The sequence below is a fragment of the Leisingera sp. ANG-DT genome, assembly GCF_000813785.1.
GTDB lineage: Bacteria > Pseudomonadota > Alphaproteobacteria > Rhodobacterales > Rhodobacteraceae > Leisingera.
Map to the genome: position 1 here is coordinate 441,592 of NZ_JWLE01000001.1, position 401,403 is coordinate 842,994.

Consider the following 401,403-nt stretch of genomic DNA (forward strand, 5'->3'; position numbering starts at 1 on the left):
CGCAGGATCTCTTCCCGCATGTGGCCCGAAAGCTGCAGCGCCATCAGCTTCATGATCGCAATGCTGTCGGCAGGCTGCCAGGGGGCTAGCGGCATCTGAAACAGGAACATTTCCGGCGCGCCGCGGCCCAATGCGTCCTCATTGATTTCCAGCAGCCGGGCGTTCACACCGTCGGCATAGGACTTGAGCGCTGCCAGCGCCTCAGGCGACTGCACCTCCACCGACTGCCGCGCCAGATTGTAGAGATCGAGGCGGCGCAGGTAGGTGTCGGTCTCCACCGTGCGGGTGCCGAAGATTTCCGACAGGCGTCCTTGTGCCGTGCGCCGCATCACTGCCATCTGCCACAGACGGTCCTGTGCGTGGGCGTAGCCTAGGCCGAAATAGACATCTTCATCGCTGGCACCGAAGCTGCCGAAGATATGCGGGACATTGGCGTTGTCGCGCACGATTTCGACAGGCGAGGAGAGGCCGGGCAGGGCCAGCTCCTTGTTGTATTCGGGCAGCGACTGCGAAGCCAGGTAATAGACCAGCGCGGCGGCCAGTACGCTCAGCAGAATCAGGCCCGCAGCAAGGCGCAGCAGCCAGCGGAAAAGATGTCCCATCAGCGGTTGTTTTCCCTTGGGTTTTTGTCATTTCCAGCCGCATGGCAGATTGCGCCCCGCGGCGGCGGTGTTAGGGTTGGCGCCAACATATGCGAAGACAGATCAGGGGAAAAGCAGATGGCAAAAATCGCGTTTCTGGGGCTTGGCGTCATGGGCTATCCGATGGCGGGGCACCTGCAGGCCGCGGGCCATGAGGTCACCGTCTACAACCGCACCGAGGCCAAGGCCAAGGCCTGGGCCAAGGAGCACGGCGGCCACTTCGCGGCGACCCCGCGGGCGGCAGCATCGGGCGCGGAGTTCGTAATGGCCTGTGTCGGCAATGACGACGACCTGCGCTCGGTCTGCCTGGGCGCGGACGGGGCCTTTGCCGGCATGGCCAAGGGCACGGTCTTTACGGATCACACCACGGTGTCGGCCAAGGTCACGCGTGAGCTTTATGGTGCTGCGGCGGAGCAGGGGATTGCCTTTGTCGATGCACCCATCTCAGGCGGCCAGGCAGGGGCGGAGAATGGCGTGCTGTCCGTCATGTGCGGCGGTGACGAAGACGCCTATGCTCGCGCAGAGCCGGTGATGAACACCTATGCCAAGATCTGCCGCCGCATAGGCGACAGCAGTGCCGGGCAGATGACCAAGATGTGCAACCAGATAGCCATTGCGGGCCTGGTGCAGGGCCTGAGCGAGGCGCTGCATTTTGCAGAAAAATCCGGCCTGGACGGGCGCGCCGTGGTTGAAGTGATCAGCCAGGGCGCCGCGGGCAGCTGGCAGATGGTGAACCGGCATGAAACCATGCTGGACGATCAATTCGACCATGGTTTTGCGGTGGACTGGATGCGCAAGGACCTGGGCATCTGCATGGATGAGGCAAACCGCAATGGCGCCAGCCTGCCGGTGACGGCGCTGGTGGATCAGTACTATAAGGACGTGCAGAAGATGGGCGGCGGGCGCTGGGACACCTCGTCGCTGTTCAAGCGGCTGCGCAAGCTGGACGGCTGACATGAATGTGGCCTTTCCAATTGGAAAGGCCATGCCTCCGGCGAGGATATTTCAAGCCAGAAGAAAAGGCGGGTTCTGCCGCCTGTTTCCGCTTAGGGAATGATACGGGTGTATTTGGTGCCTTCCAGGGTGGCACCCACACGCAGGCCCGCCTGGGCAAAGACCACGGCCAGCACCGGCGAGGTCAGCGTATTGGTATCGGCCCGCAAAGACTCGCCTTCGTTCATGATGACAAACTCGGCATCGGCGCCAGCTGCCCAGCCCTGCGAGCGGCGGAAGCCGGACAGCGCGTCCTGGGTCATGAAAAACAGCACGTGGGCATATTGCTGGGCGCCGATTTGAATGCCGGCATTGCCCTTGTAGGTGGCGTAGTAGTCGACGGTCACATCATTGATCCGCAGCGCACCGCGGCCGTAGGCGCCGCCAAAGACAAAGCCCGCCTCAGTCACCAGCGGCATCACCAGCATGCCGGAAGCCTTGTCCGCCAGGGTGCGGGTATTCGGGTACTGGTTGTACATGTGGTTCAGCGTGGCATCGACACGGGCGTCGATGGTGGCTGCGTTTGTGTTGCCGACGCCGTTGCCGCAGGCGGCAGTCACGCCTGCGCCGGCCAAAGCGGTCAGGGCAAAACCGCGGCGGGTCATGCGGGTAGAGGAATTATCGCTCATTTTTCAGGTGCCTGTAATGAATTGCTCCAAGGCCGGTTTGGTCCGGCTCTGGGCAGGGTTATACGCGGAAAACCGCTGCCTGTCATCCGCTGCAAAGGCAGATATTGGCGGCTTCCCGCTGAAGTGATCATCACCGCCTGGCTTGGCGGCTCAGCCGTTCAGCAGACGCGCCGCGGCGGGAGCGAAGTAAGTGAGGATGCCGTTGCAGCCCGCGCGTTTGAAGGCCATCAGGCTTTCCATCATCACCTTTTCGCCATCCACCCAGCCGTTTTGCGCCGCGGCCTGGATCATCGCGTATTCTCCGGAGACCTGATAGGCGTAGGTCGGCACGCCAAAGGCCGATTTCACCCGCTGGCAGATGTCCAGATAGGCGATACCGGGTTTGACCATAACCATGTCAGCGCCTTCCATCAGGTCGCGTTCGATCAGCCGCAGCGCCTCGTCGCTGTTGGCCGGGTCCATCTGGTAGGTCTTCTTGTCGCCCTTCAGCGCGCCGGAAGCGCCGACCGCATCGCGGAACGGCCCATAGTAGGCTGAGGCGTATTTGGCAGAATAGGACAGGATCGCCACATTGTGGTGTCCGGCTTGCTCCAATCCGGTGCGCATGGCGCCGATGCGGCCGTCCATCATGTCCGAGGGGCCGATGATGTCGGCGCCGGCATCGGCCTGGGCCAGGGTCATCTTGACCAGCGCCTCGACGGTGGCGTCGTTGACGATTTCGCCATCCACCACATAACCGTCGTGGCCGTTGATATTGTAAGGATCGAGCGCCACGTCGGTCATCACCGCGATCTCCGGCGCCGCATCCTTAATGGCGCGGATGGCGCGGTTGGTCAGGTTGTCCGGGTTCCAGGCCTCGGCGCAGTCCTCGGTCTTGAGCGAGGCATCGGTGTAGGGGAACAGACAGATGGCGGGAATACCCAGTGCCTGGGCCTCCACCGCCGCCTCAGCAATCCTGTCGACCGAACGGCGCATTACGCCCGGCATTGAGGCAACCGGCTCCTCCTGGCCTTCGCCGTCGCGGACAAACACCGGCCAGATGAAATCAGACGGGGTCAGGGTGTTTTCCTGCACCAGGTTGCGGATCGCCTGGCTGGCACGGGTGCGGCGCAGGCGGGCGGCGGGAAAGGGCGCGACGGTGGGCTTCATGGCGGTCTCTCGTTTTGGCTGGCCCATGGGTGGCATGGAAGCCGCCCCGGGAACAAGAGGCACATTCGCCGCGCCGGGAAACTTGTGCGCCCTGCGGGCTTGCCTGCGGGCGCTTCCCGGTTGATATAGGGCCGGTTACAAGAAAAGGCCCCAAGGGCCGGCAGCGGCAGACGGGGGCTTGAGTGGATCTTCTCGAAATTATCTATGAGATGATTGACCTGCGGTCTTTCTCCAACCTGTGGTACTGGATTTCGCTGGCTGTCCTGTGGTCCTCTGCCAGCCATTGGATTCTGGGCGTTCCTTACGACATGGTCTACCGGGCGCGCCGCCGCGGCGGCCAGGCGGAGCGGGACCTGGAGGATATCACCCGGGTCAACGTGAACCGGATGCTCTATATCGCTGAGGTCTCGGGGCCGTGGATTGTGGCGCTGGCCTGTTTCGTGCTGTCGGCACTGGCGACGCTTGGGTTTGTGTATCTGATGGAGATCGCCCAGGCGGTGTTCCTGCTGGCCTTTCCGATGTCGGTTGTGGGGTTGATCAGCTTTTTCACCGCCCGCCGGATCGCGCGGGAGCAGGCCGCGGGGGAGGATCTGCGCAGGCGGCTGGCGTTTTGCCGTCTCTACATTCAGTTTGTCGGAACGGTCTCCATTCTGGTCACGGCGTTCTGGGGGATGTACCAGAACCTGGCAATCGGAGCCCTGTAAGACCCGGGGCCGTCCCGGAGGAAGTCCCGGAAAGGAAACCGTATGGCACAGCGTGCAATCACCATGGGCGGCGCGCCCGAAGGGTTTGACGCCCGGCTGATCCTGAAGGAAGTGCAGAAATCCGGCGCGCCGGTGCTGCATGTGGCCCGCGATGACAAGCGGATGGAGGCGATGCGCGCGGCATTGGCCTTCTTTGCGCCGGATATGCCGGTATTTGTGTTTCCGGGCTGGGACTGCCTGCCCTATGACCGGGTGTCGCCCAATGCCGATATTTCGGCGGCGCGGATGGCCGCGCTGGCCGCGCTGGTGCACCAGATGCCCAAGCAGTTCGTGCTGCTGACCACGCTCAATGCCGCCAGCCAGCGGGTGCCCGCGCGCGAAGTGCTGCGCGAGGCGGCCTTTACCGCCCGGGTCGATCAGCGGGTGGATGAAGATGCGCTGCGCAACTTCCTGGTTCGTATGGGGTTTTCCCAAAGTCCCACGGTGATGGAGCCGGGCGACTATGCCATTCGCGGTGGTATCATCGACATTTTCCCGCCGGGCGAAAGCGGCCCGGTGCGGCTGGACCTGTTCGGCGATGTGCTGGATGGCGCCCGCCGCTTTGACCCCGCCACCCAGCGCACCACCGAAAAGCTGGAAGTGGTGGAGCTTGCACCGGTTTCCGAGGTGATCCTGGACGAGGCGGCGATCACCCGGTTCCGCCAGAACTACCGGATTGAGTTTGGCGCCGCCGGAACCGATGACCCGCTTTATGAGGCCGTCAGCGCCGGGCGAAAGCACCAGGGGATCGAACACTGGCTGCCGTTCTTCCATGAAAAGCTGGAGACGCTGTTCGACTACCTGCCGCAGGCGACCGTTACGCTGGATGACCAGCTGACGCCCGCGCGGCTGGCGCGCTGGGACAGCATCGAGGACCAGTACGGCACCCGCAAACACGCCTTGGAGCAAAAAGGGCGGATCGACACAGTCTATAAACCGACACCGCCGGGCTTGCTGTATCTGGATGATGCGGCATGGGAGGCGGCAGTTTCGGACATGCGGGTGGTGCAGTTCCATCCGCTGCCCCAGGCCTCCGGTCCCGGTGTGGCGGATGCCGGCGGGCGTATCGGACGCAATTTTGCGCCGGAGCGGCAACAGGAAAACATAAGCCTTTTCGGTGCCTTGGCGGCGCACATTAAGGCCCGGATGCAAGAGGGCCCGGTCCTTATCGCCTCATACTCTGAAGGCGCGCGGGAACGTTTGACCGGGCTGATCGAGGATGAGGGATTGGCTGAAGCGATTCCGGTGATGGATGGCACCCGCATCGGCAAATCCGGCCTGCATCTGGCGGTTTGGGCACTGGAGCACGGATTCGAAGCCCCGGACATGACAGTGATCGCGGAACAGGATGTGCTGGGCGACCGGCTGATCCGGGCGCCGAAGAAACGCCGCAAGGCAGAGAACTTCCTGACCGAAACCCAATCGCTCAGCCCCGGCGATCTGGTGGTGCACGTAGACCACGGCATTGGCCGCTACAAGGGGCTGGAAGTGGTGACTGCAGCGGGCGCGGCGCATGAATGCATCCTGCTGGAATACGCCGAACAGGCGAAGCTGTACCTGCCGGTCGAAAACATCGAGCTTCTGTCCAAATACGGACACGACGAAGGGCTGCTGGACCGGCTCGGCGGCGGCGCCTGGCAGGCGAAGAAAGCCAAGCTGAAGGAACGCATCCGTGAGATGGCGGACAAGCTGATCCGCATTGCCGCCGAACGCGCCCTGCGCAAGGCACCGGTGATGGATCCGCCGCCGCACGCGTGGGAGGAGTTCTCGGCCCGCTTCCCCTATCAGGAGACCGACGACCAGCTGCGCGCCATCGAGGATGTGATGGAGGACCTGCACTCCGGCCAGCCGATGGACCGGCTCATCTGCGGCGACGTCGGCTTTGGCAAGACAGAGGTGGCGATGCGCGCGGCCTTTGTCGCCGCAATGTCGGGCCTGCAGGTGGCGGTGGTTGCACCAACGACTCTGCTGGCGCGCCAGCATGCCGCGTCTTTTGCCGATCGGTTCCGCGGTTTCCCGTTGCAGGTCAGGCAGTTGTCGCGCTTTGTTAGCACCAAGGAAGCCAGCCAAACCCGCGAAGGGCTGGCCAAGGGCACCGTCGACATCGTGGTCGGCACCCACGCGGTGCTGGCCAAGAACATCAAGTTCCAGAACCTCGGCCTGTTGATCATTGACGAGGAACAACACTTTGGCGTGGCCCATAAGGAGCGGCTGAAGCAGCTGCGCAGCGACATCCATGTGCTGACGCTGACGGCAACCCCGATCCCGCGGACCTTGCAGCTTTCCCTGACCGGGGTACGCGACCTGTCGATCATCGGCACGCCCCCGGTGGACCGTCTGGCAATCCGCACCTACGTCAGCGAATTCGATACCGTTACGATCCGCGAGGCACTGTTGCGAGAGCATTACCGCGGCGGGCAGAGTTTCTATGTGGTGCCGCGCATCACTGATCTGCCAGATGTCGAGGCGTTCCTGAAGGCGCAGCTGCCGGAGCTGACTTACGTGGTGGCGCACGGCCAGATGGCAGCCGGTGAGCTCGATGACCGGATGAACGCCTTCTATGACGGCAAATACGATGTGCTTTTGGCCACGACGATCGTCGAAAGCGGCTTGGATATCCCGACCGCCAACACGATGGTGGTGCACCGCGCCGATATGTTCGGCCTGTCGCAGCTTTACCAGATCCGGGGCCGGGTGGGCCGTTCGAAAACCCGCGCCTATGCCTACCTCACCACCAAGCCGCGTCAGCGGCTAACCCCGGCGGCAGAGAAGCGTCTGCGGGTGCTGGGCTCTCTCGACACGCTTGGCGCGGGCTTCACCCTTGCCTCGCAAGACCTTGATATTCGGGGCGCAGGCAATCTGCTAGGGGAGGAGCAGTCGGGCCAGATGCGCGATGTCGGCTATGAACTGTACCAGTCGATGCTGGAGGAGGCGATTGCCAAGATCAAGGCGGGCGAGATGGAGGGCTTGTCGGACGCCGACGAGCAATGGGCGCCGCAGATCAACCTGGGCGTTCCGGTGCTGATACCCGAGGATTACGTGCCGGATCTGGATGTGCGCCTGGGCCTCTACCGCCGCCTGTCGTCACTGTCGACCAAGGTAGAGCTGGAGGGCTTTGCCGCGGAATTGATCGACCGTTTCGGCAAGCTGCCGAAGGAAGTGAACACGCTGATGCTGGTGGTCCGGATCAAGGCGATGTGCAAACGCGCAGGCATCGCCAAGATGGACGGCGGGCCGAAGGGCGCGACAATTCAGTTCCACAACGACAAATTCGCCTCGCCGCAGGGGCTGGTGGAGTTCATCCAGGGTCAGAACGGCCTGGCCAAGGTGAAGGACAACAAGATCGTCGTGCGCCGCGACTGGAAGAAAGATGCCGACAAGATCAAGGGCGCCTTTGCTATCGCACGCGACCTGGCGGAAAAGGTCGTGGCCGAGAAAAAGAAGGCGAAGGCTTGAATTTAAGCGCCAAGGAAATTCGAATTTCCTTGGCAAATTTCTTCGCAAGAAATTTGCTCAGCCGCAGCAGGGGGTGGGCGTCATCGCTGCCTGAGCACAGAAACAGGAGGCGCCCACGGCCCGGTCAGCCCGCGCCAGGGCCAGGTCCAGCTGCTGTTTAATGTGCCTGATTTCAACACTTTCGCCGCGGGCCTTCAGGCAATCATGCAGCCCCTTCAGGCTCCAGATATTGCCAGGATGCACAGAGGCGCGAGACAAGGTATCGTCCAGCCCAAGGTCCGCGCGATAGACGGCCTCGGCTTCCTCAGCGTGGCCCTGTTCGAACAGCAGCGCCCCCAGCGCGTGGCGGGTGGGCTGCATCCAGCCCCAGGGTTCGTCATAGGGCAGGTTGTCGTCCAGCTCCGCCGAGCGGCGCAAATGGGCAAAGGCCGCGTCATAGTTCTGCTTTCGGTATTCAATTTCCCCGCGCAGCATTTCTGATGCGATTTCAAGCAGATCACTGACTTTGTTATTATGCAGCCGTCGGCTGCCCGGCACCCGGGACTTGGCTGCCAGAAACAATTGCTCCTCCGCCTCGGCCTGTGCCACCCGGCCCGTCGCGGCATAGGCGATGGCACGGGCGTAATGGGTGTTGGCTGTCAAGGTGCAGTAAAGGTCCTGATCTTCCGGCAGCTCCAGCGCCATCGCCTCCTCCCAGCGCCCGAAGCGGACCAGGATATGCGGGTGCATCGCCAGGTAGCTCTCAAAGAAATCCGCAATGGGCGGGCTTTCGACCAGCAGCATTTCCGGCGGGGTGGTGTCCAGAATGCCCTGATTGGCCGCCAGCGCCGGTTCCAGCTGGCCCAGGAACATCGCGCCGTAGATCACGAAATGGTAGTTGTGCTGGCGGTATCCGGTGTAAATGTTGAAGGCGCCTTCGCGCTCATAGAATTTCAGGTCCGCCTCAATCGCCTTCTGGTTCCAGTAAACCACGCTGCGGTAATCACCGCACAGAACGTCGATATGGGTCGGCATATGCACCAGGTGACCCGCGTCCGGAACCAGTGTGCGCAGGGCATCGGCGGCCTTCAGCGCCTTTTCGGGCGTCGGAGACATCTCCATCAGATGCACGTAGAGATGCAGCAGGCCGGGGTGCTTCATGGCGCTAGGGTCGTTTTCCATTGCCCATTCCAGCACCTCCTGTGCTTCCAGCGTAGCAGCACCTTCGGCGGGCAACCCGGTTTTCAGGTCCCACATTTTCCAGGGCGTCAGGTTCAGCAGGCTCTCGGCATAGACCGTGCGCAGGTCCAGATGATCCGGGCAGGCGGCGAAGGCCGCGCGCATCGCATCGGCAAAGTCATAGTCCCAGGCGTGCATGTCCTCACCCGGCTCGCGCTGGGGATAGCGGGTCTGTATGGCGCGGATCAGCAGTTGTTCGGCCTCTGTACAGCCTTCTATGCAGGTCAGGGCGGATTGCGCCGCGTCAAAGGCTTCGGCCAGCGCTTCGGCCCGGCTTTTGGCGTCGCGCAGATCCCAGGGCAGGTTGTAATTCGGACCGGCCGCATAGGCAGCACCCCAATGGGCCATGGCGCAGTCCGGGTCGTGTTCCAGCGCGCGGCGAAAGCAGGCGATGGCTTCTTCGTGGTTGTAGCCATAGGTCCAGACCAGTCCCCGGTCGAACCAGAGCTGCGCCACAGGCGAAGCGGTTGTCACCTGGCAGGAATAACTGCCGAGATCGTAATCATAGCCCATGAAAAAAACCTCCCCATTCACATGGGAAGGTTAGGGAGCGGCCAGGTTGCGGGCAAGGCGCTTATTGGGCGGGCAGACGCGCCTCGGCCTTGGCCATTTGCAGCATCAGAAGGAAAGCAATGCAGGCCATAATCAAGAGACCTGCCGCCAGCGGCACCAGCGAGCCGTCAAACAGCAGCCCGACAGGTGCGGCAACGGCGGCAGCCAGAACTGTCGAGATCGCCCCGATCACCGAGGCCGCCATGCCGGCGATATGGCCCATCGGCTCCATTGCCATGGCATTGAGGTTGCCGACCGTGGTGCCCACCATGAAGAAAACGCTGGCTTGCCAGGCCACAAACAGGCCGAACATCCACGGGTCCGGCAGGCTCCAGCCGCTGATCAGCAGCATCGCGCCAGTGATCAGGATCTGGGCGGCCAGCGAAACGGTGACAATGCGGCGCATACCGATCCGGACCACGATAGCCGCGTTCAGCAGGCTGGCGGTGCCGGAAATCACTGCGACCAGCCCGAACCACAAGGGAAAGCTGTCCGCGCGGCCAAAGATGATGTCATAAACCGGCTGCACCATGGTCAGCATGGTGAACAGCATGCCCAGGCAGAGCGTCTGCACCATGATCGACAGGCGCACCGTCGGGTGAGTGAGCATCTCCTTGACCGCGGCCATCAGCAGCGGCGCGCGAAAGGCTCGGCGGTCGTTTACGGCCAGCGTCTCCGGCAGGCGGAGGCTGGTCCACAGCACAATGATCGCTGCAAACAGGGCAAACAGCAGGAAGATGGCACGCCAGCCGGACAGGGCGATAATGCCGGCCCCCATCAAGGGGGCAATGGCCGGAACAATCATGAAGATCATCATTGCAATCGACATCAGCCGTGCCATTTCGCGACCGGAATAAAGGTCGCGGACAACGGCAACGCCCACAATCCGCGGGCCGGCAGCACCGATCCCCATTAGCACGCGGGAGATCAGCAGAACCTCCAGCGAGGGCGACAGCCAGGCGGTCAGCGCGGCGAGGACATAAAGGGCGCAGCCCGCAGCCACCATCGGCTTGCGGCCAAAGGCGTCCGACAGCGGACCGGTAAAGAAAGTGCCAAGCCCCATGCCCAGCACAAAGGACGTCAGCACCAGCTGCGCCCGGTTTATGTTGTCCGGGCTGAGCGTCTGGCCAATTTCCGGCAGGGCAGGCAGCATGGCGTCGATCGACAGCGCAATGGTGGCAAACATCATCGCAATCAGAGCGATGAACTCAGCCTTGGCCATGCCATGGGCCGGGTTGTGAGCCTGGGATTGGGACATCTGAAACCTCTAACAGCTCTTCAGATGAATCCGGGGAATGAGGCCGGTCTGGGAGCTGTTCGGTTCCGCTACCACAATCCTTCCTGCCGTGCCAGCGCCCGGCTGCGCAGGTTGCTGTGCATAGTTGCGATGCTAAGTAATTTCCGCCCGCCTATTCGGCCTCTGCGGCCTTCAACTGCTGCAGGATGTCTTCAATCACCTGTTTCCACAGTTCCGGCGGCTGAGCGCCTGGCACTGCGTGCTGGTTGGCAACGATGAAGGTCGGGACCGAACTCACGCCCATTTTGCGGGAATGGGCGTCGCGGTCGCGGATGGCTTGCACATCGCTGTCGCCTTCCAGCAGGCGGGCGGCGACGTCCGCTTCCATGCCTGCCTCTTGCGCGACCTGCGCCAGAACTGCGTGGTTGCCGATATCCTTGGCGTCGACGAAATAGGCCTTGAACAGCCCATCAACGACCTGTGTCTGCTTGCCCTCAACCCCGGCCCAATGGATCAGCCGGTGCGCGTCCAGCGTGTTCGGGGTGCGCTGCATGGCTTCGAAATTGATCGTCAGCCCGGCCTTCTCGGCGTGCTCCACCACTGGGGCATAGGCCTTTACCGCACCCTCCTTGCCGCTGAACTTGCGCTCCAGGTATTCGCGCCGGTCCATGCCCTCACGCGGCATGTCGGGGTTCAGCTGGAAGGGGTGCCATTCGATGACAAACGGATGGTCCGGCACCTCGGCCAGCGCTTTGTCCAAATGGGTCTTGCCGATATAGCACCAGGGGCAGATCGGGTCGGACAGGATGTCGAGCTTGACGGCGGGCATTTGGGTCATCCTTTGAACAGGGCGGGCAGGGCGCGGCGCAGCAGTTTCCCGTTGGCGCCAGTGGGCAGCGCGTCCAGGTGAACATATGCGCGGGGCTGCTTGTAGCGGGCCAGGCGTTCGGATGCAAAGGCCTGCAGGTCTTCGGTCTTCAACTCTTCGGGACCGGTATAGAAGGCGGCAATGATATAAGTGTATTCCTTCACTTCAACCGCAGCAGCGCCGACCTGGGTGATGCCGGGATGGGCGGCCAGCGCGGTCTCAACCTCAATCGGCGACACCCGGTAGCCGCCGGCATTCATCATGTCGTCGCTGCGTCCCAGATAGCGGATCTGGCCGTCCGCAGACATTGCCCCCTGATCGCCTGTCAGGAACCAGTCACCCTGATAGCGGGCCGCAGTTTCCTCCGGCGCACCCAGGTAGCCCAGCATCAGGCCGGGGTCAGACCGGTGGATGGCGATGGTCCCTTCCTCACCCATCAGCACCGGGCCATCAACGCCGAGAATGGCAACCTTTCGGCCCGGCTGCGGCTGCCCCAAGGCGCCGTCCTGCGCCGGGCGCGCGGGCGAGGAAGAGATGAAGGTCGAGCACTCCGACATCCCGAAAGCCTCATAGAGGCCGCAGCCGGTGGCAGCTTCCCAGGCTTCGTGAAGATGGCGTGACAGCTTTTCACCAGCGCAAAGCCCGTGCCGCAGATCCGGCAGGTCCAGCGCATTGCCGCTCAGGAACTTGCGGTAGACGCCAGGGGCCGCGGCAAAAATCGTGGCGCGGTGTTCCTTCAGCAAGTCAGGCAGGTCCTCCAGCGGCGTGCCGGGGGCCGGGATCAGCGCGGTGGCGCCTGCCGCCCAAGGGTCCATCAGCCCGGTGCCCAGGGTGTAGGTCCAGTTGAAGGCGCCGGCATGCAGAAGCCGGTCATGCTCTGTCAGCCCGTACCAGCCGTCCACCATCATCTGCCGCGCCCAGACCGCCTGGTGGGCGTGCGCCACCGCACGCGGATTTCCGCTGGTGCCGGAAGTGTAGACCACATAAGCCAGCCGCTTAGGATCGCCCATGGCGTATTCGCACGGCGGCAATCCGTGCATGTCCAGCAGCGCCTCGGTGCTGATCTGTTTCGGGTGACTCGCACAAGCCACAGCCGGGTCGCGCAGCACCGCCGCCGGATCGAGGTCTGAAATCATCCGCGCGGTTTCCGCCTCTGTCAGCTGCGATGAGGTCGGCACCGGAATCAGCCCGGCGGCAATGGCGCCCAGATAGGCAACCGGAAACTCCACCGTATTCCCCAGCCGCATCAGCACGATGTCCCCGGGTGTCAGCCCGGCTTGCAGCAACCCGGTGCCGGTACCGCGCACGGCGGCCTCCAGCCGGGCATAGCTCCAATCATCACGAGCATCACCGTCGAGCACCGACAGCGCGGTCTTGCCCGCCAGCCGCGCGGCATGGCGCAGCACATGGGCGGCAAGGTTGAAGGGCGAAGGGCAGGGCGCAAACGGCCCCTGATCAAAAACCGACAGCATGGCAAAGGGCTAGCCCGCGCTGTGCTGCGTTGCAAGCTTCGCAGGTGCGGCTTATAGAGTTGTTATGAAAAGCCGCGATCCGAAATCCCTGATCACCATCGCCCGCGCGAACGGCGGCGACGATCAAGCAGAACCACTGGACCTGGGCGCCCGCGTGCGCGAGTTGCGCAAGGCGCGCGACTGGACGCTGGAGCATGCGGCCAATCAGGCCGGGCTGGCGCGTTCTACCCTGTCCAAGATCGAAAACGGCCAGATGTCACCGACTTACGAGGCGTTGAAGAAGCTGGCAGAGGGCTTGGAAATCTCCATTCCGCAGCTGTTCACGCCGCCGCAGCGGGACCAGGTGAACGGCCGGATGACGGTGACCAAATCCGGTGACGGTTCCGCCCATGCGACCGCGACATATGAGCACGAGCTGCTGGCCGACGGGCTCACACGCAAGCAGATGCTGCCGTACCGCGCGCGGGTGCGGGCACGGTCAATGGAAGAGTTTGATGGCTGGGTGCGCCACGACGGCGAGGAGTTCCTCTATGTGCTGACCGGCGTGGTCAAGCTCTATACGGAATTTTATGAGCCGGTCGAGATGCGCCGCGGCGACAGTGCCTACTACGACGCAGCAATGGGGCACAACGTCATTTCCGTCAGTCCCGAGGACGCGACGATCCTCTGGGTGACGTCACTGGCTTGACTGGCGGGTACTTGCGGGAAGGATCAGTGCGGGCGGCCGTCCAGCTCTCTCAGCAGGCTTTCGATATACAGGAAATCGTCCACCTCTTCCTTGGCTTCATTCATGGTGAGGTGATGCGTTCGCGCCAAATAGGCAACGAATCTGTCCCGGTCATCCAGTATTGACGGCGCGTTGCTGGCTTTCAGATGCGGAAAGCGCTGTTTGATGCGGGGCATCCTGTCAATCCAGCTGGCAGCTGCTGCTTGTACAGGCATTTGGGGGCACTCCCTGACAAACGGTTGTTTATGGTTCGCAGACCCTCATGGTAACACTTTTCGTGTCATTTTGTAACTTCCGCCCCAGGGTGCTGACCTGGGGCGGCTCATGTGAGCGGATTTTTGCTGATCTCTAGCTTTTCGCGAAGAGCCGCGGCAGCACCAGATGGCCGATGCCAACCGCAATCAGTTGCATCAGAATGAACATCGGTATGTGGCCGGGATAGATGCCGGCAAAGGTGTCGCTGAAGCCGCGGGCGATGGTCACCGCCGGGTTGGCAAAGCTGGTCGAGGAGGTGAACCAATAGGCGCCGGTGATGTAGAGGCCAACCAGCGCAGGCACCGCCTCGGGGCGGGAACGCAGCCCGCCGAAAATCACGAACAAGAGGCCGAAGGTGGCCAGGATTTCGGAAAACCATTGTGCGGTACCGGTCCGGTGCATGGTGGCGGAGCTTTGCAGAATTGCAAGATCGAACATCACGTGGCAGGCCCAAACGCCGAGGATGCCGCCGCCGATCTGCACTATGACATAGGGGGCGACAGCGCTCCAGGAATGCTCGCCGCGCAGGGCAAAGGCCAGCGTCACCGCCGGGTTGAAATGGGCGCCGGAAACGGGTCCAAGCGTGGTGATGATGGCATAAAGCATGCAGCCCGTGGCGATGGCATTGGCCAAGAGTGCCAGGGCCACATTCCCATCCGCCAGCGTCTCTGCCATGATGCCGGAGCCGACGACGCCGATCAGCAGCATGGCGGTGCCCAGACCCTCGGCCAGCAGTTTCTGTGCGGTCATACGATCTCTCCGATCCGCTTGAGCTGTTCGGAAAGCTCCGCTGGCTTCATGTCTTCAAACGGCAGTTCCAGCAGCGCCTTGGCGCGCTTCTCCAGTGTGATGTAGGCAGTGCGGAATGCCTTGTCCCACTCCGGCTGATCTGCCGCTGCCGGGTCTTCAACCCCCCAATGGGCGCGCACGGGGGCACCGGGCCAGATCGGGCAGGTCTCGCCTGCGGCAGACGCGCAGACGGTGATCACGATGTCCATTTCCGGCGCATCCGCTTCGGCAAACTCGTCCCAGCTCTTGGAGCGGGCACCGGAAACGTCGTGGCCCAGCTCATTCAGCAGCACCAGCGACTGCGGATGCACCTTGCCGGTGGGATTGGATCCCGCCGAATAGGCGCGGGTTCGGCCAGCGCCCAGCGTGTTGAAAATCGACTCCAGTAGAATGGAGCGCGCGGAATTGCCGGTGCAAAGGACCAGGATGTTCATGTTATATGTCCGTGCTTTCGTTTAGTCGGATGAGTTCAGGCGGCCGATATCGTCAACCTGATGCTGAAGCGACATGCGGTCGAGTGTTTCAAAGGGTAGCGCCGCAAAGGCTCTGATCCTGTTTCTGAGCAGCCCATAGGCCTGCTGGAAGGCAAGGCGGCGTTCGGCATCGGTGCCCTCTGTCTTGACCGGATCGGCTAGGCCCCAATGTGCGCTCATCGGCTGGCCGGGCCAGGCCGGGCATTCCTCGTTTGCCGCGTGGTCGCAGACGGTGAAGATAAAATCCATCTGCGGCGCATCCGGCGCAGAAAATTCATCCAGGTCCTTCGATCGCAGACTGCTGGTGTCAATCTCCTTAGCCTTCAGAAGAGCTGTCACCTCAGGGCGTGGCCCTGGTGAGGGGCGGGTCCCTGCAGAAAAGGCGCGGAACCTGCCGCCGCCTTCGTTGTTCAGAATTGCCTCGGCCAGCAGCGACCGGGCAGAGTTGCCGGTGCAGATGAACAGCACATTAAACGGGCGTTCAGTTGTCGGCATGGTTTCCACTTCACTGGTGACAGGGGTACAGATATCGGGCCGGTTCTGGCAGCAGCCGGTCAAAAGGCCGTCGAACATGCCGCGCAGGCCCGGCAGGTCGGCGGCATACATCAGCGAGGTGCCGGTGCGCTGCTGGGTGATGAGGCCGGCCTGCTTAAGAGCAGACAGGTAAGCTGAGGCAGTGTTTGCCTTGAACTCCAGCGCCTGCGCAATTTCACCCGCCGGCACGCCGTCCGGGTATCGGCGCATCAGCAGCCGGAACAGCGCCAGCCGCTTCGGGTGCGCCAGAGCGGCGAGTTTATCAGAAAGCTCTATTTCCATAATTCACGAAATAAGGAAATAAGGAGCCGCTGTCAACGGGTCTCAGTACCGGCTGCAGCGCTGCCTGAGCAGGTCAGTCCGCCTGATACCACCAGACGTCCGGCATGAACTCTGTCCGGTCGCCATAGATCGGCAGCCTGTCCGGAAACCGCATCTCCTTGATGTGGGCGATGCGCCCTGTATCAAAGCTCCAGAATGGAATGACATAGCGCCCGGCGGTCAGAACCCGGTCCAGCGCCCGCACCGCTGCGGTGAAATCCTCAGGCTCGGTTGCAGTCAGCATGGCGTCGATCAAGGCCTCCGCTGCCGGGCTGTCCATGCCCATCAGATTGCGGCTGCCGGGCTGATCCACACCGTCGCTGCCCCAGTAATAGCGCTGCTCGTTGCCGGGGCTCAGCGACAGTTCCCGGCGGAACCGGGTGAGGTCGAAGTCATAGGCGTTTTCCCGTTCGGCGTATTGCGCATTGTCTACGGTCTCGGCGGTCAGGCTGATACCCAGCCGCTCCAGTGCGCGGGCGTAGATTTCTGTGACCGTCTTCATTTCGCCATCGCCCTGGCGGATCAGCACACTGAGCTCCAGCACGGCGCCCGCCGCATTGCGCAGCACGCCATCAGTGACGGTCCAGCCGGCCTCTTCCAGCAGTTTCATCGCCTTGCGCAGGTTGCCGCGGTTGCGCTTGCTGCCGTCGCCTTGGGGCAGGGTGTAGCCCTCCAGCGTGCCGGGCAGCAGGCTGTCCTGGAATGGTTCCAAAAGCGCGCGCACTTTGTTCTCTGCCTGGCCGGGGCGCATTCCCAGAACCGAGCCGGAGAAATAGGAGGTGATGCGCTGCTGAGCACCGCCCGTCACGGTGCCGTTGATGTATTCGAAATTGAACGCCAGCAGCAGCGCCTCGCGCACGCGCCAGTCACCCAGCGGGGCCCGGCGGGTGTTCATCACCAGCCCGGTCATGCCGGAGGGGCGCTGATGCGGGATCTCGCTTTTGACCACATCGCCGCGGGTGATCGCCGGGAAACTGTAGGCGCTTTCCCATTTGTCGGCATTGAACTCGCGCAATGCGCTCAATTCGCCCGCCTTGAAGGCCTCGAACAGAACGGTTTCATCCCCGAAGAAGTCGATCCGCAGCTCGTCGAAATTCTGGGTTCCGCGCTGCAGGGGCAGGTCCGCGCCCCAATAGTCCGGGTTGCGGCGCAGGGTGACAAAGCGGCCGGGCTCATAAGCGCTGACCACATAGGCGCCGGTGCCGATGGGCGCGCCCTCAACGGCATCGCTGGCAAAGTCCTTGCCGTCCCATTGCGCCTTTTTCAGGATCGGGCGCAGGCCGGCGATCAGCGCAAGCTCGCGGTCCTCAACATTGAAGGTCAGACGCAGGCTGCGTGGACCGGTCTGTTCGATTGTCTCTACCTTGGTCCAGAATCCGCGGTAACGGGGATGCCCCTTGGTACCCAATGTTTCATAGGACCAGATCACGTCTTCTACCGTGACCGGGCTGCCGTCAGAGAATCGGGCCTCCTGCCGCAGGGTGAATTCGACCCAGGAACGGTCCTCGGGCACCTCAATCGATTCGGCCAGAAGACCGTAAAGGGTGAATGGCTCGTCCCAGGAACGGCCCATCAGACTCTCGTATCCCCAGAACCTCAGCTGCCACGGAGAGGTCCCCTTAAGGGTGAACGGATTGAGGCTGTCAAAACCTCCGGTGTTGCCGAACACAACCTTGCCGCCCTTCGGTGCGTCCGGGTTCGCATAGGGTAAAGACACAAAATCCGGTGGCAGTGCGGGGTCGCCGTACATAGCTATGCCATGGGCCGATTCTGCTTGCGCATAATTCGCGGTAATTGCCAGGGTGATTCCAGCCAATGCCGCGCGAAGAGTCCGGAAATTTTCTTTTCGCTGATTCACAACAATCCCGCTCTGCCCTTATTTTCTTGCCTCCGCACGCTACGTGCGCTTTTTCGTCTTTTCAAACTTTTAGCTTGGACGAAAGCCGGAAATTGCTTATAAAGGGGTCACTGCTCGATAGGTTTCTTGCCTGTATGAAACCTGCCTCAATAACTAACGCCCGCCTTGTGCGGGCGTTTTTTTCTGCCCGTTTCTCTCTTTTTGCAAGCTGCGAAAATGGCAGGAATGACCTTCGCGGCATCCGTAGTCTTACGCGTTTCTTTTGCATCTGCAGCATGGCACAGTAACGGCAGTTTCAATCAGCCAAGAGGCAGGACGCGATGACATTGCAAGGCAAGACCGCCGTTATCACCGGATCGAATTCAGGCATCGGCCTGGGGGTGGCCCGAGAGCTGGCACGGGCAGGGGCCAATGTTGTGCTGAACTCCTTTACCGACCGGGAAGAGGATCACGCGCTCGCAGCAGAACTCGCCCGTGAGTTCAGCGTCAAGGCCCAGTACGTCCAGGCCGATATGTCCAAGGGCGCGGACTGCCGCGCGCTGATCGAAAAGGCCGGAGCCTGCGATATCCTGATCAACAACGCGGGCATCCAGCATGTGGCGCCGATTGACGAGTTTCCTCAGGAAAAATGGGATGCGATCATCGCCATCAACATGAACTCGAACTTCCACACCATGGCGGCAGCACTGCCCGGGATGCGCGCCGCAGGCTGGGGCCGGATCGTAAACATTGCGTCAGCGCACGGGCTGACCGCCTCGCCCTACAAAGCCGCCTATGTGGCCGCTAAGCACGGGGTGGTGGGCATGACTAAAACCGTGGCGCTGGAGACCGCGGAGGAGCCGATCACCTGCAACGCGATCTGCCCGGGCTATGTGCTGACACCGCTGGTGGAGGCGCAGATCCCCGACACCATGGAGAAATACAACATGGGCCGGGATGAGGTGATCAAGAAGGTGATGCTGGAACGCCAGCCGAGCCGCGAGTTTGCCACGGTGGAGCAGCTGGGCGGCACCGCAGTGTTCCTGTGTTCGGACGCAGCGGCGCAGATCACCGGCACCACCCTCAGCGTCGATGGCGGCTGGACCGCGCTGTAAACGCGTGCGGTGACGGCGGGAGGGGGCCAGCCCCCTCTTGCCCTGACGGGGCAATTCACCCCTGGAGTATTTTCACAAAGGTGAAATAGGCAGGTGGCGTTTGGTGACACGGATTAATCTGGCCCTGCAGGGCGGCGGCGCGCATGGGGCCTTTACCTGGGGTGTGCTCGACCGGCTGCTGGAGGACGAGGAGATCGAGGTTGCCGGCATCACCGGGACCTCCGCCGGGGCGCTGAACGGGGCGGCGCTCAAGGCCGGCATGGTGCAGGACGGGCGTGCAGGTGCCAAGGCGGCGCTGGACGGGCTGTGGGCGCGGATGGGCGCCGTGGGCGACATGCGGTTCAATCATTGGCTGACGCGGTTTGATGCGGTGGCCTGGGCCGGCGCACTGGAGGCGGCGATGCCGTTTTCACCGCTAGAGAGCCTGAGTCAGGTGATCTCGCCCTATCATTATGGCCCGTTCTACAAGAACCCGCTGCGCGAGGTGGTGGAGCAGTTCAATTTTGCCGAGGTCTGCGCAGGCGAAGGCCCGGAGCTGTTCATCTGCGCAACCTGCGTGCGGTCCGGCAAGATCCGCATCTTCGAGGGTGAGGAGATCAGCACCGACGCGATCCTGGCCTCCGCCTGCCTGCCGGACCTGTTCCAGGCGGTGGAGATCGAAGACCCGGAAACAGGCCGCATGGAGGCCTATTGGGACGGTGGCTACACCGGCAACCCGGCGCTGTTTCCGCTGTTCCGCGAGGACCTGCCAGGGGATGTGGTGATCGTCAACATCAACCCGCTGGAGCGCGACGAGATCCCCAAGACGCCGCAGCAGATCCGCAACCGGGTGAATGAGATCAGCTTCAACTCCTCGCTGCTGCGGGAACTGCGGGCGATCAATTTCGTGCAGCGTCTATTGGCCGATGGCACCATTCAGCAGGGCCGGATGAAACAGGTGCGGGTGCACATGATCGCTGATGACGATCTGATGACGCAGCTGTCGGTCACCACCAAGCTGTTTCCGGTGCCGCAGATCCTGGCGCGGCTGAAACAGGCAGGGCGGGATGCCGCAGAGGCGTTCCTTGCGCGGGACCGGGGAAACCTTGGGGTGCGCTCCTCCGCCGATCTGCCGGCAATGTTCGGTTAGGCGTCTTCTTTTTCCAGGACCTTCGGCTTCTTGCCGTTTTCCACCGGCTTGGTGGGGTCCTTGGGGTTCGGATAGACGAGGCCTGCTGAGATCACCAGCTTGGCCGAGTCCTCCACCGACATCTCCAATTCGATCACGTCTTCCTCCGGCACAAACAGCAGGAAACCGGAGGTGGGGTTCGGCGTGGTCGGAAGGAAAACGCTGACCAGCCCGCCGCTGGTTTCGGCGCGCTTGGCAATCTCACCCTTGGCATGGGTGGAGATGAAGCCAATGGCCCAGATGCCCTTGCGCGGGTATTGCACCAAGCAGGCCTTTTCAAAGCTGCGCTCTGACTGGGCAAAGACGGTCTCGGAGATCTGCTTGATGCCGGAATAGACTGTGCGCACCACTGGCATCCGGTCCACCAGGCCTTCGGCAAAGGTGATCAGCGACCGGCCGATGATGCCCTTGGCGATCCAGCCGACGATGATGGTGAACAACAGGAAGATGATCAGCCCGACGCCGCGCAGGTTGATGCCGATGTATTGCTCAGGGCGGAAGGTGTGCGGCACCAGCGGCAGCACCACGCTGTCGATCCAGCCCATCACAGACCACAGCAGCCAGATGGTCAGCCCCACCGGCGCAATCACCACGATGCCGGTAAAGAAAGAGGCGCGCAGGCTGGCGAACAGGCCGCGGCGGCGTTGGGGTTCTTCGTCGAATGGCGTGGTCATAGATCAGTTTTCCAGGAATTCCGCGTGGAACCTAGGCACTGTTTTGGGGCGGAGCAATGGTTTCCGCCCCAAAAATCAACTCATTGTGCGAGATTGTTGAGTTCCTGTGCGATCTTTGCCGCCAGCCGGGCATTGTTGCGCACCAATGCAATGTTCGCGGTGAGCGAGCGGCCTTCGGTCAGCTCGAAGATGCGGCTCAGCAGGAAGGGGGTCACATCCTTGCCCGCAACGCCCTGGGCATCGGCTTCGGATTGGGCCTGGGCGATTACCGGGGCCAGATCCTCTGCCGCGATCTGGGCGTCTGCCGGGATCGGGTTGGCCACCAGCTGGCCGCCGGGCAGCCCCATGGCCTGGCGCGTGGCATGGGCGCGGGCGATTTCGGCGGGGGTGTCCATGCGCAGCGGTGCCTTCAGCTCCGACTGGGCTGACCAGAACGCGGGGAAGCTGTCCTGCCCGTAGGCAATCACCGGCACGCCCTGGGTTTCCAGCACTTCCAGCGTCTTTGGCAGGTCGAGGATCGCCTTGGCACCCGCGGCCACAACGGTCACCGGGGTTTGCGCCAACTCCATCAGGTCGGCGGAAATGTCGAACGTGGTCTCCGCCCCCTTGTGGACACCGCCGATACCGCCGGTGGCAAAGACGGAAATGCCCGCCAGCCGCGCCGCGATCATGGTGGCTGCAACGGTGGTGGCGCCGGTGCCGCCGGTGGCGATGCAGGCGGGCATGTCGGCGCGGGAGATCTTGGCAACCCCTTTGGCCTGTCCCAGCGCCTGCAGCTGATCGGGTTCAAGCCCCACATGCAGCACGCCCTCAATCACCGCCATAGTGGCGGGCACGGCACCGGCATCGCGGATATCCTGCTCCACCTGCGCTGCGACCTCGACATTTTGCGGATAGGGCATGCCGTGGGTAATGATGGTGCTTTCCAGCGCAACGATGGCCTGTCCTGCGGCCTTGGCGGCCTGGACTTCGGCTGAATACTGAATGTCGATCAAAGCGGGGGTTCTCCTGAAACGTAAGTGGCAGCAGCCTTGAGGGCTGAGGCCAAAGCGGTTTTGCGGTCTTCGCCCCGTGCCTCGGCAACGATATGGGCGGCCATGAATGTATCGCCTGCGCCGGTCACCCGGGCGACGGTAACGCGGGGCGGGACAAGGGTGATGGCGCCCTCGGCATCGGCCACGGTGGCAGAGGAGCCGCCATCGGTGACCAGCACCCGGGCAGCACCCCGGTCCAGCATCGCCTGCGCGGCGGTTTCGCTGTCGGTGAACTCCGCCTGGCACAGGATGCCGGCCTCTTCCAGGTTCACATACAGCGTGCCGCGCGTGCGGGTGAGGAACGGGCGCAACCGTTCCGCCTTGCCCGGCGACGCAGGCGCCACGCGCAGGTCGGCCTTGGCAAAGGCCGGGCTGGCAACAATATCGTCCAGCAGCGACAGGGTCAGGTTGCCATCCAGCGCCACCTGGCCCTCATAGGGCGCGTCTGCGGTGCCAAGTGAGCCGTCGGACAGCGGCCGCAGGATCTTGTCGCCTGCAGCCTCCAGCGAATGGGCGTCGGCAATGGCGGCAATCAGCCCGTTGGCACCCTCTACGGCCATGTAGCGGTCGGTGGGCAGATCTTCGGAGCGGTAGATATGGTCGGTGATCAGGCCGAAATGGCCGCAGGCGTGGATCAGCTCGTCGCCCTCGGGGTCGCGGCCCACGGCAGTCAGCAGCGCAGGCTTCATACCAAAGCGCGACAGGGTCATCGCGATGTTCATGGCGACGCCGCCGGGCAGCCGGGTGATGCGCCCGGGCATGTCCGATCCGCGCTGCATTTCACTGGTGCAGCGGCCGATGATGTCCCACAGGACCGACCCGATGCACAGGATGGCGGGTGTTTGGGGGGTAGGGGCTTGTGTCATAATGACCTATTGCCGCCTTTGACAGGCCTCTGCAAGCGGCATCACCGGACAGGCACCGCGAATGTCAGCGCCGCCCACAGGCTTTCCCAAACGTAATCCGCGCCCTCCGGGGCAGGGCGCAGGACCACCGCATCCAGCAGGTAGCTGTGGCCGGGGAGGACGGCAACAGCGGTTTCCCCCTGCGCATCCGTCAGCTGGGTTGTAATGGAAACTGTGCCATCCGGGGCCTTGGCAAATACCTCGACCTGCGCGCCTGCCCGTGGAGCACCCTGATACAGCACCCGGACCGGAAGCCCGCCTGCTGTGTCGTCCGCATAGGGATTGGCCAAGGCCACAATTTCGGTCTCCAGCCCGGTGGCAAGGTCCGAACCGGCACCATCGCCGACCGCCACAAGCGCCTTGGCATAACGGATGTACTGCTCAGTGAAACCCGCATCCGCCAGCCCGCGCGCCTGGTGCCGGGAACGCACGTCACCAATCGCCTTGTGATCAATGAAAGCCTGGAACTCTTCCCAGCTGTCATAGCTGATGGTCTGCGGCTGCGTCTGGTGGATCAGCACCGCCAGCCCGTCCTGCATCACCTCCGCAGAAAAGGCGGGCATATCCCCCATGCGGCCTTCATACGGAGTGGTCGAGCCATCATGTATCACGTCGTAACGGGCAATCCGATGATCCAGGTAAGGCTGCTCGGCGCCGTTGAACTCCTGGCCATTGCGCAGCTTAGCCACCACAGTTTCCCCGGATTTAACTTGATATTTCTCCGGCTCAATCCAAAACTCGTGGGAGAGAACCGGCGCGGCCCCAAGGGCCAGCCCGGCACAAAGAATTGAGCAGAACAGGCGGTATTGCATGAATGGTTCCTTGGCTGTGAGGCGCGGCGTCACTTGGTTGCAGGGCCTATTTGCGCTGCTGTTCTGCGTGGTTGCAATAGCATCGCCGCCAGCCCGCGCGCATGAGGTCACGCCGGCGATTGCCGATTTCACGGTGAAGGACGGGCAGATCACGCTGAAGCTGCGCCTGAACGTCGAGGCCTTTGTTGCGGGCATCAACCTCGATGGGCTGACGGACACCAACCAGACCGCCCAGGCCGCCGACTATGACGAACTGCGCGCGCTGGGGGGCGATGAACTGGAACCTATGGTGCAGCTGTTCGCCGAGGAATGGCTGGAGACGTTTTCCGTGCAGGCTGGCAGCCCGGTTGCGCTGGTTGTCGCTAGGATCACCATCCCCGAGGTCGGCAACGCCAGCTTGCCGCGGGCGTCCTACCTTGAGCTCACAGGAGAGATCCCGCCCGAAGCCGGAAGCCTGCGCATTACCTGGCCAAAGGGCTCAGGCGGCGTGGTGCTGCGGCAGAACGGAGTCGAAGAACCCTATACCGGCTACCTGCAGGGCGGTGAGACGTCCCCTCCGATCCCGCTGCAGGGCGGCGCAGCCAAGACCCCTGTTGAGGCCTTCATGGAGTACATTCCCGTCGGCTTCACTCACATTCTGCCCAAGGGGCTGGATCACATCCTGTTTGTGCTGGGGCTGTTCTTCCTCAGCCCGCGGGTGAAGCCGCTGCTGCTGCAGGTGAGCCTGTTCACTGTGGCCCATACCATCACCCTGGCGCTGGGCGCGCTGGGCATGGTCAAGGTGGACCCCGCCATCGTGGAGCCGCTGATTGCCCTGTCGATCGTGTTCGTCGCGGTCGAGAACATCTTTGCCCGCAAGCTGCACACCTGGCGCAGCTTTGTGATCTTCGGATTCGGGCTCTTGCACGGGCTGGGATTTGCCTCCGTGCTGGGGGAGTTCGGCCTGCCTGCCAGCCAGTTCCTGCCTGCGCTGATCGGCTTCAACGTGGGGGTGGAACTGGGTCAGCTGGCGGTGATTGCCACCGCCTACCTCGGCGTGCGCCTGTGGTTCGGACGGCATCCGAAATACCGCGGCCGGGTGGCGATCCCGGCCTCTGTCACCATCGCAATGATCGGCGGCTACTGGTTTGTGGAGCGGGTGTTTCTGTAAACACCTGCCAAATGCTCAGGGGCAGGTCAGCCCATCGCCCGCATCAGCACCTTCATCGCCGCCAGCGGGTCCTCGGCATGCCAGATCTCATCACCGATGCCAAAGAAGTCGGTGAAAGGCGCGATGCCGCGCACCAGATCCTCGGTCAGGCCGCCCTCAGCCACCACCGGAACCTCGATCATCTGCGACCACCACTGGAACAGGTCCGCTTCGGCCTGCGCGCCATCCCCCAGACCGGAGGTGCCCACCGGGCCAAAGCTCACGTAATCCGCGCCCGCCTCACCGGCCACCATGCCGTCATGCTGCGAGGCGCCACAGAAACAGCCGACAATCGCATCCGGCCCCAGCGCCTTGCGCGCGGTGCGGATGGATTTCGACGCATCGGTCAGATGCACGCCGTCCAGACCCAGGCGTTCGGCCAGGATCTGATGGTCAGAGATCACCAGCGCCACGTCGCGCGCCATGGTCACCTCGCGCAGCGCATCGCCCGCGCGGCTGAGGGTGTCCTGATCGCGGCTCGCCATATCCAGACGCACACAAGCCACCTCCACCTCATCCAGCACCCGCGCCAGCTGGCCGGGGAATTTGCCCAGTTCGAAACTTGGCGGGGAGATCAGATAGATCTGCGGCTGCTCCGGTGCGTCAGAGGGGCTTCCCATGGCGGTGCTCCATTGTTCAGGCGGTTTGACGGTGTTTAGCCGATTTCCGGCAGGACGCAAGGATTTGCGGCGGTGAAGCCCCGGTAAATGAAGCCCAAACCCGCGCTGGACCTTGCCCCGCCGCCGCGCGGGCAGTACAGCAGTGCCGATTTTGCCGGAGAACACGATGCCCACCGATACGCCCCAGCCCGCCTTTGTCCTTGTCCGCCCGCAGATGGGCGAGAATATCGGTGCCGCGGCGCGGGCGATGTGGAACTTCGGGCTCGACCGGATGCGCATCGTGGCGCCGCGCGACGGCTGGCCGAACCCCAAGGCGGTGGCGATGTCTTCTGGCGCCGGGCGGCTGCTGGATGAGGCGCAGCTGTGCGCCGACGTGCCGGAGGCGCTGGGCGACTGCACCTATGTCTTTGCCACCACCGCCCGCCAGCGCGGGCTGACCAAACCTGTCTACAGCCCCGAACGGGCGATGCAGATCGCGGCAGAGAAGATCGCGGCGGGCGAGAAGGTCGCGGTGATGTTCGGTCCGGAACGTGCCGGGCTGGAAAACGAGGATATCGCCAAGGCCAACGCCATCATCTCGGTGCCGGTGAACCCGCTTTATGCCTCGCTGAACCTCGGCCAATGCGTGCTGCTGACCGGATATGAATGGATGCGCCAGTCCAGCGACGTGCTGCATGAGACCACCGATCTGGGCCGCAAGGGCGAATGGGCCACTGGTGTCGAGGTCGAGAAGCTGGTGGAGCACTACGAGGACCGGCTGGACGAAGCAGGCTTCTTCTTCCCGCCGGAAAAGGCCGAAGGTATGAAGACCAACCTGCGCAACCTGTGGTCCCGGATGCGGATGACCCGCTCCGACGTGCAGATGCTGCACGGCATCATGCGCCAGATGGTCCGCTGGAAAGAGCGCGGCGGCGAGTAAGCCGCTCTGGACCTTTAGATTACCCGCCCCTAGCTTGGCACCACAGACAAAGAGGCAAGCATGAGCAAGCGCAGCATTTTCGAAGAGGTTGAGGGCGAGAAGAAAGACGCGCCCGCGGTGCAGCCGGGACTGATCGACCGCGGCCGCGGCGGCGCCCGCAAGGCGATCCGCGCCTGGCTGATGGTGCTGTTTGCGCTGGTGGTCGCAATGATCGTTGTGGGCGGACTGACACGCCTGACCGACAGCGGGTTGTCGATCACCGAATGGCGCCCCGTGACCGGAGCCATCCCGCCGATGTCCGAGGCGGAGTGGCAGGCAGAGTTCGACAAATACAAGGAAATCGACCAGTGGCGCATCCAGAACCAGTGGATGGAACTGTCTGATTTCAAATCGATCTACTGGTGGGAATGGGGCCACCGCCAGCTGGGCCGTTTCATCGGCGTGGTCTGGGCGCTTGGTTTCTTCGGTTTTCTGGCCGCGCGCAAAATCCCGGCCGGCTGGGCCGGCCGGCTGCTGCTGCCCGGTGTCCTGGGCGGGGTGCAGGGCGCCATCGGCTGGTGGATGGTGGCCTCTGGCGTGACCCAGGGAGAGGGGATGACCGCTGTTGCCTCCTACCGCCTTGCCGTGCATCTGGGGCTGGCGTTTGTGATCCTCGGATTTATCGCCTGGTATGTGCTGATGCTGGGCCGCGAAGAGCGCGAACTGATGCAGGCGCGCCGTGCCAAGGAGGCGAAGCTGTTCAGCCTGTCCACCGGCCTGATGCATTTCGCCTTCCTGCAGATCCTGCTGGGCGCGCTGGTGGCGGGCATTGACGCGGGCCGCTCCTATACTGACTGGCCGCTGATGGGCGGGCAGGTGATCCCGCCAAACCCCTTTATGATCGAGCCGGTCTGGAAGAACTTCTTTGAAAACCCCGGTCTGGTGCAATTCATCCACCGGGTTGCGGGGTATCTGCTGTTCGCCTTTGGCGCGGTGGCCTGGCTGCGCGGGCGCGGCTCTGCTCATGCGCGCACCCGCTTTGCGTTCAACGCTGTCTTTGCAGCGCTCTCCGTGCAGGTGCTGCTGGGGATCATCACTGTGGTATACGCCGCGCCGCTTCACGCCGCGATCACTCACCAGCTGGTGGCAATTGGTGTCTGGGCACTGATCCTGCGCGCCCGCTTCCTGTCTGCCTATCCCATTGCAACCTCGATCAAGGATCACTGACCTATGAGCGCATTTGACGAACTGATGGCCTTCCAGCGCGAAACCCAGGCGCTGGGGCAGATTGCGGGCCGTCTGGGCTGGGATCAGGAAACCATGATGCCGCGCGGGGCCGCGCCGCAGCGGGGCGAGGAAATGGCCGCGATGGAGGCGGTGCTGCACGCCCGCCGCTCCGACCCGCGGGTGGCGGAGTGGCTGGAACAGGCGGTTGCCCCGAATGAGGCGGGTGAAGCCCAGCTGCGCGAGATCCGCCGCAGCTATGAGCGTACCGTCAAGGTGCCCGCCGATCTGGCCAAGAAGATCGCTCAGGTCACGTCTGTCGCGCAGGGGCAGTGGGCTGCGGCGCGGGCGGATGAGGATGTGGCGGCCTTTGTGCCGGTGCTGGAGGAAGTTGTCGCACTGAAACGCGAGGAAGGCCTGGCGCTGGCCGCGGGCGGTGATGTTTATGACGCCATGGTCGAGGACTATGAGCACGGCATGACCGGGGCCGCGATCGCGGAAATCTTTGATGCCATGCGCCCCGGACTGGTGGAGCTGCGCGCCAAGGTGCTGGAGAAACCCGCGCCGACGGGGTTGACCGGCAGTTTCGATGAAGCCGCGCAGATGAAGCTGACCCGCAAGCTCGCCAAACAGTTCGGTTATGACATGTCCCATGGCCGGGTCGACAAGGCGGTGCATCCGTTCTGCTCCGGCGCGGGGCTGGACGTGCGGATCACTACGCGGACCAGCGAAAGTGATCCGTTCAACTGCTTCTATTCCACCATTCATGAGGTCGGCCACGCGGCCTATGAGCAGAACATCAGCCGCGATTACCTGCTGACGCCGCTGGGCAGCGGCGTGTCGATGGGGGTGCATGAAAGCCAGAGCCGGATTTACGAGAACCAGATCGGCCGCAGCCGCGCCTTTACCGGCTGGCTGCTTGAGGAGATGAAAGACGCCTTTGGCGACTTTGGTGTTGCGGATGCGGATGCCTTCTATGCGGCCGTCAATGCGGTGCATAAGGGCTATATCCGGACAGAAGCGGATGAGCTGCAATACAACCTCCATATCATGATGCGGTTCGGCCTGGAGCGCGCGCTGATGAGCGGCGATCTGGCAGTGAAGGATCTGGAAGCGGCCTGGAACGACCGGTTCGAGGCGGACTTCGGCTATGCCGTGGACAAGCCGTCCAACGGCTGTTTGCAGGATGTGCACTGGTCGGTGGGCCTGTTCGGCTATTTCCCGACCTACACGCTGGGCAATGTCTATGCCGGCTGCCTGTATCAGGCGCTGCGCCGGGATGTGCCGGGGCTGGATGCAGAACTGGCTGAGGGCAACACAGAAGGCGTTACCGCCTGGCTGAAGGAAAACCTGCAGCAGCATGGCGGGTTGCGCAGCCCGCGTGAGACTATCAGGCACGCCTCCGGCATGGAGCCGGGCCACGCGCCGCTGCTGGCCTATCTCGAAGAGAAGTTCAGCCTGCTTTACGATCTCTGAGTCGGCAGTGCATCACGGCTAAGGCCCTCTGGCGGCAGCGGAAAACCCGCTGCCCCGGAAATGCCGCATTTTAACAGTATTCTCTTAATCCTTGGGGGTGTGAGTAAGAGAGTAATGTGATGCATACAGCCGTCGCCTACCTGATCTTTGCCAGTTATGTGCTGGGAACCACCCTGGTCTGAGGCATCTGCCCGTCAGATCAGAGCCATCCGCTCCGCCCGTTCCGGATCCGGGAAGGGCCGGTAAAGGCCGATGTCCGCGGTGGCGATCAGCGCCCTGACGTGGGAGTAGAGTTTCTCCACTTCCTCGTCATGTTCGCCCAGCACCCGGAACGCCTGATCCAGCTGGGTCATGTCCCTGAATTCGATTTCCAGCAGGAAGTCGCGGCAGGTGTCGCTGGCCATGTCCAGTTTGCGGCGCAGCAGCCGCCAGCTTTGGATCACGCCGCGTTCGTGCAGATAGCCCATCCATTGATCGACCGCGCTGGCAAAGGTGAGCGCCTTGGCCTCGTGATGCAGGTCGATGGAGCAGTGGTACAAGTTCATTGGGGTATTCCCTTCATGAGAAATCAGAACTTGCCGTAACACTACCTAAGATCCGTTAGGGGGCCGTTAACGAAGAGAACGCCGCCCCGGCAACGGGACGGCGTTCAATGTTTTCAATGGGTTGGTGTGCGAGGGGGCTTATTCTTCGCCGCCGTCCTCTTCCTCGCCGTTCTCGGCAATCCAGGCGACGGAGACCACTTCTTCACCCTTTCCGGTGTTGAACACCCGCACCCCGCCGGCAGAACGCGAGCGGAAGGAGATGCCATCGACCGGAACCCGGATCGACTGCCCCTTGGAGGTGGCCAGCATGATCTGGTCGTCCATTTCCACCGGGAAGGACGCCACGATCTCGCCGCCGCGCATCGCCTTGTCCATCGCTGTGACGCCCATGCCGCCGCGGCCGCGCACAGGGTAGTCGTGCGAGGACGACAATTTGCCAGAGCCGCCGGTGGTGATGGTCAGGATCAGGTTCTCGGCTGCCGACATCTCTGCATAAAGCTCGGTCGAGAAGTTCGGATCCTCGGGCGCGTCCTCATCCGAAGCGTCGGCGTCGTCGGTCAGACCGGCCATGGCACGGCGCATCTTGAGGTAAGCGGTCCGTTGCTCCGGGGTGTATTTGGAGTGGCGGATCACCGACATCGAGACCACATCGTCCTCACCGGTCAGCTTAATGCCGCGGACACCAGTGGATTCGCGCGAGTTGAACACGCGCACATCGGTGGAGCGGAAGCGGATGGCGCGGCCCGAATTGGTGAACAGCATCACGTCGTCATCTTCGGAGCAGATGCGCACGTTCACCAGTTTGACGGAGCCGTCCTCCGGCAGCTTCATCGCGATTTTGCCGTTGCGGCGGACGTTGGTGAAGTCCGACAGACGGTTACGGCGCACGTCGCCGCCGGAGGTCGCAAAGACCACCTGCAGATTTTCCCATTCCTCATCCGGTACATCGACCGGCATGATGGCAGCGATGGAAACCCCGGTCGGGATCGGCAGGATGTTGACGATTGCCTTGCCCTTGGACGTGCGGCCGCCCTGCGGCAGGCGCCAGGTCTTGAGCTTGTAGACCATGCCGTCGGTGGTGAAGAACAACAGCTGGGTGTGGGTATTGGCCACGAAGAGGGTGGTGATCACATCCTCTTCCTTGGTCTGCATGCCCGAGACACCTTTGCCGCCGCGCTTCTGGGCGCGGAAGTCGGCCAGCGGGGTGCGCTTGATGTAGCCGCCGGAGGTCACGGTCACCACCATGTCCTCGCGCTCGATCAGGTCCTCGTCCTCCATGTCGCCGGACCAGTCGACGATCTCGGTGCGGCGCGGCACGGCGAAGTTGTCGCGCACCTCGCGCAGCTCATCGCTGATGATGCCCATGATGCGCTCGCGCGAGGACAGAATCTCAAGGTATTCCTTGATCTTGCGGGCCAGTTCTTCCAGCTCGTCGGTGACCTCCTTGACGCCGATCTGGGTCAGGCGCTGCAGGCGCAGCTCCAGAATGGCACGGGCCTGAGTTTCAGACAGGTTATAGGTCCCGTCGTCGTTCATGGTGTGGGTCGGGTCGTCGATCAGGCGGATGTAGTCCGCGATGTCGGCGGCCGGCCAGCGGCGGGTCATCAGCTTTTCACGCGCCTCAGCCGCGTCGGCGGAGGAGCGGATGGTGGCGACGATTTCATCGACGTTGGAGACGGCAACCGCGAGTCCGCAGAGGATGTGGCTGCGTTCGCGGGCCTTGCGCAGCTCATAAGCTGTGCGGCGGGCGACCACGTCCTCGCGGAAGTCGATGAAGGAGGTCAGGAACCGGCGCAACGTCAGTTGCTCGGGACGGCCGCCGTTCAGCGCCAGCATGTTGCAACCAAAAGAGGTTTGCATCGGGGTGAAGCGGAACAGCTGGTTCAGCACCACCTCAGGCGTTGCGTCGCGTTTCAGTTCAACGACAACCCGGACGCCGTTGCGGTCGGATTCATCCTGCACATGGGCGACGCCCTCAATCTTTTTCTCGCGGACCTGCTCGGCGATCTTTTCGATCATCGCGGCCTTGTTCACCTGATAGGGAATCTCATCCACGACAATGGCATAGCGGTCCTTGCGGATCTCCTCGACGCGGGTTTTCGAGCGGATGATCACGCTGCCGCGGCCCTCCAGATAGGCCTTGCGGGCGCCGGAGCGGCCCAGCATGACGCCGCCGGTCGGGAAGTCGGGGCCAGGGATGTAGTCGATCAGCTGTTCGCTGGTCAGATCCGGGTCCTCGATCAGCGCAAGCGTCGCATCGACGACTTCGCCCAGGTTGTGCGGCGGGATATTGGTAGCCATGCCGACCGCGATGCCGCCGGCGCCGTTGACCAGCATGTTCGGGAAGCGGGCCGGGAGCACGGTCGGCTCGCGGTCCTTGCCGTCGTAGTTGTCCTGAAAATCGACGGTCTCTTTCTCGATATCCGCCAGGATCGCCGCGGCGGGCTTGTCCATGCGGACCTCGGTGTAACGCATGGCGGCCGGGTTGTCGCCGTCCATCGAGCCGAAGTTGCCCTGACCGTCCAGAAGCGGCAGCGACATCGAGAAGTCCTGCGCCATCCGCACCAGCGCGTCATAGATCGCGCTGTCGCCGTGCGGGTGGTATTTACCCATTACGTCGCCGACCGGGCGGGCCGACTTGCGGTAGGCCTTGTCATGGGTGTTGCCGGATTCGTGCATTGCATAGAGAATGCGGCGGTGAACCGGTTTCAGACCGTCCCGCAGGTCCGGAATTGCACGGCTGACGATGACCGACATCGCATAGTCGAGATACGAGTTGCGCATCTCGGCTTCGATGGAAACGGTCGGCCCGTCATAGGCCGGGCGTTCCGGCAGGTTTTCGTCCATGTTTTCAGGAGTTTCCGGCGTATCGCTCACGTTGGCTGCCCGCTCTTTCTTCTGGGTCTATATATTGTGTTCGCACCCTATCAGAGACCGTATATGGGGCGCAAGCACACAGCCCCCGAAAGCCGGAATCTGGCCGTTCACGCATCGGTAACGCACTGTTTTTGAGGAAATTAACCAATTGCAGCCTAGCATCAATCAGAGGGGGTAAGAATTGGAGGCTAGAGATGGAGACCAGCGAGACCGAGCTGATGCTCAAGGGATACGGGCTGACCACGGCAGAATTCACCTACCACATGCCGGACCACATCCATGTTTTGAACACTTTTGTCTGGCAGGAATACGACCTTGCGCCGGACCACCCGCGGCTGTTTGAGTTCATCGAATTCTGGCATCGCGAGATTGAGGGGCCGCTGCATTCGGTGCGGTTCAATCACCGCAAGATGATCGGCCCCGGCGAATGGCGCAATGTGGTCGGAGAGTTCCAGATCCACTGACCAGATTCACTGAGCCGGATCAGCGCCAGGCATAGACCGCGCAGCCGGTGGAGCCGCTGGAGGTGAAACTGCGCCCGTCCGCAGCCAGGCGGCCGCGCCAGGTGACGGTGATGCCGGGAAAGTAGTCCGTGCCGCTGATCTGCTGGCCGTTCAGGTAGACTTCTGTGTTGGCGTTCTGGCCCAGTGAATCGCTGAGCCGCCCGTGGTATTTGTTGCCGCCTGCATGGGTGTAATGGACGTTCCCCGTGACCTTGACCACCAAGGCGCAGGTTGCCTTGAACTTCCAGGCGCCTGCCAGCGGAGCAGCGGCTTTTGTTGGAGAAGGTGCCGGGGCGGAGGCAGTTCTGGGCGCAGATTTGCAGATTTCCCCCGACTTTTGGCGCAGTTCCTCCAGTGCGTGGGCGGTGCCCAGATCATCGGCGCCGAGGGTGCTGTCCGACGCTGCCAGATAGGCAGCAAAGGCGCTGCGGGTGCGCGGGCCGGCAATCCCGTCTGGGCGGCCGGCCTGGCAGCCGATTTCGTTCAGCGCCGCCTGTGTGTCCCGCATCACCGCCTTGGAGTCCGGGATGACCGGAACGTCAGGGGTTCCGGGCGTTTCCCGGGCAGGTGGCTCCGCCTGCGCCTGTTCAGTTTCCAGTCCCTGCCTTAGCTGCAAGGCAACTGTGTAGGTGTATTCGTTCTCGCGGCCTGTGTAGCGTTCCAGAAAGCTATCGAGGGCCTGCGGGGTTCCTATCGAACGGGCGACCTCAAAATCCGTTTGCATTGTACTTGCAGGCAAGGGCGCAGGTTCAGCGGGCAGGGCGGCCTGGGTGAAATAGAATTCCCCCAGCATTTCATCATAATAAGCAGGCACCTGGCGGTGCTGGACGGTCAGCGCCAAGTCACGCACCTCGCGCCGGAGGCCCGCAACCAGCGTGCGCAGCTCAAGCCCCGGTTCGGACAACAGCGGCAGCAGCGCGCGGGTGAAGACGGAGTTTTCCGCCGTGTCGTCTTCGTTCAGACGGTCCAGTGCCAGCTGGCCGGCCCCGGCGGAGAAGATCACGAACGTGCCTTGCGGGGCCGCAATCCGGCCAAGGCCTCGGGTGGTGCCGATGCTGCGGCCCTCGACCAGTTTGAACGGGTTGTTGCGGCAGGCGTCGATGACCACCACGGCAGAGCGCGCGCCGGTTTTGCGGACGCGGTCCAAGAGGTCGGACAGGGCGATGGATTCGGATTTCACAAAATCGCTGCCGCCCGCGCTGGGGGCGGCGATGTCAGTGGGCAGCAGGTAATTCTCGCCGTCGATTTCCACCCCGTGGCCGGCAAAGAAGACAAAGGCCGCATCACCGGGTTCCAGCCGGGCGGTGAACTCAGAAATCTTCTTGTTCAGCCCGCGTCGGTCCTGGTCCAGCGCTGTGGTGACGGTGAAGCCCAGCTCATTCAGTTTTGTGCCAATGGACTGCGCGTCTGCGCGGGCCTTGGCCAGAACGGGAACGTCGGAATAGCTGTTATTGCCAATGACCAGGGCCATCCGGTTCTGCGCGGCTGCGGCAATGGGCAGGAGACAAAGAAACAGAACACTGAGGAAACGCATGACACAACACCCGGCAGACAATATGGCACCATGGTGCCATCCCGCCGTGCACAGGTCAAAGCGTCTTGAGCGCTCAGGCTGAACAGCTGGCGCCGCCGAGGACGCAGAATTTTGCGCAATGGGGGTGGTTCAGCTGCACAGGGCGTTCAGCCTCCGCCAGGGTCGCGCCCATTTCGAACTCAGGGGAATACGGCAGCAGGGTACAGGCCAGAACGGCGGGAGTATCCGCGCCTTTGCGCTTCACGACCATGCGGGAGGAGGCGCACATCACGCTGTCGGGCGATTTGTTCAGGATGCCCCAGCACGCGGTGGTGATTTCAGGGACTTCGACAGTCTCGTCCATCTCCGGGAACAAGACGGTCTGGCCCGGGTTCTGCGCGTTGATGGCAAAGCCGTGTTCGGCAAATAGTGCGGCATAGCCCGCGCGGGCCTCGGCCTCGCTCTCGCCCCAGACGGTGCGGCCTGCCACGGCCATCGCAAAACCGTTGTCCCGCAGCCATTCCATGCCTTCGATGGTCTTGGCAAAGCTGCCCGCACCGCGTTCTTTGTCGTGCAGTTCGGCGCTGTGGTGGTCGACCGAGATCCGCAGGGTCAGCTTGTCCCCGAAGTCTTCCAGCAGGGCCAGTAAGCCCGCCTTGACCGTCTTGCGCATCATCGGGCGCATGGCGTTGGTGAGGATCAGCACCTCGAACCCGCGCTCCAGCGCGGCGCGGGCCATTGCGATTATTTCGGGGTTCATGAACGGCTCGCCGCCGGTGAAGCCGATTTCCCGGATCGGCCAGTTGCGGTCCGCGATCTGCTCCAGGTAGTCCTTCGCTTCCGCTGCAGTCAGATAGACCAGCGCATCATTGGTGGGAGAGCTGAGAATATAGCAATTGCTGCATTCGATGTTGCACAGAGTGCCGGTATTGAACCAAAGGGTCTCCGGATGGCTGAGCGGCACAGAGGCGCGCTGCTGACCGTCTGCCGTCACAAAGGCGTCTTGGAACTTGCCTAGGTTGGCGGCAGATTTTTGCAGGTCTTTCATGCGGATGTCCTTCGGGGCAGTTCCTTTCGCGGCAAGCTACCTTATACTGGGAACGAATTGAAAGCAGCCGGGCAGGCACATGACAGGGATGTGAGCGGCAGTGTGCCGCGCCTGCACCGGCCGAGACAGGATGAACAAGAATGGTTTCGCGTGTGATACCGGTCGATCCGTTTGACCTGGTGATTTTTGGCGGCACTGGCGATCTGGCGCAGCGCAAGATCCTGCCCGCGCTGTTCCGCCGCCATTGCGCCGGCCAGCTGACCGGGGATGAGCGTATTATAGGCGCTGCGCGCACCAGCCTGACCAGTGACGAATACCGGACAGTCGTGGCGGAAGCCCTGCGCACGCATGCGGGACCCAAGGCCTGCGGCGGCGGTGCGCTGGAGGCGTTTCTGGAGCGGGTGAGCTATGTGGCGCTGGACGCGTTGGGCGAGGAGGGCTGGCAGGAGCTGAGCCAGCAGCTGCGCCCGCCGGAGAGCGTCTCGATCCGAATGTTTTATTTTTCGGTCGGCCCCGGTCTGTTCGGGCCGTTGGCCGAGCGCCTGCACCGGCACGGGCTGGCCAATGCGGACACGCGGATCGTGGTGGAGAAACCCTTTGGCCGCGATCTGGAGACTGCGCGGGAATTGAACCGCACCCTGGCCAGCCACTTTGACGAAGGCCAGATCTACCGGATTGACCATTACCTGGGCAAAGAAACGGTGCAGAACCTGATGGCGGTCCGGTTCGGCAATATGCTGTTTGAGCCATTGTGGAACAGCCAGTATGTCGATCACATCCAGATCACCGTGGCGGAAACCGTCGGGGTGGAAGGGCGCGAGGAGTATTACGAGCGCGCAGGCGCGATGCGCGACATGATGCAGAACCACCTGATGCAGCTCTTGTGCCTCATTGCGATGGAGCCGCCTGCGAAATTCGACCCGGACGCGGTGCGCGATGAGAAGCTGAAGGTGATCCGGGCGCTGGACCCGGTGGAGCCGCATCACATCGTGCGCGGCCAGTATCAGGCTAATCTGGACCCGGAGGCGCCGCATCCCTCCTACCGCGGGCTGGTTGGCAACCCGCGCAGCACCACGGAGAGCTATGTTGCGCTGAAGGCGCATATCAGCAATTGGCGGTGGGCGGGCACGCCGTTCTACCTGCGCACGGGCAAGCGGCTGGTGAACCGGTCCTCCGTCATCAACGTGATGTTCAAGGACGCGCCGCATTCGATTTTCGGGGCCGAGGCCGGGCGGCACGCCAACCATCTGAAGATCCGCCTGCAGCCCAATGAAGGCATTACGCTGAGCGTGACCATCAAGGAACCGGGGCAGGGCGGGATGCGGCTGATAGACGTGCCCTTGGACATGAGCTTTGCCGAGGCGCTGGGGCCGGAGGGCGGTGATCCGCCGGATGCCTACGAGCGTTTGATTATGGATGTTGTGCGCGGCAACCAGACGTTGTTTATGAGGGGGGACGAGGTAGAAGCCGCATGGGCCTGGACCGATCCGGTAATTGAGGGCTGGAAATCCCGCGGCGATGTGCCTAAACCCTACGTTAGCGGTACCACCGGTCCGGAGGATGCCAATTTGCTGATGCGCCGCGACGGGCGTGAATGGAGGGGGATCAACCCATGAAATTCAACGAATACCCTGATCAAGACATGCTGGCGATCGAAGTTGCGAATGAAATCGCTGGGGATCTGAAGACCCATCTGCTGCATCATGATGCAGCGTCCTTTGCGGTTGCGGGCGGTACCTCACCAGGGCTTATCTTTGATGATCTCTGTGCTGCAGACATCGAATGGGACCGGGTGCATGTCCTGGCGACGGATGAGCGCTGGGTGCCGCAGGAGCATGCCCGCTCCAATGCGGCGATGATCCGCAAGCGGCTGCTGCAGAACCGGGCCTCGGGGGCACAGTTCCTGCCGTTTCATGTGCCGGAGCGGGAACCGGAGGAGGTGCTGGCGGAGCTTGAAAGCCGGGTGGTTCCGGAGCTGCCGCTGTCGGTGCTGCTGTTGGGCATGGGTGAGGACATGCACACGGCCTCGCTGTTCCCAGGTGCGGCCGGAATTGAAGAGGTTTTGGCGGCTGACGCACCGCCGCTGGCGGTGATGCGGCCGGACAGCCAGCCCGAAGCGAGGATCAGCCTGACTGCGCGGGTGCTGGACGGAGCGATTGCCAAGCATCTGGTGATCTTCGGCGATGCCAAGCGCAAGGCATTGGAAAAGGCAATGACGCTGCCGCCGGAAGAGGCGCCAATTCAGGCAGTTCTGTCCGAGACGTCCGTCCATTGGGCGCCTTGAACTCAGGAAAGGTAGAAATGTTCACTGCATTGAAGACGCTGCATTCCGAAGTTTGCGGCGAAGACATTGTTGATCTGTTTAAGAAAAACCCGGACCGGGCCGAAGATTTCAGCGTGCGGTTTGAAACCCTGCTGTTTGACTATTCGAAAACCCGGATTTCTGCCAAAGTCCGCACCGCTCTGACGGGCCTGTGCGAAGACCGGAAAGTTGCCGCCAAGCGCGAAGCGATGTTCGAGGGCGGACAAATCAACGAAACCGAACAGCGGGCCGTGTTGCACACGGCGTTGCGCGATCCCGACGGACCGGAGCTGCTGGTTGACGGTGAAGATATCCGGGCGCCCCTGCGCCAGACGCTTGAGCGGATGGAGAAATTGGCCGCCGATGTCCGCTCTGGCGTTATGCAGGGGCCGGGCGGGGCGTTTACCGATGTGGTCAACATCGGCATTGGCGGTTCGGACCTGGGGCCGGTCATGGCGACGCTGGCGCTGGCACCCTATCATGACGGGCCGCGTTGCCAATTTGTGTCCAACGTGGATGGCGCGCATATTCACGACATTCTGCAACGCCTTGATCCCCAAACAACGTTGGTGATCGTTGCTTCCAAGACCTTCACCACCATTGAAACCATGACCAATGCGGCGACGGCGCGGCGCTGGGTTGAGGCGGGCGGCGGCGATCCTGCTCAGCAATTCCTGGCCCTGTCGACCTCTGAGGAGGAAACAGCCGCCTTTGGCATTCCGCGCAAGCATGTGTTCGGCTTTGAGGATTGGGTCGGCGGGCGCTATTCGGTCTGGGGGCCGATCGGACTGAGCCTGATGCTGGCTGTCGGGCCGGAGAATTTCCGCGCCTTTCTGGCCGGCGCCAAGGCGATGGATGACCATTTCCGCAGCGCGCCCTGGCAGCAGAACATGCCGGTAATGCTGGCGTTGACCGGGATCTGGCACCGGCAGGTCTGCAGCCATCCGACCCGCGCGGTGCTGCCCTATGACCAGCGACTTCGGCGGTTGCCGGCCTATCTGCAGCAATTGGAGATGGAGTCAAACGGCAAGATGGTGGCGATGGATGGTACGGTGCTGCCATATCCCTCCGGCCCGGTGGTCTGGGGGGAACCCGGCACCAACGGCCAGCACGCGTTTTATCAGCTTCTGCATCAGGGCACGTCGGTTATTCCTGCCGAGTTTCTGGTGGCCGCCCAAGGGCATGAGCCGGAGCTGGCACATCACCACAAGCTGTTGGTGGCGAACTGCCTGGCCCAGTCTGAGGCGCTGATGCGCGGCCGCAGTCTGGAGGAAGCCTGCGCACTGATGCGGGCCAAAGGCTATGAGGGTGCTGAGCTGGAACGTCAGGCGCGGCACCGGGTGTTTCCGGGCAACCGGCCCTCGACAACGCTGGTCTACCCGAAACTGACCCCGTATGTGCTGGGCCAGATTATTGCCCTTTATGAACACCGGGTGTTTGTCGAGGGGGTGATCCTGGGGATCAACTCCTTTGACCAATGGGGGGTGGAGCTGGGCAAGGAACTGGCCAACACGCTGGCTCCGCTGCTGGCGGGGGAGAAGAGCGCAGACGGCAAAGACGGATCAACCCGCGCTTTGCTGGATTATGTGCGCAGCGCCGGTGGCTAACGTTCACAGTATGCCCGCGGGGCGGAAACGCCCCGCGGCAATGATCAGGGCAGCGTTACGCTGCTGGTGATCGTGTTGACGAAGTTACCGCTTGCCGGATCGGTGAGCGAAGAAAACTTGCCGCCGCCCTCAGCTGTTGCCCAGGGGCCGGTTCCGCCGCTCAGTTTCCAGCTGCCGGTGAGGGCGCCGGAGGCATCCATGCCTTCGGCATGCCAATGCAGCACCACCTTGTCGCCGGCCTTGTCGGTGAAGGCGCAGATGCCGCCGCCGGTGACACCGGATGGTGCGGCCTCAACCGCGCCAAAGCACGGCCCGGCGGCGCCGTTCATCGGATGATCGGCGTCTTCCATCTCGACATTTTCGTAAGAGCTGCTGGTCTGGATCACCATATGGCCGTCTGCAATCTCAGTAGGTGTGTTGCTGGCGATGCCTGTTCCGGTGCCGCCCTGTTCCCAGGTTGTGCCCGCACCTGCGGTTCCGGCGCTGAATGCACACAGAAGTGCGGCGGCGAAATAGTGACGTGTCATACTGGTACCCTCCCAAACTGGCCGCCCTTAACAAGCGGGCGTGCCGGGGCAGTTTAGCACAAACAGGCAGCAGGTGCTTGACCTTGGCGGTCAAAGGGCTGCGCCGTGAGAGCGTTCGGCAAGTATTTGAAAAATATGGAAGGCTGGAGCGGGTAGCGGGAATCGAACCCGCGCCTTAAGCTTGGGAAGCTCGCATGATACCATTTCACCATACCCGCTCGTGAGGGCAGGATTATGCTGCGGCGCCGGTAAGGTCAAGGGCGCCGCAGCGGAATTTTCAGCCGGGCAGGATCAGCCGCGGCGGCGTCTGCGGCGCCCGCCTGCGCCGTCGCCGTCACCGCCGCCGGTGTTGAAATTCACCTGCGGCAGGGTCACCACGGTTTCCAGGATCGGGAAGGGTTCCGCCGAATTCGGGATTGCCGAGGCGTTTACGAAATGCTCTTGGAAGCGGGGTTCGACGGCGGTCTCGATCTTCTCGATCCGGCGCACGGTTTCCTCAATCTCGCCGCGCGCTTCGGTGTTCAGAAGCGCAATACGGGCGCCGGTGCCCGCGGCGTTGCCGGCCGAGGTGACCTTCTCCAGCACGCAATCGGGGATCATGCCCAGAACCATCGCGTGTTTCGCTGAGATATGCGCGCCAAAGGCGCCGGCCAGCACTACGCGGTCGACGTTTTGAACGCCGAACTTGTCCATCAAGAGGCGCGCGCCGGAGTAGAGCGCCGCCTTGGCCATCTGGATCGCGCGGATGTCCGGGTTGGTGACGGTGATGGTTGGACCGCCCTCGGCGGAGCCGTCCCACAGCATGTAGGCATTGGTGCGCCCGTCCGCGATGCAGCGGGCGGAGCCGGTCTGCTCTGCCGAGCCGATCAGGCCGGAGGCGTCCAGCACGCCCGCCAGGCGCATTTCGGCAATCGCCTCAATGATGCCGGAGCCGCAGATTCCGGTGATACCGGTGGTGGCAATGGATTCCGAGAAGCCGTCCTCATCCGACCAGACGTCAGAGCCGATCACCCGGAAGCGCGGTTCCTTGGTCTCCGGGTTGATCTCAACGCGTTCGATGGCGCCGGGGGCGGCGCGCTGGCCGCTGGAGATCTGCGCGCCCTCAAACGCCGGGCCGGTGGGGGAGGAGCAGGCAAGAACCTTTTCCTTGTTGCCCAGCAGGATCTCGGCATTGGTTCCAACGTCCACGACCAGCACCAGGTCTTCGGATTTGTCGGGTGCTTCCGACAGCGCCACCGCAGCAGCATCGGCGCCGACGTGGCCGGCAATGCACGGCAGCAGGTAGACGCGGGCGGCGGGGTGGATGTTCAGGTCCAGTTCCACAGCGCGCAGCGCCAGCGCATTGGAGGTCGCCAGCGCAAAGGGCGCCTGGCCCAGCTCGAACGGGTCAATCCCGAGGAACAGGTGGTGCATCACCGGGTTGCAGACAAAGACCGCATCCACGATCAGCGCTTTGTCGATCTCTGCCTCAGCCGCGATCTGGGTGAACAGCGCGTTCATGCCCTCGCGCACCGCGCGGGTCATTTCCTGGTCGCCGCCCTTGTTCATCATCGAATAGGAGACCCGGCTCATCAGGTCTTCGCCAAAACGGATCTGCGGGTTCATGATGCCGGAGGAGGCCACGACCTCGCCGGTCTGAAGGTCGCAGAGGTGCGCGGCGATGGTTGTGGAGCCAAGGTCGACCGCCAGGCCGTAGATCGAGCCTTCATAGAATCCGGGCCAGATGTGCATGATCTTGGGCGGGTGGTTTTCGTCACCCAGATGCACGGCCACGGTGACCTTCCAGCCTCCTTTGCGCAGGGCAGGCTGAAGCACGCTCAGGATATGGAGGTCGGTCTTGACGCCTTTCAGGTTCCACTGGGCGTCCAGCGCCTCGATCAGCCGCTCCATATCGCCGGTGGGCTTGTGCATGTCGGGTTCTTCCACCTCGACATAGTACAGCCGGGTGGAGGGGTTCATGGTGATGTCGCGGGCCTCGGCGCGCTTGCGCACCACCTGGCGGTGGACCTGGCTTTCCGGCGGCACGTCGATCACGATGTCGCCCTGAACGGTGGCCTGGCAGCCCAGGCGGCGGCCGTCGATCAGGCCGCGCTTGTCCTTGTAGCGCTGCTCGACCTTGTTCCACTCGCTCAGCGCGCCCTCGGCCACGGTCACACCGTGCTTCGGGAATTCGCCGTAGGAGGGCGTAATCTGGCACTTGGAGCAGATGCCGCGGCCGCCGCAGACCGAGTCGAGATCGACACCGAGCTGCCGGGCGGCTGTCAGGATCGGCGTGCCCGCGGGGAAACGCCCGCGTTTGCCGGAGGGGGTAAACACAACGAGGGGTTCGTCAGTCATGCCTGTGGCCTTCTCATTCCGCAATTTAGGCGGAGCATATGGGCTTTTGCGGCAAGCGAAAGGCAATGGGCGGCATTTTCCCGTCTGCGGGCGCCATTTTTGAAGAATTGATGTGTTTGAAATGCGGTTTAAGGCCCGGCTTTAGGTTAGCCGCCCGCCTGTGCCTCAACGTCCTCAAGCCACGCCAGAATCTCTGCCCGGTTGCCGTCGAGCTGCGGAGCAGGGCGGCGGGTATCCGGGTCCGGCAGGCCGCTCATCTTGATCGGGTTGCCAGCGGACAGGTTTTCCGGGCGGCCGTCTTCGTCCAGCACATCGACCACCATGTTCCTGGCCAGGATCTGCGGGTCGCGCAGCACCTGATCCACGGTCTGGATCGGGCCGGTGGGAACGCCGGCCTCGCTCAGCACGGCGATCCAGTGGGCCTTGGGCTGATCCAGAGTAATTGCTTCGATCAAGCGCTTCAGAAGGCGCGCGTTTTCGCAGCGCGCCGGGTTGGTGGCAAAGCGCGGGTCCGCGGCCAGCGGCAGCTGCAGAGCTTCGCAGAGCCGGGCAAACAGCGCGTCATTGCCTGCCGCGATCACGAACAGCCCGTCCGCAGCGTGGAAGGTCTCAAACGGGGTGATCGACGGATGCCGCGCGCCGGAGGGCTGCGGTGCTTCCCCGGTGACGGAGGTGATGGCGATGGCGTGTTCCAAGAGGGCCAGCTGGCTGTCCAGCATCGCAACGTCGATGAAGCGGCCCTTGCCTGTCTTCTGCACGTCCAGGAGTGCCGCGAGAATGCCGTGGCCGAGGAACATGCCCGCAACAATATCGCCGATGGAGGCGCCGACCCGGACCGGCTCGCGGTTTTTCTCTCCGGTGATCGACATGACCCCGCCACGGGCTTGAACCACCATGTCATAGGCCGGTTTCAACGCGTCCGGGCCGGTGTGCCCGAAGCCCGAGACCGCACCGTAGATCAGCCGGGGGAACCGGGCGTGCAGGTCTTCCCAGCCGTAGCCCAGCCGCTGCATCACGCCGGGACGGTAGTTTTCCAGAAGCACGTCAGCCTGCGCCAGCAGGCGTTCAAAAACCTCCCGGTCCCCGGGAGCCTTCAGATCCAGCGCAATGCTTTGTTTGCCGTGGTTGATGGTGGCGAAATAGGCGCTGCTGCCGTGTTTGAAGGGCGGGAAGGCGCGGGTGTCATCGCCGGTCCCGGGTCGTTCCACCTTGATAACCCTGGCGCCAAGGTCTGACAGGATCATCGAGCAATAGGGACCTGCCAGAACATGGGTCAGGTCCAGAACGGTGATGTTTTCCAAGGGGGCGGACATGGCAAAATCCTGCATCATTGCTGCAGCTTTACTGATAGCCGCGGCAGTGCCCTGTGCATTGACCCAGATCAGCCTGCTGCCAAAGAATTGCTGCGGTGCAGGAATTCTTGCCTCGGACCTCTTTCCACCCGCAAGCTTCTGTGCCATAGGGTCACCGCCAAACGGGGTTATGCATGAGGACGACCAATGCAGATTCGTGAGGCTCTCACCTTTGATGATGTTCTACTGGTGCCAGGCGCGTCGAGCGTTCTGCCCAACACTGCGGATACGCGCACACGGGTGACCCAGTCGATCGCCCTCAACATTCCGCTGCTGAGTTCGGCAATGGACACCGTGACCGAGGCACGGATGGCGATTGCGATGGCGCAGGCCGGCGGCATGGGCGTGATCCACAAGAACCTGAACACCGAGGAACAGGCCCGCGAAGTGCGCCGGGTCAAGCGGTTTGTTTCCGGCATTGTTTACAACCCCATTACCCTGACCCCGGATCAGACCCTGGCCGATGCCCAGGCGCTGCAGGAACGCTACCGCGTCACCGGCTTCCCGGTGGTTGATGGCTCTGGCCGCGTGGTTGGCATCGTCACCAACCGCGACATGCGCTTTGCCAATGATGCCAGCACGCCGGTTTCGGTGATGATGACCTCGAACAACCTGGCGATGCTGCAGGAACCGGCCGATCTGGAAGAGGCCAAGTCGCTGATGAAGGCGCGCCGGATCGAAAAGCTGCTGGTGTCTGACAAGGATGGCAAGCTGACGGGTCTCTTGACCCTCAAAGACACCGAGCAGGCGGTTCTGAACCCTACTGCCTGCAAGGACGAGCTGGGCCGTCTGCGCGTTGCGGCTGCCAGCTCTGTCGGGGACAGTGGTTATGAGCGTTCTGAGGCGCTGATTGATGCAGGTGTGGACGTGGTGGTGGTGGACACTGCGCACGGCCACTCCGCTGGCGTGATCGACGCGGTGAAGCGCATCAAGGCGCAGTACAGCAACATTCAGGTGATTGCCGGCAACGTGGCCACCGGTGAGGCAACGCGTGCGCTGATCGACGCCGGCGCCGATGCGGTCAAGGTTGGCATCGGCCCCGGCTCTATCTGCACCACCCGCATGGTGGCGGGCGTTGGCGTGCCGCAGCTGACCGCGATTATGGATTGCGCCGAAGCGGCCGGCGACGTGCCGGTTATCGCGGATGGCGGTATCAAGTTCTCCGGCGACTTTGCCAAGGCAATCGCGGCGGGCGCGTCCTGCGCCATGGTCGGCTCGATGATTGCCGGCACCGATGAGTCGCCGGGAGAGGTGATCCTCTATCAGGGCCGTTCCTTCAAATCCTACCGCGGCATGGGATCGATGGGCGCCATGGCGCGCGGCTCTGCTGACCGGTATTTCCAGAAGGATGCGGCCAGCGACAAGCTGGTGCCGGAAGGGATCGAAGGCCAGGTGCCTTATAAAGGCGGCGCAAACGCAGTGATCCACCAGCTGGTGGGCGGTCTGCGCGCGGCGATGGGCTATACCGGCTGTGCAACCGTCGACGAGATGCGCAAGAACTGCAACTTCGTCCGCATCACCGGTGCCGGCCTGAAGGAAAGCCACGTCCACGACGTGCAAATCACCCGCGAAGCGCCGAACTACCGGGTGGGCTGAGACTATGATGGCCGCTTGTGATACCGGGGCAGGGGCATGACCCCCGCCGCCCGCCTGCAGGCGGCCATTGAAATCTTGGACCAGGTGCTGGCAGGGGAACCTGCCGAGAAGGCGCTGACTTCCTGGGGGCGCCGCAGCCGTTTTGCCGGTTCCAAGGACCGGGCGGCAGTGCGCGATCATGTGTTTGATGCGGTGCGCTGCCTGCGCTCGCATGCAGCCAACGGCGGTTCCCGCACAGGGCGCGGCCTGGTCCTGGGCGCGCTGCGCGAGGCAGGGCAGAACCCGGATGAGGTGTTCACCGGCCAGGGCCATGCGCCCGCACCTCTGACGGACGGGGAACGGGAACTGCCGTCCGCGCCTGCCGGGGCGGAGGCGCTGGATATCCCTGACTGGCTGTGGCCGGATTTCGCTGCCAGCCTGGGGGATCAGGCTGAGGCTGCTGCGCTGGCGATGCGCAGCCGGGCGCCGGTGCATTTGCGGGTGAACAGCGCGCGCGGAACTGTTGGACAGGCGGTGCAAGCATTGGCTGCGGAAGGCATCATTGCTGAACCGCATCCGGCAGCGGCAACCGCGCTGGAGGTGACCGAAGGCGCGCGGAAATTGCGCAACGCCAAACCGTATCAGGACGGACTGGTAGAACTGCAGGATGCGGCCAGCCAAGCCGTGACGGACCGTTTGCCGCTGACGGACGGCATAAAGGTCCTGGATTATTGCGCCGGCGGCGGCGGCAAGACACTCGCCATGGCGGCCCGGGGCGGCATAAAGAGCTTCGCACATGACGCCGACCCGCGGCGGATGAAGGACCTTCCGGCGCGCGCCGCGCGTGCCGGGGCAAAGGTTTCGCTGCTTTCGACTGCGGATCTGGCAAGCTCCGGGCCGTTTGACCTGGTTTTGTGCGATGTGCCTTGTTCCGGTTCCGGTTCCTGGCGGCGGGCGCCGGAAGGTAAATGGCGTCTGACCGCCGAAGGGCTGGCGGATCTGCAACGCATCCAGGGTGAAATCCTGCGCAAGGCCGCCGGGCTGGTCTCACAGGATGGTGTGCTGGCGTATGCGACCTGCTCCATGCTGGATGGTGAAAACATCGCGCAGGTTCAACGGTTTATGGATGATAATCCCGGCTGGGATCTAGCCGATCAAAACGGCTGGCAGGTGCAGGATGGCACCGACGGCTTTTATGTTGCTGTGTTGACGCGCGCGAAACGCGGTTGATAGGGTTTTGGCTGAAAACCTTTGTGTTTCTTAACGTGGTTTTAACCTAAACCGCCGCGTTATGGCGGCATTCTCTATTGACCATGGAGCCGTAATGTCCGGTCGCCAAGACACCTCCGTTCCGGAACTGCGAGTTTACGCACCTGAGCACGCCAGGCTGGCGGCGACACTGCTGCTGGCGGTGATCCTGATGGCTGGGCCTTTGATGCTGCCGCTGCCGGACTGGATGGGACGTGGTTTTGTCATGGTCGGGCTGACGCTGGCGGCCGTGGCAGTGCTGCTGGTGGTGCAGACCCGGATGCGCCTGAACGCACGGTCGATGGCGGCAGAGCTATTGACCGGTTTCATCGAAAAAGATGCTACGCCCAGTTTTGTCACCGACGGCGACGGTATGATCCATGCCTGCAACGGTGCCGCGGTCAAGCGGTTTCAGGATGCCAGCCGCGATACTCTGGCGGGCACTTTGCGCTCGATCCTGGCGAACCCTTCCGCAGTGCTCTACCGGCTGCAGAGCCGGGCCCGCGTTGATGGCGCGGCGCGTGAGGATATCGTGACCCGCCGGGGCCATGTGCGGCTGGCCGTGCACCAGATGAGCGGCGGCAGTTTCCTGTGGCGGGTCGAGGATATTCTGGACCGCGGCGGCAATGGCCGCGGCGCCGATGCGCTGCCGGTTCCGATGATCACGGTAGGCCGCACCGGTGCAGTTCTGTTCATGAACGAGGCCGCCCGCAGCCTGATTGGTGAGCGGGTGAAATCTACTGACCGCCTGTTTCCGGCGCTGCCGGTGCTGCCGGGGCAGATCAACACGCTCAGCACCAAGGAAGGACCGAAGCAGGTTCTGGTCAGCGAGCAAAACCGAACTCAGGGCCGCAGTGAACTGTTCCTGATGGAGGTGGACGAAAGCAGTTTCGACTCTGCCCAGGCCGGGTTTGAGGCGCTGCCGGTGCCTTTCCTGAAGGTGGCGCCGACGGGTGAGATCCTGAGCAGCAACCGGATGGCGCTGCGGCTGCTTGGCGTCGATAACTGTGCCAATCTCAAACTTGGCCAGCTGATGGAGGGCCTTGGCCGCCCGATGTCGGATTGGCTGCGCGATACCGCGGACGGGCTGGCACCCAACAAGTCGGAATTCCTGCGGCTTTCCCGCTCGGACAAGGAGGTTTTTGTCCAGGTCACGCTGACCCGCGTGGTGGAAGACGGCACGCCGCTGCTGATTGCGGTTCTGAATGACGCAACTGAGCTGAAGACGCTGGAAGCTCAATTCGTGCAAAGCCAGAAGATGCAGGCGATCGGCCAGCTGGCGGGTGGGGTTGCGCATGACTTCAACAACCTGCTGACGGCGATCTCCGGCCATTGCGACCTGCTGCTGCTGCGCCATGATCAGGGAGATCAGGATTACGGCGATCTGATCCAGATCCATGAAAACGCCAACCGGGCGGCCTCGCTGGTAAGCCAGCTGCTGGCGTTCTCGCGCAAGCAGACATTGCAGCCGGAAACCCTGGATGTGCGGGATACGCTGTCGGACCTGACCCACCTGCTGAACCGCCTGGTGGGGGAAAAGGTCACCCTGACCCTCAGCCACGATCCCGTGATGAAATCGATCCGTGCCGACAAGCGGCAGCTGGAACAGGTGCTGATGAACCTGGTGGTGAATGCCCGCGATGCGATGCCCCAGGGAGGTGAAATCCGGGTCGAAACAGAGGTCATCTCTCTCGATAAGCCGCTGGAGCGGAACCGGGCTACGGTGCCTGCTGGCGATTGGGTGACGGTGAAGGTTTCTGACGAGGGCGTCGGGATTGCACCGGATAAGCTGCAGAAGGTCTTTGAGCCGTTTTACACCACCAAGCGCACGGGTGAAGGAACCGGCCTGGGCCTGTCCACGGCCTATGGCATCATCAAGCAGACGGGCGGCTATATCTTTGTCGATTCGGTAAAGGGGCACGGCACCCAGTTCACTCTGTTCTTCCCGGTCTATAAGCAGCAATCAGAGCAGATGACCGCTGAGAAGCCGGAAGCGGCGGAAGATAAAACTGTTGCTGCACAGCATGGGGAGGGTGTGGTGCTGCTGGTCGAGGACGAGGCGCCGGTGCGTGCCTTTGCGTCCCGTGCGCTCAGGATGCGCGGCTACACGGTGCTGGAGGCGGAGTCGGCTGAGGATGCCCTGCGCACGCTGGAAGATCCGGGTCTGACGGTAGATGTGTTCGTGACTGATGTGGTGATGCCGGGCATGGATGGCCCCAGCTGGGTGCGCGAGGCGCTGAAGGAGCGCCCGGATACCCGCGTGGTGTTCGTCTCCGGCTATGCAGAAGGGGCCTTTGGCGAGGCAGAGCCGGACGTGCCGAACTCAGTGTTCCTGCCAAAACCCTTCTCTCTCAACCAGTTGACCGAGACAGTGCACGCGCAGCTGCATTGACCTGACAACCCGCCGGTTCCGGCGGGTTTTCTTTCAGCGGACCGGAATGCTGCTGTATAATTCGAACTCAGCCGCGCGCTTGCGCCGCAGGTGCGCCTCAGCTTCAGGGCTGAGATCCAGAGGCGCCTGAGGGCTGACGTTTTTGCGGTCCAGGCGGATTTCGGTGTCCAGACGGGATTCAAGAAACCCTTTCAGCGCGTCCTGATCCTCGTAACGGAACAGATGGCTGACTTTGCAGCCGTTTGGCTGCGCTTCCAGGAATTTTGCCTGGCTGCCGACATTGGCAAACGCAGGCGGCTTGCCCTTGCAATAGGCGTGCAGGAAATCGTCGAAGCTGACCCCCTTAGTTGAGTTGGGTTTGCCGTCCAGCGCGGGCCGCTGCCGGTAGCGGTACCAACTGCCCAGCCAGCTGACAGGTTCGCGCACGACGGCCGCAACCTCCAGTTCAGCACCGCAGACCTTCTCGAACATCGGCCGGATCCAGCGGTTGTAGCGGTAGAGCGGCGCGTGTTTCAGCTCAGGAGGATCGGAAATCACCAGATCGGCGCGGTCGCGCAAGGCCGCCTGAAACGCGGTGGTTCCGGTTTTGGGAACAGACAGAAGTGCCAGCCGTTCCTTGAAAAATATCATCATTCCGTTAACTGCCCGGTAAATAATCTTGCTGCCGATTAACCATAAACCAATCTTTAACATCCCGGTCCCGAAGTGGGTACACCAGAAACTTGTTGCAATGTTCTCTTTTTGATCTCATAAGGAACAAGAGGTGAACAAAGCAGTGATTGCCGCGCGCCCCGGTGTGTGACACATAGAAAAGGACAAGGGACTATGGCGGATCTTTTGACCATGAAAAATAAAGTAAGCGGTGACAAGCAAAAGGCGCTCGACAGCGCGCTTGCCCAGATTGAGCGGCAGTTCGGCAAGGGTTCGATCATGAAGCTCGGCGATGGCAATGCCATGCAGGAGATCGAGGCAAGCTCGACCGGCTCTCTGGGGCTCGACATCGCGCTGGGGATCGGCGGCCTGCCGATGGGGCGGATCATTGAAATCTACGGCCCGGAAAGCTCCGGCAAGACAACGCTGACCCTGCACTGCATTGCAGAACAGCAGAAGAAAGGCGGCGTTTGCGCCTTTGTCGACGCGGAACACGCGCTGGACCCGCAGTATGCGGCCAAGCTGGGCGTTGATCTGGATGAGCTGCTGATTTCGCAGCCCGACACCGGCGAACAGGCGCTGGAAATCACTGATACCCTGGTGCGCTCTGGCGCGGTAAATATGGTGATCGTCGACTCGGTGGCAGCACTGACCCCGAAGTCGGAGCTTGAGGGCGACATGGGCGACAGCAACGTCGGCGTGCAGGCCCGCCTGATGAGCCAGGCGATGCGCAAGCTGACCGGCTCCATCAGCCGCTCCAAATGCATGGTGATCTTCATCAACCAGATCCGCATGAAGATCGGCGTGATGTTCGGCTCCCCCGAAACCACCACCGGCGGCAACGCGCTGAAATTCTACTCCTCCGTCCGTCTGGACATCCGCCGCATCGGTGCGATCAAGGACCGGGATGAGGTGGTCGGCAACGCAACCCGCGTCAAGGTGGTGAAAAACAAGGTGGCACCTCCGTTCAAGCAGGTTGAGTTTGACATCATGTATGGCGAAGGCATCTCCAAGATGGGCGAGCTGCTGGATCTGGGCGTGGCGGCCGGTGTCGTCAACAAGTCCGGCGCCTGGTTCTCCTACGGGGATGAACGGATCGGGCAGGGGCGGGAAAACGCCAAGACCTTTCTGAAGGAAAACCCGTCTGTTGCCTTTGACATTGAGGACAAGATCCGCGCCTCCCACGGGCTGGAATTCGAGCGCCCGGCGACAGACGACGCGGACGATATCCTTGAGGCCTAAACGCCGGAAAATCTGATCAAATCCCGAAACATTTAGGGCGTGGCGCGAGCTGCGCCCTTTTTCGCGGGGTGACGCCGCTTCCCGCTGTGGACAGCGCCCTGGTGCGGGGTTAAACCTGCCCGGAACGCTTAGAAAAGCCCGCAAGAGATCCCGCATATGCCGACGCTCAACGATATCCGCTCAACCTTTCTGAACTACTTTGCCAAACAGGGGCATGAGGTGGTCGATTCCAGCCCGCTGGTGCCGCGCAATGACCCGACCCTGATGTTCACCAACTCGGGCATGGTTCAGTTCAAGAACTGTTTCACCGGAGTGGAAACACGCGACTACAAGCGCGCCACCACTTCGCAGAAATGCGTGCGGGCCGGCGGCAAGCACAACGACCTCGACAACGTCGGTTACACCGCGCGCCACCACACGTTTTTCGAAATGCTCGGTAATTTCTCCTTTGGCGACTACTTCAAGCATGAGGCGATCCCTTTTGCCTGGGAGCTGATCACCAAGGAACTCGAGGTTCCGAAGGACCGGCTTTACACCACCGTCTATCACACCGATGACGAAGCCTTTGACATCTGGAAAAAGATCGGCGTGCCGGAGGACCGGATCATCCGTATCGCCACCTCGGACAATTTCTGGCAGATGGGCGATACCGGCCCCTGCGGCCCCTGCACCGAGATCTTCTATGACCATGGCGACCACATCTGGGGCGGCCCTCCGGGCTCGCCGGAGGAAGATGGCGACCGCTTCATCGAGATCTGGAACCTCGTCTTCATGCAGAACGAGAAGTTCGCGGACGGCTCGATGGTGGATCTGGAGATGCAGTCCATCGACACCGGCATGGGGCTGGAGCGGATCGCGGCGCTGCTGCAGGGCACCCACGACAACTATGAGACCGATCTGTTCAAGTCGCTGATCGAAGCCTCGGCGAACGTCACCAACACCGATCCGTTTGGCGATCAGAACGTGCATCACCGGGTGATCGCCGATCACCTGCGCTCCTGCTCCTTCCTGATTGCCGAAGGCGTGCTGCCGTCGAACGAAGGCCGCGGCTATGTTCTGCGCCGGATCATGCGGCGGGCGATGCGTCATGCGTCGCTTTTGGGTGCCACCGATCCGGTGATGCACAAGCTGGTGCCGTCGCTGGTTCAGAAGATGGGCGCGGCCTATCCGGAGCTCGGCCAGGGCCAGGCATTGATCGAGGAGACCTTTGAGCAGGAGGAAACCCGTTTCCTCAAAACCCTGGACCGGGGTCTGAAACTGCTGGACGAAGCCTCTGCCGATCTGGGCAAGGGCGACGTGCTGCCAGGCGAAACTGCATTCAAGCTCTATGACACCTACGGCTTCCCGCTCGACCTGACGCAGGACGCCCTGCGCGCCAAGGAAATCGAGGTCGACACCGATGGGTTCGACGCTGCGATGAAAGAGCAGAAAGAAAAGTCCCGCGCTGGCGGTATTGGTTTGGGCGAAGCCGCGGATGTGAAGGTTTACTTCGACATCGTGGACGCAGCCGGCACCACTGATTTCTTAGGCTATGAGACCGAGAAGGCTGAAGGCCAGATCGTAGCCATCGTCAAGGACGGCGCGCAGGTGCAGTCCGCGGCCAAGGGCGACACGGTGCAGGTGATCCTGAACCAGACGCCGTTTTACGGCGAAAGCGGCGGCCAGGTCGGTGACACCGGCGTGCTGACCGTTGAAGGCGGCGCGGCACGTATCACCGACACCAAGAAGGTGGAGGGCCTGTTCCTGCACATCGCCGAAGTGACCGAGGGCGAAATTGCCGTTGGCAAGGGCGCGGCGATGGGAGTGGATCACGCGCGCCGCAGCAAGATCCGCGCCAACCATTCGGCCACTCACCTGCTGCACGAGGCGCTGCGCAACGCGCTGGGTGAACATGTGGCGCAGAAGGGCTCTTTGAATGCTGAGGACCGCCTGCGGTTCGATTTCAGCCACAACAAGGCGATGAGCGCGGATGAACTTGCCAAGGTCGGCTCGGAAGTGAATGATTTCATTCGTCAGAACACGCCCGTGTCCACCCGGATCATGACCCCGGATGATGCACGCGAGCTTGGCGCCCAGGCGCTGTTCGGCGAGAAGTACGGCGAAGAGGTCCGCGTTGTCTCCATGGGCCGTGCACCGACCGGCAAAGGCCACGATGGCGATACCTATTCGATCGAACTGTGCGGCGGCACCCATGTGAAGCAGACCGGCGACATCGGCACATTTGTTATCCTGGGCGACAGCGCGTCCTCTGCTGGGGTGCGCCGGATCGAGGCGCTGACCGGTGCCGCGGCGGTTGAGCATCTGGAGCGCGAGGCAGGCCGCATGGCTGAGGTCGCTGGTGCGCTGAAGGCGCAGCCTGCGGAGGTTCTGGACCGCCTCAAGGCAATGATGGAAGAGCGCAAAGCGCTGCAGAACGAGATTTCCAACCTCAAGCAGCAGATTGCCATGGGCGGCGGCTCCGGTGGCGGCGCTGAGGCCAAGGACGTCAATGGCAAGAAGTTCCTGGCCCAGGCGCTGCAGGGGGTTTCCGGCAAAGATCTCCGCGGGCTGATTGATGCGCACAAGCAGAACATCGGCTCCGGTGTGATCCTGCTGATCGCGGAGGACGACGGCAAGGTGGCCGTGGCCGCTGGCGTCACCGATGATCTGACCGGCGATATTTCTGCCGTTGACGTGCTGAAGGCCGCGGTTCCTGCTGTGGGCGGCAAGGGTGGCGGCGGCCGTCCTGATATGGCCCAGGGCGGCGGCAAGGACTTCTCCGGCGCCGAGGAAGCCATCAAGGCAGCAGAGGCTTTGCTGGCAGGCTGACCATTTGGTCAAAAAATGCTTGGTCTTTCCGGCAAACTGCCTAAGCTGCCGGAAAGATCATCACTAAGGGAGGCTCTGATGCCCGCACTCTGGATCGCACATGTGACCGTCACCGACGCCGATGCCTATGGCAAATACGCTGAGCTTGCAGGCCCGGCCATCGCCGCGCACGGTGGGGAATTCATTGCCCGAGGCGGCCGGTTCGTGCAGCTGGAGGGCAAGGAGCGCCCGCGCAACGTGGTTGCGAAATTCCCCAGTGTCGAAGCGGCGGTGGATTGCTATCACAGCCCCGAATACCAGGAAGCCCTGAACCATGCGCGCGGCGCGTCTGAGCGCGAGCTGATGGTGGTGGAAACCTCCGAGTAATGGTCACCGCATTTGCGGAAATGCTGAAACGCCACGCGGCCCCGGGCCGGGTGGCGTGGATTGGTGTGCGTCCCGGGCGCCGGGAAGAGGTTCTGACACCTGATAGTTCCGAACTGGGTTCAGCTGGTTTTACCGGCGATCACGCCAAGGCTGGGAAACGCGCCGTGACGCTGATTCAGGCTGAACATCTACCGGTCATCGCGGCCCTTGCTGGGTTGGAGACGGTGACGCCTGCCCAGCTTCGCCGAAATCTCGTGATTTCAGGTATCAACCTTGCAGCCCTGCGCAAAGCTTCGCTGCGGGTCGGCAGTGCGGTGCTGCGTGTCACCGGTCCCTGTCCACCGTGTTCGCGGATGGAGGAAGTGCTGGGCCACGGCGGTTACAATGCGATGCGCGGCCATGGCGGCTGGTATGCCGAAGTGCTGGAACCGGGCAGGGTGGCCTTGGGAGACAGGGTTACGCTTTTAACCGTCTCAGAATGAAAAACAACGGCGGCAGATGTCTCTGCCGCCGTCTTCTGTTCATTAGGCGTTTGCCTTGGACATCCGCTTGCGCTCATGCGGGTCCAGGTAACGCTTGCGCAGGCGCACGTTGTTCGGCGTCACCTCAACAAGTTCATCATCGTTGATATAGGCGATGGCCTCTTCCAGCGACAGCGTCATCGGAGTGGTCAGGCGCACGGCGTCGTCGGTGCCGGACGCCCGCACGTTGGTCAGCTTCTTGCCTTTCAGCGGGTTCACTTCCAGGTCGTTGTCGCGCGAATGCTCACCGATGATCATGCCGGTGTAGATGTCGGCCTGGGCGCCGATCATCATCTTGCCGCGCTCTTCCAGGTTCCACAGCGCGTAAGCCACGGACTGGCCGTTCTCCATCGAGATCAGCACGCCGGCGCGGCGGCCCGGGATCGCGCCCTTGTGCGGAGCCCAGCCGTGGAAAACGCGGTTCAGCACGCCGGTGCCGCGGGTGTCGGTCAGGAACTCGCCGTGATAGCCGATCAGGCCGCGCGAGGGGACGTGGGCGATGATCCGGGTCTTGCCTGCACCTGCGGGCTTCATCTCGACCAGCTCACCCTTGCGGGCGCCGGTCAGCTTCTCGATCACTGCGCCGGAGTATTCGTCATCCACGTCAATGGTGGCTTCTTCGATCGGCTCCATGCGGACGCCGTCGACTTCCTTCATGATCACCTGCGGACGGGAGATCGACAGTTCGAACCCTTCGCGGCGCATGTTTTCAATCAGGACGCCCATCTGCAGTTCGCCGCGGCCGGAGACTTCGAACGCCTCGCCGCCGGGGGTGTCCTGGATCTTGATGGCAACGTTGCTTTCGGCCTCTTTCATCAGCCGGTCGCGGATCACGCGGGACTGCACTTTCTTACCGTCGCGGCCAGCGAGAGGGCTGTCGTTGATGCCGAAGGTCACGGTGATGGTCGGCGGGTCGATCGGCTGGGCGTCCAGCGCCTCATCCACGGCGAGGGCGCAGATGGTGTCGGCCACGGTGGCCTTGGACATACCGGCGATGGAAACAATGTCGCCTGCCTGGGCCTCTTCGATGTCCTGCTGGGCTAGGCCGCGGAAGGCTTGGATGCGGGTCACGCGGAACTGTTCGATCTTCTGGCCGATGCGGGAAATCGCCTGCACGGTGGCGCCGACCTTCAGCTTGCCGGATTCGACGCGGCCGGTCAGCAGGCGGCCCACAAACGGGTCGCTGCCCAGGGTGGTGGCCAGCATCCGGAAATCTTCGTCCTGGCGCTTGATCTGCTTGGGTTCCGGCACGTGGTTCACGATCAGGTTGAACAGCGCGTGCAGGTCCTTGCGCGGGCCATCCAGTTCTGCATCGGCCCAGCCGGAACGGCCGGACGCATACATATGCGGGAAGTCCAGCTGATCCTCGGTGGCGTCCAGCGAGGCAAAGAGGTCAAAGCATTCGTCCAGCGCGCGGTCAGGCTCGGCGTCCGGTTTGTCGACCTTGTTCAGCACCACGATCGGACGCAGACCCAGGGCCAGCGCCTTGGAGGTCACGAACTTGGTCTGCGGCATCGGGCCTTCGGCGGCGTCCACCAGCAGCACCACGCCGTCGACCATCGACAGGATCCGCTCCACCTCGCCGCCAAAGTCGGCGTGGCCGGGGGTGTCGACGATGTTGATGCGGGTGCCGTTCCACTCGACCGAAGTCGGCTTGGCAAAAATGGTGATGCCGCGTTCGCGCTCCAGATCGTTGCTGTCCATGGCGCGTTCCGCCACAGCCTGGTTTTCGCGGAAGGCGCCGGATTGTTTCAGCAGCTCGTCCACAAGCGTGGTTTTGCCGTGGTCAACGTGAGCAATGATCGCAATGTTGCGCAAGTCCATGACGTTCGCCTTTGTAAGGAAGTTGGGCCGCGCATAGCCCGAACCCCGCACAAAGGCCAGAGGAAAACCGCCCGGAAGCCCCGCAAATGCGGATCAATGGCCTGAAGTCTTGGAAAACAGGTGAATGATAATGATGCCGGACATGATCAGACCCATGCCGATCACGGCAGGCAGATCCAGCTTTTGCCCGAAAACGATGAAAGCGATGACCGCGATCAGCAGAATGCCGAGACCGGACCAGATCGCATAGACAATGCCAACCGGCATGAATTTGAGCGTGAGCCCCATCATGTAGAAAGAGAAAGCGTAGGCGACCAGCACGATCAGCGAGGGGCCAAGCTTGCTGAACTGCTGGCTGGCCTGCAGGGCCGTTGTACCGATGGTTTCTGCTGCCACCGCAATGATCAGGTAGACGTAGTGAACCGGCATCTCAGCCTCCCTCAAACGCTTGCCTCAAGTAAACCCGCAGGCCTGATCTCCCGCCTATCCGATCTATGCGTGCCAGGAAAGTCCCGATGCGGCAGCGGCAGGGCGGATTCCGCAAGGAGCGCAGAATGAACACGTCATTGTGCGCAGGCACACTGGACTGTGAATTGGGAAATTCTTAGGAGCTTGTTCCAATAATTGGGATCGGATTGAAACACTGATCTGATTCCCGGAAACGGAATGGGGATTGCCATATGTGCCGCTGGGCTGCCTACACAGGTGCCGACGTCTTTCTGGAGGACATTATTTCGACGCCTGCGCATTCGCTGATTGCGCAAAGCCAAAAGGCGGTGGAGTGCAAGACTGCCACCAATGGCGACGGGTTCGGGATTGCCTGGTATGGCCAGCGGGCTGAGCCTGGGCTGTACCGTGATGTTTACCCGGCCTGGTCGGATTGCAACTTGCGGGCGCTGGTTCATCAGGTGCAATCCCGGCTATTCTTGGCGCATGTGCGGGCCTCCACCGGGTCTGCGACCAGCCGCAACAATTGCCATCCGTTTACCGCAGGCAAGTGGAGCTTTATGCATAATGGCCAGGTCGGAGGTTTCGAGAAGTTCCGCCGCCATGCCGATATGTGCATCCCGGACGAGCTGTATGAGCATCGCAGAGGCGCGACCGATAGTGAGGTTCTGTTTCTGCTGGCCCTGCGTGAGGGGCTGGACGAGGACCCCAAAGGGTCGCTGGAACGCGCGGTGGCCCGGATGGAAGGTTTGTCGCGGGCGCGGGGCACCACACCGCACATGCGGCTATCGGTGGCGATGTCGGATGGGCAGACATTGTATGCCGCGCGCTATTCCTCCGACAGTATCGCGCCATCGGTCTACTACCGATGGAGCCAGAGCATGCAGGGCTGGGCGGTGGTGTCGGAGCCGCTTGAAGACACCGGAGAGGCCTGGAACGAACTGCAGCCGGGCGAGTTTCTGACGATGACGCCCGAGGGCGCGGAAACACAGCCGTTTCAACCGTTTCTGGAGTGAAGTGCAGCCCCGCGGCGGGGCTGCGCAATTGTCTACAAGCGGCCTGCTTCGCGGAACCAGGGCTCGATCTGCGCCCGCACATAGGTCCAGACATCCGGCGCGCCACGGCTGACCTTGCCGCCGACCCGGGCATCGAGTTGCGGCAGGCTGACGTCATAATCGACCCAGCTTCCGCCGCCGTTCAGCAGGTTCAACAGCACCGGCTGCACTCGGTCGATTGATTTCGCAAATACGGCATCGGGGCTATTCGCGGCCTCGAACTCTTCCCAGACTGCCCGAATGGGCTTGCCTTGCTCCGCGGGCAGCATTCCGAACAGGCGGTCTGCGGCGGCTTCTTCCTTGGCTGCCAAAGCGGCAAGGGCTGCGGGGTCTATCACCCCGTGGATCGGCGCATCGCCTGCGTCGATCTCTACCAGATCATGCAGCAGCAGCATCTGCAGCACCCGGTCGACGTCGACGGTTCCGGTGCTGTGCTCTGACAGCACCCAAGCGTAAAGCATGATGTGCCAGCTGTGCTCCGCCGAGTTTTCATGCCTCGACCCGTCGCCGAGCTTGGAGGCACGGGTCACCAGTTTCAGCTTGTCCGCCTCATTCAGGAAGGGCAGGCGGGCGGTCAGGCGGCTGCAATCGTGCCCTGTGTCTTCCCCCAGCAGCGACAGCGCGTGGTGGAATGCCTCTGGCAGTTGTTGCTCCAGAGCTGCCGCCCGGCCGCCAAACAGGTTCTGCCGGACCACATCTACATGCCAGTCCAGCGGTGCGGCGCCATAGAGCGTCTGAAAGATCGGCTGGCAGTGATCCACCCGCTTGGCAAATTGTGCGTCGGGGCTCTCGGCGGCTTCGAACTCGTGCCACAGGGACAAGAATTCAGTGCCTTGGTCGGCTGGCAACAGTCCAAACAGCCGCTGCGCAGCAGCCTGTTCTGCCATTGCAACGGCTTCCCAGTCGACTTCATCGGTAATCGGGTGGTCGCCTGCGTCGATCTCAACCAGATCGTGCAGAAGCAGCATGCGGATGGCGCGGAATACATCCACTTCAGGCGCTGCAAAGGGAGAAAGGACCAGAGCATAAAGCGCCAAGTGCCAGCTGTGCTCGGCGGAGTTTTCGCAGCGGCTGCAATCGATGATCAGGTTCTGGCGCTCAATCCGGCGAAGCTTGTCAGCTTCCAGCAGAAAGGCAAACTGAGCCTCCAGGCGGGCACTCACGCCTCACCTTTGGCACTGACCTGTGCCTGCAGCTCGGCGACTTTCTTGTTGAGAAAGTCGCGCGCTTTGCGTTCTGCCAGGCGTACCCGGATTTCGGTTAGAAACGCTTCTTCGAGCGATTGGGAGGCGGCGCCAAGAACTTGGCCCACCTCCACGTAAAACCGCTCTTCACCACTGGCGTCCTGCACCTTGAGGGTATCGACCGCCAGTTTCTGGGCCAGCGTTTCGATGGTGCCGCTCATCAGCGGGTGTTCTCCGTCAGGCGGCGTTTCACGTAATCGGAAACAGTGCCGATCATCGTGTCCATATGCGGCTCCTGGAAGAAGTGATCCGCACCCTCCACCTCGGTGTGGGTGATGGTGATGCCCTTCTGCTCATGCAGCTTGCCGACTAGGCTGGCAGTGTCCGCGGGCGGGGCCACACGGTCGGAAGTGCCGTTGATGATCAGGCCGGAGGACGGGCAGGGTGCCAGGAAGGAGAAGTCATACATGTTGGCTGGTGGCGCAACGGAGATGAAGCCGGTGATCTCCGGGCGGCGCATCAAGAGCTGCATGCCGATCCAGGCGCCGAAGGAGAATCCCGCAACCCAGCAATGCTTGGAGTTGGAGTTCATCGACTGCAGGTAATCCAGCGCCGAGGCGGCATCGGACAGCTCACCGACGCCCTGGTCGTATTCGCCCTGGCTGCGGCCGACGCCGCGGAAATTGAACCGCAGAACCGTGAAGCCCATGTTGTAGAACGCATAGTGGAGGTTATAGACCACCTTATTGTTCATGGTGCCGCCAAACTGCGGATGCGGGTGCAGCACGATGGCGATCGGGGCGTCTTTTTCTTTTTGCGGGTGGTAGCGGCCTTCGAGGCGGCCTTCGGGTCCAGGAAAGATGACCTCGGGCATGGGCGGTTAAAATCCTACTCTCGTTGTCGGGTCTGCCGGCAGAATACTTGACGGGTTCGGTCAGGCATCTTAGAACAGTTCTAATCACGGGCGCTGGCCTCGCCATACACCGTCAGGCTGAGATACGCACAGTCGGAGGGAAGGTCAATGTTTTCGCACTCGCGCCCTGGTTTCGAGGGGTAAATTATGAAGCTTTCCACCAAAGGGCGCTATGCGATGGTTGCGCTGGCGGATATCGCGCTGCAGCCGCAGGGTGATCTGGTGCCGCTGGGCGACATTTCCAAGCGTCAGGATATCTCGCTGCCATATCTGGAGCAGTTGTTTGTCAAGCTGCGCCGCGCCGGGCTGGTCGAGTCGGTGCGCGGCCCGGGCGGCGGTTACCGGCTGGCGATGCCACCATCCGAGGTGCGGGTGGTGGATGTGCTGTCGGCTGTGGATGAAACCGTAGACGCCATGCACAAGGGGGCAGGGGCATCCGGCGCTTTGTCGGGCAGCCGCGCGCAATCGCTGACCAACCGCCTGTGGGAGGGCTTGAGCGCGCACGTCTATGTGTTCCTGCACCAGACCCGTCTGTCGGATGTGATCAAGAACGATCTGGCTCCTTGCCCGGCTGTGCCCAGCCTGTTTGCGGTGGTGGATGACTGACGTGGAGTGCGCCGTATCCGAAGCAATCAGCCCGGATAGTGTGTATTCCGCGGAAAATCTGCGCGGAAGCTTTGCCAATTGGGGCAAGGCAGCTTATGACGCGGCAGCTGCCCGCGAAAAGATGACTCTATGAAACGTGTTTACCTCGACCATAATGCCACCGCCCTGCTGCGGCCTGAGGCGAAGGCGGCGATGATTGCGGCGATGGAGGTCTGCGGCAACCCGTCCTCGGTGCATGCTGAGGGGCGGGCAGCCAAGGCATTGGTTGAGAATGCGCGGGCGCAGGTGGCTGCGGCCTTTGGTGCGGACGGGGCCGATATCGTGTTCACCTCCGGCTCAACCGAAGGCGCGGCGCTGGCGCTGGCCGGCCGCGGGTTGCATGGCGCGCCGGTGGAGCATGATGCCGTGCGCGCCTGGTCCGTCGAGGACTTGCAGGTCACTGGTGACGGTGCGGTTCAGATCAGCGATCCGGCGCAATCCACACTTCAGCTGGCCAACTCCGAAACCGGCATTGTGCAGACACTGCCAGAGGGATTGGCCGTCACCGATGCCACCCAGGCCTTTGGCAAACTGCCGGTGGCGTTCAACTGGCTGGGCGCGCAAATGGCGCTGATTTCAGCGCATAAGCTGGGTGGCCCCAAGGGCATCGGCGCCGTGGTGATGAAACGCGGCACAGATCTGCCGGCCCAGATCAAGGGCGGCGGCCAGGAAATGGGGCGCCGCTCCGGCACCGAAAATATCATTGGAATCGCGGGCTTCGGCGCCGCAGCTGAAGCAGCTGCAAAAGATTTGGCAAATGGTGTCTGGGACAGGGTTGCAGAACTTAGAAATATTCTAGAAAAGGCGCTTGTGTCTGGCGTAAGCCATACTATTTTTGTCGGGAAGGATCAGAAGCGGCTGCCGAACACCCTGTGTTTCGCAACGCCGGGCTGGAAGGGCGAAACCCAGGTCATGCAGATGGACCTTGCAGGTTTTGCCATCAGCGCCGGCAGCGCCTGCTCCAGCGGCAAGGTGCGCGCCAGCGCGGTGCTGACCGCAATGGGATATGACGAGGCCACAGCCCAAGGCGCCGTACGGGTGTCGCTGGGGCCGGAGACAACGGAAGAAGACGTGCTGCGCTTTGCCGAGGCGTGGCTTCAGAAAGAAAAGAAACATCGCGCCCGCGCGGCGTGAGTGAGGAGATGACAATGGCCGCTTTGGACCAGACCCAAGTCAAGGAAGGTGTTGACCAGGAGACCGTGGATGCCGTGCGCGAGGTCGGCGGTGCTTATAAATACGGCTGGGAAACCGATATCGAGATGGAATACGCGCCCAAGGGCGTGAACCCCGATATCGTCAAGCTGATCTCGGAAAAGAACGAAGAGCCTGAGTGGATGACCGAATGGCGCCTGCAGGCTTTCGAACGCTGGGAGCAGATGGACGAGCCGAACTGGGCGATGGTCAGCTACCCGGAAATCGACTTCCAGGACCAGTATTACTATGCCCGCCCCAAGTCGATGGAAACCAAGCCCAAATCGCTGGATGAGGTCGATCCGAAGCTGCTGGCGACCTACGAAAAGCTCGGTATCCCGCTGAAAGAACAGATGATCCTGGCTGGCGTCGAAGGCGCAGGCGAGACCCCGGAAGAAGGCCGCAAGGTTGCCGTGGACGCGGTGTTCGACTCCGTTTCCGTCGGCACCACCTTCCAGAAGGAGCTGAAAGAGGCGGGCGTTATCTTCTGCTCGATCTCCGAGGCGATCCGCGAGCATCCCGAGCTGGTGAAGAAATACCTCGGCTCCGTTGTTCCGGTCTCCGACAACTTCTATGCGACGCTGAACTCTGCCGTGTTCTCTGACGGTTCCTTTGTCTACGTGCCGCCGGGCGTGCGCTGCCCGATGGAACTGTCGACCTATTTCCGCATCAACGCGGAAAATACGGGCCAGTTCGAGCGCACCCTGATCATTGCTGACAAGGGCTCTTATGTCTCCTACCTCGAAGGCTGCACCGCACCCCAGCGCGACACCGCGCAACTGCATGCCGCGGTCGTGGAAATCATCATCGAGGAAGACGCCGAGGTGAAATACTCCACCGTCCAGAACTGGTATCCGGGCGACGAGAACGGCAAGGGCGGCATCTACAACTTCGTGACCAAGCGCGCCGACTGCCGCGGCGACCGCGCCAAGGTGATGTGGACCCAGGTGGAAACCGGCTCTGCGGTGACCTGGAAATACCCCTCCTGCATCCTGCGCGGCAACGAAAGCCAGGGCGAGTTCTACTCGATCGCCATCGCCAACAACATGCAGCAGGCTGACACCGGCACCAAGATGGTTCACCTGGGCAAAAACACCAAGTCGCGCATCGTGTCCAAGGGCATCTCTGCCGGCAAGGCGCAGAACACCTACCGCGGTCTGGTGTCGATGCACCCCAAGGCCAAGAATTCGCGCAACTACACCCAGTGCGACAGCTTGCTGATCGGCGACAAATGCGGGGCGCACACGGTTCCCTACATCGAGGTCAAGAACAACTCCTCCCGCGTGGAGCATGAGGCGACCACTTCCAAAGTGGACGACGACCAGCTGTTCTACTGCCGCCAGCGCGGCATGGACGAGGAAGAGGCGGTGGCCCTGGTGGTCAACGGCTTCTGCAAGGACGTGCTGCAGGCACTGCCGATGGAGTTCGCCATGGAGGCGCAGCAGCTGGTTGCGATCTCGCTGGAAGGGTCTGTGGGGTAATCATGACGACCGATCAATTGGCGGAAATCCTGAAAGATCGCTACCTAAATGCCGAACAGCGTGAAATGGTTACGGCCATCCACTTGTTCGGAATTGAATTTGCAGCCGAACTTCAAGGGCATTCCGCCAATGATGTTGCGGAACTTGGAACGGGAAAGCGCTCCTACGGAACTGAAGTTCGCAAAGGAATGCGTCTGTCGAAGTTTGTGCAGATTAAGTCAGGGGCATGAGCATGATCGTCACAACCACAAACTCCGTCGAAGGCTACCAGATTGCCGAATACAAGGGCATCGTGGTGGGTGAGGCGATCATGGGTGCCAATGTGGTGCGCGATGTCTTTGCCTCCATCACCGATATCGTCGGCGGCCGCTCTGGTGCTTATGAAAGCAAGCTGCAAGACGCGCGCGAAACCGCGCTGGCAGAGCTGGAAGACCGCGCCCGGGCCAAGGGCGCCAATGCCGTGGTGGGCGTTGATCTGGATTACGAAGTGGTCGGGCAGTCCATGCTGATGGTCTCGGCCAGCGGCACCGCAGTGGTGCTGGGATAAGAATGAATCGGCCCCGATGGGCCATGGGAATATCGCGGGCCGCTGGCCTGCAAGACATGTGAGACGAGGAAAAAATGCTCGAAATCAAGAACCTGCACGTCAAACTGGAAGACGAGGAAAAGCAGATCCTGAAAGGCGTCGATCTGAAGGTCGAGGCCGGCAAGGTGCATGCGATCATGGGGCCGAACGGTTCGGGCAAATCCACTCTGTCCTATGTGCTGTCGGGCCGCGACGGCTATGAAGTGACCGAAGGCTCGGCGGAGTTGGAAGGCGAAGACATTCTGGAGATGGAGCCGGAAGAGCGCGCCGCAGCGGGCATGTTCCTGGCGTTCCAGTACCCGGTGGAAATCCCCGGCGTCGGCAACATGACCTTCCTGCGCACCGCGGTGAACGCACAGCGCAAGGCGCGCGGCGAGGAAGAGCTGTCGGCCTCCGACTTCCTGAAGGAAGTGCGCGCCAAGGCGAAGACCCTCAAGATCGACGCCGAGATGCTGAAGCGCCCGGTCAACGTCGGCTTTTCCGGCGGTGAGAAGAAGCGCAACGAGATCCTGCAGATGGCGATGCTTGAGCCGAAACTCTGCATCCTGGACGAAACCGACTCCGGTCTCGACGTCGATGCGATGAAGCTGGTCGCCGAAGGCGTCAACGCCCTGCGTGACGAGGGCCGCGGTTTTCTGGTGATCACCCACTACCAGCGCCTGCTGGACCACATCAAACCCGACGTGGTGCACATCCTGGCGGGTGGCCGTATCGTCAAGACCGGCGGCCCCGAGCTGGCGCTGGAAGTCGAGAACAACGGTTACGCCGGCATCCTGGCAGAGGAGGCGTAAATGGCCCTGCCCGAAGTCAAGCAAAGCGCAACCGAGGCGCGGCTGTCGGCGCTGACCCTGCCCGAAAGCGGCTGCCTCAAGGCGGCCCGCCAGGCAGCGCTGTCGCGGGTCCAGACCATGGGCCTGCCGTCGCGCCGCGATGAATACTGGAAATACACCAAGCCGGACACGCTGGTGCAGGCGGATGCGCCCAAGGCAGCCGTGTTCCACGCAGACGAAGTGCCGATGTTCAATGCGTTTGAGCGTCTGAACATTGTCTTTGTGGACGGTTTGTTCGACGCCGAGGCCTCCGACGATCTGGCGCTGGAAGGCCTGACCATCGACCGGATCGAGGATATCTGCTGCAAGGATATCCATTGGGCCAAGGACCTGTACGGCGTTCTTGAGGCGCGCGGCCAGACCCCGGTGGAACGTCCGCTGGCGGCATTGAACACCGCCTTTGCCAGTGATGGCGTGGCGATCCGGGTGACCGGCAAGGTCTCGAAGCCCTTGAACTTCACCTATGTGCATTCGGATGAAAACTCTGACGCGATCCTGCACCATGTGATCCGCGTGGAAAGCGGTGCCGAGGTGACTGTTCTGGAGAACGGCCCGGCTGCGTCGCGCTTCAACAAATGCATGGAGATCGACATCGCCGATGGCGGCACGATGCATCTGGTGCGCGCCCAGGGCCGCGACCACGAGCGCCGTGCGGCGACCCATCTGTTTGCGCGTCTCGGCACCGAGTCGGTTTTCAAGTCCTTCACCCTGACCGTGAACGGCGTGCTGACCCGCAACGAGGCGGTGATTGAGCTGACCGGCGACGACGCTGTGGCCCATATCGCAGGCGCCTGCGTGGGCGACGGCGACTTCCACCACGACGACACCGTCTTTATCACCCATGACGCGGTGAACTGCGAAAGCCGCCAGGTGTTCAAGAAAGTGCTTCGCAACGGTGCCACCGGTGTGTTCCAGGGCAAGATCCTGGTGAAGGAAGGCGCGCAAAAGACCGACGGGTATCAGATTTCCCAGTCGCTGCTGCTGGATGACGACAGCCAGTTCCTGGCCAAGCCTGAGCTGGAAATCTATGCCGACGACGTGGCTTGCTCGCACGGGTCCACCTCTGGTGCGATTGATGAGGAAGGCCTGTTCTACCTGCGCTCCCGCGGTGTCCCGCATGCGGAGGCAACCGACCTGATGACACTGGCCTTCCTGGCTGAAGCGGTGGATGAGATCGAGGACGCGGAGATCGCCGCCGATATCGTTTCCCGCCTCGAAGGCTGGCTGGCCCGGCGCCGCTGATGTCCGTCACAACGGATATCCCGGCAACCTACAAGGGGCCGCGCAAGGTATTTGCGCGGCTTCTGAGCATGGGCGCCCGCGAGGACCGGTTGCTGGTGTTTCTGCTCGCGGGCTGCGTGCTGACCTTTGTCGCGCAGATGCCGAAACTGGCGCGCGAGGCGCATCTGACCGGCCAGGAGCTGAACATGCTGCTGGGCGGATCGCTGCTGGCGCTGGTCTTTATCGCGCCGCTGCTGCTGTATGTTCTGGCGCTGGTAGCCCATTGGATCGCCCGCGCCATGGGCGGGCAGGGAGACGCCTACCGTGCGCGGCTGGCCCTGTTCTGGGCCTTTCTGGCAGCCAGCCCGCTGATGCTGTTGAACGGGCTGGTGGCCGGATTCATCGGCCCCGGTCCGGCCCTGACCCTGGTGGGCATCCTGTGGTGCGCCGTGTTTTTCTGGTTCTGGGTGTCAGGCATGATCCAGGGCTATTGGACCAAACCATGAATGCGCTGGCCTCCTTTGCCCTCTTGACGCTCAAGTCACCGCGCGATGCTGCGCATCAGATCCTGGCGCGGGATTGGCCGCGGGAGGCACTGTGGACCGCCTTCCTGCTGTCGGTGGTGCTGAACACCTGCGTCTACACGGTTCAGAAAATCCTGTTCCCGCTGCCGCCAGAGGTTCTGCTGCCGCGTTTCTCGCCAGGCGTTTACTTCGCCATGGTGCTGATCCTGCAGCTCTGCTTTATCGCCATGCTGTCCTCGACCGGCCGCTGGCTGGGCGGGCAGGGCAATCTACCCGCGCTGTTGGCCCTTGTCACTTGGCTGCAGCTGCTGCAGGCGGGGCTGAACGGTGCCATCGTGGTTGTGTTTCTGGTGATGCCTTCCCTGGCCGCACTGCTGAATATTGCGGCCAACATTGTTGTGTTCTTCATCCTCCTGCATTTCGTAAACGCGGCGCACCGTTTTGGTTCCGTTTGGCGCTCGCTGGGGGTGGTTTTGATGGCCAGCATGATCCTGGTCTTTGCTCTTCTCTTTATCGTGGGTCTGATCGGCCCAGCCAATCTGGGACTTCCCGAAAATGTATGACCTGGAAAAAATCCGTGCCGACTTTCCGATCCTGTCGCGGGAGGTGAACGGCAAACCGCTGACTTATCTCGACAACGGTGCTTCGGCCCAGAAACCACAGGTGGTGATCGACGCTGTCACCAAAGCCTATGCGGAGGAATATTCCAACGTTCACCGCGGCTTGCACTTTCTTTCCAACCTCGCAACTGAGAAATACGAAGCTGTCCGCGGTATCATAGCGCGGTTCCTGAATGCCGGAGACGAGAACACCATTGTACTGAACTCCGGTACCACCGAGGGCATCAATCTGGTTGCCTACGGCTGGGCGATGCCACGATTTGAAGCAGGCGACGAGATCGTCCTGTCGGTGATGGAACACCACGCGAATATCGTGCCCTGGCACTTCCTGCGCGAACGTCAGGGCGTGGTGCTGAAATGGGTGGACACCGCTGCGGATGGCAGCCTCGACCCGCAGAAGGTCGTTGATGCGATTGGCTCCAAGACCAAGCTGGTGGCCGTCACCCAGTGCTCCAACGTGCTGGGCACCGTTGTGGATGTAAAGGCGATCACCCAGGGCGCCCATGCCAAGGGGGTGCCGGTTCTTGTCGATGGCTCGCAGGGCGCTGTGCATATGCCGGTCGATGTGCAGGATATCGGCTGCGATTTCTACGCGATTACCGGGCACAAGCTCTATGGCCCCTCCGGGTCTGGTGCGATCTATATCAAGCCGGAGCGCATGGCGGAGATGCGCCCCTTCATCGGCGGCGGCGATATGATCAAGGAAGTCTCTAAAGAAGGGATCATCTACAATGATCCGCCGATGAAGTTCGAGGCCGGCACGCCGGGCATCGTGCAGACCATCGGCCTGGGTGTGGCGCTGGAGTACATGATGGATCTTGGCATGGAAAATATTGCCAAGCATGAGGGCGGCCTGCGCGACTATGCGATGCAGCGGTTGACCGGCTTGAACTGGATCAACGTGCAGGGGCAAGCATCTGGCAAGGCTGCAATTTTCAGCTTCACAATGGAAGGTGCGGCACACGCCCACGATATCTCCACCATCCTCGACAAGAAGGGGGTCGCAGTGCGCGCCGGCCATCACTGTGCCGGGCCGCTGATGGACCATCTTGGGGTATCTGCCACCTGCCGTGCGTCCTTTGGCCTCTATAACACCAAGGAGGAGGTCGACACCTTGGTCGACGCGCTGGAGCTGGCGCATGAGCTATTTGCTTAGGCTTTTCACCTGACAATCAAAAAAAAAACGGCGCCCGTGGAGGTGCCGTTTTTTCTTTTTCTTTCAGGCTTTAGCCCTGGATCTTGTCTTCTCGCAGCGGGCAGGACAGGTAAACGCCGAACTCCTTGCCCACATCGCAACTGACCCGGGCGTGCACCTTGCCCTGCCGGTCGAGGAACCGCTGGCTGTCTTGCACCGGAAAGATCCCCTCGTGCCAGATATTGGGGTGGATATAGAGCCCCTTGGACCCGTCACACCAGAACGCCACGACCTTTTCAGGCTTCAGATCATCTCCCGGCAAGGCCGCGGGAATGATGAAGGGTTTGTTGTCCAGCGGATAAAACAACTGGCCGCCGTCGGGGTGATAGTTCATGTGCCATAGCAGAACCTGATCCCGTGCTGCGGTCTGAGCTTCAACCTGTGCCGTCTGCGGGTCGGTGGACCAGCCCAGAACATAGTTGCCGTTGACCGCTTCGTTTTCGCCATAGAGCACATCGCCGCGCCAGTCGCCGCGGAAAGTGCCCTCGACCCAGCCGGCCTCGTCGCCCGTGCCTTCGTCAATCGGCCGCCAGCCTTGCGCGGGCCACTGCACGATTTCGATCTCGAAATTCTCCGGATCGTCCACCAGACAGCCATAGCTCTTGACGCTTTCCTTGGTGGCCCGGATCAGCGGAACCTCATGCCAGGGCAGCGAAGGTTTGGTGCTGGCCTCGAAGATATACTCGGGCGCGCTCATTTTGCGGAACCTCCCGTTCCCATGTGCTTGTCCACCATCCGCTGGACCATCGGCGCAAAGTGCCAGTAATCCGGAGTGTCCATGTCGTCCCGCTTTCCAGCCTCGTCCAGATAGCGCACCGCGATGATCTGCTTCAGGTTCGGGTTCTTCTCAAACTCGGCAACTTCCTCTGCATTCATCGGTCCGCCCTGCAGGTTCAGGGAATGGATCGAAGCCTCTGATAAACGGTTGAAATATTCCGGCTTGGTGGCGCAGAGATAGCGCTTGGCAGCCACGTGATAACGGACGCAGTCGGTGATCACAGAGGGGAAGAACTGCTCCAGCACCTCGGCTCCGGCTTCCTCATGGTAACGGTCCTCGGTGTCGTCCATGGAGAATGTTCCGAATTCGCTGGTGAAATGGCCGATATCGTGGAGGAGCGCCCCCACGATGATCTCTTCCGGCTGGCCGTTCTGCTCAGCGATGGTGGCGCCTTGCAGCATGTGTTCGGCCATGGTGACCGGTTCGCCCAGGTATTCCTCATCGCCGCGGCGGTCAAAGATGCCGCCGATGAAGTCGACGATATTGTCCCGGTTCAGCTGGCTGACGTCTGGCTTGCTCATGTCTCAGCTCTCCAGCTGCGCGTTCAGCACGTTCAGGGTCGACAGCAGCCCGTCCTTGTCCGCGTAGCAGCCCTGCAGCCAGCGCGATCCGGAGCCGGAGTAGCCGAGGCGAGCGTGCATCACCCGGGTGTTGTCGACGATGAAGCTTTCGCCCGGCTCCAGCTTGAAGGAGACGCCCATGTCCGGATCGTCGATGAATTCACCCAGGCGCCGGTAGGCGGCGTAGTAGGCCTCCATCTTGTCAAAGGGAATGTCGACAAACGGGGCAGAGGATCGGTTGTTGAAGCGCATCCCGATCATCTCGCCATCAGGTGACAGCTCGATCATCGGTCGGCGGGAGCGCAGATGCACACCGTCGGACCCCTTGTATTCAAACCGTGCCGGGTAGCCTGCCAGCAGGGCAAAGCCTTCGGGGTTTTCCGTCTTCAGCCGTTCGGCGGCGCGGAAACCGTCCACCACAATGCTGTCACCGCCTTCTGCAGAGTTCTCTAGGCAATAGAGGATCTGCAGGCTGGGTACCGGGTCGCGATAGGGGTTGTCGGTATGTGCCTGCAGGCCCAGGCCGGTGAAGGCCAGATTGGTCGGGTTCACCTCTGTGCGGACTTCGAAGTACTTGCCGTAGTTGGTTTCGCGCACAAAACCGAACATTTCAGCGTTCTCGATGAGGGCGCCTTCTTCGACCGGACCGTTCACCAGCTTGGCGAAACCCAGACGGGCGATCGCGTTCAGCCAATCGCGTTTGACGCTTGGGTCGGACTGCACTTTGTTCCAATCGAACGTGGGGGCCGGCAGGCCACTGTTCCAGGTCTCGATGCCCGGTGCCATGCGGCCAAATTCACTTGCCTGATCAACATCATAGGTGTGTGCCTTCAACCAGGCGCCCGGGAAGGCCACGGTCTTGCCTTCCGGTGCGAAGGTCACAGTCAGTGCGCCGTCTTCTACCAGTGCGGTGCTGATCTTGGTGTCTGCGGGAATGTCACCAATGGTGATCAGCCGCTGGCCGTTGCCAGGGGCGCGTGTTTCCGGGTCAAGCGCGTTGTCGCGCAGCCAGATCGCATGAAAGCGGCTTTCGAGGCCGTCTTCGAATGTCAGGGTCAGAAAGCTGCCGGATGCGTCAGCAGTTACGGAACGGGGCATGAGAGTGTCTCCGGTTGGCCTGGTTCTTACTTGCCTTGCTACCGCTGGTGAGCCATCAAGAGAACTACGGAAATTGGGGTTTGAGAGTTAGGTTTTCTAATGCCCAAGAAAGTTACCAAACAAGGCTTGCCGCCGCTGGACTGGCTCAAAGTGTTCGAGGCTGCAGGCCGTCATGGCAGTTTCACCGCCGCTGCGGAGGAGTTTGGGGCAACTCAGGCCGCCGTGAGCCAGCGGATCCGCAACCTGGAAGCTTGGCTGGGGCGGCAATTGTTCATCCGTTCAGCACGTGGTGTGACTTTGACGGTGGATGGCGAAAGCTACCTGCCGCTGGTCCATGATTCCCTTCGCGCGCTGGAGCAGGGCACTGAAAACCTGTTTGGCCATAGTGTTCGGGAACTGCGTATCGCTGCCCAGCCATCACATCTGGAAATGATTTTGTTGCCGGGGCTTACGGCGTTTTCTGAAAGTCATCCTGAACTGCAGATTGTGACGGAAACCGTGCCGAAGCGGTTGGACTTTGAAGCGGCGGATGGTGCGCTGCATATCCGCTACGGGCGCGGCAGCTGGCAGGGCCGAGCAGGTGTCCTGCTTGCCAATGAGGTTCTTCAACCGATGGCGGCCCCGGACCATACTAAGGACTGGCGTCAATTGCCGGCCATTGAGCTGCGCGGAGAACGGCCGGGCTGGAGCGAGTGGGCGCGGGTGACCGGAGAGCCGGCGCCGGAGGCCGGGCCGGTTTCGGTGGATTCCATGGCCCATGCCCTCCGGGCCGCTCGGCTTGGAATGGGGGTGGTCCTGGGATCCAGGGCTCTGGCGGCCAATTTGCTGCTGACCGGTCAATTGATCTGTCTGCCAGCCGCCGAATTGGCCACGATTGATGGCTATTGGCTGACTTGGCCGCCGGAACTAGGGAAAACAAAGCGGCAAAGTGACGTCCTGAAGGCGCTCACCAAGGCGCTAAGCGCTGATCTGGCGTAAGAGGGGGCTGCTTTTCAGGTCGGGAACTCGCCGATCTTGGCAAAATAAGCATCCAATATTGGCCGTGCACCGCGCTTACTGAGGAACGCGAAGCCAATTCTCGTGTCCTTCCGCCAGCGGGTTCGAACCTCAAACTCTGCGATGTCTTCGATGGAGACAGATTTCAGCTCTGCCAGGCAAAAATTGTTTTGCCCCTCTGGCAGGCGGACGGCAAACCCACTGTAGCTGATGTTGTAAACAATGGCTTCCCGCACAGATCCGGACAAATTGACAGTGCAGGGCAAATTCAGACGAAGCCGGGGTTCTGTTGGTTTCGCTGTCCGGAAAATGGAGTTGGTCTGTACCATTCTGCCTCTATCGTCGCATTAGGAAGTATAGGCAGAGTAGCTAGCGGCGGACTCTTTAGATAGCTTTAAGAGCTAATAATGTTTTGAATTTAAGGTGTATATGGCGCACCTGAGAGGATTCGAACCTCTGGCCTCTGCCTTCGGAGGGCAGCGCTCTATCCAGCTGAGCTACAGGTGCGTTGTTATGCCGGGGTATACCCGCGGTTGGTTGCCTCTGCAACGGGAAAAACTGCCTGTTTCCAATTTCCTGAGGCGGTCAGGAAATTGCGGCCGCGGCCGGATGCTCAGAAAAGAAAAAAGCCTGCACCATCGGGCAGGCTTGCATTCTTGCAATGGAGGGCAGGGTTAGCCGCGCCAGGAGCGAACAACGCCGCAATCCATATGCACAAAATTTGAACGGTGGTATTTACCAACACCGCCGGCGTGGCACGCTTCAGCCGCTTGCGCCATTTGCGAGACCGAGCGGGACGCCAGGCGAAGGTCGGCAGCCTGGCCGCGCATGTGCAGCGAGTTTTTTGCAACCCCGCGCGAGCGGCTGCGCAGCATGGCGTTGGTCTTGGGGCTGCGGTAGCCGGACAGCAGCATGTAGGGCTCATTCACATCCAGAAGATTGTGGGACGCCGCCATGATGTCGATGGTGCGCAGATCCATATTCTTGACTTCATCGGTGCGCCAATCCCGCATGAAGTGGTTGATTTCCTTAACAGCGTCTTTGATGTAGTCGCCGTCGATCCAGTATACCATATCCAGGCGTTCGCCGGTGCGGCCTGAATACATGCGGATGCGCCGGATGTCTCCGCCGCCGCGAAGGAAACCTGCTGCATTGGAGAATGTTGGGGCTGCTGCCACTGCGGTTGCAGCAAATACACCCAAGAGAGAACGCCGGGAGATCCCCGTGCCCGTGGTTTTTGCCATTGTCACTGCGCCGTCCCGTACGCTTTTAGTCCTGCCTAGTCGCCCGATGTTACGGGCTCGCTAACAATTGAAGTTAACGTGCGGCATGTATGGCACACAGAGAATCCTGATCCAACATTTCTTTGCCGCGCTGTAACGGATATCCCGGTTTTCGGCGATTTCTTGCGCATAAGGGGAGGCGCATGGAACTTTTCCCCGCGACTGTTGCAGCCGGGTTTCATAGACGCGGCTTTGCTGCATCAAAGCTGACTTTTCGCAATTGTGAATGGACAACAGCGGCTGGCATTTACCAGAATTTCAGGTAGGCACTGCCAGAATTGACAAAAATCGGCGCAAGGACCGGAAATTATGACGCGTGCTTTTGCAGGAAACTTCTTGCCGGGATTCAAGGCCGGGCTGTTCGCCTTGGCACTGGGCGGACTGGCAGCCGGGGCGGTTTCCGGTTCGGCACAGGCTGAGGTTTCGGCGGCTTTCCGCCAGGCGGTCGCTGAAGCCGCCTATGGCAGCGAGGCTGTTGCGCAGTTCTATCGCGAAAACGGTTACCAGGCGATTTGGACCGGTCAGGATGAGGCCTCGCGCCAGCGCCGCAATGCATTGCTTGCGGCCCTGAACGAGACCCAGGCCCATGGGCTGCCGGACCGTTCAGCCGAAGTTGCTGCACTGATGCAGCAAATGCGCGACGTGCAGACGACCCGCGACATCGGCAATGTCGAGGCGGCGCTGAGCCAGGCACTGGTGGACTACGCCACTGACCTGCAGACCGGCCTGCTGGTTCCGTCGCGGATTGATGACGGCATGGTGCGTAAAAAGCATACGGTCGACGGGGCAAGCTTCCTGGCTGGAATCCGTGATACCCAGCCCTATGCCTATATGCGCAGCCTGGTTCCGGCATCGCCGCAGTACCGCGGTTTGATGCGGGAGAAGCTGCGGCTGGAGCAGATCATGGCAGCTGGCGGCTGGGGTCCGGCCGTGAATGCCAAGAAACTGGAGACGGGTGATCAGGGCCCGGCCGTTATTGCGCTGCGCAACCGGCTGATGCTGATGGGCTACCTGCCGCGCAGCGCCACCCGAACCTATGACGCGGCACTTGAGAAGGCGGTGCAGAGCTTCCAATCCGATCACGGCCTGGAAACCGATGGCGTGGCTGGCCCCGGCACAATTGATGAAATCAACAAGCCGGTCAGCGCGCGTCTGAAGTCCATCATCATCGCGATGGAGCGGGAGCGCTGGCTGACGCCGGATCGCGGTGAGCGGCATATTCTGGTCAACCAGACCGATTTCACCGCCAAGATCGTCGACAACGGCGACGTGACCTTTGAGACCCGTTCGGTTATCGGCAAGAACACCCACGACCGCCGCAGCCCGGAATTCTCGGACGAGATGGAGCATATGGTGATCAATCCGAGCTGGTATGTGCCGCGCTCGATCATCACCAAGGAATATCTGCCCAAGCTGCAGAGCAATCCCAATGCTGTCGGCCATATCCAGATCACTGACCGGCGCGGCCGGGTGGTGAACCGCGGTTCCGCTGATTTTTCGCAGTACACGGCACGCAACTTCCCGTTCTCCATGCGCCAGCCGCCCAGCAGCCGCAATGCCCTGGGGCTGGTCAAGTTCATGTTCCCGAACAAGTACAACATCTATCTGCATGACACTCCGCAAAAGAGCCTGTTTGCCCGCGAAGTGCGCGCCTTCTCGCATGGCTGCATCCGCTTGGCCCAGCCGTTCGAGTTTGCCTACGCGCTGCTGGCTAAGCAGACGGAAAACCCCAAGGAGTTCTTCCACCGCATTTTGAATTCGGGCAGGGAAACCAAGGTTGAGCTGGAGCAGAAAGTGCCGGTGCATATCATTTACCGCACCGCTGTTGTGTCCGGGAAAGGCCGCGCTGAATTCCGCCGCGATGTCTATGGCCGCGACGCCAAGGTCTGGGCCGCTCTGGAACGGGCAGGGGTGGTGCTGCCCAGCGTTCAGGGGTAAATGTCAGGCCCATACAGGATTATTCTGAAAGGGCCTGCCATGTTCACAATCCGCCAGATCGCCGAGTCCTTGGGCGCCGAGGCCCAGGGTGAGCTGGATCTGCAAGTTGCAGGTGCTGCTGAACCGCAGGATGCCGGGGCCGATCAGCTCGCCATGGCGATGGCGCCGAAATATGCCGACGGACTGAAGGCAGGCAAGGCACTTGCTGCGATTTTGTGGGAAGGGGCTGACTGGCAATCCTTTGGCCTTAAGGCTGCAATCTTTGCTCCACGCCCGCGGATGACCATGTCCGGCGTCACCGCAATGCTGGACCGCGGCCAGGGGTTTGCTGAAGGCATCCACCCGTCTGCCGTCATAGATCCTTCCGCAGAACTGGGAGAAGGCGTTTCGGTTGGTCCGCTGACCGTGGTTGCGGCCGGTGCCAGGATCGGTGCCCGCTCGGTGATTGGCCCGCATTGCTATGTCGGTTCTGACGCTGTGATCGGCGAAGACGCTCACCTGCGCGAGATGGTCTCGATCGGGGCCCGGGCCACCATCGGTGACCGGTTCCGCGCTCAGCCTGGTGCACGGGTTGGCGGCGATGGTTTCTCCTATGTAACCCCTGAAGTGTCCGGGGCTGAGAACGCGCGCAAGACCTTGGGTGATCAGGGCGAGGCCAAAGCACAATCCTGGGTCCGCATCCACTCATTGGGCGCTGTTACCATAGGCAATGATGTCGAAATCGGCTCCAATTGCACCATCGACAACGGCACCATCCGTGACACAGTGATCGGCGATGGCACCAAGCTCGATAACCTCGTGCATGTCGGCCACAACACCCGCGTCGGCAACGACTGCCTGCTCTGCGGGCAGACAGGTGTGTCCGGATCAGTCGATATCGGCAACAACGTTGTGCTGGGCGGCCAGTGCGGCGTGGTCGACAATATCTTCATCGGTGACGGGGTGATTGCCGGCGGCGGCACCAAGATTCTGTCCAACGTGCCTGCCGGCCGCGTGATCATGGGCTACCCTGGTGTGAAAATGGAAACCCACACCGAGATGTATAAAGCACAGCGCCGCCTGCCGCGTTTGATGCGTGACATCGAATTGTTAAAAAAGGCTGTTTTCAAGTAACCGCCGAATACCTACATCAGCCTCAGGCAGAAAATCGGGGATCCATACATGAGCACGCAGGACAAGGTCATTGCAATCATTGCAGAACAAGCGGTTCTGGAGCCTTCAGACGTGACCTTGGATAGCACGCTGGAGGATCTTGGCATCGACAGCCTGGGACTGGTCGAAAGCATATTTGCGATCGAGGAAGAGTTCGACATTTCGATTCCTTTTAATGCCAATGAGCCGGAAAAGAGTGATTTTGACATTTCCAATGTCGCGGCAATCGTCGCCGGGATCGACAAGCTGATCCTGGAAAAAGCGTAAAGCTCCATGAAACGCGTTGTCATCACCGGGGCGGGAACCATCAACGCCCTGGGTCATTCGGTGCCCGAAACTCTGGCCGCTATGCGCACGGGCCAGTGCGGGATTGGCGAACTGGATTTCCGCGATGTGGAGCGGCTGGCGATCAAGATCGGCGGCCAAGTCCGCGGCTTTGAGGCTGAGGGCCGCTTCAACCGTCAGCAGATGAGCCTGTATGACCGTTTCACCCAATTCACCCTGACCGCCGCCAAGGAAGCGATTGAGCAGTCGGGCCTGGAATTCCACGGCGAACTGTCGGCCAAGGCTGGTGTCGTCCTGGGCAATTCCGGCGGCGGAATGCAGACGCTGGATGAGAATTACCGCAGCGTCTACGAGGACGGCAAAAACCGGGTGCATCCGTTTGTGGTGCCCAAACTGATGAACAATGCCGCAGCCGGCCATGTGTCGATGCAGTTCAACCTCAAAGGCCCAAGCTTTACCGTCTCCACAGCCTGCGCGTCGTCAAATCACGCGATGGCACAGGCGTTCCAGATGGTACGCTCCGGGATGAGCCCGGTAATGGTCACCGGCGGCTCCGAATCCATGCTGTGCTTTGGCGGGGTCAAGGCCTGGGAAGGGCTGCGGGTTATGTCCAAGGACGCCTGCCGCCCGTTCAGTGCCAACCGCAACGGCATGGTTCAGGGGGAAGGCGCAGGTATCTTCGTGTTCGAAGAGTATGAGCACGCCAAGGCCCGCGGAGCAGAAATTCTCTGCGAAGTGATTGGCTTTGCCATGTCCTCGGACGCGGCGGACATTGTGATGCCCAGCAAGCAGGGCGCGGCGCGGGCCATTGCCGGCGCGCTACAGGATGCCCGCCTAGATGCCTCCGAGGTCGGTTACATCAATGCCCATGGCACTGGCACTGCAGCCAATGACAAGACCGAATGCGCCGCTGTGGCGGATGTGTTCGGCCCGCATGCTGACAGTCTGATGATTTCTTCCACCAAATCCATGCACGGTCACCTGATCGGCGGCACCGGTGCGGTGGAGCTACTGGCATGTATCATGGCGTTGCGCGACGGGGTGATTGCGCCGACCATCGGATATGAGGAACCGGACCCGGAATGCGCGCTGGATGTGGTCCCGAATGAGGCGCGCGAAGCCAGGGTCGATGTTGCCCTGTCAAACGCCTTCGCTTTTGGCGGGTTGAATGCGGTGCTTGCTCTGCGCAGGGTCTGACCGCACTTAAAGAAAAAACGCCGCGGCCCTTGGGGCGCGCGGCGTTTTCTTTCAGCTGATTGCAGAGCTTACTGCTTGACGACATCCACGACGTCATAGCCCGCGGTAAAGCCGCTCAGCGACAGCTTCATCGAAACAACCTGATCCGGTGCCGGCGCCGGACGCAGCGACAGCACGGCTTCCTTGCCCTTCTTGAAGGCGTCGATGTCGCCCTGGGTCAGGCCGATCTGCGCAACGCAGCCCAGCTGATTGCAGAAGGAATAGTTGTAGCGCTTGGCTGGCGCGCCATCGATGGAGATGGTCAGCGCGGCAGGAAGCAGGGTTTCCAGCGGCACGATCACGGTCGCGCCTGCAACGGCCTGGCCGCCTTGCTGGTCGATACGGAACATCGATACTTCTGCCATCGGGTTGCCTTGCGGGCCGTTCAGAACCTGCAGCAGCGAGCAAGGGTCGTTTTCGGCCTCGGTCCTGATGCAGGCCAGATCCCAGTCGCCATGCTTTTCTTTGGAGTAGCGTTCACCCAGCTTGGGGCCGTCATTGACCGGTTCCCCCAGGTCCAGCAGCTGGTCTGCGGTCGATTCCGCCTGGTCTGCCTGCTCTGTGGTTTCCGCCCCGGCGGCCTGTTCGGTGGTGCCGGTTTCTTCGGCGGCGGTTTCCTGCGCCGCCAGCGGCGCGGTCATCGCCAGCACCGCGGCAAGCGTGATCGGGGTCAGGGACTTCAACATGAATGCCTCATTTTTCTAAAGACGCTGCCAACGCGTTTAGCACGCTGTCCCGGCAGTGTCAGGCCAATAACAAAGGAATAGCGGGGAAATCCGCGCACAGCGCTTCAGTCTTGGAAGATGCTGATAAAATACAAAAAAGGGAACCCGATGGTTCCCTTTTCCGTATTTGTTTCTCCCCGTCGGACTGGCCGACTTAGTTATTGCGTAGGACGTTACGAAAGGGTTGGCCATCGGTCAACATGCAAGTTCAAAAAAAATAAGGACGGCCTGCAATTCATGAAAATTGCAGGCTGCGGGATGAGTTTATGGCTGAGGATGCCCGTTTTACAGGCAGTATTTGCCCAAAAAGAAGGCCGTGCGCGAGGCACGGCCCAGTCTGACAGGGAGGAATGTCCGCCACGGCAACCGCATTGTGCTGGGGCGGGCAAGATTGACTATCGCATTCAAAAGTTAACTTTGTATTGTTATCCACAGGAAAAAGAACGGGCAGGGCAGAGATGGCAGATAGCTTATTCATTGGCGGCGGCGGCGAAGAATATGGCGAGCCGCAGGGGCTGAGCCTGAAATATGCCAACCGCCATGGGCTGATTGCGGGTGCTACCGGCACCGGCAAGACCGTCACCCTGCAGATCCTGGCAGAGGGGTTTTCCAACGCGGGCGTGCCGGTGATCCTGGCGGATGTGAAGGGGGATCTGTCAGGGCTGGCAAAGGCGGGCACGGAAAGCCACAAGCTGCATGAGGCCTTCACTTCCCGCGCGGGTAAAATCGGTTTTGCCGGTTACACTTACCATGCCTGCCCGGTGACCTTCTGGGATCTCTATGGCAAGCAGGGCCATCCGGTGCGCACCACCGTAGCCGAGATGGGGCCGCTGCTGCTGGCACGGCTGCTGGAGCTGAGCGAGGCGCAGGAGGGTATTCTGAACATCGCCTTCCGGCTCGCTGACGAGGAAGGGCTGCCGCTTTTGGATCTGAAAGACCTGCAGGCGTTGCTGGTCTGGATCGGCGAAAACCGCAGCCAGCTTTCGCTGCGCTACGGCAATGTATCAACGGCCTCAATTGGGGCCATCCAGCGGCGTCTCCTGGTGCTGGAGAACCAGGGCGGCGCCGGGCTGTTCGGCGAACCGGCCCTGGCGCTCAGCGATTTGATGCGCTGCGATGCGTCCGGAAAGGGCATGGTCAACATTCTGGCCGCGGACAAGCTGATGGCAGCGCCGGGGCTTTATTCGACCTTCCTGCTATGGCTGCTCAGCGAACTGTTTGAGGAACTGCCCGAAGTTGGAGACCCCGACAAACCGCGGCTGGTCTTCTTCTTTGATGAAGCGCATCTGTTGTTTGAAGACGCGCCGAAGGCGCTGACCGACAAGGTGGAACAAGTCGCCCGGCTGATCCGCTCCAAGGGGGTTGGGATCTATTTCATCACCCAGAACCCGGCCGATGTGCCGGAGGATATACTGGGCCAGCTCGGCAACCGCATCCAGCACGCGCTGCGCGCCTTTACTGCCAAGGACCGCAAGAACCTGCGGCTGGCGGCTGAAACCTACCGAGAGAATCCCCGGTTTTCGACCGAAGACGCCATCCGCGAGGTTGGCGTCGGCGAAGCGGTGACCTCCATGCTGCAGAAAAAAGGCGTGCCCGGCGTGGTGGAGCGCACGCTGATCCGGCCGCCCAGCACGCAGTTGGGACCGATTACAGACGGCGAGCGCAAGGAGATGCTCAAAGTCTCTGACATGGCCGGGAAGTACGACAATCCGGTGGACCGGCGCTCTGCCTATGAGATCCTCGCGCAGCGGACAGCGGCTGCGGCTCAGGAAGCCGAAGCCTCAGAAGCGGCAGCAGAGGATGCCCAGGAACCAGCGGCACGCGAGTTCAACGCCGGCCGCCGTTACTCAGGCTCACGGGTCAGCCGCTCTTCTTCCCGCTCGTACCGGCAAAAGGATACGTTCACTTCTGCGATGTCAGAAGCCGTGATTAAGGAGCTGAAAGGCACCACCGGGAGGCGTATTGTCCGCGGAATTCTCGGCAGCCTGTTCAAGGGGCGCTAGGGCGCAGCCGGTGCCAGAAACGGCCGCGGCGTCAGCCGCCGTCTTTCTGCCGCTGGCCTTCCTGCTTGCAGATGGCATCAGCCTCTTGCACGGACATGGTCGCGGGCCTGTCGATGGAACGGTCCCACAATACCCGCTCCTTGGTATAAAGCTGGCACGTGACAATGCCCTTGCTGGTTTGCAGCTGCACTGGGGTTGTTTCGTAATTCTCCGGGCTGACACAGCCGCTCAAGGCTACCGCAACGGCCGTAAGTTTTATTAACTTGGACTTGGTTTTCATAACTGGCTCACCTCGGTCGGTTTCCCTCCGAATATCGCGAGAGGGGAAATAAATCATTAAAACCCGCGGGTTCCACGGCAGAGCACCGAGCGCATAGGCGGGCAAGAAAACTGCCGCCCAGGGCGTCCTGAGCGGCAGTCAATTTTTCACGCAATATGCTGTTTTCCAGCAAAGCGGCGCTTATTTCTCCGGGATCAGGCCGCGCGGGCTGAACCTGAGCACCAGGAGCAATATTAGCCCCATGGTGAACAGCCGCATGTGCGAGGCGCTTTCCAAGAGATGCGCCTTCAGCGCGCTGCCTTCTGCCATGCCGGAGGTGACAAGCTCCATCAGCAGGATGCCCATCGGCTCCACCTTGATCCAGAAGAACCAGATCAGCATGCCGCCCAGCACCGCGCCGAAGTTGTTGCCGGACCCGCCAACAATCACCATCACCCAGATCAGGAAGGTGAAGCGAAGCGGGTTGTAGGTGCCCGGTGTCATCTGGCTGTCGAGCGTGGTCATCATCGCCCCGGCAATGCCGCAGATGGCGGATCCCAGCACAAAGATCTGCAGGTGGCGGCGGGTCACGTCCTTGCCCATTGCCTCTGCCGCAACCTCATTATCGCGGATCGCGCGCATCATCCGGCCCCAGGGGCTTTTCAGCGCCATCTGCGCCATCCACAGAAGCGCCAGCAGCACCACGGTGAACATCAGCGCATAGCCGGCTTTGACGTAGACGGTGGAGGCGGTGACCGGGTCCATGCCCCAGCTGGCCGCGCGCTCCACAAAGGACGGATCGCTTTGCAGATCCACCTCATAGGGCAGCGGGCGGGGCAGGCCGACCACGTTCTTCACGCCGCGCGACAGCCAGTCCTCGTTCTTGAGGACCGCAATGATGATCTCGGCAATGCCCAGCGTGGCAATCGCCAGATAGTCGGAGCGCAGGCCCAGTGCGGTCTTGCCAATCAGCCAGGCAGCACCGGCAGCCAGCAGGCCGCCTGCGGGCCAGGCCAGCAGCACCGGCAGGCCAAGGCCGCCGATATTGCCCTGCAGCGCCGGGTTGATTGCCTCGACCGAACCGACAGCGGGATCAAAGATTGCACGGTAGACAAAGAAGCCCACGATGAGCACAGCGAGCAGAACAACGGTGCGCAGTTTGCCACCTGGCATGAACTTGGTGATCATCACCGCCGACACAACTGTCAGCGCGCCCATCACCAATGCCATCACGATGCTGACACCTCCGGACGACCAGGCCGCCGGGATCACTGGGGTCGACACCAGAACCACGGCCAGCCCGCCAAGCGCGGTGAAGCCCATGATGCCGACGTTGAACAGACCGGCAAAGCCCCACTGGATGTTGACCCCGATGGCCATGATGGCCGAAATCAACCCCATGTTCAGGATCACCAGCGCCGAGTTCCAGGAGCCAGAGAAGAACAGGAAGTCGGTCATGCCTTCTGCGAGGATCATCACGCCGACAAAGACGAAAAGAAGGGTATGTTTCATGGTCTCGGTCATACCGCTTTCCCTTTGAAAAGGCCGGTAGGCTTGAACAGGAGGACGACAATCAGGATCGCGAAGGAGACCGCGAACTTGTAGTCTGTGCTGAGGAGCTGAACGAGCCCGTCAGGCGCCAGGCTGTCCGGCAGGCCGTAGGTCAGCACCTTTTTCCAGGCATAGGTGATTGTCACCTCGGAGAAGGCGATGATGAACCCGCCGGCAATGGCCCCGATCGGATTGCCAAGGCCGCCCACGATGGCGGAGGCAAAGATCGGCAGCAGAAGCTGGAAATAGGTGAAGGGTTTGAACGACTTGTCGAGACCGTAAAGCACACCCGCAATGGTCGCCAGCGCCGCGACGATCATCCAAGTGTACATTACCACCCGCTCCGGGTTGATGCCCGACAGCAGCGCCAGATCTTCGTTGTCAGAATAGGCCCGCATGGATTTGCCGGTGCGGGTCTTGTTCAGGAACCAGAACAGCACCGCCACCACGATGATCGCGGTGATCACGGTGATGCCTTGCGTGGTCTTGATTGCCAGGCCTTCGTCAAGCCCGGTCATCTGCTTGAAGGTGCGTGCCTTGATGATGAAACGCTCGCCATCGGCAAACCGCTGATCGCCGGGGCCGATGATGAAACGCACGATGCCGTTCATCATGAACATCACACCCAGCGAGACCATGACAAAGATCACCGGCTTTGCCTTCTGCTGGCGGTAGAACCGGTAAACGGTCCGGTCGGTCAGCAGCGCCAGGCCGATGGTGCCCAGGATGCCAAAGGGCAGCGCCAGCAGTGCGGTTGGCAGCGGTCCTGCGCTGATCCCCATGGACTGGAACGCCCAGGTGATCAGGATGGTGACCATCGCGCCAAACGCCATGGTGTCGCCATGGGCAAAGTTCGAGAACCGCAGGATCCCGTAGATCAGCGTCACCCCCAGCGCGCCGAGCGCAAGCTGGCTGCCATAGGCCAGCCCGGGGACAAGTACAAAGTTGGTAAGCGCCACGAGGGCGTTGAGAAGATCCATGCTTAGCCCCCCAGGAACGATTTGCGCACTTCGGGATCGGCAAGCAGTTCCTTGCCAGTGCCGGTATAGGCGTTGCGCCCCTGCACCAGAACATAGCCTTTGTCCGCGATCTCAAGCGCTTGCTTGGCGTTCTGCTCCACCATCAGGATCGGCAGCCCGGTGCGGGCGACCTCGATGATGCGGTCGAACAGCTCATCCATCACGATGGGGGAAACGCCTGCAGTCGGTTCGTCCAGCATCAGCACCTTGGGCTTGGTCATCAGCGCGCGGCCCACCGCGACCTGCTGGCGCTGGCCGCCGGACAGTTCGCCTGCGGGCTGGTTGCGCTTGTCGCGCAGGATCGGGAACAGATCATAGACCTGCTCCATCGTGTCGCGGAAATCATCGGTGCGGATGAAGGCGCCCATCTCCAGGTTCTCCTCCACCGTCATCGAGGTGAAGATGTTGCTGGTCTGCGGCACAAATCCCATGCCCTTGATCACCCGGTCCTGCGGTGTGAGCTGAGTGATGTCCTCACCGTCCAGCCGCACCGCGCCGGAGCGCACGTTCAGCATGCCGAACACCGCTTTCATCCCGGTCGACTTGCCGGCGCCGTTGGGGCCGACGATCACCGCGATCTCGCCCTTGTCGACGGCGATGGTGCAGTCATGCAGGATGTCCGGACCCTTGCCGTAGCCGCCGGTCATGGTGTCGCCGATCAGGAACGGGCCGCCCTCGACCTTATGCGTCGGGCCGCTTTTCATATGGGCGGGCTGCATCGTGCCGATGCCTTTCGTATTGGTGATCGAGGCATCCTTGTTGCCATGATCGTCCTGGTAGGGGTTGTCGCTCATGCATCCGCCTCCAGTTTGTCTTTATTTTTCAGACCGGTGCCCAAATAGGCTTCGATCACATGTTCGTTTGCCTTGATCTCATCCAGGGTGCCCTCGGCCAGCTTTTTGCCCTCGGCCATGCAGATTACCGGGTCGCACAGGCGGCCGATGAATTCCATGTCGTGCTCGATCACGACAAAGGTGTAACCGCGCTCCTCATTGAGGCGCTTGATGGCGTCAGCAATGGTATATAGCAGGGTGCGGTTCACACCGGCGCCGACCTCGTCGAGGAAGACGATCTTGGCGTCCACCATCATGGTGCGGCCCAGTTCCAGCAGCTTCTTCTGGCCGCCCGATACCTGGCCTGCCTTCAGGTCAGCGATGTGGCTGATGGTCAGGAACTCCAGCACCTCGTCGGCCTTGGCCCGAAGCGCGCGTTCCTCGTCCGCGATCCGCTTGCGGCCAAACCAGGTGTTCCAAAGAGTCTCGCCCGATTGCGCGCCCGGCACCATCATCAGGTTTTCCCGGCACGTCATCGAAGAGAACTCATGCGCAATCTGGAAGGTGCGCAAGAGCCCCTTGTGGAACAGCTCATGCGGCGGCAGGCCGGTGATATCCTCACCATCCATGGTGACCCGGCCCGAAGTTGGCTCCAGAACGCCAGCGATAACGTTGAAAAGTGTGGTCTTTCCAGCCCCGTTCGGGCCGATCAAACCGGTTATGGACCCCTTGGCGATTTCCAGCGAGGCGCCGTCAACCGCGTGGAACCCGCCGAAGTGCTTGTGCAAGTCCTCGACGACGATCATGTCATTTCATCCCCTGCCGCGTTTTCGCGGCGTTTTTAATTTAGAACAGCCCGGGAAAACCCGGGCTGGCCTATCTTGGTTGCTTTTCAGATGCTTATCAGCGGAAGCGAAGGGTTTCGTTCTTGCCGTCCTTCACTTCGATCTCGCGGTAGGAGCCTGCGCTCTCACCCGGGCCGATCAGCTCAACGCCGGTTGCGCCCTGATAATCGATGTCACCGCCAGCGGCGAGGATTTCCAGCGCCTTGCCCAGCTCACCCGGGTTGATCGGCTCGCCCGGGGCGTTTGCCACGTCCAGGATCTTGCCGACGTAATCCGCCGGGTTGGTGGAGTTGGCGGCCTGCATTGCCAGCAGGAACAGCGCCGCTGCGTCATAGGACTCGGACGCGTAGGCCGAGGTGCCGTCAAAGCCGCGCTCTTTTGCCATTTCGGCAAAGATTTCTGCGCCTTTGCTGTCGGAACCCGCGATCTGGCCGAAGGAGCCGTCGAGGTCCGCGCCAACGTTTGCAGGCAGGCTGTCGCCGATCATGCCGCCAGGCAGGCCAAAGGTGTCAAACGCACCGGAATCCAGCGAACCCTGGATGATGCCCAGGCCGCCCTGGTCCAGGTAGCCAGCAACCACCAGGATGTCGCCGCCAGCGGAGGCCAGCGCGCCGACTTCCGCGGAGTAGTCGCCTTTGCCGTCTTCATGCGCAGTCACGATGGTGACTTCGCCGCCAACTTCCTCGAACGAGGACTGGATCGCGTCCGCCAGGCCCTTGCCGTAGTCGTTGTTGGTGTAGGTCAGGGCGATCGAGTTGATGCCGCGCTCTTTCAGGATCTCGGCCATCACCTGGCCTTCGCGTGCGTCCGACGGCGAGGTGCGGAAGAACAACCCGTTGTCTTCCATGGTCGACAGGCCGGGCGAGGTTGCGGAGGGCGAGATCATCACCATGCCGTTCGGGATCGCCACGTTCTGCAGGATCGCGCCGGTCACACCGGAGCAGTCGCCGCCGATGATGCCGTTCACGCCTTCGGCTACCAGTTTCTCGCCGTTTGCCACGGCCAGGCCGTTGTCGATGCAGCCGGTGTCAGCGCGCACGGAAGTCACGGTGGCGCTGTCCAGCAGCTTGCCGGATTTGGTGACTTCTTCCATGGCCAGCTCGGCGCCGTCGCCCATGGCCGGTGCCAGCGATTCAATCGGACCGGTGAAGCCGAACAGAACGCCCAGTTTCACTTCCTTGGCATGGCCGCCGGCATATGCGGTGCCAGCCGTCAGCGCAGCGGCCGCGGTGGCCATCAGCAGTTTCTTCATTTGAGAACTCCCATTGTTGGAACAAAAATGTTCACATCGGACCCTAGGCAAGCCGTTTGGAAAAGAAAAGTCCCGTTGAGGCGTGAGATAGCAAAGAGTCCGTCCTGTTGTTCTCCGCTATTATCAGGTCATGTGGTGCGGAGCTGAGTTTAATTTAAGCTTAAAGTAACAGAAGGGGAAGCGGAAATGTTGCATTGGTTACGCATATTGACGGCTGTGCTTCTGCTGCTGCCGTTTTCTCCGACAGTTCAAGCGGATACGATGAACAGCAGACTGGGTCAGCTTCGCGTGACGAAGATGGCAGGCGGCTTCGATGTGCCCTGGGCCTTTGCGTTTCTGCCGGACGGCGCGGTTCTGGTGACGGAACGGGATGGCGCGCTTTTCCATGTGCGGGACGGAAAAAAGAATCGCATAGGCGGCACGCCTGCCGTTGTTGCCGAGGGGCAGGGCGGCCTGTTGGACGTGATGGTGCCGCGCGATTTTGCAACCAGCCGGGAGATATTCCTGACCTTCGCCAAACGGCAGGGGCGCGGCGCGGGCACTGCCCTGGCCGCAGGCCGGCTCAGCGCGGACAACAGGTCTCTGACGGACCTGCGCATCCTGTTTGAGGCAGCGCCCGGCGCCACCGGCGGCCGCCACTTCGGTTCCCGCGTGGTAGAGGCGCGGGATGGCACGTTGTTCATTTCTTTGGGCGAGCGCGGCGACCGTCCCAGCGCCCAGAACCTGCGGCTGCATCAGGGGTCAGTGGTGCGGATCAACAGGAATGGCACCATTCCAGGCAGCAATCCCTTTGTCCGCCGCAAGGACGCGCAGCCGGAAATCTGGTCCTACGGCCACCGCAACCCGCAGGGAATGGCACTGGATTTGCTGGGCAGGCTCTGGGTGTCTGAACACGGAGCCAAGGGAGGCGATGAGGTGAACCGGATCCGTAAGGGCGCCAACTACGGCTGGCCGGTGATCTCTTATGGCCGCCACTATTCCGGCGCAAAGGTCGGGCAGGGCACGTCGAAACCGGGCATGGAGCAGCCGGAATGGTACTGGGATCCTTCGATCGCGCCGTCCGGCCTGATGATCTATTCCGGCCGGATGTGGCCGGAGTGGCGGGGCGATATCTTCGTCGGCTCGCTCAAGTTCGACTATATCTCCCGCCTATCCGGATCCCCCCTTAAAGAGGTGGAGCAGATACGCAGCAGCGAAACCGGGCGCATCCGCGATGTTCAGGAAGCGCCCGATGGCAGCATCTGGTTCGCCTCAGAGAGCGAGGGGGCGGTGTTTCGCATCTCCAATTAACCGCGCCACCCGAAAACTGAGACACACGTTTAAAATAGCTAAAACAGGAAGATTGATATGAGGAAATTTCTCGCCGCGGCGCTGATTGCGCTGCTTCCAGCTACCGCTCTGGCGCAGGACAGCGTCTTCAGTTCGTATGAAGCATATGAACGCTTTGTGGATACAGTCATCAAGCAACGTGACTTCAAACAGCTGATCACCCGGCTGGGCGGCCGTGACGAATACACCCCCGAGCAGTTGCAAAGCGCGCAGCAGCAATTGGCGGCAATTTACCCGCACGGCTTTACCGGCGGCAGCGTAGCGGCACGCAAGGAATTGATGAACGGCTTCAAGAAGGAGGTTCGGATCTATTGGAATGAGGACGTGCTGAACTACTGCTACTATTATGCCTTTATTCACGACCGCGGCGATAGCATCGTGGTGCTGAAGTTTGACCTCAACACAAACTCAGATGTTGTTTTCGGGAAGCTTTGAAAGCTTCCCGAACCAGTTCCTTAGGCTCCCTAGGTCTTATACGCCGCCGCCTTGCTGCCGCGCTCGCGGTAGGGGGTGGTGTCGTAATGGGCGCGGTAGCATTTAGAGAAATGAGAGGGCGAGGCAAAGCCGCAGGCCAGCGCCACGTTGATCACGCTCATATCCGTCTGCATCAAGAGGTTGCGCGCCTTCTGCAGCCTCAGCTCCATGTAATAGCGCTTGGGGGAGCGGTTAAGGTAGCGTCGGAACAGGCGCTCCAGCTGGCGGGTGGACATGCCCACATCCTGGGCCAGGATCGACGGGCTGATCGGCTCCTCGATATTGGCTTCCATCATCTGGATAACCATCGACAGCTTGGGATGGCGGACCCCGATGCGGGTCGGGATCGACAGCCGCTGGGTATCCTGGTCGGTCCGGATCGAGGAATAGATCAGCTGATCGGCCACCGAATTGGCCAGCTCCTCGCCGTGGTCATTGGCAATCAACTTGAGCATCAGGTCGATCGAGGAGGTGCCGCCTGCGGTCGACAGCCGGTTGCCGTCGATGACGAACACAGACTTGGCCAGTTCAACCTCGTCGAATTCCTCGCTGAAGCTGTCGGCGTTCTCCCAATGAATGGTCGCCCGCTTGCCGTCCAGCAGGCCGGCCTTGGCCAGCGTGTAGGACGCCGTGCACAATCCGCCGACCATCAGTCCTTTGCGGGCTTCGCGGCGCAGCCAGGACAGGACTTTCTTGGTGGAGGCGTCCTGCACATCAATACCGCCGCACAGCATGATGGTATCGTCGCGCTGCAGCTCATCCAGGTCCGAATCGAGCTGGAAGACAGTTCCCGCGGAACATGTTACCGTCTCCCCGCCTTCACCGACCACAGACCAGCTGTACAATTCCTTGCCAGCCATCCGGTTTGCGATCCTGAGCGACTCCATGGCGGCCGAAAAGCAAAGCAGGGTGAATTTGTCGAGGAGCACAAAGACAAACCTTTTCGGCTGGCCGGTGGCTACTCCTGAAACAGCAGGCTTGCGTGGCGTCTGCATGGCGGGCGTCCTTCAAGAAACAAGTCGGGCCGCGGGAGCACGCTCCGCGGCAAGTCGGAAAACCGTGCTCACAGCTTGGACGCGGGGTCAAGTCTCCGCAATTCTAAACTGGTCTCCCCCCGGCGGATTTTGTATAGAGCACACAACATATTCTAAAGACCTCTGATGCGGAGATAAAGTCATGAGCGAATGGCAAAAATCGGACTGGCGCAACAAGCCGCGGGTGCAGATGCCGGACTACACCGATGCCGCAGCGCTGAACGCTGTCGAGGCTCAGCTGTCCAAGTATCCGCCGCTGGTCTTTGCCGGCGAAGCGCGCCGCCTGAAACAGCACCTGGGCGCGGCTGGCCGCGGCGAGGCATTCCTGCTGCAGGGCGGCGACTGTGCCGAGAGCTTTGACCAGTTCAGCGCCGACGGCATCCGCGACACTTTCAAGGTGATGCTGCAGATGGCCATGGTGCTCACCTATGGTGCCAAGGTGCCGGTGGTGAAAGTGGGCCGCATGGCGGGCCAGTTCGCCAAGCCGCGCAGCGCGCCGACCGAAACCATTGATGGCGTCGAGCTGCCCAGCTATCGCGGCGACATCATCAATGAACTGGCGTTCACACCGGATGCCCGCATCCCGAACCCGCAGAAGATGCTGCAGGCCTACACCCAGGCGGCTGCAACCCTGAACCTGCTGCGCGCTTTTTCCACCGGCGGTTTCGCCGACATGAGCCGGGTGCACTCCTGGACCCTCGGCTTCACCGATGAGCAGGAAGTCCAGAAGTACAGCGAGATCGCAACCCGCATTCAGGACACCATCGACTTCATGAGCGCCGCCGGCATCACCGCCGACACCACCCATGAATTCTCCACCGTGGAATTCTACACCAGCCACGAAGGCCTGCTGCTGGAATACGAGGAGGCGCTGACCCGCCTCGATTCGACTTCCGGCAAATGGCTGGCCGGCTCCGGCCACATGATCTGGATCGGCGACCGCACACGCCAGCCCGACGGCGCCCATGTGGAATTCTGCCGCGGCGTGCTGAACCCGATCGGCCTGAAATGCGGCCCGACCACCAGCGCCGAGGATCTGAAGGTGCTGATGTCACGCCTCAACCCGGACAACGAGGCCGGCAAGCTGACCCTGATTGCCCGTTTTGGCGCCGGTAAGGCAGGGGAGCATCTGCCGCGGCTGGTCAAGGCCGTGAAGGAAGAGGGTGCCAATGTCACCTGGGTCTGCGACCCGATGCATGGCAACACCATCAAGTCCTCCACCGGCTACAAGACCCGGCCCTTCGACAGCGTGCTGCGCGAAGTGCGCGACTTCTTCGGTGTTCACAAGGCTGAGGGCACCATCCCCGGCGGCGTGCATTTCGAAATGACCGGCCAGGACGTGACCGAATGCACCGGCGGCGTCCGCGCGGTGACCGAAGAAGACCTGAGCGACCGCTACCACACCGCCTGCGATCCGCGCCTGAATGCCAGCCAGTCGCTGGAGCTGGCCTTCCTGGTGGCAGAAGAACTGTCCGCCCTGCGCGCAGAGCAGTCTGCGCGCCAAGCGGGCTAAGGCCGCCTGCGACAGCTGCCGGCAAACAAAAAGGCGCCCCGGAGGTTCTCCTCCGGGGCGCAGTCAATTCAAGCAGCTATGACCTTGTACTTGAATTCAGAAATCTTCCAGTGCCGGCACCGGATCAGTCGCGGCTGACCACCAGCCGCAGATGCGGTGCGCCCTTGTGCTTGGCAGCGGCAGGGTCCGCCGGTTCGGCCGCTTTGCCGGCCCGGCTGCGGTCCAGCAGCGCCTTGGCCTCTTCCAGCAGCGACCGCTCCGGCTTGAAACGGGCCTGAACCTCGGCAAAGCCGGGATTGGGCTGGTTCACATCTGCATGGTCTTCCTTCGCGTCTTCCCGCGGCTTAGCCTTGAACTCCGCGGCGCCCGAAGGCTTGCCAACGGCACGCATTTCGATCGAGGTGATCGAGAACCGCTGCGATGTGACCGAAGCGGCCTCGTCTGCCACCAGAACCCCCAGCACCCGGCTGATATCACCCAGATCACTGCGCAGCGGCAGCAGCAGCATACGGGCCTCGCGCGGTTTGCTGAGGCGCGGCGCCTCGATCTGAAGCTCCAGTTCCACAACCGCGGGCGTGTCGAACATATGCTCCATCGCATTGCTCAGCTGCTTGCGTGCATCTGTGGTGAAAAACGCCGTTACCGGCATCCCGCGCACTTCCATGCCCGCCATTTCATTGACCAGCGAACCGGCCAGACGGAAACGGGCGATGCCAGGCGCAATCCGTTCCAGAATGAAGGTGTTGCTCAGGATGTTTTCCAGCCCGCGCGGGTCGATCTGCGAGCGGCTGGGCACATCGTCTCCACGGCGCAGCGCGGTCCAATAGGCTTCCGCCTGACGCAGCGGCGACAGTGCGCCGCCCTTGCGGAAACGGTTCATGGATACAACGTTTCCCTGTCCGTCAGACAGGCCATCTCCACTGCGGCTGCCAAAAATCATCTCATTATCCCCTGCAACACCGGACATCCCGTGGTCCCCGCGCAGCTCCTTGCTGCCTTAAGACTTAGGGCCGGTATGGTTACCCTGAAGTTAAGATGACACAATCTAATTCAAATTTGGACTAAATCTTAAAGCAATGGTTAACGCCTTCGCTTGCGCCCGTTTTTGCAATTGCACTTGCACCCTGTAGTTTCAAGACAGTAGAGCAGTTTAATCACCAGCGAACAGGGGGCTTTCTTATGACCATCCGCAGCATGACCGCCTTTGCCTCGGCACAGGGCAGCTCCGATCAGCACAGCTGGAGCTGGGAGCTCAGGTCGGTCAATGCCAAGGGGCTGGATATCCGGCTTAGGGTTCCGGATTGGCTGGAAGGCCTTGAAAACCTGACCCGTTCCGCCCTGTCCAAAGCGCTGGCGCGGGGCAATGTCTCGCTGACACTCCGGATCACTAGGACTGAGGACGGCGCCGGGCAGGTGCAAGTCAACGCCGCGGTTTTGAAATCCGTGGTGAAGGCACTGGGAGAGGCGCAGTCGCTCGCCAAGCAGAACCGGGTGGAGGTGCGTCCGGCATCAGCTGCAGAGCTTCTGTCCTTCAAAGGCGTGCTGGAACAGTCCGCGGGCGACGATGATCCGGCGCCGCTGGTTGCCGCGCTTGCCAAGGAACTGGAAACCCTTGTGGCGGAATTCGTGCAGATGCGCGAGGCCGAGGGCGCGGCGCTTGCCGTAATCCTTAACACCCAGCTGGAGCAGGTCGCCGCGCTGACCGCGCAAGCGGCAGAGCGCGCCGAAGAGCGCAAGGCCAAGATGGCCGAAACGCTCCGGGCCAATCTGGCGCGTGTCATGGATAACGCCGATGGCGCCGACCCTGACCGGGTGGCGCAGGAACTGGCGCTGATTGCGGTCAAAGCCGACGTGACCGAGGAACTGGACCGCCTTGGCGCCCATGTGGCTGCTGCCCGTGATCTGCTGCTGAAGGGCGGCGCTGTGGGCCGCAAACTCGATTTCCTGATGCAGGAGTTCAACCGCGAGGCCAACACTCTCTGCTCTAAAGCGCAGCATGCCGGCTTGACGGCAGTTGGGCTTGAGATGAAAACCGTGATCGACCAGATGCGCGAGCAGGTGCAGAACATTGAATAGGCAGGACAAATCCGGCTGATCAAGGGGCGCGGGCACTTCCGCGCCCCTTCATTTTTCTAGGAGTCGCTCCCCCACGCCCGGCCTTTCAAAGGATGACTACATTTTGCGTCTAAAGATGCATAACGACGCAAGAAGATGTATAGCTTTGCCCACCGAATGGCAAAGTTTGGGCAAAGTAAAATGCTTGATGTTCTAGTTTTGTTCGAAGGGCTTAAGTAAGGTGGCGGCGCTATTGGAGTCTCCTAACGATGGACGCTTTGGGCCAATCAGAGACTGTAGGTAGCTCTAGGAGATTTTGGAGCATGCATTATTTACGTTGAGCATTTGGTCATGGAAACAACTTCGACTTGTGTGCTGCGAAAAAGTCGTCCAACGTGCGTCGGACCAAATGCATTGAACATTTTGAGAAGAAATGAGTCTCCGCATCACAAAGGTCGACGTCCGGAATTTCCGGTCGGTTCGAAACCTGTCACTATCACCGGGCGAACTAGCAGTCCTCGTGGGCAAGAATGACTCCGGCAAGTCGAACGTCCTAAGGGCCCTAAACCTCTTCTTCAATGGTAGAACGATGCCCGCCGACGGTCTTGATTTTGAGATCGATCACAACGTGTTCAACAACCCAAACAGGCGGGCAAAGGAAATTTCGATCAAGCTCGAAATCACGATGCCGGAGTCGTATCGAACTACGAACGGTGACTATGTTGTCTGGGAGCGCCGCTGGCGTGCTGAGGGGCTCGTGTTTGACGAATACTCAGGGAGACGTCGAGCGGCAGGTCCACGGGGAGGAACCAGAGTCGAAACGATCGAGATTCCGACGCAGTCCAACGCTCACGCTCTGCTGCGAAACATCAACTTCGTTTACGTTCCTGCTATCAAGGACTTGGAGTATTTCTCGGTATTGCGGGCCAGCATCTATGACATCATTGCAGAGGTGGCCGACCGAGAATTCCGGAACTCAAGCCAGGACTTCGAGAAATCAATATCCTACCAGCTTGAAGACCTGACGAACCAAATCACTGCCTCCCTCGGTTTCCGATCCCGTTTGGCTCTGCCCAAGGACCTTAGCCACATCTTTGAGAGCCTCGATTTCTTGAGCGAAGGCCAAGATATTTCGCTCGATGCTCGGGGTGACGGAATTAAGGCTCGCCACATACCCTTGATCCTTAAATTTATGGCTGACAAAAAACGGGGTCTTCAGGTGCGAGGTGCACAACCACACACGTTCATTTGGGGCTACGAAGAACCGGAAAACAATCTTGAACTGTCCAGTTGTGTGGAACTCGCTGATCAGTTCTGGGGTTTCATTGACCACGGTGTTTCCCAGATTTTCCTAACCACGCATTCCCCCGTCTTCTACAACTTGCACCGAAAGCAGGAAGAAGGCGAAAGCCGGATTTCCTGTCACCATGTATTCCGGGCTGAGGATGATGAAGGAACCAAACAAATCACTGAACTTGGTGACCTTGATGATCGAAAGGGCACTACCGCCCTGTTTGCCCCTATGGTGACGGAGTTGGAAGACCGAGTTCGACGCCAGGAGAAAGCACGTGCAGAGGTCGAGCAACTTGCCCGAGCCGACCGCCGAAAAATCTTTGTTGAGGGTGACTCTGACAAACTTATTGTCGACAAGGCCTTGAGAGTATTTGCGCCAGATAGGGCTGCTGAGATCGATGTCGAAACGAAGGACGGGGCAGGGATAAACTATGTGATTGACATGCTTCAATCATGGCGGAGTAGAGCTAAGCATCACCCTGAACTTTTCAAAGCAGCAGGTCTTTTGGACCTTGATCCGGAAGCGAAGGTAGCTCTCATGAGCTGGAATGAAGTCCCCGACAACGTCAAGTCAGCCAAGTGCTTCAAGTTGCCAACGCCCCCGCATCTAGTCCCGGTGCTCCAGGCCGGGTTTCGAGTACCTATTGTTCTCGAGTGCCTCTATGACAGGGATGCATGGGGGTGGGCCGATGGTCGTGGGCATCTTAAGTTGAGAGATATCCCCAGCGTGATTTCGAACCAGCTCAACAACCAGATTGTTAACGCAGAGACAACGTTAGATGCTCACTTGCACGAAGACTGGGCGATCTTCGTAAAGAAGGAGTTTGAACAGGCGGGCAAGGGGCCGATGGCAAGGCACTATGCAAACAAAACCGACGAAGATTTCCGTGCTCGGATGCCTTTTTTGGGTGCTCTGATAGGTGAGATCGTTGCCTACGTGTTTCCAAGGGAAGTTGACGAACTGGGTGGTGGACCTGCCCAACTGGAGAATGCGGCAGAATAATAGGAAAGCTCGACCCGAAGTGTCTTCTTGCCGAACCTAATACTGTCGCGAACGAGACTGAAGCTGGATTCGAATGCAGTGAATCCGAAAGGACTAAGTAAGCTCGCCACAAGTTGGATGGCCGCCTACTTAGGCAGCACTTGTGCCAAATCGACGGCAGTGCGTAGAAGAGTAAACTGTCAAAAAATGTCCAAATGCTTGGGCAATTTATGGGCAAAGATGAAAGTTTGCTTTGCGGGGTGTTGTGTAAGATATTGAAAAATTATGATAATTGCTTTGATGGACTTCCTATTTTGGGCAGCATAATAAGTGATGCAGGAGTTCAACCGCGAGGCCAACACTCTCTGCTCTAAGGCGCAGCATGCCGGCTTGACGGCAGTTGGGCTTGAGATGAAAACCGTGATCGACCAGATGCGCGAGCAGGTGCAGAACATAGAATAAGAAAAGGAGTGCTTTGATGGCGGACCGCCGCGGCCTTTTGATCATCCTCTCATCGCCTTCGGGCGCAGGTAAATCCACCCTGGCCCGCCGCCTGATGGCCTGGGACCCGGGCCTTGCCTTCTCGGTCTCCGCCACCACCCGCGCCCCGCGCCCGGGTGAGGAGCACGGCCGCGAATACTACTTCATGTCCGAAGACGAGTTTAAGCAGAAGGTGGCTGAGGGCGGCATGCTGGAGCACGCCCACGTCTTCGGCAACTTCTACGGCTCGCCCGCTGGCCCGGTGAAGGACACCATCGAGGCCGGTCAGGACGTGCTGTTCGACGTCGACTGGCAGGGTGAGATCCAGATCCGCAACTCCGATCTGGGCAAGCACGCGCTGTCAATCTTCATCCTGCCGCCCTCGATCACCGAACTGCGCCGCCGTCTGGAAACCCGGGCGCAGGACAGCGACGAGGTGATCTCCAAGCGGATGATGAAAAGCTGGGATGAGATCAGCCACTGGGGTTATTATGACTATGTGCTGGTCAACGACGACTTGGACGAGACAGAGGCCAAGCTGAAAACCATCGTCGAGGCCGAGCGCATGCGCCGCATCCAGCAGCCCAAGCTGCAGGATCACGTCCGCGCCCTGCAAACCCAGTTCGAGGAACAGTCATGACCCTTTTTGCTCTTGGCGCTCACCGGCCGCAAATCGATGAGGACACCTGGGTCGCCCCCGATGCCAACCTGATCGGCAAGGTGGTGATGGAGGCAGGGTCCTCAGTCTGGTTCGGAGTCACCATCCGCGCCGACCACGAGGAAATCCGCATCTGCGAGGGCACCAACGTGCAGGAAAACGTGGTGATGCACATTGATGCAGGCTACCCGCTGACCATTGGCAAGAACTGCACCATTGGCCACAAGGCAATGCTGCATGGCTGCACCATTGGCGAGAACTCCCTTGTCGGCATGGGCGCCACCATCCTGAACGGTGCCAAGATCGGCAAGAACTGCCTGATCGGGGCAGGGGCCTTGATCACCGAGAACAAGGAAATTCCCGACAACTCCCTGGTGATGGGCAGCCCCGGCAAGGTAGTGCGGGAGGTGGACGCGGCGCTGGCTGAAAAGCTGACGCAAAGTGCGCTCCTTTATCAGGACAACATGCGCCGCTTCCGGGCGGAGCTGAAACCGCTGTAACCGGCGAAAACCGGGCGGTTTTGCGCTGCTTGAACGGTTGCTGCCACAACAGGTTCACACTGGGGCAGTAGGCAGGCCGGACTGGTCAACAGCGGGGAACATATGACGACCGATCTGATAGAAGGATTTCTGGCGGCCATTCCGCTGCCGGCGGTGATGGTGGACCAGACCGAACGCTTCATCGCCGTCAACAGCGGCGCCGAAGCTTTGCTGGGGCAGGGCGTCCAGGGACGCCACTTCGCCACCATCCTGCGCCAGCCCAGCGTTGCCACCGCGATCGAGGCATGCCTGCACGACAAGCAACCCCGCACCGCACGGCACCTGTCCAACGACGGCGCGCAGGACACCACTTACACGGTGACACTCCGCTATGTGCCCGGCATCGGCGCGGTGGGCGGCGGCGCGGTACTGGCCTGTTTCGACGACATCACCGAACGCGAGCAAGCCAGCCAGATGCGCCGCGATTTCGTCGGCAACGTCAGCCATGAGCTGCGCACACCGCTGACGGCGCTGATCGGCTTCATCGAAACCCTGCGCGGCCCGGCCAGGGATGATGCCGCTGCGCGCGACCGCTTCCTCACGATCATGGAGGGCGAAGCCAGCCGGATGAACCGCCTTGTCGGGGATCTTCTGTCACTCAACCGCGTGGAAAGCGAAGAACGGGTCCGCCCAAAGGAACAGGTGGATCTGACCGCGCATCTGGCCTCCACCCTTAAAACGCTGGCACCGGTCGCAGAGGCCCGCGGCGCCACAATGGTGCTGGAGGCACCGGAGGACCCGGTCTGTGTCACCGGCGACCCGGATCAGCTGCAGCAAGTGTTCACCAACCTGGTTGAAAACGCGGTGAAATACGGCGGCGATCAGGTGCGGGTTGTGCTGACCCATACTGAGCGCGACCCGTCGGTGCGCGCGCCTGCCGCGCGGGTCCAGGTGATCGACAACGGCCCCGGAATCGCTGCCGTCCACCTGCCGCGCCTGACAGAGCGCTTTTACCGCGCCGACAGCCACCGCTCCCGCGAGATGGGCGGAACCGGGCTGGGGCTGGCGATTGTAAAACACATCATCAACCGCCACCGCGGCCGTCTGCGTGTTGAAAGCGACCTCGGACAAGGGTCTGTTTTTACCGTCATTCTTCCTGAGTAGGCCGCCGCGCCGTCGACCAGGCCGTCAAAGAACGCTGCCGGTCCCACGACCGGCAGTTTTTCATTTGTGACGGAATTTTTTCGCCAAAAACCGGCTTTGTCATACGGCTGTTACACACCTGTCACAAAAGCCTCATCACCACCCCATAGGAGAGGCGGCAAGATCATCGAGGGGGTGATCGACCTATGAAACTCTTGGAGACACAAATGTCCTTTGTGAAACTGACCGCATCCACCCTGGCAATCGCCGCCGTTTCCGCAACCGCTGCTGCTGCGCGCGACCAGGTGCAGGTTGCCGGTTCGTCCACCGTTCTGCCCTACGCCTCCATCGTGGCAGAAGCCTTTGGCGAAAACTTCGACTTCCCGACCCCGGTTGTGGAATCCGGCGGCTCCTCCGCTGGCCTCAAGCGTTTCTGCGAAGGCGTGGGTGAAAATACCATCGATGTCGCGAACGCCTCGCGCAAAATCAAGGACAAGGAAATCGCCGCTTGTGCCGAAAACGGCGTGACCGACATCATCGAAGTCCGCATCGGCTATGACGGCATCGTGTTTGCTTCCGACAGCAGCGCCAACTCTTTTGAGTTCACCCCGACCGACTGGTTCCTGGCCCTGTCCGACAAGGTTCTGGTTGACGGCGAACTGGTCGACAACCCGAACACCACCTGGGCCGACGTGAACGCCGACTTCCCGGCCGTTGACATCCAAGCCTTCGTTCCGGGCACCAAGCACGGCACCCGCGAAGTGTTCGAAGACAAGGTCATCCTGGCCGGCTGCGAAGCCACCGGCGCGTTTGAGCATCTGCTGGCCCACGCCGAAGGCGACAGCGACAAAGCCAAGAAGAAAGCGGCCGAGAAAGCCTGTATCGCCCTGCGCACCGACGGCAAATCGGTCGACATCGACGGCGACTACACTGAGACCCTGGCCCGCATCGAAAGCAACAAGGACGGCATCGGCGTCTTTGGCCTGGCGTTCTACGAGAACAACACCGACAAGCTGCAGGTTGCCACCATGTCCGGCGTGGTTCCCTCGACCGAGAGCATCGCAACTGGCGAATACCCGGTCTCCCGCCCGCTGTTCTTCTACGTGAAGAAAGCCCACATCGGCGTGATCCCGGGCCTGAAGGAATACGCTGAATTCTTCGTCGCAGACGAAGTTGCCGGCGAAGACGGCCCGCTGGCCGAATACGGCCTGGTTGCCGACCCGGAACTGGCGGACACCCAGGAAACGGTTGCCAACGAAGCCGTGATGGGCGGCAACTCCTAAGCTGTCCTGCCTGTGATCTGATCCTTGCCGGGGCGGAGCCTACCTCCGCCCCGGCGCTTCTTCCGCGGCAGGGCTGCCGCACCATAAAAGACACCGCCAAAACCGGAGCTTTTCATGCCCACTTTCTGGCTTGTTGCCCTCCTGCTTGCGCTTTCTGCCGCGGGTTACTACGGCGGCCGCCGCCGTGCGATTGCCACCGCTGCGGGCAACGTCAAAGACCTTCATTCGCTGCCATCATATTACGGCTACCACGTGGCTCTTGCGGCCTTTGTTCCGGCCATCGGAGCCTTGGCGATCTGGCTGCTGGCCCAGCCGATGTTTATTGAGACCCGTGTCTCCGGCATGATCCCGGCAGAGGCGATCCCGGAAAGCTCCTCCATCGGTTTGGTGATGAGCGACGTGCGCCGCGTGGCCGAAGGCCTGGACCTGGCAGTGGACCAGGGGCTGCTGACCGCCCGTGAAGCCCGCAATGTTGCTGACAGCGGTCAGGACGTCCGCGCCCTGATGGGTGAGGTGGGCGTGGCCCTGGGCGACGACGTGCGCTCGGAAGTGCTGAATGCCGCACAGGCTTACCGCAACCTGTCGAACACCGGCCGCACCGCGATGACCGTTGTTGTCGCGCTGCTGGCGCTTGGCGGTTTTGCCTTCGCTTACAGCCGCACCCACAAGGATTTCCGCGCCCGCAACGTTGTGGAACGCGTGGTGCTGGCGCTCTTGATCCTGGCTGCCTCGCTGGCGATCCTGACCACCGTGGGCATCGTTCTGTCGATGCTGTTTGAAACCAAAAACTTCTTTGGCCTGCACAGCTGGACCGACTTCTTCTTCGGCTCCACCTGGGCGCCGAACTTCCGCGGCGGCAGTGAGCTGTCGATCCTGCCGCTCCTGTGGGGCACGCTCTATATCTCCTTCATTGCCCTGCTGGTGGCGGTTCCGGTTGGCCTGTTTGCCGCCATCTACCTGTCGGAATACGCCAGCGGCGCCGTGCGTGCCTTTGCCAAGCCGCTGCTGGAAATCCTCGCGGGCATCCCCACCATCGTCTACGGCCTGTTTGCGCTGCTGACTGTTGGCCCCGCGCTGGCGGACCTCTTTGGCAAGGGCGGCCTGCTGGGCGTCGAGTGGATGGCTGGCGCCACCTCTGTTCTGACCGCGGGACTCGTGATGGGCATCATGCTGATCCCCTTTGTCTCCTCGCTGTCCGATGACATCATCAACGCAGTGCCGCAGGCCATGCGCGACGGCTCTCTGGGCCTTGGCGCCACCAAGTCCGAGACCGTGCGCCAGGTTGTGATGCCTGCAGCCCTGCCGGGCATCGTCGGTGCGGTTCTGCTGGCCGCCTCCCGCGCCATTGGCGAGACCATGATTGTGGTGATGGGGGCGGGCGCAATTGCCAAGTTCTCCGCCAACCCGCTGGAATCGATGACCACCATCACCACCCGCATCGTCAGCCAGCTGACCGGCGACACCGACTTTGCCAGCCCCGAAACGCTGGTTGCCTTTGCCCTGGGTCTGACCCTGTTTGTCCTGACACTCGGCCTGAACGTCCTGGCGCTCTATATCGTGCGCAAATACCGGGAGCAGTACGACTAATGACTGACCTCAGCCAAAATCCCGCAGGTGCTGCGCCCCGTAAACACGGCGGCTCGCTGCTGGAGAAATCCGCACAAACCCGCAAACGCAACGCTGCTGAAACCCGGTTCAAGGCCTATGGCATTGCCGCGATTACTGCGGGCCTGATCATGCTGCTGGTGCTGGTGACCACCATCGTCAGCAAGGGCACCGGTGCCTTCCAGCAGACCTTTGTCACGCTGAATGTGGAATTGCTGGAAGCAAAGCTCGACAAGAAGGGCGAGCGCAACATCGAAGACATCAAGAAGGTCACCACCTTCGGATACGCGCCGATCATCAAGGGTGCGATGGAAGCCGCGATTGAGGACCTGGGCATCGAGACCGGCCTCAAGTCCAAGGAGCTGGCCGGCATCCTGTCCAAAGACGTCGCCGCTCAGCTGCGCGACTACGTGATCGCCAACCCGGACCAGATCGGCCAGACGGTGGAGTTCCGCTTCCTCGCATCCAGCCGTGTCGATGGCTACCTGAAGGGCCGCGTCACCCGGGAAAGCATCGTCAACGACAAGAACATCTCTGCGGAACAACTTGATCTTGTCGACGCCTTGGCCGCTGCCGGGGTGCTGGAGAAGACCTTCAACCTCGACTTCATCTTTGGCGCGGATGCCTCCGACGCCCGCCCGGAGGCAGCTGGTATCGGCGTCTCCATGCTGGGCTCGCTGTTCATGATGTTTGTGGTGCTGGCGCTGGCGCTGCCGATCGGCGTGGCCGCTTCGATCTACCTTGAGGAGTTTGCGCCGCAGAACTGGCTGACGGACATGATCGAGGTGAACATCTCCAACCTCGCAGCCGTTCCCTCAATCGTCTTCGGCATCCTGGGCCTGGCGGTCTTCATCAACTACATGCACCTGCCGACCTCGGCGCCGCTGGTGGGCGGCCTGGTGCTGACGCTGATGACGCTCCCGACCATCATCATCTCCACCCGCGCTTCGCTGAAATCGGTGCCGCCGTCGATCCGTGATGCGGCCCTGGGTGTTGGCGCGTCGAAAATGCAGGCGGTGTTCCACCACGTGCTGCCGCTGGCAGCCCCCGGCATCCTGACCGGCACCATCATCGGCCTGGCGCAGGCGCTGGGGGAAACCGCGCCGCTGCTGCTCATCGGCATGGTTGGCTTCATCGCCTCCAACGCGCCGGAAACCCTGGCCGACGGCCTGCTGGCTCCGAACTCCGCCATGCCTGCCCAGATCTACGAATGGGCGAAACGCGCCGACCCGGCGTTCTACGAACGCGCCTGGGGCGGTATCATCATCCTTCTTCTCTTCCTGGTGACCATGAACACGCTTGCCGTGATCCTGCGCCGCCGCTTTGAACGCCGCTGGTAAAAGGGGCATAGTGCAATGAACGACATGACCGTGATGGATAAGACCGTGGAAACCCAGAACATCAAAATCGCTGCCAAGGACGTGAACGTCTATTACGGCGACAGCCACGCAATCAAAGACGTGAACGTCGAGATCGAGGACAATACCGTCACCGCCTTCATCGGCCCATCGGGCTGCGGCAAGTCGACCTTCCTGCGTTGCCTGAACCGGATGAACGACACCATCGACATCTGCCGCGTGAAGGGTGACATCCTGCTGGATGGCGAAGATATCTATGACAAGCGCGTCGACCCGGTGCAACTGCGCGCCAAGGTGGGCATGGTGTTCCAGAAGCCGAACCCGTTCCCCAAGTCGATCTATGACAACGTGGCCTATGGCCCGCGCATCCACGGCCTGGCAAAGAACAAGGCGGAACTGGATGAAATCGTAGAGAAATCCCTGCGCCGCGGTGCCATCTGGGATGAGGTGAAAGACCGTCTCGATGCGCCCGGCACCGGCCTCTCCGGCGGCCAGCAGCAGCGCCTGTGCATCGCCCGCGCTGTTGCGACGGAGCCTGAGGTGCTGCTGATGGACGAACCCTGTTCGGCGCTGGACCCGATTGCCACTGCGCAGGTTGAGGAACTGATCGACGAACTGCGCAGCCAGTATTCCGTGGTGATCGTCACCCACTCGATGCAGCAGGCCGCGCGGGTCAGCCAGAAGACCGCCTTCTTCCACCTCGGAAACCTGGTTGAATTCGGCCCCACCGGCCAGATCTTCACCAACCCCGAAGATCCGCGCACCGAAAGCTATATCACCGGCCGGATCGGCTGATTTCTAGGAAAAACAAATGACTGCACAGCATATTGCATCTGCATTCGACCGCGATCTGGAGGCAATTCAAGCCCGGATCATGAAGATGGGCGGTCTGGTCGAGGACGCCATCCGCGAAGCCGCCCGGGCGCTGGAAACCCGCGACGAGGAACTGGCGCTGACAGTGCGCCAGGGCGACAAGGCCATCGACGGGCTGGAAGAGCTGATCAACGAGGAAACCGCCCGGCTGATCGCCCTGCGTGCGCCGGCGGCCTCCGACCTGCGGCTGGTGCTGTCAGTGATGAAGATTGCCGGCAACCTGGAACGCATTGGCGACTATGCCAAAAACATGGCCAAGCGCACCGGCGTTCTGGCCCAGGGACCGAACATCAGCGAAGGCACCTCCGCCCTGCGCCGCATGGCGCGCGAGGTGGAGCGGATGCTGAAGGATGCGCTGGACTCCTACATCCAGCGCGACGTGGAATTGGCGGCTGACGTAATCGCACGCGATCGCGACGTGGATCAGATGTACAACGCCCTGTTCCGCGAATTCCTGACCCACATGATGGAAGATCCGCGCAACATTTCAGCCTGTATGCACTTGCATTTCATAGCAAAAAACACCGAACGCATGGGCGACCACGTGACCGCGATCGCCGAGCAGGTGATCTATCTGGTCACTGGTGAGAAGCCGGAAGAAGACCGCAAAAAAGCCGACACCACCTCGACCACACCGCAGGAGATCTGACCGATGGCTGCCGACCAGCCCACCGTTCTGGTTGTAGAAGACGAAATGGCGCAGCGGGAAGTGCTGGCCTACAATCTCGAGGCTGACGGCTTCCGCGTGCTCAAGGCCAAGGATGGCGAAGAAGCGCTGCTGGTGGTCGAAGAGGATATGCCCGATATCATCATCCTCGACTGGATGATGCCCAACCTGAGCGGCATCGAAGTTTGCCGCCGCCTCAAGACCCGGGCCGAAACCCGCAATATCCCGGTGATCATGCTGTCCGCCCGGTCCGAGGAAGTGGACAAGGTGCGTGGCCTTGAAACAGGCGCCGATGATTACGTGGTGAAACCCTATTCGGTGGTGGAACTGATGGCCCGGGTGCGCAGCCAGCTGCGCCGGGTCCGGCCCTCCACAGTCGGGGTGCGGCTGGAATACGACGACATCGTTCTGGATGCCGAAACCCACAAGGTCAGCCGGGGCGGCAACCCGCTCAAGCTTGGGCCGACCGAATTCCGGCTGCTCTCCACCTTCATCGAGAAACCGGGCCGGGTCTGGAGCCGGGAACAGCTCTTGGACCGGGTCTGGGGCCGCGACATCTATGTCGACACCCGCACCGTCGACGTTCATATCGGCCGTTTGCGCAAGGCGCTGACCCAGCACGGCGGCGACGATCCCGTCCGAACTGTGCGTGGCGCCGGCTACGCCTTGGGCTGAATCCAGAGCTGAAACGGCACCGGGGGGTGCACAAGGGGTGTACAGGGGGTGCACGCATGTCACCCCCTGATTTTTACCGCGGCAGCGGGTCCTCTGGCTGCGCCTTGCCAGCTAGCCAGGTGCGGAATTTCATCAGCGCCGGTGCGTCTGATTTTCGCTCCGGCCAGATCAGGTAATAGGCGCCTGCAGTCTCAACCGGCTCTGGATGCAGCGCCACCAATCGGCCTGTCGCCAAGTCCTGCTCCACCAGGTAATCCGGCATCAGCGCAACACCCAGCCCATGCAGGGCAGCGTGGGTGATGGTTGCGAATTGGTCATAGATTGTACCGCTTAATCCCGCATCAACCTCGATGCCTTGCTGCTCAAACCAGTCTTTCCAAGCGGTTGTGCGCGTCTGGATATGCAGCAAGGGCAGTTTCAGGATGTCCTTAGGCTTCTCAACCCTGCGCCCCTCCAGAAGCTGCGGTGCGCAGACCGGCAGCAACTGTTCATGCTTCAGCAGCAATGACTGGGTACCCGGCCAGGATGCATCTCCAAAATGTATCGCAGCATCAAAAGGTTCAGTGGTGAAGTTGAATGGCTCCAGACGGGTCGCCATGTTGATGGTCACATCCGGATGCAGCCGGGCAAACTCTGGCAGCCGGGGCATAAGCCAGCGCATCCCGAAGGCTGGCAGGATCGCCAGGTTGAGCGTCCCGGCCAGCGGCGCGGCCTGCAAACGCAGGGTGGATTGCACGATCTGGTTCAACGCCTGGCGGATCTCAGCTGCATAATCCTGTGCTTCCGCTGTCAGGGTTAGCCGTTTCTGATCACGCTGCACTAGGTCCATCCCCAATTGCCGCTCCAGTGTTTGCAATTGGCGGCTGACCGCGCCTTGAGTCAGCGCCAGCTCATCTGCGGCGGCAGAGGCGCTGCCAAGCCGGTCCAGCGCCTCCAAGGCGCGCAGGGAGGAGATCGAGGGCAGGAATTTGCGTGGCACTGTCATGTATGAGTGTTTGTCATGCTTTGTTGCCAAAGTCTCGCTGTTTTTTCTGTTCACCGCCCGTTAGGGTTTGGCCAAATCGCGAACCACTGAGGTGACAAGATGACCGACAAACCCGCCCTGCGCGCCAAGGATGCCCCGGATCTGGGCCGTTTTAACTGGGAAGACGCCCTGCGTCTGGAGGACCAGCTGACCGAGGATGAGCGGATGATCTCCGCCTCGGCCCGTGCCTATGCTCAGGAAAAACTTCAGCCGCGTGTGCTAAGTGCTTATGAAAACGAGGAAACCGACCCGGAGATTTTCCGCGAAATGGGCGAGATGGGCCTCCTTGGCACCACCATTCCAGAGGAATACGGCGGGCTTGGCGGTGGTTATGTGTCCTATGGCCTGGTGGCCCGCGAGGTGGAGCGCGTGGACAGCGGCTACCGCTCGATGATGTCGGTGCAAAGCTCGCTGGTGATGTATCCCATCTACGCATACGGCAGCGAGGAGCAGCGCCAGAAGTACCTGCCGAAACTGGCCTCTGGTGAGTGGATCGGCTGCTTTGGCCTGACGGAACCGGATGCCGGCTCCGACCCTGCAAGCATGAAAACCCGCGCCGAAAAAATTGATGGCGGTTATAGGCTTAAGGGGTCCAAGATGTGGATCTCCAATGCACCGATTGCCGATGTGTTTGTGGTCTGGGCCAAGTCCGAAGCCCATGGCGGCAAGATCCGCGGCTTTGTCCTGGACAAGGGCCTGAAGGGCCTCAGCGCGCCGAAGATTGAAAACAAAGCTTCCCTGCGGGCGTCGATCACCGGTGAAATTGTGATGGATGGCGTTGAGGTTGGCGAGGACGCGCTGCTGCCGCATGTTGAAGGGCTGAAAGGGCCATTCGGCTGTTTGAACCGCGCACGCTATGGCATCAGCTGGGGCGCTATGGGGGCCGCGGAGGCCTGCTGGCATGCGGCCCGTCAATACGGTTTGGACCGCATTCAATTCGGCCGGCCGCTGGCGAACACGCAGCTGTTCCAGCTGAAACTGGCAAACATGCAGACCGAAATCACCCTGGGTCTGCAGGCGTCCTTGCGTGTTGGCCGGTTGATGGATGAGGCGAATGCCGCTCCGGAGATGATCTCGATCATCAAGCGAAACAATTGCGGCAAAGCGCTGGAAATTGCCCGGATGGCGCGCGACATGCACGGCGGCAACGGCATCAGCCTGGAGTTCAACGTGATCCGCCACATGGTGAACTTGGAGACCGTGAACACTTATGAGGGCACCCATGACGTCCACGCGCTGATCCTGGGCCGGGCTCAGACGGGATTGCAGGCCTTTTTCTGATTGCCAAGCAGCAGCGCGGAGTCCGCTTCGCGCTGCGTTTATGCAAGATTGCTTTGCAATATTGCCCTCAGGGGCCGGACCGTGAATTCTGCAAAGAAAAAGGCGCTGCTGCTTTCGGCTGAATGCCGATGAAGCGCCAGAAGCCTGGTTAACGTAACAACCGCCTGAGGCTTCGAATAGTCAAACTGGCTGCGCTGCGATGCCGGGTGGACAGTTAACGCATGTCTTTTGCTTTGCAGATATCGGCGACTGCGCGCATCTTTTCTGATTTTCGACATGCAAAAACGCAAATCATCACTAAGGCGGCCAACCACACCCATCGCACTGCATTATTGCAAAGCGCGCCCTGGATGGTTCTGCAAAAGTTGGCGAGCTTTGCGGGATTGCATTCCAGTATTGCGCCTTTACAGGTGTGTTTTTGCAGCCCAGATTGCCTGAGTATTCGAAGGTCTTTGCATTTATTTGCCTATTTACAATAGGTTAACTTGACAGGCTGAAACCTTCAAGGTGGAAGTTAAGAAAATTTTCAGAAACATGGGGGGCGGATTTTCCGGAACCGGCAGCCGGTTTCCAAAAGAAAACGGGCCGGAGTATCCGGCCCGCTGCAAGTTCGATCTGTGCCGCCTCAGGCGGGCAAGTGAATGTTGAATTTCTGGCGGATTGCCATATCCGTTTCCGCATCGAACCGGGCGGCGGACCGCTGCGACAGGATTTCTTCCTTCTTCGCGGTTGCCTTGGCAATCAGATCGGGTTTGTCGCGCTCCACCCATTCCTTTGGGGAGGTGCGGTCGCCGAGGGCTGGGTAGACATAGTCCACCTGCATCCGGCTGAGAGTCTGATCGGTGCCCAAGTAGTGGCCGGGTCCGCCCAGACAGGTAGCGCGCATCTGGTCCAGTGCCAGGGTTTCGTCGTTCACCTCGATGCCGCGGACGCAGCGTTGCGCCTGGCCCAGCAAATCATTGTCGAGGATCAGAGATTCCAGGCAGAAGCCGAGCAGCGAGGCATGCATTCCTGCGGCTTCATAGACCATGTTGAGGCCGGACAGGCCCGCCATAACTGCAGAGCACATCTGCTCCCAGCCGGCCTGCATGTCCGGCAATTTGGAATCCGAGGCGCCAGCAGCGGCGCCGCCAGGCAGATTGTAAAACTTGTGCATCTGCGCGCAGCCAGCGGACAGCAAGGCCTGTTCGCCGGAACCAACAGTCATCGCGCCGGTGCGCAGATCCAAGCCGAAAGGCCAAGTGCCGAAAATCGCTGGCGCACCAGGCTTTACGGCGTTTACATAAACCAGTCCGGCGAGGCATTCAGCAACCGCCTGGGTGATCGCGCCGGCAATGCTCGACGGCGCCGTAGCACCCGCCATGCCTGCCGAAAGCAGCAGCACCGGCATGCCGCCTTTGATGCATTCCTCCATCACTTCGCAGGATTCGGTTGCGAATTTCATCGGCGGAACGACGAAGCAGTTGGAGTTCGACACAAACGGCCGTTCGCGCCATTTGTCCTCGCCTCCGGCAATCATGTGCAAAAGCTCCAGGCCGGGCTTCACGAAATCAGGTTCAGTGAAGGATACGCCGACATGTTTGGTGGTCCCGGCACAGGTAGCGTAGATGGAGTTCAGGTCCATTTCGCGGTTGTCGGGAATGTCGCGGCAGACCATCGGGCGCTGCACGAAGTGGATGTTGTCCAGCTGATCGCAGATACGGGCGGCATCGTGGAGGTCCTGGACAGTGGAGTCGCGGTATTCGCGGCCATTCACGTCCACCATGCTGACTGCAGCGCCAGCGGTGCCATAGTGCACGCGGCCTCCGGACAGTTGCAAGTCCGTCTTGCCATCCCGGCTGAAGAGCGTGACAGAGCGGTTCGCCTTGGCGATGGTATCCTCAACCAGTGCGCGGGGGAACCGGATCCGGCCGTCATCCCCCAGAATGCAGCCTGCCGCGGTCAAATAGTCGACGCCGCTTGGCGGGGCGTCGGCCAGACCGATTTCTTCGAGAGCGGTGAGCGCGGCCTCATGGATTTTTTCCATGTCTGCCTGGCTGAGCAGTTTCAGCGCGGATGATTCCATGCCGGGACGGACTGGACGGAGATGCTCGGGCAGGGCTGAGGCACGGGCGGCACGGCGTGCGTTGCGGCCGCCGCTGCGGGCTGCGCGGGTGGAGGAGGCTTGGTCGTTCATTCAGGGAGCCTTTCAGGAAGTGTGAGTTGAAACGTGTGAAAATTCAACTCAGTGCGGCCGGCCCCTGGCTGCACGCCCGCGCGCCGCACCGATGGTGCGGTATATGAGGCTGACAAGGCTGCGTTCTTCCTGCATGCGGTCTCCTGTGACTTTCCGGCAGTTTGGCATGCGTTTGCGAAGTTTCTAGCACGATAACGACCTGAGTGAAATTTGCGACACTTTTTTCACGGGCGTTCTTGCCGCTGATATCCGCCGTTGGAGTTTACTAAATTTCACTATTTTTAATGATGCAGAGTGCATTTTTTACGGTTTCCGCACAGCCTAGTTGTTGGCAGTCTGGGTCAGGGAACGAAATATTAAGCATTAATGCAGATACTGGGGCCATGGGGGATGGCACGCTGAATGGTGCATTGCAGGAAGGCACAGCCATATGCCGATGGTTCAGAAGACCAAACTCTGCCAAACGCTCGCCGTAGTGCTCGCCAGTACTGCTGTCCAAGGCCATTCTGCCTTTGCTGAAGAATATGGCCGCCTTCAATCCAATACCTCTTTACTTGCGGAGCACGGAACATCAGGGGGAGAAGCTCGCACCATTGAGTTCGGCTACGGACAAGGGGCGGATGGCCTGATTTTCGGCGGCAGCCTGTCAACAGGGCAGACCGGTCCGCTGACACGCGCCCTGCAGGCTGAGGAAACACACCAGCTGCGCCTTCAGGCAGGTTACGACTTTGGTCCGGCTACCGGCTTTGTAACCGTAGGCGGGCTTCAGGCCGAGGCATCCAGCGGCCGGCGCCACGGATCGCTGTTTGGCTTTGGGATGCGGGTGTCTCTGAACCGTGCGCTGCAATTGACCGGTGAGCTGTTGCATCATGAGGCCGGGCCGAAAGACGGCAGCGCCAGCCCGCGCGGCGAAACCCTGGCTGTGAGCGCTGCTTTCCGTTTCTAATAGTTCTTTGAGGCTGGATGCTTAATCGCCGCTAGTCAAAGCGGGCGGGATTTCAATAGGTTGGCAGATTTCCGCCTGCGGTTTCCGGCAAAAAGGCGCGGGCTGGAACGGGATTTAGGCCAGTCACCGCCAATTCAGGGGCTGTGAGCTGAGCAGCACTGGAAACTGCCAGCCAAAGACCTTTTGTAAGCGTCAACGGCGCACAGCTTGCGCCGGGACTGCAAAAGGAGAAGTCTGAATGACTCGTTTCGTAGCTATGACAGCCATCGCAACCGTAATGGGCAGTGCGGCCTTTGCCGGCAACCTGGTTGAGCCGGTGGTCGAACCCGCGCCGGCTCCGGCGCCGGTTGTGGTCAATGAGGGCGGCGATTGGACCGGTTTCTACCTGGGTGGCCAGGTAGGCCAGCTGGACGCGGATGCCAGCAACGGTGCCTCGGGTGATGATGCCGCATACGGTATCCACGGCGGCTACAATTATGATTTCGGCCGTTTCGTGCTGGGCGGCGAACTGGACTATGACGCAACCGACCTGGATCTGGGCGGCGGCGCAACCGTCGACTCGGTTGCCCGCGCCAAGCTGAAGGCCGGCTATGACTTTGGCCGGGTGCTGGCCTATGTGACCGGTGGTGTGGCCGAGGCCGACAGCTCACTGGGCAGCGAAACCGGCGACTTCTACGGCGTTGGCGTAGCCTACCAGGTGACCGACCAGTGGCAGGTCGGCGGTGAAGTGCTGGAGCATAATTTCGATCAGTTCGGAACCTCGGGTGTTGGTTCTGATGCGACATCCGTGTCGCTGCGTGCGTCCTTCAAATTCTAAGCTGATACAAACACCGGCGCGGCACGCTTGTTCCGCCGCGCCGCTGGCCGCCCGGACTGTACCCAAGGCAGGCGGGCGGCCTTTGCTGTTTCCGGCATCCAAAAAGCTTGGCGGCGCTTCTGGCGCGTGCTAAGCAGCCTGCATGAACCAGAATTGCACCACCATTATCTGCTGCATTACCTGCTGACATATCAGCGGGCTGGTTTCTGTCGTTTTCATTTCCCTGACAAGTTGCTAAGCCCGCGCTGCGCGCATTGGGTAGTGCCTGCCGCTAATGGCTGGGCATGCGAAAGGAACCGGGCATGGGAACCATGGACAGAGTGATCAAGCTGCAGAACACGAAGACCCGCAAGAAAGAGGTCTTTGAGCCGATCGACGCCGAAAACGTGCGGATGTATGTCTGCGGCCCCACGGTTTACGACCGGGCGCATCTGGGCAATGCCCGTCCGGTGGTGGTGTTTGATGTTCTCTACCGCCTCCTGCGCGAGGTTTATGGCGCAGATAAAGTGACTTACGCCCGGAACTTCACCGACGTTGACGACAAGATAAACGCCCGCGCGGCGGAAAGCGGACGGCCGATTGGCGACATCACAGCCGAGACGACGCAATGGTTCCTGGACGACATGGGGGAACTCGGCGCGCTGGAGCCGAACCACATGCCGCGTGCGACCCAGTACATTCCGCAGATGGTGGCGATGATCGAGGATCTGATCGCCAAAGGGCACGCCTATGCCGCTGAGGGCCATGTGCTGTTTGCTGTCGACAGCTGGAAAGAGCTTTACGGCAAACTGTCAGGCCGTTCGGTGGATGACATGATTGCAGGCGCCCGGGTTGAGGTTGCGCCCTATAAGAAGAACCCGATGGATTTTGTGCTGTGGAAGCCGTCCAGCGACGACTTGCCGGGCTGGGACAGCCCTTGGGGGCGCGGGCGGCCGGGCTGGCATATCGAATGCTCGGCGATGTCCTATGAGCTGCTGGGCGAGACATTTGACATTCACGGCGGCGGCAACGACCTGATGTTCCCGCACCACGAAAACGAAATTGCGCAAAGCTGCTGCGCAAATGGCGATGACAGCTTTGCACGCTACTGGCTGCACAACGAGATGCTGCAGGTCGAAGGCAAGAAGATGTCCAAGTCTCTGGGCAACTTCTTCACCGTGCGCGATCTGCTGGATCAAGGGTATCCTGGTGAGGTGATCCGGCTGGTGTTCCTGCAGACCCATTACCGCAAGCCGATGGACTGGACTGACAAAAAGGCCAGGGAGGCCGAGGCGACGCTGCGCAAATGGCGGGCGCTGACCGCGGGCATCGAACCCGCGTCCAGCGCTGCTGCCGCGGTCCTGGACGCGCTGGCGGATGACCTCAATTCCGCAGGCGCTATTGCTGAGCTGCACAAGCTGGCCGCAGCGGGTGATGCTGCCGGGCTTCTGGCGTCGGCGCAGATGCTGGGTTTGCTGACGGAAGAGATGGGCGCCTGGGCGTCTGCCCCCTCGGTTGACTTGTCTGCCTACGAAGAGCAGCTGTTTGATGCGCGGCAGAAGGCTATGGAAAGTAAGGATTTCTCGGAAGTTGATCAGCTGAAAGCGGCCTTTGTCGCGGCTGGCCTGGAAGTGCGCATGAGCAAGGCCGGTGTCGAACTTGTGCCGGGTGCCGGTTTTGACCCCGCCAAGCTGGAGGCGCTTTGATGGCCAAAGAACGCCTCTATCTTTACGACACAACCCTGCGGGACGGGCAGCAGACCCAGGGGGTGCAGTTTTCCACTGCAGAAAAGAAGCAAATAGCCACAGCGCTGGACACCTTGGGTATCGACTATATCGAGGGCGGCTGGCCGGGCGCCAACCCCACCGACAGTGCGTTCTTTGAGGAGGCGCCGCAAACCCGCGCCACCATGACAGCCTTTGGCATGACCAAGCGGATAGGGCGGTCGGCGGAAAACGACGATGTTCTAGCGGCGGTGATGAACGCAGGCACCAAGGCGGTTTGTCTGGTCGGCAAGAGCCACGATTACCACGTCACCCATGCGCTGGGGATCACGCTTGAGGAGAACCTCGAGAACATCCGCGCCTCGGTGGCCCATATTGTGGCACAGGGGCGCGAGGCGCTGTTTGACGCAGAGCATTTCTTTGATGGCTACAAGGACAACCCGGACTACGCACTGGCGGCTTGCCGTGCAGCGCTGGAGGCCGGTGCACGCTGGGTTGTGCTCTGCGACACCAATGGCGGCGCGCTTCCGGCGGAGGTTCATCGGATCGTCGGTGCAGTTGTGGCGGCCGGAGTTCCGGGTGAGAAACTGGGCATACATACCCATAACGACACAGAAAATGCCGTAGCGTGCTCCCTCGCGGCGGTTGATGCCGGGGCGCGGCAGATCCAGGGCACGCTGAATGGTTTGGGGGAGCGCTGCGGCAACGCCAATCTGACCGCGCTGATCCCGACGCTGCTGCTGAAAGAACCCTACGCCAGCACCTTCGCTACCGGTGTGAGCTCGGATGCCCTGGCAGGGCTGACCCGGATCAGCCGGATGCTGGACGATATCCTGAACCGGGTTCCGGTGCGTCAGGCGGCCTATGTGGGCGCTTCAGCCTTTGCCCATAAGGCTGGGTTGCATGCCAGTGCGATCCTGAAGGACCCGTCGACTTACGAACACATCGAGCCGGGCATGGTTGGCAACGCGCGGGTGATCCCGATGTCGAACCAGGCCGGGCAGTCGAACCTGCGTAAGCGGCTGACCGATGCGGGGCTGAGCGTTGAGAACGGCAACCCGGCGCTGGCGCGGATCCTGGAACGGATCAAGGAGCGGGAGGCGGAAGGCTATTCCTATGATACCGCGCAGGCCTCATTTGAGCTGTTGGCGCGCAAGGAACTGGGGCAGCTGCCGGACTTTTTCGAGGTGAAGCGCTACAAGGTTACGGTCGAGCGGCGCAAGAACAAGTATAACCGCATGGTCAGCCTGTCAGAGGCGGTGGTTGTGGTGAAGGTCGATGGCGAAAAGCGCCTGTCGGTCAGCGAGTCGCTGGATGAGACCGGCAGCGACCGTGGCCCGGTGAACGCGCTGGCACGGGCGTTGAGCAAGGACCTGGGGCGCTATTCTGCGCAGCTGGAGGACATGCGGCTGGTGGACTTCAAGGTGCGGATCACACAAGGCGGCACCGAGGCGGTCACCCGGGTCATTATCGACAGCGAGGACAGCCAGGGCCATCGCTGGTCCACCGTCGGGGTCAGCGCAAACATAATCGATGCGTCGTTCGAGGCGCTGCTGGACGCCATCCGCTGGAAGCTGATCCATGACAGCGGGGCCGGGCAGGCGGATGCAGTTTGACGCCGACCTGACGGCCTGCGCGGAGCTGGTTCAGAAGAGCGACCCGGACCGGTTTCTGTCGACCATGGCGGCGCCGGTCCAGGCGCGGCCGCTGCTGTTTGCGCTGTATGCCTTCAATATTGAGCTGGCGCGGGCGCCCTGGGCCAGCCAGGAAAGCATGATTGCCGAGATGCGGGTGCAATGGTGGCGCGATGTGGGGGCGGAGATCGCAGAGGGCAAGCCGGTCCGCCGCCACTATGTTGCGACGCCGCTCTCCAAGCTGCTGAAGCCGGAACTGGCGGCCTGTATCGACGGTATGGCCGAGGCGCGGCGTTGGGACATCTACAAGGATCCCTTTGAGGATCAGGCTGAGTTCGACTGCTATATCGACCGGACCAGCGGATCGCTGATGTGGATGGCTGCGGCTTCACTGGGGCAGGCGGATGAGGCTGTGGTCAGGGATTTCGGCTATGGTGCAGGTGTCGCAAATTGGCTGCGGGCAATCCCTGAGCTGGAAGCGCAGAAACGGATTCCGTTGCTGGACGGAACCTTGGAAGGCGTGCAAGCTTTGGCTCGTAAGGGGCTGGAAAAGATGAGTAAAGCGCGAGAGCGAAGAGCTAATGTTTCAAAAGCTTCCGGAGCTGCTCTGCTGGCGGGATGGCAGGCTGAGGCGGTTCTGAAGCAGACCGTCCGTGAACCAGAGAGGGTTGCGCAGGGCGCCCTTGGCCAAAGCGAGTTCCGGCGCCGGTCGGGGCTGATGCTCCGGGCAGTCACCGGGCGCTGGTAAAGAACTCAGGTGAAATAATAAAGGCGCCCGTCTGGGCGCCTTTATTACTCTGGCTTTCAAGCGGAAACGGTCAGGCTTCCTTGGGCCGCATCACCAGCCACATCAGTGCTCCACCTGCCAGCACCAGGAAGGGTGCCATGGCCATGTTGACCGCGTTCCAGCCGTCCACTGGATTGCCACCAGAGCAGTTCATCAACCCGCCCGAGGCCAGCGACGCCATGGTGACACCGCCAAAGACAAGCAGGTCATTCAATCCCTGCATCCGGCCTTTCTCATGGCTGTCATGGGCGCCGGCCAGCATGGTGGTTGCGCCAATGAACCCGAAGTTCCAGCCGAGACCAAGCAGCACAAGCGCGATAAAGAAGTTTTCCAGTTCAACGCCTTGCAGTGCAACTGCGCCAGCACCGGCGAGAATAATCAGGCCCGCGGCAACGATCTTTTCCACGCCGAAACGGGCAATCAGATGGCCGGTAAAGAAGGACGGCACATACATCGCCAGAACGTGGAACATCACCACATCGGAGGCATTGCCCTGAGTGAAACCGCATCCTACCACGGCCAACGGGGTCGATGTCATAACAAGGTTCATCAATGCGTAGGAAACCATTGCGCAGATGACCGAGACGGCGATAACCGGCGTCTTTAGCAGTTCAAGACGGCTGCGCCCCTTGGGGCTGTCATGGCTGGGTGCTGGTGGTTTGGGAATATCCAGAAGCAGGAACAGCGCGGCGCCGAACACGTTGACGGCAATAACCGTCAGGTAGGTTCCAAGAAAAGGAATTACAAAGGCTTGGCTGGTCAGCTTGACCAGTTGTGGGCCGATCAGGGCAGCTGCAAGGCCTCCAGCCATCACGTAGGAAATTGCCTTGGGGCGGAACGCTTCTGAAGCGGTGTCAGCCGCCGCGAACCGGTAGAAGCCATGCGCGCTCATGTAGACGCCGGTCATCAGGCTGCCGAGCAGGAAGACCGGAAAGGAGCCGAGATACAGACCGTAAGCGCCAACCAGGCCGCCCAGCGCGCCAAAAGCAGCGCCGGTGAAGAAACCGGCGCGGCGGCCCCAGCGCTGCATGATCGCTGAGATCGGCGTGGCCGCCAGCATCGAGCCGCCCACGATCAGCGAGATCGGCAGCGTCGCAAAGCAGGGGTTGGACGCCAGCGATTGGCCCGCAAGGCCGCCAATGATAAAGATCATCGGCATCTGCGCGCCGAGGATCGCCTGGGCCAGAACCAGGATGGCAACGTTTTTCTTGGCGACCGCGTCGCTGGGGGTGGTCATGGTCATGCTCATATGGGATGCGTAGCGGTGAACCGGGTGCGGGGCAAGGCGCTTGCCACGCTGGAAGGCGGCCCATTTGCCGCGGCCAAAGGGGGTGACGTGGCGTCAGATCTGCCAAAGTTTCTGCCGGGTGCGGGCCGGATCATTCAATGCGGCGATTGCGTTACTGAGGGTGCTGAATGGCTGGCAGCGCGTGACAGCCGGTTCGCCGAGGCGCTGGAACTGACCGGTCCGCTTCCCTTGCGGCGCAAGCCCGAAGGGTTCGCCGAGTTGCTGAGTGCAATTGTCAGCCAGCAGGTAAGCGTCGCTTCGGCGAATGCAATCTGGAAGCGGATGAAAGACGCCAAGCTGACAGGGCCGCGCAAGATTCTGTGGGCGAGCGACGAGGACCTGCGCGCAGCCGGCCTCAGCCGACAAAAGATCCGCTATGCCCGGGCGCTGGCTGAAGCGCGCATTGATTTCAACGCGCTGCGCAGTGCTCCTGATGCTGAAGTGATTGCCACGCTGGTTCAGGTGCCGGGCATCGGTGTCTGGACTGCAGAGATTTATGCGATGTTTTCGCTGGGCCGTGCGGATGTGTTTGCCCATGGCGATCTGGCATTGCAAGAAGCTGCACGGGTGTTGTTTGACTTGCCTGCACGCCCCAAGGAACGGGAGATGCGGCAAATTGCGGAGGCCTGGTCGCCGTGGCGTTCGGTTGCGGCGCGCATTCTGTGGGCCTATTACCGGGTGGCGAAGGACAGGGAAGGAATCCGATGACTCGTGTACTGAATGCCGGCCGCAAGGAGCCGCTCTCCGGCGACACCCGCTCTGTTGTGGTGTTCCTGCATGGCTATGGCGCCAATGGCGCGGACCTGCTGGGGCTGGCCGATCCGCTGGGCGAACATCTGCCGGATACGCTGTTTGTCGCACCCGACGCGCCCGAGGCCTGCGCCGGTGCGCCGTTTGGTTTTCAATGGTTCCCGATCCCGTGGATTGACGGTTCGTCCGAAGAAGAAAGCATGCGCGGAATGCAGGCTGCGGTCGAGGATCTGAACGCCTTTTTGGATGCGCTGATGGTCGACGAGGACGTGCTGCCAGAGCAGGTGGTTCTGTTTGGCTTCAGCCAAGGGACGATGATGAGCCTGCATGTGGCGCCGCGGCGCGAAGATGCGGTTGCCGGAATCGTGGCCTTCTCCGGCCGTCTGCTGGCGCCTGAATTGCTGAAGGATGAGGCGGTGTCCAAGATGCCGGTCCTGCTGGTGCATGGCGATCAGGACGACGTGGTGCCGGTGCAGTCACTGCCGGAGGCCGCCGAAGCGCTGCAGGAAGCCGGTTTCCAGGATGTGTTTGCACATATCCAAAAGGGCACTGCCCACGGCATCGCGCCGGACGGGTTGAGTGTCGCCTTGGCCTTCATGCGCGACAAGTTGAGCCTGTAACAGGTTGCAGCTGAATGGATTTTCGGTCTGGCCGCGGTTTAATACGACCACAAATGCGGCTCGGAAATCTCGACTGAATTTCCAGCTGGATCCCGGAAGTAAATGGACCGGGGCCCATGCGGCCAATCAAACTCCGCCTCAATGTCGACACCGGCAGCGTGCAGCCGGTCGCGCATCTCCAGCAGCTCGCTGCGGGATTGGGCGAAACAAACGTGCCCCGGACCCTGTGCACCGTGCGGAGGGACCGGCAAGCGCGGATTGCCTGGAGGCTTCGCTGTTTCCGCCGCAATGAACAGCAGCAGGACGGAACTCCCGCATCGGAAGAAAACATGGCGGCCTGCCGCTTTCTGAATGCGCTGCAAGCCTAGAATGCGCCCATAGAAATCCTCTGCAGCGTCCAGGTCATCCACGTAGAGCGCGGCTTCGAGAATGGCTTGCGGGGCAGGGGCTTGGGGAAGCATGCCCGCAGGCTATCAGCGGCGGCGGGGCCTGTCACCATTTGCCGGGCGTGGTGATGCGGCTTTTGGCCTGCGCGGCGGCTTCTGGGAAGGTTTGGGCGGTCCGGGCACGCGGGGCGGCTCCAGATCCTCCCAGGCGCCCGGTGCCAGCCCGTCCAGCGTCCAGGCGCCGATGCTGTAGCGGATCAGCCGAAGGGTCGGGTGCCCGGCTGCCGCCGTCATCCGCCGCACCTGGCGGTTGCGGCCTTCGCGGATGGTCAGCGCGATCCAGCTGTCGGGAACCGTCTTGCGCACCCGGACAGGCGGCGTGCGGGCCCAGAGGCCGGGCGGCTCCTGAATCACCTGCACCTTGGCAGGCCGGGTTTTTCCGTCCTTCAGTTCAACTCCATTTGCTAGCAGTTCAAGCGCCTCGGCGCTGGGAATTCCCTCCACCTGCACCCAATAGGTCTTGTCCATCTTGTGCTTGGGATCGGTGATCCAAGATTGCAGGCGGCCATTGTCCGTCAGCAGCATCAGCCCTTCGCTGTCGCGGTCTAGACGGCCGGCGGCATAGACGCCGGGGCAATCGATATACTGGCTAAGGGTCGCTCGCGGGCTGTCCAAACTGCCGCGGTCGGTGAACTGCGGCAGCACGTCAAACGGTTTGTTGAAACGGATCAGACGGGTCATGGCTGGGCAATAGGCGTCCAGCGGCTGCAGGGCAAGAGGCTGTCCCGGTTCCAGCCTGTGGATAACTGTCACGCGCTCGTCATGGAATCAGCGCAGCTTGCTCGCGACATATTGTGGGTCATTGGGGCTTGTCAGGTGCCAACCACGATATATAGTCAAAGTCAGGCTGGGGCGGGTTCCCCGCTCTGGTTCCGGGAAACGGAAGATCAGGGCGAGGAAGACGTTCAAAAATGGATGGCGATTTCAGGGCAGAGTTTGTCAGATCTCCAGGGGCGCTGAAGCAGCACCCCGCGCTGGTGTTGAATGCGGATTACCGGCCGCTTTCATATTACCCTTTATCTCTTTGGTCTTGGCAGGATGCGGTGAAAGCAGCCTGGCTGGACCGGGTGGCCATTGTGGCCGAGTATGACGAGGTGGTGCACAGTCCGAGCACCGAGATCCGAATACCGTCTGTGGTGGTGTTGAAAGATTATGTAAAACCTCAAAAGCGCGTGGCCTTCACGCGCTTTAATTTGTTTTTACGTGACGAATTCTGCTGCCAGTACTGCGGCAGCAAGGGCGAGCTGACGTTTGACCATGTGGTGCCGCGTGCGGCAGGCGGTGTGACCAGCTGGGAAAACGTGGTTGCGGCCTGCAGTCCCTGCAACCTTAAAAAAGGATCGAAGTCGCTGCACCGGGCGGGCATGTCGCTGCGCAAGCCGCCGCGGCGGCCGGGGGCAGAAGAGTTGCGGAATACGGGCCGGAAATTCCCGCCAAACCATCTGCACGAAAGCTGGATGGACTTCCTGTACTGGGATACCGAGCTGGACGCCTGAGAACGTTGGAATTGCGCCTTTCGGGAGAGTTTCGGCCTTCCCACCTGCAAAGGGCGTCCCGCTGAGGGAGAGCAGCGGTTCCGATCCCCAGGAATGCTGCGTGCAAGCCCAGTTAATAAGGGCAGGTGAAAAGGCCGAAGGTGCTGGCGGCCTCATTTCAACGGACCGCCTTGCATTCTGTTTGTCTGGTTTCAGTTTTTGGCGCGCTGAAGCATACCGAACAGATCGCGCGGGTCATCCGGATCCGCCAGCATGTCCAGGTCGATGAAGTAATCGGTGCCCTTGATGCGGTCGCGAATGTAGCGCAGCGCCGAGAAATCCTCGATCGCGAAGCCGACGCTGTCGAACAGGGTGATCTGGCGGTCGCCGGTACGGCCCTGTTTCTTGCCTGCAATGACTTCCCATAGTTCGGTCACGGCAAAATCTTCCGGCATCTGCTGGATCTCGCCTTCGATCCTGGTTTGCGGCGGGTATTCGACAAAGACGTCTGAGCGGCTGAGAATGCCCGCGGCCAGTTCAGTCTTGCCGGGGCAGTCGCCGCCGATGGCGTTGATATGCACACCGCTGCCAACCATGTTGTCGGTCAGGATAGTGGCATACTGTTTGTCGGCAGTGCAGGTGGTGAGAATCTGCGCGCCTTCAATGGCTTCTTCCGGTGTCTTGCAGCTGACGACCTCAATCCCCAGGCCCTGCAGGTTGCGGGCGCATTTCTCGGTCGCCGCGGCGTCCTTGTCATAAAGCCGCACGGACTTGAGGCCGATAATCGCCTTCATCGCCAGGGTCTGGAATTCAGACTGCGCACCATTGCCGATCATCGCCATGGTGGTTGCGCCCTTGGGGGCCAGATACTTGGCAGCCATTGCTGATGTTGCAGCAGTACGCAGCGCGGTCAGCATGGTCATCTCGGTCAGCAGCACCGGGTAGCCAGTGTAGACATCCGCCAGCAGGCCGAAGGCGGTGACGGTCTGCAGCCCTTCGGAAGTGTTCTTGGGGTGGCCGTTCACATATTTGAAGCCGTAGGCCTCACCATCCGAGGTTGGCATCAGCTCGATCACACCAACGTCGGAATGGCTGGCGACGCGGGGGGTCTTGTCGAACAGTTCCCAGCGCTTGAAGTCATCTTCCACATAGTCAGCAAGATCGCGCAGCATCTGTTCGATGCCAACGTGATGAACGAGGCGCATCATGTTGTCGACGCTGACAAAAGGCACCAGGGCCTTATCCGAAGGCTGTGTCATGCGGTTTTCCTTTCACGGGGGCTGAGGTGGATGCCTGCCAGCATGCAGCGCACCGACCCGCCGGCGGTTTCGATAGTGGGAATGGTGAGCGGAAGCAGTTCAGCGCTCTGTTCAATGATGGCGGTCTGGTCCGGGCGCAGCGCTTGCAATGCAGTAGCGGACAGGGCCAAAAGGCGTCCGCGGCCTGTCAGCTCCAAAGCATTGCCTGCAAAACTGGAGATCTGCGCTGGCGTCAGGTCAATGACCCGGCGCCCGGTTTCCTCCAGCCGAGCGGCAAGCTCGGCGCGGCGGGCCGGATCGGTGATCATGTCCAGGCAGATCAGCGCGTATTCGGTGCCGATGCCCATCAGAACATTGGTGTGATAGACGTCGCGGCCTGCATCATCTTTGGCTTCGAACACCATGGGTTCAAAGTTGAAATGGGTGCAGAACCGTTCCAGCAGCACCGGATCGGCGCGGTTGGATTTCACTGTGTAGGCAATCCGCCCGATATGGTCGAGCACCATTGCGCCGGTGCCCTCCAGCGACAGCCCGTCCTGTTCCAGGCCGGAATAGTCAATCACGTCTTGCACGCGGTAATCGCGCTTCAGATGTTCGATCACATCCCATCGGCGTTCCTTGCGGCGGTTTTCGGCATACATCGGGTAAACCGCAACGTGGCCGCCGGCATGGGTGGAGAACCAGTTGTTCGGAAACACGCTGTCTGGCGTTTCGGTGGTGGTGTCGTCGAACACATGCACCGTGACACCGGCGCCACGCAGGGTTTTCACGGCGCCGTCAAACTCAGCCAGCGCCTGGGCAGAGGTTGCTTCAGCCGAGGTGTTTGCCAGCGTTTGAAAGGCGTTATCGCCCTTTGTTTCCGGATTCGAGCAGAAGTGGTGGGGCCGGATCATCACCACAGCAGAGGGGGCTTGCAGGCTGCTCACTGGTAGCTCCGTGTCGGGCGGTCAAAGACGCGGCGGCCGAGTGCTGAGGCGCAGAGGTCCACCATCAGATGCGCGGTACGGCCGCGCTCGTCCAGGAAGGGGTTCAGTTCCACGAGGTCCAGCGAAGTCATCAGGCCGGAATCATGCAGGATTTCGCAGACCAGATGCGCCTCGCGCACGGTGGCACCGCCGGGTACGGTGGTGCCGACCGCAGGGGCCACCGAGGGGTCCAGGAAATCAACGTCCAGCGAGACATGCAGCATACCATTGGCCTCTGCCACCCGCTCCAGGAAACGGTTCAGCGGCCCGGCAATACCGTTTTCGTCAATATGGCGCATGTCATGGGTGAGGATGCTGCTGCCTTCCAGCGCCAGCCGCTCCTGCGTGTCGACAGAGCGCAGGCCGATCATGCAGACGTTTTCCTGCGGCACCGGGTTGGTCACTTCAGGAAAGCCATCGAAGCCATTGCGGCCAGTGAAGTATCCGACTGGAGTGCCGTGCAGGTTGCCGCTGTCTGTTGTCTGCGGGGTGTGAAAATCGGTGTGCGCGTCAAGCCACAGGACAAACAGCGGCCGGCCTGCCTTGGCGGCATGGTTTGCGGCCCCGGCAACCGATCCAAGCGACAGCGAGTGGTCGCCGCCGAGGAAGACCGGCATGCCGCACTCTAAGGCGTCTTCGGCGGCCTGCGCCAGGCGGGAGGTCCAGCCAATGGTTTCGTTGCGGGCATAGACCACCCCATCGTTCGTGTCCTTGGCGTGAGTGTCCGGAGACAGGTTGCCAAGGTCTTCGACGGTGTGGCCCAGGCTTTGCAGGGCTTCGGTGATGCCCGCGGTGCGGTAGGCGTCGGGGCCCATCAGGCAACCGGCTCTGCGTTTTCCGCTGTCTACCGGCGCGCCAATCAGGATGCAGTGTTGCGATGTCACTGTTTTGCTCTCCCAAAAATTCAGATTTAATACTAGAAACTTCCGAAACGTGATGGAATCCAGCTCTCAATTTGCCCATGATGAGGGGCAATTGATCAAAACGGGGTGAGGTATGGACAAAACGGATGAGCGGCTGGTGTCAGCCTTGCGGCACAACGCCAGGGCGTCGCTTTCGGATCTGGCGCTGGAGCTGAACCTGTCGCGGACCACCGTTCGGGCAAGGATTGAACGTCTGCAGGCGCGGGGGGATATCCTGGGGTTTACTGTCGTTCTGAAAGAGGATGTCCTGCGCGATCCGGTGCGGGGGCTGATGATGATCGGGATCGAAGGCCGCGGCACCAGCCGGATCACTAGGCAGCTGCAGGGGCTGCCGGAAGTGCGGGCTATTCATACCACCAACGGGCGCTGGGATCTGATTATTGAACTTGGTACGGAAACGCTGGAAACGCTGGATGCCGCCCTGGCCAAAATCCGGACATTTGAAGGGGTCGTGAGCAGCGAAACCAATCTGCTGCTGGCGACCAAGAAAGATACCTGAGGCCGCTGTCTTTACAATGCGGCCAGCATGTTGGCGGCCGCATTGCAGCTTACTGAACCGTTAACGCTGTTTGCGGATGTGGTTGGCCGCGGCAATCCACAACAGTGCGAGACCGAAGGATGCGATGGCGTTCCAGCTTGCCATGGAGAGCGACAGCATTTCCCAGGGAACCTCGTCGCAGCGCACCAGCGGCGCGGCCATGATCTGCTCCATCAGCTGATCCGGAGACAGCCCGCCAATAGGTCCGGACGTGCAGGTGGAGGGGCCTTCCCACCAGCCGCGCTCGACCCCGGTGTGATAGGCGCCGACTCCGGCGGTCGCCAGCGCCGCCAGCGCACCCAGATACGGCAGCAGCGCGCCGGGGATGATCAGCGCAAGGACGCCGATGCCAGCCGCAGCGGCATGGGGGTAGCGTTGCCAATAGCAGAGTTTGCAGGGGGCCATTTCGCCAATGTACTGGAACCCAAGCGCCCCCAGCAAAAGTGCAGCGGACCCGGCGGCGGCCAAAACGATCAGAAACCTGTGCATGTTCAGATGAACCTCACCATCAGGAAACCGCCGAACAGGATCACCATGAATGCGGTGAACACCAGTCCCAAGCGGCGTTCAATGAAATCGCGGACCGGGGCGCCAAATTGCCAAAGAAGACCCGCTACGATGAAAAAACGCAATGCGCGTGCAAAGATAGAGGTGGCAATGAAAGTGCCAAGCGGCATCCCGGTCCAGCCCGACATGATGGTGATCACCTTGTAGGGGAACGGTGTGACACCTGCGCCCAGCACGGCCCAAAAGCCAAAGTCGTTGAAGCGGGTGTTAAACTCCGCCATGGCATCTCCCTTGCCCATGGCTTCCAAGACCGGCTGGCCGATGCCTTCATAAAAGAAGGCGCCAATAGCGTACCCCAGAACGCCGCCGGCCACCGAGGCGATCAGAGCCACCAGTGCGACCAGCCATGCGCGTGAGGGGCGGGCCAGGATCATCGGGATCATCAGGACGTCCGGCGGGATTGGGAAAACCGAGCTTTCGACAAATGCGACAACGGCCAGGCACCATAGCGCCTTGGGATGATCGGCCAGGGCCATCGTCCGGTCGTAAAGCGGTTTCAGCATTTTGGCCCTGCGTCCTCATCAGCGTTTGCCAAGGGAGGTGGCATGCGTGCGTCGCTCCGTCAAGCTGCGCGCCGGCTGATTTTGCAGTGCGAAGGATTTTCAGCGGCGGAGTACCGTTTTGCCTCTGGACCTTGGCCGATAGCTTGGCTAGGAAAAGGGCGTGGCCCAAGTGGCGGAATGGTAGACGCAGGGGATTCAAAATCCCCCGCTGGTGACAGCGTGCCGGTTCGAGTCCGGCCTTGGGTACCAATAAAAACAAAGGCCTGCAGTGCGTTCTTGCTGCAGGTCTTTGTTTTTTGGTCGACCTCTCCTAGAGGTGATGCGCGCAAACTCAATTCGTTCTTGTTCCGTACAAAAAAATTTGCAGCAGCTATTAGCCTTGGCGTTGTTACGCCCAAGTCCGTTCCAACACACGCAACCAGTTTCCGTGGCACAGCTTTGCCATTAGCGTGTCGTCGTAGCCGTGCGCCTTCATCGCTTCCCGCAGCAGCGGCAGTCCCGCGACATTGCTGATTGCTTCAGGAACGGTTGCGCCGTCAAAGTCCGACCCTAAGCCGACCCTGTCTTCGCCAAGCTCGGCAATGAGATAGTCGAGGTGTTCAATCATCCGGCTGACCGGCGTGTCGGCGTCCATCCGGCCATCTTCGCGCAGGAAGGCGACCGCGAAGTTCAGCCCCACCAGCCCGTCGCTTTCACGGATCGCGTGCAGTTGCCGGTCGGTCAGGTTGCGGCTGTGCGGGCATAGGGCGTGGGCATTGGAATGGGTGGCGACCAGGGGGTGGCCGCTGTGGCGGGCAACATCCCAGAATCCGGCTTCGTTCAGATGAGATAGGTCGATCAGGATTTTAAGTTCATTGCATTTTTTTACCAGCCGCATGCCATCTGCTGTCAAGCCGGGACCGGTATCCGGGCTGGAGGGAAAGCGGAACGGAACACCGTGTCCATAGATTGTAGGCCGGCTCCAGACCGGACCGAGCGAGCGAAGGCCAGCGGCGTGCAAAACCTCCAGCATGTGGAAATCCGGGTCAATTGCCTCGGCGCCTTCCATATGCATTACGGCGGCCATGATGCCGTCCCGCATGGCGCCGCGGATGTCATCCGCGGTGCGGCAGATCCTGAGCGCGCCGTGTTTCTCAAGCTGTATCAGGATTGCTGCCTGGGCCAATGCGATCTGAGCCGAACGGGCCCAATCCAGGGGCGGCGGCAAGGGCAGATCATAGCTGACCGCCATCATTTCATCCATGAAGGAAGCGCTGCCTGCGTCCGGGACAAAGATCGCGAAGAACCCGCCTGCAAATCCGCCAGACTGCGCCTTTGACAAGTCGATATGATTGCCGCCAGAGCCCATAAAGCCGCGCTCGCCGCTGGCAACATTCCCGGACTGGATCTGCAGCAGAAGGTCGTTGTGCCCGTCAAAGATCAGCGGGTAGTTCATTTCAGCTCCTATTTGCGAGTGCGCAAGATCAACGGCTATCTTTCAGCCCGTAGTCAGCAAAAGCTGCAATGGCTTCTGCCATTTCAGCGTCACTCAGGATGTGCGGTTTACCTATAGTGAGGCTGACTGCGTAACTCTTTGCCAGTGCTTCCAATTCCACCATGCGCCATAGTGCCCGGGGCAGGCTGTCGCCGGTGGCAACCGCGCCATGGTTGGCCATAAGGCAGGCACTGCGTTGCTGCAGCGCGCGTAGAATATTTTCGGACAGTTGCACGCTTCCGAACAGGGCGTAACCGGCGACCGGAACATCCCTGCCGCCAAAGGCCGCGACCATGTAGTGGCAGGCCGGGATTGATTGGCGGTTCATCGCCAGCGCACTGCAATAGATGGGATGAGCGTGGACCACGGCGTTCACGCCGGGTTTTGCCTGAAGGATCGCCTGATGAAAGGGCCATTCAGTTGAGGGCTGCAATGGCCCCTTCGGTGCGCGACTGCAGTCCAGTGGCATCAGCACAAGGTCATCCGGCAGCAGAGTCTCATATGGAACGCCGGACGGTGTGATCAGCATCTGATCTTCCACCCGCACTGAGATATTGCCGGAAGTGCCCTGATTGATGCCCGCGGCGTTCATTTCCAGGCAGGCGTCAATCACCGCCTGCCTGAGTTCGGTGGAGTCGTGATACGGCGGCTTCACGGCGCGGCGTCCGGCATCAGGCGGATTTCGCCGCGGCCATCTCCGGGAACAGGCCGGCCAGGCCTTCCTCGGATGCGGCGCAGATGCCGCGCTCGGTGATCAGGCCGGTCACCAGACGGTTCGGTGTCACGTCAAATGCCGGGTTGCCGCCGGGGGTGCCGTCAGGCGTCACCTGGACAACGCCGATTGCGCCGTCTTCGGTTTTGCCCTGAACATGGGTGACCTCACGCGCGCTGCGTTCCTCAATCGGGATTTCGGCAACACCGTTGGAAACGGTCCAGTCGATAGTCGGCGAGGGCAGGGCGACGTAGAAGGGCACACCGTTGTCCTTGGCGGCCAGCGCCTTCAGATAGGTGCCGATCTTGTTGCAGACGTCGCCGCGGCGGGTGGTGCGGTCGGTGCCGGTGATCACCAGGTCAACCTGGCCATGCTGCATCAGGTGGCCGCCCGCGTTGTCGCTGATGTAGCTGTGGCTGATGCCGTGGCTGCCCAGCTCCCATGCGGTCAAGGCGCCCTGGTTGCGCGGGCGGGTTTCGTCGACCCAGACATGAACAGGAATGCCGGCCTCATGCGCGTGATACATCGGGCTGGTGGCGGTTCCCCAATCCACGGTTGCCAGCCAGCCTGCGTTGCAGTGGGTCAGCAACCGGACCGGTTCGCCCGCAGGCTTACCCGCAGCGATCTGGCGGATCAGTTCCAGCCCGTGCACACCAATGCGGCGGTTGATCTCCACATCCTCATCGGCAATTTCATGCGCCAGCCGCAGGGCTGCGGCAGCGCGTTCCGGTTCCGCCAGAGGCCGCAGGTGGGCGCGGCAGCGGTCCAGCGCCCAGCGCAGGTTAACCGCTGTTGGGCGGGTTGCGTTGAGGAAACTCCAAGCTTGGTCCATCGCTGTATCGGACGGATCCAGCCGCATCGCGAGCGCCATGCCATAGGCGGCAGTTGCACCGATCAGGGGCGCGCCGCGGACCCGCATTTCAACAATGGCATCGGCAAATTCCTGCAGAGTCTCCACCGGCTGAATGCGGAATTCATGCGGCAGCCAGCGCTGGTCGATGATCTGCAGAGCGTCCTTCTCGTGATCCCACCACAGAGACCGGTAGTGCGTCCCATCAACTTTCATAAGGCTGTCTCCCTTGGGTTGCTGTGGCACTGCGCAAGCGGCCGGAAACGGCCAGCCATGCAAGGCCGGTGCGGTGATATCTGTGCGGCTACAGAAACATCAGCCTCAAGAGATTTCAATGGCCTGCGTTCTCAAGGTGTCACAAAGAACCGGCCGAAAACGTATCGCAGGATTTCACATCACCGGATTGGAACCCGCGTGCAAACCAAGCTTGCCTCTGTGCGCTGGTGCCATGGGAAAACGTATGCGGCTGCGGTACCTGCCCGGCATTGCGTTGCAGCGTATCATCGCCGATCTGCTTGGCTGCGTTCATCGCCTCTTCAATGTCGCCGGGTTCCAGCGTGCCCAGGGCGTCCTGTGCATAGCGGGCCCAGATCCCGGAAAAGCAATCGGCCTGCAGTTCTGTGCGGACAGAAATCGCATTGGACTCCACGTCGCTCACGCGGGCCCGCACGCGCTGCGTTTCGCCCAGGATGCCAAGCTCGTTCTGGACATGATGGGCGACCTCATGGGCAACGACATAAGCTGCTGCGAAATCCCCCCGTGCGCCCAGCCGTTGGCTGAGTGTGGTGAAGAACGAGGTGTCGAGATAGACCTTTTCATCCAGCGGGCAATAGAACGGGCCGGTGGCTCCGTTTGCCCCGCCGCAAGGCGATTGTGTGAGACCCTTGTACAGCACAAGAACTGCCGGGCTGTAGCGGCGTCCGAGCTGCTGCTCGAAAATGGAGGTCCAGACCTCTTCGGTATCGGCGAGGGCAACGCTGACGAATTCCGCGGCTTCCTGGTCGGCTGCTGTGATTGGGGCCGGGCTGCTGCTGTGCGGTGCGGAGCCTTGCAGCAGCGGCGTCAGGTCCACCCCGAAAAAGGCACCCGCGACCACGACCAGCAGAAGCCCGGCGCCGCCGATGCCCGCGGTTCTGCCTGTCATCCGGCGGCCCCGCCGGTCCTCGATGTTCCGGCTTCCCCGCCGTCCTCTCCAACGCATGACAGTCTCCTTGCTTGCAAGCCAGAGGGTTTTGCTGAGTTAAAGTAATGGCCGGTCCCGGGTAATCAAATGACGTGAACCGGGTGTGACTGTCCGACCCCGTGCCATATTTTTACGCCTTCGGGCAGACTGTAGTTCCGTCACGGAACTGGCGGTCGTGCCGGGCTGGCAGCGACGGAAGTTTGCGGTCGAGGCGTGTGCAGCTTGCAGATGTGCGCTGGGAAGGTATTCAATAGGGTAACGATTTGGATACGGGGCGGCAGACCGGGAATACGGCTGCGCTGAATTTTCTGTTTAATTGAAAGGCTCAAGAATGACGTGTTTCTGGAACAGGGGCCTGACCGGCCGGACCGGGCTGGCATTTATTACTGCTGTAAGCTTGACTGCCGCAGGCTCAGCTCTGGCACAGCAGCAAGGGACCGCGCCCAAAGTGTCGGTCTCCGAGGCGGTAATCAAACCGATCAAAGACACCGCAACCTTCATTGGTAGGGGCGAGGCAATCGACAAGGCTGACATCATGGCCCGGGTCAACGGCTACCTGGAGGAGGTCCTGGTCAAGGATGGTGCCGAGGTCGAGAAAGGCGATGTTCTGTTCCGGATTGAACGCAGCGCCTATGAGGCTGTGCTGGAGAGTCGCCGGGCGGAGCTGGCGCAGGCAGAGGCCAATTTGGAGCTGGCCTCGCTGGATTTGGCGCGAAAGCAGGAACTGTTCGAGCGCGGTTCGGTTCCGGAAGCGGACCGGGATACCGCTCGCGCGAATGAACTGGTGGCCGAGGCGCAGGTGAGAGCCGCAGCAGCAGCGATCCAGCAGGCAGAGCTGGATCTGAGCTACACCGAGATCCATGCACCGTTTTCCGGCCGTGTAGGGCGTGTCGAGGTTAGCATCGGGGATGTGGTCAGCCCCAGCGGATCGCCGCTGGTGAATATTGTGCGTGAAGCGCCAGTTTATGTTTCCTTCTCGCTGAACGAAAAACAATTCGTAGAAATCCTGCAGGAGCTGGAAGCCGAGGGAATCGATCGCGGAAACACAGAAACCGCGCCGGAAGTGTTTGTTGTTCTGCCTAATGGTGCTGAGCTGGAAGAAAAGGGACGGATTGCCTTTGCAGGCAACCGGGTAGACCCGGCAACCGGGGCCGTTACTGTCCGGGCGGAGTTCAAGAACGACAACCGCCTCATTCTGGACGGTGCCTTTTTGACCGTCGGGCTCCAGTCGCAAGAGGCCGTCGACCGGATTGTAATCAGCCAGGCAGCGATCCAGCGCGACCAGCAGGGGCCGTTTGTTCTGGTTGTGGATGAAAATAACCAGGTGCAGCAGCGCTATATTGCAACCGGTGACGTGCAAGGCACTGGAATTATTGTGCTGGACGGGCTGACCAAAGGCGAGACCGTGGTGGTCGAAGGCCTGCAAAAGATCCGTCCCGGTGTCGAGGTGGATCCGGTCATGGCAGCACAGGCTGGAGAATAAGCAATGTTCTCTTCAACTTTCATCTCAAGGCCGAAGTTCGCGATCGTCATTTCCCTTGTGCTGACGGTCATGGGCGTCATCGGCTATTTCGCACTGCCGGTTGCGCAGTTCCCGGAAATCACGCCGCCAGTGGTGAATGTCACAGCCACATACACCGGCGCCAATGCGGAAACCGTTGAAAAAAGCGTCGCCGCGCCGATCGAAGCGCAGGTCAATGGCGTGGACGGCATGCTCTACATGTCCTCAACCTCAGCTGATAACGGCAGCTATTCGCTGGCGGTAACCTTCGAGGTCGGAACCGATCCCGATATCGCGTCGGTCAACGTGCAGAACCGGGTGGCACAGGCCACTGCTTCGCTGCCCGCTGAGGTCAACGCCAACGGGGTTGTCACTCAGAAAAGCTCCTCCAACATGCTGCTGGTGACGGCGCTGACATCACCCAACGGGTCCTATGACAGCGTCTTCCTGTCAAACTATGCCGCTATCAACATCAAGGATGCGCTGGCGCGTGTGAACGGCGTCGGCAAAGCGGATATCCTGACCAATTTCGAATACGCCATGCGAGTCTGGCTGGACCCGAACAAGATGGCAGGCCTGGGCATTTCGCCGGGTGATGTGGTCAGCGCAGTGCAGGAGCAGAACATTGAGGTGTCGGCAGGGCAGGTTGGGGCGCCACCGGTTCCAGGCGATCAGGTGTTCCAGTACACGATCAAGTCCAAGGGCCGGCTGACTGAGGTCAGCGAGTTCGAAGATATCGTCATTCGAACTGGCGACGGCGGCAGCACCGTGCGGCTGAGGGATATTGCCAAGGTGGAACTGGGCGCTTCGAACTACAGCTCTTCGGGCTTCTTTGACGGTGTCCCGGCCACCATTCTGGCGGTCTACCAGGCTCCGGGCGCCAACGCGCTTGCGGTGTCGGAGAATGTGCTTGCGGAAATGGAACGCCTGTCTGCGGATTTCCCCGAGGACGTTTCTTACGCGGTGCCATTCAACACCACAGATTTCGTCGAACAATCACTGAACGATGTGATTTCCACCCTGATGATGACCTTCGTGCTGGTGATTTCGGTTGTTTTCATCTTCCTGGGGTCGTTCCGCGCCACGATCATTCCGGCCGTGGCGATTCCGGTTTCCCTGATCGGCACCTTTGCCTTCTTGCTGGCGCTTGGCATGTCGCTCAACACCATCTCGCTGTTTGCGCTGGTGCTGGCGATCGGCATCGTGGTGGATGACGCCATCGTGGTGGTTGAGAACGTCGAGCGCATCATTGCCGAGGAAGGGCTGTCACCGCCCGATGCGACCCGCAAAGCGATGGGGCAGATCACCGGCCCGGTTATCGCAACCACGCTGGTGCTGCTGGCGGTGTTTGTGCCGGTCACCTTCATGCCCGGGATCACCGGCAAGCTCTATTCGCAATTTGCTGTGACGATCTCCGTTGCTGTGGTGATTTCCTCGGTCAATGCGCTCACCTTGTCGCCGGCACTTTGCGCCATTGTGCTCAAACCCCGTTCGGGCCCGCCCAAGGGCCTGCTGGCGATGTTTGAGAATGCAATCGGCGGGGTGCGCAGCGGGTACCTCAGCATCGTGACCCGGCTGCTGCGGCTGCCTGTGATCGGGCTGGCAATCATCGCTGCGGTGGCCTTGGGAACCGGCGCGGTCTTCAATTCGACCTCCAAGGGTTTTCTGCCGGCTGAGGACAACGGCTATCTGTTTGTTGATGTTCAGCTGCCTGATGCGGCGGCGCTGGGGCGGACAGAGACGGTGACGCGCCGGATCGACGAGCTGATCCGGGATATCCCTGGCGTGCAAGGCACCGTGCTTGTGAACGGTTTCAGCCTGCTGAACGGCGCCAGCGCCAATGGTGCGATGATTATCGCCAACTTGTCGCCTTGGGATGAACGGCAAGACGAGACGCTGCAGCCCAACGCAATACTCGGCCAGATCTATGGCATTGCCAACAGCGAGGCCGCGGCCAGTATCGTTGCCTTCAACCCGCCGCCGATTTCCGGCCTGGGCATGTCGGCCGGTGTCGAAATGGCGGTGCAGCAGACCGCAGGCGGTACCCCGCAAGACCTGGCGCAATCGGTCGGCTCGCTGGTTTATTCAGCCAACCAACGGCCTGAGATTGCCCAGTCCTACACCACCTTCCGGGCCAATGTGCCCCAGGTGTTTGTCGATCTGGACCGGGAAAAGGCCAAGACGCTGAACGTGCCGATTGCTGAGGTGTTCCAAACCATGCAGGCGCATCTGGGCTCCTACTACGTCAACGACTTCAACCTGTTTGGCCGCGTCTACAAGGTGATGCTGCAAGCAGAGGGGTCCTACCGCGACAAGATCGAGGATATCGGCGGCCTGTATGTTCGGGCTCAGTCGGGTGAGATGGTGCCGCTGTCGACTTTGATCGACGTAGAGAACGTACTCGGGCCGGTGCTTCTGAAGCGGCACAACATCTTCCGCTCAGCGACCGTTACCGCGGTTCCGGCACCGGGGTTGTCAACTGGCGACGCGATCCGGGTGATGCAGGAGGAGGCCGCTACCGCGCTGCCGCCGGGATATGCTTTTGAGTGGACCGGTACCGCACAGCAGCAGTTGGACTCGGCTGGGCTGGTGACAGTGATCCTGGCGATGGCGGTGCTGTTCGGCTACTTGTTCCTGGTTGGGCAATACGAAAGCTGGACGATGCCGGTTGCCATTCTGCTGTCGGTGATTGTTGCACTTTTCGGGGCCGTCGCTGCGGTGGCGATTGCTGGCAATGACATCAACCTCTACACCCAAATCGGGATGATCATGCTGATCGGCCTGGCCTCCAAAAACGCGATCCTGATAGTGGAGTTCGCGATGGAGCAGAGGGCCGCTGGCCTCAGCATCCGCGAAGCCGCGCATGAAGCAGCCAAGCAGCGCTTCCGCGCTGTCATGATGACTGCATTGTCCTTCCTGCTGGGCGTGGTGCCGCTGCTGATTGCTTCGGGTGCCGGCGCTGCCAGCCAGAAGGCAATCGGCATTGCCGTGTTTGGTGGCATGCTGGCGGCGACTGTTGTCGGCGTGATTGTTGTGCCTGTGCTTTACGCGATGATGCAAGCCATGCGTGAGCGTATCAAAGGTGAGTCCCAAACCAGCGCGGCCGAGTAACCAAAATATCCCCGGCTGCCGTCAGGTAGCCGGGGCGCCATCTCAGATTTTCACAGATCAAAGAAGTGTCAGGCTGCTTGCCGCGCTCTCAGGCCGCGCTCATGCGCTTCGGCGAGAATCAACTCCCATTTGCGAGGCGTGCACCGGAATTCGGGCTCCACATCACACGTCAGCGGGGCGCTGATTTCTCGGGGTAGCCGACGGGCCTGGGCGGAAACGCATCGTTCCAAAGCCCAAAAGTCCGTCAGGGACGGATTGCTGAAAATTACTTGGCTCAGCAGCATAGCTGCAAGCTCCCTGTCAATTGCTGGTAACGGCCCCGGCGTTTCTTAAACCGTGGCTCAAATTTTTTTATGGGCTGTTTCATAGCCAACTTGCTGCGGTTTGTCACCGGTTGATTTTACGTGCGGGTAAAGCAGCAGGAAACTTCAGCATAAGCGATTTTAAGTCTTCGGGTTCAATGGGAGGCAATTAAGAATCGCGCTCAACTGATCTTTCCCTGCAAGAAAAAACTTTGCGCTTTGACCGTGATGAAGCGCCATGCGTTTGCGGGGAAAAATCTCTAACTAGCCTCAATAAGGGGAAAAAAGGAGCCAAAGAGGGTGCGTCAATAAATAGCAGTCTTGACTTGCGACGGTGGCAGTGGAACCCTTCTGCGCGTGCAAAATAATCCGCACACAGCTTGCTTTGCGAGCCAGAACAAACGGCTGTGGGACGACCGCAGAATTGTATTTCAGGCGGACGCGAACAAGCTGCAATTCATAAGACAAGTGGGAGAGACTTGATCATGAAACACACCAAGCTGGCTATCGGTGCATTGGTGGCGGCGTCCTTTTCGGCGCCTGCAGCATTTGCTCAGGAATACATCACCATCGGCACCGGCGGCGTGACCGGCGTCTACTACCCGACCGGCGGCGCCATCTGCCGTCTGGTGAACAAGGGCCGCAAGGAGCACGGCTTCAAGTGCGCCGTCGAATCCACTGGTGGCTCGGTCTACAACATCAACACAATCCGCGAGGGCGAGCTGCAGTTCGGCGTAGCCCAATCCGACTGGCAGTATCATGCCTACAACGGGTCCTCCAAGTTCGAGGAAGCGGGTCCCTTCGAAGGTCTGCGCGCGGTGTTCTCCGTGCATCCGGAACCCTTCACCGTTGTTGCCCGTGCAGATGCAGGCATCACCACCTTTGACGACCTCAAGGGCAAGCGCGTCAACATCGGCAACCCGGGCTCCGGCCAGCGCGGCACCATGGAAGTTCTGATGGAAGCCAAGGGCTGGGGCATGGAAGATTTCGCCCTGGCAACTGAGCTGAAAGCGGCAGAACAGTCCGCAGCGCTGTGCGACAATCAGATCGACGCGATGATCTACACCGTTGGCCACCCGTCCGGTTCCATCCAGGAAGCCACCACCGCCTGTGACTCGGTTCTGGTGACCGTGGACGGCGAAGCCGTGGAAAAACTGGTGGGCGACAACTCCTTCTACCGTACCGCCACCATCCCGGGCGGCATGTACCGCGGGTCCGACAATGACACCAACACCTTTGGTGTCGGCGCGACCTTCGTGACTTCCTCCGACGTGTCTGAGGATGCGGTGTATGCAGTGGTGAGCTCTGTCTTCGAAAACTTTGAAGCCTTCCAGAAGCTGCATCCGGCGTTTGCCAACCTGAAGCCGGAAGAGATGATCGCGGACGGCCTGTCGGCGCCGCTGCATCCGGGCGCAGAGAAGTACTACAAAGAAAAAGGCTGGATCGAATAATCCGCCAGACAACAGGAACGGGGCGCATCAAGCGCCCCGTTTTTGCCTGAGGCCAAAGGCCCGGGCTTGACTATTCCGGCCCCGGAAAACGGCGGCCGCAGGGGAGATTATCCATGACATCCGATGCTCAGGGAAATCGGCCGCTCAGCGAAGAAGAGCTTCAGGAACTGGTCGCGTCCTCCGACGCCGGCGCCCGCAACCCGGTGGGAAGCGTGGGGCTGTTCCTGGCAATCGTCGCCGTTATCTGGTCCGTGTTCCAAGTCATCCTGGCCTCGCCGGTGGCCAACCTGCTGCTGCCTGGCAGCGTGGTGAACAACTCACGCCAAATCCATTTGGCCTTTGCTATTTTCCTGGCCTACGCGGCCTATCCTGCGCTGAAATCCAGCCCGCGGAATTACATCCCGTTCCAGGATTGGATTTTCGCATTGGCCGGAACTGCAATCGCGATGTACGGCTACATTTTCTATCAGAAAATCGTTGATTCCGGCGGCTTGGCCGATGACATGGACAAGTGGTTTGCCCTCGCTGGCCTGATCCTGCTGTTCGAAGCCGCCCGCCGCGCGCTTGGCCCGGCGATGGCGATCATCGCGACCATCTTCCTGGCTTATGTATTCTTCGGCTCCTCCGATTGGGTGCCCGAGGTTATCCGCTGGAAGGGCGCCAGCCTGAAAAAGGCGATGAGCCACATGTGGATCACCTCCGAGGGAGTGTTCGGCATTGCGCTGGGGGTCTCTACCAAATTCGTCTTCCTCTTTGTGCTGTTCGGCGCGCTGCTGGATAAGGCTGGGGCGGGTAACTACTTCATCAAAATGGCATTCGGGGCGCTTGGCCACCTGCGCGGCGGCCCGGCCAAGGCGGCTGTTGTAGGTTCTGCCGCAACCGGCCTGATCTCCGGCTCCTCCATCGCCAACGTGGTCACCACCGGCACCTTCACCATTCCGCTGATGAAGCGGGTGGGCTTCACCTCTGAGCAGGCAGGCTCGGTCGAGGTTGCATCCTCTGTGAACGGCCAGATCATGCCGCCGGTGATGGGGGCTGCGGCCTTCCTGATGGTGGAATACGTGGGCATCTCCTATGTCGAGGTGATCACCCATGCCTTCCTGCCGGCAGCGATTTCCTACATCGCGCTGGTCTATATCGTGCATCTGGAAGCGGTGAAGCGGAACATGCCGACGCTGGGCAACCGCGTCGTCTCCATGGGCCGCACTATTGGCGGCATGGCGCTGTTCTTCGCAGGCTTTGCGGCGCTGTGCTATGGCGTTCAGTATCCGGTGAAGTGGATTGTTTCTGCGATACCGGGCGCCTCCGGTCTTACCCTGTCTGCGCTTGTTGTCGCCGCTTATATTGCGCTGCTGTGGCTGGCCTCCGGCGTTGATGATCTGGTGCCGGATGACCCAAATGCGCAAGAGGTGGAACTGCCGGTTGTCGCCGAGATTTACAAGGCAGGCCTGCATTACCTGCTGCCGATCATTGTGCTGGTCTACTTCCTGATGATTGAGCAGAAGTCGCCTGGGTTGTCGGCCTTCTGGGCCACCGCACTGCTGTTTGTGATCCTTCTGACCCAGAAGCCGCTCAAGGCGATCTTCCGCGGCCAAAGCAACATGGCAAACGCCTTTGTCGAAGGGGTTCATGATCTCTGGAACGGCCTGATCGACGGTGCCCGCAACATGATTGGCATTGCGCTGGCAACCGCCACCGCAGGCGTGATCGTAGGCACCGTGACGCTGACTGGTGTGGGACAGGTGATGGCTGATCTGGTCGAGTTCGTATCTGGCGGCAATCTGATCCTGATGCTGGTGATGGTCGGCCTCTTGTCCCTTGTTCTGGGTATGGGCCTGCCTACCACCGCAAACTACATCGTCGTTAGCTCGCTGATGGCCGGTGTGGTGGTGGAATTGGGCGCGCAGTCCGGCCTGATCGTGCCGCTGATCGCCGTGCACCTGTTTGTGTTCTACTTCGGGATCATGGCCGATGTGACACCGCCTGTGGGGCTTGCCAGCTTTGCGGCGGCGGCCGTGTCGGGCGGCGATGCGATCCGCACCGGTTTTACCGCTTTCTTCTACAGCTTGCGGACTGTGGCACTGCCGTTTGTGTTCATCTTCAATACAGATCTGCTGCTGATTGATGTGAACTGGATGCAAGGCATACTCGTTGCCATATCAGCCACTATCGCCATCCTGGTCTTTACTGCTGGCACCATGGGCTATTTCGTCAGCCGCAACCGGATCTATGAAAGCATCCTGCTGATCTTTGCAGCCTTTGCGCTGTTCAGGCCGGACTTCTTCATGGACCGGGTGATGCCGCCCTATGCGCAGGTGCCGCCGGCCCAGCTGGCGCAAGCGTTGAGTGACGCGGAACCGGGAGCAGAGCTGCGGATCACCGTGGAGGGGCCTGATTTCGATACCTCTGAAATCAAGAGCACCACGATGATCATGACTGCTGATGGTTCGGACGGGCAGGCGGCGGTGGATGCCTATGGCCTGCTGCTGCTGGAGGAGGACAGTGTGGTCAAGGTAGAGGAGCCGATGTTCGGCACCCCGGCAGCGCCAAACCTGGAAAGCTTTGATTTCTACGCCGACGAGCCGGTGCAGATCGTAGCGATCCAGGCGCCTGCCAGCCAGTTGCCGAAGGAGCTGATGTTCCTGCCGGCGCTGCTGCTGGTGGCGCTGGTTGCCCTGATGCAGCGCGGCCGCGCGCGTGAAGAGGAAGGAGTAACAGCATGAGCAAACCCGTTCTTTGCGCTCTGGAGCTGAACGATCAGAATCTGGACGAAAAGGTCCTGTCCCAGGCTGCCCGACTGGCCGAACTGGACGGGGCCCAGCTGGATGTTGTCAACGTGCTGCCTGACTTTGGCGAGAGCTGGGTCTCGGGCTTTTTCGAGGAGCATCACCACGAAAAGGCGGTCAAGGACACAACGCAACGGCTGACCGACCTGTGCGATAGCGTTCTTGGTAAGGAGCGCAATGCCAAGGTCCGCCATCTGGTGGCGACCGGGACGGCTTATCAGGAGATTCTGAAGGTCGCGGAAACTGCAGGCAGCGGGCTGATCGTGATCGGCGCGCATAAGCCGGATCTGAAGGATTACCTGCTTGGGCCAAACGCGGCCCGGGTGATCCGCCACTCGGACTGTTCGGTCTTTGTGGTCCGATAAGCTGAATAAGGGCGCCTGCGGGCGCCCTTACTCATAACCCGTCATCTCAAGGTAGCCCTTGCCGCTGTGACTGCCTGTCACCGTGACCGGCCCTTCCCAATAGGAAAACGAGGTACCCATCCAGCTTTGCGGATTAAGCGCTTGTACTTCAACGGAAACCCTCTTGGCAGGCAGGCTTACTTGCCAGCGTGTGGGAATCTCTCGCCCCTTAACATGGCTGGTTTTCAAGGGGGTCGCCTTAAATGATCCCGGTGTCAGCGGCTCAGCCGTGCCGTCAGCAGAAATCCAAGTGCCGGATGTAAAATCACGGGTTTCGCTGCGCAGAACAAACCCCATCAACTTCTCACCGTTGCCAAAGCTGAGCGAGAACCAGTCCCAGCCGCTTTGATCTTCTGCCAGCGGCTGACTTGACCATTCCCGGTCCAGCCAGCCATGGCCTGTGATCTTCACAGGTCCGTCGGGCAGCTCAATTGTGCCAGAAACCTGGTAGTGGGGCTGGGAATAGTAATGACTCGCCTGTCCGCTGGCGGATTTGACCGAGTACCCGTGATCTCCATGCAGGATCAGCGGCCCGTCAGCGCTAAGAGCCAGATCGTAGGAAAAATTCCGCCCGTCAGCAGAAAGAGAAATCTTTTCAATCGTTTCATCGGAGGAGCGCATCACCCAGTTATCGATCCAGGCTTCAAAAGGCATAGATTGAACACCTGCCTGACCCACGCCGCCACGGGCAATGCGTTCCGCAAATAAATGCTGATCCTCGCTGGTCACTGCGGCGTGCGCCATCCAGATTTGCGGGCTTTGCCAGCTTTCCGCCTCGCCAGGAGCCAAGGCTGATCTGAACAGCGTCCACTGGATGCCGTAGTCGGCTCCATCTTCCCCCATAAGGTTTGCGGTCAAGTACCACCACTCAATACGAAAGTCCGGGTGGGGGCCGTGATCGAGAGGAAATTCCAACCGGGTTTCCTGTTGCGGAAAGGCAAAACCCTCCGCGACTGTTCCCAGCCCGGCATAACCCTGCGGCAAAGCAGACGTGGCCCAGACGCAAATCAGCGCAGACAAGGCAATCCTAGCGTTCATTGGTAAATACCCTGAGCAGTTCCGCCGGATCGATCCGGCTGAGCCACCGGGCTGGCAGTGCTGCGGCAATCACTGCAGCGAGAAGCGCCAGCAGGAACAGGCGCAGCCAATCCAGAGGAAACAGATACATCGGCAGCTTCCAGCCAAAAGCTTCTACATTAATAACCGACAGGAGGGCCCAGGCCAGCACCAGTCCCAGCGGAAGGGCCAGGACTGCTGTGACAGCCGCCAGAAGCAGGCTGCGCAGGATTTCCGCAGAAGCCAGCTGACGGCGGGTGAGCCCCATCGCCCAGACCGGCGCGAGCTGCGGCAGGCGCTGGTTCCAAAGGGTTAGCAGGCTGGTCAGAAGGGCAAATCCTGCCACTCCAAGCGTCAACAGGTTCAACGCAGCGGTGATCACAAAGGTCCTGTCGAACACGGCGAGTGACCGGGCTTTTGCAGTGGCCTGATCGGTGATGTTTTTTCTTGGGATATCAAACTCTTCCCGAATTGAGTTGATCAGTCCAGAGATGTCATGCGAAGCAACGCGCAGTCCGAATTGGCGGTTGGGAATGTCTGGTGCATGCTCCAGAAGAGATGGCATGGAAACCATTGCCTGCCCGTGGGGATTGCCATAATCGGAGTAAACCCCGGCGATGGGCAGCTGCCATCCCGGTTCAAGTTCAAAGCGGTCGCCTGGGGCCAGCCCATGGCGGCGCGCAAGCTGTTCGTTGACCAGCACGGCCTGCCCGCTGACAGCCTGATCCCATACGTCCGGCAGCGCGTCCAGCAGCGGCCAGTTGCTGCGGTAGGCAGTATCGTCTTCAAATCCGTAAATGCGTAAGGGCGCCCCTTTGAAACGGGTGTCATGGTAACGGCGTGACAAAGCTTTGATGCCCCGCGCATCCAGCCAACTTGCCAGTTCAGTACCCTGAACATCACTTGCGGTGGTGACGTAGACCTCTGCAAACAGGCGCTGATCCAACCAGCCAGTAAAGGTTAAACGAAAACTGGATACCATGGTGCCAACGCCAATGTTTGCAGCCAGCGCCAGCAGAAGTGCCATCAGAGCCAGTGACATACCGGGCAGTTGCGCCCGGGTGTCCGCCCATAACCATTCAGCGAAGGGGCGCTTTGCTAAGCGCGCCCCAAGCGATAGCCCGGTTGAAACCAGCAGCGGCAGCAGCAACGCGGCGCCTAGCATGAGGGCGCCAAGAAATGCAAAACCGGAAATAAGCCCTTGAAACATTGTGAGTATCAATACGCCACCGGCGATTGAAGCCACTCCGCACACAGCTCCGGCCAAGTGCGAACGGCGGGCATTCTGACCCCGGGCATGAGTTGCGGGGGCTGCTAGCAACGGCATGCGCCAAAGCGCAAAGAGGGATTGCGCACCAGCCAGGAATGTGCCGCCAAGTGTCATTGCCAAACCTGAAAGAACCCAGCCCGGACGCAGGGAGAGGCTGCCATCCACAGGCGCGCCATACAGCCCGGCCAGGGTGGCATTGACGCCGGGCAGCAATACGGCTGCCACCAGATAGCCGCCTGCATGCCCGGCAATGCCCGCGGCCAGCGCGAGGAAGGCCAGTTCCGCAGCAATAAGGCCGGACACGAGCCGCATCGGTACTCCAAGGCTTCGCAGCGTCCGGATCATACCGCGACGCTGTTCAAGGCTCAGCGCGATGGTGCCCTGGACGATGAACAGGCCAACGGCAAAGGACAGCAGGCCGAAGGCGGTGAGGTTCAGATGGAAACTGTCCGTCAGCCGCGCCGTCTCCGAGGCAGCTGTGCTGGCAGGGACAAGAGTCAAGCCGGGCGCCAGGTTGCTCAGAGGTTTCAGCCCCTGGGCCTGGTCCGGTAGAACCAACAGGTAGCTCAGGCTGTCGGGGCGCCGCAGCAGCCGGCTGGCAAGGCTGAGATCCGCTAAGGCCACTCCTGGCGGCAGAGCCTCCGTTTCAGTGACCGGGTGGACATTCTGAGATGCGGCCAATTGCGTTGCCGTTTCGGGGTGTGCAAAAATTCGTCCGGGCGGCAGCAATGCCTCCAGCGGAGAAACAGCCTCTGCTTCCGCGGCCTTGGTTAGGGCCGGGGCCAGCGGGTGCTGCAGAAGATCAACTCCCATGATATCAAAGTTTTGCCGCTCAAACCTAATAACGCCTTCCAGTACCGGGGCCAGCTGCCAACCGGAACGGCGCAGGCTGGCGTAGCGGGCAACGGAGATGGTTCCAGATTCAGGGATCAGCCGGGCGACACCCGCGGTGCCAAGCTGTTCCGCTGCCCGGGCGTAGCTCGCGCGGGCTTCGGCGTTGATGGCTTGGACTGCCGACCATAAGCCAGCCGCAAGCGCCAGGCCAGCGATCAGAGTTGCCAGCTGCAGCGGATGGCGCCGCCAATGTGACAGAATGGCCAGAAACGCCGCGGCTGTCATTTGGCCATGCCGTGGTGCAGATGCAGACGCCGGTCCAGCAACTGCGCGATGGCTGCAGAATGGGTGACAAGAAACAGTGCGGTACCGCTTTCGCGCACCAGGTCCAGCATCAGTTCCATTACGGCGGCACTGGCGGCTTCATCCAGATTGCCGGTCGGTTCATCCGCCAGCAGCAGCCTGGGCCGCACAGCAAGAGCGCGGGCGATGGCCACACGCTGCTGCTGTCCGCCGGACAATTGCTCAGGATAGCGTTCCAGAAGACCGGACAGGCCCAGGCGGTCTGTCAGCCGCATCCCCCAGCCCTCGTCCCACGTGCCACCCAGCCGGGCGTGCAGCGCGATATTCTTTCCGGTGTCAAGTGAAGGTATCAGATTAAATTGCTGAAAAACAATAGAAACATCGTTCCGGCGCAGCGCCGCCCGCTGGCTGTCGCTCAGCCCGGACAGGCGGGTTCCGGCAATTTCAATCTCTCCGCTGTCGAACTGATCCAGCGCCCCGGCCAGATGCAGAAGGGTGCTTTTGCCGGAGCCGCTTTCCCCGGTCAAAGCCAGGCTGCTGCCCGCTGCCAGATCCAAGGACACGCCGCGCAGCACAGCTGTTTCCTCCGTTTGTCCCGGATAGCATTTGGTTACATCTCGGATTGTCAGAACCATATGCGGCAACCTTTGCATCTTGGGCCTTCACATGCTGCTAAGGCACTCAATACCCTAGCGACAAGGATGTCCAGACCGCTGCTCGTGCCGCGCGGTCAGCGCTTCAGGCTGGTATGATGCAATTGCCAATTGCGGGCAGGATTTCTATGGTGCAGCCAAGCGTTGCCAAAGCGAATTCACAACAGGAGGTCCGGCGTGACGCTGTGGAACCAGCTACTGTGGGGATCAATCTACCTCAGCACTTGCCTGATCCTGGAAATCACCATCCTGGTCTGGTGCGCCTCGGTTCTGAACCGGTTGTCCAGCCGGTTTTCCAAACCCTATAGGCCCTGGCAATTGGGTCTTATGCTCGTTGTGGCGATTTTCATCATTCTAGGCAGCCACACCGCTCAAGTTTGGATCTGGTCCGCTGCCTTTGTCATGGTTGGTGCGATTGAGGATTGGAATACCTCCGTCTATTTTTCACTGGTGACCTATACCACGCTGGGCTACGGCGATGTGGTTCTGGGCCCGGCGCTCAGGATTTTTGCTGCCCTTGCTGCGGTTACAGGGCTGTTCGGCTTCGGCATAAGCACCGCCTTCCTTGTCAGCGCAATGGGGCGGTTGTTTTCCTTTAATGGGCAACACACTGGCGGCAGGGATTAAAGCACCGGTGCCAGCAGGCGGGCCATCGGAGCCAGCAGGCGGATCCGCTGATTTTGCTGGCCGAGTCCAACGGCGAGTTCCTTTGCATTCCGAAAGTCCTTGGCAAGCATGTTTGCAACCTTGCCGGCCGTCTCTTGATCGAAAAACAAGGCCATGGTTTCAAAATTCAGCCGGAAAGACCGGTTGTCCAGATTTGCGGTTCCGATTCCGGCAATGGTGTCGTCGACGACAAAACACTTTTGATGCATGAAACCGCCCTGATAGCGCAGGATGCGGACACCGGCTTCGCGAAGTTCATCAAAAAATGCAAAGCTGGCAAGCCACGGCAGATGGTGATCGATGGTCTCCGGCAGCAGCACCCTGACATCGATGCCTCGCAGACCAGCGTGTTTCAGAGCTGCAAAAACGTCTTGGTCAGGAACAAAATACGGGGACGCCAGCCACACTCTGCGCTGCGCCGCAGTGATGGCAGAAAAATAGAGCATTGAACCGTTTCCGGTCGTGTCTCCGGGGCCGGTGGAGGCGATCAGCGCGGGCAGATTCTGAGGCGACGGCTCGGGTTCCCAGTTGAGAAGATCCAGGATCGGCTCCTGGGTGCGCCAGTGCCAATCTTCGGCAAAGGACAGTTGAAGCTGCAGCACCACAGGCCCAACCAGCCGTACATGCGTATCCCGCCACGGTCCAAACTCCGGGTTCTGTCCCAGATATTCAATCCCGACGTTCAGCCCTCCGGTGAAACCTGTGTGACCGTCGACAATCACAGTTTTCCGGTGATTGCGGAAATTAATCCGTAACCGGTGCCAGGGACCGCGCTGAACCGCTGGATCAACCATGTTGATGCCAGCAGCCACCAGCGCGTGTTTGTAGTCCTGGGGTAACTTGCGGCTGCCAATGCTGTCCGTCATGAACCAGACCGTTACGCCGCGCTCTGCTGCGGCGATCAGCCGGGACTGCAATTGCATTCCTAGGTTATCGGCACGCAGTATGTAATACTGGAGCAGGATGTAGTCTTGCGCATTTTCAATGGCTTCGAAGATAGTTTTGAAAGTCTCGGTGCCGTTGACCAGGAGATCCACCCCATTTCCGCGGCAAATGTTCAGACCTGCGATCGCCTCAAACGGCGCTGTGTTGACAGCCAGTGCTGATGCATCCTTTGATTGGGCGCTGGTGTAGTTCCGCTTTGGGATGACGGCCTGTTCCGCGGCCTCGCGGGCTGTCCAGTATCCTTTGAACCGGTGGTGCCCAAAGATCATATAAGCGGGCAGGGCAAGGACCGGCGCAGCCAGCAGGAAAACAACCCAGCCAATGGCTCCTTGAGGTGTCCGCGCGGTGCGCGCCGCACTGAGCGCAGCCAGGCCGGCAGCCGTCCAGGTTGCAGCAAGTACAGCGGTGCTGAGAACAATCCAGAACATTGCGGGCTCCAAAAACTGTCTATGTGTCAGACTAATACTGAACCTGGCTTGCCGCCATACCCGGACGGGGCAGCACTTAGGTTGTCACGGAACAGACCACGCATTGCGGCTGGCGTTTGCCCTGAAGTTGTGGGACGTTACCGGTATGCCGATCCTTCCGCCAATCCGCATGTGGCCAGCCGCCTTGATGACCGCCGCCGGCCGGTTCAACAGAAAAAACGGCTGGGTGATGAGCAGCCACATCGCGATGTCGATGATGCTGGCGCTGTTTCCTTTTGTGCTGTTCACCGTCGCGCTTGCGGGCACGGTTGCGGGCCTGCTGTCACAGGAGGTTGAGGTGGAGGCGATGACTGAACAGGTGTTCAGCGTTTGGCCCGATGCGGTGGCCCGGCCCATTTTGACTGAACTTAAGGCGGTACTGCGGACATCAAACACCCAATTGGTCACTCTGGGCGGATTGTTCGCGCTGTATTTTGCCTCAAACGGGGTTGATGCCGTTCGCACGGCCATGGTCCAAGCTTATCACGATACGGATACCCGGCCTTACTGGAGGTCGCGGGCACTGTGCATCGCACTGGTTATTCTTGGCGGGGCAGGCATTCTGGCAGTCACCGTATTCGAAGTCATCATGCCCCTGTATGTTCGCCACATTACCAAACTCCTGCCTTTTGCGACCGTGCCGCAAGGCTGGGAGCAGGGGTTGAGAGGGCTTCTGGCCCTGGCGCTACCAGCAGGCGCGGTGCTGGCATTTCATTTGCTGCTGCCGGGACGGGTGCACCGAATCCGGCGAATCTTGCCGGGTGCGATCCTGACATTGCTGCTGTGGCTGATCTGCGGCAGCGGCTTTGCCGTCTATGTTGGGTCTTTTGCCCAATACTCTGCCACCTACGCGGGCCTTGCAGGCGCCATGGCAGCGATGATCTTTCTGTATCTGAACTCTGCCATTCTGATTCTAGGCGCGGAATTCAATGGCGCCCTGATTGACATGGCAAACAGCATGGGCCGGACATAGCGCCTGCGGTTTTGCTGCAACTGTTTCCATTTATTCAACAATAAGGCAGATTCGCCTCAATTACGCCCCGATCTCAGCCCGATCGGTCTCTAGAACTGCAGAAAAGCAGCGGAACCAGAAGGGGCCATCATGACAAAATTGCAAAACAAACTGCGCCGCATGCGTCTGTTTGAGCTGATGCGGCAGCGCGGGATGGGCAGCAATGCCGGCTGCAAGCTGCGGGTGTCCCGCCTGACTGATGAAGAAGGCGAAGAGGCCATTCTGCTGCGCACCTTGGCCGCGCGGTCGCTGACCACGCCTCATAATCGCCGGGTCTGACCCGGTTCAGCCGCGGAAACCCGTGGCCACCACAAATTTCTCAGAGCTGTCCGACCGCGAGGAGGGCGGCTTGATGTTCATCACTTTGGTGAATTTCTGTTTCAGAAGCTTTTGCAGTTCGCCCTCGGCGCCACCAGCCAGAACCTTGGCGACAAAGGTGCCGCCTTCCTCCAGCACGTCAAAGGCAAAATAGGCCGCGGTTTCACAGAGAGAAATGATCCGCAAATGGTCGGTCTGCTTGTGGCCGGAACTGGCAGCCGCCATGTCTGACATTACAACGTCGGCCTTTCCGCCCAGCCATTCCTTGACCTGCTCGTCAGCTCCGTCATCCATGAAATCGAGCTGATGGAACTCAGCACCTGCCAGTGGCTCGACCTCTTGCAGGTCGATACCAATAATGCGGCCGACGGCCTTGCCTTGTTTCTCACCCAGCGAATTGATCCGCTTCACTGCCACCTGTGCCCAGCCTCCCGGTGCGCAGCCTAGGTCGACAACCCGGGCGCCATTCACCAGGAAGCGGTACTTGTCGTCCAGTTCCATGATCTTGTAGGCTGCACGCCCGCGGTAGCCTTCAGCCTGTGCGCGTTTCACATAGGGGTCGTTCAACTGCCGCTGCAGCCAGCGGGTTGAACTGAGCTTGCGCCCGCGCGCTGTCTTCACATTGACCTTCAGATCCCGCTGCCCGCGGCCGGAAGTGTTTTTACCAGTGGGGGTCTTTGCCATGTGCGTTTTCTCCGACAGTGAGGGCTGCAGATAACCTCTTGGCCCGTCTGGATCAAGGCGATGCTTTTTTCTTGGGTAGCGCAAGTTCCTGCCATGGGGCGGATACACCGAATATCAGGTATCCTAGAAGGTTTGCAGCCTTGCCCCAAAAACTAATCTTCACGACCGGCTCGGGCGGGTCTTCGTCTATGGTGTCTTCGGTGGCCAATGACGTCAGATGACCACACTGAATTGCGTGAAGATACTCCGAAGCCTCCGCTGCATTTTCAGACGGAACCCTGATAGGAACCCCGCCAAACGCCAGGCTGTGATGCGGTAGCAGAGTAATTGTGTTGAGCCCTGGGCAAAACACCCGGAAACCCGCAGCCTCCAGTGCCGAAACCGCCACTGAAACGGTGCTTAGCCGGTAAGCTATGGCGATGGTCGAATACATGTGAGGCGCCCTGAAACTTCTGTTGAGCGGTTAGTAAGGGCCGTCCTCCAGAACACCATCTGCGCTCATCTGCGCATAAAGCAGGCCTTCGCGCAGGCCGCGGTCGGCGACGGACAGCCGGTCGGTTGGCCAGCAACGCAGCAACGCCTGAAGGATCGCCGAGCCGGACATAATCAGGGCTTGCCGGTCCTCTCCGATGCGGGGGTCGCGGCGGCGGCCCTGAGGGCCGAGCTCCAAATACCCCCGGATCACCTTGTCAATCTGATCGCTGGTCATCCGCAGCCCGTCCACCTTTGTCCGGTCATAGCGTTTGAGACCCAGATGCGAGGCTGCAACCGTAGTTACCGTGCCGGAGGTGCCGACGATCTGGAAGCCGGCGCGTGCCTGCTCATCTTTGTAGGGGGCGAAATCGGCGAGGTTTTCTTCAAAGAACCAGCTCATGAGGGCAAACCGCGCAGCATCGTCCTCCACATCGTTGAACTGGTCGCGCAGCGTGGCGACACCCAGCGGGACTGAAATCCAGTCCACCACTTTGGCGGCGGGGAAGGGGCCCTCAGCCGGGCGGAACCCGTTGTGCAGCCGCATGATGGCTGCCGGGCGGTCGCGCCGCGGCACTGAGGAGACGTCGATCCAAACCAGCTCGGTCGAGCCGCCGCCGATATCAACAACCAAGAGTTGTTCGGTCTTGGTGGAGACCAGCGGCGCGCAGGAGATAACGGCCAGACGCGCTTCTTCCTCCGGCTGAATGATTTCCAGCGTCAGGCCGGTTTCCCGCTTTACCTGGCGGATGAAATCGCGTGCGTTCTTGGCCCGGCGGCAGGCTTCGGTCGCCACCAGCCGCATCCGTTTGACCTTGTTGCGTTTGAGTTTCTGCTGGCAGATCCGCAGCGCCTGGATGGTACGCGCCATCGAGGACCGCGACAGCCGTCCGGTCCGCTCCAGCCCGGCGCCGAGCTGCACCGACTTGGAGAAACTGTCAACCACATGGATACCGCTGCCCTTGGGCTGGGCGATCAGCATGCGGCAGCTATTTGTACCCAGATCCAGCGCTGCGTAGAGCGCATCAGGATCGGGACGGGCCGGTGCAGGGGTCTCAACCGCTTTGGGAAACGCGCCCGCACCTTTCGAGCGCCTGGGCGCCATGATTCACGCCCTCCGATTATCGTGTTAAGAATGACAATAGGTGCGCAAATGCGGCGGCGCAAGCGCCGTGCGGCCAGAAGTGAAGCAATTTCCGCCGCTTCCCGGAAATCTCATAATCCACATGAATATTTTGGCGGTTCCAGGCTGTGGCATTCACAGGTGCACAAAGCTAGTGTCGCGGCAGCAAAACGTCGCTCAATCCCATCGTGTTGTCGAAAATCGACCAACCTGCGGCGCGCCACCGCACTAGATAGTGGTCTATCCAGGCTAGGAGGAAAGCAAGGCATGCCCGACGTTACGATCGTATACTGGCGCGATATCCCCGCGCAGGTCATCGTTGGCAAAGGCCGCCGCGGCGCCAAGCGTCAGCTCGAAGAACGGTTCGAGCAGGCAATTGACCGCGCAGCCATGAAGGTGAACGCGAAAGACGCGGACGCTTATCTGGCTGAATGGCGCAAGGCTGCTCCTTTCTCTGCTGAGGGCGAGGCCGCTGAGGTTGCCGAAGCCGAAGCCAAGCGCTTGGAGACTGAGTATGATCAGGACCGCTTGAAGGCGCTGATCGCGAATGACGGATGGGCATGACCCGCAGACCACTTTGGGAGGCCGTGATGGCTTTGCTGAACTTTAAAAAACGCGACTCTGGCGCAGGCCAATCCGCTACCCCTGAGATGGAGGCCTTCCTGAAAGGGTATTCCATCGAGGTGATGCCCCGTACCGCTGCCAAGGTGGAAGACTTCCGCGACCTGCTGCCCGTCGGCACCCGTGTCTACATCGCGCACATCGAAGGCACCCCGATCGAGGATATGGTCGAGACCGCCAAGCGCATTGCTGGCGAAGGCTACGATGTGATGCCGCACTTCCCGGCGCGGATCATCAAGGACAAAGCAACCCTGGGTGACTGGATCAACCGCTATCAGGGTGAAGCCGGCGTCAAGCAAGGCCTGATTCTGGCGGGCGGCGTTGCCAAGCCGCACGGCGAATTCGACAGTTCGATGCAGCTTTTGGAAACCGGCCTGTTTGACCAGGCGGGTTTCACCAACCTGCACGTTGCTGGCCACCCGGAACCCAACCTGGATATCGACCCCAACGGCGGCCGCGCCAACACCTACGCGGCGCTGGACTGGAAACAGGAATTCTCCAAGCGCACCGATGCACAGATGGCGCTGGCGACCCAGTTCTGCTTCGAGGCGCAACCGGTGATCGACTGGGTGAACGAGCTGAACGAGCGCGGCATGAACCTGCCGGTCCACATCGGTATCGCTGGTCCGGCCAAGCTGCAGACCATGATCAAATTCGCCATCGCCTGCGGTGTCGGTCCGTCGCTGAAAGTTCTGCAGAAGCGTGCCAAGGACGTTTCCAAGCTGCTGCTGCCGCACGAGCCGGGTGAGGTTCTGGCGGATCTGGCGGCGCACAAGGCGGCCAACCCCGACTTTGCAATCGAGAAGGTTCACTTCTTCCCGCTGGGCGGCATCAAGACCAATGCCACCTGGGCCATCAACAACGGCGGCGATTCCGCCAAGCCGGTTAACTCCTAAGGATCCACAATGACCCGTACAGTCGTAGAATCAAAAACAAAAACCGCGGTCCTGGGCTTTGATGAGCCGTTCTGTGTGATTGGTGAGCGCATCAACCCGACCGGCCGCAAGAAACTGGCGGCCGAGCTGGAAGCCGGCGATTTCTCCACCGTTGAAAAAGACGCCGTGGCTCAGGTTCTGGCCGGTGCCACCGTTCTCGATATCAACGCGGGCGTGGTTTACAACTCCAACCCGAACCCGAACGAGACCGAGCCGCCGCTGATGCGGAAGATCGTTGAACTGGTTCAAGGGCTGGTCGACGTGCCGCTGTGCATCGACTCCTCGGTTCCCGGCGCGCTCGAGGCCGGTCTGGAAATCTGCGAAGGCCGTCCGCTGCTGAACTCGGTCACAGGCGAAGAAGAGCGTCTGGAGCAGATCCTGCCGCTGGTCAAGAAGTACAACGTGCCGGTTGTGGCGATCTCCAACGATGACACCGGCATCTCGGAAGATCCCGATGTGCGTTTTGCCGTCGCTAAGAAAATCGTCGAGCGTGCTGCTGATTTCGGCATCCCGGCGCATGACATCGTGGTTGACCCGCTGGTGATGCCGGTTGGCGCCATGGCGACTGCAGGTCTGCAGGTGTTTGCCCTGGTCCGCCGTCTGCGCGAAGAACTGGGTGTGAACACCACTTGCGGTGCGTCCAACATCTCCTTCGGCCTGCCGAACCGTCACGGGATCAACAACGCTTTCCTGCCGATGGCAATGGGTGCCGGCATGACCTCTGCGATTATGAACCCGGTGGCGCTGCCAGTGACACAGAAGGCTATTGCCGAGAAGAAAGCCGCTGTCGAAGCTGCTGGCATCATCCTGCCGGAAGCCATGGACGACGAGGCGTTTGTCACCATGTTCGGCCTGGGTTCCACCAAGCCGCGCGCCGGTAAGGAAATGGAGGCCATCCGCGCTGCCAACTTCCTGACCAACAACGACCCGCATGGCGGTGAGTGGATCAAATTCAACAAGGCGCCTGCTGCTGAGGGCGAAGAAGGCCGTGGCCGTGGCGGCCGCGCCGGCGGACGCCGCCGCCGCGCCTGATCCGAACTGGCAATTAAACACGAAGGCCGGGCAGAAATGCCCGGTCTTTTTTGTTTTCGCGGTTGTAAGGCGAATGAAGCTGCACAAGCGGCTTGATGGTGCCTGGGTTTGCCGGAAACAGGAGGGTTAGACGCATCATACCGCATGTTCTCGGTCTGACTTGGAAGCGGTCTGAAGGGTAATGGCGGAGAGACAGGGATTCGAACCCTGGGTGGGCTTGCACCCACAACGGTTTTCGAGACCGCCCCGTTCGACCACTCCGGCACCTCTCCGCGGGGGTCTGGTGGGGCAGCGTTTAAGGTTGATTCCGGACCGGCGCAAGGGGCGATTTGCGCCTTTGGCAAAAAAAGCCGGATTTCCGTTGCCAGCCAAAGGTTTTTGCTTAGATTTGCACTATGCAGATGATCCTTCCGCTCCCCGCTTTCCTGATGCGTTTTCTGGCCGCGATGTGGCTTGGCTGCTGGGTTGTCACCCAGCCCGCTGCTGCTGCGGACCGTGCCCGGGTGGAGGCGTTTCTGGAGGTCACCGGCTTTGACGTGGCGCTTGACAGCATCGCGCTGTCTGCCTCCAGCGCTCCGGACATGCTGGGCGTTGATGCCGGCGCCTTTGGCAGCCAGTGGACCGAAATGTCGGAAGAAGTCTTTGATACCGCAGAGATGCGCGGCTTGGCCTTGGATATCTTGGAAAACACTCTGGACGATGAGGCTCTGGATCACGCCTCCGAGTTTTATGCCAGTGATCTGGGGAAACGGCTGGTGCGGGCGGAGAATTCCTCGCATCTGATCGAGGATGACGAGGTGAAGCAATTGGCTGGCAACCGCATCATCTCTGATTTGGTCAAGGCAGGCAGCAAGCGGGTGGCGATGTACCAGCGTATGGGCAGTGCAATTGACGCTGCTGGCAATGGTGTAAAGGCGCTGCAGCAGATCCAGTTCCGCTTCCTGATGGCAGCGTCCGCGGCTGGCGTGATCGACCTGGATCTCGACGCCGACGAACTGCGCGCGCTGATGAAAGAGCAGGAGGGCGACTTGCGCCTCAGCCTGCAGGCCTCCAGCCTGGCGGCCTCTGCCTATACCTATCAGGAGTTCTCGGATGCAGAAGTGCAGGCCTATGTCGAGGCGCTGGAGGAGGAGCCAATGCAGCGGGTCTACGAACTGCTGAATGCGGTCCAGTACGAGATCACTGCCAACCGGTTCGAGGAACTTGCCCACCGCATGGCGGAGCTGACACCGGGACAGGACATCTGATTTCCGCAGAGCGCCTGAAAAGCCTGTGGAAAACGGTTGACATACATGCCGATCCGAACCATAAGCCCGCATCCCGGCCCGGAATCCGTGCGCCGGGGTTTATTTGTCATACGCCCATTCAAGGGCGCGCTGTTCGAGGCGGCATATGCCGAAACGCCCGTAAGGGGGCCGTAGGACGCGGTTAGAAAAGGAAAGACGCACATGTTTGCGGTCCTCAAGACTGGCGGCAAGCAGTACAAGGTTCAGGCGGGCGACGTGCTCCGCGTTGAGAAACTTGCTGCAGATGCCGGCGACACCATCCAATTCGACGAAGTTCTGATGCTGGGCGGCGACGCTCCGGTTGTCGGTGCTCCGCTGGTTGACGGCGCTGCCGTCAAAGCAGAAGTGATCGAGCAGATCAAAGGTGAGAAGCTGATCCACTTCGTCAAGCGCCGCCGGAAGCACTCCTCCAAGCGCACCAAAGGCCACCGTCAGAAGCTGACCCTCGTCCGGATCACCGAGATCCTGGCATCGGGCGCAACCAAAGCCGCACCGAAAGCTGCTGCCAAAGCCAAAGCTGCTCCGGCCGCTGAAGCTGCCGCAGGTTCGGACGACCTGACCGCCCTGACAGGTGTTGGTCCCGCAGCTGCCAAGAAACTGGCAGAAGCAGGCCTGACCACTTTCGCTCAGATCGCAGCCTTGTCCGAAGACGACATTGCTGGTATCGAGGCGATCAAAGTGAAGCCCGAGTGGGTTGAGCAGGCCAAAGAACTGGCTAAAGGCTAAGGAGAGAGAGAATGGCACATAAAAAAGCTGGCGGTTCCTCCCGTAACGGCCGCGACTCTGCTGGTCGCCGCCTTGGCGTGAAACTCTACGGTGGCCAGGCTGCCATCGCAGGCAACATCATCGTGCGTCAGCGCGGCACCAAATTCTGGGCCGGCGAAGGCGTGGGCATGGGCAAAGACCACACTCTCTTTGCAACTGCTGACGGTGCTGTGAGCTTCCGCAAGGGCCTGAAAGGCCGCACCTTTGTATCGGTTCTCCCAGTGGCGGAGGCCGCTGAGTAAGCCGACCCGAAGGGTAGAGAAATCTTTAGGGGGATCGGCTACACAGCCGGTCCCCTTTGCTGTTTTTGTATGTGAGAATGTGATGAGTTCGCCCGGAATTACCGACGTTCGGATACGAGCAAGGATTGCTCACAACCGGCCAACGGGAAATTTTGCACAATTTGAACGCGGTATCTATTGCCGTGGTAGCTGTGCAGGCACATTTCAAACTTGCAGCTGCAAGAACAAGGGCTGAGGAGGAGCAGTTCCATGAACCTGGAGCAAATCGTGAACCAGCAGGCGATTGAGACAGACCGATTTATTCTGCGCCCGCTGCGCAAGTCAGACGCCGGGCTGATTGAGCATTATGTCAGCGACGAACGCGTCGCCCGCATGACCCGCTCGGTGCCGCATCCGCTGCCGCCCGGCGCGGCTGAGGCCTTTGTTACCCGAGCCATGGCTGAAGAGCGGGATGAGGACGTCTGGGTGATCGACGGCACCATCGAGGGTGACTCCGAGCTGAAGGGCGTGATCGGGCTCAAGCGGATGGACCGCAATCAGTCCGAGGTCTCCTATTGGACTGCGCCGCCGTTCTGGAATACCGGGCTGGCCTCTGCTGCGCTCAAGGCGCTGGTCGATGCCAATCCGCAGAAGAACGACGCGATGTTTGCCTCTGTGTTTCAGGATAACCCGGCCTCGGCCCGGGTGCTGATCCATTGCGGCTTTGACTATCTGGGCGACGCCGAAAGCTATTCGGTGGCGCGCGACGCCTCTGTCCCGACCTGGACCTACAGCCGAAAACTGTGATTGGCGCGGCACGCGCTTTGCGGTAAGGCAATCGAAACAGTCCCGCCATGGCTCCGGGCCTTGGCGGGACACTTATACTGCGCGGACGGGCAGGGGCCTGCCGTATTAAGGAGCTGACATGAAATTCCTCGATCTGGCAAAGGTCTACATCCGCTCGGGCGCCGGCGGGAACGGCTGCGTCAGCTTCCGCCGCGAAAAATACATCGAATACGGCGGTCCGGACGGGGGCGACGGCGGCAAGGGCGGCTCGGTCTGGGCAGAGGTCACCGAGGGGCTGAACACTCTGATCGACTTCCGCTATCAGCAGCACTTCTTCGCCAAGAACGGCCAGTCCGGCATGGGCCGCCAGCGCACCGGTAAGGACGGCGACGATATTATTCTGCGTGTTCCCGTGGGGACGGAGATCCTGGACGAGGATCAGGAAACTGTTCTGGCGGACCTGACAGTTCCGGGTGAGCGTGTGCTGCTGGCCAAGGGCGGCAACGGCGGTTTCGGCAACCTGCATTTCAAATCCGCCACCAACCAGGCGCCGCGGCGCGCCAATCCGGGGCAGGAAGGCGTTGACCGCACAATCTGGCTGCGGCTCAAGCTGATCGCGGATGCGGGTCTTCTGGGCCTGCCGAACGCGGGCAAGTCGACTTTCCTGTCGGCCACCTCCAACGCCCGCCCCAAGATCGCGGATTACCCGTTCACCACGCTGCACCCGAACCTGGGTGTGGTCGGCATCGACAACACCGAGTTTGTGGTTGCAGACATTCCGGGCCTCATTGAAGGCGCGCATGAGGGCAAGGGGATCGGCGATCGGTTCCTGGGCCATGTGGAGCGCTGTGCGGTGCTGCTGCACCTGATCGACGGCACCTCCGAAACTGTGGTTGAGGATTACGAGACCATCATCGGCGAGCTGGAGGCCTATGGCGGCGTGCTGGCCACCAAGACCCGGATCACGGCACTCAACAAGGTCGACGCCATCAATCCGGAGGAACTGGACGAGAAACGCAAGGCCCTGGAAGCAGCCGTTGGCGGTCCGGTTTATCTGATGTCCGGCGTTAGCCGTCAGGGCGTGAACGAGGTCTTGCGCGCTCTGCGCAACGAGATTGACGATGACCGCTTGCGGATGAAACCCGCCGAGGAGGAAGAAACTTGGCAGCCCTGACGTCGGCAAAACGCATTGTCGTCAAGATCGGCTCGGCGCTGCTGGTGGACCGGGAAACCGGCGAGCTGCGCGCCGGCTGGCTGCATTCGCTGGCCAATGACGTCGCCTGGCTGAAGTTCCGCGGCACAGACGTGGTGCTGGTGTCTTCCGGGTCTATCGCCCTGGGGCGTGGTGTGCTGGGTCTGCCGCGAGCCGACCTGCCTCTGGAGCAATCCCAGGCTGCCGCTGCGGTTGGCCAGATCCGGCTGGCCCGCGCGTACGAAGAGGCATTGGCGCCGCACCGGATCACCACCGCGCAAGTGCTGGTGACGCTGGAAGACAGCGAAAACCGCCGCCGTTACCTCAACTCCCGCGCGACATTGGAAACGCTGCTAGGAATGGGTGCGGTGCCCATCGTCAACGAAAACGACACGATCGCCACGGATGAGATCCGCTATGGCGACAACGACCGTTTGGCGGCGCAGGTTGCAGTGACGGTCGGGGCTGACGCTCTGATCCTGCTGTCCGATGTGGATGGTTTTTACAGTGCCAACCCGGCGCTGGACCCGGATGCCAAGCGCTACGACCGCATTGATGAGATCACACCTGAGATCGAGGCGATGGCGGGCGATGGCGTCTCCGGTCTCTCGAAGGGCGGGATGATCACCAAGCTGCTGGCTGCCAAGATGGCAACCGCCGCTGGCTGTGCTATGGCGATCACTGAAGGTTCGCCGTTGAACCCTCTGAAAACACTTCAAGAAGGTGCGCCTTGCACTTGGTTCACGGGGCAGGGTGACCCGCAGGCCGCACGCAAGCGCTGGATCGCGGCGATGAAGACCCGCGGTGTTCTGACCATCGACGAAGGCGCGGCCCGCGCGCTGATGTCCGGCAAAAGCCTGCTGCCCGCAGGCGTCCGTCATGTGGAGGGTGACTTTGGCCGCGGCGATCCGCTGGCCATCCTTGGCCCAGACGGGCGCAAACTGGGGCAAGGGCTGTCGCGCTATACCGCCGAAGAGGCCCGTGCCATCCAGGGACGCCAGTCACAGGAGATCGAGTCGACGCTGGGCTATCCCGGCCGCGCCGCGCTGATCCACCGCGATGATATGGCGCTTTGACGGTACCACCTGATAGTTTATTCCAGCCGGGACGGCACCCAGTGCCAGACAGGGACCGGCAAGGGCACGAGACATATGAAAGACAATGAAAATATTCCCGCCGTAATGGCGGAGCTTGGCAAACGTGCAAAGCAAGCGGCGCAAGTCCTGGCGACGGCCAACGCTGAACGCAAACATGCAGCGCTGATTGGTGCAGCAGAAGCGGTCTGGAGCCGCCGGGCAGAGATCATCGCGGCCAACGCCAAGGATCTTGAGTTTGGCCGAAACAAGGGCCTGTCGGACGCGATGATGGACCGGCTGATGCTGGACGAGACACGCATTCAGGGCATCGTCGATGGCCTGCGTGCTGTGGCGGAGCAGCGCGATCCGGTTGGCGAGGTGATGGAAGAGTGGGAACAGCCCACCGGCTTGAAAATCCAACGCGTTCGCACCCCGCTGGGTGTGATTGGTGTGATCTATGAAAGCCGCCCTAATGTGACAGCTGATGCCGGCGCGCTCTGCCTGAAATCGGGCAACGCGGTGATCCTGCGCGGCGGCTCTGAAAGCTTCCATTCGTCGCAAGCCATCCATGCCTGCCTGGCAGAGGGGCTGAAGTCGGCAGGTCTGCCTGAAGACGCCGTGCAACTGGTCCCGACCCGCGACCGCGCTGCGGTGCAGGAACTGCTGACTATGACGGACTATGTGGACGTCATCGTGCCGCGCGGCGGCAAGGGGCTGGTCGGGCTTGTCCAGCGCGAGGCACGGGTGCCGGTCTTTGCCCATCTTGAGGGCATCGTGCACATCTACCTCGACAAGGCTGCCGATCCGCAGAAAGCACTGGATGTGGTCTTGAACGCCAAGACCCGCCGCACCGGTATCTGCGGTGCTGCCGAGTGCCTGCTGATTCATCAGGACATTGCGCCGACGCTGGGCAAGATGGTTCTGGACGCGCTGGCCTCTGCCGGCGTTGAAATCCGCGCCGAGGCAGGGCTGCCCGGACCGGACGGCATGATCTCCGCTACGGCCGATGACTGGGGTAAGGAATACCTGGATTCTATCATTGCTGCAAAGCAGGTAGCGGGCATAGATGAAGCGATCCAGCACATCCGCACGCATCACTCGCAGCACACCGATTGTATCATTACAGAGGATGAAGAGGCGGTTCAGACGTTCTTTGCTGAACTCGACAGCGCAATTCTGATGCACAACGCCTCAACCCAATTTGCCGACGGTGGCGAGTTCGGGATGGGGGCAGAGATTGGAATTGCCACCGGAAAGATGCATGCCCGCGGACCCGTCGGCGCCACCCAACTCACCAGCTTCAAATACCTGGTACGGGGCAACGGAACGACACGCGCCTGACCCTCAGAAATGCAAAACGCCGGGCGGATTGCCCGGCGTTTCTTTGGTCACAATGCAGTGTTCAGAACTGCATTGTGATATTTTCCAGGTTCAATTCCAGCCGCACCGTGCGGCCTGCTTCCTTGGCGGCCTCCGGCAGCAAGGCGAACTGAACCAATGCCGGGGTAATCTCGGCGTTTGAGCTGCCGCCGCTCACGCGGGCCCACAGCTCATCATCAACCGTGACCTTGCGGCCTTCGCCCACCACCGTCCATTTGCCGTCGGCACAGAATATCTTGACCGTGCCGCCATAGGGCAGGGCGCTTTCCAGGCACAGCGCCGACAAGAACGCCAGCCGTGCCTCGCTGCGGGTGCAGCCCTCCAGCGGCGCCCATTGGTATTTGATGCGCCCGCCTTTGCTGACGTCCTCGAGCACGGAAACGACTTCGGCCCGTGGTGTTTGCTGGTCGCCGGCGGCTCCAAAAGCGATGCGGAAGAAGCGGATGCGCGCATTGGCATTGGCGACGCTATCGGAAATCAATTCCAGCTCCGGCCCCGACATGCTGCCGGCCATGCCCAGCAGTTCCAGACCGTTGTTGATGGCGCCGACCGGGCTGATCAAATCATGACAGATCCGCGACCCTACCAATGCGGCCAGATTGGCGTTATCTACACCCATAACTATTACTTCCTCCGAACTGGGCCATCCCCCTATGAATGACCTCAACGCTATTTTAGCCCCCGGCATGTTTGTCCGGCACCCGGACCACCCTGAATGGGGTGTCGGCCAAGTGCAGTCGAACGCGGGCGGCAAGATCACGGTGAACTTTCCCGATCAGGGCAAGCTTGTGATTGACGGAGCGCGTGTCTCCCTTATTCCCGTCTTTGATCCATAACGGTTTATGAAGGGTTAACGTAATCCCTCAAATTCTCTCCAATTCCTGCGCGCTCTTTGCCTTATTGGCGAGTAGCGCTCAAGCCTGAACGACGCGAAGGTGAGTGAATGTCCGACACCGCACCGGAATTTTCCGTAAAGATCGCCGAAACCGAGAGTGAACTGCGCGCCGCGCAGGCCCTGCGCTATGACGTGTTCGTTCGCGAATTGGGCGGCGGCGGCGAGATGGTCGATCATCAGGAAGGGCTGGAGCGGGACAGGTTCGACCAGTTCTTCGACCACATGCTGGTGACAGATAAGGCCACAGGCACGGTGGCCGGGGTTTACCGGCTGCTGCGGGATGACCAGGCGGCAAGGGCGGGGCAGTTTTATTCTGAGGATGAATATGACCTGACCTTATTGAAGGCCTCGGGCCGCCGGCTGCTGGAACTGGGTCGTTCCTGCCTGCACCCGGACTACCGTGGCGGTATGGCGATGTTTCACCTTTGGTCCGGCTTGGCGGATTACGTCGAACAGCACGGTATAGAGGTGTTGTTCGGTGTTGCCAGTTTTCATGGAACGGATCCGCAGGCCCTGGCCAATCCGTTGGCCATGCTGCATCACAACCATCTGGCACCTCCGGATCTGCGCGTGCGTTCAAAAGCATTTCAAAGCATGGACTTAGTTGTCATTGATGATCTCGATCGCAAGCGCGCCATGGTCGAAACTCCAGCGCTGATAAAAGCCTATCTGCGGCTCGGAGGTTTTGTCGGAGAAGGCGCCTACATTGATAGGGCATTCAACACAACTGACGTTTGCCTGGTGCTTGACACGGCAAGGATGAACGAGCGGCAGCGCCGGATCTATGCCGGAGGCCGCGGATGAGCATCAGTTGGCACAGTGAGGACACCCCCGACCCCATCCGTATCGGCCCTTCCGGCTGGATGCTGGTGGCGCTGCGCGGCCTGCCGCTGGCACTGCTGGTCTTCGGAGGGCTGCTGGTACTGCTGCTTCTGCGGCTGGCAGAGCGGCCGCTGTTCGGGCTCCAGCGGCCGGTCACGCCGTTTATAACCCAGTTTGTTTGCCGCAATGCGTTCCGGATTATGGGGATCCGCTATCAGACCCGCGGCACGCTGATGCGGCAGCGCGGGCCGGTTGTTGCCAACCACTCCTCCTGGCTGGACATTTTTGCCCTGAACGCGCGCAAGCGGATTTATTTCGTGTCCAAGGCCGAGGTTGCCGGATGGCCCGGCATCGGCTGGCTGGCGCGGGCCACCGGCACCGTATTTATCGAACGGAACCCCAAGAAAGCCAGAGAGCAGGCGGAACTGTTCGAGCATCGGCTGCAGGCCGGGCATAAGCTGCTGTTCTTCCCGGAAGGCACGTCGACTGACGGGTTGCGCGTTCTGCGTTTCAAAACAACACTTTTTGCCGCGTTTTTCACCGATCAGCTCCGCAACGGCCTGTACGTTCAGCCGGTTTCGGTGGTGTATCACGCCCCCAAAGGCGCCCCCGCCCGCTTTTATGGCTGGTGGGGCGACATGGACTTCGGGCCGCACCTTCTTAAAGTTCTGGCCGCCGCGCGCCAGGGCACGGTTGAGCTGATCTATCACCCACCTCTGAAAGTAGCGGACTTTCCGGACCGCAAGGCGCTGGCGGCCCGGGCTGAGGAAATGGTGCGCAAAGGCCATCAGGACGCCTTGAAAGCCTGAAATCCGGGGTAGGGCGCCGATTTCTGCGGGACGCCTCTTGCCAGCTGGCGGTTTCTGATCTATAGGCGCGCCTACGAACCCGCAGGCGGGGTTTGGCCTGATCAGGGGAGACATCCCTGACGGACCCCCGGTTGGAGCATCCGCTCTGAACCCCCGCCGAGGATAGAAACCGGAAAGGATATAATAGCATGGCTCTTCCTGAGTTCACCATGCGTCAGCTGCTGGAAGCTGGCGTTCACTTCGGCCACCAGACTCAGCGCTGGAACCCGCGCATGTCGCCCTTCATCTATGGCGCACGCAACGGCATCCACATCATGGACCTGACCCAGACTGTTCCGATGCTGGACCAGGCGCTGCAAGTCGTCCGTGACACCGTTGCCAAAGGCGGCCGCATCCTGTTCGTCGGCACCAAGCGCCAGGCAGCTGCACCGATTGCCGAAGCTGCTGAGAAGTCTGCTCAGTACTTCATGAACCACCGCTGGCTCGGCGGCACCCTGACCAACTGGAAAACCGTTTCCCAGTCGATCAACCGCCTGAAGGAAATCGACGAGAAGATGGCTGGCGGCGCCGAAGGCCTGACCAAGAAAGAGCGTCTGGGCATGGAACGCGACCAGGAGAAGCTGCAGGCCTCCCTGGGCGGCATCCGCGAAATGGGCGGTGTGCCGGACCTGCTGTTCGTCATCGACGTGAAAAAAGAAGCACTGGCCATCGCCGAAGCCAAGAAACTGGGCATCCCGGTTGTGGCTGTTGTCGACACCAACTGCTCCCCCGATGGCGTTGACTACATCATCCCGGGCAACGACGACGCTTCGCGCGCCATCTCGCTGTACTGCGACCTGGTTGCCCGCGCCGCTCTGGACGGCATGTCGGCTCAGCTGGGCGCTGCAGGCGTTGACCTGGGCGCGCTGGAAGAAGCACCGGCAGAAGAAGCCGTTGCTGAAGAAGCAGCAGCCGAAGCCTGATCCGTCCTGTCACGGAACTGACATGCGGGGCAGGGTATCACCTGCCCCAAATCTGTTTTTGAATTGAGGAGAGCCAAGAGATGGCAATCACTGCAGCAATGGTGAAAGAACTGCGCGAATCCACCGGCGCAGGCATGATGGACGCGAAGAAAGCGCTGGTCGAAAACGACGGCAACATGGAAGCCGCTGTTGACTGGCTGCGCACCAAAGGCCTGGCGAAAGCCGCCAAGAAATCCGGCCGCACCGCCGCAGAAGGCCTGGTGGCCGTTGTCGTCGAAGGCGGCAAAGGTGTTGCTGTTGAAGTGAACTCCGAAACCGACTTCGTTGCGAAAAACGGCGAGTTCCAGGAAATGGTTGGCAAAATCGCCACCGCAGCTCTGGGCGCTGCAGACATCGAAGGCCTGGCCGCAGCAGATCTGGGCGGCAAGTCCGTTGCCGACACCCTGACCGACAAGATCGCCACCATCGGCGAAAACATGTCTCTGCGCCGCATGGAAGCGCTGGAAGGCGAGACCGTTGTGTCCTACGTCCACAACGCGGCCACCGCAGGCATGGGCAAGATCGGTGTTCTGGTTGCGATGAACGGCGGCGACGAAGCCATCGGCAAGCAGGTTGCGATGCACATCGCAGCTGTGAACCCGGCTGCGCTGTCCGAGGCTGACCTGGATGCTTCCATCGTTGAGAAGGAAAAGCAGGTTCAGATCGACATCGCACGTGAATCCGGCAAGCCGGAGCAGGTGATCGAAAAGATGATCGAAGGCCGCATGAAGAAATTCGTGGCGGAATCCACTCTGCTGAACCAGCAGTTCGTGGTGAACCCGGACCTGACCGTCGAAGCCGCCGCCAAGGAAGCTGGCGCCACCATCACCGGCTTTGTCCGGGTTGAAGTCGGCGAAGGCATCGAAGTTGAGAAGGAAGACTTCGCAGCCGAAGTTGCAAAGGCAGCTCAGGGCTGATCAGCCCTCCAGTCTGAAAATAGAAACCGGCAGGAACTCCTGCCGGTTTTTTTGTGCCTGGTGCAATGGCTGAGCCTGGCAGCGCGCGTCGGGACGCGCCAGTAATGGTTTGGTCTGGTCTGGTCTGTTGGTCCAGGAGAAGGTGCGAGGGGCCCCGCTGATGGGGATGGGCAGGACCCCTCAGATATCGGGGCAGGACACGGATCTATACGTGCCTGCCCCCGATCAGGTAGGAGAGCCCTGTAATCGCAAGGTTCAATACCCAAAGTTCCTTGGCCAAAGCCACCACTCACGGAACATGTGCAAATTGCAATGAATTATCCTTTAACGGTAGTACTGAATACCATACTTCTTGACGCTAATTGGCGTCGTGTGGACATTGCAGCCGGAGGCAGCCACGCTAAAGCGTTTTACTGAAACCAAATTTTGGAAGAAGATCCAGATTTATAAGCCCGTGAAGTTTGGGCCGTGCCCAGTGTGCCCGCCTGCCAGGTTCAGGTGTCCATCACATACATCTGGTTATGCAAGGCTGCCTTCAGAACTGCTTGCGCAGTGGTCTCCACAGAAAGGGATTCCCTGGCGAGCCGCAGGTGTTTTTCAATTGTTGCAGGGGTCAGCCCCATCAGCAGGGCAATATCCTGAGTAGTTTTGCCGTCGCCAACCCATTGCAGCACCTCCCGTTGCCGTTTGGTCAGGCTCCGGTTCGGGGCCGTATAGGGCAGAGTGAGGATCTTCAGGTGCGCAACGTTGTTCATCAGCACGATATCTTCGCCCAGCTCCTGCCACAGGGCATCCACCTGATCCTGAGAAAGGCCCGGCCGCGCCGCCAGCGAAATTGCCCCCTTATAGCGCGGGGAAGTGGAATAGAAGCTGACAGTATAGCCTGCCGTCATGTCCAGTTCCTGATTGAACGCATGCACCTTTCGGGCTTCAGGCCCCAGCGTTCCATTGGCGGCCATTTCTTGCACAATCCGCCAGCTGCCGGCGCCTTCATTCTCCAGCGCCCAGCGAAGCATCGGCGCGTGAAAATAGAGCCCCCTGTGCAAAAAACCCTCAAGATACGCGTTGTTGTGGTTCGACAGGATGACAAAGTCGTCAGGATCGCCAAGCGAAGTTTCAGTTTTATAGCGGGTGTATCCATAGATCAGCCGGTCAAAACCATATTCCGCCATCTGCTGGACGTGCCCATGCCATAGCTCCTCCAGGCTCTGCGCACCGCAGAGGAAATTCAGATACTTTTGGAGCTTCATGCCGTGCCGGCCTCTTTCAAACGCGCGGCCAATGCGTCCAGCGCCAGCAAGTAGCCCTGGGCGCCAAAACCGCAGATTTGCCCCTGAGCTGCCTTGGAGATGTAAGAGGTATGGCGGAAGTCTTCGCGCGCATGAATGTTGGAGAGATGAACTTCAACTGCCGGAATTTCCACGGAAATCAGCGCATCCATAAGCGCTATCGACGTGTGCGTATAGGCTCCGGCATTCAGGATGATACCCTGGTGCTTGCCTCTTGCGTCATGAATGGCGTCAATCAGCGCGCCCTCATGGTTTGACTGCAGGCAGGAAACTTCCAGCCCCAGCTTTTGCGCGTGGGCGGTGCAGGCGTCTTCTACCATCGCCAGAGTAACAGAACCATAGACTTCCGGCTGGCGGGTGCCAAGCAGGTTCAAATTGGGTCCGTTCAATACCAGAATACTCGCCATAAGATTTATGTCCTTACCGTCTTTCCCTTTGAACTTCTAAGACAAATTTGTTTCGAAAGCGAATAGGCAAACGTCTTTGGAGGAAAAAAACTTGGCGTAACCAGCTTAGGGTTGAACGTTTGCAGTGAATTGGATGGCGGACTGCCTTTGCGCTGCCGCTGGCCGAACTCCCAGCACCGTTACCACGTATTTCGCTCGACCCTGTCTGCGCGGCAGCGCATATTCCGGAGAACCCGAGACGGCTGGCCGGCCGCAAAGAAGAGAGGGGCAGCAATGAAATCCGACCGCAGTCACAGGATCAGATCCTGGCAGCAACGCTATGTAGATCAAAGGAAATATCCAGGCAGCGCCTTGTTGATCCGGCGCGGCGGCGAAGAAATTTATTTCCATGCAGCCGGACAGCGCAATGTCGAAGAAAACCTGCCGTTCACGCGTGATACCCTGGTGCGGCTCTATTCGATGACCAAGCCGGTGACATCAGTTGCCGTTATGAAACTTCTTGAGCAGGGCCTGTTTCACCTGGATGCCCCCGTAAGCGACTTTCTCCCGGAATTCAACACCATGCGGGCGTTGGTGCCGGGGGCAACTGACTTAGATCAGACTGAACCGTGCCAGACTCCGACGCTGCATCAGCTGCTGACACATACCAGCGGATTGAGCTATCCGTTCAACCCCGGACTGCTGCCGGAGGCAATGGAGCAAGAGGATCTTCTGTTCAAACCGGACCACGGACCGCTGTCCGCCATGGTGGCACGTCTGGCGGAGCTGCCGCTGGCGTTCAAGCCCGGAAGCCGCTGGGAATACTCTGTGGCAACTGACGTGTTGGGCCGGGTTGTTGAGGTTGTGTCCGGCAAGCCCCTGGGCGACTTTCTGGCTGCTGAAATCTTTGAGTCGTTGGGCATGACTGAAACCGCGTTTCAGGTGCCTGAAGGGGCAGGGAACCGCTTTGCCTCTCTCTACACCCCGCTGGCAGGTGACGCGATGGCGCTCAATTCAGCTGATGCCGGCATTGACAGCCTGCGCCTGACCGACAGCTACGGCAGTTCGCCGTTTGAACAGGTAACTATGCATTCCGGCGGCGGCGGGCTGATCGGAACAATTGACGATTACATGAAATTCGCTGAGATGCTCCGCCGCCGCGGGCGCGGTGGAGATGGGTTCATTATCAGCCCTCAAGCCGCTGATTTTATGATGCAAAACCATCTTGATGGCGACATCGCTTCAATGGGGCCAAGCAGTTTCGCTGAACAGCCGATGGAGGGTATGGGCTTCGGCCTTGGCGGTGCTGTAGTGCTCAATCCGGCGCGCGCGCGCTGTCCAGGCTCCATCGGTGATTTCAGCTGGGGCGGGATTGCATCGACCTTTTTCTGGGTCGACCGGCAGCTTGAAACCTCGGTGGTATTCCTGACCCAGCTCGCGCCATCCAGCTCCTATCCGTCACGGCCAGAGCTCAAGGCGCTGGTGCATGGAGCCTTCACAGAATAGCGTCCGGGCGCAAACCCTGCCAAAATGACGGCCGGTCAAAGGAAAACCTTGTAAATGTCTAATACTGCCAAAACCCTGCTGGATCTTCTGGACCTCGAAACGCTGGACACCAATCTCTACCGCGGGTCGGGATCCGGCGGCGAAACTCCGACACGCATTTACGGCGGCCAGGTGATCGCCCAGGCGCTGGCAGCAGCATACGCCAGTGTTTCCGGAAGGTTATGCCACTCTCTTCACGCATATTTCATCCGGCCTGGGGATCCTTCAAGACCAGTGATCTATGAAGTCGATCCAGCCCGCGATGGCCGCAGCTTCACCACACGGCGGGTGGTGGCTATGCAGAACGGCAAACAGATCCTCAACCTTGCGGCGTCGTTTCATGCTGAAGAAGACGGCTGGGACTTTCAGCACGCTATGCCGGATGTTCCGGAGCCGGGCAGTTTGGAGCCGCGGCACGAGATCCTCAAGCGGAACGCCAGCCGGTTTGTACTGGAGCGGCAGGCTGAACTGCTGCGGGCACGGCCGTTTGAGATCCGGGAGGTTGAGCCGCGCGATCCTTTGTCACCGGAAGAAACCAGTGATGCCAACCAGATGTGGATCCGGATGGAAGCGGCACAGGGCGCAGGGCCTGAACTGCAGCACATTTTGCTGGCGTATGTGTCGGACTTCGGGCTGCTGGGATCCTCGATGCGTCCGCACGGGCTGACGTTTCACAATCCGAAAGCGATGACCGCCAGCCTGGACCATGCAATGTGGTTCCATGCACCGGTGCAGTTGCAGAACTGGCATTTGTATTCGATGGACGCGCCATTTACAGGCAAAGCTCGCGGGTTCAATCGCGGTTCTATCTTTTCCGAGGATGGACAATTGGTGGCCAGTGTTGCCCAGGAGGGTTTACTGCGGCCTATAAGGTGTTGATCTTATTTGAAAGTGATTGGCTTTCGTGTCTTGTCTTCCGCCATATTTACCATAATTCTGATTATAAGATATCCAGATCAGCGAATAGCAACGGTTCCTAACGAGAAACCAAAAAGAAAATGGCTCCCTCTGTTTCAGAGGAAGCCAGTTGTCACCGGTCAGGCTCCTTCATTGACTGCCCGAAAGTTTTTTCTTACCTGGGCCATCCCGGTGTTCAGAACGGGCGCACCCGTTCCTGATGTCGTCACAAGCAGCCCTCAGCCTGCCTGCAGTGTTTGGGTGCGGCGCCGTCGGGGGTAAGACCGGCGCCGCAAGCGAAGGTCCTCAGCTGCAGCCGGAGGTTCCCCCGCAGGTGTTGCATTTCATGCAGGTCCCGTTGCGCACCAGCGTGTAATTGCCGCATTCGCCGCAGGCTTCGCCTTCATAGCCTTGCATTTTTGCCTTGGTACGCGCGTCCATGCCGCTAGTATTTTGCGCCGGTGCTGCACTGGTCTCCGGAACCAGGGTTTGCAGCGCCGCCACCGGATCAGTTCCAGTTCCCAGCACGCCGGCGTCGGTCTGGCCGCCCTGCAGCACCACCAAATCCTGCGGCAGACGCTTGCGCAGATAACCGGTTGAGGAAATTTGCTTCAGAACTTCCAGCGACCGGGTCGCGGCGCTTTCGCTCAGCTCTGACAGGTTCGACACGCCTTCTTCCTCGCCCCGGCCCAGATCGTCAAAGGTGGCACCTTCCGGTTTCACATGCGCCAGATCAGTGCGGTCCAGATAGGACACCGCCAGTTCGCGGAACACATAGTCGAGGATCGAGGTCGCGTTCTTGATCGAGTCGTTGCCCTGGACCATGCCCGCGGGCTCAAACTTGGTGAAGGTGAAAGCGTCGACAAACTCCTCCAGCGGCACGCCGTACTGCAGGCCGACCGACACCGCGATGGCGAAGTTGTTCATCATCGCCCGGAAGCCTGCGCCTTCCTTGTGCATGTCGATGAAGATCTCGCCGAGGTTGCCGTCCTCATATTCGCCGGTGCGCAGGTACACCTTGTGGCCGCCGACAACTGCCTTCTGGGTATAGCCCTTGCGCCGCTGCGGCATCTTGGTGCGGTGCGATTTCAGCACCTCCTTGATGACCACTTTCTCGACGATCTTCTCGGCCAGAACCGCCGCCTTTTCCTGCGGCGCGCCGCTTTCCAGCACCTCAGCCGCATCGTCGTCATCCTCGACCAGCGCCGCTGCCAGCGGCTGGCTCAGCTTGGAGCCGTCGCGGTAGAGCGCGTTCGCCTTGATGCCCAGGCTCCAGCTCAGCTCATAGGCTTTCTGGCAGTCCTCGATAGTGGCCGAGTTCGGCATGTTGATGGTCTTGGAGATCGCGCCGGAGATGAAGCTTTGGGCCGCCGCCATCATGCAGATATGGCTGTCAACACTCAGGAAACGCTTGCCTTTCTTGCCGCACGGATTGGCGCAGTCAAAGATCGCATAGTGTTCTTCCTGCAGATGCGGTGCGCCTTCCAGGGTCATGGTGCCGCAGACGTGATCGTTGGCAGCCTCGATGTCCTTCTTGGTGAAGCCCAAGTGGCGCAGCAGATCGAAGGTTGGATCGTTCAGCTTGGTTGCCGGGATGCCCAGCACGCCGGTGCAGAAATCCTCACCCAGGGTCCACTGGTTGAACACGAAGCGGATGTCAAAGGCCGATTCCAGCGCCGCATCCACCTTGGACAGCTCGTTCGGGCCAAAACCGTGGCCTGCCAGCGAGGTGTGGTTGATGCCCGGCGCGTTGCCGATGGAGCCATGGCCCACCGCATAAGACACGATTTCCTCGATCTGCGAGGAGCTGTAGCCCAGACCCTCCAGCGCCGACGGAACCGAACGGTTGATGATCTTGAAGTAGCCGCCGCCAGCGAGCTTCTTGAACTTCACCAGGGCAAAATCCGGCTCGATCCCTGTGGTGTCGCAGTCCATCACCAGGCCAATGGTGCCGGTCGGTGCAATCACCGTGGTCTGGGCGTTGCGGTAGCCGTGCTTTTCGCCCAGTTCCAGTGCTTCGTCCCAGGCGCTGGCGGCCAGATCGGTCAGCAGCGCATCCGGGCAGCTGGCGATATCCAGCGGCACCGGTTTCACGGACAGCGCCTCATATCCGTCAGCATTGCCCTTTGCAGCATTGCGGTGATTGCGGATCACACGCAGCATGTGGTCTGCGTTTTTCGCGTAGCCCGGGAAGGCACCCAGTTCCGATGCGATCTCGGCGGAGGTCGCATAGGCCACACCGGTCATCAGCGCGGTCAGCGCACCGCAAAGCGCCCTGCCCTCATCCGAGTCGTAGCTGTAGCCCATGTTCATCAGCAGGCCGCCGATATTGGCATAGCCCAGACCCAGGGTGCGGAAGTCATAGGAGCGCTGTGCGATTTCCTTGGACGGGAACTGGGCCATCATCACCGAAATTTCCAGCGTCAGCGTCCACAGGCGGCAGCAATGCATGTAGTCATCTGCCTGGAACTGGCCATCCTTCAGGAAGCTCAGCAGGTTCAGAGATGCCAGGTTGCAGGCGGTGTCGTCCAGGAACATGTATTCCGAACAAGGGTTTGAGCCGCGAATCTCACCGTCTTCCGGGCAGGTGTGCCACTCGTTCACGGTGTCGTGGAACTGGATGCCGGGATCGGCACAGGCCCAGGCTGCGTGGCCGACTTTCTCCCACAGGTCGCGCGCCCGGATCACCTTGGCAACCTTGCCGTCGGTGCGGTTGAACAGCTCCCAGTCGGCGTCTTTTTCGACCGCATGCAGGAAGGCGTTGGTCACCCGAATCGAGTTGTTGGAGTTCTGCCCGGAGACAGAGCTGTAGGCCTCGGAATCCCAGTCGGTGTCATAGGTCGGGAACTCGATCGAGGTGTGGCCCTGCTTGGCGTAATCCAGCACCCGCTTGATGTAGGTTTCCGGGATCGCCACCTTCTTGGCCTCTCGGATGGCCGATTTCAGCCCGCCGTTGACCGCAGGGTCGTAGGCGTCGGCCTCAGCCCCGTCCCAGCTGCGGATCGCCTCGAAAATGCCGTTCAGCATCTTCTCGTGCATCTTGGAGCCCGCGACGATGGACGCGACCTTCTGCTCCTCGATCACCTTCCACTGGATGAAGTCTTCGATATCCGGGTGATCGGCGTCAACGATCACCATTTTTGCTGCCCGACGGGTTGTGCCGCCTGATTTGATGGCGCCCGCTGCGCGGTCGCCGATTTTGAGGAAGCCCATAAGGCCGGAGGATTTGCCGCCGCCGGACAGCGGCTCGCCCTCGGCGCGCAGATGGGAGAAATTGGTGCCGGTGCCGGAGCCGTATTTGAACAGACGCGCCTCACGCACCCACAGGTCCATGATACCGCCATCCTTCACCAGGTCATCGGAGACCGACTGAATGAAGCAGGCATGCGGCTGAGGGTGTTCATAAGCGCTGTCAGACTTGGTCAGTTTGCCGGTCTTGTAGTCGACGTAGTGGTGGCCCTGCGCCGGGCCGTCGATGCCATAGGCCCAGTGCAGGCCGGTGTTGAACCACTGGGGCGAGTTCGGGGCCGAGCGCTGGGTCGCCAGCATGTAGCGCATCTCGTCGTAGTAAGCGCGCGCATCCTCCTCGGAGGAGAAATAGCCGCCCTTCCAGCCCCAGTAGGCCCAGGCGCCCGCCAGACGGTCGAAAACCTGCTTGGAGGACGTCTCACCGCCAAATTCCGCGCCCTTATCGGGGACAGAGCGCCACAGGAACTCGGGCACGTCTTTTTCACGGACTTTCTTCAGCCGGGACGGCACACCGGCCTTGCGGAAATACTTCTGAGCAATGACGTCGCTTGCGACCTGGCTCCAAGAAGACGGGATTTCGATGTTATCGAGCCGGAAAACAATGGTCCCGTCCGGGTTACGGATCTCCGAGGTGGCGGAGACAAAAGCCAGATCGGCATAAGCATCCTGCCCGGGTTTGGTGAATTTCCGTTCGATCTTCATGCTCTGCCCCTTCTCAAGCACACATCGGTCAAGTGTCACGGTGCCCCCGCACCAAATGTCCCGGCCACGCAACACGCAGATACCCAGCGCACGCCGCATACGGCGCACTTGCGGCCCTCGCCGGCCATTCTACAAAGGACTGTCTGCTGTCTTCAGCGTTGTTGCTGTGGCCCCTTAACCCACCAGATTTAGTGCCATCGCAACCGGTGTCCACAATTTGGCGTATTCACACACAAAGGGTCAACGTTAAATTTACCCCTTGGCAACGATCTTTGCTGTTGACGCTATTCGCGGTTTCAAGGGTCCGGCGACGGCCATTGATTCATCCACAGGCTGCCACGTCCGGCGGTGTAAAAATCCAGTTTGCGGGCAACCCGGATTTCTTATGCCAAGCAAGTAACTTGCCGCGTCGCAGAGGCGCCGGAGCGGCAGCTCATTCGGGCAATGATTCACATCCCTTGAGCGGCCAGCGGCAAGTGGCATGCACAAACAACTTTACGGTGATCTTCCGATGGTATCATGGCGCTGCAGCATTGGACCCCGTGGCGTCCTTAACAAACTGATGCGGTTCAGCGGCAGTTGGTTAAGGGAGTGTTAACAGTGCATTAAGAAAGTATTAACACTCATGATTGCATCAAGTCGATTACCCTCCCCAAAAGCGGGAACCGAATCCTTCAGGCGGTTTTACCTGGCAAAGATTCGCTGCAATTTTATGGAGAGAAGTGGTCGGGGCGGCGAGATTCGAACTCACGACCCCCTGTACCCAAAACAGGTGCGCTACCAGACTGCGCCACGCCCCGGACCGTGCGCCTTCCTATCTCCGGCGAAGTGATTTGAAAACCCCTAACAGGGCCAAACTGCGCCTCTGGCGGAAAAAATTTCATGCCGCATCTGACTGCCCGGGGCGATACCGTAGCGGCGGGCCAGTCCACCGTTTATTTCGAGAACGGCAAACACTTCATCACCGCCTGGGATTGGCGTCAGATCGCCGGGTTTGGCATTTTCATGAACCGAAGTGACCCGTCCGCTTTCATCCAGGAAAATGATGTCCAGCGGGATCAGCGTGTTCTTCATCCAGAACGCCGCCGGCTGGGGGTGCTCATAGACGAACAGCATCCCTGCCCCGCGCGGCATCGTTTCGCGGAACATCAGCCCTTGGGCGCGCTCCTGCTCGTCATCGGCAATTTCAACAGAGAACCCGGTCTGCCCCCAGCTGCCGCGCAGGTCTACCCTGCCGGGCTTGCAATCCCCGGCAAAGACTGGGGCGGCAATCACGGAAAATGCGGCGGCGGCGAAACTCCAGCTAAGAAGACGCCGCGGCACCAGATCAGACCTGGCTGCCGGCCGCCAATGCGGCTTCCCATGCAAGAACTTCGACCGCCATGCGGCCGCGCTTGCCGTCAATCACCCGCATCGCCAGTGCTTCGCCCGGCTGCAGGTCCGCCAAGCCGGACTGGCGCAGAACCTCAACATGCAGGAACACATCTTCATCCCGGCCAAACACATTGGCAAAGCCGAAACCCTTGCCCTTGTCGAACCACTTGACCCGCGCAGGCTCCAGCGGTTCGTTCTGCAGGCTGACCATGTCCAATTCGGCAAAGTCGCTCAGCACCGGGGTGTCTTCGCGTTCCGGCGGCTGGATCGAGATGACCTCAACCGCTTGAACGCCGCGGCCGGTCTGATGCGTTACGATTTCAATCCGGGCGCCGTCCGCGACAGAGCTTTGCCCGAAATTACGCAGTACATTCACGTGCAGAAGGATATCCGGGCCGCCAGCGTCGGAAACGACAAAGCCATACCCTTTCGCCGGGTCGAACCACTTCACCAGCCCCTGAACTTGCTGCAAGCTGCTGAGATCTTCTGCCACTGGATTTTCCCTACCGCGTTTCTTGTTTTTTTGATGCTGCCCTGATGCGCCAAACTGACCTTGGAATTCAAGCTAAAAAGTCTTGAAAATGTCACGAAAGACGACTTGACCCAAGGTAAACTGACGATTCCTGTCAGGGATTAAGGCGATTGATATTCCATGCTGCAGATGCGTCATCGCGGCGCCAGCGGAACCGGTCGTGCAACCGGAAGGCGCCATCGGCCCAAAACTCGATTTCCAAAGGTACCAGACGGTAGCCGCCCCAGAACGGCGGCCGTTCCGGATTCGGTCCCTTCATCGCTGTCACTTTTGCGACCTCCGCCATTAGCGTGCCGCGGCTGTCCAGCGGCTGCGACTGTTTTGAGGCCCAAGCCCCCAGCCTGCTCTTGAGCGAGCGGGACCTGTAGTATTCGTCTGCCTGCGGCCCGTCCTCGCGGGTGATGGTGCCGCGCACGCGGATCTGACGGCGCAGGGATTTCCAGTGCATCACAAAGGCTGCCTTGCCCGCATGGTCCAGCTCCTGCGCTTTGGCGCTCTCATAGTTGGTATAAAAGACAAAGGCGCCGTCCTCTATTTCCTTGAGCAGCACCATGCGGCTGTTGGGCAGCCCAGTCGCATCCACCGTGGCCAGCGCGATGGCGTTCGGGTCGTTGGGTTCGGACCGTTCTGCCTCTTCGAGCCAGGACCTGGCTATGGCAAAGGGGTCGTCGCCTGCGAATATACCTGTGCGGTCGGACATGAGCACCTCAAACGGGAATTTGAACGCAACCTAGGCAGCTTCGTTTCTGCCTACAAGGGTAAGCACCCTTGAAGCGCCCCGCGCGGCATTATAAACACCGCTAAATTATCAGATCACAGGCGGAGAACCTGCATGTCTAGTCAACTGATGGCCGGTAAGCGCGGCCTCATCATGGGCCTGGCCAACGACAAATCCATTGCGTGGGGCATTGCCAAGGCCTGCGCCGATGCCGGGGCCGAGCTTGCCTTTTCCTATCAGGGCGATGCGCTGAAGAAGCGGGTCGACCCGCTGGCAGAGCAACTGGGCAGCAACATTGTCCTGCCTTGCGACGTCTCGGACGAAGCATCGATCGACGCGCTGTTTGCCGAACTGGAAGCAAAATGGGGCAAGCTGGACTTCGTCGTTCACGCCATCGGCTTCTCCGACAAGAATGAACTGCGCGGCCGTTACGTCGACACCAGCCGCAGCAACTTCCAGATGACCATGGACATCTCGGTATTCTCCTTCACCGCCGTGGCAAACCGCGCCGAGAAGATGATGAAGGACGGCGGCTCGCTGCTGACCCTGACCTATTACGGTGCCGAGCAAGTGATGCCGCATTACAACGTGATGGGTGTTGCCAAGGCCGCGCTCGAGGCCTCCGTCAAATACCTGGCCGAGGACCTGGGCAAGGACGGAATCCGCGTCAACGCGATCTCTGCCGGCCCGATCAAGACCCTGGCTGCATCGGGTATCGGCGATTTCCGCTACATCATGAAGTGGAACGAGTACAACTCGCCGCTGCGCCGCAACGTGACCATCGACGATGTGGGCAAGTCCGCGCTCTACCTGTTGTCCGACCTCAGCTCCGGCGTCACCGGCGAAAACCTGCATGTGGATGCGGGTTATCATGTCGTCGGCATGAAGGCGGTGGATGCACCGGATATCTCCAAGTAACTGAAAACACGGAGGCCCGGGCATCGGTCCGGGCTCCGGCAAGCTGACGCGATACCGCGGGGAGCACATAAAATGACTGATCGTCTGCCGCACGAAAAAGGCTTTCACATCAGCTGGGACCAGATCCACCGCGACAGCCGTGCCCTGGCCTGGCGCCTGGACGGGCAAGGCCCCGACGATGGCGCATGGCGCGCCGTTGTGGCGATCACCCGCGGCGGCATGGCGCCGGCGATGATCGTCAGTCGCGAGCTGGACATCCGCACCGTCGACACCATTTCTGTCCGCTCCTACCATCACCAGGCCCAGGGCGAGGCCGAGGTGCTGAAGGCGCCGGATGCAGCCCTGATGGGTGACGGCGAGGGCGTGCTGATCATTGACGATCTGGTCGACAGCGGCAAAACCCTTGAACTGGTGCGCCAGATGTACCCCAAGGCGCATTTCGCAACTGTCTATGCCAAGCCCAAGGGCCGGCCGATGGTGGACACCTTTATCACTGAGGTGAGCCAGGACACTTGGATTTTCTTCCCCTGGGATATGGCCCTGCAGTACGTTGAACCCTATCGCGGCACTGATTGAAGCGGTCCAGCCTGCAGAATTCCAAAGGCGCGCGTCACAGCGCGCCTTTTTCGTTGGTTGGACCGGCCTTAGGGCAAACCCGTGCGCCCTTCCCGCTTGAGCCGCAACGGGCGCCGTGCCAGACATATCCCGGTGCGCATCAGGATGCGCCTGAACTTTCGCTGCAGCCCGGAGCCGCCCATGCCCCTGACCCGCACCCAAGCCACCTTTGTCTCGCCCATCGTCGAATCGCGCCGCTGGCTGGCCGGGGCGGATTTCCCGCCGGACCGCCCGCTGTTGAATGTGAGCCAGGCCGCCCCGGCAGAGGCGCCGCCAGAAGGTTTGCGCCAGGCGCTGGCGGAGGCCGCTCTCAATGACGTCTCCGCGCATCTCTATGGTCCCGTCCTCGGCAACGACCCGTTGCGCCGGGCACAGGCGCAGCAGATGTGCCGCCACTATCAGGCAGAGGTCCTCTCGGAACAGGTCGGCATCACTTCCGGATGCAACCAGGCTTTTGCTGCCGCCATTGCCGCCCTTTGCGGTGAAGGCGATGAGGTGATCATCCCGGTCCCCTGGTACTTCAACCACAAAATGTGGCTGGACATGGCGGGCGTCACCGCCGTGCCGCTGCATGTGGGCGCGGGGATGCTGCCGGATCTGGCCGCGGCTGAGGCCCTTATCACCGACCGCACCCGCGCCATCGTGCTGGTCACGCCCAACAACCCTTGCGGCGTGGAATACCCCAGCGGCCTGGTCCAGTCATTCTTCAGCCTCGCCCGCAGCCGCGGCTTGGCGCTGATCGTAGATGAAACCTATCGCGACTTCGACAGCCGCGGCGGCGCCCCGCATGGGCTGTTTCAGATGCCGGATTGGGACAGCACCCTGATCCACCTCTATTCCTTCTCCAAGGCCTACCGGCTGACCGGCCACCGCGTCGGCGCCATCGCCGCCTCAACGGACCGCCTGTTTGAGATGGAGAAGTTTCTGGACACCGTCACCATCTGCCCCTCGCAATTGGGGCAGGCCGGCGCGCTGTGGGGCATTGAAAACCTGCATCACTGGCTGGCAGGCGAACGCCAGGAAATCCTCAACCGCCGCCTCGCGATTGAGGAAGGCTTTCCGGTGCTGGCCGAAAAAGGCTGGAAACTGCTCGGCTGCGGCGCCTATTTCGCCTATGTCGAACACCCCTTCACTCAGCCCTCGGAACAGATCGCGCGCAAGCTGGTCGAGGAGGCGTCCATCCTGATGCTGCCCGGCTCCATGTTCATGCCCGAGAACGACCCGGACGGCGCCCGCCAGTTCCGGATTGCTTTTGCCAATGTGGACCGCGCAGGCATTCACACGCTGTTTGAACGCCTAGCTGCCTTTAATCCCTGATCATCCAGCAGTTTGCGCTGCAATCATCTTGCCCCTCTGCGGGCAGCCGCGTATTCAGTCAGCGGCATTTCCCGCTGCAAGACACTCCCTTGCGCGGCAGAACAATAAAGAGGGCATCATGGCCGCAGGCATGAAACATCTATCCAAAACCTTCGTCTGGATCCTGATGGGGATGCTGATCGTCGGCCTTGCCGGCTTTGGAGCCGTGAACTTCTCCAGTTCCTCTTCCTCCGTCGCCCAGGTCGGTGACGAGGATGTCAGCATCGGCACCTACGTGCGCGAGTTGCAGCGCGAACAGCGCGCTCTGCAGGCACAGACCGGCCAGGCGATGTCCATGGCACAGATGACCGCTTTCGGCCTCGACCGGGTGGTTCTGGGCCGCTTGATTTCCCTGGCGGCACTGGATCACGAGGCCAAAAGCCTCGGCCTGTCGCTGGGTGATGAAAACCTGATTGAGGAACTGGCTGCCATCGACGCCTTCCAGGGTGTGAACGGACAGTTCGACCGCGAGGCCTACAGCTTTGCTCTGCGCAATGCCGGCCTCACGGAAAAGGAATTCGAAGAAGACCTGCGTCGCGAGGCCGCCCGCACCATCGTGCAAAGTGCGGTACTGTCCGGCGCAAAAATGCCCGATACCCTGACCGAAACCCTGACCAGCTACATCGGCGCCCGCCGCAGCTTCTCCTATGTGCAGATCAATGCCGCGGAAATCGCCCTGACAGCTGAGGTGCCATCGGACGCGGACCTGGAAGCTTTCTACGAGGCCAATCAGGACCAGTTCATGCTGCCGGAAACCAAGGTCATCACCTATGCCGCCCTGCGCCCCTCCATGCTGCTGGATGAGATCGAAGTGGACGAAGCCCAGCTGCAGCGCCTGTTCGAGGACCGCTCTGATCAGTATCAGGTTCCCGAACGCCGTCTGGTCGAACGTCTGGTGTTTGGCGATGAGGAAGCCGCGGCCAGCGCCAAGGCTCAGCTGGAAACCGGCGGCGCCACCTTTGAAAGCCTGGTCGAGACCCGCGGCCTGACGCTGCAGGACATCGACATGGGCGACGTCACCATGGGCGACCTCGGCGCAGCCGGCACTGATGTCTTTGCTGCTGAAGTTGGCACCGTGGCAGGCCCCCTGCCCTCGGACCTTGGCCCGGCGCTCTACCGTGTGAACGGCCGGCTTGAGGCTCAGATCACCACCTTTGATGACGCCAAGCCGGAACTGGTGGAGGAACTGGCCTCCGACCGCGCCCGCCGCCTGGTGGAAACCCAGGCCGAGGACATTGACGACATGCTGGCCGGCGGCGCCACGCTGGAGGAGCTGGCAACCGACAGCGGCCTGGAGCTGGCCCAGATCAATTGGACCGAGGACAGCAGCGATGACATTGCAGCCTATGAGGGCTTCCGCACCGCCGCCGCTGCCGTCACCGCAGACGACTTCCCCGAGGTTGGCTTCCTGGAGGACGGCAGCCTGTTTGCCCTCCGCCTGGATGACACCCTGCCGGAACGCCCGGAACCCTTTGGTGATGCCAAGGACAAGATCTTGACCGCCTGGCAGGCGGACCGGCTTGCTGCGGCGCTGAAGGATCAGGGCGAAGCGTTGCTGGCGCAGGCAGAGGCAGCAGATGGATTTGCTGAGGACGCCGAAGTGAAAACAGAAACCGGCCTCACCCGCACCGCCTATATCGACACCGTGCCGGCCGGTCTGGTCGCAGGTGCCTTTGAAATGGAGCTTGGCGATTTCCGCCTGGTGCAGGATGCAGAATCCGCCGTGGTTGTCCGCCTCGATGCCATCCTGCCGCCGGAGGCAAGCGACGACATGACCCTGCTCACCCAGGCGCTGCAGGCGCAGCTGGACCAAGCGCTGGCGCAGGAGCTGTTCCAGGCCTATACGCAGGACGTCCAGACCCGCGCCGAACCCCGTGTAGACCAGCAGGCGCTGAACGCAGCGCAGGCGAACTTCCAGTAATCAAGGCACCAGATCCATGGCCCTGACCCCCGATTTCGACACGTTCGCCAAAGCCTATGAGGCCGGCGAAAACCAAGTCGTCTACACCCGCCTTGCTGCAGATCTCGACACGCCGGTGTCACTGATGCTCAAGCTGACCGGCGCCCAGAAGGACGCCTTCATGCTGGAGTCCGTCACCGGCGGCGAGGTGCGCGGGCGCTACTCAATCATCGGAATGAAACCGGATCTGGTCTGGCGCTGCCACGGGGAGCAGTCGGCCCTGAACCGCTCGGCGCGGTTTGATTCGGATGACTTCACGCCCCAGGACGGCAACCCGATGGACAATCTGCGGGCCCTGATTGCCGAGAGCAAGATTGACCTGCCCGATGATCTGCCTCAGGCCGCGGCCGGGCTGTTCGGCTACCTCGGTTATGACATGATCCGCCTGGTGGAACATCTGCCGGACGTGAACCCCGACCCGCTCGGCCTGCCCGATGCGCTGATGCTGCGCCCCTCGGTCATTGCGGTTCTGGACGGCGTCAAGGGTGAGGTCACCGTGGTATCCCCCGTCTGGTCCAGCGACGGCCAGACCGCCAAGGCGGCTTACGCCCAGGCGGCCGAACGGGTGATGGACGCGGTGCGCGATCTGGAACGCGCCATGCCCGCCGAAAGCCGCGACCTCGGCGACGCGCACGAAGTCTCCCCGCCGGTCTCAAACTTCACCAAAGAGGGCTATATGGCCGCGGTGGAGAAGGCCAAGGAATATATCCGCGCGGGCGACATCTTTCAGGTCGTTCCGGCACAGCGCTGGACCCAGGAATTCCGCCAGCCGCCGTTTGCACTTTACCGCTCGCTGCGCCGCACCAATCCGTCGCCTTTCATGTTCTATTTCAACTTCGGCGGCTTTCAGGTGGTCGGCGCCAGCCCCGAAATCCTGGTCCGGGTCTTCGGGCAGGAGGTCACCATCCGCCCGATCGCCGGCACCCGCCCGCGCGGCGCCACACCCGAAGAAGATAAGGCGCTGGAAGCGGATTTGCTGGCCGACAAGAAGGAACTGGCCGAACACCTGATGCTGTTGGATCTGGGCCGCAACGACACCGGCCGGGTCGCCAAGATCGGCACCGTGCGCCCGACCGAGAAGTTCATCATCGAGCGCTACAGCCACGTCATGCACATCGTCTCCAACGTCGTGGGCGAGCTGGCAGCGGACAAGGACGCGCTGGATGCTTTCTTCGCGGGCATGCCCGCAGGCACTGTTTCCGGCGCCCCCAAGGTTCGGGCGATGGAGATCATCGACGAACTGGAGCCGGAAAAGCGCGGCATCTACGGCGGCGGCGTCGGCTATTTCTCGGCTGGCGGCGACATGGACATGTGCATCGCCCTGCGCACCGCCATCGTCAAGGATCAGAACCTCTATATCCAGGCCGGCGGCGGCGTTGTGTACGACAGCGACCCGGAGGCGGAATATATGGAGACCGTCCATAAATCCAACGCCATCCGCCGCGCAGCCGCCGATGCCGCACGCTTTACTGGCAGCGGCAATAGCTGATGCACAGGCTTGCCGCGCTGCGGCTTCTTTCTGGTTGAAAATACCCCCGCCGGAGGCAGCGGCGCCCTTTCAGGGCGCCGTTTTCATTTGGTAGAACTCACTTGCCGGGCAGCAGCGACTCAAGGCTGGCCGAGACCGGCGCAAGTGCCACCCGCTCCGCCCGGTCCTGCAGCCCCCACAACAGCAAAGCTGAGATCGTATCCGGGCGCAGACGGCCCAGCATGATGACTGCACCTTCCTGCCCGGCCCGGAACGCCGCCTGATCCAGGAACCGCCGGATTGCCCGCGGATCCTGACCCGCGCCGTCAAAGTCGCGGAACACCACCCCGGCCGGCACGCCATCGCGCAGTGCCAGTTTCTGCACGGTATTGAGACCGCTGTCCTGGGTCAGCAGCCCATAGCCGGCAGCGGCGGCATATGCCGCCACCTGATCCGCCAGCGCCCGGTTGCCCTGCACGCCGGTCTCCACCCCTTCCAGGATTGCCATGGCCTCGGGCAGCTTGCTCCTCCAGACCTCAAATGCCGTTTCCGCGTCCTGCGGCGAGGCTTCGCGCGGCAGGTCGGCCAGCATCAGAACTTCAAACCCGGCAGCCCGGCGCGCCGCCATTTTCCCGGCGGCCTCCGGGTCTTCGGGATCAATGGCAAAGCTCAGGGGATAGGGGAACTCCGCCAGCGCCTCCGATCCGACAGCGCCCGCATCGTCAATCAGCACGATCGACATCAGGGGCCGGTCCTCGGGATTGAAGAACGGTTCGGAATTGGCCGAAAAGGGGGTGGCGTCTGGTCCGCCTGCAGCAGAAACTGCTTCCTGCTCGTCCCGCTCAGTAAGCGGCACAACCGGTGTTCCGATGCTCGGTGTCAGCGAAGCAGGTTCTGCGGCTTCTGCGGCAGCTTCCGGCTCATTTGCGCCGGGTTCAGCCGCACCGCTGCCGTTCTCTGATGCGTCTGGCACAGCAGGGGCTGCGCTGATAACCGGCAATGTGGTCGCCTGCGGAGCGGAACCGATATCCGGGGTCTGAACGGTACGGGTATCCGGTGCTCCAACTGTCTTGGGCGCCGTTTCAGGTTCCTGGGCCCCAATCGTCGCAGTTACCACCGTTTCACCGTTGCCTTCCGGTTCCGGCGCAGGCTCCGTCGCGGCCACAACCGCGCTTTCGCTGCGCGGTGCTTCAGGCACCGCAGGCAGCACAGCCTGCGGCTGGGGTACAGACGCAGTGTCCGCCGTGACCGGTGCTTCGGCCAATGCCAGGCTTTCCGAGCCTTCTGCGGAGGTGGACAGCCCAACTGCTGGTTTCTGCGCCGGCGCGGTATCAGCACCCGCAAGGGCGCTCAGATCATCCTGTTCAGTCCCGCTGATGGGCACTTCTGGCTGGACTTCTGCCAGGTCTGCGTCCCGTCCTTGGCCATTGCCGGGAACGTCTGCTTCGCCGCTTCCGCCATTGGGCATCTGCGGCGCATCGCCGGGGTCATGCGAAACCGCTTCAAGTTCCGTTGAACCTGTATTTTCCGCTGGTTCAGATGTGCCGCCTGCGGTCTCTTCGGCGGGCTCTGGCGCTTGTTCCGGCTTGGCCGCCATCTGCGGCAAAGGCACTGACAATGACAGCATCGCCAGCCCGCCAGCCGCCAGTAATGCCCCGACACTCACGCCGCCCAGAAATCCACGCATGCCTGTTTTGCCTCTCAATCTTTCTGAGGTGCTGCGCCGTATCAGCCTGCCTGCGCGATCCTTGTGCCGGTTCGCCCCTGCATTCGCCTTTCCTGCCCTTGACGCTGCCCCGTATCCCTGAACAAGTATGTTGCAACCACTATACTGCGGCGCGCACCCCGCCCGCCACCCTTAAAAGAGCCCGCAAGATGCTGCTGCTGATCGATAACTACGATTCCTTCACCTACAACCTCGTCCATTACCTCGGCGAGCTTGGCGCCGAAATGGAAGTGCACCGCAACGACGCCATCAACGTGCAGGAAGCGATGGCGATGAAGCCCGCAGGCATTCTGCTGTCGCCCGGCCCGTGCGACCCGGATCAGGCCGGCATTTGCCTCGCCCTGACAGAAGCCGCGGCGGAGACCAAGACGCCCCTGATGGGTGTCTGCCTTGGCCACCAGACCATCGGCCAGGCCTTTGGCGGTAATGTCGTGCGCTGCCACGAGATCGTGCACGGCAAGATGGGCATGATGCACCACAAGGACACCGGCGTTTTCAAGGGCTTACCGACACCTTTTGAGGCAACCCGCTACCACTCCCTGGTGGTGGAGCGCGAAAGCCTGCCTGATTGCCTGGAAATCACCGCTGAACTGGAAGACGGCACCATCATGGGCCTTCAGCACAAGGAGCTGCCGATTCACGGCGTCCAGTTCCACCCGGAATCAATTGCCTCCGAACACGGCCATGCGCTGCTGAAAAACTTCCTCGACGTGATGCAGGTGCCGGCATGAGCGACCAGCTGAAGCCGCTGATCGGTGCAGCCGCCGAGCGTTCCCTGAGCCGCGAAGAAGCCGAGAAGGCCTTCACCCTGCTGTTTGAGGGCGAGGCGACGCCCAGCCAGATCGGCGGCCTGCTGATGGCGATGCGCACCCGCGGTGAAAGCGTTGATGAATACGCTGCTGCCGCCGCCGTGATGCGCGCCAAGTGCAACCCGGTTAAGGCGCCTGCAGGCGCCATGGACATCGTCGGCACCGGCGGCGACGGCAAAAATACCCTAAACATCTCCACCGCAACTGCCTTTGTCGCAGCGGGCGCCGGTGTTGTGGTTGCCAAGCATGGCAACCGCAACCTCAGCTCGAAATCCGGCACTGCCGACATGCAGTCCCAGATGGGCATCAACGTGATGGTCGGCCCGGAAGTGGTTGAAAAGGCAATTAATGAGGCCGGGATCGGGTTCATGATGGCACCGATGCACCATCCGGCAGTCGCGCATGTGATGCCAACCCGCCAGGAGCTTGGCACCCGCACCATCTTCAACATCCTCGGCCCGCTCACCAACCCGGCAGGCGTCAAACGGCAGCTGACCGGCGCCTTCAGCCGCGAGATGATCCGCCCGATGGCGGAAACCCTCAAGGCGCTTGGCTCAGATCGCGCTTGGCTGGTCCACGGCTCCGACGGCACCGATGAGCTGACCATCACCGGCGTCAGCTGGGTCTCCGCGCTGGAGGAGGACGGCAGCATCCGTGACGTGGAGCTGCACCCCGAAGACGCGGGCCTGCCGGTGCATTCTTTTGACAAGATTATCGGCGGCACGCCGGAGGAAAACGCCATGGCCTTCCGTGTGCTCCTCCAGGGCACGCCCTCGGCCTACCGCGACGCGGTGCTGCTGAACGCCGCCGCCGCACTGGTCGTCGCAGGCAAGGCCGCAGACCTCAAAGAAGGCGCTGCGCTGGCCGCCGAGTCGATCGACAGCGGCGCCGCCAAGGCCAAGGTCGAGGCGCTGGCCCGGATTACCTCAGCCGCATGACCGGTCTGCCCGCAGGGCTGGGCGCCTGGTCCAGCCTGCCGTTCTTTCAGGATCAATGGCCGGGCATTGCCGCCGCGATCGCAGCGGACGCCCGGGACATTCTGCCGCCCGCGCACCAGCAGTTTGCGGCGCTGGAACTGACCCAGCCGCAGGACACCCGCGTGGTGATCCTGGGCCAGGACCCCTATCCCACACCCGGCCACGCTCACGGACTGGCCTTCTCGGCAGAACCGCATGTGCGCCCCCTTCCCCGCTCTTTGTCCAATATTTACAAGGAGCTGCAGGAGGACCTTGGCGTCACCCGCCCCAACGCGGACCTGCGCCCATGGGCGCAACAGGGTGTGCTTTTGCTGAACACCGCTCTCTCGGTCCCAGCGGGTGAAGCGAACGGCCACAAGCATCTCGGCTGGCACCACCTGGTTCACCAGGTACTGGAGCAGACCTCGGAAACCCCGACGGCCTACATTCTCTGGGGAAATGCGGCGCAAAAGCTTGAAAAACATATCAAACCGGGCGATCACCTGATCCTGAAAACCGCCCATCCCTCGCCCCTGTCGGCGCGGCGCGGTTTCTTCGGGTCCCGGCCCTTTTCAAAAGTGAACAATTGGCTTACCGCCCGCGGCGAGGATGCCATAGACTGGAACGCAGGAACGGAGGCCCAGGCATGAGTGGAACTGGAATGACCGAAAACGTGCTCGACAAGATCAAGGCCTACAAGCTCGAGGAAGTGGCCGCGGACAAGGCCGCCAAACCGCTTGAGGCGGTCGAGGCCGAGGCGAAGAATGCCTCCCCGGTGCGCGGTTTCGCCAAAAGCCTGATGCAAGCTAACCGCTCCGGCTACGGCCTGATTGCCGAGATCAAGAAGGCGAGTCCTTCCAAGGGCCTGATCCGCCCCGATTTTGAACCTGCGGAACTCGCCAAGGCTTATGAAGACGGCGGCGCCACCTGCCTGTCGGTGCTGACGGACACTCCCAGTTTCCAGGGCGCCAAGGAGTTCCTTACCCAGGCCCGCACCGCCTGCTCCCTGCCCGCATTGCGCAAGGATTTCATGTACGACACCTATCAGGTCGCCGAAGCCCGCGCGCTGGGGGCTGACTGCATCCTGATCATCCTTGCCTCGGTTTCCGACGCCCAGGCGCAGGAGTTGGAGGAAAGTGCCTTTGAGTGGGGCATGGATGTGCTCTTGGAAGTGCATGACGCGGAAGAACTGGAACGTGCCTGCAACCTGAAATCACCGCTGATGGGCATCAACAACCGCAACCTCAAAACCTTTGAGACCACGCTGGACACCACCCGCACGCTGTCCCGCATGGTGCCTGCCGATCGCACCATCGTCTGCGAAAGCGGGTTGTTCACCCCTGCGGACCTCAGCGATATGGCCCGCTACGGCGCCCGCACCTTCCTGATCGGCGAGAGCCTGATGCGGCAGGATGATGTGGCCGGCGCCACCCGTGCGCTGCTCGCCAACCCGCTGATGCCGGGCATGATGTAAGGAGAGCCTCATGAGCCTCACCCATTTCGACACCAAGGGCGACGCCCATATGGTCGACGTCTCGGACAAGGCAGTGACCTCGCGCATCGCCACCGCCGAGGGCCACATCACCATGGCGCAGGAAACCTTTGATATCATTGCCGAAGGCCGCGCCAAAAAGGGTGACGTGCTGTCGGTGGCGCGCCTGGCCGGTATCATGGGGGCCAAGAAGACGCCCGATCTGATCCCGCTCTGCCACCCGCTGCCGGTGACCAAGGTCGCGGTGGAACTGACGCTGGACCCGGACCTGCCCGGCGTGCGGGTCGAGGCCACTGTCAAAACCACCGGCCAGACCGGGGTCGAGATGGAAGCGCTCACCGCCGTCTCCACTGCCGCGCTCACGGTCTATGACATGGCCAAGGCCGTGGACAAGGCAATGCAGATCGGTGGAATCCGCGTGACTCTGAAAGATGGCGGAAAATCAGGCCGGTACGAGGCGTAAATGATACCTGTCAGCGAAGCCCGTGCGCATCTTCTGGCGCTTGTCAGCCAGCTGGAAACCGAGGAAGTTCCGCTGGACCAGGCCGCAGGCCGGGTGCTTGCCCGCGATCTCCAGGCCCGCCGCGACCAGCCGCCGTTCTCCGCCTCCGCCATGGATGGCTACGCAGTAAACGCCGCCGAAGTTGAGCTGCACGCCATGTTCAAGGTGATCGGCGAGGCCGCAGCCGGCCACGCTTTCGCTGGCCGTGTGGGCGCAGGCCAGGCGGTGCGGATCTTCACCGGTGCCCCGGTACCGGAAGGCGCAAGTTTCGTTGTGATACAAGAGGATGTGACCCGCAGCGGCGACCTCATCACCATCACCGATGAACCCGGCAGCAACCACAATATCCGCCCCCGCGGCGGTGATTTCACCGATGGCCAGACCGTCAGCGCGCCGCGGCTGCTGACGCCTGCAGACATTGCCCTGCTGGCCGCGATGAACATCCCCGCGGTCCCCGTCACACGCCGCCCGGAGGTTGCGCTGATCTCCACCGGCGACGAACTGGTGATGCCCGGGGATGCGCCCGGACCGGATCAGATCATCGCCTCCAACACCTTCGGCCTCAAGGCGATGCTCGAGGAACTGGGCGCCCGCGCCCGCATCCTGCCGATCGCCCGAGACACCGAAAGCTCCCTGCGCACCGCGTTTGAACTGGCAGAGGGCGCCGACCTGGTTGTCACCATCGGCGGCGCCTCGGTCGGTGATCACGATCTGGTCGGCAAGGTGGCGCAGGACCTCGGGATGGAGCGCAGCTTCTACAAGGTCGTCATGCGCCCCGGCAAACCGCTTATGGCTGGCCGCATGGGCAGTGCCGCGATGGTCGGCCTGCCGGGCAACCCGGTTTCGGCCATGGTTTGCGGCCATGTCTTCCTGGCGCCAATGATCCGCGCCATGCTGGGATTGCCTTCTGAAGCCCCGCAACTGCAGGACGCAACCCTTGCAGAGCCGCTCGGCGAGAACGGCCCGCGGGAGCATTACATGCGGGCAAAGGTCGAAAACGGCCAGCTGACCGCCTTTGAAAATCAGGACAGCTCTCTCCTCACCATTCTGGCAGAGGCCAATGCCCTCCTGGTGCGTGCCCCAGATGACAGCGCCCGTGCGGTAGGCGAAGCGGTGCAATACCTCCCCGTCTGACCCCGCTTCTTCTTTGCACAAATACTCAAACCGGTGGCGGCAGCCTCCGGGCCTGCCGCTGCCATTCTTCAGATACAGCCATGTTGACACAAAACGTGAACATGCGTAGAACAAAAGAAAACCTGAGGCACGGAGGGAGCGGCGATGCTCACAAAGAAGCAACTTCAACTGCTGGAATTCATTCACAAACGCCTGCAGCGCGACGGCGTGCCCCCCAGTTTTGACGAAATGAAGACGGAACTGGATCTCAGGTCGAAATCGGGCATCCACCGGCTGATCACGGCGCTGGAGGAACGCGGCTTCATCCGCCGCCTGCCTCACCGTGCGCGTGCCATCGAAATCATCCGCCTGCCAGAAAGCCTTGGCGGCACTGGCGAACCGCAGGGGTTTGCCCCCAAGGTGATTGACGGCGGTCAGGCCAAAACCACCGCTCCTGCCCGCGCTTCGGCGGACCCGCTGCGCCAAGCGGCGGTTGAACTGCCGGTGATGGGCCGCATCGCTGCCGGCGTGCCGATTGAGGCAATCAGCCAGGTCTCGCATCAGGTCGCAGTGCCAGGGGGCATGATTGCCACAGGCGGCCAGCACTACGCGCTGGAAGTGAAGGGCGATTCCATGATTGAGGCCGGTATCAACGATGGCGACATCGTGGTGATCCGCGAAAGCGCTGCCGCCGACAACGGCGACATCGTGGTGGCGCTGGTCGAAGGCCAGGAGGCAACGCTGAAACGCTACTATCGCGAGGGGTCGATGATCGCGCTGGAAGCCGCCAACCCGGCCTATGAGACCCGCCGCTATCCCGAAGACATGGTTCAGGTGCAGGGTCGCCTGGTCGGCCTGATCCGCACCTACTGACCTCCAGCTCCACTCAGCAGCTGCCGAAGGCGGCGGATTTCCCGCCCCTCCGGCTGCCAGCCGGTCCAGGGCCGCTCGCCTGCAGCCTCCCGCGCTGTCAGGATCTCACCTTCGCGTGTCATGGCAATACTGCCGGTCTGCCGCATCACCTCCGGTGTTAGCAGCAGGCAATTGCCGTCGTCCGGCACAGTGGAAATGATTATGTCCCTTTCGTTGCAGCCGCTTACAGCCGCCAGCTTATGCTTTCCCGGCGCGTGCAGCAGACGGTAGCCCGCGCCCTGCCAAACCGGAATCCGGTCCAGCCCTTCCTCCCAGCGGGCAGCGGCAACAGGCTGAGGTGCCGGATCGCCGTCGTTCTCCAGCCAGATCCCGGCGGTGAACGCCTGCCCCTTGGCGCGCGACAGCGCACGGCCATCCGCTTCCATTACCCCGATCAGCCCGCCGGAGTCGGCAATCAGGATGTCGGGACGCCCGGATGAGGTCCAGAGAGCAAAAGCTGCTGCGGCTGGCAGCAGACCTGCCAGCCGCAACCGCCCCTGCCAGGCCACCGCAAAGACGAACCCTCCAGCAAGCAGAGGCAGCACCCAGGGCACCGGCGCCGCCACATGCGACACTGCACCGTCAAAGCCGGATACGGTACTGGCCACCATCAGGATCCAGTCCAAGCCCCATTGCATCACTGTCAGTCCGATCCACTCCAGCCCCAGCGGCGCCAGGCACAGCGCCAGCACCGCAGCGGGGATCACAATCGTGCCCATCACCGGCACCGACAGAAGGTTTGCCAGCAGGCCGTAATGCGGAATGGTGTTGAAATGCGCCGCCGCAAAGGGGGCCGTTGCCGCCCCGGCCACCGCGGAGGAGACAACCAGCGCCAAGACAGGCCGCAGCCAGCGCGGCCCCAGCGGCACCTGCCCGTCCCGCAGCGCGGCAAACACGGCCACCAGCGCTGCGGTGGCGGCAAAGCTCATCTGGAAACCAGGGCTCAGCAGGCTTTCCGGCCGCCTCAGCAACACGATCACCGCCGCCACCGCGACCGCGCGCAGGGTGATCGCCCGGCGGTTCAAGAGCACCGCGCCGAACATCACCGCCACCATGACAAAGGCGCGCTCTGTCGCGACATTGCCGCCCGACAGTAGCAGATACCCGGCCCCCGCGGACAGCGCAGCAACTGCGGCCAGTTTCTTGACCGGCCAGCGCAACGCAACCCATGGTACCAGGCACATCAGAGTTCGAAGCGCGGCGAAAACAAACCCGGTCAGCAAACCCATATGCAGGCCTGAAATTGCCAGCAGATGCGCCAAGTTGCTCTGCCGCAGCGCGGTCAGTGTTTCCTCACCCACGCCGCTGCGGTCGCCGGCTGTCACAGCCGCGGCAAACCCGCCGGCCTCGCCCGGCAGCTGTTTTTGCAAATACTGCGCCAGCGATCTGCGCAGCTGCTCAACTGGTTTGTCTTCACCGGGGGCTTCGGCCAGCAGCACCGGCACGCGGGTATATCCCAGCCCGCCCAGCTGTTTGAACCATGCATGGCGGCGGAAGTCGAAACCGCCCGGTTCCGTCGGCCCCTGCGGCGGCAAGAGATGCGCGGTGGTCATCACCCGCGCGCCGGGCGGCGGTATTTCCGCTTGCCCCTTCAGTGAAACCCTGACCTGCGCGGGTGTATCCTCCGGCGCAGCCAGATCCAGCCGCACCTGATCCAGCGTAAGCCGCAGCGCATCGGTGGGAGAGCGGTCGACAGTCACCACCCGACCCTCAACCGGTCCGTAATAGCGGAAGTCCAGTACCGGAGCGGCCACCAGATGGGTGCGTGCAAACGCCAGGCAAATCCCCGCCGCCAGAAGCGCTGGAACCCAGCACAGAAAGGCCATAGGCCGCCGCAACAGCGCGCAAGCCCCCAGCAGCAGCGACGCACAGCCCAACGCGGTTATTGCCGCGGTGCCCGGTTCGGTTTTCAGGCTGAAATAGGCTCCGATCCCGGCACCCAGAAACACCGGCACCCAGGGAAACAGGTTGCCGCGCTGGCCTTGCAGAACGTCGCTGACTGCAGTTCCAAGCCCCATGCTTGCCCCCCGCCTTCTGGCCCGGTAGACAGGCGGAAACTCTACGCCTCACATGGTTTCCAAAAGGTAAATCCTGCACATGACCCAACCGGTTGTCACCCGCTTCGCGCCCTCTCCCACCGGCTATCTGCACATCGGCGGCGCCCGCACCGCGCTGTTCAACTGGCTCTATGCCCGCGGCCGTGGCGGTAAGTTCCTGCTGCGGATCGAGGATACCGACCGCGAACGCTCCACGCCGGAGGCCACCGCGGCCATCCTCCAGGGCATGGAATGGCTGGGATTGGACCATGACGGCGAGGTGATCAGCCAGTTTGAACGCGCGGACCGCCACGCCGAAGTGGCGAAACAGCTGCTGGCCGAAGGCAAGGCGTATAAGTGCTTTGCCACCCAGGAAGAAATCGCCGCCTTCCGCGATCAGGCCAAGGCTGAGGGCAAATCGACGCTCTATCGCTCTCCCTGGCGCGACGCGGACGCGTCCAGCCACCCGGACGCGCCTTATGTGATCCGCATCAAGGCGCCGCAGGACGGCGCCACCGTGATCCAGGATGAGGTGCAGGGCGACGTTACCATCCGCAACGACCAGCTGGATGACATGATTCTGCTGCGCTCCGACGGCACCCCGGTCTATATGCTGGCGGTGGTGGTCGACGACCACGACATGGGCGTGACCCATGTGATCCGCGGCGACGACCACCTGAACAACGCCGCCCGCCAGATGATGATCTATCAGGCGATGGGCTGGGACGTGCCGGTCTGGGCGCATATCCCGCTGATCCATGGTGCCGATGGCAAAAAGCTCTCCAAACGCCACGGTGCGCTCGGCGCGCAGGAATATCAGGCAATGGGCTATCCGGCGGCCGGCATGCGCAACTACCTGGCTCGTCTCGGCTGGTCCCACGGCGATGACGAGTTTTTTACGGACGCGCAGGCCAAAGAGTGGTTTAATCTCGGCGGCATCGGCAAAAGCCCGGCCCGGTTCGACACCAAGAAGCTGGAGAATCTCTGCGGCCAGCACATTGCCATCGGCGATGATGCCGCACTGCGGCAGGAAATCTGCGCCTATTTGGCGGCTGCCGGGGAACCCGCCCTGACTGACGCGCAGTCACAAGGTCTCGAGCGTGCGATGTATTGCCTCAAGGACCGCGCGCGCACCTTCCCTGAACTGCTTGAAAAAGCGCATTTTATCCTTGCTTCACGGCCTCTTGACCGGGACGCGAAGGCAGAAAAGGCTCTGACTTCTGTATCCGATGGTATACTGGGAGAATTGACGCCGCAGTTGCAAAATGCTAGCTGGGTCCGTGACGATCTGGAGGCGCTTCTGAACGGATTTGCAGAAGCCCATGATACCAAGTTCGGCAAACTGGCAGGCCCCTTGCGGGCGGTGCTGGCCGGCCGGGCGGTAACGCCTTCGGTGTTCGACATGATGCTGATTCTAGGCCGCGAGGAAACCCTCGCCCGGCTCAAGGACGCAACAGGCTGACTGCGGTCTTAACACCCGGGAAAGCCTGTTTTGATACGACAACCCCTGCGCGAAACCGCGCAGGCGCTGCCCGCATGAATGCACCCGGACCGGGCGGTATTCGTGCCTGCAACAGGAAGGGACATTTATGACCGACACACAGAAATCAGCCACGCTCACGCTGGATGGCGAAAGCTTTGAGCTGCCCATTTTCTCGCCGACGGCCGGGCCCGATGTTGTCGACATCCGCAAGCTCTACGCGCAGGCAGGTGTGTTCACCTACGACCCGGGCTTCACTTCCACCGCCAGCTGCGACAGCACCATCACCTATATTGATGGCGACAAAGGCGAGCTGCTGCACCGCGGCTACCCGATCGACCAGCTGGCGTCCAAATCGCATTACCTCGAGGTCTGCTACCTGCTGCTCTACGGTGAACTGCCGACCGCAGCCCAGCTCGAGGATTTCGAGACCCGTGTGACCCGTCACACCATGGTGCATGAGCAGATGCACAACTTCTTCCGCGGCTTCCGCCGCGATGCGCACCCGATGGCAACTCTGGTGGGTGTTGTCGGCGCAATGTCGGCCTTCTATCACGACTCGCTGGATGTGACCGATCCCTGGCAGCGCGAAGTTGCCGCCGTGCGCCTGATCGCCAAGCTGCCGACCATCGCCGCAATGGCCTACAAGTATTCGATCGGCCAGCCGTTTGTGTATCCGCGCAACGATCTGGATTACGCGGCCAACTTCCTGCACATGTGCTTCTCTGTTCCGGCCGAGGAATACCATGTGAACCCGATCCTCAGCCGGGCGATGGACCGTATCCTGACCCTGCACGCAGATCACGAGCAGAACGCCTCCACCTCCACCGTTCGCCTGGCGTCTTCCTCCGGGGCGAACCCGTTCGCCTGCATCGCAGCCGGCATCGCCTGCCTCTGGGGGCCGGCCCACGGCGGCGCCAACCAGGCCTGCCTGGAGATGCTCAAGGAAATCGGCACCGTCGACCGCATTCCGGAATACATCGCCCGCGCCAAGGACAAGAACGACCCGTTCCGCCTGATGGGCTTTGGCCACCGCGTCTACAAGAACACCGACCCGCGCGCGACCGTGCTGAAACAGTCCGCCGATGAAGTGCTGGAGCTCCTGGGCGTCGATGACAACCCGCTCTTGCAGGTCGCCAAGGAGCTGGAGCAGACCGCGCTCAACGACCCCTACTTCATCGAAAAGAAGCTGTTCCCGAACGTCGACTTCTACTCCGGCATCATCCTGGAGGCGATGGGCTTCCCGACTTCGATGTTCACTCCGATCTTCGCGCTGTCGCGCACCGTCGGCTGGATCTCGCAGTGGAAGGAAATGATCGCCGATCCGCAGAACAAGATCGGCCGCCCGCGCCAGCTGTATCTGGGCGAAACCCTGCGCGACTACGTCGACATCGAACAGCGCTGAGCGCCGGTTCAAAACATTTCAAACGCCCCGCTGACTGCGGGGCGTTTTCTTTTGTGCTCACTCCGCACACGGCCGCCCCGAACGCTGCGGGACAGACCGCGGAAAGGGTGGCGATCCGGGACAATAACCGGTTTCCAGCCAGACTGTTTCTTCTGAAAATTCAATATTTAAGAGTATTTGACTAAACTCACACAACCTCATATCGAACTGAGGAGTTTATTCAATTCTGGCAGAGCGCCTCCCCGCGCGCGGTACTGCAGAACGCCGTCTGCCAGCTGACTACGGGATTGATGACATGGAATTTTTGATCTTGCTCGGCATCGGCCTCACCATCGGCGGTGTGGCGATTGCGCTGGATGACGACGATGATGAGGTGCAGGCCTCCTCCAGTGAACCGACTGATGGGGATGACAGGCTGTCAGGCTCCACCGGCGACGACCTTATCCTGGCAGGCGAAGGCGATGACGCCGTGCTGGGCAACGAAGGCGATGATCGGCTTTTTGGCGCTGAAGGTGTGGACATTCTGCTCGGCGGCGAAGGCGATGATTTCATGCGGGGCGGTGATGCTGCCGACCTGCTGATTGACGGCGATGGCTCCGATACGCTCATGGGGGACGCCGGAGACGACGTTATCATTGCCAGCGGCTTCTTGAATGACGAGGCAACGTCCGACCTGCTAGCCAACCCTCCTGCAGGCATCACTGAATCAGAAATTCTGGAACTTCTGGAAATTGATTTCTCACAGGACACTGACACCGCTGGGGACGAGGTCTCTGGCGGAGCCGGCGACGACATCATCTATTTTGGCAGTGATGATACCGTTACAGGCGGAGGTGACGGCGACACATTCGTAACCGGCCATTGGATTGAAGGAAACGGCGGCGCAGTAATCACCGACTTCAATCCGGACGAAGACCAGATCGTCTATGGCTACGACCAGAACGAGGGTTTCCCGTCCTTGACCTTTGAAACCCGCGAAGCGGAAGACGGCAGCATGGATGCGGTGCTGCTTCACAACGGAAACGAAATCCTGACCGTTATAGGACAGGGCAATTCATTCAGCCTGTTCCAGAATATCAGCTTCGAAGCGATCTGAAAAAGGGCAGCGGATTCCGATCCGCTGCCCCTTGGCATTTCAGTCAATTGACTGCCTCAGCGCCTCTCGAATTTTGCGGGCCGTTTTATGCCGCAGAGGAATCGGCTGCCGGTTAGGTAATACACTCACTGCGCTCTTACTCCCGGGTAGTTGTCCACATTTTCCGATTTCCGAACAACCAGGTCTTTCAATGATGATTGTCCTGAATTTGCCTGCCAAACAAGTTCACGAACCGCAAACCTAGCGTTGTCCGGCCTGTGGATATCGGCAATTTTAGACAAAGAGTTCTTAAGATGGGGGGCTGCGATGATTTGGCTCGTGGCATTAGGGGCAACGATTGCTGTGGGCAGCATCATTGCCGGATCAGATGATGATGATGCTGTCTTCGGCACCGAAGACGGGGATGAGACCGGCGGTATGGATGCCGGCGGAACAGACAGTGGCGATCTAGGAATACCTGGTGTTGATGACGAGCCTGACACCGGAACGGATGGCGGCGATGCTGGCTCCACTGGTGACAGGGACGGCAACAGTCCGGAAGGAGACGGAGACAGCGCAGGTTCCACAGGGGATGATGCTATTGTCTACTTCGAAGGCGAAGACGATGCCTTTGACGGAACCGAAGGCAACGACACAGCCTATGGCGGTTACGGCAATGATGCTCTGAATGGCCAAAGCGGTGCTGACGGGCTGGACGGGGAGGACGGTGACGATACGCTCTCCGGTGGTGCAGGTAACGATGTGCTGCAAGGCGGTTACGGAAATGATTCCCTGTCGGGCGGCGCGGGTAACGATTTCCTGCAATCGGAATCCAATGACGATATCCTGCAGGGAGGCCGAGGCGATGATGGGCTTCATGGCGGAAATGGCGCCGACACGCTGACAGGCGGCGATGGCAACGACCTGCTGAATGGCGCTTCGCTGGAAATTCCTGATCAATTGCTTGAGGACTGGCTCGCGGACTTTGAGGCCGGGCAGGAACCAAACAGCTTTGGCGGAAACGGTGATGCTATTGTCGATGACTTCATCGGCGACAGCTTGGACGGCGGCAGCGGTCAGGACACACTAATCGGCAGCGCCTTTGACACGCTGACCGGCGGTGAGGATGCTGATGTGTTCGTGACCGGCGACTGGAACACCAGTTTCTTCACGTCACTGGTGACCGATTTCAACACTGCCGAGGACATGATCGTCTACCGCTATGACGAAACCGGCAGCGAACCGGTCATGACGATGGAGACCGTGGCCAATGACGACGGCACCATGGATGTCCGGATCCTTGCTGATGGTCTAGCAGTCATGGACCTGCAGGACGTTGCATCAGATTTTGATCTGGCAACCCATGTGACGCTTGTTGCAGCGCCAATGGCTGCTCCGCCGGCCTGACAACGAAAATCCGCCGCGCTGCTTTGGCAGGGCGGCGGTCGATAACAGGCTTCGCCGACTCAGCGTCCCTCGAATTTCGCGGGGCGCTTTTCCATGAAGGCGGTGACCCCTTCCAGGAAATCCCGCGTCTTGCCGCACTGCCCCTGAAGATGCGCTTCCTCCGACAGCTGCTCTGCCAGGGTGCGGGTATAGCTGTCACGCAGGGCGGTTTTGGTTGCCGCCAGCGCCTTGGTCGGGCCTTCGGCCAGATAGGCCGCCCGCGCGCGCCAGTGGGCGTCGAATTCCGCGTCCGGCACGGCTTCCCAGATCATGCCCCAGTCGCTCGCCTGCTGCGCGCTGATGCGGTCGGCAAACAGCGCCGCACCCGTCGCCTTGGCCAGGCCGATCTGGCGCGGCAGGAACCAGGTGCCGCCGGCATCGGGGATCAGTCCGATCTTGGTAAAGGCCTGCATGAAGAACGCGCTTTCGCAGGCGATCACCACATCCGCCGCCAGCGCCAGGTTGGCCCCTGCCCCGGCTGCGGCGCCATTGACTGCGGCAATCACCGGCACCGGGCAATCATAGATCGCCTGCAGCATCGGCAGATACTCATCCCGCAGGGTGCGTTCCAGGTCCAGCTTGCCCTGGCTGCCGGCATCGCTCAGGTCCTGACCAGAGCAGAAGGCATCGCCCGCGCCCGTCAGCACCACTGCCCGTGCCTCAGCTGCGGCCAGCCGCATCGCATGGGTAATCTCCGACCGCATCCGGCTGGTCAGCGCGTTCTTGCGCGCTTCCCGGTTCAGCGTGATCACCGCCAGCCCGTCCTGCAGCGTAAACAGGATTTCTTTGTATTCCATCGGATTGCCCTATCTAACAAAAACCTTGGGCCGCGCGATCTGTCCGCCTGCGCAGCCGGTTGGCAGGTATGGTGACGCAAAGCGCGCGGGCCGGAAAGCCAGACCCGGCGTCAATCCTCCAGGATTTTCTTGAGCCGTTCCTGCTCTTCGGCGCTCAGGGATTGCTCTGCCGCCTTTGGCGTGCGCGCCCGGCCCCGGACATAGAAGATCCCGATCACCAGCGCTGCCAGCAGCATCAATGGACCCGCAGCCCAAAGCAGGAGGTTGGCGCCCTGCGCCGTGGGATTCAGCAGCACATACTCGCCATAGCGGTCGACGATGAAATCCATCGCCTCCCGGTCGCTGTCCCCCGCCACCAGCCGCTCGCGCAGCAGCACGCGCAAATCACGGGCCAGTTCGGCGTTGGAGTCATCGATGCTTTCATTGCGGCAAACCAGGCAGCGCAGATCTTCGGACAGCTCGCGGGCCCGGGCCTCCAGCGCCGGGTCCTCCAGCACCTCATCCGGCTCCACCGCCAGCACCGGGGCCGGAACGAAGACTGCAACAGCCACCAGCGCCGCCAGGGCAAGGATCAGGAAACGCATCTGTTTCATTCCGCTGGCACTCCCGCCGATGGTGTCTTGCGCGCGCCGGCGGCCACCCGGAACCGCCGGTCGCTGAGGCTGAGGAGCCCGCCAAGCGACATCAGGATGCAGCCTACCCAGATCCAGTTGGCAAAGGGCTTGATGTAGGTCCGCATGGTCCAGCTGCCGTCCGCCTGCTGGTCGCCCAGCACCACATAGAGGTCACGGGTCACGCGATAGTCGATGGCTGCTTCGGTGGTGGGCATCTTGGCAACCGGGTAGTCGCGTTTTTCCGGGAACATGACCGCCTCGGGGCGGCCGTTGCGGGTGACTTCGACGCGGCCCTTGGTGGTGAAATAGTTCGGCCCCTGCTCGCGGCTGACATCCGTCAGCTTCAGGGTGAAGGCCCCGACATCAAACGGCTCTCCCAGCTGGGCAACACGGATGTCTTCCTGCTCCCAGGCTGTCAGGCCCGCGATGGCAAAGATGGTGATACCCAGTCCGCCATGGGCCACCGCCTTGCCCCAGTCCGCCCGCGGCAGCCGCAGCATCCGGCCAAGGCGGTTCGCCTTGCCGCTGCGCAGCCACAGGTCGGCCAGCGCGCCAAAGACCATCCAGGAGCCAAGGAACAGCCCCACCGGCCCCAGCGCGGATTTTCCGGTCTGCATCGCCCAGGCCAGCGCGCCCAGCGACACCGCCAGCACAAACACATAGCGCAGCTGCCAGGCCACCTTACCGATCCGCCCGCGCTTCCACGGCAGCATGGCGCCAATCGGCATGATCAGCCCCAGCACCACCATGAACGGCGTGAAGGCGGAATTGAAGAACGGCGGGCCGACGCTCAACTTGCGGGCAAAGACCATCTCCGCGATGATCGGCCAGACGGTGCCGAAGAACACCACAAAGCAGCTGACGGCCAGCAGGATGTTGTTGGCCACCAGTGCGGTTTCGCGGCTGACCATGCCAAACAGCCCCTTGGCCTCCATCGCCTGGGCGCGGGCGGCAAACAGCGTCAGCGCGCCGCCGGTGAAGAAGGCCAGGATGAACAGGATGAACACGCCGCGCTCCGGGTCGTTGGCGAAGGCGTGCACGCTGGTAATGATGCCGGAGCGCACAATGAAGGTGCCGATCAGCGAGAAGCCGAACGCCAGGATCGCCAGCAGGATGGTCCAGCTCTTCAGCGCCTCGCGCTTCTCAACCACGATGGCGGAGTGCAGCAGAGCGGCGGCCAGCAGCCAGGGCATGAAGGATGCGTTTTCAACCGGGTCCCAGAACCAGAAACCGCCCCAGCCAAGCTCGTAGTAGGCCCACCAGGACCCCAGCGCGATGCCGATGGTCAGGAACACCCAGGCCGCCAGCGTCCAGGGCCGCACCCAGCGGCCCCACGCGGCATCAATCCGGCCTTCGATCAAAGCGGCCACGGCAAAGGAGAACGCCATGCTGAGGCCCACATAGCCGAGGTAGAGGAATGGCGGGTGGAAGGCGAGGCCCGGGTCCTGCAGCAGCGGGTTCAGGTCCTGGCCGTCGAACGGCGGCACCGTCAGCCGCAGGAACGGGTTGGAGGTGAACAGGATGAAGGCAAAGAAGGCCACGCCAATCGCGGCCTGAACCGACAGCACGCGGGCTTTCAAGGTGGGCGGCAGCCCGCCGCCAAAGACGGAGGCCATGGCGCCGAACAGGCTGACAATCAGCACCCACAACAGCATCGAACCCTCGTGGTTGCCCCAGGTGCCGGAGATTTTATAGAGCATCGGCTTGGCCGAATGGCTGTTCAGCGTCACCAGCTTCAGCGAGAAGTCCGAGGTGATGAAGGCCCACATCAGCGCGCCGAAAGAGAACGCGGTGAACAGGAACTGCGCCTGTGCTGCGGGCTCTGCCACAGCCATCCAGCCGGGCCAGCGTTTATGGGCGCCGATCAAGGGGATAACGGCCTGCACGATGGCAATCATGAAGGCGAGAATTAGGGCGAAATGTCCGAGTTCTGTGATCATGTGCCGGTCTGTCCATGCATGGTCTTCAGGGATGGGTTTCCTATACGCCTGTCTGCCGGGAGGGCCAATGGCAAACGCCGCGCCACGCCGCCGCAGAAGGCAAATTGTGATCAGCCGCGGCTGGTTTTCCAAGCTCTCAGGGCTGGGTTGACCTCTAATTCGGTGGCATCCAGCCGGGCAGCGGCATCGGTGCCGGTCGATGCTGCCGCGGGTGAGTCTGCCCTGAGGCGTTCCAGCACGGCGATGTTGCCGGCCACCTGTGGCACCCGCGCCATGCTGGCGGCCAGTCCCTGCTGGAATTCCTGGCTTTTCATCTGATGGCGCGCGCCGAAGTAGAAGGAGACGATGACGCCCAAAAGCCACCACAGCGGCTCCGGCACCAGCGCCAATCCTTGCATACGGGCGGCAAACCAAACCGGATCACTGAGCGCGGAAATCATCAGCGCCAGGGTTCCCAGCGCCAGTAATGGCCGGGGCAGCCGGTTGACACCGTCCATGAACCGGTCGAACCGGCTTTTGCCGCCGTACTGGAATTCGGCGGCCAGCTGGCCGAGTGCCGCGGACTGCATCTGATGCGCCCGCGCCGCACCGGCCTCGGCATTCTCGCGGAACACCTCAGCAGTTTCGCGCAACACATTGCGCCGGCTTCCGAAAATCAGCCCCAGAACATCCGTGATCAGCCCCATTCTGCTGTCCTCCGCTGAAATGCCTGCCGGCTCATGTGGTACTGGGCTGAGATGAACTCCTCCGCCCGTTTGATCCAGCCGCCCTTGGTGCCGTCGCGGGCGCGGGCGAATTTGCGGCTGGCCGCGCGGCGGTCAGCAAGGCGGAAGTAATAGTTGCGCCGGGCAATGCCGTAGGCGTCGCGCAGGGCATCCGCGTCGACCAGAGCCGCCTGCTCTGCCGCGGCGGCGGTCTGCGGGCCGATGACGCCGTCCACAACCACGCCAAATCCCATTTCGTTCAGCAGCCGCTGCAGAATGCGCACCGCATTGCTGCCTGCATTCACATACATGTCAAAGACAGTCGCCTGCAGGCCGGCTGGCAAGCTGGCGATGCGGGGCGCCTCGTAATAATGGCGGATGAAAATCTCCACCGCCTGCGCCCGGCTGAGCGCCTGCACATCCGCAACTCCCACCCGCCCGTCGCCGGTCAGGTCCAGCCCCAGCCGCCGCATCGTGCCGATGGTCACACCGTATTTGGTTGCGCCGCCCGGGTCAGCCGGGTCATTCACAAAGCCGCCTTCGCGCGCCACGATCTGTTCTGCAATCTCAGTCACTGTTTGCATGTCGCCTCACCATTCTTCGGTTTGGGTCATACTGCCGCACAGGGCCTAAGATCTCCTGACACCACCGTACGCAGGATACGCAACACCTGCCCAGGGCGCTGCCGCGCCGCGCATCGCGCGGCGCCCGGCCCAACGCAAAAACGCCCCCCGGAAGGGAGGCGTCTTTGGGGCGGGAGGTCTCCGTTCCGGAGCCGGGATCAGGTTTCGGGTTCCTGATAAACCCCTTGTTCCTTCAGCGCATCCATGACTTCCTTGGGCATATAGGTTTCGTCATGTTTCGCCAGTATTTCAGTGGCTTCGAACACGCCGTTCACGTAGCTGCCGGTGCCAACCATGCCCTGGTTCTCTTCAAAGAGGTCCGGCAGCACGCCGGTATAGGCGACGGGCACCGTAGCGCCGCCGTCGGTCACGTCAAAGCGCACGGTCATGCCCTGGCCGCGCTGCAAAGAGCCTTCGGCCACCAGCCCGCCGATGCGGAACACCTCGGAGGGTTTCGGCGGTTCCTCCGCCACCTGGCTGGGCGAACGGAAATAGTTGATCCCGTCCTGCAGGGCATAGCCGATCAAGGCGGTGGCTACGATCAGGGCCACCGCGGCAATGGCGATGACCTGGATACGGCGCTGTTTCTTCAGGTTCTTCATGGTGTCCTCAATTCAAGCCCAAGCCAGCGCCGCCCCCGGATCAGGGGAACAGCGGCGCCATCATCAGGCCTTCGGTCTCTTCCTCACCTAACATCAGGTTGGCGTTCTGCAAGGCCTGGCCACTGCTTCCTTTTGTCAGGTTATCCAGTGCTGCGATGACGATAGCGCGGCCTTCGATCCGGTCCTGCGCCACGCCGATATGGCAGAAGTTGGAGCCGCGCACGTGGTGGGTGCTCGGCGCCTCGCCAAAGGGCAGCAGTTCGATGAAGGGTTCATCGGCGTAAGCCTTGGCAAAGGTGTCATGGATCGCCTTCGCGTCACCCTTCACATAGACGGTCGCCAGGATGCCGCGGTTCACCGGCAGCAGATGCGGGGTGAACTGCACTTTGACCGGGCGGCCTGCGATCTTGCTGAACTCCTGGTCAAATTCGCCCAGGTGCCGGTGGGTGCCGCCGATGGCATAGGCGTTGTAGCCCTCGCTCAGCTCTGCGTGCAGCAGGTTTTCCTTGAGCGAGCGGCCAGCGCCGGAGACGGCGCATTTCAGGTCCAGGATGATCTCGTCCAGGTCGATGACGCCCGCGGCGATCAGCGGCCGCAGGGCGAACTGGCCGGTGGCGGCATTGCACCCCGTTCCGGCAACCAGCCGTGCGGATTTGATCTCTTCCCGGTAGAACTCGGTGAGGCCATAGACCGCCTCTTCCTGCTGCGCCAGCGCGGCGTGCGGGTTGCCGTACCACTTCTCATACTCCGCGGGGTCGCGTAGCCGGAAGTCTGCCGACAGGTCGACGATCTTCAGGTCCTTGGGCAGGCCTGCGATCACTTCCTGGCTGGTTTTATGCGGCAGCGCGCAGAAGCAGAGGTCGATGCCCGCAAAGTCGATCTCGTCGATCTTGCACAGCACCGGCAGCTCCATATGACGCAGGTGCGGGAACACTTCGGCCATGGTCATGCCGGCCTTGCGGTCAGCGGAGAGCGCCGCGATGTCGATGTTCGGGTGCTGGGCAATCAGCCGCACCAGTTCGGCGCCGGTGTAGCCGGAAGCGCCAAGGATAGCCACTTTATGGGTCATGTCAGACCTCGTCTTTCGATGTGATATGCCGGTTCCGCAGCCATCTGCGGAGAGAAATAGGGAAAACTGCGCCCGCGCACTTTGACCTGGAACAAGGTTCCAGGGCGTTTGCGGTCAGGCCGCCTGAAAGGAGATTTCCCGTCGGAGAAACTGGGTCGCGCGGTCGCTGACGCGCCCGGGGTTTCCGGTGGTATAGAACCCGCCCGCACCGTTGCCGTACATGTTCGGGTGGCGGGTCAGATAGTCCGACAGGCTGTCGGCCACCAAGTTGCCTTGGCTGAAGACCTTGACGTCCGGACCCAGTGCTTCCTGAAAAGTCTTCTCCATCAGCGGGTAATGGGTACAGCCAAGGATCGCAGCCTGCGGATGCGGCATCTTGCGTTTCAGCGCATCGACGTGGGAGCGCACCAGCGCCTCCGCCAGGATCATGTCGCCGTCCTCGATCGCATCGACAACACCGCCGCAGGCCTGGGCCTCGACATCCACACCAATGGCGCGGAAGGCCAGTTCCCGCTGAAAGGCGCGGCTGGCGACGGTGGCGGGTGTTGCGAACAGCGCGACGTGCTTCACCTCAACCTCGCGCGGGGGGGAATTGTCGCCCCACTGCCGCTCGGTCAACGCCTCAATCAGCGGCACAAAGACGCCCAGCACCCGCTTGCCCTGGGGCAGGCCGCCCTCCTGCATCCGGCGCAAGGCGGCGGCAGAGGCGGTGTTGCAGGCGAGGATCACCAGATCGCAGCCCTTGTCCCACATGTCGGCCACGGCGGCTTTGGTCAGCTGATAGACGTCCTCCGCATCGCGCACGCCATAGGGCGCGCGGGCGTTGTCGCCGTAATAGAGGAAATCCACATCCGGCAGGCGCTTTTGCGCCGCGTCCAGGACGGTCAGCCCGCCCAGGCCTGAATCAAAGATGCCTACAGCCATGTCGCCTTCTCACGCGCGGTGTTTCTCTTCGAACTCAAACCCGTACGCATAGGATTTGAGAGGTTCTGGAGAAAGCTCATACGTCGCTTTGCGCAAGAAATCCATAAGGGCTTTTGTATCACCTGCCAAAGGCGCCAGAACGTCGCGGCCAATTGGTTCACCGATCACCACACGGACAGGTGTGCCGACCCGCTTGCGGAACTCCTGGATCAACAGCCCCATGCGCAGGGTTGCGTGCAGATGGCTGGCGATCTGGAACAGGCGCGAGGTGTGGCCGTCAAAGTACACCGGAACCACCACCGCCTCCGACTTGGCGATCATCCGGGCCGTGAATCCGCGCCAGCCCGGGTCCATCGGATGGCCCATAGGACGCGCCGCGGTGGAGACGGTGCCGCCTGGGAAGATGCCGATGGCGCCGCCCTGCCCCAGATAGCTGAGCGCCTCCTTGCGGGTTTGCAGGTTGGTTTGCATTGCTTCCCGGGTCTCGGCAAAGTCCACCGGCAGGATCACCTTGTACAGATCCTCCGCCTTGCGGAAAACGTGATTGGCGAGAATGCGGAAATCGCCGCGGGTCTGGGCCAGGATATGCCCCATCATCAGCCCGTCGAGAATGCCGTAGGGGTGGTTGGCTATCAGGATCACCGGCTTGTCTTGCGGGATGTTCGCCAGCGCGCCGCCAGCGATATCCAGCGTCAGCCCGTAGCGTTCGGCCATGACGGTCCAGAAACTGCGCCCGGCGGCGACCTCCTGCTCATAGCCGGCAGCGCGGCGGATCAGGTTCAGCCGGCCTGTGGAGTTCTCCATCAGCCGGATGACCGCGCGGCCCGCGCGGGTAGACGCCGAATGGGCATAGGAAATGTCACGGGCGAAATGGCGCTGCGCCTGCATCTGGGTGGATCTCCGTTTGGTGATACCGGCCAGATAAGGCCGGCAGCGCTCTATGCAACAGGTCTGTGACAGGGATGTGACGCTTTGCAGTAAACCGCTGGCCGGGGCTGATACCGGGTCAGGCTGCGGCTTCCCGGTTGCTGCCCATCAGAGGCAGGCCCTCCAACCCGGCGCCGCGCCACAGCACATATGTCAGGATCGGCTCTGCGCCCGTGTTCATCGCATGCGGCTGCCAGCCGCTGTGCAGGCGTGTATCGCCAGCGCCCAGCCAGCTCTCGTTCTCTTCTGTCAGGAACTGCGCGCCGCCGCCCAGAACCACATACAGCTCCTCTGCCTCGTGGCTGTGCCAGTCGTAATTCAGCCCGGCGCCCCAATAGGCGATATAGCCGCGCAGCTGGGTGCTGCGGAAATGGCCGGTTGGTCCGAACAGCTCGAAATAGCCGTAGTTCTGCAGGAAATGCGCGCCGACTTCTTCCTCGGTGTAGGTCTGGGTCCAATGCGCTTGGGAGGCCGAGGTGCGCAGAGCATTGATCAGCGGCTGGGTCGCGGCAGTGCCAGGCTGCTCGAACCCGGCCACCTGATCCAGCGCGGGCATTGCTGCGGGCGCAAGCGCGGCCGGCTGCAAATCACCGGGCCAAGGCGCAAAATCGCGCAGAGCAGGCAGTTGGCTGTGCAGTTCGCGGGCGGCCTGCAAGGCCTGAGAGAGGGACATCGGGCGGCTCCTTTCCGGTGCAGCAGAAACATGCAATCCGGGCCGAGCCTAGCTGCGGCGCGTCAAGCCGCGCGCTGCATTTGCAGGAAAATTGACCAAAAGCGACCGCCGCAGCAAAAATTTTCAAGCGGATTGGTCCCAGAAGGCGGAACGGCAAACGCCGCGCATCAGCGCGGCGCCGGGCCCAACTGTCTTGGGCCTTTCTTCGAAAGGATCAAGGCGGGCGGGTGTGCCCCGCCCTGCCCCGGTATTATTCTGCCGCCTGTTTCAGCGGCACGCCGCCCTGGCGCAGCGCGGCCAGCAGCTCCTCGCGGCGCTTGGCAGCCTTCTGCTCGTTCGCCATCTTCACCGGGCCGAAACCGCGGATCTGCAGCGGCAGTTCGGCCAGCGCCACCAGCGGCTCCATGATTTCAGGCGCAGCCTTCGGCAGCCATTCCTTCATGTCAGCCTCATACTGCTTGATCAGCGCCCGCTCCATCTTGCGCTCTTCGGTGTAGCCGAAGACGTCCAGCGGTGTGCCGCGCAAGGATTTCAGCTTGGCCAGCAGGCGGAACCCGCGTTCCATGCCGGCGCCGAACTTACGCTTCTTCGGACGGCCGTTGGGATCGGTGCCGCCCAGCATCGGCGGGGCCAGGTGATAGGAGAGCTTGATGTCGCCCTCGAACGCCTCTTCCGCCTTGGCACGGCTGTCGAGCAGCAGGCGGGCCACCTCGTATTCGTCCTTGTACGACAACAGCTTGTGATAGCCCTTCGCCACCGCTTCTTTCAGCGCGGGGTCGCTGATGCCGTCCAGCAGCCTGCCGTAGCGCTTGGCCAGGCCCTTGCCCTGGTAGGCCACCAGATGATCGGCGCGGAAAGCGATCTTCTCATCCAATGTCTTGGGCTTGTCCACCACCTTGGGCTCAATCAGCCTGGCGGCTTCCTGCGGGTGCAGCACCGCCCAGCGGCCGATGTCGAAAGCGCGCTTGTTGCGGTCCACCGCGGCGCCGTTCATCTCGATCGCCTGTGCGATGGCTTCAAAGCTGACGGGGATCAGCCCCTTCTGCCAGGCGCCGCCGAACACCATCATGTTCGAGAAAATCGAGTCGCCCATGGTCACGCGGGCCAGCTCGGACGCATCAAACAGGTCCAGCTGGTCGCGCAGGCGCGCCTGCAGGGCCAGTTCCAGACGGTCGGAGGGCACCTTGAACTCAGTGTTCTTGGTGAACTCGCCGGTGATAATCTCATGGCTGTTCACCACCGCGCCGGTCTTGCCGGTGGTAGTCAGGCCCAGGGTCTTGGCGCCCGCACTCACCACCAGGTCGCCGCCGATCAGCGCGTGCGCCTCGCCAGTGGCCACACGGATGGCGGAGATGTCCTCGGGGTTGTTGGCAATCCGGCAGTGGATATGCACCGCGCCGCCCTTCTGGGCGAGGCCGGCCATTTCCATCAGGCCCGCGCCCTTGCCGTCGATCTGCGCCGCCTGCGCCAGAACCGCGCCGATGGTCACCACGCCGGTGCCGCCGACGCCGGTTATCACCACATTATGGGTGCCGTCGATTGCAGGCAGCTCCGGTTTCGGCAAGTCCGGCAGGTCGAGGCCCGCGGTTGCTTCCTTGCGGATCTTGGCGCCTTCGACGGTCACGAAGGACGGGCAGAAGCCGTTCAGGCAAGAGAAGTCCTTGTTGCAGGACGACTGGTCAATGGCGCGCTTGCGCCCCAGCTCGGTTTCCTTGGGCACGATGGAGACGCAGTTCGACTGCACCCCGCAATCACCGCAGCCTTCGCAAACGTCGGAGTTGATGAACACCCGCTGGTCCGGGTCCGGGAACTGCCCCCGCTTGCGGCGGCGGCGTTTTTCGGCGGCGCAGGTCTGGATGTAGATGATGGCAGAGACGCCCTCGACCTGTTCGAACTCGCGCTGGATCTTCATCATCTCGGCGCGTTCATGCATCCGCATGCCAGCCGGGAACAGCGCAGCGTCCACGTCCTCTTTCTCGTCATAGACCACGGCTATGGTCTTGACGCCCATCGCCTTCAGCTCATGCGCGATCTGCTGGGCAGTGAGGCCGCCCTCGGCCTGCTGGCCGCCGGTCATCGCCACCGCGTCATTGTATAGGATCTTGTAGGTGATGTTGGTGCCTTCGGCGAGTGCTGCGCGGATCGCCTGCACCCCGGAGTGGTTGTAGGTGCCGTCGCCCAAGTTCTGGAACACATGCTTGCGGGTGGAGAACGGCGCCTCGCCGACCCAGTTGACGCCTTCGCCGCCCATATGGGTGAAGCCAGTGGTTTCGCGGTCCATCCACTGCACCATGAAGTGGCAGCCGATGCCGGCATAGGCGCGGGAGCCGTCGGGCAGCTTGGTTGAGCTGTTATGCGGGCAGCCGGAGCAGAAATAGGGCAGACGGGTGGCGATTTCCTCGGCGTTGTCGGCGCGGCGCGCCTCTGCCAGCGCTTCCATCCCGGCCTTGATTGCCTCGGTCTCGCGGCCTTCCTCGATCAGGATGCCGCCCAGTTTCTCGGCGATCATGATCGGGTCGAGGGCGTATTTGGTCGGGAACAGCTCCTCGCGGTGCATGCCGCCGGCGCCGCCTTTATACCAGCCGTAAACCCGGCGGCCGCGGCGGTTGTCAAAGATCGCTTCCTTGATCTGGATTTCGATCAGCTTGCGCTTTTCCTCGACCACGACGATCAGGTCCAGCCCCTCGGCCCAGTCGTTGAAGCCCTTCATGTCCATCGGCCAGGTCTGGCCCACCTTGTAGGTGGTGATGCCGAGCCGTTCCGCCATGTTCTCGTCGATGTTCAAGAGCTTCAGCGCATGCACCAGGTCGAGCCAGTTCTTGCCCGCGGCGACAAAGCCGATCTTGGCGCCGGGTTTGCCCCACATGCGCTTGTCCATTTTGTTGGCATGGCTGAATGCCTCTGCCGCAAAACGCTTGTAATCGATGATGCGGTTTTCCTGGCGGAAACGGTCGTCATCCAGGCGGATGTTGAGGCCGTCGGCCGGCATGTCAAATTCCGGGGTGACGATTTCCATCCGTTCCGGGCGGGCATCGACAACCGAGGTGACCTCAATGGTATCCTTCATGGTCTTTAGGCCGGTCCAGAGGCCGGAAAAACGGCTGAGCGCATAGCCGTAGATGCCGTAGTCCAGGATTTCCTGCACGCCGGCCGGGCTGACGATCGGCAGGTAGCAGTCCAAGAGCGACCATTCCGACTGGTGCAGCACGGTGGAGCTTTCGCCGGTGTGGTCGTCGCCCATCGCCAGCAGAACGCCGCCGTATTTGGAGGAGCCGGCCATATTGGCGTGCCGGATCGCGTCGCCGGAGCGGTCAACGCCCGGACCCTTGCCGTACCAGAGGCCGAAGACGCCGTCGTATTTGCCTTCGCCGCGCACCTCTGCCTGTTGCGCGCCCCAGAGCGCGGTGACAGCCAGGTCCTCGTTCAGACCGAACTGAAAGGTGACATCCGCCTCTTTCAGCTGCTTTTCGGCGCGGGACATCTGCAGGTCAACGGCCCCCAAGGGCGAACCGCGGTAACCGGTGACAAGCCCGGCGGTGTTGAGACCTGCAGCCTTGTCGCGGTGCTTCTGCATCAGCATCAGGCGAACCAGCGCCTGGGTGCCGTTCAGCAGCACCGGGGATTTGGTCAGATCGTATTTGTCGTTCAGCGTGATTTTCGGCGTGCTCATCGTGGCCTCCTCAACCGGGATTAGCTTGCACTTTCTGCCGGGAAGAATAGGTCATAAATGCTGACCTGAATAGCCGCATTTTTTTCGTTTTTGCTCGCTTGCGCCGGGGAAACTGATACATAACTAAGATTTCATACAGTCGGCCCCGAACGGACAGAAAGTAACACATATGGATTGGGACAAGCTCAGAATATTTCACGCAGTGGCCGATGCGGGCAGCCTGACCCATGCGGGCGACAAGCTGAATCTGTCGCAATCGGCGGTCAGCCGCCAGATCCGGGCGCTGGAGGAGAGCCTCAATGCGACGCTTTTCCACCGTCATGCGCGCGGACTGATTCTCACCGAGCAGGGCGAGCTGCTGTTTGACGCCACACAATCCATGTCCGCGCGGCTGGAGGCGGCCTCTGCCCGCATCCGCGACAGTGAAGAGGAAGTGTTCGGGGAACTCAGGGTCACCACCACTGTGGGGTTCGGAACCCTGTGGCTGGCGCCGCGGCTGACAAAGCTCTACGAACAGTATCCCAACCTCAAGATTGACTTGATGCTGGAGGAACGGGTGCTGGACCTGCCGATGCGCGAGGCCGACGTGGCAATCCGCATGAAGGAGCCGAGCCAGGCCGATCTGGTGCGCAAGCGTCTGATGACAGTGCGGATGGGGCTCTATGCCACTCCGTCCTACCTGGAGAAGCACGGCGAGTTGGAAACTTCTGCAGATATTTCCAATCACCGGCTGATCTGCCAGAACCAGCACTCTGCCCAGGTTGGGTCTGCAGCTGTTCTCAGCAAGAAGCTGATGGCGATGGACCCTGGCTCGCTGCTGACTGTGAATAACTATTTTGGCGTTATGCAAGGGGTTCTGCACAATCTTGGGATCGGCATTCTGCCTGATTATGTGACGGAAGAATTCCCGCATCTGGTCGAGGTGCTGCCGGAAGAGACCCAGAACGAGGTTCCGGTTTACCTCGCCTATCCGGAGGAACTGCGTCATTCCCAGCGTGTCGGCGCCTTCCGCGATTTCGTGCAAAGTGAAATCATGGCCCACCGCAAACATATGAAAGAACTGGGCAAGCTCTGAAGTCCGCAGCCGCCGTGCCAGCCGGAAAATTCCGCCGTTCAGCGGCGGGTTACTTATTCTGCAGGGCAAAACGCCGCCAACCGCTGCGCCAGCCATGCAAAAACCGCATAGCAGCATTGACGCTGATTTGGCGTTAATCCCCTTGAAGGGTAGGCGTCATCACCCTAAATGAAACTCATGAAGGCGGCGGCTTCGCCCCCCTTCATACCTCCCTGTTGGACTTCGGCCGAGCTTAGTGCTCGGCCTTTTTTTTGGCCTAACGTCACCCCGCAGCCAGCTGCCGCGGATTAACATCCTGCAACAAAAACCCTTTTTTCTTTGACCTGAATACAACTCATCGGTTCAACTGAGCCAGAGGTTACCCGCACCCGGCCCGAATTTCTGGCACAGGAGGTTCCGATGATGTTTTATTTTCAGCACTTCGCCCGCATTTTGAGCGTTTTTTTGACAGTTCTGGTTCTTGGAACAGTCCTGCAAGCGCCAGCCATTGCTCAGACCAGCGAGGCGCCTGCCCTGCCCGATCCGCTGACGGAGGACGCCGTACATGAGATGGTCGCCCGGATGTCCGACGATCAGGTGCGGGCGCTGCTGCTTGAAAGGCTGGATGCCGTGGCGGCCCGGCAGCAGGCCGAAGCCCCGCCCCCGACCCTGACCGGGCGGGTGGTGCAGCTGTGGACAGCCTTTACGCTGCCGGTCACGGATGCGGTGCGGAAACTGCCGGTCCTGCCGGAGGGCCAGTCGCGCGCAATTGGCAATTTTGTGCAAAAGCACGGCGGCCTGGGCGGCGTGCTGAAGATGCTGGGGCTGATTGCCCTGACACTCGCCATCGGCCTGGCTGCGGAATTTGCGGTTCGCAAGCTGATCGCGCGCTGGCGCAACCTTGAAGCCGTCAGCGGCGATGCGGACACATTGGCAGGCGCGCTGAGCTTTCTGGGCCGGCGGTTCCTGCGTGAGATGATCGGCCTGGTGGTGTTCTATATCGTGATCCGCACGGTGGGCCGGGCGCTGCTCGATGCGCAGATGCTGCAGTTTGCGGCACCGATGGTCACCTATCTGATCTGGATGCCGCGCGTTGGGGCGGCCGTGTCCCGTTTCATCATGGCTCCGGAACGGCCGGACCGGCGGCTGGTTAACGCCAGCGACCGCTGGGCCGATTTCCTGTACCTGCACACCATTGGCCTGGTTTTTCTGGCCGGTCTTACGATCTTTTCCGTTGGGTTCAACACGGCAAACGGGGTTCCGCCTGAATCGATCCGCCTGGCCTATTGGCTGGATACCCTGGTCTATGTCTACATCATCTGGATTGCCTGGACCGCGCGCGAAGGGCTGACCGAAATGATGCGCGGCACGGACCCGGACCGCACCCGCTATGACGAGGTTGCGGCGCATTACTACCCGTTCTTCGCCATGGCAGTGGCGGCGCTGACCTGGGTCGCCGTCGGCACCTTGGTTGGGCTGGGCAAAGTGGCGCAGCTGATCCACGGCGCCCATTACGTCACCATGTTCTGGCTGCTGGCCGCGCCGGCGCTGGACACCGCCATCCGCGGGCTGGTCAAGCATCTGGTGCCGCCGATGTCCGGCGAGGGCCATCTGGCCGAAGCCGCCTATATCTCCACCAAGCGCAGCTATATCCGGATCGGCCGGGTGCTGGTCGCGGGTATCGTGCTGATGATCATCTCCAATGCCTGGGATGTGGACCTGATGGCCATTGCCTCTGGTGCGGAAGGCATCGCCGGCAACATCATCGGCTGCCTGATGACCATCGCGGTGGGCTATGTGGTCTATGAGGGCGTGTCGCTGTGGATCAACCGTCGGCTCGCCAAGGAGCAGACCTCCGGCGAGGAGGCAGAGGTCGGCGGCGAAGGCGGCGGCGCGGGCGGCTCGCGGCTGGCGACGGTGCTGCCGCTGTTGCTGGTCACCGCGCAGATCGCCATTACGGTGATCTTTGGCCTGCTTGCGGTTGGGGCGCTGGGCATCGACATCACGCCGCTGCTGGCCGGCGCCGGGATTCTTGGCCTTGCCATCGGCTTTGGCGCGCAGAAGCTGGTGTCGGACGTGGTGTCCGGCATCTTCTTCCTGGTCGATGATGCCTTCCGCGTTGGCGAATATGTCGAGGTCGAAGGCACCCGCGGCACGGTGGAGAAGATTTCGATCCGCTCGATGCAGCTGCGCCATCACCGCGGGCCGATCAACACCATCCCTTATGGCGAGATCCCCAAGCTGACCAACTACAGCCGCGACTGGGTGATCATGAAGCTGCGCTTCACGGTGCCGTTTGATACCGATCCCAACAAGGTCAAGAAGATCTTCAAGAAGATCGGTGCCTCGATGCTGGAGGATGAACTGTATAAGGACGACTTCCTGCAGCCGTTCAAAAGCCAGGGTGTGTTTGATTTCGACGACGTCGGCATGATCATGCGCGGCAAGTTCATGGCCAAGCCGGGCACCCAGTTCACCATCCGCAAGGAGATCTACAACCGGGTCAAGGCAGCCTTTGCTGAAAACGGCATCGACTTTGCCCGCCGCGAAGTCCGGGTCGCGATCCCGGGGCTGGAGGATACGGATCAGTTGAACGACTCCGAAAAGGCCGCTGTGGCTGCTGCCGCGGGCAGTGCAGCGCAGCAACAGGCGGCTGAGGGGGAAGCTGGTGCTGCCGGGCAGAAAAAGTAACTCCTTTGGCTGCGCTGTCAGGTTCGCGGCTTTGGTCGCTGGTTTGGCGGCGCTTGCCACGGCCGGGCTGGCTGCAGGGCCGGAGCAGACGGAGCGGCAGCTGGACCATATTGAGACGGCGCAGAAGGCAGAGGGTTATGGCTTCCGCAACGGCTCTGTCGTGGTGGCGCCGGTGCCGTTTTCCAGCCCGATGATCGGCTCCGGTCTTGCGATGGGGGCCGGGTATCTGTTCAAGACCAGCCCGGATGCCAATACTTCTGTGATCGGGCTGGGTGGTCTCAGATCCGATAACGGCAGTCAGGCGGCGGCAGCCATGGTGAACCTCGCCTTTCCCGGCAACCGCTGGCAGGTCAAGGCCTTCGCGGCACGGGCGGATGCGGTCTATGACCTTTATACCGGCCTTGGGGTGCTGCCGGTCAGCCAGGAAGGGTCGCTGGTGCGGATCAACGCGGCGTATGGGGTGACGCCGGAGCTGTCTGCCGGGATCCTGCTGCGCTACTTGGAGACGAGCATCACGCCAAACGCGGGGCTGCTGCCGTCCAGCCTGCAGCCGGACGCCGATCTGGAAATCGGCACCTTCGGCCTCAGCCTCGACTGGGACCGGCGCGATGACAGCGACTATCCCACGCAAGGCACACGGCTCACTGCCTTTGCCACCCGGTCCCACACACTGGGCGGGCTCAGCCGCCGGTATGACAAGGGTTATGCCATTCTTGACGGCTACCGCCCGCTGGGGCGGCGCGGTGTGCTTGCCCTGCGCGGCACCCTTTGCGCTGCCTCCGGCAATACGCCGTTCTTCGACCAATGCTCCATCGGGGCAACCGACAACATGCGGGGCTTCAACAGCACGCAGTTCATCGGCGCGCGCTCTGCCTCGGTGCAGGCCGAATACCGCCGACGGTTTTCCAAGCGCTGGGGTGGCGTGGTCTTTGCCGGCACCGGCTGGACGGGGCCGGAGTTCGGCGATTTGACGCAGGGCGGCAGCCACAGTGCCGCCGGCGGAGGCCTGCGCTACCGGGTGTCCAGGAAATTTCCGGTGGATTTCTCCATTGATGTCAGCCGCAACAACGCGCAGGAAACCCAGTTGTATGTCTATGTCGGGCAGCGGTTCTGACACTGCGGCCACGCGGCGTGCATCCGTTTGCGCAACCCCTCTTTCCCAATGGCAAAGCTTGCTCTAAAAGGCGCGCAATCGCAGCCATTGGGGACGTTTACGGATGCAGGAACCCGCCATCACGCCTGAACTGATCGCAAACCACGGGCTGAAGCCCGATGAGTACGATCTGATCCTCGAAATCATCGGGCGGGAGCCGACCTTCACCGAGCTGGGCATCTTCTCGGCGATGTGGAATGAGCACTGCTCCTACAAGTCCTCCAAGAAATGGCTGCGCACCCTGCCGACCGACGGCCCGCAGGTGATCTGCGGCCCCGGCGAGAACGCGGGCATCGTGGACATCGGCGACGGCGATGCCGTTGTTTTCAAAATGGAAAGCCACAACCACCCCTCCTACATCGAACCCTATCAGGGCGCGGCAACCGGGGTTGGCGGCATTCTGCGTGACGTGTTCACCATGGGCGCGCGCCCCATCGCCTCGATGAACTCGCTGTCCTTCGGCGAGCCCGGCCACCACAAGACCCGCCAGCTGGTCAACGGTGTGGTTGAGGGCATCGGCGGCTACGGCAACTGCTTTGGCGTTCCGTGTGCAGGCGGCGAGGTTCGCTTCCACCCGGCCTACAACGGCAACTGCCTGGTGAACGCCTTTGCGGCCGGCCTCGCACGCACCGACTCGATCTTCTACTCCGCCGCGTCGGGCGTTGGCATGCCGGTTGTGTACCTTGGCGCCAAGACCGGCCGTGACGGCGTTGGCGGTGCAACCATGGCATCCGCCGAGTTCGACGATACCATCGAGGAAAAGCGCCCCACCGTTCAGGTCGGCGACCCCTTCACCGAAAAGCGCCTGATGGAAGCCACGCTGGAGCTGATGCAGACCGGCGCGGTGATCTCGATCCAGGACATGGGTGCCGCGGGCCTCACCTGCTCTGCCGTGGAAATGGGCGACAAGGGCAAGCTGGGCGTGCGCCTGGACCTGGAAAAGGTGCCCCAGCGCGAAGAGAACATGACCGCCTACGAGATGATGCTGTCGGAATCCCAGGAGCGGATGCTGATGGTTCTGAAGCCGGAGCTGGAAGCTGAGGCGCGCGCAGTGTTCGAAAAGTGGGACTTGGACTTTGCCATCGTCGGCGAGACCATCGCCGAAGACCGCTTTCTGATCATGCACAACGGCGACGTGAAAGCTGATCTGGTGCTGTCGAAACTGTCCTCCACCGCGCCGGAATACGACCGCCCGTGGGTGGAAACCCCGGCTGCCGAGCCGCTGACTGACGCGGATGTGCCCTCCATCGACCCGATTGACGGCCTGAAGGCGCTGCTGTCCTCGCCGAACTACGCGGGCAAGCAGTGGGTCTATGAGCAGTATGACACCACCGTGATGGGCGACACCCAGCGCCGTCCGGGCGCAGGCTCCGGCATTGTCCGGGTGCATGGCACCGGCAAGAAGCTGGCATTCACCTCCGACGTGACTCCGCGCTACGTCAAGGCGAACCCCATCGAGGGCGGCAAACAGGCGGTGGCCGAGGCCTACCGCAACCTGACCGCTGTCGGGGCCAAGCCGCTGGCGACCACTGACAACCTGAACTTCGGCAACCCCGAAAAGCCGGAAATCATGGGTCAGTTCGTCGGCGCCATCAAAGGCATCGGCGAGGCTGTGGCCGCGCTGGACATGCCGATCGTCTCCGGCAACGTGTCGCTGTATAACGAAACTGACGGCAAGGGCATCCTGCCGACCCCGACCATCGGCGCCGTGGGCCTGATTGCCGCGGGTGAAGAGCCGATCATCGGCGAGGCGCGCGACGGCCATGTTGCCCTTCTGGTGGGTGAAACCACTGGCCACCTGGGCCAATCAGCACTGCTGGCAGAGGTCTTCAACCGCGAGGACGGCGACGCCCCGGCGGTGGATCTGGCAGCCGAGAAGCGCAACGGCGAATTCATCCGCGCCAACCGCGATTTCATCAAGGCCTGCACCGACCTGGGCGACGGCGGCCTGGCGCTGGCGGCGTTCGAGATGGCCGAAGAGGCAGGCGTCGGCGTGCAGATCGACGCGGGCGACACCCAAACCGTGTTCGGCGAGGACCAGGCGCGCTACCTGATTGCCTGCAACTTCGATCAGGCTGAGGCGCTGATGCTGGCCGCGGGACAGGCGGGCGTGCCGCTGACTTCCGTCGGCAAATTCGGCGGCGACATGGTGAAGATCGGCGCTTCCGAGGCCCCGCTGGCAGAGCTGAAGGACATCTTCCGCTCCAGCTTTGCCGCCGCCGTGGCTTGATCTGCAGCGCAAAGCGTTGACATTTAACGGGCGGGATGGCGCAGCTGTCCCGCCCTTATTCATGACGGGGGTTCCCGCTTGCCGCTTCCTGAACTCACCGAGGATTGCAGCCGCTGCGCGGGCCTTTGCTGCGTGGCCTATCCGTTTGAGGCGCATGAGGATTTCGGCCTGTTGAAGGCGGCAGACACCCCCTGCCCCAACCTCGCCCCGGATTTCCGCTGCTCCATTCATTCCGACCTGGCCAAATGCGGCTTTGGCGGCTGCGTTGCCTATTCCTGCGCCGGTGCCGGTCAGCGGGTGACGCAAGTGTTGTTTGACGGCGAAACCTGGAGCGACGACCCGGATCTGCTGTCCCATATGACCTATGCCCTGCGGGTGCTGCGCCCGATTCACGAGGCGCTTCTGGTGCTGCAAGAGGCCGCCGCGCTGCCGCTGCCAAAGGATCTGCAGGAGCGCTGCGCGGGGCTGACGCGCGCGCTCTGCCCGGAGGCACCGTCGTCGGTCTGGGATTTCGAGGAGGACAGCGTGCAGAACGCCCTGGCGGCGCTGCCTGATTTCGTTGAAACCATTGCCCCTTATACGCAGCACCGCAGCTAATCCGGGTTGCACAGCCCCAAGCGGACACTTACATTTTTGTCAAATCAGACAAAGGACTCCCCCAGATGCCTATGCAAGCCCATGAAATTGAAGAATTGCTGCGCCAGGCCTTCCCGGACGCCGACATCCAGGTCGGCGGCACCGATGGCGTGCATATGTCGGCAATGGTTGTCGACGAGAGCTTCCGCGGCAAGAACCGCGTCCAGCAGCAGCGCGCTGTCTATGCCGCGCTGAAAGGCAAGATGGACGGCCCCGACGGCGAGCTGCACGCGCTGGCGCTGACCACCAAGGCGCCGGAATAATCTGAATGTCTTCGGGCTGGTGGTTCATGATCGGCCTTCTGGGCCTCGCTGCAGGTATCTATGCCATTGATACGCAGTTGAAGAAACGACGCCGCAAGCGTCCTTTATCGCGCAGCCAGCCAGATTACGAATACCATCCCCTAACGCCGGACAGCGACTTGGGTCTGGAAGCGGTCGACCTGAAGATGGTGGACAGCGTAAACAAAGAAAACGAGCGGCTTGAGAAACTGAACGGCAAAATGCGCAGACCTCTCAGAAGAATGCGGGCGCCGGCACGCACCGCCAAGGCACCGGAGTAACCCGGGATGTCGCTGTTCTCCTCCATTCTGGTGATTGGCATTGTGATCATGACCGCTGTTGTGGCGGTTGTGTCCCAGCGCCGGCGCCCACTGGAAGACGATGACGACGACCCCGATTACCACACCCTGCGCTCTGACTATCAGTCGGGCATGGGCGGCGGTTCCGCCCGGACCTGGAAAGTCCCAAAAGACCCGCAGGAATACGCCCGGTTCTTTGTTCCGAAGCGCAAACTGAAGTAGCACAGGTGAGCAAAAAATGAGCGGTATTCCTACTCTTTGGCTCGTTTGTGGAGGTTTTCTACTTTGGTTTGGAGCAGTCCTGTCTGCCTTGCTGTATTTGAAACGGCATGTCAAACCACAGCCGCGCGCAATGCCCTTTGTGCCGCTTGACGGAAAGCATCCTGAGCTGGAGGCAGAACTGAAGCACGAGAAGCAAGAGCGAATGATTGAAATGGGAACAAACGTCGTGAGTAAGTACCTTGACCGCTTTTGAACCTGTTTTCAGCCTTTATCCAGCCATCGCAGCAATTGCCTTGATTGCGGGACTTACTTTTCTGAAGCTTCTCCCCTATATCCGAACCGAACGCGACCGGCGGAAGCGCCAAGAGGAAATGGATTAATGACCGACGCAAAGACCCGCATCGACGAAACCGTCAAAGCCAATGACGTGGTGCTCTTCATGAAAGGCACCAAGGAAATGCCGCAGTGCGGCTTCTCTTCGCGCGTGGCAGCCGTGCTGAATTACATCGGTGTCGACTACACCGATGTGAACGTGCTGGCCGACGAAGACCTCCGTTCGGGCATCAAGGAATACTCCGACTGGCCGACCATCCCGCAGCTTTATGTGAAGGGCGAGTTTGTCGGCGGCTGCGACATCATCACCGAGATGGCCCTGTCGTCGGAGCTGGACACCTTGTTCGAGGACAACGGCATCACCTTCAACAAGGAAGCCGCAGACAAGATCCGCGAAGCCAACGCCTGATTTCAGGCGGAATCGGCAGCAAAAAAAAGGCGCCTCTAGGGCGCCTTTTCCTTTTTTTGCAGTGGCTTAGGATCCCCCCCCTCAGCCCGCTGCCTGTTCCTCAATCTGCTGGGCCAGCGCCTCGGTGCGGGCGGCCAGTTCGGCCAGGCTCTCGTTCACCTGCGGCGGCACGATGGGAATTTCGATCCTCTCAGGCTCCGGCGGGGGCGCGTTTTTCAGCGCTTCCAGCTCCTGCATTCGCTCGGCAAGTTCGGCCTCCACTTCCTTGATCCGGTCCTCGACCGCGGCAGTCTTGTCCGCCAGCATCAGCCCGGCCATCAAGAGCATCCGCGCCTCCGGCATACGGCCGATCTGGTCGGACAGCACTTGCGCCTCGTCGTCCAGCATCTTGGCGGCAGAGTGCAGATAGCTTTCCTCGCCTTCCTGGCAGGAGACCTCAAAGCCGCGGCCGCCGATCATTATGGTTACTTCAGGCATCAGACTTCCTCTCCCTCAGGCAGGTTGCGGGCATTGGCCAGAAGCGGCTCCAGCTTGGCCAGCACGGCGTTGACCTGGGCCTGATCGCTGGCCTGGGCTGCGCGCAGCCCTTCGATTTCGGCTTCCATCGCGGTGTTGATCAGCCCGGCATCGCCCAGGCTTTGCGCGTTGGCTTCGCGCAGGGAGACGTTGGAGGCACGCAGTTCCTCATTGGCCTGGCGCAGCTGCTGCAGCTCCATATCGAGCCGCACCAGCGCTTCGTTCTGACGTTCCAGTTCGGCGCTCATGTCCGGTGCGTCCGCCGGCTCTGCAGGCGTGTTCTCCGCCGCAGGGGCTGCCTCCAGCTGTGCCTTCAGCGCGTCATTGGCCGCCTTGGCCTCTGCCAGCTCATCTTCAAGCGCTTCCTTGTCGCTGGCGGCAGTATTGGCCGCCGCTTCCAACTCGCCTTTCAGACGGGCAACCTCCGAACGCAGCGCCTGTTTCTCAGCCGGATCCCCGGCCTCGTTGCGCAAGAGCTCCAGTTCTGCCTGCATCGCGGCCACGTCTTCGTCGCTGGCAGAACCAGCCGGCGCGCTGCCCTCAATTTCCTTCAGGCGGGCGTGCAGGACCCGCACCCGCTCTTCCAGTTGGGCGTTGGCCGTCTTTTCCTCGTCAAGCGCCTGTTCAAGCTCAGCATTGGCGGCACCGGCAGCGGCGGCCTCGGCGGCCTGCACCGCTTCTGCCGCGGCTTCCTCGGCCCTGACCTTATCCGCCGCGCGCGCCTCCTGCAGCGCGGCTGTGCCTTCGCTGATACGCTCCAGCGCAGCCTGGATGCGGCCCTGCAATTCTTCAATCTGGTTCATGCCCGTCCCTCACCCGCGCCCTGCCGTTCCTTTGTCGTTCTGCGGCCTGCCCGAATCGAGCACGCGCGGCCGGCATGGGCCAATTCTTCCCTTTCAGGGATAAATCACCCCCCTTTGCGTTTCAACCACTTGCCGCGCCTAGTTCGCGCAGATTGGCCGCAATAGGCGCAACCACGCTTGATCTTTGGCGCATCGCTGTTATTGAGCGCAGCAAATGCCTGTTAACGCCAAAGGACAATCCAAGTGGACCTGACAGCCCTGCGCACCGCCAATCCCGAACATTGGAACAAGGCCGCCGCCATCCGCGCGCTGGCACTGGACGCCGTCGCCGCCGCCAATTCCGGCCATACCGGCATGCCGATCGGCATGGCCGATGTCGCCACCGTACTGTTTGAAAAGCACCTGAAGTTCGACGCATCCAACCCGCAGTGGCCGGACCGCGACCGGTTCATCCTGTCGGCAGGCCACGGCTCGATGCTGATCTATTCGCTGCTGTACCTCACCGGCGACAAACAGGTCACTCTGGATCAGATCAAGAATTTCCGCCAGTCCGGCGCGCTGACCGCGGGCCACCCGGAAAACTTCCTGCTGGACGCGGTTGAAGTCACCACCGGCCCGCTGGGCCAGGGCATCTCCAACGCTGTCGGCTTTGCCATGGCAGAGGAAATGCAGCGCGCCCACTACGGCAAGAAAGTTGTCGATCACCACACCTATGTGATCGCCGGCGACGGTTGCCTGATGGAGGGCATCAGCCAGGAGGCCATCGGTCTCGCAGGCCGCCACCAGCTGGGCAAGCTGATTGTCTTCTGGGACAACAACAACATCACCATCGACGGCACCGTCGACCTGTCCGATCGCACCAACCAGGTGCAGCGCTTCAAGGCGTCGGGCTGGCAGGTGATCGAAATCGACGGCCACGACCCGGTTGCCATCGACGAGGCCATCACCGCGGCGAAGAAATCGAAGAAACCTTCGATGATCGCCTGCAAGACCCATATTGCCCTGGGCCACGCGGCGCAGGATACGTCCAAGGGCCACGGCGCCCTGACCGACCCCGACCAGCTGAAAGCAGCCAAGGACGCCTATGGCTGGACCGGCGGCGCGTTTGAGGTGCCGGCAGAGATCAAATCCCAGTGGGAAGAAATCGGCGCCCGCGGCAAGTCCGAGCGCGCTGCCTGGGAAGCCCGCTTTGCAGAACTCTCGCAGCAGAAGCAGGACCGTTTCAACCGCGCCTACGCTCTGGACGCGCCCAAGAAACTGTCGGCTGCCATCAAGGCGCTGAAAAAGCAGGTGAGCGAAGAGCAGCCCAAGGTTGCCACCCGTAAATCCTCGGAAATGGCGCTGGCCGTCATCAACCCGCTAATGCCGGAAACCGTGGGCGGTTCTGCCGACCTCACTGGCTCCAACAACACCAAGACCGGCGACCTGGGCGTGTTTGACACCGACAACCGCAAGGGCCGCTATGTCTACTGGGGCATCCGCGAGCACGGCATGGCAGCCGCGATGAACGGCATGGCGCTGCACGGCGGCATGCGCCCCTACGGCGGCACCTTCTTCTGCTTCACCGACTATGCCCGTCCGGCGATGCGTCTGGCGGCCCTGTCGAAAATCCCATCGGTGTTTGTGATGACCCACGACTCGATCGGCGTTGGCGAAGACGGCCCGACCCACCAGCCGGTGGAGCATCTGGCGATCTGCCGCGCCACCCCGAACACCTATGTGTTCCGCCCCGCCGACACCGTGGAAACCGCCGAGGCCTGGGAAATTGCCCTGACCGCCAAGGAAACCCCCTCGGTGATGACGCTCACCCGTCAGAACCTGCCAACCGTCCGGACCGAGCACAAGCTGACCAACATGGTCGAAAAAGGCGCCTATGTGCTGGCCGAGGCCGAGAACAAGCGCCAGGTGATCCTGATCGCCACTGGCTCCGAAGTGTCCGTTGCAATGGAAGCCAAGGCCAAGCTGGAGGCCGAAGGCATCGGCACCCGCGTCGTCTCCATGCCCTGCATGGAGCTGTTTGCACAGCAGGACGAGGCCTACCGCCGCAAGGTCCTGCCCGCAGGTCCGATCCGCGTCGGCATCGAGGCAGCCGTGCGCGACGGCGGCTGGGACCGCTGGCTGCTGGGCGAACGCGGCCAGGAGAAGAAAGCCGGTTTCGTCGGCATGGACCGCTTCGGCGCGTCTGCTCCGGCAGGCGAGCTGTTCGAGCGTTTCGGCATTACGGCTGAGGGCACAGTGGCCACGGTGAAAGAGCTGCTGGGCTAAAGCCTTGGATGAACTTGCTAAGCAAAAAGGCACCAGATTTGGTGCCTTTTTGTGCTTACACTAGTAGGCTGTGAGGCGTTTGTAGTGCTTATTTTAGGAATGAAGGCCCTAGTTCGCTCAAATCCCAGGCCTTGTTAAGCGCCACAAGTTGCTTGTGAGGAAAGCTGCTTCTGCCTTTTTGGTAAGACGGCTGTTGAAGGCTTACATGAGCCTTCCAAAGTTCTGCCATAAGCATTCCCACTAGCCGTTGCCTTCGAATACGCAAGGCGAACACCTGCTTGCCTTGTGTTTCGACACCAGTCCCGTCGACTTCGAAGATAGACAGCACCATTGTGTGCTGTTGTTTTTTATCAGGTTCCAGTGTGCAAACGGCACCGCCCGGCTCATCGTACAAAGCAATTCGCAGCGCGGAATTTTCAATTGCAAACCGGCAAATCTCCAGCAGCGCCGCTGGGAAGTCCGTAAAAACATCGCTCACCCGAAAGGACCGTAGATTGCCTTTGCTGGCGACAATCAGATCACTCCAACCATGTCGCCCAATATCGCAAAACAATTGCGTCTCATCGTCTAGATCAAGTGCTTTTGAAAACAACCGCGCATCCTTTGAAATGGAATACTTCAACTATTCGAGTACAATCCTAGGCGATTGGACTGCCTGTCAATGGCCAAGCTGGAGGCCGAAGGCATCGGCTCCTGCGTCGTCTCCATGCCCAGCATGGAGCTGTTTGCGCATCGGGACGAGGCCTACCGCCGCAAGGTCCTGCCCGTGCTTTGCACGGGCATTCTGGTCAGTGGCTAGCCTTCTTCCCAGAAATCGCCGCAATCACCGGCCCCACTACCTTGGTCGCCAACGGGATCAGCAGCAGCCCCAGCGCGACGCCGAACACCCCGTCCATTGCGGCCTTGGCCGTCCACTCAGCAAAGCCCGTCCAGCCTGCAGGCACAGCGTGGCCTACGGCATAGGCCCAGTCATGGATCAGATGTCCTAGCCAGCCAAAGCCTAGCACCTCCAGCCCGTGGATGATGATGGAGCCACCGACCCACAGCATCGCCGCGGTGCCGACCACTGACAGGATCCACATCAGCACCGGCATGAACTTGACCAGCCCGCGGCCCAGCCCCCGGCCGACCGGCGTCGGCGCGTTGCCAGCAAGGTACAGGCCGACGTCGTCCATCTTCACGATCACCGCAACCGAGCCATAGACGGCCACGGTCACGCCAATGGCCACCACCGCCAGCGTTGCCGCCTGCATCCAGACGTTCGGCGCCTCAATGGCGGCCAGCGCAATGGTCATGATCTCTGCTGACAGGATGAAGTCGGTCTTGATCGCCCCCTTGATCTTCTGTTCCTCCAGATGACCGGGATCCTTGATGCTCATATCCTCTTCGATCTCGTGGCTGGCATGGGGAAACAGCACGTGAAAAACCTTTTCGGCACCTTCAAAACACAGGTAGGACCCGCCCAGCATCAGTAAGGGCGTAATCAGCCAGGGCGCGAAATTGGCCAGCAGCATCGCCACCGGCAGCAAAAGGATCAGCTTGTTGAACAAGGAGCCGCGGGTGATGCGCCAGATGATCGGCAGTTCGCGCGCGGGCGCAAACCCCTGCAGATACTTCGGCGTCACTGCGGCGTCGTCGATAATCACGCCCGCGGTCTTGGCCCCGGCCTTGCCCGCCGCTGCCGCCACATCATCAACCGAAGCCGCCGCAACCTTGGCAATCCCCGCCACATCATCCAGCAGCGCCAGCAATCCGCTCATGCCAAATCCCTCAAACCTGTTCGCGTTTGGGGGCAATCTGCCCGGTTCCGCGCCGCAGCACAAGCGTTAGCGCCACCGCACGCGGGGCGCGGATTTCCGTTACCGCCACCGCCGCAAACCGTTATCGCCAACATCATGATTTTGCGCTAACAGTTTCATTTAATGACGCTTTTACCCCTTTAGACCACATCCGCCCCGGTCTATATGGCGGCCAAAGGTTTTGCTCGCTTGGAGACGTACTCATGACCATCAAAGTCGGGATCAACGGTTTTGGCCGCATCGGCCGCTGCACCCTGTCGCACATCGCCGCCTCGGGCCGCGACGACATCGAAGTGATCAAGGTGAACGCCACCGGCCCGCTGGAAACCGCAGCGCATCTGATCAAATACGACTCCGTGCATGGCCGTTTCCCGGGTGAAGTGACCATCGGCGACGGCACCATGAACCTGGGCCGCGGCGACATGCAGATGTTCTCCACCTACGACATGAACGAGCTGGACTGGTCGGGCTGCGACGTGGTTCTGGAATGCACCGGCAAATTCAACGACGGCGAGAAGGCCAAGGCGCACCTGGAGCGCGGCGCCAAGAAAGTGCTGCTGTCTGCCCCCGGCAAAAACGTCGACAAGACCATCGTGTTCGGCGTCAATGATGACCAGTTGCAAGCCGGCGACACCATGATCTCCAACGGCTCCTGCACCACCAACTGCCTGGCGCCGCTGGCCAAGGTGCTGGACGAGGCGTTCGGCATCGAGCACGGCATCATGACCACCATCCACGCCTACACCGGCGACCAGCCGACCCTGGACCGCCGCCACAAGGACCTGTACCGCGCCCGCGCTGCCGCCATGTCGATGATCCCGACCTCGACCGGCGCGGCCAAGGCCCTGGGCGAAGTGCTGCCGAACCTGAAAGGCCGCCTGGACGGCTCCGCCATCCGCGTGCCGACGCCCAACGTCTCTGCAGTGGACCTGACCTTCCGCGCCGGCCGCGACGTAACCGCCGAGCAGGTCAACGCCGCCGTCAAAGAGGCTGCTGAGGGCCCGATGAGGGGCGTGCTGGGCTATGAGCCGGCGCCGCTGGTCTCCACCGACTTCAACCACACCCCGGAGAGCTCGATCTTCGCACCGGACCAGACCCGCGTGGTCGAGGACCGCATGGTGCGCGTCCTGGCCTGGTACGACAACGAATGGGGCTTCTCGGTCCGCATGGCCGATGTAGCCGTTGCCATGGGCAAGCTGGGCTAAACGCCCCTAGACCCTTGAGAATTCGCGCCCGCTCAGGTTATCTGGGCGGGCGTTTTCATTTGCGGCGGAGCTTTCATGACAAACCGGATTGCCATTTACCTCGGGCTGTTCCTGATTGCCGCCGCCGTGATTGACATCGCCCTGTTCGGCGACACGCACATGATCTTTCTCGGCAAGAAGCTGTTTGCGCTGATCGACTGGGCTGCTTTCTGGCGCTGACGTCCCGCACAGTCCCGCAGCGTTCCACAGATAGCACAAAGCCGGGCGTCAGCCCGGCTTTGCCTGCGTCCAAACCTGTAAACGGTGTCAGCCGGTTTTGCCCAACCGCTCCATCAGCTTGTCATTGACAAGCGGCGTGACGAATTTCGACACGTCGCCATCCAGCCGGGCGATTTCCTTGACCAGTTTCGATGCAATCGCCTGATGCCGCGCCTCGGCCATCAGGAACACGGTCTCGATCGAGCTGTCCAGCGCCCGGTTCATTCCAACCATCTGGAACTCGTACTCGAAATCGGCAACCGCCCGCAGGCCGCGCACGATGATCTGTGCACCCACGTCGCGGGCGCAGTCGATCAGCAGGTTTTCGAACGGATGCGCAATGATCTCGGTGCCGGTCTCATCGCTCAGCTTGGCGCATTCCGCTTCGATCATCGCCACCCGCTCCTCCAGCGGGAACAGCGGCCCCTTGTCGCGGTTGATGGCAACGCCGATCACCAGCTTGTCCACCAGCGCGCTGGCGCGGCGGATGATGTCGATATGCCCGATGGTGATCGGATCAAAGGTGCCGGGATACAGACCAACGCGCATGGGCGGCCTCCTGCCTTGTCAGAAATTTCTGCACACGCAAACATATTTGCAGCCGCCATTGCAAGGGGGCAGAAATACGGAAGCGCAGCCTGCGGCCAAGTGCCCCGCGCGCCGGCTTGCGGGCTCAGTGGCCCATGATCATGTCCTGCAGCGCGTCCTTCTCCATCGCTACCTGGGCCAGCTGCGCCTTGACGGCATCGCCAAGGGTGATGATCCCGATGAGCTTTCCGTCTTCCTCAACCACCGGCATGTGGCGGAACCGGCCGTCGGTCATCTGCTGCAGAACTTCGCCGACGTTTGACTGGCTGGTGCAGGTGACCAGTTCCTTGGTCATATAGCCGCTGACAGGCTCCGTCAGGCAGCCTGCGCCGTCCTTGGCCAGTTCCCGCACGATATCCCGCTCCGACAGAATGCCATCCGGGTATTCGCCGTCTGCGGATACCACAACGGTGCCGAAACGGTTGTCTGCCATCACTTTTGCAGCTTCGGCGACACTCGCAAACAGGCTGACGGTAACAACACCCGAGCCGGCCTTGGACTTTAAAATCTCTTGAACGAGCACGCTGGGGACCTCCGGAAATAACTTCTCAATAAATTAAGTGTGCCGCAACGCAGCTTTAAGTCAAGGCTTCCAGCCGGGCCACCTCGTCGCGGATGCCCTTGGACAAGGCATGGGCAAATCGGTTCAGCCGCTCGCTGCGCTGGTCGCCCTGGTGCCGCACGAGGTGGAAACTGCGGGTGAGGCTCACCTTGTCGGTCAGGATCTTGCGCAGCATCCGGTGGGCCGGCAGGCTGAAATCATGCGCAATGCAGACCGCCGTTCCTTGCGCCGCCATCTTGATCTGCACCGAGACAGAGTTGGACGCCAGCGCCACCCGCTCAATGCCGATGTCGTTCAGGTAGTCCAGTTCCTTGTCGAAGATCATGTCCGGGATATAGCCGATCATCTTGTGACCCTTCAGGTCTTCCAGCTTTTCGATCGGCGGGTGTTCCTTCAGGTAATGGCGCGAGGCCACAAGGTGCAGCTTATAGTCGCAGATCTTCTGCACCAGCAGCTTGCCCGCGGTGGGGGCGCTGACCGTGACTGCCATGTCGGCTTCGCGGCGGCTGAGGTTGATGACGCGCGGCAGTGCCACGATCTGGATGTCCAGATCCGGGTTGTCCTCTGCGATCTGGGCGCAGACCTGCGGCAATATATAGTTGGCGCTGCCATCGGGCGCGCCGATGCGGATCTGGCCGGACATGGTGTCGCTCGGGCCGCTCAAGGCTTCCGTCCCGGCCCGCATTGCCTGTTCTGCCGCTTCGGCATGGACCAGCAGACGGTCGCCAGCTGCGCTGAGGGCATAGCCCTGCGGCGATTTCACGAACAGCGGGGTTTCCAGCGCCGCCTCGAACCGGGCGATGCGGCGGCCGACGGTGGCGGGGTCCATCTTGAGGATGCGGCCGGCGCCGGACAGGCTCGCCTCCCGCGCCACCGCCAAAAACACTTTCATATCATCCCACTGCGGATCCATTGGCCCCGGGTCCTCCGTTTATCTGCTAACCTGGCGTTAACCTTTTGCGTTCCTGCAAAGCCTCTTTGAAATGTTTCCTCTTTTCCAGTGTTTTTTGCAAGCCTACGATAAGGGCAACATGAACAGAGGAGGATCCGATGAAAGAACTCGGCCACTTTATCAACGGCAAACTGGTCTCCGGCACCTCGGGCCGCTTTGACGATGTCTTCAACCCCGCAACCGGCGAAGTGCAGTACCAGTGCCCGATGGCCAGCGCTGCTGAGACCACCGATGCGATCGAAAAAGCTGCCGCTGCGCAGCCCGCATGGGGCGCCACCAACCCGCAGAAACGCGCCCGCGTGATGATGGCGATGGTTGGCCTGATGAACCGCGACATGGACAAGCTGGCAGAGGCCCTGTCCCGCGAGCACGGCAAGACCATCCCGGACGCCAAGGGCGACCTGCAGCGCGGCCTGGAAGTGATCGAATACTGCGTCGGCGCGCCGCAAATGCTGAAGGGTGAATTCACCGACAGCGCAGGCCCCGGCATCGACATGTACTCCATGCGCCAGCCGCTGGGTGTTGTCGGCTCGATCATGCCGTTCAACTTCCCGGCCATGATGCCCCTGTGGCACGTCGGCCCGGCGCTGGCCTGCGGCAACGCCGTGGTGCTGAAACCGTCCGAGCGCGACCCCTCCGTGCCGCTGATGCTGGCGGAACTGTTTGTCGAGGCCGGCCTGCCCGAAGGTGTGTTCCAGGTGGTGAACGGCGACCGCGAGGCGGTTGATACCATCCTGGACAGCGAAATCATCCAGGGCGTGTCCTTCGTGGGCTCCACCCCGATTGCGCAGTACATCTATTCCCGCGCCACCGCCAACGGCAAGCGCGCCCAGTGCTTCGGCGGTGCCAAGAACCACATGATCATCATGCCCGACGCTGATTTGGACCAGGCCGCAGACGCGCTGGTCGGCGCAGGCTTCGGCGCCGCCGGCGAACGCTGCATGGCGATCTCCGTTGCGGTTCCGGTTGGCGAAGAAACCGCCGACAAGCTGATCGAAAAGCTGATCCCGCGCATCGAGACCCTGAAAGTTGGCCCCTACACCGCCGGCGACGACGTCGACCTGGGCCCGGTTGTGACCGCAGCCGCCAAGGAGCGTATCCTTGGCCTGATCCAGTCCGGTGTCGATCAGGGCGCCAAGCTGGTTGTCGACAACCGCGACTTTAAACTGCAGGGCTACGAGGACGGTTTCTTTGTCGGCGCCCACCTGTTCGACCATGTCACCCCCGACATGGACATCTACAAGCAGGAAATCTTCGGCCCCGTGCTTTCCACTGTACGTGCAGGCACTTACGAGGAAGCGTTGAAGCTGGCGATGGACCACGAGTACGGCAACGGCACCGCGATCTTCACCCGTGACGGCGACACCGCGCGTGACTTCGCCTCCCGTGTGAACATCGGCATGGTGGGTATCAACGTGCCGATCCCGGTGCCGCTGGCCTATCACACCTTCGGTGGCTGGAAGAAATCCATGTTCGGTGACCTGAACCAGCACGGCCCGGACAGCTTCAAGTTCTACACCCGCACCAAGACCGTGACCTCCCGCTGGCCCTCGGGCATCAAGGAAGGCGGCGAGTTCAACTTCAAGGCAATGGACTAAACCACTGCTGACTAACAGGAAAAGGCCCCGAAAACTTCGGGGCCTTTTTCCTTTTCAGACATCTGGGGCAGATGCACCGCCGGTTTCCGCGGCGCTTTTGACGGCACGGTGTAAGTTAAAATAGGCTTTTCAGCCAGTTTTTGCTTGTTCCGCCGCGTAACTCGTCTATCCGGGCAGGAACAGACAGACAAACGGCAGGCGCATGAGCAAGACAGAAGTACCGGACCAGCCTCAGGCGGCTGCAAAGACCGCCCGCGACTGGGTCAAGATCCTGGCCCAATACCGCGACCCCAACCCCCTGCGCAGCAGCTTTGAGCTGGCCGTGACGGTGGTGCCCTTCCTGCTGCTCTGGGCGCTGGCCTGGTGGTCGCTGTCTGTCAGCTACTGGCTGACTCTGGCCATTTCCGTGCTGATCGCCGCATTCCTGTTGCGCCTGTTCACCATCCAGCACGACTGCGGTCATGGGTCCTTCTTTTCCAACCGGCATGTCAGCGACTGGGTCGGCCGCATCATCGGCGTACTGACCCTGACACCTTATGACGTCTGGCGCCGCACCCATTCGATCCATCACAGCACCCATGGCAACCTGGACAAGCGCGGCATGGGCGACATCCACACAATGACGGTGGCCGAATATCGCGCCGCCAGCCGCTGGGACCGTTTGGTCTACCGGTTGTACCGCCACCCGGTGACACTGTTCGCCATTGGTCCCGGCTACCTGTTCTTCCTGCAAAACCGCATCCCCTACGGCCTGACCGGCCAGGCCCGCTACTGGATCAGCGCGATGGGCACCAATGCCTCTATCCTGGCCGCTCTGGGACTGATCTGGTACTTCGGCGGGCTGATGCCGCTGGTGCTGATCTTCCTTCCAGCCACCCTGATCGCCGCTACCGCAGGCCTGTGGCTGTTCTATGTGCAACACCAGTTCGAGACCACCCAGTGGGAGCAGGAAGAGGACTGGCAGCTGCATGACGCCGCGCTGCACGGCAGTTCGCATTACGTGCTGCCGCCGGTGCTGCAATGGCTCAGCGCCAATATCGGCATCCACCATGTGCACCACCTCTACAGCCGCATCCCCTTCTACCGCCTGCCCGAGGTTCTGCGCGACCATGCCGAATTGGCCGAGGGCAACCGGATGACAATTCGTGAAAGCCTGGCCAACGCCCGGCTGCACCTGTGGGACGAGGACAGCAAGCGCCTGTTGTCCTTTGCCCAGGCCCGCAGCCTGTCAGCCTGACTGTTGTTTGATGCCAGGGCGGCAATCTTCCGCCGCCCGGCACAACACAAGCTTGTGAGGCTGGGAAATTCCGCTATGCCGCCCCTAGGAAAACTCGTTGGCATGCTTATCTTGCGGCGGAGTTTTCGAGCAGCACGGTAGAGGAAATATGACCAAACTCCGCATCACCCGCCGCGCAACCCTGATGGGTCTTGGCGCAACCCTGGCCACCCCGGCCCTTCTGCGCGCCCAATCCACAGACGCCTTTCCGCAAAACGAACCGGCGATCCGCGAGGAAGTGCCGGTGCAGCGCAACACCTCCGCCTTTACCCAGCAGAACTGGCAGGACCATTTCGAGACCCTGGGCGTTGGCTGCCTGCTGGCCGACATCAGCTCCCGCGCGCTGCATTACTGGGGCGCAGACGGCGAAACTTACCGGCTGTTCCCCTCTTCGGTGCCTATGACAGAGGACCTGACCAAGCGCGGCTACACCGAAGTGGTGCGCAAGAAGGAAAACCCGAGCTGGACCCCGACCGCGTCGATGCGCGAGCGCGACCCGTCGCTGCCGGTGACAATCGAAGGCGGGGTTCCGAACAACCCGCTGGGCACCCGTGCCATGTATCTGGACTGGCCGGCCTATCTGGTGCACGGCACCCATGACACCCGCAAGATCGGACGGCAAAGCTCCTCCGGCTGTATCGGCCTTTACAACCAGCACGTCGAAGACCTGTATGAGCTGGTGCAGATCGGCACCCAGGTGCGCTTGCTCTGACCTACGTGGCGGCAGCGGCAGGCTGAATAGAAAAGGGCGCGGAAAACTCCGCGCCCTGTTTTTGTTTTGGCCGGCTGTCAGGACAGGCTGATATGGTCCGGCTTCAGCCCGGCGTTGAAACGCTCCAGCGACTTTTCCAGCAATGCCTCGAAGTTGCGGGTGAACTTTTCAGTGTCATAGAGCGGGCCATCCTCGATCCCCTGTTTCACCCGTGCCTTCACATCCGCCAGGTATTCCCGGTCGCGGGCCAGCTTCAGCGCCAGCGCCTGGTATTGCTGCGGTGTGGTTGCGGTCAGCTCATCCAGCCCGACGGAGTGCAGCAGGCTGGCGGCAACCCGGGCCGCGAACTGCTTGCCGATCTTGGTGACAACCGGCACGCCGGCCCACAGTGCGTCACTGGCAGTGGTGTGGGCGTTGACAAAGAAAGTGTCCAGAAAAATATCCGCCAGCGGCAGGCGAGCCAGGTGTTCCTCTTGTTTGACCTGGGCCGCAAATACGATCCGTTCCGGGCCGACACCGCGCCGCTTCGCCTCCGCAAGGATATTTTCGCGGATGCCGTCCCTGGACGCGTAGAACCACAGAACACTGTCCGGCACCAGCTTCAGCAGTTTCATCCAGATATCGAATTCATCCGGCGACACCTTGTAGGAACTGTTGAAGGAACAGAACACCAGCGCATCCTCCGGAAGGCCCACATCCGCTCGCGTGGGCTTCGTCTCAGCGGCCTTACGCTGGTCATCATTGGACTGGTAGCAGTCCGGCATATAGAGGACTTTTTCCGTGTAGTATTTCCGGTACTTCGGCGGCACGACAATTGGGTCTGCCACCATGTAGTCGATGGAGTCCACTCCGGAGGTTCCAGGGTAGCCCAGATACGACACCTGAACCGGCGCCATGCGGTGGTCAAACAGGTTGACCCGGTTGCCCTTTGTGTGCCCCTTGAGGTCGACGGCAATGTCCAGGCCATCCACCCGCGCTTGATCGACGATTATCTCGCTCGCCATACCGCCGACATGCCGGTAGACATCAGCGGAGTCTTCTGCCCGCTGCCGGCCTTCATTGTCGTTCATGGCGCCGTAGTCGTAGATGTAAATCTCGAACTTCTCCCGGTTATGCAATTCGAACATCCGGCCAATCAGGAACATGGTCGCGTGGTTCAGGAAGTCACAGGAAAAATAGCCGATCCGGATCTTGTCTTTCTTTGCCAGCGGTGCTGTGAATGTGGCGGTCTCGCTCTTGCAGACCCTGTTGACGTTGGCTGCAAGGATCGAAAACTTCATTTGCATTTCGGGATCGTCGACAAGGCTCAGGAACGAAAACGGGTCAATCGCCGTCATAGCCTTGGTGCTGTTCCTGATCTTCCGGCGTGTCTTGTCAAAGTCGGACCAGTCGCATTTATGCCGTTTCAGGTGCATCATGCGGGCAAAGACAACGTCGTTATTCGGGGCGAACTTCAGGCAGTCCTGAAAGTAATTGATGGCTTCCTCTTCCTGACCGATCCGCATCAGAAAACTGCCAATGTAGGACAGGCATTCCGGGTTCCGCGGCTCAAGCCGCAGTGCCTCAACATGGCAAAGGATCGCCTTGTCGCGCTTTTCCATCAGTTCGTACACCTCGCCAAGCGCGGTGTGCACCCCCCGGTTCTTGGGGTCGAGTTCCAGCGCCTGCTGCATCAGGTAAACCGCATCGTCGAAACTGCGCTCAATCGCCTTGCGGCGGGCCAGCTTCATCAAACGCACGACCTGCTCCCTGACCGGCGCATCGGTCGACTTGATCATGCCATGCTTCATTGCCATGGCGAAATTTGCCCGTTCGTTGCTGGCCACGGCGCCCGGGAAATTCAGAGTTTTGCCCGCTCCCTTTGCGGGCCCGCTGAGGTTGGTTGCCAGAAAATGCTGCGCCCCAGAATTTGACACTTCGCCTGCTCCTTTTGGAATGCGTTAGGCAGGATTCACCTGCACTTGACCGGTTTGAGACAGAGTTTCGCCGAAGTTTCTTAATTTTCTCCTGACCGCGGGGCGGGAAGCCGCGGCATTGCTGCACGGCGGCTTTGCATTTGCGCAGCTTGCCTCAGCGTCCGCTGGCCGCTATTAAATAAACAACTGTTCAATTCATCTGAGCGACGGGAGGAACGGCGCATGGATTTCGCACTGTCAGAGGAACAGCAGGCCATTTTCGACATGGCTCTTGCATTCGGCCAGGACAACATCGCCCCGCATTCCCGCGAATGGGAGAAAGCAGGCACCATCCCGAAAACCCTGTGGCCGCAGCTGGCAGAGCTGGGTTTCGGCGGGCTTTACGTGTCCGAGGAATACGGCGGCTCCGGCCTGTCGCGCCTGGACGCCACCTTGGTGTTCGAAGCATTGGCGATGGCCGATCCCGCAATTGGCTCCTTCCTGTCGATCCACAACATGTGCGGCGGCATGATCGACAAGTTCGGCTCAGAAGAGACCAAGCAGAAATGGCTGCCGAGCCTCTGCACCATGGAGAAAATCTTCTCCTACTGCCTGACCGAACCAGGTTCCGGCTCTGACGCGGCGGCGCTGAAAACCCGCGCCGAGCGCAGCAATGAGGGCTACATCCTGAACGGCACCAAGGCGTTCATCTCCGGCGGCTCCTACTCCGACGCCTATGTCGTGATGTGCCGCACCGGCGAGGATGGCCCCAAGGGCATCTCCACCGTGGTGGTCGAGGACGGCAACTCGGGCCTGTCTTTTGGCGCGCTGGAGGACAAGATGGGCTGGAAGGCGCAGCCCACCTCGCAGGTGCAGTTTGACGATTGCGCGATCCCGGCGGACAATCTGATCGGCGAGGAGGGCAAGGGCTTCTCTTACGCAATGGCGGGCCTCGACGGCGGCCGCCTGAACATCTCGGCCGGCGCACTTGGCGGCGCACAGGCGGCGCTGGATCAGACCGTGCAGTACATGTCGGAGCGCAAGGCCTTCGGCAAATCCATCAACCAGTTCCAGGCGCTGCAGTTCCGGCTGGCGGAATACGAAACCCGCCTGCAGGCCGCCCGCACTTTCCTGCGCCAGGCCGCGTGGAAGCTGGACACCGGCGCCCATGACGCCACCAAGTTCTGCGCCATGGCCAAGCTGATGGTCACCGACACCGCCTTTGACGTTGCAAACGGCTGCCTGCAGCTCCACGGCGGCTACGGCTACCTTGCTGACTACGGCGTCGAGAAGATCGTGCGCGACCTGCGGGTGCACCAGATCCTGGAAGGCACCAACGAGATCATGCGCCTGATCGTCTCGCGCCAGCTGATTGCAGGCTGATCTATGTTGCCGTTCGTTCCCAGATGGATACGTCGGATGCTCTTAGGCCGGGAAATCTCATTCTTGGAAAGAACAATCCGTCTACCGTTTTTGGGCATGTTCTTTCTCGGTTGGGCCGTTGTTTTACCATTATTTTTGCTAGCGTTTCCCGGATTTCCTTTGATATTTGGGTTGATCAGCTCATTTGAAAGTTCGGCAATATCGTTGGCATTTGCTGTTGCGGTTTGCGTGTACGCACTAGCCGTTCTGTCATTGATATCCCCGATGTTCTTCGGCGGCTACCTTCGTGCGCTTCAGGCGTTTTTGGGTAACATCAAACCCTGTGAACAACGCTTGAAAGAAACTCGCCAAGCCTATGCAGACCTAAAAACTGAGGCGTCATGACTGACATCCATATCCGCAAGTCCGGCCAGGCCGGCCGCATCACTTTCACCCGGCCCAAGGCGCTCAATGCGATGAGCTATGACATGTGCATGGCGATCGACGCCGCGATGCGCGAGTGGGCTGAAGATGATGCCGTGAATCTGGTGGTGATCGACGCTGAGGGCGACAAGGCTTTCTGTGCCGGCGGCGACATCGCCGAGCTGTATGACACCGGCACCAAGGGCGACTATTCCTATGGCCGCACCTTCTGGCGCGATGAATACCGTCTGAACGCGCGGATCTTTGAATACAAGAAGCCGGTGATCAGCTTCATGCAGGGTTTCACCATGGGCGGCGGCGTCGGCATAGGCTGCCACGGCACCCACCGGGTGGTCGGCGAAAGCAGCCAGATCGCCATGCCCGAAGTCGGCATCGGCCTGGTGCCGGATGTGGGCGGCTCGCTGATGCTGGCGCTGGCGCCGGATCACCTGGGCGAATACCTCGGCATGACGGCGGCGCGGATGGGCGCCGATGATGCCATCCTCGCAGGCTTTGCCGACTATTTCATCCCTGAAGGCGATTGGCCCGCGCTGATCGCCGCGCTGGAGGAGACCGGCAGCGCCAAGCTGGTGGAGGACGCCGCCAAGCCCGCGCCGGAGGGCAAGCTGCGCACGGTCCGCGAAGACACTGCCCGGCATTTCGGCAAGGACAGCCTGGAAGACATCCTTGCGGGGCTTGAGTCAGTGGACAGCGAATTTGCCGCAAGCGCGCTGAAGTCGCTCAAGCGCAACTCGCCGCTGTCGATGGCCTGCACGCTGGAAATGCTGCGCCGCCTGCGCGCCGACGGCCCCGCCATCCGCCGGGCGCTGGACCTGGAATACCGCTATACCTTCCGCGCGATGGAGCAGAGCGATTTCCTGGAGGGCATCCGGGCCCAGATCATTGACAAGGACCGCAATCCGCAATGGCAATATGCAGGCCAGCCGGTTCCGGCACAGGCGGTTGACGACTTGCTGGCGCCGCTCGGCGCCGATGCGCTGACATTTGAGGAGGAACTCGCATGAAGATCGGATTTATCGGGCTGGGCAACATGGGCGGGCCGATGGCCGCCAACCTGGCCAAGGCCGGCCATGAGGTCACCGGTTTCGACATGGCTGATGTCAGCATCGAAGGTGTCAAAATGGCGGCCTCCGGCCCTGAGGCTGCGGCAGGCGCCGATGCGGTGATCACCATGCTGCCCAACGGTGCTATCCTGCGCCTGGTCGCGGCAGAGATGATCCCGGCCATGGCCAAGGGCGCGGCCCTTATTGACTGCTCCACCGTCGACGTAGATTCCGCCCGCGCGGTCGCGGAACAGGCTGAGGCCGCTGGCCTCCTGTCCGTCGACGCGCCGGTCTCCGGCGGCATCGGCGGCGCGGCCGGCGGCACGCTGACCTTCATGGCCGGCGGCTCGGCAGAGGCCTTTGCCGCAGCAGAACCGCTGTTCGGCATCATGGGCCAGAAAGCCGTGCATTGCGGCGAGGCCGGCGCCGGCCAGGCTGCCAAGATCTGCAACAACATGATCCTGGGCGTCACCATGATCGCCACCTGCGAGGCCTTTGCCCTGGCTGACAAGCTGGGCCTTGACCGGCAGAAGATGTTCGATGTGGTCTCCACCTCCTCCGGCTACAGCTGGACCATGAACGCCTATTGCCCGGCCCCCGGTGTCGGCCCGCAATCACCCGCCGACAACAATTACCAGCCAGGCTTTGCGGCTGAACTGATGCTCAAGGACCTGGGCCTCAGCCAGCAGGCGGCTGAGAGCGCCGATGCCGATACCCCGATGGGCGAACTGGCAATGGCGCTCTACAAGAAGTTCGTCGAGGACGAAGACGGCAAGGGCATGGACTTCTCTGCCATGCTGCCCCGCTTTGAGAAACGCAGCCGGGAGGGCTGACACGCCCGGCCGCCTCCACGCGGTTTCCTCCCAAACCGGTATTGCGTCAGGCCGGCCCTTCAACGGGCCGGCCTCAATCTTTGGGAGTTCCTGAAAATACCCCTAAAATTCGAATAAACTCCCGGATTTTGGCCCCAACCCGCCACAGTTCCGTCTCAATTCAGCAGCATTCCGGTAAGCGACCGTAAAGCCGAGCACCAGGATCGAGACGCCCGTCATGGCCACCGCAACCGAACTGAATATCGACTCCACCGCTACCGCCATTCAAATGGCGGAGGAGATTTTCGGCGACGGCGTGACCGTGACCAGCGCCAGCTACAGCGGCGATGCCCTGTCGTCCGGCATCTACTCCGGCGCGGACACCACCACGCCGGGTGTCGCACCCGCCGACTCGGGCGTCATTCTGTCCACCGGCTACGTGCGTGATTTCACCAACAGCGACGGCTCAACCAATACCAACCAGAACACCAACACAACCACCAATACCAGCGGCGCGAACGGGGATGCCGACTTTGATTCCCTGGCCGGAGCCAGCACGTTTGACGCGTCCTTCCTGGAGATCGATTTTGTCCCGGACGGTGATACGCTGACCATCGACTTCGTGCTGTCCTCCGAAGAATACCCGGAGTTCGCCAACTCCCAGTACAACGATGTCATTGGCGTCTGGGTGAACGGTGTGGAGGCCCAGGTCACCATCGGCGACGGCACCGCCTCGATCGGCAACATCAACGACGGCACCGAGAACGTCTACGTCGACAACACCGGTGACCAGTACAACACGGAGATGGACGGGTTCACCATCACCCTGACCTTTGTTGCCCCGGTGAATGCAGGTGAAATCAATACACTCAAGATCGGCGTCGCCGATACTGCCGACAGCAGCTACGACACCAACCTTCTGATTGCCGGCGGCTCGGTGCAAACGGCTGTGGTTGCGCAGGACGATCAGGAAGACATCGCCATCAACAAGACGCGGGTGATCGACGTTCTGGAGAACGACACCACCACCTCCGGCACGCTGACCATTACCCATATCAACGATCAGGCGGTCACCGCCGGCGATACCGTCACTCTGGCGACGGGGCAGCAGATCACCCTGAACGCCGATGGCACCCTGACCGTGGTCACCGACGGCGATCTGGAGACCGTCTACTTCAACTACACCGCGGACAACGGCCAGGGAAATTCCGATACTGGTCTGGTGGAAATCAACCAGACCGTGCCTTGCTTCCTGCGCGGCACCCTGATCCGCACCCCGGACGGCGAGATCCCGGTCGAGGATCTGCGCCCGGGCATGGAAGTGCTGACCTACGACAACGGCCCGCAGGTCCTGCAATGGACCGGCAGCCGCCGCACGGCATGCACGGCCGAAACCGCTCCGATCCGTTTTGCCAAGGGCAGCTGCGGCAACACGCGCGACCTCTATGTCTCCCCCCAGCACCGGATGGTTGTCTCCGGCCCGCTGGCCGAACTGCTGTTCGGTGAGGAAGAGGTTCTGGTCAAGGCCAAGGACCTGGTCAACGACAGGACTGTGCGCCCGGCACTGGAGCTGCAGGAGGCCGAGTATTTCCACCTGCTGTTCGGCCGTCATCAGATTCTCTGGGCCAACGGTGCGCTCAGCGAAAGCTATCAGCCCGGGCCGGAATCAGCCTCTGGCTTTGATGCCGGAACACAGGCGGAAATCCGCGACTTGTTCCCCGAGCTGTGCGCTGAAACCGGCCGCGGCTACGGAAACGCCGCCCGGCTGTCCTTGCGCAGCTTCGAAGCGCGGGTTCTTGCCGCCGCCTAAGCAGCAACTGGCGGCGCGCCGCCGCCCCTTTTCAGCTCCCTTGGCTTTGCCGCGCAGCTCTTTATGACAAGGGCAGCGAAGAAAGGATCCGCTGTAAATGGTACGCCGTCATCTTGTTCCGATCACCGTTCTTGCCGCGGCCTGCGCGCTGGCGATTCCGCTGGCGGCAGGCAATGGCGGCATCGAAAAGGCCTCACTCGATTGCCCTCAGGGCCTGGCCCTGAAGGCCTCGCACTGCACGCCGGCACGGTTAACCAAGAAGTTCTACCGCCGCGGCGACCATATCCTGGATGACTACACCTGGATCGGCGAACCGGGCCAATGGGCGCCCGATCCTTATGGAACCTATGTGCAAGCCGGCGGCTATGTCTACCAGGTGAATCGCGAGACCCAGAAGGTGCTGCGCCTGATCGGCGCCGCGGACAATCTCCCCCAATAGACGCTGTGCGGCCCGGTCAGGGCCAGGCCATCGCCTCCATCACCTGGCGCGTTGCCTCATCTGCCGGAAACAGCATCTCGATCCGCAGCTCCGACATCGCCAGATCACCGGTGCCGCCGAACTGGGTGATGGTTGAGAAGAACGCCAGCACCTGCCCGCCCATCCGGTAGCGGGCCGGGATCACAGCGGGCAACACGCCCTCCTGCGGTGTTTCATGGGCGGCCGCATTTGCCTGCAGCCGCGCCACCGCCTGTTCCAGAACCGGGTCAGCCCCGAAATGCGCCAGTTCGGTCCTGAGGCGCGCCAGGCTGTGCCGTTCGACCTCCTCCAGGTTATCCAACGCATCCCGCAGCGCCGCATTGCCCAGCAGCGCCTTGATCAGGCTGCTGCCCCTGCTGATGCCGGCACCGCTCAGCATCATTTCCATTGGGCGGTTCAGATCCAGCAGGGTCCAGTGCCGGTCGATCAGCATCGCCGGATAGGGCGCATGCGCCGCCAGCATCTGCGCCGCCGCCTGCCGCAGCGGCACCAGCGCTGCATCATCCAGATCCCGGCTTGCATAGGCCGGCGCCAGCCCCGCCGCCGTCAGCATCTGGTTCTGCGCCCCGCCCGGCAGCTGCAGTTCCTCGCAAAGGCGCAGCACCATGCCCCGGCTGGGGCGCGACCGCCCGCTCTCCAGGAACGACAGATGCCGGGCTGACACTCCGGCCTCCAGCGCCAGCTGCATCTGGCTCATCCGCCGCAGCCCGCGCCATTTCTTCAGAACCGCACCAAATGCCTCTGCCATGTTCGGCCTCCGTTTGCTGCAGCATAGGCGGTCGTGTCCGGAACTTCACTTACCTCCCAGGTAATTGTTTCGCCTCTGTGTTCCGCTGCACCCTGCCCTCAGAAATCTTCAGGAGCTTCCAATGACCCACACTGCCTCGATCCGCATGCTAAAGACCGTCTCGATCCTCTCCGCCGCCTTCGGCCTCGCCATGGTGCTGGCGCTGGCCACCCCGCTGGGCGCAGCGCTTGGCCTGTTCATCGACCTAGCCTTCCTGCCGGTGGACGGTGCCCAGATGCTCACCCCCGGCGCGGCGTCGCTGATGACCGCCATCAGCGGCGGGCTGATGTGCGGCTTCTGCGTACTGATCTATCTGCTGACTGAACTTGTCTACAGCACCGACCCCGCCCTTGGCCGCCGCCTGCTGATCCCGGCACTGCTGGCCTGGTATATTCCCGACAGCCTCGGCTCCCTCGCCGCAGGCGCCTGGTTCAACGTGGTGATGAACACCGCCTTCCTGGCCCTGTTCCTGGTTCCGCTGCTGCTGGCCCGCCCAACTGCCGTGCAAGCGGCATAAGAAAGGGGGCGCCACCGCCCCCTGTTCACCTTTGCAGAAATACTCCGGGGTGAATTGGCCATCGGCCAAGAGGGGCAGCACCCCTCTTTCCCGCGTCAGCAGGCCAGCGCCGCTCTCTCTTATTCCGCAGCGACCTTCCGCGCCGCCAGAATGTCCTTCAGATAGCGCCCGGTGTGGCTGCGCGGCTCATCGGCAACTGCCTCCGGCGTGCCGGCCGCAACAATCTCGCCGCCGCCGTCGCCGCCCTCGGGGCCGATGTCGATGATCCAATCGGCAGTCTTGACCACGTCCAGATTGTGTTCGATCACCACTACCGAATTGCCCTGCTCCACCAGTTCGTGCAGCACTTCCAGAAGTTTCTTCACATCCTCGAAATGCAGGCCGGTGGTCGGTTCGTCCAGGATATACAGCGTCCGCCCGGTGGAGCGTTTCGACAGCTCCTTGGACAGCTTCACCCGCTGCGCCTCGCCGCCCGACAGCGTCGTCGCCTGCTGGCCTACCTTGATATAGCCCAGGCCCACCCGCATCAGCGCATCCATCTTGTCGCGGATCGCGGGCACCGCCTGGAAGAAGCCCTGCGCGTCTTCAACCGTCATATCAAGCACATCGGCAATGCTCTTACCCTTGAACTTGATCTCCAGCGTTTCCCGGTTATAGCGCGCGCCCTTGCAGGTTTCGCAGGTGACATAGACGTCGGGCAGGAAATGCATCTCGATCTTGATGACGCCGTCGCCCTGGCACGCCTCGCAGCGCCCGCCCTTGACGTTGAAGGAGAACCGCCCGGGCTTGTAGCCGCGCGCCTTGGCCTCCGGCAGGCCGGCAAACCAGTCCCGGATCGGGGTGAAGGCGCCGGTGTATGTGGCCGGGTTCGACCGCGGCGTGCGGCCGATCGGGCGCTGATCGATATCGATCACCTTGTCCAGATGCTCCAGCCCCTTGATGCTCTCGCAGGGCGCCGGTGTCTGGCGTGCACCATTCAGCCGCATCGAGGCGGTCTTGAACAGCGTCTCAATGGTCAGCGTCGACTTGCCGCCGCCCGACACGCCGGTCACGCAGACGAACTTGCCCAGCGGAAACTCTGCCGTCACCTCTTTCAGGTTGTTGCCGGTGGCCTTGACTACCTTGATCTTCTTCTTGTTGCCCTTGCGCCGCTTCGTGGGCACCGCGATCTCCCGCGTGCCCGCCAGATACTGGCCGGTGATCGAGTTGGTGTCAGACGCAATCATCTGCGGCGTGCCGTGGCTCACCACCTCGCCGCCGTGCACCCCGGCGCCGGGGCCGATGTCGAACACATAGTCCGCCTGGCGGATCATGTCCTCGTCATGCTCAACCACGATCACCGTGTTGCCCTGGTCGCGCAGATTCTTCAGCGTGCCGATCAGCCGGTCATTGTCGCGCTGGTGCAAGCCAATCGAGGGCTCATCCAGCACATAGAGAACCCCGGTCAGGCCGGACCCGATCTGGCTCGCCAGCCGGATCCGCTGGCTCTCGCCGCCAGACAGGGTGCCGGAATTGCGGCTCAGGGTCAGATACTCCAGACCCACGTTATTCAGGAAACCAAGCCGCTCGCGGATCTCCTTGACGATGGCGCGGGCGATCTCCTGCTTCTGCTGGGTCAGATGGTTCGGCACATCCTCGATCCAGGCCAGCGCCTCGCGGATCGACAGCTGCACCACCTGCCCCACATGCACGCCCGCGATCTTCACCGCCAGCGCCTCTTCCCGCAGCCGGTAACCCTCGCAGTGATGGCAGTGGCGGTTGTTCTGGTAGCGCTCGAACTCCTCGCGGATCCAGTTGGAATCGGTCTCGCGGTAACGCCGCTCCATGTTCGGAATGACGCCCTCGAAGGTGCGCTCCACCTGGTAGACCCGCCCGCCCTCGTCATAGCGGAACATGATCTCCTCGTCGCCGGACCCGTACAGGAACACTTTCTGCACCTTCTCCGGCAAGTCCTTCCAGACGGTGTTCTTGTCGAACTCGTAGTGCCGTGCGATGGCCTCGATGGTCTGCAGGAAATAGGGCGACTTACCCTTGCGCCAGGGTGCCAAAGCGCCGTCATAGACTTTCAGGCTCTGGTCCGGCACCACCAGCCGCTCGTCAAAGAACAGCTCAACCCCCAGCCCGTCACATTCCGGGCAGGCCCCGAACGGCGCGTTGAAGGAAAACAGCCGCGGTTCGATCTCCGGGATGGTGAAGCCGCTGACCGGGCAGGCAAAGTTTTCGCTGAAGGTGATCCGCTCCGGCTCGCCCTCCTTGGGCGCGGTCTCCAGAATGGCGATGCCGTCGGCCAGATCCAGCGCAGTACGCAAGCTGTCCGCCAGCCGCGTCTCCATGCCTTCGCGCACCACCAGACGGTCGACCACCACGTCGATGTCATGACGGAACTTCTTGTCCAGAGTGGGCGGCTCGTCGAGCTCGTAAAACTCGCCGTCCACCTTCAACCGCTGGAAGCCCTGCTTGCGCAGCTCCAGGAATTCCTTCTTGTACTCGCCCTTGCGGTCGCGGACGATCGGCGCCAGCAGGTAGCCGCGGGTGCCCTCCTCCATCTCCATGATCCGGTCGACCATGTCCTGCACCTGCTGCGCCTCAATCGGCTTGCCGGTGGCCGGGCTGTAGGGCGTGCCTGCGCGGGCAAACAAAAGACGCAGATAGTCATAGATCTCCGTCACCGTGCCCACGGTGGAGCGCGGGTTCTTCGACGTTGTCTTCTGCTCGATGGAGATCGCAGGGGACAGACCGCTGATGTGATCCACGTCCGGCTTTTCCATCATGTCGAGGAACTGGCGCGCGTAGGCCGACAGGCTCTCGACATAGCGGCGCTGGCCCTCGGCATAGATGGTGTCAAACGCCAGAGAGGACTTGCCTGAACCCGAAAGACCGGTAATCACCACCAGCTCATCGCGCGGAATATCCACGTCGATGCTCTTCAGATTGTGCTCGCGCGCGCCGCGCACTTCGATGGATTTCAGCTCAGCCATAATGCCCCCGTACCCGCGCCGCCGAACCCCTGGCGGACGCCCGCCCTACAGATAGGGAATGCTGTGGAAAACGCCAAGCCCTAAAAGAGAACATAGAGCGAACAGGTTGAAACTTGCTGACAGCAGCTGGCAGCAGGCGGAAGCCACAGGTTTTCCGGCCCGGACTCCGGCGCGTCTAGGCCCAGGCGCGCCGCCGCGCGGCCAGCAGCTGGTGCACCAGAATGCCCGCCAGGAACAGGGCGCAGACCACCAGCATCATGCCGCCGTAACCCGCCACCCCCAGCGACGCCAGCAGCAGCGGTGTGCCGATCACATTGCCGGCATTGCCCGCCTGCGACATTGCGCCGTTTGCCTCAGCCTGATCCGCAGCCGTGGTGTTCAGCTGCGGAACACAGGCAAAGCTGCCGCTCTGCACCAGGCCAAAGGCCGCAGCCAGTGCAAAACACGCCAGCCAGTCCCCCGGCATGGCCCATAGCCACAGCCCGCCCGCCGCACAAAGGCCAAAGCCCAGCTGGATCAGCTGCACCGCCGGCATCACCCGCAACAGGGCCACCCCGATCACCATAGACGACGCGATGGATATCAGCGGAAACGCCCCCATCACAAAGGCCCGCTGTTCCGTTGGCAGATGCGGCGGCAGCACCGTCAGCAGCGCCACGAAACAGGTGGTATAAAACAGCCAGCCCGCCGCTGGCGCCAGCTTGAAGGGGGAACGGTAGATCTTCACGTGCAGCGCAGGCAGGTCGGCCAGCTGCGGCATCACCTGGCGCGGCGGCACTGGCAGATCGCGCATTGCCCAATGGAGCAATACCGCCAGCGCCGCCATCAGCGCGGCATGGGCGGCAAACAGCGCCAGCAGGCCATGGGAGGCGACCAGCGGCAGCCCCAGCCAGTTCAAGAGCGCAAAGGCAACGCCGAAAAACGTGCTCCACACCGTCAGCGCCGCGCCCCGCTGGCGGTCATCAGCCAGCAGCGCCATTAGCGTCGGACCGGCAACCACGATACCCAGATGCGACAGGCCTTCCACCGCGCGGGTCACCAGAAACAGCCCATAGGGCAGATGCAGCACCTGCAGCGCCGACATCACCGCGCCGGTCCACAGCGCCCAAACCAGCGTTCGCCGGTAGCCGAAGGCAGAGACAAACAGCCCGGCCACCGCGCCCATCAGAATGCCCAGCACGCCGGTCATCGACACGCTCAGGCTCAGGCCCGCGCCAGCCTCCGGATACAGCGCGCCAAGCTGGTCAAAAACAACGGAAACCTTGCCGTATTGCGCGGCAGCGCCAAGGCCCGCAGCCCAGACCGCAAGGATCGCGCCCCAGCGGGTTTTCCCGGTTGTGCTCATGTCCGCTGCCCCTTTGTTCTTAATTTGCCTCTGGTTACCCCGGCCCGGTCCGGGAGGCCATAGCGCACAGACAAACCGACGCAGCGCCCCCCCCCAGCGCGGAACCAGGCCGCAAGGCCGCCGCGCATCGCCGGCGCGCCCCCATGCGGCGGCGATGCGCGGCTCCAGAAAAAAAGGCGGCCTGTTACAGACCGCCTTTCATAACGTCCACTGCCGTAGGCAGCTTACATATGGATCACCCGGTCGTAGGCATCGAGCACGCTCTCATGCATCATCTCGGACAGCGTCGGGTGCGGGAAGACGGTGTTCATCAGGTCTTCCTCGGTGGTCTCCAGCTGGCGGCCCACCACATAGCCCTGGATCATCTCGGTCACCTCGGCGCCGACCATATGGGCACCCAGCAGTTCGCCGGTCTTGGCGTCAAAGATGGTCTTGACCATGCCTTCGGCCTCTCCCAGGGCAATCGCCTTGCCGTTGCCGATGAAGGGGAAGCGGCCGACCTTGATGTCGTAGCCCAGTTCCTTGGCCTTCGCCTCGGTATAGCCGACGGAGGCGACCTGCGGCTGGCAGTAGGTGCATCCGGCAATGCTTTCAGGCTTTACCGGGTGTGCGTGCTTGCCCGCAATCAGCTCCGCCACCATGACGCCCTCGTGCGACGCCTTATGCGCCAGCCAGGGCGCGCCGGCGATGTCGCCGATGGCATACAGGCCGTCGACGCCGGTGCGGCAGAATTCGTCCGTGATCACATGGGTCCGGTCGACCTTGACGCCCAGCTCTTCCAGGCCCAGGCCCTCGACATTGCCGACGATGCCAACGGCAGAGATTACAGTGTCGAACTCCTGTTTCTCCACCTTGCCGCCGACCTCGATATGGGCGGTCACCTTACCCTTGCCGCGGTCCAGCTGCTTGACCATGGCTTTCTCCATGATCTTCATGCCCTGTTTGACAAAGGCCTTCTTGGCAAAGGCCGAAATCTCGGCGTCTTCCACCGGCAGCACCCGGTCCATCACCTCAACCACCGTGGTTTCGGCGCCCAGCGTGTTGTAGAAGCTGGCAAATTCGATGCCAATGGCGCCAGAACCGATCACCAGCAGCTTCTTCGGCATGCGGACCGGCTGCAGCGCGTGCTTGTAGGTCCAGACCAGATCGCCGTCCGCTTCCAGCCCCGGCAGTTCGCGGGCGCGGGCGCCGGTGGCCAGCACGATGTTCTTCGCGGTCAGATCCTGCGTGCCTTTGTCGGTCTTGACCGAAACCTTGCCTTTGGCCGGAATCGACGCCTCGCCCATCACCACGTCGATCTTGTTCTTCTTCATCAGATGGCCGATGCCGGAGGAGAGCTGTTTCGCCACCCCGCGCGAGCGTTTGACCACCGCATCGAGGTCATAGCCGATGTTCTCCGCCTTCAGGCCGAAATCCTTGGCGCGCTCCATCAGGTGGAACACTTCCGACGAGCGCAGCAGCGCCTTGGTCGGGATGCAGCCCCAGTTCAGGCAAATGCCGCCCAGATGCTCGCGTTCGACCACGCAGGTCTTAAGGCCCAGCTGCGCCGCACGGATGGCGGCAACATAGCCCCCCGGCCCGGCGCCGATTACGATCACGTCATAAGATTGTGCGGCCATGTTGCTCCCTCGCCCTCGAACAGGTTCCAAAAACTAGTTTACCGTTAAACTAGTTTTTGCTGCACTGCAATCATCCTCTGCTGCGGCATAGCGGCCATGCATTTTCCGGCAGGTTTCCGCTTGGCAGCAGGGGCAGCTCCGGGTCAGCATAGGCCGGAAGCTTTCGGCAATCCACAACCCTGGACCGCATGCATATGACAAAAACCCTTTTCGACCTCGCCAAGGCGCTTGTGAACGCCACCCTGATCCTGCTGGCACTGTGCCTGTTCCTGGGTTGGAAACTGATGGCCGCAGCCGAAGGCGTCACCGCCAATGCTGCCGCCATTGCTGATCAGGCCGCACCGCTGCGCACCGCCATAACCGGGCTGCAGTCAGACGTTGCCGCTCTCCGCAGTTCTATGCAGGACGGCTCCGTGTCCAGCGCCCGGCTCACCCAGCTGGAGGCGCGCGTGGCTAAGGTGCAAGACAGCCTCGCGGAGATGCGCACGCTGCCGCAGCAGGTCGTGGCAGAGGCCGCCCGTGCCGGAGCCGCAGAACTTGCCGGCCGGATCATCCGCGCCGCGCCCCTGTTGAAGGACGGCAGCGCCTGCGGTTCAGGGTAAAGCTGACCCCGGCTCAGCCTTTTGCGGCGTAGGCTGCCAGCAGCCCGCCGAACTCTTCCATCGTGGGGAAATGCGCAAAGCTGTGCTCAGTTGTGACCTGCACAAACGGATGTTTGGCCGCTGTCCAGGTTTCGATAAACGGCCGGAACCAGCTGCTGTCCTCGAACATCGTCGGACGCACGTTCACAAACCCCTCCACGCCGGTAATGCGGGTGAACATCCAAGTCTGGCACTCCGGGCAGCAGAAATGGCTCAATTCCTCCCCCTTGGCACCTCCAACCACAGGGGCGCCCTGCGTCACCCGGAACGCCTCAGCCGGGAACATCGCGGTCAGGGAAAAGGCGCTGGAACTCATCTTCTGGCAGCCCCTGCAGTGGCAGGCGGCTGTCAGGGCCGGCGGTGCTAACACTTCAATTCCTGTGGCGCCGCAGCGGCAGCTTCCGGTCATGGGAAAGGAGGATTCAGTCATGCTCTGTCTTTCAAAGATTTTTCTGAAATGCGGGAGCACCTCCCTGCCGCAGTGCCGTGCTGCGCGCAAGGGAGCGGCAACAGAAAAACGCCGCGCCCTTTTTCAGGACGCGGCGTTGAATTCTTCCAGCAAAACCGGCGTCAGCCAGCCGCTTGCATCTGCCGCACGGTCTCACCATAGCCGCCGGCCTGAACATAGGCCCGTTCCGGCGTGGTGCTGGCGCGGTGCAGCGCCTCGTTGCGGTAGGGGAAGCGGCCGAACTGCCGGATCACTTCGCGATGCGCACGGGCGTGCAGCAGGTTGCCGCCGCCGGTCTCCGGCATCCGCTCCATCATCAGCCGGATGCAGCGCTCCTGGTCGCACAGGTTTTCCGAATGCATCAGCGGCAGGTAAAAGAACTGCCGGGCCGGTTCATTGATCTTGAGGTCCCAGTTCTTGTTGATCGCGATCTTCGCCGCAGACAGCGCCGCCCGGTCCGAGGCAAAGGCCCGGGCATCACCGCGGAACATGTTGCGCGGGAACTGGTCCATCAGGATGATGTAGGCCAGCGTGCCGCTCGGGTAGGTGAGCCAGAAGGAGAACCGGCCTTCGCAGGCCGCCTCCCAGGTGCTTTGGAACTTTTCGCGGATCTCCTGATCCAGCGCGTCATCCTGCAGATACCATCCCTTCTCCCCGACTTTGTCGAGCCAGAATGAAAGTATCTCTTCGGGACCAGTCATCGGTCGTAACTCCAAGTTTTTCCTGACCCTATCTCAGGCCATTTTACATTACCTTTACAAGTAACCTTGGGTCACAAATTACGTCAGACAAGCCCTCTGTGTGAAATAATCCTCACAATTCCGGCTGGTTAGCGCAATCAGACTGTTTCTTGGGCAGTTTCCTGCTCCTCCAGCTCCGACTCGATGGCGTATTCCTGGGCAAATTCCACAGCCACAGGCGTAGCCGTCGGCGACATCGCGGCAAAGCTGCCGGTTTCATCGACAGGCACCGCCGCACGCTGCGTCGCGCGGTAGGCGGCATAGGCGGCCATCGCAAACATCAGCGCACCGATGAAGGTAAAGAAGCCCGCCGGACCAAACACCGCATCCTCCATCAGCCAGCCGGTGATCAGCGGCCCGGCAATGGCGCCCAGCCCGTTGATGAAAATCAGCCCGCCGGAAGCCGCCGCCATGTCGTCATGTTCCAGGTAGTCGTTGGTATAGGCGATCAGCAGCGAATAGAGCGGGTTGGAAAGGCCGCCGATGAAGAAGGCCGCCACCAGCAGCATCTTGAACTCCATCCCGAACAGGAAGCCCAGGACAGCACCGACGCCGCCCGCGAGGGCCGCACCCAGGATCAGGAAACGGCGGTCCATGCGGTCCGACAGCCAGCCCAGCGGGTACTGCAGCAGCATCGCCCCTACATAGAAGGTGGAGACAAAGACCGACAGCTGCCACAGCGTCAGCCCGGCGGCTGAGCCGTAAACCGCGCTCATGCCGAACTGGGCCGAGAACACGCCGCCCAAAAGGAACATGCCGACACAGCCCAAGGGCGAGGTTTCAAACAGCTTGCGCAGGGTCATCGGCTTGGTGGTGTCAAAGGCCGGCGTCGGCGAGATCGACAAGAGGATCGGCCCAAAGGAGACCGAAACAAGGATCGACGCGATGATGAACGCCTCATAGCCGGCCGGGTCGCCGATCTGGATCATCATCTGGGCGGCGATAATGCCGATGGTCTGCACGATCATATAGAGCGACAGCGCCTTGCCGCGGTTGGTGTTGTCGGCAGCATTGTTCAGCCAGCTTTCCGCGGTCACATACACGCCCGAGAAGCAGAAGCCGATGATCATCCGCCCCAGCGCCCAGGCAACTGTGTTGGGCAGCAGCGGATAGAGGATCATCACCGCAGAGATAAACGAGGCCAGTGCCGCAAACACCCGCACATGGCCGACGCGGCGGATCATCTCCGGCGCCAGCCGCGAGCCGCCCAGGAAGCCCACAAAATAGGCCGCCATCACGATCGACATCTGGAAGGTCGAAAAACCCTCAAGCTCGCCGCGCACACCCAGCATGGTGCCCTGCAGGCCGTTGCCCACCATCAGCAAGCAAACCCCCAAAAGCAGCGCCCATGCGCTCGACAGCACCTGCAGCATTTTAATGCCTCCTTCGAAAGCAAAGCAGCCCTCCACAACGGGACGGGCTGCCAACACCTTTGTTTGTTATGTCCGGGCGATCAAGCCCGCCGGGCCGGTATCGCCGATTCCGATTTCAGTTTGATGAACCCTATGCGCGCGTGCGGGGTTCCACAGTTGCGGCGCTTATCTAGGATTTCCTGCCGCTTTTCTGAGATGTATTCGCCTAAGCCGGGATCAAAAGCGACGCGTCGCCGTAGGAGAAGAACCGGTAGCGGTTCTCAACGGCGTGGGCATAGATCTTGCGGATTTCCTCCTGCCCCATCAGCGCCGAAACCAGCATCAGGAGCGTCGATTTCGGCAGGTGGAAGTTGGTCATCAGCGCATCCGCCACCTGGAATTCAAACCCGGGGTAGATGAAGATGTCAGTGTCACCTTCCCAGGCATGGATCCGGCCGTCCTTGGCAGCACTCTCGATCAGCCGCAGCGCCGTGGTGCCGACCGGGATCACCCGTCCGCCCGCGGCCTTGGTAGCCGCGATTTCCGTTGCCGCTTGCTCGCTGACCTTGCCCCATTCCGCGTGCATCCGGTGGGTGGTCACGTCTTCCACCTTCACCGGCAGAAAGGTGCCCGCCCCCACATGCAGGGTGACATAGGAAATCTCCACGCCCTGCTCCTTCAGCGCCGCCAGCAGCGGCGCGTCGAAATGCAAAGAGGCCGTCGGCGCCGCCACCGCGCCTGAATTCCTGGCCCAGACGGTCTGGTAATCCGTCTTGTCCTGTTCATCCGCCGCGCGCTTGGCGGCGATATAGGGCGGCAGCGGCATCGCGCCGGCCTCGGCCAGGGCGGCGTCGAAATCGGTGCCGCTCAGGTTAAAGCGCAGATGCCCCTGACCGTCCTCGACGGTGTCCAGCGTCGCGCTCAGCGCATCGGAGAAGATGATCTCTTCCCCTGCCTTGATCTTCTTCAGCGGTTTCAGCAGCGCCGCCCAGCTTCCATCGGCGCGCGGCTCCAGCAGGGTCGCCTCGATCTTCGCCGCCACCGGCCCTTGCGCACTGTCGCGGTGGCGCAGCCCGCTCAGACGCGCAGGGATCACCTTGGTGTCGTTCAGCACCAGCCGGTCACCGGGCTGCAGCCAGCCGACCAGATCGGTCACCTTCCCGTCGTGCAGTGCACCGCCCTCGGCCACCAGCAAGCGGGCCGAGCTGCGCGGATTGGCAGGCCGGGTGGCAATCAGATCGTCGGGCAGGTCAAAGTCGAAATCGCTGAGTTTCATGGCGCGCGCTATATGATGTGCAGCGGGGAAGTTCCATGGCGATTTTCGCCCCGCGCAGGGTTTCCTTCAAGGACTACTTGTCACTGCCCCGCGGTTCGCGAACCAGTTCCTCGCCGTCTTCCAGCACCTCGCCGTCGGCACTGAACGCCCGGTTGTCGCCTGGAACCTTGGGGGCCGGCCCGCGGAAAATCTCCCGCAGGAACCCCGGCGCCAGACCGGCCAGCGGGTTGACAGCAACCGACGGATCATCGGCAGTGCCGCGCAAGGTAAAGGTAAAGCCGAACAGACCCTCACCGTCACGCGGCGACAATACTCGCCCGATCGCGTTCAGCAGGTAGACCGGAGAAATAACCCCCCGCATGTTCAAGCGGCTGCTGTTCAGGTTGTAGTTTCCGTCCAGCGACAGCCCCATCGACGGGCCCACCGCGCTGCTCTGGTGCAGGATCAGATGCGAATCCCCCAGCCGGAACCGCCCGTCCATGCTGGTGAACAGGATGCCCTGCCCCGTCATCTCATCCAGCAGCCCGACCAGGCTGATCGCGTTCAGGATCGCCGCCATCGACGGCGCGTTCCGCACCCGGATGTTGCGGACGTTGACCTTGCCGTCATATTCACCCGGCGCACCGGCGGCGGGCACCAGCGTCATGTCGAAACTGCCGCCGCGGCCATGTTCGAACACGCCGGCGGACCGGAACACCCCGCCCGCATCATTTGAGCGGATGCGCGAGGCGGTTCCCCCGTTCTGCGGCACCACGGTGCCCGCCACCGGCGTCTGCCCGTTCAGCCGTGCGGTGAACTCCCCGTTCATGCCGCCGCGGGTGGAAAACCGCCCCTGGAAATTCTGCAGCCCGATGCTGTCAGTCACCTGCAGGTTCTGCAGCCGCAGGGTGATCGGCACATCGCCGCCGCTGCTGCCGCTGCTGCCGCTTGCGCTGTCGGAGAATGGCGACCGGTTCAGGTCCAGCCGCCCGCCGGTCACCTCGATCGCGGGCGCCGCCGCGCCACGGCCGGTGAAGGTCACGGCGCCGCGGAACCAATTGCCGGCCTGCGCGGAGGAGAACACCGCCTGATCCAGCCCGCCGCTCTTGCGCGTCGTGACCCGGCCCGTGGCAGACAGTCCGGGCGCTTGCAGCTCCAGACGGTCCACCCTGGCTGGCTCGGCCAGCGTTGCAGTGAGCGACAGCTTGCCTTTTGCTGCCGCGCCCTTGCGCCAGCTGATTTCCGGTATGCGCAGCCCCACTCCGCTAAGGTCCGAGTCCAGCTGCAGCCGCGGTGGCACGCCCGGCTTCAGGTCCACTGCATAGCGCCCCTGCGCCTTGCCGGATACCGCACCGCGCGGCAGGCCGATGTTGAAAGCCTCAACCGCAGCCGGGGACAGTTCGATCACCCCGGCGACCCGGCTGTCCGGCGGTGCATCCTTGCCGATCTTCTGCTGCCAGCTGGCACTCAGCGGCACGCCGGACAGGCTGCCATTACCGCTGATCCGAACCTGCCCCTGATCGCCCTCAACCTGCAGCAGCGGTGCCGCCGCCACATGGCCCGGCACCAGCTTTGCGCTTTCCACCGCCCGCACCGTGCCGCGGTAGTGATAGAGGATCTGTTCCACCGGCACCTCTTTCTGCAAGGGCAGCGACAGGGTGCCTTCGGCCTCCACCAGCCCTTCCGCCAGGTCCACCGGCAGGCTGGCCTTATCCATCACCCGCAAGGGTTCCCGGTTCAGCAGCGACAGCGCGGCAGTGGCAGAGCCCTTCGCCTTGATCCGGGCAATCCCCGGCGTTCCATCCTTGGCCGAGACATCCGGGATGATGAAGGACGTGCCCGCCACCTCCACTTCGCCGCCCTGATCCGCCGTGACGGTCCCGCCAGAGGAAGTGACCACAAACCGGTTGCCGTAAAGGCTCAGCTGGCCAGAGCCGCCAACCACCGGCGGCATGAATTTCTGAAACAGCACTTCGGCGCCCTCAAACGCCAGGTCCAGGCTGACAAACGGCTTGCCGCTGCCGCGCCCGCGCATGTGGAAGCCGACATCGCGCACCAGACCGGCCCGCAGGTTTTCGTGCACCCACTCCCGCGGCTTCGGGGCCAGAACTGAGGGCCACAATTCCTTGACCCGCGCGGCGCGCACCTGATCGACGCTGCCGTTCAGATCGTAGTCCCAGCCGTCGCTGCCTGCCCCGACAGTGCCGTCGAAATGGATGCGGCTGTCGCCGTCCCGCACCAGCATCTCGCCCAGCCGCAGCCGGAACGGTTTCAGCCGCAGATCGAAATCCGCGTCCACCGCCGGGAATTTCACCGGTGTCTCGAACAGCCGGCGCGGGTTCAGCTCCAGGTCGGAGAACCGCAGCTGGCCCACCAGCCCGGCCAGCTGGCCGTTCTGCACTCCGGCCAGACTCGCCTGCCCCTGCATCACGCCTGAACCCCAGCCGCTTTCCACGCTCAACTCCGAGAACGCCAGCCGCTGGCGCGCGGGATCATAGGTGAAGTAACTGCGCGCGCCGGTGATCGGCACCGGGCGGGTCTGCGCGGCCGGCTGGATCACACCCTCGCCGATGCGCAGGCTGGCCTGCACCGGCTGCACCACGCCATCCGCCGCCACACCACCGCGCAGCGATCCGGAAATCGGTGCCCGCAGCACCCCCAGCCAGCCCAAGGCCGGGCTTTGCACCGCGATATCCTCACTGGCGATCTCCGACACAAGCACCCCGAATTCCGCTTCGGGGCTGCCAATCTCGGACGCATAGCTGGCCTCTACCGTGCCCACCTCGCCGCGGCCGCTGAGGACAGAGAACGCCGCCGACAGCGACACCGAACTGCCCTGCCGCTGCAGCCCGATCCGGCCGCCGTCCAGCGTCCAGCCGCGGCCCAGCCGGTCGTCGGTATAGGAGAGGGTCAGCTCGCTGGTTTCCACTTCGGTCAGCGCCGCCAGCACCGGCTTCTGCAGCTGACTGTCCCATTGCTCGATCAGCTCCACCAGGGTTGCAGCCCGCCGCGATGGTGCCGCGCCGCTGGCAAAACTCAGCGCCAGGCTGCCATCCTCATTACGCCTGAGCGCCGCAAACAGCCCGCTCAGGGCGATCCGCTTGGGCTGGATCCGGCCCTGCAGCAGGGGCCGCATCGCCAGGCTTGCCTGGGCATCGGCCAGCTGGGCAAAGACACTTCCGTCCGGGTGCCGCAGCACCACGTCCTGCAGGCTCACCCGCGGCCGCCAGCCCTTGTTCACCACCACATGGATGGCGCCGAATTCGACTTGCAGCCCGTTCAGATGCTGCTCGATCCGCGCCTCCACCCGGGTGCGCACCCAGTCCGGCGCATCCAGCCGGGTGCCGATCCCGAAATAGACCGCGCCTGCGCCCAGAAACGACAGCAGCGCCAGCACCCAGACCAGCCCGCGCAGCAGCCGCCAGCGGCGGCGCCGCCGCGGCGCCGCTGCGGCGGCCGCATCCGCTTCCGGCTCGGGGCCGGGCACGGGCACCGCCTCTGCGGCGGCGCGGATATTCTCGCCGTCGGGTTTGATCTCAGCTTTCCCTTCGCTGTTCATCGGTTATGGTCGCCGCGCAGTGAGTTGCGCAAATGACAGGAGACAGGCCAATGCTCGACGTTTCAGATCCCGCCCCTTCCTTTACCCTGCCCCGCGGCGGCGGCGGAGAGGTCACTTTGTCCAGCCTTCAGGGCGCGCCCGTGGTGCTGTTCTTCTACCCCCGCGATAATACCCCCGGCTGCACCAAAGAATCCATCGCCTTTTCAGAGGCTTTGCAGGCATTCGCCGATGCCGGCGCTCACGTTTTCGGGATTTCCAAGGACAGCCTCAAGAAGCATGAGAATTTCACCGCAAAACACGGGCTGACCACGCCGCTTCTGTCGGATGCCGAGGGCACCGTGTGCGAGGATTACGGTGTCTGGAAAGAGAAAAGCATGTACGGCAAGAAACACTGGGGCATCGAGCGCTCCACCTTCCTGATCGGTGCCGATGGGAACATCGCCCGGGTCTGGCGCAAGGTGAAAGTAGATGGCCATGCCGAGGAAGTGCTGGAAGCCGTCCGCGCGCTTTAGGCGAAGTGCTCCCGCCAGCCCTGCCCGCGCCCTGAGGGGCACGAGCCGCGGCTGTTGGGCCCGGCGCCGCCCCATGGGGCGGCGCGCGGCACGCGCGCTGCCATGCCCAAGCCGGCCAGGATGATCAGCCTGCTGATCCCCCGCAGGCGCGGGAGTGCGCCGGTTTCGGCTCTGGACTCTGCCGCCCAAATCAGGTGAACCGGCTTCCGCAATGGCCCAGCCGCCCCGCCGCAACAGGAGACCCGCATGACCGATCAGCCCCTTTCGCTTGCCGAACGTGCCGCCGAGGTGCTGACCACCGCCGACGGGCGTGCCAAGACCGCCCTGTCGCGCCGCCATGCCGCCGCGTGGTTTGCCAGCCGCAAGGGCGAGGCACCGCAGATCCCCACCGGCACCGCCAGCCCGCCGATGCACCCGGCACGGCCTGATCAGCCCGCACTCCTGAACCCGCGCGACGTGCCCAAGCGCAAGCCGGGCTCCGAAGAGGGCCGCATCGCGCTTTTGCACGCGGTTGCCCATATCGAGCTGAACGCCGTTGACCTGCACTGGGACATCATCGCCCGCTTCTCCCATGTGCCGATGCCACTGGGGTTCTTCGACGACTGGGTGCAGGCCGCGGATGAAGAAAGCAAGCATTTCAACCTGATGTGCGACTGCCTTGAATCTTTGGGCAGCCACTACGGCGCCCTGCCCGCGCACGCCGGCATGTGGCGCGCTGCAGAGGACACGGCAGACGATCTGATGGGCCGCCTCGCCGTGGTGCCGATGGTGCTGGAGGCCCGCGGCCTCGATGTGACCCCCGGCATGATCGAGGTGTTCCGCAAGGCAAACCTCCCCCAGGCGGTAGAGGCGCTGGAACTGATCTATGCCGAGGAAGTCAGCCACGTTGCCTATGGCTCCAAATGGTTCAACTTCCTGTGCGGACGGGACAATCTGGACCCAAAGGAGGAATTCCATGCGCTGGTGCGCAAGTATTTCCGCGGCGCGCTGAAACCGCCCTTCAACGAGGAAAAACGCGCCGATGCCGGCCTGCCGCCGGATTTCTACTGGCCGCTGGCCGACCAGGTGAAACCGCTGCCGGGCTGGTAAACCGGGCCGGTGAGCCAGCCGCCTGAGCACCCCGGTCCGGCCTTTACCCGGAGGCCGCACAGGCGTAGACTGCAAAGGCCCGGAACCGCGGCTGCAGCCATGTTCGAAAACGACTTTCCACTGCTGAGCACAGCCAGCCTTGTTGCCCTGATCCTGCACAAGGCCGGGACCGGTCCGGTGACGCTCGAGAGCTGCGAAACCGCCCTTGCCGCCCTGTTCCGCCAGGCCAATGAGACGCCAGGCCTGCCGCCGGAGGAGCTTCGGGAACGGCTGGCGGGCCATCTGGCAGACCTTCAAACAGCCCGTATTCTGGAACAGGAAGCGGACGGCAGCTGGCAGCTGACCCGCCGCGGCCGCCGGGCGCTGGAACAGCACCCGGAGGGCCTCGACCAGACCGACCTGGCCCGCTACCCGGAATTTGCCGCCCATCTTCGCGACACCGCCCATCAGCCTTGCGGCATGGACCCGCGGGGCGCGCATTTTGACGAAGGCTTCCGCGCCGGCCTGAACGGCCAGCCCCTGACCGCCAACCCCTATGCCTTTGACAACGCCGACCATCAGGCCTGGGAAAGCGGCTGGAGCGAAGCGAGAGACGAACGCCAGGGCTGACGGGACGTTCACCGGCAAACCGCACCTGCGGCCTGGCCTTGCAAGGCCCTTTCCGCGCTTCTTAGCCCTCTTTTCAAGGCTTTCCATGACACTCTTCCCCTGAAACGGTGGTTTACCAGTCGTGCCGGATACCGGGTAAACACACCTGGGATGCGTACCCTCCACCGCTGCAAGGGTATCCTGCTTGCGCTGCCGCGCCAGCCTGCGCGCTGACAAAGCCAAGGGGGAACCGGCATGAACCCCACGGACATGGAATTCATTCCCAACGACATGCTCGAGACCGAAGACCGCACGGTCATGCACTCGGGCCTCACCAACTTGTTCCACCTGGACGGCGGTGCCGGCGGCAGCGCCGGCGGCAACAACGGCACCGTCTATGGCGCCAGCACCGTGGCCGGCAAGGATGGCGGCGCGCTCAGCTTTGACGAGACGGACGATTACGTCGCCATTCCTGATGTCGAGATGAACGACACCTTCACCATCACCTTCCAGTTCAAGGCCGATGATAACGACGGCTCGCTGTTCCAGCACCTCTACAGCCACGGTGACATCAACGGAACCAACAGCATCAACGTTTTCATGACGGAAAACGGCCACGGCACCGACCCGAATATGATGCGCACGGTGATCCGGGACGAGATCGATACCCTCAGCAACACCGATTTGGAATTCGACATCAGCGGCATCATCGGCGACGGCCAGTGTCATACCTATACGCTGACGGTGGATTTCTCCGGCTCCAAGGTCTACCTCGACGGGGTCGAACAAAACAGCAGCACCGCCGGCGGCGATCCGATCAACCCCACCGGCGATGTGATCCTCGGCAGCCGCAGCGGCTTCAACGCCGACCGATATTACGGCGGCGAGATGGATACCCTGCAGATCTACGACCGCGCCCTCACCCAGTCGGAGGTGACAGAAACCCACACCACCACCACCCCGACAATTGCCGCAGGCACCGTGATTGCCTCGGTCGACGAGGTGACCGACACGGACAACCCAACGGGCCATACCTTTTCCTTGACCGAAGATGCCGGCGGCAAATTCGTGATTGACCCGAACACGGGCGATATTTCCCTGACCGCCGACCACGCTGCAGACACCCTGTTCAGCGACACCGTCACGGTCAAGGTCACCGACCCGGACACCAACACCTATACCGAGACCCTGGGCGTCGCCATCGGCACCGAGGACGGCGATGACACCATGACCGGCCCGCACGACCAGAACGTGATGTACGGGCTGGGCGGCGACGATGACCTCACGGGCGGCAGCGGCGATGACGTTTCCGCCGCCTCCACAGGCCATGACACCATCAGCGATTTCAACACTGGCAATACCGGCGCGCTGGATGATGGCGACAGCAGCAACAATGACTACGTCGACCTCTCCGGTCATTATGACCACCTGTCCGAGCTGTACGCCGACCAGGCCGATGACGGCATTCTGAACCAGTCGAACACAACCGGCACCTTCGGCAACACCGTTGACTACAGCGACAACACACAATTCGGCGCCGGCGACAGCCTCACCTTCTCCGGCGCCTCCGCCGACAGGTCCTCCTTCACCACGGAAAATACCGGCGTTGTCTGTTTCACCGCGGGCACCGCCATCCGCACGCCCCAAGGTGATAAGCCCATTGAGACGCTGCGCCCCGGCGATCTGGTCTGCACCCTCGACAACGGTCCCCAGCCCATTTGCTGGATCGGCACACGGCGCCTGACCCGGGCGGAGCTTGCGGCGCTGTTTCCGCAGCGGTTCCGGCCCGGCGCAGCGGCACCGCAGGCCTATGGGGGGCTTGCCCGGCCCGTAGCTGCAAAACCTGAGCAAGCCGGACGGCCAGCTCCGCACATGCTGCCCACCGCCTTCCTCGCGCAGCACCTGCCAGTCTGACCGCCGCCGCTGCGCTGACCCTGCGTCACCCCGGGATCAGCCAGGTGCCGTCTCGGCAAATTTCCGCCGACTTCCCCGTCTGACCAGCACCTTGCCCCCCCAATGGGTCAACAGGCTTGCCCAAATGCGCAGCCCTGTCTATTGACTTCGGCCAAGGTCCCGGACCTGCCCCTAGACGGCACAAGGGCACCGGACGACGAGACAGACAGGGAAGACACATTGCGCACACGGCTCGCGATCAGAATTCACAGTTTTCTCGAACGCCGCTTCCCGGAGCGGCGGGTGTTCCTGAAGTCCGATACCGACACAAGGTTCATCCGGCTGCGCTCTGAAACCCAGCTGATCGCCATGGCTGGCGTCACCCTGTTTGTGGCCTGGTCGATTGTCGCCACCGCCATCGTGCTGATGGACAGTATCGGCTCCGGCAACTTCCGCGAGCTGGCCAAGCGCGACCAGCAGACCTACCGCGCCCGCCTGAATGCGATTTCCGATGAACGCGACGCCCGCGCCGAAGAAGCGCTGGCCGCGCAGGAGCGGTTCAACGCCGCACTGGCGCAGATCTCCGTCATGCAGTCGGAACTGCTGGCGTCCGAGACCCGCCGCCGCGAGCTGGAAACCGGCATCGAGGTGATCCAGTCCACCCTGCGCGACACCATGACCCAGCGCGACGGCGCCCGCAAAGCCCTGGCGCAGCTGAAAGAGGATACCGAGGGCGGTGCCAGCCCCCACGCGGTGATGGCCAGCGCCGAGGCGCAGATGGGCCTTCTGGCAAGTGTTCTGTCCGACACTGCAACAGAACGCGACCAGATCCTGGCCGACGCCCAGGGCGCGCTGGAGCAGCGCGACGAGCTGGAGCTGGAACTGCAGCTGATGAATGAGCGCAACAGCCAGATCTTCCGCCAGCTGGAAGAGGCGGTTGCGGTCTCCGTCACCCCGCTCGACAAGATGTTCCGCAACGCCGGCATGCCGCCCGACCGCATCCTCGAACAGGTGCGCCGCGGCTACAGCGGCCAGGGCGGCCCGCTTGAGCCGCTGGCGATGTCGACCCGGGGCGAGGAACCCAGCCCCGAAGCGCTGCGCGCCAATGCCATCCTGGCCAAGCTGGACCAGCTTAACCTCTACCGGCTGGCCGCCCAGCAGGCGCCCTTTGCCACCCCGGTGAACCTCGGCCACGTGCGCCAGACCTCCGGCTACGGCTACCGCCGCGACCCCAAAACCGGCGGCCGACGCCTGCACAAAGGGTCCGATTTCGCCGGCAGCACCGGCACCGATATCTTTGCCACCGCCGACGGCGTGGTCACCCATGCCGGCTGGCAATCCGGCTACGGCAAGATGGTCACCATCCGCCACGCCTTCGGCATCGAAACCAGATATGCCCATAACTCCAGGATCCGCGTGACAAAGGGCCAAAGGGTCTCGCGCGGGGATCACATTGCTGATATGGGTAACACCGGACGGTCCACCGGGACCCACCTCCACTACGAGGTCAGGGTCAACGGGCAAGCTGTTAACCCCATGATCTATATCAAGGCTGCGAGAAATGTTTTCTAAGAGCAAAATCAACGAGCCCGGGCCGAAGCAGGCCGAAGCAACCCCGGCACCCGCGGCAGCACCGGCAGCTGCGCCTGCGGCCAGCGACTACACCTCCAGCATGCCCAAGGCCAAGCCCGCCGCATCGCTGCTGAGCTCGGACCTGCACATCACCGGCAACGTCAAGACCACCGGCGACATCCAGGTCGAAGGCACGGTTGAGGGCGACATCCGCGCGCATCTGCTGACCGTCGGCGAAACCGCCACCATCAAGGGTGAAATCACTGCCGATGACGTGGTCATCAACGGCCGCATCGTCGGCCGTGTGCGCGGCCTCAAGGTGCGCCTGACCTCCACCGCGCGGGTCGAGGGCGACATCATCCACAAGACCATCGCCATTGAGTCCGGCGCCCACTTCGAAGGCTCCGTGCAGCGCCAGGACGACCCGCTGAACCCGGGCGGCCGCAAGTCCGCTCCGGCGGCAGCCGCAGCTCCGGCCGCAGCCCCGGCTCCGGCACCGTCGGCCGCGGTTCAGGCCGCAACCAAGGCACATAAAGCAGAAAGCTGAGCCGCCATCCGGCAAGCCTTCTGCACGGCCGGGTCTGACAGGGACCACCAGAACGCCGCGGGGCCACCCGCGGCGTTTTCTGTTGCATCACCCTGGCTTTACGCAACGTACAGCAGTCCGGCCTTTACCATTTTCGCTTAAAGATTTATCAACCGCCAAAACAACCCCGGCCTGCAAAGCCCCACGTTTCAGGACACATAATGGCGAATATTGTTGTTACGGACGCATCCAATACCGTCCCGGAATATGATCTTTCCAATTTTGACATCAGCAACGTCACCGTCGTTTCCGCCACTGGCTCAACTTTCACGGTGCGCTACGAAGGTATCACTGCCGTCTTCAAAGGCACCTTTGCCTACAACGGCGCAGGCGTGCCTGCGGACGGCAGCACCATCCAGTCCATTTCCCTGCGCTATGACGGAACCGAGTTCACCTCCATAACCGGTCTCAGCCTGACCTATCAGGACCTGGCACAGGGCGATCTCGAGAGCGTGCTGGAGACCGCACTGGGCGGCAATGACAGCTACACCTCTGCTTACAATGGCGGCGAGTACATCCGAACCTACGGCGGTAATGACACAATCAAGGCCGGCAGCGGACAGGACACCATCAATGGCGGCAGCGGACACGACACCTATGTCATCAGCAACCCGGCTGATGGCCTCGGTTACGGCTTTGACTCGACCTTCGGCTTTAGAATCTACGACGCCCAGGGCCAGGTTCTGGACTATTTATACAACGTTGAAACGGTCAAGGTCGGCAGCAAAACCCTCCGGGTCCAGGAGGGCGGCGACGGCGCCGATCTGCTGACTGCCAAAAACCCCAGCGGAACGTCCAGCCGGGATATCATCAATGGCCGCGAAGGCAATGACACGATACGCGGCGGGCATAAGTCCGACGTGCTTCTGGGCTGGACCGGCGAGGACAACATCCACGGCGGCGCCCAGTATGACTTCATTGCAGGCGGTTTTGACAACGACCACCTGTCCGGCGGCAGCGGCAGTGACAAGGTTTGGGGCGAATACGGCAGCGACAAGGTGTACGGCGGTACCGGCAACGACACCCTTGTCGGCGGACAAGGCAGCGACTCCCTGTATGGCGGATTGGACAACGACACCCTCAAAGGCGACGACACCTATTCCTCACACGGCCATGACCAGCTTTACGGCGGCCGCGGCAATGACCGGCTGGAGGGCCATGGCGGCAACGACAGCCTGTATGGCGGCAAGAACCACGATACCATTTACGGCGGTTCCGGCGATGATGTGCTCTATGGCGAAACCGGCCATGACACCCTGCAAGGCGGCACCGGCAACGACACCCTGCGCGCCAACGGCGGCGACGACTACCTGTCGGGCGGCTCCGGCAACGACCTGATCGAGGGCGGCGTCGGCCATGACACCCTGTACGGACGCTCCGGCAGCGACACGCTGCGCGGCCAGGCCGGCGATGACCAGCTGCACGGCGGCACCGGCGCGGATGTCTTCATCTTCCACCGCGGCTACGGCAATGACACCATCCAGGATTTCACCGCCGGGCAGGATCACATCAAGATCGGCGTCGGCGCCAACGGCATGGATGATCTGGAGTTTCAGACCCGCGGCGATGACGTGCTGGTGTCCTTCTCCAACGTGACCATCCTGGTCGAGGACATCACCCTGGCGCAGCTGCAGGACGCGGACAACTTCCTGTTCTAACGGCGGTGGAGCGTTGCAACACCCAAAGGCGCGCCCGAGCCGGCGCGCCTGTTTCGCCCGTTAAAGCTGCAAAAACATCACGTTTACCCTACGGAAAGCAATTCCCCGCCTTGAACCTTTCAGGCCAATCGGGCAACAGGCATTTAGATTGCATTAACCCTCCGGGTTTCAACCCAAGCATTGCTAAGACCGAGAGGCTGTTTCCATGGCGACTTTTACCGTAAATGACTCCAGCTACAATTGGAGTGTGGGCGCGCTCAAAGACTACCGGATCTATAACTACTCTGCTGGAACCGTCACCAGCAGTGTTGTCGTGGTGAATGGCAGCACCTATTCCGGCCAGTCCGTAACCGTAACCTACACTGGCAGCTTCAGCGCTGCGGGCGGCACGGTTTTCGGAACTCTCACCGGCGTCTCGGTCAAAATCAACGGATCGACTGCGATGTCCGCATCCGGCATGAATGCATCGTTCTACACCTACTCCAACGGAACCACGAGCTCCTTCGTTGATGACGCCACCGAAGGCAACGACCTGTTCAACATCACCTCCACCCGCACCAGCACATGGCAGCTGGGGGACGGTAATGACACCATCAACTCCGGCAACGGCAATGAATACATCTACGGTGGCGACGGTATCGACCGGCTGATTGTCGATGGCAAATTGTCCGCAGCCAGCTTCTCCTCCAGCTACGGCCGGATGATCCTGGACGGCTCCGACGGCCGCGACTACCTGAGCTCCGTCGAGCTGGTGCAATTCAGCGACCGCACGGTCAGCGTGAAGGTCGGCAGCTCGTCTTCCAACAAGATCAACGGCGACCGTTTCTCCCGCACCCCGGACGACATTCTTCTGGGCGGCAACGGCAACGACACGATCTCCGGCCGCACCGGCAATGACAGCCTGATCGGCGAATCCGGGACCGACGTTCTCTACGGCCAGAGCGGCCACGACAAACTGTACGGCGGCGCCGGCGGCGACCGTCTCCACGGCGGCGAGGGCAATGACACCCTCAAGGGCGGCGATTCCGCCAGCGAGACCGGCGACGACAAGCTTTACGGCGAGCGCGGCAACGACCGGCTGGAAGGCCAGGCCGGCAACGACAGCCTGTTCGGAGGCAAGAACCACGACACTATTTTCGGCGGCGCCGGCAATGACGTGCTCTATGGCGAAACCGGCCATGACACCCTGCAAGGCGGCACCGGCAACGACACCCTGCGCGCCAACGGCGGCGATGACTACCTGTCGGGCGGCTCCGGCAACGACCTGATCGAGGGCGGCGTCGGCAATGACACCCTGTACGGACGCTCCGGCAGCGACACGCTGCGCGGCCAGGCGGGGGATGACCAGCTGCACGGCGGCACCGGCGCGGATGTCTTCATCTTCCACCGCGGCTACGGCAATGACACCATCCAGGACTTCACTGCCGGGCAGGATCACATCAAGATCGGCGTCGGCGCCAACGGCATGGATGATCTGGAGTTCCAGACCCGCGGCGATGACGTGCTGGTGTCCTTCTCCAACGTGACCATCCTGGTCGAGGACATCACACTGGCGCAGCTGCAGGACGCGGACAACTTCTTGTTCTGACAGCTTCCAACGCTTTCAAACGAACCAAGGCGCGCCCTGCCCGGCGCGCCTTTTACGCGTTGTAAGCTGCGAAACCATTCGCTCCACCCAAAGGCGATACCACTCAACCCTCGCGGCTTTTGATTGAGCAGCTTACACTCAAAGTGACATTTTTAACCACGACCTTTCCCGTATAGATGGCAGGACTTCTCTGAATATGGCCTGGATTACCGTCACCGAAACCGAAGGCGCCATCCCCAGCTACGAGCTGTTTGATTTTACGATCGAAGGCGCCACCGTTGTTTCCGCAACCGACTCCAATCTGAGGGTGCAAAAGGACGGCATCATCTACGAGTTCACGGGAAGTTTTACCTACGGCAATTCCGGAACCGCCTCAGCAGACAGCACCGTTACAGCTTTCTCGCTTTGGTATGACGGCACTGAATTTTTGAAGGGCACCCGCCTCACCGCTACATACGCGGACTTATTCGGAGACGGCTCGAAGAAATTCGGTTATGCGGCATTTGCCGGCAACGACATTTACTCCTCCCGCCTGGACAGCAAGGATACAATTCAGGGCTACACCGGCGATGACACTATCGAAGCCGGCGCGGGCAGAGACAAGATCTACGGCGGCGCAGGTGACGACAGGCTTTATGGCCAAAGAGGTTACGATACCCTGTATGGCGGTTATGGCGACGATTTTCTGCATGGCGGAAAGCAGCCTGATAATCTGCGCGGCGAGGCAGGCAATGACGTGCTGGTTGGCGGAGCTGGCGATGACACCTTGCTAGGGTGGACGGGCAACGACACCCTCAACGGCAATCTCGGCAACGACCGACTGTACGCGCATTGGGGCCATGATGTGATTTTCGGCGATTCCGGAGACGACACCGTCAGTGCGCACTTGGGCAACGACAAGGTGTATGGCGGGACTGGCGATGACTGGATTCGCGGGGACAATGGAACTGACACCCTCTATGGCCAGCACGGAAACGACAGCCTTTCCGGGGGGGCGGACAGCGACCTGCTCAATGGGGGCGAGGGCAATGACACGGTGAAGGGATATGGCCTTCGGGACCGCGTCAGCGACGACACCCTTTACGGCGGACCGGGCAACGACCGGCTGGAGGCAAACAGCGGCGCTGACCTTCTCTATGGCGGCACCGACGACGACACCCTGTACGGCGGCCCGGGTGATGACCTGCTCTTCGGGCAATCAGGCCACGACACCCTGCAGGGCGGCATGGGCGACGACACCCTCAAGGCGGGCAGCGGTGACGATTTCCTGTCCGGCGGCTACGGCGGCGACATTCTTCTGGGCGAAGCGGGCAGCGACACCCTGCACGGGCGTGCCGGCAATGACACGCTACGGGGCATGGCGGGCGATGACCTGCTGCACGGCGGCACCGGCGCCGATGTCTTCGTCTTCCACAGCGGCTATGGCAATGACACCATTCAGGATTTCAACGACGGCCTAGACCGCATCAGGATCGGCACAGGTGCCTCCGGCATGGGCGATCTCAATTTCCAAACCCAGGGGGATGACGTGCTGGTGTCCTTCTCCAACGTCACCATCCTGGTCGAGGACATCACCCTGGCGCAGCTGCAGGACGCGGATAACTTCCTGTTCTGACAGCTCCCGCCACTAACAAACGAACCAAGGCGCGCCCTGCCCGGCGTGCCTTTTACGCGCTGTAAGCTGCGAAGCTATTCGTTCCGCCTAGGTGCAGGAGCCCGCAGGCCTTGCGGCTTGTGATTGAGCGATTTACACTCAAAGTGATACTTGGGACCGATACCTTTCCCGTATAAATGGCAGGACATTTCTGAGTATGGCAAAAATTGTTGTTACGGCCGCCTACGACAGCGGAACCAACTATCTCAATCAGTATAACGCATTTGCTGCCGAACTTCAGATCCGCTCCGCCAGCGCCACCAGATTGGAACTGGTTTACAAGGACACCGTCCTCCTTTTCGAGGGCGCGTTTACCTATGATGCCTCCGGCACCCCCGCAGCTGACAGCCGCATAACTGCATTTTCCCAATGGTATGCGGGTGCAATGTACTACGAAATCAGCGATTTCGATCTGACGTATCAGGATCTTGCCGAAAGTACCGTTTACAGCTTTCAGATCAAAGCGGTGGCGGGTGATGACACTTTCACATCCTACGCAAACAGTAGCGTCCGCTACTGGACAGGGGACGGCAACGACCGTCTCATGGGCACCTCTCGCACGGACTACCTGTCGGGCGGTAGCGGAAACGACACGATCTATGGCGGAAACGGCTACAACCGGCTCTCGGGCGATGACGGCGAAGACCGCATGTATGGTGGCAAAAACGTCGATCACTTGACCGGCGGCGAAGGCCAGGATGTGCTCTATGGCGGTGCTGGCCGCGACTATGTCAGCGGTCAGCAGGGCAACGACACGCTGTTTGGCGGCAGCGGCGGGGACGGTCTAGTCGGCGGAAAGGGGCATGACCTGCTCAACGGCGGCTCCGGGGATGACTACCTGCTCGGAAAAACCGGCACCGACAGGCTCTGGGGCCAGACCGGCAACGATAGGCTAGTAGGCGGGAGCGGGTGGGACACCCTTCACGGGCAGGCCGGTGGTGACGTTCTTGAAGGGGGTAAAGGTAACGACCTTCTTTACGGCGGCGAAGGAAGTGACACCCTGAAAGGTTATGGTGCCAGGGCCGAAGCCAGCGATGACACCCTTTACGGCGAACAGGGCAACGACCGGCTGGAGGCAAACAGCGGCGCTGATCTCCTCTATGGCGGCACCGACGACGACACCCTGTACGGCGGCCCGGGTGATGACCTGCTCTTTGGGCAAACAGGCCACGACACCCTGCAGGGCGGCATGGGCAACGACACCCTCAAGGCGGGCAGCGGTGACGATTTCCTGTCCGGCGGCTACGGCGGCGACATTCTTCTGGGCGAAGCGGGCAGCGACACCCTGCACGGGCGTGCCGGCAATGACACGCTGCGGGGCATGGCGGGCGATGACCTGCTGCACGGCGGCACCGGCGCCGATGTCTTCGTCTTCCACAGCGGCTATGGCAATGACACCATTCAGGATTTCACCGCCGGCCTGGACCGCATCAGGATCGGCACAGGTGCCTCCGGCATGGGCGATCTCAATTTCCAAACCCAGGGGGATGACGTGCTGGTGTCCTTCTCCAACGTCACCATCCTGGTCGAGGACATCACCCTGGCGCAGCTGCAGGACGCGGATAACTTCCTGTTCTGACGGCGGTTTCCGCAGCAAATAATAGAATGGCGCGCCCTGCCCGGCGCGCCTGATTCATTTCAGCATCCATCTGCCCTCCGGCCAGAAGGCGTGAAAGGCAAAGGCGAACATCACGTCATGCGCCACGTCCCGGCCTGTCGCGTCGCGTACCCGGACGCTGCCGATATCGCGCCCCTGCGCCAGCCGGCCCGTGTCCAGCGCCGAGGCCTGCCCCGCCCGCCAGCTCAGCACCAGACCGGCCTCGCGGATCTCGCCCTCCTGCGCCAGCCGGTCCAGCGGCCAGGCGCGGCTGCCAACCCGCACCACCCGCGCCATCGGCGCCACCCCATGCGGCGGCGGGCTGCCGTCATAGAGGAACGGCCATTTCGCGGTGTCATAGCCGCGGTAGGGGTTGCGCCCGTAATCCCGGTTCCAGCCCGGCTCTGCCATCACCAGCCCGTCCGGGTTGCGCGCGGTGAACTCCTGCCAGCTCTCGACCCAGCTCGGCAGCGTCTTCAGCCTGGTGCCGGTCATCCGCCCGACGATGCCGGTGCCGGTTGCCTGCTGCCACCAGCTCTGGCTCTCGCGGTCATACATCACCATGTCGGAAAACCGCAGCTTGCCGCTGACGCCGAAACTCAACGTGCCTGCCGCCGTGCGCCGGTCAAATGTCACCGCGGAATTGCACAACGGGCAATAGGTCACCGCCACCGGCACCCCTGCCACCACGTCGTTCACGATCTCATGCCAGGTCAGGTAGCGCAGCGGATAGGCCCGTGGCTTGGCCCCTTCCATCTGCAGCGTGATCACCGGCTCCCGCGGCTTCAGCCGCCGCGCCTTGGCGGCCTCCACGAACTGCGGCTCATCCAGCGCCGGGATCGCGTCCTTGCCCACCCCGCCAGAACGGATCTGGCGCCACTCCGGCACATTGGTGCGGCTGAAATCGGTCTGCGGCCACTCCCGCTTCCAGACCTGCGGATCGGCGGCAGCACCCGACGGCAGCAGCAGCGCCAGACACAACAAAACACCTTTGAACATGATCAAACGCCTCCTGCCCCAGTAAACGGCGGCAGAGCGGCGCAGAACAGAGGGCGGCACGGGCTTGTGACCTGCCGTTAGCGCCCGGCAAAAGCAAAGGCCCGCCCCCGGAATGCCGGGCGCGGGCCTCATTCTTGCGGACAACCGGACCCGATTACTCGGTCACGGTCACCTTGGTCATCGCATCCGGCTGGCCGATCACAGAACCGTTGTTGCCGGCGCCGCGCTTGATTGCATCGACCACATCCATGCCCTCGGTCACCTTGCCGACAACCGTGTACTGGCCGTTCAGGAAATGGCCCGCATCAAACATGATGAAGAACTGCGAGTTGGCGCTGTTCGGGCTTTGCGAACGCGCCATGCCCACGACGCCGCGGTCAAACGCCAGGTCGGAGAACTCGGCCGGCAGGTCCGGGCGGCTGGAGCCGCCGCGCCCGGCGTAGCTCATGTCGCCGCCGATCCGGCCGAACTCCACGTCGCCGGTCTGCGCCATGAAGCCCTCGATAACGCGGTGGAACACCACGCCATCGTATTGGCCTTCAGCCGCCAGCGCAGTGATCTGCTCCACATGCTTGGGCGCCACATCCTCAAAGAGGTCGATCTTGATGGTGCCGTTGGCTTCGCCTTCGACCTGGACCTCCAGGCCGGTGGCAAAGGCAGGCCCTGCCGCCAGCAGGGCCACCAGCGAAAGCGCCTTACGCATCCGCAGCAACCTTAACGGAGATCATCCGGTCCGGGTTCGCAGGCGGCTCGCCGCGGGTGATCGCGTCCACATGCTCCATGCCTTCGATGACACGGCCGTAAACGGTGTACTGGCCGTTCAGGAAGTGGTTGTCCTTGAAGTTGATGAAGAACTGCGAGTTGGCGGAGTTCGGGTTCTGCGAGCGTGCCGCGCCCAGGGTGCCGCGGTCATGCGGCAGCTTGGAGAACTCGGCCGGCAGGTCCGGCAGGCTGGAGCCGCCGGTGCCCGCCATGCGGATGTTGAAGCCGTCTTCCATGTCGCCGTTGGCCACATCGCCGGTCTGCGCCATGAAACCGTCGATCACGCGGTGGAAGCAGACGTTATCATATTCGCCGCCGCGGGCCAGTTCCTTCATCCGCTCGGAATGCTTCGGCGCCACTTCGGGCAGCAGCTCGATCACCACATTGCCGTCCTTCAGCTCGATGATGATGGTGTTTTCGGGATCTTTAATCTCGGCCATCTGGCCCTCCTGTCGTCGAAATTTGCACAGATACCTAAGCCCAGAGCCCGGAAATGCCAAGGGAGCATTGACTGATGCGCAAAAACCCCCGAAACAGCGCGCGGATTTATCGGCAATTTCACCAATGAGGGGTCTCGCAGATGGGCTGGAAAACACTCGACGACATGGATCTGAACGGCAAGCGCGTGCTGGTGCGCGTGGACATCAACGTGCCGATCGTCGACGGCGTGGTGACCGACTCCACCCGCATCCGCCGCATCGCCCCCACCGTGCGTGATATTCTGGCCGCGGGCGGCAAGCCGATCCTGCTGGCCCACTTCGGCCGCCCCGGCGGCGAGCGCCGCGAGAACCTGTCGCTGAACCAGCTGGTCCCGACGCTGGAACGCGCCTTTGAAACCAAGGTCCTGTTTGCCGCCGATTGCGTCGGCGCCGGGGCTGAGGCCGCCGCAGACGCGCTGCAGCCGGGCGAAGTTCTCCTGCTTGAAAACACCCGCTTCCACGCCGCTGAGACCAAGAACGACCCGGACCTGGCCGCCGGCATGGCGCGCCTGGGCGAGGTCTACTGCAACGACGCCTTCTCCGCCGCCCACCGCGCCCACTCCTCGACCGAGGCACTGGCCCGCCTGCTGCCCGCCTGTGCCGGCCGTCTGATGCAGGCAGAGCTGGAAGCCCTGGAAAGCGCCCTGGGCCAGCCGCAGCGCCCGGTGACCGCCGTTGTCGGCGGCGCCAAGGTCTCCACCAAGCTGGAACTCTTGGGCAACCTGATCGAGAAGGTTGACCACCTGGTGATCGGCGGTGGCATGGCCAACACCTTCCTGGTCGCCAAGGGCCTGCCGGTCGGCATTTCCCTGGCTGAACGCATCATGAAGGACACGGCAGCTGAGATTTTGGCAAAGGCCGAGGCCGCGGGCTGCGAGATCATTCTGCCCTCCGACATCGTGGTCGCCAAGAAGTTCGAATCCAACGCCGAGCACGAGGTTCTGCCCGCCGATCAGTGCCCCGAGGACGGCATGATCCTGGACGCAGGCCCGGACAGCGTCGCCCGCGTCATCGAAGTCTTTGCCAACAGCAAGACCCTGATCTGGAACGGCCCGCTCGGCGCGTTTGAGCTGGAACCCTTTGACGCCGCCACCAACGCCGCAGCCCTCAAGGCCGCAGCGATGACCCGCTCCGGCCAGCTGATCTCCGTTGCCGGCGGCGGTGACACCGTGGCAGCCCTGAACGCCTCCGGCGCGGCCGGCGACTTCACCTACATCTCCACCGCCGGCGGCGCCTTCCTGGAATGGATGGAAGGCAAAGTGCTGCCCGGCGTCGCGGCTCTGGATCAGTAAGCCAAATACCTTTCCGTATGACCGCGCCCCGGCCTCACCGCCGGGGCGTTTTCTTTGTCACGGGACAATAAAAGCTTTGCCCCGGCCCTGCCCGCCCCCGTAGCGTCACGCCAAGACACCGGCAAAAGCGGAGGCCCGCCATGTTCCAGGACCGCATGACCCGTCTCAGGCAGAAGATGGCAGAGGCCGGCATCGGCGTGGCCCTGATCACCGACGACGACAGCGTCTATTACCTCACCGGCTACTACGACTACCTGCATATGGAGTTCGGCCGCCCCACCATCCTGGTGGTTCCTTGCAACGGCCCGTCCCTCCTGATCACCCCGGTGATCGACGTGGTGATGGCGGAGGAGGTCGCGCAGGTGGACCGCATCGCCGCCTGGAACGACGGCGACGGGGCTGAATGGCGCGCTGAACTGCCAGCCGCCTTGGCCGGCGCCGCCCGCATCGCGGTTGAACCGGACCACATGCCGCCGATGGTGCGCGCCTGCGTTGGCGAACTGGCGGGCAGCACCGAGATCACCAGCATCACCCCGGCACTGTCGGACCTCAGGATGATCAAATCCTCCGAAGAGCTGCAACTGGCCCGCCACGCAGGCCAGGTTGCCGGCGCCATGATGGCCGCAGGCCGCGGCGCCATCGCCGCCGGTGTGCCGGAATACGAGGTCGCCATCGCCACCTCCCAGGCCGGCACCCGCACCGCGGCGGAGCTGCTCAGCACCCACTACAGCGATGCCAACATGTCACCCAGCACCCATTTCCTGCAGATCATGGCCTCAGGCCGGGACATTACCAAGACCCACCACCGCGCCTCCACCCGCATCATGCAGCACGGTGAGCCGGTGTTCCTGTGTTTCTGCGGCATGACCAATTTCCACCGCTTCAAACTGGGCTTCGACCGCACCTTCTGGATCGGCGAAGCGGACCCGGAACAGGCCCGCATCTATGAGGTGGCCGTGGCCAGCCAGAAGGCCGCGCTGGACGTCCTCGGCCCCGGCGTTCAGGCGCAGGAGGTGCACCGCGCCTATGCCGGGGTGATCCAGGACGCAGGCTTCAGCTACCCGTTCCGCTGCGGCCGCGCCACCGGCTTCAGCTTTCTGGAACGCCCGCAGCTGGTGACCGGCGACACAACCGTTCTGCAGCCCGGCATGGTCTTTGCGGTCGACGGTTCTGTCGCCACGGATACCTTCCGCGCCCAGGTCGGCGACAGCTTCATCATCACCGGTGACGGCTACGAGCAGATCACCACCCACCCCAAGGCACTGCAGGACATGATCCTCTGACCATCCCGGCGCCCGCCAGAACCCCATAAAAAACACGCCCGCGGACAGATTTGGGATTCCCAAGCACAGCCGCGTGTGGCATGCTGTTTTCAGACGCCGGCAAACGGCGCAAAATACAACATGAGCAGTAACATACAGGCACCTCCAAAGTGACCCGAAGCAACCGCCCGTCTCTGGGCGCCATCACCTTTTTTGCCATCGCCTTCGCGCTCAGCGCGTACTTCACCTTTGCGGCGGTGCAGGGCGACTTCGGGCTGTTCAGACGGGTTGAGATCCAGGCCGAAGCAGAAGAACTTCAGCAGGATCTTGGCCGCCTCCAGTCCCGCATCGGCGAGATGGAAAATCTGACACGCCGCCTGTCCGACGATTACCTCGACCTTGACCTCCTTGACGAACAGGCACGCACGGTTCTCGGTCTCGTCCGCGCGGACGAGATCGTGATCCGCTGATCCGGTCGGAAATGTCTGCCGCCAGCCGCACAGCAGCCAGCGGCAGCAAAGTCAAATCAACCGGGCCGAAATACCGCCATCAACAGAGACCGGAGCACCGGTCATAAAGCTTGCTCTGTCCGACAGCAGAAACAGCGCCGACTGGGCAATCTCCCTGGGCTCCGCCATCCGCTTGAGCGGGTGCAGACCGGCGATAAACTCATGCGTTGCCGGATCATCGCCAGCCATATCCGTCTTGGTGCCCCCCGGCAGGATCGTATTCACCCGGATCCCCTCCGCCGCATGGTCTGAGGCCAGCGACTGCGTCAGCCCCAGCAGCCCGGCCTTCGACGCGGCATAGGCCGCCATGCCCGGCATGCCGCCGTTGCTGACACCGACAAAGGTTCCGGTAAAGACAATGGACCCGCCGCCCCGCCGCTGCAGCGCGGGGATCTGCGCCCGGGCTGACAGAAATGCGCTGGTGAGATTGGTCGTCAGGACGGATTGCCAATTGCCGGGCTCCATCTCCGCAACGGGGCCTACCTCCCCCATCATGCCGGCATTGTTGAACGCGCCATCAAGTCCGCCGAATTGTTCCTCGGCCAAATCAACAAGCGCCTTGGCATAAGGTCCGTCACAAACATCTCCGGCCAGAAAAGCCGCGCGCCCGTTGCTTTGCTCGATCTGCCCGGCAAGGGCGCGCAGCCGTTCCTCCCGGCGCGCGCCCAGCACCACATTCGCCCCCTCAGCGGCAAACAGCAGCGCCGCGGCCGCGCCGATCCCGCTGCTGGCCCCGGTAATGATGATTGTCTTGTCTTTCAGTTCCATGGTCATGCCTTTCTGTTTGTGCATGCCATTCAGGTAAGGAGGAGAGACAACACGAAGCGACCCGGTTCTTGCGCTTGCCGCGGCACCCGGACCGGAACCGCAAGATCCGGGCCGGCAGGGCACCTTCGAACAGACCCGCCCGGCCCCCGCCTTTTGACCGGAACCGTTGCATTTCTGCGCAGCCATCGGCGGATCTTTACCCTGCGTCCAGCCCGCGGCAGAATAGCACTATTCAGCCGGGCCAAAACCCGCTATGAATTTGTTTAACACTAAACTATCTAGCCTTCAGGGGGAGCTGACCACCATGGCCGCTAGAAAAAGCGCAAAGAAACCAAACGTTTCTGCCGAAGAACTGACGAAACACTACCGCGAGATGCTGCTGATCCGCCGATTCGAGGAAAAGTCGGGCCAGCTCTACGGCATGGGCCTGATCGGCGGCTTCTGCCACCTCTACATCGGCCAGGAAGCGGTTGTTGTGGGGCTTGAGGCCGCAGCCGAGGAAGGCGACAAACGCGTCACCTCCTACCGCGACCACGGCCACATGCTGGCCTGCGGCATGGACCCCGACGGCGTCATGGCCGAGCTCACGGGCCGCGAAGGCGGCTACTCCAAGGGCAAGGGCGGCTCCATGCACATGTTCTCCAAGGAGAAGCATTTCTACGGCGGCCACGGCATCGTCGGCGCCCAGGTGCCGATCGGCGCGGGCCTCGCCTTTGCCGACAAGTACAAGGGCAATGGCCGCGTGACCTTCGCCTACTTCGGTGACGGCGCAGCCAACCAGGGCCAGGTCTACGAGACCTTCAACATGGCTGCCCTGTGGAAACTGCCGGTGGTCTTCGTGATCGAAAACAACCAGTACGCTATGGGCACCTCGCAGCAGCGCTCCACCTCCAGCGCCGAGATCTGGGAACGCGGCAAGGCGTTCGGCATCCCGGGCGAAGCAGTGGACGGCATGAACGTGCTGTCGGTGAAGGAAGCAGGCGAGCGCGCCGTGGCCCACTGCCGCAGCGGCGACGGCCCCTATATCCTCGAAGTGAAGACCTACCGCTACCGCGGCCACTCAATGTCGGACCCGGCCAAGTACCGCACCCGCGAAGAGGTCCAGAAAATGCGCGAGGAGCGCGACCCGATCGAGCAGGTCCGCGAGATGCTGCTGACCGGCAAGCACGCCACCGAAGAGGATCTCAAGGCGATCGACAAGGAGATCAAGGAGATCGTCAACAAATCCGCAGAATTCGCCAAGGAAAGCCCCGAGCCCGCCCTGGACGAACTCTGGACCGACATCTACGCCTGAGAGGGAAGAACAAGACATGGCAACTGAAATTCTGATGCCCGCCCTGTCGCCGACCATGGAGGAAGGCACCCTGGCCAAATGGCTGGTCAAGGAAGGCGATACCGTAAGCTCCGGCGACATTCTGGCCGAGATCGAAACCGACAAGGCGACGATGGAGTTTGAAGCCGTCGACGAAGGCACCGTCGGCAAGATCCTGATCGGTGAAGGCACCGAAGGCGTCAAGGTGAACACGCCCATCGCGGTGCTGCTGGAAGACGGCGAAAGCTATGACGCCTCCGCCGCCCCTGCCCCGGCTGCTGAAGCCCCGGCACCGGCAGCTGAGGCGCCTGCAGCCCCCGCTGCTGCCGCCGCGCCCGCACCCGTCGAAAGCCGCGTGCTGGAACCGGACTATCCTGAAGGCACCGAAATGGTGCAGACCACCGTGCGCGAAGCGCTGCGCGACGCCATGGCCGAGGAAATGCGCCGCGACGAGGACGTGTTCCTGATGGGCGAGGAAGTCGCCGAGTATCAGGGCGCCTACAAGGTCTCCCAGGGCCTGCTCGATGAGTTCGGCGCCAAGCGCGTGATCGACACCCCGATCACCGAACACGGCTTTGCCGGCATCGCCACCGGCGCGGCCTTTGGCGGCCTGCGCCCGATTGTCGAGTTCATGACCTTCAACTTCGCCATGCAGGCGATTGACCACATCATCAACTCGGCGGCCAAGACACTCTATATGTCCGGCGGCCAGATGGGCGCCCCGATGGTGTTCCGCGGCCCCAACGGCGCTGCCGCCCGCGTCGGTGCCCAGCACAGCCAGGACTACGCCGCCTGGTACATGCAGATCCCGGGGCTCAAGGTGGTGATGCCCTACTCCGCCGCCGACGCCAAGGGCCTGATGAAAACCGCGATCCGCGACCCCAACCCGGTGATCTTCCTGGAGAATGAAATCCTCTACGGCCAAAGCTTTGACGTGCCCAAGATGGACGATTTCACCATCCCCTTCGGCAAGGCCCGCATCTGGCGCGAAGGCTCGGACGTCACCATCGTCTCCTTCGGCATCGGCATGAAATACGCGCTGGAGGCAGCAGACAAGCTGGCCCAGGACGGCATCGCGGCGGAGGTCATCGACCTGCGCACCCTGCGTCCGATGGACCTGCCCACGGTGATTGAATCGGTCAAGAAGACCAACCGCCTGGTCACCGTCGAGGAAGGCTGGCCTCAGGGCTCCGTCGGCAGCTACATCGCCTCGGAAGTGATGCAGCAGGCGTTCGACTATCTCGACGCGCCGGTTGTGACCTGCACCGGCAAGGACGTGCCTATGCCCTATGCCGCCAACCTGGAACGCCACGCGCTGATCACCACGGATGAAGTGGTCGAAGCCGTTAAGCAAGTGACCTACCGCTAAGGACGAAGATGGACATCAGGGGCCGCGATCCCGAAACCGAATGCTACCGCGTCACGCTGACCGTCGACGGGCGCACAGTCACCGCACTGGTTCCCGAACGGCTGGCAGCAGACACACGGCTGATCGGCTCGCGGCCCTCCCATCAGGAAGCCTACGTCTGGATGGCGGAGAAGAAAGACAAGATCGAAGCCGCGATAACCCAACTGGCCCGCGGCACCCGGCGCCCCAGGGCGCCCTATGACCAAATTGTTCTGATTGAGGAGCGCTGACATGCCCACCGAAATCCTGATGCCCGCGCTTTCTCCCACCATGGAGGAAGGCACCCTTGCCAAATGGCTGGTCAAGGAGGGCGACACCGTCTCCTCCGGCGACCTGATCGCCGAGATCGAAACCGACAAGGCCACCATGGAATTTGAAGCCGTGGACGAAGGCGTGGTCGGCAAGATCCTGATCGCCGAAGGCTCCGAGGGCGTGAAGGTCAACACCCCCATCGCGGTGCTGCTGGAAGACGGCGAAAGCGCCGATGACATCCAGTCCTCCGGCGGCGGCGCTGCTGCCCCGGCCAAGGCTGACGCCCCCGCGGCCAAAGCGGAAGCCCCCGCAGCCGCGCCCAAGGAAGAGGCCAAAGCCGCCCCCGCTGCACCGCAGGGTGCTGACGGCAGCCGTATCTTCGCCTCCCCGCTGGCCCGCCGCATCGCCGCCGACAAGGGCCTGGACCTGAGCGCCATCAAGGGCTCCGGCCCCAAGGGCCGCATCGTCAAGGCCGACGTCATGGACGCCAAGCCGCAGGCCGCAGCCGCTGCTGCACCGGCAGCTTCCGCCCCGGCCGCCGCACCTGCCGCTGCTGCAGCCCCTGCCGGCCCCTCTGCCGACATGGTTGCCCGCATGTACGAGGGCCGCGCGTTCGAAGAGGTCAAGCTGGACGGCATGCGCAAGACCATCGCCGCCCGCCTGACCGAGGCCAAGCAGACCATCCCGCACTTCTACCTGCGCCGCGACATCCAGCTGGATGCGCTGCTGGCGTTCCGCGCCCAGCTGAACAAGCAGCTCGAGGGCCGCGGTGTGAAGCTCTCGGTCAACGACTTCATCATCAAGGCCGTGGCGCTGGCGCTGCAAGCGGTGCCGGACGCCAACGCGGTCTGGGCCGGCGACCGGGTTCTGAAAATGAAAGCCTCCGACGTGGCCGTTGCCGTCGCCATCGAGGGCGGTCTGTTCACCCCTGTGCTGCAGGACAGCGACACCAAATCCCTCTCTGCGCTTTCGGCTGAGATGAAAGACCTCGCCTCCCGCGCCCGCGACCGCAAGCTGGCGCCGCATGAATACCAGGGCGGCAGCTTCGCGATCTCCAACCTCGGCATGTTCGGCATCGACAACTTCGACGCCATCGTGAACCCGCCGCACGCGGGCATCCTGGCGGTCGGCTCCGGCGTCAAGAAGCCGGTTGTGGGTTCCGACGGCGAACTGAAGGTCGCCACCGTAATGAGCGTCACCATGTCGGTCGACCACCGCGTCATCGACGGCGCCCTCGGCGCGGACCTCTTGAAGGCCATCGTCGACAACCTGGAAAACCCGATGGTGATGCTGGCCTGAGGGGTCGCCAATGAAAAAACAAAGCCCCGGCCTCCGCGCCGGGGCTTTTTTCATGCGACAACAGCCGGTCTCGTATGGCGGCTTTTGAGGCCATTGCGGTCTTTGACCGTATAGCAGCAGGAGCTCGCATACCCTGGAAGATGCCTGCCGCAAGCTGGCGCCGTGGCGCTACGATTATTACAACGTTAGGCTGCACTCTTGGCTGTGGACCAGAACGCCAAAACGAGCACGGCAGGCACTTGAGCTATTTGAGGGCTACGCGTCTTCCGCGCCCGAGACCGACGAATATCAAAACAAATACCGCAGAATCTCCTCATGAGCGAGGTACCAGCGAGGGACAGGTCAGCTAGCATCACTCTGAGAGAAATTCCTGAACAACCCCCTCATGCGCTCCATAGATATATCGAAGAAGATTCGACGGACATTCCAGAGAAAAGTTTCCAAGTGTTTTGCGGCAGTATGCCGACAACCTTATCACCATCACTAGTTCACTTTGAGAGGAGAACTTCCTACTCGAATGATAGTCTCCACTATCAGGGAACTCAAAATCAGTTACCACTGGGTACACACCAAATGACAGAGGTAGAGCATAATTCATGCAATCTTTTTGAACCAAAACAGGTTGACTTGTATCAATGATCGTGACGAAAGATGAAATTTTGCTCACATCATTAAATGTTAGTTTCCCGTAGCAGCCCGCTTCTATTTGAGGAACACCGTCCTCCAAGGTTTGCTTGGTTAAAGAGTTGTCATTAGCAAACGCAACACTCACATCACTCAAGTACACAGGCTCATTCGCAGCCGCATTTATTGTTTCAAGGTCCTCGAAGATCACTAGGTAGTTCACGCCTGGAGCAATCTGACCATTGGGCATGAGCCAATTCTCCGGATCGCCGGAAAGGGAGAATGCCATTCTAGCATGCTCCGAAAAGACCACAAACTTTGAAGTGTAATAGAGTGAAAAATATGAATTCACGTCTCCGGCGAATTGTAGCTTTGCCGGTACATCCCAGTAAACCGGCTCTAGGCTCTGAGATGAGTTCAGAAGGAATCTAGCAGTTGGAAGCCTAAGGTCATTGACAAACTTTGGATCGCTTTCTTGGGCCGACGCCCCTCCAAAAAAAGTCAACAGAAAAAATGAAGCGATCGAAGCGGAGATTGCCCCCATTCCCAGTATAGCAAAAATTTTCTTCATCACTTTCTTCCAAGAAATCTACTGACTATTTCGGAAATTTGCCGCCCAGCCAGCTTAAGTTTTACTTTGGGAACGTCCTCACAACAGCCTTAGCTGTATTAAATTGAGCTACTCCCCGATCTTTGGGCAGAGTCTGCCGAAATTTTAGCTACTCGTTGCACCTGCTGATCGGGTTGGTTGATATCATTTCTCCGGCAAAAAGCCAGCACCGGTGAGCAGCGCGGTTCTCCACCAAGCCTGTGTCACCCCTCACCCTGCTCCGCCTCACCCATCTCCGCCGGGATGCCGTCAATCAGCAGCATCAGCAGCCCGCGCCTCCGCCGGCGGCACCGCCCGCCGGTACAAATGCCACGTGGTGTGCCCCAGAACCGGCAGCGTAACAATCAGCCCCAGAAACGCCGGCACCAGCGACAGCAGCATGGCGGCGGAGATGATCGCCGCCCAGCCCAGCATGACCACCGGATTTTCCGCAACCGCGCGGATCGACGTCAGCATGGCAGAAACAAAATTGGTTTCGCGGTCCAGCAGCATCGGCATCGCAACGACGGTCACCGTGAACAGGACAGCCGACAAAAACGCACCCGCACAGGTGCCAACCGCAAGAAAGGCCCAGCCCTGCGGCGTGAAAAAGACCGTGTGCAGGAACCCCTCGAAATCCGAGAAAGACGCGTTTTGCAGGGTGATCGCCAGCCAAAGCCGGACCTGATACATCCACACCCAGAAGATGAACAGCGTGACAAAGGCCATCCAGCCCATTTCCCGGTTGCGCTGGCGAACCATCACGCTGAGGATGTCTGACCAGCCAAAGCTGTCCCCCGCCTGCATCCGACGCGACATTTCATAAAGCCCGGCCGCGGCAAAAGGCGCCACCAGCGGAAAGCCAACGGCAGCGGGAATGATCATCCAGATCTTGCCCAGCCAGACCAGGCACCAGACAAACAGGATGCCGAAAACCGCATAGAACAGGCCAAAGAAGCCGCTCATGACCGGGCGCGCCAGAAAATCGGCAAACCCGGCCTTCAGCGATGCGCTGATATCACCTGCAGTCAGCCTGTTGACCTCGAGCACGCTGCGCGGCCGCGGCTTCCGTCTTTCCGGTGACGAGGAACTTCCGGTCTTGGACGTCATGGCACACTCCTTCCAAAGCAGGACCTTGGGCTGGCCCCCGTGCAAACGGGCCAGGCAATGAAACAGACATCCCTCCTGTACATGGAAGTGTGCATCAGCCCCGGCACCAGGGCAAGGGGCGCATGGCGCTGCAACGCGACCACACCGTCAGACGCCCTTTACAGGCCCCCAAAGCCCCAAACCGAAAAAGGGAGCGCGCGCGCCCCCTTCTTCTTTGACCAAATACTCACCTGCACCGCAGCCGCCGCCAGCACCCCGCCCGCTGCGGCGCCATGCTCTCGGGCGGCGCGCCGCTCGGCACTGATAGCCACCTGAGTCAGGTCCCGGGAATGGCTGCGCCGCGATAAGATGCCGGAATTTCAGTCGCCCCGATTTGAGCAAGCAAGTTGATCATATCGATCACGCTGCGGCGTTCGGTAATCATCCCGTCTTTGATGCGCATGATCTGGATTTCATCCACCGCGACGCGTATTCCGCTGGCCGGCACCCCCAGAAACTCTCCGGTATGCGTTCCGCGATAGATCATCTGCGTTGCGACCCTGTCGTCCTCGGCCAGCACCTCTCCCAGCGTGATTTCAACGTCAGAGAACGACGTCGTGAAAATCCGCACGCGTTCTTTCCACGCCTCAGGCCCAACAGGCGGATTGAAGTAAGAATTGTGCAGCACCGCATCAGACGCCACAAACTCATCAAACTTCACCGTGTCTCCCTGCCCAATCGTCATGACTTCGCGATAGTACCGTTCGACAAGCGCCTTATTCTCCTCACACATCCCTCTTCTCCAGACTGTATGTGCAAGAAATACCATAATCCCTGCGGAAAGTCTGCTTCGCCCCGGCAGCCTTCGAAGCCGCTACCGGAAATCGGGCGCACCCATTTGCCTCCAAACGCATGAAAAAAGGGAGCGCAACCGCTCCCCTTCATCTTTCCCCAAATACTCATATGCGCAACAGCCGCCGCCAGCCCCCCGCCCGCGGCGGCGCCACGCCAGCGGCAGCGCGCGGCTTAGTACTGATACCCGGAGGTCGAGGCCGACAGCGCCTGCTCCGCTTCATCCATCTCCGCCGGAATATCCTCAAACAGCGGTGTCGACAGATAGCGCTCGCCGGTATCCGGCAGCACCGCCAACAGCACCGAACCCTCCGGCGCGCTTTCCGCGACCTTCATCGCCGCCGCCAGGCTGCCGCCGCTGGAAATCCCCGCCAGGATGCCTTCCTCCGCTGCCAGCCGCCGGGACCACTTGATGCTCTCGTCACCGCTCACCGGTTCCAGCGCATCGAAATAGCCCTTGTCCAGCGCCTCCTGCAGCACCAGCGGGATGAAATCCGGGGTCCAGCCCTGGATCGGGTGCGGGTTGAAGGCCGGGTGGGTCGCCGCGGGCTCACCCTCGTCGTTGCGCGCCTGCGCCTCACCGGACTGCACCAGCGCCGCATTGGACGGCTCGCTGAGGGTGATCTTCAGGTCCGGCCGCGCGCCCTTCAGCACCCGCCCCAGGCCCGACACCGTGCCGCCGGTGCCGTAGCCCAGCACCACGTGATCCAGCCGCCCGCCCTCGAAATCGCCCAGGATCTCCTGTGCGGTGGTGCTGGCGTGGATGTCGGCGTTGTCCTTGGTCTCGAACTGATGCGCCAGGAACCAGCCGTTGGCTTCCGCCAGTTCCTTGGCCTTCACCACCATGCCAACCGCCTTGTCTTCCTTGCGGGTCAGCACCACCTTGGCGCCCAGCATCCGCATCAGCCGCCGCCGCTCAACTGAGAACCCGTCGTGCATGGTAATGACCAGCGGGTAGCCCTTGGCGGCGCAGACCATCGCCAGCCCGATCCCGGTGTTGCCGCTGGTCGCCTCCACCACGGTCTGGCCCGGCTTCAGCCGCCCTTCGCGCTCCGCCGCCTCGATGATGTTCAGCGCCAGCCGGTCCTTCACCGATCCCGCCGGGTTGAACGCCTCGAATTTCACATACATGGTGACATGCGCTGGCGCGATATTGTTCAGCCGGATCACGGGCGTGTTGCCCACCGTCTCAAGGATCGAGCCAAACAGACGCCCGCGGCCTTCGGTTGTATAAATCATGATCTGTCCCCCAAATCGAAACTGCAGAAAAAGAAGCTGTTGGTCAGGAATATGCGCCCCGCCGCCGCCGGGTTCAAGCCAGCCGGCGGCACCGGACAGCGATTAAGACCAGCCTCCGCCACAACCCGGCATTTGCAGAACCGCAGGCCGCACCGCCTGCACGCAGCAGATCAAAACCCACCCGCAACCCTTTTATTCAAAACAATATTCACGCCAGATAGGACCATCAAAAAAGGGGCGGAACCCGCCCCTTCTTCTTTGCTCAAATACTCAACTTCCCAGTCCGGCAGCCAGAGGCCTCACTCCGCAGGAGACCCCGCCGGAACCACCTGGTCCATGTTGATCGACGGCTGGTCGCAACCCGCTTCGCCGACAATCTTCGCAGGCACGCCCGCAACCGTTGTGCAGGGCGGCACTTCTGCCAGCACCACGGACCCGGCTGCAATGCGGCTGCAATGGCCGACCTTGATGTTGCCAAGAACCTTGGCGCCGGCGCCGATCAGCACCCCGTCGCCGATCTTCGGATGGCGGTCCTGCTCTTCCTTGCCGGTGCCGCCCAGGGTCACCGAATGCAGCATAGAGACATTGTCGCCCACCACTGCGGTCTCGCCGATCACGATGGAATGGGCATGGTCAATCATGATCCCCTTGCCCAGACGGGCGCCGGGGTGGATGTCGATCCCGAAAATCTCCGACGTGCGCATCTGGAAGAAATAGGCCAGATCCTTCTGCCCCTTGTCCCACAGGTAATGGCTGACACGGTAGGCCTGCACCGCCTGGAACCCCTTGAAGTAGAGGATCGGCTGCAGCAGCCGGTGGCTTGCCGGGTCGCGTTCGTTGATCGCCATCAGGTCGGCGCGCGCTGCCTCCAGGATTTCCGGGCAGGTCTCATAGGCTTCGTCAACGATCTCGCGGAGCACCATCATCGACATTTCATTCGAGCAGAGCTTGGCGGCAATCCGGTAGGACAGCGCCTTTTCCAGCGTCTTGTGGTGCAGGATACAGGCGTGAATCAGCCCGCCCATCAGCGGCTGGGTGGCAACGGCCTCCTCAGCTTCGCGGGTGATGCGGTCCCATACGGGATCCACCGGAGTAACGGCTTGCTGTGTTTTTGCCATGGGTCAACGTCCTTTCTCCGCTCAGACTACCCATCTAAGGTGGTTTGCAGCAAACGCAAACCCGTGATGAGGCATATTTTTGAAATGAATGAGTCCGATCAGGCGGGGCTGAAGCAGCAGATCACCATCCGGCTGGCGGAACTGGCGGCAGAGAATGCTTCGCTTTCGGGTGATGCCCCATCCCGCCCGGAATCAAGCCGCAGGCGCCGGGCGAGCGCCTGCCCGCCCGCACGGGCTGGCGCTTTTGAGAGTGCGGAGCTCCTTGGAAAGTTAGTACGGACGTTGCCGGAATAAACTGCCACACAGAACTGTTGGAGCGCCACCCCGCAGGCAGGCGCTCCCCCTTAGCAGCCAATCTCTCGCATCGCTGCCTGAGGCAAGCGGCGCCAGCCCAACAGATGGTTTGGCAGGTTTCCATTTTGGATCAGCCGGCCGGATCCTCCCTGCCGGTTTCCAGCACAGAGGCCAGCTCCCGCAGCACTAGCCTTGTGCAGTCCAGATATGCCGGATCATCCAGAAACGGTTCCACCGCCAGCGCATACCGCCGGGCCGCGGCGCTTAAGCTCCCATCGCCCCAAAGCGGATGCAGACGGCCCAGCATTGCGCAATGCACCGCCGCCTCCGCCGCACCGCCGAAGATCCTGCGGCACAGGGCAAGGCGCTCACCCGCCGGCACCATCAGCAGGGCCCGCGCCACTGCGGACACATCGCCGGGCAGCACCGGGCGGATCATCCCAGAACGGCCTCTGCCGCCGGCCCGGCACCAAACCGGGCTGAGCGCTGCGCCACCTCCAGCACGTCACCCGCCTGCACCCCGTCCAGCGCCTGCGCCGCCGCCGGATAGGCCCAGGAGGGCGTGGCAGAGGTCTCCTCCCGCAGCACGGTGGCGCCGCGCATCACCCGGATGCGGTAGCTCTCGATCTCCTCTCCCAGCGGCACCTCGTCCAGCTCCCAGCTGTCGCCTTCGATCCGTGTGCGGCGTATCCAGCCCGCCGACAGGTCCTGCCCCAGCGCACCATTCAGCCGCAGATGCACCGGCGCATAGGGGCGCAGGCCATTGCCCTCAAACGCCTCTTGCAGATGCAGATAGGATGGGTCCTCCAGCGCGCGCCGCGCCGGGCCGATCCGGTAATGGCGCAAGCGGCGGCGCTGTTCGGGCGCCAGTTCCATCTGCACCGGCGTGCCGTCCAGCAGCACCACAAAAGACCCCGCAGGCCAAACATCCGGCATCAGCGCATCACTGCCCTGCTGACCGCGCAACCGGCCCCGCAGCAGGTAGGTCTGCGGCGCAATCAGCTCCGCCTCGCGGAACTGGAACAGTTCCCAGTTGCCGGGCGTGCCATCACCGATGGCGGCGGCGTTGGCACCGTTCAGCACCGCCTCCACCGTGCGGCTTTCCAAGCTTCCGGAGATCAGCCTGACCTGCAGGTCCGCCCCCAGATCCCAGCGCCCGGCCCCGGCAGAAAACAGCGGCGTTTCCGTGACTCCGATCACCTGCCGTGCCGCAATCACCTGTTCCAGAACGTAATTCTCATCCGCTTCGGAGCCGTAAACCGCGACGCTGCCGGGCCAGGCCGCCGCCGTCAGCACCAGATGCGGCGCGTGCGGCACCTCATCCCCGCGCATCAGCGGCAGGTCCAGGAACAACGGCAGCACCGGGCCGGGTGCGGCAAAGGCATTGACCCCCGGCAGCTCCTCCGCCACAGCGGCCAGATCATAGGTGCCCGGCTCAATCCTGACCGCCTCCACCGTCTGCGCCTCCGCCTGCTCCACCCGGTCGATGCGGTAGAGCTGGTCCTTTCCCTCCACTGGCAGGGACACCACATCGCCCGCCCCAAGATGCAGCAGCGAGGGCGGCAGCACGAACCGCGCGGTGTCACGGGAAATCCGCGCTTCAGCCAGCCAGCGGGCGACGGTCTGGCGCGCCTCGGCCCGGGTCATGGCCAGCGGCAGCTCGTTCTGGCTGACGCTGTGCGTTGCTTCATCGGGCAGCACCGCCTCAACCGAACCCGCAGCATGGTCGCCGCCCCATTCGGTGAACCGCAGCCGCACCCGGCCCGCCAGTTCCGCCTCGCTGGCGCGGGCCAGCTCCAGGCTGCCGTCCATCTCGTCATTGTCGGCCAGATGCTCCAACTGCAGCGCTTCCGTCACGATGCCCTTGCGCATCCGGAACCTCAGCACCCCGTCGCGCTCCACCGCGTCAAACCCGTGCCGCAGCATCAAGGGCTGCAGCACCGCACGCGCATCCGCAACATCCGGGTTCACAAACCCATGCACCACGCCGGAAAGCCCGGATACATCAATGTCATAAAGCCCCGCCCGGTGGCACACTTCCTCCACCACAGAGGCCAGCGTCCGCTGCCCCGCGCGCCCGTTCAGCCAATGGCCGCGCAGGTAGTTTTCGCCGTCGTTCCAGATCTCCACCCGCGCCGGAAAGGCCGGAAACGGGCGCGCATCCCAGGCCCAGACATAGGCGTTGGACATATCCAGCATTGGCCCGCCGTATTCCTCTGACACCGGGTTGTTCGCGGCCTCGCCCCAATATCCCAGAAACGCGCGCAGGTACTGGATCTGCATCAGATCGTCGCGCAAGCCGTTGGAATAGCGCGGCAGTTTCGATTCAGAACTTTTGGGGTCCAGAAACTTGTTCGGCTGGTTGGTGCCCTTGTCGATCGCCGCGCAGCCCAGTTCGGTGAACCACACGGGCTTGGATTGCGGCACCCATTCGGTCGGCGCAGCCTGCCGCCCCCCGCCGATACGCTCGTGATGCTCCTGCATCCACCAGCTGCGGATATCCTTGTAGCGCCACACCCAGGGTTCATCATGCGCGCCGTCGGTGATCGGCGTCCGGATCTGCGCCTCGCGCGCTTGCGGTGAGTGGTAATACCAGTCAAACCCCTCGCCGCCCTCCACATTGCCGCTGAGGTAGCCGAGGTCATAGACCGACGGCACTCCGGCCTGCGCGTCCAGATGATCATCACCCTCACGCCAATCGGACAGCGGCATGTAGTTGTCGATGCCGACAAAGTCGATGTTTTCATCCGCCCACAGCGGGTCCAGGTGAAAGTACCTGTCGCCTTCCGGTGACTGGTAGCCCCAGTATTCCGACCAGTCGGCGGCATAGCCGATCTTGGTCTCCATCCCCAGCAGGCTGCGCACCTCTGCCGCCAGCCCTTTCAATGCCAGCACAGCCGGGAAGCCGCCGGCGCCGCGGATCTGCGTCAGCGCGCGCATCTCGGAGCTGATGCAAAACGCCTCCACCCCGCCTGCCGCCGCACACAGCGCCGCATTGTGCAGGATAAACCGGCTGAGGCTCCATTCGTCAGGCCCGCTGTAGGTGACGGTTCCGTCCCCCACGGTGAAATCCGCCGCCGTCACGGAGCCAAAGAACGCCGCCACCTCCGCATCCGCCGCCGCGGTGCCATCGGGTGAGCCAGGCTGGCCCGGAGCCACCGACAAGGTGATCCGCCCGCGCCAGGGCAGATGCGGCTGGCTGGCGCCGCCGGTCCAGGGATCAGCCAATGCGTTGCCCTCTGCCTGATCCATCAGGATGAACGGGTAGAACATCACCCGAAGGCCGCGGCCTTGCATCTCCCGGATCGACTGCACCACCGAGGCATCGGCAGGCGTGCCGCCATAGAGCGGCTCGCCGTCCTCTTTCAGCACTTCCTCAGCACCTGCGCGGGTGACGCCGCTGACCGTCCAGGCCATGTTCCCCTCGGCCAGCTTATGCTCCACCTTGGGCTTCAGCGTGCAGCTGCCGCAGCGCAGGTCATTTCCGAACCACGACACAATCAACGACGCCGCGCCGCAGGACGGCAGTTCCGCCTCCAGCGCATTCAGCGAGGTCTTGAGGTCGCTGAGGCCACTGGGCGTATGCTCATTCGCAGCCCTGGCATCGCCCGGCCCGCCGGAATACTGCACCACATCCGCAGCCAGCGAATATTCCCCGGTGCCGGGCATCAGCGCCACGCCCTGCACGATCTGGCCCAGGTCCTGCGCATAGGTGCTGCTGGCGGGCTGCTCGGGGCGCAAGACATCAAAGGAGAACTGCGGCACGCGGTTGCCGAACCGTCCCAGCTCCAGGTTCTCCATCACCACATAAGCCGTGCCGCGGTAGGCCGGCACCAGCCCCGGCCCCTCGATCGCCTCCATCACCGGGTCCGGCAGCTGATCCGCCGTGCCGCGGTAGACGGTCATGTTCAAATCCTTCGGCGCCACTTCCTCACCATCAGCCCAAACGCGGGAGACGCTGGCGATCTCGCCCTCGCACAGCGCAATCGCCAGAGAGGCCGAATAGCTGTAGCTGGTGACCTGCGGCTGGCTGGGCCGCCCCTTGCCACCGCCGCCACTGGTCTGCGAGGTCTCCAGAAAGCGCGAGGACCAGATCACCTGGCCGCCCAGCCGCATCCGGCCATAGACCTGCGCCATCGGCGCGCCTTCGCTGGCCTGGGTCAGCCGGAAGCGGTCGACCTTGCCGGTCTCCACCGGATCAGCGCCGGAGCCCAAGAGCCGTTCGTCAATCAACCGGCCCAGGGTAGCGCCCACCGCACGGCCGATGACGGCAGAGGACAGCCCCGCCACAGTGCCGCCAATTGCGCCGCCAACCGCCGCACCGGCGGCAGAGAGAAGAATAGTTGCCATCAGATCAGCTCCTTTGCCGGGACATGCCGGGGAAGTGAAACCGCGCTACGATGCGGCGCTGCCAGGGCGGGCTCAGCGGGCTTTCGACAACCCCGTGGCCGGCATAGGCGTGGATGAAGGACGGGGCACTGCATAGCTGTTTCGCCCGGCGGCACCGCCGGGCTGCGCCTGCCTGCCCCCCGGCAGGCGCATTCGCGCCCGCCCAGGCAGACGCTGCCCTCAGTTCTGTTACCGCAGCCTGCACCCCCAGATGCTTGGCCACCGATCCCTCCCGCATCCGGAACAGGATCACATCTCCCGGCGCGGCGTCCTGCAACGGCTTCGCCGCCAGATGCCGCGCCGCGGCCTGCCACAGCGCCTCAGCCCCCTGCGGCTCTGACCAGTCCATCGTATAGGCGGGCGGCAGCTCCGGCTCCGCGCCAAGCAGCTCGCGCCACACCCCCCGGATCAGGCCAAGGCAATCACAGCCCGCCCCCTTGCAGGAGGCCTGATGCACATAGGGCGTGCCGATCCAGCCGCGCGCTGCCTCTACCACCCGGCTCATCTGCGGCTGCCCCCGGTGTTCATGCCGGACTGGCGCGGCACCGCCATGATCCAGTCCTCCCCCGGGATGTCAGGGAAGCCCTGGAAATTCAAAAGGTTGTTGAACTTCAGCCGGCAGCTCTCCATCCGCTTGTCACAACCGGCCTCCAGCCGCACCGTGTCACCTGCGGACACGGGCGCGCGGATCGGTTCCCACAGGGTGATCCTGCGCCCCGCGGCGGTGGACTGGTCGGACTTCACCGCGGCCCACAGGCCCTGTGCCGCACCGCTCAGCACCGTCAGGCGGCCATCAGCAAACCAGCCCGGCTCAAACCCCGGCAGCGCGTTCCAGCGGAAGTCCTCGCTGCGCTCCACTGTTTCCACTGCCGTTTCAATGGCATAGCCCGGCGTGCTCAGATCAAACCCACAGGCCGCATCCCCCAGAACCGAGGTACAGGGCGTCTGATAGATCCGCCCCTGCGGCTGGTTCAGCTGCTCGGTCAGCCCGCGCAGCTCCGCCTCGAATGCACCGCCCGCGCGGCGGATCTCCCCGATGGAGCCGCGGAATTGCAGCCAGCGCTTCGTCACATCCTGCCAGTTGACCAGCCAGCAGCGCACCTCAGCCCCGTCGAACCGGCCTGCCTCGATGTCCTCCTCGCGCACGGCGGCGTCACTCAGCACCCCCAGCGCCTCGGTGTTGTCGACCGACAGGCCGGTGGCCTGCTGCACCGCCCGCGCCGTCAACCCGCTGCCGGGCTGGAACTCCACGCCATCGAACGACAGAACGCAGTCGTGATCGGTGAATCCCAGCACGGTGCCGTCGCGCCGCTCCAGCGCCCAGGCGCGGCAGACCGTGGTGATACCGGATTGAAGATGCTCCCGCAACGCATTGGAAAGGCTGTTCATATCCGCACCTCCACCACCGGGACCGCCGGTGCCTCTCCAGCCTGGAACGACGCCACGCTGGTCTGGATGCTGGCGGTGTCAAACCGCACCGGCACATCAAACTCAAACCCTGCGTTGATGCTGAGGCCGACCTCCGGCGGATGCGCCAGGTTGATCAGGCCGGTGGCGGTGTCCAGCTCGTAATCCACGCCCTCGCGCAGCTCATCCTGCTCAACGCCAACCCGCACGGTGCCCGCCACCGGTTTGGCAATCGGGCGCTGATAGGTGAAGGCGCCGGAGCGGTAGGTCTTGGCCAGCTGGAAACTCACGGTGCTGCCGTCGCCGGTAGCGATTTCCTGATCGTCAAACGCCACCCCGGCGCTGGGCCGGGCGGATTTGTAGTCGCTCCAATCCTTCCAGCGGAACCCGTAAAGCTGGCCCTGACGCGCCTCGAAAAAGGCAATCAGCACCTCGATATCCTCCAGCGCGCGCAGGCCAAGGCCTGCGTCATAGCGGCGGCGGGAGTGCGCCCAGGGGGTGTTGCGCTCCTCAAAACCGTTGGCGAGCGTCACCACATCGGTGCGCCGCTCCGGCCCGCCGACAGAGCCGAAACTGAGCGAGGCGGGAAAGCGGACTTCGTGGAAATTCATTAGGTTACCCTCCATCCTTAACGGTTGCGCCCGCCGCGTGACAGCGCGCGGGACAGCTGCGCGGCGATCTGGCTGCGGCTGCGTTCAAAGCCTTTGACGTCGGGGGTGGAGACATTCATCACCACGTTGACCGCGCCGCCGCCCTGGCTGCGCACCCCAAGCGAGCCATCGGCGCCGCGCGTCAGCGGCAAGATCGCCTCCGGACCGGCCTCGCCCATCAGCCCGGTGGCGCCGCGCATCGGAAACGTGGTGGGGCTGGTGACAACGCCGCCCTTGGCAAAGGGCATCACCTTGCCCTGGCTGAAGGCGGCGCCATTGGCGAAGGGAAGGATACTGCCGATGAGGCTGCCGAACCCGTCGGAAATAAGACTGCCCACGTGGTTGGTGACCGGTTTCATCGCCGCGTTATAGGTTGTGCGGATCATTGAGCGCGCGAGCGTGTCCATCGCCTCCGACAGATTGGCGCCGTCAAACACCAGATCGTCAAAAGCACGGCGCAAGCCCTTGGAAAGACTACGGTCCAGGATCTGGGCATCGCGCCCGGTTTCGGAAAAACCTTCCTTCACTCGCCCCAGCACTTCTGCAAAGGCTGCGGCCATTCCAGAGGCTCCGTCCAGGGCTTCCCCCAAAGCTTCGCCCTGCAATTCCAGTTCTGCCATCGAAGATGAGTCAGTCATCTGTTGTCTCCTTGTTCTTCGGGGCGGTGGCGTCCGGGAAGGCCGCCATTAAGGCGGCCAACCGGTCGCGCCCCAGCGGCTGCGGTGCTGCGGCGTCGCCCAGCATCAGCCGCAACTCAGCGGGTGTCAGCTGCCAGAAATCGCGCGGCAGCAGTTTCAGCCCCGCCATCCCGGCGCGCATCAGGGCGGGCCAGTCGAGCGCAGTCATGAGCTCTCGGGCACGGCGAAGCTGCGCACCAGCAGTTCCGCGGCCACCCGTGCCGCCTGCATCGGGCCGCCGGTGATGGTGGCCACAGCCAGATCCTCGCGGCTGAGGTCATGGCCGCCGCCCTGCAGGCCGGCCGCCAGCAGCGCCAGAACATCGCGGGCGGAAAACCGGCCCTGTTCGAACCGCTGCACCAGATCCACCAGCGTGCCTTCCTCCAGCGCGGCCTCAAGGGCTGCAAGCGCACCGAGTGTGAGCTTCAGCGCGTAAGGGGTTCCATTCACGAGCAATTCCGCCTCGCCTGCGTGCGGGTTCACCATCGGATCACACCGCCGCAAAGCTGAGCTGGCCGGCGCTGGCGAGCGAGAGTTCATAGGTCGCCTCGCCATTGTGGCTGCCAGAATATTCCAGCGCGGTGACCTGGAACGGCCCCTGCACGATGCCGAAGTCGGGGATGATCACCTGGAACTCCGGCGTAAGCCCGTCAAAGAACAGTTGCCGGGCGCGTTCGTCCGTCGCCTCATCCCGGAAGATGCCGGAGCCGGAGATGCTGGCGGAGCGCACACCGGCGCCTGCCAGCAGCTCGCGCCAGCCGCCCTGGCTTTCGAGGCTGGTCACATCGACACTTTCGGCGTTGAAGCTGATGCGCGTGGCGCGCAGGCCGGCGATGGTCTCGAACAGGCCTGCGCCGTTCATGTCCACTTTGACCAAGAGGTCCTTGCCGTTTTGAACTGTCATGGGGTTTCTCCATGTATTTCAATTGGTTTCGTTAGGTTCTTGCGGTTCAGACATCATCCACACGGGCGCGGAAGCGCAGGGTGATCTGGCGTCCGCCGGTGCTCAGCCGCTCGGCCTTGGCCCGGTCGAACCAGAGGCCGGTCAGCTGCCCGCGCGGCAGCGGCACCGCGGCTCCGACCAGCGCGTCGCAGACGGCGGCAGCGGCGGATTTGGCGGTGGCAAAGCCGGCCATGTCGGTGGTGACGGTGACAAAGAACCGGTGTTCTGCCCCGCCTGCAGTCTTGTCGGAGCGGTCCAGCACCTCTTCGCCGCCAAGCGCCACATAGGTCTGCGGCAAGGGGCCTGCGGGGATGGCGTCATAGATCGCGCTGCCGACCAGTGCGGTCAGGCCCGCGTCGCCGGTCAGAAGGGTGTAGACGGCGGATTGCAGCCCGCCTGCGATGGCATAGGTCATGTGCTCACCTCCGCAACTGCGAAACAGGTGAGGTAGCGGGCATCCGGTCCGTTTTCCGTAACTGCATCAATACGGTAGAGGCGGCTTTCATCGCGGAACCGCTGGTCGGGGCGCGGGCGGGATGCAAAGCCATCGGGGGAAGCGCGCAGGGTAATGCGGTATTTCTGCAAAGACAGGCTGTCGCTGTTGAGGCGCCCGCTGAGGGATTTCACCTCAGCCCAGTGGGTGCCAAGCGCCACCCAGGCCTCAGCATAGCCGCCGGCGCCGTCGGGGGCGCGCTGGGGGTCTTCCAGCACCAGTTTGCGGGTCAGGTTCGGGGGGCGTTTCATGCCAGGCCCCCCAATGTCAGCCGCAGCGTGCGGTAGCGTTCAATGAGGCTGGTGACGCCAAAGGGCATGCAGCCGCCATGGAGGCCGGTATCGGCCCGGTATTCGTAGTAATGCGCCGCCAGCAGCATCAGAGCCTGGCCCAGATCGGCAGGAAGCCCGCCCCAGTCTGCAGCCATGCCAGCCTGCAGGGTGATCCGCGCCAGACCGCCCGCGGGAATGGCGGGCAGCAGGCTGCCCGCGGGACACAGCGCCGGGCGCTGGCTGTCACGCTCCAGATGGTAGGCGGCGGGGTCCACCACCGTCTCAGCGCCTGCGGCGTCACGGATCATCACCTCTGTCACCATCTGCACCGGGGCGATGGGAAACACCATCCGGGTGCGGTCGCGCCAGTGGCGGGTTTCCATTTCAAAATCGCGGGTTATCAGTGCCTTGCCGGTTCTTGCTTCCACCGCGGCCAGGGCGGCGCGCAGGAAGCCAATCAGCACCTCGTCCTGCAGGCTGTCCTCGCCAAAGCCGGTGCCCAGGCGGAGGTGTGCCTTAAACTGGGCCAGCGGCAGGGCGGCCTCGGGCACGGGGGTCACTTCGCTCAGCATCATCATCTCACTCCTGCGGGCCTCCCCCTTGCCGGCCCGGGTCTGCTGTCCGTTCAAGGGTTCGGCCGGCACGCACCGTTCCCTGCCGCTCGGACGGAGGGGGAGCAGCTAGACGGCAGGGAAATATGGGGTGCGTGCCAGCCGGCGGACCGGGCTGCCGGTCCGCCATCAGCGCTGAGCGGTCAGCTCAGGCCGAATTTCATCAGCTTGATCGCGGCGAAATCGCTGACGTCGCCGCCGACGCGCTTGGTCGCGTAGAACAGAACATGCGGCTTGGCGCTGAAGGGGTCGCGCATGACGCGCAGGTCCGGGCGTTCGGCAATGGTGTAGCCGGCGCGGAAGTCGCCGAAGGCGATCGGGAAGCTGTTGGCGGCCGGGTCCGGCATGTCCTCGGCGATCAGCACCGGGTAGCCCATCAGCCGCGCGGGTTCGCCTGCGGCCAGACCGTCGGACCACAGGAAGCGGCCATCGGCATCCTTCAATTTCCGCAGCATTCCCGCGGTCTTGGAGTTCAGAATGAAGGTGGCGTTGGCGCGGTATTCCGCCCCCAGCGCATAGACCAGGTCGATGATCGCGTCGCCGTTGCCGATCTCGCCTTCGACGCCGGTGGCCTTGTAGCCGATGTTGCCCCAGGTCCAGCTGTCGTTTTCCTCGACGTTGTAGTTGAGGAAACCGGTGGGCTTGTCGTTGCCGTCGCCGTTGATGAAGGCGTCGGCCTCAGACCGCGCGAATTTGTCGGCGATGCGTCCGGCCAGCCAGCCCTCGATGTCAAAGGCGCTGTCATCGAGCAGCCGCTGCGACGCCTTGGGCAAAGCGCTGAGTTCGTGCAGCGGGATCGAGATGCGGTCGATGCTGCCGGTGGAGGTTTCCGCCGCGGGGCCGGTTTCACTGGCCCAGCCGGCGCCCATTTCGCTGTGGTCGATCAGCACGTCATAGCTTGAGGCCTCCACATGCACCACGGAGGCCACGGCGCGGATTGAGGCGGAGGCGTTCAGCACCGCCTTGACGGTGTCGGCGGTCTGCGGGTCGACCAGATAGCCGCCGTCGCTGCCCACCGCGGTGGACATGGATTTGCCTTCCAGCTCAAGCCCGCGCAGGCCATCGTCGTCGCCGTTGCGCAGGTAGGCGTTGAACGCCTTTTGATGCGGGGCGCCCGCGTCCTGGCTGGCTGCCAGATGGGGGCGGTTCTGAGAGATTGTCTTACGGTCCAGCATGGTCACTCGCTCTTCTGCCTGTTTCAGCCTTGATTGCACGTCGTCCTGAAACCCCTTGAATTCATGAAGAAAGCCGGAGATGGCCTGTTTCACTTCATACGCCAGGGGCGCTGCGTCCCCGGTTTGGGCCGGGAGGTCTTGGTTGCTCATGATGGGTGTCCTGTTTTGGGTTCTGGCCTGTTTTAGGTCTGGCCTGTTTTGAGGCCGCGGGTGATCTGGCGCAGGCCGTCGGCCAGGGCGCGCAGCGCTTGTGCTTCCGCATCGGCGGAGGATTTCGCTGCCACCCGGGCGGCGGGCAGCATCGGGAAGGTGACCAGTGACACCTCCCACAGCTCCACCTGCGTGAGATGGCGGCTGCCGTCGGGGGCGCGGGTGGCTTTCTGGGTGCGGTAGCCGATGGAGAGGCCGTCGATGGCGCCACCCTCGATCAAGGCGGCCGCTTCGGCGCCTTTGGGTGTGGCGGTGAGGATGCGGCCCTTGACGTAAAGCCCGCGCTTGTCCTCGCGCACCTCGTCCCAGACGCCGATGGGCTGGTGCGGGTCGTGCTGCCACAGCATCTTGACCGTGCGGCCCTGATCGCGGAGCGCCTTGAGCGAGGCCGCATAAGCGCCGCGCATCACCACGTCACCGCCCTGGTCGGTCTGGCCGAACAGGCTGGCGTAGCCCTTGATTTCGGTTGCGTCCTTCAGCGAGAGATCCTCGCCGAAGCGTGCGAATTTATGTTCCAGCTGGGGGGATCCCTGCATCATTTGAACCTCGCAAGTCGTTGGATTTACGGCAATTGCACCGTCAGGAAGGATTGGAAGGCCTGCGCCAGGATCACCGCGGCGACGCCGTAGACAGTGAGCCAGAGGCGTTTTTCCAGCCGCTCCATCATCTGTTCGATCCGGTCGAGGCGGCGGTTCACGGCGTCGTGCTGGATCTGGGCCACCCGCTCATGGGCGGACAGGCGCAATCCCGGTGAACAATCAAATGCGTGCATCGGGTGCTCAGTCATCCTGTCCGCCCTCCGTCTGCGGCGCGGCTGGGGCTTCTGTGGGCAACCCCAGCAGCTGCCGCTTTTCCGCGGGTGTGAGGAAATCCGCGGAGGTGATGCGCCGCCACTGCGCCTCGCGTTCAGCCGCCAATGCGGGCAACTGGTCGAGGTCGGGCTTCAATGTCAGCGCGTCGCCGGTCCAGGCGGTGAGCCAGCCGGACAGCGCGGCGGTGACTTTGGAGACCAAGGGCAGCACGGTCAGCCGGTAGAAGGCGCGGTTGGCCTCCTGATAGTTGGCATAGGTCGCATCGCCCGGGATGCCGATCAGCATCGGCGGCACCCCGAAGGCCAGCGCAATTTCGCGGGCGGCGGTGTCCTTGGTTTTCTGGAACTCCATGTCGGAGGGCGAGAACCCCATCGGCTTCCAGTCCAATCCGCCCTCCAGCACCATCGGGCGGCCGGCATTATTGGCGCCTTGGAAATTCGTTTGAATTTCTTCGCTTAGATGGCGGAATTGATCGTCGGACATCTGCCCCTGGCCGTCGGAACCGGTCCAGACCAGCGCGCCGGAGGGGCGGGCTGCGTTATCAAGCAGCGCCTTGGACCAGCGGGAGGCGGCGTTGTGGACGTCGATGGCCATTGCCGCCGATTGCAGGGCCGAGAGCCCGTAGTGGTCATCCTGCGGGTGGAAGCTCTTGATATGGCAGACCGGGGAATTGCCCGGCTCGTTGGAGAAGCGGTGCTTGCGTCCGCCGACCACATAATCAAAGCCTGCGGGCCAGCCGTCCGGCCCCGGCACCACGTTCATCCGGTCGGAGCGCAGCACATGCAGTTCTGCGGGGGTTGCGTCCTCAGCCGTGACCATCTCGATATAGGCGTTGCCAGACAGGAGCAGGTGGCCGTAAAGCGCCTCCAGCATCTCGGCCTGGGTCTGGGCCGGGTTGGGGCGTGCCAGCAGAGCCAGCCAGGGGTGGCTGTCAAAGCGCTGGCGGCTGTCCTGCAGCACCAGCGGCACGGCGGCGGCAGCCTCGGCAATCAGGCGGATCACCCGGTGGGTGACCGGATTGCCGGCAAAGCCGCTGCGGGTCAGGGACACGGTGTCGCGCGGGCTCCAGGCGATGCGGCCGGCGCCGTGCCAAGAGACCACGCGGGCGGTCTGGCTGGCCTTCTGTTCCAGGCCCGGAGTATTGGGGCCCGGTTTCCGGGGGCCTGATTTCTGGGGGTCTGGCGATTTGCGCCGCAGCAGGTCAAAGACCATGGTCCGCTCCTCAGCTTGTTCCTGTGTGGCGCTGCCGGCCCGGTGGGGCTGGTGCGCCTTTGCTGAGGATCATTAGGGCCAGAAAGACCTGAAGATTTGGCAAGCGGTGCGTACGGTGGGTACGCAACACCTTGGGTTACAGCACTGTTTTAAAAGATAAAGGCAGCGTTGCGCGCTGCCTCATCCAATCGAATTTCTTTGTCTTGTCTTCGCCTGGCCGAAGGCCGGGCAGCGCCCGTCCGCCCCCCCGGGCGGGCGCTTCGCGTCCACCCGCGGACGGACGCTGCCCTTAGCGTTTTATAACACCCTGACCTGCGGCCTGCGCAGGTTGGCGGCGGGCTGGATGATCAGCTCATGCAGCGCCCAGACCAGCGCATCGACCCGGTCGGGAGAGCCGCTGCCGCGGTAGCCCTGCGGGGTCATCTGGCACATCTGGTCTTCCAGCTCGCCCAGCCCCGGCAGGTGGCGCACCCGGCCCTGCTCATAAAGCGCCGCCACCGGCTCGGCGCGGGCCGATTTGCCCTTTCGCGCGTGCAGGGCGCGGAACGGCACCAGCGGGTCGGCCTGGCGCAGCACGGTTTCGACCAGGGCACCGCCCTGGTTGACCTCTGCCACCACCCGTTCGGCGCCTAAGCGGTCGCGGGCGGAGATCACCGCCTGCGCCCAGGTCATCGGCGTGGCCCCCTGCACGGTGCAATCCGCCAGCACATAGGCCTGCCAGTCCTGCGGCGGGCCGTGGGTGACGGCGCCGGCCACCATGATGCCGCAGGCGTCAGACGCCTTGCCCGCGCTGACGGCCGGGTCAACCGCCACCACGATCCGGTCCAAGGGCGGGGCTTCGGCCACCTGCGCATCGACCAGCGCTGCGGTGGTCCAGAGCGCGCCCTGGATGTCCGAGAGCATCACCCCGTCCAGCTCCTGCCGGCCCAGCCGGGTGCCCGCGTAGCGCGCGCGGACTTCCGTCAGGAAGGAGGCTGCGAGGTTGGCGCGGTTGGCTTCGGTCGGGGCATGGGTGGTGACGGTGCTGGGCGAGGCCAGCAGGCGTTTCAGCACCGGCACATTGCGGGGCGTGGTGGTGACGCAGACGCGGGGGTCCTGCCCCAGCCGCAGCGCGAATTGCAGCATGTCCCAGCTGTCATCACCCTTCTTCCACTTGGCCAGCTCATCCGCCCAGGCGGCGTCAAACTGGGGGCCGCGCAGCGCCTCGGGGTCGTGGGCGGAGAACGCCTGCGCCTCGGCGCCGTTGGGCCATATCAGCTTGCGTTCCGACGCTTTCCACTTGGGGCGGCGGTCGGGGGGCGAGCAGGCCAGGATGCCGCTGTCGCCGTGGATCATCACGTCGCGCACCTGGTCATAGGTTTCCGCCACCAGTGCGATGCGCCGGGCGGTGCCGGGGTCGTGAGGCCACGCGCCCTCAGCCAGCGAGCGGACCCATTCGGCCCCTGCCCGCGTCTTGCCCGCGCCGCGCCCGCCCAGGATCACCCAGGCACGCCAATCGCCCGGCGGCGGGCGCTGGTGATCCAGCGCCCAGATGTGAAAGAGATGCGGCAGCGCGCAGAGGGTTTTGCGGTCCAGCTCATCCAAGAAGCAGCTCAGGAGCGAGGGCGGCACGCAGGCGAGAAAGTCCGAGCTCGACAGCTGCGCGCGCCGCGACGAGATCGAGTTCGTGCTCGGATTTGAGCAGGCGGGCGACGTCGGTGCTTTGTTCTGCAAGGGTCTTCTCCACTTTCTGGCAATCCCGGATCAGGTCCTCGAGCTTGCGGACCTGGGATTTGGCGCCGGTCATTTCATCGGCGCCGGTGGTTTCGAGCTGCTCCCGGAGCTCCTCTGCTTCTTTGCGCAGGCGGTGGATGCTGTCCTGCAGGGACAGCAGGAGATCGGCGGTGTAATGCCCCCGCCGTTTCAGGAGGGCGGCGCCGTCCTGTTCCGGTGTCTGGCCCTGTTCAGAGGTGGCCTGTTCAGAGGGGGCCGGTACTGCGTGGACCGGTTCTGAGGGGGTCGGTGCCGGGTGGCCCGGCCCTGTGTGGCCCGGTGCCGGGCCGCTGGTTTGATCTGTCATGATATGCTCTGCCTCATGCGTTTTTGTCCGCACGAGAGAAAGACAGGACGGCCGCCGGCGGAGGGGGTCCGGGTCCGTCCATGTTTCTTCCAGCTGCACCACAATCTATACGCGATTTTGGCGTAAAAGTCAAGGGTTATGGGGAGGGGTGCGTACGGTGGGTACGCAACGGGGGAGGCGGAGAATAAGAAGGACCGGAAGGAAATACTTAGGATCGCTAGGTTCAGCTGCTGAGTCCTGAGGCGCGCAAACCATCCGCAACGAGAGCAAAATCCCCCGGCCGCCGCCACATCGTTTCAAACCCGCGCGCAAGACTCGTAACGGTATCCTCATCGACTTCAATGCCGCGGCTGGCGAATTCGTCATGGCGTTCAGCGACGAACTCCTTCAATGCGGCTGCGGCTTCCTTTCGACGGCCGAGATGTGCGTAGGATGCAGCGACAAATGCTGAGGCGAGCGAGTTTAAACGCGCCTCGCCATTCAACATACCAAGCGCCGCTTCATAGTTGCCCCTAAAGAACTCTGCCTGTCCCATGATCCATTTAATGGCGGGCGGATGCAGCGGGTCCAGACGCATCGCTTCCGACACGACATCGCGCGCTTTTTCCTGACGACCTAGCAAGAGAAACGCGTAGCCGCACCACGCCATGGATTCTGCTTCATTGACGATTTGCGACAGTGTTCTTTCGAACTGGGCTTCTGCTTCATCCCAAAGACCCGCACAAAGGTATGCAAACCCGAGTTGATCCTGGATATAGACGTCGCGGTTATCAAGTGCAGCGCCTTTGCGGGCGGTCTTAAGTGCATGGTCGGGCGCGTCCGGGTCCGCAAGACCGAGCCAGAGGTCAATCACATAGGTGTCTGACAGGTACATGTAAGTTCGCGCAACAGACGGATCGAGCACGACTGCCCGTTCGAGGAGCACGCGTGCAGTTGCTGTGTCCTGCGCATTCAGCCCGTCTCGCAGCGCCTTGCCCTTCAGCATCAATTCGTAGGCCTTCATTTCATCCGCCGGCTTATGAGCGGCGCGGTCAACCACGTCGTGTTGCACCCGTCCGGGCAAGACCGCCGCGACACTGCGCGCTACTTCGTCCTGCACGGCGAATACATCTTCCAATTCGCGGTCATAGCGCTCCGACCAAAGCTGGATCCCTTTATGGGCATCCGCAAGCTGAACCGAGATACGTACCCGTCCCCCGGCCTTCCGGACGCTGCCCTGAACGAGGTAATCGACACCGAGCGCCTCGGCTATTTCGGCCGGGTCTGTATCCTTCGGTTTGAAGCGGAAGGATGCGTTCTTTGAAGTGACCTGGAGGGTGCGGAAACGTGACAAGCCTGTGATAACATCTTCTGCAATACCTTCGCTGAAAAATGACTGATCGGTATCGCCGCTCATGCTATCGAAGGGAAGAACGGCAACCTTAGCCGTTCCGGGATCAGCCGGCCGAACTTTTCCTGTGTCCGCCTCTTTCACCCCGCCATAACGCCAGGCGCGCACCGGCGAGGCGACGTTTTTGAGAGTGTGGAGCCCGGTATCTTCCCAAGTAACCGGGAGACTGGTTCCAACAACACGGTAAACAGCTTCCGAGATTAGCACTCCGCCGGGCGGGGCAAGCTGCTCCAACCTTGAAGCCAGGTTGACACCCGATCCGAAGACATCGCCGTCACGAATGATTATGTCGCCGAGATTAATACCAATTCGAAAGCGGATCGGATCGGCAGCCTCACCCTGCGCTTGCTGCCATTCGATGGCACAAGAAACAGCGTCGGCAGCACTGTCGAAGCAGGCCAGAAGACCATCGCCCAATTGCTTGACGATGCGGCCGCGATGGGAAGCAATAAGCGGGGCGGAGAGCGTATCAAAAAATGCAGACAGCGAAGCGAGCGTGCCGGCTTCGTCTTGTTCCATCCGGCTGGTGTACCCGACCATATCGGCGATTAAGACTGCCGCCAGCTTTCGTTCCACAACCTACCCTCCCTCTTTTGCATACCGGCCGAAAGGCAATAAGGCCATGGAAAAGAACGAGAGCACCCGCAAACGGCCGCACTTGCACCGCGCAATCTCTGCTTCCTGCAGTAACAAAAAAAGGGCGCCAACCGGCGCCCTTCCCTGTTTTTGCCCCTGCCCCGCAGACCGTTTCCCGGCGCGGGAAACGGCTCGGAAAACACGTGTTTTCCGGGCCGGAATTCTCGCAGAATTCCGGCGTCCGGTCAGTTGTTTTGCTGCTGGGCCTCGATCTCGCGCCATTTGGCGACGTTGGCGTTGTGCTCGTCCAGCGTCTCGGCAAAGGCGTGGCCGCCGGTGCCGTCAGCGACGAAGAACACGTAGTTGGTGGTCTCCGGATTCACTGCGGCCTCCAGGCTGGCAAGGCCGGGGTTGGCGATGGGCGTGGGCGGCAGGCCCTCGATCACATAGGTGTTCCAGGGGGTGGGTTTGCGCAGCTCGCTCTGGCGCAGGCCGCGGCCCAAGGTCCCCTCGCCCTTGGTGACGCCGTAGATCACCGTCGGGTCGGTCTGCAGGCGCATGCCGCGGTTGAGGCGGTTGGTGAACACAGAGGCGACCAGGCCGCGTTCCTCGGCGACGCCGGTTTCCTTCTCGATGATCGAGGCGAGGATCAGCATTTCCTCCGGGGTTTTCACCACCGCATCCGCGGAGCGGCTTTCCCAGGCGGCGTTGATGCGCAGCTCTTGGCGTTTCTGCATCTCGGCCAGCACCGCGGCGCGGTCTGTGCCGGGGGTGACCTCGTAGCTGTCGGGTGCCAGCAGGCCCTCAGCGGGGCGTTCGCCCGGGTCGCCGTCCAGCACATCCATCGCTTTCAGCGCCGCGACCACCTGCCAGCTGGTCACGCCTTCGGCCAGCGCGATGCGGTAGCGGGTATCGGCGTCCTGGCGGGTCTCGGTGTACTCGGCCGGGACCTCATCCTCGCCGAGGACGAAGTCTGCGATTTCCTCAAACTTGCTGGTCGCCGGGTCCAGTTCGCGCACGAGCGCCTGGGTCCGGGTCACGCCGACGCGGTAGACGATTTCGGTGCCGCAGGTGGAGGCGCCGGAATGGGTGATCTCGTCAACGATGCGCTCCATCGACGACCCCGGCTCCACCAGGAAGCTGCCGGCCTTCAGCTGGCCGGTTTTCTCGCTGTATTTGGCGCCGAGGCGGAAGATGGTGCCGGAAGAGACGGCGCCTTGGGTTTCCAGGTCGCGGCTGACGCGCGCCATGTTGGAGCCGCGCTCCACCCGCAGGCAGATGGCAGTGTCGAGCGGGCCCTCGGCAGTATATTGCGACTTGCCCCACAGGATGAGGCCGCCCAGCAGGAACAGGGCGGCGATCAGGACAGTCAGCATGTTAGAGGCGAGGCTGCGCCACATCAGTCAGGTTTCCCGAACAGGACCGATGCGTTGGTGCCGCCGAAGCCGAAGGAGTTCGACAGGGCCACGTTGATCTTGCGCTCGCGCTTGGCGTTGGGGGCCAGGTCGACCGGGGTTTCAACCGCGGGGTTGTCGAGGTTGATGGTCGGCGGTGCCACCTGGTCGCGGATCGCCAGGATCGAGAAGATCGCCTCAATCGCGCCGGCGGCACCCAGGAGGTGGCCGGTGGCGGATTTGGTCGAGGACATGGTGACATTGCCCGCGTGATCGCCCAGCAGGCGTTCAACCGCGCCCAGTTCGATGGTGTCGGCCATGGTCGAGGTGCCGTGGGCGTTGATGTAGTCGATGGCGGAAGCGTCCAGGCCTGCGTTGGCCAGGGCCGCCTTCATCGAGCGTTCGCCGCCCTCGCCGTCCTCGGAGGGCGCGGTGATGTGGTAGGCGTCGCCGGAAAGGCCATAGCCCAGCACCTCGGCATAGATCTTGGCGCCGCGGGCCTTGGCGTGCTCGTAGTCTTCCAGCACCACGATGCCAGCGCCCTCGCCCATCACAAAGCCGTCGCGGTCGGCGTCATAGGGGCGCGAGGCAGCCTTGGGGTCATCGGCGCGTTTGGTCGACAGCGCCTTGCAGGCGTTGAAGCCGGCAATGCCGATCTCGCAGATCGCGGCTTCGGCGCCGCCTGCGATCATCACGTCGGCGTCGCCGGATTTGATCAGCCGGGCCGCGTCGCCGATGGCGTGGGCGCCGGTCGAGCAGGCGGTCACGACGGAGTGGTTCGGGCCCTTGAAGCCGAAACGGATCGAGACCTGGCCGGAAATCAGGTTGATCAGCGCGCCGGGGATGAAGAACGGCGACACCCGGCGGGGGCCCTTCTCCTTGATCATCACCGCGGTGTCGGCGATCGACGACAATCCGCCGATGCCGGAGCCGATCATCACGCCGGTGCGCAAGCGGCTTTCCTCGTCCTCGGGCGTCCAGCCGGCGTCGCGCACGGCCATATCGGCGGCAGCGATGCCATAGAGGATGAAGTCGTCAATCTTCTTCTGTTCTTTCTTGATGACCCAGTCATCCGGATTGAACGTGCCCTCAGAGCCGTCGCCGCGCGGAACTTCGCAGGCGTAGGTGGTGGTGACGCCGCTTGCTTCGGCATCAAACAGGGTGATGGGGCCGGCGCCCGACTGTCCATCCAGCAACCGGGACCAGGTTTCTTCGACTCCGCTGGCCAGCGGGGTGACCAGGCCCAGTCCGGTGACTACTACTCGGCGCATTCCTTGCTCTCCTATGCCTCGGCAATCCGTCCGTTCAAATAGCTTGGAATGGCAACCGGGTGCAAGAGCGGGCTGGCACCCGCCGTGACGTTACGGAAAATGGGCGGTGACGGTGTTTTTGCACTGCGGGAACGTTTGATTAACGACTCACACTTAGGTTGAATTTGTCAAAACGCGAAACTCGGCATCCGTCCTCATCGAATGCCAAAACGGGCTGGAGCTCTGGGCCATTTTGTCTCCAGCCCGTCTTTTTTTCGTTTTTTCCCTTGCCGGCAGCAAGACCCCGGATTGAGACGGCATCCCCGTTGCAGCATCTGGCGGGAGGGAAACAGGAACTTTCCGGGCTGCAATCCGGCCTTGTTAACCTCAAATTTGCAACTTTGCGCCAAAATCTCCTGCGGAGATACGTGAGGACTACCCCGCCATGCGCCAATGGCTTCCGACTGCTGCGGTTCTGCTGACCCTGTCCCTGCTTCCCCTGCGGGTGGAGGCGGCCTGTCCTGTGCATCAGGATCTCTCTGGGCTGAACCGGGCTTCGGCGGGCTTCCTGTCCTACCTCGAGACCGGCGAAGGCGCCTATTACGTGCAGCAATTGAACAGCTGGATCGGTACGAATCCGCCTGCCCCGCTGAAGCAGCGGATGCGGGCCGTCGGCATTCAGCAGGTCGAAGCCGGCACGCTGAAGCTGATGCAGCAATCCACTGTGCTGCTGCAGATCCTCTCCAGCCAGGGCCGCCAGGCTGCGCTGGAAACCGCCCGCCACATGGGGGTTTTCGCGTTGCAGTCGGACTATGGCATCCGGGTTGAGGCACTGCCGTGCGATCAGATCAAGGAAGACGGTTTCGGCAGCAAGCTGGTGGCGATCAACGCCAATGACGCCCGCCAGCGCCAGCAGATCATCAATGCCGCGATTGCCTGGGTGTCCTTCCTGGTGCTGGGCGGCAGCGTTTTGTACTTTCTCGACCGGATCGGCATCCGCAAGATCCGCCGCACCAAACGCTACCCCTGTGCCGTGCCTTGCGTGCTGCAGGCCGGCGGGCGCACGGTGCGGGGCCACCTGGTCGACCTCAGCCGGGCCGGCGCCAAGGTGCACCCGGACACGCAGGTCGATGCCTCAGGCCGGGTGAAGCTGAACTTTGGCGGCTATACGGTGGACGCCCAGGTGCGCTGGAAGACCGCGGATTATGTCGGTGTGCAATTCATCAAGGAATTCAACTTCATGCAGCTGCACCGGCTGCTGGAGGAATTCCCGATGGAAGAAGGCGGCATGCGCGAGGAAGTGCGGCTGGGGCTGTAAACGCCCCCGGCCGCGGCCCTGCCTGAGATCCTGCCAGCGCAGCGGCCAATTCATCCAGAATCAGGTATCAGGCCAGCGGCCTGCCCCCGGCGCAGTGCCAGGCTGACGCATTGCATGCGGCGCGGCCTGTGCTTCGTTTGCGTCTCCTGCTGCTGATTTGCGGCATATCCTGTTTCCTCCCGATCCCCTTACCCTGTCACCCACGGGCGCTTTTACGGCGAATTAACTCCCGTAAACGGTTGCGTTAATAACTGCCAGCACCCTCCTTGGTAGAGTGATTGAACGGAAGACGCGCGAAACCACCTTTTTGATCTGCAAGGCGAGCCCCGCATGAAACATTGGCCACTGATCCTGGTTGCGCTTGCTGCGCCTGCAGCGCTCTGGTGCAGCGCAGGGCGGGCTGAGGCGTCCAGGCCCACCTGCGTTCTGCAATCCGATCTTGTGATTTTCCAGCATGAAGCGCGCCAGTTCCTGGAGTATCTGCGCACCGGGAACGGGCCGCGCGCGGCCCGGCAGCTGGAGCATTGGCTGGAGGATCATCCGGATGTCACACTGCGGATGCAAATGCGGCGGGCCGGCATGGACGCGTATGAGCCGCTGGCGATGCGGCTGATCACCCAGCAGAAAGGGCTGCTTCAGGTGTATAACCGTCATGGGCAAGCCAAGGCGGAAGTCAGCGCGCAGCGGCTTGGCACATCGGCGCTGCTGGAGGAGTTTGCCGCCCGGATCATCCCGCTGCCCTGCGACTATGCGCCGGAGAAGGAAAGTTCCGCGGACACAGCGGCCGGGATGGGGCGGATCAGGGGCATTTCACAGGAGACGGCCATTGCCGGATCGCTGTCCGCGCTGGTGCTGGGCGGCGGCGGCATGTTTCTGGCAGAGCGGATCGCCCGGCGCCACCGGCGCAGACGCCGCCGCTACCCCTGCTCGCTGCCCTGTTCCTTGAAAACCCCGGCGCAGATGCTGCGCGCCAAACTGGTCGACATCAGCCGCATGGGCGCCAAGATCCGGATCTGGCAGCTGCCCGGCACCCCGCTGCCACCGCCAAAGAAAGACGTCATTGCCGTCTTTCCCGGTGTTGGTGAAATCCGGGCCCAGGTGACCTGGCAGAGTGCTGATTATGTTGGGGTGAAATTCCTGAAGCCGATGACGGCAGAAGAACTGCGCAGCCTTCTCAACTGGTCGAAACAGGCCGAGACCGCGACGGAACTGGCATCGAAAGCCGCGGTCAAACCGGCCTGAGACCAGCCCGGGGCTCGCGGCTGGCATCCGTGCAGCACCTTTGGCCGCAGCCAAGCCGGTTACGGCCATAACGAAGGGGCGCCCGCTGGCAGGCGCCCCTGGTCTTGCGTGCCGGATGCCGGCCTTACTGGAATTCGGCGACCGGTTCCGGTTCCGGGCGGGCCACGGCCAGCGCATCCTCCAGCGCGATGGTCTTGCTGAACAGGGCCCGGCCGATCTGGGCACCGGCGATGTTGTGGATGTATTTCAACCGCGAGATATCATCGGCATTGCGCACCACGCCGCTGGCGATCACCGGCAGTTTCACCAGCGAGGCCAGATGCGAGATCAGCCCCATCTGCGCCTCGGTATCGGCAACATCAGCGTCGATATCGGTGATGAGGATGCCTGCAAAGGGCGCGCCCGCAAAAGCCTCAAGATAGGCCTCCGGGGTGAAGGCGCCAGACTTGCGCCAGCCATCGGTCATCACCTGGCCCTGCCAGATGTCCACCGCCAGAACGATCTGGTCGGGGTGATGTTCGGCCAGTTCGCGCACCATATGCGGATCGCGCGCCGCCAGGGTGCCGATCACGACACGCCCCGCGCCCTTGTCGATCCAGTACTCGACCTGCTCGCGCGAGCGCATGCCGCCGCCCAGCTGCACCGGGATACCGGCAGCGCGGATGATGTCGGTGACCAGTTCCTCGTTGCTGTTGTCGCCTTCCAGCGCGTTGAAATCGGTGAGGTGCATCCATTCCGCCCCGGCTGCAGCGAAGCCCTTGGCGGTTTCCACCGGGTCCACGTGCCAGATCTGCGGCTCGTCCAGGCGGCCTTTTTCGAGCGTCACGCAACGGCCATTCTGAATTTGCATCGTGGGGTAGATGATCATAGTGCCAGTCTCCTCATGTCATGCCTCATGGGTTCAGAGTAACACGGATTGAGGCCGGCGATACGCCGTATCCTGACCATTTATGGAACAATTGCGGCGTCGGTTTCCGGGCGCGCTGGTAGCGCAAACAAACGCCACAGGCACAAGGGGCCAGAATGCCGCAGCAGCAGATTCGGCGCAGGCAGGCGGGCAAAAGAAAACGGCGCCCTCCGTGCAGGAGAGCGCCGTGAAATCCGGTCATCCGGAAGCGTGGCTTAGGACGCTTCGGAGATGAACTTGACCGCGTCGCCGAAGGTCTGGATGGTTTCGGCTGCGTCGTCCGGGATCTCGATGCCGAACTCTTCTTCAAACGCCATCACCAGTTCCACGGTGTCCAGGCTGTCTGCGCCCAGATCGTCGATGAAGGAGGCGTTTTCGGTGACCTTGTCTTCTTCAACACCCAGGTGCTCAACAACGATCTTTTTAACGCGATCTGCGACGTCGCTCATGTCTCTTCCTCGTTTTACAGGGCACTCTGCCCGGTTCTGCCCTGCCCTAGCCGGGCGGCGTGGTTTTGCCCGGAGCGGGCGGTGTGATCCCCGCGGGACGGGGACAGTGCGGCGTTTCCGTTAGGAAATACCAGCGGATATGGGCCGCCTATAGCATAGACCGCAGCCAAGGCAAACGGTTTCGCGCGGTCATCAAGCGGCAGCGCGGTTTGCCTGTGGCCGCTATGAAGCGTGCAGATGGCCTTGTAATCAAGTGGTTGCAAGACCTGCACTGCATCTTTTTTGCTTTTTCACCGGATTTCAATCATTTGGCGCCTCCGGCCAACCCCGGTTGCGGCTCTTGTTCCGGGCTGCAGAGACGGAAAAACCCCGCAGACAGGCTGCGGGGTTCAATAATGATGCGGCGCGGCGGGGCGCTCAGATCATCGCCATGCCGCCGTTCACATGCAGGGTGGTGCCGGTGACATAGCCTGCTTCCTGGCTGGCCAGATACAGCACGGCAGAGGCGATTTCCTTCGAATCTCCCATCCGGCCGGCCGGGATCTGGGTGAGGATCGCGTCTTTCTGGTTGTCGTTCAGCTTGTCGGTCATCGCGGTGGCGATGAAGCCCGGTGCCACGGCGTTGACGGTGATGCCGCGGTTGGCGACCTCATAGGCCAGCGACTTGGACATGCCGACCATGCCGGCCTTGGAGGCGGCATAGTTGCCCTGGCCCGGGTTGCCGGTGGCACCCACCACGGAGGAGATGTTGATGATGCGGCCCCAGCGCGCCTTCATCATGCCGCGCAGCACGCCGCGGCAGAGCCGCATGGTGGAGGTGAGGTTCACGTCCAGAACGCTCTGCCACTCTTCGTCCTTCATGCGCATGAAGAGGTTGTCGCGGGTGATGCCTGCGTTGTTCACCAGGATGTCGACCGAGCCCATTGCCTCCGCCGCCTGTTTCGGCAGTGCCTCAACCGAGTCTGCGTCCGACAGGTTGCAGGTCAGCACATGGGCGCGCTCGCCCAGCTCAGCCGCCAGCGCCTTGAGCGGCTCCTCGCGGGTGCCGGACAGCGCCACGGTGGCGCCAGCGGCGTGCAGGGCGCGGGCGATGTCGCCGCCGATGCCGCCGGACGCGCCGGTCACCAGCGCATTTTTTCCTGTAAGATCAAACATGTTTCTTGCCCTCTTGGCTTCTTAGTCCCGCAGGACCGGTTGTGTCAGGAGACCGAAGCGCTCTATCTCGGCCTCGGTCATTTCGTGCATTGAGCTGGCGGGGGCCGCGCGGACGGTGAACCAGTAGAAATCGGCGCTGCCCAGCATCCGGGTTGTATAGGCCACATAGGGCGCATGTTCCGGATGCCAGCGCGGGTATTCGTCAGCTGTCCTGTCGCCTTCCCAGGCGTGGACACCCAGGACGGCGCCAGCCTCCATCGTGCGTTCGGTGCCGGCCAGGAACAGCTCCACCGCACCGGAATAGATCCGGCTGCTGGCGGTGACATGGGTGCCGAGGCCCAGATCGCGGACCATGTGGCCGATTTTCAGATTGGTCTCGTCATCGTCAGAGCCGGGCATGTCCAGCAGCACCAGCCGCTGCGCATCCGGGTTCTTGGCCATGAAGGCGCGGAACTTGCGCAGCGACTTGCCGTTGACGGTGCCGTTGACCAGAATGTCCTGCCCCTGCAGCTTGAAACTGGCCGCCTGCGCGTGGCTGAGCATCAGCCCGCCCGCCACTGCCACGGCTGCGGCAAGGGCAAGGCTGGATGCCAGAAACGCGAGGCGGCGCTGCATGGATCAGGCCCCGGCGGCGGCCGCGGCGTCCTCGGGCGTGCCGACCTGGCGGCAGGCGAGATTGCGGTCGATCTTGCGGATCATGCCCGACAGCGCCTTGCCTGCGCCGATTTCCCAGAACTCGGTCACGCCCTTGGCGGCCATCGCCTGCACGCTTTCACGCCAGCGCACGGAGCCGGTGACCTGCTCCACCAGCAATGCGCGGATTTCGTCCGGGCTGGTGACAGCATCGGCGCGGACGTTGGCAATGAGCGGCACCGCGGGGGATTTGATATCAACACCCGCCAGCGCCTCCGCCATGGCGTCGGCGGCGGGCTGCATCAGGGCGCAGTGGAAGGGGGCGGACACCGGCAGCATCACTGCGCGTTTGGCGCCTTTCTCCTTGGCGATTTCGGCAGCGCGTTCCACCGCGGCCTTGGCGCCGGAGACCACCACCTGGGTCGGGTCATTGTCATTGGCGGCCTGGCAGACCTCGCCCTGCGCGGCTTCCTCAGCCACCGCGCGCACGGCATCCAGATCGAGGCCCAGGATCGCGGCCATGGCGCCCTCGCCCACCGGCACCGCGCTTTGCATTGCGAGGCCGCGGGTGCGCAGCAGGCGGGCGGTGTCGGCAACCGAAATGGCACCGGCGGCGGCCAGCGCGGAGTATTCGCCCAAGGAGTGGCCGGCCACAAAGGCGGCCCTTTCGATGGTGACGCCTTCGGCCTCCAGCGCGCGCATCGCGGCCATGGAGGTGGCCATCAGGGCGGGCTGGGCGTTCTGGGTCAGGGTCAGGGTTTCGATGTCGCCCTCCCAGATCAGCTGGCTCAGGCTTTCGCCGAGTGCGCTGTCCACCTCGTCAAAGATGGCCTTGGCGGCGGGATAGGCCTCAGCGAGCGCCTTGCCCATGCCGATGGTCTGGGCGCCCTGCCCGGGGAACACAAATGCGATCGTCATTGATGACCTCGTCTGTTTTAGCGTTTTGCCTGATGTACCCGCCCTTTCCCTAACGTACAAGCAAAGGTGCAGATTGCGCACGAAACCTGTGCATGGACGGACAGCCCCGTGCGTTGCATCCCAGGTGTGCGTGGTTAGGTTAAGGTCAACCGGACCCAGACCAGGAAATGCGCTTTATGTCCCGCTCCAATACATTTTCGTCTTACGGCTCTGTCGCCAAGGGCTTTCACTGGCTTACGGCCCTCCTGATCTTCTCTGCCTTTCCGCTGGGCTATGTCGCCAATGAACTGGCGCATGAGATCCAGAGCCCCGGGTTTGACGGCAGCCAGGCGGTGATCGAGCGGGCAACGCTGCTGTTCTCCCTGCACAAGACCATCGGCGTGGCGGTGTTCTTCACTGCGCTGCTGCGCATCCTGTGGGCGCTGAGCCAGCCGAAACCCGGCCTGCTGCACCCGGACCGCAAGGCAGAGGCGCTGGCGGCGGAGGTGGTGCATTGGCTTCTGTACGGCTCGCTGGTGGCGGTGCCGCTGTCTGGCTGGATCCACCATGCGGCGACCACCGGCTTTGCGCCGATCTGGTGGCCGTTCGGGCAAAGCCTGCCGTTTGTGCCGAAATCCGACCATGTGGCGGGGCTCTTTGGCGGGCTGCACTGGCTGCTGGTGTGGACGCTGGCGGCGGCGCTGGGGCTGCATATTGCCGGCGCGCTGAAGCACCATGTGATCGACCGCGACGCCACCCTGCGGCGGATGCTGCCGGGCAGCGGCACCCTGCCCAGGCCGCCTGCGCAGGCGCACAGCCTGGCACCGATGCTGGTTGCAGTGGTGGTCTGGGGCGGCGTCCTGGGCGGCGGTGCGGCGCTGGGCATTCTGGGCGGCCATGACCACGATCATGGCACAGAAGGCACCGTTGCCCCGGTGGTTGCCGCAGCGCCCGAGGGCGCGGGCGGCTGGGCGGTGCAATCCGGCACGCTGGGCATCGCCGTCACTCAGATGGGCAGCGTCATCAATGGCAGTTTTGGTGAGTGGACCGCGGTGATCAATTTCGAGGAGCCGGCCGCCCCCGGCCCGGCGGGCGATGTGGAGGTGACCATTGCGATCCCCTCGCTGGAGCTGGGCTCCGTCGCAAGCCAGGCGATGGGCGCGGATTACTTCGACAGCGCCAATTTCCCCACCGCGCAGTTCACTGCGGAGATCGAGAAGCTGGCAGAGGGCTATCAGGCAGTAGGCACCCTGACCATCAAGGGGGAAACCGTGCCGGCCACCCTGCCCTTTGATCTGGTGCTTGAGGGGGATACGGCCAAGATGAGTGGCGGGCTGACGCTGAACCGGCTGGATTTCGGGGTTGGCAAGAGCCTGCCCGATGAAAGCTCGCTGGCGTTTGCCGTGGATGTCGCGGTGGAACTGGACGCCAAGCGCGCCGAATAACCGGCAGCACAGGGCCGCTCTCCCGCGCCTGGCGGGTGCGCCGGCAAGGCCGGCACCCCCCGGCAGCCTTGGGCCTGGCGCCGCGCTGACGCGCGGCGCTGAACACCCAGCGGCCCGTTTGCCGGGTTTTCAGAACACTTTCTCGAGGATCACAACATCAATACCGGGCAAGGCTGAATCCCGCCCGGAAAACACACTGCGCCCGGTTTCGGCGAAGCCCCATTTTCCGTAGAAGGGAACCGCATTCAAAGTTGCCTCGATGCGCACATGGCCGGTGCCCGCGGTCAGAGCATCATCCAGCGCAAGCTGCATCAGACCGGCACCGGCCCCAAGGCCAGTGTACCCTGCGGCAACGAACAATCGCTTGATCTCTCCCGGAACACCATGGGCAAATGCCACTGGTTTCCGGTCCGCCTCCGCGATCCAGATTTCACCACTGGAACAATCCACGCAGTAATCCTCGGGCACCCGGCCTGCCATCCAGCTGTCCACCACCTCCTGCGGATAAGGATCGGGCGCAAGACGGCTGACTGAGGCGCTCACAATATCAAAGACCGCCTGCGCGTCGCCGCGTTGCGACCGCCGGTAGCTGAGCCTGCCTGCTTGTGTCCTGCTTTCTGCCATTGCCTGTTCCTGTCAGCCGGTTTGTTTGTTGACAGATCAGGTTCTGTCACATGCCGGCTGCGGCAGGCAACACCAAATGGGCGAAACCGCCCGCCAGAAAACAACCAAACATGTGCCTAGTGCCGGTGGTAGTAATAGCCGCCGTGGCGTGAGCGGTGCCGGTGGCCGCCGTGGCGGCGGAAGTGGTGCCGGTTGCGGGTGGCGTGGTGCCGGCGGGCGCCGTGGTAGCCGTGGTATTGCCGGGGCTGGTGATAATAGACGCGGCCGCGGTGGCGGTCCCGGTCGTTGTCCAGGCTCTTGACGATGATGCCAAGCGCAATCAGCCCGGCGATGGCACGGGCGGCGTCACTGCCGGAATCATGGGCTGCGGCGGGAGCCGTAAAGGCCAGGTTGGCAGCAAGGGCCAAAGCCGCGCAGGCTGAAGTGATAAAGCCGAAGCGGAACATGGTGCCTCCTTTCCGAAGTGGCCGGAGAGGCCGCCCACAGTCTGCGCCTGATGCGGTGCAAAGGCCAGTGAACTTGGGTCACGGTTTGGGGAGGTCTTCGCAGTGCGGCGCAAAGGAAAACCGCCGGACCCAAGGGAACCGGCGGCTGTAATTTCAAAGATGCGGCGGCAGGATCAGCCGTCGGCCTTCATCGCCTCGACGGAGATCTTGATGTTGACCTCATCGCTGACGAAGGGCGCGAACTGGCCCAGGTTGTAGTCGGAGCGCAGGATCTGGGTGGTGGCGTCAAAGCCGGCCCAGGGCTTCTTGGCCATCGGGTGTTCGCCGGCCTGGTTCAGCTTGGCGTCCAGCACCACGGATTTGGTCACGCCGTTGAGGTTCAGGTCGCCCGTGATCTTGGCGGTGTTTTCGCCGGTCACTTCGATGCCGGTGGAGGTGAAGCTGATGGTTTCATCCTCGGTGGCGTCAAAGAAGTCCTTGGTCATGAAATGGTCAAAGCGCGCCTGCCAGCCGGTGAACATGCTGCTGAGCGGCATCGAAACCGACACGCTGGAAGCGGCCGGGTCTTCCTGGTCGAACATGATCTCGCCTTCGAAGCCGGAGAACAGGCCGTAGGTGGTCGAGTAGCCGAGGTGGTTGTAATCGAACAGAATCTGGCTGTGGCCGGCGTCCAGCACGTATTTCTCCGGTGCGGCGGCAGCGCCGGTTGCAGCGGCAGCGGCCAGGGCGGCGGCAAACAGGGTCTTTTTCATCTCAAAGGCTCCGAATTGAAGAATTTCTATGGCAACACATGTGGTTGTTTCCCCCCCGAAAGGAAGACTGCAAAATCCAACATTATCTGTGAGCGCGCGAACACAAAACCCGGCTGCAGGCAGCCGGGCGGCATCTCGCGCAAATGTGAAAGCGGATCAGGTCAGGATCCGCACCGCACCGCTGAGCTGGTCGCGCAGCTGGCTGCGCACCGCGGCGGAGGCCAGCGGCAGTTCGATCATCAGGCTGCCGTCGCCCTCGAACAGCTGGACGGAGCTGGCAGTGAGCCGTGCGCCGCCCAGGGTGTCATAGCTGCGCCGCAGGACGGTGCGCGGACGGCCCTGGGCGTCGCGCTTGAGCACCCGCAGTTCGCGGCGCACCGGATCAAAGCAGGCCTCCGGCCGGCCTTCAGGCTCATGCGCGGTCATCAGGACCAGCCCGGCCAGCAGGAAAGCAACGGAGAGGCCGAAGCGGATCAGGTTCATTTCCGCATCCGCGCCAGCCCCCTGCACCAGCCACAGGCCGGTTGAGCTGAGGATCATCGCCGCGCCCAGAAGCTTCAGCGCAACCACCCGCACTTTCCAGTTTGCTTCGAACCGCAGGCGCAGCGGCGATGCGCTGGCAATTGCGCCAAGCGCCCGGGCGCCGGACATTGCGGAAATCTGCGGCGGGGTGTGGTCTGTCACTGCCATTTGACTGCCCTTTCTGCTGCGGTCCTGTTTCTGCTGCCCTGCTGCGGGTCCCGCGTCTGGGATTCCGGCGCCGCGGCTTCTCTCCGCGTTAAGGCTTCGTTAACGAGTGAAGACTGGCATTGGGGCAGCAATGGGGCGGGCTTGCGGTTTTGCCGCGGCGGGGTGTTGCAGCCAGCGCAAAACGCCCTTTGGACTTGCTCTTTTGGCGCCAGCCTGTATAGGAGGCCCTGCTTCCGCGACATCTTCGATCCGCGCAGCCTCTCGTGACCGGGCAGCGGAAGTGTGACATGCCCCGTCTATGAAATGCGCCTAGACACAAACAGGAGTTCGCATGCCACTCTATGAGCATGTCATGATTGCGCGTCAGGACCTGTCCAACTCGCAAGCTGAAGGCCTCATCGAACATTTCGGTGCTGTTCTGTCCGACAACGGCGGCAAGCTGGTCGAGCAGGAGTACTGGGGCGTCAAGACCATGGCCTACAAGATCAACAAGAACCGCAAGGGCCACTATGCCTTCCTGAAGACCGACGCCCCGTCGGCCGCCGTTCAGGAAATGGAGCGCCTGATGCGTCTGCATGATGACGTGATGCGCGTCCTGACCATCAAGGTCGACGAGCACGCCGAGGGCCCTTCGGTCCAGATGCAGAAGCGCGACGAACGCGGCGATCGCCGTGAGCGCCGCTGATCAACGCTTGAGAAAAGGACGCTAAATCATGGCAGCCAAACCGTTTTTCCGCCGCCGCAAGGTTTGCCCGTTCTCGGGTGAAAATGCGCCGAAGATCGACTACAAAGACACCCGTCTGCTGCAGCGCTACATCTCTGAGCGCGGCAAGATCGTGCCTTCGCGCATCACCGCCGTTTCGGCAAAGAAGCAGCGTGAGCTGGCCCGTGCTATCAAGCGCGCCCGCTTCCTCGCCCTGCTGCCCTACGCCGTGAAGTAAGGAGATAAGCAGATGCAAGTTATCCTTCTTGAGCGCGTTGCAAAGCTGGGCCAGATGGGCGACGTCGTTGACGTGAAGCCCGGGTTCGCCCGCAACTTCCTGCTGCCGCAGGGCAAGGCGAAGACCGCTTCCGAAGCCAACATCGCCTCTTTTGAAGCCCAGAAAGCGCAGCTGGAAGCGCGCAACCTGGAGACCAAGAAAGAAGCCGAGGCTCTGGCAGAGAAGCTGGACGGCCAGCAGTTCATCGTGATTCGCTCCGCTTCGGACGCGGGCGCGCTGTACGGCTCCGTCACCCCGCGCGACGCGGCTGATGCTGCAACCGAAGCTGGTTTCTCGGTCGACAAGAAACAGGTCGCCCTGATCGCTCCGATCAAGGACCTCGGCCTGCACTCGGTCTCCGTGAAACTGCACCCGGAAGTCGAAGCAACCATCGAACTGAACGTCGCACGTTCGGCAGAAGAAGCCGAACTGCAGGCATCGGGCAAATCGATCCAGGAGCTGGCCGCCGAAGAGGAAGCCGCTGCAGAGTTCGAGATTTCCGAGCTGTTCGACGACATCGGCTCTGCTGCGTCCGACGACGACGAAGCACCGGCCGAAGCCGCTGGCGAAGAAACCAACTGATCCCATCCGGGACAGTGAGACACGGGAAAGGCCGCCCTTGGGGCGGCCTTTTTCTTTGGCTCAGCGGAGTTTGCAAAGACACGCCAAATTGCACGGAAATCCCCTGCCCCCGAATAACCATCTGTTTGCCGGATTCATCCAGAATAGTCGGCACGTGGAGTGAAAAAGGGGGATGCGCCATGCAGGACGCATTGGAAAGTGAGGAGCTGGCGCTGCGGCGGCGGCTGTTGTTCCGGCTGCTGCGCGGCCAGCGGTTCGACCGGCCGGACTTTAAGACAGAAGCGATTTCGGAGCTGGTGCCCAAAGGGCTTATCGGCCCTGGGGACAGCCTGTTCAAGGCGCCGTCAGACGCGATGCAGAAACCTGTCTGAAGGCGTCCCAAGCGGCCTTTGGCTGAGGTATGCAAACCGGTCTGCGCAGGGCGGTCAGGGGCTGCACAGAAGCGTTGGCAGGGATTGTAGGGACCGCGAAATTTTGGGAAACAGCCGCGGTCCCTTTCTGCCCGAAGTGGTCAGCTGCCCCACAGGCGTGAGGGGCAAACTGCCCTGAGGGTTGTTTCTGCCTCAATGCGCAACCCCAATATGTAGTGGGCGGCCATATTTAACAAATGTCTAATGATTAAAGTTTGACCGACTTCCCGGACACCGGAACGCACGCCGGATTTCAGGCGGTTTCCCCCCGCGGCAATGGCGGTTCCCCGCCACTGGAAGCCCCTGCTGGCACGGGCAGGATTGCAGCCCGCGCCGGGGCGGGTAATCTGCCCATCGTGAGAAACCGCTTTCGGAGGCCGCATGAAGCGCCCGACCCCTTTGATCTTGTTTATTGCTGCCGCGGTGCTGTCCGCCTGCGCCAGCACTGCCCCCCCGCCGGAGGTGTCCAGAGCCGCCCCGCCGCTCTACCCCAATGAGACCCCGGAACTGCGCCAGAAGATCAACTACTGGGCAGACCATTACGAGGTTCCGCGCAGCCTGGTGCACCGGCTGGCGGTCCGCGAAAGCACCCACAGGCCCAAGGCGGTGAACCGCCCTTATTACGGGCTGCTGCAGATCCTTCCCGCGACGGCGCGGTCGATGGGGTTCAAGGGAGAACCCAAGGAACTGCTGGATGCCGATACCAACCTGCAATTTTCGGTGAAATACCTGCGCGGCGCCTGGCTGCTGGCTGATGGCAGCCAGGACATGGCGGTGAAGCACTACTCGCGCGGGTATTACTACGAGGCCAAGCGCCGCGGCATGCTGGTGGAAACCGGCCTGCGTCCGGCGCCTTCTGACGGCTGAAGCCTGCCCGTCAGCAGCGCTCCGCAGGGGCGCTGCCTGGCCCAACGGGCCGCGGCGCTGTCCGCAGGACGGCGCCAAGGACGGGCGGGAGCATTTGTTTTCCTGACCAGCACCGCCTGACCGCAAGGCCAAACGCTTCGGCCCGCAGCGAAGCGTCCTTTCCCGCAGAGCCGCCTGCCTGGGGTATCCAGTCCCAATCATCACTGGAGTCCCTTATGAAAATGCCCGAGTTGAAGACCGGCAGATTTATCCCCGAAGACGGTTTGCGGATCACCGTCCAGGTTCCCGAAACCCACGTGCAGAGGATCGTTGATGCGGTTCTTGCCGTCTCCACCCTGAAATACGGCGACTATGACCGCGTGACCTTTCAGACAGCGGCGGGCACACAGAGCTTCCGCTCGCTGGGGAGCGGGCGGAACGCGGCGACGGAGGCTGCCGTTGAGGTGCCTTGCGTGGAACTGTCCTTCTTTCTGGGCCGGGGGGACGCCGGGGCGGCGCAGGTTCTGGAAAGCGTCTATGCGTCCCACCCTTACGAGGAGCCGGTGATCTATGCGGCCCCCTGCCTGCGGACCCTCCATATCCGCGGCATGGATGAAGACAATCCCAACAGGTTCTGGAACAGCGCCCCCGAGGACTGGGTGCCGGACGCGCACCGATAGAAACCGGATCACCGGACGCCCGGCGCCGTCTTATCCTATCCAACGAAAAAGGCCGCCCGATGGGCGGCCTTTCCGTAAGTCGATGCGGAAGGAGGATTATTCCTCTTCCAGCTCCTCAACAGCCTTTTGCAGGTCGTCTTTGGAGATCTCTTTCTCGGTGACTTTGGCCTGGCCGACGATGTGGTCGACAACCTTGTCCTCGAAGATCGGCGCGCGCAGCTGCTGCTGCATCTGGGCGTTCTGCTGGATGAACTCGAAGAACTGGCGTTCCTGGCCGGGGTACTGGCGGGCTTGCGCCATGATTGCCTGGGTCATCTCGGCGTCGGTCACTTCGACCTCGGCTTTCTGGCCCAGCTCGGCCAGCAGCAGGCCCAGACGGACGCGGCGCTCAGCCAGTTTGGTGTGCTCTTCGGTGGTTTCGATTTCACCGTGGTCGTGGCCTTGCACTTCCGGGTTGTCCTCGTGCCACAGCTGGTGCGCGATCTGCTTGGCTTCGGCGTCGACCAGCGACGGCGGCAGGTCGAAGGAGACCAGGGTGTCCAGCTTGTCCAGCAGGCCGCGCTTCAGCACCGCGCGGGCGGCACCGGCGTATTCGGCTTCCAGGCGCTCGGTGATCTGGGCTTTCAGCGCGTCCAGATCGTCGGCGCCGAATTTCTTGGCCAGCTCGTCGTCGATCTCAGCCGCCTTCGGGGCTTTGACTTCCTTGACGGTGCAGGAGAACACGGCCTCTTTGCCGGCCAGGTGCTCTGCCCCGTATTCCTCGGGGAAGGACACGGTCACGTCTTTTTCTTCACCGGCTTTGGTGCCGACCAGCTGCTCTTCGAAGCCGGGGATGAAGGAGTTGGAGCCCAGGGTCAGAGGGTAGTCGTCGCCTGCGCCGCCTTCAAAGGCTTCGCCGTCGATGCGGCCGACGAAGTCGATTACGACCTGGTCGCCGTCTTCGGCTGCTGCGCCCTCTTCGCGGGCTTCGAATTCCTTGGCGGTTTCGGCCAGGTTGGCCAGCGCATCGGTGACGGCTTCGTCTTCAGCCTTCACAACCAGCTTTTCCAGCTCGACGCCGGAGAAGTCGACTTCGGGGATTTCCGGCAGTGCCTCGTAGGACATCTCGACGTTGACGTCGTCGCCTTCTTTCCAGTCTTCGTTGGTCATCTTGACGTCGGGCTGCAGCGCCGGACGGTCGCCGCTGTCCTCGAAATGCTTGTTCATGGCGCCGTCGACGGCTTCCTGCATCGCTTCGCCCATCAGGCGCTGGCCGAACTGCTTTTTCAGCAGTGCCATCGGCACCTTGCCTTTGCGGAAACCTTTCATTTCGATTTCCGGCTGGGCTTCGACCAGCTTTTCGTTGACCTTCTCGTCCAGCTCGGCGGCGGTGACGGTGATGGCGTAGCCGCGTTTCAGACCTTCGTTCAGCGTCTCGGTGACCTGCATCCTATTCCCCATAGAGATTCGGGGCCCCTGTGCGAGGTGCCCCCAGACAATTTGCGGTCTTCTATTTCCCCCGGCGCGGCGGCGCAAGGGGGATTGCCCCTTTCCTGCGCAATCGCGCGGATTTCCAGCCGCCCAAAACGAAAAACACGCCCCCAGAGGAGCGTGTTTGTGTTCCTGAAACCGAGAGAGTTGCGGTTCAGAACTTCCAGCGGGCACCAGCCAGGATGACGTTTGCGTCCTGGTAGGTGGTGGCGCTGTTGTCGGCATAGGAATAGTCGCGGTAGGCCAGGTAGGTTTCGACGTTATAGGCGTCGATTTTCTGGACCGCGGCGACACCCCAGGATTCAGCGCTGTCGCCGGTGCTGACCATGTCGGAGCCGTCATAATAGTCGACCGAGAAGGAGGTCGAGCCGGCTGCAATCAGATCTGCCGAATAACCCAGCTTGGCGTAAGCATAGGTGCCTGCGATGTCGCGCTCGCCTGCGGCGATGTTCAGCGACAGGCCGGTGGCCTTGTGCAGCACCGCAAAGGAGCCGGAGATGTCGCGGTAGTCCTGCTCGCCGGTTTCCTCGGTCCAGGAGGCGCCGATGCCGGTGTCGATGGCAAAGGCCGCAGCGTCGTCATTGGCCCAGCGGACTGCCACGTCATAGCTTTCGCGGTCGTTGGCGTCCTTCAGGATGTCGGTGCCCCAGGAGGTCGACAGGGTGAAACCCGCCAGCTCCGGCGAATCGTAGCGGACACGGCCCAGGCGGCTGCCGTCCAGGTCGGTGAAGGCATCGCCGATGTCCACGCCGCTGAGCGCGCCGGCGCCGGTGCGGAAGGCATAGCCGCCCGCGGAGTCGGCAACCGAGTTGGAGGCGCCAAGACCGGTGCCGGAGAAGTCAGCGCCAGTGATGCCGTCAGTTGCCATCGAGCCCTGACCCGCCGAGAAGCGGCCATAGCGCGCGGTGTCGAACTGGAAGTCGACGTGGCGGATGTTGGTGCGGTCCCAGCTCAGGTTGTCGCCGGTCGAGGTTTGGCTGACCCCGTCAGAGGAGCGGAAACCGAAGGCAGTTTCAAAATTGAACCGCAGGGTGTTCTCGCCGTAAGCCTGCTCCAGCCAGAAACCGATGCGGGAGTTGGAGGCGGCGTTGTCGGTCAGGCGGTTGAAGTCCTGTTCGCCATCATCAAACGACTGATAGGCGGGGTTGAACTGGCCGTACCAGCGGAAGCTGCCGCCGGTGTCGTTGGTGTAAGTGGGGCCTGCAAATGCCGGGGCCGCAACTGCGGCTGCGAGAGTGGCTGCGCCGGCGCGGGCTGCAAACTTGGTTTTCATGTCCTGTCTCCTGTTCCGCCGCTTACGGCCGCTGTCCGGCACAAGCCAGCGCAGGAGCCGAGGGAGCCTCTGGGCGCGTGGCATGAATTCCGGGTCAGATGACCGCTGCGGCAATTGTGAAAATCTGCCCGTGGCAAAAAATCACCTGCACCGTAGCGCCGCCACGGGACCGGAGATGTGAAGACGATTACGTTTACAGCCCGCCTCATGCAAAGCAGCTATGCCGCCCGTGCAACCCTGAGGCGGGAATCAGCCGGGCGGGCGGATCCGGAAACCTGCCCGGTCCAGCCCTCAGCAAAGAAACGCTCCGGCTGACCGGAGCGTTTCATTATGGTCCAGATATCTGCCGCTCGTCAGAAACGCCAGCGGGCGCCCAGCACCCAGGTCGTCAGATCCTGGTAAGTCGCGGCGGCATCCTCATACTCATATTCCTGGTAGGTCAGGTAGATGTCGGTGTTGATGCTGTCGACCTTTTGCACCGCACCAATGCCCCAGCCCTTGGTGCTGGAACCGGTGACGTTGAAATCATCGCCGTCGTAATAATGCACCCCAAGCCCGGTCTTGCCCCAGGGCAGCCAGCGGTCGGTCTCATAGCCGATCTTGGCATAGTAGTAACTGGGATCGCTGGAGCCCGCCGCATCGTTGTCCCGGCTGCCGCCCGCCACAGTAAAGCTGATGCCGCTGTCCAGCAGCACCGAGGCCGAGCCGATCACATCCGAGCGTTCCGCTCCGGCGTCATCACGCACCTGATAGGCCAGAGAGGCGGCAAAATTGGTGGAGCCGAATTCCTGGCCGTAGCGCAGGCCGATGTCATAATAATCGGCATCATCGCCGGACGACAGGATATTCTGCCCCCAGGCGATACCGGCGGTGAACCCGTTCAAATCCGGGGTGTCATAGCGGATCCGGCCGCGGCGGGAGCCATCCAGATTGTCAAAGGCAGAGGCCACGGCAGGCCCGCTCAGCGCGCCTGCGGTGTCGCGGAACAGGAAACCTGCATTTGCATCGGCTGTATAGGAATAAAGCGCGGTGCCGACGTAAGACAGGTCGGTTTCAGCCGCGCCATCGGCCACCATGCTGCCCTGCCCGGCGGAGAACCTGCCCCAGCTGCCTTCGAGCCAGAAGTCCACGTGGCGCAGGTCGGCGCGGGTCCAGCCGCTGTAGTTGGAGCCGAACTGGTTCACTTCGGTCGAGTTCGGAAAGCCCAGCCCGGTCTCGAACCGGAAGCCAAAGGTGTTGGCCCCGATCGGCTGCATCAACCGCAACCCGACGCGGGAGCGGGACAGGTCGTAGTCAAGCACGTTGGTCTCAGTCTGCTGGCCGTCATCAACCGAGATGATGGCCGGATTGAACTGTCCGTAGATTTCAACATAGCCGCCGGAATTGTTGTCATACCGCAGCTCGGCGTAGGCCGGAAACGCGATTGCGCAGACCCCTGCAGCTGCCGTGGAAATTTTCAGAAGACGTGTCATGGCCATCCCCCTTTTTAACAATGTACTGATAAACACTTGGGCCAGCCAAAGGCCGCTGGCCGGCCAGATAGAAGTATAGCACATCGCGGCTGGTTCCAGTGAAATTATTGACCGGAAAGGTTAAACCGGCCAGCAACCGCCACGGCCAGCATCCTGTCTGCCTCTGATGCGATTGAAAGCTGGTGCGGGTGAAGGGACTTGAACCCCCACGCCTTGCGGCGCCAGAACCTAAAACTAACGAACATCCAGTGATTTCAAGTTGCTTAGCCTGAAAGTTTTACAGGACATTGCCAGAACGAAACGCGAAAGCGTAAAACAGAACAAACCAAGTACGAATCCCGCCCCCTCAAATGCGCGCCAAAGACTACCCCCTTCCAACGGTTGAAATCTGCTGCAACCACTGCAGCCGATATGGGCGCTATAGGAAACAGCGATTTGTGGAGATCGTCGGCGCCGATACTGAGCTGCCCCAGGCGCTTGGGGTTATAGCGGCGGACTGTCCAGAGGATCGCGTTTCACCGGACAACATGCGCGGGAACTGTCGGCCGTTCTACGCTCAAAACTGGTGGAACGCCGGTAGGCGGGAGAGATAGCCTGCCTGGCCACCTTTACTGGAAATTTGCACCTTTAGCTTTACACTGCAGAGATCCCGGAAATCTGGGGTGGGTCAGAGCGGCCCGCTGTATCGCCGACAACGGTGCATATGCCCGGCGGGTCGCTCGCTCCTTTGTTGGACCTACTCGCAGGTACCAAAATTAGTCATGGCTGTCGGTTCCGGCCTATGAAAATGATATGTTAACCGAGCAGCAGAATTGGCAAAAACCGTCAGGAAAGCAGTTGATCCGTTCACTTCCTCGCTAAGGAATGTGATAGCCTCGTCACCCCCATTTTGAATGATTGTAACGGGGAAGGTTTGCCCTGGAGACGATATTGTTCCGTCATCCTCAGTGTAGGACACTTGGACAACAAGATCACGCGTACTGCATGCATTGGTTTCCAAGCATACTGTTGAGAATGTGCACTGAAACTGCTTCTCAGCTTGCGCGTCTGAGGGAAGCACAAAAACAAGAGAGGCAGCCCAAACACATGACCTCATACCCCTACTGGCCTGATTAATAGTCAAATGAAGCCTCCTTACTTGGACTCCCGGAATTCGTAGTCGATAGCCACATCCATCAAACTGAAGTTATGAAGTTTCGCTCCGCTGCGAATCCATCGCCGCGCTTGTTGCTGATCTTCCACCTCAACAGGTCCATAGTCTTGAGAGACATCGCCCTGGAAGGATCGAACAGTCATCCTGACCCAGTAGCTTCTCAGCCTGTCGCCCTCTGAGACAACTGCATAAGCGGTTGCGTCTGCGTCCTTCGAAAGCCTTTCATCCATGCTGCGCATTCCTTTCCCGGACTTATTTTGCACGCGCCTTGCTAGTAAGGCTTAAGATTTTCACGCCCAGCCCGGCGAAAATCAAACGGGTTGCAATTTCGGTTGAGTCTCTCGCATATAGCTCGCCATACACGCAACACGAGATTGGTTTTCTAATGGCGCCTACACTTAAGATTGACCTTAAAACCAGGATCCTCAGCGACAACATCAAGGTTCATCTAGTCCGCCCTGGAGCCCGATACGCTTTGCGGAACGCAGTGCTGAAACATGAGGCCTTGCCGGTAGACGCTCCTTTTCTGTCCCTTGAGGACGGAAAGAAGGTTCCGTCAGCGAAAAGCATAGCCCCTCAACTTGAGCGCGCTCGTGTAATGAGAATTTGGGGGCGACAAGCCAAGAGCTCTCGCAGCCCCAAACCATCCACTGATGTCGATTTCTACCGTGTTGATTTGATCGACCCCAAACGGGCATCCACTCGCACGAAAATTAGAAATGCAGCAAATCAAGTTCTTTGGTCGATTCCTGGAGGAACACTTGTTGTAGTTCCAAGCAACACCTTGGGCGGCAATGCCATTCTGGCGGAGATCCTGCCAAGGAAAGAGCCTCGTGTAGTGGTCGAGGGTGAGGGCCGCGCATCCGGCCTTGTTTATCCTGCGCGCAAGCTTCGCGGTTTGAAGCAAGTCCCAATGCGCTACCTCCCAGAGTCCGTTACTGATGCCGCCCGTACTGTGAAAGTCGTGGAAGAGATTTCGGGGCACGCAGAGGACCGGGTTTTGCGCCAATATTACGGCGACTATCAGAGAGCCAACGACCGTGTAACAGGCCTTCTTGCTGGTACTGATGACTTTGACGCTCGGGTCATTGGTCAGATGATAGAACTTCACATGGCGGTTGAACACGCCTTGATGACCGGCAACAGTCTCCGGCCAGGTGCAGCCCTGTTTGACAGGTCGGTCACTTCCAGCCCATACTTTCACGCGAGGGTTGATAGCCCGAATGGAAGAGCCCATCTAGAGTCAGCATCTGTGGCCACATTCGTTGTAAAGCTGCTAATGGTGGCCGCGGCGGCTGGTCTGCCGGGGCTGGCTTGCGCCGAGGCCATAGAAGCCGGCCACCTGATTGTCGAAAACAGCAAAGATGTTGGTGGAGTTGAGCTAGTTGAGGCGAGCAAAAAGGCGCTAGTGGATTTTGTGCGCACATCTGGGCATGATAATGCGGCAACATACATTGAAGCGCTGCAGGACGGACTGAATAGAAACGCCGCAAACGTGACGGGCGAAGCTGAGTTATCAGATTAGGATTGGCGACGATGTCGATTGAAATCTTGAAGAAACTCTGGAGAGTGGTAAAGGGGCATCCTATCACGGTGCTGCTGATTGCAGTGCGTTGGGTATTCGTGATCGGTGGTGTCCTCTACTATTTTGCCTACACTGCATACAAAGAGTCGTTCGACATTTCGACACAGCTAACCAACGACTTCATAGCTGTAGAAACAAAACAAAACCTGCTCGTAGAGCACTTGGTTATGTTGAGCGATGACTTGGTTACACCTGGCAAGCTGTTTGATCTAGGCGCTGAGCTGGATGAAACTCAGGATCTCGCGCGCTCGATGCTTGTATCTCTCGGCAAGGTAAGGGCTCCCACTAAACCGATAATCAAGGCTCGACAGGAGTATAAAATCGCGCTGGAAGACCTAATTGGTGTATCGAACAAGATTCGACGTGCAGGTGTTTCAGGGATGGCTCCAGAGTTGTACAACAGCATTCAGATTGCTGCCAACGAGGCTGGTGAGTTTCGAAGCGCTGTTGAGGACTTCCAAGGCGGGGCATTGCCGCAGGTTATTGGGTCCTTCTTCTAGAAAGATACTGGCCGCCACCAAGCCTTGACGTCAGATGTAGCATACAGGCGCAAAAGAGAGTTCGGTCAAAGAAGGTAATGCCCCGGTCTATCCGGGACTGCTCCTCGCTCCTTATTTGGACCGCCCAACTCACTGGGCTATAATATTTCGATCCCGATCAACCGGGGCGGGATAGAGCGGCCCGCTGCACCGTTCCCTTGGGTGCCGTTACCCTGCGGGTCGCTCACACTCACTTTGGACAACCTTCACTTGCACCCTAGATAATAAACTTCCCAAGTCTTCCGGGGGCGGGAGGACGCGGCCCGCGCGTAACCAGTGCTTGTGTAACCAGCTTAGCGGGCCGCTCCACTTCTTTTCTGGTTCTTTGACGGAGCGTTAACACATTCACAACGCCCCTCCCGTAAAAAGAGTGCAAGGGACGCTCCGTTCTCCCTTATCATCTAGGCGATGATCCCTGCGGGTGCTTGCCGCGAGCACCCGCAGGACTCCTTACTTGGACTTTATCTCTGCAGCCCGATTCCATGCCCAGTAAGAGCCATAGGCTAGAAATGCCATCCAGACATACCCCGCCCTATTCTGCTCCGTGATCGCCAAAGCAAAGCACCCGCCCGCAGCGATGAACATCAAGGCACACAAGCCAAAATAACCTCGCGCCTTCAAACGAGGGCTATTCGATGTCATGGCAAAACTCACTGAAATCACGGGCACCAAAATCAACAAAACCGAAAAAATCATTCCAAGATGCTGCTTGTCCATAAACGCTTTGCTCCTCTTCTGACCTATCACGAAGCGACAACGATTCCTTAACCAAACTACCGCATAAGGGTAGCGAGGGACATTCCGCTCCCCTTTATGTACTAGGCCAAAACCCAGGCGGGCGCCTACACCCAAGGGCGCCCGTCACTCTTTTACCCCAGTCCCGATGGGGCGGCGCCTGCAGTCAGATGTTGACCTGGTAACGAGTGCCGCGCACTGGCCTTGCTCCTTTGATGCAACTTTCACGATGCGTATACACAATTTTAACTCAGATACCGCATAGATAGAACAGAGAGCGCGAACAACACTCTCAAGCTCATTCTGCACAAGAAGATGGGCGCCTCGGTTGAGAGGCGCCCATTTTCGTGTCTCGTACCTGTTGCCGCACAGAGCGCCCTACCCCCGTCAACAAACCTGCCCGCGCTCCTTTACTGGACTGACCTGGCTGCTAACCGACCAACCAAGAAATTCCCACGGTACAACCAAAACGGCACTTGCCACCACAAGCCACCACCTTTATCAAGAGCCCGCTGTCCCTTAGGGGATATCAGTGGGTGGCGCAGTTGGTTAGCGCACTCGATTTAGGCTCGAGGGGTCGCGGGTTCGAGTCCCGCCCCACTCGGCACTCCTTATCTGGGCTGATCGCGGCAGGCGTAGTCGTCCGCATACTCATACAGAAGTTCCGCGGTCGCCTTGTTTCCAACTGCCTTTCGCAGAACAACAACAGCGGCGATGAGCAATCCAGTTCCTACTTCTGCAAGAGAGACACGCCCTTCGGCCTCGAGCCGTTTATAAAGATCGTGGGCTTCGCTGAACGCTTCCTGCTGTCCAGGTGTTGGGTCGTTGCTCTGCACGTCGAATAACTCCCTAGCTGGCTTCTTCTTTATCTGCATTTGGTAGTGGCCGATCTTGTCCGACGCCGTAACGGTTCCCAATTGCTGCACCAACAACGGAACACAGCACGACGGCAGGAATTCCAACACCCCCACCAAGAGCTACCACCCCTACTCCGCCAACTGCCAACCCAATAGGGATTCCGCTCGCACCGCCGATGGCGGTCCATTTTGTTTCCTTTGGCCGCCTGGCTGCCATCTGCCGCGCCTGCTTAATAACCTTCACTGAATTCCCTGCTCCTATCTGGATTTCAGTTTCCGGTGGACGCTCTGGTGCTTGGCATTCGCCATCAGGCCCACGCTCTCATAGAATTCCGTCATGTCGTCGCCCTTCTGATACAGCGCCGGGTCGTTGTCCTTGATCGAGTGGACGTAGACCACAAGGCCCGCCTCAAACAGCCCCTCGACCGTGCTGCGCGCGTGCTTTTCAGAGAACCCGACACACAGCGGATTTGTAAAGAAAACCTGATGCCCAACGTGCTGCAGAAGCTTCATCTTTTTCAGGAAGATGCCGCGCTCAACCAGCTTGCCCGGCCAATTGGTGGTACGCTTGACGTGGCGCACATCATCGACAAAAAGAGCTGACACATCGACGCCGCCCAGGATGCTTTCATCTACCCCCCAGGCGCGCGCCCTGGCGACTTGCTCCGACCTCGATGGCAACCACGGATGCACGGTCACAATCGCCCACTTTCTGGAAAATCCGCCCTCTTTCTTACCCTCGATCACGGCTGCGCCTTTTCTTACGTATTCACAGTAGGGTGGAGGAAAGACATGCGCGCGTCAATTGAGTTACCCGCCAGTGTCACAACCGGCGAATCAAACACAAGACTCCTCGAGAGATCGGAGGCCTAACCAAGAAGGGGAGTTGGCGGGACGTTGCTGCCGTTCACGAACTTGTTTTAGTCGCTGATCTCGACCCGAACCTTACCACCGTCCTTGGGCAGCACCTTCGCGAATTCTGAGTGCAGTATGTGAAGTTCCCATGCCGGAACTGCTTTTAGTGAGACCCCTTGGCCCGCTTCCTTAGAGCAAAATGGTGGATATGCATGAACCAAGTGTCCTTCGGGCATCGCTCCAAGGTCTTTTTGGAGTTGCAGCAACGGTTCCATTCCTAGAAAGCCCATTGGGTCGGCATTGGCGCTTCTGAGAAAACCCCAAAGTGATAAACCCATTTCATTAACTTCACCCGTTTCGGCCGAAAGGCGGAGAACTTCCTTGTCTCGCAAGAGAAATTGGTCGCCGACGCAATCTTCGGCGAAGGGTACCCAACTCCGGCCTACAACTGGATAGAGATCACTTATCGATGTCGGCCCTTTCCACGCCCGTCGCAAAGAATGCCATTCGGGGCCGGAACAAGCGCCACGAACATGAAGTCCGCCGCCAAACTGAATGAAACCATTCAACGATGTTAGAAGAGTGACTAGGCCATCAGGCGCTTGGGCCAATATTTCACCGTCATCCAACGGTGGCCCTTTATAGGTAATATCAATCAACTCCATCCTTCGACCGTAGCCACGGCGCGGCGCAATTCCAACTGTCAAAACACACGAGAGAAGGTAGGTTTGGGCTCAACACGACCTGGCAGACTCGCAGTCCAACTAACGCCCGCTCCAGAAACGACAAAAGCCCCGGCGCTAACCGGGGCTTTTTGCTTTGGCGCTTCAAGCCTAGATCCCCCAGCCGCTTCGCAGGTAGCGCACATTCCGCGCAACCACTGCCGGTGCCAGTTGGTCGGTATAGGCCAGAACCTCGCACATCGGCCCGCGCCAGGCCCGATTCAAGCCATTGTTCCGCCCGCCGATCGCGGCCAGCGGAAATGGCGTTGCCGAACTGAAATGAACCACCGACAAAGGCAGCGGCAAAAGCTCTGTGGTTGCAGCGCCGCCGTTTACATGAATGGTCATTCCCGCAGGTATGGAACCAGTGAAAACCCCGGAATTGTTTTCGTGGCCGATCACCCGGTTCGGACTGCCGGTATCCAGCCCGGCCAGGTCAGTGATCAGAGTGTTGTAGCTATTGAATGCAGCCCGCACACCGTCGCCATAGGCCAGGACAACGAACACCTCCCTGACCATCGCGTCTGTAGGCAGGCTCAACCCACGCGAATTGCCTTGATCCGGCCAGACCAGCGCAGGACGCCCGCCAGCGAGCGGTTCAGAAGCCACATAGGTCGGACCACCATCCGCCAGCTTGGACAACCCCAGATAGCCCGCAACCAGGTTGCCGATTGCAGACACCTCATCACCAGCTTCAAGCTGGATGGTTCCGGTAGCCTTCGCGCTGTACCAGCCGATCAGACTTGAACGGTCGGGAAGACAATGCCGCTGCTGTTGAGTTGCTACCATCACCGAATGACCGGCGCCGAGCATCAGTACCAGCCCGCAACGGATGCCGTGGTGCCTGAGGCCTCGATGCCCACGGCTGAGAACCCAATGGTCTCCCCGGCAATGACCGCGTAGACGATCACGGCTCCGGCCTCATCACGGACAGCCAGATCCCCGGAGGTCAGGACGCGCAGAACGCGCGGCTTCACAGGCAGGTCAACGCCATCCTGTGGGACAATAGTGAAATGTCGGGAGCATGGGCTTTCCAGACCGCGCTGAAAATGGGCGAAATGATCAATTTGGGGCATATCCCATTCCTTATGGATGCAGTTTTCAAAAAGGCCCCAGCGATCGCCAGGGCCTCAAGTTCGTCAGGCAGACCTATTCGCGGGCCTGCCGCACGGCCTCTGCAATCTTGCCGCGCGCCAGCCGCTGCAGGACCGCCTCCGTGGGCTTCAGCGCCTTGATGGCATCAGGCACGGATTCCCGGGCATGCTGGATCGCTTCATTGATCAGAACGTCCGCAGCAGCTTCCCTGCCATCTTCCAGAGCCGCACGGATGCCGCTCATCAGAGCGGTGTGAAGATCACGCTGCAGCGCCTGGCCGACCTGGACCCCGAAATGCTTGCGCACCATCAACGCAGCGGCGGCAATCGCTGAGGTCAGGATCAGGGCCAGCGCCTCGATCAGCAGCGGCGTCAGGTCAGGGAGAAGGTTTGTAAGGTCCATTGTTCAGTCCTTTCAGTTGGGGAAAACCGGCCCGCGATCAGCCGCGGGACAGGGTGAGAAATTTCAGCAGCCAGGCAGGCAGCCACGGCAGCGGTGCAGGCTTGGGCGGGGAAACGGGCGGCAGGGCACGCAGCTCCTGGTGCAGCGCGGCGCGGGTCTTCGGTCCGATCCGGCCGTCAGCGGCCAGGCCAACAGTGCGCTGAAACCCTCGCACGTCCGTTGCCGCGAATCCCAGCAGCACAAGCTGCGCTTTGTCGGTCCACTGCTGCCGCTGGAAAAAGTGGTTGTAGCCGCCATTGATCCGCCGGGTGATCACCCGCACGTCGCCAGCATCGGCCGGCACATTCAGGCCGTTCACGCTCCAGAACCAAAGCGGCCCCAGCCCCTCCCAGGGATCCAGATTCACAACATCCGGATCAGCCTCGAAGTCAGGTGCGGAAGGATCGAGGCGCCGCGCCCAATCCCGGAACTTCCGGTAATTCCAGCGCCCGGTTATCTGGAACGGCCCGCGTCCCCGGAACTTGAAACCGTCGCCATCGGCTTCAGGTGTGTTTCCAAGATCCGTGCGAATGTCATAGCGGGCCTGCGCGGGGGTTGGCCCCCACAACTCACGGTCATAATTGAAGACCCCGCTCTCCAGCAGCGTTTGGCCCAGCAGGTAAGACAGCCGGTGCGGCTGGTTCAGCCCGCAGTCAAAGCCGAAAGTGTTCACCCCCAGCAGAAACGACTTCGCGTTTCGCTCCTGCTCTCCACCCTGCCCCATCGGGCCGGTGATCCGCTGCAGGGTTTCAAGTGTCAGAATTCGGGTCATGTGCCCTCCAAAGGAAAAGCCCCGCTCGATGCGGGGCCGGTTTCAGGGTTGGTTTTCAGTTTCAGGCCGGGCCAAACACGGCCCAACTAAGGGCCAGCCAGAGCAGCACAGAAAGCGCCACACGCACCCGGCGCCAGGTCTTTGAACGCAGGAAGCGGATCATGAACCCGCCCCCATCAAGCGCCGCACCAGGTGGATCAACGGGCCACGGAAGCGGCTGAAGGCGTCATGCGCCACATATGCCGCCAGAAAGGCGATAATCAGCGTCAGGGCCGGGTACTGGATCTCGAAGTGCTCCCGCAGCCAGTGAGCCACCATAGGGCCGCCCAGAACGCCGATCAGAAGGTTGAACACCGCAACGGCAACCGCAGGCTTCAGGCGCAGCTCATCGCCTTCCAGCAGCGCCAGCGTAACGCCCAGCAGGGCGACGACAACCACCTCCCAATTTGATCCGTATTGCGCCAGCCAGCCACCAGCCACGCCAAAAAAACCCGCCATGGCGGAGCCGAAGCTTTCAAATTTCATGAGGTATCCTGCTCGTTTTCTGCGGCGTCAGACGCCCAAGGTTCCGGCCATGATGAAACACATCAATTCGGGATAGCGCAGCCCCAGGCGCTCGCCGTCCTCGACCTCTTCGGTGAATTCCCGCTCCTCTTCGACCAGCACCGGAACCCGCGCTGTCTTCTGGACGGGGCCACCCGGGCCAGGCACCATCACCGCTTCCCCGGCCTCATCAAAGACCGGAAGCACCTCATAGACAGGCACCGAGATTTCTTCGGATACAGTCTTCTCAGTCGCCCGCCCGTCGATCACTTCAATGATCGTCCGCTGTTGCGTTGATTTCTCGACCTTTTGAACCTGGACCATTTTGGTATCGGTCACAGTGCGGAAAATCTTGTCGCGGGTGAACATGCCGTAACGGCCTGCATCAAGGCCTTCCTCCGCAAACTTCTGCTCCACCCATTGCGCCATTTGACCGACGTGCAGGCGGGCACCGGCCTCCCCTTTATCCGCCACAGCAGAGATCCACTGAAAGATGCGGAAATCATTGACCAGCTCCTGCGCGACCCGCTTTTCAGCCTCATTCAAGGGCCGAATGTTGACCTTCTCGCGCATGTCCGAGGTGTTGATAGTTCCATCGACCGAGAACATTTCAGAAAAGCGCTTGCTCGCGGAGCCGCCGGTAAAGGCATTGTCCGAACCCGGCTCGATTGCCGTGCCGGAAACGCTAAGCGCAGCCTGACCCGCCGCGTGCAGTTCGATGGGCCCCACATCATGAACAAGCCGCAGCTTATCCAGCAGCGCAATCACCCGGGCCTCCGGAAGACCACCCTTCATAAATTCAAGCGCGGCCTCGCCACTGGCATTCCCCGCATCAAGATAGAAGCTTGCATCCGGGTCAGCACCTGCCGCATCGGTGTTCTTCACGCGGATCGCCACCTCGCCCCCGATGCCCTGCACATCGATGAGATGAGACGGAGAGGCAGTACCGACGCCCAGCTTATCGGCAAAGTACGCCACTGCAGCGGCAGACAGCGCCGTAAACGCCCCCGCCGCCGGGGTCGTTTGCCCGATATCCGTATCGTTCAGCTCGCCGCCAATGACCGTGCTGTTTTCGGTCAGCCAGGTCGCCCAGGCATCCACGAAGCTGAAGAAATCATTCACCGCCCACTGAAACAGCAGCACCATCTTTGCATCAAAGTCGGCCTCCGGCGATGAGCGCAGAGGAATATCCGGCTTGGCCGGTTGAGCAGGAAAATCCATGAGTTTTGCCCTATTTGAGAGTTTTCATAACCAGGGGAAAAACACTGTCCCCTGCGATATCGATCGGCTGGCTGTGGTCATCGACAAACCCCAGCCCCTCGATCCCGTAGCTTGGAGCATCACCGGACAGGTAGAAGGCCGTGGCCACCCCATCGACCTCTGCGATAATGTCCATCACGCGCGGCGCCTGCAGCGTCTGCACAATGAGATCCACCTCAACCCGGCGCGTGGATCCGCGCTTTACCAGGATCTCATCACCAAAATCGTCATACCCTTTCCGGCTGTGGCTGACGTGCTGGATATTGGGAAGGTTCATCACCTCCCCCAGGATGTGATTCCTGCCAAGAACGATATGCCCCACCTCAGCCACGGAACCCGGTGCTGAGATGGTGATATCGATCCGGTGGCCGATGTAGCCCGGGAAGCCGTTCAGCACCTTCTGACGCTGAAAGACCACCCCGCCAAAGAAATAGGTATACATGCTGACCACATGTCCGGTGTCTGCCATCGCAAAGGTCTGATCATAGATCAGTGTGGCACCGTCAAAGACCTCGATCTGAACCGACCCCGCCGACAGGCCGAATAGCGAAATGGCATCGCAGTCCTGGCTGGGCACGATCGAGTAGGTGATTTCCTCCGCATAGCTGGCCCGGTTTGACCGGCGCTGATCAAACGCGCTCCAGCGGTTCGTGGCCTTCAGATCAAGCCACCAGGTGCCATCATCCGAAACCGGATCATTGCCCTGGTTTCCGGCCTGCATGCTCTCATAGATCCGGTGCGAGGTGGTCGAGATCACCTTTGCGCCGAGGCCGAAGGATGTGCCGGCATCCCATACCGCATGATCATTCTCCGGAATGTTCGAGGCCGTCAGCTCCGCATCGGTGACAGTCATCGGCGCGATAATGTTGAAATCCATCAGACACGCACCTCCGGCTGACCCACTTCATCCCAATCCTCCAGGTACTGCGCGACCTTGCGCACCATCATTTCCATCCGCTGACCCTGCACGGCGACTTGCTTTGCAAGCCCCTCGACACTCCGGACCACCTGGCGGTTATCCAGCATGGCAACCGAATCCGAATGGCTCACAACCCGGCTGGGGCCGGTGTTTTCCAGTTCCCAGCCGCGTTCCCCGACAATCCGCCAGCCGCCCAGATGGGCGCCGCCTTCTGCAAACTGCGGAATACCGCCCATCGAGCGGATCTGCTTGCGGAGGCTTTCGGCCTGCACCGCCGCCTTGCTGGCCTTCGAATTGGCCGAGCTGACGACATTGCCAAAAGAGGCCGTGCCGAATTCATCCTTGAGGGCTTTCTTGAATTCCGCCAGCCTTTTGGGAGTTCCGCCATAGTAGTCAAAGGAGGTAACAAGCTGGCCATCCTTATTGACGGAAATCGACCGCTTTTGCCCGTGCAGGCTGACCCCGTATTTCTCGCGCAATGCATTGAATTTTTCGGCAATCTCCTGCGGCCTCTTAGCCGCCGCCGCTGCATCGCCCCCCTTCACCTGAAGGCCCGCAATCTTTGCGTTCCGGTTCCTGTCCCGGCGATCCGCATTGACGGCATCCCGGAGCTTGCCCAGCATACTGGTCAGCGAGTTCATTGGCGCCTTCACACTGCTTAGCCCGCCGGTCAACTCACCGAACAATTCCGACATGGGGCCAGTCGGGCTGACCTCAGCAATGCCGGGGTTTTTGCTGGCCTCCACGATGTCTGCCCCCAGCGCTTTCAACCGGTCCTGATACTGGGCGACATCCTCACCGAATTTCTTAGAGCTGGCATTTGCGGTCTGCAGGTATTCGCCCAGTTCCGTGAGGACGCTGGTCTGCTCATCCAGGAGATCCGCAAGCCGTTCGTCCGCATCACCCGCAGCATCGGCCAGCGCAGTCATCTGGTGGATCTCCGCCTGCACCTGGGCCGCGATACGGTTGAACTCCAGCGCGGAACCTGCGCTATCCCGCGCGCTCTGCAGGTATTTCCGCGCCAGGCCTGGCAGCTCAGCAGCGGCGTCAGTATCGCCGCCGCGGGCGCGCTCCAAGGCACTCAGGTAGCGGCCCCGCAGCGCTGCTGCCGTTTGTGCAGAACTCGCGCCGGAAAGACCGGAGTTCAACAGACCGTCCTGGAAGTCCCGCAGCTTGGCAGCCGTCCGGTGCCACAGCTCAGCGGACGCCCGGGCATCAGCGGCCATGCTGCGCGAAACCTCGATCTGATCCGCAACGGTCTTGCCGATCGCCTCAAGCTGCTTTGCAACGCCCTGGCTGATCCCGGCCCGCGGGTCCAGCACTTGCCCAAGCCCGCCTGACAACTTCAGAAGATCCGCATAGAGCTTCCGCCCGGACGCTGAGGTCCGGTCAATTCCCTCGACCAGGCTGCGGAACTCTTCCCGGCTCTGCGGCATTGCCAAGCCAAGTTTTTTGAACTCCGCGGACAAGCGGCGGATGGTGGTCTCCTGCCGTTCGGCGTCGGAATAAAACCCGGTCCAATAGGCGGAAACGGCGTTTGTCATAGCCTCAGAGCCGCCGAAATCATCCACCAGGCCAGACGCCATATCCGCGCCCTGGAGCGACTTCTTGAAGCCGGACAGGCCCAGCAGGTCAAAGGCGTCATTGACTTGCAGCAGGCTTGTCGACAGCCGCGTCAGGGTCTCCGTGGCACTCTCACCAGCCTTTGACCACTTGGACGTGCCAAGGATCAATTCGGACATTTGATTTGAGGCTGTTTCGAAGCCCCGCGCCAAGTCTTTCTGGATCTGCTCCAGACTGCGCCCGCTGGTCAGGATCGAGACAAAATGCCCCTTGTAATCCTTCAGGGCATCCCGGCCACGCCCCAAGGCCTCCGACATTCCCAGCAGGGTTTCTGTCAGACCTTTTGCCTGATTGCTGAGGCCTGTTTTCAAGTCGTAATCAAGCGCCTTGCGGATATCCTTGTCGCTCCGGAACAGCCCCCCTTTGAAATGATCCCGGGCGTAGCCGTCGAAACCATCCGCACCGATTGTACCTTCCAAAGCCGAATAGGCGAACTTCCGGCTAAAGGCCTTTTTCAAGAAGGCTGCACCTGCGGCAATGACACCGATAGCAGGGATCGCAGCACCGATGGCGCCGAGACCGCCAATGGAACCGGAAACCAGACCGGTCAGGCTCGAGAAGCTGGCACCGAGGCCGCCACCGCTGAGAATGCCACCGAAACCAGAAGCAAGCCCGCCAATGCCACCTAGCAAACCGCCGGAACCCGCGAGGCCTGCCAGACCGCCGCCACCGCTACCGAAGAGGTTGAAAGCACCACCAGCCAGGTTCAGCAGGCCGCCGCCCCCGCCGCCGCCAGCAACCCCAGCGGCAGCCTGACCACCACCACCGAGGAACAAGTTATCGAGACCCAAGAACCCCGTAATCTGCCCAACGATCGGCAGGACAATCTTGGTATGCGCGAACTGAAACTGAATATCCCGCAGCATACCCTCGATCGTGTCGGTGAGGCTGCCGCCCTCAAAGGCGGTGCGGGTGATGTTTTCAGCCCAGCGTTCCTGCTGATCGGCAATCCGCCGCGTGGCCTCTTCCGCCGCATCGAGTTCAATCAGCTGGTCGGCCAGGCCGGAGATCTGCGCCTTGCTGTACCCCAGTGCATCCTTACCCAGGCGCTGCTGCACAAGCCGGATGGCTTCCAGCTTCTTCCGCTGGGCTTCAGTGACACCCAGCAGCTCGCGCCGCTCCTTAATCTCCTTCTGCAGCGAGGCCATAGCGCTCTTAGACGCCGCCCCGCCTGCGGATTTGACCTTGTTTAGCGTTGCCAGCTGCTTTTGATACTCACCCCGCAACTGCTGTTCCTGCGCATAGAGCTGCACCTGCTGGTCAATCGTCTGCTGAACATGGTCCCGCTGACCGTCCTGAAGCTCCCCCAGAGGCCCCGCAGATGCTTCCAGCTCCGCCCGGTACTTTGCAACATTGGCGGCAGCCTCACCGCCGCCAGAGGACAGAACCGCCATACCGGCTTTCAACCCGGCGATTGTGGTCTGCGCGGATGCGATCGCACCCGGCACTGAAGCGAGGTAGGAGCTAAGTGCCGAGGCTTGACCCGCAGCGCCAGCGAGGCCGCCCGCGAGGGCGTTGCTGTTCTCCGCCGCGGTTGCCGCGCTTTCGGCTGCATTGCCGGTTTCAGTAGCGGTGCGCTCAGCCGCCACGGTTGCGGCATCAAGGCGGGCTTCAGCTTCCGCAAGCGCCGCGCCCAGCTGCTCGATGTCAGCCCGGGCCTTTGCCATGCGTTCGGTTTCATAGAGACTGGCGCCGAAAAAGTTGGTCGCAAAGGATGCCGCTTCCAGCTCAGCCTTGGCAGCCTCAAGCGCCTCGCGCGTGGCATCGCGCGCAGCTTCAGCAGCCCGCCGCATCGCCTCCGCGTTTTTGGCGGTCATGTTTGAATAGAAGGTGTCCGTGGCCGTGTTCAGCACGTCATGCGCCGAGGCCAAGTCACGAATGGCGGTTTCGAAATTCTCCGCCGCCACTTTCGACTGCTGAAACCCCTGGTAGATGCCCGCGGCAACACCAACCAGGGCGCCGATCCCGGTTGCCAGGGCCGCCAGGCGCAGCAGCTTCAAACCGCGGATCAGACCCTTGATGGCAACGCCAGCAAGCGCGGCCTTGGTGCTGGTTGCACCCAGAGCGATTTCCAGCGCCACAGCAGATTTAGCCGCGGCAATGAACTTGACCGGCGCCAACGCCACAGCGGTCACCACGCCCGCCATCGCAGCACCCAGAGGTGCCGCAACCTTCAGCATCAGGCCCAGGCCGATCGCCGCAGGCCCAACGGCCGCTGTCAGTGCGGCACCCACCGAAATAAACTGCTTGGTGCGATCGCTCAGCCCGTTGAACCATTCCGCGGCATCTGCGGCCTGATCGCTCAGCCATTCCAGCGTGGGCGCCAGACCCACTGCGAGCTGATTTGATACACCCCGGCCCACCAGCCCAAGGCGCGAAATCGCGTCATTGGTGCGCTCGATCTGATCGGCATCGACTTCTGAGACAGCAACGCCAAACCGCTCGATGTCATCGGTCGCGGTGCGCAAGGCTGATCCGTCAATTCGGGTGAAGATCAGGCCCGCCCGGCTGCCGAACAGCTCCGAGGCCACCGCCGCCCGCTCCGCTTCCGGGACATATTGCGCCAGAGCGGCCTGGATCTTCGCAAGGCGCTCATCAAGCGGAAGGCGCTGCATCTGCTGGGCATTCAGATGCAAGCGGGTCAGAGCCTTGGCAGCGGCACCCGTACCGCCCGCCGCCTGGCTGAGGCGCTTGGTCAGCTGTATAGTGGCCTGCTGCACCTCCCCCATCGAGACGCCAGACAGATCCGCAGCGCGCTCCAGCACCTGCAAGGATTTGACCGTAGTCCCGAAGGATTGCGCCATTTTGGCTTGGGCATCGATCACCTTCAGGCTGGACTTGACCGCAACCGCAGCGGCGCCGGCCATCGGCAGGGTGAGTCCCACCGTCATCTTGCGGCCTACAGCCTCAAACTTGCCGCCCAGACGCACCATGCGGCGTTCCAGGTCACCCATTGCGGCTTTTGAACGCTTCGCGCCCGTTTCGAAGGCCGCGGAATCCAGCGAAAGAACGCCCCGGAGGGCGCCGATAACTGCGGACATCTACTGCCCCTTTTTGCTCTGAAAGTGCATGTTCAGCAGACCCGCGCGCAGCTGCGCCAGTTCTGCGGCCCGATTGCGTTCGGCAGGCTTCTTGCCGCCGATCGCCTTGGTGAAATCCGGCATCTTGCCGGGGTTGTGGATGGCAAATTGCGTGAGAATGCCCAGCTCCTGATTGAGCACCCGCCGCGCTGCGAATTCGGCATCCTTGGCCTTGATCCGGGCGCGGGTGATCAGGTCGAATTCGCGCAGGCTGACGTGCCAGAATTCGGCGTGATGCAAGCCCAGCTCACACCACACCGAAAACAGCTTGTGCCAGTCTATGCGGCTGGGCTTTTCGCGTTTCCCGCGTCGCCCTCTTCTTCCGCTTCCTCGCCCTCTTCGGCCTTCAGAAACGGGAAGGCGATCGACAGGCATACGCCAAGGTGAACCGCAGCCGCATTGGCACCGCCCAAGGCGTCCAGGATCTTCGCCGCCTCTTCACGTTCGACCCCCTTGCCGTCGTCAAGGAACGCCGCCCAGGCATCGATCACCAGATTTACGCCGCCGCTGCCGTCAATCAGATGCTCCAGAAGATCACCGATCGGCTTGCCGCCTTGCAGCTGCTCCAGCCGGGCCTGCGCCAGGGTGGAAGCCTTCAGCTTGTGGGTCTTACGGCCCACTTTCACAGTGTGAGTGCTGATCATACCGCGGCGCCTTTCGTCCAGGTCACGAGGCCAGTCGGGCGCAGCTTCAGATCAGTCATCAGGTCGCCATCCTGATCCACCGACGGAATCGACGGGTTCAGGAACGCCTGATACTTGAACATGTCACCGGCGGACTGCACACCGTCCTCCGGCGGCAGTTTCACGCGGAAATACACCGGCTTACCTGCGGCCTTGTAGGCCAGGGCCTGTTCATAGAGGCTGGTGGAATAAAAGCAGTTCAGCGTCAGTTCGCTGGTATCGGTCAGACCGACGCCCCATTCCTTGCTGCGGCCCGGGCTGTCCAGCGAAGTGCGGTCGCGGTATTCCTGACTTTCCTCCGGAATGCCGACCGTTTTACAGCCCTTGATAACGACATAGTTTCCATCCACGTCATCCGCCGACCATTCGATGTCGCACAGATCACCAGGAACGACTTTCTGAGCCATTTCCTATCCTTTCACGATGATGATGATTGCCGGTCACCCGGCGATGGTTAGGCGCGGTAGCGCACCCGGAAATCCAGCTGCTGCAGCCGGATCACATCGCCGCCGGATTCTGCTGGTCCGTCCCGGCGGGATATCTCTTTGCAGCGGATCACAGATCCGCCGCGAAACCCTGTCAGGGTCTGGGACACTTGCCGCGCGGCAAGCATCATCTCTTCATAAGTTTCCGCGTAGACATTCACCTGAATGCGGGCCGTCTCATTTCCGGCCCGGTCTTTCAGAGTATAGCGGGTGCTGTTGCTGATCATCTGCAGGGTAATCCGCGGAAAGCCTTCCGCATCGTCAAAACCGCCCCAGACAACCGGATGCCCAAGAGGCTCCAGCGCGCTGTAGATATCGTATTCCATCAGCCTGCCGCCTTCGCTGCCTTGCGTGCTGCGCGCTCCACAGCCTTTTCAATTTCCGCCCAGACCTCTTTGCGCAGGATCTGCAGCATGCGCTCCCTGTTCGCGTCCCAGGCGGGCCGCATGAACGGATCCGCCATGACCGCGCCAACATATTTGCCGCTCGCATGACGGCGCGGCCCTGTGCCAAACTCAATCAGATGCGCGTGCGGCGCGTGGGAACCGTCGGCTTCCACAGGCCCCACATAGAGCGAGACTTTGGCCCGCCCCCGATCTCCCCTTGCCTCGCCCTGCTGGCGGGGGGAAAGCTTGCTGGTGATCGCAATCTCAAAGGCCGAATTTTCAGCGCCTTGCTTCACCGGCTGCATCGCCTTCTTCATGGCCCGGCGCATGACTCCCTTGGCCGTACCGCGCGCCAGTGCCGACAGGGCGCGTTCAATATCTCCCGCCCCCTCGATTTTCATTTTCATGGACATGTCACGCCTCCGGCTGTCTGACCTTCCAGGCCGTGAATTCCAGCCAGCGGCGGCGGCCGATCACCTTGACGCCGGAAATCTGCCAATCGCTGCCCTCAAAACGCAGCCGGTTTTCTCCGGTAATCGCCGCGGTGCGCGCGGTGTAGCCGACGGTAAAGCGCGCATCCGCTTTTTGCTCGACCGCCCCCGCCTGCCAGCGCTCAGTGTCGCTGACCGGCTCAAAACCAGCTTGAACCAGAAACAGCTCTTGCCAAACATCGCGCTTCTTTTCACCCAGGTTGTTCTTACCAGGGCCGCGCTCCAAAAAGATCACCTTGCGGTCCAGAAGCCTGCCCATATCAGGCCACCTCATACGGGCGGCGGTAGCGCGCCTGCTTGATTAGACGATGCACGCCGAACGACATGCGAGGCGTATCTTCCGCCTCGATCGCGATCCCGGCCTCAAACCATTCCTTTGCCTGCAGCAGGATTGCCTGCCGCAAGCGGTTAAATGTAGGCTGATCAGGTCCGCCGACACGGGCCCGCACCCGCAGCACATCGCCTGCCGCGCTGTTGCCAGCCCAAGACGCCCCAAGCACTAACTGAGGCTCATCGTATGCCTGCTGAACCCAAGCCCCCACCAGCGGCTGATCAGTCCAGCCGCCCGCCCCATTGTCCAGGGCAAGCCCGGTCAACTCGATCACCGGCAGAACCGGGAACCACCAGCGGCACCAGCTCCCACGGGTAACCACAAATTCAACTTCCCGGGGCGTCAGCGGGTAACCTGTTGCAGTGGAAATCGCAGCCTCTGCGGACTCCAGCGCAAGCTGCAAGGCGCCGTCGTCATCCAGATCGCCTGCCGCCATGTGAACGGACTTCTTGAAGTCCTCCAGGTCGACACCAGCAACGATTTCCGCCTGTTCGATTACCCGCATCGCACGCGCCCCTTACTTGCTCGCGCCCTGCTTCGGCGGCTCGCCGGAAGCCTTGGCACCCTTGCTGGCGGCCTCAGCCGCGCCTGCCGGTTCGCCACCAGCTTTGCCCGCCTCTTCCGCCGCCTGCTCTTTCTCGGCCAGGGCTTCCTCGCGGGCCTTCAGATCAGCTTCGCGCTGCGCCAGCTCGGCCAGCTTCGCGGACACATCAGCGCCCGCCTCGCCGTCCGCATTCGGCGCGGAATCAACCTCTTCCGGGTCAAAGGGTTTGCAGGTGCCCTTGGGCCACTTCGCGATGGTCGCCGGTTCAAAACCGGCAACGTCGCCTTTGACGTAGCGGCCATGGGTTTTCAGGAATTTCACGATTTGCTTTGACATGTCAGAACTTCCGTTTCTGAGAGAAGGTTTCACCCTGGCGGCAACCGCCAGGGCAGGTTTTCAAGCCGGGATTACAGAGACCAGCCGACGCCGTTCAGGCCCGCGATTGCCTCATCATGAGCCGGGGCCATGTCATGCTCCGCAATCGCCCGCATCAGCGTCAGGTCGTTCTGGAATGCCGAAATGGTGTTGCCGCCGGTATCCACGTAAGAGGCCTCAGTGCTCGAACCCAGGGTGATATCCATGGAGTCGCCGATCATGATTTCGCTGAATTCCGCGAAATAAATCTCGGTTTCGTCGCCACCGCCGCCCAGGTTGTCCGGGATCTGCGAGGTGGTCTTGATCGGCGCACCGTGCAGAGTGCCCTTTTCGTCGATCGACGGGAACACCTTGAAGCCATTGGCGCGCACAAGGCTGCCGAGGAAATTCTTGGTCGAAGCCCGCATAATCCAGCCCGGGTTGACCAGGCCGACATCTGCATCTTCCACCTTGCTCACACACCGCCGGATCGCGGCTTCAACAGCCGCAACATCGCTTGCAACCGCATCCTGCCAGTGATCCGCCAGCGCCCACTGCCGCAGGCCTTTCGGCAAATCGCCGGTTCCGTCGAAGCGTAGGAAGGCCAAGTCGTTTTTCAGGCCCATTTCCTTGAGGATCGCATCGCGCACCATCAGCGCGATCGACGCGCTGGAATGGCGCAGCAGCGAGTTGCCAACCGGCACCAGCGAGGTCAACTTACGGAACTTCTCTTCAACCTTGTCGAAAGTCGGTTCGCTTTCGGTGATCGCAGCATTCTCAGCGCCATAGCTGGCCGTCGGCGGCGTTGCCAGACGCGCATTGCGCAGCTCACCCGCGGGCAGGTCATGCACCACGGCCCCCGAGTTGCGGACAGTCACGCGCGGGCGCAGCAGGCCGATCACCGCCTCGCCCTGCGGGCGCGGCAGGGTCACACCGCCGGCACTTTCGGTGGCACCGGACAGCGCAGCAGAAATGGCGGTGTGGCCGTCCTTCTCCAAGCGCTCCACCGCCTTGTCGCGGTCACCCTTGGCGTTGATCAGCGCATGAGCCATGAAGCCAACTTCGATGGCCTCCTGGCCCGGCTGCTTGGGGCGGGCAGGAGCTGCGGGAGACGAACCACCTGCAGCGGCGCCGGTTTCGACTTCCGAGGTCGCAGTTGCCGCCTTGGCCGCTTCCACCGCCTCGGCACGCTGGACACTCGCCTGCGCCTTCTCGAATTCGGCTTTGGAAGCGTTGAAAGCAGCGACCGCGGCGTCAAAGTCTTCGGCCTTCGTATCGTCGGCGGACTCCAAAGCCTCGATCGCCTTGGCCTTGGTTTCCATGTCTTCCGCCGCCGCCTTCATAACGCGGCGCAGATCGTTCAGGTCCATGTTGTTTCTCCTTGTCATGGAAGGCTGCAGGCACGCAGCCAGCTATCCCCGCCGCGAATGCGCAGGGTGATCACAGGCAAAACTGCCAGCGAATTTCAGTGGGAAGCTGCGGCCTTTGCAGCCTCTGCCTGCGCCAGGTAGGCGCGGGATTTCTGGCGCGGCTTGGGCGCGTACAGGCCGCCGATGCGCGCCATGAATTCCGGCACGGTTTCGATTGCATCAGCAAGGCCGCGCTCGATCGCATCCGGCCCCCAGAACACATCGCCGCCGTCGGCGTCGTTGTCTGTGCGGCTCATGCGGCCCGGCACATCAGCGGCGGCAATGCCGCGGCCCTCCGCCACCGCCGCCAGGAAATCCGCCTCCATGGTATCAAGCCGCGTCTGCGCCAGCTTCTGCCCTTCTTCCGTGGAAAGGTCCGGGCGCTTGGCCCCGGCGTGCTCCGAGGTCAGAATGAAATACTGAAACCCGCCCATGCCCGGCTGCACCGGCTGATCCGCAGTCATCATTGTGCCGACAGATCCCACCCAGGAACCCGGCGTCAGGCTGATATCGGTGCACTGGCTGACCACCCAATACCCCGCCGACGCGGCCAGGGGGTGCACAATCCCATGCACAGGCTTTTCCTTTGCAGCAGCCTTGACGGCTTCGACAGCAGCTTGAATGCCCATGACCGACCCGCCCGGCGTGTCATAGATCATTACGGTTGCCTGCACCTCATCGCTGGCAGTGACCTCGGCCATGGTTTCCGCAATGCCGTGGTAGGTGGTCCAGCCCAGGTAACGCTCCAGGAGGGCGGAATTGGGCGTCAGAACCCCCCGCACCGGGACAAAAGCAATTCCCCGGTGAACGGCGTAACGCTGGCCGCGCTCGATCGAAACCCCCTCTGCTGCGAGGGCCGTCATTGCTGCGGACAGTTCCGCCACCTCTTTCGGCAGATCCATCTGCAACGAAGGCAAGGCGGACTCATGGATGGCAAGCGGGCCGCTTCCGACCAGGGCGCCAATTTTCGGCTGGCTCATTCCTCTTTCCCCTTCTTCTGTTTGCTGTCGTCGCGGGTCATGTTCGGCGCCGGGTTCAGCTCGTCGCCTCCCTCAACAGGCGGCAGACCGATCATCCGGCGGCTTTCATTCGGCGTCTGAAACGGGCCGCCGGTAGCCCGGTTCAAAGCCTCATTGCGTTCTTTGACCGTCGGCTGCAGCAGCGCCCCGAAATCATGGCGCAGGAAAAACCCACGCTCACGCTCTCCGCGGGTCAGCACCGACAGCGCAAGCGTGGCCTCGGCCAGTCCAGACCAGTGCAGCAGGCAGTCGGTCAGGTAGTCGATCGCCTGCTGTTCGCCGTTTGCCTTCACTCCAAATTCCAGCATCTGCAGCTTGGAGGGCGGCATGCGGTAAATCGCTGCAAGCTGCTCGCGGTCAAACTTCCGGCTTTCCAGCAACTGCTGATCCGCCGCAGTCAGGTCCAGGCTCTTGATATCGTCATCAGGGCCGAGAACCGGAATTCCATCAGCACCCGGCTTAGTGACATGCGCCTTGATGTTGCGGGCGTTCCGCTCACGGTCTTCAGCACTTTCATAGTTGTCAGCCAGCTTAATCACGGCCTTGGTATGCCCGCCCGAAACCGACCGCGCCGCCGACTCCTGCCCGGCAAAAGCCAGACCGACGGTTTCACTTGCGACCTGCAGAGGGCTGCGGCCCGTCCAGCCGTCCAGCGCCATATAGCGCATATGCACCATGGACCGGCTTGGCACCCGGCGCAGCACACCCGCCCCGTCGGTGAAATCATAGAAGCGCTCCCGGCCAGCCCGCAGGACAGAGCAACTGTCCTGCAATGCAAGCTCGATCATTTCCAGCTCGCCGCCGCCATCGCGCGGCCCGTAGGCATAGGAATTGCCGCGCAGCGCCCAGGCATAAACAAGGCCGTACCGCATCAGTTTGGCCGGCACTCCGGGCGAGGATTCCACGTTCAGCAGGTAATTGGCAGGGTGCTCCCGCACGCGAACCTCCTGCCCATCCCCCATGCGCTGCCACAGCTTCAGCGGAACCTTGGACAGATCCCCGCCGAGGTTGTTGCAGCAGGCAAAGACCGTACCGTGCTGCTCCCCGCGCTGCGGCGTGACTCGCGGCAGCCGCTTGTTTGACGGAGCGCTGCCGCCGAACCCGATATCCGTCAGCCAGGGTTCAGGCTTGGACGTGCCAGAGGTTTCCGCTTGCGCCGACACCATAGGCGGCTCGACGCGCTCAGCTACCGGCGCCGCCTCGCTGGACGCACGCGAAATGTTGAACCCCAGCAGTTTCATACGATCAGGATATCCTGTGCTTTGCGTTTCTCTTCGCCCACCTCGGCGCGCCCCAGCGCCATGATGGCAGCAACAGCCGGATCGATCCGGCCCGTTGATTTTTTCTTGTTCGGCTTCACATTCTCAGCCGCATCCTGATCCAGCATCACATTGCCGACGGCCCAGGCCAGAACCGGGTTGCCGCCGTGACGGATGCGGTTGGTCATGACGCAGTTTTCAAGACGCTTGGTCGGCGCTGACATAGAAGCGTAGCCCTGGCCGTGCTCCAGAAGCGGGAAGCGCAGCCGGTCCAGCTCACCGGCCACATATTTCATGCCCCAGCGGTCATAGGCGACTTCCTGAATGTCGAACCGCTCGCGCAGCCATTTCATGCGCTCAATTATCTGATCTTCATCGATCACGCCGCCGCGGTGAACTTCCAGCCACCCCAGATCCCGCCAGCTCACATAGGCCCGGTTTTCGGTCTGCGCCCTGACCACGAAACCCTTTGGCCCCTCTGCAATGAACGAATAGGTGATCAGGTAGATCAGCCCATTCAACGGCACCGCAACAACGATCGAGGTCAAGTCTGTGGTTCGGCTCAGGTCCAGGCCGATCCACGCCTTGCGACCGTAGAGCATTTCCGGGTCAAAGGGCGCACACGCCTCGCCCTTGTCCCACACGTCGCGGGAAATCCAAGTCTGAGAGCCTTCAGTCCAGAGGTTCAGATGCAGACGCCGGAAGTTCGGCATCTTTGCCTGTATCACCGTCGCCTCATCATAGATCCGCTTGAACGCCTCGTGTTTGAAACTTACGCCCAAGTTCGGATTGCCCATCGCCCAGGCTGCCGGGTCGCCGGGATCGCAATCCTCCGGCGGCTCGGCGACATAGGCAAAGAACGCATCATCCTGCACGTCACCGCGCAGCACCTTTTCCGAATAGTCCCGCGTTTCACCGCAGATCGTGTTGCGGTCTGCGCCTGCCGTCGTAATTGCCCAATCGATCGGCTGCGCCCGTGCGATCATCGAGTTCACAACCACCTCTGCCAGTTCGCGGTCAGTCCAGCGGTGGACCTCATCGCGGGCAGCGAAATGCGGGTTGATACCATCCGCGGAATTGCCGTCGCGGCTAAGGCAGGAAATCACGCCGTTGCTGTGCGCAGTCGAGATTGAGTGCGACCAGACTTTCATAAGCTGGGCCAGCATCGGCGATGCCCGGACCATGCGCTTCAGTTCATTGAACAGCAGCTTTGCCTGATCCCGCGTTGTCGCGGCGCAGTATCCTTGCGGCGCCCCTTCCCCGTCAAAGGTCTGGGTGTAAAGCATCGGGATAGCCGTATCCGTGGTCTTCCCGTTTTTCTTGCCCACCTGGTGATAGGTTGACTTGAAGCGGCGCAAGCCTGATTCCCGGTGCTTCCACCCGAAGACAGAGCCGTGCCGGAACTGCTGCCAGGGCTGCAGCTCAAGCGGCTTCCCTGCCAGCTCTCCGGTTGTGTGCTGAATCAGCCCCGAGAAGTTCAAAACGCGGTTGGCAGCCTCGCAATCGAAGAACAGCCCGCGCTCTTCACCGGTTTCCAGATCCATCAGGTGGCGCTCGCAAGCGAGCCGCACCAGATCTCCGGCTATGATATCACCCTCTACAACCTCGGCAGCGTAGCGGCTGACAGGATGGTCAAGCGGATGCATTGCCGCTCAGCATGCGTTCAAGGTCGGCCAGAAGGTCACCCTGCCCGCCTGCACCCAAACGCTTTTCATCGACCGGCGACATGCCAAACAACGAGGATATCCGCTGCATAGTCGCTAGGGCATCGTTGCGCTGGGACCAAACAACCCGCCTCTTTTCCTGCTTGCCGTGGCGGCCTGTGGTCTCGAAGTAGGAACCCATCATTGCGATATCGCCAGTGAACCGGATGAAGTCAGCGCACGCCTCGCAGTAGGCGGCAAACAGATCCACATGATGCGGCTCCAGCCGTCCCTTTTGAGCGACAACCGGCGCCAGGCGTTCCCAGACTTCGCGCCCCTCAGAACTCATGAAGTCCGGGGCATCCGGCACATGAAACGGCGCATCACCTTTCATCGGAATGACGTTATCAAGGCTTGGTTTTGCGCCCTTCATATCCTTCTCCTTACACCTGCCTTCCCACTGAAACCGTGGTGAAAAAGTTCCAAATTCCCCCGCGCAAAAACTCAGGTATCACCGCCGGTTTGTACTATTGGGCGGTTATTTTCGAGATACCCCCCTATTGGTGGAACACCTCGCGCGCAGTCTTTCGGCTATGACACCGATGGCAGAGCGACTGCCAATTGTTCCGGTCCCAGAACAGTTTCCGGTCGCCCTTGTGCGGCTTGATGTGGTCAACGTCCGTTGCAGGCTCAACCACCCCCAATTCCTGACAGTCGACACACAGCGGGTTATCCCGCAGATAAGCCTTGGACGCCTTCACCCATCTTGGATTTGCATAGAGCTTGCGGGCAGCCAGGGCCGCGGGCGAGGTCTGCGCCTTCGCCCTCCGCGCTTTCAGCTTCTCCTGCCGCTCTGCCTCATGCCGTTCACAATGAGACAGACTGGGCAGCGCCAGATCTTCGCAGCCTGACGCCACGCAAACCTTCAGGCGCGCCATGGGAACCCCATCGCCGGGCTTTCTCCGGCTGGCCGCATGACAATCTCCAATGTTTGAGAGTACCAAAGCAAATGCGCCCGGCAGTTTCCTGCGGGCGCAATTGGTGATGATGCATAATCTGTGGCACGCAGATGATGTAAGGGTCAACCCCTTATTATCGGTAAAGGCGAATAGGTGGCTAAGACCCTGCGGTTAGCCCTTCCTAGATCTCTTCACCTCTCGCCAAACTTTTAGGGCGATCAGAACTAGCAAAAGCAAGTCCTTCAAGTGTGCAAGATATGGCGCAAATGACTGTAAAGTCATCATAAATTCCTTTTCACTGTTCGACCCGAAAGCTGAACATCTCCAAGGCGTTTTTCATGATGATCGGGCTAGCAGTCGTAGTGACTGCAACCTTCCGTTCCCAGACGGACACGCTACCAGGCTGCGCCATTGCCCGTTGAACAGAACTTAGTTACGATCCTAAAAGTTGCAAGCCCTGACGCCAAATTTTCCAAGCACCGGCCCCGCCATCGCATCAAGCACACCGGCCAACGCCCGCGTCACCGCCTTCACGTTGCCGCCATTGACCGACCAATGATGACTGCGCAACACATCGCTGATCGTCCTGTCATGCAGGCAAACCATATCCACCAGGACGCGGTTGCTGATGGCGCCGCGCGTGCCACGCTTGGACGGACGCACCCGCCGCACTTCCATCGCAACCCCGTTGCCAATGCGGCGGCGCAGCCGCTCAATCTCTTCCCGGTCGCGCAGCACCGCGTCAATGAACTCGCCACCCTGCCCGCTGCCGCCTGTGCGGATTGCCTCGACAGAGGAACAGCGCACACCCGCGCTTTCGTACCGCTCCAGCAGATCCCGGTAATGACGCCCCATGGCAACCTGACCGGGCGAGAACGGCGCGGGCTTTTTCTTCCGCGCCGCGCTGGCAGCCATCACGTCAAAGGCATCAGCCATCTGCATAGCTTTGCGGCCCTGAAACCCTGCAGGTTTGACCTCAAACCCCTCTTCCCCCGCGGGATAGAGATCCATCGGCTCAAACACACGGAACGCGCCACGCGCTGGGGCCTCCGGTATCTCCGACCCGCAGGCCGCCGGCACTTCTCCCCGCGCCTTCACTTCTGCCACCCGCGCGGCTTCCTCAGCCAGCACCTTCTGCGCAACACCATCCGGCGCCACAATCACAACATGCTCGCTCACGCTTGCACCCTTTCTTTCGCTCCAGCCCCATTGCGGGCCGCCTTGCCTTCCTTCACCCACGCTTCGCACTTCTTCAGCGTGCGCTCATACCAGCGGACGAATTCCCCCTGGTCGTGGATATCCGGGAACCCGCGCGCGCGCCGTTCCATGATCTTCTGATATTCATTGTTGAACTCGGCAGCCTGCCGCCGCACCCGGTCTTTCTCAGGCCCCTTTGCCGGTGGCCGTTTGTTGTCGCGCCAGAACAGGTATTCAGCCAGCAGCACACCGTCCTGCATTGCCTCCGCCCCAGCACGGGACCTGAACCACCCCAGCAGCTCCGGCAGCTCATCAAGCGGGCGGTACTCCAGTGCCTCGGCCCAGCCCATCACCGTTGCACGGCAGGGCCAAAAGCACTTGGCGGAACCTTCGCCCTTGGTCTGCAAGGACTGCCGCAGAGCAATCAGCCCCTTATCGCTCATGTAGGCAATAGAGTCCGCTAACCGGTCCAGCGTGGCCCGCTGCTTTTCCTCCGGCGTCCCTTTCGGGAACCGGAACCCGAGGTCCTGCAGCGGCTGCAAAACCAGTCGGCGCACCCTAGCGCGTTTGTTTTCGGTTTGCTCACTGCACATCAGCCCACATCTCTCCTGTTTCTAAGCCCACCCAGTTATCCACAGGTCAAACCGCCGGATTGGTGCGCGACTGACCTGCTGTCTTGTTTTTTCCCTGTCTGTGTCCCTGTCGTGCAGGACAGTCCGAGACTGTCTAAGACCGTCCAAAAGTGTCTTTCGGACAGTTCGGGACACTTCCTCTCGCCCTCCCGAGATCGAACATGTGATTGCTCCAGGCCTGCATTGCCCGCTCGACCCAGGTGGCATTGCGGTACTCGCAACCCTCCTTAATCAGCCATTCATCCATCCAGCGAACGGCTGCGTCATTCTTGGCTAGATCCGCGTGATACCCGGCCACAGTTGCCCGCAGCCGCTGCAGGCGCTTGGAAGCATTCGCCGCTTCGTTCTTGGCCCGGTTATCCTCTTTCCGAGCGATCGCCTCACTCAGAGATTTGAGCACCATCGGGTGCATCAAGCGCACCTCACCACCTTCGCAGATGCAGCGGGTCCACTTGTGCAACGGCCCATAATCGAGCTTGCACAAGGACCGGAAATGCCCGACCTCGACAAAGAGCATTTTGGCCAGCACTTCCAGATCGTCCGGCAAAGTGCCAACCGGCGACTGGTCATAGGCAATATTGGTTAGATCGAAGTACAGCGCCCGGCACTCCGGGGTGCCTTTCAAGCGCATGTCTGAGTTCAGCCAGCGCCGACGCTCCCACACCATGAAATAATGGCTGTCCAGCCTGTCGTCAGCCGACAGCGGATATTCCGGCAATTCGGCTGCATCTACCGGCTGCAAATGCCCTGCCTGCATATTCACTGCACTGCCCTCCTCTTGATGTTGTTCCGGCCCGCCTTGCACCAAACCGTCAAAGAAACTGACCTGTTCCGGTTCCGCCGGCACATCCGCTGGCAGCTGCCAGATCGACGGGCCGGAGGCCGTGGGCAGCGCTGCCCAACCCATTGCTCAACCCCCGTCCCATTTTGCACGATGCTCGACCTTCGAACCGCTCCCGCGGGAAAAAGGGCGCATGGCAACGCATCTGCCACGCGCCCAGGCCCAACAGGGGAGGAAATGGGGGCTGCTTGCAGGTGCGTCGGCCCCCAGTCTGCGCCAGTCACGGGAGAGAGGCCCTCCCGTCCTGCAGCATTTTGACAGACAACCAGGGCTTGTCCCCCACCCCAATTGCCTGCACCTTTCGCGGTAACCAAACAAACAACGAAAGGGATTCTCAGTTGGAAATTGTTGTTCTCGTTCTCGCTGTAGTAGTCGGCCTTTTCCTTGCCTTTCGCTCTCGCAAGGAAGACAAAAGTAGCGCTTCCGCCCTGCATCAATTGAACTCCCCGCTCAGTCGGCAGGATCATCAACCAAAGTCCAACAGAAAGGCGACTGCTAAGGAGAGTGCCTCGGTTAGACCTAAAAAAGATGTAGAAAGGCCGGTACCGGCTCCGAACGCGGACTTTCTCAATCAAACATTCCGCTTTGTCGCCATAGATGTGGAAACTGCCAACTCTGACACATCTTCTATTTGTCAAATCGGCCTCGCCCTGGTGTCTGATCAAAGCCTTGTTCAGACCGTCAGCTTTCTGATTGACCCTCAAACCCACTTCGACGAATTCAACGTGAACCTGCATGGTATCAACCCTGCAGCGGTCAGTGGCCAACCTGACTTTAGCCAAGTTATTCAGTCTCTGCGGGCCTTCCTCGAGCGACACCCCTTGGTGCAGCACAGCAGCTTTGACAAGCGAGCAATCGAAGGTGCCTGTAGACGGTATGGATTGCCAAATCCGAAATGCCATTGGCATGACAGTGTGACGATTGCTCGACAAGCTTGGCCGGAACTGAAAGGCAATGGAGGCCACGGCCTCGCAAGCTTGAAAACGCATCTCGACCTTGACTTTGACCACCATGATGCTGCTGAAGACGCCAAGGCCGCTGCTCAAGTTGTGCTCTTGGCGGAGCAAAAAACTGGAGAATACTACGAAGAGCTCGCCAAGGGTCACAAGCGAGCGAAAAACAAAGCGAACTACACAAAGAGCGTCACCCTGGAAGGGAACCAGAATGGACCGCTTTTTGGCCATGTAGCTTGCTTCACCGGTCAAATGACCATGACCCGGACAGAAGCAGCTACTCGCGCAGCGGGCGCGGGAATCACGGTGAAGTCCAGCGTAAGCAAGAAGGTGACCTTGCTGGTTGTTGGTGACCAGGACCTGACGCTGCTCAATGGCCATGAGAAGAGCACCAAACACAGGCGAGCAGATGAGCTCATTGCGACAGGCCAAGAGATCCGCATCCTTGGAGAAACCGAATTTATGGCGCTGATTGAAGGCTGAACTATTTGGACAGGGAACGAACTTGAGGCCCCCAGCTGGACGAGAGTAAGCCATCAAGCTGCCCTCGCCAATTCATCATCGAAGAACGCAGCCGCGCCCGGGTCAGTCAGCATGACCAGCAGCGCGATATGGCTGGTGGGCGCGGTTACCGCTCCCCACCAGTTCAGCGCCGTCTGAAAGCTCACATCGCAAAACAGCGCAACCTCGCGCGGGCTGCGGAACCTGGCGCGGAAGTAGGCCGACCACAAGTCAGGTGCAGCAGCCTTCAGCGCATAAGGGTCAAACTGATTTGACCAAGACTTTTGACTGGCTGTCGCGCCAGGCTCACCGCATGGCACATCATTGTTCACAATCAGGGTCAGGCGGGGGCGGCTCATGCGGCGTCCTTTCCGCTCGCGTCCGGGTGCCCCTTGAAAAGATGTTCAGGGACTTCAATTCCATGCTTTTGACAGTAGCTCCGAACAGCCCAAAACCAGTGCGCGGGAAAGAGCCCCACACGTTTCGCGCGTGTCACCAACTGCACCGAGAACCCAGTTTCCTTTTGAAACTGCACCCGGTCGGCGACATCAAGAAAGTTGGCAACTGTTTCTGTTCTGCTCTCAGCACTCATGCGCCAAGTAACTACGCATTTTGCGTAGGAAGTAAATACGCAAATTGCTCAGTGCTGCAATTCAGCTTCAACGGTAGAAATTGATCATGCTTGAAGATCAAGAAGACAACATTGAAGCAGTCGCAGCCCGGCTGAAACGCGTGCGCGAAATTCTCGGACTCACTAAGAAAGAGTTCGCAGAACGCGCAGGCATGACCGAACAGACGTACGGACCGTTTGAAAATGCGCGGCGCGAACTTTCCCTAAGCGCTGCAAAAAAACTTCGGAAATGCTACAGCTTACCGCTTGAGTTCATGTACTTTGGAAAGATCGAAGATTTGCCCACCAGGATCTCGAGGGATCTGTAATCCAGTCCTTCCGTTACGTCCGCCCAGAAGTCCAACGGAAGGCCCGACCTGGCTCGCGCCTCTTTTAACAACCGCAATAACTTTTCTTCGTTCATATTCATTTGCCTAAGTCCGCATAATTTGCGCGAAAGTCGGGGGACTTCATCAAATGAAGCCCTCGCCAGCACGGCAGAATCCCCAACCTCAGAATCCCCCGCAGGCAATAGCCATACACAATGGTAAACCCTGCGCTAACGCAAACTATGCGTATTGCTTAGTTTTACTCTTGACCTACGCAATTTGCTTAGTTTATCGATACCCCTATCAACCGATGGAGGATTGAATGCAAGACATGAACAACACCGCCCGCCAGATCGTCGGCTCACCGGAAAACTACCTGGACGATACCAGCTTGTTCACCCAGGCCTGGGCCGCCATGAAGGCTGCCCGCGGCCAGGGCTTTGACCCGGCACGCCTGCGCGCGGCCCACCTGATCGACCGGCCCGAACCGGCGCCGGAACCGACCGACCAAACCCTAGCGCGCGTCGGCGCCAAGGTGCGCCAACTCATCGCGGAGAAGAACATCCCGGTGCAGCACCGAAATGCAGCCTGACGCAAAGGCAGCCTCCAAACTCACCGAAACCACGACTGAAACCGGCAAAATCGGTAGAGCGCGCTCTAGGGCACCGCCCCCCCCCAAATAGCCGAAAGCGGTGCGTGAAGGAGGATTGACGCGCCGCTTTCTAATGAGGTTTCGCGCCCGTCTTGCGGCGCGGATCAGCGCGGGTGGCGCAGTCCTCCAAACAATCCGCTGCCCGCGCACATCACACAAACAGGAAACCCCATGCCACCGACCCCGCAGGAAATCTATGCCACAGCCCAGAATATGGCCGAGGCCAGCCCAATCACACGCGCGCTGATCTTCGCCGGGCTGGGCGGCGAGTTTTGGCCTGCCGACCCCAAACCCGCGACCTATGACGAATTCAATTGGACGGTGCGCCTGTACGGCCTGACCGAACAGGACACCACCCAGAACGCCGCGATTGAGAAATGGGTCAAGTCCGCCCTCAGGCTACACCAGGACAACAGATCCGCCCGCGCCGCCGATGGCCGCCCGGATTGCCCCTACAACGGCGCAGCACTGCTGCCACCCGCAAGCACACGAGTTGCCGAGGCCACTTGAAACCTGCGCCTTAGCACACTGGCCGGGGGCGCACCTCAAGCCGCCCCCGGCACTTTCCAGAAAAAGAACCCCGCCAGATCCGCCGGGCGCGGCAAAGTCCACCACTCACGCCGCCGCGCCGCGCCCGCCATGCAGAAAGGCAAGCCAATGCCCACGGAACAGAAACGGCGCTTTGAGGATCTGCCGCCATCGACACAGGCAGGCATCCTCTGCAATGACCCGCGGTTTCAGACCTTCGCAGCCCAACGCTGCGGCTACCCGGATAAGCAGCTCACGCAAGGCGGCGCGGCGGAATACGTCCGCCAGGTCTGCAAAATCAGCAGCCGCTGCGAGCTGCTGCACGACAAAGCCGCTGCCGACCGCTTCCAGGCCCTGCGCACCGAATTCGACGCATGGACCGGCAAACTCGCAACCCCTTTCCGGTGATTGGAACTCCCATGCAGACCGAAACAGATACTGCTGCCCGTGTAGCTGGAACAGATACTCAGAACGGATCAAAGAAGGCCCGCAAGCCTCTGGCAAAGGTTGAGCTTTTCGGCCTCAGGGCGCTGTGGCTGCACTTCGCGGATGAAATTGACCTGCGCCGCCTCGCCAAGCTCCACGTCCGAATCCGGGTGAAAGAGCGCGCCTTGCACGATCTGAAAGAAGAACGCCGCCAGATCATGCGCAAATGCACCCGCCGGATGCAGCGCGCGCAAGGCAAGAACTGAACCAGGAGGCTGATTCCGTGGCAGCAGCAAACCAAATCCTAGCGCGAGAAAGCACGGCAGCTAAGATGCTGGATATGCCGCTCAAGGAATTCCGCTCCCTGGTGGCAGCGGGAAGCCTGCCCAGGCCGGTCAAGATCGGCGGCAAGGTGGAGCGCTGGTCTGTGAAACAGCTTGAGGCAATCAGCTCAGGCGCCATGCTGAGTGAAGATTTCGAATGGTAAAGAAGAACTCAAAACCCTACCTGGCCCGGATCGCTCGCGGCGGAAAGGACTACTGGTATTTTCGCAAGGGCAAGACCCTGATCCGTCTGCCCGACGACCCGGACAGCGAGGAATTTGACCGTGAATACTGGGCCATCAGGTCCGGCCAGCACAAGGCGACGGTTAAAACCACCTTTGAAGCACTGATCACCAGCTACTACCAGACGCCACGCTTCAAGGGGCTGAAGCCAGGTACAAAGGCAGAATACCGCCGCACGCTGGAACTGCTCCGCGAAAAGAATGGCCCGAAGGACTTCACCAAACTTCGCCGGAAACACGTTATCGCAGCGCGAGACAAGTATGCAGACCAATGGCGCAAGGCGAATGCCATGGTCGAACAGCTTTCGATTCTGGCCCGCCACGCCATTGATCTGGAATGGATCACCGCCAACCCCGCCCAGGGCGTCGAAAAGCTGAAGGGCGGTAGCTATGAAGCCTGGCCGGAGCCAAAGCTGGCCGCATATGAGCGCTATTGCGAACAGCACGGGCTGACGATTGAGCGCGCGATTTTTGAGCTGTGCATTGGCACCGGGCAGCGCATTGGTGATGTGGTCGCCATGGAATGGGCGCACTTCCAGGGCGGCTATATGGACGTTGTGCAGGAGAAAACCGGCGCCCGGCTTTCGATCTTCTGCCCAGAGCGCCTGCAGACGTTCCTGGAGCGTTTGCCACGCAACGGAAAACACATCCTGGCAAAGAACCTGACGCAGCACATCAGCAAACGGCGCGCGCAAAGCCTTGTGGCCGAAGTCCGCAAGAAGATCGAGGCCGAGGGCTTTGTTATCCACGGCTGGCGCTACACCGCCGCGAAAGAGCTGGCAGAGGCAGGCTGCTCAGACACGGAAATCCAGTCCGTGACCGGCCACAAATCGCTGGAAATGGTGAAGAAGTACCGACAGCAAGCCAGGCAAAAACAGCTCTCAAAGACAGCACAGCTTCGCCGGAACAGAACAAAAACAGAATAAGAACAGATTCCAGAGTGTAAAACAAAGTGTAAAACACTCTGGATCAAGGGCGCAGCGCCGCCCCGCACCAATCCAAATTTCCATTTAAAATCAATGTGGTGCGGGTGAAGGGACTTGAACCCCCACGCCTTGCGGCGCCAGAACCTAAATCTGGTGCGTCTACCAATTCCGCCACACCCGCACTTGCGCCGGGCAAGCCCGCCGCGTGACGCGCTGAATAGCAAAGCTTCGCGGGGGATGCGAGGGGAAATCGTGCCTGAAATGCCATTGTGCAAAACGGCAACAATCCGTCCGGAATATCGCAACAATCGGCGGGTTTTCGCGCAAAAGGGCTGGGCGCGGAATCCGCTTGTGCGGTAGTTTGGGAAAAAAGTCTGAGGCAGACACAGCGAGCAACAATATGAAACCTTTTGGAAATGCGGCCCTGCGCGCGCAATTGGCGATGCGTGTCCAGGCACAGCCCCGGCGGCTGTATCAAGGCAGCCAGAACATCAGCCTTTTGCGCGGCACCATCGTGCTGACCCGCGAGGGCGAGCGCGCGGCTGAAGAGCTCAAATCCGGGGACAGCCTGATCACCCGCACCCAAGGAATGGCGCAGGTGGAAGGGGTGCGGACCCGCCGCGCAATGCTGCAGGCGGTGTGTTTTGCAGCCGGGTCTTTGGGCGACATGCGCGCCGACAGCGATCTGGTGGTACCCTGGGATCAGCGCATCCTGGTGCGCGACTGGCGCGCCAAGGCGATGTTCGGCCAGCCGCAGGCAGTGGTGCCGGCCTATGAGCTGGTGGATGGCGAATTCATCCGCGATCTTGGCCTGCAGATGATGGATCTTACGGTGCTGGAGTTCTCCCGCCCGCATGTGATCTATGCAGGCGGGCTGGAACTGTCTGCCGCCGCCGCGCCGCAGGAAAACCTGCGCCCGGCGGCCTGAGCCTGCTTACATCCCCAGCTTGCGGAACACGGCGGGGATCTGCTCCGGCAGGTCCTCGGCGATCAGGCCGAGGCCGAACTCCAGCGCGCATTCGACGTGGATATAGGCGGCGGTCTCTGCTGCCTGCATCGGGGAGAACCCGCGCGCCATCAGCCCGGTGATGAAGCCTGCCAGCACATCCCCCGAGCCGGCGGTGGCGAGCCAGGGCGCGGAGCGCTCGTAATGAGCGGAATTGACAGAACAGCGCCCGTCCGGCGCGGCAATCACCGTATCTGGTCCCTTGAACAATACCACGCAGCCTGCGCGTTTGGCCGCCTCGCGGGTGGCGTCGACCTTGGAATAGGCGGGGCCGGTGGTGGCGGGCGCGTTCAGTTTTTCTGCCAAGTCCGGGAACAGCTTGGCAAATTCGCCGCCATGCGGGGTGAGGACGCAGTTTTCGTGCAGCAGGTCGAACAGCGCTTGCGGCTTCAGCTCAAACCTTGTGAGCGCATCAGCATCCAGCACGGTAGCGCGGTTTTCCTTCAGGACCGCCATCACCACTGCCTGCGTGTCGGCGCCGCGCCCCAGGCCCGGGCCAAGACAGACTGCGTTGAAACGTCTGTCCTCCAGCAATTCGCTGACCCCATGCGCCCCGTCGATCTGCTGCAGCATGATGGCGGTCAGATTGGCGGCATTCTCAAACATCGCTGAGCGCGGCGAGCCGACGGTGACCAGCCCTGCCCCGATCCGCAACGCACCGCGGGCTGCTAGACGCGCCGCGCCGGTTTTGCCGTGGCCGCCGGAGAGGACGAGAGCGTGGCCGTGGGAGTATTTATGGTCTTCCCGGTTTTTCGGCAGCGACGTTGTCCGCTGGTGGTCATCAACGAGCGTAACAAAACCCTCACCGTCCTTCCCGCCTTCATCCAAACCTGGGAAATCGCCATGCCAGGGCCGGATCACATGGCCAGTTTTCACCCCGCCCAGCCCAATATCCACGGTTCGCAAGTTCCCGCAGTAACCCGGCCCTTCGTCAACGAAATGCCCGATGCGAGGCCTGTGAAAGGTGACTGTAAGCCAGCTCCAATTACCGCCGTATTCCTGGCAAAGGGCGCGTCCGCTGTTCATGCAAAGGCCTGTCGGCGCATCAACCGCTGCCATCCGGCCAAAGGTTCTGCCTTCGGTGTACAGTTTGGTCAGCGGCTCAAGAATGTCGCTGTCCGGCGCACGCGATAACCCGGCGCCAAAGATTGCGTCCACAAAGAGGTGGCCCTCCGCGTTGCCAACGGCGGTTTTGCTCCAAGGCTGCACTGCGCCTGCACCCAGCCGTTCATAGTTCACCTTCGCATCCGGCGGCAGCTTGTCCGGGTCTCCATACAGAAACGCCTCCACCTTCCAGCCGCGCGCCTTCAAGAGCCGCGCTACCACAAAGCCGTCGCCGCCGTTGTTACCCGGCCCGCACAGCACCACCGCCCGGCGCGCTCCTTCATCTTGCTCCAAATACTCCGGGGAGCGCGAGGGGCCGGCCCCTCGCCCAGCTTCAACAGGCTCCGCCAGTTCCGGCCATTCCTCGAAGATGGCCTCGACCACCCCCTGCCCGGCCCGTTCCATCAGCTCCAGCCCGGTCACCTCGCCGGACGCTATGGCGGCCTGCTCAATCGCCCGCATTTGGGCTGCGGTCAGCAATTCGGTCATATTTTGCCCTTCCCCGATTCAATTCTGCGCATTTTCCGGGCGCAGTGCTTAATTTTTAGGCAGACCCGATCAAATCCTGCCCGCAATTGCCGCAGCCGCAGCCTCCTGCATTGCTGCCTTCATTTAGAAGTGAAATGACACCCCCAACAAGCTTGCGAGGAGCCCAGGCATGAAAAAGATCGAAGCCATCATCAAGCCTTTTAAACTGGATGAGGTGAAGGAAGCGTTGCAGGACGTCGGCGTCCAGGGTCTTTCCGTTATCGAGGTCAAGGGCTTTGGCCGCCAGAAGGGCCATACCGAGCTCTACCGCGGCGCCGAATATGTGGTCGACTTCCTGCCCAAGGTGAAGGTCGAGGTGGTGCTGGACGACGATCAGGTCGACCAGGCAATCGAGGCCATTGTCGATGCCGCCAAGACCGACAAGATCGGCGACGGCAAGATCTTTGTCTCGCCCGTCGAGCAAGCGATCCGCATCCGTACCGGCGAGACCGGCCCGGACGCGCTGTAAACGAATTCAACGAATATCCTGACATCTAAATCAGAAGGACCGAGGGAATGAGCGCAGACGCAGTTCTCAAGCAACTCAAAGACGAAGACATCGCCTATGTCGACATCCGCTTCACCGACGTGCGCGGCAAGCTGCAGCACGTGACCGTGGACGTGGACCTGGTGGACGAAGACTTCCTGGAAGAAGGCTTCATGTTCGACGGCTCCTCGATCGCCGGCTGGAAGTCGATCGAAAACTCCGACATGAAACTGATGCCGGACACCACCTCCGCCTACATCGACCCGTTCTATGCCGAGAAGACCCTCTGCATCCATTGCTCCATCGTTGAGCCCGACACCGGCGAGAGCTACGAGCGCGATCCGCGCGGCACCGCTCAGAAGGCGGAAGCCTATCTGAAGTCCTCCGGCATCGGCGACGTGGCCTACATGGGCCCGGAAGCGGAATTCTTCCTGTTCGACGACGTGCGCTACTCCAACACCATCAACAAGGTGTCCTACGAGGTTGACGCAACCGACGGCTCCTGGAACACCGACGCCGAGTTCGAAATGGGCAACATGGGCCACCGCCCGGGCCTGAAGGGCGGCTACTTCCCGGTGAACCCGACCGACGAAGCGCAGGACCTGCGTTCCGAGATGCTGTCGACCATGAAGCGTCTGGGCATGAAGGTCGACAAGCACCACCACGAAGTGGCGTCCTGCCAGCACGAGCTGGGCCTGATCTTTGACTCCCTGACCAAACAGGCGGACGAGCTGCAGAAGTACAAATACGTGATCCACAATGTGGCGCACGCCTATGGCAAGTCGGCAACCTTCATGCCGAAGCCGATCTATGGCGACAACGGCTCCGGCATGCACGTCAACATGTCGATCTGGAAAGACGGCAAGCCGCTGTTTGCAGGCGACAAATACGCCGACCTGTCCCAGGAAGCCCTGTATTTCATCGGCGGCATCCTGAAGCATTCCAAGACCCTGAATGCCTTCACCAACCCGTCCACCAACTCCTACAAGCGCCTGATCCCGGGCTTTGAAGCACCGGTTCTGCGCGCTTACTCCGCCCGCAACCGTTCGGGCTGCGTGCGTATTCCGTGGACCGAAAGCCCGAAAGCCAAGCGCGTCGAGGCCCGTTTCCCCGATCCGGCGGCGAACCCCTACCTGTGCTTTGCCGCGCTGCTGATGGCCGGCCTGGACGGCATCAAGAACAAGATCGATCCGGGCGAAGCCATGGACAAGAACCTGTACGATCTGCCGGCCGAAGAGCTGGAAGGCATCCCGACCGTCTGCGGTTCCCTGCGTGAAGCCATGGACGCGCTGGCGGCCGACCACGACTTCCTGCTGCAGGGCGACGTGTTCACCAAGGACCAGATCGACGGTTACATCGAGCTGAAGATGGAAGAGGTCCACAAGTACGAGCACACCCCGCACCCGGTGGAGTTCGGCATGTACTACAGCTGCTAAGCTGACAGACCAGACACGGAAAGGGCGTCCCTCAGGGGCGCCCTTTTCTTTGCGGGCCTTGCTCTTGGGTCAGGCATTCCGTATTCAGCGCGGCTCAGCTTGGCAGACAGGAGCCTGCAAAATGACCGCCCCCAATACTCTTGGCATCGACTTCGGCACCTCCAATTCCGCCGCCGGCATTGCGGTTGCGGGCCGCTCCTGGCTGGTGGAGATGGAGCCGGGCGAGCAGACGCTGCCCACCGCGGTGTTCTTTGAGGAGGGCAGCCGCACCATGCGGATCGGCCACAGCGCCACGCGGGCGCTGATCAATGGCGACGAGGGCCGGTTCATGCGGGCGCTGAAAAGCCTGCTGGGCACGCCGCTGCTGCAAGAAGAGCGGCGGCTGGGCGGCGAGCGGCTGAGCTTTGCCACCCTGATCGCGCGGTTTCTGGCGGAGATGAAACGGCGGGCCGAAGCAGCAACGCATATGGAGTTCACCCACGCGCTGTCGGGGCGGCCGGTGCGGTTTCATTCCAAGGATGAAGACCGCAACGTGCAGGCAGAAAAGGACCTGCGCGCCTGCTATCTGGCAGCCGGATTTCAGGATGTTCTGTTCATGCATGAGCCCGAGGCAGCGTTGCGCGCCGCTGCACCGGCGCCGGGTCTGGGGCTGATTGTTGATATCGGTGGCGGCACCTCTGACTTCACCGCGTTTGAACAGGGGAAAGATGGGGCAACCCGCATCCTCGCCTCGCACGGGGTCCGGCTGGGGGGCACAGATTTCGACCGGCAGCTGAGCATTCGCCATGTGATGCCTCTGCTGGGCCGGGGCAGCCAGATCCGCAATGCATTCGGCGGCGGTACATTGCCCGCGCCGAACCGGCTGTTCAACGATCTGGCGACCTGGCAAATGATCCCCTTTCTCTATGCTCCGGAGAGCCGCCGCGCAGCAAAGGATCTGGCCGCCAATGCGGTGGAGCCGGAGAAACTGGCGCGGCTGGTGGACGTTCTGGAGGATGAGCTGGGCCATGAGCTGGCCTTTGCTGTTGAGCACGGCAAGATCCGGGCCAATGGCACTGATGCGGCGGCTCAAATTGACCTGAAGCTGCTGGAGCGCGGGTTGTCTGTGCCGCTGGATGCCGCAGGCATGACGCAGACGCTGGCGGAACAGACCGCCGCCATTGGCACCTGCGCGGCTGAGACCCTGGCGCAGGCCGGGATTGAAGCGATGAACGTGGAGCGGATTGTTCTGGTCGGCGGCTCTTCGCTGTTGGCCGCGGTGCAGGCGGAAATGCGCGGGCTATGCCCAAATGCCCGGCTGGAAACGGGAAATGCGATGACAGCAGTTGCGGACGGGCTGGCTCTGGCCGCGGGAACGGCCTTTGCCTAGGCAACTGGGAAGCAATCACGGCTTTTCCCGTTAGACATGCGCTGCCGGCGCGTTAGGCTGCAAGTCACGAGTCACATTTCGAGAGATTACTTCATGCGCCGTCTGCTGGCCCCTGCCCTGATTTCCGTCCTGCTTGCTTCCCCTGCTATTGCCGCCACCTGCGGCAATACCTCTGCCGGGTTTGATGCCTGGAAACAGGCGTTCAGCGCCGAGGCCCAGCGGGCGGGCGTGCGCAAGGCGGGACTGCAGGCGCTAGCCAATGCGCAATATGCGCGACGCACCATTTCGGCTGACCGCAACCAGAAGAGCTTCAAATACTCGCTGGAAAAATTCATGCAGATCCGCGGCTCCGCCACCATCGTGGCGCAGGGCCGCAAGCGCAAGGCGCGCAATCCGGATTTCTATGCCGCGCTTGAACGCAAATACGGTGTGCCGGCAGGTGTGCTGATTGCCATCCACGGAATGGAAACCGCCTTTGGCAATTACATGGGTGACAGCCAGGTGGTGTCTGCCATCGTGACGCTGACCTATGACTGCCGCCGCTCCGACTTCTTCCGCCCGCATGCGCTGGGGGCGCTGAAGCTGGTGGATCAGGGTGCCATCACGCCGGGCACGCTGGGCGCCAAACACGGCGAGCTGGGCCATACCCAGTTCCTGCCCGGCAATGCGCTGCAGTATGGGGTCGATTGGGACGGCAATGGAAGGGTGGATTTCTACAACATGGGCGATGCGCTCGCCTCCACCGCCAACTACCTGCGCCAGAAGGGCTGGAAACCCGGCAAGGGCTACCAGCAGGGCGAGCCGAACTACCGGGTTCTGAAGGAGTGGAATGCCGCCACCGTGTACCAGCAGTCGCTGGCGATCATGGGTCGCCAGATCGACGGCTGAGCACACCTGGCCAGCAACGGTTGTAAGTTTCAGCGCCCGCCCTCTGGCGGGCGCTGGGCGTTTCCGTCCCAAGGGTGAAAAACAGTCGGTGCGATTCCCGCGTCATTGTAGGCCTTGGGGCATCAATGTGACCGCAAGCCGCCACAGTTGAGCCGCAATCCAGCCACCGGACACCGGGAATTTCCAAATTATTTGTTTAAATTCAGAGCGATGCAACCTGCCGCAATTCAACGCGGTCCGGCGCGCCCGGGCTCAGGATATTGTCCAGGCCCGCCCCACTTTTAACTAGTTCAAATTTTATTGTTTCTCTGACGGCACCCTGAATGGAGGATCCGGACAGTGGCAGAGAACGTGCAATATACAGGACGGCTTGGGCTGGAAAGCCGCGACAGCAAAACCCTTTCGGATGCGGTGACAGCAGTTGTCGACACGCTGGATGACTTCGGCCACCCGGCAGAAACGATTGAGGCCCGTGCGGAAAACACCGCGAGGCTGCAAAGCGATCACTACCTGGTGACCGTGCGCCTGCGCCGGGTGCCCCTGCGCCGGACAGCCAAGCTGCCAGGCAGCGTCATGCAGCCCTCGGCGCTGCTGGAATTGTCGCTGTCCCCGGTTTACCCCGGCTACTGCGATCAGGAGATTTCTGAACTGCTCTTGGCAGAAACATTGCGGCGCCTCCTGGATAGGGTAGAGGCTGCTTTTGTCGAATGGCTCGACACCGAAGTTGCCCTGACCTGCGAACAGTTTCTGAGCGCCTTTGATCCCCAATCCCGCAGCGCTGAGCAGCCTGTTGCCGCGGTGCCGGCTGCCGCGTCCGATGCAGCTGCGTCGGTTCCGCAGATGGCCCGGAGCGTGCAGCCCCGGCCCCGCGGCAGAGACTGCTTTACCCCGGTGGACCAGACAGCGCGCGCGCTGGATGCCCATTGCGACCTTGCCTTTCAGGAAGCGAGAATGCGCAAGGCAGCTCATGCTGTTGCGGCGGCATCCGGCAAGTCCTGGGCAGGTTTGCGCGCCTCTGTTTCGGCCTCGGGCCTGCGCAGCAACTGGGGGCGCCAGCTGCAGGCCTCGGCCTTGGCAGCGCTGTCGCTGACCGGCCCGCGCCGCCTGCGTTTCATCAGCCACCTGCTGCTTCTGACCGCCCTGTTCCTGTTCTTGGAGAGCGCCGGAATGGTGCAGGCCGCCCGGCCGCTGGTGCCGTAGGACCTGAGCAGCCGCTTAGCTGACAAAGGCCCGTTGCGGTCCGCGTCCCCCCTTGTTTGGTCAGAAACGACGGTTGAATCCGTCGCTTTCAGCGGCGAATCCGCCCTGCCCCTTGCTGCACATTGTACAGGACTGTGCAGCAAGGACTTCCCGGCATGAACGAGCATTACCGCGACATCCGCAAGATCGACCCGACCCGCGGCGCCAAATTGGGCGACAACACCCCGAACGACAATGACCGGGTGGAGATCGGCCCGACTCAGCTGGCTTTTGGCGAATGGGCCGAAGCCGGGCTGCAGCTGCCTGACCTGCAGGCGCTGCGCAGTTTCCGCTGGGAGCGGCTGACGCGTTTCATCAATGACCGCGGCTATGGCGGCCTCCTGGTGTTCGATCCACTGAACATCCGCTACGCCACAGACAGCACCAACATGCAGCTGTGGAACACCCACAACCCGTTCCGGGCGCTCCTGATCTGCGCTGACGGCTATATGGTGCTGTGGGATTACAAGCAGTCGCCGTTCCTCAGCGAGTTCAACCCGCTGGTGCGCGAACAGCGTGCGGGCGCCGATCTGTTCTACTTCGACCGCGGCGACAAGATCGACGTGGCCGCCGACAAGTTCTCCAACGAAGTGCGCATCCTGATGGAAGAGCACAGCGGCAGCAACAAGCGGCTGGCGGTGGACAAGGTGATGCTGCACGGACTGCGCGCACTTGAGGCGCAGGGCCTGGAGATCTTCCCCGGGGAGGAACTGACTGAGAAATGCCGCGCGGTGAAAGGCCCGGACGAGATCCTGGCGATGCGCTGCGCCCATCACGCCTGCGAAACCGCGGTGGCCGCAATGGAAAAATTCGCGCGTGAACAAGTGCCTGGCGGCAATATCTCAGAGGATGACGTCTGGGCGGTGCTGCACGCGGAAAACATCCGCCGCGGCGGTGAATGGATTGAGACCCGGCTGCTGGCATCCGGCCCGCGCACCAACCCGTGGTTCCAGGAATGCGGCCCCCGGATCATCCAGAACAACGAGATGATCAGTTTTGACACCGATCTGGTCGGCTCCTACGGGATCTGTATCGACATCTCGCGCAGCTGGTGGGTCGGCGATGAAAAGCCGCGGCCCGACATGATCTATGCCATGCAGCACGGGCTGGAGCATATCCGCCACAACATGGAGATGCTGAAGCCCGGTGTGAACATTCAGGAGCTGTCGCGCGGCTGCCACCCCTTGGACGACCAGTTCCAGAAGCAGAAATACGGCTGCATGATGCACGGCGTCGGCCTGTGCGATGAATGGCCTCTGGTGGCCTATCCGGACCAGATGGTCGAGGGCGCCTTTGACTATGAGCTGGAACCGGGCATGGTGCTGTGTGTCGAGGCGCTGGTCTCGCCTGAGGGCGGCGATTTCTCGATCAAGCTGGAAGACCAGGTGCTGATCACCGAGGACGGCTATGAGAACCTGACCAGCTACCCGTTCGACAAGGCGCTGCTGGGGGAGGTTTGAACAAAACAGCCGGTCCCTCCCGCAAGGAGGGGCCGGGACAGCCTGCGGCGCCGTCAGGCGCCACCGCTTAGCAATGGGTCTTCAGGAACAGTTCCAGCTTGTCACGCAGCACCAGAACGCCGGGCGAATCTGTGACTTCTTCCAGCTGGCTGAGCGGCACCCAAGCCAGGGCGTGGGATTCTCCGCTGGCAGCAATCTCTCCCGCCTCAGCCTGAAACAGGTAACGCACATCGTAGTGCAAATGCGCGCATTCATTTGCGTTCTGAGGGATTTCGTGAATATCGACGTCGAACACCTGCGCCGATAGCGGCCTGATGCGCACAAGCCCGCTTTCCTCATAAGCTTCCTTCAGCGCTACAAACGGCACGTCGGCGATGCCGTCGCAATGGCCGCCCAGCTGGAACCATCGGTTGAGCTTCCTGTGATGGGTCAGAAGTACGCTGCTTCTGTCCGCTGACAGCACAAAGGCCGAACCGGTCACGTGCCCGGTTTCCGGATTGCGGTCAAAGGCTTGCGGCTCGCCCGTGCAGAAATCCGTCAGGCGCTGCCACATGCTGCGGTCGCGCGCGGTTTGCGGGCTGTAACATCCGATACCTGAGAGGACGCTGCTGCTCATCTGCCTTCACCTTCCCGTGACGTTCCGGCTTGCTGCCTTGTTAGTGGCCATCCAAGCGCTCAATCTATGCGGAACACCTAACAAAGGCCACGCCCATGCCCACGGAACGGATCACTTTCACCGGCCACGCCGGAAACACCCTTGCTGCCCGCCTCGACCTGCCGGAAGGGCCGGTGCTGGCGACTGCGCTCTTTGCACATTGCTTCACCTGCTCCAAGGACATTCCCGCAGCGCGGCGGATTGCCGGACGGCTGGCGGCAATGGGGATTGCGGTCTTGCGGTTTGATTTCACCGGGCTGGGGCATTCCGAGGGCGAGTTTGAAAACACCACCTTCAGCTCCAACGTGGCGGACCTGATCAAGGCGGCGCAGTACCTGGCCGCGCGCAGCATGGCGCCGACGCTGCTGATCGGCCATTCGCTGGGCGGTGCTGCAGTGCTGCGGGCGCGGGCAGGCATCCCCTCGGTCAAGGGGGTGGTAACGCTGGGGGCGCCGTTTGATCCGGGCCATGTCTCGCACCACTTCGATGCCGCCCTGCCGGAAATCGAGGCCAAGGGCCGCGCCGAGGTCTGCCTGGGCGGGCGGCCGTTTGTGATCGGCAAGGAGTTTGTCGACGATATCCACGCTGAGGCGCTGGCGCCTGCAATTGCGGAGCTGAAGGCCGCGCTGCTGGTTCTGCATGCGCCGCGGGATGAGACCGTAAGCATCGACAATGCCGCATCGATCTTCACCGCCGCGAAACATCCCAAGAGTTTTGTCACCCTGGATGACGCCGACCACTTGATCTCCCGCGCGGCGGACGCCGAATATGCCGCCGAAGTCATCGCCGCCTGGGCCGGGCGCTATGTCAAAATGGCGCCGCCCGCGCCGCCGCCCGGTGCGCCGGAGGGCATCCTAAGGGTGACGGAGGCGGACCCGGAGGGTTTCCTGCAGGACGTGCAATCCGGCCCCTATCACCACGCTTTTGCAGATGAACCGCTGGCCTATGGCGGCACCAACCGCGGCATGTCTCCGTACGGGTTTGTCGCCGCGGGCCTGGGTGCCTGCACCTCGATGACGCTCAGGATGTATGCCCGCCGAAAGGGCTGGCCGCTGGAGGGGATCAGCGTTGATGTGTGCCATGACAAGGTGCATGCGCAGGATGCTTTACCTTCGGGACCTGCCAAGATCGATCAGTTCACCAGGGTAGTGCGCCTTTGCGGCCCTCTAAGCGACGACCAGCGCGCGCGGCTGCTGGAAATCGCCGACAAATGCCCTGTGCACCGGACGCTGGAAAGCGGCGCCAAGGTGGTGACACGGCTAGAGGCCGCAGAGCAGCCCGCGATCTGACATACCGGACCGCCGGCGGGCCTCCCGCGCCCGAACGGTGCAGGAAACCTGCCCCATCAGCGGCCTTGGGCCCGGCACCGCGCCATGCGCGGTGCCGGGCCCAACTGCGGCAGCTCTTCGCACGAAGACCGCAGCGCAGGCGGGAGAGCCTCGCTGCTTCTGAATTTGCGCCACATCAAAGTTCCGCCCCGCGTTCCCCTTCATGCTGTGTCCACCCTGGCGGCTGCCGGGCATGGGAGGAGATACATGGGACTTTTTGCAAATCTCGGGCGCAGCAGTGATCTGGTGCAGGGCATGGCCAGCCGCTTGGGCATCGACTATGGCGAAATGGTTTCTGCTGATCCGCAAGTGCAGGGCCAGAAATACATGCGCGCGGTCCTGCGCTGCAGCACCTGCCGCAATCAGGACGGCTGCAGTGACTTGCAGCGGGAGACAACAGAGCTGGCGGAGGCGCCATCCTACTGCCGCAACGCGCAGTTGCTGGCGCATTTACGGGGCAGCTAATCCCTTCTATACGGCTGCTCGCATCCGCTGTGTACTATCCGGTTTGCAGCGTGCGGATCTGCGCGCTGGCTCACTCTGCAGTCTCAGCGTACCGGCCGGTGGTGATGTCACCGCCTTCCCCAACAAACCGAATGGCCTCGCCGTCACTTTCCAGCGCATAACAGGCCCACAGGTCCGAGGGCGGCCAGGTGGAGCAGTATTTGCCGTCCCGCACGCCCCAGTAGCCCCAGCTGTCATGGCCCGCATTATAAAGCGTCCGGCCAGAGACGTGGAATTCCTGCCAGGCGCCGCTGCCATAGACCAGCCGTCGGCCTTCCAGCGCCGCCTGCACTTCTTCACCGTTCAAAACCCGCCATTCTCCGCCCCAAACCGGCGAAACCGCAGATGATAACGCAATCATCAGGGCAATCTGCCTCATGTCCCTCTCCCAGCCTTGCTGTCCTGCCTTTGCTGATCTAAGAGGCCGGGCATCTGCTGCGCAATCACATAAAGGTGCCTTCGCCCATGATCCCCCGCTATTCCCGCCCCGAGATGGTCGCAATCTGGTCGCCCGAGACCAAATTCAAGATCTGGTACGAGATCGAGGCGCATGCCTGCGAAGCCATGGCCAACCTTGGCGTGATCCCGCGCGAGAACGCCGACGCGGTGTGGAAAGCCAAGGACGTGGAATTCGACGTCGCCCGCATCGACGAGATCGAGGCCGTCACCAAGCATGACGTCATCGCCTTCCTGACCCATCTGGCGGAGCATGTCGGTTCTGAGGAAGCGCGCTTCGTGCACCAGGGCATGACGTCGTCGGACGTTCTGGACACCTGCCTGAACGTGCAGCTGGTGCGCGCCGCCGATATTCTGCTGGAGGGCATGGACAAGGTGCTGGCGGCGCTGAAAAAACGCGCGCTGGAGCACAAGAACACCGTGCGAGTCGGCCGCAGCCACGGCATTCACGCAGAGCCGACCACCATGGGCCTGACCTTTGCCCGCTTCTATGCGGAAATGGACCGCAACAAGAACCGCCTGGAAAAGGCCCGCTGGGAAGTTGCCACCGGCGCGATCTCCGGCGCGGTGGGCACCTTCGCCAACATCGACCCGGCGGTTGAAGAGCACGTCTGCGAGCAGCTGGGCCTGCGCCCGGAGCCGATCTCCACCCAGGTGATCCCGCGCGACCGCCACGCGATGTTCTTTGCCACCCTCGGCGTGATTGCCTCCTCGATCGAGAACGTCGCTGTTGAAATCCGCCACATGCAGCGCACCGAAGTGCTGGAAGGCGCGGAGTTCTTCTCGATGGGCCAGAAGGGCTCCTCGGCGATGCCGCACAAGAAGAACCCGGTGCTGACCGAGAACCTGACCGGCCTTGCGCGCCTGGTGCGCATGGCGGTGATCCCGGCGATGGAGAACGTGGCGCTGTGGCATGAGCGGGACATCTCCCACTCCTCCGTCGAGCGCGGCATCGGCCCGGATGCGACCATCACCCTCGACTTCGCCCTGCACCGCCTGGCCGGTGTTGTCGACAAGATGCTGGTGTTCCCGGAGAACATGCTGGACAACATGAACAAATTCCCGGGCCTGGTGATGTCGCAGCGGGTGCTGCTGGCGCTGACCCAAGCCGGCGTCAGCCGCGAGGATGCCTATGCCATGGTGCAGCGCAACGCCCTGAAGGTCTGGGAAGAGCGCGTCGACTTCCGCGAGTTGCTGCTGGCAGACGCCGATGTGGTTGCGGCGCTTGGCGAAGAGGCGATCAACGAGAAATTCGACATGGGCTATCACACCAAACATGTCGACACGATCTTCAAGCGTGTTTTCGGCGAGTAAGACGTTCTGACCTGAAAACTCCAGACGCCCCGCCTTTCCGGCGGGGCGTTTTTGTTCCGCGGACACAAACGCCTTTGTGAACAAAAATACAGATCCAAACCCGGGTTCTGCGGCTAAACTGGGCCAAACTTTGCATTTGGAGCACGAGACATGCGTATTTTCGCCCTGGCCGCCGCCCTGACCCTGCCGGTTGCAGCCCTTGCCGCCAGCGGCAACGACTGGAACCCTCCGAAACCTTCCGAGACCACCAAGACCTGCAAGGGCAAACGCGTCTGGGATGAGGAGAAGAAACGCTGTGTTCGGCCGCGGAAGTCGTCGCTGAACCAGGAAGGGCTGCTGGGTGCGGCGCGCGAGCTTGCCTATGCCGGCCGTCAGGAAGATGCCCAGGCAGTGCTGAGCGCGATGGCCGATCAGACCGACAGCATGGTGCTGACCTACTGGGGCTTCACCCACCGCAAACTTGGCAACCTGGATCTGGCGCAGGCCTATTATGATCAGGCCTTGGCGCAGGACCCGGACAATATCCTGGCACGTTCCTACATGGGCCAAGGCTTTGTCGTACAGGGAAAATACGGCGCAGCTCTTGCACAGTGGAAGGAAATCCGCGCCCGCGGCGGTGACGGCAGCTGGGCTGAGGCCTCCTTGCGCAGCGCGCTGGAGACGGGCACCTCTTACAGCTACTAGGCTTCAGTCTTTCTTTACGGCTTGCGGCCTATCCTGCCCACAACGATTGAGAAGAATCTTTTGTTAGGGTGCGAGAATGCCTCAAGACGATATGCTGGCGCTTCCGATGGATCTGGGCGGGGGCGACATGGGCGGAATGGGCGGCCTGGACATGGGCGATTTCGCCGCGCCCGCCCCGATGGGCGGCCTGGATGCAGGCGGCCTCGGCGGCGGCATGGGTGGTGGAATGGGCGGCGGCGCGGTCGCAAACCCGGCCGCGGCTGCCAGCCTCAGCGGCAAGGCCAAGGCTGCCATCATCGTCCGGCTGCTGCTGAATGAAGGCGCCGAGATCCCGCTGGAAGAACTGCCCGACGACCTGCAGCTGGAGCTGACCCAACAGATGGGCCGGATGCGTATTGTCGACCGCGAAACGCTGAATGCGGTGGCGGGCGAGTTTGCCGATCTGCTGGACAATGTCGGCCTGCATTTCCCCAACGGCCTGGCCGGCGCATTGAACGCGATGGAAGGCAAGATCAGCCGCCACACCCACAGCCGCCTGCGCCGCGAAGCCGGGGTGCGCCAGTTCGGCGACCCCTGGGAGCGGCTGAAACAGCTGCCGCCCGAAGATCTGGCCGGGCTGGCAGAGGCCGAAAGCACCGAGGTGGCTGCAGTTCTGCTGTCCAAACTCGACACTGCCAAGGCCGCGCAGATGCTGATCCACCTGCCCGGACCAGTGGCCCGCCGCATCACCTATGCCGTCAGCCAAACCGCCAATGTAACGCCGGACACCGTGGACCGCATCGGCCTGTCGCTGGCCGCCCAGGTCGAGGCACGGCCTGATCTCGCCTTTGACCAAACCCCTGGCCAGCGCCTGGGCGCTGTCCTGACCGAAGCCGCCGCCGCCAAGCGCGACGAGGTGCTGACCGCGCTGGACGAAGAGGACGAGGATTTCGCTGTCTCGGTGCGCAAGGCTATCTTTACCTATGCGCTGATTGCCGAACGGATGAAGCCGCTGGACGTGCCAAAGCTGATCCGGGTGCTGTCGCAGCCCGATCTGGTGACCGCAATCGCCTTTGCTACCGACGAGGAAGACGTGGCCACCTCGGAATTCCTGCTCAAGAACATGTCGAGCCGGATGGCAGACAACATCCGCGAGGAAGTTGCAGAGCGCGGCAGGGTCAAGCGCAGCGACGGCGAAGCCGCCTTCAGCCTGATAATCGGTGCCATGCGCGATCTGGTCGCGACGGGAGAGATCGAGCTGAAATCGGTGGAAGAAGACGAGGAAGACAACGGCTGACACCTCGCACGGCTACAGCTTTGCAAGCCGGCCTTGGCAGTTGCGCAGCCGTTCAGCCCGCTGGAGCTGCTTGTGCCTGCCGGCGCCACTGCGTATGATGCAGGCTTCCAGGCGCAGTTCCGCGCCGCAGCCATCCAGACGCCATGCCCGCAGATCCTTCCGAGCTCTCCACCTGGAGCCATGTCAAATACTTTGGCAGCAACCTGTTTCTGCGCGGCCTTCTGCTGGGCGCCGGGCTGGTGCCCTACCGGTTTCGGGTGCCGATGATGGGCCGGCTGGTCACCGCCATGGGGCGTGCCGCCGGATTTCACAAAAGGGTGCGCGACAATCTGAAACTGGTCAGCCCGGAACTGTCAGAACTGGACGCAGACCAGTTGTACAGGGACGTCAGCAACAATGCCGGGCGCATGATTGCAGAGCTTTACGCTGGCAAGGAATTCTTTGAGCGTGCCCGCAAGGCGCCGATCACCGGGCCGGGCCTGAAGGCGCTGGAAGACGCCCGCGCAGCAGGCCGCCCGGTGCTGCTGGCGACCGCTCATTTCGGCAATTACGATGCCGCCCGCGCGGCCCTGGTCGCCCGCGGCCACGAGATGGGGTCGCTTTACCGGCGCATGGCCAACCCCTATTTCAACGAACATTATGTCGAAGCCATGAAGGCCAATCACGACCTGATGTTCGAACAGGGCAAGCGCGGCATGGTGGAGCTGGTGCGTCATTTGAAGAAGGGCGGCATTGCCGCCATCGTCACCGACCTGCACGCCCAGGGCGGCGAACTGATCGACTTTTTCGGCAAGCCTGCCGTCACCTCCACCGTGCCTGCGGAGCTGGCACTGAAATTCGGCGCGGCGCTGATCCCGGTCTATGCGGTGCGGCAGGAAAACGGTCTGGACTTCGAGATCGTGATGAATGCCGAAGTGCCGCCCTCTGACCCGCTGACGATGAGCAAGGCGCTGAGCGCGGATCTGGAAGCGATTGTGCGCAAGCACACCGGCCAGTGGTTCTGGATCCACCGCCGCTGGAAACCTTATGTGCCTGTAGGTAAAGCCGCCAGGCAGACCAGCTCTGCCGCGGACTGACGCGGAACGTCAGTCCACTCGCGCCGCCGCGATGACCGGGCCAAACGGAGCAGCCTGCACCAGAACCGCGGCTGGCTTGCCGCCGGGCGCGGGGACCGCGACCTCAAGGCCGCCTGCTCCGTCCCACTCTGCCACGACCTGCCAGTTTTCGACCACATTGGCGTAGCTGAGCGTCCGCCCGGCCAGCTCTCCACGCTTGATGCTGACGGTCCGCTTCGGTGTGTAGCGCACCAGTTGCACCAGCAGGCGGCCTTCGGGCATCTGCACCTTTGGCTGCAGCCTGATCACCACGTCCCCGCCGCTGCGGGCCACAGTCAGCGCAACGGGCCGCGGCTGTTTCTGGTGGCGGGTGATTGCATCCTCCACCTTCATCGCGTCGGCGCCGACCACATCGTCCTGCCCCATGATGATCATCTGGGGCGTATAGATCATCCGGCGGCCGCCCTGGTGGGCATAGCCTTTCTGCCGTTTTGTGTGGGAGGGTTTTGCGAATTCGTCCTTCCAGCCGATGTAATCCCAGTAATCCACATGCAGCGCCAGCGGCAGCACATCTTCGCGTGCGGCAAGCTCATGCAGCAGCGCATCGGCCGGCGGGCAGGAAGAACAGCCTTGCGAGGTGTACAGCTCAACCACCACAGGCTCATCTGCGGATTGGCCGTAAACCGGCAAGGCAAGTGCAACTACAGCCGCGATCGGCGCCAGGAATCTCATGAATCGCTTTCTCTGTTTGGTAGGCTTCAGGTCTAAAGATGTGCCGGCAAACAGGCCAATCAATCATTTTTGAGCGTGGCGCGAGGCAGCTTAAATCAAAAAATGTGTACTATTGCATACAAAAGTGCCACCTGCGGCGTTTGGGCTATTGAATGCTTCACCTTCCTCATGCATTTAGCAGGCAGCGAATTCCCCGGTTACAAATTCTTGAGGGAGGCCAATCATGCCTATCACCGTCGGACAGGACAATGCCAAGGCGCGCAAAACGCTCAGCGTCAATGGCAAGTCGATCTCCTATTACTCCATTCCCGCCGCCACCGAGGCCGGCTTTGGCGACTTTTCCAAGCTGCCTGCCGCGCTGAAAGTGGTGCTGGAAAACATGCTGCGGTTCGAGGACGGCGGTTTCTCCGTCTCCACCGACGACATCAAGGCCTTTGCCGAATGGGGCGCCAACGGCGGCAAGAACCCGCGTGAGATCGCCTACCGCCCTGCCCGCGTGCTGATGCAGGATTTCACCGGCGTTCCCGCCGTTGTCGACCTGGCCGCCATGCGCGACGGCATCGTCGGCCTGAAAGGCTCTGCCGCCAAGATCAACCCGCTGGTCCCCGTTGACCTGGTCATCGACCACTCCGTGATGATCGACGAGTTCGGCAACCCGCGCGCGTTCCAGATGAACGTCGACCGCGAGTACGAGCGCAACATGGAGCGCTACCAGTTCCTGAAATGGGGCCAGAACGCGTTCAACAATTTCCGCGTCGTGCCGCCGGGCACCGGAATCTGCCATCAGGTGAACCTGGAATACCTGGCGCAGACCGTCTGGACCGACGTGGACCAGAACGGTGACGAAGTCGCCTACCCGGACACGCTGGTCGGCACCGACTCCCACACCACCATGGTGAACGGCGCCGCCGTTCTGGGCTGGGGCGTTGGCGGCATCGAGGCTGAGGCCGCAATGCTGGGCCAGCCGATCTCCATGCTGATCCCCGAGGTCATCGGCTTTGAACTGACCGGCCAGATGGTCGAAGGTACCACCGGCACCGACCTGGTTCTGAAGGTCGTCGAAATGCTGCGCGCCAAGGGCGTGGTCGGTAAATTCGTCGAATTCTACGGCGAGGGCCTGGACCGTCTGCCGCTGGCAGACCGTGCGACCATCGCCAACATGGCGCCGGAATACGGCGCCACCTGCGGCTTCTTCCCGATCGACGACGAAACCCTGCGCTACCTGCGCAACACCGGCCGCGACGAAGACCGCATCGCACTGGTCGAAGCCTACGCCAAGGAAAACGGTTTCTGGCGCGGCGCCGATTATGCGCCGGTCTACACCGACACCCTGTCGCTGGACATGAGCAGCATCGTTCCGGCCATCTCCGGCCCGAAACGCCCTCAGGACTATGTGCCGCTGACCAACGCCAAGGCCGCTTTCCGCCAGGAGATGGAAGAGACCTTCAAGCGTCCGATGGGCAAGGAAGTCGCCGTCAAGGGCGAAGACTACACCATGGAATCAGGCAAGGTCGTGATCGCCTCGATCACCTCCTGCACCAACACCTCCAACCCCTATGTGATGATCGGCGCCGGCCTGGTCGCGCGCAAGGCGGCCGCCCTGGGCCTCGACCGCAAGCCCTGGGTCAAGACCTCGCTGGCACCGGGTTCGCAGGTGGTGTCCGCCTATCTGGAGGCCGCAGGCCTGCAGGAGGATCTGGACAAGGTCGGCTTCAACCTGGTGGGCTACGGCTGCACCACTTGTATCGGCAACTCCGGCCCGATCCAGCAGGAGATCTCCGAGGCGATTGCCGAGGGTGATCTGGTGGCGACCTCTGTGCTGTCGGGCAACCGCAACTTCGAAGGCCGCATTTCGCCGGACGTCCGCGCCAACTACCTGGCCTCGCCGCCGCTGGTGGTCGCTTATGCGCTTGCCGGCACCATGGACATCAACCTGGCAACCGACGTGATCGCACAGGACAAGGACGGCAACGACGTCTACCTGAAAGACATCTGGCCCTCGACCCAGGAAGTTGCGGATCTGGTGGCCTCCACCGTCACCCGCGAGGCGTTCCAGTCGAAATACGCCGACGTCTTCAAGGGCGACGAGAAGTGGCAGGCGGTTGAGACCACAGACGCGGAAACCTATGACTGGCCCGCGACCTCGACCTACATTCAGAACCCGCCCTACTTCCAGGGCATGGGCACGGAGCCGGGCACCATCTCGAACATCGAGGGCGCCAAGGTTCTGGCGGTTCTGGGCGACATGGTCACCACCGACCACATCTCCCCCGCCGGTTCCTTTGCCACCACCACGCCGGCAGGCCAGTACCTGCTGGAGCGCCAGGTTCAGCCGCGTGAGTTCAACTCCTACGGCTCGCGCCGCGGCAACCACGAGATCATGATGCGCGGCACCTTTGCCAATATCCGCATCAAGAACGAGATGCTGGACGGCGTCGAAGGCGGCTACACCAAAGGCCCCGACGGCGAGCAGACCTCGATCTACGAAGCCTCGATGGCGCATCAGGAAGCGGGTACCCCGCTGGTGGTGTTCGGCGGTGAACAGTACGGCGCGGGCTCCTCGCGCGACTGGGCGGCCAAGGGCACCGCGCTGCTGGGCGTCAAGGCGGTGATCGCCGAGTCGTTTGAACGTATCCACCGCTCCAACCTGGTTGGCATGGGCGTGATCCCGTTCGAATTCACCGCAGGCGACACTCGCAAGTCGCTGGGCCTGACCGGCGAGGAAACCGTCTCGATCAGCGGCCTGGACACCATCCAGCCGCTGCAGGAAGTGCCTTGCTCGATCACCTTTGCCGACGGCTCGGTGAAGGAGATCACCCTGAAGTGCCGCATCGATACCGCTCCGGAGATCGAATACATCGAACACGGCGGCGTTCTGCACTACGTGCTGCGCAATCTGGCCAAGTCGTAAGACCTGCCAGACCCGAGCTTTTGAACATGCACCCCGCGGGGTGCATGTTTTTTTGTGCCATAGACTGCCGGAAAACCCGTTTGCGATGACAGGTTTCCGGCTTGCGGAATCCAGTATCCCGGATACAATCTTAACGTGAGATCAGCAGGATCTTTACTGGTTGTGTGGCCGTGCTTGCTTGTGCAAACCTATATTTTAAATACATGTTTAAACAAAACGCAGGCGAGGAAAGGCTGATGCCCCGAGAATGAAAGAGGCCGCTTTCCTAGTCGTCTATCCGGACATAGACACTTTTGATGACCATGCAGCAGCTGTCCTGGCAATGCTGCCGGGCACCCGGGAATATCCCGGCTGCATAGAAGCCTATGCCGGCATCAACCGGGACCGCTTCGAAATCGCGGTGTTCCATTTATGGGAAACATCGGAGCATCTGGAGCGTTACCTCAACTGGCGCGCCGAGCGGGGTGATCTGGACGCTCGCAGCGCCACCATGCGCCGGGAACAGGATTTCCGGACCTACTCCGTTCCATAGCTGACTGCTGCACAGACATTGTTCGGATACACCGCATTGCCAGCGGCGCAAATCACTGAAAAATTGCAGGTATGAAACAGACAAACAGCATCACTGGCTACCACGCCCACATCTACTTTGACACCGCCACGGTGGATCAGGCCCGCCGCCTGTGCCAGCAAGCAGAGGATCAGTTTGGCGTGCAAATGGGCCGCGTGCATGAGAAAACTGTCGGCCCGCATCCGATGTGGTCCTGCCAGCTGGCGGCAACGCCGGAGCAATTCAGCGTGTTGCTGCCGTGGCTGGCGCTGAACCGGGATGGGCTGATCGTCTTTGCCCACCCGGAAACCGGCGACGACCTGGCCGATCACCGCGATCACGGCATATGGCTGGGCACTGGATTGGACCTGGATTTCAGCATCTTCGCCTGAGCTGATTCCGTAAATTTACCAAAAATTTCCAAGTTGCTGGGACCATTCCGGCACTCACAAACACCGGAGGCTTCAATGACTGAAGCGGTAATCATTGGATTGCACCCCCGGTCCGGTAAATACGAAGAGCTGGCTGCGCTTGTCCAACAGATGGTGGAACAAGTCCGCAGGCACGCGGGATGCTTGCAGGCCGAGATCCTGCTGGCTCAGGACCGGAACGAAATCGCAGTCTTCCAAAAATGGAAAGATAACGACTCTTTCAGCGACTACCTGATTTGGCGGTCCAAGCAGGAGCAGCTGGATCGGGTCTATGAAATGTGCGCCATTGAGCCTGAACTGAGCAGTTTCACCTTGGCAGCCCCTGTTGAAAGCCCGCAGACCGCTTACTGAGCTGCGGCCTTCTCCATCGCGGGGCGCAGGGTGCTGTCGATTACCCGCTGCGTGATCGGGCCTGCAAAGCGCAACACGATCTTGCCGTTGCCATCCACCACATAGGTCTCCGGCACGCCGTAAAGCCCCCAGTCAATTGCCATCCGGCCCTTCTCGTCCCGGCCGATCGCGGTGTAGGGGTCGCCCAGTTCGTTCAGGAAGGCCTCAGCATTGGCCAGCTGGTCCTTGTAGTTGATGCCGTAGACCGGGATTCCTTCCTTGGACAGTGCTTCGAGGTTAGGATGCTCAGCCCGGCAGGGTGCGCACCAGCTGGCCCAGTAGTTCACCAGTTTCACGGTGCCGTCGCGCAGGGTTTCGTCGCTGAACATTTCCTTGCCGGGAAATTCGTCCAGCACCACCGGCGGCGCGGACTGGCCCTCGCGGGCGGACGGCAGGCTGTTCGGATCCTCGCGGAACATGCCCACCAGTGCCAGGCCGACGAAACCTGCAAACACCACTCCGGGAACCGCCATCAGCGGTGAAATCTTAGCCATTGCGCTTCATCCGGGTTTCCAGGTTTTCCATCTCCCGGCGGACCTTGCGGCCGCGTAGGATTGTCAGCACCACCAGCGCAACCAGCAGCAGCAGCGAGGCGCCATAGGCCGATAGCACCGTGTCGGCGTATTTTCCAAGATCAGGCATCACGCCTCCAGCCGTTCGCGCGCCATCAAAGCCTTGATGCGGCGGGCGCGGATTTCAGTTCCGGTGCGGTAAAGCACCAGCGCAAGGAACAAGAGCACAAAGCCCGCCATGCAGACATAGAGCGGCGAGGAGAAGGCATCATGCACATTCTCTTTTTCATCAAGCGACAGCGACGCGCCCTGATGCAGCCCCTGGTTCCAGAAGTTCACCGCATAGCGGCTGAGCACGGCAAAGACCGAGCCCACCAGGCACAGGATCGAGGTCAAATCCGCGGCGGTGTCCGGGTTATCGATCGCCTCCCACAGGGCGATATAGCCGAGGTAGAACAGGAACAGCACCAGGAAGGAAGTCAGCCGCGGGTCCCAGGCCCACCAGGTGCCCCACATCGGCTGCCCCCAGATTGCGCCGGTGATCAGTGCAATCACGGTCATTACCACGCCAATGGGGGCTGCCGCGCGGGCAGCCAATGCGCTGACATGGTGCCGGCGGATCACCCAGACCAGCGAGGCGACCAGCATCATGAACCAAGCGTTGATCGCCATCAGCGCCGAGGGCACATGCAGGAAGATGATCTTGACGGTGGAACCCTGCCGGTAGTCGTCCGGCGTAAAGAAGAAGCCCCAGACAAGGCCAACGGTGATCAGCACCGCAGAGCTGACCCAGAGGGCCGGCATCACCTTCTCGGAGGTGGCCAGAAACTTCTTCGGGTTGGCGTATTCCCAGATCGACATGGTGGCTATTTAGCTCTTGTTCTCGGGTTTCTCAATTGGGCGGCCCCTAGCGCAAATTGACGCGCAGGACAGCGGCGCTGGCAAAGGGCAGCAACGCGATGGAGGCGGCGGAGATGCCGGCCAGCAGCAACAGCGGCGTCTGCACTGCCATGCCCTCCGCACCGCGGCGGGCGACCTCTGAGCCGAAGATCAGCGTCGGCACGTAAAGCGGCATCACCAAGAGCGACATCAGCAGGCCGCCGCGCTTCAGCCCCACGGTCAGCGCGGCACCAAAAGTGCCGATGACAGACAGCGCAGGCGTGCCCAGCAGAAGGGAGATCACCAGCCACAGGAAGCCCTGCACCGGCAGGTTCAGCAGCACGCCAAGCACCGGTGCGGCCAGTACTAGCGGCAGGCCGGTGGTGATCCAATGGGCCAGCGCCTTGATGGTGACGGTGCTTTCCAGCGGCAGCGGCGCGGTGGCCAGGAGGTCGAGCGAGCCGTCCTCCCAATCCAGCGCCAGCAGGCGGTCGAGCGACAGCAGGCAGGCCAGCAGCGCGCCCAGCCACAAAACGCCGGGGGCGATGCGGGCCAGCAGTTCGGACTGCGGGCCGACGGAAAACGGCACCATCACGGTCACGATCAGGAAAAAGGCAAGACCGAGGCCAAAGCCGCCGCCCGCACGGAAGGCGAGCTTCAGATCCCGCAGGAGAAGCGCAATCACAGGAAGCCTCCGTCAAAATCGTCGATCTCCGGCGGCTTGGCCTTGTAGGGGCCGACATCCAGCACCTCTGCCTCCAGTCCCAGGTCGATGTGGGTGGCAATCAGGGCAGAACCGCCCTGCCCCAGATGCGCGCGCACAGCTTCTGCGAACATTGCAACGGAGTTTACATCGAGGCTCACTGTCGGCTCATCCATGATCCAGATGGGACGGCCAGTAACCAGCATCCGGCTGAGGCCAAGGCGGCGTTTCTGGCCTGCAGACAGCGCACCGGCCTGCCGGTCGCGCAGAGTTTGCAGGTCGAATCCGTCCAGCGCCTGTTCAATGCCGTTGCGGCCAAAGACGCTGGCCCAGAACATCAAGTTTTCCGCCACACTCAGCGTTGGCTTCAGACCGTCGGAATGGGCGGCATAGGCAATCTGGTCCTCAGCGCCTTCAACCCGCCCTTTCAGCGGCGGCTGCAGGCCTGCAACAGTGCGCAGCAGCGTGGTCTTACCGATGCCATTGGGACCGCGCAGGATCAGTGCCTTGCCGGGCTCCAGCGCAAAGCTCAGGCCCTCCAGCACCGGGATGCCGCCGCGGGCCACGCCCAGATCCGTCACAGTCAATGTCATGAAGTTCGCTTATCCCATTGCTCCGGCGCATGAAAAGACTATTCAGCAAATGCCCGCTTTGCGGCAGGTCAAATACATTGGAAATTCATCTTCAGACCGGCAACGCGGCCAGAGCAATCCGCCGCCCTTCGGATAAGAGAACGTTGTAGGTGCGGCAGGCAGCGGGTGAATTCATCGCCTCAACGCCCAATCCAACGTCCTCCAGCGCCTTGCGCAGGTCTGCAGGGATATGGGCGATCTCAGGCCCGGTGCCGATGAACAGCACATCAATTTCTCCGGCAAGCGCCAGCAGAGGCGCAGCGTCCCCCATGCCGTCCCAGCCCGCAGTACCAGCAGCCGAAGTCAGCACGCCGCCCTGATGCACCTTGCCGCCGATGCGGAAGAACCCCTCGCCATAGCCGTCTATGGGCTGCGCATCGGAATAGCTCACTTCGTTCAGGCGCATGGGCGGTCCTTTCAGTCAAATACCGGGAGGCTGGATAACACGGCCAGCGCAATCACGGAATAGGAGGCTAAGCGGTAGAGCTTCTCGAGCTTGGGATCAAACAGCGCTTTACCGGTCAGCGTGGTGACTATGTAGGGGATGCCGAGAAGGCAGGCCAGAATGACGGCCTTGAGGCTGGCCATGCCACCGAAGATCAGGTTGGCCGCGATCACCACATCCAGTGCAGCTAGGAACACGATGGTGTTGGCCCGGACCCGCGCGACATCACGCACGTTGGCGAGGTAGAAAACGATAATCACCGGCCCTGTGAGGCCCGTCATGCCGCCCACGATGCCGGCCGCTCCGCCGATGGCGAACCGCCCTGGCCAGCCGAGTTTGCCCTGCCAGCGCCAGCCGGAGACCACCGCGACTAAGGTCACGCCGATTACCCCGGCGGCCACCCAGCGCAGCGTCAGCGGGTCCATCTGCGACATGATCCACAGGCCCGCAGGCACGGTTACCGCGGCGGCCATGGACAGGGCCCCGACCTCTGCCCTGTCCGCCTTGCTCCAGGCCTGCGGAAACAGGGTGATGGTGGAAAACACCCCCATCAGCACCATCAGGAACACAACATCCGCCGAGGGCAGGAATTGCGCCCCGACGGGAACGAAGATCATCGCGGTGCCAAAACCAGTGAAGCCGCGGACAAGACCCGCGGCTCCAATGGTTATCAGCAGCCAGACCAGCCCCGGCGTCTGCAGGGCTGCCTGAAACGCCTCAGGCATCGATGTTGCCGAACTGGTTGCCGGTGGTGTTGGCCTGCTTCGACCAGTCGCGCTTCACCCCCAGTTTCAACAGGATGGTGGAGGCGACGAAGACCGAGGAGTAGGTCCCGACAATAACGCCCCAGATCATCGCAAACACGAAGCCGCGGATCACGTCGCCGCCCAGCACATAGAGCGAGATCAGCGCCAGAAGCGTGGTGACGGAGGTCATCATCGTCCGGCTCAGCGTCTCGTTGATCGAGATGTTCAGAACCTCAGAGAGGTCCTTCTTCTTGTAACGGCGCAGGTTCTCCCGCACCCGGTCGAAAACAACCACGGTATCGTTCAGCGAGTAGCCGACGATGGTCAGCAGCGCTGCAATGATCGCCAGGTCGAACCGGATCTGCAATTCCGAGAACACACCGATGGTCAGCACCACGTCATGCACCAGCGCCGCCACCGCGCCGAGGGCGAACTGCCATTCGAACCGCAGCCAGATGTAAACCAGAACCGCGGCAATCGCCAAGGCGACCGCAATAATCGCGGTGGTGATCAGCTCGCCCGAGACCTTGGGGCCAACGGACTCGACCGAGACGAATTTGATGCCCGGCGCCACCGCGTCCAGGGAGGCCTTCAGCGTCTCGATCATCTCACCGGAGATCGCCTCGCCGTCGTCCTGTGCCTGAATGCGGATCATGGCGACGTGCTGGTCTTCCTCGAAGGCCGGATCGAACACCTCGGTGATCGACACGTCACCCAGGCCGTGCACCGCCAGTGCATCGCGGTAGGCGCCAACGTCCACAGTCTCCGACGCCTCGGTGCGGATTGTGGTGCCGCCGCGGAAGTCGATGCCGAAGTTCAGCCCCTGAAACAGGAAGGAGGCAAAGCCCACCACCATCATCAAGGCTGAGATGCCCAGCCACAGCTTGGCGCGTTTGAAGAAATCGAATGAGGTTTCCTGGGGAACAAGTCTCAGCCGCATATCACACCTCAATCGTTTTCGGACGGCGCCGTTCAAACCACATGACGATCATCAGGCGGGTCACAAAGATCGCGGTGAACACCGAGGTCAGAATGCCCAAGCCCAGGGTAATCGCGAAGCCGCGCACCGGGCCGGAGCCCATGGCGAACAGGATCACCGCAGTGATGAAGGTGGTGATATTGGCGTCGAGAATGGCGCTGAGCGCCTTGGAGTAGCCTTCGTCGATGGCCTTGGCCGGACCGCGGCCCGCCTTCAGCTCCTCGCGGATGCGCTCAAAGATCAGCACGTTGGCGTCCACCGCCATGCCGACCGTCAGCACGATACCCGCGATACCCGGCAGCGTCAGGGTGCCGCCGATGAGGCTGAGCATGCCGAAGATCAGCGCAATGTTCAGTATCAGTGCCACGTTTGCGAACAGGCCGAACAGACCATAGCTGAGGCCCATGAACACCAGCACCGCGACAAAGGCCACGATGGTGGCAATCTTGCCCGCGTCGATGCTGTCCTGGCCCAATTCGGGGCCGATTGTCCGCTCTTCCAGGAAGTCCAGCCCGGCAGGCAGCGCGCCAGCGCGCAGCAGCACGGCAAGGTTGGTGCTTTCCTCAACGGTGAAGTTGCCGGTGATGATGCCGGAGCCGCCCGGGATGTGCGACTGGATCACCGGAGCGGAGACCACCTCGTCATCCAGCACGATGGCGAAGGGCGAGCCGATGTTTTCGGCTGTGTAGTCGCCGAACCGGCGTGCGCCGGAGGTGTTGAAGCGGAAGGTTACAGCCGGTCGGCCGTTCTGGTCGAACGACGGCTGCGCATCCACCAGGTCCTCGCCGGTGACAACCGCGGCGGCCTCGATGGTGTAAAAGAATCCCTCTTCGTCCAGCGACGGCACAACCTTGTTGCCGATGCCCGGTGCTGCGTCCGCGTCGCTGCCGCGGCCCACTACCGGGTTGAAGGTCAGCTGTGCGGTGGTGCCGATGATCGCCTTCAGTTCAGAAGCGGAACCGATGCCCGGCACCTGGATCAGGATCCGGTCGGCCCCCTGGCGCTGGATGGTCGGCTCACGGGTGCCGACCTCGTCGATCCGGCGGCGCACGATTTCCAGCGACTGGCGCACGGTCCGGTCGTCAGAGGCCAGCTTTTCCGCCTCGCTCAGCTCCACCACAAGGATGTCGCCTTCGGCAGCAACCTCAATGTCAGTTGCTCCGGCGCCGGTCAGGCTGGTGACCGGGCTAGCCAGGCCGCGCACCACTTCCAGCGCGCGGGCCATACCGTCCGGTTTGGAAATCTTCAGGCGAATCTGATCCACCGGGCCAGGCTGGCGCCTGAAGGTGCCGACAGTGGAGCGCTCGGGCCGCAGTGCATCGCGCACCTCCGGCCACAGCGCATCCATCCGCGCCTCATAGACATCCTCGACCTGCACTTCGGCCAGCAGATGCGCGCCGCCCCGCAGATCGAGGCCAAGGTTCACCAGACCCGACGGCAGGAAAGACGGCCACTGGCCTGCTGTTTCCAGCCGTTCCGGCGTTTCACCCTTGGCGATGATATCGGCGGCCGCGTCGTTGGCCTGTTCGACGCGGGTATAAAAACCGTTTGGCAGGGCAAGCATGATGCCAGCTGCACAAACCAGCCAGATCAGCACCCTCTTCCAGAGATCAATTTGCAGCATTGCCCTGCCTTTTCAGATGGTTGCGAAGGGTGCTTAAGCTGCCGGCTCGGTTTTGCTCAGAACCTGGGCAATGGTCGCCTTGACCACGCGCACCTTGACGCCATCCGCGATCTCGACCTCGATCTCGCCGTCTTCCTTGACCTTGGCCACCTTGCCGATCACACCGCCCTGTGTGACTACTTGGTCACCGCGGCGCAGGCCGTCCACCATCGCCTGATGCTGTTTCATCTTCTTCTGCTGCGGGCGGATCAGCAGGAAGTACATGATCGCGAAGATCAGGATAAGCGGGAGAAATTGGCCGATTGCGCCAGCGTCCATGGGATATTCCTTCTGTCAAAGCGGCGCTGGGTTCAGCGCCGGAAATTTGCAGCGGAACCTATGCGCTGGACAGGGGGTTTGCAAGGGAACCCTGCAGTCCCAAAGGGGCGGATTTCAGGCCGTAGCCAGTTGCCAGGCAGCCAGCAGTGAAAGAAAGTGCAAACACGACCTGCAGGCGTGCGGAAACTGATTGCAAAACAGTGCGATTCGGCGCTTTGCTTTCCCTTGCGCAAGCCGCCAGGCGCGGGGCCTTTGCCCTCTCTTTCCGGTCCGGATGGCGGCCCGGCCATTCCTGAAAGAAGGAACAGGCGCATGATGATGGTGCGCTGCTATCTCGCCCCCTCGGCTATCGAAGGGCTGGGCGTTTTTTGCCACGACAACATCACCAAGGGCGACATTGTCTGGCGCTATGACAGAATGCTCGACACCACCTTCCCGGAGAGCAAGCTGGACAATGTTGAACCCCACATGAAGGAGTTTCTGGAGCGCTACAGCTTTCCGGATCCCTGCCGCCCAGGCTACATGATCCTGCAATGCGACGAAGGGCGGTTTCTGAACCACTCCATGTACCCGAACCTCGATTTTTCCGACGGGGTTTGGGGCCGCGCGCTGGCCAGTATCCCGGCCGGCACGGAACTCACTTTCGACTATGCCGACTTCCTGACCGGCGAGATCCGGATGCAGCCGCCGCGGCATCAGGTGCACATAATGGCAATGGCCGCGGAATGATAAGCAAAGGGCCGGGTCCAGCACCCGGCCTTTTTCTTTCCACGCTGTCAGGCGCTGAGGTGCCCGCCCCCTTCCCCTTTGTACGCCCTTGCGTCATAGGATGGGCCTACTGATTCAATTCTTCCAACGCTAGGAGAGACTCTCATGCATGACATCCGCGCTATCCGCGAAAACCCTGCCGCATTCGACGCCGCTGTGGCGCGGCGCGGGGATGCGGGCGTGTCATCCGAGATCCTGGCGCTGGATGAGGCGCGCCGCGCCAAGATCCTGGCCGCGGAGACCGCGCAGGCCGAGCAGAACAAGGCCTCCAAGGAAGTTGGCGCCGCCAAGGGCCGCGGCGATGAGGCCGAGTTTGAGCGCCTGCGCGCGCTGGTGGCCGAGAAGAAGGCTGAAGTGGCGGCAATGAATGCCGAGGCCAAGGAACTGGACCAGCAGCTGACCGACATGCTGATGTCGATCGACAATCTGCCGTTTGACGATGTTCCCGATGGCGAGGATGAGGACGACAACGTCGAAATCCGCCGCTGGGGTGAGCCGAAGACGCTCGATTTCGAAGCCAAGGAGCATTTCGAGATCCAAGGTGTGAAGCCCGGCATGGATTTCGAGACCGCAGCCAAGCTCTCGGGCAGCCGTTTTGTGGTGCTGTCCGGCGCGGTGGCCCGCATCCACCGGGCGCTGGCGCAGTTCATGATCAACACCCATGTGGACGAGAACGGCCTCACGGAAACCTGGACCCCGGTGCTGGTGCGCGAAGAGATGATGTATGGCACCGGCAACCTGCCCAAGTTCGGCGAGGACAGCTATAAAACCACCAACGGCTGGTGGCTGGTGCCAACAGCTGAGGTGACGCTGACCAATATCGTCAATGGCATGACGGTTGAGGAAGGCTACCTGCCGCGCCGCTATGTGGCGCACACCCAGTGCTTCCGCTCGGAGGCCGGCAGCGCGGGCAAGGACACCGCCGGCATGCTGCGCCAGCACCAGTTCGAAAAGGTCGAGATGGTCTCGGTTACCCATCCGGACAAAAGCCTGGACGAGCATGAGCGCATGACCCGCTGCGCGGAGGACATCCTGGAGCGTTTGGGCCTGCCCTACCGCACCATCGTGCTGTGCACAGGCGACATGGGCTTTGGCGCCCGCAAGACCCATGACATCGAGGTCTGGGTGCCAGGCCAGAAGACATACCGCGAGATTTCCTCGGTCTCGGTCTGCGGCGATTTCCAGGCCCGCCGGATGAACGCGCGGTTCAAGCCTGCCGACGGCGGCAAACCGCAGTTCGTGCACACGCTGAACGGCTCCGGCCTGGCGGTGGGCCGCTGCCTGATTGCGGTTCTGGAAAACGGCCAGCAGGCGGATGGCTCGGTTAAGCTGCCCGAGGTGCTTGCCCCTTATCTGGGCGGCAAACTGACCCTGACAGCAGAGGGTGAGCTGGTCTGATCCAGACCGCGTCCCGAAGACAGAAATCGGCGCCCTTGGCGCCGGTTTTCTTTTGAAGCAATGGCTTGAAGCTATTTCTTCGACTTCTTCTTTTTCTTCTCTGTGACGTTGCCTTCCAGAATGGCCTTGGCCTTGGCCTTTTCCTTCTCGATAGCCTTCTTCGCCTTGGCCTTCACTTTCTTGGCCTTCTTCTTGGCCTTTTCCTTGGCCTCGGCAAATTCCTCCATCAATTGCGCAGCTTGACGTTTGGCCTTCTTTGCCTTGGCCTGTGCCTTGGCGGCCTTCTCCTCCGCCGCCTGAAGCGCAGCTTCCGCAGCGGCCAGCTTGGTGCTCAGATCCGCGCCGTCCACCTCTGCGGCCCCATTGTGCGCCCGGGCGGCATCCTGCAGCAGGCCCGCCCGGCTGGCGCCAATCCCGGGAATGCTGCGCAGCTGCTGCTCCTCCATCCCGGCTAGCGCCTCGACGGACTTTACCCCGTTTTCCTGAAGGATCCGTTCCAGTGCCGGACCCACACCTTTTAGTTCTGAAATCGACGTCATGCCGCTGTCAGCCTCCCCCTCTAATTCACTAGGCTCCCCGGCAACCTTCGCAGGAAATGCTCATCCAGGAAAGGGCACCAGGCATTTCTTCTCTTCATCCCAAAGCTTTAGCGTCAGCGCCCGGACCGCTTCCGGGAACTTGATCCGGCGCAGCCCCAGTTCAGGCGGCAGGCTGTAATGGCACTGGCGCAGCCGGTACGAGGGGATCCGGGCGTTGTAGTGGTGGATGTCATGCAGGGTGATATTTGCCACTGCCATGTCGAAGAACCAGCCGAAATCCAGGCAAGACGATCCCTGCAACGCCGCCACCTGCGGGTTCAGGTCCGGGCGGCGATCCCAGTAGGTGTCCTCGAAATTGTGCTGCAGGTAGACCAGAAACACGCCGATCATGCCGCCGAGGAAAGAGAACGCCAGCCAGATCAGAATGCCGGTCACCCCTGCAACCCAATAGAGCAGTCCCAGCATGGCTACGATCACCAGATTGTGCAGGATCACCCCGGCAGCGCCGAACCGCACCGTGTTCTTGGGCCAGCGGTAGCGGATGAAATAGGTGAAGGCCGAACCCAGCGGCACCAGCACAAACGGATTGCGGTAGAGCCGGTAGCCCAGCCGCTCCCAGAAACCGGCCGCTTTCCATTCCCGCAGAGTCATGGTGTGGATCTCGCCAGTCTCGCGGTGCTCTAGATTGCCGATATTGGAATGATGCAGGTTGTGGTTCTGCTTCATCACCTCAAAGGGCGCAAAGGTGAAGGGCGACAGCACATGGCCCGCGATCTCGTTCTGCAGGCGGGTCTCGAACAGCGAATGGTGGCCGGTGTCATGCTGCAGCACGTAGAGGCGTACCGCAGCAAAGGCAAAGACCACCCCTGCGGGCAGCATCACATACCAGCGGTCGGCATGGGTGATGGCCAGATAGAGCGACAGGAAGTAAACCGCAAATGTTCCGAAATAGCTGAGTGATGCCAGCCGGTTATCCTTTTCGGTGAACTTGCGCGTGTGTGCCCTCAGATCCATGAATTCTTCCATAAATGCGCGATGTGACAGGCATGCGAAATGGGCGCAGCCCGCCCAAGATAAACCTCAGATAATTCCAGCTTTGCCAAAGGCAAGCCGGCTGAGGCAAAGCGCCTCAACCCAAGGGATATCACCGCGCCACTCTGGATGGAATAGCCGGGTGCTGGCCAAGTCAGTACGGCGGATGCCTGCCGAAGGTACAACAGACCTCCGTTGCAGAACGCGAAAACGCCGCCCCGTGGGGCGGCGCCGGACCCAACGGGCCAAGGCATTCTTTGAATGCCGCGAAGCCGGGCGGGAGCGCTCGCCGCCGGAGATCAGCTGCCGCGCTTCTTCAGGTGCTTTTCCAGCGCGCCTGCGTTCTTTGCCCGCTTGCCTTTATAGGGGTTCTTGTCGCCCTGCCCGCGCATATACAGGCGGATCGGGGTGCCGGGCATGTCGAAATCCTCGCGCAACCCGTTCACCAGATAGCGGGTATAGCTTTCCGGTAGCTTGTCGGGGTGGGAGCACATCACCACGAACCCCGGCGGGCGGCTCTTGGCCTGGGTCATATAGCGCAGCTTGATCCGCTTGCCCTGCGGCGCGGGCGGCGGGTGCTGCTCCAGCATGCCAACCAGCCAGCGGTTCAGCGCTGCGGTCGGCACCCGCCGGTTCCAGGTGCCATAGGCCCGCATGATCGCCTCATGCAGCCGGTCCAGCCCCTTGCCGGTCTTGGCCGAAACGGTGACCAGCGGCGCGCCGCGCAGTTGCGGCAGCAACCGGCCGAAGGCTTCCTTGAGGTCGCGCAGCTTTTCTTGCTTGTGCTCTTCGGCGTCCCATTTGTTGACCGCAACCACAACCGCACGCCCCTCGCGCTCGGCCAGGTCAGCAATCCGCAGGTCCTGCTGCTCAAACGGGATGCTGGCGTCCAGCAGCACCACCACAACCTCGGCAAATTTCACCGCGCGCAGGCCGTCGGAGACCGAAAGCTTCTCCAGCTTCTCCTGCACCTTTGCCTTTTTGCGCATGCCGGCGGTGTCAAACACCCGCATAGGCGTGTCTTTCCAGTTGATCTTGAGCGAGATCGCATCGCGGGTGATCCCGGCCTCGGGCCCTGTCAGCAGCCGGTCCTCGCCCAGGATCTTGTTGATCAGTGTCGACTTGCCCGCATTGGGACGGCCCACCACGGCAACCTGCAGGGGCTTGGCGTCGGTCGGAACCGGGATGACCTCTTCTTCGTCCTCGCCGATCTCTTCATAAAGTTCGACATCGGTGATCGGGGCATGCTCTTCGGCCTGGGCCTCGAACTTCTCGGCCAGCGGCTGCAGGATGCCGTAAAGGTCCGGCATCCCTTCGCCATGCTCGCCCGACAGCCGCAGCGGCTCACCTAGGCCTAGGCCGTAGGCTTCCAGCACACCGGCCTCGGCGGCATTGCCCTCAGCCTTGTTGGCGGCGAGGATCACATGCGCGGACCTGCGGCGCAGGATATCGGCAAAGATCTCGTCGGTCGGGGTAACGCCGGTGCGGGCGTCGATCATGAACAGGCAGATGTCGGCCATGTCCACCGCCCGCTCGGTCAGCCGGCGCATTCGGCCTTCCAGCGAGTTGTCTGTGGCATCTTCCAGACCCGCAGTATCAATCACCGTAAAGCGCAGGTCGCCCAGCCGTGCCGCGCCTTCGCGCAGGTCACGCGTCACGCCCGGCTGGTCGTCGACCAAGGCCAGCTTCTTGCCCACAAGGCGGTTGAACAGGGTGGACTTGCCCACATTGGGACGGCCCACGATGGCGAGGGTAAAGGACATCAGACCAGCTTTCTGCGATTCAGACGCGGCTCATAGCGCATCCGCGCGGCTTGTGCCACCCGGAAACACTGTCAGCGGTATGCCAGCAAATCGCCCTTGGTGGAAACTACATACAGCGTGCGCCCGGCGACAACCGGTGCCGTGGTGGCGCCGCCAGGCACTTCCGCGGTGCGAGACAAGCTGCCGTCGACGGGGTTGAAGAAACGAAGCAACCCGTCGTTGGAGGCAAGAACCACCTGACCGCCGGCCACAACGGGGCCGTGATGCACATGGATCTGGCCGCGTTTGCGTGGCTTGTCTTTCAGGTAGCCTGGCAGGTCCACGGCCCAGATAACCTCGCCGCTGCTGGCATCCAGCCGCAACAGCTGGTTCAGGTCGCTGACCTGGAACAGGCTGCCGCCCGCAGGCCAGGCGGTGCCGGATGCGCCTTCACGCGCGGTCCAAAGACGGTCGCCGGTTTCGAGATCGATGGCCACGGTCCGGCCGGAGTTGTTACCGGCATAAAGACGGTTACCGGACACCACCGGCGCGCCGGTCACATCGCTGATCCGCGACAAGGTCTGGCCGGTGCGCTTGCCCGCAACGGAGGCGCTCCAGCGGCGCAGACCACCGCGGCGGAAGGTTGCAATCAGATCGCCGGAGCCGAAGGCAAATACTGCAAGGTCATTTGTCACAACCGGCGCCGGGGCGCCCAGGACATTTGCCGGAGACGGCGCAGCATCAATTTGCCAGGCGATGCGGCCGTCCTTAGTGTTCACAGCCCAGCCGGTGTCGTCGCCTGCCACCAGATAGACCAGTCCGCCGCTGACCCGCGGCTGGCCGGACCCTGTGGCATCCAGTTCCTGCCGCCAGATCAGGTTGCCGTCCGCTGCGTTCAGTGCGGTCAGCACACCAAAGCCGGAGGACACATACAGCACGCCATCAGCAAAGGCCAAACCGCCGCCTGTGGCCTGACCCTCGTCATCGGCGGCCGGAATCAGTTCGCTTTGCCACAGGAGCTGGCCTTGCGGAGATACCGCAGACACCCGCGCGGCGCTGTCCAGGGTGTAGATACGGCCGCCGCCCACAACCGGGGTTGCGGTGATGCGCTGGCGGCGGCTGTCGCCGGCGCCGATCGAGGCAGACCAGATGCGCTGCGGGGCGGCCGCCAGTGCCGGATGCGCGGTGCGCCCGGCCTCAGCGCCGTGGCCCTGTTCCCAGCTGGCATTGGCCGCCTGCTGCGGCAGGGAAATGGCGCGGGACTGATTGACGATCTCTACTGCGGCATCGGGGCGGATGTCCTCGCGCTCGCCGCGCAGGATAACCTCTTCCTCCGAGCAGGCCGCCAGAAGAGCCGCAACAGCGGTTGTGCAAAGAAGAACCCGTGCCCGGGAGATTGATTTGATTATTGCCATTGCCCTGCCCTGTCTGCCGTTCTTGTTCCGCAAGTTTCCATCCGCGGAGCGCCTTACCCCTCAGGCGCGGCGTCCCCGTTGACCGAGCCGCCAAGCGCCACAATCACCTGAGACGCGCGGTCTTTCAAGTCTGCAGTGACAGTCGCATCCGCAACAATGTCCCGCAGGCGGCTAATGGCAGCCTCTGTGTTGTCTTCCTCCACATCCAGCAGAGCCAGCTGTTCTGACGCCAGCAATGCCAGCGGCGCGCCGGGCTGGGCCAGCGCCTCGTATTGCACACGGCGGTCCGCGGCGCTCAACGTTTCGGCCTGCAGCGCCAGCGCCTTGAAGCTGGCGACGTGCCGGTAGATCAGCGGCAGATCGCCATCCACGGCCACCGCCTCAAGCTGCGCCACTGCTTCGGCAGTCTTGCCGGCCTCTGACAGCGCCGCAGCTTCAAGCATGTTCAGAATGGCTGCACCGCCGGCGCTCTCTGCCGGCACGGCAGCCAATGCCTCTGCCTGTTTTTCACTGCCGTCGATTTTCAGCGCCGCGGTAATATCGTCCCCCAGCGTTTCAGCTGCTGCCTGTTCCTTGGCCTTGTTGTATTCACGGAACGCAGCACCGCCGACGATCAGCACCACGGCTGCGCCGCCGATCCAGCCATAGCGTTTCAGCATCAGGAAAAGCCGGTCACGGCGGACCTCTTCTGTCACTTCGTCGATAAAGCTGTCGGTGTCGCTCATGAAAAGCCCCTGATATGCGCGGCCCGGGCTGGCGCCCGCACCTGTATTGAATGCGTTGCGCCCCTCTTACCCCGGCTCAAAGGCCAAGCCAAGTGGCCCGTTTGCACCAGAAACTTCGGCAAATGGGCCAGAAAAGCAAGAAATGTGAACTAAACCACTTAGTTTAGAATGGACATCTCCTATATCAGCCCTATCACATACGCGCGACTCCCCTGTGAACCGGCCCTGCCGTCCGACGGACATAGGTAAGGTGCACGTGGAAGAAGACAGAGAATAGGAAAGGCCCGACATGCGCATTGTACCGATACTGACTGCAGTGGCGGTATCCGCCAGCCTCTATCTGGTGGTTTTCGAGCGTGACGATCTGATGGCCTTTGCCCGCGGGGAAGACGCAAATGAGGCGACCGGGGCCGAAACTGCCGCCGAAGGCCAGAAGCTGACGGAGGCGGAAGATTCGCGCGTCGGCGTTGTCGCCATCCAAAGCAAAGCACGGACCATTGGCAACGCAGTGATCCTGCGTGGCCAGACCCAGGCTATCCGCCAGGTGGAAGTTCGGGCCGAAACCACCTCCACCGTGATTTCTGAGCCGCTGCGCAAGGGCGCCCATGTCAAGAAGGGCGATCTGTTGTGCGAGCTGGATCCCGGCACACGGCCCGCATCGCTGCTGCAGGCGCAGGCGCAGCTAAAGGAAGCCAAGATTAACCTGACCGCCGCCGCCAAACTGTCAGAGGGCGGCTATGCCTCTGAAACCCGTCTGGCCTCAGCTGAGGCTGCGGAGCGGTCCGCGCAGGCCGCAGTGGCCGCGGCAGAGCGGGAAATCGGTCACCTGACCATCACCGCGCCCTTTGACGGCCTGCTCGAAAGCGACACCGCGGAACTGGGCAGCCTGCTGCAACCCGGCAGCCTGTGCAGCACGGTGATCCAGCTCGATACCATCAAACTGGTTGGCTATGTGCCGGAAGCGGAAGTCAACAAAGTGGAACTGGGCGCCATTGCCGGCGCAGAACTCTCCACCGGCCAGCAGGTCCAGGGCGAGGTCACCTTCCTCAGCCGCTCTGCCGATCCGACCACCCGCACCTTTGAGGTCGAGATTACGGTGCCGAACCCGGACTTGAGCATCCGTGACGGCCAGACCGCAGATATCGCAATTTCCTCAGCCGGCTCGCTGGCGCACAAGCTGCCGCAATCGGCACTGACGCTGAACAACGAAGGCCAGCTGGGTGTGCGCGTTGTCGGACCCGACAGCACCGTGGTATTCTACCCCGTGCAGCTTCTGCGGGATGAGGCGGATGGCGTCTGGCTTGGCGGCCTGCCTGAGAACGCGGATGTGATCGTGGTGGGACAGGATTTCGTAACCGAAGGCGTCGCAGTGGCGGCCACCTACCGGGAGACTGAACAGTGATTGGCATCGTCGATTGGGCCGCCGGCCGCGCCCGGATGGTCCTAGCGTTCATCGCAATCTCTCTGCTTGTCGGCGGATTTGCCTATTCGATGCTGCCCAAGGAGGGCGAGCCGGACATCGAAATTCCGGCCCTGTTCATCTCCGTCCCCTTCCCCGGCATCTCTGCCGAGGACGCCGAATCCCTGATGGTCAAGGTGATGGAGACCGAGCTTGCCGACCTTGACGGGCTCGACAAGATGACCTCCACCGCGGCCGAGGGCTATGCCGGGGTGGCGCTGGAGTTCGAATTCGGCTGGGACAAGACCGCCATCATGGCCGACGTCCGCGACGCAATGGACAAGGCCGAGGCGGAATTCCCGGAAGGCGCCGAGAAATACTCGATCACAGAGATCAACTTCTCCGAATTCCCGATTGTCATCGTGAACCTGACCGGCGCGGTGCCGGAACGCACGATGGCGCGCATAGCCAAAGACTTGCAGGACGACCTTGAGGCACTGGATGCGGTGTTGGAAGCCGGGATCGCCGGCAACCGCGACGAGATGGTCGAGGTACTGATCGACCCGCTGCGGCTGGAAGCCTATAACGTCACCGCGCTGGAGCTGATCAATGTTGTGCAAAACAACAACCAGCTGATTGCGGCCGGTGAGGTCGAAACCACCCAGGGCGCGTTCTCAGTCAAAATCCCCTCTTCCTTTGACGATGTGAAGGACATCTATCAGCTGCCGGTCAAGACCAACGGCGACCGGGTGGTCAAGCTGGGCGAGCTGGCGCAGATCAACTTCACCTTCGAGGACCGCGAAGGCACCGCCCGCTTCAACGGCGAGGACACGGTTGCCCTCCAGGTGGTTAAGCGCAAGGGCTACAACCTGATCGACACCGTGAACCTGGTGAAGGAAACCATCGAGGTCTCCAAATCCAAATGGCCGCCGGAACTGCAGGCCGCTGTCGAGGTCGGCACCTCCAACGACCAGAGCCGCGTGGTCGGCTCCATGGTCAGCCAGCTGGAAGGCTCGGTGCTGACCGCCATCGCGCTTGTGATGATCGTGGTGCTGTCGGCGCTTGGCAGCCGGGCCGCGCTGCTCGTTGGTTTTGCGATTCCAACCTCCTTCCTCTTGTGCTTTGCGCTGCTGGCGCTGATGGGCATCTCTATCTCCAATATCGTGATGTTCGGCCTGATCCTCGCCGTGGGGATGCTGGTCGATGGCGCCATTGTGGTGGTGGAATACGCCGACAAGCGGATCAAGGAAGGCACCGGCCCGATGCATGCCTATGTGGAGGCGGCACAGCGGATGTTCTGGCCGATCGTGTCCTCCACCGCGACCACGCTCTGCGCCTTCCTGCCGATGCTGTTCTGGCCTGGCGTGCCGGGGGAGTTCATGGGCATGCTTCCGGTTACCCTGATCTTCGTTCTGTCTGCCTCGCTGGTGGTGGCACTGATCTACCTGCCCGTCATGGGCGGCGTCACCGGCCGCATCAGCCGCACGTTTGAGGGCGCTTCGCGCGCGCTGCGGATGGTTGCACCCTGGTGGCTGCGTGCGGTGCTGGTGCCGGTCGCCATGTGGGGCATGTTTGCAGGCGCCATGCAGATGCTGAACCCCTCCTACCTGCTGGGTGAGGACACCGGACCGATGGCAGGCGTGCTGTTCGGCGGGCTGGTGTTTACGCTGGCGTCCTTTGCCGCCTCGATCACGCTTAGCTCAGTCAAAGTAGAGCGCGAGGAGCAGGAAGTTGCCCCCGGCTACCATCACACCCCGTTCGGCCATGTGATTAAGTTCATCGCGGGCAACCCGGTAATGCCGGTGGTGACCATCGCCGCCGTAGGCTTTGCCATCATGACCGTCTTCTCAACCTTCAGCGAGAACAATTACGGCGTTGAATTCTTCGTTGACTCGGAACCGGAACAGGCCACCGCCTATATCCGCGCCCGCGGCAACATCTCTCTGCATGAAAAGGACGAGATGGTGCGCGCGGCCGAGGAGGTCATTCTGGACCACCACGCAGTGATCAACGTGTTCTCCTTTGCTGGCGACGGCGGCCTCAACACCGACAGTTCCGGCGCCCAGCTGCCGCCGGACACGATCGGCCAGGTTCAGTTTGAGATCATCCCCTGGGAGGAACGCCCCACCGAGAGCGAGCCGCTGGACGGCTGGTTCGGCGGACTGCTGAGCAAATACCTGGGCTTTGAGAAAAAGGTGATCGCCGAGGAATACGACGGCAACACCGTGATCGACGAGCTGAATGCCATTCTCGGCAAACTGCCCGGCTTTGAGGTGGAAGTCCGCGCACTAGCGCAGGGCCCCGCCTCCGGCAAGCCGGTGCATCTGCGCCTGCGCGGCGATGGCTGGGAAGACCTGACCGCAGCAGCGTTGACCGCACGGGAGCAGTTCGAGAACACCCCCGGCCTGATCCTGATCGAGGACAGCCTGCCCCTGCCCGGCATCGACTGGCAGATCGACGTGGACGTCGAGAAGGCCGGCCGCTACGGCGCCGATGTGGCGACCGTGGGCGCGATGGTGCAGCTGGTCACCCGCGGCATCCTGCTGGATACCATGCGGGTCGACAGCTCCGACGAGGAGATCGAGATCCGCGTCCGTCTGCCGGAACAGGACCGGGTGCTGTCAACGCTCGACAACCTCAAGGTCCGCACCTCGGACGGGCTGGTGCCGCTGTCGAACTTCGTGACCCGCCAACCTGTGCCGAAGCTCGCCCAGATCAACCGCATCGGCCAGGAACGGTTCTATGACGTCAAGGCAGACGTGGAACCGGGACTGAACAAGGTGGTAATCGAGGATGCGGGCAGCGGTGAACTGACTCGCCTGGCAGTCCTGAAGGAACTGCCAGAAGGTGCCGCCGCAACTGGTGAAACGTTGATTGCGCCCAATGGCAAGACCATGCAGCTGCTGCAGCTGACGGGTGCTGAGAGCTTTGACGCGGTGCTGGCTGCGCTGGACGACGGCGCCAAGATCAGCCCGGTGAACCCGAACGAGCGGATCGCCATCCTCACCGAATGGCTGGAAACCGACCCGCTGCCGCGCAGCATCGGCTGGGAATGGACCGGTGACCAGGAGGAGCAGGAGGAATCCGGTGCCTTCCTGTCCAAGGCCTTTGCCGGCGCGCTGGCGCTGATGTTCGTGATCCTGCTGGCCCAGTTCAACAGTTTCTACAACTCGGTGCTGGTTCTGCTGGCAGTGGTGCTGTCCACCACCGGTGTGCTGATCGGCATGATGGTGATGCAGCAGCCGTTCTCGATCATCATGACCGGCACCGGCATCGTCGCTTTGGCGGGCATCGTGGTGAACAACAACATCGTGCTGATCGACACTTATCAGGAGTTCAGCCAGCAGATGCCGCGGATCGAGGCGATCATCCGCACCGCCGAGGCGCGCATCCGTCCGGTGCTGCTGACCACCATCACCACGATGGCGGGCCTGACGCCGATGATGTTCGGCGTCAGCCTGGACTTCATCAACGGCGGCTACTCCATCGACAGCCCCACCGCCCTGTGGTGGAAGCAGCTGGCAACCGCCGTGGTCTTTGGCCTGGGCATCGCCACCGTGCTGACCCTGGTGGTCACGCCGTCACTGCTGTCGATCCGGGTGTGGTTCTCCACCTATATGCATGCGCTTGGCCGGATGCTGTCGCGGATCACCCGCGGCCGCTCCAGCCGCATCGCGCAGGACTCCAAGCTGTTCAAGAAGGCGCGTCAGCTGCCGACCACCGAGATCCAATGGGTGGAAGATGCAGCGCCAGAGACCGGCGAAGACAAGGCCGTAACCAAAGAGGACGAACCGCAGCCACCGGCCCCGCGCGGCCGCCTGCGCGCAGCGGAATAACAAGACAAACAAAAAGCCCCGCTCCGGCGGGGCTTTTCAATTCTGCGTGCCGCCGTTTCAGACGCTCCGCAAAGATCAGTCGGTAAAGGTGTACTCACCCAGATCACACAGATCGAGGCCATAATCCTCTGCCTCGGAGCCATCAGCGAAACTGCCGCGGATGTCGTAGACGCAGGTGGTTGCGCCATCGGCAATCAGCACGCCGATTTCGTAGCCCGGCGCCAGATAGCCGCCTTCCATCAGGTTTCCTTCCCAATCGTCGGAAGACGCGGGCGACACATTGAACTCCACAAGATCAGCACTGCTGTCGTTTACCAGCAGGAACTCAAGGTCTTCAGCATGGGCGGGCGCCTGAAAGGCAAGCAGTGCAGCCGCGGAGGCTGCGGTCAGAAAGGTCTTCATCTACATGTCCTTGTATGCGGGCAGGCAGTCGTTAGCGCTGCCTCAGCCCGAAGTGCGCGAACATTAAGCCAGCAGTAACATCGGTCAACGGGAAATGAGTCACAACGCTCCCCTTCGGGGCCTCAGTTGCGGGCGTTTCAGTCAACTGCTTTGCAGGGTTCATTGCAAAAGCAAGAAAACCCTCTGGGGCAGACGGCCAGTAAGATTGAATCTTAAATAGTCTTACGCGGCGGCAATGCAGCAATGGAAAAGCATCGCAAATTATTGTTATTGCTACATTTTTCACACGGCAACTTGATTATTTCCAGTCAAAATCATGCATGGAAGGCGCATTTTTTTGGGCAAATGCGTCACGAGCAGCCGGACCTTGCCGCATGTGGCGGATGGCTCGGCCGCCCGGTCAAATTTTCTCAAGACTGTCCAATTGTTCCATTCACAAACCGTTATTCTTTACATGCTTATCAGCAATAGCAACGGGACTTTTCCCGCTTAGCGTGTTTTTTGTTTAAGGAAGAAGACGATGTCACTACGCGCGCAAATCCTGGCGCTGATCACGGTCCCCTTCATCGCCCTGGCAGCGATTGGCGGACTAAAGGCTGCCGCAGACTGGGAGCGCTTTCAAAACGCGCGGGCCACGCAGGCCGAAACCCGAAGCTCTGTCGCGCTGATGGAAGCTATCCACCATCTGCAGGTTGAACGAGGCCTGTCAGCTGCCTTCCTGTCCTCCGGCGGCAATTCCGCCGCTGCCGGGCTGAACGATACCCGGATCAAAGTGGACACCGCCATGCAGAGGGTACCGGACACTGCGGGCGCCTCACTGCAGCATCTGTCCGAGCTGACCAGCCTTCGGCAGGCAGTCAGCGATCTGGCTCTCGAACCCGGCCAGATGGGCGCGCGCTACTCCGCAATGATCGGCGCTTTGCTAAAGGACGCCAGCCGGCAGTTGCTGCACCAGAAGGATGCCCGCCTTGCACAGCTCGGCGCCGGGCTTGTCAGTCTTGCCTACGCCAAGGAGGCCGCAGGCCAGCAGCGGGCGGCAGGCGCAGCCGGGTTCGGCCTGGGCAGCTTCAACCTGACCCTCTACCGCTGGTTCACCCGTACCGGCGCAGTGGAACACCAGTTGCTGGATATTGCGGGCCTTGCCTTACGAGAAGTGCTGGCTGGCCAGGACCTGCGCGCCGGGCTCGCGCCTGCGGGTCTGCCCGGCATACGCGACGAGGTGCTGGAAGCGGGCCCAGGCGCACTGGCGCCGGGCTATGCCGCCAAGGAGTGGTTTGACCGGGCAACCCAATGGGTCGGTTCGCTTCGCGACTCGGAAATGACCGTAACGGATCAAATGATTGCAATCTCCGCGTTTGAGGCCGCCCAATCCCGGCAGGCCCTTATTGTGACGCTGGCAGCGGTCGCCGCTTCGCTGATTGTCAGCGGTGCCATCGGCCTGCGCCTGATCACCGCCTTCACCCGCCAGTTCGGCGCGCTGCAGACGGACCTGGACCGGCTGGCCCGCAAGGAATTCGATTTCGAACCGGCACATCTGGAGGCGAAAACGGAAATCGGCAAGCTCAGCCGCGCGATGGAGAAAACCCGCACCGCTCTGGCAGCCGCTGACGAGAAGCTCGCGAATATCGAGGCGAGCCGGATCGCCGACCGCGGAGCGGTTGTAGGCAAGCTGGACGACCACCTCGCCCGACTGTCCGGCCGCGATCTGGAATGCACCATTGATGAGGCCTTTCCGGAGGAATACGAGCAGCTCCGGCAAAGCTTCAACACCACGGTGGCAACCCTGAAGGAAACCATTGAACAGGTGATTTCCGCGGCCAGCAGCATCCACAACGGCGCAACCGAAATCAGCACCGCCTCCGACGACCTGTCGAGCCGAACCGAAAGCCAGGCTGCCACCCTGGAGGAGACCGCCGCTGCGCTTGAGCAGCTGACGGCATCAGTCAAATCTTCTGCAGACGGCGCCCGCGGTGTGGAGCAGACGATGCAGGAAGCCCGCAGCGAGGCCGAGGCCAGCGGCGAGGTTGTCCGCAAAGCGGTGACCGCGATGAATGAGATTGAGCAATCTTCGGTCAGGATCTCGCAGATCATCTCCGTGATTGACGACATCGCCTTTCAGACCAACCTGCTGGCGCTCAACGCCGGAGTGGAAGCTGCGCGGGCCGGAGAAGCCGGCAAGGGATTCGCCGTGGTTGCCAGCGAAGTGCGGGCGCTGGCGCAGCGTTCTGCCGACGCCGCAACCGAGATCAAGGCGCTGATTGGCGACAGCTCCAAACATGTGAAGCAGGGTGTCGATCTGGTCGGTGAAACAGGCGAGGCGCTGACCAGTATCGTCGGCAGGGTCAACGACATCTCGCAGCTGGTTTCCAGCATCGCCGAAGGCGCCGCGGAACAGTCCACTGGGCTGACCGAGATCAACACCGGCGTCGGCCAGCTGGATCAGGTCACCCAGCAAAACGCTGCCATGGTGGAGGAAGCCACAGCCGCAGGCCACATGCTGCACAGCGATGCAGGCAAACTGGCAGAGCTGATGGCCAAATTCAAAATCTCAGGTTCCGCCGGGAGCGCCGTCCCCAGCAAACCTGCGGCGGCCGCTGCACCGGCCTCTGCCACCGCCCACAGCGTTGACATAGACTTTGGCGACGTGGTTCCGGTTCCTGCCAAAGCGGCCAACGGTGGGTGGGAAAACTTCTGAAGCCGCACCGTATTACAATTGGAAAAGGCCAGTTCTACGAACTGGCCTTCTCTGCTGGAAACCCCGCCGTAACCTTGGAGTCTGCTGTCAGGCTGCGTCCTGATCCGCCTGCTGGCGTTGCCACAACCGGGCGTAACGGCCATCCTGCGCCAGCAGATCCTCATGGGTGCCGGTCTCCGCAATCTCACCCTGCTCCAGCACCACGATCCTGTCAGCCTCGGCGATGGTCGACAGACGGTGGGCAATGGTGATCACCGTGCGCCCCTGCCCGGCCCGTGCCAGCGCCTCTTTGATCTCCTGCTCGGTGTCAGTGTCCAGCGCCGAAGTTGCCTCATCCAGCAAGAGCACCGGCGGGTTCTTCAACAGTGTCCGCGCAATCCCCACCCGCTGCTTTTCACCGCCCGACAGCTTCAGCCCGCGCTCGCCGACCTGGGTGTCATAGCCCTCCGGCAGCGCCATGATGAAGTCGTGGATCTGTGCGTCCCGCGCCGCCTGTTCGACATCCTCCTGGGTGGCCCCGTCGCGGCCATAGGCGATGTTGTAGCGGATCGTGTCGTTGAACAGCACAGTGTCCTGCGGCACTACGCCGATGGCGTGATGCAGACTTTGCTGAGTCACCTCCCGCACGTCCTGACCGTCGATCTTCAGCGCCCCGCCGGTCACATCATAAAAACGAAACAGCAGCCGGCCGATGGTCGATTTCCCAGAGCCGGTGGAGCCGACAATCGCCACGGTCTGGCCCGGCTCCGCCTCCAGCGAGATACCCTTCAGGATCTCGCGCCCGGCATCGTAAGAAAATTGCACATTCTCGAGCGTGATGCGCCCGCCATTGACCTTCAGCTCGCCGGCGCCCGGCCTGTCGCTCACATCAGCGGGCTGTTCGAGAAGGTCGAACATCTCTCCCATGTCCACCAGGCTCTGGCGGATTTCTCGGTAGACGGTGCCAAGGAAGTTCAACGGCACAGTGATCTGAATCATGTAAGCGTTGACCATGACAAAATCGCCCACGGTCAGGTTGCCCTGCTCCACCCCGATGGCGGCCATCACCATCACCCCGACCAGACCTGCGGTGATGATCACGCTCTGGCCGAAATTCAGCGCCGCCAGCGAATAGGCCGTCTTGAGGGCCGCCTGGGCATACCCCCGCATGGCGCCGTCATAACGTTCTGCCTCGCGCTCCTCGGCGACGAAATACTTGACGGTTTCAAAGTTCAGCAGGCTGTCGATGGCCTTCTGGTTGGCGTCGGTGTCCTGCTTGTTCATCTCCCGGCGCAGCTTCACCCGCCATTCTGTGACTGCGAAGGTGAACCAGACATAAAGCCCGATGGTGACGGCCACGACGACCAGGTACCAGGCGTCGAACAGCACCGTCAGGATCACCGCGACCAGGGTCAGCTCCAGGATCAGCGGGCCGATGGAAAACAGCATGAAGCGCAAGAGAAACTCGACGCCCTTCACCCCGCGCTCGATGATCCGGCTGAGGCCGCCGGTCTTGCGGGTGATGTGATAGCGCATCGACAGGCGGTGAATGTGGGTGAAAGTCTCCAGAGCCAGCCGCCGCAGGGCGCGTTGCCCCACAGGCGCAAAAACCGCATCCCGCAGCTGCTGGAAGCCGATGGTCAGGATCCGCGCCATACCATAGGCCACCGTCAGTCCCACAGCCCCAAGCGCCAGCGGCGGCACGCCTTCGCCCGCAAGACTGTCCACCGCGCCCTTGTAGAGCATCGGGGTATAGACCGCTATAAATTTGGCCAAAACCAGAACTGCCAGAGCCAGCACCACCCGCACTTTCACCGCGCGATTGCCCTCGGGCCAAAGATAAGGCCCCACCTTGCGCAAAGTGCGCAGGCCGGAGCGGCGTTCGTCCTGTGCGATGTCTGCTTGCGGCGGCGCGGCGGCCTGATCAGTCTGGGTCATGGCTGTTCCTGGCTAGACACCTCCAGATATTCACCTGTTCACGGTTTTGCGAGAGGCGTGCTGAAAAAACGCGCCGCAAGGGCGCGTTTCCCAGGGTTATTCGGGGATGGTGAAGACTTGCCCCGGGTAGATCAGATCCGGGTTGCGGATCGCGTCCTTGTTGGCCTCGAAAAGCCTTACATAGAGGAAACCACTGCCATATTTCTCTTGCGAGATGGCCCAAAGCGTATCGCCCTTCTGGATCGTCACTGCGCGCACAAGCGGCGCTGGCAGGTCCGGGTCCGCATCGCGCTCCGGCTGCGGCAGCACCTCCGGCGATTCCCGTTTGAAGGGAGTTTCCAGACGGCTCATGACCTTGCCTGAGGAGGTTTCGATCTCATCCAGGCGCAGGGTGTAGACACCCGGTGCCACATCCGCCAGCCGGCCGTTCCAGCGGCCGTCCTGGGCTGCGTCCAGTTCCGCGACCACCTGATTGTCCACATAAACCCTGACCCGCGACTTCGGGCGCGCGCGCCCGGACAGTTCAACCCCGCCAGTGCCATTGTAGCTGATGGCGTCCAGCGCCACTTCCTTGTTCAGGTCCGGATCGGCGGGAACTGCGGGCTGCACCACTTCTACCCCGTCCTGATCGGCACGCAGCACGGCCACAGCCTGCCCTTGCGGCTGAGGCGGCTCGGGTTCGGCCGCAGGAACTGTCTCTGCCGGAACAGGTTCCGCTGCCGCGGTCTCAACAGTGTTTTGATCACCTTGCCCGGTTGCCGCAGTGCTTTCCGCGTCCTGGCCGCCCTGCTCAACCGCTGCCGGCTCAGCCGCGGCCTCAGTTTCATCTGCTTGTCCAGTCAGCTGCTCGTCTGCAGCCGGTTCGTCTGGAACCAGTGACGCTACCTGCTCTTCAGTTTGCTCAACCGCACGCTCCGTTGCAGTTTCCGCAGGGGCGACTGGCGCCAGAATAAAGGACACGCCAGAGGTGCTTTGCGCGCCCTCATGTTCCGCCAACAACGACACAACTCGGGCCTCCGAACTCGACGCAATGGAGGTTAGTGCAACAAACTCGCCACCCGCCGGCACCTCCAGCTGTTCCAGCACCACGCCGTCCAGCAGCACCGAAACCTGCACGCCTTCCTGTGCCCGGCCGGCAATCACCGCGGCCCCGTCGCTATCCACACGCACCAGATCCAGCTCCGGCGCCTGCAGGACAAAGACATCTTCTTTGGATGTTTCGGGTGCCGGTTGGGATTGCTCCGCAATCCCCTCAGGCTCGGACAGCACTGCCAATTCGGTGGTCTGATCTGATGCTTCCTCTGCACCTTCACCGGTGCCAGTCTCCGCAACGGCGGCTGCCTCTACAGAAGTTTCTGTATCAGGCGCGTCAGTTGCGGCTGCAACCTGATCTGAAACCTCCGGTTCCGCACCGCTGGCATCTTCCGCAATCAAGTCCTCCGGCTGCTGAACACCGTCAACAGCTTCAACCGCTTCAACCTGATTGCCCGCAGCCTCCTCAATGGCCCGGTTCTGCAGCGGCTGTCCCGATTCCTGACCCTCGCCGGAAAACGCGCCGCCGCCGTCAGCAGCCTGCCCGGCCGCCTGTTCGCTCACCACCGCGCCATCGGGCGCAACCGTGCCAAACATCCCAAGCTGGTACAGCACCACGCCGCCTACGACCACAACCGTGCCGGCAATACCGCCAAGTGTGAGGGCCCCCAGACCCCCGCTTCCAGATGCATCCGCCATGTCTTTCCCTTCGGCAATTGCGGAATGTGACCTTCCGCTTAGTTGAGGGAATCTAACAACCCCGCTATCACGGGTCAAAACACCAATTGGTTTTCACCTTGATATTCCACGGAAAGGCTGGCCGATGAGCATCAAATCCGTCTGTGTCTACTGCGGATCGCGCGCGGGTGTTCTGCCCGCCTACGCCGAGGCTGCCCGCGCATTCGGCACCGCGCTGGCCGATAACGGCATGCGGCTGGTCTATGGCGCCGGCGATGTCGGCCTGATGGGCGAAGTGGCGCGCGCAGCGCAAAAGGCCGGCGGCAAAACCTTCGGGGTTATCCCCGGCCACCTGGAACGGCGCGAGGTGGGGAAATCAGACCTCACAACCTATGTTGTCACCGAGACCATGCACGAGCGCAAAAAGGTGATGCTGTGGAACGCCGATGCGGTGGTTGTGCTGCCCGGCGGAGCGGGATCGCTTGACGAACTTTTCGAAGCCCTCACCTGGCGCCAGCTGGGCCTGCATTCCAAGCCGATTGTGATCCTCAATACCGAAGGCTACTGGGACAAGCTGCGCGATCTGCTGGAGCAAGTGGTCAGCCAGGGGTTTGCCCATCAGGAAACCGCAGATCACCTGATTTGGGCCGACACCCCGGTGGCTGCAATCGCCGCCCTGCGCGACGCCCGTTCCTGACGCAGCGCCGAGACCGAAAACACCGCCACCGCGCTCCAGATCAGCGCAAAGGCGGTGCCATGCCAGGGGGTGAACGGCTCGGCAAAGACCAGCACCGCGACCAGGAATTGCAGCGTCGGGTTCAGGTATTGCAGTACCCCGACTGTTCCCAGCCGCACCCGGCGGGCCGCATAGGCAAACAGGATCAGCGGCAGACCGGTCAGGATGCCGGAGAACATCAGCATCAGCGCATCCTGGAACCCTCCCAGAAAACCAGCGCCACCGGTCATCCAGATGATCGCCAACGCAACCGGCAACAGCAGTGCAACTTCCGCAGTGACAGATACCACCGGCCCCAATGGCAGTTGTTTCTTAACAACACCATACAGGGCAAAGCTGAAGCTCAGCGCCAGCGGAATCCAGGGCGCGGCCCCCAGCCCGAACGACAGCACCGCCACAGCCAGCGCCGCCAGCCCCACTGCGGCCCCTTGGGCCCGCGTCAGCTGCTCACCGAAGGCAAGCCTCCCCAGCAGAACGCTCAGCAGCGGAAAAATGTAATAGCCAAGGCTCGCTTCGGTCGCATAGCCCACCTGCACCGCAGTGATGAAGATAAACCAATTCAATGAAATCATTGCCGAGGCAAACACCAGCAGCAAGGCACTGCGGCGGGTGGACAACGCCGTCCCCAGCGCGCTGATACGCCCCTGACACAGCAGCACGATGGCAAAAAACACAAACGACCACAGCGCCCGGTGCGACAGCACCTGCTCCGGCGGCACATGCGACAATGCCTTGTAGTAAATACCGGAAAGCCCCCAAACGGTGCAGGAGGCACAGAGTGCCAGAACCCCTTTTTGTGCCTCTCCCATGACATGCTCCCGCCCGGCTGCCGTTTCACAGACACCGGGCAGAAGCGCGGGTCAACCCTGCTCAGCTGTTACGCAGCGCATCTTTCACCAATTCTTCGATCCTGGTGATCTCATGTCCGGTCAGGTTCTTGCTGATCTCCCCGATCACGCGGTCGGAAACTTCCTTGTGCAGGGTCTTGCGCAGTTCGCCCAGGACTTCCGGTGCGGCGACCAGAACCAGCTTCGCGAATTCACCGCGGCGGGCCATCTCATACAGCTTGTCCGACAGATCCTTTGCAAACCGCTCCTTGGCCAATTGGTGCCAATCGGTGTCGTCCACGGCAGAGCGGTGGACGCTAGGGCCGTCGTTGAACCGTCCCGGACGGTTGGCGGATTGCTCCCGGTCCGGCGGGTTTTCCTGCTCATCCTTGCGGCGCACCTGCAGGAAGGGGTCGTCACCATCGACGGTGTTTTCCAGGAACAGCGCCTTCTCACTGTCAGCCACCAGGACATAGGTGCCGTAGGAAAGCCGGGTCATTACTTCTCCTCCTGCTCATTGGACTTACGCACCCGTGTCGCCCCTGCCGGACGCTCCTTGGCGCGCTTTTCCTAGTCTTCGCTGCCAATTTCCCGGGCCAGCCGCCCGCCGGTGCGCCCGCCATGAGAGACGCTGCCCTTTTCGCCCAGTATGTCTTTGGTTTCCTGGTGTCCGTCCATGGACCTCTTGCGTTCAGCCATAATGGTCCTCCTCTCGTACACCGGACCAACGCACGAAACCCCGCCCGCGTTCCGGGCAAAAAACGCGTCGAAGCCACACGAAAAAGCCCGCCGGAGATCTCCGGC

At 61.8% G+C, this 401,403-nt stretch carries 388 protein-coding genes, 7 tRNA genes and 3 pseudogenes (1 of these 398 only partly in view); 190 read left to right on the forward strand and 208 right to left on the reverse strand.

All coding sequences use genetic code 11. From position 1 onward, the window contains the following. Positions 1–602, reverse strand: the 5' portion of a protein-coding gene (locus tag RA21_RS02160) for a penicillin acylase family protein (RefSeq protein ID WP_039145818.1). Its footprint begins 1,876 nt before the window's first position; only the first 602 of its 2,478 coding nucleotides appear in the window; its start codon is at positions 600–602; the stop codon falls past the left edge of the window. Here RA21_RS02160 and RA21_RS02165 point away from each other — a divergent pair. Further along, positions 594–1,595, forward strand: coding sequence for an NAD(P)-dependent oxidoreductase (locus RA21_RS02165; protein WP_275041402.1), 1,002 nt, complete (start codon positions 594–596; stop codon positions 1,593–1,595). The genes RA21_RS02160 and RA21_RS02165 overlap by 9 nt on opposite strands. A gap of 92 nt (positions 1,596–1,687) precedes the next feature. Here RA21_RS02165 and RA21_RS02170 read toward each other — a convergent pair whose 3' ends face one another. Both RA21_RS02170 and hemB read right to left on the reverse strand, forming a co-directional pair. Continuing rightward, on the reverse strand, positions 1,688–2,263 hold the full coding sequence (locus RA21_RS02170; protein ID WP_019296230.1) for a lipid-binding SYLF domain-containing protein: 576 nt from the start codon (positions 2,261–2,263) through the stop codon (positions 1,688–1,690). Between the two features lie 150 nt (positions 2,264–2,413). Further along, the gene (gene hemB, locus RA21_RS02175) at positions 2,414–3,412 is read right to left on the reverse strand and encodes a porphobilinogen synthase (RefSeq protein ID WP_039145827.1); all 999 of its coding nucleotides are present in this window, start codon (positions 3,410–3,412) and stop codon (positions 2,414–2,416) included. A 182-nt stretch (positions 3,413–3,594) separates the two neighbouring features. On the opposite strand from hemB, the gene RA21_RS02180 reads away from it, so the two are divergent. Together RA21_RS02180 and mfd are read left to right on the forward strand one after the other, a co-directional pair. Then, entirely contained in the window at positions 3,595–4,116 is a 522-nt protein-coding gene (locus tag RA21_RS02180; protein WP_019296232.1) for a hypothetical protein, read from the forward strand. A gap of 42 nt (positions 4,117–4,158) precedes the next feature. After that, positions 4,159–7,611, forward strand: coding sequence for a transcription-repair coupling factor (gene mfd, locus RA21_RS02185; protein ID WP_039145828.1), 3,453 nt, complete (start codon positions 4,159–4,161; stop codon positions 7,609–7,611). 57 nt (positions 7,612–7,668) lie between these two features. Here mfd and RA21_RS02190 read toward each other — a convergent pair whose 3' ends face one another. The 4 genes from RA21_RS02190 to RA21_RS02205 all read right to left on the reverse strand — a co-directional run bounded on the left by RA21_RS02190 (position 7,669) and on the right by RA21_RS02205 (position 12,958). Beyond that, complete coding sequence (locus RA21_RS02190; protein ID WP_039146490.1) at positions 7,669–9,342, reverse strand: tetratricopeptide repeat protein; 1,674 nt, start codon at positions 9,340–9,342, stop codon at positions 7,669–7,671. A gap of 61 nt (positions 9,343–9,403) precedes the next feature. Further along, entirely contained in the window at positions 9,404–10,639 is a 1,236-nt protein-coding gene (locus tag RA21_RS02195; RefSeq protein ID WP_082008876.1) for a multidrug effflux MFS transporter, read from the reverse strand. 151 nt (positions 10,640–10,790) lie between these two features. Beyond that, positions 10,791–11,456 (reverse strand): DsbA family oxidoreductase, encoded by a 666-nt coding sequence (locus RA21_RS02200; protein WP_039145830.1) that lies wholly within the window; start codon positions 11,454–11,456, stop codon positions 10,791–10,793. Continuing rightward, positions 11,453–12,958 (reverse strand): class I adenylate-forming enzyme family protein, encoded by a 1,506-nt coding sequence (locus RA21_RS02205; protein ID WP_039145832.1) that lies wholly within the window; start codon positions 12,956–12,958, stop codon positions 11,453–11,455. The genes RA21_RS02200 and RA21_RS02205 overlap by 4 nt, the downstream gene beginning before the upstream one ends. Positions 12,959–13,022: 64 nt before the next feature. On the opposite strand from RA21_RS02205, the gene RA21_RS02210 reads away from it, so the two are divergent. Beyond that, positions 13,023–13,646 carry a helix-turn-helix domain-containing protein gene (locus tag RA21_RS02210; protein ID WP_039145837.1) on the forward strand — a complete coding sequence of 208 codons (624 nt, stop codon included), beginning with the start codon at positions 13,023–13,025 and terminating at the stop codon, positions 13,644–13,646. Between the two features lie 23 nt (positions 13,647–13,669). Here the strand turns inward: RA21_RS02210 and RA21_RS02215 are convergent, their stop codons facing one another. The 5 genes from RA21_RS02215 to RA21_RS02235 form a co-directional block, all read right to left on the reverse strand. Then, a complete protein-coding gene (locus tag RA21_RS02215) occupies positions 13,670–13,861 on the reverse strand; it encodes a hypothetical protein (protein ID WP_443136559.1) in 192 nt (63 codons plus the stop codon). A 172-nt stretch (positions 13,862–14,033) separates the two neighbouring features. Further along, positions 14,034–14,690: an aquaporin gene (locus tag RA21_RS02220; RefSeq protein WP_039145839.1), complete on the reverse strand. Its 657-nt coding sequence runs from the start codon at positions 14,688–14,690 to the stop codon at positions 14,034–14,036. After that, complete coding sequence (locus RA21_RS02225) at positions 14,687–15,163, reverse strand: arsenate reductase ArsC (protein WP_039145841.1); 477 nt, start codon at positions 15,161–15,163, stop codon at positions 14,687–14,689. The genes RA21_RS02220 and RA21_RS02225 overlap by 4 nt, the downstream gene beginning before the upstream one ends. Positions 15,164–15,184: 21 nt before the next feature. Continuing rightward, positions 15,185–16,018 carry an arsenate reductase/protein-tyrosine-phosphatase family protein gene (locus RA21_RS02230; RefSeq protein ID WP_039145843.1) on the reverse strand — a complete coding sequence of 278 codons (834 nt, stop codon included), beginning with the start codon at positions 16,016–16,018 and terminating at the stop codon, positions 15,185–15,187. A 73-nt stretch (positions 16,019–16,091) separates the two neighbouring features. Beyond that, the gene (locus RA21_RS02235; protein ID WP_241483460.1) at positions 16,092–17,807 is read right to left on the reverse strand and encodes an extracellular solute-binding protein; all 1,716 of its coding nucleotides are present in this window, start codon (positions 17,805–17,807) and stop codon (positions 16,092–16,094) included. Between the two features lie 428 nt (positions 17,808–18,235). Here RA21_RS02235 and RA21_RS02240 point away from each other — a divergent pair, with 428 nt between their 5' ends. Both RA21_RS02240 and RA21_RS02245 read left to right on the forward strand, forming a co-directional pair. Next, a complete protein-coding gene (locus RA21_RS02240; RefSeq protein ID WP_039145850.1) occupies positions 18,236–19,009 on the forward strand; it encodes a 3-hydroxybutyrate dehydrogenase in 774 nt (257 codons plus the stop codon). A gap of 100 nt (positions 19,010–19,109) precedes the next feature. Beyond that, positions 19,110–20,138, forward strand: a complete 1,029-nt coding sequence (locus tag RA21_RS02245) for a patatin-like phospholipase family protein (protein ID WP_039145852.1) — start codon at positions 19,110–19,112, stop codon at positions 20,136–20,138. Here RA21_RS02245 and RA21_RS02250 read toward each other — a convergent pair. The 4 genes from RA21_RS02250 to RA21_RS02265 all read right to left on the reverse strand — a co-directional run bounded on the left by RA21_RS02250 (position 20,135) and on the right by RA21_RS02265 (position 23,602). Next, complete coding sequence (locus RA21_RS02250; RefSeq protein WP_019296246.1) at positions 20,135–20,851, reverse strand: DUF502 domain-containing protein; 717 nt, start codon at positions 20,849–20,851, stop codon at positions 20,135–20,137. The two genes, RA21_RS02245 and RA21_RS02250, sit on opposite strands and share 4 nt — an antisense overlap. Before the next feature lie 80 nt (positions 20,852–20,931). Continuing rightward, the gene (locus RA21_RS02255; protein ID WP_039145853.1) at positions 20,932–21,846 is read right to left on the reverse strand and encodes a pseudouridine-5'-phosphate glycosidase; all 915 of its coding nucleotides are present in this window, start codon (positions 21,844–21,846) and stop codon (positions 20,932–20,934) included. Next, positions 21,843–22,751 carry a PfkB family carbohydrate kinase gene (locus tag RA21_RS02260; protein ID WP_039145854.1) on the reverse strand — a complete coding sequence of 303 codons (909 nt, stop codon included), beginning with the start codon at positions 22,749–22,751 and terminating at the stop codon, positions 21,843–21,845. Before RA21_RS02260 ends, RA21_RS02255 begins: the two co-directional genes overlap by 4 nt. 41 nt (positions 22,752–22,792) lie before the next feature. Then, positions 22,793–23,602, reverse strand: a complete 810-nt coding sequence (locus RA21_RS02265) for a DUF4198 domain-containing protein (protein ID WP_039145857.1) — start codon at positions 23,600–23,602, stop codon at positions 22,793–22,795. Between RA21_RS02265 and RA21_RS02270 the strand changes: the two genes are divergently transcribed. Then, positions 23,601–24,752, forward strand: a complete 1,152-nt coding sequence (locus RA21_RS02270; protein WP_039145860.1) for a HupE/UreJ family protein — start codon at positions 23,601–23,603, stop codon at positions 24,750–24,752. The genes RA21_RS02265 and RA21_RS02270 overlap by 2 nt on opposite strands. A gap of 26 nt (positions 24,753–24,778) precedes the next feature. Here the strand turns inward: RA21_RS02270 and RA21_RS02275 are convergent, their stop codons facing one another. Then, positions 24,779–25,411, reverse strand: a complete 633-nt coding sequence (locus tag RA21_RS02275; protein ID WP_039145863.1) for a thiamine phosphate synthase — start codon at positions 25,409–25,411, stop codon at positions 24,779–24,781. Positions 25,412–25,577: 166 nt separating this feature from the next. On the opposite strand from RA21_RS02275, the gene RA21_RS02280 reads away from it, so the two are divergent. The 3 genes from RA21_RS02280 to RA21_RS02290 are packed head-to-tail and all read left to right on the forward strand — an operon-like array spanning position 25,578 to position 29,009. Beyond that, complete coding sequence (locus RA21_RS02280; RefSeq protein ID WP_039145869.1) at positions 25,578–26,330, forward strand: RNA methyltransferase; 753 nt, start codon at positions 25,578–25,580, stop codon at positions 26,328–26,330. 60 nt (positions 26,331–26,390) lie between these two features. Further along, complete coding sequence (gene ctaA / locus RA21_RS02285; protein ID WP_039145871.1) at positions 26,391–27,536, forward strand: heme A synthase; 1,146 nt, start codon at positions 26,391–26,393, stop codon at positions 27,534–27,536. 3 nt (positions 27,537–27,539) lie between these two features. Further along, positions 27,540–29,009 carry a carboxypeptidase M32 gene (locus RA21_RS02290; protein WP_039145873.1) on the forward strand — a complete coding sequence of 490 codons (1,470 nt, stop codon included), beginning with the start codon at positions 27,540–27,542 and terminating at the stop codon, positions 29,007–29,009. A 194-nt stretch (positions 29,010–29,203) separates the two neighbouring features. Here RA21_RS02290 and RA21_RS02295 read toward each other — a convergent pair whose 3' ends face one another. Beyond that, entirely contained in the window at positions 29,204–29,554 is a 351-nt protein-coding gene (locus tag RA21_RS02295) for a DUF6614 family protein (protein WP_039145874.1), read from the reverse strand. A gap of 138 nt (positions 29,555–29,692) precedes the next feature. After that, on the reverse strand, positions 29,693–32,401 hold the full coding sequence (gene gyrA, locus RA21_RS02300; protein WP_019296256.1) for a DNA gyrase subunit A: 2,709 nt from the start codon (positions 32,399–32,401) through the stop codon (positions 29,693–29,695). Positions 32,402–32,625: 224 nt separating this feature from the next. Here gyrA and RA21_RS02305 point away from each other — a divergent pair, with 224 nt between their 5' ends. After that, positions 32,626–32,895 carry an usg protein gene (locus tag RA21_RS02305; RefSeq protein WP_019296257.1) on the forward strand — a complete coding sequence of 90 codons (270 nt, stop codon included), beginning with the start codon at positions 32,626–32,628 and terminating at the stop codon, positions 32,893–32,895. Between the two features lie 19 nt (positions 32,896–32,914). Here RA21_RS02305 and RA21_RS21920 read toward each other — a convergent pair whose 3' ends face one another. Next, on the reverse strand, positions 32,915–34,405 hold the full coding sequence (locus RA21_RS21920; protein ID WP_193748044.1) for a caspase family protein: 1,491 nt from the start codon (positions 34,403–34,405) through the stop codon (positions 32,915–32,917). A gap of 136 nt (positions 34,406–34,541) precedes the next feature. After that, complete coding sequence (locus RA21_RS02315; protein ID WP_039145876.1) at positions 34,542–35,495, reverse strand: radical SAM protein; 954 nt, start codon at positions 35,493–35,495, stop codon at positions 34,542–34,544. Between the two features lie 140 nt (positions 35,496–35,635). On the opposite strand from RA21_RS02315, the gene zwf reads away from it, so the two are divergent. The 3 genes from zwf to pgi are packed head-to-tail and all read left to right on the forward strand — an operon-like array spanning position 35,636 to position 39,404. After that, complete coding sequence (zwf, locus tag RA21_RS02320) at positions 35,636–37,111, forward strand: glucose-6-phosphate dehydrogenase (protein ID WP_019296260.1); 1,476 nt, start codon at positions 35,636–35,638, stop codon at positions 37,109–37,111. Beyond that, entirely contained in the window at positions 37,108–37,779 is a 672-nt protein-coding gene (pgl, locus tag RA21_RS02325) for a 6-phosphogluconolactonase (RefSeq protein ID WP_019296261.1), read from the forward strand. The genes zwf and pgl overlap by 4 nt, the downstream gene beginning before the upstream one ends. Positions 37,780–37,796: 17 nt before the next feature. Next, entirely contained in the window at positions 37,797–39,404 is a 1,608-nt protein-coding gene (gene pgi, locus RA21_RS02330) for a glucose-6-phosphate isomerase (protein WP_039145877.1), read from the forward strand. 44 nt (positions 39,405–39,448) lie between these two features. Here the strand turns inward: pgi and RA21_RS02335 are convergent, their stop codons facing one another. The 4 genes from RA21_RS02335 to RA21_RS02350 all read right to left on the reverse strand — a co-directional run bounded on the left by RA21_RS02335 (position 39,449) and on the right by RA21_RS02350 (position 43,581). Beyond that, positions 39,449–39,931, reverse strand: a complete 483-nt coding sequence (locus tag RA21_RS02335) for a hypothetical protein (protein ID WP_019296263.1) — start codon at positions 39,929–39,931, stop codon at positions 39,449–39,451. A gap of 144 nt (positions 39,932–40,075) precedes the next feature. Continuing rightward, positions 40,076–40,149, reverse strand: a tRNA-Gly gene (locus RA21_RS02340). Positions 40,150–40,222: 73 nt separating this feature from the next. Next, positions 40,223–42,268 (reverse strand): ASKHA domain-containing protein, encoded by a 2,046-nt coding sequence (locus RA21_RS02345; protein WP_052257570.1) that lies wholly within the window; start codon positions 42,266–42,268, stop codon positions 40,223–40,225. Between the two features lie 146 nt (positions 42,269–42,414). Beyond that, the gene (locus RA21_RS02350) at positions 42,415–43,581 is read right to left on the reverse strand and encodes a CaiB/BaiF CoA transferase family protein (protein WP_039146497.1); all 1,167 of its coding nucleotides are present in this window, start codon (positions 43,579–43,581) and stop codon (positions 42,415–42,417) included. Between the two features lie 186 nt (positions 43,582–43,767). Here RA21_RS02350 and guaB point away from each other — a divergent pair, with 186 nt between their 5' ends. The 3 genes from guaB to RA21_RS02365 all read left to right on the forward strand — a co-directional run bounded on the left by guaB (position 43,768) and on the right by RA21_RS02365 (position 48,835). Next, positions 43,768–45,216: an IMP dehydrogenase gene (guaB, locus tag RA21_RS02355; RefSeq protein ID WP_039145880.1), complete on the forward strand. Its 1,449-nt coding sequence runs from the start codon at positions 43,768–43,770 to the stop codon at positions 45,214–45,216. Between the two features lie 36 nt (positions 45,217–45,252). After that, entirely contained in the window at positions 45,253–46,425 is a 1,173-nt protein-coding gene (locus RA21_RS02360; RefSeq protein ID WP_039145882.1) for an RsmB/NOP family class I SAM-dependent RNA methyltransferase, read from the forward strand. Between the two features lie 94 nt (positions 46,426–46,519). Next, positions 46,520–48,835, forward strand: a complete 2,316-nt coding sequence (locus RA21_RS02365; RefSeq protein WP_039145883.1) for an ATP-binding response regulator — start codon at positions 46,520–46,522, stop codon at positions 48,833–48,835. Between the two features lie 33 nt (positions 48,836–48,868). Here RA21_RS02365 and RA21_RS02370 read toward each other — a convergent pair whose 3' ends face one another. Further along, positions 48,869–49,468 carry a hypothetical protein gene (locus RA21_RS02370; protein WP_039145885.1) on the reverse strand — a complete coding sequence of 200 codons (600 nt, stop codon included), beginning with the start codon at positions 49,466–49,468 and terminating at the stop codon, positions 48,869–48,871. 192 nt (positions 49,469–49,660) lie between these two features. Here RA21_RS02370 and recA point away from each other — a divergent pair, with 192 nt between their 5' ends. From recA to RA21_RS02390, 4 genes are all read left to right on the forward strand, one after another. After that, positions 49,661–50,728, forward strand: a complete 1,068-nt coding sequence (gene recA, locus RA21_RS02375; RefSeq protein WP_039145887.1) for a recombinase RecA — start codon at positions 49,661–49,663, stop codon at positions 50,726–50,728. Between the two features lie 156 nt (positions 50,729–50,884). Further along, positions 50,885–53,536: an alanine--tRNA ligase gene (alaS, locus tag RA21_RS02380; protein ID WP_039145889.1), complete on the forward strand. Its 2,652-nt coding sequence runs from the start codon at positions 50,885–50,887 to the stop codon at positions 53,534–53,536. A gap of 78 nt (positions 53,537–53,614) precedes the next feature. Further along, positions 53,615–53,902, forward strand: coding sequence for a DUF1330 domain-containing protein (locus RA21_RS02385; protein ID WP_019296272.1), 288 nt, complete (start codon positions 53,615–53,617; stop codon positions 53,900–53,902). Continuing rightward, a complete protein-coding gene (locus tag RA21_RS02390; protein WP_039145891.1) occupies positions 53,902–54,384 on the forward strand; it encodes an MOSC domain-containing protein in 483 nt (160 codons plus the stop codon). Before RA21_RS02385 ends, RA21_RS02390 begins: the two co-directional genes overlap by 1 nt. 42 nt (positions 54,385–54,426) lie before the next feature. On the opposite strand, the gene typA is transcribed toward RA21_RS02390, so the two are convergent. Then, entirely contained in the window at positions 54,427–56,247 is a 1,821-nt protein-coding gene (gene typA, locus RA21_RS02395; protein ID WP_019296274.1) for a translational GTPase TypA, read from the reverse strand. Between the two features lie 93 nt (positions 56,248–56,340). Further along, entirely contained in the window at positions 56,341–56,676 is a 336-nt protein-coding gene (locus tag RA21_RS02400) for a DMT family transporter (protein ID WP_019296275.1), read from the reverse strand. Between the two features lie 251 nt (positions 56,677–56,927). On the opposite strand from RA21_RS02400, the gene RA21_RS02405 reads away from it, so the two are divergent. Beyond that, positions 56,928–57,710 (forward strand): class II glutamine amidotransferase, encoded by a 783-nt coding sequence (locus RA21_RS02405; RefSeq protein ID WP_039145894.1) that lies wholly within the window; start codon positions 56,928–56,930, stop codon positions 57,708–57,710. A gap of 32 nt (positions 57,711–57,742) precedes the next feature. Here the strand turns inward: RA21_RS02405 and RA21_RS02410 are convergent, their stop codons facing one another. The 3 genes from RA21_RS02410 to RA21_RS02420 are packed head-to-tail and all read right to left on the reverse strand — an operon-like array spanning position 57,743 to position 59,807. Next, complete coding sequence (locus RA21_RS02410) at positions 57,743–58,912, reverse strand: HD domain-containing protein (protein WP_039145895.1); 1,170 nt, start codon at positions 58,910–58,912, stop codon at positions 57,743–57,745. Continuing rightward, entirely contained in the window at positions 58,909–59,154 is a 246-nt protein-coding gene (locus RA21_RS02415; protein ID WP_019296278.1) for a hypothetical protein, read from the reverse strand. Before RA21_RS02415 ends, RA21_RS02410 begins: the two co-directional genes overlap by 4 nt. Then, entirely contained in the window at positions 59,154–59,807 is a 654-nt protein-coding gene (locus RA21_RS02420) for an alpha/beta hydrolase (RefSeq protein WP_039145897.1), read from the reverse strand. The genes RA21_RS02415 and RA21_RS02420 overlap by 1 nt, the downstream gene beginning before the upstream one ends. Before the next feature lie 186 nt (positions 59,808–59,993). Between RA21_RS02420 and RA21_RS02425 the strand changes: the two genes are divergently transcribed. The 11 genes from RA21_RS02425 to RA21_RS02470 all read left to right on the forward strand — a co-directional run bounded on the left by RA21_RS02425 (position 59,994) and on the right by RA21_RS02470 (position 68,100). Continuing rightward, positions 59,994–60,452: an Rrf2 family transcriptional regulator gene (locus RA21_RS02425; RefSeq protein WP_019296280.1), complete on the forward strand. Its 459-nt coding sequence runs from the start codon at positions 59,994–59,996 to the stop codon at positions 60,450–60,452. After that, complete coding sequence (locus tag RA21_RS22945; RefSeq protein WP_206540031.1) at positions 60,445–60,585, forward strand: hypothetical protein; 141 nt, start codon at positions 60,445–60,447, stop codon at positions 60,583–60,585. Before RA21_RS02425 ends, RA21_RS22945 begins: the two co-directional genes overlap by 8 nt. Then, positions 60,582–61,625, forward strand: a complete 1,044-nt coding sequence (locus RA21_RS02430) for a cysteine desulfurase family protein (protein WP_039145898.1) — start codon at positions 60,582–60,584, stop codon at positions 61,623–61,625. Before RA21_RS22945 ends, RA21_RS02430 begins: the two co-directional genes overlap by 4 nt. Before the next feature lie 14 nt (positions 61,626–61,639). Then, positions 61,640–63,163: a Fe-S cluster assembly protein SufB gene (sufB, locus tag RA21_RS02435; RefSeq protein WP_039145900.1), complete on the forward strand. Its 1,524-nt coding sequence runs from the start codon at positions 61,640–61,642 to the stop codon at positions 63,161–63,163. A gap of 2 nt (positions 63,164–63,165) precedes the next feature. Then, complete coding sequence (locus tag RA21_RS02440; RefSeq protein ID WP_039145901.1) at positions 63,166–63,393, forward strand: HTH-like domain-containing protein; 228 nt, start codon at positions 63,166–63,168, stop codon at positions 63,391–63,393. Positions 63,394–63,395: 2 nt separating this feature from the next. Further along, positions 63,396–63,710 (forward strand): YbjQ family protein, encoded by a 315-nt coding sequence (locus RA21_RS02445; RefSeq protein WP_039123659.1) that lies wholly within the window; start codon positions 63,396–63,398, stop codon positions 63,708–63,710. 74 nt (positions 63,711–63,784) lie between these two features. Beyond that, positions 63,785–64,540 (forward strand): Fe-S cluster assembly ATPase SufC, encoded by a 756-nt coding sequence (gene sufC / locus RA21_RS02450; RefSeq protein ID WP_039145903.1) that lies wholly within the window; start codon positions 63,785–63,787, stop codon positions 64,538–64,540. Continuing rightward, a complete protein-coding gene (locus RA21_RS02455; RefSeq protein WP_039145905.1) occupies positions 64,541–65,821 on the forward strand; it encodes a SufB/SufD family protein in 1,281 nt (426 codons plus the stop codon). After that, positions 65,821–66,306: a YIP1 family protein gene (locus tag RA21_RS02460; protein ID WP_039145907.1), complete on the forward strand. Its 486-nt coding sequence runs from the start codon at positions 65,821–65,823 to the stop codon at positions 66,304–66,306. The genes RA21_RS02455 and RA21_RS02460 overlap by 1 nt, the downstream gene beginning before the upstream one ends. Continuing rightward, entirely contained in the window at positions 66,303–66,887 is a 585-nt protein-coding gene (locus RA21_RS02465; protein ID WP_039145909.1) for a YIP1 family protein, read from the forward strand. Before RA21_RS02460 ends, RA21_RS02465 begins: the two co-directional genes overlap by 4 nt. Beyond that, positions 66,880–68,100 carry a cysteine desulfurase gene (locus RA21_RS02470; protein ID WP_039145911.1) on the forward strand — a complete coding sequence of 407 codons (1,221 nt, stop codon included), beginning with the start codon at positions 66,880–66,882 and terminating at the stop codon, positions 68,098–68,100. The genes RA21_RS02465 and RA21_RS02470 overlap by 8 nt, the downstream gene beginning before the upstream one ends. Positions 68,101–68,170: 70 nt before the next feature. Here RA21_RS02470 and RA21_RS02475 read toward each other — a convergent pair whose 3' ends face one another. Genes RA21_RS02475 through tmpA form a run of 3 tightly spaced genes read right to left on the reverse strand, consistent with a single transcriptional unit; the run spans position 68,171 to position 70,575 of the window. After that, positions 68,171–68,836 carry an ureidoglycolate lyase gene (locus tag RA21_RS02475; RefSeq protein WP_039145913.1) on the reverse strand — a complete coding sequence of 222 codons (666 nt, stop codon included), beginning with the start codon at positions 68,834–68,836 and terminating at the stop codon, positions 68,171–68,173. Further along, the gene (gene tmpB / locus RA21_RS02480; protein WP_019296290.1) at positions 68,833–69,438 is read right to left on the reverse strand and encodes a (R)-1-hydroxy-2-trimethylaminoethylphosphonate oxygenase; all 606 of its coding nucleotides are present in this window, start codon (positions 69,436–69,438) and stop codon (positions 68,833–68,835) included. Before tmpB ends, RA21_RS02475 begins: the two co-directional genes overlap by 4 nt. 3 nt (positions 69,439–69,441) lie before the next feature. Continuing rightward, positions 69,442–70,575: a 2-trimethylaminoethylphosphonate dioxygenase gene (gene tmpA / locus RA21_RS02485; protein WP_039145915.1), complete on the reverse strand. Its 1,134-nt coding sequence runs from the start codon at positions 70,573–70,575 to the stop codon at positions 69,442–69,444. A gap of 126 nt (positions 70,576–70,701) precedes the next feature. Here tmpA and RA21_RS02490 point away from each other — a divergent pair, with 126 nt between their 5' ends. Continuing rightward, complete coding sequence (locus RA21_RS02490) at positions 70,702–71,553, forward strand: LysR family transcriptional regulator (RefSeq protein ID WP_342586513.1); 852 nt, start codon at positions 70,702–70,704, stop codon at positions 71,551–71,553. Positions 71,554–71,567: 14 nt separating this feature from the next. Here RA21_RS02490 and RA21_RS02495 read toward each other — a convergent pair whose 3' ends face one another. The 3 genes from RA21_RS02495 to RA21_RS02505 form a co-directional block, all read right to left on the reverse strand. Further along, positions 71,568–71,900, reverse strand: coding sequence for a PilZ domain-containing protein (locus RA21_RS02495; protein ID WP_082008877.1), 333 nt, complete (start codon positions 71,898–71,900; stop codon positions 71,568–71,570). Positions 71,901–72,001: 101 nt separating this feature from the next. Further along, positions 72,002–72,078, reverse strand: a tRNA-Arg gene (locus RA21_RS02500). A gap of 167 nt (positions 72,079–72,245) precedes the next feature. Beyond that, a complete protein-coding gene (locus RA21_RS02505; protein WP_029204823.1) occupies positions 72,246–72,815 on the reverse strand; it encodes a YcbK family protein in 570 nt (189 codons plus the stop codon). Between the two features lie 348 nt (positions 72,816–73,163). Here RA21_RS02505 and RA21_RS02510 point away from each other — a divergent pair, with 348 nt between their 5' ends. Genes RA21_RS02510 through RA21_RS02525 form a run of 4 tightly spaced genes read left to right on the forward strand, consistent with a single transcriptional unit; the run spans position 73,164 to position 77,426 of the window. Beyond that, positions 73,164–74,792 (forward strand): L,D-transpeptidase family protein, encoded by a 1,629-nt coding sequence (locus RA21_RS02510; RefSeq protein WP_019296295.1) that lies wholly within the window; start codon positions 73,164–73,166, stop codon positions 74,790–74,792. A 39-nt stretch (positions 74,793–74,831) separates the two neighbouring features. Further along, a complete protein-coding gene (gene lpxD / locus RA21_RS02515) occupies positions 74,832–75,905 on the forward strand; it encodes a UDP-3-O-(3-hydroxymyristoyl)glucosamine N-acyltransferase (RefSeq protein ID WP_039145920.1) in 1,074 nt (357 codons plus the stop codon). Between the two features lie 48 nt (positions 75,906–75,953). Then, on the forward strand, positions 75,954–76,211 hold the full coding sequence (locus RA21_RS02520) for an acyl carrier protein (RefSeq protein WP_019296297.1): 258 nt from the start codon (positions 75,954–75,956) through the stop codon (positions 76,209–76,211). A 6-nt stretch (positions 76,212–76,217) separates the two neighbouring features. Further along, complete coding sequence (locus RA21_RS02525; RefSeq protein WP_019296298.1) at positions 76,218–77,426, forward strand: beta-ketoacyl-[acyl-carrier-protein] synthase family protein; 1,209 nt, start codon at positions 76,218–76,220, stop codon at positions 77,424–77,426. A 68-nt stretch (positions 77,427–77,494) separates the two neighbouring features. Here the strand turns inward: RA21_RS02525 and RA21_RS02530 are convergent, their stop codons facing one another. Further along, positions 77,495–78,151 (reverse strand): invasion associated locus B family protein, encoded by a 657-nt coding sequence (locus tag RA21_RS02530; RefSeq protein WP_019296299.1) that lies wholly within the window; start codon positions 78,149–78,151, stop codon positions 77,495–77,497. 497 nt (positions 78,152–78,648) lie between these two features. Between RA21_RS02530 and RA21_RS02535 the strand changes: the two genes are divergently transcribed. Beyond that, positions 78,649–80,193: a helicase HerA-like domain-containing protein gene (locus RA21_RS02535; protein WP_039145922.1), complete on the forward strand. Its 1,545-nt coding sequence runs from the start codon at positions 78,649–78,651 to the stop codon at positions 80,191–80,193. 31 nt (positions 80,194–80,224) lie between these two features. Here the strand turns inward: RA21_RS02535 and RA21_RS02540 are convergent, their stop codons facing one another. The 6 genes from RA21_RS02540 to RA21_RS02565 all read right to left on the reverse strand — a co-directional run bounded on the left by RA21_RS02540 (position 80,225) and on the right by RA21_RS02565 (position 85,892). Further along, positions 80,225–80,473 (reverse strand): hypothetical protein, encoded by a 249-nt coding sequence (locus RA21_RS02540; protein ID WP_039146499.1) that lies wholly within the window; start codon positions 80,471–80,473, stop codon positions 80,225–80,227. A 180-nt stretch (positions 80,474–80,653) separates the two neighbouring features. Further along, complete coding sequence (locus RA21_RS02545; protein WP_019296302.1) at positions 80,654–81,976, reverse strand: branched-chain amino acid ABC transporter permease; 1,323 nt, start codon at positions 81,974–81,976, stop codon at positions 80,654–80,656. Beyond that, entirely contained in the window at positions 81,973–82,983 is a 1,011-nt protein-coding gene (locus RA21_RS02550; RefSeq protein WP_039145923.1) for a branched-chain amino acid ABC transporter permease, read from the reverse strand. The genes RA21_RS02545 and RA21_RS02550 overlap by 4 nt, the downstream gene beginning before the upstream one ends. Before the next feature lie 2 nt (positions 82,984–82,985). Further along, the gene (locus RA21_RS02555) at positions 82,986–83,816 is read right to left on the reverse strand and encodes an ABC transporter ATP-binding protein (RefSeq protein WP_082008878.1); all 831 of its coding nucleotides are present in this window, start codon (positions 83,814–83,816) and stop codon (positions 82,986–82,988) included. After that, the gene (locus RA21_RS02560) at positions 83,813–84,601 is read right to left on the reverse strand and encodes an ABC transporter ATP-binding protein (protein ID WP_027237606.1); all 789 of its coding nucleotides are present in this window, start codon (positions 84,599–84,601) and stop codon (positions 83,813–83,815) included. The genes RA21_RS02555 and RA21_RS02560 overlap by 4 nt, the downstream gene beginning before the upstream one ends. Before the next feature lie 97 nt (positions 84,602–84,698). After that, positions 84,699–85,892 (reverse strand): ABC transporter substrate-binding protein, encoded by a 1,194-nt coding sequence (locus tag RA21_RS02565; protein WP_019296306.1) that lies wholly within the window; start codon positions 85,890–85,892, stop codon positions 84,699–84,701. A gap of 186 nt (positions 85,893–86,078) precedes the next feature. On the opposite strand from RA21_RS02565, the gene RA21_RS02570 reads away from it, so the two are divergent. After that, positions 86,079–87,182 carry a PQQ-dependent sugar dehydrogenase gene (locus RA21_RS02570; protein WP_039145925.1) on the forward strand — a complete coding sequence of 368 codons (1,104 nt, stop codon included), beginning with the start codon at positions 86,079–86,081 and terminating at the stop codon, positions 87,180–87,182. A 57-nt stretch (positions 87,183–87,239) separates the two neighbouring features. Further along, positions 87,240–87,656, forward strand: coding sequence for a hypothetical protein (locus RA21_RS02575; protein WP_019296308.1), 417 nt, complete (start codon positions 87,240–87,242; stop codon positions 87,654–87,656). A gap of 29 nt (positions 87,657–87,685) precedes the next feature. On the opposite strand, the gene RA21_RS02580 is transcribed toward RA21_RS02575, so the two are convergent. Further along, entirely contained in the window at positions 87,686–88,690 is a 1,005-nt protein-coding gene (locus RA21_RS02580) for a GlxA family transcriptional regulator (protein WP_039145927.1), read from the reverse strand. Positions 88,691–88,871: 181 nt separating this feature from the next. On the opposite strand from RA21_RS02580, the gene RA21_RS02585 reads away from it, so the two are divergent. Further along, positions 88,872–90,242: a class II 3-deoxy-7-phosphoheptulonate synthase gene (locus tag RA21_RS02585; protein WP_019296310.1), complete on the forward strand. Its 1,371-nt coding sequence runs from the start codon at positions 88,872–88,874 to the stop codon at positions 90,240–90,242. Positions 90,243–90,366: 124 nt separating this feature from the next. On the opposite strand, the gene RA21_RS02590 is transcribed toward RA21_RS02585, so the two are convergent. Then, entirely contained in the window at positions 90,367–91,182 is an 816-nt protein-coding gene (locus tag RA21_RS02590) for a PAS domain-containing protein (protein ID WP_029204826.1), read from the reverse strand. Positions 91,183–91,421: 239 nt separating this feature from the next. On the opposite strand from RA21_RS02590, the gene RA21_RS02595 reads away from it, so the two are divergent. The 12 genes and pseudogenes from RA21_RS02595 (at position 91,422) to phoB (ending at position 103,793) form a co-directional block, all read left to right on the forward strand. After that, the gene (locus tag RA21_RS02595; RefSeq protein ID WP_019296312.1) at positions 91,422–92,318 is read left to right on the forward strand and encodes a YicC/YloC family endoribonuclease; all 897 of its coding nucleotides are present in this window, start codon (positions 91,422–91,424) and stop codon (positions 92,316–92,318) included. A 412-nt stretch (positions 92,319–92,730) separates the two neighbouring features. Beyond that, positions 92,731–94,593 carry an ATP-dependent nuclease gene (locus RA21_RS02600; RefSeq protein ID WP_052257571.1) on the forward strand — a complete coding sequence of 621 codons (1,863 nt, stop codon included), beginning with the start codon at positions 92,731–92,733 and terminating at the stop codon, positions 94,591–94,593. A 309-nt stretch (positions 94,594–94,902) separates the two neighbouring features. Further along, a pseudogene (locus RA21_RS22205) lies at positions 94,903–95,034 on the forward strand (endoribonuclease YicC domain-containing protein); the annotation flags it as partial. A 16-nt stretch (positions 95,035–95,050) separates the two neighbouring features. Then, positions 95,051–95,692, forward strand: a complete 642-nt coding sequence (gene gmk, locus RA21_RS02605) for a guanylate kinase (RefSeq protein ID WP_019296313.1) — start codon at positions 95,051–95,053, stop codon at positions 95,690–95,692. Continuing rightward, positions 95,689–96,210, forward strand: a complete 522-nt coding sequence (locus RA21_RS02610; protein WP_019296314.1) for a gamma carbonic anhydrase family protein — start codon at positions 95,689–95,691, stop codon at positions 96,208–96,210. The genes gmk and RA21_RS02610 overlap by 4 nt, the downstream gene beginning before the upstream one ends. Positions 96,211–96,312: 102 nt before the next feature. Continuing rightward, entirely contained in the window at positions 96,313–97,353 is a 1,041-nt protein-coding gene (locus tag RA21_RS02615) for a sensor histidine kinase (RefSeq protein ID WP_039145929.1), read from the forward strand. A gap of 206 nt (positions 97,354–97,559) precedes the next feature. Beyond that, entirely contained in the window at positions 97,560–98,615 is a 1,056-nt protein-coding gene (locus RA21_RS02620; RefSeq protein ID WP_039145931.1) for a substrate-binding domain-containing protein, read from the forward strand. A 114-nt stretch (positions 98,616–98,729) separates the two neighbouring features. Then, positions 98,730–100,202 carry a phosphate ABC transporter permease subunit PstC gene (pstC, locus tag RA21_RS02625; RefSeq protein WP_039145932.1) on the forward strand — a complete coding sequence of 491 codons (1,473 nt, stop codon included), beginning with the start codon at positions 98,730–98,732 and terminating at the stop codon, positions 100,200–100,202. Continuing rightward, positions 100,202–101,560 (forward strand): phosphate ABC transporter permease PstA, encoded by a 1,359-nt coding sequence (gene pstA, locus RA21_RS02630; protein ID WP_039145934.1) that lies wholly within the window; start codon positions 100,202–100,204, stop codon positions 101,558–101,560. Before pstC ends, pstA begins: the two co-directional genes overlap by 1 nt. Positions 101,561–101,575: 15 nt before the next feature. Continuing rightward, positions 101,576–102,373 (forward strand): phosphate ABC transporter ATP-binding protein PstB, encoded by a 798-nt coding sequence (pstB, locus tag RA21_RS02635; RefSeq protein WP_019296319.1) that lies wholly within the window; start codon positions 101,576–101,578, stop codon positions 102,371–102,373. A 16-nt stretch (positions 102,374–102,389) separates the two neighbouring features. Beyond that, a complete protein-coding gene (gene phoU / locus RA21_RS02640) occupies positions 102,390–103,100 on the forward strand; it encodes a phosphate signaling complex protein PhoU (protein ID WP_039145936.1) in 711 nt (236 codons plus the stop codon). Positions 103,101–103,103: 3 nt separating this feature from the next. Next, positions 103,104–103,793 (forward strand): phosphate regulon transcriptional regulator PhoB, encoded by a 690-nt coding sequence (gene phoB / locus RA21_RS02645; RefSeq protein WP_039145938.1) that lies wholly within the window; start codon positions 103,104–103,106, stop codon positions 103,791–103,793. Positions 103,794–103,866: 73 nt separating this feature from the next. On the opposite strand, the gene RA21_RS02650 is transcribed toward phoB, so the two are convergent. Next, positions 103,867–104,778, reverse strand: coding sequence for a LysR family transcriptional regulator (locus RA21_RS02650; RefSeq protein WP_039145940.1), 912 nt, complete (start codon positions 104,776–104,778; stop codon positions 103,867–103,869). 99 nt (positions 104,779–104,877) lie between these two features. Between RA21_RS02650 and RA21_RS02655 the strand changes: the two genes are divergently transcribed. Beyond that, the gene (locus tag RA21_RS02655) at positions 104,878–106,098 is read left to right on the forward strand and encodes an acyl-CoA dehydrogenase (RefSeq protein WP_039145942.1); all 1,221 of its coding nucleotides are present in this window, start codon (positions 104,878–104,880) and stop codon (positions 106,096–106,098) included. 38 nt (positions 106,099–106,136) lie between these two features. On the opposite strand, the gene RA21_RS22950 is transcribed toward RA21_RS02655, so the two are convergent. Continuing rightward, complete coding sequence (locus tag RA21_RS22950; RefSeq protein ID WP_206540032.1) at positions 106,137–106,418, reverse strand: hypothetical protein; 282 nt, start codon at positions 106,416–106,418, stop codon at positions 106,137–106,139. 305 nt (positions 106,419–106,723) lie between these two features. Continuing rightward, positions 106,724–108,274, reverse strand: coding sequence for a trimethylamine methyltransferase family protein (locus RA21_RS02660; protein ID WP_039145944.1), 1,551 nt, complete (start codon positions 108,272–108,274; stop codon positions 106,724–106,726). A 430-nt stretch (positions 108,275–108,704) separates the two neighbouring features. Here RA21_RS02660 and RA21_RS02665 point away from each other — a divergent pair, with 430 nt between their 5' ends. The 5 genes from RA21_RS02665 (at position 108,705) to RA21_RS02685 (ending at position 114,122) form a co-directional block, all read left to right on the forward strand. Then, complete coding sequence (locus tag RA21_RS02665) at positions 108,705–109,220, forward strand: hypothetical protein (protein ID WP_039145945.1); 516 nt, start codon at positions 108,705–108,707, stop codon at positions 109,218–109,220. Positions 109,221–109,458: 238 nt separating this feature from the next. Next, positions 109,459–110,037: an outer membrane protein gene (locus RA21_RS02670; RefSeq protein ID WP_039145947.1), complete on the forward strand. Its 579-nt coding sequence runs from the start codon at positions 109,459–109,461 to the stop codon at positions 110,035–110,037. A 302-nt stretch (positions 110,038–110,339) separates the two neighbouring features. Continuing rightward, a complete protein-coding gene (gene cysS / locus RA21_RS02675; RefSeq protein ID WP_039145949.1) occupies positions 110,340–111,722 on the forward strand; it encodes a cysteine--tRNA ligase in 1,383 nt (460 codons plus the stop codon). Next, positions 111,722–113,356 carry a citramalate synthase gene (cimA, locus tag RA21_RS02680; protein ID WP_039145950.1) on the forward strand — a complete coding sequence of 545 codons (1,635 nt, stop codon included), beginning with the start codon at positions 111,722–111,724 and terminating at the stop codon, positions 113,354–113,356. Before cysS ends, cimA begins: the two co-directional genes overlap by 1 nt. Then, complete coding sequence (locus RA21_RS02685; RefSeq protein WP_039145952.1) at positions 113,346–114,122, forward strand: squalene/phytoene synthase family protein; 777 nt, start codon at positions 113,346–113,348, stop codon at positions 114,120–114,122. The genes cimA and RA21_RS02685 overlap by 11 nt, the downstream gene beginning before the upstream one ends. 70 nt (positions 114,123–114,192) lie before the next feature. Here RA21_RS02685 and RA21_RS02690 read toward each other — a convergent pair whose 3' ends face one another. Next, entirely contained in the window at positions 114,193–115,410 is a 1,218-nt protein-coding gene (locus RA21_RS02690; protein WP_039145953.1) for an MFS transporter, read from the reverse strand. Between RA21_RS02690 and RA21_RS02695 the strand changes: the two genes are divergently transcribed. Both RA21_RS02695 and RA21_RS02700 read left to right on the forward strand, forming a co-directional pair. After that, on the forward strand, positions 115,411–116,157 hold the full coding sequence (locus tag RA21_RS02695) for a DNA-3-methyladenine glycosylase family protein (RefSeq protein WP_241483463.1): 747 nt from the start codon (positions 115,411–115,413) through the stop codon (positions 116,155–116,157). Beyond that, positions 116,154–116,819 (forward strand): alpha/beta hydrolase, encoded by a 666-nt coding sequence (locus RA21_RS02700; protein WP_039145954.1) that lies wholly within the window; start codon positions 116,154–116,156, stop codon positions 116,817–116,819. Before RA21_RS02695 ends, RA21_RS02700 begins: the two co-directional genes overlap by 4 nt. 38 nt (positions 116,820–116,857) lie before the next feature. Here RA21_RS02700 and RA21_RS02705 read toward each other — a convergent pair whose 3' ends face one another. Both RA21_RS02705 and RA21_RS02710 read right to left on the reverse strand, forming a co-directional pair. Beyond that, positions 116,858–117,280 carry a VOC family protein gene (locus tag RA21_RS02705; protein WP_019297840.1) on the reverse strand — a complete coding sequence of 141 codons (423 nt, stop codon included), beginning with the start codon at positions 117,278–117,280 and terminating at the stop codon, positions 116,858–116,860. 12 nt (positions 117,281–117,292) lie between these two features. Continuing rightward, positions 117,293–117,946, reverse strand: a complete 654-nt coding sequence (locus RA21_RS02710; protein WP_039145955.1) for a pseudouridine synthase — start codon at positions 117,944–117,946, stop codon at positions 117,293–117,295. Between the two features lie 230 nt (positions 117,947–118,176). Here RA21_RS02710 and RA21_RS02715 point away from each other — a divergent pair, with 230 nt between their 5' ends. Then, positions 118,177–118,761, forward strand: a complete 585-nt coding sequence (locus RA21_RS02715; RefSeq protein ID WP_019297838.1) for an HNH endonuclease — start codon at positions 118,177–118,179, stop codon at positions 118,759–118,761. Positions 118,762–118,952: 191 nt separating this feature from the next. On the opposite strand, the gene RA21_RS02720 is transcribed toward RA21_RS02715, so the two are convergent. Genes RA21_RS02720 through rocF form a run of 3 tightly spaced genes read right to left on the reverse strand, consistent with a single transcriptional unit; the run spans position 118,953 to position 121,848 of the window. After that, on the reverse strand, positions 118,953–119,999 hold the full coding sequence (locus RA21_RS02720) for an ornithine cyclodeaminase (RefSeq protein ID WP_039145956.1): 1,047 nt from the start codon (positions 119,997–119,999) through the stop codon (positions 118,953–118,955). Next, positions 119,996–120,925 carry a citrulline utilization hydrolase CtlX gene (gene ctlX, locus RA21_RS02725; RefSeq protein ID WP_039145957.1) on the reverse strand — a complete coding sequence of 310 codons (930 nt, stop codon included), beginning with the start codon at positions 120,923–120,925 and terminating at the stop codon, positions 119,996–119,998. Before ctlX ends, RA21_RS02720 begins: the two co-directional genes overlap by 4 nt. Next, positions 120,922–121,848, reverse strand: coding sequence for an arginase (gene rocF, locus RA21_RS02730; RefSeq protein WP_019297835.1), 927 nt, complete (start codon positions 121,846–121,848; stop codon positions 120,922–120,924). Before rocF ends, ctlX begins: the two co-directional genes overlap by 4 nt. Positions 121,849–121,960: 112 nt before the next feature. On the opposite strand from rocF, the gene RA21_RS02735 reads away from it, so the two are divergent. Next, positions 121,961–122,386 (forward strand): Lrp/AsnC family transcriptional regulator, encoded by a 426-nt coding sequence (locus tag RA21_RS02735; RefSeq protein ID WP_019297834.1) that lies wholly within the window; start codon positions 121,961–121,963, stop codon positions 122,384–122,386. A gap of 60 nt (positions 122,387–122,446) precedes the next feature. Here the strand turns inward: RA21_RS02735 and RA21_RS02740 are convergent, their stop codons facing one another. Both RA21_RS02740 and RA21_RS02745 read right to left on the reverse strand, forming a co-directional pair. Next, positions 122,447–122,914, reverse strand: a complete 468-nt coding sequence (locus RA21_RS02740) for a disulfide bond formation protein B (protein ID WP_019297833.1) — start codon at positions 122,912–122,914, stop codon at positions 122,447–122,449. Between the two features lie 2 nt (positions 122,915–122,916). After that, entirely contained in the window at positions 122,917–123,495 is a 579-nt protein-coding gene (locus tag RA21_RS02745; RefSeq protein WP_039145960.1) for a YqaA family protein, read from the reverse strand. Positions 123,496–123,658: 163 nt separating this feature from the next. On the opposite strand from RA21_RS02745, the gene RA21_RS02750 reads away from it, so the two are divergent. After that, positions 123,659–123,744 (forward strand) — tRNA-Leu (locus RA21_RS02750). Between the two features lie 139 nt (positions 123,745–123,883). Here RA21_RS02750 and RA21_RS02755 read toward each other — a convergent pair. From RA21_RS02755 to ypfJ, 4 genes are all read right to left on the reverse strand, one after another. Further along, positions 123,884–124,930, reverse strand: coding sequence for a dipeptidase (locus RA21_RS02755; protein ID WP_039145962.1), 1,047 nt, complete (start codon positions 124,928–124,930; stop codon positions 123,884–123,886). A gap of 28 nt (positions 124,931–124,958) precedes the next feature. Further along, a complete protein-coding gene (locus RA21_RS02760; protein WP_019297830.1) occupies positions 124,959–125,624 on the reverse strand; it encodes a class II aldolase/adducin family protein in 666 nt (221 codons plus the stop codon). 16 nt (positions 125,625–125,640) lie between these two features. Further along, positions 125,641–126,747 (reverse strand): S-methyl-5-thioribose-1-phosphate isomerase, encoded by a 1,107-nt coding sequence (gene mtnA / locus RA21_RS02765; protein WP_039145963.1) that lies wholly within the window; start codon positions 126,745–126,747, stop codon positions 125,641–125,643. A gap of 139 nt (positions 126,748–126,886) precedes the next feature. After that, on the reverse strand, positions 126,887–127,732 hold the full coding sequence (gene ypfJ / locus RA21_RS02770; protein ID WP_039145965.1) for a KPN_02809 family neutral zinc metallopeptidase: 846 nt from the start codon (positions 127,730–127,732) through the stop codon (positions 126,887–126,889). A gap of 379 nt (positions 127,733–128,111) precedes the next feature. Between ypfJ and RA21_RS02775 the strand changes: the two genes are divergently transcribed. The 5 genes from RA21_RS02775 to RA21_RS02795 all read left to right on the forward strand — a co-directional run bounded on the left by RA21_RS02775 (position 128,112) and on the right by RA21_RS02795 (position 137,230). Beyond that, positions 128,112–129,197, forward strand: a complete 1,086-nt coding sequence (locus RA21_RS02775; protein ID WP_241483464.1) for an efflux RND transporter periplasmic adaptor subunit — start codon at positions 128,112–128,114, stop codon at positions 129,195–129,197. A gap of 3 nt (positions 129,198–129,200) precedes the next feature. Beyond that, a complete protein-coding gene (locus RA21_RS02780) occupies positions 129,201–132,326 on the forward strand; it encodes an efflux RND transporter permease subunit (RefSeq protein ID WP_019297826.1) in 3,126 nt (1,041 codons plus the stop codon). 787 nt (positions 132,327–133,113) lie between these two features. Beyond that, positions 133,114–134,079 carry a TAXI family TRAP transporter solute-binding subunit gene (locus tag RA21_RS02785; RefSeq protein ID WP_039145969.1) on the forward strand — a complete coding sequence of 322 codons (966 nt, stop codon included), beginning with the start codon at positions 133,114–133,116 and terminating at the stop codon, positions 134,077–134,079. Positions 134,080–134,192: 113 nt separating this feature from the next. Then, a complete protein-coding gene (locus tag RA21_RS02790) occupies positions 134,193–136,802 on the forward strand; it encodes a TRAP transporter permease (protein ID WP_039145970.1) in 2,610 nt (869 codons plus the stop codon). Beyond that, positions 136,799–137,230, forward strand: coding sequence for a universal stress protein (locus RA21_RS02795; protein ID WP_039145973.1), 432 nt, complete (start codon positions 136,799–136,801; stop codon positions 137,228–137,230). The genes RA21_RS02790 and RA21_RS02795 overlap by 4 nt, the downstream gene beginning before the upstream one ends. 27 nt (positions 137,231–137,257) lie before the next feature. On the opposite strand, the gene RA21_RS02800 is transcribed toward RA21_RS02795, so the two are convergent. Genes RA21_RS02800 through RA21_RS02810 form a run of 3 tightly spaced genes read right to left on the reverse strand, consistent with a single transcriptional unit; the run spans position 137,258 to position 141,367 of the window. Continuing rightward, positions 137,258–138,307, reverse strand: a complete 1,050-nt coding sequence (locus RA21_RS02800; RefSeq protein WP_039145974.1) for a lipocalin-like domain-containing protein — start codon at positions 138,305–138,307, stop codon at positions 137,258–137,260. Then, positions 138,297–140,714: an ABC transporter permease gene (locus RA21_RS02805; protein ID WP_039145977.1), complete on the reverse strand. Its 2,418-nt coding sequence runs from the start codon at positions 140,712–140,714 to the stop codon at positions 138,297–138,299. Before RA21_RS02805 ends, RA21_RS02800 begins: the two co-directional genes overlap by 11 nt. Then, complete coding sequence (locus tag RA21_RS02810; RefSeq protein WP_039145980.1) at positions 140,711–141,367, reverse strand: ABC transporter ATP-binding protein; 657 nt, start codon at positions 141,365–141,367, stop codon at positions 140,711–140,713. Before RA21_RS02810 ends, RA21_RS02805 begins: the two co-directional genes overlap by 4 nt. 195 nt (positions 141,368–141,562) lie before the next feature. Here RA21_RS02810 and RA21_RS02815 point away from each other — a divergent pair, with 195 nt between their 5' ends. Next, positions 141,563–142,012, forward strand: a complete 450-nt coding sequence (locus RA21_RS02815; protein ID WP_019297819.1) for a potassium channel family protein — start codon at positions 141,563–141,565, stop codon at positions 142,010–142,012. On the opposite strand, the gene cls is transcribed toward RA21_RS02815, so the two are convergent. Beyond that, positions 142,009–143,424 carry a cardiolipin synthase gene (gene cls / locus RA21_RS02820; protein WP_039145982.1) on the reverse strand — a complete coding sequence of 472 codons (1,416 nt, stop codon included), beginning with the start codon at positions 143,422–143,424 and terminating at the stop codon, positions 142,009–142,011. The genes RA21_RS02815 and cls overlap by 4 nt on opposite strands. Positions 143,425–143,569: 145 nt before the next feature. On the opposite strand from cls, the gene RA21_RS02825 reads away from it, so the two are divergent. Together RA21_RS02825 and RA21_RS02830 are read left to right on the forward strand one after the other, a co-directional pair. After that, a complete protein-coding gene (locus RA21_RS02825; protein ID WP_039145983.1) occupies positions 143,570–144,436 on the forward strand; it encodes a YihY/virulence factor BrkB family protein in 867 nt (288 codons plus the stop codon). A gap of 129 nt (positions 144,437–144,565) precedes the next feature. Further along, a complete protein-coding gene (locus tag RA21_RS02830; protein WP_039145985.1) occupies positions 144,566–144,754 on the forward strand; it encodes a hypothetical protein in 189 nt (62 codons plus the stop codon). 6 nt (positions 144,755–144,760) lie between these two features. Here RA21_RS02830 and RA21_RS02835 read toward each other — a convergent pair whose 3' ends face one another. Genes RA21_RS02835 through RA21_RS02840 form a run of 3 tightly spaced genes read right to left on the reverse strand, consistent with a single transcriptional unit; the run spans position 144,761 to position 147,053 of the window. Then, on the reverse strand, positions 144,761–145,477 hold the full coding sequence (locus RA21_RS02835; RefSeq protein WP_019297815.1) for an RlmE family RNA methyltransferase: 717 nt from the start codon (positions 145,475–145,477) through the stop codon (positions 144,761–144,763). Between the two features lie 52 nt (positions 145,478–145,529). Then, on the reverse strand, positions 145,530–145,910 hold the full coding sequence (locus tag RA21_RS22505) for a hypothetical protein (RefSeq protein WP_152610462.1): 381 nt from the start codon (positions 145,908–145,910) through the stop codon (positions 145,530–145,532). Positions 145,911–145,940: 30 nt separating this feature from the next. Then, positions 145,941–147,053 (reverse strand): Ppx/GppA phosphatase family protein, encoded by a 1,113-nt coding sequence (locus RA21_RS02840; protein WP_019297814.1) that lies wholly within the window; start codon positions 147,051–147,053, stop codon positions 145,941–145,943. 285 nt (positions 147,054–147,338) lie between these two features. On the opposite strand from RA21_RS02840, the gene RA21_RS02845 reads away from it, so the two are divergent. From RA21_RS02845 to RA21_RS02855, 3 genes are read left to right on the forward strand one after another with little or no spacing between them, the layout of a single operon-like run. After that, the gene (locus RA21_RS02845; RefSeq protein WP_019297813.1) at positions 147,339–147,635 is read left to right on the forward strand and encodes a virulence factor; all 297 of its coding nucleotides are present in this window, start codon (positions 147,339–147,341) and stop codon (positions 147,633–147,635) included. A gap of 26 nt (positions 147,636–147,661) precedes the next feature. Beyond that, a complete protein-coding gene (locus RA21_RS02850) occupies positions 147,662–148,588 on the forward strand; it encodes a methylenetetrahydrofolate reductase (protein ID WP_039146510.1) in 927 nt (308 codons plus the stop codon). Positions 148,589–148,597: 9 nt separating this feature from the next. Beyond that, complete coding sequence (locus RA21_RS02855) at positions 148,598–149,659, forward strand: methyltetrahydrofolate cobalamin methyltransferase (RefSeq protein WP_019297811.1); 1,062 nt, start codon at positions 148,598–148,600, stop codon at positions 149,657–149,659. Positions 149,660–149,841: 182 nt separating this feature from the next. Here RA21_RS02855 and RA21_RS02860 read toward each other — a convergent pair. Beyond that, positions 149,842–149,931: transfer RNA gene (locus RA21_RS02860), tRNA-Ser, on the reverse strand. Positions 149,932–150,054: 123 nt separating this feature from the next. Between RA21_RS02860 and RA21_RS02865 the strand changes: the two genes are divergently transcribed. The 7 genes from RA21_RS02865 (at position 150,055) to RA21_RS02895 (ending at position 156,326) form a co-directional block, all read left to right on the forward strand. Further along, positions 150,055–150,906, forward strand: a complete 852-nt coding sequence (locus RA21_RS02865) for a DUF2059 domain-containing protein (protein WP_019297809.1) — start codon at positions 150,055–150,057, stop codon at positions 150,904–150,906. 201 nt (positions 150,907–151,107) lie between these two features. Then, on the forward strand, positions 151,108–151,671 hold the full coding sequence (gene rplU, locus RA21_RS02870; protein WP_039145986.1) for a 50S ribosomal protein L21: 564 nt from the start codon (positions 151,108–151,110) through the stop codon (positions 151,669–151,671). Positions 151,672–151,682: 11 nt separating this feature from the next. Next, positions 151,683–151,952 (forward strand): 50S ribosomal protein L27, encoded by a 270-nt coding sequence (rpmA, locus tag RA21_RS02875; RefSeq protein WP_019297807.1) that lies wholly within the window; start codon positions 151,683–151,685, stop codon positions 151,950–151,952. Between the two features lie 249 nt (positions 151,953–152,201). Then, positions 152,202–152,738, forward strand: a complete 537-nt coding sequence (locus RA21_RS02880; protein ID WP_019297806.1) for a GNAT family N-acetyltransferase — start codon at positions 152,202–152,204, stop codon at positions 152,736–152,738. A gap of 118 nt (positions 152,739–152,856) precedes the next feature. Next, on the forward strand, positions 152,857–153,891 hold the full coding sequence (gene obgE, locus RA21_RS02885; protein ID WP_039145987.1) for a GTPase ObgE: 1,035 nt from the start codon (positions 152,857–152,859) through the stop codon (positions 153,889–153,891). Then, complete coding sequence (gene proB / locus RA21_RS02890) at positions 153,879–154,985, forward strand: glutamate 5-kinase (protein WP_039145988.1); 1,107 nt, start codon at positions 153,879–153,881, stop codon at positions 154,983–154,985. Before obgE ends, proB begins: the two co-directional genes overlap by 13 nt. 75 nt (positions 154,986–155,060) lie before the next feature. Continuing rightward, entirely contained in the window at positions 155,061–156,326 is a 1,266-nt protein-coding gene (locus RA21_RS02895) for a glutamate-5-semialdehyde dehydrogenase (RefSeq protein WP_039145990.1), read from the forward strand. 61 nt (positions 156,327–156,387) lie between these two features. Here the strand turns inward: RA21_RS02895 and RA21_RS02900 are convergent, their stop codons facing one another. Beyond that, positions 156,388–156,984, reverse strand: coding sequence for a histidine phosphotransferase family protein (locus RA21_RS02900; protein WP_019297802.1), 597 nt, complete (start codon positions 156,982–156,984; stop codon positions 156,388–156,390). A 34-nt stretch (positions 156,985–157,018) separates the two neighbouring features. Between RA21_RS02900 and RA21_RS02905 the strand changes: the two genes are divergently transcribed. The 5 genes from RA21_RS02905 (at position 157,019) to tsf (ending at position 160,809) form a co-directional block, all read left to right on the forward strand. Further along, positions 157,019–157,201 carry a DUF3553 domain-containing protein gene (locus RA21_RS02905; RefSeq protein ID WP_039145992.1) on the forward strand — a complete coding sequence of 61 codons (183 nt, stop codon included), beginning with the start codon at positions 157,019–157,021 and terminating at the stop codon, positions 157,199–157,201. Between the two features lie 107 nt (positions 157,202–157,308). Continuing rightward, the gene (locus RA21_RS02910; RefSeq protein WP_039145995.1) at positions 157,309–158,064 is read left to right on the forward strand and encodes a GNAT family N-acetyltransferase; all 756 of its coding nucleotides are present in this window, start codon (positions 157,309–157,311) and stop codon (positions 158,062–158,064) included. Continuing rightward, complete coding sequence (locus RA21_RS02915) at positions 158,061–158,891, forward strand: lysophospholipid acyltransferase family protein (protein ID WP_039145997.1); 831 nt, start codon at positions 158,061–158,063, stop codon at positions 158,889–158,891. Before RA21_RS02910 ends, RA21_RS02915 begins: the two co-directional genes overlap by 4 nt. 188 nt (positions 158,892–159,079) lie before the next feature. Beyond that, positions 159,080–159,853, forward strand: coding sequence for a 30S ribosomal protein S2 (rpsB, locus tag RA21_RS02920; protein ID WP_019297798.1), 774 nt, complete (start codon positions 159,080–159,082; stop codon positions 159,851–159,853). An 80-nt stretch (positions 159,854–159,933) separates the two neighbouring features. Next, positions 159,934–160,809: a translation elongation factor Ts gene (tsf, locus tag RA21_RS02925; protein WP_019297797.1), complete on the forward strand. Its 876-nt coding sequence runs from the start codon at positions 159,934–159,936 to the stop codon at positions 160,807–160,809. A 494-nt stretch (positions 160,810–161,303) separates the two neighbouring features. On the opposite strand, the gene RA21_RS02930 is transcribed toward tsf, so the two are convergent. Next, positions 161,304–162,059 carry a LuxR family transcriptional regulator gene (locus RA21_RS02930; RefSeq protein WP_019297796.1) on the reverse strand — a complete coding sequence of 252 codons (756 nt, stop codon included), beginning with the start codon at positions 162,057–162,059 and terminating at the stop codon, positions 161,304–161,306. Then, on the reverse strand, positions 162,056–162,505 hold the full coding sequence (gene aroQ, locus RA21_RS02935) for a type II 3-dehydroquinate dehydratase (RefSeq protein ID WP_019297795.1): 450 nt from the start codon (positions 162,503–162,505) through the stop codon (positions 162,056–162,058). Before aroQ ends, RA21_RS02930 begins: the two co-directional genes overlap by 4 nt. 273 nt (positions 162,506–162,778) lie before the next feature. Between aroQ and RA21_RS02940 the strand changes: the two genes are divergently transcribed. Beyond that, complete coding sequence (locus RA21_RS02940) at positions 162,779–163,990, forward strand: serine hydrolase domain-containing protein (protein ID WP_039145999.1); 1,212 nt, start codon at positions 162,779–162,781, stop codon at positions 163,988–163,990. Between the two features lie 54 nt (positions 163,991–164,044). After that, positions 164,045–164,908, forward strand: coding sequence for an acyl-CoA thioesterase (locus tag RA21_RS02945; RefSeq protein ID WP_039146002.1), 864 nt, complete (start codon positions 164,045–164,047; stop codon positions 164,906–164,908). Between the two features lie 324 nt (positions 164,909–165,232). Here RA21_RS02945 and RA21_RS02950 read toward each other — a convergent pair whose 3' ends face one another. The 5 genes from RA21_RS02950 to pdxH form a co-directional block, all read right to left on the reverse strand. Further along, the gene (locus tag RA21_RS02950; protein ID WP_039146003.1) at positions 165,233–168,877 is read right to left on the reverse strand and encodes a vitamin B12-dependent ribonucleotide reductase; all 3,645 of its coding nucleotides are present in this window, start codon (positions 168,875–168,877) and stop codon (positions 165,233–165,235) included. Positions 168,878–169,600: 723 nt separating this feature from the next. Further along, positions 169,601–169,677: transfer RNA gene (locus RA21_RS02955), tRNA-Pro, on the reverse strand. 43 nt (positions 169,678–169,720) lie between these two features. Further along, the gene (locus tag RA21_RS02960; protein WP_039146005.1) at positions 169,721–170,152 is read right to left on the reverse strand and encodes a DUF192 domain-containing protein; all 432 of its coding nucleotides are present in this window, start codon (positions 170,150–170,152) and stop codon (positions 169,721–169,723) included. A gap of 52 nt (positions 170,153–170,204) precedes the next feature. After that, the gene (locus tag RA21_RS02965; protein WP_019297790.1) at positions 170,205–170,744 is read right to left on the reverse strand and encodes a cold-shock protein; all 540 of its coding nucleotides are present in this window, start codon (positions 170,742–170,744) and stop codon (positions 170,205–170,207) included. A gap of 133 nt (positions 170,745–170,877) precedes the next feature. Next, entirely contained in the window at positions 170,878–171,483 is a 606-nt protein-coding gene (pdxH, locus tag RA21_RS02970; protein ID WP_019297789.1) for a pyridoxamine 5'-phosphate oxidase, read from the reverse strand. A 132-nt stretch (positions 171,484–171,615) separates the two neighbouring features. Here pdxH and fabI point away from each other — a divergent pair, with 132 nt between their 5' ends. From fabI to trpE, 5 genes are all read left to right on the forward strand, one after another. Beyond that, a complete protein-coding gene (gene fabI / locus RA21_RS02975; protein WP_039146008.1) occupies positions 171,616–172,419 on the forward strand; it encodes an enoyl-ACP reductase FabI in 804 nt (267 codons plus the stop codon). A 72-nt stretch (positions 172,420–172,491) separates the two neighbouring features. Continuing rightward, positions 172,492–172,995, forward strand: coding sequence for a xanthine phosphoribosyltransferase (gene gpt / locus RA21_RS02980; RefSeq protein WP_019297787.1), 504 nt, complete (start codon positions 172,492–172,494; stop codon positions 172,993–172,995). 180 nt (positions 172,996–173,175) lie between these two features. After that, the gene (locus RA21_RS02985) at positions 173,176–174,351 is read left to right on the forward strand and encodes an aminotransferase (protein WP_039146010.1); all 1,176 of its coding nucleotides are present in this window, start codon (positions 173,176–173,178) and stop codon (positions 174,349–174,351) included. A gap of 118 nt (positions 174,352–174,469) precedes the next feature. Next, positions 174,470–176,311, forward strand: coding sequence for a peptidylprolyl isomerase (locus RA21_RS02990; RefSeq protein WP_039146013.1), 1,842 nt, complete (start codon positions 174,470–174,472; stop codon positions 176,309–176,311). A gap of 16 nt (positions 176,312–176,327) precedes the next feature. Further along, the gene (gene trpE / locus RA21_RS02995; protein WP_039146016.1) at positions 176,328–177,839 is read left to right on the forward strand and encodes an anthranilate synthase component I; all 1,512 of its coding nucleotides are present in this window, start codon (positions 176,328–176,330) and stop codon (positions 177,837–177,839) included. A 97-nt stretch (positions 177,840–177,936) separates the two neighbouring features. Here the strand turns inward: trpE and RA21_RS03000 are convergent, their stop codons facing one another. Then, the gene (locus RA21_RS03000; protein ID WP_039146018.1) at positions 177,937–179,505 is read right to left on the reverse strand and encodes a divergent polysaccharide deacteylase family protein; all 1,569 of its coding nucleotides are present in this window, start codon (positions 179,503–179,505) and stop codon (positions 177,937–177,939) included. A gap of 188 nt (positions 179,506–179,693) precedes the next feature. Here RA21_RS03000 and RA21_RS03005 point away from each other — a divergent pair, with 188 nt between their 5' ends. The 7 genes from RA21_RS03005 (at position 179,694) to lexA (ending at position 185,289) form a co-directional block, all read left to right on the forward strand. Continuing rightward, positions 179,694–180,275: an anthranilate synthase component II gene (locus tag RA21_RS03005; protein ID WP_039146020.1), complete on the forward strand. Its 582-nt coding sequence runs from the start codon at positions 179,694–179,696 to the stop codon at positions 180,273–180,275. Next, entirely contained in the window at positions 180,272–181,291 is a 1,020-nt protein-coding gene (gene trpD / locus RA21_RS03010; RefSeq protein ID WP_039146023.1) for an anthranilate phosphoribosyltransferase, read from the forward strand. Before RA21_RS03005 ends, trpD begins: the two co-directional genes overlap by 4 nt. Continuing rightward, entirely contained in the window at positions 181,288–181,959 is a 672-nt protein-coding gene (locus RA21_RS03015; protein ID WP_039146025.1) for a uracil-DNA glycosylase, read from the forward strand. Before trpD ends, RA21_RS03015 begins: the two co-directional genes overlap by 4 nt. 11 nt (positions 181,960–181,970) lie before the next feature. Then, complete coding sequence (trpC, locus tag RA21_RS03020; protein ID WP_019297779.1) at positions 181,971–182,783, forward strand: indole-3-glycerol phosphate synthase TrpC; 813 nt, start codon at positions 181,971–181,973, stop codon at positions 182,781–182,783. A gap of 10 nt (positions 182,784–182,793) precedes the next feature. Beyond that, positions 182,794–183,264, forward strand: coding sequence for a cyclic pyranopterin monophosphate synthase MoaC (gene moaC, locus RA21_RS03025; RefSeq protein ID WP_019297778.1), 471 nt, complete (start codon positions 182,794–182,796; stop codon positions 183,262–183,264). Beyond that, on the forward strand, positions 183,265–184,437 hold the full coding sequence (locus RA21_RS03030) for a molybdopterin molybdotransferase MoeA (RefSeq protein ID WP_039146027.1): 1,173 nt from the start codon (positions 183,265–183,267) through the stop codon (positions 184,435–184,437). Between the two features lie 144 nt (positions 184,438–184,581). Further along, positions 184,582–185,289: a transcriptional repressor LexA gene (gene lexA, locus RA21_RS03035; protein WP_019297776.1), complete on the forward strand. Its 708-nt coding sequence runs from the start codon at positions 184,582–184,584 to the stop codon at positions 185,287–185,289. Here the strand turns inward: lexA and RA21_RS03040 are convergent. Next, complete coding sequence (locus RA21_RS03040) at positions 185,283–187,346, reverse strand: ComEC/Rec2 family competence protein (RefSeq protein ID WP_039146030.1); 2,064 nt, start codon at positions 187,344–187,346, stop codon at positions 185,283–185,285. The two genes, lexA and RA21_RS03040, sit on opposite strands and share 7 nt — an antisense overlap. A 79-nt stretch (positions 187,347–187,425) precedes the next feature. Between RA21_RS03040 and gltX the strand changes: the two genes are divergently transcribed. The 4 genes from gltX (at position 187,426) to RA21_RS03060 (ending at position 192,731) form a co-directional block, all read left to right on the forward strand. After that, the gene (gene gltX / locus RA21_RS03045) at positions 187,426–188,826 is read left to right on the forward strand and encodes a glutamate--tRNA ligase (RefSeq protein WP_039146032.1); all 1,401 of its coding nucleotides are present in this window, start codon (positions 187,426–187,428) and stop codon (positions 188,824–188,826) included. Between the two features lie 127 nt (positions 188,827–188,953). Further along, entirely contained in the window at positions 188,954–190,249 is a 1,296-nt protein-coding gene (locus RA21_RS03050; RefSeq protein WP_019297773.1) for a citrate synthase, read from the forward strand. A gap of 295 nt (positions 190,250–190,544) precedes the next feature. After that, positions 190,545–191,345 (forward strand): calcium-binding protein, encoded by an 801-nt coding sequence (locus RA21_RS03055; RefSeq protein ID WP_039146035.1) that lies wholly within the window; start codon positions 190,545–190,547, stop codon positions 191,343–191,345. A gap of 306 nt (positions 191,346–191,651) precedes the next feature. Then, a complete protein-coding gene (locus RA21_RS03060; protein ID WP_039146036.1) occupies positions 191,652–192,731 on the forward strand; it encodes a calcium-binding protein in 1,080 nt (359 codons plus the stop codon). Positions 192,732–192,790: 59 nt separating this feature from the next. Here the strand turns inward: RA21_RS03060 and RA21_RS03065 are convergent, their stop codons facing one another. The 11 genes from RA21_RS03065 to RA21_RS03115 form a co-directional block, all read right to left on the reverse strand. Next, the gene (locus RA21_RS03065; protein ID WP_039146039.1) at positions 192,791–193,567 is read right to left on the reverse strand and encodes an enoyl-CoA hydratase-related protein; all 777 of its coding nucleotides are present in this window, start codon (positions 193,565–193,567) and stop codon (positions 192,791–192,793) included. A gap of 110 nt (positions 193,568–193,677) precedes the next feature. After that, a complete protein-coding gene (locus tag RA21_RS03070) occupies positions 193,678–194,151 on the reverse strand; it encodes a cytochrome c-type biogenesis protein (protein ID WP_039146041.1) in 474 nt (157 codons plus the stop codon). A gap of 5 nt (positions 194,152–194,156) precedes the next feature. Then, positions 194,157–196,121 carry a heme lyase CcmF/NrfE family subunit gene (locus tag RA21_RS03075; RefSeq protein ID WP_039146044.1) on the reverse strand — a complete coding sequence of 655 codons (1,965 nt, stop codon included), beginning with the start codon at positions 196,119–196,121 and terminating at the stop codon, positions 194,157–194,159. 110 nt (positions 196,122–196,231) lie between these two features. Then, positions 196,232–196,807 (reverse strand): holin family protein, encoded by a 576-nt coding sequence (locus tag RA21_RS03080; protein ID WP_039146047.1) that lies wholly within the window; start codon positions 196,805–196,807, stop codon positions 196,232–196,234. Further along, positions 196,798–197,409, reverse strand: coding sequence for a holin-associated N-acetylmuramidase (locus tag RA21_RS03085; RefSeq protein WP_039146049.1), 612 nt, complete (start codon positions 197,407–197,409; stop codon positions 196,798–196,800). The genes RA21_RS03080 and RA21_RS03085 overlap by 10 nt, the downstream gene beginning before the upstream one ends. Before the next feature lie 197 nt (positions 197,410–197,606). Next, positions 197,607–198,050, reverse strand: coding sequence for a cytochrome c maturation protein CcmE (gene ccmE / locus RA21_RS03090; protein WP_019297766.1), 444 nt, complete (start codon positions 198,048–198,050; stop codon positions 197,607–197,609). A 40-nt stretch (positions 198,051–198,090) separates the two neighbouring features. Beyond that, on the reverse strand, positions 198,091–199,119 hold the full coding sequence (gene argC, locus RA21_RS03095; protein WP_039146052.1) for an N-acetyl-gamma-glutamyl-phosphate reductase: 1,029 nt from the start codon (positions 199,117–199,119) through the stop codon (positions 198,091–198,093). 114 nt (positions 199,120–199,233) lie between these two features. Beyond that, positions 199,234–200,043 (reverse strand): glutamate racemase, encoded by an 810-nt coding sequence (gene murI / locus RA21_RS03100; protein WP_039146054.1) that lies wholly within the window; start codon positions 200,041–200,043, stop codon positions 199,234–199,236. Positions 200,044–200,052: 9 nt separating this feature from the next. After that, entirely contained in the window at positions 200,053–200,931 is an 879-nt protein-coding gene (locus RA21_RS03105) for a lysophospholipid acyltransferase family protein (protein WP_039146056.1), read from the reverse strand. 118 nt (positions 200,932–201,049) lie between these two features. Continuing rightward, positions 201,050–201,643 carry a dimethylsulfonioproprionate lyase family protein gene (locus tag RA21_RS03110; protein ID WP_039146057.1) on the reverse strand — a complete coding sequence of 198 codons (594 nt, stop codon included), beginning with the start codon at positions 201,641–201,643 and terminating at the stop codon, positions 201,050–201,052. A 250-nt stretch (positions 201,644–201,893) separates the two neighbouring features. Further along, on the reverse strand, positions 201,894–205,313 hold the full coding sequence (locus RA21_RS03115; RefSeq protein WP_039146060.1) for an indolepyruvate ferredoxin oxidoreductase family protein: 3,420 nt from the start codon (positions 205,311–205,313) through the stop codon (positions 201,894–201,896). Positions 205,314–205,482: 169 nt separating this feature from the next. Here RA21_RS03115 and RA21_RS03120 point away from each other — a divergent pair, with 169 nt between their 5' ends. The 10 genes from RA21_RS03120 to grxD all read left to right on the forward strand — a co-directional run bounded on the left by RA21_RS03120 (position 205,483) and on the right by grxD (position 214,621). Further along, positions 205,483–206,388 (forward strand): LysR family transcriptional regulator, encoded by a 906-nt coding sequence (locus RA21_RS03120; protein ID WP_019297760.1) that lies wholly within the window; start codon positions 205,483–205,485, stop codon positions 206,386–206,388. A 399-nt stretch (positions 206,389–206,787) separates the two neighbouring features. Further along, positions 206,788–209,058, forward strand: a complete 2,271-nt coding sequence (locus RA21_RS03125) for a mechanosensitive ion channel family protein (protein WP_082008880.1) — start codon at positions 206,788–206,790, stop codon at positions 209,056–209,058. 31 nt (positions 209,059–209,089) lie between these two features. Further along, on the forward strand, positions 209,090–210,172 hold the full coding sequence (locus tag RA21_RS03130; protein ID WP_039146063.1) for a BamA/TamA family outer membrane protein: 1,083 nt from the start codon (positions 209,090–209,092) through the stop codon (positions 210,170–210,172). Positions 210,173–210,275: 103 nt separating this feature from the next. Then, the gene (gene purL / locus RA21_RS03135) at positions 210,276–212,441 is read left to right on the forward strand and encodes a phosphoribosylformylglycinamidine synthase subunit PurL (protein WP_039146067.1); all 2,166 of its coding nucleotides are present in this window, start codon (positions 210,276–210,278) and stop codon (positions 212,439–212,441) included. A 78-nt stretch (positions 212,442–212,519) separates the two neighbouring features. Beyond that, entirely contained in the window at positions 212,520–213,038 is a 519-nt protein-coding gene (locus RA21_RS03140; protein ID WP_241483465.1) for a hypothetical protein, read from the forward strand. Between the two features lie 65 nt (positions 213,039–213,103). Next, positions 213,104–213,340 carry a BolA/IbaG family iron-sulfur metabolism protein gene (locus RA21_RS03145; RefSeq protein ID WP_039146071.1) on the forward strand — a complete coding sequence of 79 codons (237 nt, stop codon included), beginning with the start codon at positions 213,104–213,106 and terminating at the stop codon, positions 213,338–213,340. 26 nt (positions 213,341–213,366) lie between these two features. Continuing rightward, positions 213,367–213,639: a hypothetical protein gene (locus RA21_RS03150; RefSeq protein WP_039146073.1), complete on the forward strand. Its 273-nt coding sequence runs from the start codon at positions 213,367–213,369 to the stop codon at positions 213,637–213,639. 6 nt (positions 213,640–213,645) lie between these two features. Continuing rightward, positions 213,646–213,879, forward strand: a complete 234-nt coding sequence (locus RA21_RS03155; RefSeq protein ID WP_019297753.1) for a hypothetical protein — start codon at positions 213,646–213,648, stop codon at positions 213,877–213,879. A 16-nt stretch (positions 213,880–213,895) separates the two neighbouring features. Further along, positions 213,896–214,132: a hypothetical protein gene (locus RA21_RS22510; RefSeq protein ID WP_152610463.1), complete on the forward strand. Its 237-nt coding sequence runs from the start codon at positions 213,896–213,898 to the stop codon at positions 214,130–214,132. A 126-nt stretch (positions 214,133–214,258) separates the two neighbouring features. Next, positions 214,259–214,621 carry a Grx4 family monothiol glutaredoxin gene (grxD, locus tag RA21_RS03160; RefSeq protein WP_019297750.1) on the forward strand — a complete coding sequence of 121 codons (363 nt, stop codon included), beginning with the start codon at positions 214,259–214,261 and terminating at the stop codon, positions 214,619–214,621. Between the two features lie 81 nt (positions 214,622–214,702). Here the strand turns inward: grxD and RA21_RS03165 are convergent, their stop codons facing one another. Together RA21_RS03165 and RA21_RS03170 are read right to left on the reverse strand one after the other, a co-directional pair. After that, positions 214,703–215,098, reverse strand: coding sequence for a cell division protein ZapA (locus RA21_RS03165; protein WP_019297749.1), 396 nt, complete (start codon positions 215,096–215,098; stop codon positions 214,703–214,705). After that, complete coding sequence (locus tag RA21_RS03170; RefSeq protein ID WP_039146076.1) at positions 215,098–215,940, reverse strand: colicin transporter; 843 nt, start codon at positions 215,938–215,940, stop codon at positions 215,098–215,100. Before RA21_RS03170 ends, RA21_RS03165 begins: the two co-directional genes overlap by 1 nt. A 243-nt stretch (positions 215,941–216,183) precedes the next feature. Here RA21_RS03170 and tkt point away from each other — a divergent pair, with 243 nt between their 5' ends. Further along, entirely contained in the window at positions 216,184–218,205 is a 2,022-nt protein-coding gene (gene tkt / locus RA21_RS03175) for a transketolase (RefSeq protein WP_039146078.1), read from the forward strand. An 88-nt stretch (positions 218,206–218,293) separates the two neighbouring features. Here tkt and RA21_RS22215 read toward each other — a convergent pair whose 3' ends face one another. Beyond that, a complete protein-coding gene (locus RA21_RS22215) occupies positions 218,294–218,827 on the reverse strand; it encodes a hypothetical protein (protein WP_206540033.1) in 534 nt (177 codons plus the stop codon). A 42-nt stretch (positions 218,828–218,869) separates the two neighbouring features. Between RA21_RS22215 and RA21_RS22795 the strand changes: the two are divergent. Next, positions 218,870–218,971, forward strand: a pseudogene (locus tag RA21_RS22795) (transketolase-like TK C-terminal-containing protein); the annotation flags it as partial. A 22-nt stretch (positions 218,972–218,993) separates the two neighbouring features. On the opposite strand, the gene RA21_RS03185 reads toward RA21_RS22795, so the two are convergent. Further along, positions 218,994–219,965 carry a DUF808 domain-containing protein gene (locus RA21_RS03185; protein WP_039146080.1) on the reverse strand — a complete coding sequence of 324 codons (972 nt, stop codon included), beginning with the start codon at positions 219,963–219,965 and terminating at the stop codon, positions 218,994–218,996. Between the two features lie 242 nt (positions 219,966–220,207). Here RA21_RS03185 and gap point away from each other — a divergent pair, with 242 nt between their 5' ends. Beyond that, positions 220,208–221,209 (forward strand): type I glyceraldehyde-3-phosphate dehydrogenase, encoded by a 1,002-nt coding sequence (gap, locus tag RA21_RS03190; protein WP_039146082.1) that lies wholly within the window; start codon positions 220,208–220,210, stop codon positions 221,207–221,209. 75 nt (positions 221,210–221,284) lie between these two features. Continuing rightward, positions 221,285–221,428: a hypothetical protein gene (locus tag RA21_RS22800; protein WP_019296919.1), complete on the forward strand. Its 144-nt coding sequence runs from the start codon at positions 221,285–221,287 to the stop codon at positions 221,426–221,428. An 87-nt stretch (positions 221,429–221,515) separates the two neighbouring features. On the opposite strand, the gene coaD is transcribed toward RA21_RS22800, so the two are convergent. The 3 genes from coaD to RA21_RS03210 all read right to left on the reverse strand — a co-directional run bounded on the left by coaD (position 221,516) and on the right by RA21_RS03210 (position 223,530). Next, positions 221,516–222,016, reverse strand: coding sequence for a pantetheine-phosphate adenylyltransferase (gene coaD, locus RA21_RS03200; RefSeq protein ID WP_019296918.1), 501 nt, complete (start codon positions 222,014–222,016; stop codon positions 221,516–221,518). 124 nt (positions 222,017–222,140) lie between these two features. Then, complete coding sequence (locus tag RA21_RS03205) at positions 222,141–222,578, reverse strand: CBS domain-containing protein (RefSeq protein ID WP_039146086.1); 438 nt, start codon at positions 222,576–222,578, stop codon at positions 222,141–222,143. A gap of 55 nt (positions 222,579–222,633) precedes the next feature. Then, positions 222,634–223,530 carry a LysR family transcriptional regulator gene (locus RA21_RS03210; RefSeq protein ID WP_039146088.1) on the reverse strand — a complete coding sequence of 299 codons (897 nt, stop codon included), beginning with the start codon at positions 223,528–223,530 and terminating at the stop codon, positions 222,634–222,636. A 137-nt stretch (positions 223,531–223,667) separates the two neighbouring features. Between RA21_RS03210 and RA21_RS03215 the strand changes: the two genes are divergently transcribed. From RA21_RS03215 to RA21_RS03225, 3 genes are all read left to right on the forward strand, one after another. Continuing rightward, positions 223,668–225,167 carry a CoA-acylating methylmalonate-semialdehyde dehydrogenase gene (locus RA21_RS03215; RefSeq protein WP_039146091.1) on the forward strand — a complete coding sequence of 500 codons (1,500 nt, stop codon included), beginning with the start codon at positions 223,668–223,670 and terminating at the stop codon, positions 225,165–225,167. A gap of 202 nt (positions 225,168–225,369) precedes the next feature. Further along, positions 225,370–226,404: a fatty acid desaturase gene (locus RA21_RS03220; protein ID WP_039146094.1), complete on the forward strand. Its 1,035-nt coding sequence runs from the start codon at positions 225,370–225,372 to the stop codon at positions 226,402–226,404. 148 nt (positions 226,405–226,552) lie between these two features. Then, positions 226,553–227,155, forward strand: a complete 603-nt coding sequence (locus tag RA21_RS03225; protein WP_019296913.1) for a L,D-transpeptidase — start codon at positions 226,553–226,555, stop codon at positions 227,153–227,155. A 77-nt stretch (positions 227,156–227,232) separates the two neighbouring features. Here RA21_RS03225 and RA21_RS03230 read toward each other — a convergent pair whose 3' ends face one another. Then, on the reverse strand, positions 227,233–228,951 hold the full coding sequence (locus tag RA21_RS03230) for an O-linked N-acetylglucosamine transferase, SPINDLY family protein (RefSeq protein ID WP_152610464.1): 1,719 nt from the start codon (positions 228,949–228,951) through the stop codon (positions 227,233–227,235). A 342-nt stretch (positions 228,952–229,293) separates the two neighbouring features. On the opposite strand from RA21_RS03230, the gene RA21_RS03235 reads away from it, so the two are divergent. The 6 genes from RA21_RS03235 (at position 229,294) to RA21_RS03255 (ending at position 234,960) form a co-directional block, all read left to right on the forward strand. Then, positions 229,294–230,433, forward strand: coding sequence for an acyl-CoA dehydrogenase family protein (locus tag RA21_RS03235; RefSeq protein ID WP_039146097.1), 1,140 nt, complete (start codon positions 229,294–229,296; stop codon positions 230,431–230,433). A gap of 96 nt (positions 230,434–230,529) precedes the next feature. Further along, on the forward strand, positions 230,530–230,817 hold the full coding sequence (locus RA21_RS22515) for a hypothetical protein (protein WP_206540034.1): 288 nt from the start codon (positions 230,530–230,532) through the stop codon (positions 230,815–230,817). Then, entirely contained in the window at positions 230,814–231,860 is a 1,047-nt protein-coding gene (locus RA21_RS03240; RefSeq protein WP_039146100.1) for an enoyl-CoA hydratase/isomerase family protein, read from the forward strand. Before RA21_RS22515 ends, RA21_RS03240 begins: the two co-directional genes overlap by 4 nt. Next, positions 231,857–232,732 carry a 3-hydroxyisobutyrate dehydrogenase gene (gene mmsB / locus RA21_RS03245; RefSeq protein WP_039146103.1) on the forward strand — a complete coding sequence of 292 codons (876 nt, stop codon included), beginning with the start codon at positions 231,857–231,859 and terminating at the stop codon, positions 232,730–232,732. Before RA21_RS03240 ends, mmsB begins: the two co-directional genes overlap by 4 nt. Before the next feature lie 217 nt (positions 232,733–232,949). Continuing rightward, positions 232,950–234,521 (forward strand): choice-of-anchor L domain-containing protein, encoded by a 1,572-nt coding sequence (locus RA21_RS03250; protein WP_039146104.1) that lies wholly within the window; start codon positions 232,950–232,952, stop codon positions 234,519–234,521. 97 nt (positions 234,522–234,618) lie between these two features. Further along, complete coding sequence (locus tag RA21_RS03255; protein ID WP_241480911.1) at positions 234,619–234,960, forward strand: excinuclease ABC subunit A; 342 nt, start codon at positions 234,619–234,621, stop codon at positions 234,958–234,960. Between the two features lie 16 nt (positions 234,961–234,976). Here the strand turns inward: RA21_RS03255 and RA21_RS03260 are convergent, their stop codons facing one another. Further along, positions 234,977–235,747 carry a helix-turn-helix domain-containing protein gene (locus tag RA21_RS03260; protein WP_039146107.1) on the reverse strand — a complete coding sequence of 257 codons (771 nt, stop codon included), beginning with the start codon at positions 235,745–235,747 and terminating at the stop codon, positions 234,977–234,979. Positions 235,748–235,868: 121 nt separating this feature from the next. On the opposite strand from RA21_RS03260, the gene RA21_RS03265 reads away from it, so the two are divergent. Further along, positions 235,869–236,303: a hypothetical protein gene (locus RA21_RS03265; RefSeq protein WP_039146109.1), complete on the forward strand. Its 435-nt coding sequence runs from the start codon at positions 235,869–235,871 to the stop codon at positions 236,301–236,303. Positions 236,304–236,422: 119 nt separating this feature from the next. Here the strand turns inward: RA21_RS03265 and uvrA are convergent, their stop codons facing one another. From uvrA to lpdA, 3 genes are all read right to left on the reverse strand, one after another. Continuing rightward, positions 236,423–239,281 carry an excinuclease ABC subunit UvrA gene (gene uvrA, locus RA21_RS03270; protein WP_039146111.1) on the reverse strand — a complete coding sequence of 953 codons (2,859 nt, stop codon included), beginning with the start codon at positions 239,279–239,281 and terminating at the stop codon, positions 236,423–236,425. A gap of 175 nt (positions 239,282–239,456) precedes the next feature. After that, positions 239,457–240,626, reverse strand: coding sequence for an MFS transporter (locus RA21_RS03275; protein ID WP_039146114.1), 1,170 nt, complete (start codon positions 240,624–240,626; stop codon positions 239,457–239,459). Between the two features lie 224 nt (positions 240,627–240,850). Further along, a complete protein-coding gene (lpdA, locus tag RA21_RS03280) occupies positions 240,851–242,245 on the reverse strand; it encodes a dihydrolipoyl dehydrogenase (RefSeq protein ID WP_039146117.1) in 1,395 nt (464 codons plus the stop codon). 194 nt (positions 242,246–242,439) lie between these two features. On the opposite strand from lpdA, the gene RA21_RS03285 reads away from it, so the two are divergent. After that, positions 242,440–242,847, forward strand: coding sequence for a hypothetical protein (locus RA21_RS03285; RefSeq protein ID WP_039146525.1), 408 nt, complete (start codon positions 242,440–242,442; stop codon positions 242,845–242,847). 13 nt (positions 242,848–242,860) lie between these two features. On the opposite strand, the gene RA21_RS03290 is transcribed toward RA21_RS03285, so the two are convergent. The 5 genes from RA21_RS03290 to RA21_RS03310 all read right to left on the reverse strand — a co-directional run bounded on the left by RA21_RS03290 (position 242,861) and on the right by RA21_RS03310 (position 250,240). Further along, complete coding sequence (locus tag RA21_RS03290) at positions 242,861–243,316, reverse strand: GFA family protein (RefSeq protein ID WP_039146120.1); 456 nt, start codon at positions 243,314–243,316, stop codon at positions 242,861–242,863. Between the two features lie 140 nt (positions 243,317–243,456). After that, positions 243,457–244,035, reverse strand: a complete 579-nt coding sequence (locus RA21_RS03295; RefSeq protein WP_039146122.1) for a DUF924 family protein — start codon at positions 244,033–244,035, stop codon at positions 243,457–243,459. Between the two features lie 137 nt (positions 244,036–244,172). Next, the gene (locus RA21_RS03300; protein ID WP_019296897.1) at positions 244,173–245,447 is read right to left on the reverse strand and encodes an MFS transporter; all 1,275 of its coding nucleotides are present in this window, start codon (positions 245,445–245,447) and stop codon (positions 244,173–244,175) included. A gap of 205 nt (positions 245,448–245,652) precedes the next feature. Beyond that, entirely contained in the window at positions 245,653–246,702 is a 1,050-nt protein-coding gene (gene queA, locus RA21_RS03305) for a tRNA preQ1(34) S-adenosylmethionine ribosyltransferase-isomerase QueA (protein ID WP_039146125.1), read from the reverse strand. Between the two features lie 73 nt (positions 246,703–246,775). Beyond that, complete coding sequence (locus RA21_RS03310) at positions 246,776–250,240, reverse strand: YhdP family protein (protein ID WP_039146130.1); 3,465 nt, start codon at positions 250,238–250,240, stop codon at positions 246,776–246,778. Between the two features lie 50 nt (positions 250,241–250,290). Here RA21_RS03310 and RA21_RS03315 point away from each other — a divergent pair, with 50 nt between their 5' ends. The 10 genes from RA21_RS03315 to RA21_RS03365 all read left to right on the forward strand — a co-directional run bounded on the left by RA21_RS03315 (position 250,291) and on the right by RA21_RS03365 (position 262,959). Beyond that, positions 250,291–250,752 carry a peroxiredoxin gene (locus RA21_RS03315; RefSeq protein ID WP_039146133.1) on the forward strand — a complete coding sequence of 154 codons (462 nt, stop codon included), beginning with the start codon at positions 250,291–250,293 and terminating at the stop codon, positions 250,750–250,752. 246 nt (positions 250,753–250,998) lie between these two features. Continuing rightward, positions 250,999–251,841: a ferritin-like domain-containing protein gene (locus tag RA21_RS03325; RefSeq protein ID WP_039146139.1), complete on the forward strand. Its 843-nt coding sequence runs from the start codon at positions 250,999–251,001 to the stop codon at positions 251,839–251,841. A 99-nt stretch (positions 251,842–251,940) separates the two neighbouring features. Next, positions 251,941–252,450: a ribosome modulation factor gene (locus RA21_RS03330; RefSeq protein ID WP_019296891.1), complete on the forward strand. Its 510-nt coding sequence runs from the start codon at positions 251,941–251,943 to the stop codon at positions 252,448–252,450. Between the two features lie 234 nt (positions 252,451–252,684). Continuing rightward, positions 252,685–254,343, forward strand: a complete 1,659-nt coding sequence (locus RA21_RS23105) for a LamG-like jellyroll fold domain-containing protein (RefSeq protein ID WP_039146142.1) — start codon at positions 252,685–252,687, stop codon at positions 254,341–254,343. 219 nt (positions 254,344–254,562) lie between these two features. Beyond that, the gene (locus RA21_RS03340; RefSeq protein ID WP_039146528.1) at positions 254,563–255,894 is read left to right on the forward strand and encodes a M23 family metallopeptidase; all 1,332 of its coding nucleotides are present in this window, start codon (positions 254,563–254,565) and stop codon (positions 255,892–255,894) included. Next, positions 255,884–256,441, forward strand: a complete 558-nt coding sequence (locus RA21_RS03345; protein ID WP_039146145.1) for a bactofilin family protein — start codon at positions 255,884–255,886, stop codon at positions 256,439–256,441. The genes RA21_RS03340 and RA21_RS03345 overlap by 11 nt, the downstream gene beginning before the upstream one ends. 200 nt (positions 256,442–256,641) lie before the next feature. After that, complete coding sequence (locus RA21_RS03350; RefSeq protein WP_039146148.1) at positions 256,642–258,138, forward strand: calcium-binding protein; 1,497 nt, start codon at positions 256,642–256,644, stop codon at positions 258,136–258,138. 205 nt (positions 258,139–258,343) lie between these two features. Next, on the forward strand, positions 258,344–259,726 hold the full coding sequence (locus RA21_RS03355) for a calcium-binding protein (RefSeq protein ID WP_039146151.1): 1,383 nt from the start codon (positions 258,344–258,346) through the stop codon (positions 259,724–259,726). Between the two features lie 196 nt (positions 259,727–259,922). Beyond that, a complete protein-coding gene (locus RA21_RS03360) occupies positions 259,923–261,341 on the forward strand; it encodes a calcium-binding protein (protein ID WP_052257576.1) in 1,419 nt (472 codons plus the stop codon). Positions 261,342–261,537: 196 nt separating this feature from the next. Continuing rightward, positions 261,538–262,959: a calcium-binding protein gene (locus RA21_RS03365; protein ID WP_052257577.1), complete on the forward strand. Its 1,422-nt coding sequence runs from the start codon at positions 261,538–261,540 to the stop codon at positions 262,957–262,959. 54 nt (positions 262,960–263,013) lie between these two features. Here RA21_RS03365 and RA21_RS03370 read toward each other — a convergent pair whose 3' ends face one another. From RA21_RS03370 to RA21_RS03380, 3 genes are all read right to left on the reverse strand, one after another. After that, positions 263,014–263,976, reverse strand: coding sequence for a DUF3179 domain-containing protein (locus tag RA21_RS03370; protein WP_039146154.1), 963 nt, complete (start codon positions 263,974–263,976; stop codon positions 263,014–263,016). A gap of 154 nt (positions 263,977–264,130) precedes the next feature. Next, positions 264,131–264,679, reverse strand: a complete 549-nt coding sequence (locus RA21_RS03375) for a peptidylprolyl isomerase (protein ID WP_039146157.1) — start codon at positions 264,677–264,679, stop codon at positions 264,131–264,133. After that, positions 264,672–265,178 carry a peptidylprolyl isomerase gene (locus tag RA21_RS03380; protein WP_039146161.1) on the reverse strand — a complete coding sequence of 169 codons (507 nt, stop codon included), beginning with the start codon at positions 265,176–265,178 and terminating at the stop codon, positions 264,672–264,674. Before RA21_RS03380 ends, RA21_RS03375 begins: the two co-directional genes overlap by 8 nt. 140 nt (positions 265,179–265,318) lie before the next feature. Between RA21_RS03380 and RA21_RS03385 the strand changes: the two genes are divergently transcribed. The 3 genes from RA21_RS03385 to RA21_RS03395 all read left to right on the forward strand — a co-directional run bounded on the left by RA21_RS03385 (position 265,319) and on the right by RA21_RS03395 (position 268,241). Then, the gene (locus RA21_RS03385; RefSeq protein ID WP_039146162.1) at positions 265,319–266,509 is read left to right on the forward strand and encodes a phosphoglycerate kinase; all 1,191 of its coding nucleotides are present in this window, start codon (positions 265,319–265,321) and stop codon (positions 266,507–266,509) included. 140 nt (positions 266,510–266,649) lie between these two features. Further along, positions 266,650–267,792, forward strand: coding sequence for a M24 family metallopeptidase (locus tag RA21_RS03390; RefSeq protein ID WP_019296868.1), 1,143 nt, complete (start codon positions 266,650–266,652; stop codon positions 267,790–267,792). A gap of 149 nt (positions 267,793–267,941) precedes the next feature. After that, entirely contained in the window at positions 267,942–268,241 is a 300-nt protein-coding gene (locus tag RA21_RS03395) for an FtsB family cell division protein (protein WP_039146165.1), read from the forward strand. A gap of 51 nt (positions 268,242–268,292) precedes the next feature. Here RA21_RS03395 and RA21_RS03400 read toward each other — a convergent pair whose 3' ends face one another. Next, on the reverse strand, positions 268,293–269,048 hold the full coding sequence (locus RA21_RS03400; RefSeq protein WP_039146535.1) for an SDR family oxidoreductase: 756 nt from the start codon (positions 269,046–269,048) through the stop codon (positions 268,293–268,295). Between the two features lie 304 nt (positions 269,049–269,352). Here RA21_RS03400 and pdhA point away from each other — a divergent pair, with 304 nt between their 5' ends. The 5 genes and pseudogenes from pdhA to RA21_RS23110 all read left to right on the forward strand — a co-directional run. After that, positions 269,353–270,342, forward strand: a complete 990-nt coding sequence (gene pdhA, locus RA21_RS03405; RefSeq protein ID WP_039146169.1) for a pyruvate dehydrogenase (acetyl-transferring) E1 component subunit alpha — start codon at positions 269,353–269,355, stop codon at positions 270,340–270,342. A 16-nt stretch (positions 270,343–270,358) separates the two neighbouring features. Then, positions 270,359–271,729: a pyruvate dehydrogenase complex E1 component subunit beta gene (locus RA21_RS03410; RefSeq protein WP_039146171.1), complete on the forward strand. Its 1,371-nt coding sequence runs from the start codon at positions 270,359–270,361 to the stop codon at positions 271,727–271,729. An 8-nt stretch (positions 271,730–271,737) separates the two neighbouring features. Continuing rightward, the gene (locus RA21_RS03415; protein WP_039146173.1) at positions 271,738–271,998 is read left to right on the forward strand and encodes a hypothetical protein; all 261 of its coding nucleotides are present in this window, start codon (positions 271,738–271,740) and stop codon (positions 271,996–271,998) included. A gap of 1 nt (position 271,999) precedes the next feature. Then, positions 272,000–273,319: a pyruvate dehydrogenase complex dihydrolipoamide acetyltransferase gene (locus RA21_RS03420; protein WP_039146176.1), complete on the forward strand. Its 1,320-nt coding sequence runs from the start codon at positions 272,000–272,002 to the stop codon at positions 273,317–273,319. A 130-nt stretch (positions 273,320–273,449) separates the two neighbouring features. Then, positions 273,450–273,638, forward strand: a pseudogene (locus tag RA21_RS23110) (IS3 family transposase); the annotation flags it as partial. Between the two features lie 33 nt (positions 273,639–273,671). Here the strand turns inward: RA21_RS23110 and RA21_RS22520 are convergent. The 26 genes from RA21_RS22520 to fabF all read right to left on the reverse strand — a co-directional run bounded on the left by RA21_RS22520 (position 273,672) and on the right by fabF (position 298,665). Then, a complete protein-coding gene (locus RA21_RS22520; RefSeq protein WP_152610466.1) occupies positions 273,672–274,514 on the reverse strand; it encodes a hypothetical protein in 843 nt (280 codons plus the stop codon). Between the two features lie 288 nt (positions 274,515–274,802). Continuing rightward, on the reverse strand, positions 274,803–275,642 hold the full coding sequence (locus RA21_RS03425) for a DUF2189 domain-containing protein (protein ID WP_039146179.1): 840 nt from the start codon (positions 275,640–275,642) through the stop codon (positions 274,803–274,805). A 316-nt stretch (positions 275,643–275,958) separates the two neighbouring features. Continuing rightward, entirely contained in the window at positions 275,959–276,414 is a 456-nt protein-coding gene (locus tag RA21_RS03430; protein ID WP_019296876.1) for an ester cyclase, read from the reverse strand. A 233-nt stretch (positions 276,415–276,647) separates the two neighbouring features. Beyond that, positions 276,648–277,712: a cysteine synthase A gene (gene cysK / locus RA21_RS03435; protein WP_039146181.1), complete on the reverse strand. Its 1,065-nt coding sequence runs from the start codon at positions 277,710–277,712 to the stop codon at positions 276,648–276,650. 299 nt (positions 277,713–278,011) lie between these two features. Further along, positions 278,012–278,830 carry a serine O-acetyltransferase gene (cysE, locus tag RA21_RS03440; RefSeq protein WP_019296878.1) on the reverse strand — a complete coding sequence of 273 codons (819 nt, stop codon included), beginning with the start codon at positions 278,828–278,830 and terminating at the stop codon, positions 278,012–278,014. A 424-nt stretch (positions 278,831–279,254) separates the two neighbouring features. Further along, positions 279,255–279,563 (reverse strand): DUF7742 family protein, encoded by a 309-nt coding sequence (locus RA21_RS03450; RefSeq protein ID WP_039146188.1) that lies wholly within the window; start codon positions 279,561–279,563, stop codon positions 279,255–279,257. Further along, on the reverse strand, positions 279,560–283,474 hold the full coding sequence (locus RA21_RS03455; protein ID WP_039146191.1) for a baseplate multidomain protein megatron: 3,915 nt from the start codon (positions 283,472–283,474) through the stop codon (positions 279,560–279,562). The genes RA21_RS03450 and RA21_RS03455 overlap by 4 nt, the downstream gene beginning before the upstream one ends. A 4-nt stretch (positions 283,475–283,478) precedes the next feature. Continuing rightward, complete coding sequence (locus tag RA21_RS03460; RefSeq protein ID WP_039146193.1) at positions 283,479–284,018, reverse strand: NlpC/P60 family protein; 540 nt, start codon at positions 284,016–284,018, stop codon at positions 283,479–283,481. Next, the gene (locus tag RA21_RS03465; protein WP_039146195.1) at positions 284,015–284,902 is read right to left on the reverse strand and encodes a DUF2163 domain-containing protein; all 888 of its coding nucleotides are present in this window, start codon (positions 284,900–284,902) and stop codon (positions 284,015–284,017) included. Before RA21_RS03465 ends, RA21_RS03460 begins: the two co-directional genes overlap by 4 nt. Then, entirely contained in the window at positions 284,899–285,531 is a 633-nt protein-coding gene (locus RA21_RS03470) for a DUF2460 domain-containing protein (protein WP_039146537.1), read from the reverse strand. The genes RA21_RS03465 and RA21_RS03470 overlap by 4 nt, the downstream gene beginning before the upstream one ends. Positions 285,532–285,548: 17 nt before the next feature. Then, the gene (locus RA21_RS03475) at positions 285,549–286,208 is read right to left on the reverse strand and encodes a phage tail tape measure protein (RefSeq protein ID WP_039146196.1); all 660 of its coding nucleotides are present in this window, start codon (positions 286,206–286,208) and stop codon (positions 285,549–285,551) included. Next, positions 286,201–286,416, reverse strand: coding sequence for a rcc01693 family protein (locus tag RA21_RS03480; protein WP_039146197.1), 216 nt, complete (start codon positions 286,414–286,416; stop codon positions 286,201–286,203). Before RA21_RS03480 ends, RA21_RS03475 begins: the two co-directional genes overlap by 8 nt. Next, on the reverse strand, positions 286,413–286,733 hold the full coding sequence (locus RA21_RS03485; RefSeq protein ID WP_039146199.1) for a gene transfer agent family protein: 321 nt from the start codon (positions 286,731–286,733) through the stop codon (positions 286,413–286,415). Before RA21_RS03485 ends, RA21_RS03480 begins: the two co-directional genes overlap by 4 nt. 4 nt (positions 286,734–286,737) lie before the next feature. Further along, positions 286,738–287,151, reverse strand: coding sequence for a phage major tail protein, TP901-1 family (locus tag RA21_RS03490; RefSeq protein WP_039146202.1), 414 nt, complete (start codon positions 287,149–287,151; stop codon positions 286,738–286,740). 46 nt (positions 287,152–287,197) lie between these two features. Beyond that, complete coding sequence (locus RA21_RS03495) at positions 287,198–287,605, reverse strand: DUF3168 domain-containing protein (protein WP_039146205.1); 408 nt, start codon at positions 287,603–287,605, stop codon at positions 287,198–287,200. Then, positions 287,602–287,934 (reverse strand): head-tail adaptor protein, encoded by a 333-nt coding sequence (locus RA21_RS03500; protein ID WP_039146207.1) that lies wholly within the window; start codon positions 287,932–287,934, stop codon positions 287,602–287,604. Before RA21_RS03500 ends, RA21_RS03495 begins: the two co-directional genes overlap by 4 nt. Next, a complete protein-coding gene (locus RA21_RS03505) occupies positions 287,931–288,530 on the reverse strand; it encodes a head-tail connector protein (RefSeq protein WP_039146539.1) in 600 nt (199 codons plus the stop codon). Before RA21_RS03505 ends, RA21_RS03500 begins: the two co-directional genes overlap by 4 nt. 179 nt (positions 288,531–288,709) lie before the next feature. Continuing rightward, positions 288,710–289,891, reverse strand: a complete 1,182-nt coding sequence (locus RA21_RS03510) for a phage major capsid protein (protein WP_039146210.1) — start codon at positions 289,889–289,891, stop codon at positions 288,710–288,712. 32 nt (positions 289,892–289,923) lie between these two features. Further along, positions 289,924–290,487: an HK97 family phage prohead protease gene (locus RA21_RS03515; RefSeq protein ID WP_446720190.1), complete on the reverse strand. Its 564-nt coding sequence runs from the start codon at positions 290,485–290,487 to the stop codon at positions 289,924–289,926. Between the two features lie 26 nt (positions 290,488–290,513). Then, positions 290,514–290,738 carry a GTA head formation protein, RCAP_rcc01685 family gene (locus RA21_RS03520; protein ID WP_019298454.1) on the reverse strand — a complete coding sequence of 75 codons (225 nt, stop codon included), beginning with the start codon at positions 290,736–290,738 and terminating at the stop codon, positions 290,514–290,516. Next, positions 290,731–291,975: a phage portal protein gene (locus tag RA21_RS03525; RefSeq protein WP_039146214.1), complete on the reverse strand. Its 1,245-nt coding sequence runs from the start codon at positions 291,973–291,975 to the stop codon at positions 290,731–290,733. Before RA21_RS03525 ends, RA21_RS03520 begins: the two co-directional genes overlap by 8 nt. Positions 291,976–292,272: 297 nt before the next feature. Continuing rightward, positions 292,273–293,559 carry a DNA-packaging protein gene (locus RA21_RS03530; RefSeq protein ID WP_039146216.1) on the reverse strand — a complete coding sequence of 429 codons (1,287 nt, stop codon included), beginning with the start codon at positions 293,557–293,559 and terminating at the stop codon, positions 292,273–292,275. Next, positions 293,552–294,034, reverse strand: a complete 483-nt coding sequence (locus RA21_RS03535) for a hypothetical protein (RefSeq protein ID WP_241483467.1) — start codon at positions 294,032–294,034, stop codon at positions 293,552–293,554. The genes RA21_RS03530 and RA21_RS03535 overlap by 8 nt, the downstream gene beginning before the upstream one ends. A gap of 223 nt (positions 294,035–294,257) precedes the next feature. Further along, on the reverse strand, positions 294,258–296,000 hold the full coding sequence (locus tag RA21_RS03540; RefSeq protein WP_039146218.1) for an adenylate/guanylate cyclase domain-containing protein: 1,743 nt from the start codon (positions 295,998–296,000) through the stop codon (positions 294,258–294,260). A gap of 245 nt (positions 296,001–296,245) precedes the next feature. Beyond that, positions 296,246–297,400, reverse strand: a complete 1,155-nt coding sequence (mltG, locus tag RA21_RS03545; RefSeq protein ID WP_039146220.1) for an endolytic transglycosylase MltG — start codon at positions 297,398–297,400, stop codon at positions 296,246–296,248. Further along, positions 297,400–298,665, reverse strand: a complete 1,266-nt coding sequence (gene fabF / locus RA21_RS03550; protein WP_019295543.1) for a beta-ketoacyl-ACP synthase II — start codon at positions 298,663–298,665, stop codon at positions 297,400–297,402. The genes mltG and fabF overlap by 1 nt, the downstream gene beginning before the upstream one ends. 424 nt (positions 298,666–299,089) lie before the next feature. Here fabF and RA21_RS03555 point away from each other — a divergent pair, with 424 nt between their 5' ends. After that, positions 299,090–299,962, forward strand: coding sequence for a PilZ domain-containing protein (locus RA21_RS03555; protein WP_039146223.1), 873 nt, complete (start codon positions 299,090–299,092; stop codon positions 299,960–299,962). Between the two features lie 330 nt (positions 299,963–300,292). Next, positions 300,293–301,204, forward strand: coding sequence for a PilZ domain-containing protein (locus RA21_RS03560; RefSeq protein ID WP_039146225.1), 912 nt, complete (start codon positions 300,293–300,295; stop codon positions 301,202–301,204). Between the two features lie 124 nt (positions 301,205–301,328). Here the strand turns inward: RA21_RS03560 and RA21_RS03565 are convergent, their stop codons facing one another. From RA21_RS03565 to fabD, 5 genes are all read right to left on the reverse strand, one after another. Further along, on the reverse strand, positions 301,329–302,072 hold the full coding sequence (locus tag RA21_RS03565) for a 1-(5-phosphoribosyl)-5-[(5-phosphoribosylamino)methylideneamino]imidazole-4-carboxamide isomerase (RefSeq protein ID WP_039146228.1): 744 nt from the start codon (positions 302,070–302,072) through the stop codon (positions 301,329–301,331). A 254-nt stretch (positions 302,073–302,326) separates the two neighbouring features. Beyond that, a complete protein-coding gene (locus RA21_RS03570) occupies positions 302,327–302,560 on the reverse strand; it encodes an acyl carrier protein (RefSeq protein ID WP_005982462.1) in 234 nt (77 codons plus the stop codon). A gap of 417 nt (positions 302,561–302,977) precedes the next feature. Continuing rightward, positions 302,978–303,715: a 3-oxoacyl-ACP reductase FabG gene (gene fabG, locus RA21_RS03575; protein WP_039146230.1), complete on the reverse strand. Its 738-nt coding sequence runs from the start codon at positions 303,713–303,715 to the stop codon at positions 302,978–302,980. Positions 303,716–303,736: 21 nt separating this feature from the next. Beyond that, positions 303,737–304,330, reverse strand: coding sequence for a COG3904 family protein (locus RA21_RS03580; protein ID WP_052257578.1), 594 nt, complete (start codon positions 304,328–304,330; stop codon positions 303,737–303,739). A 3-nt stretch (positions 304,331–304,333) separates the two neighbouring features. Continuing rightward, positions 304,334–305,266 (reverse strand): ACP S-malonyltransferase, encoded by a 933-nt coding sequence (fabD, locus tag RA21_RS03585; RefSeq protein WP_039146233.1) that lies wholly within the window; start codon positions 305,264–305,266, stop codon positions 304,334–304,336. Between the two features lie 176 nt (positions 305,267–305,442). On the opposite strand from fabD, the gene RA21_RS03590 reads away from it, so the two are divergent. After that, positions 305,443–306,690, forward strand: a complete 1,248-nt coding sequence (locus RA21_RS03590) for a cytochrome b/b6 domain-containing protein (protein WP_039146235.1) — start codon at positions 305,443–305,445, stop codon at positions 306,688–306,690. 129 nt (positions 306,691–306,819) lie between these two features. Here the strand turns inward: RA21_RS03590 and RA21_RS03595 are convergent, their stop codons facing one another. The 4 genes from RA21_RS03595 to RA21_RS03610 all read right to left on the reverse strand — a co-directional run bounded on the left by RA21_RS03595 (position 306,820) and on the right by RA21_RS03610 (position 309,202). Then, a complete protein-coding gene (locus tag RA21_RS03595) occupies positions 306,820–307,314 on the reverse strand; it encodes a GNAT family N-acetyltransferase (RefSeq protein ID WP_039146237.1) in 495 nt (164 codons plus the stop codon). Between the two features lie 116 nt (positions 307,315–307,430). After that, the gene (locus RA21_RS03600; protein ID WP_039146240.1) at positions 307,431–307,760 is read right to left on the reverse strand and encodes a hypothetical protein; all 330 of its coding nucleotides are present in this window, start codon (positions 307,758–307,760) and stop codon (positions 307,431–307,433) included. A 173-nt stretch (positions 307,761–307,933) separates the two neighbouring features. Continuing rightward, a complete protein-coding gene (locus RA21_RS03605) occupies positions 307,934–308,512 on the reverse strand; it encodes a YceI family protein (RefSeq protein WP_039146241.1) in 579 nt (192 codons plus the stop codon). A gap of 156 nt (positions 308,513–308,668) precedes the next feature. Next, complete coding sequence (locus RA21_RS03610) at positions 308,669–309,202, reverse strand: hypothetical protein (protein WP_039146244.1); 534 nt, start codon at positions 309,200–309,202, stop codon at positions 308,669–308,671. A gap of 331 nt (positions 309,203–309,533) precedes the next feature. Between RA21_RS03610 and rpsF the strand changes: the two genes are divergently transcribed. From rpsF to RA21_RS03640, 6 genes are all read left to right on the forward strand, one after another. Continuing rightward, positions 309,534–309,887 (forward strand): 30S ribosomal protein S6, encoded by a 354-nt coding sequence (gene rpsF, locus RA21_RS03615; RefSeq protein ID WP_019295532.1) that lies wholly within the window; start codon positions 309,534–309,536, stop codon positions 309,885–309,887. A gap of 28 nt (positions 309,888–309,915) precedes the next feature. Further along, complete coding sequence (gene rpsR / locus RA21_RS03620; RefSeq protein ID WP_005608650.1) at positions 309,916–310,143, forward strand: 30S ribosomal protein S18; 228 nt, start codon at positions 309,916–309,918, stop codon at positions 310,141–310,143. Positions 310,144–310,155: 12 nt separating this feature from the next. Continuing rightward, on the forward strand, positions 310,156–310,764 hold the full coding sequence (gene rplI / locus RA21_RS03625) for a 50S ribosomal protein L9 (protein ID WP_019295531.1): 609 nt from the start codon (positions 310,156–310,158) through the stop codon (positions 310,762–310,764). A 179-nt stretch (positions 310,765–310,943) separates the two neighbouring features. Beyond that, positions 310,944–311,135: a hypothetical protein gene (locus RA21_RS03630; protein WP_019295530.1), complete on the forward strand. Its 192-nt coding sequence runs from the start codon at positions 310,944–310,946 to the stop codon at positions 311,133–311,135. Positions 311,136–311,555: 420 nt separating this feature from the next. Continuing rightward, positions 311,556–312,041 (forward strand): lytic transglycosylase domain-containing protein, encoded by a 486-nt coding sequence (locus tag RA21_RS03635; protein WP_039146247.1) that lies wholly within the window; start codon positions 311,556–311,558, stop codon positions 312,039–312,041. 221 nt (positions 312,042–312,262) lie between these two features. Further along, on the forward strand, positions 312,263–312,700 hold the full coding sequence (locus RA21_RS03640; protein ID WP_052257589.1) for a hypothetical protein: 438 nt from the start codon (positions 312,263–312,265) through the stop codon (positions 312,698–312,700). Between the two features lie 96 nt (positions 312,701–312,796). On the opposite strand, the gene tig is transcribed toward RA21_RS03640, so the two are convergent. The 4 genes from tig to RA21_RS03660 form a co-directional block, all read right to left on the reverse strand. After that, on the reverse strand, positions 312,797–314,128 hold the full coding sequence (gene tig / locus RA21_RS03645; protein ID WP_039146250.1) for a trigger factor: 1,332 nt from the start codon (positions 314,126–314,128) through the stop codon (positions 312,797–312,799). A 196-nt stretch (positions 314,129–314,324) separates the two neighbouring features. Next, positions 314,325–315,443 (reverse strand): hypothetical protein, encoded by a 1,119-nt coding sequence (locus RA21_RS03650; protein WP_039146252.1) that lies wholly within the window; start codon positions 315,441–315,443, stop codon positions 314,325–314,327. A gap of 353 nt (positions 315,444–315,796) precedes the next feature. Continuing rightward, the gene (locus tag RA21_RS03655) at positions 315,797–316,915 is read right to left on the reverse strand and encodes a porin (RefSeq protein ID WP_241480894.1); all 1,119 of its coding nucleotides are present in this window, start codon (positions 316,913–316,915) and stop codon (positions 315,797–315,799) included. A gap of 1,134 nt (positions 316,916–318,049) precedes the next feature. After that, on the reverse strand, positions 318,050–318,298 hold the full coding sequence (locus RA21_RS03660) for a hypothetical protein (protein WP_039146255.1): 249 nt from the start codon (positions 318,296–318,298) through the stop codon (positions 318,050–318,052). 257 nt (positions 318,299–318,555) lie between these two features. On the opposite strand from RA21_RS03660, the gene RA21_RS22525 reads away from it, so the two are divergent. Continuing rightward, the gene (locus RA21_RS22525; protein WP_152610467.1) at positions 318,556–319,593 is read left to right on the forward strand and encodes a hypothetical protein; all 1,038 of its coding nucleotides are present in this window, start codon (positions 318,556–318,558) and stop codon (positions 319,591–319,593) included. An 11-nt stretch (positions 319,594–319,604) separates the two neighbouring features. Beyond that, positions 319,605–320,153 carry a hypothetical protein gene (locus RA21_RS03670; protein WP_039146259.1) on the forward strand — a complete coding sequence of 183 codons (549 nt, stop codon included), beginning with the start codon at positions 319,605–319,607 and terminating at the stop codon, positions 320,151–320,153. Between the two features lie 489 nt (positions 320,154–320,642). Here RA21_RS03670 and RA21_RS03675 read toward each other — a convergent pair whose 3' ends face one another. Beyond that, a complete protein-coding gene (locus RA21_RS03675) occupies positions 320,643–320,909 on the reverse strand; it encodes a hypothetical protein (RefSeq protein ID WP_152610468.1) in 267 nt (88 codons plus the stop codon). A 549-nt stretch (positions 320,910–321,458) separates the two neighbouring features. Here RA21_RS03675 and RA21_RS03680 point away from each other — a divergent pair. After that, positions 321,459–321,531, forward strand: a tRNA-Leu gene (locus RA21_RS03680). 7 nt (positions 321,532–321,538) lie between these two features. Here the strand turns inward: RA21_RS03680 and RA21_RS03685 are convergent. The 28 genes from RA21_RS03685 to RA21_RS03815 all read right to left on the reverse strand — a co-directional run bounded on the left by RA21_RS03685 (position 321,539) and on the right by RA21_RS03815 (position 345,333). Next, positions 321,539–321,889 (reverse strand): hypothetical protein, encoded by a 351-nt coding sequence (locus RA21_RS03685; RefSeq protein ID WP_152610469.1) that lies wholly within the window; start codon positions 321,887–321,889, stop codon positions 321,539–321,541. 153 nt (positions 321,890–322,042) lie between these two features. Further along, complete coding sequence (locus tag RA21_RS03690; RefSeq protein ID WP_152610470.1) at positions 322,043–322,531, reverse strand: hypothetical protein; 489 nt, start codon at positions 322,529–322,531, stop codon at positions 322,043–322,045. Positions 322,532–322,704: 173 nt separating this feature from the next. Next, a complete protein-coding gene (locus RA21_RS22530; RefSeq protein WP_206540035.1) occupies positions 322,705–323,304 on the reverse strand; it encodes a hypothetical protein in 600 nt (199 codons plus the stop codon). Positions 323,305–323,472: 168 nt separating this feature from the next. Next, the gene (locus tag RA21_RS03695) at positions 323,473–324,174 is read right to left on the reverse strand and encodes a hypothetical protein (protein WP_039146267.1); all 702 of its coding nucleotides are present in this window, start codon (positions 324,172–324,174) and stop codon (positions 323,473–323,475) included. Continuing rightward, positions 324,174–324,437, reverse strand: a complete 264-nt coding sequence (locus RA21_RS03700) for a spike base protein, RCAP_Rcc01079 family (protein ID WP_019295515.1) — start codon at positions 324,435–324,437, stop codon at positions 324,174–324,176. The genes RA21_RS03695 and RA21_RS03700 overlap by 1 nt, the downstream gene beginning before the upstream one ends. A 73-nt stretch (positions 324,438–324,510) precedes the next feature. Next, positions 324,511–324,858, reverse strand: coding sequence for a hypothetical protein (locus tag RA21_RS03705; RefSeq protein WP_019295514.1), 348 nt, complete (start codon positions 324,856–324,858; stop codon positions 324,511–324,513). Between the two features lie 37 nt (positions 324,859–324,895). Further along, the gene (locus RA21_RS03710; protein ID WP_039146270.1) at positions 324,896–325,669 is read right to left on the reverse strand and encodes a glycoside hydrolase family 19 protein; all 774 of its coding nucleotides are present in this window, start codon (positions 325,667–325,669) and stop codon (positions 324,896–324,898) included. 159 nt (positions 325,670–325,828) lie between these two features. Further along, positions 325,829–326,194, reverse strand: coding sequence for a hypothetical protein (locus RA21_RS03715; RefSeq protein ID WP_019295511.1), 366 nt, complete (start codon positions 326,192–326,194; stop codon positions 325,829–325,831). Positions 326,195–326,221: 27 nt separating this feature from the next. After that, positions 326,222–327,358, reverse strand: coding sequence for a tail fiber domain-containing protein (locus RA21_RS03720; protein WP_152610472.1), 1,137 nt, complete (start codon positions 327,356–327,358; stop codon positions 326,222–326,224). 85 nt (positions 327,359–327,443) lie between these two features. Beyond that, entirely contained in the window at positions 327,444–328,349 is a 906-nt protein-coding gene (locus tag RA21_RS03725) for a hypothetical protein (protein WP_039146275.1), read from the reverse strand. Continuing rightward, positions 328,349–332,968 carry a hypothetical protein gene (locus RA21_RS21930; protein WP_206540036.1) on the reverse strand — a complete coding sequence of 1,540 codons (4,620 nt, stop codon included), beginning with the start codon at positions 332,966–332,968 and terminating at the stop codon, positions 328,349–328,351. The genes RA21_RS03725 and RA21_RS21930 overlap by 1 nt, the downstream gene beginning before the upstream one ends. An 87-nt stretch (positions 332,969–333,055) precedes the next feature. Beyond that, a complete protein-coding gene (locus RA21_RS03735; protein WP_019295507.1) occupies positions 333,056–333,334 on the reverse strand; it encodes a hypothetical protein in 279 nt (92 codons plus the stop codon). 38 nt (positions 333,335–333,372) lie between these two features. Then, on the reverse strand, positions 333,373–333,738 hold the full coding sequence (locus RA21_RS03740; protein ID WP_039146278.1) for a hypothetical protein: 366 nt from the start codon (positions 333,736–333,738) through the stop codon (positions 333,373–333,375). Then, on the reverse strand, positions 333,735–334,184 hold the full coding sequence (locus tag RA21_RS03745) for a hypothetical protein (protein WP_019295505.1): 450 nt from the start codon (positions 334,182–334,184) through the stop codon (positions 333,735–333,737). The genes RA21_RS03740 and RA21_RS03745 overlap by 4 nt, the downstream gene beginning before the upstream one ends. A gap of 47 nt (positions 334,185–334,231) precedes the next feature. Next, a complete protein-coding gene (locus tag RA21_RS03750) occupies positions 334,232–334,588 on the reverse strand; it encodes a DUF3168 domain-containing protein (protein WP_019295504.1) in 357 nt (118 codons plus the stop codon). Continuing rightward, complete coding sequence (locus RA21_RS03755) at positions 334,588–335,061, reverse strand: HK97-gp10 family putative phage morphogenesis protein (protein ID WP_039146281.1); 474 nt, start codon at positions 335,059–335,061, stop codon at positions 334,588–334,590. The genes RA21_RS03750 and RA21_RS03755 overlap by 1 nt, the downstream gene beginning before the upstream one ends. Position 335,062: 1 nt before the next feature. After that, a complete protein-coding gene (locus tag RA21_RS21935; protein ID WP_052257580.1) occupies positions 335,063–335,398 on the reverse strand; it encodes a head-tail adaptor protein in 336 nt (111 codons plus the stop codon). 1 nt (position 335,399) lies between these two features. Next, on the reverse strand, positions 335,400–335,975 hold the full coding sequence (locus RA21_RS03765; RefSeq protein WP_019295501.1) for a hypothetical protein: 576 nt from the start codon (positions 335,973–335,975) through the stop codon (positions 335,400–335,402). Positions 335,976–335,987: 12 nt separating this feature from the next. Then, positions 335,988–336,350 carry a hypothetical protein gene (locus tag RA21_RS03770; protein WP_019295500.1) on the reverse strand — a complete coding sequence of 121 codons (363 nt, stop codon included), beginning with the start codon at positions 336,348–336,350 and terminating at the stop codon, positions 335,988–335,990. 71 nt (positions 336,351–336,421) lie between these two features. Continuing rightward, positions 336,422–337,738 (reverse strand): phage major capsid protein, encoded by a 1,317-nt coding sequence (locus RA21_RS03775; RefSeq protein WP_152610473.1) that lies wholly within the window; start codon positions 337,736–337,738, stop codon positions 336,422–336,424. A 95-nt stretch (positions 337,739–337,833) separates the two neighbouring features. Further along, the gene (locus RA21_RS03780; protein WP_019295498.1) at positions 337,834–338,757 is read right to left on the reverse strand and encodes a S49 family peptidase; all 924 of its coding nucleotides are present in this window, start codon (positions 338,755–338,757) and stop codon (positions 337,834–337,836) included. Further along, complete coding sequence (locus RA21_RS03785; RefSeq protein ID WP_019295497.1) at positions 338,754–340,037, reverse strand: phage portal protein; 1,284 nt, start codon at positions 340,035–340,037, stop codon at positions 338,754–338,756. Before RA21_RS03785 ends, RA21_RS03780 begins: the two co-directional genes overlap by 4 nt. Next, positions 340,034–341,701: a terminase large subunit gene (locus RA21_RS03790; protein WP_019295496.1), complete on the reverse strand. Its 1,668-nt coding sequence runs from the start codon at positions 341,699–341,701 to the stop codon at positions 340,034–340,036. Before RA21_RS03790 ends, RA21_RS03785 begins: the two co-directional genes overlap by 4 nt. Then, a complete protein-coding gene (locus tag RA21_RS03795; RefSeq protein WP_019295495.1) occupies positions 341,688–342,131 on the reverse strand; it encodes a P27 family phage terminase small subunit in 444 nt (147 codons plus the stop codon). Before RA21_RS03795 ends, RA21_RS03790 begins: the two co-directional genes overlap by 14 nt. A gap of 124 nt (positions 342,132–342,255) precedes the next feature. Continuing rightward, positions 342,256–342,636: an HNH endonuclease gene (locus tag RA21_RS03800; RefSeq protein WP_039146285.1), complete on the reverse strand. Its 381-nt coding sequence runs from the start codon at positions 342,634–342,636 to the stop codon at positions 342,256–342,258. 462 nt (positions 342,637–343,098) lie between these two features. Further along, complete coding sequence (locus tag RA21_RS03805) at positions 343,099–343,836, reverse strand: hypothetical protein (protein ID WP_052257581.1); 738 nt, start codon at positions 343,834–343,836, stop codon at positions 343,099–343,101. Beyond that, the gene (locus RA21_RS03810; protein WP_152610474.1) at positions 343,833–344,447 is read right to left on the reverse strand and encodes a hypothetical protein; all 615 of its coding nucleotides are present in this window, start codon (positions 344,445–344,447) and stop codon (positions 343,833–343,835) included. The genes RA21_RS03805 and RA21_RS03810 overlap by 4 nt, the downstream gene beginning before the upstream one ends. A 133-nt stretch (positions 344,448–344,580) precedes the next feature. Next, positions 344,581–345,333: a hypothetical protein gene (locus RA21_RS03815; RefSeq protein WP_241483468.1), complete on the reverse strand. Its 753-nt coding sequence runs from the start codon at positions 345,331–345,333 to the stop codon at positions 344,581–344,583. Positions 345,334–345,581: 248 nt separating this feature from the next. Between RA21_RS03815 and RA21_RS03820 the strand changes: the two genes are divergently transcribed. Further along, positions 345,582–346,763, forward strand: a complete 1,182-nt coding sequence (locus RA21_RS03820; RefSeq protein WP_241483469.1) for an exonuclease domain-containing protein — start codon at positions 345,582–345,584, stop codon at positions 346,761–346,763. A gap of 53 nt (positions 346,764–346,816) precedes the next feature. On the opposite strand, the gene RA21_RS03825 is transcribed toward RA21_RS03820, so the two are convergent. Beyond that, positions 346,817–347,140, reverse strand: a complete 324-nt coding sequence (locus tag RA21_RS03825; protein ID WP_039146287.1) for a hypothetical protein — start codon at positions 347,138–347,140, stop codon at positions 346,817–346,819. 319 nt (positions 347,141–347,459) lie between these two features. On the opposite strand from RA21_RS03825, the gene RA21_RS03835 reads away from it, so the two are divergent. From RA21_RS03835 to RA21_RS03845, 3 genes are all read left to right on the forward strand, one after another. Next, positions 347,460–347,720, forward strand: a complete 261-nt coding sequence (locus tag RA21_RS03835) for a helix-turn-helix transcriptional regulator (RefSeq protein WP_039146292.1) — start codon at positions 347,460–347,462, stop codon at positions 347,718–347,720. A 322-nt stretch (positions 347,721–348,042) separates the two neighbouring features. Further along, on the forward strand, positions 348,043–348,312 hold the full coding sequence (locus tag RA21_RS03840; RefSeq protein WP_039146294.1) for a hypothetical protein: 270 nt from the start codon (positions 348,043–348,045) through the stop codon (positions 348,310–348,312). Positions 348,313–348,543: 231 nt separating this feature from the next. Next, positions 348,544–348,882 carry a hypothetical protein gene (locus tag RA21_RS03845; RefSeq protein WP_039146297.1) on the forward strand — a complete coding sequence of 113 codons (339 nt, stop codon included), beginning with the start codon at positions 348,544–348,546 and terminating at the stop codon, positions 348,880–348,882. Between the two features lie 105 nt (positions 348,883–348,987). Here the strand turns inward: RA21_RS03845 and RA21_RS22955 are convergent, their stop codons facing one another. Then, a complete protein-coding gene (locus RA21_RS22955) occupies positions 348,988–349,380 on the reverse strand; it encodes a hypothetical protein (protein WP_206540037.1) in 393 nt (130 codons plus the stop codon). Continuing rightward, entirely contained in the window at positions 349,377–349,580 is a 204-nt protein-coding gene (locus RA21_RS22960) for a hypothetical protein (RefSeq protein WP_206540038.1), read from the reverse strand. Before RA21_RS22960 ends, RA21_RS22955 begins: the two co-directional genes overlap by 4 nt. A 77-nt stretch (positions 349,581–349,657) precedes the next feature. Between RA21_RS22960 and RA21_RS22220 the strand changes: the two genes are divergently transcribed. Next, positions 349,658–349,813 carry a hypothetical protein gene (locus RA21_RS22220; protein WP_206540039.1) on the forward strand — a complete coding sequence of 52 codons (156 nt, stop codon included), beginning with the start codon at positions 349,658–349,660 and terminating at the stop codon, positions 349,811–349,813. After that, the gene (locus RA21_RS03865; protein ID WP_039146303.1) at positions 349,807–350,817 is read left to right on the forward strand and encodes a site-specific integrase; all 1,011 of its coding nucleotides are present in this window, start codon (positions 349,807–349,809) and stop codon (positions 350,815–350,817) included. Before RA21_RS22220 ends, RA21_RS03865 begins: the two co-directional genes overlap by 7 nt. A gap of 96 nt (positions 350,818–350,913) precedes the next feature. On the opposite strand, the gene RA21_RS03870 is transcribed toward RA21_RS03865, so the two are convergent. After that, positions 350,914–350,998: transfer RNA gene (locus RA21_RS03870), tRNA-Leu, on the reverse strand. A gap of 219 nt (positions 350,999–351,217) precedes the next feature. Between RA21_RS03870 and RA21_RS03875 the strand changes: the two genes are divergently transcribed. Continuing rightward, positions 351,218–351,745: a Hint domain-containing protein gene (locus tag RA21_RS03875; RefSeq protein ID WP_039146305.1), complete on the forward strand. Its 528-nt coding sequence runs from the start codon at positions 351,218–351,220 to the stop codon at positions 351,743–351,745. A 6-nt stretch (positions 351,746–351,751) separates the two neighbouring features. Here RA21_RS03875 and RA21_RS03880 read toward each other — a convergent pair whose 3' ends face one another. After that, complete coding sequence (locus RA21_RS03880; RefSeq protein ID WP_039146307.1) at positions 351,752–353,416, reverse strand: bifunctional ADP-dependent NAD(P)H-hydrate dehydratase/NAD(P)H-hydrate epimerase; 1,665 nt, start codon at positions 353,414–353,416, stop codon at positions 351,752–351,754. 169 nt (positions 353,417–353,585) lie between these two features. On the opposite strand from RA21_RS03880, the gene RA21_RS03885 reads away from it, so the two are divergent. From RA21_RS03885 to dddP, 6 genes are all read left to right on the forward strand, one after another. Further along, entirely contained in the window at positions 353,586–353,924 is a 339-nt protein-coding gene (locus tag RA21_RS03885; RefSeq protein ID WP_008554830.1) for a P-II family nitrogen regulator, read from the forward strand. A gap of 47 nt (positions 353,925–353,971) precedes the next feature. Continuing rightward, positions 353,972–355,378, forward strand: coding sequence for a type I glutamate--ammonia ligase (gene glnA, locus RA21_RS03890; protein ID WP_019295476.1), 1,407 nt, complete (start codon positions 353,972–353,974; stop codon positions 355,376–355,378). Positions 355,379–355,499: 121 nt separating this feature from the next. Continuing rightward, positions 355,500–356,747, forward strand: a complete 1,248-nt coding sequence (locus tag RA21_RS03895) for an Hsp70 family protein (protein ID WP_039146310.1) — start codon at positions 355,500–355,502, stop codon at positions 356,745–356,747. A gap of 93 nt (positions 356,748–356,840) precedes the next feature. Then, positions 356,841–357,635 (forward strand): lytic murein transglycosylase, encoded by a 795-nt coding sequence (locus RA21_RS03900; RefSeq protein WP_039146312.1) that lies wholly within the window; start codon positions 356,841–356,843, stop codon positions 357,633–357,635. A 351-nt stretch (positions 357,636–357,986) separates the two neighbouring features. Further along, positions 357,987–358,835 carry a hypothetical protein gene (locus tag RA21_RS03905; protein ID WP_152612410.1) on the forward strand — a complete coding sequence of 283 codons (849 nt, stop codon included), beginning with the start codon at positions 357,987–357,989 and terminating at the stop codon, positions 358,833–358,835. Positions 358,836–358,990: 155 nt separating this feature from the next. Beyond that, positions 358,991–360,334 (forward strand): dimethylsulfonioproprionate lyase DddP, encoded by a 1,344-nt coding sequence (dddP, locus tag RA21_RS03910; RefSeq protein WP_039146314.1) that lies wholly within the window; start codon positions 358,991–358,993, stop codon positions 360,332–360,334. Between the two features lie 67 nt (positions 360,335–360,401). On the opposite strand, the gene RA21_RS03915 is transcribed toward dddP, so the two are convergent. Beyond that, complete coding sequence (locus tag RA21_RS03915) at positions 360,402–360,950, reverse strand: NUDIX hydrolase (protein ID WP_039146315.1); 549 nt, start codon at positions 360,948–360,950, stop codon at positions 360,402–360,404. 95 nt (positions 360,951–361,045) lie between these two features. Here RA21_RS03915 and RA21_RS03920 point away from each other — a divergent pair, with 95 nt between their 5' ends. Together RA21_RS03920 and RA21_RS03925 are read left to right on the forward strand one after the other, a co-directional pair. Beyond that, a complete protein-coding gene (locus RA21_RS03920; protein ID WP_039146318.1) occupies positions 361,046–362,278 on the forward strand; it encodes a bifunctional alpha/beta hydrolase/OsmC family protein in 1,233 nt (410 codons plus the stop codon). Positions 362,279–362,524: 246 nt separating this feature from the next. Next, complete coding sequence (locus tag RA21_RS03925) at positions 362,525–362,782, forward strand: DUF6455 family protein (protein ID WP_039146320.1); 258 nt, start codon at positions 362,525–362,527, stop codon at positions 362,780–362,782. 70 nt (positions 362,783–362,852) lie between these two features. Here the strand turns inward: RA21_RS03925 and RA21_RS03930 are convergent, their stop codons facing one another. Then, entirely contained in the window at positions 362,853–363,200 is a 348-nt protein-coding gene (locus RA21_RS03930) for a hypothetical protein (protein WP_039146323.1), read from the reverse strand. An 86-nt stretch (positions 363,201–363,286) separates the two neighbouring features. Here RA21_RS03930 and purB point away from each other — a divergent pair, with 86 nt between their 5' ends. From purB to RA21_RS03950, 4 genes are all read left to right on the forward strand, one after another. After that, positions 363,287–364,591 (forward strand): adenylosuccinate lyase, encoded by a 1,305-nt coding sequence (gene purB, locus RA21_RS03935; RefSeq protein ID WP_019295467.1) that lies wholly within the window; start codon positions 363,287–363,289, stop codon positions 364,589–364,591. 150 nt (positions 364,592–364,741) lie between these two features. Further along, positions 364,742–365,275 carry a tetratricopeptide repeat protein gene (locus RA21_RS03940; RefSeq protein ID WP_019295466.1) on the forward strand — a complete coding sequence of 178 codons (534 nt, stop codon included), beginning with the start codon at positions 364,742–364,744 and terminating at the stop codon, positions 365,273–365,275. 76 nt (positions 365,276–365,351) lie between these two features. Next, positions 365,352–366,551 (forward strand): flagellar motor switch protein FliG, encoded by a 1,200-nt coding sequence (locus tag RA21_RS03945; protein WP_029204743.1) that lies wholly within the window; start codon positions 365,352–365,354, stop codon positions 366,549–366,551. Between the two features lie 143 nt (positions 366,552–366,694). Beyond that, positions 366,695–367,627 carry a lysophospholipid acyltransferase family protein gene (locus tag RA21_RS03950; RefSeq protein ID WP_039146325.1) on the forward strand — a complete coding sequence of 311 codons (933 nt, stop codon included), beginning with the start codon at positions 366,695–366,697 and terminating at the stop codon, positions 367,625–367,627. Between the two features lie 9 nt (positions 367,628–367,636). On the opposite strand, the gene RA21_RS03955 is transcribed toward RA21_RS03950, so the two are convergent. Then, positions 367,637–368,338, reverse strand: coding sequence for a DUF1223 domain-containing protein (locus tag RA21_RS03955; protein WP_039146327.1), 702 nt, complete (start codon positions 368,336–368,338; stop codon positions 367,637–367,639). A 223-nt stretch (positions 368,339–368,561) separates the two neighbouring features. Here RA21_RS03955 and acnA point away from each other — a divergent pair, with 223 nt between their 5' ends. From acnA to RA21_RS03975, 4 genes are all read left to right on the forward strand, one after another. Beyond that, positions 368,562–371,249: an aconitate hydratase AcnA gene (gene acnA, locus RA21_RS03960; protein WP_039146328.1), complete on the forward strand. Its 2,688-nt coding sequence runs from the start codon at positions 368,562–368,564 to the stop codon at positions 371,247–371,249. A 247-nt stretch (positions 371,250–371,496) separates the two neighbouring features. Next, positions 371,497–371,781 carry an antibiotic biosynthesis monooxygenase gene (locus tag RA21_RS03965; RefSeq protein WP_039146330.1) on the forward strand — a complete coding sequence of 95 codons (285 nt, stop codon included), beginning with the start codon at positions 371,497–371,499 and terminating at the stop codon, positions 371,779–371,781. Between the two features lie 71 nt (positions 371,782–371,852). Continuing rightward, positions 371,853–372,191, forward strand: coding sequence for a DOPA 4,5-dioxygenase family protein (locus RA21_RS03970; RefSeq protein WP_039146333.1), 339 nt, complete (start codon positions 371,853–371,855; stop codon positions 372,189–372,191). A 75-nt stretch (positions 372,192–372,266) separates the two neighbouring features. Next, on the forward strand, positions 372,267–372,581 hold the full coding sequence (locus tag RA21_RS03975; protein WP_039146336.1) for an antibiotic biosynthesis monooxygenase: 315 nt from the start codon (positions 372,267–372,269) through the stop codon (positions 372,579–372,581). On the opposite strand, the gene RA21_RS03980 is transcribed toward RA21_RS03975, so the two are convergent. From RA21_RS03980 to yajC, 10 genes are all read right to left on the reverse strand, one after another. Next, positions 372,575–373,114, reverse strand: a complete 540-nt coding sequence (locus RA21_RS03980) for a DsbE family thiol:disulfide interchange protein (RefSeq protein WP_039146338.1) — start codon at positions 373,112–373,114, stop codon at positions 372,575–372,577. The genes RA21_RS03975 and RA21_RS03980 overlap by 7 nt on opposite strands. Next, the gene (gene ccmD / locus RA21_RS03985) at positions 373,107–373,262 is read right to left on the reverse strand and encodes a heme exporter protein CcmD (protein WP_020424454.1); all 156 of its coding nucleotides are present in this window, start codon (positions 373,260–373,262) and stop codon (positions 373,107–373,109) included. Before ccmD ends, RA21_RS03980 begins: the two co-directional genes overlap by 8 nt. After that, entirely contained in the window at positions 373,262–373,993 is a 732-nt protein-coding gene (locus tag RA21_RS03990) for a heme ABC transporter permease (RefSeq protein WP_039146341.1), read from the reverse strand. The genes ccmD and RA21_RS03990 overlap by 1 nt, the downstream gene beginning before the upstream one ends. A 46-nt stretch (positions 373,994–374,039) precedes the next feature. Further along, positions 374,040–374,696, reverse strand: coding sequence for a heme exporter protein CcmB (gene ccmB / locus RA21_RS03995; RefSeq protein WP_039146343.1), 657 nt, complete (start codon positions 374,694–374,696; stop codon positions 374,040–374,042). Then, positions 374,693–375,307, reverse strand: coding sequence for a heme ABC exporter ATP-binding protein CcmA (gene ccmA / locus RA21_RS04000; protein ID WP_039146346.1), 615 nt, complete (start codon positions 375,305–375,307; stop codon positions 374,693–374,695). Before ccmA ends, ccmB begins: the two co-directional genes overlap by 4 nt. Positions 375,308–375,398: 91 nt before the next feature. Then, positions 375,399–375,752: an Mth938-like domain-containing protein gene (locus RA21_RS04005; RefSeq protein WP_039146347.1), complete on the reverse strand. Its 354-nt coding sequence runs from the start codon at positions 375,750–375,752 to the stop codon at positions 375,399–375,401. Between the two features lie 11 nt (positions 375,753–375,763). Next, the gene (locus RA21_RS04010) at positions 375,764–376,516 is read right to left on the reverse strand and encodes a TSUP family transporter (protein ID WP_039146350.1); all 753 of its coding nucleotides are present in this window, start codon (positions 376,514–376,516) and stop codon (positions 375,764–375,766) included. Then, positions 376,509–377,477, reverse strand: coding sequence for a protein translocase subunit SecF (gene secF / locus RA21_RS04015; RefSeq protein ID WP_019295451.1), 969 nt, complete (start codon positions 377,475–377,477; stop codon positions 376,509–376,511). The genes RA21_RS04010 and secF overlap by 8 nt, the downstream gene beginning before the upstream one ends. Before the next feature lies 1 nt (position 377,478). After that, complete coding sequence (secD, locus tag RA21_RS04020; RefSeq protein WP_039146353.1) at positions 377,479–379,140, reverse strand: protein translocase subunit SecD; 1,662 nt, start codon at positions 379,138–379,140, stop codon at positions 377,479–377,481. A 33-nt stretch (positions 379,141–379,173) separates the two neighbouring features. Beyond that, positions 379,174–379,458 (reverse strand): preprotein translocase subunit YajC, encoded by a 285-nt coding sequence (gene yajC, locus RA21_RS04025; protein WP_019295449.1) that lies wholly within the window; start codon positions 379,456–379,458, stop codon positions 379,174–379,176. 312 nt (positions 379,459–379,770) lie between these two features. Here yajC and RA21_RS04030 point away from each other — a divergent pair, with 312 nt between their 5' ends. Beyond that, on the forward strand, positions 379,771–380,187 hold the full coding sequence (locus tag RA21_RS04030) for an SET domain-containing protein (RefSeq protein ID WP_039146356.1): 417 nt from the start codon (positions 379,771–379,773) through the stop codon (positions 380,185–380,187). A gap of 144 nt (positions 380,188–380,331) precedes the next feature. Next, positions 380,332–381,624 (forward strand): serine--tRNA ligase, encoded by a 1,293-nt coding sequence (gene serS, locus RA21_RS04035; protein ID WP_039146358.1) that lies wholly within the window; start codon positions 380,332–380,334, stop codon positions 381,622–381,624. A gap of 71 nt (positions 381,625–381,695) precedes the next feature. On the opposite strand, the gene RA21_RS04040 is transcribed toward serS, so the two are convergent. The 5 genes from RA21_RS04040 to RA21_RS04060 all read right to left on the reverse strand — a co-directional run bounded on the left by RA21_RS04040 (position 381,696) and on the right by RA21_RS04060 (position 387,077). Further along, positions 381,696–382,163 (reverse strand): helix-hairpin-helix domain-containing protein, encoded by a 468-nt coding sequence (locus RA21_RS04040; protein WP_039146363.1) that lies wholly within the window; start codon positions 382,161–382,163, stop codon positions 381,696–381,698. Between the two features lie 60 nt (positions 382,164–382,223). Continuing rightward, complete coding sequence (locus tag RA21_RS04045) at positions 382,224–383,177, reverse strand: fatty acid desaturase (protein WP_039146572.1); 954 nt, start codon at positions 383,175–383,177, stop codon at positions 382,224–382,226. Between the two features lie 317 nt (positions 383,178–383,494). Then, entirely contained in the window at positions 383,495–384,958 is a 1,464-nt protein-coding gene (gene der / locus RA21_RS04050) for a ribosome biogenesis GTPase Der (RefSeq protein WP_039146365.1), read from the reverse strand. A gap of 71 nt (positions 384,959–385,029) precedes the next feature. Beyond that, a complete protein-coding gene (locus RA21_RS04055) occupies positions 385,030–386,352 on the reverse strand; it encodes a PQQ-like beta-propeller repeat protein (protein ID WP_019295443.1) in 1,323 nt (440 codons plus the stop codon). Positions 386,353–386,405: 53 nt separating this feature from the next. After that, a complete protein-coding gene (locus tag RA21_RS04060; RefSeq protein WP_039146368.1) occupies positions 386,406–387,077 on the reverse strand; it encodes a hypothetical protein in 672 nt (223 codons plus the stop codon). A 289-nt stretch (positions 387,078–387,366) separates the two neighbouring features. On the opposite strand from RA21_RS04060, the gene RA21_RS04065 reads away from it, so the two are divergent. Both RA21_RS04065 and RA21_RS04070 read left to right on the forward strand, forming a co-directional pair. After that, the gene (locus RA21_RS04065) at positions 387,367–388,479 is read left to right on the forward strand and encodes an efflux RND transporter periplasmic adaptor subunit (protein WP_019295441.1); all 1,113 of its coding nucleotides are present in this window, start codon (positions 387,367–387,369) and stop codon (positions 388,477–388,479) included. Beyond that, the gene (locus RA21_RS04070) at positions 388,476–392,312 is read left to right on the forward strand and encodes an efflux RND transporter permease subunit (protein WP_039146371.1); all 3,837 of its coding nucleotides are present in this window, start codon (positions 388,476–388,478) and stop codon (positions 392,310–392,312) included. The genes RA21_RS04065 and RA21_RS04070 overlap by 4 nt, the downstream gene beginning before the upstream one ends. 75 nt (positions 392,313–392,387) lie before the next feature. Here the strand turns inward: RA21_RS04070 and RA21_RS04075 are convergent, their stop codons facing one another. Continuing rightward, positions 392,388–392,714 carry a hypothetical protein gene (locus RA21_RS04075; RefSeq protein WP_019295439.1) on the reverse strand — a complete coding sequence of 109 codons (327 nt, stop codon included), beginning with the start codon at positions 392,712–392,714 and terminating at the stop codon, positions 392,388–392,390. A 520-nt stretch (positions 392,715–393,234) separates the two neighbouring features. Here RA21_RS04075 and RA21_RS04080 point away from each other — a divergent pair. Further along, positions 393,235–395,409, forward strand: coding sequence for a methyl-accepting chemotaxis protein (locus tag RA21_RS04080; RefSeq protein WP_039146373.1), 2,175 nt, complete (start codon positions 393,235–393,237; stop codon positions 395,407–395,409). Positions 395,410–395,496: 87 nt separating this feature from the next. On the opposite strand, the gene RA21_RS04085 is transcribed toward RA21_RS04080, so the two are convergent. Together RA21_RS04085 and RA21_RS04090 are read right to left on the reverse strand one after the other, a co-directional pair. Next, on the reverse strand, positions 395,497–397,326 hold the full coding sequence (locus tag RA21_RS04085) for an ABCB family ABC transporter ATP-binding protein/permease (RefSeq protein WP_039146376.1): 1,830 nt from the start codon (positions 397,324–397,326) through the stop codon (positions 395,497–395,499). Between the two features lie 96 nt (positions 397,327–397,422). Continuing rightward, complete coding sequence (locus RA21_RS04090; RefSeq protein WP_039146379.1) at positions 397,423–399,057, reverse strand: LysM peptidoglycan-binding domain-containing protein; 1,635 nt, start codon at positions 399,055–399,057, stop codon at positions 397,423–397,425. Between the two features lie 124 nt (positions 399,058–399,181). Between RA21_RS04090 and RA21_RS04095 the strand changes: the two genes are divergently transcribed. Beyond that, positions 399,182–399,733: an LOG family protein gene (locus RA21_RS04095; protein WP_039146382.1), complete on the forward strand. Its 552-nt coding sequence runs from the start codon at positions 399,182–399,184 to the stop codon at positions 399,731–399,733. Here the strand turns inward: RA21_RS04095 and rarD are convergent. From rarD to RA21_RS23480, 3 genes are all read right to left on the reverse strand, one after another. Beyond that, positions 399,670–400,581, reverse strand: coding sequence for an EamA family transporter RarD (gene rarD, locus RA21_RS04100; protein WP_039146384.1), 912 nt, complete (start codon positions 400,579–400,581; stop codon positions 399,670–399,672). The genes RA21_RS04095 and rarD overlap by 64 nt on opposite strands. Before the next feature lie 61 nt (positions 400,582–400,642). Next, positions 400,643–401,098 (reverse strand): host attachment family protein, encoded by a 456-nt coding sequence (locus tag RA21_RS04105; RefSeq protein ID WP_039146387.1) that lies wholly within the window; start codon positions 401,096–401,098, stop codon positions 400,643–400,645. A gap of 71 nt (positions 401,099–401,169) precedes the next feature. After that, entirely contained in the window at positions 401,170–401,298 is a 129-nt protein-coding gene (locus RA21_RS23480) for a hypothetical protein (RefSeq protein WP_275041404.1), read from the reverse strand. Positions 401,299–401,403: the final 105 nt, after the last annotated feature.

Excerpts from the sequence above, each read along its gene's own strand:
- RA21_RS03750 (WP_019295504.1), bottom strand. The coding sequence starts at position 334,588 with ATGGAATACGATATCTACAGCGCGCTGGAGCCTCTTGGGCATCCGGTT.
- dddP (WP_039146314.1), top strand. The coding sequence starts at position 358,991 with ATGAACGAGCATTACCGCGACATCCGCAAGATCGACCCGACCCGCGGC.
- RA21_RS03655 (WP_241480894.1), bottom strand. The coding sequence starts at position 316,915 with ATGACACGTCTTCTGAAAATTTCCACGGCAGCTGCAGGGGTCTGCGCA.
- RA21_RS02445 (WP_039123659.1), top strand. The coding sequence starts at position 63,396 with ATGATCGTCACAACCACAAACTCCGTCGAAGGCTACCAGATTGCCGAA.
- RA21_RS02305 (WP_019296257.1), top strand. The coding sequence starts at position 32,626 with ATGGAGACCAGCGAGACCGAGCTGATGCTCAAGGGATACGGGCTGACC.
- RA21_RS03590 (WP_039146235.1), top strand. The coding sequence starts at position 305,443 with ATGTCCCGCTCCAATACATTTTCGTCTTACGGCTCTGTCGCCAAGGGC.
- argC (WP_039146052.1), bottom strand. The coding sequence starts at position 199,119 with ATGACCCATAAAGTGGCTATCCTTGGCGCTTCCGGCTACACCGGCGCC.
- ctaA (WP_039145871.1), top strand. The coding sequence starts at position 26,391 with ATGAGCAAGCGCAGCATTTTCGAAGAGGTTGAGGGCGAGAAGAAAGAC.
- RA21_RS02545 (WP_019296302.1), bottom strand. The coding sequence starts at position 81,976 with ATGACCGAGACCATGAAACATACCCTTCTTTTCGTCTTTGTCGGCGTG.
- RA21_RS03925 (WP_039146320.1), top strand. The coding sequence starts at position 362,525 with ATGGGACTTTTTGCAAATCTCGGGCGCAGCAGTGATCTGGTGCAGGGC.
- RA21_RS03885 (WP_008554830.1), top strand. The coding sequence starts at position 353,586 with ATGAAAAAGATCGAAGCCATCATCAAGCCTTTTAAACTGGATGAGGTG.
- RA21_RS04005 (WP_039146347.1), bottom strand. The coding sequence starts at position 375,752 with ATGCGCCTGAACGAAGTGAGCTATTCCGATGCGCAGCCCATAGACGGC.
- purL (WP_039146067.1), top strand. The coding sequence starts at position 210,276 with ATGCAGGAACCCGCCATCACGCCTGAACTGATCGCAAACCACGGGCTG.
- RA21_RS02390 (WP_039145891.1), top strand. The coding sequence starts at position 53,902 with ATGGTCACCGCATTTGCGGAAATGCTGAAACGCCACGCGGCCCCGGGC.
- RA21_RS03710 (WP_039146270.1), bottom strand. The coding sequence starts at position 325,669 with ATGACCCGAATTCTGACACTTGAAACCCTGCAGCGGATCACCGGCCCG.
- tmpB (WP_019296290.1), bottom strand. The coding sequence starts at position 69,438 with ATGAGCAAGCCAGACGTCAGCCAGCTGAACCGGGACAATATCGTCGAC.
- rpsB (WP_019297798.1), top strand. The coding sequence starts at position 159,080 with ATGGCTCTTCCTGAGTTCACCATGCGTCAGCTGCTGGAAGCTGGCGTT.
- RA21_RS02900 (WP_019297802.1), bottom strand. The coding sequence starts at position 156,984 with ATGGGTGTAGATAACGCCAATCTGGCCGCATTGGTAGGGTCGCGGATC.
- mtnA (WP_039145963.1), bottom strand. The coding sequence starts at position 126,747 with ATGAAAGTTGATGGGACGCACTACCGGTCTCTGTGGTGGGATCACGAG.
- RA21_RS03060 (WP_039146036.1), top strand. The coding sequence starts at position 191,652 with ATGATTTGGCTCGTGGCATTAGGGGCAACGATTGCTGTGGGCAGCATC.
- RA21_RS02780 (WP_019297826.1), top strand. The coding sequence starts at position 129,201 with ATGTTCTCTTCAACTTTCATCTCAAGGCCGAAGTTCGCGATCGTCATT.
- RA21_RS02250 (WP_019296246.1), bottom strand. The coding sequence starts at position 20,851 with ATGACCACGCCATTCGACGAAGAACCCCAACGCCGCCGCGGCCTGTTC.
- RA21_RS02520 (WP_019296297.1), top strand. The coding sequence starts at position 75,954 with ATGAGCACGCAGGACAAGGTCATTGCAATCATTGCAGAACAAGCGGTT.
- RA21_RS03795 (WP_019295495.1), bottom strand. The coding sequence starts at position 342,131 with ATGAAGGGCGCAAAACCAAGCCTTGATAACGTCATTCCGATGAAAGGT.
- yajC (WP_019295449.1), bottom strand. The coding sequence starts at position 379,458 with ATGGACGCTGGCGCAATCGGCCAATTTCTCCCGCTTATCCTGATCTTC.
- RA21_RS03535 (WP_241483467.1), bottom strand. The coding sequence starts at position 294,034 with ATGACAGATCAAACCAGCGGCCCGGCACCGGGCCACACAGGGCCGGGC.
- phoU (WP_039145936.1), top strand. The coding sequence starts at position 102,390 with ATGACTGCACAGCATATTGCATCTGCATTCGACCGCGATCTGGAGGCA.
- RA21_RS03400 (WP_039146535.1), bottom strand. The coding sequence starts at position 269,048 with ATGGAACTGAAAGACAAGACAATCATCATTACCGGGGCCAGCAGCGGG.
- RA21_RS03755 (WP_039146281.1), bottom strand. The coding sequence starts at position 335,061 with ATGTCCATGAAAATGAAAATCGAGGGGGCGGGAGATATTGAACGCGCC.
- RA21_RS03365 (WP_052257577.1), top strand. The coding sequence starts at position 261,538 with ATGGCAAAAATTGTTGTTACGGCCGCCTACGACAGCGGAACCAACTAT.
- RA21_RS03470 (WP_039146537.1), bottom strand. The coding sequence starts at position 285,531 with ATGAATTTCCACGAAGTCCGCTTTCCCGCCTCGCTCAGTTTCGGCTCT.
- RA21_RS02845 (WP_019297813.1), top strand. The coding sequence starts at position 147,339 with ATGCCCGACGTTACGATCGTATACTGGCGCGATATCCCCGCGCAGGTC.
- pgl (WP_019296261.1), top strand. The coding sequence starts at position 37,108 with ATGAAATTCAACGAATACCCTGATCAAGACATGCTGGCGATCGAAGTT.
- rplI (WP_019295531.1), top strand. The coding sequence starts at position 310,156 with ATGCAAGTTATCCTTCTTGAGCGCGTTGCAAAGCTGGGCCAGATGGGC.
- RA21_RS03670 (WP_039146259.1), top strand. The coding sequence starts at position 319,605 with ATGTCGATTGAAATCTTGAAGAAACTCTGGAGAGTGGTAAAGGGGCAT.
- RA21_RS02660 (WP_039145944.1), bottom strand. The coding sequence starts at position 108,274 with ATGAACGACCAAGCCTCCTCCACCCGCGCAGCCCGCAGCGGCGGCCGC.
- RA21_RS02430 (WP_039145898.1), top strand. The coding sequence starts at position 60,582 with ATGAAACGTGTTTACCTCGACCATAATGCCACCGCCCTGCTGCGGCCT.
- moaC (WP_019297778.1), top strand. The coding sequence starts at position 182,794 with ATGAGCCTCACCCATTTCGACACCAAGGGCGACGCCCATATGGTCGAC.
- RA21_RS02400 (WP_019296275.1), bottom strand. The coding sequence starts at position 56,676 with ATGCCGGTTCACTACGTCTACCTGATCATTGCGGTGGCAGCAGAAACC.
- phoB (WP_039145938.1), top strand. The coding sequence starts at position 103,104 with ATGGCTGCCGACCAGCCCACCGTTCTGGTTGTAGAAGACGAAATGGCG.
- RA21_RS03695 (WP_039146267.1), bottom strand. The coding sequence starts at position 324,174 with ATGCTCGGCGCCGGTCATTCGGTGATGGTAGCAACTCAACAGCAGCGG.
- uvrA (WP_039146111.1), bottom strand. The coding sequence starts at position 239,281 with ATGGCTGAGCTGAAATCCATCGAAGTGCGCGGCGCGCGCGAGCACAAT.
- RA21_RS03330 (WP_019296891.1), top strand. The coding sequence starts at position 251,941 with ATGTTCGAAAACGACTTTCCACTGCTGAGCACAGCCAGCCTTGTTGCC.
- RA21_RS02735 (WP_019297834.1), top strand. The coding sequence starts at position 121,961 with ATGGACAAAACGGATGAGCGGCTGGTGTCAGCCTTGCGGCACAACGCC.
- cysS (WP_039145949.1), top strand. The coding sequence starts at position 110,340 with ATGGGAACCATGGACAGAGTGATCAAGCTGCAGAACACGAAGACCCGC.
- RA21_RS02790 (WP_039145970.1), top strand. The coding sequence starts at position 134,193 with ATGACATCCGATGCTCAGGGAAATCGGCCGCTCAGCGAAGAAGAGCTT.
- RA21_RS02670 (WP_039145947.1), top strand. The coding sequence starts at position 109,459 with ATGACTCGTTTCGTAGCTATGACAGCCATCGCAACCGTAATGGGCAGT.
- RA21_RS02755 (WP_039145962.1), bottom strand. The coding sequence starts at position 124,930 with ATGAACTACCCGCTGATCTTTGACGGGCACAACGACCTTCTGCTGCAG.
- RA21_RS04105 (WP_039146387.1), bottom strand. The coding sequence starts at position 401,098 with ATGACCCGGCTTTCCTACGGCACCTATGTCCTGGTGGCTGACAGTGAG.
- RA21_RS02665 (WP_039145945.1), top strand. The coding sequence starts at position 108,705 with ATGCCGATGGTTCAGAAGACCAAACTCTGCCAAACGCTCGCCGTAGTG.
- RA21_RS03810 (WP_152610474.1), bottom strand. The coding sequence starts at position 344,447 with ATGTGCAGTGAGCAAACCGAAAACAAACGCGCTAGGGTGCGCCGACTG.
- RA21_RS02560 (WP_027237606.1), bottom strand. The coding sequence starts at position 84,601 with ATGATCGTCGTCGAGGACTTGCACAAGCACTTCGGCGGGTTCCACGCG.
- pdxH (WP_019297789.1), bottom strand. The coding sequence starts at position 171,483 with ATGTCCGACCGCACAGGTATATTCGCAGGCGACGACCCCTTTGCCATA.
- RA21_RS03700 (WP_019295515.1), bottom strand. The coding sequence starts at position 324,437 with ATGCCCCAAATTGATCATTTCGCCCATTTTCAGCGCGGTCTGGAAAGC.
- RA21_RS21920 (WP_193748044.1), bottom strand. The coding sequence starts at position 34,405 with ATGGCCCTGGTCATTGGCAATAACAGCTATTCCGACGTTCCCGTTCTG.
- RA21_RS02810 (WP_039145980.1), bottom strand. The coding sequence starts at position 141,367 with ATGGTTCTGACAATCCGAGATGTAACCAAATGCTATCCGGGACAAACG.
- RA21_RS03255 (WP_241480911.1), top strand. The coding sequence starts at position 234,619 with ATGGTACGCCGTCATCTTGTTCCGATCACCGTTCTTGCCGCGGCCTGC.
- RA21_RS03105 (WP_039146056.1), bottom strand. The coding sequence starts at position 200,931 with ATGCAGGCGCAGCGCCATTTCGCCCGTGACATTTCCTATGCCCATTCG.
- RA21_RS23105 (WP_039146142.1), top strand. The coding sequence starts at position 252,685 with ATGAACCCCACGGACATGGAATTCATTCCCAACGACATGCTCGAGACC.
- RA21_RS02695 (WP_241483463.1), top strand. The coding sequence starts at position 115,411 with ATGGGATGCGTAGCGGTGAACCGGGTGCGGGGCAAGGCGCTTGCCACG.
- acnA (WP_039146328.1), top strand. The coding sequence starts at position 368,562 with ATGCCTATCACCGTCGGACAGGACAATGCCAAGGCGCGCAAAACGCTC.
- RA21_RS02505 (WP_029204823.1), bottom strand. The coding sequence starts at position 72,815 with ATGGCAAAAACCACGGGCACGGGGATCTCCCGGCGTTCTCTCTTGGGT.
- RA21_RS03825 (WP_039146287.1), bottom strand. The coding sequence starts at position 347,140 with ATGAGCCGCCCCCGCCTGACCCTGATTGTGAACAATGATGTGCCATGC.
- RA21_RS03480 (WP_039146197.1), bottom strand. The coding sequence starts at position 286,416 with ATGACTGCGCTCGACTGGCCCGCCCTGATGCGCGCCGGGATGGCGGGG.
- RA21_RS03310 (WP_039146130.1), bottom strand. The coding sequence starts at position 250,240 with ATGAACAGCGAAGGGAAAGCTGAGATCAAACCCGACGGCGAGAATATC.
- RA21_RS03495 (WP_039146205.1), bottom strand. The coding sequence starts at position 287,605 with ATGACCTATGCCATCGCAGGCGGGCTGCAATCCGCCGTCTACACCCTT.
- RA21_RS03720 (WP_152610472.1), bottom strand. The coding sequence starts at position 327,358 with ATGGTGCTGCTGTTTCAGTGGGCGGTGAATGATTTCTTCAGCTTCGTG.
- RA21_RS03975 (WP_039146336.1), top strand. The coding sequence starts at position 372,267 with ATGACTGAAGCGGTAATCATTGGATTGCACCCCCGGTCCGGTAAATAC.
- hemB (WP_039145827.1), bottom strand. The coding sequence starts at position 3,412 with ATGAAGCCCACCGTCGCGCCCTTTCCCGCCGCCCGCCTGCGCCGCACC.
- RA21_RS02420 (WP_039145897.1), bottom strand. The coding sequence starts at position 59,807 with ATGCCCGAGGTCATCTTTCCTGGACCCGAAGGCCGCCTCGAAGGCCGC.
- RA21_RS22520 (WP_152610466.1), bottom strand. The coding sequence starts at position 274,514 with ATGAAGAAAATTTTTGCTATACTGGGAATGGGGGCAATCTCCGCTTCG.
- RA21_RS03660 (WP_039146255.1), bottom strand. The coding sequence starts at position 318,298 with ATGGATGAAAGGCTTTCGAAGGACGCAGACGCAACCGCTTATGCAGTT.
- RA21_RS02910 (WP_039145995.1), top strand. The coding sequence starts at position 157,309 with ATGTCCGACACCGCACCGGAATTTTCCGTAAAGATCGCCGAAACCGAG.
- cls (WP_039145982.1), bottom strand. The coding sequence starts at position 143,424 with ATGTTCTGGATTGTTCTCAGCACCGCTGTACTTGCTGCAACCTGGACG.
- RA21_RS02570 (WP_039145925.1), top strand. The coding sequence starts at position 86,079 with ATGTTGCATTGGTTACGCATATTGACGGCTGTGCTTCTGCTGCTGCCG.
- murI (WP_039146054.1), bottom strand. The coding sequence starts at position 200,043 with ATGGCTGTAGGCATCTTTGATTCAGGCCTGGGCGGGCTGACCGTCCTG.
- RA21_RS02475 (WP_039145913.1), bottom strand. The coding sequence starts at position 68,836 with ATGAGCGCGCCCGAGTATATCTTCGAGGCCAGCACCAAACCTTCGCTG.
- purB (WP_019295467.1), top strand. The coding sequence starts at position 363,287 with ATGATCCCCCGCTATTCCCGCCCCGAGATGGTCGCAATCTGGTCGCCC.
- lpdA (WP_039146117.1), bottom strand. The coding sequence starts at position 242,245 with ATGGCCGCACAATCTTATGACGTGATCGTAATCGGCGCCGGGCCGGGG.
- RA21_RS03065 (WP_039146039.1), bottom strand. The coding sequence starts at position 193,567 with ATGGAATACAAAGAAATCCTGTTTACGCTGCAGGACGGGCTGGCGGTG.
- RA21_RS03835 (WP_039146292.1), top strand. The coding sequence starts at position 347,460 with ATGCTTGAAGATCAAGAAGACAACATTGAAGCAGTCGCAGCCCGGCTG.
- tmpA (WP_039145915.1), bottom strand. The coding sequence starts at position 70,575 with ATGCCCCGTTCCGTAACTGCTGACGCATCCGGCAGCTTTCTGACCCTG.
- RA21_RS04085 (WP_039146376.1), bottom strand. The coding sequence starts at position 397,326 with ATGACCCAGACTGATCAGGCCGCCGCGCCGCCGCAAGCAGACATCGCA.
- RA21_RS02795 (WP_039145973.1), top strand. The coding sequence starts at position 136,799 with ATGAGCAAACCCGTTCTTTGCGCTCTGGAGCTGAACGATCAGAATCTG.
- RA21_RS21935 (WP_052257580.1), bottom strand. The coding sequence starts at position 335,398 with ATGGGCAGGCTTCTGGACCGCAAGGTGATCTTTTTGGAGCGCGGCCCT.
- RA21_RS03970 (WP_039146333.1), top strand. The coding sequence starts at position 371,853 with ATGAAACAGACAAACAGCATCACTGGCTACCACGCCCACATCTACTTT.
- RA21_RS02575 (WP_019296308.1), top strand. The coding sequence starts at position 87,240 with ATGAGGAAATTTCTCGCCGCGGCGCTGATTGCGCTGCTTCCAGCTACC.
- gmk (WP_019296313.1), top strand. The coding sequence starts at position 95,051 with ATGGCGGACCGCCGCGGCCTTTTGATCATCCTCTCATCGCCTTCGGGC.
- gltX (WP_039146032.1), top strand. The coding sequence starts at position 187,426 with ATGACCCAACCGGTTGTCACCCGCTTCGCGCCCTCTCCCACCGGCTAT.
- RA21_RS02830 (WP_039145985.1), top strand. The coding sequence starts at position 144,566 with ATGACAAAATTGCAAAACAAACTGCGCCGCATGCGTCTGTTTGAGCTG.
- RA21_RS03300 (WP_019296897.1), bottom strand. The coding sequence starts at position 245,447 with ATGCTGCAGGTGCTGTCGAGCGCATGGGCGCTGCTTTTGGGGGTTTGC.
- RA21_RS02745 (WP_039145960.1), bottom strand. The coding sequence starts at position 123,495 with ATGCTGAAACCGCTTTACGACCGGACGATGGCCCTGGCCGATCATCCC.
- RA21_RS22220 (WP_206540039.1), top strand. The coding sequence starts at position 349,658 with ATGCTGGATATGCCGCTCAAGGAATTCCGCTCCCTGGTGGCAGCGGGA.
- RA21_RS03345 (WP_039146145.1), top strand. The coding sequence starts at position 255,884 with ATGTTTTCTAAGAGCAAAATCAACGAGCCCGGGCCGAAGCAGGCCGAA.
- RA21_RS03745 (WP_019295505.1), bottom strand. The coding sequence starts at position 334,184 with ATGGCTCAGAAAGTCGTTCCTGGTGATCTGTGCGACATCGAATGGTCG.
- RA21_RS02470 (WP_039145911.1), top strand. The coding sequence starts at position 66,880 with ATGTATGACCTGGAAAAAATCCGTGCCGACTTTCCGATCCTGTCGCGG.
- RA21_RS03740 (WP_039146278.1), bottom strand. The coding sequence starts at position 333,738 with ATGATCAGCACTCACACTGTGAAAGTGGGCCGTAAGACCCACAAGCTG.
- RA21_RS02880 (WP_019297806.1), top strand. The coding sequence starts at position 152,202 with ATGAACCTGGAGCAAATCGTGAACCAGCAGGCGATTGAGACAGACCGA.
- RA21_RS02690 (WP_039145953.1), bottom strand. The coding sequence starts at position 115,410 with ATGAGCATGACCATGACCACCCCCAGCGACGCGGTCGCCAAGAAAAAC.
- fabI (WP_039146008.1), top strand. The coding sequence starts at position 171,616 with ATGTCTAGTCAACTGATGGCCGGTAAGCGCGGCCTCATCATGGGCCTG.
- cysK (WP_039146181.1), bottom strand. The coding sequence starts at position 277,712 with ATGATTTATACAACCGAAGGCCGCGGGCGTCTGTTTGGCTCGATCCTT.
- ccmA (WP_039146346.1), bottom strand. The coding sequence starts at position 375,307 with ATGACATTGACTGTGACGGATCTGGGCGTGGCCCGCGGCGGCATCCCG.
- RA21_RS03955 (WP_039146327.1), bottom strand. The coding sequence starts at position 368,338 with ATGAGATTCCTGGCGCCGATCGCGGCTGTAGTTGCACTTGCCTTGCCG.
- RA21_RS02740 (WP_019297833.1), bottom strand. The coding sequence starts at position 122,914 with ATGCACAGGTTTCTGATCGTTTTGGCCGCCGCCGGGTCCGCTGCACTT.
- pstC (WP_039145932.1), top strand. The coding sequence starts at position 98,730 with ATGCCCACTTTCTGGCTTGTTGCCCTCCTGCTTGCGCTTTCTGCCGCG.
- RA21_RS04080 (WP_039146373.1), top strand. The coding sequence starts at position 393,235 with ATGTCACTACGCGCGCAAATCCTGGCGCTGATCACGGTCCCCTTCATC.
- RA21_RS03350 (WP_039146148.1), top strand. The coding sequence starts at position 256,642 with ATGGCGAATATTGTTGTTACGGACGCATCCAATACCGTCCCGGAATAT.
- RA21_RS03880 (WP_039146307.1), bottom strand. The coding sequence starts at position 353,416 with ATGACCGAATTGCTGACCGCAGCCCAAATGCGGGCGATTGAGCAGGCC.
- RA21_RS02855 (WP_019297811.1), top strand. The coding sequence starts at position 148,598 with ATGACCCGTACAGTCGTAGAATCAAAAACAAAAACCGCGGTCCTGGGC.
- RA21_RS03275 (WP_039146114.1), bottom strand. The coding sequence starts at position 240,626 with ATGAGCACAACCGGGAAAACCCGCTGGGGCGCGATCCTTGCGGTCTGG.
- recA (WP_039145887.1), top strand. The coding sequence starts at position 49,661 with ATGGCGGATCTTTTGACCATGAAAAATAAAGTAAGCGGTGACAAGCAA.
- RA21_RS02425 (WP_019296280.1), top strand. The coding sequence starts at position 59,994 with ATGAAGCTTTCCACCAAAGGGCGCTATGCGATGGTTGCGCTGGCGGAT.
- RA21_RS22950 (WP_206540032.1), bottom strand. The coding sequence starts at position 106,418 with ATGGGTGTGGTTGGCCGCCTTAGTGATGATTTGCGTTTTTGCATGTCG.
- RA21_RS02650 (WP_039145940.1), bottom strand. The coding sequence starts at position 104,778 with ATGACAGTGCCACGCAAATTCCTGCCCTCGATCTCCTCCCTGCGCGCC.
- RA21_RS03355 (WP_039146151.1), top strand. The coding sequence starts at position 258,344 with ATGGCGACTTTTACCGTAAATGACTCCAGCTACAATTGGAGTGTGGGC.
- RA21_RS03930 (WP_039146323.1), bottom strand. The coding sequence starts at position 363,200 with ATGAGGCAGATTGCCCTGATGATTGCGTTATCATCTGCGGTTTCGCCG.
- serS (WP_039146358.1), top strand. The coding sequence starts at position 380,332 with ATGCATGACATCCGCGCTATCCGCGAAAACCCTGCCGCATTCGACGCC.
- RA21_RS22800 (WP_019296919.1), top strand. The coding sequence starts at position 221,285 with ATGACAAACCGGATTGCCATTTACCTCGGGCTGTTCCTGATTGCCGCC.
- RA21_RS03210 (WP_039146088.1), bottom strand. The coding sequence starts at position 223,530 with ATGGATCCGCAGTGGGATGATATGAAAGTGTTTTTGGCGGTGGCGCGG.
- RA21_RS03050 (WP_019297773.1), top strand. The coding sequence starts at position 188,954 with ATGACCGACACACAGAAATCAGCCACGCTCACGCTGGATGGCGAAAGC.
- RA21_RS03565 (WP_039146228.1), bottom strand. The coding sequence starts at position 302,072 with ATGATCATCTACCCCACGATGCAAATTCAGAATGGCCGTTGCGTGACG.
- RA21_RS02840 (WP_019297814.1), bottom strand. The coding sequence starts at position 147,053 with ATGGCGCCCAGGCGCTCGAAAGGTGCGGGCGCGTTTCCCAAAGCGGTT.
- RA21_RS03170 (WP_039146076.1), bottom strand. The coding sequence starts at position 215,940 with ATGAACCAGATTGAAGAATTGCAGGGCCGCATCCAGGCTGCGCTGGAG.
- RA21_RS02985 (WP_039146010.1), top strand. The coding sequence starts at position 173,176 with ATGCCCCTGACCCGCACCCAAGCCACCTTTGTCTCGCCCATCGTCGAA.
- RA21_RS03240 (WP_039146100.1), top strand. The coding sequence starts at position 230,814 with ATGACTGACATCCATATCCGCAAGTCCGGCCAGGCCGGCCGCATCACT.
- RA21_RS03640 (WP_052257589.1), top strand. The coding sequence starts at position 312,263 with ATGCCCGAGTTGAAGACCGGCAGATTTATCCCCGAAGACGGTTTGCGG.
- RA21_RS02465 (WP_039145909.1), top strand. The coding sequence starts at position 66,303 with ATGAATGCGCTGGCCTCCTTTGCCCTCTTGACGCTCAAGTCACCGCGC.
- RA21_RS03950 (WP_039146325.1), top strand. The coding sequence starts at position 366,695 with ATGCCCGCAGATCCTTCCGAGCTCTCCACCTGGAGCCATGTCAAATAC.
- RA21_RS02895 (WP_039145990.1), top strand. The coding sequence starts at position 155,061 with ATGAAAGACAATGAAAATATTCCCGCCGTAATGGCGGAGCTTGGCAAA.
- RA21_RS03360 (WP_052257576.1), top strand. The coding sequence starts at position 259,923 with ATGGCCTGGATTACCGTCACCGAAACCGAAGGCGCCATCCCCAGCTAC.
- guaB (WP_039145880.1), top strand. The coding sequence starts at position 43,768 with ATGCAGATTCGTGAGGCTCTCACCTTTGATGATGTTCTACTGGTGCCA.
- RA21_RS02265 (WP_039145857.1), bottom strand. The coding sequence starts at position 23,602 with ATGCAATACCGCCTGTTCTGCTCAATTCTTTGTGCCGGGCTGGCCCTT.
- RA21_RS03430 (WP_019296876.1), bottom strand. The coding sequence starts at position 276,414 with ATGTGTGAGGAGAATAAGGCGCTTGTCGAACGGTACTATCGCGAAGTC.
- glnA (WP_019295476.1), top strand. The coding sequence starts at position 353,972 with ATGAGCGCAGACGCAGTTCTCAAGCAACTCAAAGACGAAGACATCGCC.
- RA21_RS03465 (WP_039146195.1), bottom strand. The coding sequence starts at position 284,902 with ATGAACAGCCTTTCCAATGCGTTGCGGGAGCATCTTCAATCCGGTATC.
- RA21_RS03765 (WP_019295501.1), bottom strand. The coding sequence starts at position 335,975 with ATGCGGGTAATCGAACAGGCGGAAATCGTTGCTGGTGTCGACCTGGAG.
- RA21_RS02275 (WP_039145863.1), bottom strand. The coding sequence starts at position 25,411 with ATGGGAAGCCCCTCTGACGCACCGGAGCAGCCGCAGATCTATCTGATC.
- RA21_RS03725 (WP_039146275.1), bottom strand. The coding sequence starts at position 328,349 with ATGGATTTCAACATTATCGCGCCGATGACTGTCACCGATGCGGAGCTG.
- RA21_RS03145 (WP_039146071.1), top strand. The coding sequence starts at position 213,104 with ATGCCTATGCAAGCCCATGAAATTGAAGAATTGCTGCGCCAGGCCTTC.
- RA21_RS02190 (WP_039146490.1), bottom strand. The coding sequence starts at position 9,342 with ATGGGCTATGATTACGATCTCGGCAGTTATTCCTGCCAGGTGACAACC.
- RA21_RS03520 (WP_019298454.1), bottom strand. The coding sequence starts at position 290,738 with ATGACTGAGCACCCGATGCACGCATTTGATTGTTCACCGGGATTGCGC.
- RA21_RS02290 (WP_039145873.1), top strand. The coding sequence starts at position 27,540 with ATGAGCGCATTTGACGAACTGATGGCCTTCCAGCGCGAAACCCAGGCG.
- RA21_RS03410 (WP_039146171.1), top strand. The coding sequence starts at position 270,359 with ATGGCAACTGAAATTCTGATGCCCGCCCTGTCGCCGACCATGGAGGAA.
- RA21_RS02205 (WP_039145832.1), bottom strand. The coding sequence starts at position 12,958 with ATGCTGTCGGTTTTTGATCAGGGGCCGTTTGCGCCCTGCCCTTCGCCC.
- RA21_RS02415 (WP_019296278.1), bottom strand. The coding sequence starts at position 59,154 with ATGAGCGGCACCATCGAAACGCTGGCCCAGAAACTGGCGGTCGATACC.
- secF (WP_019295451.1), bottom strand. The coding sequence starts at position 377,477 with ATGCGGCTGAGACTTGTTCCCCAGGAAACCTCATTCGATTTCTTCAAA.
- RA21_RS02440 (WP_039145901.1), top strand. The coding sequence starts at position 63,166 with ATGACGACCGATCAATTGGCGGAAATCCTGAAAGATCGCTACCTAAAT.
- der (WP_039146365.1), bottom strand. The coding sequence starts at position 384,958 with ATGTCCTTTACCCTCGCCATCGTGGGCCGTCCCAATGTGGGCAAGTCC.
- RA21_RS03490 (WP_039146202.1), bottom strand. The coding sequence starts at position 287,151 with ATGACAGTTCAAAACGGCAAGGACCTCTTGGTCAAAGTGGACATGAAC.
- RA21_RS02365 (WP_039145883.1), top strand. The coding sequence starts at position 46,520 with ATGTCCGGTCGCCAAGACACCTCCGTTCCGGAACTGCGAGTTTACGCA.
- RA21_RS02800 (WP_039145974.1), bottom strand. The coding sequence starts at position 138,307 with ATGAACGCTAGGATTGCCTTGTCTGCGCTGATTTGCGTCTGGGCCACG.
- RA21_RS02295 (WP_039145874.1), bottom strand. The coding sequence starts at position 29,554 with ATGAACTTGTACCACTGCTCCATCGACCTGCATCACGAGGCCAAGGCG.
- RA21_RS03675 (WP_152610468.1), bottom strand. The coding sequence starts at position 320,909 with ATGGACAAGCAGCATCTTGGAATGATTTTTTCGGTTTTGTTGATTTTG.
- RA21_RS03260 (WP_039146107.1), bottom strand. The coding sequence starts at position 235,747 with ATGGCAGAGGCATTTGGTGCGGTTCTGAAGAAATGGCGCGGGCTGCGG.
- RA21_RS03650 (WP_039146252.1), bottom strand. The coding sequence starts at position 315,443 with ATGAAAACCAAGTTTGCAGCCCGCGCCGGCGCAGCCACTCTCGCAGCC.
- pstA (WP_039145934.1), top strand. The coding sequence starts at position 100,202 with ATGACTGACCTCAGCCAAAATCCCGCAGGTGCTGCGCCCCGTAAACAC.
- alaS (WP_039145889.1), top strand. The coding sequence starts at position 50,885 with ATGCCGACGCTCAACGATATCCGCTCAACCTTTCTGAACTACTTTGCC.
- tsf (WP_019297797.1), top strand. The coding sequence starts at position 159,934 with ATGGCAATCACTGCAGCAATGGTGAAAGAACTGCGCGAATCCACCGGC.
- RA21_RS02940 (WP_039145999.1), top strand. The coding sequence starts at position 162,779 with ATGAAATCCGACCGCAGTCACAGGATCAGATCCTGGCAGCAACGCTAT.
- RA21_RS03570 (WP_005982462.1), bottom strand. The coding sequence starts at position 302,560 with ATGAGCGACGTCGCAGATCGCGTTAAAAAGATCGTTGTTGAGCACCTG.
- RA21_RS02525 (WP_019296298.1), top strand. The coding sequence starts at position 76,218 with ATGAAACGCGTTGTCATCACCGGGGCGGGAACCATCAACGCCCTGGGT.
- mltG (WP_039146220.1), bottom strand. The coding sequence starts at position 297,400 with ATGTGGCGCAGCCTCGCCTCTAACATGCTGACTGTCCTGATCGCCGCC.
- RA21_RS02600 (WP_052257571.1), top strand. The coding sequence starts at position 92,731 with ATGAGTCTCCGCATCACAAAGGTCGACGTCCGGAATTTCCGGTCGGTT.
- RA21_RS22530 (WP_206540035.1), bottom strand. The coding sequence starts at position 323,304 with ATGGAGTTGATTGATATTACCTATAAAGGGCCACCGTTGGATGACGGT.
- rpsR (WP_005608650.1), top strand. The coding sequence starts at position 309,916 with ATGGCAGCCAAACCGTTTTTCCGCCGCCGCAAGGTTTGCCCGTTCTCG.
- RA21_RS02495 (WP_082008877.1), bottom strand. The coding sequence starts at position 71,900 with ATGGTACAGACCAACTCCATTTTCCGGACAGCGAAACCAACAGAACCC.
- RA21_RS02705 (WP_019297840.1), bottom strand. The coding sequence starts at position 117,280 with ATGCTTCCCCAAGCCCCTGCCCCGCAAGCCATTCTCGAAGCCGCGCTC.
- RA21_RS02195 (WP_082008876.1), bottom strand. The coding sequence starts at position 10,639 with ATGTCCCAATCCCAGGCTCACAACCCGGCCCATGGCATGGCCAAGGCT.
- grxD (WP_019297750.1), top strand. The coding sequence starts at position 214,259 with ATGACCGACGCAAAGACCCGCATCGACGAAACCGTCAAAGCCAATGAC.
- RA21_RS02455 (WP_039145905.1), top strand. The coding sequence starts at position 64,541 with ATGGCCCTGCCCGAAGTCAAGCAAAGCGCAACCGAGGCGCGGCTGTCG.
- RA21_RS03325 (WP_039146139.1), top strand. The coding sequence starts at position 250,999 with ATGACCGATCAGCCCCTTTCGCTTGCCGAACGTGCCGCCGAGGTGCTG.
- RA21_RS04030 (WP_039146356.1), top strand. The coding sequence starts at position 379,771 with ATGATGATGGTGCGCTGCTATCTCGCCCCCTCGGCTATCGAAGGGCTG.
- RA21_RS02915 (WP_039145997.1), top strand. The coding sequence starts at position 158,061 with ATGAGCATCAGTTGGCACAGTGAGGACACCCCCGACCCCATCCGTATC.
- RA21_RS03560 (WP_039146225.1), top strand. The coding sequence starts at position 300,293 with ATGAAACATTGGCCACTGATCCTGGTTGCGCTTGCTGCGCCTGCAGCG.
- RA21_RS03375 (WP_039146157.1), bottom strand. The coding sequence starts at position 264,679 with ATGCGTAAGGCGCTTTCGCTGGTGGCCCTGCTGGCGGCAGGGCCTGCC.
- RA21_RS03220 (WP_039146094.1), top strand. The coding sequence starts at position 225,370 with ATGAGCAAGACAGAAGTACCGGACCAGCCTCAGGCGGCTGCAAAGACC.
- RA21_RS03370 (WP_039146154.1), bottom strand. The coding sequence starts at position 263,976 with ATGTTCAAAGGTGTTTTGTTGTGTCTGGCGCTGCTGCTGCCGTCGGGT.
- RA21_RS02580 (WP_039145927.1), bottom strand. The coding sequence starts at position 88,690 with ATGCAGACGCCACGCAAGCCTGCTGTTTCAGGAGTAGCCACCGGCCAG.
- RA21_RS03120 (WP_019297760.1), top strand. The coding sequence starts at position 205,483 with ATGGATTGGGACAAGCTCAGAATATTTCACGCAGTGGCCGATGCGGGC.
- RA21_RS03515 (WP_446720190.1), bottom strand. The coding sequence starts at position 290,487 with ATGCAGGGATCCCCCCAGCTGGAACATAAATTCGCACGCTTCGGCGAG.
- pgi (WP_039145877.1), top strand. The coding sequence starts at position 37,797 with ATGTTCACTGCATTGAAGACGCTGCATTCCGAAGTTTGCGGCGAAGAC.
- RA21_RS03525 (WP_039146214.1), bottom strand. The coding sequence starts at position 291,975 with ATGGTCTTTGACCTGCTGCGGCGCAAATCGCCAGACCCCCAGAAATCA.
- RA21_RS03075 (WP_039146044.1), bottom strand. The coding sequence starts at position 196,121 with ATGATCACAGAACTCGGACATTTCGCCCTAATTCTCGCCTTCATGATT.
- RA21_RS03595 (WP_039146237.1), bottom strand. The coding sequence starts at position 307,314 with ATGGCAGAAAGCAGGACACAAGCAGGCAGGCTCAGCTACCGGCGGTCG.
- RA21_RS03185 (WP_039146080.1), bottom strand. The coding sequence starts at position 219,965 with ATGAGCGGATTGCTGGCGCTGCTGGATGATGTGGCGGGGATTGCCAAG.
- RA21_RS03080 (WP_039146047.1), bottom strand. The coding sequence starts at position 196,807 with ATGGGGCTGATCACGGATGTTCTGGGGCTGATTTTCGGAAGCCGGCGC.
- RA21_RS03070 (WP_039146041.1), bottom strand. The coding sequence starts at position 194,151 with ATGCGTTTCCTGATCCTTGCCCTGGCGGCGCTGGTGGCTGTTGCAGTC.
- RA21_RS02555 (WP_082008878.1), bottom strand. The coding sequence starts at position 83,816 with ATGAGCGACAACCCCTACCAGGACGATCATGGCAACAAGGATGCCTCG.
- RA21_RS03785 (WP_019295497.1), bottom strand. The coding sequence starts at position 340,037 with ATGAAACTGCTGGGGTTCAACATTTCGCGTGCGTCCAGCGAGGCGGCG.
- rarD (WP_039146384.1), bottom strand. The coding sequence starts at position 400,581 with ATGGGAGAGGCACAAAAAGGGGTTCTGGCACTCTGTGCCTCCTGCACC.
- RA21_RS02930 (WP_019297796.1), bottom strand. The coding sequence starts at position 162,059 with ATGAAGCTCCAAAAGTATCTGAATTTCCTCTGCGGTGCGCAGAGCCTG.
- RA21_RS03030 (WP_039146027.1), top strand. The coding sequence starts at position 183,265 with ATGATACCTGTCAGCGAAGCCCGTGCGCATCTTCTGGCGCTTGTCAGC.
- RA21_RS03125 (WP_082008880.1), top strand. The coding sequence starts at position 206,788 with ATGATGTTTTATTTTCAGCACTTCGCCCGCATTTTGAGCGTTTTTTTG.
- RA21_RS21930 (WP_206540036.1), bottom strand. The coding sequence starts at position 332,968 with ATGGGTGACCTGGAACGCCGCATGGTGCGTCTGGGCGGCAAGTTTGAG.
- gyrA (WP_019296256.1), bottom strand. The coding sequence starts at position 32,401 with ATGGACGAAAACCTGCCGGAACGCCCGGCCTATGACGGGCCGACCGTT.
- RA21_RS02510 (WP_019296295.1), top strand. The coding sequence starts at position 73,164 with ATGACGCGTGCTTTTGCAGGAAACTTCTTGCCGGGATTCAAGGCCGGG.
- RA21_RS22510 (WP_152610463.1), top strand. The coding sequence starts at position 213,896 with ATGAGCGGTATTCCTACTCTTTGGCTCGTTTGTGGAGGTTTTCTACTT.
- RA21_RS02240 (WP_039145850.1), top strand. The coding sequence starts at position 18,236 with ATGACATTGCAAGGCAAGACCGCCGTTATCACCGGATCGAATTCAGGC.
- RA21_RS03230 (WP_152610464.1), bottom strand. The coding sequence starts at position 228,951 with ATGGCAATGAAGCATGGCATGATCAAGTCGACCGATGCGCCGGTCAGG.
- RA21_RS03000 (WP_039146018.1), bottom strand. The coding sequence starts at position 179,505 with ATGCGTGGATTTCTGGGCGGCGTGAGTGTCGGGGCATTACTGGCGGCT.
- RA21_RS03715 (WP_019295511.1), bottom strand. The coding sequence starts at position 326,194 with ATGAAATTTGAAAGCTTCGGCTCCGCCATGGCGGGTTTTTTTGGCGTG.
- RA21_RS02215 (WP_443136559.1), bottom strand. The coding sequence starts at position 13,861 with ATGCCCCGCATCAAACAGCGCTTTCCGCATCTGAAAGCCAGCAACGCG.
- RA21_RS23480 (WP_275041404.1), bottom strand. The coding sequence starts at position 401,298 with ATGGCTGAACGCAAGAGGTCCATGGACGGACACCAGGAAACCAAAGAC.
- RA21_RS02165 (WP_275041402.1), top strand. The coding sequence starts at position 594 with ATGTCCCATCAGCGGTTGTTTTCCCTTGGGTTTTTGTCATTTCCAGCC.
- fabG (WP_039146230.1), bottom strand. The coding sequence starts at position 303,715 with ATGTTTGATCTTACAGGAAAAAATGCGCTGGTGACCGGCGCGTCCGGC.
- cimA (WP_039145950.1), top strand. The coding sequence starts at position 111,722 with ATGGCCAAAGAACGCCTCTATCTTTACGACACAACCCTGCGGGACGGG.
- RA21_RS03295 (WP_039146122.1), bottom strand. The coding sequence starts at position 244,035 with ATGACTGGTCCCGAAGAGATACTTTCATTCTGGCTCGACAAAGTCGGG.
- RA21_RS03865 (WP_039146303.1), top strand. The coding sequence starts at position 349,807 with ATGGTAAAGAAGAACTCAAAACCCTACCTGGCCCGGATCGCTCGCGGC.
- RA21_RS03940 (WP_019295466.1), top strand. The coding sequence starts at position 364,742 with ATGCGTATTTTCGCCCTGGCCGCCGCCCTGACCCTGCCGGTTGCAGCC.
- gpt (WP_019297787.1), top strand. The coding sequence starts at position 172,492 with ATGACTGATCGTCTGCCGCACGAAAAAGGCTTTCACATCAGCTGGGAC.
- RA21_RS02620 (WP_039145931.1), top strand. The coding sequence starts at position 97,560 with ATGTCCTTTGTGAAACTGACCGCATCCACCCTGGCAATCGCCGCCGTT.
- RA21_RS03980 (WP_039146338.1), bottom strand. The coding sequence starts at position 373,114 with ATGGCTAAGATTTCACCGCTGATGGCGGTTCCCGGAGTGGTGTTTGCA.
- mmsB (WP_039146103.1), top strand. The coding sequence starts at position 231,857 with ATGAAGATCGGATTTATCGGGCTGGGCAACATGGGCGGGCCGATGGCC.
- trpC (WP_019297779.1), top strand. The coding sequence starts at position 181,971 with ATGACCGAAAACGTGCTCGACAAGATCAAGGCCTACAAGCTCGAGGAA.
- RA21_RS02610 (WP_019296314.1), top strand. The coding sequence starts at position 95,689 with ATGACCCTTTTTGCTCTTGGCGCTCACCGGCCGCAAATCGATGAGGAC.
- RA21_RS03500 (WP_039146207.1), bottom strand. The coding sequence starts at position 287,934 with ATGAAACGCCCCCCGAACCTGACCCGCAAACTGGTGCTGGAAGACCCC.
- RA21_RS02210 (WP_039145837.1), top strand. The coding sequence starts at position 13,023 with ATGAAAAGCCGCGATCCGAAATCCCTGATCACCATCGCCCGCGCGAAC.
- RA21_RS02170 (WP_019296230.1), bottom strand. The coding sequence starts at position 2,263 with ATGAGCGATAATTCCTCTACCCGCATGACCCGCCGCGGTTTTGCCCTG.
- pdhA (WP_039146169.1), top strand. The coding sequence starts at position 269,353 with ATGGCCGCTAGAAAAAGCGCAAAGAAACCAAACGTTTCTGCCGAAGAA.
- RA21_RS02350 (WP_039146497.1), bottom strand. The coding sequence starts at position 43,581 with ATGTCCGCCCCCTTGGAAAACATCACCGTTCTGGACCTGACCCATGTT.
- RA21_RS03235 (WP_039146097.1), top strand. The coding sequence starts at position 229,294 with ATGGATTTCGCACTGTCAGAGGAACAGCAGGCCATTTTCGACATGGCT.
- RA21_RS04090 (WP_039146379.1), bottom strand. The coding sequence starts at position 399,057 with ATGGCGGATGCATCTGGAAGCGGGGGTCTGGGGGCCCTCACACTTGGC.
- RA21_RS02615 (WP_039145929.1), top strand. The coding sequence starts at position 96,313 with ATGACGACCGATCTGATAGAAGGATTTCTGGCGGCCATTCCGCTGCCG.
- ccmE (WP_019297766.1), bottom strand. The coding sequence starts at position 198,050 with ATGAAGAACCTGAAGAAACAGCGCCGTATCCAGGTCATCGCCATTGCC.
- RA21_RS02335 (WP_019296263.1), bottom strand. The coding sequence starts at position 39,931 with ATGACACGTCACTATTTCGCCGCCGCACTTCTGTGTGCATTCAGCGCC.
- coaD (WP_019296918.1), bottom strand. The coding sequence starts at position 222,016 with ATGCGCGTTGGTCTGTATCCCGGCACCTTTGATCCGATCACCATCGGG.
- RA21_RS03165 (WP_019297749.1), bottom strand. The coding sequence starts at position 215,098 with ATGCCTGAAGTAACCATAATGATCGGCGGCCGCGGCTTTGAGGTCTCC.
- RA21_RS02720 (WP_039145956.1), bottom strand. The coding sequence starts at position 119,999 with ATGACACAGCCTTCGGATAAGGCCCTGGTGCCTTTTGTCAGCGTCGAC.
- RA21_RS02540 (WP_039146499.1), bottom strand. The coding sequence starts at position 80,473 with ATGAAAACCAAGTCCAAGTTAATAAAACTTACGGCCGTTGCGGTAGCC.
- RA21_RS02405 (WP_039145894.1), top strand. The coding sequence starts at position 56,928 with ATGTGCCGCTGGGCTGCCTACACAGGTGCCGACGTCTTTCTGGAGGAC.
- RA21_RS03390 (WP_019296868.1), top strand. The coding sequence starts at position 266,650 with ATGTTCCAGGACCGCATGACCCGTCTCAGGCAGAAGATGGCAGAGGCC.
- RA21_RS02710 (WP_039145955.1), bottom strand. The coding sequence starts at position 117,946 with ATGACCCGTCTGATCCGTTTCAACAAACCGTTTGACGTGCTGCCGCAG.
- RA21_RS03425 (WP_039146179.1), bottom strand. The coding sequence starts at position 275,642 with ATGACGTCCAAGACCGGAAGTTCCTCGTCACCGGAAAGACGGAAGCCG.
- lpxD (WP_039145920.1), top strand. The coding sequence starts at position 74,832 with ATGTTCACAATCCGCCAGATCGCCGAGTCCTTGGGCGCCGAGGCCCAG.
- RA21_RS02655 (WP_039145942.1), top strand. The coding sequence starts at position 104,878 with ATGACCGACAAACCCGCCCTGCGCGCCAAGGATGCCCCGGATCTGGGC.
- typA (WP_019296274.1), bottom strand. The coding sequence starts at position 56,247 with ATGGACTTGCGCAACATTGCGATCATTGCTCACGTTGACCACGGCAAA.
- trpD (WP_039146023.1), top strand. The coding sequence starts at position 180,272 with ATGAGCGACCAGCTGAAGCCGCTGATCGGTGCAGCCGCCGAGCGTTCC.
- RA21_RS02460 (WP_039145907.1), top strand. The coding sequence starts at position 65,821 with ATGTCCGTCACAACGGATATCCCGGCAACCTACAAGGGGCCGCGCAAG.
- RA21_RS03450 (WP_039146188.1), bottom strand. The coding sequence starts at position 279,563 with ATGATCCGCCCGGTGCTGCCCGGCGATGTGTCCGCAGTGGCGCGGGCC.
- RA21_RS03915 (WP_039146315.1), bottom strand. The coding sequence starts at position 360,950 with ATGAGCAGCAGCGTCCTCTCAGGTATCGGATGTTACAGCCCGCAAACC.
- RA21_RS02865 (WP_019297809.1), top strand. The coding sequence starts at position 150,055 with ATGCAGATGATCCTTCCGCTCCCCGCTTTCCTGATGCGTTTTCTGGCC.
- RA21_RS02585 (WP_019296310.1), top strand. The coding sequence starts at position 88,872 with ATGAGCGAATGGCAAAAATCGGACTGGCGCAACAAGCCGCGGGTGCAG.
- ccmD (WP_020424454.1), bottom strand. The coding sequence starts at position 373,262 with ATGCCTGATCTTGGAAAATACGCCGACACGGTGCTATCGGCCTATGGC.
- pstB (WP_019296319.1), top strand. The coding sequence starts at position 101,576 with ATGAACGACATGACCGTGATGGATAAGACCGTGGAAACCCAGAACATC.
- RA21_RS03380 (WP_039146161.1), bottom strand. The coding sequence starts at position 265,178 with ATGGCCGAGATTAAAGATCCCGAAAACACCATCATCATCGAGCTGAAG.
- rpsF (WP_019295532.1), top strand. The coding sequence starts at position 309,534 with ATGCCACTCTATGAGCATGTCATGATTGCGCGTCAGGACCTGTCCAAC.
- aroQ (WP_019297795.1), bottom strand. The coding sequence starts at position 162,505 with ATGGCGAGTATTCTGGTATTGAACGGACCCAATTTGAACCTGCTTGGC.
- RA21_RS03040 (WP_039146030.1), bottom strand. The coding sequence starts at position 187,346 with ATGGGGCTTGGAACTGCAGTCAGCGACGTTCTGCAAGGCCAGCGCGGC.
- RA21_RS03845 (WP_039146297.1), top strand. The coding sequence starts at position 348,544 with ATGCCACCGACCCCGCAGGAAATCTATGCCACAGCCCAGAATATGGCC.
- RA21_RS22945 (WP_206540031.1), top strand. The coding sequence starts at position 60,445 with ATGACTGACGTGGAGTGCGCCGTATCCGAAGCAATCAGCCCGGATAGT.
- RA21_RS03990 (WP_039146341.1), bottom strand. The coding sequence starts at position 373,993 with ATGTCGATCTGGGAATACGCCAACCCGAAGAAGTTTCTGGCCACCTCC.
- RA21_RS03510 (WP_039146210.1), bottom strand. The coding sequence starts at position 289,891 with ATGAGCAACCAAGACCTCCCGGCCCAAACCGGGGACGCAGCGCCCCTG.
- RA21_RS03460 (WP_039146193.1), bottom strand. The coding sequence starts at position 284,018 with ATGAGCCGGGTGGTAGAGGCAGCGCGCGGCTGGATCGGCACGCCCTAT.
- RA21_RS02685 (WP_039145952.1), top strand. The coding sequence starts at position 113,346 with ATGCAGTTTGACGCCGACCTGACGGCCTGCGCGGAGCTGGTTCAGAAG.
- RA21_RS04065 (WP_019295441.1), top strand. The coding sequence starts at position 387,367 with ATGCGCATTGTACCGATACTGACTGCAGTGGCGGTATCCGCCAGCCTC.
- sufC (WP_039145903.1), top strand. The coding sequence starts at position 63,785 with ATGCTCGAAATCAAGAACCTGCACGTCAAACTGGAAGACGAGGAAAAG.
- RA21_RS02715 (WP_019297838.1), top strand. The coding sequence starts at position 118,177 with ATGGATGGCGATTTCAGGGCAGAGTTTGTCAGATCTCCAGGGGCGCTG.
- RA21_RS03005 (WP_039146020.1), top strand. The coding sequence starts at position 179,694 with ATGCTGCTGCTGATCGATAACTACGATTCCTTCACCTACAACCTCGTC.
- RA21_RS02945 (WP_039146002.1), top strand. The coding sequence starts at position 164,045 with ATGTCTAATACTGCCAAAACCCTGCTGGATCTTCTGGACCTCGAAACG.
- RA21_RS02595 (WP_019296312.1), top strand. The coding sequence starts at position 91,422 with ATGACCATCCGCAGCATGACCGCCTTTGCCTCGGCACAGGGCAGCTCC.
- RA21_RS02345 (WP_052257570.1), bottom strand. The coding sequence starts at position 42,268 with ATGACTGACGAACCCCTCGTTGTGTTTACCCCCTCCGGCAAACGCGGG.
- RA21_RS03790 (WP_019295496.1), bottom strand. The coding sequence starts at position 341,701 with ATGCATCCGCTTGACCATCCTGTCAGCCGCTACGCTGCCGAGGTTGTA.
- RA21_RS02200 (WP_039145830.1), bottom strand. The coding sequence starts at position 11,456 with ATGACCCAAATGCCCGCCGTCAAGCTCGACATCCTGTCCGACCCGATC.
- fabF (WP_019295543.1), bottom strand. The coding sequence starts at position 298,665 with ATGCGCCGAGTAGTAGTCACCGGACTGGGCCTGGTCACCCCGCTGGCC.
- RA21_RS03875 (WP_039146305.1), top strand. The coding sequence starts at position 351,218 with ATGAAACCTTTTGGAAATGCGGCCCTGCGCGCGCAATTGGCGATGCGT.
- obgE (WP_039145987.1), top strand. The coding sequence starts at position 152,857 with ATGAAATTCCTCGATCTGGCAAAGGTCTACATCCGCTCGGGCGCCGGC.
- RA21_RS03250 (WP_039146104.1), top strand. The coding sequence starts at position 232,950 with ATGGCCACCGCAACCGAACTGAATATCGACTCCACCGCTACCGCCATT.
- RA21_RS22515 (WP_206540034.1), top strand. The coding sequence starts at position 230,530 with ATGTTCTTTCTCGGTTGGGCCGTTGTTTTACCATTATTTTTGCTAGCG.
- RA21_RS02220 (WP_039145839.1), bottom strand. The coding sequence starts at position 14,690 with ATGACCGCACAGAAACTGCTGGCCGAGGGTCTGGGCACCGCCATGCTG.
- RA21_RS04060 (WP_039146368.1), bottom strand. The coding sequence starts at position 387,077 with ATGAGCGACACCGACAGCTTTATCGACGAAGTGACAGAAGAGGTCCGC.
- RA21_RS02850 (WP_039146510.1), top strand. The coding sequence starts at position 147,662 with ATGGCTTTGCTGAACTTTAAAAAACGCGACTCTGGCGCAGGCCAATCC.
- RA21_RS03780 (WP_019295498.1), bottom strand. The coding sequence starts at position 338,757 with ATGAGCCAGCCGAAAATTGGCGCCCTGGTCGGAAGCGGCCCGCTTGCC.
- RA21_RS03155 (WP_019297753.1), top strand. The coding sequence starts at position 213,646 with ATGTCGCTGTTCTCCTCCATTCTGGTGATTGGCATTGTGATCATGACC.
- RA21_RS03055 (WP_039146035.1), top strand. The coding sequence starts at position 190,545 with ATGGAATTTTTGATCTTGCTCGGCATCGGCCTCACCATCGGCGGTGTG.
- RA21_RS02315 (WP_039145876.1), bottom strand. The coding sequence starts at position 35,495 with ATGAAAGACCTGCAAAAATCTGCCGCCAACCTAGGCAAGTTCCAAGAC.
- RA21_RS02990 (WP_039146013.1), top strand. The coding sequence starts at position 174,470 with ATGGCCGCAGGCATGAAACATCTATCCAAAACCTTCGTCTGGATCCTG.
- RA21_RS03285 (WP_039146525.1), top strand. The coding sequence starts at position 242,440 with ATGACAAAAACCCTTTTCGACCTCGCCAAGGCGCTTGTGAACGCCACC.
- RA21_RS03420 (WP_039146176.1), top strand. The coding sequence starts at position 272,000 with ATGCCCACCGAAATCCTGATGCCCGCGCTTTCTCCCACCATGGAGGAA.
- RA21_RS02385 (WP_019296272.1), top strand. The coding sequence starts at position 53,615 with ATGCCCGCACTCTGGATCGCACATGTGACCGTCACCGACGCCGATGCC.
- RA21_RS03775 (WP_152610473.1), bottom strand. The coding sequence starts at position 337,738 with ATGGACCTGAACGATCTGCGCCGCGTTATGAAGGCGGCGGCGGAAGAC.
- RA21_RS03630 (WP_019295530.1), top strand. The coding sequence starts at position 310,944 with ATGCAGGACGCATTGGAAAGTGAGGAGCTGGCGCTGCGGCGGCGGCTG.
- RA21_RS03475 (WP_039146196.1), bottom strand. The coding sequence starts at position 286,208 with ATGACTGACTCATCTTCGATGGCAGAACTGGAATTGCAGGGCGAAGCT.
- RA21_RS02225 (WP_039145841.1), bottom strand. The coding sequence starts at position 15,163 with ATGAACATCCTGGTCCTTTGCACCGGCAATTCCGCGCGCTCCATTCTA.
- RA21_RS04040 (WP_039146363.1), bottom strand. The coding sequence starts at position 382,163 with ATGACGTCGATTTCAGAACTAAAAGGTGTGGGTCCGGCACTGGAACGG.
- RA21_RS03895 (WP_039146310.1), top strand. The coding sequence starts at position 355,500 with ATGACCGCCCCCAATACTCTTGGCATCGACTTCGGCACCTCCAATTCC.
- zwf (WP_019296260.1), top strand. The coding sequence starts at position 35,636 with ATGGTTTCGCGTGTGATACCGGTCGATCCGTTTGACCTGGTGATTTTT.
- RA21_RS02535 (WP_039145922.1), top strand. The coding sequence starts at position 78,649 with ATGGCAGATAGCTTATTCATTGGCGGCGGCGGCGAAGAATATGGCGAG.
- RA21_RS02550 (WP_039145923.1), bottom strand. The coding sequence starts at position 82,983 with ATGGATCTTCTCAACGCCCTCGTGGCGCTTACCAACTTTGTACTTGTC.
- RA21_RS02825 (WP_039145983.1), top strand. The coding sequence starts at position 143,570 with ATGCCGATCCTTCCGCCAATCCGCATGTGGCCAGCCGCCTTGATGACC.
- RA21_RS03770 (WP_019295500.1), bottom strand. The coding sequence starts at position 336,350 with ATGTCAAAGCAAATCGTGAAATTCCTGAAAACCCATGGCCGCTACGTC.
- RA21_RS02565 (WP_019296306.1), bottom strand. The coding sequence starts at position 85,892 with ATGAAGAAACTGCTGATGGCCACCGCGGCCGCTGCGCTGACGGCTGGC.
- RA21_RS02260 (WP_039145854.1), bottom strand. The coding sequence starts at position 22,751 with ATGACACAAGCCCCTACCCCCCAAACACCCGCCATCCTGTGCATCGGG.
- RA21_RS02370 (WP_039145885.1), bottom strand. The coding sequence starts at position 49,468 with ATGATGATATTTTTCAAGGAACGGCTGGCACTTCTGTCTGTTCCCAAA.
- RA21_RS02950 (WP_039146003.1), bottom strand. The coding sequence starts at position 168,877 with ATGAAGATCGAACGGAAATTCACCAAACCCGGGCAGGATGCTTATGCC.
- sufB (WP_039145900.1), top strand. The coding sequence starts at position 61,640 with ATGGCCGCTTTGGACCAGACCCAAGTCAAGGAAGGTGTTGACCAGGAG.
- RA21_RS03110 (WP_039146057.1), bottom strand. The coding sequence starts at position 201,643 with ATGTCCCTCTCTCAGGCCTTGCAGGCCGCCCGCGAACTGCACAGCCAA.
- lexA (WP_019297776.1), top strand. The coding sequence starts at position 184,582 with ATGCTCACAAAGAAGCAACTTCAACTGCTGGAATTCATTCACAAACGC.
- gap (WP_039146082.1), top strand. The coding sequence starts at position 220,208 with ATGACCATCAAAGTCGGGATCAACGGTTTTGGCCGCATCGGCCGCTGC.
- rplU (WP_039145986.1), top strand. The coding sequence starts at position 151,108 with ATGTTTGCGGTCCTCAAGACTGGCGGCAAGCAGTACAAGGTTCAGGCG.
- RA21_RS03965 (WP_039146330.1), top strand. The coding sequence starts at position 371,497 with ATGAAAGAGGCCGCTTTCCTAGTCGTCTATCCGGACATAGACACTTTT.
- trpE (WP_039146016.1), top strand. The coding sequence starts at position 176,328 with ATGGCCCTGACCCCCGATTTCGACACGTTCGCCAAAGCCTATGAGGCC.
- RA21_RS03555 (WP_039146223.1), top strand. The coding sequence starts at position 299,090 with ATGCGCCAATGGCTTCCGACTGCTGCGGTTCTGCTGACCCTGTCCCTG.
- RA21_RS04095 (WP_039146382.1), top strand. The coding sequence starts at position 399,182 with ATGAGCATCAAATCCGTCTGTGTCTACTGCGGATCGCGCGCGGGTGTT.
- RA21_RS04045 (WP_039146572.1), bottom strand. The coding sequence starts at position 383,177 with ATGGATCTGAGGGCACACACGCGCAAGTTCACCGAAAAGGATAACCGG.
- mfd (WP_039145828.1), top strand. The coding sequence starts at position 4,159 with ATGGCACAGCGTGCAATCACCATGGGCGGCGCGCCCGAAGGGTTTGAC.
- RA21_RS03455 (WP_039146191.1), bottom strand. The coding sequence starts at position 283,474 with ATGGCAACTATTCTTCTCTCTGCCGCCGGTGCGGCGGTTGGCGGCGCA.
- RA21_RS22505 (WP_152610462.1), bottom strand. The coding sequence starts at position 145,910 with ATGTATTCGACCATCGCCATAGCTTACCGGCTAAGCACCGTTTCAGTG.
- RA21_RS03290 (WP_039146120.1), bottom strand. The coding sequence starts at position 243,316 with ATGACTGAATCCTCCTTTCCCATGACCGGAAGCTGCCGCTGCGGCGCC.
- cysE (WP_019296878.1), bottom strand. The coding sequence starts at position 278,830 with ATGGCAAAAACACAGCAAGCCGTTACTCCGGTGGATCCCGTATGGGAC.
- queA (WP_039146125.1), bottom strand. The coding sequence starts at position 246,702 with ATGAAACTCAGCGATTTCGACTTTGACCTGCCCGACGATCTGATTGCC.
- RA21_RS03385 (WP_039146162.1), top strand. The coding sequence starts at position 265,319 with ATGGGCTGGAAAACACTCGACGACATGGATCTGAACGGCAAGCGCGTG.
- RA21_RS03610 (WP_039146244.1), bottom strand. The coding sequence starts at position 309,202 with ATGGCAGTGACAGACCACACCCCGCCGCAGATTTCCGCAATGTCCGGC.
- RA21_RS04010 (WP_039146350.1), bottom strand. The coding sequence starts at position 376,516 with ATGCCTGAGGCGTTTCAGGCAGCCCTGCAGACGCCGGGGCTGGTCTGG.
- RA21_RS02280 (WP_039145869.1), top strand. The coding sequence starts at position 25,578 with ATGCCCACCGATACGCCCCAGCCCGCCTTTGTCCTTGTCCGCCCGCAG.
- RA21_RS03265 (WP_039146109.1), top strand. The coding sequence starts at position 235,869 with ATGACCCACACTGCCTCGATCCGCATGCTAAAGACCGTCTCGATCCTC.
- RA21_RS03840 (WP_039146294.1), top strand. The coding sequence starts at position 348,043 with ATGCAAGACATGAACAACACCGCCCGCCAGATCGTCGGCTCACCGGAA.
- RA21_RS03015 (WP_039146025.1), top strand. The coding sequence starts at position 181,288 with ATGACCGGTCTGCCCGCAGGGCTGGGCGCCTGGTCCAGCCTGCCGTTC.
- RA21_RS03215 (WP_039146091.1), top strand. The coding sequence starts at position 223,668 with ATGAAAGAACTCGGCCACTTTATCAACGGCAAACTGGTCTCCGGCACC.
- RA21_RS03485 (WP_039146199.1), bottom strand. The coding sequence starts at position 286,733 with ATGGTGAACCCGCACGCAGGCGAGGCGGAATTGCTCGTGAATGGAACC.
- RA21_RS02590 (WP_029204826.1), bottom strand. The coding sequence starts at position 91,182 with ATGATTTTTGGCAGCCGCAGTGGAGATGGCCTGTCTGACGGACAGGGA.
- RA21_RS03505 (WP_039146539.1), bottom strand. The coding sequence starts at position 288,530 with ATGATGCTGAGCGAAGTGACCCCCGTGCCCGAGGCCGCCCTGCCGCTG.
- RA21_RS03150 (WP_039146073.1), top strand. The coding sequence starts at position 213,367 with ATGATCGGCCTTCTGGGCCTCGCTGCAGGTATCTATGCCATTGATACG.
- RA21_RS02270 (WP_039145860.1), top strand. The coding sequence starts at position 23,601 with ATGAATGGTTCCTTGGCTGTGAGGCGCGGCGTCACTTGGTTGCAGGGC.
- RA21_RS03605 (WP_039146241.1), bottom strand. The coding sequence starts at position 308,512 with ATGAAAAAGACCCTGTTTGCCGCCGCCCTGGCCGCTGCCGCTGCAACC.
- RA21_RS03800 (WP_039146285.1), bottom strand. The coding sequence starts at position 342,636 with ATGGCGCGCCTGAAGGTTTGCGTGGCGTCAGGCTGCGAAGATCTGGCG.
- rpmA (WP_019297807.1), top strand. The coding sequence starts at position 151,683 with ATGGCACATAAAAAAGCTGGCGGTTCCTCCCGTAACGGCCGCGACTCT.
- RA21_RS02785 (WP_039145969.1), top strand. The coding sequence starts at position 133,114 with ATGAAACACACCAAGCTGGCTATCGGTGCATTGGTGGCGGCGTCCTTT.
- RA21_RS03600 (WP_039146240.1), bottom strand. The coding sequence starts at position 307,760 with ATGTTCCGCTTCGGCTTTATCACTTCAGCCTGCGCGGCTTTGGCCCTT.
- RA21_RS03900 (WP_039146312.1), top strand. The coding sequence starts at position 356,841 with ATGCGCCGTCTGCTGGCCCCTGCCCTGATTTCCGTCCTGCTTGCTTCC.
- RA21_RS03415 (WP_039146173.1), top strand. The coding sequence starts at position 271,738 with ATGGACATCAGGGGCCGCGATCCCGAAACCGAATGCTACCGCGTCACG.
- RA21_RS02530 (WP_019296299.1), bottom strand. The coding sequence starts at position 78,151 with ATGTTGAAGTCCCTGACCCCGATCACGCTTGCCGCGGTGCTGGCGATG.
- RA21_RS02835 (WP_019297815.1), bottom strand. The coding sequence starts at position 145,477 with ATGGCAAAGACCCCCACTGGTAAAAACACTTCCGGCCGCGGGCAGCGG.
- RA21_RS03225 (WP_019296913.1), top strand. The coding sequence starts at position 226,553 with ATGACCAAACTCCGCATCACCCGCCGCGCAACCCTGATGGGTCTTGGC.
- RA21_RS04055 (WP_019295443.1), bottom strand. The coding sequence starts at position 386,352 with ATGGCAATAATCAAATCAATCTCCCGGGCACGGGTTCTTCTTTGCACA.
- RA21_RS02700 (WP_039145954.1), top strand. The coding sequence starts at position 116,154 with ATGACTCGTGTACTGAATGCCGGCCGCAAGGAGCCGCTCTCCGGCGAC.
- RA21_RS02235 (WP_241483460.1), bottom strand. The coding sequence starts at position 17,807 with ATGTACGGCGACCCCGCACTGCCACCGGATTTTGTGTCTTTACCCTAT.
- RA21_RS03085 (WP_039146049.1), bottom strand. The coding sequence starts at position 197,409 with ATGCAAACAGTGACTGAGATTGCAGAACAGATCGTGGCGCGCGAAGGC.
- RA21_RS02360 (WP_039145882.1), top strand. The coding sequence starts at position 45,253 with ATGACCCCCGCCGCCCGCCTGCAGGCGGCCATTGAAATCTTGGACCAG.
- RA21_RS02230 (WP_039145843.1), bottom strand. The coding sequence starts at position 16,018 with ATGGAAATAGAGCTTTCTGATAAACTCGCCGCTCTGGCGCACCCGAAG.
- secD (WP_039146353.1), bottom strand. The coding sequence starts at position 379,140 with ATGCTGCAAATTGATCTCTGGAAGAGGGTGCTGATCTGGCTGGTTTGT.
- RA21_RS03705 (WP_019295514.1), bottom strand. The coding sequence starts at position 324,858 with ATGGACCTTACAAACCTTCTCCCTGACCTGACGCCGCTGCTGATCGAG.
- RA21_RS03945 (WP_029204743.1), top strand. The coding sequence starts at position 365,352 with ATGCCTCAAGACGATATGCTGGCGCTTCCGATGGATCTGGGCGGGGGC.
- RA21_RS02805 (WP_039145977.1), bottom strand. The coding sequence starts at position 140,714 with ATGACAGCCGCGGCGTTTCTGGCCATTCTGTCACATTGGCGGCGCCAT.
- fabD (WP_039146233.1), bottom strand. The coding sequence starts at position 305,266 with ATGACGATCGCATTTGTGTTCCCCGGGCAGGGCGCCCAGACCATCGGC.
- RA21_RS03115 (WP_039146060.1), bottom strand. The coding sequence starts at position 205,313 with ATGAGCACGCCGAAAATCACGCTGAACGACAAATACGATCTGACCAAA.
- RA21_RS04075 (WP_019295439.1), bottom strand. The coding sequence starts at position 392,714 with ATGAAGACCTTTCTGACCGCAGCCTCCGCGGCTGCACTGCTTGCCTTT.
- RA21_RS03315 (WP_039146133.1), top strand. The coding sequence starts at position 250,291 with ATGCTCGACGTTTCAGATCCCGCCCCTTCCTTTACCCTGCCCCGCGGC.
- RA21_RS02905 (WP_039145992.1), top strand. The coding sequence starts at position 157,019 with ATGAATGACCTCAACGCTATTTTAGCCCCCGGCATGTTTGTCCGGCAC.
- RA21_RS03920 (WP_039146318.1), top strand. The coding sequence starts at position 361,046 with ATGCCCACGGAACGGATCACTTTCACCGGCCACGCCGGAAACACCCTT.
- RA21_RS03635 (WP_039146247.1), top strand. The coding sequence starts at position 311,556 with ATGAAGCGCCCGACCCCTTTGATCTTGTTTATTGCTGCCGCGGTGCTG.
- ypfJ (WP_039145965.1), bottom strand. The coding sequence starts at position 127,732 with ATGCGTTGGAGAGGACGGCGGGGAAGCCGGAACATCGAGGACCGGCGG.
- tig (WP_039146250.1), bottom strand. The coding sequence starts at position 314,128 with ATGCAGGTCACCGAGACGCTGAACGAAGGTCTGAAACGCGGCTACGCC.
- RA21_RS03580 (WP_052257578.1), bottom strand. The coding sequence starts at position 304,330 with ATGCAGCGCCGCCTCGCGTTTCTGGCATCCAGCCTTGCCCTTGCCGCA.